This is a genomic window from Agromyces sp. GXQ0307, assembly GCF_044769845.1.
In the GTDB taxonomy this organism is placed as follows: domain Bacteria; phylum Actinomycetota; class Actinomycetes; order Actinomycetales; family Microbacteriaceae; genus Agromyces.
In genome coordinates this window covers 168,812-622,949 of sequence record NZ_JBIZVY010000002.1, presented here as the reverse complement: position 1 = coordinate 622,949, position 454,138 = coordinate 168,812, and the positions used below count along the sequence as shown (strand labels likewise).

The window sequence follows — 454,138 nt, the reverse complement described above, 5'->3', positions numbered from 1 at the left end:
CCCACGATCGCGACGCGCGCGACGCGGCCTCGGCGGCGACGACCGCCGCCGCGGAGTCGGCGGCGCTGGTCGCCCGGCTCACGGCAGAGCGCGACCAGCTGCGGGCGGGCGCCATCGACACCGCGAGCGAGGTCGGCACGGCGCTCCAGGACCAGCTGCGCGATGACCGCGTTCGGCGCGCCGAGCGCGCGACCCAGCTCACCGCGAAGCGGGTCGACACGGCGATGGTCGCGCTCTGGCGACTGCAGGCGTTCCATCACCCCGACCCGAGGAAGCCGGGGTCGTGCGTGTGCGGTCGCACGCTCCCGTCATGCGGCGAGAGCCGGATCTTCGAGGGCATGCGGCAGGAGATGCTCGACTGGGAGCGGCGCAACCTCGAACTGCTGCGCGCAGGGAAGCGCCACGGGCTGCCGCCCGAGCATCCCGACGTCGCGGGGGCCGAGGGCCGTCGCTGAGGCGCGGTTCACCGTCGGTCGTCGTCACGATGGGCGGGTGCCGTGCCGCCGCGACCCGCCGATCCTGACGACGACCGGGTCGCGGCGCGGACGGATCAGGCGCGCGCGGCGTCGGCGGGCACGCGCAGCCCGTCGAGCGCGACCGCGACCACGTCGTCGGCCAGCCGCGCGGCATCCTCTCGCCCTCCGGGCCGGTACCACTCGACGATCGAGTTGATCATTCCGAACAGGAGCCGCTCGACGATGCGCACGTCGATGTCGGAGCGCAGCGAGCCCTCGGCCTGCGCCTCGGCGACGAGCGCCGTGACGCGCTTGTCGAACGCGCGCCGTCGCGCGAGCGCGCGCCGCTCGACCTCGGTGTTGCCGCGCACGCGCAGCAGCAGCGTGACGTACGGCAGCTCGGCCACGAGCACGCGGACCGCGCCGCGCAGCACCCCGTCGAGGCGGTCGGCCGCACTGCCGCCCGCCGCCTCGGTCTCGTCGAGCACGCCCTCGAGCGAGCCCAGCGCCTGGTCGAGCGCGCGGTCGAGGATCTCGTCCTTCGAGCTGAAGTGGTGGTAGATCGCGGACTTCGACAGGCCGAGCCGGTCGGCGAGCACGCCCATCGACGTCGCGTCGTAGCCGTACTCGTTGAAGGCCGTGACGGCGACCTCGAGGATGCCCTGCTGGTCGTAGCCGGGGCGTCCTCGCCGGAGCGTCGTGTTCTGAGACATCCGCTTCAGTCTCGCATCCCCGCCCGCCCACGCCGCGAAAGGACGCGATTCGGCGTCGGGAGCGGCGCCCGAGCGCCCATTCGCGTCCGATCGGCGGCGAGCGCGCCGGAGTCGCGCATCAGCGCGGCTCGCGCAGGTCGTACACGCGCTTGTACTTGCCCTCGCTGCGGGGCAGCGTGCCGGGTTCCTCCAGCCGGACGGTCACCGACGAGCCGATGAACTCCTTGATGCGCCCGGCGAGCACGACGGTCGCCGCCCGGCATGCCTCGACCTCGAGGTCGGGGTGGCGCTCGATGCGCACGGTGAGGTCGTCCATGTGGCCGGTGCGGGTGAGCTCGAGGATGAAGTGCGGCGTGAGGTGCTCGATGCCGAGCACGAGCTCCTCGATCTGCGTCGGGAAGAGGTTCACGCCGCGCAGGATGATCATGTCGTCGTTGCGGCCCGTGATCTTCTCGATGCGACGCATGCCGGGGCGCGCGGTGCCGGGCAGCAGGCGCGTGAGGTCGCGCGTGCGGTACCGGATGACCGGGAAGGCCTCCTTCGTGAGCGACGTGAAGACGAGTTCGCCGCGCTCGCCGTCGGCGAGCGGCTCGCCCGTCTCGCCGTCGATGACCTCGGGCAGGAAGTGGTCCTCCCAGACGTGCGGGCCGTCCTTCGTCTCGACCGCCTCGTTGGCGACGCCCGGGCCCATGACCTCGGAGAGCCCGAAGATGTCGACCGCGTCGAGGCCGATGCGCTCCTCGATGCGACGGCGCATCTCGTTCGTCCACGGCTCGGCGCCGAGGATCGCGACCTTCAGCGACGTCGAACGCGGATCGATGCCCGCCTCCTCCATCGCGTCGGCGATCGTCAGCAGGTAGCTCGGCGTGCACATGATGGCGTCGGGCTCGAAGTCGCGGATGAGCTGCACCTGGCGCGCGGTCTGACCACCCGACATCGGGATGACGGTCGCGCCGAGCTTCTCGATGCCGGCGTGCGCGCCGAGGCCGCCCGTGAAGAGGCCGTAGCCGTACGCGTTGTGCACCTTCATCCCGGGGCGCACGCCGGACGCGCGCAGGCAGCGCGCGACGAGCGTCGCCCATCGGTCGAGGTCGTCGTGCGTGTACCCGACGACCGTCGGCCGGCCGGTGGTGCCGGATGACGCGTGGATGCGCGCCACCTGCTCCATCGGCACGGCGAACATGCCGAACGGGTACGTCTCGCGCAGGTCGGCCTTCGTCGTGAAGGGGAGCTTCGCGACATCCGCCAGGCTCTGGATGTCGTCGGGGTGCACGCCGTGCTCGTCGAACTTGCGCGTGTAGAGCGGCACGTTCTCGTAGGCGTGCCGCACGGTCCACTGCAGCCGCTCGAGCTGGAGCGCCTCGATCTCGGCGCGGCTCATGCGCTCCTCGGGGTCGAGCTCGTCGGGTGCGGCGGGCACGAGGCCCGAGACGGTGGGGCGGATCTCGGCGGAGTTCTGCGGAAGGGTCGTCGTCGACACGGTGGCTCCCGGGGTCAGATGGTGCGGTTGGTGGAGATGGAGCGGCCGCGGAACTCGGCGACCGCGTCGCCCAGCTCGTCGACGACCGTCACGTCGTAGAGGCCCGTGCGGCCGCTGCGGGCGCGGCGCACGGCGGTCGCGGTGAGCGTCTGCCCCGCGACGGTGGACTTCAGGAAGGTGATGTCGGCGCCCGCGGCGACGGTGACCCGGTGGTCCTCGTTGCAGGCGATCGCGAAGGCCGTGTCGGCCAGCGTGAAGACGAGCCCGCCGTGGGTGATGGCGAACCCGTTGGTCATGTCCTCGCGGACGCGCATCGAGACGACGGCGTGCCCGGGATCGTCGCGCTCGACGACCATGCCGAGCATGGCCGAGGCGAGGTCGCGCTGCATCATCTCGCGATTGAGACGAGCGGATGCCGCGGCATCCGCCTGCTCGTCGGCAGGCCGATCGGCGCCCTGGCGTTCCGTCGCGACATCCGTCATGCGCTGCTCCTCATCGAGTGCGGGGGAGTCGCCGGCGGCCCTGATTGCCCCGGCGCAGAACCTCAGCATATACTAACTGAACGATCGGTTGGTAAAGTGGTCGCAGCACCGCGCACCATCCGGTCCCGAGAGCATTGGAGTCGACGATGACCGCACCCGCCGACCTGACCGTGGTCGAGAACGACGAGGCCCAGGCGCGCTTCGACGACCTCATCGCGCAGGACTCGCGCATCGAGCCCCGCGACTGGATGCCCGATGCGTACCGCAAGACCCTCATCCGGCAGATCAGCCAGCACGCGCACTCCGAGATCATCGGCATGCAGCCCGAGTCCAACTGGATCTCGCGGGCGCCGAGCCTCAAGCGCAAGGCCATCCTCATGGCCAAGGTGCAGGATGAGGCGGGCCACGGCCTCTACCTCTACTCCGCCGCGCAGACGCTCGGCATCGGGCGGGAAGAGATGATGCAGCAGCTCATCGAGGGCCGCGCCCGCTACTCCTCGATCTTCAACTACACGACCCCGACCTGGGCCGACATGGGGGCCATCGGATGGCTCGTGGACGGCGCCGCGATCTGCAACCAGGTGCCGCTGTGCCGCGCCTCGTACGGGCCGTACGGCCGCGCGATGGTGCGGATCTGCAAGGAGGAGTCGTTCCACCAGCGCCAGGGCTTCGAGATCCTGCTCGAGCTCATGCAGGGCACCGAGGCCCAGCGCGAGATGGCGCAGGACGCGGTCAACCGGTGGTACTGGCCGAGCCTCATGATGTTCGGGCCGCCCGACGACGAGTCGCCGAACTCGGCGCAGTCGATGGCGTGGAACATCAAGCGCTTCTCGAACGACGACCTGCGCCAGCGCTTCGTCGGCATGCTCGTGCCCCAGGCCGAGGTGCTCGGCGTGACGCTCCCCGACCCGAACCTGACGTGGAACGAGGAGCGCCAGGCGTACGACATGAGCGAGATCGACTGGCACGAGTTCAACGAGGTGCTCGCCGGACGCGGACCCGCCAACGCCGAGCGCCTCCGTCGCCGCCGCGAGGCCCACGAGGAGGGCGCCTGGGTGCGCGAGGCCGCGGCCGAGTACGCCCGCAAGCAAGCCGCCAAGGCGGCGGCCGCCGCTTGAGCGCCGCGCACGGCCCGACCCGGTCGGCGTTCGCGCCGACACACAGACCCACCGATCCGCGACGGAGCGGACCGAGACGAGGAGACGAGATGAGCACCCCCGGCGAGACCGGCACCGAGGCCTGGCCCCTGTGGGAGGTCTTCGTGCGCGCCAACCGCGGACTGAGCCACGTGCACGTCGGGTCGCTGCACGCGCCCGACGCCGACATGGCCGTGCGCAACGCCCGCGACCTGTACACGCGCCGCAACGAGGGCGTGTCGATCTGGGTCGTGCCCGCCGACGCGGTCACGACCAGCGACCCCGACGCGAAGGGCGCCTTCTTCGAGAGCCCGGCCGGCAAGAACTACCGGCACGCGGTGTACTACACGAAGTCCGAAGGGGTGAAGCACCTGTGAGCGCCGACCTGGACCCCCACGGCGACGTCACCGTCGACCGCGTCGCGCTCGCCGAGGAGTACGCGGGCGAGGCGGCCGGCGCCGGCCACGAGGCATCCGCGGATGTCGCGGCCTACGCGCTCGGCCTCGGCGACGACGCGCTCGTGCTCGCGCAGCGCCTCGGCGACTGGATCACGCGCGCCCCCGAGCTCGAGGAGGACGTCGCGCTCGGCAACATCGCCCTCGACCTGCTGGGGCACGCGCGCTCGCTGCTGCACTACGCGGGCACGCACGACGGGCGCAGCGAGGACGACCTCGCGTACTTCCGCGACGAGCCTGAGTTCCGCAACGCGTGGCTCTTCGAGCAGCCGAACGGCGACTTCGCGCACACCATCGCCCGGCAGCTCTTCGTCTCGACGTACCTCGTCGAGCTCTATCGCGGTCTCGAGGGGTCGACGGACGCCACGCTCGCCGCGATCGCGGCGAAGGCGTCGAAGGAGGTCGACTACCACCGCGACCACGCGATCCAGTGGACCCTCCGCCTCGCGGGCGGCACCGACGAGTCGCGCCGTCGCATGATCCGCGCGGTCGAGCAGACGTGGCCGTACGTCGAGGAGCTGTTCCGCGACGACGACGTCGCCGCGCGGCTCGCCGCCGACGGCGTCGCGCCGCTGCCGTCGTCGCTGCGCGAGTCGTTCGACGCGGTCATCGACCAGGTGTTCGCCGAGGCCGACCTCGCCCGGCCCGAGGGCCGGCTCGCGTTCGTCGTCGACGGCCGCGGCCGCGAGGGGAAGCACACCGAGCACCTCGGCCCGCTGCTCGCCGAGATGCAGGTGCTCGCCCGCGCGCACCCGGGGGCGTCGTGGTGACCGCGGCCGACGTGCGGCCCGGCGCGGGCGTCGAGGCGGATGCCGCGGCATCCGTCGCCCGTCCCGTGCCGACCGACCCCGCGGCCCGTGCCGCCTGGGACGTCGCCGCGACCGTGACCGACCCCGAGGTGCCCGTGCTCACCATCGAGGACCTCGGGGTGCTGCGCTCGGTCGCGATCGACGAGGGCGGCGCCGTGCGCGTCGAGCTCACGCCGACCTACAGCGGATGCCCCGCGATGGACGCCATGCGCGACGACGTCGTGCTCGCGCTCACGCACGCCGGCTACGACGACGTCGACGTGCGCATGGTGCTCTCGCCCGCGTGGACGACCGACTGGATGAGCGAGTCCGGCAAGGACAAGCTGCGGCAGTACGGCATCCAGGCGCCGTCGGGGAACGCGCCCGTGCGCGACGCGGGGCCGATCCGGCTGCAGATGGCCGTCAAGTGCCCGCGCTGCGACTCCCTGAACACCCGCGAACTCGCCCGCTTCGGCTCGACGTCGTGCAAGGCGCTCTACGAGTGCCGCGACTGCCTCGAGCCCTTCGACTACTTCAAGGTGCTCTGATGGCCGCGATCAACATCGGTTCGACCACGTCCGGTGGTCGAGTAGGGGCGCAGCCCCGTATCGAGACCCCTGCTGCCTCGGGCACGCTCGAGACGGATGCCGCGATCGCGGACGCGTTCCTCGCGAGCGCGGTCGGCGGCGACACCGCTCCGAAGCGTCGCCGCGCCCGGTTCCACTCGCTCGAGGTCGCCGAGGTGCGGCCGCTGACCGACGACGCGGTCGAGGTCACCTTCGCGGTGCCCGACGAGCTCGCCGACGACTACGCGTACCTGCCCGGCCAGTACGTCGCACTGCGGCGCGACTTCGACGGGCACGAGCTCCGCCGGTCGTACTCGATCTGCCGCCCGCCCGTGCGCGGGAGCGTCTCGGTCGCCATCAAGCGCGACCTCGGCGGGCGCTTCTCGACCTGGGCGAACACCGAGCTCGCCGCGGGCGACCGCATCGACGTGATGAGCCCGCAGGGCACGTTCACCTCCGGGCTCGACTCGCTCGACGGCAAGCACGTCGTCGGCATCGCCGCCGGCTCGGGCATCACGCCGCTCATGGCGCTCGCGCACACCGTGCTCGCCCGGTCCGACGACGCGCGATTCACGCTCGTCTACACGAACCGGTCGACCCGCGACGTGATGTTCCTCGAGGAGCTCGCCGAGCTGAAGGACCGCTACCCGTCGCGCCTCGCGCTGCACCACGTGCTCTCGCGCGAGCAGCGCACCGCGCCGCTGCTCTCCGGGCGCATCGACACCGAGAAGCTCGAGCGCATGCTCGACGCGCTCATCCCGCCGGCGACGGTCGACGAGTGGTTCCTGTGCGGGCCGTTCGAGCTCGTGCAGCTCGCGCGCGACACGCTCGAGGCGCGGAGCGTGCCATCCGGTCGGGTTCGCTACGAGCTCTTCACGACCGACGCCGACCGCGCGACGGAGCCCCGGCACGGCCGCCCGGTCACGGTCGAGCGCGGCGAGCCGACGGTCGCGATCGAGTTCACGCTCGACGGGCTGTCGTCGACGGTCGACAGCCCCGTCAGCGCGAACGAGTCGATCCTCAACGCGGCGCTCCGCGTGCGCTCCGACGTGCCGTTCGCGTGCGCCGGCGGCGTCTGCGGCACCTGCCGCGCACGGGTGGTCGACGGCAGCGTGAACATGACCGAGAACTACGCGCTCGAGCCCGAGGAACTGGAGCGCGGATACGTGCTCACCTGCCAGTCGCACGCGACATCCGACCGCGTCGTGGTCGACTACGACGTGTAGCCCCACCCGCCCGCCCACCCGCTCCCGCCCACCCGCTCCCCCGCTCAGGGGGTCACTTCGCGTCATCCGCTCGAGCAGCCGGCCGCGCGGATGTCGCAGAACGACCCCCGAGCGGCCGACACGACGAAGAGGACCGCAATGATCGAGCTCGAGATCCACGACGGCGTGGCCGAGATCACGCTGAACGCCCCCGAGAAGCTGAACGCGTTGAACGAGGAGGCGCTCGCCGAACTCGGCGAGGCCTACGACCAGGCCGAGTACACGAACGTGCGCGCGCTCGTGCTCCGCGGCGAGGGACGCGCGTTCTGCGCCGGGCGCGACATAGCGGGCGTCGACCCGCGTGACGACGACGTGCAGGGCTACCTCGGCGCGCGGGTCGAACCGCTGCTGAAGCGGATGGCGCGCTTCCCCGCGCCGACGTTCGCCGTCGCGCACGGCGCGTGCCTCGGCGTCGGCCTCGGCCTCCTCATCGCGAGCGACATCGTGTACGTCGCCGACAGCGCGAAGATCGGCTCGCCGTTCAAGAACCTCGGCGCGACGCTCGACTCCGGCGGCCACGCGCTGTTCTACGAGCGCCTCGGCGCGCACCGCGCGATGGATCTCATCGTCACGGGGCGGCTCATGTCGGGTGCCGAGGCCGTCGCGGCCGGGCTCTTCTCGCGGGTCTTCCCCGCCGACGAGGTGCTCGAGGCCACGCGTGCCGCGGCGCGGGACGCGGCATCCGGCCCCACCCAGGCCTTCGTGGCGTCGAAGCGGCTCATCGCCGACCTGCGCGACCACCGGCACGGCCTCTGGGCGTCGATGTCGGACGAGAATCGCGCCCAGGCGGCGCTCTGCGACACCGACGACTACCGGGAGGGCTTCGCGGCATTCCAGGAGAAGCGCGCGCCGCACTTCACCGGGCGCGGCTGAGCGCCGGGCTGCCCGGTCAGGGCACCCGACGGTCGTCGTCGCGCTCCTGCTCGTGCTCGGCGATGTCGCGACCCAGGTCGTCCTCGATGAGGAGGTCGCGGCGCAGGGCGTCGGTGCGGTAGGCGGCGCGGCCGAGCATGTGCGCGGTCATCGGCTGGGTGAGCAGCTGGAACGTCATGATGAGCACGACGGTCGAGACCACGCCCCACGCGGGCACGCGCAGCACGATCGCGAGGAGTACGACCGCGAGGCCCAGCACCTGCGGCTTGGTCGCCGCGTGCAGCCGGGTCAGCACGTCGGGGAAGCGCAGTGCGCCGACGCCGGCCGCCATCGAGAGGAAGCCGCTCAGCAGGATGAGCGCGCCGATCCCGATCTCGGTGAGGGTCACGAGCGGTCCTCCTTCCCGATGAACCGGGCGATCGCGATCGAGCCGACGATCGCGAACAGCGCGAGCACGAGGAGCACCACGAGCGTGTCGGTGTGCCGGTTGATCGACATCTCGGCGGCGAGCCCGCACATGGCGATCGCGAGGAGCACGTCGGTCGCGAGGGCGCGATCGAGGATCGTCGGACCCCGGATGATGCGGACGAGCGCCGCGATCGCGCCGATGCCGAACATCACGCCCGCGATGATGCCCATGACGGCCAGCGCGCTCATGCGTCGTCCTCCCGTTCGGCGAGCTCCTCCGGCTCGGGGCGCGCGGCCTCGAGCTTCCGTCCCGTGGCGCGACGGTGCCGGCGCGCCGCGCGGACGGCCTCCGCCTGCTCGTGCGTGCCGATGGCGAGCACGATGCGTTCCTCGGTGGCGAGCACGTGCCGTCGGACCCCGACCAGGTCGGCCTCGGTGCGCGTTCCGAGGGCGTGCAGGTAGAGCAGCCCGCGCTCGCGGTCGATGTCGACCACGACCGTGCCCGGCACGACCGTGATCGCCTCGGCCGTGAGCGTCGTCACGAGGTCGGAGCGCGTGAGGAGCTGGACTGCGATGATCGCGTTCATCGGCGTCCAGCCCGGCCACACCGCCCGAGCGGCGACCTGCACCGATGCGACGGCGACGTCGAGCATCATCCACAGTCCGAGCAGCAGCCCGCGCCACGGGTTGAATCGGCCGCTGAGGAGGACGGGCGGCAGGTAGAGCGCGCGCGTGACGGCGATCGCGAGGATCACGCCCGTGGTGACGGTGAGCACGTCGACGTGGTCCCAGAGGAAGATCCACAGCGCGACGAGGGCGGCGAGGAGCGGCAGCTGCCGCCACACCGCCTGCCATCGGGTGAGGTCCTCGGGCCGGGTCCGCGGTGGCGGCGACGGCGGCGACGGCGGCCCCGGCGCGGCCGGCGACGCGCCGGAACCCGCGGCCGTCGTGGCCGGGTCGCGCGCGGCATCCGTCATCGCACACCCCCCGGGAAGACGATCGAGACGTACACGCTCGCGTCGCGCAGGTTCTCGGCTGCGCGGCTCGACAGCTCGAACAGCGGGCCGGCGAAGACCGTGAGGGCGAGGGTCAGCGCCACGAGCGCGGCGGTCGCGGCGAGCATGAGCACCGGCGTCGTGCGCGTCGCGACGACGGTCGTCGCGCCGGGCGCCTCCTGCACCGAGTCGATGAGCCGTGAGCGGTACCCCTCGAGCTCGGCCTTCGGTCGCCAGAACGCGAGGTTCCAGAACCGTGCCAGCGCGTAGAGCGTCACGATCGAGGTCGCCGCGCCGATCGCGACGACCGTCCAGATCAGCCAGTCCGGTCCCGGCGTCGAGGTGCCGAGGGTCTCGGTCGACGGCGTCGCGCCGCCCGCGGCATCCGCCCCCGAGACGAACAGTCCCACCTTGCCGAGGAAGCCGGAGAACGGCGGGATGCCGCCGAGGTTCATCGCCGGCACGAAGAACAGCACGGCGAGCATCGGCGACGCGCGACGCAGTCCGCCGAGGCGCGTGATCGACGTCGACCCGCCGAATCGCTCGATGAGCCCGGTCGTGAGGAACAGCGTCGTCTGCACGCTGATGTGGTGGATGACGTAGTAGATCGTCGCCGCGAGGCCCGCGACGCTCGCGAGCCCGATGCCGAAGATCATGTACCCGATGTGGCTGACCAGCGTGAACGAGAGCAGGCGCTTGATGTCGGCCTGCGTGAGCGCACCGAGGATGCCGACCGCGAGCGTCAGCCCGCCGATCACGAGGAACAGCGTCGACAGGTCGGACTCGGGGAAGAGCACCGTCTCGGTGCGGATGATCGCGTAGACGCCGACCTTCGTGAGCAGGCCCGCGAACACGGCCGTGACCGGGGCGGGCGCCGTCGGGTACGAGTCGGGCAGCCAGAACGACAGCGGGAAGACCGCGGCCTTGATGCCGAACGCGATGAGCAGCAGCAGGTGCAGGATCAGCTGGACGTCCTGCGGGAGTTCAGCGAGGCGCACCGAGAGCTGCGCGATGTTCGCGGTGCCGGTCGCACCGTAGACGAGTGCGATCGCGCTGAGGAAGAACAGCGACGACACGAGGCTCACGATGATGTACGTCACGCCCGCCCGGATGCGCTCGCCCGTGCCGCCGAGCGTGAGCAGCACGTAGCTCGCCGACAGCAGGATCTCGAAGCCGACGTAGAGGTTGAACAGGTCGCCGGCGATGAACGCGTTGAAGACGCCCGCCGACAGGATCAGGTAGGTCGGGTGGAAGATCGAGACCGGCGTCTCGCGGTGCTGGTCGGCGATGCCCTGGCCGACGGCGTAGACGAGCACGCCGAGCAGCATGAGCGCCGAGATGATGATCATGATCGCCGACAGCCGGTCGACGACGAGCACGATGCCGAACGGCGGCGGCCACGCGCCGACCGCGACCGCGATGCCCGAGCCCGACGCGTCGACCCGCGCGAGCAGCACCGCGGCGATCGCCGCGACCGCGGCGAGCACGACCGTGCTCACCGCCATCTGCGCGCGCTGGCGGCGGCCCAGCATGAGCGCGACCGCCGCGCCGATGAGCGGCAGCAGCACCATCAGGGGCACGAGCGCGTCGGTCATTCGCGATCCCCGTCCTCGTCGCTCGCGTCGAGCACGGCCTGCACGGCGCGATCGTCCTCCTCGGAGCTGCGGTAGAGGTCCGCGGTCTCCTCGGCGTCCTCGGCCATCTCGTCCTCGTCGCCGATGAGGTCGCCGCGCTCGCCGAGCTGGGCGAGCCACCAGCTGCGGTAGATGAGCGCCAGCATGAACGCGGTGATGCCGAGGTTGATGACGATCGCGGTGAGCACGAACGCCTGCGGCAGCGGGTCGGACATCGCGTCGGGGTCGACGCCCTCGCCGAGGATCGGCGCGAGCCCCGGCATCCCGCCCATGACGAACATGAACAGGTTCACGCCGTTGCCGACGAGGAGGAACCCGATGAGCACACGCGTGAGGCTGCGTTCGAGCATGACCGTGAGGCCGGTGCCGAAGAGCACGGCGGCGACGATGACGAGCGTCAGCGAGGCGGTCATGCGGGCACCTCCGCGGGGTCGGCGGGAACGGCGTCGGGGCCGGCCTCGTCGATCTGGCGGTCGATCTCGGCGCCGAGCGTGCGCAGGATGTCGAGGACGAGACCGACCACCACGAGGTACACGCCGATGTCGAACAGGGTCGACGTGCCGATCGAGAGCGTTCCGAGCACGGGCACCTCGGTCTCGAACCAGGACGACTCGAACACCGTGAGGCCGAAGACCAGCGAGGATGCCGCGGTGCCGGCGGCCACGAACAGGCCCGTGCCGAGCAGGAGGCCCGCATCGACGGGAGCCGCCTCACCGAGCTCGTACCGACCTCCGGCGAGGTAGCGTGCGACGAGCGCGAGCCCGGCGAGGAGCCCGCCGGCGAAGCCGCCCCCGGGTGCGTTGTGGCCGACGAAGAGCAGGAACACCGAGACCACGATCGCCGGGTGGAAGAGCAGGCGCACGAGCACCTCGATGAGGATCGAGCGGTTGCGCGGCGAGAGGGTGCGACCGGCGAGGAGCCAGGTCTGGCGGGTCGCCGCGGCCTCGGCGGCGGCGTCGGTCTCGTGCTCGACGTCGGCGAGCGGACGACGTGCCGCGCGCATGGAGGCGGCCTGTTCCGGCACCGGCCGAAGGCGACTGCGCCGGTCGACGTCCTCCAGGCGCGGCGCACCCCCCTGGCGCCCCGAGACGAAGATGAGGCTCGCGACGCCCGTCGCGACCGCGACGAGCACCGAGATCTCGCCGAGCGTGTCCCAGGCGCGGATGTCGACGAGCAGCGCGTTCACGAGGTTCTTCGCGTGCGCCTCCTCGGCGAGCGCCGGCAGCCCTCCGGCGATGGTCGGCTGCATGCGCGACCCGAGTGCGACCACGCCGACGACGGCCATGACGATGCCGGCGAGCGCGCCGAGCGCGATGCGGAGCGGCGCCCTGACGACCGCGCGCCGACCGGTCACCTGTCGCGGAAGTCGACGGAGCACGAGCACGACGACCACGATCGTCAGGGTCTCGACGAGCGCCTGCGTGAGCGCGAGATCGGGCGCGCCGCCCATGCCGAAGATGAGCACCATGCCGTAGCCGGTCGCGCCGACGAGCAGCACGGCGGTCAGCCGCTGCCGCACGACGACGGCCGCCGAGGCGGCGATGATCATGGCCAGGGCGATCACGGGCTGCGCCCAGCCGTCCGCGAGCCGGATGTCGGTGGGCCACGTGCCGTTCGCCGCCGCCGCGCCGCCGAGGCCGAGGATGAACACCGCGACGATCACGGCGAGGTAGCCCGGAAGGCCCCCGGACTGGATGAGCGTGGTGACCCGCGCCGCGCCGCGGTCGATCGCGCCCACGAGTCGGATGTACCCGCGCCCGGCGTCGATCGTGTCGGGCACCGCGGCCTGGGCGTGGCCGACCGCGTCGCGCTGCCACACGAGCAGTGCGCCGACGCCGAACACTAGTGCCGAGATCGCGAGCGCCGGCTCGAGGCCGTGCCAGAGCGCGAGGTGGTAGTCGGTCGGGCCGGGCAGGGTCTTCGCGTAGGCGTCGAGCAGCGGCTCGCTGAGCGGGAGGGCGAACGCGGTCGCGAGCGAGGCGGCGGCGAGGACGCCGGGCGCGAACGACATCATCGCGGGCTCGCGGTGCACCGGGGTCGGATCGGCGCCCGGGCGCGAACCGAACGCGCCATCGACGAAGCGCCAGCTGTACGCGAAGGTGAGCATCGACCCGACCACCGCGGTCGCGAGTGCCGCCCAGGCCCAGGCTGCGCCCGGTTCGCCGGATGCCGCGGCCTCGAGCTGCGCCGTGAACACCGCCTCCTTCGCCACGAAGCCGAGCAGTGGCGGGAGCCCCGCCATCGACGCGGCCGCCACCGTCGCGAATGCGGCGAGCCAGGGCATCCGCCGCCCGAGGCCCGACAGCTTCCGCTTGTCGCGCGTCCCCGCGGCGTGGTCGACGATGCCGACCGTGAGGAACAGGGCCGCCTTGAACAGCGCGTGCGCGAGCAGGAGGGCGGTGCCGGCGAGTGCTGCGTCGCGCGTGCCCTGGCCGACGACGAGGATCAGGAAGCCGAGCTGGCTCACCGTGCCGTAGGCGAGGACGAGCTTGAGGTCGGTCTGCCGGAGCGCGCGCCATCCGCCGACCAGCATCGTGAACCCGCCGACGCCGATCACGATCGGATGCCACACCGCGAGCGCCGCGTAGCCCGGCGCGAGGACGGCGACGAGGTACACGCCCGCCTTCACCATCGCGGCGGCGTGCAGGTAGGCCGACACGGGCGTCGGCGCCGCCATGGCGGCCGGGAGCCAGAAGTGGAACGGCACGAGCGCGCTCTTCGATATCGCGCCGACGAGTACGAGCGCGACGCCGACCTCGGCCGCTGCACCCGTCACCGGGTCGGCGACGAGCTCGGCGAGCGAGGTGGTGCCGCCCGCGACCGTGAGGATCACGAGTCCGACGAGCATCGCCAGCCCGCCGAAGGTGGTGACGGTGAGCGCCTGCAGGGCGGCGCCGCGCGCCTCGCGCTTCGCCGCGTCGTGGCCGATCAGGAGGTAGGAGAGCACGCTCGTGGCCTCCCAGAACGTGAACAGCACGAACACGTCGTCGGAGGTCACGAGGCCGAGCATGACCCCCGCGAACCCGAGCAGGAGCGCGGCGAAGCGATTGAGCGACGGCTCGTCGTCGCGGAAGTACCAGGTGCAGTAGAGCAGTACGAGCGCGCCGACGCCGGTGACGATCAGCGCGAGCAGCAGGGAGAGCGCGTCGAGCCGGAACGAGAGTGCGATGTCGAGTGCGCGGATCCACTCGATCCGCTCGGTCACGACCTCGCCGCCCGCGACCGCCGGCACGAACGTCAGCAACCAGGCGAACACGACGGTCGGCACGAGTGCGATGACCGGGAAGATGCGGCGACCCAGCACCCCTGCGGCGAACGGCGTGACCAGGGCCACTGCGGCGAACGCCAGCAGGGAGACGATCATCCGTGCTCCCCCCGCGTGCGTTCCGACCGTCCCGACAGTCTATCGAGGAGGACGCGCGGAACTGCGGGCTGGGAGGATGGCCGCATGCCGATCCTCATCGACCCGCTCGAGCTCGCCGCCCGCCTCGGCGGCGAGCAAGCCGCACTTCCGGATTCGCCGCGCACCCGGGTGCTCGACGTCCGATGGACCCTCGCCGAGCCCGACGGGAGCGGTGCATACCGCGCGGGGCATATTCCGGGGGCGGTGTACGTCGACCTCGACACGGAGCTCGCCGACCACTCCGCGATCGGCGAGGGGCGGCATCCGCTCCCCTCCGAGGCGGAGTTCCGGCGCGCGATGCGGCGCTGGGGGCTCCGCGACGGCGACGCGGCAGTGGTCATGGACGACTGCTCCGGCATGTCGGCTGCGCGCGCGTGGTGGCTGCTGCGGCACGCGGGGTTCGGCGACGTGCGCATCCTCGACGGCGGGCTCGGCGCTTGGCGTGCGGCGGGGCTTCCGCTCGAGCAGGGCGACGTCGTGCCGGAACCTGGCGACGCGAGCGCGCACTTCGGCACCATGCCCGTGATCGACCTCGACGAGGCGGATGCGCTCGGGGCGGCCGACCGCGGCGTGCTGCTCGACGGGCGCGCCGGAGAGCGCTACCGCGGCGAGGTCGAACCGATCGACCCCAGGGCCGGGCACATCCCCGGCGCCGTCTCCGCGCCGACGGCGGACAACGTCGGCCCCGACGGCCGGTTCCTTCCGGTCGACGCACTGCGCGCGCGGTTCGCCGCGCTCGGAGTCGACGCCGCGCACCCGGTCGCGGCGTACTGCGGTTCGGGGGTCACCGCGGCGCACGCCGTCGCCGCGCTCGAGCTCGCGGGCATCGGGGCCGCGCTGTACCCGGGTTCGTTCAGCCAGTGGTCGAACCACGCCGAGCGCCCGGTCGCGCTCGGAGCGTCGCCCGACGGGGAGTGACCGAGCCTAGTCCGCGGCGGATTCCGGTTCCGGCCCGGGTTCCGGCGCCTCCGACGTCTCCGGCCGACGGCCGATGCCGATGAGCGTCGTGATGTCGACGGATGCGACGTCGCGCTCCGCGACGGCCGCGAGGTAGCGTTCGCGCACGCCCTCGACCGTCTCGTCGTCGAGGTCGCCGAGCATCGCCCGCATGCCGGTGCCGACCACGAGCGCCCACGCGATCTCCGGTGCCAGGTCGAGGTGCCGGGGGACCGCCTCGGCGCGCACGTCGACGAGCCCCCGCTCGGCGAGCCAGTGCGCGAGTCCGCCCGCCGTCCCGGCGCCCGGCATCACCGGGCTGTCGTCCTCGTCGAGCGGCGGAACGCGCGGGTCGTCGGCCGGCAGCGCCGACGCGAGCAGCTCGGGCAGCGGTTCGAACGCGCCATCCGCCCACACCGTGAGTGCGACCCGCCCGCCGGGCCGGGCGCACTGCACGAGGTGCTCGACGCCGGCCGAGACATCCTCGAAGAAGAACACGCCCAGCACGCACTGCACGAGGTCGTAGCCCGTGTACGGCCACGTCGTCGCGTCGGCCTCGTGGACCCGCAGCCACGGCACGTGCGCGCCCGCGCGCTCGCGGAGCGTCGCGAGCATCGCCTCGGAGCGGTCCACCGCGTCGACGAGCCCGCCGGGCCCGACCAGCTCCGCGGTCGGCAGGGCCGACGCACCCGCACCGGCGCATGCGTCGAGCACGCGCTCATCGAACCGCGGCGCGGCCCGCAGCACCGTCGCCCGCGAGATCGGATCCCACATCGACTCGTCGAGTGCGGTGAACGTCGGCGCCGCGTCCGTGAAGACGGCCGCGACATCGGGCTCGAGTGCTGCTTCCCCCATGCGCACATTGTCACCCGGGCGCACGCATTCGTGAAGACTCAGGGAATCGAGACATCCGGAGTGCAGACTTGTGGTTCACGTCTGCTTTTCGACCCTGAATCGAGTACCCCTCCATGAATCGTGCCCTGCGTCGTGGCGCGCCCATCGCACTCGCCTCCGTGACCGCCCTGCTCCTCGTCGGATGCGCCACCGGCGGCGACGCGCCCGAGCCCACGTCGACGGATGCCGCGGCCGCGTGCCTCGAGGTCGAGGCCGGCGAGCAGAGCGACGCGATCGAGGTCTCGGGCGACTTCGGCGGCACGCCGACCGCGACCTTCGACGCACCGCTCGAGGCCGACGAGCTCCAGCGCACGATCGTGACCGAGGGCGACGGCGACCCGACCGCGCCCGGCGACCAGGTCAGCGCGCAGGTGACCGCGTTCTCCGGCAGCACCGGCGAGCAGCTCTTCTCGCAGCCGGCGACGCTCGAACTCGAGGAGGGGACGCTCTACGACGGCTTCCGTGCGGGCGCCGACTGCGTGCCGCTCGGCTCGCGCGTCGTCACGGTCGCGCCCGCGTCGTCGATCTACGGCGACGAGGGCAACGAGGGCATCGGCGTCGCGCCGGGCGAGACGCTCGTCATCGTGACCGACGTGCAGGAGCTCGTCGAGCTGCCCGTGCCCGGCGAGTGGACGGACGACGTGCCGACCGTCGAGTTCGCGGAGGACGGCACCCCGACCGTGACGATCCCCGACGCGGAACCGTCCGACGAACTGCTCGTGAAGGTCCTCGAGGAGGGCGACGGCGACGTCGTCACCGAGGACGACACGGTCACCGTCGACTACCAGGGCGTCGTGTGGGAGACCGGAGAGGTCTTCGACCAGAGCTTCGGCAACACGCCCGTCCCGTTCTCGATCTCGGGCGTCATCCCCGGCTTCGGCGCGGCGCTCGTCGGCCAGCCGGTCGGCACGAAGCTGCTCGTCACCATCCCGCCGGCGCTCGGCTACGGCGAGGAGGAGTCCTCGAACGGCCTCGGCGGCCAGACCCTCGTGTTCTACGTCGAGATCACGGAGACCCGCACCGACGGCTGATCCCCGGCACTCGCGACGCGCCCGCGGCATCCCCCTTCGAGGGCGGATGTCGCGGGCGCGCTGTTTCGGTTCGCGCGGTCTTGCCTCGGCCGCGGTGCAGTCCGCCCGAGTGCGACCTCTGCGGACGAGTGCGAGCCCGAGGCGTACTCGTCCGCAGAAGTCGCACTCGGACGACGGAGCGCGCGACGGGACGGAGTCGCATACGGCGAAGGGTCAGCCGGAGCCATGGAGATCCACAGGGTCGGCACGGAGGCTGGGGAATGCCCCGGTCAGCCCGGACGTTGTACCTGTATCCGGCACCCCTATGGCCGGACGGAATGGAGGACGGAGTGGGCATCAGCTACGTCGAGTTCGAAGACGATGCCGGCATCCTGCGCCGCTACCGCAAGCACGTGAACGGTCGCGGGCTCGTCGCGACGACCGCGAAGGTGGATGCGTCGGCGTTCGTCGACCCGACCGCATACGTCGATCCCGGCGCGGAAGTGCAGCGGGGCGCGACCCTCGCGCACGGCGCGTGGGTGGAACAGGACGCGATCGTCGCCGAGAACGCGACGATCGGCGTGAACGCACGCGTCGGCCGTGGCGCCGTCGTCGGACGCTTCGCCGTCGTCGGGCCGTACGCGGCCGTCGGCGCGGGCGCCCGAGTGCAGAACGGCGCGCGCGTGCCGCGCGAGGCGACCGTCCCCGAGGGTGCGGAGCATCGCGCGTCGGGCGACGACCTGCGCCGCCTGGGCCTCGCGGCCTGAGCCGCGCCGCGGCCGATCGCCGCTTCGAAGCAACGGATGCCCCGGGCACCTGCCCGGGGCATCGTCGTGTCCGCTCACGTCGGACTTCGCCCGCACTCCGTCCCGAACGCGCGACGAGATGCCGGTTCCGGCGGGGACGCCGCCGCGACACCAGCCCGAAGTGGCGACTCGACGGCGAGACTCGCACGAACGACGGATGACGAGACGGGCGCATGCTGCGAGGATCGGGTCATGGCGAACGAACGCGAGCCGAAGCATCCGTCGACCGCCCCGGACTGGTGGAAGTCCGCCGTCGTGTACCAGGTGTACCCGCGCAGCTTCCAGGACTCCGACGGCGACGGCATCGGCGATCTCCGCGGCATCCTGCACCGGCTCGACCACCTCGAGCGACTCGGCGTCGACGTGGTCTGGCTCTCGCCGATCTACCGGTCGCCGCAGGCCGACAACGGGTACGACATCAGCGACTACCGCGACATCGACCCGACCTTCGGCACGCTGGCCGACCTCGACGAGCTCGTGACGGCGGCGCACGCGCGCGGCATCCGCGTGGTCATGGACCTCGTCGTGAACCACACCTCCGACGAGCACCCGTGGTTCGTCGAGTCGCGCTCGAGCCGCGACAACCCGAAGCGCGACTGGTACTGGTGGCGGCCGCCGCGCGAGGGCACGCACGGCGGCGACCCCGGCGCCGAGCCGACGAACTGGGAGTCGTTCTTCTCGGGGTCGACCTGGGAGTGGGACGAGGCGACCGGCGAGTACTACCTGCACCTGTTCGACGTGAAGCAGCCCGACCTCAACTGGGAGAACCCCGAGGTGCGGCACGCGGTCTACGACATGATGCGCTGGTGGCTCGACCGCGGCGTCGACGGCTTCCGGATGGACGTGATCAACCTCATCTCGAAGCACCCGAACCTGCCCGACGGCCCGGTGCGGTCGGGTCGACGGTACGGCGACGGCGGCGCGGCGTACACGAACGGGCCGCGCCTGCACGAGTTCATGCAGGAGATGTACCGCGAGGTGTTCGACGGGCGCGAGGGGCTCATCACCGTGGGCGAGACGCCCGGCGTGACGATCGACGAGGCGATCCTCTTCACCGACCCCGAGCGGCGCGAGGTCGACATGGTGTTCCAGTTCGAGCACGTCGGCCTCGACCACGGCGCGACGAAGTTCCACCCGCGCCCGCTCGCGCCCGGCGAGCTCGCGGCATCCCTCTCGAAGTGGCAGGAGGGCCTCGCCGAGCGCGGCTGGAACAGCCTCTACCTCGAGAACCACGACCAGCCGCGGTCGGTGAGCCGGTTCGGCGACGCCGACGAGCACTGGTACTCGTCGGCGACCGCGCTCGCGACCATGCTGCACCTCCAGCGCGGCACGCCCTACGTCTACCAGGGGCAGGAACTCGGCATGACGAACGCGCCGTTCGGCACGCTCGACGAGTATCGCGACGTCGAGTCGCTGAACGCGTACGCCGACGCCGTCGCCAGCGGCACGGCCGTCGCCGACGCGCTCGACGGACTCAGCCTCATGAGCCGCGACCACGCGCGCACGCCCGTGCAGTGGGATGCGACGCCGAACGCGGGCTTCACGACCGGCATCCCCTGGCTCGCGGTGAACCCGAACCACGCGACGATCAATGCGGCCGCGCAGGTCGGCGACCCGGGATCCGTCTTCGAGTACCACCGGCAGCTCATCGCGCTGCGCCACGAACGACCCGTGGTGGCCCACGGGTCGTTCGAGCGGGTGGATGCCGGGCACCCGGCGATCTTCGCGTTCGAGCGGGTGCTCGGGGAGGACCGGCTGCTGGTCGTGGTGAACCTCTCCTCGGCCGAGCACGATCCGGTCTTCCCGGAGGCGTTCGCGGCCCGGTGGCGGGAGTCGCTGCCGGTGCTCACGAACACGCTGCCCGACGCGCCGGGCGCGTTCGACGCGCCGCTCGCGCCGTGGGAGGCGCGGGTCACCTCGATCACGGGCTGAGCGCGCGACGCGACGGAGTGCGGTTTCTGCGGTGGAGTGCGCCCGGGGACGGCACTCGTGCGCAGGAACCGCACTCGAATGGGCGGGTCAGCCGCGCGGCGCAGGAGCCGCGCCGCCGCCGGGGCCGCGCATGCCCGCCACCTGCTCGCCCGCGACGGCCGAGCCGACCGCCGTGGCGTTCGCGGTGCCGTTCGCGGTGACGGTGTAGGTCTCGCCGTTCACGAGGTCGGGGTTCGACACCGCGAGCGAACCCACGGTCTTCGTCGCGGTGTAGGTGGCGACGACGGTGCCGTCCGCGGCCGTCACCTCCAGCTCGGTGCCCGCAGCGACCTGCTGCGAGAACGTGACGAGCACCGACGCCTGCGCGGCATCCGCATCGGGGGCGACCGCCATGCCCGGCGAGCCGCCCGCGATCACCGTGCCGCCCGTGATGTCGAAGCCGCCGTCGACGTCGAGCGCGCCGTTGCCCTGGCCGGTCGGGCCGTTCACGACGACGTCGCCGCCCGACATCGCGATCGTGCCGTTCGAGTCGAGCCCGTCGCCCTCGGCGTCGACCACGAGCGAGCCGCCCGAGATCTCGAGCGAGCTTCCGGCGTTCACGCCGTCGTCCGAGGCGGTCACCGAGGTCTCGCCGCCGGCGATCGCGATCGCGGCCGCCTCGAGCGCCTCGTACGACGTGGTCACGTCGAGCCTGCCACCTGAGACCGTGAGCGCGACCTCGGCGTGCACGCCGTCGTCGCCCGTCGCGAGCGTCGTCGTGCCGTTCGCGAGATGTGCGGTGTTGTCGGTGTGCAGCGCGTCGTCGGCGGCGTCGACGGTGACCTCTCCGCCGTCGACGATCACCGATATGGCGCCCTTGACGCCCTTGGTCGAGACGTCCTCCGAGATCGTCGCGCCCGCGCCGCCGCCCGCGCCGCCGCCCGCGCCGCCGCCCGCGGTGACGTCGAGCGTGCCGCCCCAGATGGCGACGTCGGTCGCCGCGTCGAGGCCGTCGCCGGCCGCGTCGACGGTCACGGTGCCGCCCGCGATCGCGATGTAGCCGCGGTCGGCCTCCTCGGCGTTGTCGGCCGTGATGCCGTCGCCGCCCGCGGTCACGCGGATCGTCCCGCTCTCGATCACGACCTCGTCCTTGCCTCGGATGCCGTCGTCGACGGCGTCGACCGTGATCTCGCCGCCCGTGATGAGCAGGCCGTCCTTCGACGCGATGCCGTCGTTGCCGTCACCCTGCACCGTGAGCGCGCCGCTGCCCGCGATCTCCAGGTCGGCCGTGCTGAAGAGCGCCGCGTTGACGTCGGCGCCATCCGCGTAGGCCGAGGTGTCGGCGAGGGCGTTCTCGCTGCCGTCGGCGAGCACGACCTGAACGCGCTCGGCGCTCGTCACGGCGAGGGCCGCGGTCGAGTCGCTCGAGATGTCGACGCCGTCGAGGACGATTCGCACGAGCTCCTCGTCGGTCGTGTCGACCACGACCTCCCCGTCGAGCTCGCCGCTCAGGCGGTAGGTGCCGGCGGCCGTGATCGTCACGGTGTCACCGTCGACGCTCACGCGCTCGGCACCGTCCGCACCGTCCGCACCGTCCGCCGACTCGACCGTCGCGGTGTCGCCGTCGAGCGAGATCGCGACCTCGTCGGCCCTGTCCCACGTGTCGTCGCCGTCCTCGCCGGGCGCGGCCTCGTTCTCGGCCATGGCCTCTGCGGCGGTCACTCCCGGGTCGACGGTCGCCGACGCTGCGAGCGACACGGTCGAGTCGCCGCTCGTCGCGCCGTCGTCGGTGCGCTCGGTGGTCGTGGTCGTGGTCGTGGTCGTGCAGCCGGCGAACATGAGTGTGCCGGCCAGGACGACGGGCGCGACGCGCGCCGCGGCGAGCCAGGGGCGGCGGGCGCTCCGTGCGGCGGAGGTACCGGTGCCGGCGGTGCCGGCGGTGCCGGCGGAGTCGGGGCCGTCGGTGCGGTCGTGGGCGGAGGTCTGGCGGCGGAAGCCGAAGGGGGTCATCGTGCGGTCCTTTCGTGGGACGTGCGTGAGGTCGGGTGGATGGTCGTGGTGGAACCGGCGTGGAAGTGCCGGTCGAGGACGCGCGTCCAGCGGTTGGCCGGCAGGCCCGGTCGGATGGCGGCGAGGCCCGTGGCGTACTTGGAGACGCGCGTCGGCCGGTGGCCGGCAGTCCAGAGCAGCCGGTCCACGGCGCCGGCCTGCGAGCCGGACTTCGTCTCGACGATCGCCGAGGCGGGCGTCCGGAGCACCCGTCCGAACCGGCCGTCGACGCCGCGGTCGATCCAGGTGAGGTCGACATCGATGGTGGCCCGGCCGGCCGGACGGCCCGGCTCCGCCGGGAGGAGGAGGGTCGCCCGCCGATACGAGGTCGTGAGCACCGGGTCGAGGCTCGCGCGGCCGAGTTCGCCGATGCCGGCCTCGGCGAGCACGTGGTCGGCGTAGGCGCGGGCCTCGCCGGAGAGGGCGTCGGCGGACGCGGGGTCGACCGCGATGCGGTCCTTGACCGTGAGTGCACGCCCGCCTCGCGTCTTCACCTCGAGGAAGCTGGCCTCGGACTCGACGTACGAGCGCGTCCGGATCTTGAACCGACGGCGCCGCGCATGCGCAGCGAGACGGTAGCTCGTGAGGTCGGGGGTGTCGAAGTACACCGACTCGTACGCGGCCGCCCGGATGCCGTCGAGGTCGAGCACCCGCACGCCGTCGGGCAGCCGCCCGAGGATCGCCGGCAGCGCCGCGAGCGGAAGCATGTACTTGCGGTCGATGCGGGTCTGCAGCTCGGCCTCCGCGTTCAGGCCCTCGAGGTCGATCCCCTCGACCTCGTCGAGCAGCGCCAGGGCCTCCGGCGTGACGGATGCCGCGTGCCGCGCGGTCATCGTCTCGCGCCCTCGAACCGCGCCGCGCGCGGGACGGCTCCGACCGCGGCGGCCCCGTCGCCGGATGCGTCGAGCCCGAGCGCCTGCGAAGCCCGCCGGGCCGTGGCATCCGCACGATTCGCTCGCGGCGCGTCGAAGCGCACGGTCACCGTCGTCGAGTCGTTGACGAGGTCGAGCTCGTCGACGCGAACCGAGCGGATGCGTGCGCCGAGCAGCGCGCCCACGTGGTCGTGCAGCTCGCGCTCGTCATGGAACGCCCGGTCGAGCACGAGGACCTGCTGGCGCGATCGGCGGAACAGCGCCGGGTGGTCGCCGATCGCCAGCACCGCGAGCACGAGGACCATGAGCCCGATCGTCAGCCAGCCGAGGCGTGCGCCGAGCCCGCCGAGGAGCCCGATCGCGAGCGCCGCGAAGTAGTACGCGACCTCGTGCTGCTCGATCTCGCTGGACCGCAGCCGGATGATCGACAGCACGCCGAACAGGCCGAGTCCGAGGCCGGCGCCGATCGTGCTCGAGCCGAGCACGACCGACACCGCGAGCACGCCGACGTTGACCGTCAGGTATGCGACGACGAGGTCGCGCCGCCGATGGCGCGGGAAGTAGAGGGCGAAGACGAGGAGTGCGACGGCGACGAGGTCGGCGGCGATGAGCAAGGTCTGATCCACGATGGGGCTCCGTACTGTGTTCTGGGAGTACCCATCAGGCCGGGTCCGCCGAGGCGTGACCTATGCCGATCCCATGCGGTTCCCATGAGGCGCGTGCGGGTCGGCCGGGAACGAAGGACGGGGCGCCCCGGGCCGAGCCCGGAGCCGTTCGACGGAGTGCGGATTCTGCGGTGGAGTGCGTGCTGATGCGGCACTCGAGCGCAGAAGTCGCACTCCGTCGAGACGCGGGCGGCTGGGGGCTACGCGGCGAGGCGGTCGGCGAGCAGCTCGAGCGTGCGCACGCGGCCGGGCGAGGCATCCGCCGGCTCGTCGGCACGGCTGCCCGCGACGGGCGCGAGCATGACCTCGTCGATGCCGTGACGCTCGGCGAGGGTGCCCACGGCGGATGCCGCGGCATCCGCCTCGCCGATCACCCACCGGGTCCGCATGCGCGCGATGACGTCCTCGGCGTCGGAGTCGCGCGGGGCGGACTGCGCCTCCTCGACGGTCTCGAGCGGGCGCATCGGGCGGTTGAGGCGCAGGCGGGCCATCGCCCGCAGCTGCGGGAGGGCGCGCGCCTCGGCCTCGTCGACGGTGTCGGCGACGATGGCGTTCAGCGTGAGGATCGTCTGCGGCGACGGATGCCGCTCGCTCGCCCGGTACTCGGACCGGTAGAGCTCGAGCGCCCGCTCGAGGCCCTCGCCGGAGAAGTGGTTCGCGAACACGTACGGCAGGCCGAGCTCGGCCGCGAGCTTCGCGGAGTAGTCGGAGCTGCCGAGCAGCCACAGCGTCGGTACATCCGTCGCGGCGGGCGTCGCCTGGATCGGGTACTCGCGGCCGCTCGTCAGGCGCAGTGTCGCGCCATCCGGCGACAGCAGGCTCAGGATGTCGGCGACGTGGTCGGGGAACCGATCGACGTCGGCCGTCGGACCGCTGATGCGCAGCAGCTGCGTGATCACCGGGTCGCTGCCCGGCGCGCGTCCGATGCCGAGGTCGATGCGGCCGGGCGCGAGCGCCTCGAGCGCCGCGAACTGCTCGGCCACGACGAGCGGCGCGTGGTTCGGGAGCATCACGCCGCCCGAACCGACGCGGATGCGCTCGGTGCGCGCGGCCGTCGCGGCGATCAGCACGGGCGGCGTGGTCGACGCGACCGACGGCATGTTGTGGTGCTCGGCGAACCAGTAGCGCGTGAAGCCGAGCCGGTCGGCCACCTGCGCGAGGGCGACGGATGCCGCGACGGCATCGGCCGACGACTGGCCGTTCCGCACGGGGATGAGGTCGAGGACCGAAAGACGAGGGGAGAGTGACATCCCATGCTGCAACCGGGGCCGGGGGAGCGCTATTCCGGGGAGGGATCGGGCGCCCGTCCGGCGGGGCGGCGCCGCCGAATGCTCGGGATAACCCTGAGCCGATCGGCGGGATCGTCCTGATCTCCGACGCCGGCCCGGGCCGTTGTATTGGAGTCGCGTCGTGAGCGCCCCCGGTGATCCGGGCGGCCGTCGGACCAGGCCGCACCTCGGCCGCCGCCCGGCCCACGACCCTCACCCGTTGAAAGGACCACCAGTGAACCCGCTTGCCTCCGAGACCGTCGCGGCCGAGACCGCGGCGGCCACCGAGACCACCACCATCGCTGCGCCGACCGCAGCCGTCGACGCCGAGGCATCCGCCCCTGCCCTGTCGCTCCGCGAGTCGTTCGCGATCCTCGCCGAGCGGCTGGACGGCCGGCTCGCGCTCCCGGGCGAGCCCGGCTACGACACCGACCGGCTCGCGTGGAACCTCGCGGTCGACCAGCGCCCGGCAGCGGTGGTCGTCGCGGCATCCGTCGCCGACGTCGCCCGCACCGTGCGCGCGGCCCGCGAGCTCGGCCTCGCGGTCGCCCCGCAGGCCACCGGCCACAACGCCGCACCCCTTGCCGAGGGCCACGGCCTCGCCGACGCGATCCTGCTCCGCACGCACGAGCTTCGTGCCGTCGAGATCCGCCCGACGCAGCGCCTCGCCCGCGTCGAGCCCGGCGTGCTCTGGGGCGATGTCGTCGCCGCGGCCGCGCCGCACGGCCTCGCGGCGCTCGCCGGTTCCTCGCACGACGTCGGCGTCGTCGGCTACACGCTCGGCGGCGGAGTGTCATTCCTCGGGCGTGCGCACGGACTCGCGGCCAATCACGTCACCGCGGTCGAGCTCGTCACCGCCGACGGCGAGTTCCGCCGCGTCGACGCACAGCACGACCCCGAGCTGTTCTGGGCCGTGCGGGGCGGCGGGGGCGACTTCGGCGTCGTCACGGCGCTCGAGTTCGGGTTGTTCGAGATCGAGCAGGTCGTCGCCGGCGCGCTGTTCTTCCCCATCGAGCGGACCGAGGAGGTGCTGCAGGCGTGGGCGGACTGGACGCGCTCCGTGCCCGACACGGTGACCTCGGTCGGGCGCGTGCTGCGCTTCCCGCCGATGCCCGAGCTTCCGCCGTTCCTCTCGGGGCAGTCGTTCGTGCTCGTCGAGGCCGTCATCCAGGAGGCGCCCGAGCGCGCCGACGCGCTGCTCGCGCCGCTCCGCGGGCTCGCGCCCGCGATGGACACCGTGCACCCCCAGGCGCCCGCCGACCTGCTGCAGCTGCACATGGACCCGCCCGGCCCGACCCCGGGCCACGGCGACGGCATGATGCTCGCCGACCTGCCCGCCGAGGCGGTCCGTGCGTTCGTCGCCGCGGTCGGCCCGGACGCCGACACCGCGCTGCTGTCCGCCGAGATCCGGCACCTCGGGGGCGCGTTCGCCCCGTCGTCCGCACTCGAGGTCGCCGCCGACCGCGGCCTGCCGATCCCCGGCGCCGTCGGAGGTCTCGAGGCCGAGTACCTCGTGTACGCCGTCGGGATCGCGGCGCCGGAGACCATCGAGGGCGTCGTCGCGTCGCTCGGACGCCTGCTGGCACGCATCGAGCCCTGGCGGGCCTCCGTCGAGTACCTGAACTTCGTCGAACGCCAGACGACGGGGTCGCGGTTCTTCGGCGACGACGGCCGACTCGCACGACTGCGCGCGATCAAGCACGCCGTCGACCCCACGGGCACCATCCGCTCGAACCACCCCGTCGGCCGCTGAGCGACCGATCTCCCGAACGGGCCCGGCCACCGTGCCGGGCCCGTTCGGTGCGCGTGACGACGGGGCGCGGCATCCGTCTCTCGACTCGAACCCCGCCGATGGACGAATGGGTCTGTCGATTCCGTGCCGAGGTTCCTAGGCTGGGGGACACGCGACGACGTCGTCGCCGGACCTGGGGGAGGGACGTATGACGGTTCACCACGAGCTGCCCACCACGACCGATTTCGCGACGCTGGCGGGTGAGCACCACCCCGCGATCACGATCTACGCGGCCACGTCACCGGTCGTCAGCGAGCGAGAACGCGCCGAGGTCGCCGTGAAGAGCCTCTTCGACGAGGCCATCGACCGCATCCGCGCCGGCGGCGCCGAGACCTCGGAGGTCGACGCGCTCAAGACCGAGCGCGACGCCGTGCTCGCCGACCGTTCGCTGTGGGCCGGGCTCTCCCGATCCCTGGCGATCTTCGTCGCGCCGGGCTTCAGCGATGTCTACGTGCTGCCGAACCGCCTCGACGACGCGGTGCACGTCGGGTCGCACTTCGTGCTCGGGCAGCTGCTCCGGGCGCCCAGCCAGGACCAGGAGGCGTTCGCCGTCACGCTGTCCTCGAACGAGTGGGCGCTCTGGCACGCGCTGCCGACCGCCCGCGCCGAGCAGATGCCGCTCGACCCCGACCTGCCGCGCAACCTCGACGATGCCGCGAACCGCGTACCGGGGGACGTCGGACAGCGCCGCCAGGGCGGCCACGGCGACCGCGGCACCAACGAGGGCGACCGTCGTCCCGAGATCCACGGCATCTACGCCAAGCGCGTCGCCGATGCGGTGTGGCACGAACTGCACGAGCACGATCCCGACGGACGGGTGCCCCTGTTCGTCTTCGCCGCCGAGCCGTTGCTCAGCGCGTTCCTCGACCGCGCCCACAACGGGCGCAGGGTCGTCGGCGTGCAGGGCGGGTCCGACCGGCTCGGCGCGGCCGAGATCGACGGCGCGTTGCGGCAGCAGTTGGCCCAGCTCAACGTGAACGAGGCGAAGAGCGCGCTCGCCGATCTCGCTGACGGCAGCGCCGGGCGCGTCGAGCGCGACCTCGCCGCGATCGGGCGCCTCGCGGCCGACGGCGCCGTCGAGTGCCTGTGGTTCGACTTCACGACGTCGGTCAACGGCACGCTCGACCAGGAGTCGGGCGCGATCGAGTTCGCGACCGAGCACGGCAACGGCGATGCGCTCTCCGACGGCCGGCACGCCGGCGACCTCCTGCCCGAGCTCGCGATGCTCGTCATCGCCCGCGGCGGCAAGGTCGTCACGGTGCGGGGCGACGACCTCGACGACGCCGTGTGGGACGGCCCGGCGATGGCCGAGCTGAGGTTCGCGCTGACCTGATCGGCAGTCGGCGCCGGCCCGACGGGCCGGCGCCGGCGCGGCCCGAGTTCCTGCTCGCAGCGACCGCTGCGTCAGACCGCGGCCGCGAACCGGGGCGTGAGGCCGGCGACGACGTCGCGGAGGGCGGCGATCGCCCGCCCCGCGGCATCCGCCATCGCGTGCGCGCCGACCGGCAGCGCACGCCCGGCGACCCCGGCCCGTCGACGCGTCGTCGCCCGTGCGCCCGCACCGAACGAGTCGTCGGCCTCGAGGACCGGGAGCACCACGGCCGGCTGGCACTCGAGGTGCACCTCGACCTCGTGCGTGCGCTCGTCCTCGATGATCGCCTCGAACGGCACACGGACCGTGCGGAATCGACCGCGACGTCGCGGCGGACTCGACTTCAGGCCGATGGTGAGCCGTCCGGCCGGGGTGCCGCCGTAGGGCGTGCGTGCGACCGCGACGACGTCGACGCGCCACAGCTCGCTCGGGCAGGACGCGACACCGGAGAGATGGATGACGCGGATGCCGCCGGACGTGACCGCGACGGCCGCGAGGTCGTCGACGAGGACGTGCGCGTGATCGATCGTGTGGGCCATGTTCGCTGAAGATACGGATGTCAAGGCCGGTCGACATCAGTGCTGACGCTGAGATGGCGACCGTAGGCTGGTCCGATGCGATTCGGATTCTTCGTTCCCCAGGGCTGGCGTCACGACCTCGTCGGCATCGAGCCGGCCGACCACTGGTCGACGATGCACGGCCTCGCCGCGTTCGCGGATCGCGACGGCTCGCCGTGGGAGTCGATCTGGGTCTACGACCACTTCCACACCGTGCCCGTGCCGAGCGAGACCGAGGCGACCCATGAGGCGTGGTCGCTGATGGCGGCGTACGCCGCGTCGACGTCTCGCGTGCGACTCGGCCAGATGTGCACGTGTGTCGCGTACCGCAACCCGGCGTACCTCGCGAAGGTCGCCGCGACCGTCGACGTGATCTCGGGCGGCCGGGTCGAGATGGGCATCGGCGCCGGATGGTACGAGCACGAGTGGCGCGCGTACGGGTACGGGTTCCCGCACGCGCCGGAGCGGCTCCGGATGCTGCGCGAGGGCGTCGAGGTCATGCACCAGGCGTGGACGACCGGGCGGGCGAGCCTCGACGGCGAGTTCATCCAGGTCGACGGCGCGACCGTGCAGCCGCAGCCGCTGCAGGCCGGCGGGATCCCGATGTGGGTCGCCGGCGGTGGTGAGAAGGTGACGCTGAAGATCGCGGCGAAGTACGCCTCGTACACGAACTTCTACGGCAGCCCCGACGAGTTCAGCCACAAGAGCGAGGTGCTGCGCGGGCACACCGATCGGCTCGGCCGCGACTTCTCGTCGATCGTGCGGAGCGCGAACTTCAACACCGTCATCGGCGAGACCGAGGGCGACGTCGAGCGCCGGCTCGCGGCCGTCGAGGCGCGGGTGGCCGGTTCGGCCGGCTCGAAGGCCGCGGCGAAGTTCATCCACGACTTCCGGTCGGACGCGGCGATCGCGGTCGGCACGCCCGACCAGGTCGTCGAGAAGATGCTCGACATGCGTTCGCGCGGCCTGGGCTACGCCATCCACTACTTCCCGGAGGCGGCGTACGACCGATCGGGCCTCGAACTCTTCGAGCGCGAGGTCATCCCCGCCCTCACCTGACGCGTCGTGCGTTTCTCAGGAGTTTTCGGCCGGATGCTGCGTTTCTCAGGAGAACACGCCGCTGCGTGAAGCGACACGCCGAAAAACTCCTGAGAAAGGCATCACCCGCGTGCGGTCAGGCGGGGGCGTCGAGCTTGGCGGCGAGCTCGGCGTCCGTGGGCTCGGTGAAGTGCGTGCCGTCGGGGAAGACGACCACGGGGATGTTCGTGCGACCCGAGATCGCCTTCGCCCGGTCGGCGCCGTCGGCGACGACCATGAGGTCGACGTACTCGTAGTCCACACCGCGACGGTCGAGCAGCGCCTTCGAGCGGCGGCAGTCGCCGCACCACTCGGCGCCGTACATCGTGATGCGGGCAGGGTTCAGGTCGGTCGTGGGGGAGGTCATGTACATAACCTACGCGGGTATCCTGTGCGGCATTCCCAGTGAACGGCGGATGCCGCGGCACGGGGTTCCGCGCGGGTTCGACAGGTGCGAGGCTCGGGGCATGCAGTTCGAGACCACCATGTCGCAGACCGGGAACAACACCGGGATCGAGGTGCCGGCCGAGGTCGTCGAGGCGCTCGGCGGCGGCCGGCGCGCGCCCGTGGTGGTGCGGGTCAACGGGTTCGAGTACCGCAGCACGCTCGCGGTCATGGGCGGGCGCCACCTGATCCCGTTCAGTTCCGACAAGCGCGCGGCGACCGGGATCTCCGGCGGGGATCCGATCTCCGTCGAGTTGGAACTCGACACCGCGCCGCGCACGGTCGAGCCGCCCGAGGACTTCGCCGCAGCACTCGACGCGACGCCCGGCGCACGGGAGGCGTTCGATCGGCTCGCCCCGAGCCATCAGAAGGCGCATGTCACGACGATCACCGAGGCGAAGGCGCCCGAGACGCGGGCCCGCCGCATCGCCAAGGCCGTCGACAAGCTGGTCGGCGGCTGACGCGCCCTACCCGACGGGCTCGCGCTCCCACGAGGGCAGCTCGATCCCGACGAGCCGCGCGAACGCGCTGAGCTGCGCGACGCCCTGGGGCGTGCGCGGCAGCGCGTCGAGCAGGCCCGGCGAGTACACGAGGTAGGCGGCGACCTGGGCGCGCGAGATCGCGACGTTCAGCCGGTTCTTCAGCAGCAGGAACTCGACGCCGCGCGGCGCGGCGGCGGCCGATGACGCGGCGAGCGACACGATCGCGACCGCGGCCTCCTGACCTTGGAACTTGTCGACCGTGCCGACCGGGACCGCGGTGTACCCGGCGAGGTCGAGCGCCTCGCGCACGACGGCGAGCTGCGCGTTGTACGGCGTGACGACGATGAGGTCGGTCTGTTGGAGCGGTCGCGGCCGGGCGCGCACCGGGTCGCCCTCGCCGTGGGCGATGTCGGTGAAGGCGCGACCGAGCAGCGACCCGACGATCCGGACGACCTCGGCGGCCTCCTCGACCGACTCGGTCGTGTTGCCCTCGTGCTCGATCGGGATCGGCGTCAGCCCGGGCTCGACCCCGTCGATCGAGCGCAGCGCGGCGCAGGCGTGCGAGGCGAGCTCGTCCTCGTACGACAGCGTCGAGACGGATGCCGCGAGCGCGGGGTGCATCCGCCGACTCTCGGCGAGGAAGTAGCCGAACTCCGCCGGCAGCACGTCGTGCCCGTCGGCGATCCAGCCGAGCGCCGACATGTCGACGGGTTCGGGGTGCGTACCCTGGCTCACCTGCGGCAGCTGCTGCGGGTCGCCGAGGAGCAGCAGGCGACGGGCGGCCACCGACGCCGCGATGGTCGAGGCGAGCGAGAACTGGCCCGCCTCGTCGACGACGAGGACGTCGAGCGCCCGCCGCCCGACCCGGTCGGCGTTGGCGAAGTCCCATGCGGTGCCGCCGACGACGAAGCCGGCATCGCGGTTCGCGGCGATGAAGGCCGCCATGCCGTCCTTGTCGATGGCGGTCCAGCCGCGGGCGACGCCGTCGTCGCGGTTCTTCGGCGCCTTGGCGATGCGGCGCGGGTCGAGCCCCGCTCCGACGACCGCGTCGAGCAGGTGCTCGACGACCGCGTGCGACTGCGCGACGACCCCGACCTTCCAGCCGTGGTGGCCGACGAGCCGCGCGATGACGTGGGCCGCGACGTAGGTCTTGCCGGTGCCGGGCGGCCCCTGCACCGCGAGGTAGGAGTCGTCGAGGTCGCCGAGCGAGCGCACGACGGCGCCCACGTACTCGTGGTCGGGGAGGGGGGCGAGCGAGCCCGACCGCGTGCGCGGCGGGATGCGGCGGAGCAGGTCGACCGCGGCATCCTTCGGCCAGGCCGGCTGTCGCTCGACGATCGGACGAGCCCACTCGGCGATCGCGGCCTTCTGCCGCCCGGCCGGCGGCGGGTTCCCCGGCACGAGTGCGAACGGCAGCTCGCGCCAGGTCTCGTCGACGGTCGATCGCTCCTCGATGCGCACTCCGTCGGGCGTCGCCTCGATCACGGTCGCCTTCGCCCACGCGCGTGAGCCGGGACGCCGGGAGAACGACGGGAACGGCGCAGGCCAGTCGTAGAGCAGGTACAGGTCGGCGCCCGCGCTGAACCGGGAACCCGGCGCGATGCGGCCGCGGAGCAGCAGCTCGCGTCGATCGAACTGCTGTCGGCCCTCGCGGTACCAGTCGTGCAGCACGACGGTTCGCGCCGGGTCGACGATGAGCACGTCGCGGTGGTCCTCCCACGCCTCGAGCGGCTGCTCGACGCGGAAGAAGTGGCCCCACCAGAACGTCTTGAGCTCGCGTTCGTGGTAGTCGATGGCGGCGGCCGCGAGGGCGAGTGCCGTGCGGTCGGGGTCGTCGCGTCGCTCATCGGCGCCGCCCGCGAGTGCCGCCAACTCGGTCGCGAGCGGGCTCGCCGCGTACTGCTTCGCGGTCGGCTCGACGAGGAGGAGCGCGGGCACCGGCTCGACGCCGTGCGACCGGGCGAGGCCGAGCAGCCAGTCGCGCAGGCGCAGCGTCGACACGCAGTCGTATTCGTTGTACTCGGCGAGGTCGTCGAGCACGAGCTGCGCGCCGGTCGCGTCGCCCGTCGCGGCGAGTTCGCGGGCGCGCACGTACTCGAGGATCGAGTCGCCGCCCGACTTCACGTCGGCCTCGCGCAGCTTCTCGCCCATGTAGAGCGGCTCGAGCTTCTTGATCGAGTACGACCGGCTGCCGACGCGTACGGCGCGCTTGACGATCGGGTAGAGGTCGACGAGCACGCCGTCGGCCAGCAGCTGGTCGACCTCGGCCTCGCCGACGCCGTGCCGCGCCGCGATCGACGTGAGGTGGGTGCGCTCGTAGCTCGCGTAGTGGTAGATGTGCAGGTTCGGATGGCGCGCCCGCCGGTCCTTCACGAACGCGAGGAACCGCACCAGCGCCTCGCGCTCCTCGGCGAAGCTGTGCGCCCAGATCGGGGTGAAGCGCTCGTCGACGTCGATCATGCCGAACAGGTAGTCGAGGCCCCAGTCGGTCGCGGCGCCCTCGGTGTAGAGCGGGTCGCCCTCGAAGTCGAAGAACAGGTCGCCCGCGTCGGGCTCGGGGATCGCCGCGAGCGCGCCGGGCTCGCGCACCTCGACCGGCGGCGGCAGCGGCGGGTCGTCGGGCGAGCGGCGACCGGATGCCTCCGCCGCGCGCAGCTCGGCCTCGGCCGCGAGCTGCAGCCGCGCCTGAACGCGCAACCCCTCGAGCGTCGCCTCCATCACGCCGTCGACCGGCCCGGTGGACGCCGCGAGCTCGTCGATCGTCGTGATGCCCGCCGCGTGGAAATGGGCGCGCTGGGTGATCCGCAGCCCGGCGACGAGCAGCAGGTCACGGTTCGCCTGCACTTCCAGGTCGCACGTGGGGCAGCGCCCGTCGAGGGCGTAGCGCGGGTCGCCCCACTCGACCGGCCCGTCGGCGTCGACGCGCTCGTCGACGATCTGCCGCAGGCGTTCGCGGCGGAGCAGGAACACGGGCTCGATGTCCTCGAGCCGATGGGTGCTCGTCGTGCCGTCTCCGAGCAGCAGCTCGACGGTGTCGGCCCGCGGTACGCCGATGCGGTCGAGCTGCGCCGCGTACGCCGCGAGCTGGAGCAGGGCCGTCACCCGCGCGCGTCGCGCGAGCTTCGAGTCTTGCACGAGGTAGCGCCCGTCGGGCTGCCGCACGATGAAGTCGGCGAAGCCGACGAATCCGTCGTCGACGAAGGTCGCCTGGAACACCACGGGCGCACCGGCCTCGAACGCCGCACGGGTGGCCGCGACCGCGGCCTCGAGCTGCGACGGATCGCGCAGGTCGGGCCGATCGATCTCGACGACGCCGTCGCCGAACTCGGCCCGGTAGCGATCGAGGACTCGGAGCTCGTGGGCGTCGCCCATGCGCCCCGCGCGTTCGAGCATCGCGTCGGCCACCGGTTCGAACAGGGTGTCACGACCGAGCTTCACGTCGAGCTCGCGCAGGAACGCGAACTCGCAGTCGGACGCCTTCTTGAGGTCGCTCGCGCTCGTGACCACCGTGCCGCCGGCCAGGTACATCGGGCTCCCTCCGCCGCTTCGTCGAGACCACGCTAGCCGCGGCATCCGACATCGCGGGCAGCACCCCATCGAGGCGGGCGGGGGCCACGACTCGCGCCGCGCCTCACGCCGAACGCTCGCGCCCGCCCGCCATCCGTGCCAGGTCCACGCGGTTCGCCGCGCCGGTCTTGCGCAGCAGGTTCGAGATGTGCGAGCTCACCGTCTTCTCGCTGATCGTGAGGAGCGCGGCGATCTCGGCGTACGTCCGGCCATCGACGATGTACGGCAGCAGTTCGCGTTCGCGACGGGTGAGCGGCACGTCGCCGATCCGGTCGACGACGTCGTCGGGATCGCTGCGCGCATCGTCGTACAACCGCACCCGCGACCACTGCGCGAGCGACTCGACCTCCTCCCCCAGGGCGTCCGCCTCGAGGCGGCGCGCGAGCGACGCGGCGCGGCGGAGCGACTCGATCGCCCGGTCCCGCCGGCCGTCGTCGCTCGTGAGGTCGTGCTCGGCTCCCCGACGGTACGCGTAGGCCTCCATCCATGCCAGCTGTGCCGTGCGGGACGCCTCGGCGGCGGCGGCCCAGAGGTCGCCGGCCTCGGGAGCGTCGCGCGCGCGAGCGCGCTCGGCCGCGTAGATCGCATCGAGTGCGATCAGGTCGGCGGGGAACGAGAGCCCGAGCGTCCGATGGAGCACGTGCGGGTGGGCCGCCTCGAGCTCGTCGAGTCGCCGGAGCACGTCGTCATCGGGCTCGTGGCGGTCCCGCGCGGCCTGGGCGAGGTCGGCGAGCGCGCGGGCGGCGAGCGGCACGAGCCATTCGCACGAGTTGTCGCCCGGTGCGGCGGCGATGACCGGATCGAGCGCGTCGAGCGCGCCTGCGGAGTCACCGGCGGCGAATCGGGCGAGCGCTCGCGAGTGCGCCTGGGTCGAGACGGCGTAGGCGGGCACCTCGGGGAACTGCTCGGCGGCGCGCTGGAGGTACGCCTCGGCGTCGTCGGTGCGGCCCTGGTGGGCGGCCAGGATGGCCGAGACGTTCGCGAGGCCCATCGCGATGTACCTCGGCGGGTCCTCCGAGCGGACGTATCGCAGCGAGGCGTGTGCACCGGCCACGTCGCCGATTGTGGTCGAGGTGCGGGCCTCGGTCAGCGCGATCGTCGCCGTCACGAGATACGGTGCGCCGGCGTCGGCGAGCCGTTCCATGGCACCCCGGAGGGACCGCAGCGCGGAGCGGTAGTCGGGCATCGAGTACGCCTCCCAGAAGGCGGCGAGCATGGCCGGCCAGAAGTGCCCGTTCGGCAGCGCCACCTCGAGCGCACGAGCGGCGAGGGCCCGGGCACGGTCGAGGTCGCGCGTGAGCGCCGCGAGCTGGCCTCCGACGGCCAGCGCGTACGACAGCGTCTCGGTGTCCCCGAGTGCCGTGGCGCGGTCGATCGCCTCGGCGGCGTGCGCGGCGCAGGCGGGGTCGGCGAGGAGGATCTCGGCGTACGCGAGCTCGGTGAGGGCCATCGCGTACTCCGGGCTCTCCGGCGCGGAGGCCGAGAGGCGGAGCGCCTCGCGCGCCGGTTCGGGATCCGCGAGACCTCCGCCGATGCGGAACACCAGCCGCTGCCGCCGCACGATGAGCCGCGCCGCACGCAACGGCTCGGCCTCCCGGTCGACATCGTCGAGCAGTGCGCCGACCGCCTCGAACTCCGCATCGGGATCGCCGACGGATGCCGCGGTCTCGGCCCACGCCTCGAGGAGCCCGCGTCGGGCGTGCAGGTCGCCCGGACCAGGTTCGGGCCGATCGCCGCCGGCCGAGATCCGAGCCGACCTCCGGAGCATGCGCAGCCGCGTCATCCGGTCGCCCGATCCCTCGAGCGCGTCGACCGCGCGACGGCTCGCATCGAGGCATCCGTCAACGTCGCCCGCCGCGGCGAGGTGATCCGCCAGGTCGACCAGGAGTTCGGGCGCGGCCTCACCATGCTCGACGACGGTCGCGGTGCTCCGCGCGAGCTCGGCATGCCGCTCGCGCCGTTCGCGCTCCGGAACGGTGGCGACGAGCATCTCGGCCGTGAGCGGATGGTGGAACCATGCGCGACCCTCGTCGTCGACCTCGAGCACCTGCGTGGCCAGCGCCGGGCGCAGGTCGCGTTCGGCGTCGGCCCATCTCGGGTCGATCGCCGCGAGGGTCTCGACCCGCACCGGCTTGCCGTGCAGCGCGAGCATCGTGCAGAGCTCCTGGGTTGCGGGCGGCAGCTGCGACCACGCGCGGAGGAGCGCGGCTCCGAGGTCGGCATCGACCAGTGCGGGCGCGGCCGTGGCGGACGGCTCGACGCCGTCGAGGAGGAGTCGCGCGTGGTAGGGATTGCCTCGGGTGCGGGCGAGGACGTCGCTGACGAGCGACTCGTGCGGCGGCGCGCCGATGGCGTCCTTCACGAGGTCGCGCATGCCGGGACGATCCAGCGGCGGCACCTCGACGGCGCGGGCCGAGGGGAGGCGCAGCAGGTCGGCTCGCCAGAGGTCGATCGGACGGCCCGAGCCGGCGCGCATCGTCGCGATGACGCCGAGCCGTCGGCGCTCGGGCCCGCCGGCGAGGAACATCAGCGCGTCGAGGGTGCTCGCGTCGGCCCAGTGCAGGTCGTCGATGAGGATGAGCACGGGGCCCTGCCCCAGGAGCCGGTCGACCGCGTCGTCGAGGGCGAGCGTCGGCGGTCGGTGGGCGGCGTCGGTGCGCTCGAGATCGCCGGACTGCTTGAGGAGGGTTCGGACCGCGAGGTTCGGCACGCGCGTGGTGAGCGGGAGGTTGCGCGCGCTGAGGACGGTGAACGGGCCGGTCGCGCGCCGTGCCGCGGCATCCATCAATGCGGTCTTGCCGATGCCGGCCTCGCCCCGCAGGACGATCGTCCTCGCCTCACCGCCGACGACCGACGAGAGCTCGTGCGACAGCGCGGCGAACTCGCGCTCGCGACCTGCAAGGTGCGGCGTGTCGGCCCCCATGGGGCACAGTCTGCCACGGATCCGAGGTTCGCTCACGAGAAGTCGAGGATGTGCTCCGGATGTCGCGCAGGTGCCGAGTGCCGTCGTCGGCACGCCGCGATCGCCCGCGTTCAGCGTCTCGCATTCAGCGCCCCGCGCTCAGCGTCCCGCGCTCAGCGTCCCGCGCTCAGCGCCCCGCGTTCGAGCCCGAGCATGCCCTCGACGGCTCCGTGGATCATGGACCCGCGGGCGCTCGCGTCGCCCCAGCGCACGAGCGCCTGGGCGTTCAGTCCGTCGATCATGCCGAGGAGCTGCCAGGCGGCGGCCGCGGCATCCGTCGTCTGGAAGCCCGCGGTCGCCGCGCCGTCCTCGATGACACCCTGCACGACGGCCTGCCAGGCATCCATCTGCTCGCGAACGGATGCCGCGAGCGCGTCGTTGCGCCGGCCGAGGGCCCACGCCTCGACCCAGACGATCGTGACGTCGTCGCGGGTGCCGTCGAGGAGGGTGTCGAGCAGTGCGCCGAGCCGCTCCCGCGGGCCGGGAAGTGCGGCGAGCAGGCCGGCGACCTCGTCGACCTCGGCGGCGACGACGGTCGCGAAGGCGTCGGCGACCAAGGTCTCCATGCTCGGGTGGTAGTGCGCCACGAGCGCCGGTGCGACGCCCGCGTGGGCGGCGATCGAGCGGAGCGTGACGGCGGCGAGGCCCTGCTCGAGCGCGATGCGGCGCGCGGCCTCGGCGATCTCGGCGGATCGCTCGGCGGGGCTCTTCCGTGAAGCCCGGGTGCGCACGGGTGTTGACATCGTCAGGCCAGTCTAGGTAGTCTCCCACGTTATTGATCGCATGATCAATATATCGATCGGGTCGATCGAACATCCCGCCGTCGAACGATGAGGTTCCACATGAGCATCCAGACCCCGGAGGAGATCCGCGCGGCCGTCGCCGCGACGCCCTCCGCGCACGCCGCGCCCGCGGCATCCGCCCTCGCCACCGCCCCTGCCGCCGACCGCGTCGGCCACGTCGAGCAGCACGGCACCGAGCACGTCCCCGCGTCCGAGCGGCACGGCCGCCCGTCGAGCCTCTTCTGGGTGTGGATGTCGGCCAACGTCGGCTACCTCTACTTCGTCGTCGGCGGCGTGCTCATGCTCCTCGGCCTGCCGTTCTGGGAGGCGCTCGCGATCACCGTCGTCGGCAACCTGTGGTGGGCGCTCGTCGGCTGGCTCGCCGTCAGCGGCCCGGTCTCGGGCTCGCCGAGCGTGTCGATCATGCGCGCGATGTTCGGCATCCGCGGCAACAAGGTCTTCGGCGCCGGGCTCGGCGTGCTCATCGGCCTCTTCTACGAGATCATCAACGTCGCGTTCGCGACGCTCGGCGCCATCGCGCTCCTCGCCCACTTCGGCATCGGCCTGCCGGCCGGCGGCGAGTGGGTCGTGCTCCTCGTCATCGGCGTGCTGAGCTTCGTGATCGGCGTGTACGGGCACGCGACGATCCTCGCGCTCGCGCCGTGGTTCTCCGCCGCGCTCGCCGTGGTGTTCGTGGTCCTCGCCGTGTTCGTGTTCGGCGCCGCCGACTGGACGTACGAGGTCGCCCCCATGCCCGTCGCCGACCACTGGGCGCTCGTCATGCTCGGCTTCGCGATCGTCGCCTCGAGCCCGCTGTCGTGGGGCATCGGCGCCGACTACGCGCGCTACCTGCCGGCGGATGTCTCGAAGAAGGCCGTCGCCTGGTACACCGCGCTCGGCGGCTTCGTGCCCGCCGTGCTCATCGGGGCGCTCGGCGTCATCGCCGGCACGGCCATCGACATGACCGACCCGGAGCTCACGATCGGCGAGATCGTGCCCGCGTGGTTCACGCCGATCTTCCTCGGCATGATCGTGCTCTCGAGCATCACGAACAACGTGCTCGTCGCCTACTCGACGGGCTTCTACGCGCAGGCGCTCGCCGAGCGCATCTCACGTGCAGCGACCACGATCGTCACCGGCGTCGTCGCGACGGCCGCCGCCGGGTGGGTGCTGTTCCTCTCGCCGAGCTTCCTCGACGCGCTGAGCGCCTCGCTCGAGCTGGCGGTCACCGTCTTCGGCCCGCTCGTGTCGATCTACGCGATCGACATCGTGCTCCGCCGCAACCGCTACGACGGTGCCGCACTGGACGACACGCGCCCCGGCAGCCCGTTCTGGTACCGCGGCGGGCTGTTCCTGCCCGGCATGGTCGCGATGGTCGCCGCCATCACGATCGCGGTGCTCTCGGCGAACACGACCCTCTACGTCGGCCCGATCTCGAACGCGCTCGGCGGTGCCGACCTGTCGGCCCTCGTGGGCCCCGTGCTCGGCGCCGGCATCTACGCACTGCTCTGGCTGACAACCGACCCGTACCGCGACCCCGCGAGGCGGCCGGGCGCGGCATCCGCTGCCATCATCGAGACGGATGCCGCGGCATCCGCCCGCACGAACGGAGACCACGCATGAGCTGGCGCATGCCCGCCGAGACGGCCGGCCACGAGCGCACCTGGATGGCGTTCCCGAGCGAGGGGCCCACCCTCGGCGAGACCGCCGCCGAGCGCGACGAGGCGTACGCCGCCTGGACCGCGGTGGCCCACGCGGTCGCCGAGTTCGAGCCGGTCACGATGCTCGTCGACCCCACGGAGCGCGGCCGCGCCGCGCGGATGCTCGGCGACGGCGTCGCCCAGGTCGAGGCGCCCGTCGACGAGTACTGGATGCGCGACCACGGGCCGACGTTCGTCGTCGACGACGAACGCCCCGGCGTGCTCGGCGCGGTCGACTGGACCTTCAACGGATGGGGCGACCACGCGTGGTCGGAGTGGCGGAAGTCCGCCGAGCACGCGCGCCTCATCGCGGAGCTCGTCGGCGCCGAGCTCGTGAGCTCGACGCTCGTGAACGAGGGCGGCGGCATCCATGTCGACGGCGAGGGCACCGTGCTCCTCACCGAGACCGTGCAGCTCGACCCGCGGCGGAACCCGTACGCCGACCGCGCCCGCGTCGAGGCCGAGATGGCCCGTACGATCGGCGCGACGAAGGCCGTCTGGCTGCCCCGCGGACTCACGCGCGACTACGACGAGTTCGGCACGAACGGGCACGTCGACATCGTCGCGACGATCCCGTCGCCAGGCCGCGTCCTGCTGCACCGCCAGGACTCGCCCGAGCACCCCGACTTCGCGGTCACGCGCGAGCTGCGCGCGCAGCTCTCCGAGCAGACGGATGCCGCGGGCCGGCGCTTCGAGATCCTCGACCTGCCCGCGCCCGCCACCGTCCGCGACGGCGAGGGCGTCGTCGACTGGAGCTACGTGAACCACCTGGTCGTGAACGGCGGCGTCATCGCGTGCGGCTTCGGCGACGAGCGGGCGGATGCCGCGGCGCGCGAGATCCTCGAGGCCGCCTACCCGGGGCTCACGGCCGTGACGGTCGACGCCCGGCCGCTGTTCGCGCGCGGCGGGGGCATCCACTGCATCACCCAGCAGCAGCCGGCGGTCACCGCCCCTCCGGTTCACAGGACTTCCGCCGATTCACAGGACCGATCCGCCGGTTCCGTCCGGCAGATCGCCGAATCTCCTGTAGACGACGCGTCGGGGGGTGCGCAATGAGCGCGGAAGACCGGTTCGACGTGGTCGAGGCCTCGATCGCCGACCTGCGCGCCGCGCTCGAGGACGGCCGCACGACCGCGGTCGAGCTCGTCGAGGCGTACCTCGCCCGCATCGACGCGTACGACGGCCCCGAAACCGAGACCGCGCTGAACGCGGTCGTCGTCCGGAACCCCGAGGCGCTCGCCGAGGCGCGCGCCTCCGACGAACGCCGCGCGCGCGGCGAGGTGCTCGGCCCGCTCGACGGCATCCCGTACACCGCGAAGGACTCGTACCTCGTGCGCGGGCTCACCGCGGCATCCGGAAGCCCCGCCTTCGCCGACCTCGTCGCGCAGCGCGACGCCTTCACGATCGAGCGCCTGCGGGGCGCCGGCGCGATCTGCCTGGGCCTCACGAACATGCCGCCCATGGCGAACGGCGGCATGCAGCGCGGCGTCTACGGCCGCGCCGAGAGCCCGTACAACGCCGAGTACCTCACCGCCGCATTCGGCTCGGGCTCGTCGAACGGCTCGGGCACCGCGACCGCGGCGAGCTTCGCGGCGTTCGGCCTCGGCGAGGAGACGTGGTCGTCGGGCCGCGCGCCGGCGTCGAACAACGCGCTCTGCGCGTACACGCCCTCGCGCGGCGTCATCTCGACGCGCGGCAACTGGCCGCTCGTGCCGACCATGGACGTCGTCGTGCCGCAGACCCGCACGATGGCCGACCTGCTCGAGGTGCTCGACGTGATCGTCGCCGACGACCCCGAGACGCGCGGCGACTTCTGGCGTGCGCAGCCGTGGGTCGCGCTGCCCGCGGCATCCGCGGTTCGCCCGCCGACGTACCCGGCGCTGCAGGTGACGGATGCCGCCGGCGCCCGTGCCGCGCTCGCGGGCACGCGCATCGGCGTGCCGCGCATGTACGTCAACGCCGACCCCGAGGCGGGCACGGCCGAGCCCGGCGACACGGTCGGCATCGGCGGCGCGACCGGGCAGCGCATCGAGACACGCGAGTCGGTCATCGAGCTGTGGGAGGCCGCGCGCCGCGACCTCGAGGCGGCGGGCGCCGAGGTCGTGCTCGTCGACTTCCCGGTCGTGTCGAACTACGAGGGCGATCGCCCCGGTTCGCCCACGATCGCGACTCGCGGGCTCGTCTCGCCGGAGTACCTGAAGCGCGAGATCGTCGATCTCTCGGCCTGGGGCTGGGAGGACTTCCTGCAGGCCAACGACGATCCGGCGCTGCACTCGCTCGCCGACGTCGACGGTTCGCGCATCTTCCCGCACCCCGAGGGCGCCCTGCCCGACCGGTACACGGGCTTCGACGACGACATCGCCGAGTACCCCGAGTGGGTGCGCCGGCACCCGGATGCCACGTGGCAGGACATGCCGGAGCTGGAGGCAGGACTCCGCGGCCTCGAGGAGACGCGCCGCATCGACCTCGAGGAGTGGATGGACGGGCTCGGCCTCGACGCGGTCGTCTTCCCGGCCGTCGCCGACGTCGGCCCCGCCGACATGGACGTGAACCCCGCCTCGGCCGACCTCGGCTGGCGCAACGGCGTCTGGGTTGCGAACGGCAACCTGGTGCCGCGGCACCTCGGCATCCCGACCGTGACGGTGCCGATGGGGCTGATGGGCGACATCCGGATGCCGGTCGGCCTCACGTTCGCCGGCCGCGCCTACGACGACACGGCCCTGCTGCGGCTCGCCGCGGCGTTCGAGGCGCTCGCGCCCCGCCGCACCGAACCGCCTCGCACCCCGCACCTGGGCTGACGCACGCCGCGGCTCCGCCACGTCCACGGCTGCGTCAGACGGGGCGCGATCGGGCGAGCGCCCGCTCGAGACCGGGCCTGTCGAAGAGCTGCAGCATGGTGGTCGAGATCACCTCCACGCGCGTGCCGAGGAGCCGTGAGGCCACGCCCGAGAGCCCCCAGGCGGCTTGGCCGCCGTCAGCGACCTCGGTCTCCGCGAGGAGCACGAGTTGCGCCTCGCCCGCCGCGGCGGGCGCCGAGCACCCGCTCGTCGTCGGCTGGCGCTTCGCGGGACCGGTGGCGAAGCTCGGCCCAAGGCGCGCCGTGGAGGACGAGCACGAGTACGCCCCGTCGCGCGGATCGATCGGCCGATCCGAGCAGTTCAGGACACGTCGAAGGTGCGCTCGTGCAGCCCGGTCGCGCCGTCGGGGGCGACCGGCGCTCGCTCGGCGGTCTGCACCTCGCCGTCGGCCGAGATCGCGCGGGCCCGGATCGTGTGACGGCCGGGCGCGGCATCCCACTCGTACCGCCACTGCACCCACGTGTCGGCCGAGATCGCCGTCGCGAGCGTCGCGGGCCGCCACGCGCCGTCGTCGACCTGCACCTCCACCGCCGCAACGCCCGTGTGCTGATGCCAGGCCACGCCGGCGACGACCACCGTTCCGGCCGAGATCGCCTGCCCCGTGCGCGGCACGTCGATGCGCGACGAGAGCTTGATCGGGCCGCGTTCGCTCCAACCGCGGTCGGACCAGTACGCGCGATCCAGGTCGAACCGGGTGACCTCGAGCTCGGTCACCCACTTCGTCGCCGACACGTAGCCGTAGAGGCCCGGCACGACCATCCGCACCGGGAACCCGTGCTCGACGGGCAGCGGCTCGCCGTTCATGCCCACGGCCAGCACGGCGTCGCGACCGGGATCGGTCAGCGCCTCGAGCGGCGTCGACGCCGTGAATCCGTCGATGCTGCGCGAGAGCACCATGTCGGCGTCGGCGCTCGGTGCGGCACGGGCGAGCAACTCGCGGATGGGGTGGCCGAGCCACACCGCCGTGCCGATGAGGCTGCCGCCGACCTCGTTCGACACGCACGCGAGCGTGGTCACGCTCTCCCCGAGCGGCAGTGCGAGCAGCTCGTCCCACGTGAGCTCGACCTCGCGCTCGACCATGCCGTGGATCCGCAGCCGCCAGTCCGCCGGGTCGACCTGCGGCACGTTCAGCGCGGTGTCGATGCGGTAGAACTCGCCGTTGGGCGTGATGACCGGGGCGAGTCCGTCGATGCCGAGCTCGGCGGATGCCGGAACCGATGCCCTCGTCGCGGGCGCGGGCAGCCGAAGCGCCTCGCGGACCGTGCTCACCGCGCGGGACCCCGCCGAGAGCGCCGTCGACGCGATCGCGGCGAGGACGCCGACCGCGGCCGTCCCGCCGGCCCACACGAGGAAGCGCCGTCGGTCGACGTCGGCGACGGTCGTGGCGGCCGCAGCCGGACCCGATGCGTCCTCCGGACGGGAGGGCGACGTGTCCGGGGCCGCCGCGACCCGCTCCGGAACGGCGACCCGCTCTGCGGGCAGCCGGACGAGCAGCATCGACAGTGCCCCCATCGCGGCGACCGCCCCGATCGCCGCAGGCAGGATCGCGAGGACCGGGGCGTTCGCCCGGGTCGCCGCCGCGAGCGCCCCGAATACCCCGAGGAAGGCGAAGAGCCCGCGACCCCAGCGAGGATGCCGCGCCTCGAGGATGCCCGCGAACGCGCCGACGAGGACGAGCACCACGCCCACCCCGACGAGCAGTGCGAGCTTGTCGGCCGTGCCGAACAGGGCGATCGCGGCATCCTTCGCCCACGGCGGCGCGAGATCGATGAGCAGGCCGCCGATCGACGTGAACGGCGACGCGGTCGCTGCGATGATCGCCGCCGCGAGTTCGCCGGCTCCGGCACCGAACAGGGCGGCCGCGATGCCCGCCAGCGCGGGCCGCAGCCGTCCGACGGGCGCGCGATCGGTCGGCATGACCTCAGGCTACGTCCGCCGGCGCGGCCGAGCGCGCGCGACGACCCCACCGTAAGCGGTTCGTAAGGAGGGGTCGGATCGCTACACCCAGGGCAGCGTCGGGAGCACCTGGTCGGTCAGGAACGAGAACGACTGGGTCACCGCGCTCATGACCCAACCGAACAGGGTGACGGCCGCCGTCACGATCCAGGCGATCGTCTGCTCCTGGCGGGTGCCGAGCACGCGCCGACCGTCGATGTCCCTGGCGCTGTTGGTGAGCGTCAGCACCAGGTCGACGAGCCACCAGATGCCGAAGCCGCCGACGGTGAGCAGCTTCAGGATGCCGGTTCCGACCTTGCCGAGGTAGAAGCGGTCGACGCCGAGCACGCCGAGCAGCCAGGCGAACAGCCACGTCGCGACGAACGAGCGGCTGGAGGTCGCGTCCTGTGCGGCGCGGGCGACCTGAGGGTTCTGGCCGGGAGCCTGGCCCGGCGGGTAGGCGGTCATGACGATTCCCCCTTCGTCACCGTCCACGATGCCGTCGGACGGGCCGGCGCTGCGAGGCCCTAGGTCCTGCGGCCGGGTCGTGCGTGCTGCGCGATGAACTCCGCGACGCGCGGTGCGAGCCCGGCTCCGATCTCCGCAGCGGGGCGCTTCGCGCCCTTCACCTCGAACGAGTGGTTCGCGTCGGCGACCCAGTCGATCACGGCTGCGGGTGCGAGGCCGGCGACCAGCGCGTCGAGCTGGTCGTTCGGGATCGCGAACGGGTCGTTGCGCCCCTGCAGGAAGAGCATCGGCACGCCGGCGAGCTTCGCGAAGTGCTCGTCGCGCGACTTCTCCGGCCGCCCGGGCGGGTGCAGCGGGTAGCCGAGGAACACCAGGCCCGCGGCATCCATGCCCTCGGCGACGGCCATCGACGCCATCCGACCGCCGAAGGACTTGCCCGACGCCCACACGGGCTCGCCATCGGGCGCCTCGGCGCGCGCGGCCGCCGCGACCGCGCGCCACGTGGCGATCGCCGCCGGAGGCCGGTCGGGGAAGCGTCGCCCCGCCGCGCGGTACGGGAAGTCGAAGCGCACCGTCGCTACGCCGAACTCGCCGATCGCACGGCAGAACCCGGTGAGGAACGGATGGTCCTTGCCCGCGCCGGCGCCGTGCGCGACGGCGAGCGTCGCGTTCGCGCCATCCGGTCGCCGCAGCACCGCCGGCACCTCGCCGATGCCATCGCCCACGTCGATCGAGAGGGGCCGCTCGTCGTCCATGCATCCCATGGTGCCCGAGCGCGCAAGCACCCGCATGCGACGCCGGCCGCCGCGCGGGCTGCCCCGGAACGTGAACGGGGCCGGGGCGACCCGAAAACACCCCGACCCCGTGTGCTGCGCGCCCCCGCGCAGCACTCGTCACCCCTGCCCGACGGCCCCCGCCTGCCGGGTGTCGCGCGTGGAGCGCATGGCTCCGATCCGAGCGACCAGGGTGACCACGATGACGACGGCCGCAGCGATCGCGGCCGCGATGCCGGTCGGCGCCGACGCCGGCTCGTCGGTGAGGCGTCCGACCGCGACCCACGAGAGGCCCCACGCGAGCGACAGCGCCGGCGCGATCCGGCCGCGACCCCACCAGGCGAGCGCGATGCCGACCGCGGCGGCCGCCGCGATCACGCCGATCGCCCACGCCTCGGCCGGAAGCCCCCACCCGTCGAACCCGGCCGCCTGGAGCACCGCGGTCGTGTTCGCGGCCGTCGCGACGACGACCCAGCCGAGGTACAGCCCGATGGAGCCGTCGGTCACGATCGCGTCGACGACGCCGCTCGGCGGCATCCGTCGCAGCTGCACGAACAGCCATGCGAGCACGACGAGCAGGAGGACGATGACCGGAAGGCTCGCCCACAGCAGGTCGAGCTGCACGACGCCGATCCACACGGCGTTCAGTACGAGCGACGCGGCGACGGCGTAGCCGATCCGCCGGTGCCGTGCGCTCGTGCGCTGGGCGGGAAGCACCTGGAAGATCGCGTAGGCGAGCATGCCGGTGTAGATCACGCTCCAGATCCCGAAGGCCGACCGCGCCGGCGCGATGAGCGTCGAGTCGGCGTCGAGCCATCCGCCCGCGGCATCCTGGATCGGCGTGCCGCCGGCGGCGCCGGAGCCGATGAAGGCCGCGACGATCGCGAGCAGCGAGGTGACCAGCACGACCACCTGGCGCACCGTGTCACGTGCGCCCGCGGGTGCGGTCCGATCGGTCTCGTCGCGGGTGGCGGTCGATGTCATCGGATGTCTCCCTTCGGCCTCGCCCGTCGCGGTCGTGCAGCTCGTGGCCATGGGTCCCGGTTCGGTCGGTCCCGCAGCGCTCGGGCGCGTCGTGTGGCCAGCGTACGAACCGGGTCGCGCCGCGGCGTCAACCGTTCGATTGAATCCGGCGGGCGGCGCCCGGGTGCGATCCGCCCGCTCGGCCGCCGACGGCTCCCGGGGTCGTGCTCGGGCGGGCCGTGATCGTCGCTGCGAACAGGCGCCGGAGTCCGGCGATGCCGGCGCGGTTCCAGGCTTCGAGTTGGCGCTGTGCGCCGGTTCCGTCTCGAAGCAGGCGTGCGATGAGCTGGTGCACGAGCTCCCGGTCGCCTGCCCGCTCCAGCGCCTCGGCGAGGTGGCGCTCGAGTCGGCGGACGAGTTCGGGCGCCGGTGCGATCCGCCCGGTCGCGGGGTCGAACGCGCCGCCGGAGAGCCCGGCATGCGCGGCGTGCAGCGTCGCCGCGCTCAGCAGCTCCGGCGGGACGTCCGGATCGGGGTCGTCGACCACGCGCAGTGGGCGGACTGCGGAGGGATCGGCGCCGAACCGGTCGTGCTCGTCGATCGCCCGCACGACGAGGGCCCGGCAGAGGGCCGCGACGAGCAGCGTGTCGTCTGCCGTGAGCTGCGCGTCCGCCATCCGGAACTCGATCGTCGGCAGGTGCTCGGAGAGTCGCACGTTCCACGCGATGAGCGCGAGGTCGGTGAGGCCGCCCAGGCCGAGCATGTCGCGGGTGCGCCGGTCGTAGTCGGCGGCATCCGCGAACCGGGGCGGGCAGCCCGCCGTCGTCCACCTCCGCAGCTGCACGGTGCGCCAGCCCTCGTACCCGGTCACGTTGCCGCGCCAGAGCGGAGAGTTGCCGGTCATCGCCGTGAGCAGCGGCAGCCACGGCCGCACCGCGTTCAGCGCGGCGACGCCGTGGTCGCGGCTCGGGATGCCGACGTGCACGTGCAGTCCGCTCATCTGGTGATCGGCGATGACGCCGGCCATGTCGCGGACGATCCGGTGGTAGCGGTCGGTGTCGGTGATCGACGGGAAGCGGTGCGCGTCTGGTGGGGTGCCGACGCTCGCGACGCAGACCGCGTGCCGGCCGGCGTCGGCGTCCACCTCGCGCCGGAAGGCGAGCAACCGGTCGGCGGCCTGCGCGAGGTCGTCGAACACGGGCGTCGCGAACTCGACCTGGGATGCGAGGAACTCGGGGTGCACGACGTCGCCCCAGCGCGGGTCGGCGGCGAGCCGACGGTGGACGTCGGCCGCGATGTCCGCCGGCAGCATCGTCGCGGGGTCGAGGAAGAAGAACTCCTCCTCGATGCCGAACGTCGTCATCGTCGCTCCCGCCCGGGCATGCCGGTCCGAACCGATTCCGGATGCCTCATGGCGGCAGCGTGCGCCCGCCGCTCGACGAAGTCAAGGGCTATCCGAGGGGCCTCGCATGTGCCTCGCGGGCGCCGTTCGGCCACCGTCGGGATGTCTCCGACAGGCCGTCGTCAGTCCGTCGCCGTGGCCTCGAACACCTCGACCGGCTCGGCCAGTCCCTTCAGCTCCACCCGCCCGATCGCGCGGAACGACAGGCCCGGGTCGTCGTTGAGCTGCACCACCGCGCGGGCGACGAGGGTCTGCCCGGCGCTCGCCGCTCCGGAGATCCGCGAGGCGAGGTTGACCGCGCGACCGAAGTAGTCGCCGTCCTGCATCACGACGGGCCCCGCCGCGATGCCCGCGTGCGCGGGAAGGCCGATCGTCGGCGCCTGCTCGACCATCTCGAGCGTCGCGCGCACGGCGCGCCCGGGGTGCCTGAAGTGCACCATGACGCCGTCGCCGAGCCACTTCACCGGCGTGCCGGCGTGATCGGCGACGATGCGTTCGACCATCGCGCTCAACTCCCGCGCGAGTCGTGCACCGGTCGCATCGCCCTCCTGGTCGGTGACGCCCGTGTACCCCGCGAGGTCGATGAAGACGAAGGCCGGCGGGTGCGCGGGCCCGACGTGTGCGCCGGACGCCTCGATCGCCCGCTCGATCCCCTCCACGATCCCCGCGGTCCAGCCCCGCTCCTGCTGGCGGCGGTACAGCGTGAGCACCATCTGCTCCATGAGGGGCGTCAGCTCCGAGCCGAGGATCGCCGCCTGTGCGAGCGCCTCCCCGAAGTCCAGCCCGGTTCGCATGAGCCCGCCGATGATGTACGTCTGGAACATCTCGTTCTCGGCCTCGGTGACGCGTCGCAGGCCGTCGACGTAGACGCGCCCGATGCGGATCATCGCGTCGAGGTCCGCGAGGGCCGCGACCATGCCGACGAGTCGGAAGATCGACTCGTCGTCTTCGCGTGCGACGTCGTCGGGTCCCAGCCGCCGGTTCACGAGCGCCGCGCTCGTCTCGCGGATCACCTCGAACGGAAGCCCGAGCCGTTCGGCGAGGCGGCCGTACGTCTCGGTGCCGAGCTCCGCCCACGACCGGTACTGCGGCGCGTCCATGAACGACAGCGGCAGCCGCCCGGCCGAGACCGCCGCGCCGATCGTCTCGGCGTCGAGGCCGGCGCGATCGCACGCCTCGAGGAGCCGGACGCGCTGCACGTCGCTCCGGTCGAACGTGCCGTCGTCGGCGGGCGAGAGCACGCCGAATCGCAGCAGCTGCTCGATGAACCCGAGGCCGACGCCGGAGCGTTCGACGAGCTCATCGCGGGTGTACCGAACGACGGGGCCGTCCACGAGGGCGAGCCTATGCCTCCGGCCGGGTCCGTGGACGGTGCCTCGCCCGCGTCACCATCCCTCGGTGAGCACCCGGTCGAGCATGTCGACGAAGAAGTCCGCGCTCTCGCGCGTGACCACGAGCGGCGGCTTCACCTTCAGCACGTTCTGGTGGTCGCCCGTCGGCTGCATGATGACGCCGAGCTCCAGCAGGCGGTCGCAGATCGCCGCCGTCTCCTCCGGCGCGGGTTCGAGGCGCGCGCGGTCGCGCACGAACTCGACGCCGAGGTACAGCCCGAGTCCGTGCACGATGCCGATGAGCGGATGCCGCTCCGCCAACGCCTCGAGCCGGCCCTTCAGGTACGCGCCCGTCTCGGCCGCGTTCCGCTGGAGCCCCTCGTCGCGGAAGGCGTCGAGCACCGTCAGCCCCGCGACGCTCGAGGCCGGGCTGCCGCCCGTCGACGAGAAGAAGTAGCCGCCGGCGCGGTAGCGTGCCGCGATCTCCCGGGTCGTGATGACGGCGCCGAGCGGGTAGCCGTTGCCCGCGGCCTTCGCGACCGCGATGACGTCGGGTACGACGCCCTGCTGCTCGAAGCCCCAGAACCAGTCGCCGAGTCGGCCGTACCCGGCCTGCACCTCATCGGAGATCGCGAGTCCGCCGACCTCGCGGACGGCGGCGTAGACCTCGGCCAGGTATCCGTCGGGCAGCGGGATGCCTCCGGCGTTGCCGGCGAAGCTCTCCGAGATGAACGCCGCGGGCGGGCGACCGGATGCCGCGAGCTCGCGGATGCGTGCAGCGGCCTCGGGCCCGTAGCGGCGAGCCTCGTCACCGCGGTGCACGCCGCGGAACGAGTTCGGCGCGTCGACGGGGTGCACCCAGTCGGGCCGGGTCGCGAGCGCGTTCGGGTTGTCGGCGATCGACGTGCTCACGGCGTCGGACGCGTAGGTCCACCCGTGGTACGCCTCGAGCAGCGAGACGACGTCGCGCCGCCCCGTCGCGGCCATGGCGACGCGGATCGCGAGGTCGGTCGCCTCCGAGCCGGAGTTCACGAGGAACACGGTGTCGAGCGGGTCGGGTGCGAGCGCCGCGAGGCGCTCGGAGAAGTCGACGACGGCGCCGTAGTTGAAGCGCGAGTTGGTGTTGAGCGTGCGGAGCTGCGTGGCGACCGCGGCGGCGAGCCCGGGGTGTCCGTGCCCGAGCGGGGTCACGTTGTTGACCATGTCGAGGTAGACCCGCCCGTCGGTGCCGACGAGGTGCTCCCGCCAACCGCGCTCGATGCGGGGCGGGGCGTCGTAGTAGTGCTCCTGCACGTCGGCGAACGAGCGGTCACGACGCGCGAGGAGCGCGGCGGCGTCGCCGGTGGTCGAGTCGCCGCGCAGCGGCGTATCGAGACCTCCCCCGGGCAACCCCAGCGCCCCCGCCGGATCCTCGGTGACCGCGAGCCACCCCCGGGCGACCTCGGGCCTGACCAGATGCGGCACGTGCGGCGGCGCCTCCGGCGCCTCCAGCCGGATCCTCGCGCGCGTGCGCGCCGGGACGGTGCCGTCGAGGATCGTCATGCCGTCGGCGGCTTCGACCACGAGGCGCGGCGATCCCTCGCCGTCGCCGCTCGCCGCCACCCGGGTCGCCGACGCGAACCACACGTCGATGCCCGTCGGAACCGTCGCCGCCGAGCCGGCCGAGAGCGTGCGGCTCTGCGTGAGCCGGGGCGTCGCGCGCGGGAGCCATGCGAGCGGCGCGCCCGCGTCGAGCGCGTCGAGCGCGAGGCGCTCCTCGAGGTCCGGGTCGAGCCAGGCGCCGGCGTCGACCTGGTCCGACGTGATCGACACGTCGAGGCGCACTGCGCGCGCGAGGTCGAGCGCGGGGGTGGTCTCGATACGCGCCGGCTTCGCCGGTGCTACTCGACCATCGGGGGCCGGCTTCGCCGGTGCCCCTCGACCATCGGGGGCTCCGCCGAGGTCGACGTCGAGCGCGTCCGCGATCAGGTGCGTCATGACGCTCGACGGCACCGAGGCCGCCTGCTCGAAGATGCGCCACTCGCGCTCGACGCCCTCGGCGGCGTACGCGTTCGCGCCGCCGTCGATCTGCACCTGCTGCTCGCCGCTCACGACGAGCACGGCACCGCGAAGCACGACGAGCGGCCACAGCGCCCGCACCTCGGCGGCCGCGAGCGGACGCAGCGCGTGGAACGCCCGCACCGCGGGCAGGACCGAGACGGGCTCGGCGCCCGCGTGGTGGAGCACCGACGAGATCGTGATCGCGAGCTCGGCGACGGCCCAGCTGCGTGTCACGTCGCCGAAGTCGATCATGCCGTCCGGCATTCGCGTGCCGCGCTCGGAGGTGCACACGACGTTGTCGTCGGTCAGGTCGAGGTGCACCGCCTGCATCGGGAGGTCGGCGGCGACGGCGCGCACGTCCGCCCACGCGCTCGCCGCGGCATCCGTCACCTGCACTCGCTTCGCCGGGTCGGGGTGGAGGTGCGCCAGCAGGTCGACCACGCGGTCGGCGTGACGGAGGTCCCACTGCAGCACGCGGTCCAGCCCGGGGTGGTCGAACTCCGCGAGGGCGAGGCTCGCGTGTGCGGCGATCTCGCCCATGCGGGCGACGACCGCGGGGGAGAGGTAGGCGGGCCCGTTGAGCGTGCCGCCTGGGAGGTGGTCGAGCAGTCGGATGGCGAGCGGTCCCTCGCTCGTCGCCGCGACGACCGATCGGGGCGTGCCGTCGTCGGCGCGGCTCGTGGTCGCGACGCGCAGCTGCGGCGCGGCGTCGGCGATGCGGGATGCCGCGTGGTCCTGTGCGTCGAGCTCGTCGGCCGTGAACGCGGGATTCGTGATCTTCACGACGCCGACGGGAGCGCCGCGTTCGCCGGAAGCCGCGGTTCCGCGCGTGCGGGCGAGGAAGTTCTGGTCCTGCTGGCTGCCGAGCGGCTCGAGTTCGACGTCGAGCCCCCAGTGCTCGCGCACGATCGCGGCGACCTCGCGGTCGGGTAGCGCGGGCGCCGGCAGTTCGCCGGCCGAGAAGAAGTCGAAGCCGCGGGCGTTCGCGGGCTGGCTCATGTTCGCCCCTTTCCGCCTCGAACATAGTCAGGGCGGATGCCTCGGGCCGAGCGCCGTCGTGTCGATCCCCGGGCCGTTCGTCCGCCGGGCGGGCGACGCGCGGGGCGCCTGCGACGGATGTCGGCGGTCGCTCGTACCGTGATGGCCATGACGAACCAGCCGCTTCCGACGCTCGAGCCCGACGTGCTCGACGAGCCCTGCCTGCGCTGCGGCTCCGCCGCGGTGCGGGTCATCGTGTACGGCCCGCTCGATCTCGAGGTCGAGGTCGATGCCACGGCCGCCCACCTCTCGGCCGAGGCCCCGATCTTCGACTGCCGCGACTGCGGCTTCGAGTGGGGCGAGGCGGTCCGCGACCTGCTCTCCTGAGGGTCTACGCCGGCGTGCGATCGGCTCGGGCGTCGCGAAGCGACGCGAACGCGGCTCGCATGACGAACGCCGCCCACGCGAGCAGGCCGAGCAGCTTCGAGCTGTCCTCCGCGATCACGGACAGTCGGGTCGCCGGTTCGACGAGTACGTCCACGCCGGCCGAGGCGCCGAGGCTCGCGAACGCGACGATGAGCAGCGCCGGGTCGAGGCGCTCGATGATCGTGGCGCGGAACCGGACGGCGAAGGCGAGGAACCCGGCGGCGTAGGCGGCCGCGAGCGCGGTGCCCGAACCCGGGCCGAATGCCGCGGTCTCGTGGAGCAGGAGGAGGTCGTCCATCGCGAACACGAGGCTGAGCGCGAGGCTCCACCCGAGCAGTCGGCGTGACACGGCCGGGGGGCTGCCGTGTGCGAGCGCGGCGACGAGCGTTCCCGCCGCCATCACGAGGACGACGATGCCGAGGTTCGAGACCACTCCGTATGCCGGGCTGGCATCGCCGTGCGACGCCGCGACGGCCTGGCTGTCGCGGACGAGGTCGGTGGGCGCGAGCCAGGGCTGGGTGAGCACGGCCACGACCGTCGCTGCGACGGCGGCCGCGATGGTCAGGTGGATGCGGATCGGCGTCCGCCGGAGCGCGTCGCCGACGTGCCGCCCGGGCATCGGAACGTGGCCCGGACGGCCGGTCCCGCCCGTCACGCGGCTCGCGTTCGCAGCCTGCTCGACGTTCCCGCCGTCGGCGGTGATGCTCGTGGTTCTCGGGTTCGTGATGGTCATTCCTCCCAGCCGTGCTCCCCGCTGTCGGTGCGGCGCACCCGCCGAGCGTAGGCGGGGCCGGCGGACGAACCCCAGTCCTTGACAGGCGGCCGGGGCTCCGCCATCGCGCGGGCGCGGGCGAGGCCTTCAGTCGGGCGGGAGCGCGGAGACCCAGGACCGGCGGGCGTTCGTCGCGACGATGTCGACGAGCGCGTCGAGGTGCTCGAGCGCGGCGATGAGGAGCGCGCCGAGCGGAAACCGGTCCGGGTCGTCGAGCTCGATCGTGAGGACGGTCGACGTCGGATCGCGGCCGAGCTCGCGAGGATCGACGAGCCTCGGGTTCCGCGCGCCGAGCTCGCCGAACGCGCCTTCCAGATCGGCCCGGCGCAGTTCGAGGCGTTCGGACACCGTGAGCCGCCGGAAGGTCGACTCCGACATACGGCTCACGCCGTTCCGCGACCGATCGACCAGTTCCGCAGCCGAGCTCTCGAGTTCGCCGGTCGCCACTCGCGCGTGGTGGCGAGCGGTCGCGAGGGCGAGCCGCTGCTCCCGGTCCACTGCGCCCTCGTCGAGCAGCGCTTCGCGCCACACCGCGAACGCGTTCACGGCGTCTCGCACCACCATCCCGCGCGAGCGCCCGAGCACGTGCGCGAGATCCCCGATCAGGCGGTGGGTCTCGGCGTCGACCTTGACGCTCGTGTAGCGGCTCATGCTCGTCGCCGAACGGCAAGTGTGATGGTTTCGGTTGCGGTCATGGTGGAAAGGTATTCGCGGTTCACCTTTCCACCACGACCTGCAGGCAAGACCGTCCGTCGGTGTGCGGCCGGGCGCCGTAGTGGTGGACGGGTGCACGGGCGTGCGGGCTCGTTCCGGTTGCGGTGGGACTCTGTGCGAGCCGAGTGGGTGCAGGGGCGTGCGGACTCAGGACGGCGGGCCGGTGTCGACCTCGTCCTCGAGGAGTTCCTCGCGGATGCGTCGCAGGTCCTCCAGGAGCGAGCCCATCAGGATCCAGTGCTCCGACTTCGGCGCGGCGACCTGGAGCGGCGCCGTGAGAGCCGGAATGGCCGAGGTCATGGGCTCGGGATCGACCTCCGCCAGGTGCACCGCGAGTCGGATGTCGTGTGCCACGCGATGCAGCTGCTCCGCGATCGCGCGGACGGTCGGTTCGGCCGCGAGGCCGTCGTCGTAGTGGTCGACGAAGGCCCGCGTCATCCCGCCGACCTGCGTCACGATCGGGCTGAGCCGCATGAGCAGGCGACGCTGCTCGGCGAGGTCGTCGCGATGCGCCGACCGGCGCGGATTGAGGGTCAGCGACTCCTCGGCATCGGTGATCGCCTCGCCCGCGGCATCCCGCATCGGTCGCATCAGCCTGACCTCGAGCATGAGCTCGGTCAGGTCGGCCGGTCGCTGCGGCGCGAGCAGGGCGCTCGCCAGACGGTCGACGGATGCCGCGAGCTCGCTGCCGAGCCCGGCGAGCTGTTCGCGCGCCGGACCGGTGAGGACCGGCGGCACGATGAGGGCGTTCACGACGATGCCGATCGCGGCGCCGATGAGCGTCTCGAGCACGCGGTCGAGTGCGTACTCGGGCGACGTGCCGCCGAGCGCGAGCACCAGCATCGCGCTGATGGCCACCTGGTTCGCGGTCGGAGCCGTCATCCGCGCCGCCCACGCGGCGACGAGTGCGACCAGGATCGCGACGAGGATCACCCAGCTGTTCGGTCCGAAGATCAGTCCGAGGGCCGACGCGATCACGACGCCCGCGATGACGCCGATGCTCCGCTCGATCGCCTTCCCGAGCGACTGGTTCACGCTCGGCTGCACCACGAGCAGCGCGGCGATCGCGGCGAAGACCGGCAACGGCCCGGGGATCAGCCATCCGGCGATGAGCCACGCCGCGACCGTCGCCACCGCCGACTTCAGCACCTGCAGGATCGGCGCCCGCTTCGTGGCGCGGAACCGCTCGGAGAACCGCATGCGCCCCACGCTATCCCGCCGGCCCGCGCGAACGGCCCGCGACCGTGCGGTCGCGGACCTGCGGCATCCGTGCCTCAGCTCGCGGCGGCCGACTCGGCCCCGGCGTTGCGCTTCGGCAGCTTCCAGTCCGGGCGGACGTAGTGGCAGGTGTACCCCCACGGGATGCGCTGCAGGTAGTCCTGGTGCTCGGGCTCGGCCTCCCAGAACGCGCCGGCGGGCGCGACCTCGGTGACGACCGGGCCGGGCCAGATGCCCGACGCATCCACATCGGCGATGGTGTCGATCGCGGTGTCGTACTGAGCCGCGCTCGTCGGGAAGATCGCCGAGCGGTAGCTCGTGCCGACGTCGTTGCCCTGACGATTCTTCGTCGTCGGGTCGTGCACCTGGAAGAAGAACTCGAGCAGGTCGCGGTAGGTCAGCTTCGAGGGGTCGAAGACGACCTCCAGCGCCTCGGCGTGCGAGCCGTGGTTGCGGTAGGTCGCGTTCTCGACGTCGCCGCCGCTGTAGCCGACGCGGGTGTCGATCACGCCCGGGAGCTTCCGGACGAGGTCCTCCATGCCCCAGAAACAGCCGCCCGCGAGGACGGCGGTCTCGGCTCCGGGGACGGTGGTGATGGCGCCTGGGGTGGTCATGCGGTCTCCTCGGTGGTGGTGGCGAACAGGTGGCGGTACTCGCCGTAGCCCTCGGCCTCGAGCTCGTCGAGGTGCACGAAGCGCAGTGCGGCGGAGTTGATGCAGTAGCGCAGGCCGCCGGCATCCGCGGGGCCGTCGTCGAAGACGTGACCCAGGTGGCTGTCGGCGCCCGCCGAGCGGACCTCGACCCGCTTCATGAAGAACGACCGGTCGACCTTCTCGGTGACGACCGAGTCGTCGATCGGGCGGGTGAAGCTCGGCCATCCGGAACGGCTGTCGTACTTGTGCACGCTCGCGAAGAGCGGCTGTCCCGACACGACGTCGACGTAGAGGCCCGGCTCGTGGTTGTTCCAGTACTCGTTGCGGAACGCCGGCTCGGTGGCGTCGTCCTGCGTGACCTTGCGCTGCAATGGGGTGAGGCGGTCGAGGGCCTCGGGAGTCCTGCGGTAGTCGTGTGACACGGTTGCTCCTTCTCCGGCGGCTCCGGCTGGGCCGCCCCGGACGGCGACACCGGCTGGGCCGGTTACGCCTACGTCCATGAGGAAGAACCGCTGAGGGGCGGCCGGTGTTCCGCAGGATGCGCCCGCACGCTGTGGGTTCGCTGTGAGTGGGCGGTGCGATTCGAGGCCCCGCCCGTCACCCGGTGGTGGGAGGATCGGCGCATGGCCGATCGACTCATGCTGCTGGACACCGCTTCGCTCTAGTCGACCAAAGCCCCGTTTATCACTTCCGGTTGATGGAGCGTGGCGCGCTTCACGCGTGGGAGCATTTCTTCGCGCGGCTCAATGGAGGCTGATCGAATGACACTCATCGTCGACTTCGAACAAGTGGATGACCCGGAGATGGATATCTCGACCAGCCGGATCGAAGACGGTCGATTTCTCATGGATGGCTGGATCGACTCGGGTGGCGTCGGCGTCCGCTTTCCTCAACGCGGCAAGCACCGCGTGAAGCTCACTGCGACGCGGGTCGAGTCGTTCTCATTCACTGACGAAGCCGGCACCGGAACCCTGATTCCGGAGACAGTGGAGGTCGAGGAACACCGAGTTCGCATCACAGGCGTTATCCCAGCCACGCTGACGCTCGCAACCGAAGGGCGAAGCGACGTTCGGTTCGAGATCGAGGAGTCGCCGTTCGCCGTTCGCAGGCGCTTCAAGTGGATTGCAGTGTGACCCCGATCTCAGGAATCGAGAGTGGAAGGATGTCTCCGTGACTGATCGCCTCATGCTGTTGGATACTGCGTCGCTCTACTTTCGGGCGTTCTACGGCGTGCCCGACTCGTTGAAGCGCGCCGACGGCACGTCCGTGAACGCGGTCCGCGGCCTGCTCGACATGATCGCGCGGCTGGTGAACGAGTTCGAGCCGACGCACCTCGTCGCGTGCTGGGACGACGACTGGCGGCCGCACTGGCGTGTCGAGCTCATCCCGAGCTACAAGGCGCATCGCGTCGAGCAGGTCGTGCCCGCCGGGCCCGACATCGAGGAGGTGCCCGACCCGCTCGAGGCGCAGCTCCCGATGATCCGCGAGACGCTGGGCCTCCTCGGCATCCCGATCGTCGGCGTCGCCGCGCATGAGGCCGACGACGTCATCGGCACGCTCGCGACGCAGGCGACCATGCCGGTCGACGTCGTCTCGGGCGACCGCGACCTCTTCCAGCTCGTCGACGACGACCGCGGCGTGCGCGTGATCTACACGGCGCGCGGCATGAACCGGCTCGAGCTCGTGACGAACGAGTGGGTCGTCGCGAAGTACGGCATCGAGGCGTCGCAGTACGCGGATTTCGCGACGCTCCGCGGCGACACGTCCGATGGGCTTCCCGGCGTCGCCGGGGTGGGCGAGAAGACCGCGGCGGGCCTCCTCGGCGACTTCGGCTCGCTCGACGCGATGCTCGCGGTGGCGTCGGGCGATCCGGATGCCGCGGCGGCCGCACCGGCGACGATGTCGGCGTCGATGCGGGCGAAGCTCACGGGCGCGCACGACTACCTTGCCGTCGCCCCGACGGTCGTGAACGTGGTGCGCGACCTCGACCTGCCGTCGGTCGACGAGCTCGGTGCTCGGCTCGTGCCCGTCACGGGCGCGCGCCGCGAGACCCTCGAAGACCTCGCGGAGGAGTGGAACCTGGGCGGTTCGGTTCCGCGCGTGCTCGCGGCGTTGGATCGCACGCCGGCGGCGTAGCGCATTGGAGGCGTAGCGCGTCTGCGGTCTCGTGATCGAGGGGGTCCGTGAGTCCCGCGCCGAGGCGCGGTACCGAAGTACCGGATGTCCCGAGCGTGAACGGTTCCCCCGTCAGCAGCCGGGGCCATCGGGGACGGCCGTGCAATCGTCGGTGACGAGGACCGTGTCGAATTCGCCGACGAGCACGCTCAGTCGGGGTGCGGCGAGGCCCAAAGTGCCGTCGATCCATCGCCAGGGCGACCCGTCGAAGCGATATTCGGCGACGTAGACGACGGTCGGGTCGACCGTGTACCTGCCGGACGCAGCGTAGCTGTGGCTCGTCGGGGTCTCGGTGAATTCGGCGAGGCCGAGCTCGCTCCAGGTGGCGCCGGGATCGGCGGCGTGGACGAGTGCTCCGTCGGAGTGCGCCCATTGGTAGGCGACCGGGTGGAAGCGCACTTCGGCGGGGCGGCCGAGCAGCGTGCCGGAGCGCGTCTCGACGGATGCCTCGCCGATGAAGTTCGCCGGGAGTCCGACGACGGCCCAGCCCGCGGGCTGCATCGCGCCCGACGGAACGGTCGGCTGGAACGACGCGATGTCGCGAAGCGTCACGATCGGCTCACCCGGCGCGGGTGGCTCGGGCTCCGCGCCCTCGAACGCGCACACCGTCGGATTCTCGGGGTTGCACACGTCGCGCGGGGGTTCGGCGGGGCGGGCGGGTTCGGCGGTCCCGATGGTGTCGACGTCGGGCGTGGAGCCGTCTGCGGCGGAGTTCTCGGTGGACTTCCCAGCTTCTGCCACCGACGAGTAGTCTCCGCGAAGTTCGACAGCGTCTGATGTGGAGGATCCGCTTACTTGGCAGAGCTGGGCCAGCTGCATCGAAACAGTGCACCCTGAGGCACCTGCAGCCATGGGTAGGGCCGAAATCGAGAGTGTGATGCTTAACAGAAGTTGTCGCCAGACCACACTTCATTCCCGTCAATAAGGAGTGCATCGCCGTGCACTGCGACCGCATCGATTACGAGCGGAATGCGTGCTTCTCGATCGGAGGGGGTTACGTCCTCGTTGGTGCTGTTGAGGAGCTTCACCGCGGAAACGTCTTGGCATGCGTAGAAGGTGACGCGGCGTGGGGAGAACTCTGCAAGCCTCGCCGAGTCGACCGCCGAACTTCCCTCGGTTCGTAGTCCGGCATCGCGGAACGCCGCGAAGTCGTGCTCGCTGAAGTCTGCGAATTCCGGGGTTGTGACCTCGCGAATTCGAGCCAAATCTGCGTCGATGTCTGCGGTGATGCTGTCGCTGACGGCAAGGTACGCCTCGTACGCCTCGACCGCCGCCGCGAGCGCCTCCTCGTCGGTCGCGAAGAGCGGGGCGTCCGCGGCATCCGATGTCGGGGTGGGCGTCGCGGCGGGCGACGGTGCCGCGCACGCTGCGAGGCCCAGCACTGCGCCGGTGAGGGCGAGCGCAGCGAGGCGGGGGAGGGCTCGAGGCATGCGGTCCAACGTAGGGGATCCTCAGCGAGGGCAGGCCCGTCATCCACAGGACGGTGCGCAGAATGGATGGCGGCGGCATCCGCCCCGAAGGGAAGGGCATGGCATGAGTGACTCGGACGGCATCAGCGACGGCGATCTGGCACGGCTGCGGCGGTGCGTCGAGCTCGCCCGGGAGGCGCGCGAGCGCGGCGACCATCCGTTCGGGTCGATCATCGTCACGGCCGACGGACGCCTCGTCGAGGGGATGAATACCGTGGTGACGCGGCGCGATCCGACCGGGCATGCCGAGACGAACGTCGTGCGCGCGGCGGCCGAGGTCCTCGACGCGGACGACCTCGCGAACGCCACGCTCTTCACGAGCACCGAGCCGTGCGCGATGTGCGCGGGCGCGATCTACTGGAGCGGCATCTCGCGCGTCGTGTTCGCACTGTCCGAGGCCGGGCTGCGCGAGATCGTCGCCGCCCAGGATGGCGTGCCGACGCTCAGCCTGCCCTCACGCGAGGTGTTCGCGCGTGGCGGGCGACCGGTGGTCGTCGTCGGCCCCGCCGACCTGCCGGAGGCAGCCGCCGTCCACGACGGATTCTGGGTTTGATCGGCCGGGCGACGCAGCGGAGCGTCGAGCGGGTCGTACGGCGCGCTCACTCGAGCCGGCCGACGACCACCCAGGCCCGCGCGCGCAGCATGATCGAGCCGTCGGGTCGGCACCCCCACGCCGTGGCCTCGCGCATCCCGTCGCGGATCGCCGTGCGCGCGGCATCCGTCGTCGACTGCAGGTAGGTCGGCGCGGGACCCTGCCCGCCGAGGAACGGCTCCCACAGGTCGTCGAAGTCGGCGAAGACCATGCCCATCTCGATCGACTTCACGCGGACGGACTCGACGTCGATGCCGGGCGCGTCCGACCAGAGCAGTCGCAGCGGCTCGGGTCGGCAGAGCGGGAAGCGTCGCGCCTCGTCGAGTTCCGCCGCGGCCGGATCGACGTCGGTGGCGACGTCCCAGAACGTCCGGAGCAACTGCATGCCCTCGGCGTAGTCCCAGACGTAGGCGGCGATCAGTGCGCCCGGCGCGGCGACGCGGGTGAACTCCGCGACGGCGGCCGCGGCATCCGGCACGAAGTTCAGCACGAGCCCGGAGACCACGGCGTCGACCGACCCGTCGGGCAGGGGAAGGTGCTCCGCGTCGCCGACGACGAAGTCCGCCTCGGCGTGCGCCGCGAGGTCCGGTCGCGCGCGCGCGATCGACAGGAACCCCTCCGAGGGGTCGACGCCGATGATCGAGGCGGGCGCCCACCGTTCGATGACCGCGCTCGTCAGGGCACCGGTACCGCATCCGACATCGAGCCAGCGGATGTCGCGTTCCGCATCGATCACGTCGACGAACTTCGCGGCGACGAGCCGACTCCATCGCCCGACGTACCGTTCGTACGGCTCACCGTCCTGCCAGACATCGGCACCTGCCATGCACCTGTTTCTACGCCCGTCGGGCGTGCACGGCAACGTCCGATCGTCCCGCGGCGGGCGCCGCGCACGTCAGGGCGAGCCCTGTGTCGCCGGGCGCCGGCCCGGGGCTACGCTCGCCGAATGGACTCGAACCACCGCGGACGCGGACGTCTCGGAACCATCTGGCCGATCTTGGCGGGTGCCGCGGCGACCGCGGTCGTCGTCGCCGCTCTCGCGGGCTGCGCGCCCGGCGGTCCGGTCGCGCCCGCGACGACGGAGCCGCCCGCGGCCACCACCGCGTCCCCGACCCCGACGGCCAGCGACATGCCGCCGGCATCCGACGAGCCGATCGCCGCCGACGCCGACCGGCTGCTCGAGCCCATCGACGCCTACGCCCTCTGCCGCGCGCAGACCTACGCCTACTACCCGGGCGACTTCGCGCTGCTCGAGTACGCGCCGTTCGCGGACGCGACCGTGCTGCTCCGTGACGACGGGCTCTGGTTCGTCTACATCGAGGTCGACGACGGCAATCGCCCCGCCGACCTCGTCGACTCGGGCGCGAGCAACTGCATCGTCGGCGGCACGATCGGCGAGCCGCAATGGGAGCTCTTCGGCGTCGTCGCCCGCGGGCCCGACGTCATCGACGACTACAACGCGCCGCTCACGACGCCCTGATCCGGGGCGGAGCGGATGCCGCAGCTCACGTGGGCACGCCCGGCGCCGCGGGTTGCGATGTGACGAGCCAGTGGTCGGGCGCGGGAAGCTCGACGCCGGCGCTCGCCGCGGCGATCACGACGAACGCGTAGGCCGCGACGGCGATCGCGAGCCCGCCGAGCCCCATGGCGAGCGGCACCGCCCACGTGACGCGGACGCCGGCCCGCCGGTAGCGGGACGGCGCCATCCCGGCGACCCAGATCGCGGCCGCGCCGAACCCCGTGATCCAGACCGTGCGCAGCGCATCGCCCTCGAGCGGCGCGAAGAGCGCGATGCCGAGCGCCCCGGCGCCGAGCAGGACCGCGGACCACGCGAACAGCTGGCCCATGCCGCGCCCGCCGACGTCGTACTGGTCGCCGAACCACGGGGCCGGCGGCTCGCCGCTCGGCATCCCGGCGCGGTCGTCGGGATCCTCGGGTTCGAAGGGCTCGCGCGCGGGTCCGGTCATGGGTCGATCGTACGGGCGCTGCGGTCAGGGAGCGGGCGGGGCGATCGACTCGCGCTCGATGAGCGTCTGCGGAAGGACCACATGCTCGCGCGGCGCGCCGTCGCCCGCGATGCGGCGTATGAGCAGCCGAGCCGCCTCGGCGCCGATCTCGTGGATCGGCTGCGCCATGACGGTGATCGTCGGGGCCGAGAGGCTGGTCCAGTCCGCGTCGTCGAACGCCACGAGCGAGACCTGCGACGGGATGTCGATTCGGAGTTCCCGCAGCGTGCGCAGGGCGGCTTGGGCGATGAGGCTGTCCGAGGCGACGATCGCAGTGACGCCGTCGCCGACGAGGCGTCGCACGATCACGTCGACGCCGTCCCTGCGGGCGTTCAGGTGCACGAACCGCTCGGGGTCGGCCACCCCGTGCGCCGCGAGCGCCGCCACGAACCCTGCGACGCGATCGTCGACCGAGCTCGAGCCGAGGCGCTCGGCCCGTCGGTACTCGCCGTCGTGGGCGATCGTCGAGATGAACGCCACCCGACGGTGTCCCGTGGCGAGCACGAGTTCGCTGAGGCGCCGTGCACCGGCGAGGTTGTCGGCGACGACGGTGTCGACATCGAGCCCGTCGACCACGCGGTCGAAGAGCACCAGCGGTCGGCCGCTGTCCACGGCGGTGCGCAGCCCCGCGGCATCCCTCGACGACGCGGGCGCGACCAGGATGCCGTCGACCCGCTTCGCGAGGAGCACTGAGACCGCGTTCTCCTCGGCGTCGGCGTCCTCGTCGGAGTTCAGCAGGATCAGGTCGTAGCCGGCGGCCTTCGCGACATCCGCAGCGCCTCTCGTCGCCTGCGCGAAGAACGGGTTCTCGATGTCGCCGACGATGATGCCGATGGAATTCGAACGACCCGTGTTCATCGTCTTGGCCAGCGCGTTGGGCCGGTAGCCGAGCTCTTCGGCGGCCGCCTGCACCCGGTCGCGCACGGCCTCGCTCGCCGCGCCGTATCCGCCGAGCACGCGCGCGGCCGTCGCCTTGGACACCTTGGCCGCCGCGGCGACATCGCTCACGGTCACCTCGCGGCGCCCGTTCGCATGATCTGCCGGCATGCGAGCCCTCCTCAGAAAAAGTTGTTGACGGATGTCTCGGGCGCCGGTTAGTGTTCCGGAAACGCATTGAGACCGGTCTCAATCTACGCGACTGAGACCGGTCTCAACAAGAGCCGGAGCGAACCGCACCAAATCGGCGTCCAGCCGGGAATCCTGCCCGGTGACCTCGCAGCACCGCACCACCAGGAGCATCGGCTCCACCGGTCCGCATCACCCGGACCCGCACCACCCCGTAACGAACCGCACATTCCCCGACACGAACAGGAAGCAGCACCGTGACCAAGCGCACCACCTTCCGACGCACGGCTGTCGCCGTCGCCGCCGCGGCCACCGCACTCGTCCTCTCCGCCTGCGCCAGCGGCGCATCCGGGACCGGCTCCGACGACGCGGCCGACAACCCCTACGGCCTGATCACCCCAGGTCAGATCCGCGTGGCGAGCCTCGGCGACGCCAAGCCGTACACCTTCACCGACGAGAACGGCGAGTTCACCGGGTTCGACGTCGAATTCTTCACGGATGTCGCGAGCCGCATCGGCATCGACGACGTCGTGTTCACCGGCCAGGACTTCTCGGCCATCCTCCCCGCCGTCGCGAACGGCCAGTTCGACGTCGGCGTCGCGGCGATCGGCATCACCGACGAGCGCAAGGAGACCGTCGACTTCTCCGACGGGTACCTCGCCGGCTACCTGACCGTGATGGCGAGCCCCGACGCCGGCATCGAGGACGAGGACGACCTCGCCGGCAAGCGCCTCGGCGTGGTGCAGGGCACCCTGCAGGAGGCCTACGCGGTGAAGAACTTCACCGAGACCGAGCTGGTCCGCTTCCCGGACAACAACGCCGCCATCTCGGCGGTCAACAGCGGGTCGGTCGACGCGCACTTCCTCGACTACGAGGCCGCCAAGGAGTACTCCGAGCAGTACGGCCTCGTGAACGCGATCGACATCCCGTCGTTCGACGCCCCCGCCGGCTTCGCGATCGCCAAGGGCAACACCGAGTTCCAGGACGCGCTCAACGAGGCGCTGCACGCCGCCATGGAGGACGGCACGTGGAAGGAGCTCTACGAGGAGTGGTTCCCGGGCTCGCCGATGCCCGACCAGTACCTGCCGTCCGACGAGCAGGGCGAGTAACCCCCTCCCATCCCGGTGCGGGCCGCACCACAGCATCCGCGGCCCGCACCGGACCACCCCACCCACCCCAGGAGGACCTCATGGACTGGCTCGACACAATCGTCGCGACCTTCCTCGACTTCGAGGCGATGTGGCAGGTGTTCCCCCAGATGCTCGGCACGGGCCTCGTGAACACCCTCGTCATCTCGATCGCCGCGACCGTGATCGGCGTCGTGCTCGGCATGGTCGTCGCGATCATGGGCATCTCGCGGTCGCGCTGGCTGCGCATCCCGGCGCGCGTCTACACCGACATCTTCCGCGGCCTGCCCGCGATCCTGACCATCCTGCTGATCGGCCAGGGCTTCGCCCGCCTCAGCCAGCAGGTCTTCGGCCCGTCGCCGTATCCGCTCGGCATCCTCGCCCTCAGCCTGATCGCGAGCGCGTACATCGGCGAGATCTTCCGCGCCGGCATCCAGAGCGTCGACCGTGGCCAGCTCGAGGCGTGCCGCGCGCTCGGCATGAGCTACGGCAGCGCCATGCGCCTCGTGGTCGTGCCGCAGGGCGTGCGCCGCGTGCTGCCCGCCCTCGTGAACCAGTTCATCGCGATCGTGAAGGACTCGAGCCTGGTCTACTTCCTCGGCCTGCTCGTCTCCGAGCGCGAGCTGTTCCGCGTCGGGCAGGATGCCGCGGTCCTCACCGGCAACCTGTCCCCGCTCGTGCTCGCCGGCGTGTTCTACCTCGTCATCACGGTCCCGCTCACGCACCTCGTGAACTACTTCGACGACCGGTTCCGCACCGGCCGCCGCAAGGCGACCCCGCCGAAGAGTGGCCTCGACGAGGTCGAGGAGCAGACCCCCAGCCCGGCCCTGACCTACGGAGAGAACTCATGACGTACACGTCTCCGCTGCCGATCACCGACGGCCACCTCTACTCCGGCTCGAGCCTCGAACTTCGCGGGGTGAGCATGGCCTACGGCGAGATCGAGGTGCTCCGCGATGTCAGCATCGAGGTCGCGCCCGGCACGACGACCTGCATCATCGGCCCGTCCGGCTCCGGCAAGTCGACGCTCCTGCGGGGCGTGAACCGACTGCACGAGCCCAGCCGCGGCGACGTGCTGCTCGCGGGACGCAGCATCCTCGACCAGAAGCCGGACGCCGTGCGCCGCCGGATCGGGCTGGTCTTCCAGCACTTCAACCTCTTCCCCGACCACACGGCGCTCGAGAACGTCGCGCTCGCGCTGCGCAACGTCAAGGGCATGTCGAAGGCCGAGGCGAACCGGATCGCCCACGAGCGCCTCGCCGAGGTGGGCCTGGCCGAGCGCGCCGACCACCGGCCGCGCGACCTCTCCGGAGGTCAGCAGCAGCGCGTCGCGATCGCCCGGGCGCTCGCGATGGAGCCCGAGGTCATGCTCTTCGACGAGGCCACGAGCGCCCTCGACCCCGAACTCGTCAAGGGCGTGCTGAACCTCATGGCGCAACTCGCCCAGCGCGGCATGACCATGCTCGTCGTGACCCACGAGATGGGCTTCGCACGCAAGGTCGCCGACCAGGTCGTGTTCATGGACGAGGGACGCGTCGTCGAGCACGGCACCCCCGAGCAGCTCTTCGACGACCCCGAGAGCCCGCGCCTGCGCCGATTCCTCAGCGAGGTGCTGTGATGACGGATGCCGCGTCCGCGCCGATCCGCACCGCGGTGATCGGCTTCGGGGTGTCGGGCCGGGTGTTCCACGCGCCGTTCCTCGACGCCGACCCCGCCTACTCGCTCGACGTCATCGTCACGCGCGACCCGTCCCGTCGTGCGGCGGCGGAGGCGCGGCATCCGTCGGCCTCCACAGTGGCAACGGTCGATGAGCTCTGGGCGATCGCCGACCGGCTCGACCTCGCCGTCATCGGCTCGCCGAGCGGCACGCACGCCGCGCTCGCCGAGGCCGCCCTCGACGCCGGGCTGGACGTCGTGGTCGACAAGCCGTTCGCGGTGACGGCCGACGAGGGTCGCGGGCTCATCGCGACCGCCGCACGCCTCGGGCGCACGCTCACGGTGTTCCAGAACCGGCGATGGGACGGCGACTTCCGCACCGTGCGCCGGCTGGTCGCCGACGGCGAGCTGGGCGAGGTGCGCCGCTTCGAGTCGCGGTTCGAGTGGTGGAAGCCCGAGCCGCCGGCGTCGTGGAAGACGGAGGCGACGGTCGCCGACGGCGGCGGCATCCTCTACGACCTCGGCACCCACCTCATCGACCAGGCCGTGCAGCTCTTCGGACCGGTGGCGGACCTGTCCGCCGAGATCGACCGTCGACGCCCGGGCGGCGCGGCCGACGACGACGTGTTCGTCGCGCTCCGGCACGAGTCGGGCGTGCGCTCGCACCTCTGGATGAACGGCGTCGCGCCGCGTTCCGGTCCGCGGTTCCACGTGCTCGGCTCGACGGCCGGGTACACGAGCTGGGGCCTCGACGGGCAGGAGCCCGCGCTCATCGCCGGCGCCCGGCCGGGCGACGCCGGTTTCGGCGAGACGCCCGAATCCCGGTGGGGCGTGCTCGGCACCGATGGCGACAGCCGCCCCGTGCCGACCGATCGCGGCGACTACGGCGCGTTCTACCGGCAGCTCGCGGTCGCCCTGCGCGACGACGCAGCCGTCCCCGTCGACCCGGCCGATGCGGTCGCGGTGCTCGAGCTCATCGAGCGCGCGCACGCCGCGGCATCCGTCACCGCCTGACCCGCACCACGCAACACAGAACCAGAAGGAAGACCTGAACCATGTCCGAAATCGCATCGCAGCACGTCGTCGTCATCGGCGGCGGCATCCTCGGCGCGTCGACTGCGGCGCACCTCGCACGCGGTGGCGCGGAGGTGACGCTCGTCACGTCCGGCGCGTTCGCCGACGGCGCGTCCGGCCGGTCGATCGCGTGGCTGAACTCGTCGGGCGACCGCTCGCGCGACTACCACTACCTGCGCCTGATCGCGCTGGACCGCTACCGCACGTGGGCCGAACGGCACCCCGAGAGCCGTGCCTACCTGCGCTTCGACGGGGCCCTCAAGTGGGCGGGCGGGGGCGAGAGCTTCCGGCAGACGTTCGCCTACGAGCGCGCTGCAGGATACGACGCCGTGTGGGTCTCGCGCGACGAGGTCGCGGCGATCGCACCGGATGTCGACGCTTCGGCGGTCGCGGACGAGGGCGCGATCTACAACGCCGGCGAGGGCTGGGTGAACCTCCCCGACCTCATCGGCGCGCTCGTCGCCGAAGCCGTCGCGGACGGCGCCCGGGTGCTCGAGCAGGCCGGCGACGTGCGGGTCGACGTCGAGGACGGCGTTGCGACCGGCGTGATCCTCGGCGACGGCAGCCGCGTGGCCGCCGACCACGTGGTGCTCGCGACCGGCGGCGACGTCCCCGCGCACCTCGCCTCGCTCGGCGTCGTGGTCCCGGATGCCACGCCCGCCGCGTTCGTGCTCTTCACCGACCCGGTCGACGTCGAGGTGCGGACCGTCCTCAACACCCCGCGCGTCGCCGTGCGGCCGACGCCGGATGGACGGCTCGTGCTCGACGCCGACTGGGCCGAGAAGTCGATCGTCGTCGGTGACGACGGCTCGATCACGGTGCCCGACGAGACCGTGCAGGGCCTGCTCGACGAGGCCTCGCGAGTGCTGGCGGGCAACCCGAAGCTGACCGCGCAGCGCGTCGGCGCCGGACTCAAGCCGATCCCCGGCGACGGCGAGCCGGTCGTGGGACCGGTGCCCTCGATCGCGGGCCTCTCGACGCTCTTCACCCACTCCGGTGCGACGCTCGGGCTCGCCCTCGGCGAGCTGCTCGCCGAGGAGATCCTCACGGGTGCGCCGTCGCCCGTGCTCGCGTCGTTCCGGCTCGACCGCTTGGCCGATGCGGTCGCGTCCGGCGCGGCGGCGATCCCGACCGGCGCCTGGGCGCCGGTCGCGCCGGCGTAGCCCCCTGCCCGTCACGGGCCCGCTCCTCCGGGGCGGGCCCGCTTCGTGCGTTCGCGCGCCGCGCGCCGGGCCGTGCCATTGCCCTTGCCTTTCTCAGGAGGATTTCGGCGTGTCGGCGGGACTCGCGGCGTGTCTTCCTGAGAAAGGGTCGGAATCGGGCCGCGGGTCCTGAGAACGGTGTCATGGGGTCGTCGCCGCTGGATGCACGTGCCCAGCGGGACGTCATCCGGAGGACGGATCGGTCAGTCGGCTCGAGCCGGCGGCACCGGGCCATCCGCCTCGATGACGACAGGCCGCAGCGGCCCAGCGGGACCCTCGCTCGAGCGCGAGCGCGCAATCGAGCCCATCGAGTCGCGCGTCGAGGAATCCCGCGACGAACGCGTCGCCGGCGCCGGTCGTGTCGACGACGTCGGTCGCGAGCGCGGGCTGCGCGACCCAGTCCCGACCATCGGTGGCCACGGAACCGGCCGCGCCGCGTGTGACGATCACGGTCTGCGCGCCTCCGTCAAGGGCGTGCCGAGCCCATCCCCGCGCATCGCCGTCCTCGCCGACCGAGCCGACTGCGACATCCAGGTCGCGGAACCCCGATGCGACTGCACAATCCTGGCTCACGACGGGACCGTCCCCGCGGGAGGTGCGACGCCATCTCAGCTCCGCACGGAGTTCGTCGGCGCGCGGCAGCATGCCGATATGCACCCAACTCGCCTCGGCCAGCCGGTCGAGCTGCGACCTGGTCGGGAAGTACTCGGCTGTGACGCCGAACTCCTCGCGTTCGAAGGCCCGCTCGCCGGCGTGGACTCGGATCGTCGTCACGGCGGTCCTCCCGGCGAGCGTGACCAGTCCGACCGGATCCACTCCCGCACGGTGCAGACCGCGCGTGATGGTTCGAGCGTTCGCGTCGTCGCCGACCGCACCGAAGTACGCGGCAGGCCGCCCGCGATGAGCGAGGTGCGCGGCGACGTTGAATGCATTTCCTCCGGCGAACCTGACGGCCTCGTCGCCGACGTATCGATCGATCGTGTTGTCGCCGACGGCAGCCACGACCGGGCGACCCGGTACGCGACGTGCGGGGTTCATCCCGCCACGCTCAGTACTGGAGTTGCCGGTAGTAGCGCCGGGTCGTCAGGGGATGACCGCGCAGCACCTCCAAGTGGGCGCTCACCCGTTCGAGAGCCGTCGCGAGCAGCGCGGGTGCGAGCAGTGCCCGCATCTCGGACGTGAAGCCGAGCAGCTCGAAGTCCGCGGTGTCGATGACCTCGAGCGTGTCGGTGATGCGCGGGACGAACGCCTCGACGCGCTCGACGAGCGCGCGTCCGGCGTCCTCGCCCTTGAGTGCGATGACGCTCACACCCGGCTCGAGCAGTTCGAGCGTGCCGTGGAAGAAGTCCGACGCGTGGACCGGCCGGGTGCGGATCCACTGCATCTCCTCGAGGATGCACATGCCGTAGTAGAACGCCTCGGGCCAGCTCGCGCCCGCGCCGGTGATGATGTGGTAATCGGATGCCGCGATGATCCGCGCGAGCTCGGTCGCGCGCTCCTCGAAGCCACGCTTCACGCCCAGCAGGGCGTCGGGCAGCGTCTCGAGCTGGGTGAGCACCTCGTCGTAGGCGTCGAACTCCCCGCGTGCCCGGAGGATCGACAGCGCGATGAGCAGCGACTGGACCGAGAACGTCTCGCTCGACGTGTCGTCGGCGGCGAAGGTCGTGAGGTTCACGTCGGCGCGTTCGGCGAGCGGGGTGCCGGCGTGGCCGGTCAGGGTGAGCACCGTCGCGCCGCGCTCCTTCGCATACTCGAGCACGCGGATGCTCTCGAGCGTGGTGCCCGACAGCGACGGGATGACGACGATGGACCCCTGGCCGAGGTGCACTGATCCGGCCTCGACGAGCTCGGCCGGCATCTCGAGGAACGTCGGGAAGGTCGAGCGCGTCTGGAGCAGGCGCGCGGCCGGTTGCATGAGGATGCCCGCCCCGCCGGATCCGACGAGGAACAGGTTCGTCGCACCGGCGCTGAGGCGTTCGCGGATGAATTCGTCGATGCGGTCGGCGAGGGCGACGGCGCCGGCCTGGATGTCGAGGAAGCGCTGCTCGTCGAAGTTGAGCATGGTGGGGGTCCTTTCGATGGGGTGGTCGGAGGGGAGGGGATTGTCAGGTGGCCGTCGCGGCGTCGAGCTCGCGTTCGACGGCAGCGAAGCACCGCTCGAGCGCCGGACGGGGATCGAACGCGTACGCTCCATCGCCGAACAGCTCGAAGGTGAGACATCCGTCGTAGCCGCGCCGGCCGAGCGCCTCGAGGTAGGCGCCGAGCGGCAGGTCACCGTCGCCCCAGGCGAGGTGCCCGGCGGGCGTGCCGTCGATCAGATGGACGTGGCGGATGCGTGCGCCGAGAGCATCGAAGTACCCGTCCACGGTGTCGCCTGCGACGGCCATCGCGACGGTGTCGAGCGCCGCCCCGAGATTCGGCGCGCCGATCTCGTCGATCATGCCGGCGAGCGTCGCCGCGTCGTTGACGAGGTTCGACTCGACTCGCTGCAGCGGCTCGAGCACGCAGTCGAGCCCGAGCGTGCCGGCGTAGGCAGCGATCTCGCCGATCGCATCGACTGCGCGACGCCACGCGGCATCCGGCGGCTCGTCTTCGAAGCCCCGGCCGGGCGTCAGGAAGAGCATCGGCGACCCGAGTTCGACGCACAGCTCCGCCGCACGACGGAACATCGCGATGCTCGACTCCCGCAGCCACGGCACTGGCGAGGCGACGTTGACGGGGTAGATCACCTGCTCGGGCGTGAGGCACTGCACCGCGAGGCCGCGCTCGGTGAGCCGGCGACGGATGCCACGGGCCTCCTCGGCGCTCACGTGCGGAACGTGGAGGTGCGGCGCGATGCCCCACAGCTCGACGCGTTCGCGGCCGAGCTCGACCATGTCGTCGAGGAATCGCTCGAACGGCAGGTGCTGGTACGAGAAGTTCGACCCCGTGACCTGGTCGAGCCGGATGGCGCTCACTTCCCGATCCCGTCGGCGAGGCCCTTCACGAAGTACCGCTGGCAGGTGAAGAAGAGCACCACGACGGGCAGCGCGGCGATGACCATGCCCGCGAACACCACGGGGTAGTCGGTGCCGTGCTTGCTCATCAGGCTGGTGAGCCCGATGGGCAGCGTCTGCATGTCGGTCCCGCTCGTGAACACCATCGCGAAGAGGTACTCGTTCCAGGCGAAGAGGATGTGCAGGATCACCACCGAGATGATGATCGGCCGGCACATCGGCAGGATGATCCGCCAGAACGACGTCCATCGGCTGGCGCCGTCGACCTCGGCCGCCTCGTCGACCTCGCGTGGAAGGTCGATCATGTAGGCGCGGATGAGGAACGTGGTGAACGGGATCCGGAACGCCGTGTACAGGATGAGCAATGCCCAGAACGTGTTGTAGAGGCCCATCGTCTGGAACATCTTGACGAGCGGCACGAGCGCCACGGTCGGCGCGAGCATGAGTCCGCCGAGGATGACGGTGGACCACGTCCGCGACCACGGGATCTCGACGCGCGTGAGGCCGTAGGCGGCCCACGCGCTGATGAAGACGGTGGCGATCGTCGACGTGACCGTGACGAGGATGCTCGTCGTGAGGTAGTTGCTCACGCCGCGGTTCCAGGCCGCCGCGTAGTTGTCCCAGCTCCATTGCAGCGGGAGGGCGAACGGGTTGCCGAACAGCTCGGCGTTGGTCTTGAAGCCGTTCAGCACCATCCACGTGAGCGGGTAGACGACCACCACGACCAGGCAGAGCAGGAACGTCCACATGAACACGCGGCCGATGACGCCGGAGAACGCGAGTCGAGTCACCATTCCACCCTTCTGCGACGGTTGATCCAGAGCTGCGCGAGTGCGATCGCGAGCGTGATGACGAAGATGACCGTCGCGATCGCGGCGGCGTAGCCGAAGTCGTTGCGCACGAAGCCGTTGCGGTAGAGCCAGGTTCCGAGCACCTGGGTCGAGTTGTTGGGTCCGCCCGAGGTCATGACCATGACCTCGTTGAACACCTGGAACGCGCCCGAGATCGTGACGATGATCATGAGGCCGGTCATCTCGCGCACGAGCGGGAGCGTGACGGTGAAGAACCTGCGGATCGGGCCGATACCGTCGATCGCCGCGGCCTCGTAGAGCTCGGACGGGATGCGCTGGATCGCCACGGCGAACAGCAGCGTCGAATAGCCGAAGCCCTGCCACTGGCTCATCACGATGATCGCCATCATCGCGGTCGACTCCTGCCCGAGCCACGGCTGTGCCCAGGCCCCGAGTCCCACGGCGTCGAGCGCGTGGTTCAGCAGGCCGAGGTTCGGCTCGTAGATGAAGTAGAACAGGAGGCCGGCGACCGTCAGCGAGATCGCGGACGGCACGAAGTAGATCGCGCGCAGGCCGCGGCGCCAGCGGTCGTGGCGGATGCTCTCGATCACCGATGCGAGCACGATGGCCGCGAAGACCTGGAAGACGAGCGAGACGACGGCGTAGAGCACGTTGTTCACGAGTGACGACCAGAAGATCGGGTCGGCGACCAGCCGCTGGTAGTTCTCGGCACCGATGTACTCCTGGCTGCCGCTGTAGATGTCCCACTCGAGGGTCGAGAACCCGAGGTTCTGCACGAGCGGGAGGTAGACGAAGACGGCAAGCACGACGACGGCGGGAAGGATCCACCCCAGTCCTAGCAGGCGCCGGATGCCGCGGCGCCTCGGTGTGCGAGGGGGCGGGGCGACGGTGGTCAGCGCCACCGTCGCCCGCGTCTCGGTCCTATCGGGCTGCGTCAGAAGCATTCCGCACGCTCTCGAGGATCTCTTCGGGCGTCGAGCCGCCGCTGATCAGGGCCTCGCCGCCGGCGAGCCAGGCGTCGGCGACCTCGGGCACCGTGACCGTGTCGAGCCAGATGACGAGCTCGGACGCCTCGTTCACCTTCGTGATGCCCTCGAACACCGCGACGCTCGAGGTCTCGGGCGTCACCGCGCCCACCACCGTGCTCGGCTGGCCGTACGGCGGCGAGGAGAGGGTGGTCGCGCTCTCGAGGGTCGTCGCGAACTTCATGAAGTCGACGGCGAGGGCCGCGCGCGGCGACCTGGCGTTGATGAGGTAGCCCTCGGGCGAACCTTCGATCGCTCCGGGCTCGCCCTCCGCGCCCTCGGGGACGGGAAGCGGGAAGATGCCGAACTGTTCCGGCGTCAGCGCGTTGCCCTCGGCGGTCACCGTGTCGAACTCGAGGATCTCCTGGTAGTACATGGCCGCGCGTCCGCCGGCGAGCGCCTCCTGGGCCGTGGTGTACAGCACGCCGTTGGTGCCCGTGCCCGTGTCGGTGCACTCGTCGACGAGCGTCTTGAACTGCTCGAGCGAGTCGAGGTAGCCCGCGTGATCGAGTTCGGCCGTCTCCGGTGAGAAGTCGGCCCGCAGGATGTCGCTCGGCACGTTGTACGCGAAGAGCTGTTGCAGGTAGTGGAGTGCGGGCCAGCCGTCCTTGTTGCCGAAGGCGATCGGCTCGTAGCCGGCGGTGCGGATGGGTGCGCAGCTGTCGATGAGCTCCTCGAACGTGGTGGGAACCTCGATGCCGACCTCGTCGAAGATCGCGGTGTTGTAGCCCATGAACTTGCCGTTGTTGTAGAGCGGGATGCCGTAGTACTTCCCGTCGACCTCGAACGCGCTGAGCGAGGCCTCGCCGAACGTGTCGCCCCATTCGGTGCCGGGCGCGATGACCTGGCTCAGGTCGGCAGCGAGGCCGCCGTCGATGAAGTTCTGCGCCCAGTTGCCGGTCCAGGTGAAGTAGATGTCGGGAAGGGCCCCGGAGGCGGTCAGCGTCTTGGTCTTGTCCTTGACGCTCTGGTCGGTCTCCTGGATGAGCTCGACCGTGACCTCAGGGTGCAGCTCCTCGTACTGGCCGGCGAGTTCCTCGAAGTACGGGCCGAGCGGCTCGCCGCCGAACTTGGTGAGGATGCTCAGCGTGCCGGAGTACTCGGGCTCGGCGGTGATGTCGGCGGTCGGGGCGGCGCTGCCGCCGGCGCACCCGGCCAGTGTGAGGGCGGATGCCGCGGCGAGCGCGGCGAGTGCGGTGATTCTCGGTGCGTGCATGGTCTTCTTTCGACTCGGGATGAATGCCGGACCGGACCGGAGGTGCAGCTCCGGCGATCCGCCGTTGGATCGATGTGACACGTACTGCTTGGTGGGGGATGACTCTACACAGAAACTGATACCGGTACCAGATCTATTCTGGAATCTGTCCGATCCTGCCCGTGCCACGATGCGCGGCTGATGGTGTCAGTGCGGCGGAACGATCTCGTAAATAACCTGATCAAAGACATTAAATACAGAGATTTGCGCAACTGATGCCGTCCGGCGTTGTTGACGGCCCCGCGCTGCTGTGTCAGCATGATGCCGACCTGATACCGGTACCAGATGCCGGCAAACCACGAGCACTGTCGGAAAGGACCACCATGCTCGAGACCACGATCCTCGGCTTCGACGAGGCGACGTTCCGCAACCAGACGACCAGCGCCGTGGCGCTGCGCCCGCAGATCGAGGAGGTCGTCGACCGTCTCCGGGCGCAGGGATTCGCGAACCTGTTCCTCGTCGGGGCCGGTGGAACCTACGCAGCCATGTGGCCGTATGAGCACCTCGCTCGACGCAATTCGACCCTGCCGGTTCGCGCGGTGATCGCCGCCGAGTTGCTCGAGTCGGGCGACGCGACCCTCGGCTCCGACTCGGTCGCGATCTTCACCTCGGTGTCGGGCACCACCGACGACAGCCTCCGCGCCATCGAGTACTGCAAGGCGCGCGGCGTGACGACCATCGGTTTCACGGGCTATCCGGAGTCACCCATCGCACAGGCAGTCGACATCCCCCTCGTGTCGGAGCCGAAGACCTGGCCGTTCGACATGCAGATGCTCCTGTTCATGACGAAGCTCCTCTCGTCCCGCGGTGAGTTCGAGGGGTACGAGCGATTCGCCGACGAACTCGCGGGGCTGCCCGACATCCTCGTGCGCGTCGCCGAACAGGCCGAGCCTGTGGCGTCCGCCTTCGCCGAGGCGCACGCCGAGACCGACTACCACTTCCTCGTCGGCGGCGGGAACCTGTGGGGCTTCACCTACCTCTACTCGATGTGCATCCTCGAGGAGATGCAGTGGCTCCGCACGACGCGCGTTCACAGCGCCGAGTTCTTCCACGGCTCGCTCGAGCTGCTCGGGGACGACACGAGCGTCATCGTCTTCCAGGGCGAGGACGAGACGCGCGCCCTGACCGACCGGGTCGAGAACTTCGTGAAGCGCATCACCGGGGACGTCACCGTGTTCGACACGAAGGACTACGAACTCGCAGGCATCAGCCCCGAGTTCCGCGGACTGCTCGCTCCCCTCGTGCTCGACACCGTGATGGGTCGCGTGTCGAAGCACCTCGAGCGCGTGCGGAACCACTCGCTCGACCTGCGCCGCTACTACCGCGTCGTCGACTACTGACCAGTGGCGACGGATGCCCCGTGGCCGGCCTGCCGCGGGGCATCCGTCCACCATCGGTCCGCCCGATCCCACGCACGATCCCTACGACCAGCCCCTGGAGGCGTCCAATGCGCATACTCGGCTTCGGCGACAACATCGTCGACCGCTTCCTCGACCGAGGGCTCGACTACCCGGGCGGCAACTGCGTCAACGTCGCGGTCTTCGCCCACCGGCTCGGCGCCGAAGCCGGGTACCTCGGCGTCTTCGGCGACGACCGGGCCGGCGAGCGCGTGCGCGAGGCGGTCGCCGCCGAGGGCGTGGATCTGTCGCGAAGCCTGGTGCGGGCAGGGGAGAGTGGAGTGTCGACTCTGCGCGTCGAGCAGGGCGAACGCACGTTCCTGGGGTGGAACGGCGGTGGCGTGACCGTCCGCTCGCCGCTCGAACTCGATCAGTCGTTGCTCGCGTATGCCGGCGGCTTCGACCTCGTGCATTCGAGCGTCTACTCCCGCAGCGAGCCCGAACTGCCGAAGCTCTCCGCGACGGACGCCCTCGTCTCGTTCGACCTCTCGAGCGAGGACGAGTTCCGGACCCCCGAGTACCTCGATCGGGTGTGCCCGCATGCCGATCTCGTACTGCTGTCGTGCTCGCACCTCGACGAAGCGCAGACATGTGCCCTGCTGGCTCAGGCCGTGGCCCGCGGCGCCGCGATCGCGCTCGCGACACGCGGCACCGACGGCGCGATGGTCACCGATGGGGAGGCCGTCGTGTCGGCGCCCGCACGCGTGGTCGGGGACGCGTCGGCGATCGTCGACACCATGGGGTGCGGCGACGCGTTCCTCGCCGGGTTCGTCGTCGCGCTGCTCGGCGCCGGGTGGCGGCGCGGGAGCCCCCGCCCGTCGCGCGCGGCGCTGGCCGCCGCGCTGCAGGCCGGTGCGGCATCCGCCTACGACCAGTGCTTCGTCGAGGGGGCCTTCGGTCGCTCGCACCCGTCGGGCGATCCTGTCGCCAGTAGCATGTGGTGAGTCGGGGGCAACGGGTGAAGGGTCGACACGGCGGCATGACGACGGAGCGGGAACGGAGCGCGAACCCACCCACGATCTCCGAGGTCGCGGCCGCCGCCGGCGTCGGTCGCGCGACCGCCGCCCGCACGCTCGGTGGATACGGGTACGTCAGCCCCGAGCTGCGCGAGCGCGTGCTCGCCGCGGCCGACCGGATCGGGTATCGGGCGAACGCACTGGCCCGCAGCATGTCGACCGGTATCACGCACACGCTCGGCGTCATCGTCGCCGACATCGGCAACCCGTTCTTCGCCGGTGTCGTGCGCGGCATCTCGGATGCCTCCCGTGAACGCGGATTCGACACCATCGTGTTGAGTACCCACGAATCGCTTTCCGAGGAGATCGCGGCGATGAACGTGCTCATCGACAAGCGGGTGGACGGCGTCGTCGTCGCCTCGGCGGCGGTCGACCGGGCCGACGTCGCGCATCTGTCGGCCGCGATCGAGCACGGCATCCCCGTGGTGCTCATCGACCGAGAGGTGTCGCACCTCGACCTCGATGCCGTCGTCATCGACAACCGTGAAGCGGCTCGGGAGGCGGTCGAGTCCCTGATCCAGGTGGGCCACACCCGCATCGGATTCGTATGGGGGCCCACGACCGAGGAACGTCCGCGTACTCGGCGCGAGCTGCTCGCGGCGGCGTCGAAGAACCTGTGGACCGACGCCGAGCGCCTGCGTGGCTACCTCGACGCGCTCGACGATGCCGGCATTCCATTCGATCCCGAACTCGTGATGGTGGGCGCAAAGACGGAGGATCATGCGTCTCGGGACGTCGCCCGAATGCTGACGCTTCCCGAGCGGGCGACCGCGATCTTCTGCACGGAGACCGACGCGATGACCGGTACGCTGCGAGCGCTGCGCGCAGCCCGGATGTCGTACCCCGATGATGTCTCCCTGATCGGCTTCGACGACAGCTCGTGGGCGGCGGTCATGGATCCACCACTCACGATGATCGCCCAGCCGATGTCCGAGCTCGGCGAGACTGCAGCATCGACGCTCCTCGCACTCATCGATGGGAAGCTCACGTCGCGTTCGCGTCACACGCTCGAGACCCGGCTGATCGCTCGGGCCTCCGTGAGCGCACCGCAGAGCCGATAGGACGGGTCGCTCTCCTTTCGACGTGGGGCAGGCCCTCCGGCGCGCCGCCGACCGCCGACCGATCGCGCCATCCACAGCCGATCGCGCCATCCACAACTGATCGAACGCGCCCAGCAGCTCGGCGCGGACGCGCGAGCCGGTTGACGCGACGCCGGTGGCGCCCGACAGGATGGAACGATCGTCGACACGAGGGGGAACGACCATGCCGAAGCGGATCTGCGTCACCGGTGCGTCAGGGCTCGCGGGGAGGGCCGTCGTGGCCGACCTGCTCGAGCACGGGTACGAGGTGCTCGCGACCGACGTCACGCCGCCGTCGCCGAGGCTCCCGCCGCGGTGGTCGAGACCCGACCTGGTGTACACGCAGGCGGACCTCACCGATTTCGGCGACGCGGTCGAGGTGCTGCAGGACGTCGATGCGGTCGCGCACCTCGCGGCGATCCCCGCGCCGACGATCTTCACGCCGGCGCGCACGTTGAACGTCAACAACGCGATCAATTCCAACGTCTTCATGGCGGCTGCGAAGGTCGGGCTCGAAAAGGTCGTGTGGGCGTCGAGCGAGACGACCCTCGGCCTCGACTTCGGGCCGGACGGGTTGCCCGACTACCTGCCGCTCGACGAGGACCACTACCCGAAGCCGAACTCGGCGTACTCGCTGTCGAAGGTGCTCGGCGAGACGATGGCCGAGCACATCGCGGACTGGACGGGCATTCCGTTCGTCGCGCTGCGCTTCTCGAACGTCATCGATCCGGAACGCTACGGCGAGTTCCCGGCGTTCGAGGACGACCCGCGCTCGCGGCTGTTCAACGCGTTCGGCTACATCGACGTGCGGGATGCCGCGCAGTCGGTGCGCCGCGCCCTCGAGGCGGATGTCGACGGCGCCCGCGCGTACGTGATCGCGAACGCCGACACCGTGATGAGCCGACCGACGCGCGAGCTCGTCGAGGAGTTCTTCCCGGGCGTCGCGCTGAAGCGCGACTTCGCGGGCACCGAGTCGCTGTTCTCGATCGAGCGTGCGCGCGACGAGCTCGGCTTCGAGCCCGAGCACGGCTGGCGCGAGGGCCGTTCGTGACGGCGCGCTCGGTCGGCTGCGAGATCCGGCTGCGGGTCGACGCGCCCGCCCGGCTGGCATTCCAGGTCGCCGTCGCGACCGGCGTCGACGCGGCCGATCGCCTGGAGTTCCGTACCGACGGCCGCCGGATCGAGGCGACCGAGCTGACGGATGCCGCGGGCAACCGCCTGCACGTCGTCGACGCGCCGGCCGGGGCGCTCGAGTGTTCGTACACGGCCGAGGTTCCGGATCGGGCGGCCGCGGCATCCGTCGACCCCGTCGACCTGCTCGCCTACCTGCGGCCGAGCCGGTACGCCGAGTCGGATCGGCTCGCGGCGACGGCGACCGCCGAGTTCGCGGGCATCGAGGGCACGGACCGGCTGGCGGCCGTGTCGTCGTGGGTCGGAACGCGCCTGTCGTACGTGCCCGGCTCGAGCAGCCCGACGGATGGCGCGGTGCAGACGCTGCTGGCCCGTCAGGGCGTGTGCCGCGACTACGCCCACCTCGTCGTCGCGCTGCTCCGCGCGCTCGACGTGCCGGCGCGGCTCGTCGCCGTGTACGCGCCCGGGCTGGATCCGATGGACTTCCACGCGGTCGCCGAGGCGTGGGTCGACGGCGCGTGGCACGTCGTCGACGCGACGACGCTCGCGCCGCGCGACACGATGGTGCGCATCGCGACCGGGCGCGACGCGGCCGACACGGCGTTCCTGTCGGCGTACGGGGGCGCGGTCCGCCTGGAGTCGGTGGAGGTCACGGCGGTCGCCGACGAACTGCCCGGCGATGACGTGCGCCGGCTCGTCCGACTCGGATGACGCGCGCGAGCGCCGGACTCAGGCGGCGACGCCGGTCGCCGTCGGCATGAGCAGCGCCGGCAGCACCGAGATCCCGACGATCGCGAGCGCGCCGATGCCGAGCCAGATCGCGGCGATCGCCGCGGTGGACGGCCGCTCGCCGGCGCGGCGGGCTCGGCTGCGGGCGAGGAGGCCGAGCGTCGAGGCGAAGACCGCGAGCGCCGCGAGCACGGCGGAACCGAGCGATTCGCGGTAGGGCGTCGCGAACGCGATGATCACGGTGGCGAGGCCGACGACGAGCGCGACGGAGCCGAGCCCGCGGCCGGAGGACGCGGCGGCGTCACGGACGCGCAGGCGCTCCTCGCGCGGCTCGTGGGTCTCGGCTGCCGACATGTTCTCTTCCCCCGGGTGTGCTCGCGTGTCGATGCCGCGTGCCGGGAGATCCGGCACGTCGTCGTCCCAGCTCGCGGTGATGCTGCACACATCCTCCCGCGGGGCTCGAGCGTGTGACGCCGATTCCGGGTCCGTCGGTGTCTCGATCCGGTCACGTCGGTCTCGATCCGATCACGACGGTCTCGGCGACGTCACGATCCGAGCCGCGTCTCCGGTTCAGGGGACGTTCAGGCACCACGTAATCGACATGTGTAGATTAGTGGCGTACCCGGAGCCATCCGACCCCGGGCCCGAACGGCAACGAACGCCGCAGGGCCGACGCCCGCGGCGAGACAAGGAGCGTCAGCAATGGCACGCGTCAACGGCAAGGTCGCACTCATCAGCGGTGGAGCACGGGGCATGGGCGCCTCGCACGCCCGCCTCCTCGTCGAGGAGGGCGCCAAGGTCGTGATCGGCGACATCCTGGACGACGAGGGCACCGAGCTCGCCGCAGAGCTCGGCGAGGGCAACGCCCGGTACGTCCACCTCGACGTCACCGACTACGCGCAGTGGCAGGCCGCCGTCGCGACCGCCACCGAGGCGTTCGGTCGCCTCGACATCGTCGTGAACAACGCCGGCATCGCGAACTTCGGCCCGATCGAGGACTACACGATCGAGGCGTGGCAGCAGATCCTCGACATCAACCTCACCGGGGTCTTCTACGGCATCAAGGCCGCGATCCCCGCGCTGAAGGAGTCCGGCGCCGGTTCCATCATCAACATCTCCTCGACCGCCGGCCTCCAGGGCTACGAGGCGCTGCCCGGCTACAACGCCGCGAAGTTCGGCGTGCGGGGCCTCACCAAGAACGCGGCGCTCGACCTCGGGCGCTACAACATCCGCGTGAACTCGGTGCACCCGGGCGTCATCCGCACGCCCATGACCGAGGAGCTCGACACCCCGCAGAACCACGTCGCGCTCCACCGCGTCGGCGAGCCGATCGAGCTGTCGAACCTCATCCTGTTCCTCGCGAGCGACGAGTCGAGCTTCTCGACCGGCGCCGAGTTCGTCGCCGACGGCGGCGAGACCGCGGGCCTCGCGCACTACGAGAGCTGAGCGGGCGCCCCCGATGCCGAACCGTGGGCGGATGCCGCGGCCGCGCGCCGCGGCATCCGCTCGCCCGTCTCGCAGCCCCCGCGCGCGCCCCGGGGCGCCGTCAGTCGCGGACGAGCCCGAGGTCGACGAGGCTCCGCGCCGACGCGAGCACCGACTCGTCGCGGTCGCGCGGAGTCCAGCCGAGCAGGCGCGTGGCCTTCTCGTGCGACGCGTCCGCGCGTCGCCCGAGCTCCTGCGACATCAGCCGGAGGTCGCGGCTGAACGGCGCGCCCGCGCGCACGACCCAGTCCGGGATCACCCGCCTCGGCACGCGCCGGGCGCGCTCGCCGAGGCCGGCGCGGAGCAGCCGTGCGAGTTCGATGTAGGTGATCGCGTCGCCCGACACGGCGAGGAATCGCTCGCCCGCGGCATCCGGATGGCGCATCGCGCGCACGTGCAGGTCGGCGACGTCGCGCACGTCGACCGCACCGACCGACCCGTTCGGCACGACCGGGAAGTCGCCGTTCAGCAACTGCCGGAGCAGCTCGAGCGACGACGACAGGTCGGTGCCGACCGCGGGCCCGAAGATGCCGACCGGATTGACCGTCGTCAGTTCCAGGCGCCCGCCCTCGCACGCGACGAAGTCCCAGGCCGCGCGTTCGGCGAGGGTCTTCGACCTGGCGTACGGCGTGACGCCTGGACCGTCGGGGTCCGTCCAGTCCTCCTCGGTGTACCGTCGGCCCGGGTTCGGACGGCCGTAGCCGATCGCCGCGAACGACGACGTCTGCACGACACGGCGCACGCCCGCGTCACGTGCGGCGCGGAGCACCCGCAGCACGCCGTCGCGCGCGGGCACGATGAGCTCGTCCTCGTCCTTCGGTTGCCGGGTCGGGAAGGGCGACGCCACGTGGAGCACGTACGCGGCGCCCGCGACCGCGTCGCTCCATCCGGCGTCGCGCGTCAGGTCGGCGGCGACGAACTCGACGCCGCTCGGGTCGGCTCCCGCGCGACGGACGAGTTCGCGCACTTCGTCGGCGCGCGCGAGGTCGCGCACCGTGGTGCGCACGCGCGCGCCATCGGCGAGCAGCCGGATGATGCAGGTGATCCCGACGAAGCCCGTGCCGCCGGTGACCAGGACCAGTTCGTCGTCCACGATCGCCTCCCGACTCGGACCCTACCCCGGCACGCCGCTGCGTGCGGGCCGGACGCGGGTCGGGTGACCTCGGGTCGGGTGATGGAGCGCGTCGCGATCGCTAGGGTGACCGCATGAGCGAAGCGGATGGCACGACCTCGCCGATCGCGTCGCCGATCGCGGGGGCGTCCGCGGCGGGGGCACCCGCGGACCCGGCGGCGCCCGCGTCGCCCGCGGACGACCCCCGTCATCGCCGCACGCGCGCCGCGCTCACGGCCGCACTGCTCCGGCTGCTCGAGCGCGAGCCGCTCGACGCGATCTCGGTCGCCGCGCTCTGCCGCGAGGCGGCCGTGCATCGCACGACCTTCTACGCGCACGCGTCGAGCGTGCACGGCTTCGCGCTCGACGTGTTCACGCAGGACCTCGACCGGCTCACGGCCGTCGCGGTCGAACCCGACGAGGAGACCCCCGAGCACGTCGCGGAGCGCTACCTCGCCTCGCTCATCGCGGTGCTCGAGCACGTCGCCGACGACCGCGCCGGGTATCGCGCACTGTTCGGCTCGACGAGCCGAGGCGTGTTCCGCTCCGTGCTCGACGCGCGGATGCGGCACCGGGCGCGCCTCGCCCTGGACGTGTGGCGTAGCCAGGGCGTGCCGGGTGCCCCGCGCGACGAGGTCGCGATGGCCGAGGCGGCGGCGTTCATCGCGGGCGGGCTCGTCGGCGCGATCGAGACGTGGGCGACCTCCGATGAGACGGATGCCGCGGCATCCGCTGCCCGTATCGGCACGCTCATGCCGGCGTGGTGGCCCCGTCCCGAGGTGTCGCCGCCCAGCGGTCGATGAGGATCGGGATCGCGGTGCGCACCCAGAACGACGGCAGCACGCGCCCGTCGCTGATGCCGCTGCCCGTGACGTACGCGGCGACGCGCACCGGTTCGTTCGTGTCGGTCAGCGGCTGACCCGTGATGCGCGCGTACTCGCGCTGGACCGTGCTGCGCACGTCCCAGAAGGCGGTCGGCATCGGGACGCCGACGAGCGCGTCGCGCATGGCCTCCCAGAGGTGCGGGTCGCCGCGCATCCCCCACTGCACGAGGCCGCGATCGAAGAGCGAGGCGAAGTCGGCGACGGATGCCTCGGGGTCGTCCTGCGTGGACATGCGCCCACGCTACGCGCGGGCCGGCGGGGCCGCGACCGCGCCGGGGCTGCGGGATCCTTGCGGTCGGTGGCATCCTTGCCATGAGAGGCCGACCCGTGAGGGTCGACGAGACCGAGGGGGCGAACGGATGGCGCGCAGGAACCACCGAGTCGCCGTGCTCGTGCTCGAGGGGGCGAAGCCGCTCGACGTCGGGATTCCGGCGCAGACGTTCACGACCCGCGCGAGCATGCCGTACGAGGTGCGCGTGTGCGGCGCGCAACCGGGACCGGTGACGGGCGGCGACGGGCTGTCGTACCACGTGGCCGACGGGCTCGAGGCGTTCGAGTGGGCCGAGACGATCTTCATCCCGGGCTACCGGCACCCCGACAGGGAGGACCCGCCGGCTGCGGTCGTCGACGCGCTCCGCGACGCACACGAGCGGGGTGCGCGGCTCGCCGCGATCTCGACGGGCGCGTTCGCGCTCGCCGCGACCGGACTGCTCGACGGGCGCCGGGCGACGACCCACTGGCACTACACGCGTGCACTGCAGGCGCGGCATCCGCTCGTCAGGGTCGACGAGAACGTCCTGTTCGTCGACGAGGGGCAGGTGCTGACGTCGGCGGGCGCGGCATCCGGCATCGACCTGTGCCTGCACCTCGTGCGCCGCGACCACGGCGTCGCGGTCTCGAACCACGCCGCACGGCGGCTCGTCGCGGCGCCCTACCGCAGCGGCGGACAGGCGCAGTACGTGCCGCGCGCGCTGCCCGAGCCGCTGGGCGAGGTCTTCGCGGCGACCCGTCAGTGGGCGATGGAGCACGTGCAGGATCCGCTCACGCTCGCCGACCTGGCGCGGAACGCGAACGTGTCGCCGCGCACCTTCTCGCGACGGTTCGTCGAGGACACGGGCTACACGCCCATGCAGTGGATCCTGCGTGCGCGCATCGACCTGGCGCGCGAGTTGCTCGAGCGCACCGACCTCGGCGTCGAGCAGGTCGCCGATCGCGTGGGCCTCGGCACCGGCGCGAACCTGCGGCTGCACTTCCACCGCATCCTCGGCACCTCGCCGAGCGAGTACCGCCACACCTTCGCCGCCTGACGCCCGATGCCGTTTTCAGGAGAGTTTCGACGTGTCGCCGTTCTCGGCGGCGTGTCTTCCTGAGAAACGCGCGATTCCGAGAATTCCTCCTGAGAACGGGATGCCTCGTGGGGCGGGCGCGGCCAGCGGGCCGGCGGGCCGAGGGGTCAACGGATGCCGCGGGCGGCGGCCGAGGTCGAGCGACCGGTCGGCTGCTCGCCGCCGGACACGGGCCGGGCGGCGGAGCGGACGGGGATGCTTCCCGTCGAGGTGAACGTCGGCTGCGCCCCCGTCGGGGTGCGGCCGATGGAGCGCACGATCGCCGCGCGGCGGCGCGCCCGGAGCGCGGCCGGGATGCCCGCGATCGCGTCGGAGATGCGCGCGATCACGATGCCGATCACGGCGCCGAGCGAGTTGGCGACGAGGTCGCGGGGGTCGGAGATCCGGTCGGCCATCGGGATCTGCGCGATCTCGATGAGCAACGCGAACCCCGAGCTCATCAGCACGGGCACGACCGCGGGCGCGCCCCGGACGGCGAAGGCGAGCAGGGCGCCGAACGGCACGAAGAGCAGCACGTTGAGCCCGAACTCGGTCTGCGAGCCGATCGTCCACGTGTCGGAGTCGAGCCACGTGCTCGGGTCGAGGACGCCGCCGGGCGCCTGATTCCCGGAGACGGCACCGGGCGCCGGCCCCAACGTCACCCACAGCATGACGACGGCGTACGCGAAGAGCAGCACGGCGGCGGTTCGGGAGGGACGCATCTGTCGATCGTCGCGAGCCGACCTTTGTCCTTCCTGTGTGCCGGGTGGGAGCTCGGGCGGAGTCGGAATCCGCCGAGGCGGGCGGGGCGCGGGCACGAGTTGGCGAGATCCTTTCGCATGCTGTCGCTCCGGCCACTGCCGAGGCATCCGTCACCCCATCATGCTGGACGCGCAACAGAGGAAAGGACCCCTGACGTCATGACCACCCGCATCGCCGTCAACGGATTCGGCCGCATCGGCCGCAACGTCGTCCGCGCGCTCATCGAGCGCGACGCCGACTTCGAACTGGTCGCCGTGAACGACCTCACCGAGCCCGCCGCGCTCGCGCGCCTGCTGAAGTACGACACCGTGGGCGGCCGCTTCGGCCGCACCGTCGAGGTCGACGGCGACGTCCTCGTGATCGACGGCCACCGCGTGAAGGTGCTCGCCGAGCGCGACCCCGCGAAGCTGCCCTGGGGCGAGCTCGGCGTCGACATCGTGCTCGAGTCGACCGGCCGCTTCACCGACGCCGAGGCCGCGAAGGCGCACCTCGAGGCCGGCGCGAAGAAGGTGCTCGTCTCGGCCCCGTCGAAGGGTGCGGACGTCACGCTCGCCTACGGCGTGAACACCGACGCCTACGACCCCGCCGCGCACACCATCGTCTCGAACGCATCGTGCACGACCAACGCGCTCGCGCCGCTCGCGAAGGTCCTCGACGACCTCGCCGGGATCGAGCACGGCTTCATGACCACCATCCACGCGTACACGCAGGACCAGAACCTGCAGGACGCCCCGCACTCCGACGCACGTCGCGCCCGCGCCGCCGCCGAGAACATCGTGCCGAGCTCGACCGGTGCCGCGAAGGCCATCGGCCTCGTGCTCCCGGCGCTCGACGGCAAGCTCAACGGCGACTCGATGCGCGTGCCCGTGCCGGTCGGCTCGATCGTCGAGCTCAACGCGACCGTCTCGAAGGACGTCACGCTCGACGAGGTGCTCGCGGCCTACCGCGCCGCCGCCGAGGGCCCCCTGAAGGGCGTGCTCGAGTACTCCGAGGAGCCGCTCGTCTCGAGCGACATCGTCGGCAACCCGCACTCGTCGATCTTCGACGCCGCCCTCACCCGCGTCGACGGCAAGCACATCAAGGTCGTCGCCTGGTACGACAACGAGTGGGGCTTCTCGAACCGCGTGATCGACTCGCTCGGGCTGCTCGCCGCGGCCTGATCGCAACCGACTCCGGTCGGCCCGGGACCACGCTCCCCGGGCAGACCGGCCCCGACATCGCGTCGGCGGGGGAGTGGAGCCCCCGCCGGCGCGATTTCGCGTCTCGGGGCACGGTGAGCCTCGGCGCCCGCTCGCGCGTGTCGGCGGCACGCGTCAGACTTGGCAGGTGACTCGTCGTGGGTTCTTCCTCTTCGCCGCGCTCGGGGTCGCCTGGGGCATCCCGTACCTGTTCATCAAGGTGGCGGTGAGCGAGCTCGAGCCGGCGATGGTGGTGCTCGGGCGATCGGCGCTCGCCGCGCTGCTGCTCATGCCGCTCGCGTTCTACCGGCGCGAGGTCTGGCAGGTCGTCCGCCGCTGGAAGCCGATGCTCGCCTACACGGTCGTCGAGATCATCCTGCCGTGGTACTTCCTGAGTTCGGCCGAGCAGCGGCTCCCGAGCTCGACCGCCGGCCTCCTGTTGGCCACCGTGCCGCTCGCCGGCGTGGCGATCGCGTTCATCATGGGCCGGCCCGAGCGGCTCACGCGTGTGAACTGGCTCGGCATCGCGCTCGGCATGCTGGGCGTTGCGGCGCTCGTCGGGCTCGACATCGCGGGCTCCGACCTCATCGCGGTCGCCGAGATGGCGGTCGTGGTGGTCGGCTACGCGCTGGGGCCGGCGATCCTCGCCCGCTGGATGCCCGACCTGCCCGGCGTCGGGGTCGTCGCCGTGTCGCTCGCCGCCACCGCCGTCGTGTACGTGCCGTTCGTGCTATTCACTGGCGCGTGGCCCGTCGCCTGGCCGTCGACGAACGTCATCGTGTCGATCGTCGTGCTGGCCGTCATCTGCAGCGCGCTCGCCTTCCTCCTCATGGTCGCGCTCATCGGCGAGATCGGGCCGGTGAAGGCGACCGCGATCACCTACGTGAACCCGGCCGTCGCCATCCTCGCGGGCGCCCTCGTGCTCGGCGAGCGGGTGACGGTCTGGACGATCGTCGGCTTCGTGCTCGTCCTCGCGGGTTCGTACCTCGTGACACGCAAGCGGCAGGAGCAGATCGCCGCCGAAGGCGTCGAAGAGGCCTGCGCCGAGCAGGCGGTGACGAATCCGGACCCGATGTCGATCCCGCCCCCACCCGTTCGACGTACAGAATGAGACGGATCCCCGCCTCGCCCGAACCGAGCAAAGGACGCCCCATGCGCACCCTCATCGTGACCGAGTTCATCACCCTCGACGGCATCATCGACTCGCCCGGCGGCGGCGACCACCCGCGCGCGGGCTGGACCTTCACGGAGGTCCCGTTCGTCGAGGAGGCCTACGAGATCAAAGGTCGCGAGCAGCAGGAGGCGGGCGCCATGCTCCTCGGCCGCGTGAGCTACGACGAGTTCGCGCCGGTCTGGCCGAGCATGGAGGACGAGTTCGCCGAGTACAACGCGATGCCGAAGTACGTCGTCTCGTCGACCCTGACCGACCCCGAGTGGAACAACACGACGGTGCTGCGTTCGCTCGACGAGGTCGCCGAGCTCAAGCAGGGCGACGGCGCCCCGATCATCGTGCACGCCAGTGCGACCCTCGCGCAGGGCCTCGCCGAGGCCGGTCTCGTCGACCGTTACCACCTGCTCGTCTTCCCCGTCGTGCTGGGCGAGGGCAAGCGCCTCTTCAACGGCCGCGAGCAGGGCGCGCTGAAGCTCGTCGAGCACGAGGCGTACTCGAACGGCGTCGTCAAGAACGTGTTCGACGTGGTGCGCTGAGCGACGGCGAGCGGATGGCGCGGGGCGGGCCCGACGACGAGGCGATCGAGGATGCCGCGGTGGCGGCCGCGCGCGGCGAGCCCGCGCCATCCGCCCCGCCCACCGCAGACGGCGCCGACGTCGACCCGGTGACCGACGGCGCGGGGCCGCCGTGGTGGCGACGGCGTCCGCCGGCCGACCACGACCGGTTGGCCCGCGGCATCTGGTGGACCGGACACGTGCAGCTCTTCATCGCGCTCGCCCTGCTCGTCGGATGCGGTGCGCTCGTGATCGTCGGCATCGTGCGAGGCGACCAGGGACTGTCGATGTCGGTGCTCGGCCTCGCCATGGCCGGGCCGTTCGCCCTGTCCGGCCGAATGCTGCGCGCGAGCAGCGGATGGCGCACCTACTGGGGCCCGACCGACCGGAGGAACTGGGCGCCGCGGGCGGCCATGCTCGTCGCGACGGTCGTCGGCATCGCGATCGTGTCGATCGCCGCGACGACCGTGATCGCGTACCTGCTGCTGATCTTCGGCTGGTCGTGGTCCTGGTCGGCGTCGACCTGACCTGCGCTGGCCCCTGAACGTTCGTGCAGAGGTCCGCCGACCGGGAACAGCGAGCCCGCGGCATCCGTTGCCCATCACCATGACCACTCTCGGAATCATCGGAGCAGGACACATCGGCAGCCAGGTCGCCCGGGCGGCGGTGGCGAACGGGTACGAGGTCGTGATCGCGAACTCGCGCGGCCCGGAGACGCTCGCCGACCTCGTCGAGGAACTCGGGCCGAGGGCGCGCGCCGCGACCGCGGCCGAGGCCGGCGCGGCCGGCGACATCGTCGTGGTGACCGTGCCGTTCAAGGCCTACGCGTCGATCCCGGTCGAGCCGCTCGCGGGCAAGGTCGTCATCGACACGAACAACTACTACTGGGAGCGCGACGGCCGCGTGCCCGCGCTCGACGAGGGCCGCGCGACGGTCTCGGGCATGCTGCAGGAGCACCTGCCCGAGAGCCGGGTCGCGAAGGGCTTCAACCACATCCGGTCGGCCGAGATCACGACCGACGGACGCCCGGCGGGCGATCCCGATCGTCGCGCGCTCGCGACGTCGAGCGACTTCGAGGATGCCGCGGCCGTCGTCACGCGCCTGTACGACGAGTTCGGCTTCGACACGGTGAACGTGGGACCGCTCGCCGAGAGCTGGCGCGTCGAGCGCGACCAGCCGGCGTACGTCGTGCCGCAGACGCGCGACGAGCTCGTCGCGAACCTCGCGCGCGCGGAGCGACCGCGGTCCGCCGCCTGAGGTGCCGTCCGATCGAGGTCGTCGTCACGTTCGGTGGGTCGTCCAGGCTCGACACCCGCCGATCGTGACGACAACCGGGCGGCGGCGGCGACGACACGTCCACATTCCGCTTTGCGGCGACGCCGGGACGCGGTATCTTCCTCTGCACCGGTTGACGACGACGTCATGATCGCTCCGACGACCGAGAAGAGGAGACCATGATCTACGAAGACCGGGACCGCCTGAAGCGAGCCCTGCAGGCCAGCGCAGAGGGAACCAGCCGACAGCTCGAGCTCGACGAGGCGGCACGCGAGTGCGCCGAGGCGTTGATGACGGGCGCGATCGACCTGGCGCAGGTCCACGCACAGCGCTACTCCGAGTTGAAGGGCGTGCCCGCCGCGGCGCCGGCCGGAGCCTGACGCCGGCGCGCATCGGCGGAGCGCGCTCCCGCGCACACCGGCCCGTCCCGTGCGAAGCGCGCGCACCGGCGGAATGCGCGCCCGCGTACGTCCGCCCGTCCCGCACGAAGCGCGCGCGCCGGCGGCGGCCCCGCGCGCCTTGCGCGAAAACCGCCCGAAACGCGCCGGGTGCATACTGATCCCGAGCGCCGGGCCCGACCTCCCCCGACCGGGACCCCGGCTGGGAGGAGACCCGGCATGAACCGATCCGTGCGGTTCGACGACATCCGCGCCCTGCTCGTGTGCCACGTCGACAACGCGGGCATCTCGCGCGTGAAGGTGCTGCCGCACCGGCGGCTGCTGTCGGCGAGCACGCACGGCGTCACGATCTCGAACAGTGCGGGCGTGCTGTTCTCCGTCGACGACCACCTGAACTCGACGCCCGACGTCGATCCCGTCGTGGGCGATCTGCGCGGCATCGCCGACACGTCGTCGATGGCGATGCTCGACCGGGAGGCGCGGCTCGCCTGGGCGCCGGCCGACCTGTTCTCACTCGACGGCACCCCGCACCCGACGTGCCAGCGCACCGCGCTGCGGCGCGTCGTCGACGACGCCGAGGACGCCCGCCTGACGTTCATGGTCGGGTTCGAGCTCGAGTGCACGGTGTTCCGCCCGTCAGCGGTCGAGGGCGAGTCGCCGGTGCCCGCGACGACCGGACCCGCGTACTCGACACGCGCCCTGCTCGAGGTCGAGTCGTTCGCGATCGCCGCGCTCGAGGCGCTCGACGTCGCAGGCGTGCCGGTCGACCAGATGCACCCCGAGTTCGGCACCGGGCAGATCGAGTTCGCCTTCGCGCCGCGCGATCCGCTGGCGGCGGTCGACGACCTCGTCCTGGCGCGCGTCGTGCTGACCCGCGTCGCGCGGCGGCACGGCCTCATGGTCTCGTTCGCGCCCGTGCCGATCGTGGGCGGTTCGACGAACGGATGCCACGTGCACCTCTCGGCGCGACGGGACGGGCGCAACGTCTTCGCCGATCCGAAGGCCAAGCTCGGCGTCACGCCTCTCGGGGCGAACATGATCGCCGGCATCCTCGACCGCCTCGAGGAGGGCGTCGCGCTGCTCGGCGGCAGCGTGCTCTCGTTCGCCCGCCTGCGCCCGCACGCGTGGGCGGGCGCCGACATCTGCTGGGGGCCGGGCAATCGCGAGGCGGCGATCCGCTTCGTGCCGGGCCAGGCCGGCATGGGCGCCGAGCAGTCGAACATCGAGATCAAGCCGACGGATGGCGCGGCCAACCCCTATCTCGCCGTCGCCGCGATCATCGCCGCCGCCCTCGACGGCGTCGCGCGCGATGCGTCGCCGCCGAAGCCGGTGCACGTCGACCCCTCGACCCTGACCGCCGCGCAACGCCGGAGCGCCGGCATCCGCCCCCTGCCCGCCGACCTCGGTTCGGCGCTGCACCGGTTGGAGTCGAGCGAGTTCTACCGGGGCGTCTTCGGCGACGTGCTCATCGATGCGTACGTCGCGACGCGCCAGCACGAATGGGCGGCGTACGGCGAGCACGTGCCGGAGGACGTCGCCGAGATCGTTCGCTGGCGGTACTGAGGGCCGTCGCCCGGCGTCTGCCGTCGCGCTCTTGCATCAGCGCGCGCGGCCCGATCGCTCCCCGCCGAACAGGCGCGCGATCGCCGCGAGGAGCCCACCCGCTTCGGGCGGCAGTGGGGCGTCCTCGAACCCGTCGTGCAGCTGCACCGGCCCGGTGAAGGCCATCGCCCCGCTCCATCCGGGGTCGGACCACGGTGCGGACCCTCCGTGCTGGGTCGTGTCGGTGGTGCTCGTCGCAGCGCTCATGATGTCCTCCTCGACTGGTCGTCATCGACGGTCGGATCGCGCCGACGCTGCCCGGCCATTCTCCTCCTGTCGGCCCGCGACCGCTTCGGGGATCGCCCGGATCGCGGCATCCGCCCGCCGTCGCCGGGGGTCTTGCCGGGTGTCGTCGGGTGCGGCGAGCATGGGGCGCATGGATGCCGCAGCCGCGCCGGAGGGCGCTCAGTCCGAGCCGTCCGAGCCATCCGCGCCCCCGCGCGCGATCTCGCCGCAGCAGTTCCACGACGCCGCGGGCGTCGACGACTGGCGGGTGCTCTACTGGGGCGCCCACGCGTTCTTCCGCGCGCGGTCGTTCGCCGAGGCGGCCCGTTTCGTCGCCGCGATCACCGCGATCGACGAGGTCGTGCGTCACGAACCCGACGTCGATCTGCGGCACGAGGGTGTCGCGGTGAAGCTCATCAGCCGCGATGTGCGCGACCTCAGCACGCGCGACCTGGAGGTGGCCCGCATCATCTCCGGCGTCGCGCGCGAGCAGGGCCTCGCGGCGGATGCCTCGGTGCTGCAGGTCGTACAGACGGCGATCGCGTCGCCGCCGTCGGCGGAGGTCACGCCGTTCTGGACCGCGGTGCTCGGGTACGTGCGCCCGAACGACACGCACCTCGTCGATCCGCTGCGCCGAGGGTCGTCGGTGTTCCTGCAGCCCGAGGAGCGGGTCGGACCGCGGCGCGGGCGCATGCACGTCGACGTGTGCGTGCCGCACGACCAGGTGCACGCGCGCATCGACGCGGCACTCGCCGCGGGCGGACGCATCGCCGACGATTCGTTCGCGCCCGAGTGGTGGACGCTCGCCGACTCCGAGAACCACGGCGTCGACATCACGACGTGGTGGGGGCGCGAGTCGACGCGGCTGCCGGAGGCGCGGCCGGAATGACGGGTTCCGGGAGTGCGGGTTCCGGGAGTGACGGGCCGGGCGCCGCCGCCGCGTGACGTCGCCGATTCGCGGCCGCCCGCGGGACCAGCGACCGTAGCCGCCGTCGGCCGTCGGCGTTACCCTCCTCACGTGGACCTCGACGAGGCGAACGACCCAGGGCTCGGAGCAGGCGGCGCGCGACCGACCGCCGCTGCGTCCGCCGACGGTGACCGATCGCGCATCGACGCGATCCGGAACGCCCCGCTCGTGCGACGCATCCGCGAGTCGGTCATCGGCGACGACCAGGTCGTCCCCGGGCCGTACGGCCCGCGCCGGGTGACCTACGCCGACTACACGGCATCCGGTCGCGCGCTGACGTTCATCGAGGACTTCATCCGCGATGAGGTGCTGCCCCGGTACGCGAACACGCACACCGAGTCGAGCGGCACGGGCCTGCAGACGACGAGGCTCCGCGAGGACGCGCGTGCGACGATCCGCGACGCGGTCGGCGGCGACGACGATACGGTCGTGATCTTCACGGGGGCCGGGTCGACGGGCGCGATCGACAAGCTCATCGGGATGCTCGGGCTGCGCGTGCCATCCGCCCTCGACGACCGGTACCACTTCGCGGCGTCGATCCCGCCCGAGGAGCGGCCGGTCGTGTTCATCGGCCCGTTCGAGCACCACTCGAACGAGTTGCCGTGGCGCGAGTCGATCGCCGATGTCGTGACGATCCCGCAGGACCCCGACGGTCACATCGACCGCCGCGCGCTCGAGGCCGAGCTCGTGCGGCATGCCGACCGGCCGCTCAAGATCGGCTCGTTCTCGGCCGCGAGCAATGTGACGGGAATCGTGAGCGACACGGCGGGCATCTCGGCGCTGCTGCACGACTACGGGGCGCTGTCGTTCTGGGACTTCGCGGCGGCCGCGCCGTACGTCGACATCGAGATGACGCACGGCGACCCCGGCATGGCGCGGGCGACCGGGCAGTACAAGGACGCGATCTTCCTCAGCCCGCACAAGTTCATCGGCGGTCCGTCGACGCCGGGCGTGCTCGTCATGCGTCGCGAGCTCGCGACGAACCGGGTGCCGGATGTCCCGGGCGGCGGCACCGTCGCGTTCGTGAACCCGACCGAGCACGAGTACCTCGCCGACGTCGCCCACCGCGAGGAGGGCGGCACCCCCGCGATCGTCGAGTCGATCCGCGCCGGGCTCGTGTTCGGCCTGAAGGACGCGGTCGGCGTGCCGACGATCCGCGCCCTCGAGGACGACTTCCTGCATCGAGCGATCGCCGCCTGGCACGACGAGCCCGCGATCGAGGTGCTGGGCAACCTCGAGGCCGAGCGCCTGTCGATCGTGTCGTTCATCGTCCGTGCTCCGAGCGGCAGGTACCTGCACCACAACTTCGCCGTGGCACTGCTCAACGACCTGTTCGGCATCCAGTCGAGGGGCGGTTGCTCCTGCGCGGGACCGTACGGACACGACCTGCTCGGCATCGACATCGAGCGCTCCCACGAGTTCGAGCGCGAGATCTCGCGCGGCTGCGAGGGCATCAAGCCCGGCTGGGTGCGCATCAACTTCAACTACTTCATCTCGGAGGGCGTGTTCGACTACCTCGTCGAGGCCGTGAAGCTCGTGGCGCGCGACGGCTGGCGGATGCTGCCCGACTACACGTTCGACCCCGCGAGCGGCATCTGGCACCACCGCCGCGGTCCGCTGGAGCCGCCGCTGCGGCTCTCGCAGGTGTCGTACGACGCCGACGGCCGTCTCGTGTACCCGCACCACGACGACCGCGCGCCGGAGTCGGCGCTCGCCGGGTACCTCGCGGAGGCCGAGGCGGTGTTCGCGGCGGGGCCCGGCGAGACGACGACGGATGCCGCGCCCGCGCGCCTCTCGGACGACTTCGAGCATCTCCGTTGGTTCGACCTGCCGGCGGTGTGCCTCACGCCGTGACGTCCGCGGCGTCGCCGGCTCACCCCGAGCGGCGGGCGCCGCAGTTCCAGCACGTGCCGCCTTCGACGAGCGCGCCGCACTCGTCGCAGGTCGCGGCGAGCCAGCACACGTCGCCGACTCGATCGTCCTGCGCGTGCTCGTCGGGTCGGTCGGGTGCGGATGGCGCGGACTCGCCGTGCGCGTGCCCGGGCTCACGTCGATCGGTCATCGCGGGCCGTCCCGGTCCGTCCAGACCGCGATGTCGACCTTGTTGCCGGCGGGGTCGGCGAGCGTCCACCATCCGTCCTCCTCGGAGCCTGCGGCGATCCGGCCTCCGGCGCGGAGCGCCGCCTCGACGCGAGCTCGGCCGACGGCGCGCGGCACCGAGACGTCGACGTGGAACGCGTGAGTCAGCGGTTTCCCGGGCGGGAGCTGTTGGAACCACAGGCTCGGACCGCGCCCGTCGAGGTCGACGAGGTCCTCGTCGCCGTGCTCGGCGTAGGCGAACAGCTCGCGCCAGAACGGTCGAACCGCGACCTCGGGTTTCGATGCGATCGCGACCTGCACGGTCTGCACCTTCCGCGGGTCCGGGCGCAGGCCGACCGCGTGCGCCGTCGCCGACACGCGTCGCGCGAGGTCGAGGTCGGCGTCGACGAGCTCGGTGACGTCGCGCGCGAGGCGAACGGCGAGGCCGTCGGCGCGCAGGTCGAGGTGCAGTCGGTCGGCGCCGTCGAGTTCGGCGAGCGCGGCCGCGAGCGCCGCGCTCCGCGCGAGGGACTCCGCGTCGAACCATGCGGTCGGCCCCGAGAACACGACCGGCCAGTCGTCGAGGTCGGATGCCGCGCGGAACGCCCCGAACATCGCTGCGCCGCGCTCGAGCTCGGCGGGCCCGGTGGCGACCCGCGGCGTGCGCGGAGTGCGCGGAGTGTTCGCGGCATCCGTCGCCGACGTGGGCGCGCCGCCGCCGCCGTCGGACGGAGCCGCGGCCAGGTCGGACTCGCCGGTCGCGTGGTCGGCACCGGCGGCACTCGCGCCGGCCCGCCCGAGGCGGAGGACCTCGAGGGACGCGGGCGCATCCTCCGGGACGGGGAGATCGGGCCAGGTGACGAGGTCGACCTTGTTGCCGGCGGCGTCGGCGCAGGTCCAGTACTGCGGCGCCTCACGGTCGAACGCGAGGCGGCCGCCGGCGTCGAGCGCGACGGCGAGCCGGGTCGCGGCGAGCTCTCGCGGCACGGCGAGGTCGATGTGCATCGCGTGCCGCAGCGGCCGCTCGGGGTCGAGCGGCTGGAACCACACCGACGGTCCGCGCCCGCGCGGATCGACGAGGTCGTCGCCGACGTGGTCGTCGTACCCGAGCACGGCCCGCCAGAACGGCAGCACCTCGTCGACGGGTCGGCTCGTCGCGATCGCGACCTGCACGTCCTGGGTGCGGTGCGGTTCCGCGGCGAGCCCGTGCGTGCGAGCGAGCGCCGAGACCGCGCGTGCACGGTCGGCAGCGCCGTCATCGAGGTCGATGAGGTCGCGAACGACGCGCACGATCACGCAGTCGGGCCGTACATCGATGAGCGGCGGATGCTCCGCCGGCGCCTCGATCGCCGCGACATCGGTCGCGAATGCCGTGCCCGCGCGCACCGACCCGGTCGCGAAGCGCGCGATCGGTCCGCAGTACGCGACCCGCCAGTCGTCGAGCCCGTCGGCGGCGAGGAACGCGAGCCGCTGCTCCTGGCCCATTCGGCCTCCATCCCGGGCTGTCGTGCCAGACGCGCCCGAAGATAGCGGAGCCTCGTCGGATCCGGAACCCCGCGTCCGCCCGAGGCCGCGCCCGCATCCGCGCCGGCGTCGGCGATCGGCCGCGGAGACCGGCAGCCGACCGACGGCGACCGGCAGCCGGCCCGACGACGACCGGCAGCCGACCGACGGCGCCCGGCGCGACGTCGACTCCCCGATACGAGGGAGAAAGGTGACCCGCGACCACGTTTCTCCCTGCAACCGGGTGCCTACTCCGTCGCCCCGGCCCGCTTCTCGACCTCTCGCGCGTAGTCGGGCACCGAGTTCGTCCACTGGCGTGGCGGGCGCTCGTAGCCGGCCGACGGCGGCCGCTCGGGGATCTCGATCGGCGCCTGCGGAACGGGCTCCCACGGCACCTTCGAGAGGATGTGCGCCATCACGTTGATGCGCGAGCGGCGCTTGTCGTCGCTCTCGATCTCGTACCAGGGCGCCTCGGCGATGTCGGTGTGGAGGAACATCGTGTCCTTCGCGCGCGAGTAGTCCTCCCACTTCGTGATCGAGCTGAGGTCGGTGGGGCTGAGCTTCCATCGCCGCATGGGGTCGTTCAGGCGCGAGCGGAACCGCTCCTCCTGCACGACGTCGGACACGCTGAACCAGTACTTCAGCAGGATGATGCCGTCCTCGACGAGCATCCGCTCGAAGATCGGCGCCTGGTGCAGGAAGCGCTGGTACTCCTCGTTCGTGCAGTAGCCCATGACCCGCTCGACGCCGGCCCGGTTGTACCAGGAGCGGTCCATGAGCACGATCTCGCCGCCGGCCGGCAGGTGCGGCACGTACCGCTGGAAGTACCACCGGGTCTTGTCGCGCTCGCTCGGCGCCGGCAGCGCGACGATGCGCGTCTGGCGCGGGTTCATGTACTCCGACACGCGCTTGATCGCGGAGCCCTTGCCCGCGGCATCCCGCCCCTCGAAGATCACCACGACGCGGGCGCCCGACTGCTGCACCCACTTCTGCATCTCGACGAGCCTCGCCTGCAGGATCTTCAGTTCCTGCTCGTACAGCGGCTTCGGCATCCTCTTGCCCATCGCGGCACCCCTGCACCGAAGCCTAGAGCGGATGCCGCGCTCCGCGGCCGAGTTGCGCGTTCAGTCGCTCCGCCTGCCGGGTGAGGTGGTCGCGTTCGGGGATCGTGGGCGCGGCGTCCGCGGCCTCGGCGTAGAGGCGCGCGGCCGTGGCCGGGTCGCCGTCGCGCTCGTGGACCCAGGCGGCGACCGCGTCGTAGCGAGGCAGGGCCGGATCGAGCTCGGCGAGGGCCGCGAGGCCGGCGCGCGCGCCATCCGCCTGCCCCACCGCCACAGTCCGGTTCAGGCGCGCGACCGGGCTGTCGGTGAGACGCACCAGTTCGTCGTACCACTCGACGATCTGCACCCAGTCGGTCTCGTCGGCCGTGCGGGCGTCGGCGTGCAACGCCGCGATCGCCGCCTGCGCCTGGTACTCGCCGAGCCGGTCGCGCGCGAGGGCGGCCTGCAGCACGCCGACCCCCTCGGCGATCAGCCGCGTGTTCCAGAGTGACCGATCCTGCGCCTCGAGGGGGACGAGTCGGCCCTCGGCGTCGGTGCGGGCCGGCCGGCGCGCGTGGTGCAGGAGCATGAGGGCGAGCAGGCCCGCCGCCTCCTCGTGCCGGGTCATGGCGGCGAGCTGCCTGGTCAGTCGGATCGCCTCGTCGGCGAGGTCGACCTCGCCCGAGTACCCCTCGTTGAACACGAGGTACAGCACGCGCAGCACCGTCGCGACATCCCCCGGCTCGGTCAGCCGCACGCCGGCGATCGTGCGCTTCGCTCGACTGATGCGCTGGGCCATCGTCGCCTCGGGCACGAGGTAGGCGCGCGCGATCTGCCGGGTGGTGAGACCGCCGACGGCGCGGAGCGTGAGCGCGACCGCGGAGCCCGCGCTCAGCGACGGATGCGCGCAGAGGAAGTAGAGCTGCAGCGTGTCATCCGTCGACGGGACCGGCCCGGGTGGCGGCTCACGGTCGACGAGCTCCTCGCGCGTGCGCCGGGACGACGCGGAGCGGACGGCGTCGAGGAACTTCCGCCACGCGACCGTGACGAGCCAGCCCTTCGGGTCGCGCGGCGGATCGTCGGGCCACACGCGGAGTGCCTCGACGAGCGCCTCCTGCACGGCATCCTCCGCCGCCGGGAAATCGGCACCGCGGCGGCAGACGACCGTGATGACCTCGGGGATGAGGCCTCGCAGGACGGCGTCGTCCATCGGCGTCACTCGGTGACCGCGGGGGCCTCGTCGGCGAGGAAGGGGCGCAGCTCGAGCCATTCGTGGATGGGGCGCCCGTCCTTGCCGGGCGCGGCCGACAGCTCGCCGGCGAGTTCGACGGCGCGCTCGTGGGAGTCGACGTCGATGATCATCCAGCCCGCGATGAGGTCCTTCGTCTCGGCGAACGGGCCATCGGTGACGGGCGGACGCCCGGGACCGTCGTAGCGCACCCATTCGCCCGTCGGGGCGAGGGCATCGGCACCGACGAACTCGCCCGATCCCTCGAGCCGCGTCATGAAGTCGCGCATGTACTGCATGTGCGCGTCGAACTCCTCGGGCGTCCACTGGTCGGTGGGCACGTCGTTCACGCCGCTCGGGGCGCCTCGGTAGTGCTTGAGCAGCAGGTACTTCGTCATGGTGTTCCTCCTTCGGGCCCCTCCGGCCATTGTGGCCGGATCGGGGCGTTCAGACCCGGGACGGAGCGGGGCTTGCATTCTCGACATCCGCCTTCGCCGTCTCGCCAGGGGGTCGAGATGCCACGTGCGGCCGGAATGCTCTGCCGGATGGCGCTGCATGTGGCATCTCGGCGTGCGGCTCTCGGCGTGTGGGGTCCGGGTGCGGGTGAGACATCCGTTTCGGCCTGCGCGGTGCTGGTCGCGCGCGACCGCACCGGAGTACGCTCGCGCCCAGAGCACCCGGCGTGCGGATGGCGCGGCCGGAGCGACGAGGAGGCGGAGATGACGGTCCCGGAGATCAACTACTGGGCGGTACTGCTGGCGACGCTGTCGAGCATGGTCGTCGGGTCGATCTGGTACGCCAGGGGCGTGTTCGGCACGCGGTGGTCGAAGCTCGCGAACGTCGACATGGATCGTCCGGGCGCGAGCGCCGTCGGGCCGATCATCGTGACGTTGATCGTCAGTTTCGTGACGGCGTGGGTGCTCGCGGGCGCCTCGACGATCGCATGGCACTTCTATGGCGGCAGCTACCTGCTCGCGGCGCTGTTCACGGCGATCATCCTGTGGGCGGGACTCACCGCGGCCCGGTTCATCACGCACGACGCGTTCGAGGGGCGTCCGTCGTCGCTCACGATCCTGAACATCGCGCACGAGCTCGTGACGCTCGTCGTGATGGGGCTCATCATCGGGGTGTGGCCGCCGGCAGGAACGGTCTGACGTTCGGCCGCGCGCGGCCATGACCGGGGTCGCCCGCGCCCTCCCCGCGCCGGCGCGTGCGCTCGCCCCAGTCGGCACCCGCCACTCTCGGCGAAGGCTCGGCGTGCCGACCCTAGGATCGAGGGCATGGCCGGGTTCTGGGGGAAGCGCAAGCGCGAGGAGCAGCAGGAGCTCGAGGCACAGGACGCCGACCTCGCGGTGCGGGCGCGCACGGCCCTCGTGGCCGCCGACGAGCGCATCCGCGTCACGACCGACGAGCTCGACTTCGCCGATGCGGAGCTCGGAGCCGAGGCGACCGAACCCGTTCGCGAGGCCTTGGCCGCCGTGCGGACGCACCTCGCCGAGGCGTTCCGCCTGCACCAGCTGAACCACGACCACATCCCCGACACCCCCGAGGAGTTGCGGACGCGCAACGGGCGCATCGTGCAGCTCTGCGAGTGGGCGGAGGAACTGCTCGACGACCGGACCGCGGCGCTCGCCGAGCGCATCGCACGGGCGCGACGCGCCCCCGAGATCATCGCCGGCATCCGAACCGACATCGACCGGTTGCGCACCCGGATCCCGCACGCCCGCGAGACCGTCGACCGGCTCGCCGCGCGGTACGCGGCCGAGGCGCTCGCCCAGGTCGACGCGAACCCCGCCGAGGCCGACCAGCTGCTCGGCTTCGCCGAGCACTCCGTGGGGGTGGCCGAACGTCGGCGCGAAGCGGGGCAGCGCGAACAGGCGAACCTCGCGCTCGAGGCATCCGCCGAATCGGTTCGTCGCGCGGCGACCCTGCTCGACGCGGTCGAGACCTTCGAGGTCGAGGCGCTGCGCGCCGAGTCGACGCTGGCCGCGATCGTCGAGGACTCCCGCGGCGACCTCGTCGTCGCGCTGAAGGAACCGCACTCGCCCGGCGTCGCGCAGGCGATGGCCGACCTGCAGGCGGCGCTCGCGAGCCTGCCGCCCGCCGGGGTCAACACCGACCCGTTCACGCACCTCGATCGGCTTCGCGAGGCGAACTCGGGGCTGGATGCCGCGATCGCCGCGGCGCGCGAACGCGCGGCCCGTCCGATCCCACCGCTCGAGCATGTGCGCCACGCCATCGACGACGCCGACCGGCACCTCGCCGTCGCGCGCGACGTGATCGCCGGGCATCGCGGATGGATCGGGGCCGACGCCCGCACCCGGCTCGCGGAGGCCGAGCGCACCCGCCAGGACCTCGACCGGTACCTGGGCGAACCGGCGGCGACGGCGATCGTCATCGGCGACGATCACCGCGAGCACGCGATGGCGATCGCGCGACGCGCCGCCGCACTCGCGGGTGAGGCGTTGCAGCTGGCGCGGCGCGACATCGACTCGTCGCGGCCGCAGGATCCGGGGCAGTGGGGCGGGCCCGGCGGCCCGGGCGGTGGCTGGGGCGGCGGTGGGCGCCGCGGCGGCGGGTCGGACGTGATGGGTGGCATCCTCGGCGGACTCGTGATCGGCAGCATCCTGGACGGGATCTTCGACTAGCTCCGTGACGGAGCGCCGGGCGCCGATCATGCGGTCCGGCCGGCCCTCGGCGCGAGCGCGAGCATCTCGCGCGTGCGTCGGGTGACGTCGTCGAACGGGTCGACGCGGCGAGCGGTGGGATTCGCCGGGCGGCGGGATTCGCCGAGTGGCGGGATTCGCCGGGCGGCGGGATTCGCCGGGGCGGGTTCGCCGCCCGGCTCGTAGAATTCATGCATGGCCGGGTTCTGGGCCGGGCGCCGACGCGGTGCCCGAGAACTCGAGGCCCGCGGCGCCGCCGACGCGAAGCGGGTCGGATCGGCCCTGTTCGCGGCCGACGAGCAGATCCGGGTGGCCGCCGAGGAGCTCGCCTTCGCCGAAGCCGTGCTGGGAGCGGATGACGCGGCCGCACGCACCGCCGCGCTCGTCATCGCTGCGCGCGACCGACTCAACGACGCGTTCCGGCTCGACCGGCTGAACCGGGATGCGATGCCCGGTGCGGCCGACGAGATCCGGGCTCGAACCCAGCGCATCCTGCAGGTGTGCGAGTGGATCGAGCGCACGCTCGACGAGCAGGTCGCCGCGCTCGGCGAGCGGATGTCGCGTGCGCGCCGGGCGCCCGAGGCGATCGCGGGGCTGCGCGCCGACGTGGAACGGCTCCGCGAACGCGTGCCGCACGCTCGAGCGACCGTGGCTCGGCTTTCGGCGCGCTACGCGCGGGAGGCGCTCGCCGACGTGGCATCCGGGCCCTCCGACGCCGCGCAGCAGCTCGGCTTCGCCGAGCACACGCTCGCCGCGGCCGAACGTCGGTGCGAGATCGGTGACCGCGACGAGATGCTGGTGGCGCTCGAGGCATCCGCTCGGTCGGTGCAGCGCGCCGAGGCACTGCTGGATGCGGTCGACGGGTTCGAGGTCGAGGCGCTGCGCGCCGAGGCGGAACTCGGCGACGTCGTCAGGCGAGCCCCGCGCGAGCTCGCCGCGGCGCTCGCCGTCGCGCCGCAGTCGCGCGCTGTCGCCGACGCGACCGCGGGAGTGGAGGCGGCGCTCGCCGCGCTGCCCGCCGCCGGGGTGGACACCGATCCGATCGGGCACCTGGCACGCCTGCGCGATGCGCTCGCCGTGCTCGCCGACGCGGTCGCGGGAGCTCGCGAACGGGCGTCGCGCCCGGCGCCGCCGGCACGACACGTGCACGACGCCGTCGCGGATGCCGACCGGCAGCTCGATCTCGCCCGCGATGCCGTCGCCGGTCACCCGGGTCGGATCGGTGCGGCGGCCGTCGCACGACTCGCGGAGTCGGAGCGGCTGCGTCTCGACCTCGGGCACTGCCTCGGCAGCCCGGCGGCCGAGATGGTGGCGGTCGATGTCGAGCTCCGCGTTCGCGTGATCGAACTGGCCCGGCGCGCGGCCGCGCTCGCCGCCGAGGCGGTGCAGCTGGCGCGAAGCGATCTCGCATCGTCGCGTGCGCTGGCGCGCACCGGGACCTGATCCGTTTACGGGCGCTGGCGCGCGCGTGGGTTGCGCGCGGCGCCATCGCACGTGGGAGTGCGCGCGGGCGGCCCGACGCGTGGCGGTGCGCCTCTCTGGAGGGGCTCGACGGGCTCGGTCTCGGTTCCGGTCCCCGGTCCCGGATCCGGCCGCGCGCGTTGGAGTCCGCTTCTGCGGTGGAGGCGGTCTTGCGACGGCACTCCTCCGCAGAAACGGACCTCGAACGCGCCCGGCTCTCCGACGGCGGTCCGGCGGAGAGCGATTTCGAGCGACGCGGGCACCGCCCGGCCCGGTCGCAGGAGGATCGTCGCGCGGCCCGGCTGGCGCAGGTGCCGCTCGAAGTAGCGGGCCGCACCCTCGCCGGCGAATGCGGAGACCCCGGTGTGTCCGCCGATGTCGGCCGCCGAGGTCTTCTCGGTGGAGCCGGAGGCGTCGACCAGGTCGAGCGACTGCGGGGGGTCGTTGTCGATGTCGTCCGACTGCAGCAGCTCACGCCGCCGCGTGCGGCAGAGATCATGCCAAGTGCGCGCGGCGCAGCGCGAGCTGACGCATCTCACGCCGTCTCGCGTGGCGGCGGAGTGCAGGGCGCGCGCGACCCAGCACGATGTGACGCCTCTCACGCCGCCGTGTGCGGCAGGGGTCATGCGAAGTGCGCGCGGCGCAGCACGATGTGACGCCTCTCAAGCCGCCGCGCGCGGCAGGGGTCATGCGAAGTGCGCGCGGCGCAGCACGATGTGACGCCTCTCAAGCCGCCGCGCGCGGCAGAGGCAGCGCGAAGCGCGCTCGGCCGCCGAGGCGGGGTGTTCGGGCAGGGTCGACGTCTGGGGGAGGGATGAACCACACCTCGGATCGGTTGGCGCGAATGGCCCAGCCTTCTCGATGGATGCGATGGTGACAGAAGGAGCACAACATGACCCCGTTCGAGAGGTCGGTCGGTCCGGCGTCGCGCTCCCACCACCTGATGTGGTGCGCGTCGACATAAGTGATGTTCTGGCCGCAGCACGCGCACCCGCCGTCGCGTTCGGCCAGGGCGAGACGTTGGGCCCTGGTGAAGAGTCGTGCGGATCGGCCGAGGTCGAGCGGCACGCTCTCGCTGCCGAGCACCGCGGGGATGATCTCGGCATCGGCGGCCATGCGGCGCGCGGTGGAGGCGGAGATCGGCTGGTCGAGGCCGTCGACCCGAGCGTGGCCGAGCCCTTCGACGAGGGCGTCGTGGTCGACCCGGACCACGACCGTCACCTTCGCGAGCGGTGCGAGGGTGTCTTCGCAGCCGAGCACGTGACGGGCGATGGCGGCGAGCGCGTCGGCCTGGATCTGCGGGATCGATCGGTCGTCTTCGACAACCGACCCGGGCCGCGTGGCTCCGACCGGGCTCGTCTCACGCCGCCGAAGCACGTCGCTCACGAGCGCCTCGACGGCGACCTTGATGGGCGCGGCGGTCTCGGGGTCGAGGCGCGCGCGGAGGTGCACCATGCCCGCGGCGTCCTCTCGGATGGTCAAGGAACGCTCGGCTCGCAGTTGCTCGTCGCGCGCTTCCACGCCGTCGCGGTCGAGACGGGCCTCGGCCTCGCGGACCGCGCGCATGAGCAGGTCGAGGGGCACCTGCGCCGCGAGGTCGACCAGTGCCGCCTCGGCCTCGGCGGCGAGCGCCGGGTCGGCGCGGACGCGCACCCGGTCGAGCATGGACGTGATCGCGGATGCCGCGTCGACGCCGATGCGCCCGGATGAGAGGGCCGCCCCGACATGCGGATGACGCGACGGGGCGCGCTCGCCGCCGAAGGTCTGCCGTTCGGCGGTGGCGGTGCCGACGGCGATGAGCTTCGCGGCATCCTTCTGGGTGGTGCCTGTGGCCGCCGCGATGAGGCGGACAGGACTGTGGAAGCCCTGCGACCTGGCGAGGCTCGCCTGCCCCAGCTCGGTGTTCGACCGCTTCGAGACCTCGGCGGCGACGCGTGCGAGCAGTGCGTCGGCGTCGCGCCGCACGCGCGCGAGGGCGTCGGTCACGCGGACGAGCCCGGCGTTGCTCATCTGCTCGAGCTCGACCTGGCTCGCGCCGGGGATCGCCCCGACCGCCGGCATCGCGCCAGCCCAGGCCGCGCGCAACGCCTCGACATCGTGGTCGAGGGTGAGCAGCGGCTGGTCCATGTCTCAATGATGCACCGACCCACTGACATTCGGATGGCGCAGAAACCGGGCCTGATCGGCGAAATTTCCTGTGGATAACATTGTCGTTCCGTTGCCTGCGGAGGACAAGTCAGCGCGGGTGGAGCGTCGGAATGGGGAAGGGGTGGAGTGGCGACCCGACACTACGACACATCTGTACGCAGCCAGTTACCCTTGTGTCATGCCCTACAGCGTCCGCGAGTATGCAGAGCGGCTCGGCATCTCGCGGGCCGCGGCCTTCAAGCGGGTGCGGAGCGGCGGGATCGGCGCGTACCGGCTCGGCTCGCAGTGGGTCGTGCCCGACGAGGCCGTATCCGCTGCGACGCCCGTGTCGCGCCCGATGTCGCCGGAGAATGCGCGGCGGCTGCTGGCATCCGTGTCGGGGGTGCCGGTCGAGGTCGACGACGCGGTCGTCCGGCGCCGCATCGCGGAGAAGACCGACCGCGTCCTGCGCGGCGACGTCGATCCGACGCTGCTGTGGAGTTGGGTGCGCGAGCGCGCCCCGCGGCTCGCCCTCCGTGCCCGCGACGTCGACCTCGCCGACCTGCTCGCGGACCGGCGGCTCGCGGCATCCGGCCTGTCGGATCCGCGCGCCGGAGCGGCCCCAGCACCGGCGCAGAAGATCGCCCCCGCGCCATCCGTCGTCGAAGGCTACGTCTCGCCCGCGGCGCTCGACGCGCTCGTGACGGAGTTCCTGCTCGTGGAGGGCGACCGGCCGAATGTCTGGCTGCACGTCGCCGACATCCCGACGGATGCCTCGGGCCGCGCGCCGATCGGATTCACCATCGCCGACCTGCTCGACCACGGCGGCCCGCGCGAACGCGCCCGCGCGACGGTGCTGCTGCACACGCGATCCGGCGACGGCGCCGGCGGCGGCACCGCGACGCCGCGCGCCGCGCCGACGCCGCGCGTCACGCCCACGCCGCGCGCCGCGCCGACGCCGCGCGCCCCGGCGACGCCCCGCGCCCCGCGCCCCGCCTGACCCGCGCGCCCGCCCACTCCGCGACGCCGCGCGCCCTACCCTCGTCAAATGATCGACTTCCAGAACAGCGCCTTCGTCAAGCTCTCCAAGGCCGACATCGCCGCGATCGAACCGAGCGTGCGCGAGCTCTACGTCGACGGCGAGACGTCGATGGTCGCGGCGAAGGGCATGCGCGACTTCATCATGTTCACGAACAAGCGGATCATCGCGGTGAACATCCAGGGCATGACCGGCAAGAAGCGCGACACCACGTCGCTGCCGTACTCGAAGATCCAGGCGTTCTCGGTCGAGACCGCGGGCACCCTCGACCGCGACGCCGAGCTCGAGGTCTGGCTCAGCGGGCTCGGCCGGGTGCGATTCGAGTTCGCCGGCGGCTTCGACGTCGGGTACCTCGCGAAGCTCATCGGTTGGGCGGTGCTGTAGCGAGCGGATGTCGCGGGGCGCGCTCGCCCGCCGGTGCTCGCGCTCGCCGGGTCCCGGCTCGCGAGCATCAGCAGAGCGGATGTCGCCGCCTCCCGCTACGCTCGCATCAGGTTCACGAGTGGCAGCTGTCGGTACCTGGCCGGCTGCCCGGCAACCCCCTCCGTCGAGCGGGGTGCCCCAGGGGAAGAACCGGCCCGCGGCATCCGTCTCGGGCAAGTCGACGGAGGTGACGCGCCTCCGAGCGAGAGGAGTTCACCATGCCCGCTGACGCCTATTTCGAGGGTGCCCGCCCCGAGCAGCCGCGCCGCGAGACCGCCCGGGAGGCGCTCGAGCGCTCGCCCGGCTACACGCCCGAGCGCGACCGAAACCCGTGGGGCGACGTGCCCGAGGAGCTGCGACTCGACTGGTGCCGTGCGCTGCTCGACTTCCCGACGTTCTTCCCGGGCCCGTTCGCGATGTCGATCGCGGCGCGGGTCATCCGCGACGACCGGGCGTCCGATGTCGTGGCCCAGTGGTCGTGGCAGGCGGACGACCTCCACCGCGTCGGCTTCACCGCCGCCGACTGGTACCTGCTCCGCCTCTGCGTCGATCGGCGGCTCGAGAAGCTGCTCGCCCGCGACGACGGACGCTTCGTCATCGACACGACCCGGCTCGAGTACCGCAGCATCGCGCTCATCGCCGAGCACTGGACCGACTGGCTCCCGCTCCGGCGCGCCGGCCTCACGCCGCTGCGCGCGCTAGACCTCGTCGTCGACGGCAACCGCGCGTCGTGGCCCGGCGGGTTCCTCATGGATCGCAACGGCGATCGCTTCATGACGTCCTGAGCGGATGCCGCGGGGCGGGCGTCGCGCGGCTCATCGAGCCGCACGGCGGCCCGCCCCGCCGGCCTCAGAGCCCGAGCGCCTCGGTGAGCTGTCGCTGAAGCGACCGGATGTACGCGTGCGCGTCGGGCAGCAGCGTCTCGACGACGATGTCGACGAGCAGAATGGCTCGTCCTCGTTGCCGGGGCACTCCGCGTCGGCGCACCGGCACGGGGAGTTCATGTTCAGGAAGTCGGCCACTCGGGCCACGGCGATCTGCTGGTCGGTCATCTCTCGCTCCTCGTCGTCTCGGCGTACGCCGATCGGCCGCGGGGTGCGGCTCGGTGTCAAGAAGCGGATGACTCGGGGTCATCCTTGCACGGGCGGACGACGTCGCCTGGCAGATGGGTTCACACGGGTCTCGCCTCGCGCAGCACCTGGTCGGCGACATCCGCATTCAGGCTCGACGACGGCACGATGTCGACCGGTGCATCGAGGATCCGCTCGGCGGTGCTGCGCATCAGGCCGAGCCCGAACATGCCCACGTCCTCGGCGAGGTCGACGAGCAGGTCGACGTCGCTCGTCGACGACTCGTCGCCGCGGGCGACGCTGCCGAACACGCGCTGAGCTCGGCCTGGTGCGCCTCGACGCATTCGCGAACGGCGACCGAGACGATGTCCTTCTTCGTGCGCCCGAGCACGTGCGCGGCGTCGGACACCAGCCGGTCGGTCTCCGGGTCGATCTTGATCGAGGTGAATGTCGGCATGCTGGCTCCTCGGTACCGAAGTAGCATCCGGTACCGATCCGTAGCGGGAACGTCACGGGTTCGCTGCGGCCAGGTGAGACCCGAACGCAGCCCACCACACGCCGAACACGGCCAGCGGAATCGTCATCACGACCGCGAGCCGCCACAGCACGCGTCGCCGCCCCGCCCGCCCGACATTCGCCCGCAGCCGCTCGAACGCGTCATGACCCACGACCTCGCCCGGCGCCATCCGCCCCCACGCCCCCGGCTCCGCCGCGACCGCCGCGACCCGCCCGACCTGCTCCGCCGACAGCACAATCGCCCGTCGCCGCAGCCACCGCACCAGCTCCGCCTCGCGCAGCACCACGACCTCCGACGGACGCTCGCGCACCGTCATCCGCTTCGCCCCGACGATCGCGACGATCGGCGTCACCTCGACGGGCATGTGCGCGGCGGACGTGAGCAGCTTCGACGTACGCCTCGCCTCGTGGGCGGCGTTGCGGAGGTGGTTGGTGCGCTGGCCGCTCACGAGGATGCGCTTCGCGCCGACCCACACGTGCTGCCCGCGGTGGTGCTTCGTGTTGATCGTGAACACGCCCGCCGGCCCGATCACGACGTGGTCGAGGTCGCTCGACCCGGATCCGACGGGCACCGAGTGCAGCACGACCCATTCCGGCCCGAGCGCGCTGAGCCGCCGCGCGACCTCGAGCTCCCCGAGCGCTCCGACGTACCAGGGCTCGGCCTCGCGCCCGAGCGGCGAGACGCCGAAGAACCGCTGCACGGCGGTGTTCGGCGGCACGCTCGCCTGCACGCGCAGGCATTCGGCGATGACGGATGCCGCGGGGCGGCGGTGGGCGAGGGAAACGGAATCGATCGGTTCGGTCGGGAAGGGCTGACTCGACGGCGTCATGTGAAGCTTTCCGGTCGTGCTGGGGTCCGCCCGATCGTGACAGTCGGACCTGTGGTACTGGAATCCCCCGAAAAGGGGTGGCGTCTGCGGTCCTGCGAGCCTCATCCGTGTGCGTCGCGGCGTTAGCGTCGCAGCGTGACCCTGGAGCGGTGGAGCAGACTCGACGCGGCGGCGCCGAACGGTGGCCAAGCAGTTCCGTCGCAGTCGCCTGATGCGGCGCGTCGGCTTCGACGATGGCAGCGGTTGAAGCCCGAACTCGCCTTGTCGGACGAGCATCTGGAGCACCTGCGAGATCAACTCGGCTTCATCGACGCAAGTTGTACTCGATTCGACCGTGGTGTTCGCGCCGAGGCGAAGCGGCTCGCGATCGATGTGCGCGTCCTGGCGTACGACACGACGGCTAGCACCGGCCTCCTCACCCGGATGGGGCTGACGCAGATCCTGCCGTGGGCGGATGGAACAATCCCGAGCGGTCCACGCGTGGTGCGACTCGCTCGAGACCGCGGTGTCGCGCCGGTCGGCTCGCTTCTCACCGTCATCCCGAGCCCGACCGCCACGACATGGATGCCCGCGTTCCGGCAGGTCTCGCTCGGCGGTCATCGGGTCGGGTTCAACTACTGGTGGCAGATACCGAGGATCTTCGACAACCAGGGGACGGAGGCGTCTCGACGCGACGTCGTGCTCTGGCTCGCCCATCACGATGGCGGAGCACATGTCGACGACCTTCCCGAGGCGTATCGAGCGATCGCACGCGGAAGCAGTGTCGGCGACTTCTTCAGCAGGCTCGGTCGATCAGTCAAAGAGGACTCGCCCTTACCTGCCGCGATGCGGCAGATAGCCGAGGAGGTCCGGTTCACCGTGCGGACGTCACTCGGTGCGCTTCTGCCGGACGAAGAGGAGATTTTCCGGCGCTGAGTCGGGCGGGACCGAGCAAGCCCGCTGTCCGAAGCGATCGAGGTCTCGCTCGACGAGGCGGATGCCGTGTGGCTGTTCCTGCACTCCGGAAGCCGGGGCGTGGGCAACAAGATCGCGCAGCACCACATCCGGGTCGCGCAGGAGCTCTGCCGGAAGTGGTGGATCGACCTGCCCGACCGGGACCTCGCGTACCTCGTGGAGGGCGCGCCGGAGTTCACGCGGTACATCGCGGAGCTGCGGTGGGCGCAGCACTTCGCGCTGCTGAACCGGGAGGAGATGATGGACCGGGTGATCCGGCAGGTCTCGGAGTGGGTCGGCGTGCCGGTGGAGGAGCGGGAGCGGATCAACTGCCACCACAACTTCACCGAGAGCGAGGAGCACTTCGGCAAGCGGGTGTGGGTGTCGCGGAAGGGTGCGATCCGGGCCGATGCGGGCCGGCCGGGCCTGATCCCGGGTTCGATGGGCACTGCGTCGTACGTGGTCGAGGGCCTGGGTGATCGGATGTCGCTGAACTCCTCGCCGCACGGTGCGGGTCGGATGTACTCGCGCTCCGCCGCCCGGCGGGCCTTCACACAGGATCAGCTGCGGGACGCGATGGCCGGCATCGAGTTCCGCGACACCGACGCGTTCATCGACGAGATCCCGGCAGCATACAAGCCGATCGACCGGGTGATGGCGGATGCCGCGTCGCTCGTGCGGGTGCGGCACACGCTGCGGCAGGTGGTGAACGTGAAGGGGGACTGAGGGGACGGTCGCAGGCGTGAAGGGGTGACGGATGCCGCGGCTCGCGCCCGCCCGGAGACGGGCGGGTGCGGGTCGCGGTGCTCCCCGGGCATGTCAGTCGGATCGCGAGCTCTCGAGCGGGGCAAGATGACGACATGGACCTCCCGATCCCGCACCCGCCGGTGCCACCCTTGATCACGGTCGATGAGTTCAATCGGCGGCTTCGAGCATGGTTGGAAGCCGGCGCCACGGGCCGATTGGATGGCGACCTGACGTCACCGTGGGTCAAGGTAGGCACCGCCCTGTGCCGGCTCTCGAGCGAGACGACTCCTGCCGGAGCGTCGGCGTATCTTGCGCGGCTCGAAGATGGGGCGGGCGTCTATTCGGTCGTTCCGAGCTCGACGGACGTGGCGCGCCGTGTCGTTCCGGGGCGGTCGCCTTTCAGAATCCCGGGCTTCTACTTCTACGCACAGGACCCATTCGATCAACCGCAGATCATCGAGCCGGTGCGAGCTCCGATGGACGGGTGGATGGTGGCCATGCTGATCTTGGACGCGGTTGCGGTACTACACCAGCGCGGACATCAACTGCTGCGCATCTACCCGAACGAATCTGGATCCGGGCTTCACTGGCGAACCCGCGTCATTGCCGCGGACACTGTTCGATTCGAATCGTGGAGTTGGCCCGAACCGGACGCCAATCCGTTTGCCTACACGACCGCCGATGGATACGAGGTTGCGGGATCACTGGTTGACGCGGCAACGGCGCCGGAGCAGGTCGCTGATGCGATCTTGGCGGCGATTGGGGACCCTCACGCGTCTGGCCGTGGGAGGGATTGGCTCTATGCAGGGTGGTACGCAGAGATGCTCGGAGCTTGTCGGTGGAATCGGGGCCTACCGGTCGGTGATGAACCTGTCGTGGTCCGAGGTGGCCGTCACTGGAGGATCGGCGCTACCGCGACTATCGAGGAGCCTCCTCCGCTTGCTTCACCCAGCTAGGCGAAGCGAGTGGGATCCCACTCCGCGCGCCCTCGGAGCACGTCGTTGCCGAGGGTAGCCAGTCGGCGTATCAGCCGGCGGCATCGCGACTCGAGCGAGGTGTCCCATTAGGGGGCGCACGCGGGAGACGCGGCGGCGCATCAGGGCATACTGAATCAGCCGATCAAGAGCGACCACGGGGCGCTCTGGGCCCATCGCACGCGCAGGAGCCATCTTGGAGAACCAGCCCGCTGTCCCGGTGTGGACGCTCGCCACCGAGCCCGCCGATCTACCCCGCATCATCGGGGATCAGGGTCTGACGCAAGCAAGGCTCGGCGAGCTCAGGACGGCGCTTGCAGCATTCGCAGACGCCCCGATCGCCACGCTGGAGGCGCATCCCCTGTCTGCCCAGCGTGACCGCGCGGGAGGCATCGTGCTCCATGCCACCAGCCCCCTCGCCCAGCAACTCTCGCAACTTGTCACGCAGACGGCCAAGTCAGCGCCGTCGAATGTGAACGTCGGAGAGACCGGCGAGGTGCTTTACCGCATGATCGTGCCCGCGAAGGTCGCAGCTCAGTTCGGCGAGGGCCTTGTGAAGCCGATGTCATCGAGCGCCGTTGCTGGAGGAATCCATAGCGCGTTGCATGGTTCGGCGGGTATCGCGGCTCAGGCGACATTCGTGCCCGTTGCCGGGAAAGCGGCCGTCGCCGGAGCGGCGACGGGATCAGCTGCGACCGCCGGTGTCGCTGTCGCCTCCGCGGGCGCGCTCACCGTTGCTGCGCCTTTGGTGCTCATGGCCGTTGCGGTCGGCGTGAGCGCCTACGCCGACCGGCAGCGGCAGATGGCGATCGAGCACATCACCGACCTCCTTGAGCAGTTGCATGACGACAACCTCTCGCGCGAGCGCAACGAGCTCGATGCATGCCGGGACGCCATCGACAAGGCCACTTCGATCCTGCTCGACAAGGGCAAGATCGGTCACTCGCTCGGGCTCGACTCGGCCTCATTCGCGATCAGCAAGGCGGTCTCGAACGCTAAGACCAGGCTCGCGAAATGGGAGGAATCGCTGGCAGCCTTGCCGGACGGGCCGGTCGAACTCGCAACACTCACGAAGGCATTCCCTGGCATCAACGATCGCGGCGGCGTATTCCGCACCCACCTTGAACTCGCACGACTCGCAATCGCCTTGAAGCGCAGGGTGCTCGTCTTGGAGGCGGTCGAGCACGCGCAGCTCGAGGACACCGGCAACCCGTTCACGAGGTTCGTCGAGGCGCTTCGCAGCGAGGAGCGAGACGTCGATGAGCTCGAGACTCGTGTCGATTCGGTGCTCGTCCGCTTGTCGAGCCTCGAATTGAAGCGTCACGGTGGGATCCGTATTCCCACCTTCACGCCAAGCGAGGTCGACAAGCTGCTCAAGTCTGCCTACCGTCTCCGGGCGCTTGGAGATGGGCTCCACGGGCGACGGGCGAACGCGGATATCGCGATCGAGATCGAGCGACGCGGTGATGGAGTGGTAACCGTGTTTCCTGCTGTCGCCGCGTGAAGTCGTACTGCACGATAGGCACTTCACCGAGCACGCGATCGGAGCCGCGGTCGATTGAACACCGGGCGTTCTGGACGCGCGTGCTCTGGCATGCTCATGAGATGGCGACGAAGCATGATCTGGCGGACTGGACGCAAGAGGCACTGACGGAACTCGGCGGTGCTGCACACCACGTCCGTGTCGCCGAGCAGGTTTGGCGGAATCACGAGGACGATCTCAGGAGCTCGGGGGATCTCTTCTACACGTGGCAGTACGACCTCCGATGGGCCGCCAACCGATTACGACAAGAAGGCGTGATGTCCCCCGTCGACACCAATGATGGGGTCTGGCACCTAGCCCAGCAAGGAAGCTGAGTTCACCTACTGGGCGCAGCAACTGCTGTCCCTCGCCGCGGCCCTACCCGTCAGCGCCGACGCTGACCATGTTGATCAGCGTCGAGACCGTTGCGGGGACCCGCATCCGTCCCTGCGGTGCGCTCTTGAGCCCGTTGGCCATCAGCGCTTGGAGAGAAAGTCGTCCGCGCTCGCCCGCATCGAACGTATGCAGGAGTCGGAGACGCAACCAGGATCTCGTGCGACGCTCTTGCAGCGCATCTTGATCCACCCAGAACCGATCGTCGTCCACGCGTCGGTCGAAGGGAATGCCTGAATCGACCACGAGACAGCGGTGCGTGAGCGCCTGGGTCGGACGCGTCACGTATAAGTACACGACGTCGCCATTCGCGATCTTCGCCGAAGTGCTTTCACTCCAGTTGATTTCAGTGAGAGAGTCGAACGCATCCACCGCGTCGTACGTTGTGGGGTTCGAGGGGACGATCCACTCGGTGCCTGAGTATGCGTGAATAGTCACGAAACGACGATATCCGGAGCGCTCCATCGGGCGCAGTGCTGAACCGTTCCGAGCGACCCAGGGAGAGGAATTCGGCGCCGATGCTCAAGAACACGCTGACGGAAGTCCTCGAACTTCAGACGCGTTACACCGATCGCGACACCGCTCCCATGCAGCGCCGCGGCGAACTCGTGAGGAACTCGATCCCGTCGCTTCTACGCGATTGGGGTGTGCGGCCCGTCGCCGACGGCGGCTGGGTTCCGTTCGACGCTGCCGTTCACGGAAAGGACGGCATCGGGCGCAAGAGTCAGGTCCCCTGGGTACGGATCCATTCCGTCGAACTGAGTCCGAGTTCGACGACGGGGTGGTATCTCGTGTACCTCTTTGCCGGCGACGGGGGTGCGGTCTATCTGACGCTGATGCATGCCTCGACCAACGCCGATCATGATTCGCTGATCCCTCGCTCGCATGGCGAGCTCGCCGAGCACGTGAAGTGGGGCGAGCAAGTCATCGGCGGCTGGATCGAGGACACTCCGCGGCTGGTTCGATCGATCGTCCTGCACGCTCCGAGGTCGAAGGTTGCGGAGGCCTACGAGGCCAGCACGCTGTGCGCGTTCAGGTACCCGGTCCACGACATTCCACCCGAGCACGAACTCCTGGCTGATCTCCGCGCCATGCTTGTCGCGCTCGCACGGATCTACGAGCACGTTCCTCGTTAGAGACGCTTGACGAGCACCTCGGCGATCGCCTTGCCAAGCGGGATCGGCACGGCATTGCCGATCTGTCGGGCGATCGCAGTCTTCGACCCCACGAACTTGTGGTCCTCGGGGAAGCCCTGGAGGATCGCGGCCTCGTAGTGGGTGATCGCGCGATTCGCCTCGGGGTGCAGGTATCGACCCTTCTCCGGCTTGAAGAACTCCGTGCGGATCGTCACCGAGGGCTTATCCCAGTAGAGGCGGCCCATGACGTCGCCCGAACCGGACTTGTGGTTGCGCCAGCACGGAGCCAAGAGCTTGTCCGGCAGGTCGAATCGGTTGCCGCCGGGCGGGATCGCGGCGAAGCGGTCGATCGAGATCGGCTCGTATCGGCGGTCGAGGTGCAGCTCTGCGGCTCGATAGGCCCCCGAGAACGACTTTTCCGCGAACTCGTACTTCCGGTCAGGGAGGTCAGTGCCAGCCGGAACCCACGGAATGCCGTCGAACGCCTCCTCGACCGTCCGATGGGCCTTCAGGTGAGTGGGTGCCGGAAATCCCGGGAACGACAGATCGCGTCGGAATCCGATGACCACCGCACGCTTGCGCGCCTGGAACGCCCCGTAGTCAGCGGCGTTCAGCACCGCGTGCCGGAAGTCGTACTCCTCGAGCAGGCCGCCGGGCGCGATCGCCTGTTGGAAGTCGGTGAATTGGGACGACTTTGCGAACGCCGCGACGTTCTCGACGACGAAGTACTTCGGCTTGGCACGGCGGATCGTCGCCGCGTACTGGCGCCACAGGAGGTTCCGCTCATCGTTGACGTCTCGCTTGCCGAGGTTCGAGAACCCCTGGCAAGGAGGTCCTCCGACGACGACATCCACTCTGGGCACGGTCTCATTGACGAGCCAGCCCTGGATGCTCCCTGCATAGACGATGTCGTCGCCGAAGGTGGCCGCGTAGCTCGCCGCGGCGGCGAGGTCCATTTCCACCGCCCGAACGCTCTGGAATCGTGGCGACGCCGCGTGGAACCCGGCCGTCAGTCCACCGGCACCGGCGAACAGGTCGAGCACGCGGATGGCGCTGGGACCCGTCTCGTCGGTGCGAGGATTGGCAGAGGCGGTGGGGAGCATCGCCCAGAGTCTAGCCGGCCGGTGCGACGCTGGACGCCCGCCCCGCCGGCGGGCGGTCGGACGAGGTCCGGGAGGTGGCGATGGGTGGGCAGAGGACATCCTGGGCGACCTCCGAGGGCACCCGCAAATCGATGGTCGCGAACCGGGGGCGCGACACCGGGCCCGAGCTGGCGGTGCGCAGATTGCTGTATGCGCAAGGACTCCGGTACCGCGTGAACTCTCCGCCGGTGAAGGGGCTTCGCCGGTCGGCAGACATCGTGTTCACGCGGGCGAAGCTGGCGGTCTTCATCGACGGATGCTTCTGGCACGGGTGCCCCGACCACTATCAGCGGCCGGGTCGCAACCAGACCTACTGGGATGCGAAGGTGCAGGCGAACCGAGCGCGTGACCGGAACACCGACGACACCCTCGGGCAGCGCGGATGGACCGTGCTGCGCGTCTGGGAGCACGACGTGCGCGCCGACCCCGAAGGGGTCGGCGCGCGCATCCGTGACGCCTACGAGCAGCTCAGCCCATCGCGCTGACGGACACGTCGAGGGCGGAGTCGATGACGTCCTGGAAGTACCCATCGAACCCGTCTCCGCCGACCAGCATCGCCCGATCGAGCAGGAGGTTGAAGCTCTCGCAGGACGTCTCCGGCGCAAGGAGACACGCGTGGCACGCCGCGAGGTTCAGGCCGTCGATGCTCTGCGGATCGGACTCCGAGCACACCGGGTCGTTCGCGCACCAGGCGACCTGCTCGAGCGAGCGCAGCACGACGCCGGTGAGGTAGTCGGCTTCGCCCTGGCGCGCGAGACCGCCGAGCGTCCCTTCCACATCGGTCGACGTGGTGTAGATGAAGACGCCGTAGTCGCCGGTGCTCTCGCAGTAGATGCGCTCGCGAAGAGACGGTGCCGAATACCCGCTCACGAAGGCGAGCTCGCGCATGATCGCGTGCGCGAAGGCGTGCAGCAGCAGGAACGGCGGGCTGGTCTCGTGCAGGCGGCTGCCGAGCATCGAGCCTTCCTGGTTCGACTCGATCCGATCGGCGCGTCGCTGCACCCCGTCCTGCGCGGCCCACACGTCGACCGCGGCGGAATCGAACGTGATGAAGATCCCCTCGCCGTATCCCTCGACGGCGGGGTACCAGCTCCGCTCCATCGGGCGCTTGGGCACCGAAGGCACGAGCTGGGCCTCGGGCGTGTACCGCCGGAACCCGATCGTGGCGCGCACTTCGCGTAGCCGGTCGACCAGCACCACGTCTCCAAGCCCGGCCGGTGTGCGTTCCGAACGTCGCTCGACGCGGGTGACGAAGTCCTCCGCGGGCGCCGAACCCGAGATCGCCGCGACGAAGGCTTCGAACTCTTCGCTCAGGAGCGACCGCTTCGTGTCTTGGAGCGTCGGTTCGTCGCTTGTGAGAGCTCGGACGCGGTGGCGGACAGTCTCTTCGGGGTGCCCGTGGGCGTTGGCGAGTTCGGTCACCATCGGATCCACCAGATCGGCGTACCCGTTCTGCACGGCAGGCCAGAAGGGGTGCTTCAGGATGATCTCGTCGAGCTCCGCCTCGCGACCCTCGACCTCAGGAATGTCGATCGCGGAGACGACCTCACCGAAGTAGAGGCTCGTGGCACCACGCTGCAGCACTTCGAGCGGCTTTCCACAGTTCCCCCACTCGCGTTCCCACGGCTGCTTGCCACGACAGGTGAAGCCGTCGCGCACCAAGACATCGCCGCGAAGATCGCCGAGCGACCGAGTCGTCTTGCACGCGTCGCAGGAGACTTGGAGAGCGCTCAGGCCCTCACGGGCACCCTTGGACGGGTGGAAACGCAGGCGGTCCTTCCGATCGCAGGTACCCGACCCGGCGCGGTGGACCCAATCGGGCCAGGGCACGTCGTCTGCGTGGCTCTTGGTGGCGCATACCGTGACGAATCGCATCGGCACGAGCCGGCCCTCGCAGTCGGGGCATTTCGGAGTAGAGCCGGACTCCATCATCCGGGTCCAGCGCGTCATCCGTCGGCACTCTTGACAGAACAACCAGGCGGGGAACCGGGCGAATTCGAGCCCTGGGGTCTTGGGTGCGTCGGGTTCACCGCTGCTCGGCGCGGCCCACAGCTCGTCGACTCGGAGTTTGGCGGCGAGCCGATCGCACGACACCGAGTTGCGCACGCTGGCCGGCGGCCACTCGTCCCCCGTCATCGCCATGAACGATTCGCCGAGGATATCGACGAGGGCGCCCGGGCCGAACGGGGAGACGGTCTCGCTGAGCCGGATCGTCCGGATCACCTTGTCGTTCTTCGCCATCAGCGTTCACCATCCGCTCGCACTCGGACGACGCGATCCACCGACCGCATCGAGTTCATCGTCGACCACCCGGCGCCGGTGTCCGTGAACTGCTTGAGCAGTCGCTCGCCCGCGGTGAATGACCGATACATCAACGGGGTGCCGCTGAGTCCAGCATCCTCGGCGCGATGCTCCCAGTCGTCGAGCGCCTTCTGCAGTTCGTCGGCCACCTTTTCCGCTTCGCGGCCATCGGCCACCTGCACATGCCGAGTGAGCATCTCGACAGCCTTCTTGACGGGCGAGGCATCCACATCAAACTGGCTCGCCTTGTCGTTCAGATTCAGCCCCGCGCCGTGCCGCACGAGGATCACCAAAGCCGCGCGAAGCGCCCTTCGCCGCGCCTGGAGTGACCACGGCGTCACCGTCCCCGGTTCCACGAACCGGTAGTACGCCCGGTGATACGCCGTGAACGACTCGAACACGGACCGATCGCGCGGCTTGCCCGAGCGGTACATCGTGACGACCAGTCCCGGCACATCGCCACGTCCGACTCGGCTCGTGGCCTGGATGTACTCGGACGTCGACTTCGGCTGGCCGTTCACGAGCATCAGCCCGAGCCGACTGACATCGATGCCGACGGACATGATGTTCGTCGTCGCGAGTGCGTCGAGCGGCTTGCCGCCGCTCTCCGGCCCCTCGCCGAGCTGTTCGAGGATGCGGAGGAGTTCGTCGGACGAGACGTTGCCGTTGAGTTCCTCGATGCCGTCCTTCGCGAGCGTCCTCGACGGTCCGTCGTCATCGCGATCGGCCCTTCGATCGAGTGCGGCTCGGACGTCGTCGCGCAGGATGGTCACGGTCCGCCCCAGCTCCCGGAGGCTGTTGTGGTAGACGACGAGCGTCCAGTAGGCATCCAGCTCCGCGCCCGTCATCCCGAGCCGAACCGGAGCGTTCAGCATCTCGGTCGAGATCTGGCCCAGCGCCCACGACGGGGTGTGGGCCTGCGGCATGATCCCGACGTACATGCGGCCGGCGCGATCCGGGTCGGGCTCGGCGAAGTAGCTGTCGTCGGCGTCGAGCCCACTCGGCGGGAACACCGAGACCTTCGACGCCATGAGTTCGCGGATCTGGTCGGCCGAGGCGCGGGTCGTGGCGGTCGAAGCGACGACCTTCGGCGCCGTGCCCTTCCATGACATGAGGCCCCGGATCGCCGCCTCGTAGATGCCCACGATCGTTCCGAGCGGACCCGCGATGAGGTGCAGCTCGTCCTGAATCACAAGCGACGGCGGGTCGTACGCCACGCCGCCGAGCCCGAACATCGACGCGCCCTGGTCGATCCATGCGAGACGCGCGAACTTGTCCACCGTCGCGACCAGCATCGTCGGCGGGTCTTCGAAGATGCCCTCGTCCACCACCTGGACCGGGAGCTTGACATGGAACGGGCATTCGGCGTGCGGGCAGAAGAACTGGAACGAGAACTTGGTCGCCCGAACCCCGTAGAGCTCCTCGTAGCGCGACTGGCGCTCTGGCATGATCGACGTCCCGCACCAGCTGCACTGGCGGAACTGGAACGGATTCTGCGGACTCTTCTCGCGCAGGACCCGCTTCATCTGGTCGGCGGCCTGCTCGTACGTACCCGGCGTCGTCGTGTTGCCGAGCCAAAGCCCGATCGAGAATGACGGAGTCCCCGCCAGCCGGTCGTCCTCCGAGCGCAGCAGCTCGAGGGCGCAGATCAGGGTCGCGGCACGCTGGAACTGCTGTGCCGTGAGTAGCCGCATCGTGTAGCGGGTGAGCACCGCCGTTCCGCCGCCGTGGACGCCGCGGTCGAGGCGACGTCGGATCATCTCGATGGCCGCCAGCCCGAGGTACGCCTCGGTCTTGCCGCCACCGGTCGGGAACCAGATGAGGTCGACCAACTCCCGATCCTCGTGCTCGTCATCCGTGGTCGAGGCGAGCGAGAGCAGGATGAACCCGAGCTGGAACGGATGCCACCTCGGCTCGCGATCCGGTCCGGGTTCGGGCGCCGGCTCGAGAGGAACTCCGATCTGGCCGGCGTGGCCGCGCGCCCATCGCTGCTGCAGCATCTGGGTACGCATCGCGCGGTTCGCGAGTCGGAACGCCGTCAGAACCGAACCACCCGACTCGAGCAGTCGGATGCCGTCTTCGATGCGGTCTCGCGCGGTCGACATCCGTTCGAGGATGGCGGCGGCGGGCTTCTCGAACCGCGACGGAAGGGATGCCGCTTCCTGCTCGCGATCCGACACCCATGAGCGATATCCGCTGAGGAACGCACGGAGCCCGGTGCCGAGGTCCGCGGCGCTGACGCTCTCGTCGGCGAGCCACGCCAGTTGAAGAGCCTGGAGCGTGCTCACCCGGGCCCGGACCGCGGGCACCTCCTGCCGGGGAATGGTCTCGGTCATCGCGTAGCCCGGGGCGTCGCCGTCGTCCCAGACGACGGCGGTACCGTGGCCGATCGCGTACGTCGGCTTGGATCGGTAGCGCAGCTCGAGCTCGCGATCCTCGTCGGAAGAGGTCACGGGGTTGCTCGTCGGGTATGGGTGCAGACGTCCGGATTCGATGTCGGCGCGGATGCGGACCTGGAACAAGCACTTGGTCGGATCCGACTTCGCCTTGCCGGCGGCGGCAGTTTCAGCGTTGGAGACGGCGATCGTCGTGAGGCGCTTCTCACCGATGATCCGAGTGCGCCATGCCAGGTCTGCACGGCCATTCAGAGTCGTCTGTCTCCCGTGGGCGGTCGTCGGGATGCGGATCCCAGCCTGCGACACGTCTTCCCGCCGCCAGGCTTCGCGCGGGCCATCCGCGGGCTCGTCACCCGAGGTCTCGGCAGACTCGTCCTCGCGATACGCGCCCGCGTCGACCGACACGATGATCGCGTCGCCGTCGTGGATGAACGACATCCCCATCGACTGCGGAGCCCATCCGAACGCACCGACGAGGCTCAGCCCGGGATCGTCGTCCTCGTCGGGCCGTTCTCCACCGACGTCGAGCTCGTCGTCGACCACTTCGGCGGTCTCGCCATGCAGCACCCCGGCCTCGATGTCCTCATCCAGCACGGTCGGTACCGCGGCGACCGCGCCTTCTTCGACGGGGTACATCGTGCCGACGAGGTAGGCGTAGACAGGGTTGCGCGAGAGGACCTCGTTCGGTCCATCCAGGGGGCCGAGCCACATGCGCCGCAACTCGTCGACGTATTCGTTCCGGACATCCGTGGCGCTCATGCGTTCTGCGTCTCCCACAGGTAGTTGAACTCGGTGAAAGCGAGCTGCTCCCCGAACTCTTCGAAGGTATCGGCCACGTTGACGATCAGGCAGCGCTCCTTGCCGCCGTTCCTCGGTCCGCGGAGGCCGCGGCCGATCATCTGGTGGTACCGGTTGGGACTGAACGTCGGGCGCGCGATGTACAGCGCGCGCACCTTCGGTGCGTCGAAGCCTTGCGTGAGGAGGTCGCAGTTGACGAGTACCTGCGTCTTCCCCGCGCGGAAGTCTTCGATGACCCGTCGCCGCTCCTGTGGTCGCATCGTTCCGTCGACGGCGGCGGCACTCGCTCCCTCGAGGGTGAGGAGCGCTGCGATCGTGTGTGCCGACGCGACGGACGCCGAGAACACGAGCACCGGCCAGGAGGGGTCGTGGGTGAGGATGTCGTCGACCAGCGTCTTCGTCCGGTCGATGTCCTGACCGATGCGATCGAGCATCGACTTGGTGACGTCCTTCATCTGCCTGAAGCCTGCGACGTCGGCGTCGGTCGCATCGACCGACATCCCGTCGAGGACGTAGTGATCGACCTCTGCGAGCACCTCTGCCCGACGGAGCTGACCGATCGGATCCTCCGGGTCCAACGACTCGAGCTTCTTGTTGCCGAACCGCTCGGCGAAGAGCCGGTTCAGTTCGGGGTTGCGACCGCGGAACGGGGTCGCGGTCAGGCCGAGCAGGGGTCGAGCCGTCTTCGCGCTGGCCTGACCTCGTCCGGCGACGATTCCGAGCCACCGCAGGATCGACGTGTACGAGAGCGTACCGGCTCGGTGGGCCTCGTCGATGATCACCAGGGCGGCCTGGGCAAGCCACGGATACGCCCGCTCGTCGTTGGTGATCCGTGTGTGCAACTTGGCGTCCGTGGCGACGACGACCTGGAGCTCTTCGCGTGATTCGTCGAGTTCGTAGTCGCCCCAGAACCTGTTGAGGTCGAGGACCCGTTCGTCGCCGATCGCTCGCCACACGTCGGTCCAGGTCTGGATGGCCTGCTCACAGAGCTCCTGGGACTGCGCGATCCACAGCACGGGTCCCCGGATCTCGTCTGCCACGAGCATCCTGACGACGGCCTCAACCGTCACGCGCGTCTTTCCCGCGCCGGTCGGCAAGTAGAGCAGACCGCGCTGGTGCTCGCCGTCGCTCGAGCGCTCGAGTACGTGTGAACGGATGTCGCCCGCGAGCTGCTCCTGAAAATCATGGAGCGGTTTGAGGTCGATCCGACCGAGCACCTGCTGAAGCGCGGGGCGCTTGACCTCCTTCGTCCCGGCATACCCCGTCGGGAAGCCGAGCCGCGAGACGAAGGCTTGCGCCTGATCCGACCCGGCCCAGTCGCGAGGCACGGGCAGCTTGAGCGCGCCGAGCTCGTCGCGCAGGTACCACAGGCTGTCATGTCCTCGGACGCGCCAGTAGAGCTCCGCGACGTCGATGTCACGGCGCTTGCCGCTCTTCCCCTCGACCGCAGCCAGAAGCCCCTGGGGGAGCGCCTGCTTGAGCACGGCGGGCCCGAACAACAGCAGCAGCTTCTCGGGCGGTGTCGGTGCGCTTCGGACTCGGGCGATCAGATCGTTCCGCCGCATCTGGTCGTCCGCGTCGAGGACGGCCGCGATGTCGGAGCGTGAAAGCCCCAGGCCGAGCTGCTTCGACACCTCTTCGAGCACTCCCTGGTCGTCGAGCGAGTCGTCCACGATGACGAGGTCGTCGTACCTGTGCCCCATGAGGCGCTGCTCGATGGTGCCGCCCGGGGTCGTGACGCGCCGGATGATCGCCGGGCTTCGGCGCAGGCGAACCTTGCCAAGCGGGAGCGCGCTGTGCCCGGGAAGGCTCGGGAACCGGTCGGTGAGCGGGGCGGCGTCGCCCCCGTCGCGGATCTCGTACGACCTGGCGAGGGCTTCGTCGCTCGACCGCAGTCCCCATTCGGCGATCGCGTCCGCACCCTCGACCGAACCGTCGAGATAGGCCACTCCGTGCTCGTCGAGGATCGCCCGATCTTCGGCCGACGAAGCGAGCACGACATCCGCCGGTCGTCGGAGGACGATCGTCCCGCGCGACACGGCGGGGATCTCATCGGGTGCCGACAGCGACGCCCGCCCCGCGGCCTCGACGACGAGTTCCGTCACCATGCGGTCCGATTCGACCGTCTGGCCGGAGCGTGCGAGTGCCCCGAGGAGGATCCGGTCCGGAACCTCCTCGAGCGTTCGAGGTAGCGGCAGCCGCATCGAGACCTCGGATTCGGCCGCCGGGAGGAACGCCCCGTAGGCGCGGAGGGCGCTTCCGACGGCGTCGTCGACCGAAGTGAATCCGGTGGTGGTGACGATGCGGCCGTAGGTCTGGATCGCCCACCAGTCAGGTGCGTCGATCGGGATCTCCGCAATGTGCTTCGAGCTCGACAGGGTGATCGAAACGGTGGCGGTGCGCGAGGGGAGAGCCTTGAGCAGGGCCTTCGTCCAACCTGCACACGCGCTCGGATCGTCCTGGAGCTCGACGAGGATCTGCAGGGGGCCGCTGGACGGGATGTCGGGCACCCCGAGCTGCCTCGACGTGTGCCCGTTGCGGCGGAGTTCGTTCCGGACGTACTTCAGCTGCACGTCGCGGTATTCGGAGTAGACCGCCTCGCGCCAGGGCTCCCAATCCGGATCGGCCTCGCTCAGCGCCCCGGCCGCCTCGAGCAGGTCTCGACGGCCCTGGTGCAGATCGCTCGCGTGACGAGTGGCGAGCGTGGGTGCCCACGCGTCGGACGCGAAGACCTCGCGGGCTGGGCGCCACGGCCCCGAAGCCGTCTCCACCATCACGTCGATGCCGCGCTCCCGGATGTCGGTGATCGCCCTGGCGGCCGACGACGGCGCCGCCTGGAGGAGCGCGCTCCACAGCCTGCGCCAGTCGCCCTCACCCCAAGAGGGCCTGGCACGTGCGGCGAGCGCGGCAGCGGTCTGATCGGTCGAGACCGTCGAGAATCCGAGCGCTTCGAGCAGTTCGCGAACGTCGCCGGTCGCGAAACGGGCGTCGATGAGCGGGACGCCGTCCGGTGCCGGGGCGTCGTCGAGCGGGATCAGCACCGCCTTGTTCGCGGAGACCCGCTCCCATCCACCGCCCTCGACTGGGACGATCCTCGCCGAGCCGATCTGCTCGGAGAATCCCGCATTGCGGAGGGCGCGGAAGATGCGGAGCGCTCCGGCGATCGACTCGGTCGTTCGCAGATGGCCGAGCTCTTCCAACCACGCGACGACCGTCGTCTCGTTCGGGGCCGCCTTGCCGTCCTCATCCCTCAGCAGCGTCCGGAGGCGCGAGACGCGATCCTTCGCCGTGGTGTAGGCCGACCAGTGGGGGATGGAGTCGCGGTCGACGAGGCCCTGCCAGGCCCTCATCAACTCGAACGGAGGGTAGGGAGCTTCGGGTGACGGCACGTCGCGGAAGTGGTCGCGGGCGCGAAGCACGCCGTTGCGGTCGGGGATGATTGCACGGCCGCGCGCAAGTTCCGGGATGCGGAACGTCAGGATCCGGTCTGCCGCACTACGGATTTCACGTCCACGGGCAGGGAACAGATCGAGGTGCGCTGCGGGGTCGTCGCCCCGTGCCGAACGGATCACCACGTCGAGGAACAGTTCCGCACAGACCTCCAGCATCTCGCCGTTGAGTGCACTGGTCGCGAGCAGCGTGGTGCGGTCGTCGTTGACCTGCCACGGCGCGTTGAAGATTCCGCGCGCGGTGGTCTTGTCGCGCAGCGGGAACCAGGCCCACAGTTCGCCGAGCTCCGTCTGCCCGCGCTTGGGCACGGCGTACGACACCGTCATCGATTGCCGGGCCATATTGGCGGTGAGCGTCTTCAGCACGTCCTCGCTGGGGCGGTACTCGCGTTCCGCGTAGAGCCAGGCGGTCGGTTCGGTGTTCGGCCCGGTGAGCGTGACTTCACCCGACGTCAAGTCCCCGTCGCGTCGGTGGGCCGCCGGAACGGGCGCACCATCTCGGTCGGTGAGCACGATGTTGAGCCGGGACACGGACTTCATGAAGAGCAGCGACTGGGTCTTGAACTCCTGCAGCTCAGTTCGGAGTCGAGCGCCGTCGCGCATGAGGGGGAGCTTGACGACGGTGCTGGCCCAGGTGAGCATCTCGGCCAGGTGCGGGTCGTCGGCCGTGGCGGCATCGACGTCGATGAGACTCGGCACGCGCATGAGGGGCACGCGTCCGTCGGGGGCGGCCATCCCACCGAAGAGCTCCGCCGTCTCGGGCGCGTTGAACTCGAAGCTGACGCTGCGGCTGAAGATCTGCGGGCGGTCCGAGACGCCGAGCACCGACTTGAACCCGAGGCCGAACCGCCCGATGCTCTCCTCGTCGCGCTTCGGGCTGAGGAAGGCGTGGCAAACCGCGCGGATGCCGCCTTCGGAGAACGGCACGCCCTCGTTGGCGCAGTACAGGTTGCCGCCCGCCATGCGGAACTCGATGGTCCCGGCCGAACCGGACGCGGTGAGTGCGTCCACCGCGTTCTGCAGCAGCTCGCTGATCTGTCGTTCGCCGTATCCTCCGGCGCGGAAGCTGTCTTCCTGGTTGACGTGTTCTTCGAGCAGGTCCGGGTTCACTTCATACGTGCGCAACGCGATTCGTTGGCGCTCCTGCACGTACTCGCGCAGCCGGCCGTCCGCGCTGTTCCACTCCATGGTCTTGCCTTCCGATGTAGGGCTCGCGAGCGTCCATGCGCGCGTCGGGAGTGCGCGGAGGGCCGACCGTGCGAGCTCCGACCGGTCAGCCGAGTGACGTTACAGACCCGCACCGACATCCGCCCTCGGATGCCCGTCCTCGAATCCTTTCAGTACTCGCAGGAGGCCTGGCAACCTCAGGCCGGGATCGAACGCACCCCCAAGACGGGGGACAAGCCGGGGTGCTCCTGCGGCGGGCCCGTGCCCGTCGCTAGCATGAGGGTCGCGGAGCCGACCCGCACGGCACCGCGGATCGAGAGGACTCCCACGTTGCCGACTCCCTACACTTCGGCGCCCGTGACGGAACGCTCGGCGCTCAACGTCGCGCCCGGCTCCGTCGTGGTCGTGCGCGACGCCGAGTGGATGGTGACGGCAGCCACCCAGACCCAAGACGGCCTCCTCGTCCGCGTCCAAGGCCTCTCCGAGCTCGTCCGCGACACGACGGCATCCTTCTACGAACACCTCGACCACATCCGCGTCCTCGACCCCGCGGAGGCCCGCCTCAAGGCCGACGATTCACCCGGCTACCGGCAGGCGAAGCTCTGGCTCGAGGCGACCCTCCGCAAGACCCCTATCCCGCTCAACGAGCCCGGCCTGACGGTCAGCACCCGAATGCTGTCCGACCCGCTCGGCTACCAGCAGGCGGCGGTGCGCCGGACGCTCGACCCGCACAACCTGCGCCCGCGCATGTTGATCGCCGACGCGGTCGGCCTCGGCAAGACGATCGAGATCGGCATGGTCCTCTCCGAGCTGGTGCGGCGCGGGCGGGGCGAGCGCATCCTCATCGTGACGCCGAAGCACGTGCTCGAGCAGATGCAGCACGAGATGTGGACCCGGTTCGCACTCCCGTTCGTGCGGCTCGACTCCGTCGGCATCCAGCGGGTGCGGCAGAAGCTGCCCGCGACCCGCAACCCGTTCAGCCTCTACAAGCGCGCGATCATCTCGATCGACACGCTGAAGCAGGACAAGTACCGGGCGCACCTCCGCAAGCACAAGTGGGATGCCGTCGTGATCGACGAGTCGCACAACATCACCGGCCAGACGCAGAACAACGCGCTCGCGCGACTGCTCGCCCGCAACACCGAGGCGTTGATCCTCGCGAGCGCGACCCCGCACAACGGCAATAAGGAGTCGTTCGCGGAGCTGATCCGGCTGCTGGAGCCGACCGCGGTGTCGCCGGAGGGCGACATCGATCGCGGCGAGCTCGGCAGGCTCGTGATCCGTCGCCACCGCCACAGCCCCGAGGTGGCTGAAGAGGTCGGCGGCGACTGGGCTGAGCGCAAGGAGCTCCAGCACTTCGCCGTGCCCGCGAACGACGTCGAAGACGCGATCGCCGACGAGCTGGCGGATGTCTGGCTGTACCCGGCGTCGGGGGCGAGCCCGTACTCGGGCGACAACAAGGGCCTCTTCCCGTGGACGCTCGCGAAGGCGTTCCTGTCGTCGCCCGCGGCGCTCCGCGAGACGGCGACCGAGCGCATCCGACGCATGGGCGCCGAGCCGACCGCAGCGCAGGCGGTCGAGCGCGCGGCCCTCGAACGCCTCGCCGAGCTCGCCGCGGAATCCGAGGCGACGGGCTCGGCGAAGTACGACCGCCTCGTCGCCTATCTCCGCGAGATCGGCATCACCGCGAACGGCACCGAGCGCGCCGTGGTGTTCTCCGAGCGCGTGCCGACACTGAAGTGGCTGCGGGCGAAGCTGCAGAAGGATTTGAAGCTCCGCGCCGACCAGATCGAGGTGCTGCACGGCGGCCTGAACGATCAGGAGCAGCAGCGCATCGTCGAGTCGTTCAAGCAGTCGTCGTCGCCGATCCGCGTGCTGGTGACGGGCGACGTCGCCTCCGAGGGCGTGAACCTGCACTCGCAGTGCCACGAGCTGATCCACTTCGACATCCCGTGGAGCCTCATCCGCATCGAGCAGCGCAACGGCCGCGTCGACCGCTACGGGCAGCGCCACCGCCCGCAGATCACCACGATCCTGCTGACGCCGCGCAACGAGCGGTTCGCGGGCGACGTCAAGGTGCTCACCCGCCTGATGGAGCGCGAGCAGGAGGCGCACCAGGCGCTCGGCGACGTCGCGTCGCTCATGGGCAAGTACGACGTGACGGCCGAGGAGGACGCGATCGCGCGGGCCCTCGCGAAGGGCGTCGACGTCGACGAGATCGTGCCGGGCATCGAAGGTCTGACGGCAGACGAGGATGACCCGTGGCTGGCGCTCCTGCTCGGCGCGGCCGCCGAGGAGGTCGATCCGACGGCGGATGCCTCGGCCGAGGCGTCTGCCGCGGGCAGCACGTCGGCCGGGGCATCCGGTCTGTTCGCCGATGACGAGGCCTACCTGGGTGCCGCACTCGAAGAGGTCTTCACGACCCCGGCCGCGGCGCCGGGCGCGCAGGGCGGCGGCGTCGGCTGGCGGCGACACCCCGGGCACGGGCTCGTGGAGTTCACGCCGCCCCGCGACCTCGCCCAGCGGCTCGCGGTACTGCCGCAGAGCTACCTCCGCGATCAGGGGGTCACGGAGCACCTGAAGCTCGCCGTCACCGAGACGCTCGCGAAGAGCGTGCTGCAGCAGGCGATCGACGACCGGTCGAGTCGGTCGCTGTGGCCCGAAGCGCACTACCTCGGCCCGCTGCATCCGGTGCTCGAGTGGGTGAGCGACCGCGCGCTCGTGAAGCTCGGCCGCAACGAAGTGTTCACGGTGCGCGGCGACGTCTCGTACCCGACGGTGCTGCTCATCGGCACGCTGACGAACCGGCGCGGCCACGTGGTCGCCTCGTCCTTCCTGACTGCGGCGGTGCCCGACGCCGACGATCCGTCGTTCGTGCTCGTCGCGCCGCACGCGAGCGCCCGAGAGGCCCTCGACGAGCTGGGTCTGCTCGGCACGCTGTCGAATCCCGGCGCGGTCGAGGGCATCGACGACCTGCAGCGGCTCATCCGCCCTGCGGTGCGGCACGCCGACGCGCTGATGTCCGAACTCGCGCAGGCCGCCGCGACCGACGTCGAGACGAACATCGACCGCTGGTCACAGCGCGTGCGGCGTTGGGAAGACGAGGCCCAGGCTCTGATCCAGCGCAGCGACCTGCAGCAGCGCCGGCTCACCGTCGAAGAAGAACAGACCGTCGCCGAATCCATGAAGCCGAGTCGGCGGCTCGTGCGCCCGCTCCTGCTGGTCGTGCCGAACGAAGGAGTGAACTGATGGCGTCGGACGCCTTCATCGTCGGCGAGGGCTGGATCAGCGAGCACTACTTCAACACGGATGCCACGAAGCAGTCGTTCCAGGCACGCGTCGCGCAGCGCCGCAAGGAGTGGGACGCGCTCGCCGAGTCGGGCCAGGAATCGTCGCGCGCCGCGTTCCTCGCAGTCCGGCCGGAGCTGGTCCGCGCCTACGCCGACCTCGAGGACGAGGGCGATTCGTCCGCGCAGGATGCCGCGGCCCGCATCGGCCGGACCCTCGTCGACGGGCTCGGATTCGGCAGCGGGCTCTACGAGTTCGACCGCCGTGGCCCGGTGGCGTCGGTGCGGCAGCGCGGGCTCGACGAGCCCGCCAAGCTCGTCGTCCTCGACGCACGACACGTCGCCGAGGTCGAGGACCTACTGCAGAAGGATGCCGCGACCCTCGCCGAGCCGTTCATCCCCGCCGACGACGAGTCGGTCGAGATCGCATCGGCGTCGCGCGCCCTCTCGCGCCTGTTCGCGGCCGACGACGGCCCGGCGTTCGCGCTCGTCGTCGCCGGACGGTGGTTGCTCCTCACCGACCGTGAGCGGTGGCCCGAGGGCCGATGGCTCGCGATCAACCTCCAGCTCGTCGTCGAGCGCGACGACCAGAAGAAGGGCGGCGAGCTCGACCGCACGATCGCGTGCATCACGGCGGAATCGCTGCTGCCCGACGCCGAGGGCACGGTGTGGTGGGACTCGGTCTTCGACGACTCGGTGAAGCACACGGTCGGCGTCTCGAAAGACCTCCGCGAGGGCGTGCGCTCGTCGATCGAGATCATCGCCAACGAGGTCGTGCGCCGCCGTGCCGCGAAGGGCCTCGACCCGCTGCCGGCCGACGAGGCGCAACCCCTCGCGAAGCAGGCGCTCCGCTACCTCTACCGCATCCTGTTCCTCCTCTACGCCGAGGCGTCGCCGGAGCTCGAGGTGCTGCCGATCGGGGCGAGCGAGTACGAGGAGGGCTACAGCCTCGACCGCCTGCGCGAACTCGTGCTCGTGGAACTGACCGTCGACGCGGCCGACCGTACCCACTTCCACGACTCGCTCGGCGTGCTGTTCCGCTTGGTCGACCAGGGCCACCGGCCCCAGACCGCGGCCGAGGCCGCCGACGTGCCCGAGGGGCTGACCTTCAACAGCCTCAAGGCCGACCTGTTCCTGCCTGCTGCGACCGCGCACATCGATGAGGTCGGCCTCGGCGACGAGGCGATGCAGCGGGTGCTCGCGCACCTGTTGCTCAGCAAGGAGCAGCGCGGCCGAGACCGCGGCTTCATCAGCTACTCCGACCTCGGCATCAACCAGCTCGGCGCCGTGTACGAGGGCCTCATGTCGTACACGGGCTTCTTCGCGACGACCGACCTCTTCGAGGTCGCGAAAGACGGGGATGCCTCGAAAGGCTCCTGGGTCGTACCGGTCGACCGCTCGTCGGGCATCTCGCCGAAGGACTTCGTGCAGGCCGAAGACCCGATCACCGGCGAGAAGAAGGCCGTGCTGCACGAGCGCGGAAGTTTCGTCTACCGCCTCGCGGGCCGGGAGCGTCAGCAGTCGGCGTCGTACTACACGCCCGAGGTGCTCACGAAGTTCGTCGTGAGCCAGGCCCTCGAAGAATTGCTCGATCAGGACGGCCGCACGACGACCGCCGACGAGATCCTCGAGCTCACTGTCTGCGAGCCCGCGCTCGGTTCGGGCGCGTTCGCCATCGAAGCCGTGCGCCAGCTCGCCGAGGAGTACCTGACCCGGAAGGAGAAGGAGCTCGGCGAGAAGGTCGACCCCGAAGATCGCCCGCGCGAGCTGCAGCGGGTGAAGGCCTCGATCGCGCTGCACCAGGTCTACGGCGTGGACCTCAACGCGACGGCGGTCGAACTCGCGGAGATCTCGCTCTGGCTCGACACCATGGTCGAGGGCCTCGCCGCCCCGTGGTTCGGACTGCACCTCAAGCGCGGCAACTCGCTCATGGGCGCGCGCCGCGCGGTGTATTCGACCGACCAAGTCGCGAAGAAGAGCTGGCTCAAAGACGTGCCGCGCGACGTGCCGATCACCGAGCTCGCCGAGAACCTGCGCGAGGGCCGTCTGGCTCAGGGGACTGCGGGCGCGATCCACCACTTCCTGCTGCCAGCCGACGGCTGGGGTGCCGCGGTCGATGCGAAAGAAGCCAAGGAGCTCGCCCCCGAGGCGCTCGCGAAGCTGAAAGCATGGCGCAAGCAGATCCTGCTCAAGCCGAGCGCCGCGCAGACGAAGAAGCTCGTCAACCTCGCCTATCGTGTGGAGACGCTCTGGCAGTTCGCTCTTCGCCGCCTCACCATCGCCGAACGCGAAGCTCGTCGCGAAATCGCCCTTTGGGGCCAACACGCTACCCTCGCCGCCGGTCGAGTAGCGCGCGCCAGCGAGCGTATCGAGACCCCCGACGCCACCCCCGTCACCCGAGCTGAAATCGAACGCAAACTCAACGATCCCGAAGGCGCATTCCAGCGACTCCGTCGCGTCATGGACGCCTGGAATGCGCTCTGGTTCTGGCCGCTGACCGACACCAACACGGATGGCGCCCAGCCGCCGACGCTCGACGAGTGGATCGACGGCCTCACGGCGATCCTCGGCACCCACTTCGAGGGCAAGAAGACCGGCAAGACCGCCGGCGGTGAGACTCTGGGGCTGCCGACGAGCTGGGATGCTCTCGGTGACGCTGAGGAACTCGACCTGTCGTTCGCAGGTGCCCAGACGGTGGGCGACCTGGTCGACGCGACGCCCTGGCTCGCCGCCGCCGAGCGGATCGCCGTGCAGCAAGGTTTCTTCCACTGGGAGCTCGGCTTCGCGACGGTGTTCGAGCGCGGCGGGTTCGATCTGCAGCTCGGGAACCCGCCGTGGGTGCGACCGCGAGCAGATGTCGATGCGCTGCTCGCCGAAGGCGACCCGTGGTGGCAGCTCGCGGTGAAGCCGACCCAGGCTCAGGTCAGCACCAAGCGCGCAGCTACGCTCGATCTGAATGGCATCCGGGCGCTCGTGATCGATGGCACGGCCGAAGTCGCCGCGACTGCGGCGTTCGTCGGTGCGCCGCAGAACTATCCGCACCTCGCCGGGCTCCAGCCGGACCTGTACCGATGCTTCATGGAGCGGACGTGGTCGAACGTCGGCCACCGCGGCTCGATCGGATTGATCCATCCGGAGACGCACTTCACGGACGAGAAGGCAGGACTGCTCCGAGAGGCGGCGTACTCGCGACTTCGGCGGCATTGGCAGTTCGTCAATGAGCTGACGCTCTTTGAGGTCGATCACCACGTCTCGTACGGTGTTCACGTCTACGGCGCTTCGCAGCAGGTCCGCTTCGCGATGGCTACATCGCTCTATCACCCCGAGACCGTGGTCGGTTCGCTTCGCCACGACGGCACTGGGGAAGAACCCGGCCTGAAGGACCGCGAGGGCAAATGGGACCTCAGGCCGCATCGAGGCCGCATCACCCGAGTCACCGAGGAGACGCTTGCGGTCTGGCACGCCGTACTCGAAGAGCCTGACGTGCCATTGCGTCGCACGCGAATGGTCTACGCGGTCAATGGAGCGACAGCAGAAGTGCTCCGGAAGCTGTCATCGGCCACGCGAGTAGCAAGCCTGGGACTGGGCTTCAGCACAGGGCTCACCGAGACCAAGGCGAAGGTCGATGGCCTTATTCAGCACGGCTGGGGGAAGCCTCCGAGCCTGGAGGAGGTGGTTCTTCAAGGACCCCACATCTTCGTGTCGACTCCCATCTACAAGGTGCCGAACGCAACGATGCTCCATAACCTGGACTGGCATGCGGTCGATCTCGAGGCACTGGATTCCGAGGTTATCCCGGAGACCTCGTTCAAGCTGGCGACCTCGCTTGCCAAGTATGTGGATTCGTACCCGAAGTGGCGTGGTGTGTCTTCAGTCACGCTACCGAGAATTGGGTGGCGCGGCATGGCCGCCAATAGCGGCGAGCGCACTCTGACCGCCTGCTTGCTACCGCGAGGCGTCGGCCACGTGAACGTGGTCTATGCTGCCGGCCATCCGGACGTCGCGGTTCGCGACATCGTTCGGGCTGGGGGATCCATGTCCAGTCTGCTTGCAGACATGCTCATTCGGGTCGCCCCAAAGAGCGGCATCTACATGTCGTCGGCAGCGCGTGTCCCGCTCATGTCGTCCAAAGAACTTGAGAATCCGCTACTGCTTAGGACCATACGTCTAAACGCGCTAACGCGTTCCCACGGCGAGTTTCTGGAGGCTTCGTTCTCCAGGGAGTTCAGTCACGATACATGGGCGGGCGGCTTGGAGTATCCGGGACGAAGCCCTCTTGCCATCACGGCTCCTGAATGGTCCCTATCGACCCCCCTGACCAGAGCTACGGATCGCCGGCAGGCGCAGCTGGAAATTGACGCGATCGTAGCTCTTTCCCTTGGCCTCACTGCCGATGAGCTCTGTACGATCTATCGAACTCAGTTTGCTGTTCTGTACGGCTACGACCGCTACTCGTACTTCTACGACGCCAACGGGCGTCTTGTCCCGAGCTCGGTGCTCGCAGTCTGGCGTCAGAAGCGCGAAGCGATCTCCGAGCAGGAGCGCACTGCGACGCACCCGGGATCGGGCATCGACTACACGTACGAACTTCCGTTTGTGACGCTCGACCGGGAGGCGGACATGCGGCAGGCGTACGCACACTTCGAGCGGATCCTGCAGGAGCGGCCGTGAGCGAGCTGCTGCCCAGCGTCGAGGCGGAGCAGATCCGGCGGAGCCTGCTCGGCTACCTGACGACGACGTTCGCCCTCGCGGACGTCGAGGCGCGCGGTGCGCTGAGCTCGTTCCTCGATCACCCCGACGACGGGATCTTCCGGGGGCCGTATGTGCGGGTGCGGCTGCCATTCCGGCCCGCCGAGGCCGACCGACCGTCGGCGCTGGAATGGGACAGCGGCCAGACGCCCTACGGCCACCAGGCCGCCGCGTTCGAGCGGCTGAGCAGCGCGAACCTGAGCGAGACGAAGCCCCAGCCGCTGCCGACGCTCGTCACGACCGGCACGGGCTCGGGCAAGACCGAGGCATTCCTGTACCCGATCCTCGACCACGTGCTCCGGGCGAAACGGAACGGCCAGGGGGGCGTCAAGGCGCTCATCCTGTATCCGATGAACGCGCTCGCGAATGACCAGGCACGGCGACTGACCGAGCTCATCACGACGCGCGAGGAGCTCCGCGGCATCCGGGCGGCGATCTACACCGGGCAGACCGGCGACGAACGCTCCCACGTCACCCCCGACGGACTCATCACGAGCCGCGCGGCGATCCGGGGCGAAGCGCCCGACATCCTGCTCACGAACTACAAGATGCTCGACCAGCTGCTGCTGCGCGGCGAAGACCAGTCGATCTGGGAGCAGAGCGCGAGCAGCCTGCAGTACCTCGTGCTCGATGAGTTCCACACCTACGACGGCGCCCAGGGCACCGACGTGGCGATGCTGTTGCGCCGGCTGCGGCTCACGCTCGAGAGGTACGCTGCCGGCCCGGTGCAGGTCACGCCCGTCGCGACCTCGGCGACGCTCGGCGACCAGGGTGACCCGACCGCCATGATCGGCTTCGCCCGCACCGTGTTCGGCGTCGACTTCGACGAGACCTCCGTCGTCACCGAGACGCGGATGTCGTACGACGAGTGGTCCCGCGAGCCGAGGGCTCGGGTATCGGCGGGTGGCTTCACGGCCCGGTCCGTCGACAACGCGCTCGTCGATGCGGTCATCGAGGCGGTCGCCGACCCGCGCGAACTCGAGGTCGACGACCTCACGCGTCGCGTCATCGCCGCCCTCTACGAGGGGGCCGCGCCCGAGTCGCTCGATGATGAGTCGGCCGCGGCCCTTGCTGCGGGGCATCCGCTCGTGCGCGCCCTGGCCGAGTCCGCGACCGACGCGGTGCGCCTCGCCGATCTCGCCGACCGCATCCTTCCCGCCGGTCTCGCTGCCGACGAAACGTACGAGACTCGGGCCGAGCGACGCCGGTCGTTCCTGGTCACGGTGCTCGCCGCGCTCAGCCACATCCGCACGCGGCAGGGCCGCAGCGCGCTCTCGATCGACCTGCACCTGTGGCTGCGCGCGCTCACCCGCATCGACCGTGCCGCCGACCCCGTGGCCCGGTTCCGCTGGAGCGACGACGGGCAGATGCTCGGCGCTGAGGTATCCGACCTCGACAGCGCTCCCGCCTACCCGGCGATTTACTGCCGCCACTGCGGCCGCAGCGGCTGGGGCGTGCAGCTCGCTCCGGTCGGCACCTACCTCGACCACGACGACGTCGACATCCGTGCCAACCACCTCCACCGCGAGCGCGGCTTCCGCGCCCTCGTCCACGCACCGAACGAGGCCCGTCGTGCGCTGGACGAGCCCGTCGACGGGCTCCGCTGGTTCCACGTGCGCGACCGCATCATCCTCGACGCCGCACCCGACGAGGATGCCGTCGTGCTGCCGGTGCTCGTGCTCACCGGCCCCGACGTCGAAGACCGCTCGAAGGACGACCAGTGCCCGTCGTGCGGCCGCGCCGACGGCATCCGCTTCATCGGCAGCGCCGTCGCCACCATGCTCTCGGTCGCCGTGACGACCCTCTTCGGCGAGCAGTCGCTCGACGTCGCCGAGAAGAAGGCCCTCGTCTTCACCGACAGCGTGCAGGATGCCGCCCATCGCGCCGGATTCGTGCAGAGCCGCTCGCACGTCTTCAGCCTGCGCAACGCCGTGCGCCGCGCCGTCGGCACCCGTCCGGCGAACATCTCGAAGCTCGTCGAGCTGCTGCTGCAGGATGCCGGAGACGACCGCGACTCCCGGTACCGCCTGCTGGCGCCCGAGATCGTCGACCACGACAACTTCCGCGACTTCTGGGAGGCGGAGTCCGCGCGCGACGTCGACCCCGCCGTCGAGGAGCGCGTGCGTCAGCGGCTGCTGTTCGACCTCGTCATGGAGTTCGGCCTGCAGTCCCGCGTCGGCCGCACCCTCGAGCTCACCGGAAGCCTCGCCGCCGAGGTGAGCGCCGGCGCACCCGCCAAGCTCGAGGCGATCGGCCGGTCGGTGCTCACCGGCTTCTCGACCGCGACGACGCTGGACGACGACACTCCGGCCGAGGTGCCCGCCGACGTCGTCGTGCGATGGGTGAGGGGCGTGCTTGAACGTCTGCGCGACCGCGGCGCGATCGACCACGAGTGGTTCCGCAAGTACCTCGAGAACGACGGCCGTCGCTGGTACCTCTGGGGCGGACGGCCCCGCGGCGCCGGTATGCCCGCCTTCCCCGACGGGCGAGACGCCCCCGGATTCGCGCGCATCGGCGCGGCCGCCGCGGCTGGCGGCCCTGGCCAGAAGAGCCAGCTCGACCAGGCCGGATCGAGCCAGGGCTGGTACGCGACCTGGGCGCGCGACGTGCTCGGCGTCACCCCTGCCGCCGGGGCGCACCTCACCCGGTCGCTGTTCGCCCAGCTCGACTCCGACGGCGTCGTGTCGTCACTGGGCATCGGAGCCGGGGCGGCGACGGTCTATCGCCTGGGCCCGTCGTCGGTCACCGTGTATCCGGTCGACCTCGCCGACCTCGAGGGCGGTCGGCATCTGCTCGCCTGCGACGTCTGCCAGAACCCCGTGCCCGGCACGATCGCCGTCGTCGACCAGCTCGCCGACGGCCCGTGCACCTCGTCCCGGTGCCCGGGCACCCTGCGTCGGAGCCGCGGCGGCCAGAACTACTACCGCGCCCTCTACGACGACGGTGACATGCGACGCGTCGTCGCACGAGAGCACACGAGCCTGCTCGACGACGAGACCCGCCTCGCCTATGAAGACGGCTTCAAGGCATCGGACACCGAGCCCGACAGCCCGAACGTGCTCGTCGCGACCCCGACGCTCGAGATGGGCATCGACATCGGCGACTTGTCGACCGTCATGCTCGCCGGACTCCCGCGCACCGTCGCGTCGTACCTGCAGCGCGTCGGCCGTGCGGGACGCCTCACCGGCAACGCCTTCTCGCTCGCGTTCGTGACCGGACGCGGCGAACAGCTGCCGAAGCTCGGCGAACCGCTCTCCGTCATCAACGGGGCGGTGCGCGCCCCCGCCACGTACCTCGACGCCGAGGAGATCCTGCGGCGCCAGTACGTCGCCTCCCTCGTCGACCGGCGCGCGGCCGACCTGACGGACGCGCCGCGGAACGCCCGCGACGTCCTCGCATCGACGGAACCCGGTACGTTCCTCGGCGACCTCGTGGCGGACGCCGAGGCTCACGCGGGCGAGCGGCTCGATGCGTTCCTCGGTGCGTTCGACGCCGACAGCGTGAGCGAGGCGGCGCACGAGGCCCTCCGCCGGTGGGCGAGCCCTGGTGAGGAGCCCGGATCGAGCGCCTTCGCGGCGGCCGCGCGGGAGGCGGTGCGGCGCTGGAGCGCCCAGGTCGACGAGGTGCGCTTCCGCAAGAACGCCGTCGCCGACGCGCTCGACGACCTCCGCAAGGCCGCCGAGCACCCGACCGCCGGCGACGACGAACGGCGCGAGTACCGCACCGCGCGAGCCTCCTATGCGATGGCGACCAAGCAGCTCGCCGAACTGCGCTCGGAGCACTGGGTCGCCGCGCTCGAACGGTTCGGGCTGCTGCCGAACTACTCGCTCATCGACGACTCGGTCCGCCTCGACGTCGCGCTCAGCTGGATCGACCCCGACAGCCTCGAATACCGAGACAAGGCGATTACCTACCAGCGCGGCGCGGGCATCGCCATCAGCGAGCTCGCGCCCGGTGCGGTCTTCTACGCGCAGGGTATCGAGATCGCCGTCGACTCCGTCGACCTCGGCAGCGGCGGCGAAGCCGTGCGCACGTGGTCGTTCTGCCCGGCCTGCGGGTTCGGCTACGACGTCGCCACGGTCGAGCAATCGCACGCCGCCTGCCCCCGCTGCGGTGCGAACGGCATCGCCGACACCGCCCAGCAGCTCCGCGTCGTCGAGCTCGAGCAGGTCTCGGCCGAGGTTCGGCGCGACGAGGCATCCATCGGCGACAGCCGTGACGAGCGCCAGCGCGAGCGGTTCGTCATGCAGGTCGCCCCCGACGTCGACCCGGCCGGCATCACCGACGCCTGGTACGTCGAGGGCGACGGGTTCGGCGTCACCTACGCGCGAGACCTCACGGTTCGCTGGCTCAACCTCGGCAAGGTCGGTCCGGCCGGCGAAAACCGGCTCATCGCCGGTGAGGAGCGCACCGCGCCGCTGTTCCGCGTCTGCGCGGTCTGCGGCAAGCTCGACGCCGAGGCGAACGCCAATTCGCGACGCGAGCACAAGCCGTGGTGCCCCAACCGCGACGCCAGGGACGAGCAGGCGATCCCGATCGCCCTCAGCCGCACGCTGACGACCCAGGGCATCCTGCTCCGACTGCCGCCGCGCATCACGCTCGGCGACACCCTCGCCGTGCCGAGCCTCGCCGCGGCGATCCTCCGCGGCCTCCGCGAGGTCATCGGTGGCGACCCCGACCACCTCCGCATCGTCGAGACGGTGCAGCCCACGCTCTCCGACGGAACCGAGAACGTGCCCGCGCTGCTCGTGCACGACGCGGTGCCCGGCGGCACCGGCTACCTCGCCGAGCTCGCGAACGTCGGCCGCATCCGCGAGCTCCTCGAGATCGCCTGGACGACCGTGCGCGACTGCCCGTGCCGCGGCGAAGGCCGGGCATCCTGCCACCGATGCCTGCTGCCCTACGCGCCGGGCGGAAGCATCGACCGCGTCTCGCGGGCGAGCGCCGAACACAGCCTCGCGGTGCTGCTCGGCGTCGCCGACGGCGAGCCGACCGCCTGGGACGTCACGCGCGAAGACCCCGGCGTGCCCGTCGGCGAACCGGTGATCGAATCGCTGTTCCGCGAGGTCTTCATGGCCCGGGCGAAGAAGCTCGGCGCGGGCGTGAAGGAGATCCCCGGCGACCACGGCAACAAGGTGCAGGTCACCTTCCCGGGCAGCCGCCGCATCTGGATGCTGCAGCCGCAGCTCATGCTCGGCCACACCCAGCCCGACTTCGTGCTCGAGCAGTTCGGCGGCGGGACCAAGCCCATCGCGATCTACACCGACGGTCGCGCATTCCATGCGTCGGTCGCTCACAACAAGATTGCAGAGGACGCCCAGAAACGCCAGTTGCTGCGCGACCAGGGCTATCTCGTGCTCGCGCTCACCTGGGACGACCTCGTGCGTGCCCGCGACGAGAAGGTCGAACCCGCGACGCCGTGGTTCGACGCGGGCAAGGCGACGGCGTTCTCGGGACAGTACGGTCTCTCGCTCGCGTCGCTCGACCACGTCACGGCGAATCCTATGACGTGGCTGATGGGCTGGATGCAGGACCCGGAGAAGGCCGCCAAGCGCTGGGAGGCCGTCGCCGAGGCGCTGCCCATGCTCGTGCGCCTGCCGACGAGCGTGCTCGTGGATGCCGCCGGTCGCACGGTCGAGGAACTCGCCGCCGCCGCCCTCGTCGACGGTCTGCCGCCGGGCACCGACCCGACGACCTGGCAGCTGCGCCACGATCGGGCCGTGCTCACCGCCCGGCACATTGGGCAGGGCAAGACCGAGGCATCCGTCGTGCTCGACGACCGGATGCCCGCCCTCGCGGGCACCCTGTTCGCCGACGACTGGAAGTTCTGGCTCCGACTGTCGAACCTGCTCGGCGCGCGCCTCGACGGTTCGTCGGTCGCGATCGCCGCACTCAGCGACATCCTGCCGACCGCGGGCGCCGCCGCGCCTGGACCGGTCGACGTGACCCTCCCCGCCGACCTCACCGTCGAATGGCAGGGCCTCGTCGACCTCGCGACCCCCGAGGAACAAGTGCTCCTGCACGCGTTGCACGCGATCGAGGGCATGCCGGTGCCCGAGATGGGGGTCGAACTCGGCGACGGCATCCCGGCGTCGTTCGCCTGGATCGAACCGAAGATCGTCGTGCTGCTGCACCCCGCTGGGGGCGACCGTGCCGAACTCGAAGACGACGGCTGGACGGTCGTCGACGCCGACGCGACATCCGTGGCCGCCGCCCTCGGCGTGAACTGACGCCGCCGACCCGAATCCACCCGAGAGGACGCCGATGCCCAACCTGATCATGACCAAGATGAAGGGTCAGAAGCACGAGAAGGCCGTCGATCTGAAGATCATGTCGTTCCTCCGCAAGCTCACGGAGGACGACGGCATCCCCGGCCTGAACATCGAGCGGATGAACCACCCGGTCGACGAGCGGGCGCGAACCGGGCGGGTCGACATCCACCTGCGCGCGGTGCTCTACCAGCTGGACCCGATCGGGCAGGAGCGCACCTACGTCTACGCGGGCACCTGGGAGCACGACGAGGCGATCGAACGGGCACGCACCCGGAAGCTGCAGATCAACCCGGTCAACGGGATCCCGGAGTTCATCGAGGCGACGACGCCGGCCCACGAGGCGGCGGCCGGGCAGTCGTCGTCTGCTGCGCCCGAAGCGGATGTCGCGCCGGCGCGCTCCTTCCTCACCGAGCGCTCGTACTTCCGCAGCGACCTCGTCGACGAGTTCGGCTTCGCCCCCGACCTCGCCGAGCGGGCGTTCGCCGCGCCCGACGAAGACGCTTTGCTCACCTTCGCCGCATCGCTCGAGAACGAGTGGCAGGCATCGGTGCTGCTCGAAATGGCCGTCGGGTCGGCGATCTCCCAGATCAAGGAGTCGCTCGGCATCGGCGAGGCGGTCGAGCCCGTCGCGCCCGCCGAGATCGACGATCGGCACGAGGACGCACGCCTCGTCGACGCGCTCAAGCACCCCGCCGCGCAGATGCAGTTCACCTTCGTCGACTCCGACGAGGAGCTGCAGCGGGTCATCGAGGGCGGCGACTTCGGCGCTTGGCGCGTCTTCCTCCACCCCGACCAGCGGCGGTACGCCACCGCGAAGTACCACGGGCCGTTCCGGCTCACCGGAGGAGCGGGCACCGGCAAGACCGTCGTGCTCATCCACCGCGCGCGCAACCTCGCGTGGACGGACGCCGGATCGCGGGTCGTGCTCACGACCTACACGCGGGCGCTCGCCGACAACCTTCGCCGGGACCTCGAACGGCTGGACGCCACCACCGCGATCGCGGACCGACCCGGCGAGCCGGGCATCCTCATCCGAGGGGTGGACGCGCTCGTGGCATCCGTTCGGGAGCTCGCCGGCACCGGATTCGGCGACGCGGCCGTGAACGTGATCGGCTCCCCGATCGACTCGGCCGCGCGACCCGTCGCCAACGACAGCGGCTGGGATGCGGCGGTCGACGACTCGGGCGCGGACCTGTCCGGACCGCTCCGCTCGAAGTCGTTCCTCTCCGGCGAATACCTCGAAGTGATCTTGCCGAACCGCATCACGACGAAGGACGAGTACTTCACCGCCCGCCGACCCGGACGCGGGGTCGCGCTCGATCGCGCGAAGCGGGCCGAGGTGTGGAAGGTCGTCGAGCACTTCCGCCGCAACGCCCGCATCAACTCGACCGTCACCTACGCCGAGCTCGCCGCCGTCGCGGCCGGATGGCTCGCCGGACTCGACGGCGGCGGCCCGCGCACGTTCGCCGACCACATCCTCATCGACGAAGCGCAGGACCTCACCGCGGCACACTGGCAGTTCCTGCGCGCCTTCACCGCCGAGGGCGACGACGACATGTTCATCGCCGACGACATCCACCAGCGCATCTACGGGCGCCGCGTCGTGCTCTCGCGGCTGGGGATCGCGATCGTCGGCCGGTCGCGTCGGCTCACCCTCAACTACCGCACGACCGAGCAGAACCTGCGATACGCGCTCGGGCTGCTCGAAGGCGCGGAGTACATTGACGCCGAAGGCGCCGAAGAGGGCGTCGCGGGGTATCGCTCCAGTCGACTCGGTCCGGATCCGCGACGCATCGCGTCCACCTCGGCGGGGGAGCAGTACACGGCGCTCGCCGACACCGTGCGGGGCTGGCTCGATGCCGGCGTGCGCGGCGAGACCATCGCCGTGCTGACCTCCTCCAACAACGCCTCGAAGGACGTGCACGACGCCCTCGAACACCACGGCATCGCCAGCACCATCCTGACCTCGGCGAAGCAGACCGGAACCGACCCGGTCGTGCTCACCATGCATACCTCGAAGGGCATGGAGTTCTCACGGGTGGTGCTCTTCGACATGTCCGACGGATCGTTCCCGTCGACGTGGGCATTCAAGGGCGTCGCGCCGGAGGACCGCGCGGACGTGGAGCTGCGGGAACGGTCGCTGCTGTACGTGGCGTCGAGCCGGGCGCGCGACGAGCTCGTGGTGCTCTGGAAGGGACGCCCCTCGCCGATGCTGACCGAATCCTGATCGACCCCGAACGAACGGAAACCCCGTGCCTCTCGTCCTCCGCCAACTCAAGCTGACCAGCAGCACCGACGAAACGAACTTCGAGGCGATCCTCGGAGGGGGGTCCGTGCTCTCGATCCCGTTCTTCCAGCGACCGTACAAGTGGCAGACCGCGCGGTGCTACCAGCTCGAGCTCGACATCCTTCGCCTCGTCGAAGGCGAAGACGACGTGCACTTCGTCGGGGCCATCATCATGCACCAGCTGCCGAGCGGCCCGGCCGAACTCGCCGTCGACGAGATCATCGACGGCCAGCAGCGGCTCACGACGGTGTACCTCTACCTCTGCGCGGCGATCCACGCGCTGGCGCTCGCCGGTGAAGCGGAGGAGGCCGCGCAGCTCTTCCGCCGGTACATCGTGACCAATGTGCCGACAGGACGGCGCTCCAATCTGCGATTGCAGCCGAGCGGTGAAGACCAGGGCGACCTGAACGTCGTGATCCGCGAGCTCACGACGATGCGCCAGCTCGAGCCCGCGCTCGTCGGCACGCACATCAACCTGCTGCCGTCCGATGAGCGGAAGCACGGCCGCGTCGAGACCAACTACAAGCGCGCCAAGCGGTTCTACCGTCTGCAGTCCGCCGAGGGCGGTTCCGACCGCATCCGTGAGATCTACACGGCACTCCTGCAGCAGCTGAGCGTCGTCGTGATCGACGTCAACGACCCGACCAACGGTCCCAAGATCTTCGACAGTCTGAACTCCCGGCAGGAGCCGATGACGATCGGCGACCTCGTGCGGAACGACGTATTCCTGCGCGTCGCGCTCGAAGACCCCGAACAGGCGATCGAGATCGACCGCGAGGCCTGGCAGCCCTTCTACTCGGCCTTCAAGACCGACTCGAAGGACTACTTCGACGCCTACTTCTTCCCGTTCGGGCTGATCCACGAGCCCAACCTCCGGAAGTCCGAGGTGTATCCGACGCTCAAGCGCGAATGGGGGCGGATGAGCCCGGTCGAGGTCATCGAATCCCTGGCCGTCTTCCAGCCCGACTTCCTCGATCTCGTGATCGGTGGCAACCGATCGGAGCACGCACCATCGACGGTGCTCCGTCTGGACCGGTTGCGCCGCGCCAACCTGCCGGCCTCCGCGCTCCCGTTCCTGATGCAGCTCTCGCACGCGATGCGCACGGGTTCGGTCGGCGTCGGTCACGGTGACGGGATCCTCGATGTGATCGATGCGTTCCTCACCCGTCGAGCCATTTGCGGGTTCGAGCCCACCGGCCTGCACGCGGTGTTCAAGCGGCTGTGGCTCGATTGCGACAACTGGTACACGCCCCAGCGCGTTGCCGCCGAGATCAAGAAGCATAAGACGGTCAGTTGGCCGACCGACGCAGAGGTCTCGGCCGCCGTGCTGCACCGCAACCTCGCAGGGGCGACGATCGTGCCCTACCTCTTCCAGGAACTCGACGCAGTCGAGGGTGGGGCGCCGGGTACGGTCGCGTTCGTCGAACGCGTGCTTCCGGAGAAGCCCGACGACGCCTGGGCAGATTTCCCCGAGGACCAGGTCGCGACATCGAGGGACGTGCTCGCCAATCTCGTGCCGCTCAGCACGGCTCCGCCGCAGCGCGCGCTCCTGGAACCGTTCGGCGAGAAGCGGCGTCGGTTCGCGGACGAGCCGGTGTTCGGGTCGACTCTCTCCCTCGCAGCCGAAGTTGAACGGTGGGATGCCGCGGCCATCTCGGAGCGTGGTCGCGTCCTCGAAGCGCGGGTCCTGGACCGCTGGCCCGACGCGATCGGCTGACCGTGGCGGGAGCGAGCCGAGGGATCGAAGTAGGCTTCCGGCGCGACCGATCAGCATTGAGCGAGCTCATCGAGTTCGCGCGCCGTCGCTCCGGCGACCGTTTCGCCGAGCATCTCATCGGGATGAATGCCGAGTTCCTGGTCGAGGAAGGTCTGCCGTTCCGGTTGATTTCTCGGATCGTCACTCCATCGGTCTCCATGGAGCGAGTCGTCGCGCATCTCCTCCGAACCGCGGGACGTGACGAGGCAGACGTCCGGCTCAGGGCTCCTTGGTTCTACGGGGCGCGAAGAGAGTGACTCCGGCCGATCAGCATCGACGGTCCCGTCAACCGACGAGGCGGGCCGTGAGGCGGACGCCGACAATCCCCATTCGCGGCGACGTCCGCCGGATGCCCGACGTATTCGATGTGCGGGAGCACAGGAGCGGCGAGCTGTCGGGGAGAGTCCACCGCTTGCTCACGACGGAGCTGAGTCGTGCCTAGCGGTGTAGCGCGCGGTCTCGCCCTTGGGGAATTCCTGGCCGCGCCGCCCCCGTTAGGGGGCGTTGCCCCGTCCCGGTGGCGCCGATACCTTCACTTACGCCAGTTGGTTGCAGATGTTGCACATGCTGCAGATGCTGCAGATGCACGCCACGTACTTCCCTTGGACCCGATGATGCCCGAAATTCTCCCGGATGACATCCAGGCGCTGCGCGACGCCTTGGAGAACTCGCCCGACGATGTGACGGTCACACTGTCGCTCTCTCGAAAGAGCGCGGAGAAAGTACTTGAGCTGCTTGAGGCGGAGCATTCGACCGGGGCGGTCGTCGTGCCCCTGAAGGACCTCTTCACGACCACGGAGGCGGCGATCATGCTTGGCATGTCTCGGCCCTCCCTCATGAAACTCATCGAATCGGGGACCGTCGAGCATGTGCGCGTTGGCAGCCACCATCGCATCCCGATGCGCGCGATCGTCAGGTACCAACGACAACGTCGTCTGGATCACGAGGAGACCGCGGCAGCGGTCGAGGAGTTCCGCAGCAACATTGTTTTTGGAGGCAATGAGTGAGTTCAGATGTCCAGTTGCTCGATCCCGTCGAGTTCCTCAAGCCCGAGCGGCGGCTCTTCATCGACACGAACATCTTCATGGACACGCACCCGCATCGGGTGGGGGGCCTGAAGCGATTGTTCGAACGGGGCAAGCGCGCGATCCTCACACATGGCAACCCAATCGTCGTGCCGACGAAGGTGGTGGCTGAACTCACCAAGCAGAGTCAAATCGACCCGTCGGGCGAGAGCCCGGATCGAGCCGAGGCGATCAAGAAGGCCGGCACTGCGCTCACGTTCCTCGAGAGCGCGAGCACGGTAGGTCTCGTGCGGAAGGATCTCGGCGACGATACCAACCCATACGCAGACGACCTCTTCCTGCTGCTGTTCCAGCGCTTCGCAGGCACCTACGACATGTGCCTCCTCACCCATGACATCACGGTCAAGCTCAGGATCCGCCTACTCGGGAAGCAGTACAAGAAACGCCTCGTCGTCGGTGTGCTCACCAAAGATGGCGACCTCGAGATCGAATCAGACCAGGCGCTCTTCGAGAGAGGAGTGCGGAAGTATACCCGCCACGCGACGCACATCGCAGACGGTCACGGTAACTTCAAGGATGAGTCGGAAGTGGCGACGTTGAAGCCACTCTTGGATGACTTCCGCAGGGAGTTCGGACTGAAAGAAGCGGCCGTTCGCCTTGGCGGGCGCACGGCAGGGCCGACTGCTTCGCCCCGCATCGGAGCGCCAGTGAAGCAAGCGGCCGCCTTCGCTGCGGGTGTCGCACTCAAGCCGAGCGATACTCCACTCGCGGTCTCCTCGCTTCCGGCCCAGGGCGACCGGGTGAACTTGATGTCGGCTGATGACGTCGGTTCCATCGTGCTGGGGGCGCTTCTCGGTGAGGGCGGGGAAGGCGCGGTCTATGAGGCGGATCGCAAGACGGTCGTCAAGATCTTCGACAAGGGCCACCTCACTCGGCACCGCAAGGAGAAGATCGAGCTGCTGGTGAGCCGGCAACTCCGTGGTACGGGAATGTGTATCCCAACCGCGCTGGTGACGAACAGCCGGGGCGAATTCGTCGGCTACGCCATGCCCAAGGCGTCCGGGCGCGAGTTCCAGAGAACGATCTTCAACAAGCGCAAGTTCGCGAAGGAGTTCCCCGGCTGGAAGAAGGCAGACCTCGTCGATGTCTGCATTGCGTTCCTGGAGCAGGTTCAGTACCTGCATTCGATGAACATCGTCCTCGGAGACATCAACCCCAAGAACCTGATGGTGGATGACCGGAAGAACGTGTTCATCATCGACGCGGATTCCTGGCAGCTCGAGGGGTACCCGTGTCCCGTGGGAACTCCGATGTTCACCTCTCCGCGGATGCTGGGCAAGACCTACTCCGGAGACCTCCGCACGATGGAGGACGAGCTCTTCGCGGTAGCGACGATGCTCTTCATGATCGTCATGACTGGCCAGTTCCCGTACATCCGGACCGGCACCGATGGCGACATGGTGCAGCTGATCAAGGAAGGCAACTTCGCTTTCCAGTACGAGAATCGCAACAACAAGGACCAGCCCGACGGCGACTGGAAGTACATGTGGAGTCACATCCACAAGCCGGTCAAGGACCTGTTCTGGCACACCTTCCATCGAGAGGGGAAGCGGTATAGTCGGCGCCCGACTGCAACCGAATGGCTCGATGCCTTCCGGGCCTACAAGACCTACCTGAGCGACAAGAAATCGAACTTCGACCCGATGTCGAACGACGTCTATCCGATTCGGAACAAGGCGTTCAGACCCAACACTCCGATCCAGGACTGCCCGAACTGCCAGGGGAAGAACGCGATCGCTGGCATCTGGATCGACGAGAACGAGGCGTATTCGATTCCGCGGCTGTGCAACAAGTGCCGTGAGCAGCTGCAGGGCGACCCTCCCGTTCGTTCCCCACACAGTCGGCCCGCGGCTACGGTGATGTTCGCCTGCAAGGACTGCAAGAAGAACTTCCCCAAGACGCAACTCTCCTATGGACGTTGCCCGTCGTGCGCTACGAAGGCGATGACGCTCGATCCGAACCGACTGTGCGCGGATTGTCGGAAGCCGTTCATCAGCTACGACCACATCGCGTGGTTCTCGAGCCGCTCTCTCGACGTACCCAAGTCCCACATGGCGATCAAGCAGACCTGCAAGCTTGCGGGAACCTCTTCACAGCGTTCGGCGACAAAGCCTGCGGCGCCGCGTTCATCGACCGGAGTCACGTCCCAAACCCAGAGCGGATTCTGGGCACGCGTCAAGAAGTGGTTCGCAGGCCTCTAAACCCCCCAACCCGAAAGGAAGCCAGCATGGTTCGTCTCAGCATCGGCGCAGATGATCTCGTCGACAACCCCACGCCCCGCGTGCCCGTCTCGCTTTGCCTCGACACGAGCTCATCCATGAACGGCACCCCGATTCAGGAGCTCGTCCGCGGTGTCAACCTCTTCTACGACGCGATCGACGAGGACGAGGACGCTCACGACTCCGCCGAGATCAACATCGTGGAGTTCAACTCCAACGCAGGCTTGGTCCACGACTTCGCCAGCATCGAGCGGCTGCAGCGTGTCACGTCGCTCACCGCCAATGGAGCCACGTCGATGGGAGCCGGCGTGAATCTCGCTCTGGACACGTTGGAGGGGCGGAAGGCGACCTACTCGGCGAGCGGCGTCCTCTACTACCAGCCCTGGCTGGTGCTCATGACCGACGGCGCACCGACGGACGACATCAACGGCGCCGCGAAGCGTGTCGCCGATCTTGTCGACGCGAAGAAGCTCACGGTGTTCCCGATCGGAATCGGTCCGAACGCGGACATGCGGACTCTCGCGAAGTTCAGTCCGAACCGCCCCCCGCTTCGTCTCGACGGCCTCAAGTTCCAGGAGTTCTTCGAGTGGCTTTCGAAGTCGGTGGCGCGGGTGTCGAGGTCGACTCCCGGTGACACCGTCAAGCTCGACCTCGAAGGCCTGGCGGGCTGGGCGGAGCTCTAGGTGTTCAAGGAGTTCCATTACCAGGCTCGGGGCCATGGTCACCTGCGTGACGGAACTCCGGTCCAAGATCGGACCAAGTATCTGTCTCGGGGTGGCGTTCAGGTCCTCTGTCTCGCGGACGGCGCCGGCTCTGCGGCACGCGCAGAGCTGGGCGCCCAGGCCGTCGTCGACGAAGGGTGCGCTGCACTGGTCGAACTGTTCGACGAGTTCGCCTCCAGCGACGATGGGGTCGGCGTCAAGCTGGGACTCCTCGAACGGCTTAGGGCCAAGATCTCCGACGTCGCCAGCCGGTATGGGCTCGAGGTTCGGGATCTCGCCTCGACGTTTCTCTGTGTGGCGACTTCTGGAGACAAGTTCCTCGGCGCTCATGTCGGAGATGGAGTCGTAGGATATGTGAAGGACGGACAGCTAAAGGTCATCTCCGCGCCAGACAACAGTGAATTCGCCAATCAGACGACATTCGTGACCTCCAGCAATGCAGCGGAATCCATGCGACTCTTCCGCGGGTCTTTGACCGGGGTAAGCGGGTTCATCCTCATGAGCGACGGCACCAGCGAAAGCCTGTTCGACGCTCGCACACGACAACTCGCTGGCGCATGCACGAAACTCATCACCGCGGTCGGCACCGCGCCAGCCCGGCAGAGCAAGAACTCGGACTATCGCAAGCGACTCCGTCGAATCGTCGACGTCACAATCCGCAACGCCACCAAGGATGACTGCTCCATCGGGATCCTCGGGAGAAGTCCAGCCTCGTGAATCCCTACGCATCCCCGAAGCCGCCTCGCATGATTGCGATAGTCATGAGGAGCGCCAATGAGAAGGCCGCAGCATGAGCAGTCCTGTACAGGTTGCATCCGATCCGACGACCAGCGCGCCGGTTCTCGAGATCCTCGGAGCAGATCCTGATGACGAAGTTCGAGAGGCGGTTTCCTGGAATCCGAGCACCCCTGCCGCCGCTCTTCGCGTGCTTGCGACAGATTCTGTGCGCACGATACGTCTGCAGGTTGCCAAGAACCCGAGCACACCATCGGACAGCCTCGGCGCACTCGGGAACGACTCCGACGAAGCAATCCGCGTCGCCGCAATGGCCAACGCGAACTATCCCGTCGATGCGCTCTGGGGACACATCGAGGCGATCGATGCGGCGTCGCGCTGGGATGGATCCGATCGAGAGGCAGGTGAGCTTCTCGCCCTTGGATACGAGGGCGCTGAAGATCCGCTCGTGCTCGACGACTGGGAGTCTGACGAGGACTGGGGGTCTGACGACGACTGGGAATCGGACGACGACTGGGAGTCTGACTACGACGAGCGCTACGACGACTGGTGGGATGACGATGACGACGACTGGCTCGACTATGACGAACTCCGCGAAGCGTCGCGCTCGTCGACGACGCCCGCAGTACTGAAGCTGCTCTCCATGAGGCGGCACGCTTCCATTCGTGCCGCCGTGGCCGGCAATCGAAACACGCCTCCGGAGACGCTCGCGCTCCTCGCGACTGACTCGGCCGTCGAAGTCCGTGTCCGGGTATCGACGAATCCCAGGGTTCCGTTCGAGTCCAAGCGAAGGCTCTCCGTCGACTCGGCAGAACGGGTCCGGCGTGCGCTCGCGGTCGACCCGAGAACGCCGGTCACGTGGCTCCAGCGGATGACGGGGGACACTTCTTCCTCCGTGAGGGAAGCGGTAGCGTCGAATCCGAACACGCCTCCGTTTGCGATCGACCAACTTGCGGCGTCGCGCGAGCCAAGCGTGCGATGGGCTGCAGCCGCCGAGAAGAGCAGGCGACTGCGTCCGTTGCGTAGCTCGGCCGCAGTGCATGAGGGGCGTCGAGGGATGCTCCGACTCGGCAAGGACGAGTTGGTCTTCGAGGTCGACGGGACTCACATCCGTCTCTGGCTCGGAGGGGTTCAGGACGTGTCCACGAGGCGGACCGGGGTATTCCGATCGTCCGTGGTGGTCTCGACGGCACATCGAAGCGAGGAGTTCGTGCTCCAGAGAAGCCGCCAATGGGTGAGCGCGATCGGCCGCGCGCGCGGCGGCTTAGAGGTCGTGGACACCACAACCGATCAATCCAGGGCGGGCCGACCACGCCGCCGGTGAACCCGGGGGACGATTCGCCGCAACGGGAATCAGGGGGTGCCTGGATGCCGCGCCCGAAGGCATCCACGCTCGGCGGGCGCGGGGTGTGACGGATGGCACGGGCATCGGGTTCTTTGGCCTCGAGCCGAGGTGGACGCTGAACCACGAGGACCTCACGGCGGACGGCATCACAATCACCTCCGGCGTGAACCAGGCGGACGCGTGGCACGGCACGGCGGTGCTTGGCAAGGTCGTCGCCGTCGACAACACGATGTGCGGCTGCTCAGTAGCTCGCCGATTCGTCAGACCGCGGCGGCCGCAGGTCGATCGTCGGAACGGCCCCGCCATCGACCCCGCGCTTCGCGAGCATTTCGATCATGTCCTCCTGCCGGGGCTGGCCGAGCGTGAGGCGGTAGAGCGTGAGGGCGCCGCGGAGCCGCTCGTACTTGTCGATGTCGCGGCTGAGCGGGTACTGCGCGAGCACTCGATGGATCCGCGCTGAGCCGGGGTAGAGCCACCACGGCGAGAACTCGCCGATGTCGTTCGGGGAGGCCATCGCCGCGTCGAATGCGGCGCGCCACGCGCGCGGGTCGTCGGAGCCGAGCACGTCGGGCCAGTGCGACTCGGCCACGTTCTTGCGCACCGCGTGGCCGGCGAAGCGATTGACCCGGCCCTCGCGCTGCTCGAAGTCCACGGGATTCGAAGGCAGATTCCAGTGGATGACCGAGTGGCTCCACCAGTGGAAGTCGATGCCCTCCTGGCCCACGCTCGTCGAGGCGAGCACGAAGGGTGCGAAGGGGCTGTTGAAGGCGGCGCGCACCTCGCTCTGGCGGGCCCCGGACGAGTCATCGGCATCCGCTGCCAGCTTGCCGCCGTACCGGAGCGCGAAACGGGCCATCATCGGGACCTCGTCGCGAGTCGGGGTGTTGTCACGGGCGACGTATCGGGCGGGACGAAGCTCGATGGCCTCGACTGCACGCCGGGCGAGCGACCGGAGCCCGTCGTCATCCAGCTCGCCGCCGCCGGTCTCGCTGAGGAGCTGGTAGAGGTACTCGTCCATGACGGCCTGCAGATTGCCGTCCGCGCAGTAGTCGAGCACACTCTGCCAGTACGGGCGGTCGTCGCCGTACAGCGTGACCAGCAGCGCGATCGTCTCGGTGCGGTTGAAGAGCGAGCGGATGCCTCGGACCAGTTCGAACGCGGCGGCCCAGGTCCCCTCATCCGTGGCCTGCGGACCGGCGACACTCCGCAGCGACCGCCACACGATGCTCCCGGGGGCGTGCGCGGCGAGGCGGGCGAGGTCAGGGTGCGAGGTGACCGCGCCATCCGCTGACTCGAGCGCGACGCGCACGTGCTCCAGCAATCCGCCGATCCGACCCTCCTCGCTTCGGAGCGCGACGAGCGCCTCGGGCGAGTAGTCGCGCAGCGCCGCGGGAAGCGAACCGGGGTACGCGAAGAATGCGTCGGCGACTTGCTCGGCGGATGGTCCGTCGAGGAGACGGGCGTCGGTCTCGGCGACCAATGCGTCGGCGCTCACGCGCCCACCGTGTTCGCGTGCGGCCGCCAACGGATCGCCCAGCGCGGCGAGCGCCGGGTGGGGCCAGAACAGGGCGAGGGTCGACATCGCCGCAGCCCGACCCTCCGCGAGCCGGTACTGCAGTCGTGCACCGACCGCCTTGCGCCCGTCGGGCGTGTTCTCACGCAGCAGGGAACGATCGCCCGCCGCCAACCGATCTGCCTCGTAGCTGAGCAGCGCGGCGATCGCCGTCGGCACGCCGGTCCACGCGGAGAACAGCACCTGCTTCGTGACGTTCCCCTCGGAGAGCGGCGCGAAGATCGGGCCGGGCTCGAGGTAGGGCATGGTCGGCGGCACCCACAGCAGCTTCCACCACCCCTGGGCGACGGTCTCGTCAGCGAGCGCCCGGAGGTGCCCGTTGCCGAGGTCGAGCTCGTCGAACGCCTCGACCTGCGTTCGCTCGAGGGCCCGAGTCGACGCGAGCAGCCGACTGATGCCACCTGGGTCGCTGCCCTCGAGCGCCGTCTTGATGCGCTCCGCCGGCTTGTAGCCGTCCATGAAGCTGGCGAAGTAGGGGATCGACTTCCAGTACTCGAGGTCGATCGGCGCGTCGACCGTGCGACCCAGCGCGCGGAGCGACGCCCACTCGCGCAGGTCGGCCGTCGTGGGCGACTTCGTCGGAAGCTGTCGGACGGCAACGAGGTCGTCGCGCTCGGCGATCGGCGGGCGCTCGGAGCGCGTCATGAACGGCAGGAGGGCCTCGCGAACCCTCTTGGCAGCGGAATCCGCATCGCCACCGACGACCAGCGCCTGTCGGTACGCGGCGAGTGTTTCGGCGATGCGACCGGTGATCTCGGCGGATCCGCCGGCAAGGAAGCGGACGGTCGCGAGGAAGTCCGCGTAGTGCTCGTCGTCCGCGTCGTCGCTGTTGGTGAAGGGCTTGTAGGGCGTCGCCGACAGCAGGAGCACCTTGGCATCCGGATGCTCGAAGAGGGCGTGGGCGAGCTCGGCGGCGTCGCCCGACTCCGGGTTGAGCAGGTGACGGAACCGCTGGAACTCGTCGAGGATGACCAAGTCGGGTTCGAGCGTGTCGACGCCCGCCTTAGCTAGCGACTGCCGGAACGAGGCGATGAGCTCCTGGTTCGCATGCCACAGTTCCCCGGGGACCGAATGCTTGCGGCGAATCTCGTCGCGCAACTCGGTGAAGCGATCCAGCGTGCCGTCGCGTTGCACCATCGCGGCGAACGCCTTCACGATGCGCGGATCGGGCTCGCCGTCGAGCTCGCGCGCGAGGGGTTCGACGTACCACTTCTGGAACCGCAGCGGGTCCTTCACTGTCCCGCGGAGCAGCATCCGGGTCACCCGTCGATCCGAGGCGCTTCGGTTGACCAGGCCGTCGAGGATGATCGTGAGCAGCGCCCGCTCGGGAGCGGAGCCCTGCCGCCATCCGCCTTCGCTGAACGATGTGCCCGGGGTGAACGAGACGAGGTTGACCTTCTTGCCCGGCCCCGACGTCTTCTCCGCGAGTCGGCGGCTCTCCTTCGCGAGCATCGTGAGGCGCGTCGCCATGCCGAGATGTCGGTCGCCGGTGACGTTGAGTCGACGCAGGTTCTGGGTGGCGAGGTCGACGTTGCTGCAGACGTAGACGATGTCGATGCGATCGACATGATCGACGTCTTGGAGGTGTTCGATGGCGCGGGCGATCACGCCGCGAGCCACGATGCTCTTGCCGAGGCCGGTCTCATCCGCGACGAGGAACCGGCCGGATGCCTCGGCGGATCCGGGTCCGTACAGCCGCTCGATCACGTGGTCGACCGCGTTCCGCTGGAACCCCTTGAGGCCCGCCATCACGGCTGGCACGTCGACGGTGCTCATGCCGGTGCCTCCATCAGCTCGACGTGCGCGGCCCAGACCTGTTCCCAGAGTTCCTCGAACCCCTCGGGGAGCACAGCACGGTCGTCGGTCGAGCGCAGGTAGTCGATGATGCGGCGGGCGTCGGCCAGGCCGTGGTGCCCGTCGCCGAGCGCGCGAACCAGCGCTTCGAACACGCCGCCGGATGTCTCCCCGGCGACGGGCGTGCCGAAGAACCCGTGGCCCTCGGTGCCGGCCACCGCGCCACCCGACAGCTCGAGGAGCAGCATGAGCAAGCGGACGAAGGTCGCGCGGTCGGTCAGTTGTCGAGCGATGATCGCCTCGCGTCGCGTGGGCACATCATCGAGGAGGCGGGCGAGGAGGATGGTGCGACGCTCGCGGCCGCGCTCGTCTCGTGCGACCAGTGCGATGAACGGGGTGATGTCGGCGAGCGGGATGTCGCGGATCTGCGAGGCGGCGTTCTCGCCGCGGCCCGGGAGGTCCGGTCCGCCGAGGTCTGGCCGGGTGAGCAGATGCCAGCGCACCGAGACGTCCGCCGTGCCGTTGAGTCGACGGGCGCGGCCCGTCTCCTCTTCGTCATCGACCCAGACGCGCAGTCCGTGGGGCTCACCCGAGGTCACGCGAGCCGTGAATCGCACGCTGGCGAGCGATCGGAGCGTCGTCTCGAGGCGTCGGTCCGCCTCCTCGTCGGCGTCGGGCTCGGCGCCTCCCTCGGTGTGATACTCCTCCTTCAGGTCGCCGAGCGCGTCGAGCGTCGCCTCGACGCCGACCCGTCCCACGGGTCCGACGAGCTCGACCATGACCTCGACGTTGTGTTCCCACGCGGCAGTCGTCGCGTTGGCAGAGCCGAGGAACACGTGCGCGCCATCCTGCCGGTCGACGATGACGGCCTTGGCATGGAGGCCGACGAGGCGGTCCCCCGGGGGGACGTACGCCGCGGTCTGCTCCGTGTCCTCATCGTGCGTCTCGGGAGTCGCGGCGTCGTCGAGCACGTAGGTGGCGAGCTTGGCCTCGAATGACGTCGGCGCGAGGCGATCGAGGCTCTCAGCGCGCGAGATGACGTGACTGGTCGTGCGCACACCAGCTCGAAGCATCCGGAGTCCGTCGTCTGAGAGGAACGGGGAGATGATGAGTGCGCGCTTGCCGTGCACGTCGGGCATGGTCGATCCGCGGACCCCGAAGGCGTGGAACGCGACCTCCTTGATCGACTCCGGACGCTCCCAGGCGACGGATCGCCAGCGATCAGCCAGGTCCTCGATCCGCCCCTGTCGCTCCGAATCGAGCGGGTGCACCGCCAGCGCCGGGAGGTGGCGCAGGAGCTCCGCCATCGGCTTGTTCGTCGCCGTGGCGGCGCGCCTCGCGCCATCCGCCGCGCCGCGACCATCGAGGCGGACGACGACATCCCAGCTGCGATCTGCGGTGAGGTTCCGGCTGGCGCAGAGGAATCGGTACGAGAGCTCGTCACCCGAGCGGTACTCGAGGAACCAGACCTTCGGATGGAACAAGCCGCGCTTCGTGGTCACCGGATGCACCATCGGCTCGAGGAAGGCGACGAGGTCGGAGCGCGTGCCCATCGAGATCTCGCCCGCTTGGGCGAAGACGTCGATGCGATCGGAGGCGCGGCGGATGGCGTCGAGCACGCCGAGCGTGTCGTCCTCGGTCGCAAGCCGATGTGAGGCGAATGACAGAGGGACCGCCAGCGCCGTGGCGAGGTCGAGCGTGAACGTCGTGCCGACCGCATGCGAGAGTTCGAAGCCGGTCGGCGGCTTCAACTGCTCAGTGAGGGTTGCGCGCGTTTGCGGTTCAAGCATCGAGTGACTCCGGGGTCCGGTCGAGTCCGTCGTGGATGTCGAGCAGGATGCCGCGAACCTGCGGCCACCGGAAGACCAGCGCCCCCGACCCGGAGCTCCCACCCCACGTCGCCAGGCGCGCCCGGTTGCCGATGCGGGCCTGCGCTCCCTTGTGCTGACGCTCGCGCCGGATCATGAACGCGCGAGCCGCGTCGTCGTCGGCGATGTTCGCCGACGCTTCGCGCAGGAGGTCGAGCCATCCGCGCACGAATCGCTTGGAGTTGGGGTTGACGGGAGTCCCGCGCGCGAGATCGACGCGGGCGAGCAGCGAGTCGAGGTCCCACGCATGGATGTTGAGGAGCCCGGCGAGGTTGTCTGACCAGCGGTCGAGGCGCTCGCGGAACGCCGCGGCCGGCTCGGTGATGCGGTCGTACCCGGCGCTCTCGTACTCCTCCGCGAGGATGAGGTTGTACAGCAGCTGCGCGCCGTGCATCAGCGTCGAGAACGCTTGCGCATCGTCGCGTACCGTGCGAGCCGGGCCCTCGACCTCGAGCGCGGCAGCATCCGCCCATGGTGATGGGCTCTCCGCCGCCGGGCGGGCGACCACGAGGTGGGCGAGGAGCGACTCCGGGGCTTCCTCGAGGATCCGGTCCCGCAGCCAGGCGGCTTCGTCGTGGCGCATCGCGAAGCCGTCGGGGATCTCCTTCGGGAACCCGTTCGGTACAGGCGGAAGGGTTGTCGACCACGCGTGGAAGCGCGTGCTCCCGCCCGCATCACCCGCATCTTCCGGCCCGAGCCGGGTGCCGTCGAGTCGAACTGCATCCTCTCGCGAGAGCGACGGTTCGGCGAGGATCCGGTAGTGCCGGAGCATCGACCAGTACACCACCGACGGGAGGTTCTTCAGCGCTTCGCCCGCTTGCATCCCGAGGAGCCCGGCGTAGTCGCCCGACGCCCTGACCGCGTGGATGACGTCTCGCTCGTAGCGGTCGGCGTCGGCCACCGGATTCGGCCGTCCTGACGCCTTGCGGTAGGCCCACGGCACGAAGAGGAGATAGCGCGCGCGGGTGAGAAGCGTCGATGTTCCCGGGAAGAGCGCGTCCGCCAGGGCATCGCGGATCTGCCCCAGGCCGAGCTCGTCGCGGCTCTCGCGGTCGGCGAACAGGCGGATGATGTCCCGCATCCGGCGCTGCTCCTCGCTCGACGCGTCGAGCCACGCGATCTGGGACGGCATCAGGCTTGAACTCCTTCCAAGATCAGCGTCATCAGGGTTTCACTGCGTCGTGCACATCGACGCGCGACAGTTCGATCTTGCCGCCGGGCATCACCCAGTAGTGCAGGCGACGCGCTGACGGCGTATTGCGTTCGATCGCGCAGCGCATGGCGTGGGCGCCGTCCTCGCGCACGAGGTACGGCGAGCCACCGGCCTCCGAGGCGCGTAGGCGGTGCACCTCGCGACCGTCCATGTGCTCCGCTCGGCCGGTGAGCACATCGACGACCGCCTTCAGCGCCTTCGCGAACTTGTCGGCGTCGAGGGGCTCGAGCATGGAAGCGAACTCTGGCCCGATGGCGAAATCGGCGAGCGGGTGAGCGATCTTGTCGCAGGCGGGTATCCGGTCGACCCACGCGCAGGAGATCTCATGACGCACCCACGCCTCTGCGTCTGGGAAGTCCGCACGACGGGCCGCCGCTGTCCGACTGACCGACTGGGGCTGCGCCGATCCACGGCGAACGTAATCCCGAAGCCGGCGTGCGCCATCCGCCCGGTCCCGCCTCAGGGCGTCGGCCTCGGCACGCAGGTCCGCATTCTCGACGAGGAGTTCTCGTACGCGCCGCCGATCGAGCTCTGCAGCCGTGCGGAGACGCGACAGGGCCGAATCAGACACCCCCGCCTCGACGAGCCGCTCCTCCGCTGCGAGGCGGCGAACTCGTTCCGACTCGAGCTCGAGCTGCGTCGTTTGCAGCGCCGACCGACTGGATGGCGTCGCTTCCGGTGCAGGAACAGCCGGCTCGGGCGCCGGCGCGCCAGGGATCGGGGCGGCGCTCCGCCCCCCGTTGGAGGTCGCCGCAGCTCGGCGCAGCCCCGGTCCGGGCATGGGCCGCGGTGTCGAGGGCGGCGCGTCGGCCGGTGCAGCGACCGGTGATGCGGGGGAGCGCGGCGGCGTCGCGGCAGTCGAGGTCGGCGACTCTGACGCGAAGGTCGACGACTCGGTCGACAGAGATTCCTCCGCGTGCAGCGCCTCGAGTTGCGCCTCCACCGCCTCCGGGCCGCCGACCGTACCCGTCGGCAGCGGGCGGTCCTGGCGCAGCCACGGCGTGCCCCCGGCAACCAGCGTGAGCGGGGGCATGATCGGATCGTCATCATCGACGTCGGACAGGCGCAGGTGCAGCGCCCCTGTCGACAGGTGGATGACGCGCGCCGCGACCACCTCGCCGGCGCTGAGCAGCAGGTCGACGCGGTCGAGCGGATTCGGCGAGACATCCGTGCGGTAGACCCGCACCCGATGTGATGGATGCAGCGCCAGCTCGGCACCGTCACCGTCGACCGCGCTCACCAGTGCGAGCGTGACCGACCCGTGAGGGAATGCGCCGGCGAGCTCGGCGTCGGAGGGCCTTCCGATGTCGACGACGAGCCGATTCGTGTCCTCGTCGAGGAGGCCCGACACCCGGCATCCCTCGGTGATGAGCCAGTCGAGAGGCGTCGGGGGCGCGGTGAGTTCGGCCCAGATCGTCGACATTCCGCCGCCGTCATGCACGACGAGTGCCCGTGACCCGCCTGCGATGAACCCGCGCACCTCGCCGGCGACCCGTCGGCTCCTCGACGGCGACTCCGCGAACAGTCCCGCAGCATGTGCGTGCGCCACCGCGTCCGAGATCAGCTGTTCGAGTGCACGTTCGGGCGATCGCCCAGGGAAGCGCAGAGGGGACCGGCGCCAGTCAGGGTCGGCGTCGAGCCCGACCGGGTACGACCGGCCCGCGCCGCCGTACACCTGCAGCATCGCCGGGAGCAGGTCGTCGAGGCGCATGCTCAGCTCGCCGGTCGGCAACACGATCACATCCGCGACGTCACCGACCTCATCGAGGAGCTGCTGAGGGTCGAGGGGGATGGATGCCGCCACGTCGGTGTCGCCCGAGCCGTGCAGGGTCGTGACGACCACGAGTGGGCGCACGCGTTTCGAGTCGAGGATGCGCGCCGCGAGGCGTTCCATCTCGTCGAGCGTCGCGATGCGTTCAGCGGTGCGCTCGACGCGCTGTTTCGTCAATGAAATCGGGCTCGTCATCGGTTCATCCCTCCGGCCTGGGATCGTGCATTCACGGTACTGGCGGCCGCCGACGTCGGTCCGCGTTCGGCGGCCGCCAGATCGCTACAGCGTCGCGAACGCCTCGAACGTGACATCCCCCGGCAGGTCCTCGACGCTCCACAGCGACGACTCGAACTGCGCGGTGCCGCCGGCGGGGAGGCGCTCGATGAACGTGAAGTCGCTGCCGACGATCTTGCCCGAGCCATCGCGGGCGATCACCGCGACCTTCACGAGATCCTGGTCTTCGCCGAAGCTGGACGTGACCTTTCCGGTCACGTCCATCCAGCCGTACTCCGCAGAAGTCGCGATGTCTGACACCGTGAAGGAGCCGGTCTCCGCGGCGGGCGAGGAGCTCGCCGCGGCGCTCGTCGGTCCGCGGACCTCGAGGTCGGCGATGGTGCCGGAGCCGACCGAGAAGAAGGTGCCCACCACGACCGTGCGACCCTGGAGGATCGTCGTGTACTCGCTGCCGGAGTCGAGGATGACCCCACCCGCGTCGACGGCCTCCACAGTGATCCCCGCGGACGGGAAGACGTAGTCGTCGTTCGGGTTCTCGAGCACGACGGCGTACCACCACATGTCGGAGTCGATGTCCTTGCCGAAGGCGGTCTCGACGATGCCGAGCTCCTCGACGGCCGGCGCGGCGGGCTCTTCCGGCTCGGGCGCGGATGCGGCATCCGCTTCGGTGTCGTCGTCGGTACTCGACGCGGCACCCGCGGCCGGTTCGGGGGAGGCGACGTCGTCGACGCGGTTGGCCCCGTTCACGCCGTTCACGATGAGCGAGATGACGAGCACGACGCCGGTGACGATCCACGCCATCGTGCGGTGCTTGGCGTAGCCGTCAAGCGGGCGGCCGAGCTTGTCGCGCTGGGCGCCGGCGAGCACCAGGATCAGGTCGACGAGCACCCAGATGCCGAGGCCTCCGAGGGTGAACACCTTCGCGAGGGCGGTGCCGACCTTGCCGAGGTAGAACCGGTCGACGGCGAAGAAGCCGAGGAAGAGGGCGAAGAGCCAGGTCGCGATGAACGACTTCGGCGGGGTGGGGCCGGTCGGTGCCTGGGCTCCGGACGCAGTGGCCGCGGGATCGGTGGTCGTCGTGGCCGTCGAGGTCGGGCTCGAGGTCGCTGTCGCGCTCGCGCTCGCGTCGAGCGGGGCGGTGTGCTCCGTCCAGACGGTGCCGTCGAAGTAGCGCTGCGCGCCGCTGCCGTCGGGGTACCAGCCGGCGGGCGTGCCCGTCTGGTCGGGCGCTGCCGCCGGGGAAGTCGCGTCGCCCGCGGTGCCGGGGGCTGGTTCGGATGCGTCGGGCTGGGCTCCGTTGGGCGGGGTGGTCGTCGAGTCGGTCATCATCGTTCGCTTTCGCTGCGGTGTCGGATGCGTCGAATGCAGGTCCGCATCGCCGTCGGGTCGACAGCTGACCGACATTACTGACGTGGTCCGACGCGGCGGGGGCCTCGACGGCCGAGGCGGTGCGATCCGGTCGCCTGGAAACCGCGCCTGACCTGTGCTTGCTGCGGAATCACCCCCACAAGTGGTCACGAGAGTTCCGCGGCGGCCTCGGCAACGGATGTCGGTGGCCCTCCCTACAGTCGGAATCTTCGGCTACGGCTGGAGTCAACGAGGAGCACCGACATGGGCTCGGACTCACCCCTCAGCGCACGCATGCACGCCGCCCTCCAGGCCGGCGGCAGCCACGCGGACCACATCGATCGCACGCAGTTCCTCGCCGACGTGCAGGCGCTCGAGCTCCGGCTCGCGATCATCGACGACCGGTTCGATCGCCTGGCGGCGCGGCCGGATGACGCGTACCGGGAGTTCCGCCGGGACACTCTGACGCGCATGCGGTCGGTCGCCGATCGCGCCGGCGCGTTGGAGGCCGCGGGGCGGCTCGACGCGCATCGTCGTCGGCATGTCGCGGCGGTGCTGACCGTCGTCCAGCGGCGGATGGCGCAGATGGACGCGCGGCATGCGGTGCATCGGGATCGGAGGGCGCGGCGGCGGGATGGTCCGCGGCCGGTCCTGTTGCGCCCGAGGCAGGCCACTTCGCTGGGTGACGCGTTCATCGCTCCGGGCGCGCCCGTCGGTCGTTCACGCTAGGCATGATGACGTGAGTGCGCCCGGCATCGAGATCGTCCAGTTCGATCGGTCATACGATCGAAGCGCATTCTCATGCGGCAAGGAGGAGCTGGACGACTGGCTCCGTCGGTACGCGGGACAGTCCGAACGCAACAACACGACCAGGACGTTCCTCGCTGTCGAAGGGGAGCGCATAGTCGGCTACTACGCGACTCGCACGCTCCAGTTGGACCTTGACCAGGCCGCGTCGGCGTTCGGAATGGGAAAACGGCGATACCCGGTCCCGGCCATCCTGCTTGCCCGCCTCGCCGCTGCGATCACGGAGCAGGGGAAGGGCGTCGGCAAGATGCTGCTCGTCGACGCGCTCCGACGCATGGTGGAGGTTTCGAACTCGGTCGGATACGAAGTCATCGTGGTGGACGCGATCGACCACGAGGCCTCGACGTTCTACCGCCGATACGGATTCCAGCCCTTCGAAGACGATGCGCTGCACCTGTTCATGACGACCAGGAGTCTGCGTGCAACCTTCGCTGCGGTGGATTGAGATGTACGCACCACGTATGTACACTTTCGGAAGGTGGTGAGAGGGATGACGATCGAAGAACCAGGCCGTAGCGCGCGCCTCAACATGCGGATCTCCCCGGAGGCGCTCGAACTCATTCGGTCTGCGGCTGCACGCCAGCAGCAAGACGTGACGTCGTTCGTCCTCGGAGCCGCGATGGAACGAGCACGCGCCATCCTTCTTGAAGATCAGGTGCTGCGACTGAGCCCACACGCGGTCCTGCAGCTCGAGCGTGCGCTCGAGGCAGACGCCGCCGTGGTGCCGCAACTTGCCGACGTGATTCGCGCGACGCGCAACGGCGCCGAACAGCCCGCTGAGCCGCTGAACGCCTGACGTAGGCGCCCGCGTCCATAAGTTCTGACGGCGATTTCCGTTTTGGCTTATCGCGGTCACACCCTCGCCGCGTCCATCCTCGCGATGAGCGACGGCCGCCTCGCGTACTTCGCCCGCAGCTCGGCGAGCAGTGCGTCGGCGAGCTCGGGCATGCCGGCCTTCACCGCGGCGGCCCGCAGCTTCTTCATTCGGCGCACCGCGCCCGGGTACACCCGTGAGACCGCCTGCACGAGTCGGTCGTCGATGAGCTGCGCCATCACGGGCAACGCGGCCGCGGGATCGATCGTCAGATAGCGGTTGACGAGCTCGTCCCACTGATCGGGGAGGATTCGACCCGTGCCGGCCTCGGTGGCGAGGAGCGCCTCGCTCCACGCTCGGCGCAGATCGCCCGTGTCGAGCAGGTACGCGACCAGTTCCCACGGGCGTGCCCGTAGCGCCTCGATCGCGCCCTCGCGACGGTCGGGCCAGGATGCCGCGTCGGCGCGTTCCCACGCGGTCGCGTTCGCCGCGGTGGGCCAGCGTTCGAACACCTGCGCCGCGGCATCCGCTGCCTGAGCCGGGTCGTCGGCGACGAGCGACCGCCAGAGTTCGCCGCACTCCTGCTGCTGGTGCGGTCCGCCCGGCAGGGTCATTCCCTCGTGGGCGACGACCGCGGCGCGAGCGGAGAAACCGGCCTCGGCGAGCGCCTTCGCCGCGTCGGAGCGGAAGTACGCCTTCGGCAGGTCGCCGCCGTACGTGCGAACGATGGCCTCCTCGTCGCGGTGCAGCACGGCGAGGCGCTGCAGGTTTCCGAGCACGGCATGCCGCGCATGCCATTCGCCGTCGTTCGTCCATTCGGCATCGGGGCGACCGTCGAACGGGAGCGTGAGTGCCGCCCGACGTTCGAACAGCTTCGACTCGAACCGAGCGATGCCGCGCTCGCCGAGCGCGTCGGCGTAGTCGACGACGTCGATGCGGAAGTACTCGCCGAGCTCGCCGAACTGCTGCTGCTGGATCCAGGTCACGAGCTTCGCGGGCGACGGCGGCGCCTCGGCGCAGAGCCTCGCGTGCAGCGCGAGCAGGTCGTCGATCACGAGCTGGATCACCCCATTGGAGTCGTCGGCACGCATCAGCACCCGGAAGGTGCTCGCGAGCGCCCGCTGGACGACCGGGATCACGCCGGCGGCGCCGTAGTCGTCGGCCATGTCCTGCAGCAGCAGGACGCCCTGCTCGGCCTCGAACGCGTACTCGTTCACCTTGCCCATGCGATACAGGTCGCGCGACGTCGTGCGGAAGGAGGCGAGCACGTTCGGGATGTCGCGTTCGAGGGCCATGGGATCAAGGATGACAGGCACCCGCGAGCGGGGGTGTGATCGATCGCGCACTTCCATTTCTGTGCGCGATCGATCACAATGGACGATGTGCGCGAACGCGCACGTCGTCAAAGGAGTGCGCATGCGGGTTCGAAGCGTTCTCGAGGTGGGAGCCGCGGCGCGAGACCGCCGGGAGGCGCTCGGCTGGTCCCAGCAGGTGCTCGCCGAGCGGGCGGGAGTCACGCGCGAGTGGGTCGTGCGCTTCGAAGGGGGAAAGGCGTCCGTTCGACTCGATCGCGTCTTCGACGTCATCACCGCCCTCGACCTCGTCGTCGACCTCGAGGTGCGCACCCGTCCTGAGTCGGACGGCAGCTGATGGCGCGATTCCCGAAGCTCGACGTCTTCCTCGACGGCACGTTCATCGGCGAGCTGCGCCAGACCGACGCGGGCGCCACGACGTTCACGTACGACGACGACTACCGCCGCCATCCGGATGCCACCCCGTTGTCGCTCTCGATGCCGGTGTCGCGTGCGACGCATCCGCCGCGCGCCGTGCTGCCCTTCCTCCAAGGCCTGCTGCCCGACAGCGGCGGAAAGCTCGACGAACTCTCGAAGGCGTTCCACACCTCTGCCCTGAACCCGTACGGGCTGCTCGCGTTCATCGGCCGCGACGTCGCCGGCGCGGTCCAGATCCTGCCGCCGGGTGAATCCGCCCGCGATGCCGGGCCGCGCGAGGAACGCGTCGACGAACTGTCGGCCGAAGCCCTCGCCGACTTGGTCCACGACCTCGTCGTGAACGCCGACACGTGGGGCACGCGTGATGTGGCCGGGCGGTGGAGCCTGCCGGGGGCGCAGCCGAAAGTCGCGCTCTTCCGGAGCAGCGCGGGGGCGTGGGGGATCCCGCTCGATGCGACGCCGACCACGCACATCCTGAAGCCCGCCGTTCCGCCATTCGTCGAACACGACGTGAACGAGTACGTCACGATGCACGCGGCGGCCCGCCTCGGGCTCGAGGTCGCCGACGCCGAGCTCATGACGACGACCCGCGGCGACCGCGTGTTCGTCTCGAAGCGGTACGACCGCGACCTCGTCGACGGGGTGTGGCATCGACGGCACCAGGAGGACTTCTGCCAGGCGCTCTCCGTGATGCCGGCTCGCAAGTACCAGTCCGATGGCGGGCCCGGATTCGCACGGATGGCCCAGCTCGTGGACTCCTTCCCGAACCTGGAACAGCGCCGGAGGAGCCAGCGGGCGATGTTCGACGCGATGGTGTTCAACGTGTCGGCGGCGAACACCGACGCCCACGCGAAGAACTACTCGATCCTGCTGAACGCCGAGCGCGCCGAGTTGGCGCCGCTGTACGACCTCGGCACGCACCTCGCCTACCCGGCGACTCGGCCGCTCGCGTCGGCGATGAAGGTGGGCGACGCGTACCAGCTCGACCGCATCGGCGTGCGCGACCTCGTCGCCGTCGGTCGCAAGCTCCGCATCCCCGCCGATGACGCCGAAGCGCGCGTGGACGAGATCCGCACCGGGCTCGCCGAGGCGTTCGACGCCGCCGCGCAGACCATCGAGTCGGCCGCCGAGCGGGCGATCGCGGATCGAATCGCGTCGGCGGTCGCGGCATACGCCTCGGGTCGCGGATGGATCGACTGAGGAACCCGCGTCCGTCGCCTCGGTGCCCACCCCGATGCATCCGCCCCCGACCCCGGCGCATGATCGCCACGTAACCATCGAAAGTGGTCGGCCGCCCGCGCGCGGCGCCCAGCGCACGCGCGCGCACGACCGCCATCCCGAACGGAGGGGAGCGGATCATGGGCATGATCGACGGCAAGGAACTCGACCCGGTCGAGGCGCCGGACGTGCAGCGGCGGGTGGTCGTGAAGGTCACCGATGCGGCGCGGCGCGAGCGGGCGCTGAAGGAGCGTCCGGGTGAGCGGCGGGCGGGGGAGCGGGAGGACGACGTCGGCCGCGACATGGTCGATGCGTTCGCGTACCTCGGGGACGTGATCGCGGAGTACCAGCGGCGGGTGGCCGCGGAGGCGTACCTCGAGCCGATGGTCGGGCGCGACGAGCAGGAGCGGCACGGGCGGGGGCGGCGGGCCCGGTTCGACGGGTATGCGGCGATCACGGTGCGGGACGAGGCATCCGCTGCCGAGCTCGCCAAGGAACTCGACGCGCGCGACGACGTCGAGACCGCTTACGTCGAGGGCGGGCCGACGCCGCCGCCGGGGCCGCCGCCGGTGAACGCGGGCGACGACCCGCGCAGCGGGAACCAGGGGTACCTGGATGCCGCGCCCGACGGCATCGACGCGCGCTGGGCATGGGGTGCGGCGGATGGCGCGGGCATCGGGTTCGTCGACCTCGAGCAGGGGTGGACGCTGAACCACGAGGACCTCGCGGCGGCCGGCATCACGATCATCTCGGGCGTGAGCCAGGCGTACCACGGGCACGGCACGGCGGTGCTCGGCGAGGTCGTCTCGGTCGACAACGCGAAGGGCGGCGTGGGCGTCGCGCCCGGGGCATCCGCTCGGGTCGTGTCGCAGTACCGCACGTCGACGACGTACAGCACCGCGGCGGCCATCATCTCGGCGGCCGACGCGATGTCGCCCGGCGACGTGCTGCTGCTCGAGGCGCAGACCACCGCGGCCGGGTCGTCGACGACGTACCTGCCCGTCGAGGTCGAGCAGGCGGTGTTCGACGCCATCCGCGATGCGGTCGACGCGGGCATCGTGGTCGTCGAGGCGGCCGGCAACGGGGGCAACGACCTCGACGACTGGACCGACGGGGCCGGCCGCCACCTGCTGAAGGTCGGCGACGCCGACTACCGCGACTCCGGGGCGATCATGGTCGGCGCCGCGTCATCCGCCGCACCGCACTCGCGCCTGTCGTTCTCGAACCACGGCAGCCGTATCGACTGCTACGCGTGGGGCCAGAACGTCGACACCACGGGCGACGGATGGACCGGCACGTCCACCACGGCCTACACCGGGTCGTTCGGCGGCACGTCCGGTGCGTCGCCGATCGTCACGGGCGCGGCCGTGCTGCTGCAGAGCTGGCAGCGCGCGCGCTCGGGGCATCCGTTCTCGCCCGCCACCGTGCGCACCTGGCTCTCGTCGTCGCTCAACACGCCGAGCGCCGACCCGGCGACCGACCGCATCGGGGTCATGCCCGACCTCAAGGCGATCTTCGAGCGCATCGAGTGGAACGACCGCTTCACGGGGATCGACGATCGGTTCGTGTACTGGGTGTACATCCTCTTCGGCATCATCAACGATGCGCCCGGGCTGATCTGGGTGCCGGGGAAGGGGCCGGTGCCGGTCGACCCCGACTGGCGCGACGTCGCCGTGCGCGAACGACGGGAGCTCGTCGCGGCGATCGCTCGCGAGGCGCGGGCGGTCGACGGGCGGCTGACGCCGAAGCAGCTCGACCGCATCGCGGAGAAGGCGTTCAAGCAGCTCGGGCGTTAGGCCTCACAGGTCGACTGCCTCAGCCAGCACGTCGTGATCGCGACTCGGGTCGAGCGAGCGACGCGACACCACGTGGACCGGACAGTCGAGGAGCGACTCGACGTCGAGCTCGAACTGGGCGAGGTCGAAGAGTGATGCGTCGGGCTCGGGGTCGACGAGGAGGTCGATGTCGCTGTCGGGGTTCTCGTCGCCCCTCGCCACCGAGCCGAACACCTGCACCGCGCGGATGTGGTTCGCGCGGGCGAGGCGTTCAATGAGCTGCTTGCGTTGATGGAGGAGGTCGAGCAATGGCTCCGGCGCTCGGTCGGATGCGGCCGAGAGTGACGCGGGCGAGATTGACGCCGCCGTGTGCGGAGCGAGCGCGGCTTCCGACAGCAGCCGGAACTCGTGCCGGCGCAGCAGCCTGAGCACCCACTCGGCCGGTGGGCCGAACGCCCGGAGGCCGGCATCCGTCGCCATGGGCTGGGGAGCCACGACCGCGATCTCGCGACGCTTCCAGAGGATGACACCGCCGCCCGCGGCGATGAGGTTGCGGTACCAGTTCACCTCGTCGCCGTAGGTCAGCTCGGCGACGAAGCCGCCGGGCACGCGCGCTAGGATGAGCGGCGTCTCGAACGTGCGGCCGCTCTTGCGGCCCACGGTGCGCACGAGCGAGAACGGGGGGATGCCCCGGCGCGCCATGCCCAGCGTGACGTGGTTCAGCGTGTGCTTGATGAACGTCAGCCATCCGCGCTTGAACCGTCCCATCGCCATGCCTCGAACGTACGGGCGCCGGGCGCAGTCGTCGAGGGTGGGCGCGGCCGGCCGACGAAGGCGTGGCCGACGACTCCCGTCGCCGGAGCCGGTTCGCCCTTCGGTGCGCGGCGCGGCTCCGCCGCGCGCGCGACCGTTGCCGATTTCGTCATGTGCACGGTCGCGCACATGAGGGAATCGCGCGACCGCACCCGACGCGCTGCGCGGCCCTCAGTGCCGCACGACCCGGCACGCGAGGTGCAGCGCCAGCCGCGCCTCGGGGTCGTCCATGTCGATTCCGAGGAGCTCCTGCACCCGCTGGATCCGGCTCGAGACGGTGTTGCGGTGCAAGCCGAGCGCGGCGGCGGTCGGGACGATGCCCGACTCGTGGTCGAGGTAGGCGGCGAGGGTCGTCAGCAGCTCGCCGCCGCCCTCCTGAAGGGGCGCGAGCAGCGACTGCGCCGCCGGCACGAACGTGTCGTTGTCGGTCCACGCCAGCAGCAGCTGTTCGAGACCAAGGCCGTCGACCCGCACGAACCAGCCCGTCGCCGACCGGCCCATCGCGACGCGCGCGGCATCCGTCGCCTCGTTCAGGGTGGTGAAGAGACCCGTCGATCCGCTCTCGAGCGACCCGACGCCGGTGGCCACGTTGAATGACCGACGGCACGCGACGTGGAGCTCGCGCAGTGCGGAGATGAGCGTCTCGACCTGGGTCGGCGTCGGCGGCTCGACGAAGGTCAGCCAGCCGCTGACGCCGCGGCCGCTCGTCGTCGCGTGCGAGTCGGCCGGGATGTCGCCGAGACGCCCGGTCACGAACCGCAGGAGCTGGAGCGCGTCGAGACGGGAGCGCCCGATGATGCGGAACCCGAGGTGGTACCCGGCCGTGCGCCAGCCGCGCTCGAGCATCCGGCGCTCGACATCCGCCTCGGGCGCTCCGCGCAGGTCGACGAAGTCGCGAAGCACGCCCGACGACACCGAGGCGTCGTTCACGTCGGCCACCTCGTCGATGAGGATGCGGGCCGCGACCGCCGGCATCGCCACCTCCGCGGCCACCGCGAGCGCGCTGACCTGCGCGTCGCCGAGACCCGTGCCGAAGAATCCGAGGCGCAGCCCCTCCCGGCTCGGGCTGTCGACGCGGACCGACGCGAACGTGCCGCCGTCGCCGGTGCGGGCGATGTCGACCCACGGCGCGAAGTCGACCGCCGCGTGCACCGCGGGATCGAGGTGACCGCCGGCCTCGGTGAGCACGCCCTCGGAGTCGACGAGCGCGATGCCGTGGCCGACGTTCGCCGAAAGGTTGCGCAGCAGGTCGCGCAGGCCCTCGGCGTGGTACTCGATCGACTGGGCGACCTTCCGCACGACCTCGAGGCTGAGGGCGTCGCGCGCCTCGAGCAGGTGCCAGCAGGCCTTCGCGAGCACCATGGGCCGGTCGACGTGCAGGATCGCGAGCCCGAGCCGATCGGCGAGCGTCCGCGTGCCGGCGCCGAACCCGTCGGCGTGCGGCAGTGCGAGGGCGGCGTAGCCGCGGTCGCGCGTGCGCCGGACGAGGGCGTCCTGCTGCCACGGGGAATCGGGTGGTGGGGCGGTGAGGATCGCGAGGCGGTCGGCGCCCTCGTCCGGCAGGTCGGCCTCGGTCGACTCGATGGCGACCTCGCTCCAGCCGGCGTCGGGCGGTCCTGCGATCAGGCGCAGGCCGCCGTTCGCCGGATGCGAGAGCAGGGCGTCCAGCCCGAGTCGCTCGGTCATGCCGCACCGTCGAGTCCGGCGAGCCCGTACACCGAGGGCATGACGTGTCGCAGGCGCCGGGGATCGGCCGACCACCACTCGGGTGCGGGCAGCTCGATCACGACGACGTTGCGCGACATGGTCAGGTCGGTGACCTCGAGGATGTCGCGGGAGACGGCGTCGAGCGTCACGATGATCGAGGGGGCGGATGCCTCGAGCTGGCCGTCCGTCATGAACGCGAGCGTCTCGGATCGGGTGATGATCCGGTGCACCTCGCCGTGCATCCCCTCGACGTCGACCGCGTTCACGTGCGGATCGCGGGCGTCGGCCTCGATCGCGGTGATGCGGCCCTGGCCGAGCACGCGACCGTGGAGCGCGGCGGCGAGCTCCGGCAGGGGCGCGGAACGTGCAGCGAGGTATCCCTCGCCGAGGCGCAGGGCGCGCTCGGTGCTGCCGTGCACGGCGTGCTCGACGAGGTCGCCGACCGTGAACCCGGCGAACACCGTGCCGCCGACTCCTCCGGCCTGCACGATGGCCGACCGGATGAGGGTCTCGAGGTCGACCGGTCGCCGGGCGTCCACGAGCATGACCCCGCCGGCCCCGGTGTCGCAGGTCGCGATCACGCCGGGCACCTGGTCGACGAGCAGCGACATCTGGTCGAGGCCCGGGACCGCCCGGCCGGTGAGGTCGGCGTCGAGGATCATGCGCTCGCCGGCCACGACCAGCGGGGTGAGGCCGTTCATGCCGCCGCCCTCGAGCGAGCACACGGCGGCAGCGGGCCGGCCGACCCAGCGTTCGGCCGCGGCCATGAGCTCACCGAACGGGTCGTCGCCCACCAGCCGCTCACCGAGGAGCATCGTGGAGCCGACGAACGCGCCGCCGAGGCACGGCAGCGACGGGTCGAGCTCGCGCACATCGTGGATGGTGATCGGCCAGAGCGAGGGATCCGCGAGCAGCAGCTCGAGCATCGTGGTGCTGCCACCGCCGCCCGAGCCGAGCAGCGAGAACCCGCGGCCGAGCGCGGGCAACTGCGCCAGCTCGAGGGTCCTCGCCATGCCTGAAGCCTAGACTCGGGCGGCCTCCGCGGAGCGTTCGACCGGAACGTGCTCGACCGGAACGAAGGACTCGGAGAGCCCGAAGGCGGTGGGGCCGAACGCGGCGAGCGCCGCCGGGGTGCGCATCATCTCGGGCGTCGAGATGCCGAGCACCCGCACCCGCTGCCCGTAGCGCAGCCCCTCCGTCGTGATGGGCTCGGCCGATTCGTGGTCGACGACGCAGATGAGGTCGGGCACGATCGCGACGACTGCGCCGTCGCGACGCGCGATGAGGTTCTCGTTCTGGAACGAGATCTCGAACGTGCCGCCGTCGGCGGGGTCGAGCGGCGAGATCACCGCGCGCCCCTTCGCGAACCCGTCGGTCGTGCGTCGCTCGACGTCGGTCACCTTGCCGACGCACAGATCGCGGACGTGCGAGTAGAGCGTCGGCGACAGCGTCTCGGCGATCGCCTCGAAGGGCGAGCGATGCTGCTCGCGGGCGAGGCGGATGCTCCGGCCGAGCGCCAGGGCCATCGAGATCGTGCGCGGCACCGCGGTGCGTCGCACGTCGGCGCCGGTCATCGCGTACTCGGCGATATGCCCCACGCCGCCGAGCCGGATCGTGATGGCCCGGGCCAGCCACTCCATCTGCCGGTCGTCGTCGCCGGTGTCGATGATGACGCGCTCGCCGCGCTCGCCGGCGAGGGCGAGCGGCGAGCCGTGCACGCCGTAGACCGCGAAGGTCTCCATCGAGAGCTCCGGGAACGCCCGGCCCATCCCGTCGGCGTCGACGACCGGCAGGCCGGTCTCCGCGGCGACGACGAGCGGGATCATCGAGTTGATCCCGCCGCACTCGATGGGCATCGTGGCATCCGCTCGCCGGCCGAGGTGGTCCTCGAGGATGCGCAGCGACAGTGTCGGCTCGGTTCCGGCCGGGATCTTCTCGACCATGACCGTCGGCGCCCCCATCTGCGCGGTGGGGATGACGAAGAGGTCGTCCGCCAGCTCGTCGGGGTCGAGTATCGTGATCGACCCGTCGCCCAGCACGCGCTCGACGAGCATCTTGCCGATGTACGGGTCGCCGCCGCCGCCCGTGCCGAGCAGCGTCGCGCCGCGCGCGAGATCCGGCAGGTCGGCCGCCGTCAGTTGCCAGCTCATGCCGCCGCCTCCTCCAGGTCCGCGTCGACGGTGCCGTCGAAGCGATGCGCCGGCCGGTCGTAGCCGAAGTACGCCGGGCCGACCAGGGCGAGGGCTTCGGGCGAATGCCAGCGCTCGTCGCTCGGCGCGCTGATCACCCGCACCCGCTGCCCGTACCGGAGGGCCTCGGTCGTGATCGGCAGGCCCGAGTCGTGCTCGAGCACGATGATGAGGTCGGGCGTGGTCACGAGCGTGCGGCCGTCGACCTCGGCGATGAGGTGCTCGTTCTGGAACGACAGGGTCATCGTGGACGGCGCCTGCGCGGCATCCGCCCCATCGATACGGGCCCGACCGCGCGCGAAGCCGGCCGTGGTGCCGCGCTCGACGTCGACGACCTTGCCGGCGAACAGTTCGCGCCCGCCGAGCAGGTCGACCGTGCGCTCGACGGGGTCGGCCTTCTCGGCGCGTGCGGCGGTGATGCCGCGCCCGATCTCGATGCAGTGCGCGAGCGAGCCGGGCACCAGTGCGGCGCGCGCCTGGTCTCCTGACATCGGGAAGCCGGAGATCATCACCGAGCAGCCCATCTCGACGCAGGCGACCCGGGCGATGCGCTCCGTCCAGCTGTTGTCGACGGTCTGCAGCACGCCCACGTTGCCCTTCTCGTCGCCGAACGCGAGGGGCGAGGCCGTGATGCCGTACAGGGTGGGCAGCACCATCTGGAGCTCGGGGAACGCCCGGCCCATGCCGTCGGCGTCGATGAGCGGCAGGCCGAGCGCGGCGGCCGCGGCGATCGGGATCGTCGAGTTCACACCGCCGACCTCGGCGCACGCGATGTGCGTCACAGGCCGGCCGAGGTGGGTGCCGAGTGCGTGCACCGGCGCAACCACCTCGTCGAGGCTCGGCAGCTTCTCGACCATGACGGTCGGGGCGCCCATCATCGCGACCGTGAGCACGACCGCGTCGGCCGGCACCTCGTCGAGCGTGGCCACGGTCACGTCGCCGTGCTCGGCGAGCGCCTGGGCGGCGAGCAGGGCACCGATGTAGGGGTCGCCGCCTCCGCCGGTCCCGAGGACGGCCGCACCGCGGGCGAGGTCGTGGATGTCGTCGGGGGTGATCGTCCAGCTCATCGTCACACCGCCATGTCGAGGTCGCCGACGGCCTTGACCCGGATCCGGGTGGCGTTGCCCGGCAGGTACGGGATCGGCACCTCGTCGAAGTCGACGATCGCGACCGATCGGGGTGCGGCGCCCGCGGCGATGGCCTTGTCGACGGCCTCCGCGCGCACCTCGGAGATCGCCTCCTCGCGTCGGCCCGGCTCGATGGCGTAGACCTTGTCGATCTCGCCGCCGACCTGCGCGATCGACGCGCCGATCGCGTTCGCCACGGCGTAGTTCTCGGGCCGATGCACCTTGCCGAACATCGGGAGCAGTTCGGGCAGGAGGATCGAGCCGCCCCCGACCGCGACCACGGGGATCGGCTCGGGCGAGGTGCGCATGCGGTCGACCGCCTCCGCGACGCGCTCGGCGATGCGCGCGAGCACCTTCGAGACGAGCGCGGGGTCGAGGTGCGCCACCTTCGACGGGTCGCCGACCTCGGCGCGTCCGGCAGCGACCGCGATGTCGGTCGCCGTCAGGGTGGAGCCGCCGAAGACCAGGGCCTCGGTGGTGAGCCGGTAGCCGACCGACTCGGGCCCGACCTCGCCGGTCTCGGGGTCGACGATGCTGCCGCCGCCGATGCCGATCGAGAGCACGTCGGGCATCCGGAAGTTCGTGCGGATGCCCGCCACCTTCACCTCGTTGGCGGTCTCGCGGGGGAACCCGTTGATGAGCAGCCCGATGTCGGCGGTGGTGCCGCCGACATCGACCACGGCGCAGGTCTCGAGTCCGCTCGTGATCGCGGCGCCTCGCATCGAGTTCGTCGGTCCCGATGCGAACGTCGCCACCGGGTAGAGGCGAACGTAGTCCTCGTCCATCAGCGTGCCGTCGTTCTGGCTGAGGAAGATCTGCGCGTCGATGCCCTGCTTGCGGACCGCAGCCGTGAGGCCGTCGACGATCTCCGACGCGAGCTCGCGGAGCGCCGCGTTGATGATCGTCGCGTTCTCGCGCTCGAGCAGGCCGATCCGGCCGATCTCGTGCGACAGCGAGATCGCGACGTTCGGCCCGAGCTCCTCGGCGATGATGCGCCCCGCCTCGACCTCGAGGTCGTGGTTGACGGGGCTGAAGACCGACGAGATCGCGACCGAGCGGATGCCGTTGGCCCTCATGTCGGCGGCGTGCGCGCGGAGCTCGTCGGGGTCGAGGGGCGAGATCGGGCGGCCGTCGAATTCGTAGCCCCCGTGCGCGAGGTAGCTCCTCGCGCTGATCGCCTCGGCGAGCGCCTCGGGCCAGTCGACGAGCGGCGGGAGCGCCTTCGTCGCGGGCAGTCCGAGCCGCAGCGCCGCGGTGGGCGCCAGCCGCTTCGCCTCCACGAGCGCGTTGATGAAGTGCGTCGTGCCGATCATCACCGCGTCGATCTGCCCGCCCTCGAACGGGTGCATCGAGCGCAGGTCCTCGATCGCCTGGACGATGCCGGTCGTGACATCAGGTGTGGTGGAGTGCTTCACGCCGGCGAGGGTGGTGGTGCCGTCCATGAGGACGGCATCGGTGTTGGTGCCGCCGACGTCGATGCCGATGTGCATGATGGTGTCGCTTCCGTTTCGTCTGGTTGGGTGACCGGGTTCAGCGTGCCGCCGGGGTCAGCGCGTGGTGGCGGTGGACGAGGCGGTCGCGGTGGCGTCGGTGGCGTCAGCTGCGTCGGTGTCGCCCTCCGCCGTGCCGGACTGGTCGGCCTGGATGGTGCGCGCCGATCCGACGCCACGGACCCAGCCGAGCTTGCCGGCGATGACGTACAGCACCATCGAGGTGATGAGCGAGAGCACCGGCGGGATGCCCCAGGTGACGAAGTAGCCGACCAGGGCCGAGATCGCCCAGATGATGATCGTCGCCGGCACGATCCGCGGCGCGGACGCCGGGAGGGTGCCCGCCTCGCGGGTCGCGTCGAGGTCGCCGCGCCAGCGCTTCACGATGAAGTACTCGGCCACCATGATCCCCGCGATCGGCGGGAACGCGACGCCCAGGATGATGAGGAACCCGGTGAACTGGCCGAGGATGCCGACGGCGGCCAGGATCGATCCGACCACGCCGAGGACGATCGTGGTGGTCACGCGGTGCAGGTTGCGGTTGAACGCCGTCGAGATGAAGTTCACGAGACCGAGCGTGGAGGAGTAGAGGTTCCAGTCGTTGATCTTCAGCGTGCCGGTGATCACGATGATCAGGCCGACGAAGCCGATCGACGAGGTGACGATCGCGACGATGTTGCCGGATGCCGCGGCGTGGGCGAGCAGGACGCCGGCCAGGCCGATCACGAACTCGCCGAGGCTCACGCCGACGACCGTCTGCTTGACGACATCCGCCCGCGACCGGTTGAAGCGCGTCATGTCGGCGGTGATGATCGCGCCGACGATGAGGCCGCCCGCGACGATGGCGGTGCCCTGCCAGACGCTCATGGTCGGGCCGGGGGCTGGGCCGGTCATCAGCTCGACGAGGTCGTGGTTCGCGAGCTCGCTGATGATCGACCAGCCGACGAGGATCAGGAAGAGCGGAACGGTGATGTTCGCGAGCCACTGCATGCCCTTGAAGCCGAACGCCACGATGGCGGTCACGGCGAGGCCGAAGAGGAGGCTCCAGGCCCAGAGGGGCATGAGACCTGGGAGGAGCACGTCGAGCGACTCCGCCGAGATCGCCGACTGGATGCCGAACCATCCGATGAGGCTGATGCCGATCGCGAGCCCGACGAGTGAGGCACCGACCTCACCGAACCCGGTCCAGCGTGCCAGGAGTGCCGTGTTCAGGCCCTCCTTCTGCCCGATGATGCCGACGATGCACATGATCACCTCGAGGATGATCGACCCGAGCAGGAGGGCGAGGGCGGCTTCGCCGAAGGTCATGCTGTAGCCGAGGGTGGCACCGAGCAGGAACTGCGAGAGTGCGGAGACCTGCCCGAAGCGCTGCACCGCGATGCCGAACCAATGCTTCTGCGCGCTGGGAGTGACGCGCGACAGCGCGAAGTCGTCAGCGTGAACCATGCGAGACATGAGCGTCCTTCGAGTTTTGGGGGACTGGTTGGACTCAAAGTAGTCACCGCCCCGCCCGGGAGACCATGTGCGTTCTGCACTGATCGGGGCGAGGATTCAGCGGAACGCACATGCGATTGTCCGCGCCGGGCTGCGCGTAGGCGAGCGCTCCGTTCCAGCGGTGCTGCGAAGGTGAACCGGCCTTGGTCGGGATCGACGGCGCGGAGGTGGACGCCCATTGTTCCGGCTTATGTGCATGGTCGTGCACATGACCGAAACGCGTGACCGCACCCGTCGCGGTGCGGTGGTCGGCTTACGCCTCCGGCTCCTCCTGCAGCGCCCGCACCTCGATCGGCGTCTGCACGGCGCGCGAGGCGCGCGTCGCCCACTCCACGGCCGTCGCCTCGTCGGCCGCCTCGATCACCCAGAAGCCACCCACGTACAGCGGCGCCTCGACGAACGGCTCGTCGAGCACGCGCGGCTCGGCGCCCGAGGCATCCACGGTCTTCGCGGTCGAGGGCGGGTGCAGGCCGCCGGCGAAGCGGAACGCGCCCGACTCGACGAGCGCGGTGTTGAACTCGTCGACCGCGGCCATCACGGCCGCGAGCTCGGCCGGGTCCATGGCCTGCATCGACTCCATCGTCGGCTCGTCCGCCGAGTCGTGGGGCATGGTCAGGAAGTACTGGGTCATCGCTCTGTCCTCTCGTGAGCGGGCGGAGGTCGCCCTCACTTCAGACGTCGAACGACGAGCGGGTCGATCGACATGGTCGCCGATGTTCGATGACGGATGCCGCGACCAGCGCGCCTCTCAGCCGCGGATTCGCTCGACGAGCTCTGCCAGCTCGGGGAAGCTGCGCGACACGGTGACCCAGAGCGCGTCGGCGTCGACGCGGTCGTCGTGGTGGACCACGAAGTCGCGGTTGCGTGCGGCCTGCGACCAGAGAGGGTCACTGAAGCGTGACGGGTCCGCGGCGACCAAGCGCTTCGCGAGGTCGCCGACGCGATTCGACAGAGCCTCGAACGCAAGGGGGATCGCGGGGTCGCGGACGAAGTCTTTGTGCCCGCGGGCGACCAGCGTCGAGGCGGTCTCGAGCGTCGCGCTGAGGTCGTCCAGCCAGCGGTCGATGCGAACGTCCGGCCTCACAGGTCGACGGCCTCGGCCAGCACGGCCCGATCGCGTTTCGGGTCGAGCGCGCGACGCGACACGACAACCACCGGGCGGTCGAGCAGCGACTCCAGGTCGAGCTCGAATTGGGCGAGGTCGAAGAGCGACGCATCGGGGTCGGGATCGACGAGGAGGTCGACGTCGCTTTCGGGGGTCTCGTCGCCGCGCGCCACCGAGCCGAACACCTGCACGGAGCGGATGCGATTCGCGCGGGCGAGTCGCTCGATGAGCGGCTTGCGGCGGTGGAGGAGGTCGAGCACGGGCTCTGATGTCCGCTCGAGGGTGTTCGAAAGCGTGCCGAGAACTGCGTACGGCACCAGCACCGCTTCGGGCTTTCGATGCGATCCGATCACGACCGGGAGTGCTTCCGCGCCGCGAGCGCGGAACTCTCGGAGCAGGCCCGAGAGGCCGGCGCGCGCCTCGGCGACTGGCATGACCGGGCTGCCGGAGAGGTCATCGAGCGGATCGGATGGCATTGGCCAATTCTATCGCGTAGCTGTACAGAAATATGTACATGTATGGCATGTGAGGGTCTCGCCTCGGGAGGTGGGAGAAAGGTATTCCCGGGGATACCTTTCTCCCACCATTTGCGGAGAGGGGGTCGTCCGGGTAACGGTTGGCGGCCTGACGGCGGCCGAGCCCTGGGCGCCGCCGGCGCCTGCCGTGCCGGTGCCCGGCGTGCCGGCGCCCGGCGTGCAGGCGCCCGCCGAGCAGCCGCCCGCCGTGCCGGCGTCTGCCCTGCCGGGCGACCCGTGGCATCCGCTCACGAGGCGGCGCGGACGAGCAGGGCCGCGCGGGCGATCGTGCGCCCGCGCGACCCCGTGGCATCCGCTGCGCCCTGAGACCGGCGCAGCCGAGCCGTCAGACGAGCGCCGCCTCCCGCTTCGCGGCCTCCATCCGGCCGAGCCGCTGCCAGGTCTCGACAACCGTGTCGGGGTTGAGCGAGATCGACGAGATGCCCTGCGACATGAGCCATTCGGCGAAGTCGGGGTGGTCGCTCGGGCCCTGGCCGCAGATGCCGACGTACTTGCCGCGCGAGACGCACGCCTCGATCGCCATGCTCAGCATCTTCAGCACCGCGGGGTCGCGCTCGTCGAAGACGCGGGCCATCTCGGCCGAGTCGCGGTCGACGCCGAGCGTGAGCTGGGTGAGGTCGTTCGAGCCGATCGAGAAGCCGTCGAAGTGGTTGAGGAACTCGTGCGCGAGCACGGCGTTGCTCGGCACCTCGCACATCATCACGACCTGCAGGCCGTTCTGCCCGCGGACCAGCCCGTTCTCGGCGAGCGCCGCGATGACGGCCTCGGCCTCCGCGATCGTGCGGACGAACGGGATCATGATCTTCACGTTGGTCAGGCCCATCTCGTCGCGCACGAACTTCAGCGCCTGGCACTCGAGGTCGAAGCACTCCCGGAAGCCCGGCGAGACGTACCGCGACGCCCCGCGGAACCCGAGCATCGGGTTCTCCTCGTCGAGCTCGTAGCGGTCGCCGCCGACCAGGTTGGCGTACTCGTTCGACTTGAAGTCCGACATCCGCACGATCACCGGCCCGGGCGCGAACGCGGCCGCCAGCGTCGAGACGCCCTCGGCGACGCGCTTGACGAAGAAGTCGCGCGCGCCGGCGTACGGCGCGATGCGCGCGCGGATCTCCTTCGCCACCTCGGGAGCCTGGTCGTCGACGTCGAGCAGTGCCTTCGGGTGGATGCCGATCTGCCGGTTGATGATGAACTCCAGGCGGGCCAGGCCGATGCCGTCGTTCGGTGTCTGCGCGAAGTTGAACGCCTGCTCGGGCGTGCCGACGTTCATCATCACCGACGTCGGGATCTCGGGCAGGTCGCCGAGGTCGGTGTACTCGATCGAGTAGTCGAGCGTGCCCTCGTAGACGTACCCGGTCTCGCCCTCACCGCACGAGACGGTGACCTGCTGGCCGTCGACGAGGGCGGATGTCGCGTCGCCCGTACCGACGACGGCGGGCACGCCGAGCTCGCGCGCGATGATCGCGGCGTGACAGGTGCGGCCGCCGCGGTTGGTGATGATGGCCGACGCCATCTTCATCACCGGCTCCCAGTCGGGGTCGGTCATGTCGGCCACGAGCACGTCGCCCGGGTTGAACTCGTGCATGTCCTCGATCGACGAGAGCACGCGCGCCGGGCCGGAGCCGATCTTGTGCCCGATCGCGCGCCCCTCGGTGACGACCGTGCCGCGCTCGCCGAGGACGAACCGCTCTGTGCGGCCGGTCCGGCGGGCGACCACCGTCTCGGGCCGGGCCTGCACGATGTACAGGCGGCCGTCGATGCCGTCCTTCGCCCACTCGATGTCCATCGGGCGGCCGTAGTGCTGCTCGATGCTGACGGCGTAGCGGGCGAGTTCCTCGATCTCGGCGTCGGTCAGGCTGAAGCGTCGCGCCTCTACCGGGGTGACCGGCACGAACTCGACCGTGCGGCCGACATGCTTCGACTTCGTGTAGATCATCTTCGTCGCCTTCTCGCCCGCCGTGCGCTTCAGGATCGCGGGCCGGCCGGTGTTCAGCGCCGGCTTGTAGACGACGAACTCGTCGGGGTTCACCGCGCCCTGCACGACGCCCTCGCCGAGCCCGTACGCCGACGTGATGAGCACCGCGTTCGAGAAGCCCGACTCGGTGTCGATGGTGAACATCACGCCCGACGAGGCGAGGTCGCTCCGCACCATCCGCTGGATGCCCACCGACAGCGCGACGTCGAGGTGGGCGAAGCCGTGGTGGACGCGGTACGAGATCGCGCGGTCGTTGTAGAGCGACGCGAACACCTCGTGCACCGCCTGGAGGATCTGGTCGATGCCGCGGATGTTGAGGAACGTCTCCTGCTGGCCGGCGAAGGATGCGTCGGGGAGGTCCTCCGCGGTCGCGCTCGAGCGCACGGCCCACGAGACCGGGTCGGACGGGTCCTCGCCCTCGGTGAGGGTCGCGTACGCGGCGCGGATCTCGGACTCGAGGTCGTCGGGCAGCGGGGTCGCGATGATGTCCTCGCGGATGATGCGCCCGGCGCGAGCCAGCGCGAGCGTGTCAGAGCTGTCGAGCCCGAGGAGCGTCGCGGCGATCCGGTCCTCGAGGCCGGTCTGGGCGAGGAACGTGCGGAACGCGTCGGCCGTGGTCGCGAACCCCTCGGGCACGTTCACGCCGGCGGCGTCGAGGTTGTGGATGAGTTCACCGAGCGAGGCGTTCTTGCCGCCCACCTTCCCGATGTCGTCGAGGCCGAGGTCGGAGAGCCAGAGGATGTTGGTGGTCACGGTGGACTCCCTTTCGATGTCGTGAGGCGTCGGGGCCGGCGGGTGGATGCCGGTGAATCGAGGTTGCCTCACGGCTCGGGCGCGGCCGTGCCAAATCAGGGCGAAAGAATCGCGAGAATCAACCGTATCGAGCGGAAATGCGCACCTTGATCGGCGTATCTCGTCGAGAACCGATGAATGTTTCGTGCGTATGACGACGGGCTGCGTTCGAGCGGGGGCAACGGCGCGCGTACGCCCGAGGCGACCCGGGTTCGCGGATGCCGGCCGCGCCGCGGCATCCGTCATCGCCACCGAGTCGGCGCAGGCGTCGACCGCTCGCACCTACCGGTGCAGGTGCGCCGGCTGGCCGGTCGCGCCGCGGATGTCCTTCTCCGCGGTGTGGAGCATGCGCTCGGCGAGGTTGCGGAGCGCGCGCGAGACCGCGAGCTCGTCGCCGATCTCGGGCACGCTCGGATCGAGCGGATTGCGCTGCGCGTGGCCGTCGCCGGTCACGTCCATCCCTGCCGGAGTGCGCAGGCTGACGTGCGCCCAGGTGCTGTCTTCTTGCTCGTCGATGTCGACGGTGACGCTCCACTGCTTCGTCGCAGTCATGGAACTCACCACCCCTCCCGGTCGGTTCCACGGCCAGCGTAGGCCGGTGCGGTGCGGGCGGCGTCGAGTCCGTGCAAGGTGTCCACCTCGGGGTGTTCGTTCGGTCGAATTCGCAGGATCAGCCGGGCGATGGGGGCGCGGGGGGGGATGGATCGGGCGTGTCATCCTGCGAACTCGCGCCGCGCCGCGCCGCGCCGCGCGTTACCGGACGAGCCCGATCGCGAGCCCGTCCCACCCCTTCGCGCCGACGGTCTGGAGCGCCGTGGCATCCACCCGCGGGTCGCTGCCGAGCAGTTCGAGGCCGCGCTGCGTGCCGACCACCATCGGGTCGACGCTCTCCGGATCGGCGACCTCGCCCGCGCGTCCGATGTTGTCGACGACGATGACCGTGCCGGGGCGCCCCAGCCGGATCGCCCAGTCGAGGTAGAGCGCGTTCGACTCCTTGTCGGCGTCGATGAAGACGAGGTCGAAGGGGTCGGCGGCGGCGTCGGCGCGTCCGTGCTCGGCGAGCCGCTCGGCGAGGTGCGGCAGCGTGTCGGCGGCGCGCCCCACGATGATCTCGACGCGGCCCGCGACATCCGCTCGCTCGAGGTTCGCGCGGGCCACGTCGGCGTGCCGCTGCTCGAGCTCGAGCGTCACCACGAGGCCGTCGGGGCGGATGCCTCGGGCCAGGTGGATCGTCGAATAGCCACCCAGGGTGCCGATCTCGAGCACTCGTCGGGCTCCCGTCATGCGGGCGAGGAGCTCGAGGAGCCTCCCGGCGAGCGGCGTGACCTCGATCGCGGGCAGGCCCGCGGCGGCCGAGTCGCGGCGGGCGGCGGTCAGGGCGGGGTCGTCGTCGAGCAGCGTCGCTGCCAGGTAGTCGTCGACGCGGCGCCAGTTCGCGAGGGTGGGGTCGGCCATGGGGTCAGCCTCGTCGCGGTTCGACGGGGCGTCAACGGGTGGCGGCTGCGTGGTCGGCGTGGTGGTGGACGGCCTCGGACGCAGACGCCTCGACTCGCGATGTCGGAGGCGCCGCCTACGTTGGGGCGTACTTACTCGTGAACTCGTGCCGGGCTCGGAGTGGAAGATGAAGGTGCTGGTCGCGACCGGCGAAGCCCAGGGTACGAGATCGACCGACGTCATGCGGTGCGTCGAGGGTGAGCTCGTCCACATGATCGAGGCGTGCCCGTACAGCGCGCGACATCCGTACGGCTCGTGCGACTGCGGCCGCACGTTCCGCGGCATGACGAGCGACGGCGTCACCACGACCGCGGTCGTGCGAACGATGCCCGACCTCGACTTCGCGGCCTACGTCGACTGCCTCGACGCCACGCACCGCTTCAAACGCAGTCTCGGCTGCACCTGCGAGTTCGACGCGGTCGCTCAGGCATGGAACCTCGTGGCGATCGCCGGTGTGCTGCCCGAGGGCACGATCGTCGAGCGGCTCGTCGATCGCGTGGTGGTGCGGCGGGCGGTGGGGGCGTGATGACGAGGTCGGTGCCGCTCGCATGCTTGCGCCTCGACAGTGCCGGTGTACTATCGGTGATGTCTGACATGCTCGAACTGCGGTGCTGAGGGTTGCGAGATCAGCTCGGAGACATCGGGTCGGAGTACGGCACATGCTCGAGGCGCTTCGGAACGAGACGGCCCGTGCCGAGGACGGTGATGCAGTCCGGATCATCGGAACGGATGACCGGGGCGTGGAGCTCGAATTGGTCTTGGTGCCCGACGATCGCGGCGAGGGTTGGACGATCATCCATGCAATGCCGACGAGGTACAGGAGGAGCAGATGAGCCCGACGAGTCGTCGGCACTTCGAGCTACCCCGGGACCCCGAGGTGCACCTCGTAGAGACCGAGGAGGTCTCCTATCGCGGCGAACCACTTACCGACGAGCGTGTCGAGAGGATCGTCGAGGATGTACGACGCGCGAACCTCCTTCCGGGCGGCAAGTCGCTCAACCGCGATGGAACGCATGCCCGCCGACTCTCGGTTCGCGTGCACGACGACCTTTACGAGGCGCTCGAGGAAGCAGCCGAAGAGTCACGCGTCAGTGTGTCGAAACTGACCAGGGCAGTCTTGGATGAGTGGGCGGCCGGTCGGCACCCCGCACGGCACTGACAGACAACGGTTCTGTGCTCGTGAGCCTTGCGGGGTTCGCCCGTTCGGCTCAGACCCGCCACGCCCCCAGCTTCTCCGGATTCATCACGATCCACAGGTCGGCGACGCGGCCGGCGACGACGTTCAGGTTCACGACGCCGATCACCACGCTGTCGCGGAGAACCGCGAAGCCCGTGCCATCCGTCGTCGCCGCCGGCTCGACCCGGTCGGTCGGGTTCTTGGCGAGCAGGCCCAGCAGGAACCGCGCCACGTTCTCGGCGCCGAACACGGGCTTGCGGGCTGCCGAGACGAGGCCGCCGCCGTCGGAGCGGAGCGTCACGTCGGGGTCGAGCACGCGGGTGAGGGCGGCGAGGTCGCCCGCCTGCGTGGCGGCGGCGAACGCGGCGACCACGGCATCGTGCTCTGCGCGCGAGACCTGGCGGGAACGTTCGGCGGCCACGCGGCGCCGGGCCGAGGTCGCGAGTTGGCGCACCGCGGCGGGGGAGCGGCCGACGATCTCGGCGATCTCGGGGAACGGCACCGCGAACACGTCGTGCAGCACGAACGACACCCGCTCGGGTGGCGTCATCGCCTCGAGCACCACGAGCAGCGCGCTGCTCACCGCCTCGTCGAGGGTCACGCGGTCGAGCGGGTCGGTCGCGGCGTCCGTCTGTGCGGTGACCGACCCGCCGGCGACGCCGGCCGACACGGTGGCGGCGGATGTCGCGGCCGCGCCGGTGCCCGCGGCGAAGTACCCGGCCGGCAGCGGCTCGGGCAGCCACGGGCCGACGTACCGCTCGCGCCGCGCTCGCGCGGTGCCGAGCAGGTCGAGGCACACGCGCCCCGCGACGCGGGTCAGCCAGCCCGCGGGGTTCGCGATCGCATCGCGCTCGGCATCCGACATCCGGTACCAGCGCACGTAGGTCTCCTGTACCGCATCCTCGGCCTCGCCGGTCGTGCCGAGCATCCGGTACGCGAGCGCGAGCAGCCGGCGTCGCTCGTCGATCACGTCGGCGAGCTCGGCGCGGGCGTCGCGCCGCGGGTCGCCATCGCCGTCGTCCTCTCGCGCGTCGGTGCCGTGGGCGTCGCGCTCCGGGTCATCCGTCATCGTCATTCCCATTCCCTCCCACCCAGCATGACGACACAGCGGCCCGAATCGTGAGTGCCGTCACACTTCGGGGCGCCGTTTCGTCAGAGTGTGCATGAGCAGAATCCACACGGCCGCGCTCGCAGCATCGGCGGCCATCGCACTCGTCGTCGGCGGCTGGGCGTTCTTCGCGCCCCGATCCTTCTACGACTCCTTCCCCGGCGTGCTCGGCACCTGGATCTCGACCGACGGAGCATTCAACGAGCACCTCATCCGCGACGTCGGCGCCTTCTACCTCGGGCTGGGCGTCGCGAGCGTCGCGGGGCTGGTCTGGCGGAGCCGGGCGGTGTTCCGCACACTGGGCCTCGCGTGGACGGTCTTCGGCGCGCTGCACCTCGGATACCACGTCACGCACCTCGGCCACCAGGGCGCGGCCGACGACATCGCCGCGATCGCGTCTCTCACGCTCGCGCTCGCGCTCGGCGTCCTCCTGCTGATCCCGGGGCGCGATCAGGGCCGAGCGGATGCCGCGACCGGAGCGGATGCCGCGGGCCGTGCGCCGCACGCCCGAGACTCGGGCCCCGCGGCATCCGCCCCGCCCTCGGGCCGAACCGCCGGCACCACAACGGAGGTGGCCCGATGAGGATCGCCATCGCCGGAGCGACCGGCGTCGTCGGACGCCATACCGTCGCCGCCGCGGAAGCCCGCGGGCACGACATCCTGTCGCTTACCCGCGGCGTCGGCTTCGACCTCGAGCGCGGCACCGGACCCGTGGGTGCGACGCTGGCGTCCGCGCTCGACGGCATCGACGCCGTGATCGACGTGACGAGCGTGCAGACCACCGCGGCGAAGCGGTCGCGCGCCTTCTTCACCGCGGTCACCGAGCACCTGCTCGCCGCCGAGCGCGACGCCGGCGTGCGCCATCACGTCGCACTGTCGATCGTCGGCATCGACGGCGTCGACGCGTCGTACTTCGCCGGCAAGCACGCGCAGGAGCGCCTCGTCGAGGCCGGCCCGGTGCCGTACACGATCCTGCGCGCGACGCAGTTCCACGAGTTCGCCGAGCAGGTGACGGCGCGGCTCTCGCTCGGTCGCCTGATCACCCCGATTCCGGTCGGGCGGTACCGGCCGGTCGCGGCGCGCGAGGTCGGGGCACGGCTCGTCGAGCTCGCCGAGGGTGGCGCAGTCGGTCGCGCGCGCGATCTGACCGGCCCGCGCGAGGAGCGGCTCGTCGAGATGGTGCGACGCATGTTCGCCCGCGACGGCGTGCGCCGTACGGTCGTCGAGTTCCCGCTGCCCGGGGCGTACGGGCGCGCGTCGGCGTCGGGAGTGCTCCGCGGCGGCGCGGACGCCGACCGCGCCACGATCGCGTTCGACGAGTGGCTGGCGTCGCCCGACCACACGCCGGTCGGGGCGCGAGCGGATGCCCCGGCATCCGCTCGGGGTCCGGCGCCGACGCAGCGCGACGGCGGGCGCGCGGCCGGGCGGTAGCGAGTATGCAGGATGAGCCGCGTCACCCCGGGTCCGGGCGAGGCCGTGGAACGGCTCACCCTGCGAACTCAACGATCTACCGCTGTCGGGGTTCCGGAATACGCAGGATGTGCTGCGTCAGAGGTCACCAGCGAGACCCATGGCACCGCTCGTCCTACGAACCGATCGGCCCGGCGGGCCCAAGCGGTGCGCCCGGCGGGGCGTGATGGTGCGAGTTCGCAGGATGAGCCCCGTCATCCCGCTTCACGGGAGGTCATCGCACGTCTCATCCTGCGAACTGCGCGGTCCGGCGGACGGGCGGCGGCGAACGCACCGCCCCGGGCGCCGCGGCAGACGGCCCGGCGCGCAGCGGGTCAGCTCGCGCCGTACTCGAACACCAGCCGCGCCGGCACGTCGCCGTGCAGCACCTCGTCGACGGCGGAGTTCACGTCGCCCAGGTCGCGCGGCACCGCGACCACCCGGGTGCGCCCGAGCGCGTGCAGCGCGAACACCTCGGCGAGGTCCTGCCGGGTGCCCACGATCGAGCCGATGATCGAGATGCCCTTCAGCACCGTGTCGAAGATCGGCACCGTCAACGTGCCTTCGGCCGGCAGCGAGACGAGCACCATCCGCCCGCCGCGGTTCAGCGACGCGAACGCCTGGTCGAACACCTGGGGCGCGACGGCGAGCACGATCGCGACATCCGCCCCACCGACCTCGGCGATCGCCGCGACCGGGTCGACCTTCGATGCGTCGACGGTGTGGTCGGCGCCGAGCTCGCGGGCGAGGTCGAGCTTCTCCGTGGTGATGTCGACCGCGATCACCTCGGCTCCGACGAGCCGTGCGTACTGCACCGCGAGGTGGCCGAGCCCGCCGACGCCGAACACCGCCACGCGCTCACCCGGCACCAGCCGGGCGTTCTTCACGGCCGCGTACGTCGTGACGCCCGCGCAGGTCAGCGGCGCGGCATCCAGTGCCGACACGCCCTCGGGCACCGGAGCCGCGAAGCGCGCATCGGCGACGGCGTACTCGGCGTACCCGCCGTCGATCGAGTACCCGGTGTTCTGCTGGGCCTCGCAGAGGTTCTCGCGCCCCGACACGCAGAAGCGGCATTCGCCGCACGCGTGCCCGAGCCACGGCATCGCGACGCGCTCGCCGACCGAACGCGACGTGACGCCCTCGCCGACCTTCTCGACGATGCCGACGCCCTCGTGCCCCGGCACGAACGGCAGACCGGGCTTGACCGGCCAGTCGCCCCGCATCGCGTGGATGTCGGTGTGGCAGAGCCCGCACGTCTCGAGTCGGACGAGCACCTGACCGGCGCCCGGTTCCGGGATCGGCCGGTCCTCGAGGTCGACGGGCCGGTCGAACGCCGTCACGACGGCTGCACGCATGATGTTCCTCCTGTGGATCGGTGGGATCGGGAGCCCGGCTTCGCCGCGGCGGCCCCGCCTCCGAGTCTGCGCGGCCGGGGCGGGTGCTCGCGGGGACTTGGTCCCTCGCTGTCGACGAGTCGGGGGCGGATGGCGCGGCTCGCGGTGGGTGCGGCACCCCCATCGCGTCCCGGTCTCGCGATGGTCACGCTCTCGAACCGGGTGGAAAGGTATTCCGCGTTCACCTTTCCACCGCATTCCGATGCGTGACGGTCGCAGGGGCTCGCGCGGGGAGCCGCGCGAGCCGCGGGGAGCCGCGCGAGCCGCGGCACGCCGCGCGAGCCGTGGGGAGCCGCGGGGCGAGTCTGCAGGATGTGCTGCGCGTCGCCCGCCGCTGGAGCCGCATCACTCGTCTCGTCCTGCGTACCTCACTTCCTCGAAGCGGCGAGCGTGAGCTGTCCGGCGGCCGGTGATACGGCGGTCATGGCGAGCGGATGCCGCGGCTTCCGTGGCGCACGTCGCGAGATCACGCGACCACCGCCGCCGACGCCAGCAGCAGCCCGGCCGCACTGGCCCAGGCCCGAAGCTGCACTCCGCGGCGCCAGAGCTTCTCGCCGGTGAGCAGCGCGGCGACGACGACCGTGGCGACGAGCGGATGTCCCGCCAGTGCCAGGACCGCCATGGCCGGGCCGCATGCGATCACGCACACGACGGCATGGCGAAGCCCGAGTGCGGCGGACGAGCCGTACGCCGCCGCACCTCGCAGCCGGATCGGCGCCGTTCGGCAGCAGCGCGCGAGCGCGTGGCGCTTGGCCGGCGTGAGTTCCCACAGCGCGGCCGCGACGATCATGACGACGAGCGCGGCCCTCGGCACGGGCCCGAACGCGGTGGTGGCCGTGAACTCGGCCGCGACGACGGCCGCGCCCACGGCGCACCACGCCGCCAGGTACGCGCCGACGAACGTCGCGACCATCGACGCACGCCGGGCGGGTCGGCTCACGTCGGCGACGTACCGCACGAGCGGCAGCACGGTCGGGAGCATCATCGCCGCGACCATCAGGGCCCACATCGCGAGGGTCGGAGCGATCATCGAGAGGCCCGCCGGGTCTGCGGCCGCGAGCGCCGGCGACCCGGCCTCCGCGCCGGCGATGATCGAGGTCTCGCCGCCGGGCGGCCGGGTTCCGGCCTGTGAGCCGAGTCCGAGCAGCAGATGCCGGTGAGCCGACGTCCCGCCCGAACCGGATGCCGCACCCGCCGCGACCGCGATGGCGAACCACCCGATCCACGCCGCCGCGGCGACGCCGAGCACGGCGAGCTCGTCCCGCCGCAGTCCGCGCAGGCCCGCGCCGACCCGGGTCGAGGCGGCGATCGTCACCACGTCAGGACGCGACATCCGTCACCCCGCGAAGACGTCGATGCTGCCGATGGAGAGCTCCGGGTCGGGCGACCGGTCGGAGGCCTCGCCGCCGAGGCGGAGCGTGACGCGCGCGACCGAGGGGTTCCAGGTGCCCGCCGCGATGAGGTCCTCGACGATCTCCGTGATCTCGAACGTGAACGAGAGGCCGTGCTGGGAATCGGGCTCGTCGGCCCGCTCGGCGCCGAACGTCGGCAGCGTCGCGACGAACCTCGCGGCCTCGGGGTCGTCGCCGTCGGGGTCGAGGTAGAGCGAGTAGATCCGGTCGGAGTTCCGCGTGACCGACACGTGCTCGACGCGGATGAAGTACCGCGTCGGCGGCTCCGCGGCGCCGGCCGCCGCATCGTCTGCGTCGAGGCCGAACGGGCCGCGGTCCGCGGGCGCGCGCTCCACCGGCGGCGGGGGAGCGTCGAGCGGAAGCTCCAGTGTCGGCGACTCGCCGCCGCTCAGGCGCAGGGTGCGATCGAGCGCGCCGATGCGCTCGAGGCGGCGCGGCGCCGGCTCGGGCGCCGGCGCGGCGGGCGTGCCGGTCGGCGGCTCCGCGGGCCCACCCGCCGCGGGTCCACCCGCCCCGGGCGCACGACGTCCCGCCCCGGGCCCACCCGCCCCGGGCCCACCCGCCCCGGGCCCACCCGCATCGGGCGCGCGACGCCGCGCCGCGGCATCCGCCCCGCCCTCGACCTCGGGTGCGACGCCGAAGCCGCCGCCACCGGGCCCGACCGGCCCCGGCGGCACCGGCGCCCCTCCGGGCCCGACCGGCACCGGCACCGGCGCGAACACGCCGGCCAGCGCATCCACCCACTCGGGCTGCAGCACGCCCAGCACGAACACGGGCGCGGGCTTCGACAGGTCGTCGTACTCGTACCCGAGCGGCGCGGTGTCCGCCACGTCGGCCGGATGCCACGGCTCGACCGCGCCGTCCAGCTCGAGGAACGGGAACGGCTCGTCGAGGTACGCGGCCCGCGGCTCATCGCGGCCGACGCCCTGCGTGACGCGCCACACCTCCCAGAGGCGGTCGATGTTGGCGTGGTGCAGCCAGAAGACCGGGTCGCGACCCGCGACCGCGGGGTTCAGCATGTTGCCGCCGACGGCGTTGTGCACCGCGTTGTGGGGCGAGCGCTCGAGCTGGCCGGTACCACCGGCCGCCCGGTGGGTCGCCGGCGTGCGCTCGCCGCCGAACGTCGTGTTCGTGGCCTGGCTGAACGGGCCGCTGAAGGGCAGGGTGCGGTCGAGCCATCCGGACGTGTCGAGCATCGCCGGGTCGATCAGCGTGTCGACGAGCGTGCGCGCCGGGTCGAACAGCGCATTCGGCGCGCCGTCCGGGCGGAGCGGCGTCCGGAACGGATGCGGCAGGAACGCCGTCGCCGGCCGGTGGTAGTTCCAGTACGGCAGCGCCCACGTCGCCTTCGTGTCGTCGTCTACCTCGGGCATGCCCGCGATCACATCGATCAGGATCCGCTCGAAGTGCGCCAGGTAGATGCGATGCCACGGCAGGAAGTACCACGTGCCGTGCTGGCAGTTCGCGAGCAGCGGGTCGCCGGTCGCGAACGGCGTGCCGTGCAGCGCCGCCTGGTAGTCCCAGCGCGCGGGCGCCGCCTGCGCCGGGTCGCGCAGGGCGGCGACCGCACGCTCGTACGCATCGACGAACGGATGCCACGCGGCATCCGCCGTCGGCTGCAGCGCCCAGATGTCGTGCCGCACCCGCACCGGCGCGGGCGACGGCTGCTCGGCCGCCGCGGCGATCTCGTCGAGGCGCTGCACCGTGAGCGGGCCGACGTCTGGGAACGGATTCGCCACCCCGAGCTCCTCGATCTTGAAGCGCACCACCGCCGCTTCGGTCTCGCCGCCGTACTCGCCGTCGGCGCCATTCAGCGGCAGCACGTCGGGCTCCCACAGGAGCAGGGCCTGTTGCACCGTGCCGACTGCCGGATGGAACCGGTTCTGCGTCTGCGAGATCCGGTCGGGCGCGCCGCTCGCGATGCGCTCGAGCAGGTCGTCGCCCGCGAAGAGTCGTGAAGTCAGCATGATGGGCCCCCGTTCCCTCATGCGGAGGCGGCCGCGGCGCCCGGCGCGCCGCGGCGCGCTCCGATCGGGTGCAGGTTACTCCGGCGTGGGGGCGGCGGGGTCCGGGGTGACCCGGAGGTCGGCGTCGCTGGCGGGTGGGCGGGGGCAGGGCGGGCGCAGGGCGCTGCGAGTTCGCAGGACCATCCGACCGATGAGCCGGGCGATGGCGGCGGTGCGGGGCGCATCGGTCGGATGATCCTGCGAATTCGGTGCGCGGTTCGGTGGTGGTCGGGCTGGGTGCGGGCTCGAGCGGCTGTGCGCAGGGCCGGCGCGCACCACGGTCAGGTCCGATTCCCGCTGACGGATGCCGCGCGGCGGATGCTCCGAAGCGCGAGAATCGACGCATGCCCCGACGTCACGCCACGCTCCGCACGTCGCTCGGCGACCTGCTCGTGGTCAGCGACGCCGACGGCCTGATGGGGCTGTACTTCCCGGGCCACTGGCATCCGCCCGCCGCCGACTCGCTCGGCACCGAGGTGGACGCGCGCGGGGACGAGCTGTTCGCCCGGCTCGGCGCGGAGCTCGACGAGTACCTCGCGGGACGCCGCATCCGCTTCGACCTGCCCCTCACGCCGACCGGTGACGACTTCCAACACGCGGTGTGGGGGATGCTGCGCGAGATCCCGTACGGATCGACCGCGACCTACGGCGAGCTCGCGCTGCGCCTCGGCGACCGCAACCTGGCGCGGCGCGTCGGCGGGGCGGTGGGGCGGAACCCGATCAGCATTCTCGTGCCGTGCCACCGCGTGGTCGGTGCCGACGGATCGCTCACCGGGTACGCGGGCGGCCTCGACCGCAAGCGGTGGCTGCTCGAGCTCGAGGGGGCCGACGTCGTCGCGCAGCGGCGCCTGTTCTGATGCGCGGCGGCTCGGCTCGGCGGGCGTGCGGCCGCGGTCGGCGTCGGTGTGCCAAAGCAGGATGAGCCGGTTCATGCCCGCTGCAGGGGACCCGTGGCCCGTGTGGTCCTGCGAATTCGCTCGTCGCGGCGGGAAGCAGTCGATGTCGCCAGGCCGGTCACGGCCGCCGGGCGACCTCGCCCACCGGCACCATCCGCGCGCCCGTCTCCGAGTCGATGCTGTCGGCGAGGTACCAGCGCGACAGGCGCACCTGCAGTCGCCGGGCGAGGGTGAGGCGTCCACGCTCGTCCGGGTGCAGCACGAGCAGGAACCGCGGCTCGGGTCGCTCGATGCGCGCCAGCGCCTCGGCGGGGAGCGGCGCGTGCACCTCGACGTATTCGCCGCCGGGCAGGCGCACGAGGCGTCCGGTCTCGTATCCGTGCAGCGCTGCATCGCGGTCGCGACGCTGCAGCCCGAGGCAGACGCGTCGCGCGATCGCGAACGCGACGATCGGGCCGAGCACCAGCGTCGCCTGCAGCACCGCGATCACGCCCTCGAAGGTGACCGAGAACTGCGTCGCGACGAGGTCGGCGCTGCCGGCCGCCCAGAGCGTGCCGTAGAACACGATCGCGGCGACGCCGATGCCCGTGCGCGTGGGGGTGGTGCGCGGGCGCTCGAGCAGGTGGTGCTCGCGGATGTCGCCTGTGGCCCACGCCTCCGCGAACGGGTACACGGCGATCGCGAGGAGGAAGAGCGTGACCACCGCGAGCGGCGCGAGCACGGCGAGCGTCCAGGTGCGGTCGAAGAGCACGAACTCCCATCCGGATGGCACGAGCCGCAGCGCCCCGTCGAGGAACCCGGTGTACCAGTCGGGTTGGCTCCCCGCGCCCGCGTCGCCCGGCGACGCCGGGCCGTAGAGCTGGATGGGATTGACGGTGACCGTCGCCGAGATGACGAGCAGCACGCCCGTGACGAGCGCGAACAGCCCGCCGGCGCGTGCGGCCGCGTTCGGCCAGAGCGGCACGCCGACCACGTTTCGGCCGGTCCGCCCGGCGCCCGGGGACTGCACGGGGCCGACCCGCCACGCGGCGAGCGCGCGCAGCGCGACGAGCGCGATCAGCACCGCCGGCACGATCGCGACGTGCAGCGGGTACAGGTGCGCGATGATCTCGCCCGGGAACGAGCCGCCGAAGAGCAGCGATGCGAGCCACGTGCCCACGACCGGGATGCCGAGCGCGATGCCCTCGGTGATGCGCAGCCCGGTGCCCGAGAGCAGGTCGTCGGGCAGCGCGTAGCCGCTCCATCCGCCCGCCAGCGCCGCCACGAAGATGAGGAACAGCAGCACCCACATGCCGCGCCGCGGCCTGCGGAACGCCCCGGTGAAGAACGTCGTCAGGAGCTGCATGATGATCGCCGCCGGCAGCAGCAGGCCGGCCCAGTGGTGCGCCTGCCGAACGAGCAGTCCGCCCGGGATCTCGAACGTGATCCGCATGGTCGACGCGAACGCGTGCGAGACCTCGGCGCCGCGCAGCGGCGCGTACGCGCCGTCGTACGTGGTCGTCGCGCTCGACGGCGTGTACCAGAACATGAGCAGGATGCCGGTGGCGGTCAGCACCACGATGCAGGCGAGGCTCACCACGCCGAACAGGTTCGTCCAGTGTTGCGGCACGGGTCGTCGGGCGAGGTCGGCGCGGATGTCGCCGAGCCGCCGCCCGAACACGGTGGCCCGTGACATCCGCTCGCCGAGCCGGTCGGTGAGGGAGGGGCGGTTTCGGTCGCGGGTGGAGAGGTCGGCGCTCGGTGCCGGGGTGGTGCGCATGGATGCCTCCTCGTGAGTGGCTTCACACATACGACCCCGCAGCTCTGCCGGGTGTGACATCCGCTCGGCCGCCGGAGGGGCCGAGTTCGCAGGATGAGCTGCGTCATCGGTCTGCTGGGGCACCTGTCGAGTGGCTCATCCTGCGAACTCGCACCGGGCGCGCGCGACGGCGCGCCCGCGCACAACGCGAAAACAGGATGAGCGGTGTCATGCACCCCGTGCGGGACCCATGGATCGGCTCATCCTGCGAACTCGCGCGAGCGCGGAGCGCCACCGGCTCGGTGATCGCCCTCGGCGAACGACAGGTCCAAGGTCTTAGCACTCTCGTCATGCGAGTGCTAATCTCTGATCAAGTTGAGTCGAGGTGACTCAACTCCTGATCTCACGAGAGGAGACGCTCATGGCAATGACCTGGGACCCGTTCCGCGACCTCGACCGCCTGGCGGCGAACGTGCTCGACTCGAGCCGAGGCCCCCGGATGATGCCCATCGACCTGCACCGCGACGGCGACCACTACGTCCTGTCCGCCGACCTGCCCGGGGTCGACCCGGGCTCGATCGACATCGACGTCGACGGCCAGCTGATGACCATCCGCGCCGAGCGCACGCTGCGCGACGACGAGAACGTCCGGTGGCTGGTCCACGAGCGGCCGAGCGGCTCGTTCCTCCGCCAGCTCACGCTCGGCGAGGGCATCGACACCGCCGGCATCAGCGCGCACTACGACAACGGCGTGCTGAGCGTGATCATCCCGGTGTCCGAGCGCGCGAAGCCGCGCAAGGTCGAGGTGCGCTCCGCGGCCGACGACGTCGTGACGCCCGAGGTCACCTCCAGCGGGAGCTGACGGGCGCCGGCGGGCGCCGGCGATCTCGACGCGGGGCGGATGCTGCGGCATCCGCCCCGCGTCGCGTGTCATCGAGATCGCCGAATCGCGGGCGAGGGGCAGCGCAGAGTCGGGCGAGGCCGTACGATCGGCGTACGCGCGAGCCCGCGCCACCCCGCACCGGATACGCCGATCCCCAGGTCCACCCCGCGGCATCGACGCCGTCCGCCGACACGACGCCCCCGATCCCCTCGGAGCACCACGTTGAGAGCCCCCGCCGATGACGAGCCCGTGCCCGGCTTCGGCGTGCCCGACGAGGACGGCGACGATGCGGGCGACGGGCGCCCCGGCGGCCGCCGACGGAGTGAGGCGTTCGTCGACGACGGCGCGATCGAGCGCGACCGCTGGGCCATGCGCGCGAGCGCGCACCCCGGTCGACGTCCGCGTCGCCGGGCCGCAACCCTCGCGTTCGATCCCGCCGACCACCAGGACCCCGACCGGCGCCGGTACTTCCTGAGCTCGTTGCAGCCGAGCGGCGACTACGAGGCCGTCATCGTCGCGATCACCGACGGCGCGAGCCGCCGGTACTTCAGCTCGCGCGACGGCTCGCACTTCATCGAGGTCGACGAGCTCTCGTTCGAGCAGCGACGCAAGAGCGGCTCGCGCTCGATGCTCGAGATCGGCGAGCACGAACTGCGCGAACTCGAGGACGCGCTCATCTTCGTCAGGCCCCTCGACGGTCGCGACCCGATCGCCGAGGTCGCCGCCGCGAGGAAGGCGTCGCTCGAGGCGACGCGCCCGATGGCGATCGTGCCGGTCGCCGCGCCCGAGGCGGCCTCGGCCGACGCGAAGACGGATGTCGCGGTCGACACGACGACGGATGTCGCGGCCGACGCGAAGACGGATGTCGCGGCCGACGCGACCCGGAGGCCGGACGCGGACGAGGCGTCCGCGGACGATTCGACCCTCGTCTGGGCGGATGATGCGTCGGCCGCCGACGAGGACGATCCGGAAGCCGAGGCGCCTGGTCCGCGCCGAGCGACGTTCGAGCCGATTCCGCCGGGCGGTCCGGCCGAGCCGACCCCGAACGCCGAGGCCGATGCGTCGGCCGAGCCCCGGCTCGACCCGGACGGTGAGCCGGAGCCGGAGGCGGCGATGCCGCCGGTGCTCGAGCCGGAGCCGGAGCTGGAGCCGGACGGGGCGTCGGCGACGGCGCCGCCCGCGCCCCCTGCGCCGCACGCGCCCGCCGCATCGCCCGCGCCCCCTGCGCCGCCCGCGTCCGCCGCGTCGCCCGCGCCCGCCGCGCTCTCCCCGCTCGACGCCGTCGCGCAGGTCGCACTCGCGAAGGGCATCGCGTTCGCCGCGCATCGCGGTCAGCTCGACAAGAGCGGCACGCCCTACATCGACCATCCGGGCCGCATCGCCGAGCGGTTCGATCCGGTGACCGATCCCATCGCCGCGGCGGCGGCGTGGCTGCACGACGTACTCGAGGACACCCCGCTCACCTCGCGCGAGCTGTTCGAGGCCGGCGTCCTGATCGAGATCGTCGGTGTCGTCGAACTCCTGACCCGCCGACCCGAGGTCACGCCCGACGAGTACTACGCGCGCATCCGGCGCCACCCGGTGGCGTTGCGCGTCAAGCTCGCCGACATCGACGACAACACCGCGCCGTGGCGGCTTCGTCGTCTGGAGTTCGCCAAGCAGCAGCGCCTCGCCGAGAAGTACCGCCACGCGCGTCGCGCGCTCGGCGTGGAGTGAGCCGGACCCGGCCGATTCGGCGCCGGGACCTTCGACCCGGGCGGCGCGAGCCGATCCGCGAGTAGCGTGTCGCCCGCGTCCGGCCGAGCCGTGAGACAAGAGCGGGAGCACCGGGTTTCAGGCGGCCTTCCCTTCGGGGCATGCGCCAAGCAGAGTACGGCTGGTCCCACCCGCCGCCGAACGCGTCGACGCCGCGCTGCACGACGGCCGTGTGCCGACCGGTGTCGGCCGGTCTCAGGCGACGCGGCGTCGGCGCTGCGTGCCCGTGCTCACTCCTCGACGCCGGGGTCGCCGCCCTCGAGCCCCCCGTCGGTGGAGTCGGTCATCGGTTCGTCGCTCTCCGGTGCGCCCGGGGTCTCCTCGTCGGGCCTCGGTTCGTCGCGGACCGAGGGGTCGTCCTCGTCACGAGGCGTGCCGCCGGGGTTGGTCGAACCGCTCATGGTGCTGCTCGCTTCCTGGATGTGCGGAGTCGGTCAGGGGGTCGAGATCTCCTCGACCGTGCGCCCGGTCGCCACCTCGGGCAGCGTTCGGGCGATGTCGGCCTGCGCGATGATGCCGACGAGGTCGTGCCCGTCGATGACGGGCAGGCGTCGGATCTGATGGTGCTGCATCATCTGCAGGGCCTCGCGGATGTCGTCGTCGGCGCCGATGGTGACGGGCTTGCCCTCGGCGAGGCTTCCGGCCGTCACCGCGCCCGGGTCCGCGCCCTCGGCGAGGCACTTCACGACGATGTCGCGGTCGGTGAGCATGCCCATCAGCTTCGCGTCGTTGCCGCAGATCGGCATGGACCCCACGTCGAGGTCGCGCATGATCCGCGCTGCTTCGACGAGGTTCTGGTCCTCGTTCACGCAGGTCGGGTCCGGGCTCATGATGTCGCGTGCCACAGTCATGTGAACGTCCCTTCCACGATCGCGGTCGCGATCGTCCCGGCAGGTTACGCGCCGGCCACCCGGCGCCGCACGGGGGTTGACGATCCCGCGGCACACGCGCACCATGGCGTCGGCGATCGGCCCGATGGCTCGTGACGGCCCGTCAGGCGGATGCCGCGGCATCCGCTCGATCGAAGACGAGCACGCGCAGCAGGAGTTCGAGCGAGTGCTGCACCCGTTCGTCGGGCCAGCCCTCCGGGTCTTCGACGGACTTCACCTCGTACCCGCGGCAGTAGAGGTAGAGGATGTCGGCGATGCGCGCGGCCTCGTCGCGGTCGGCGGCACGGGCGCCGTCGAGGAAGGACTCGTACGTGGCATCCGTCACCGTTCGAAGCAGTTCGTAGGCGCGGTCGTGGCCGGCGCGCACGTCGGCGATGACCTCGATCCAGAGGCTGCGGAACACGGCCTCCTCGGGGGAGGACGTACACATCCAGCGGGTGAGCGCCGCGAGCCGCTCGACGCCGAGGAGGGCGCCGAGCTCGGCGCGGCGTTCGTCGTCCCAGCGCGAGCGGGCGAGTTCGAGCGCGTTCGCCATGAGCTCGGCGCGGCTCGGCACGAAGTGCGTGATGAACGCGGTCGAGCGCCCGAGCCGCTCGGCGACGGCACGCAGGGTGACGGCGTGCGTGCCGCGCTCCTGCGCGACGGCGACGGTGGCGCGCGCGATCTCGGCGAGGCGTTCGGCGGTGTCGACTTCGGCCGGCAACGGCGGCTCCCTTCGGGCCGGGGCGGATGCCGCGACATCCGCTCGTTGACATCGCGACGGGCCCCACACTAACGTCGCTGCAGGCGTTGTCAAACACTGTTTGAAAAAGATGGAGGGCGCGTGGCCGCGAACAGCGAGGTCGTGCACGGCGGGGTCGCGAACGGCGGCGTCTCGTTCTGGATGCAGCAGGTCGGCGTGCCCGCCGAGCGCCCGCCGCTCCGGGGCGACCTCGACGTCGACGTGGCGATCGTCGGCGGCGGGTACACCGGCCTCTGGACCGCCTACTACCTCAAGCGCGACCAGCCCGACCTCCGCATCGCGGTGCTCGAGCAGCGGTTCGCCGGCTTCGGCGCCTCGGGGCGCAACGGCGGATGGCTCACCAACTCCGTCACGGGCGGCCGCGAGCAGTACGTGACGGCGCACGGGCGCGACGCGGCGATCGCGCAGCAGCGCGCACTCAACGACACGGTCTACGAGGTGATCCGGGTCGCGGCCGCCGAGGGCATCGACGCCGGCATCCACAAGGGCGGCGAGCTCGAGATCGCGACCGCGCCGGCGCAGCTCGCGCGCCTGCGCGCCGCCGCCGCGGCCGAGCGGGAGTGGCCCGCGACCGACGTCGAGGAGCTCGACGCCCGAGAGACCGCCGCCCGCGTGAACGTGGCCGGCGTGCTCGGCGGGCTGTGGCATCCGCACTGCGCCCGCGTGCACCCAGCCAAGCTCGCGCTCGGGCTCGCCGCCGCGGTCGAGCGGCTCGGCGTGACGATCTACGAGGGAACGCGCGTCACCGAGATCGCGCCGGGCGAGGCACGCACCGAGCACGGCACCGTGCGCGCGGCGCACGTGCTGCGCGCGACCGAGGGCTTCACGCCGAACCTGCGCGGCGAGCACCGCACCTGGCTTCCCATGAATTCGTCGATGATCGTGACCGAGCCGCTCGCGGCATCCGCCTGGGACGAGATCGGCTGGAACGGCCGCGAGACGCTCGGCGACTTCGCCCACGTCTACATGTACGCCCAGCGCACCGCCGACGACCGCATCGCGTTCGGCGGTCGCGGCGTGCCCTACCGATACGGCTCGCGCGTCGACGTCGACGGCGCGACCCAGCCGCGCACGATCGAGAGCCTCACCGAACTGCTGCGCCGGTACTTCCCCGCCGCAGCGGATGCCGCGATCGAGCACGCGTGGGCCGGAGTGCTCGGCGTACCGCGCGACTGGGCCGCGACCGTCGGCCTCGACCGCGCGACCGGGCTCGGCTGGGCCGGCGGCTACGTCGGCACGGGCGTCACCGCGACGAACCTCGCCGGGCGCACGCTCCGCGACCTCGTGCTGGGCCGCGACACCGAGCTCACCCGCCTGCCATGGGTGAACCACCGCGCGAAGCGCTGGGAGGTCGAGCCGCTCCGGTGGCTCGCCGTGCAGGCGATCTACTCGGCATACCACGCGGCCGACCGCGCCGAGCTGCGCGGGCGGGCGACCACCTCGCCCATCGCGAAGGTCGCCGGCTTCGTCGCCGGCCGCTGACCGCACCCGCCGTCGAGACCTTCGACCCTGGCCGCCTCGCGCCGCCGCGTGGAGAATCGTTCCCCCGCGTGCGCGGGCGAACCGACAGGAGTGGTGGCAGTGGACGAACCGGTGGCGGTGCCCGAATCGCGCGGCGTGCACGTCGAACTGCTCGGCACGCTCGACCTGGGGCCCGAGATCGAGGGCATGGCCGGGCGCGTGCTGCGGATGCGGAAGGTGACGATCGATCCCGGCGGCGTCTTCGGTCCCCTCCACGACCACGTCGGTCGGCCCGGAACCGTGTTCATCCTGGAGGGCACGATCACCGACCATCGCGACGGCGCAGCCGTGGAGTACGGACCCGGCCCGGGGTGGCCCGAGGACCATTCGACTGTCCACTGGCTGGAGAACACGGGCACGGAGCCCGCGGTCGAGATCTCGGTCGACATCGTCGGTGAGGCGTAGCGGGGCCCGGGCGTTCGATCCGGCTCGCCCTGCCCCGACCGGTCCCGCGCGGTCAGGCCGGTCGCAACTCCGGGAACCTCCACGTGCCGTCGACGACCGCCGGGTGCGGTCGATACAGCCGCACGATGTAGTTCCAGCCGTCCATGATGCCGATGCGGTTCGGGCGGCCGTCATCAGGGCCGCCGAAGGTCACCGTCGTCGACCCGTCGTCGTCGCGCGCCGCGGTGACGCTGTTGACGCTGACCAGTCCGTCGGTCTGCTCCATGTACCCGTCGGCGTTGTAGACGGTGATCGACCAGAACGCGTCGACGGGCACGTCGCGCACGGTGAGGGTGTACGCGCCGACCGGCAGCTTCGGCTCGACGTTGACGTAGAACGCCTCCGACGACGGCAGGCCGCCCCAGCCGGCCGCCGTGCCGAGCAGGTGGTGCACCGGATCGACCTCGTCGGGCCGGCCGAACGACCGCGCGAAGCCCGACACGCCGCGCGCGAGCGCGAGCAGGGCGTTGCGGGTCGCGGTGAACGAGGCGTCGTCGTACTCGGGCATGGGGAACGGTCCGCCCTCCGGCGCGTCGAGCACGAACGCGTCCTGGAGGGCGTTGACCGCCGCGACATCCGCCTCGTCGTCGGGGTCGACGAGCAGGCGGGGCACGACCACGACCCACTGCGTGCCGAGGTCGTCGGAGTGGAGTCGATGCTCGCCCGGCTCGCGTAGCACGATCGGGATGTAATGGTCCTGGTTCACGACCATCACCGACTGGTAGCGGTCGCCGGCGTCCGGGATCGTGACGCTCGCACCGTTCGAGACGTCGAGCACCGCCATGCTGTAGAGCGTGTCGCGGTTCTGCCGGATGACCGGCTGGTTCTCCAGTGGCGTCGGAACCCGGTTGTGCACCCACCTCCCGGTTCCGCCCGCCTGCGCGGCGAGCGCCGCGAACATCCGGTTCGTCTCGGCGCGTGCGAAATTGTCGACGTTCACGTGTTCGGCCATCGTTCGGTTCCCCCTGGTCCGTGGACGATCGGGCTCAGCCTAGGGGGTGGGGCGGATGCCGCGGAGGGACCTCCGGCCCTCCCCCGGGTGGCCCCGAATCGGCGGCAGGGAGTACGGTGCGAACCAGCGGCGCATGGCCGCACCGGAGTCGGGAGGTTCGGATGGAGTTCGCTGCGGCGGCAGGCGGTGGCCTGGGGCTCGCGGTGCTCCCGATCGTCGCGCTGCTCGCGTCGCTCGTCGCCGCGGTCGCGGTCGGAGCGATCATCGTCGACTGGCTCCAACCGCCGCGCGACGCGGCGGACCCGGCGCTCGTCGATCCGGAGATCGTCGGACTGTTGCCGGTCGCCTTCGTGTCCGGCCCCGCCGCCACGCGATGGCTGCCGGCTGCCATCGTGGAGCTCGCCCTCGACGGCGCGATCATCATCGAGGATCGCCGCCCGGCGAACGCGAACGCCGACGCTCCGGAGTCGGCCCGCGGCATCCGCCTCGTCTACTCGTCGGACCTGCCCTCGACACGGGCGCGGGCTCCGCGCGACGTCTCGGCCGACCTCATCCTCGCCGTCTTCGGGCCCGGGGCCACGGGCACCGCCTCGGTGATCGCGCACGGAGCCACCGTTCCGGTCGACCGCGTCGTGGCGCAGAACGGCGACCTGAACTGGGCCACCCGCCGACGGTTCCTCGACGCGGCCGCACGCTACCGCGAGCCGCGGCCGGTCGGTCGGCTCCGCACGGCGGCCGTCGCCGGGCTCACCGCTGTCGTGCTCGGCTTCGTCGGGCAGTTCGTCGGACGTGGGACGGATGACGCGATCGCCTGGACTGCGCTCGCGATCGGTGCGGTCTCGATCGGCGTTCGCGCGGTGCTGCCGCGCTGGATCCCCCTCAACGCGAGCGGACTCGAACTGCGGGAACGCGCGAACCTCCTCCGCGAACGGATCGCGAGCGCCGACCTCCGTGACCCGTCCGTCGCCCGGTCGACGCTTCCGTGGGCCGTGCTCCTCGGCCGGGATGACGTCGTCGCGCGGGCGGCCGCGACGCTCACGCAGCGCGGCGCCGTGTCCGACTGGTACGCGACGCCCGAGCCGGTCACGCCGGAGGGGCTCGCCTCGGGCATCCGTGTCGCCTCGGTTGCACTGGCCCAGCCGATCGCCGTCGGCGGGCGCGACGACGGACGATTCGGCGTTCCGCTGCTCGAGCAGCGCGGCCTCGGGACGGACGGCGCGTACTTCAGCGAGACCCGAGGATGGGGGCGGGGCGCGATCTACGGCGGCGCAGCCGGCGACGGGTACGACGGCGGCGGCCTCGGCGGGTTCGACGTCGGCGGGTTCGACGGCGGCGGTTTCGACGGGGGCGGCGGGGGCGGCCCGTAGGCGTCGCGGACGCGATCAGTCGGTGACGAACGCTCGCCCGTAGAGCCCCTCGGCGTTCCGCCACGCGATGCCCTCGGCGACGCGGATCGCCTCCTCGACCGGCCAGCCGTGCTCGGCGACGTACCCGCCGAGCACGCGCGCCGCGGCATCCCGCCAGAGCCGTGCACCGAGCAGCACGCGTTCGGGCACGCCCCACGCATCGGTCGAGAAGAGCACCCGCGAGAACGGCGCGAGATCGAGCGACTCGCGCACGGCCGCATCGGCGTTCGCGCCCAGGAAGCCGACCGCGAGACCGACGTCGAGGAACACGTGGGGGAACACGTGCGCGAGCCAGCCCGCCTCCCGCACGTACGGGTAGCAGTGCAGGAACGCGATGCGCCCGCCCGTGCCGGCCGTCGCCGCGAGGAGCGCCTGCATGCGGGCGGGGTTCGCCCGCTCGAGCACGAGGTCGGCGTCGCCGAACCCGGCGTGCACCTGCAGCACCGCGCCGTGTTCGAGCGCCCACCAGATGAGGTGGCGCACGATGGTCGGGTCGACGAGGCGGGGGCGATCGGATGCCGCGTGCGCGCGCCAGACGGCGAACCACGCGTCGGCGGCGGAGCGGAGGTCCACGTCCGTCGGCCGCGCCGGATCGAGCTCGAGCCCGCACCGGTGCGCGGCGACCGTCTTGACCGCGACCGCCTCGACGGCGGCCGCGTCGAGCGCCGGGCCCAACCGCTCGACGAACTCGCCGCCCGACGTGCTCTGCGCCAGGACGGCCTCGGCGATGGTCTCGAGCCGGGCGACGCGATGGATCGGCGCGGCGGCGAGCCGCGCCATCCGCTCATCGGACATGAGCAGGTCGGGTCGGTGGCCGTCGTCGATGAGGTACGCGGCGATGCCGGAGGCCCGGAGGAGTCGCCGGGCGACCTCGTCGGCGCCGAGCTGACGGCGGGTCGCGAGGTACTCGTCCGCTCCGGCGAAGGGCGGCAGCCCGAGCAGCGGCGCGCAGTGCCGGCGCAGCGCGAACCCCTGTCCGCTGTCGAACACGGCGGGGGCCGACGCCGCGTGCTCGGCCTGGGTGAGGGCGTCGATCAGGTCCGGGTCGGTCGGGTCGGGCAGCAGACTGTGCGCGTGGTGGTCGACGAGCGGCATCCGCTCGATCGCCTCGGCCAGCTGCCGCACGATGTCCCCGCCCATGCCGCGATCCTCTCGCGATCGGGGCGCTGCGGCTACGCCAGCCGCTTCTCGAACCAGAAGTCGGCGTAGGGCTCGCCGTTGAAGTCGGAGATCTCGTCGTAGCCGTGCGACCGGTACATCGCGATCGCCTCCGTGAGCGAGCGGTTGGTGTCGAGTCGCACGACCCGGACGCCGAGCCGCACCGCGGCCGCCTCGACCTCGCGGAGCAGTCGCCCACCGAGGCCCATCCCGCGCGTGCCCGCCGCGACCCAGAGTCGCTTGATCTCGGCGGGCTCGTCGCCGTGCAGCTTGAGGCCGACGCAGCCGACCGGTTCGCCGTGCAGGAACGCGACGAGGAACGTGCCCTGCGGCTCGCGGAACTCGTCGTCGGGGGTGGGTCGCGTGTGCCCGGGGTCGAACCCGACATCGAACCGCGCCGCGAGCTCGGCGAAGTAGGCGGCGACGCTCGCGCGCGCGGCCGGGTCGGACGGATCGACGGCGCGCACCTCGACGGCCGACGCGGTCATGAGCCGCTCGACCTCGCCCATCGCGGCGAGCAGGCGTTCTTGTTGCCGTTCCGTGAGCGGGTCGAGGATGTCGCCGACGAGCGCGTCGGACGACCGGTCGAGCTCGGCGCGCTCGGCGACGCCCTCGGCGGTGAGCTGCGCGACGCGCACGCGCGAATCGGCGGCGGAGGGTTCGACGCGGATGAGCCCGTCGCCCTCGAGCGCGCGCAACTGCCGGCTGAGGTACCCGGAGTCGAGGTCGAGTCGTTCGCGCAGCGCGCGGAGTTCGGCGCCGTCGCCACCCGTCGCGCCGATCTCCCACAGCAGGCGGGACTGGCCGAGCGGGCGACCGCGGGCGAGGTAGCCCTCGTCGAGCGCGCCGATCCGCTCGGTGACGGTGCGGTTGAAGCTGCGGACCCGGGCGATCGCGTCATGGGGGCGGGGGTCTGCGACATCCATATCTCTGACTTTAGTCAGATACCTGCACCGGCGCATCCGAGCATGCTCGCGAATCGGCGGCGGGACGGATCCGGACGAAATCAGACGACCTTTCCGTCGGTGTCTTGACGGAAAAATCGCGGGTCCGTTGGATGAACGCGAAGCACACACGGGAAGCCCGGTGCCGCGTCGAGACGATCGACGGACAGGCGGCCGGGCGACGCCCCATGGTCGCGCGCACCCTCGGTGCGCGGACACTGCTGCGCGCCCGCGCGGCGACTTCGATGGAGAAGGAGCACACACCTGATGCGATGGAGATCAGTCAGCCTCGGCGCCGCGGCCGTACTCGCCGCGGCCGCCCTCGTCGGCGGAGGCCTGCCGGCGCTCGCCGCACCGCCGGTCGCCGCGGTCGCGGCCACCGCGACGGCCGCCGCCGACCCCGGCACCTACACGAACCCGGTCACGGCCGGCGTCGTCGACACGTTCCCCGACCCCGCGATGATCCGCGGAAAGGACGGCGCCTGGTACGCCTACGGCACCACGAACCCGATCTTCAACAGTTCGGGCGAGGCGGGCGAGCACATCCTGCCGGTGCTCCGCTCGGCCGACCTGGTCGACTGGGAGTACGTCGGCGACGTCTACCCGGCGGACGAGCCGAAGCCCGGGTACTGGGCGTCCGGCACCCGGCCGTGGGCTCCCGACATCCGCTACATCGACGGGCTCTACCACCTGACGTACTCGCTCTCCAACGGCGGCGTGGCCCTCCTCACCTCCGAGACGCCGACCGGCCCATGGACCGATCACGGCCGCTACTTCGGGGGCGCGCAGGTCGCCGGCTGCCCGACGGGCAACATCGACCAGGCGATCTTCACCGACTCCGACGGAACGCACTTCCTCTACTGGGGCAGCTACGACGTCATCTGCGTCTCCGAGCTGACCGCCGACGCGACCGAGCTCACGGGCGAGGTCACCCAGATCGCGCAGGGCCGCCGGATGGAGGGCGGCTTCGTCGTGCAGCGCGACGGCTGGTACTACCTCATGTACTCCGACGCCGGATGCTGCGACGGCGCGTTCAGCGGGTACACCGTCAAGGTGGGGCGCGCCGACAACCCTCGCGGGCCGTTCGTCGACGACCACGGCGTGGACCTCATGGCCCTCAGCAGCAAGGGCGGCTACGTGCTCGCCTCGAACGGCAACGGCTTCGCCGGGCCCGGACACAACGCCATCCAGACCGACCTCTCCGGCCAGGACTGGATGGTCTACCACGCCATCCCGACCGACGATCCCGACTTCCCGACCGTGCAGACGCGGGCGGGCAACCTCAACCTCTCGAAGCGGCCGCTCATGATCGACCGGCTCGACTGGATCGACGGATGGCCCGTGGTGCGGGCCGGCGCCGGACCGTCGAGCGACGCTCAGGTCGCTCCGGTCACCGCGCCGGTGCTCGGCACCGACTTCGACGGCGGCGTCTCGGGCGACTGGCCCGTGCGCGGCGGCGGTTCGGTCGCGTCGGGCAGTGAGGCCGACGCGGGCGAGTTCGCTCGCGTCACGCCGGCGGACTCCGGAACGACCGAGGTCGTGACCGCCGACGAGGTGACCGGAGACCTGCGCGTGCAGGCCGACCTGCGGTTCAGCGAAGCGGAGGCCGCCGGCACGGCGGGCACCGCCGCACTCCGCGTCGGCGCGCGGGGCCAGAACGGCGCAACGGCCGCGATCGATCGCGAGGCGGGCGAGCTGCGCCTCGAGGTCCGGCAGGGCAGTCGTACCACCGTCGACACCGCGCCGCTCCCGGCGGACTTCGCCTACGACGCCTGGCACGTCGTCGCCGTCGAGTGGCGCGGCGACTCGGTCACGGCCGAGGTGTCGGGCGATGGCCTTCGCGAACCGCTCGCCGAGACCGAGGTGACCGTGCCGAAGAACGCGATCTCGGAGGGCCCGATCGGCATCGCGGCATCCGGGGGGTCCGTCGACGCCGACAACCTGAGCGCCGCCGACCTCTACACGCCGGTGACCGAGCGGGTCGCCGACCCGCAGCTCGGCGAACTGCTTCCCGAGTACTCCGACGAGTTCGAGACGGCGGGGGCGCCCACTGAGGGCGACGATGCGTGGAGCTGGGTCCGGCAGCCGGCGTCCGGCCCGACGGTGACCAGCGGCTCGCTCGTGTGGCCGACCCAGGCGGCCGAGCTGCACACGGGCAACAACTCGGCATCGGTGCTGCTGCGCGACGCGCCCGAAGGCGACTTCGTCGTGGAGACGAAGCTCACGTTCGACGGCACGCGCGGCAACCAGCAGGCCGGCCTCGTGCTCTACGAGCACGACGACCGGTACGTGAAGCTCGCGCACTCGATCCTTCCGCTGAACCGGAAGCCGGGGCAGTTCCTGCACCAGGTCGAGTTCGGCAAGGAGGCGGAGCGGCCCACCACGCCGACGCCGACCGCCGTCGCGAACGGCCCGATGTTCGGAGCGGCTCCCGCCGAGACGACCTGGCTGCGCCTGTACGCGCAGGTCGACGAGGATGCCGGCGAGTGGGAGTTCCGCATGGCGTCGAGCACCGACGGCGAGGACTGGCAGTGGGGCGGCGTCTGGACCTTCCCGGTCCAAGGCGACATCCGGATCGGCCTCATCTCGATGAACGCCACGGGTGCGACCGCGGAGTTCGACTACGTGCGGACCTACGCGATGCGCGGCGACGACCGGGCATTCCCGGTCGGCTGGCCCGTCCCGATGCGCTACGGCAGCGCTGACGCGCGTGACGAGCTCATGCCCGACGACGAGAACTCGATGGTGCTCGACCTCGAGCTGCGCCCGCAGGACGAGGAGCTCGGCCGCGTCTGGATGCGCGACACGTACGTGAACCGCTTCGAGGTCGACGGCGAGACGATGTACGTCGCGACCGGCACGACGCGCGCCGAGGGGCTCGACAAGGCGGCTCCGTGGAACGACGGCATCTACGTCTGGACGGCGCCCGCGCTCGACGGGCCGTGGACGCTGGCGGACACCACCGGCATCCGTCCCGACCAGCCGAAGGGCAAGGTCTGGTCGCCCGAGTTCGTCGACGAGAACACGGCCGACCGGGTGGTCGTCGCGGACTGGCAGGCGTACAGGAATCCCGACGACCCGGCCACCAAGGCGGGCAATGCCTGGGCGCCCGAGCTGCACCACATCGACGGGAAGTGGTACCTCGTCGCCTGCATGGGCGACCAGTCGACGCTGACCGGATCGTTCATGCTCGTCAGCGACGGCGGCCCGGAGGGGCCGTACCGGAACATCGAGGGCAGCATCGACCACCCGCTCGGCGAGCCGGTGCGGGCGGCCAACCCGCGGTACTACCACATCGACGGCGGGCTCTTCGATGACGGCGATGCGACGTACCTGGTGCTGCACAACGACCTGTACGCGAAGATGACGGCCGACATGGAGAACCTCGAGACGCCGACGGACCTGCCGACGTTCACGCAGCGGAAGTACTCGCCCGAGCCGTACCTCGAGGGCGCGACCGTGACGAAGGTGGGGGAGAAGTACTACCTGATGCATGCCGCGTGGGCGCTGAAGGGAGGCACCGCGGAGGACCCGACGTGGTCGTACCTGCCGAACACGGGCGTGAAGGACCAGTACGACGCGATCGTGGCCGTGGCCGACTCGTTCGAGGGGCCGTACTCGGTGCGCCGCACGCTCGGCGTCGGCGCGGGCCACAACAACATGTTCGTGGACGAGGAGGGCACCGTCTGGGCGACGTTCTTCCGGAACCCGAACTTCGGGTACTGGGCGGATCCGTCGCGGATCGACGACGCGGCAGTGCCGGGCGTCGTCCGGCTCGAGCAGTCCGGACCTACGGGGGAGGTGCTGACGGTCGCACGATCGGGCGACTGACGCGAGGCCGGCGTGCCGGACGTGACACGGGCGGGGCGCTCACCTTCGGGTGGGCGCCCCGTACGCCTGCGCACGGCTGAGTGCCCGTTCTGCAAGGGACTCAACCGATATCGGAAGTTTTTCTGTCGGGTTGTTGACGGAAAAATTCGCGGTTGAGAGTCTTGCACGCATGTCGACGGCGACCGGAGTCCACGCCCTCGTGAGGCGGACCCACGAGGAGCGGGTGCTCGCCGCCCTGCGAGCCCACGGCGCACTCAGCCGCGGCGAGCTCGCCAAGCGGGTCGGACTCAGCCGCACGACGCTCTCCGAGATCACCGCGAACCTCCTTCAGCGGGGTGCGATCATCGTCGCCGACACGGATGCCGCGACTCGCGCCGGCAGCGGTCGCCCCGCCGAACGGCTCGCCCTCGACCCCGACTCGGGCCAGTTCCTCGGCGTCGACTTCGGCCACCGCCGCGTGCACGTCGCCGTCGCCGACGCATCGCACGAGATCATCGCCCAGGGCGTCGAGCGGTACGACGACGACCCGCCCTGGGCCGAGCGCCTCGAGATCGCGTTCGACCTCATCGACCGCATCAGCCGCGACACCGGCGTCCACTTCGGCGCACTCCAGTCGATCGGCATCGGCGTTCCCGGGCCGTACACGGGTGCTCGCGCCGGTATGCCCGCGGTGAGCTGGAAGAACCAGCTCGCGCCCGACGGCGTCGATGCGGCGTTCGCCGAGCGCTTCGGCGCGCCGGTCGTGGTCGACAACAACACCAGGCTCGCCGCGCTCGCCGAGGCGATCAGCCGGCCCGACGCGGTCGACAACCTCATCTACCTCCGCCTCTCCGACGGCGTGGGCGGCGGGCTCGTCGTCTCGGGCCGGCTCGTGACGGGGTCGCGCGGATTCGCCGGCGAGCTCGGCCACGTGACCGCGAACCCGTCGGGTGCGGCCTGCCGCTGCGGCAAGCGCGGATGCCTCGAGACCATCGCCTCGGTTCCCGCGATCCTGCGGGCCTGCGGCGAGGCCGGCGCCGACGTCGAGACGCTCGCCGACCTCGCCGCCGCCGTCGCCAAGGGCGACCCGGCCGTCGACGCGGTGCTCCGCGAGGTCGGCTCGTCGGTCGGTCGGGTGCTCGGCGCCGCGGCGATGACGCTCAACCCGCGCGAGGTCGTGATCGGCGGCGAGATCGTCCGTATCGCGCCCGTCCTCGTCGAGCAGGCCGCGGCGACCCTCCGCTACGAGCTCTACTCGATCCCCTCCGACCAGCCGCACATCGTGCGGGCCGCGCAGCTTCGCGACAGCGACGGCGCCCTCGGCGCGATCGCCGCGATCTTCCACCAGTCCCCCCTCCTCGCCGGATACCCCGACCCCGCGGCATCCGCCGAACCCGTTCAGCAGCAAAGGAGCGCACTGTGAACGCCACCGACATCCCCACACGGTGGGAGGTCGCGCCATGACGGAGGTCCGCATGTCCGAGGCACCGTCGCGCGCCGACATCCAGCCGTACACGATGAGCTCCTCGGCCGACCGGGAGCGGCTGCCCGCCGACGGACCCCACCCGCAGAAGCCGGCCCGGTCGACGCGTCGTCGGATGAACACGCGCACGAAGCTGCTGATCCTCAACGCGATCTCGATCGTCGGCGGCATCGCGATCTGGTGGGCGCTCGCCCTCAACGGCTTCCAGCTGCCGACACCGCCCGAGGTCGTCGAGAAGGCGATCCAGCTCTGGAACGCCGGCATCCTCCAGGAGGACATCCTCGCGAGCCTCGGCCGCGTGCTCGCCGGCTTCCTGCTCGGCTCGGCGGCGGCCATCCCGGTCGGCTTCCTCATGGGCTGGTACACCGTGGCCCGGGGTCTCTTCGAGCCGTGGATCCAGTTCTTCCGCACCATCCCGCCGCTCGCCCTGCTGCCGCTCGTGCTGGTGCTCCTCGGCATCGGCGAGGTGCCGAAGATCGTCGTCATCTTCCTCGCCGCGTTCCTGGCCTGCGTCATCTCCACGTACCAGGGCGTCGTGAGCGTCGACAAGACGCTCATCAACGCCGCTCGCGTGCTCGGCGCGAAGGACGGCACGATCTTCGCCCGCGTCGTGGTGCCGGCCTCGACGCCGTTCATCCTCGTGGGCATGCGCGTCGGACTCGGCTCCGCATGGGCCACCCTCGTCGCCGCGGAGCTCCTGGCCGCGCAGGCCGGCCTCGGCCGACGGATGCAGGAGGCGCAGATCTACTACGACCTGGCGACCATCTTCGTGGGCATCGTCCTGATCGGCATCCTGGGCCTCGTCATGGACCGTCTGCTCCTCTTCGCCGAAACCAAGCTGACCGGATGGCAGGAACGCCGATGACCACCACGAACCCGGCGACGGCCACCGCCGCCAAGATCTCCGTCCGCGAGGTCACGAAGACCTTCCCGCTGAAGGGCGAGGAGTTCACCGCCCTCGACCGCGTCTCGATCGACATCGCCGACAACGAGTTCGTCACCGTCGTCGGGCCCTCGGGCTGCGGCAAGTCGACGCTCATGAACGTGCTCGCCGGGCTCGAGACGCCCACCTCGGGCGAGGCGCTCGTCGACGGCCGGTCGGTGTCCGGCCCGGGTCCCGAGCGCGGCGTGATCTTCCAGCAGTACGCGCTCTTCCCCTGGCTGTCGGTCCGCAAGAACGTGGAGTTCGGCCTCAAGGTCAACGGCGTCCCGAGGTCCGAACGCCGCGAGCGCGCCGAGCACTTCATCGAGATGGTCGGGCTCCAGCAGTTCGCCGACGCACTCCCGAAGATGCTCTCCGGCGGCATGAAGCAGCGCTGCGCGATCGCCCGCGCCTATGCCGTGAACCCCTCGATCCTGCTCATGGACGAGCCGTTCGGCGCCCTCGACGCCCTCACGCGCGTGAAGCTGCAGGAACAGCTGCTCGACACGTGGAGCCGCGAGAAGCGCACCGTGATGTTCATCACGCACGACGTCGACGAGGCCGTCTTCCTCGCCAATCGCGTCGTCGTGATGGCCGCCCGGCCCGGCCGGATCTACGACGTGATCGACGTCGACCTCCCGTACCCCCGCACGGAGGACGTGCGTCTGAGCCCCGAGTTCGGGGAGCTGCGCAACCGCGTCTGGCACGCGGTGTACCACCAGGAGCCCGGCGTCGCCGCCGGAACCGCGTCGCACTGACGCGGAGCCTGTCCCCACCCATCAATCCAGCACCGAAATCACCCCCAACCCACGAAGGGAAGCACAGCCATGCGATTTTCCAGGAAGCTCCTCGGCACGGCCGCCGTCGGCGCCGCCGTCGCCCTCCTCGCGACCGGATGCGCCTCGGGCGACGGCTCGAACGACTCGGCCGCGGCCGAGAGCGAGTACGACGACGTCCTCGAGGTGAACTTCGGGTACATCCCCGACTTCAACGGCACGAGCCTGCTCGCGATCGCCGAGGACCAGGGCTACTGGGAGAAGTACGGCCTCGACGTCGAGACGCCGTCCTTCACCAACGGCCCCCTCCAGATCCAGGCGCTCGGCACGGGCGACCTCGACTTCGGCTACATCGGGCCGGGCGCCTTCTGGCTGCCCGCGAGCGGTGAGGCCAAGATCGTCGCCATGAACACCCTCGGCCAGTCCGACCGCGTCGTCGGCCAGCCCGGCAACGAGTCGATGGAGGACCTCCGGGGCAAGACGGTCGCGGTGCCCGAGGGCACGTCGGGCGACATGATCCTGACCCTCGCACTCGAGGACGCGGGCATGACGAAGGACGACGTCGAGCTCGTGCCCATGGAGCCGTCCGCGATCGTCTCGGCGCTGGCATCCGGCCAGGTCGAGGGCGCCGGCTTCTGGTACCCGGCCCTCGCCACCGTGAAGGAGCAGGTGCCCGATCTCGTCGAGATCGCGCAGAACTCCGACTTCGAGGACACCGTGGCGTTCCCGACCGCGTTCGTGGCCGGCAACGACGTCGTCGAGAACGAGCCCGAGAAGGTCGACCGGGTGCTGAAGGCCCTGCGCGACGCGATCACGTTCCGTTACGAGAACCCCGACGAGGCCGTCGAGCTGACGGCGGCGTACAACGCGCTCGACCCCGAAGCCGTGGCCGCGGATGCCGCGAACAACAAGGTGCTCTCGCTCGAGGAGCTCGACACCCTCACCGAGGACGGCACCGTCGACTCGTGGCTGAACGGCATGCAGGACTACTTCGTCGCGGCCGGCAAGCTGACCGAGGTCGCCGAGCCGTCGTCGTTCTACACCGGCGACCTGTTCCTCCAGGCGGGCGAGTAATCACGCCATGAAGCCGAGCAACATCCTCTTCCTCATGACCGACCAGCACCGGGCCGACACGCTCGGGGCGTACGGCAACGCGATGGCGGCGACGCCGGTGCTCGACGAGCTGGCCCGCACGGGCACGCGCTTCGACCGCTGGTACACGCCGACCGCGATCTGCACGCCGGCTCGCGCGAGCCTGCTGACCGGCCAGGCCCCCTTCCGCCACCGTGTGCTCGCGAACCACGAGCGCAACGTCGGCTACCTGGAGGACCTCGCCGAGGGCAGCTTCACGTTCGTCGAGGCGCTTCGCGAGGCGGGCTACAACACGGGACTCGTCGGCAAGTGGCACGCCGGCACCGAGAAGAACGCCGCGGACTTCGGGTTCGACGGCCCCGACCTTCCCGGATGGCACAACCCCGTGGAGAACGAGGACTACCTCGGCTACCTGGCGGAGCACGACCTGCCGCCGTATGCGATCAGCGACCGCATCCGCGGCACCCTGCCGAACGGTGGGCCGGGCAACCTGCTGGCTGCCCGGCTCCACCAGCCGGTGGAGGCGACGTTCGAGTACTACCTCGCGACGCGCACGATCGAGCTGCTCGAGCGGTACGCCGCCGACGGCGAGCGCGACGGCACGCCGTTCTTCCTCGAGCTGAACTTCTTCGGCCCGCACCTGCCGTACATCGTGCCGAACGAGTACTTCGACCTGTTCGACCCGGCCGACATCGAGCTGCCGAAGTCGATCGCCGAGACGTTCGAGGGCAAGCCGCCGGTGCAGCGCAACTACAGCGCGCACTGGACCTTCGACACCATGCCGATCGAGGTGACGCGCAAGCTCATCGCGGTCTACTGGGGCTACGTCGCGCTCATCGACGAGCAGATCGGACGCGTCATGGCCGCGCTCGAGCGGCTCGGCCTGGTCGACGACACGGCCGTGTTCTTCACGTGCGATCACGGCGAGTTCACGGGCGCGCACCGGCTGCACGACAAGGGCCCGGCGATGTACGAGGACATCTACCGCACGCCCGGACTGCTCCGCATCCCGGGCGGCCCGGCCGGCCAGGTCCGGACCGAGTTCGTGAGCCTGCTCGACTGCACCGCGACGATCCTCGAGCTCGCGGGGATCGACCCGTCGCCGGCGGTCGATTCGCGCAGCCTCGTGCCGCTCGTCGCGGGCGAGCAGCCCGAGTGGGCCGACGACATCGTGTGCGAGTTCCACGGCCACCACTTCCCGTACCCGCAGCGGATGCTCCGCAACGACCGCTACAAGCTGGTCGTGAACCCGGATTCGGTCAACGAGCTCTACGACCTCGAGCGCGACCCCGACGAGCTGCAGAACGTCTACGGGCATCCCGAGATGAGGGGCGTCCGGGACACCATGATGCAGCGTCTCTACGGGCTCCTCCGTGACCGCGGCGACAACTTCTACCACTGGATGACCACCATGTACGAGGTCGGCGAGGTCGACTACGACCCGACGCAGAGCGGGCTCGACGAGACGACCTACCAGGCCGGCGAACGAGCGGATGCCGCGGCATCCGTCACGCCCGTCGCACCGGCCCGTAGCGAGCGGCGGTCCGCATGACGGAGCAGCGTCGACCGAACATCGTCATGATCCTCACCGACGACCATGGGTCGCAGGCGATCGGCGCGTACGGGTCGGTGCTGAATGCGACGCCGCGCATCGACGAGATCGCATCGAGCGGATGGCGCTTCGACCATTGCTTCGCGACGAACGCGCTGTGCTCGCCGAGCCGCGCGTCGATCCTCACGGGCACGTACAGCCACGTGAACGGCGTGTCGACCCTCGTGACCCCGATCGACGCGAGCCAGCCGACGTTCGTGTCGCAACTGAAGGCCGCGGGCTACCGCACCGCGATGGTCGGCAAGTGGCACATGGGCGAACACGAGGGCTCCACGCCCGAGGGCTTCGACTACTGGGACATCCTGATCGGCCACGACGGCCAGGGCGAGTACTGGGATCCGCTGTTCCTGTCGGCCGAGGGGGAGCGCATCGTCGCGGGCTACGCGACCGATCGCATCACCGACCTCGCGTTCGACTGGCTCGACTCGCTCGAGGGCGACGACCCGTGGTGCGTCCTGATCTACCACAAGGCGCCGCACCGGCCGTGGGAGCCCAAGCCCGAGGACCTCGAGCGGTTCCGGGGTCGGGTGCCCGTGCCGTCCACCTTCTGGGACGACTACGACACGCGGTCGTCGTCGACCCGGCGGGCGCTCATGCGCCTGGCCGAGAACCTGAACGAGGAGGACCTCAAGGTCGCGCCCCCCGAGGGTCTGTCGTACGAGGACCTCGCGCTCTGGAAGTACCAGCGGTTCATGGAGGACTACCTCGCCTGCGTGGCATCCGTCGACGACAACGTGGGCCGCGTGATCGACCGGCTGCGCGAGCGCGGCGAGTTCGACGACACGCTGCTCATGTACGCATCCGATCAGGGCTTCTTCCTCGGCGAGCACGGATGGTTCGACAAGCGTTTCATGTACGAGGAGTCGCTGCGCATGCCGCTCGTGCTGAGCTGCCCGCGGGCCCTGGAGGGCGGCCGGGTGTTCGAGGGCATCGTGACGAATGTCGACTTCGCGCAGACGGTGCTGGATGCCGCGGGCGTCGCGCCGCACGAGCGCATGCAGGGCCGCTCGTTCTGGGGCGACCTGCTCGGCTCGCCGGTCTCGCCGCCCGCTGAGGGCATGTACTACCGGTACTGGGAGCACGACGACGTGTTCCACCACGCGCCCGCGCACTACGGCTACCGAACGCACCGGTACAAGCTCATCTACTACTACAACGACGGGCTCGGCCTGCCCGGCACGGGGCCCTTCACCTACCCGCCCGAGTGGGAGCTCTACGACCTCGAAGCCGACCCCGAGGAGCTGCGGAACGTCGCGCACGACCCCGCATACGCGGAGATCCGGGCCGACCTCGAACGCGCGATGTGGATCGAGCAGGCGCGCCTCGGCGACGCCCCGCACCCGAGCCAGCCGCGCCCTGTCGGGCTGCCGGAGGCGCAGCAGCGCGGCGACCGAGCGAACGTCTGAGGTACCTCAGGCGAGTCCGAGCCGGTGCCGCGGCCGAAGATACGACACCCTTCCGATACGCCGGTCCCACCTCAGCGAGGAGGCTCTGTGCAGGTGGTCGTCCACCGCAGACCACGAAGGGATCGGGATCATGGACCTCGCACACGGCTTCCTCGCACAGCAGATGACCGCGCACGACCAGCGCACCGCCGAGCTCCACGCCGAACGCCGCAGCATCGTCGCCACCCGGCGCGAGGCCGCCCGCGCCGAGCGGGCGGCCCGCGTGCGTGGCGGCGCGGGGTTGCGTGCGCGCCTCCACCTCGGTCAGGTGCGCGGCGCGCACTGACGGCCCTCAGTCGCCGGCGTTCACCCGCACCGACGGGATCCACTCGACCTCGACGCTCGTCGGATCGATGCCCGCCGCGGTGAGGCGATCGGTGAGGTCCGAGACATCCGGTGCCTCGTCGCCGCCCGTGATGCGCACCAGGTACGACAGGGCGGAGACGTAGTCGACCGAGATGACGTCGAGGTCGTTCGTCAGGGCCCACGCCTCGGCCGCCTGCGTGATGTTCGATTCCTGCGTGTTGAGCGCGGTGGTCACGAACGTCGAGAGCCCGAGCGGGATCGCGACGAGGACCAGCATGCCGGCGATCGCGATGTTCGATCGCCGGCGGTTGACGGCCTTCACGCCGGGGGGTGGTGTCACCGTGCCGATCCGACCCCAGCGCTGCACGCGGTAGATCGCCATTATCACGACACCGGTGCCGAGGATCGCCGCGACGTTCGCGATGAACAGGATGAGCGAGCCGATCGAGCTGCCCCAGTCGCCCGATTCGGCCGCGATGCCGACGACGACGAGCGGCGGCACGAGCGAGATCGCGATCGCGACGCCCGGCAGGGTGTCGGAGATGTCCTTGCGGACGAGGGCGATCGAGCCGACCGCACCGGTCGCGAGCGCGGCGAGCAGGTCGATGAGGCCCGGGGTCGCGCGGGCCGCGACCTGCGAGTTGGTCTGCTCGGTGATCGGCGACGGGGCCAGGAGGCCGACGCCGTAGCCGATGGCGATCGCTGCGGCCGCGCCGCCGATCATCAGGAGTAGCGACAGCGTGAGGTTGCGTCGGTCGCCGAGCACGGTCGCGAGCATGGTGCCCTGGATCGGCAGCATCATCGGGGCGACGATCATCGCGCCGATGACGGTCGCGGTCGAGTCGCCGACGACGCCGGCGGCCGCGATGACCGACGAGAGCGAGAGCAGGATCCAGAACCGCTGGATCTTCCGCGTGCGCCGCGGCCCGTCGAAGAACACGGACTCGCGCATGTCCTCGATGCGGTTCAGCGCGTCGGACGGCGGCGGCGGGTAGATCGGCTCGGGCTCAGCCGGCGATGGCTGCGACATGGATGGCTCCTCGGCTCGATCCGGGCGGTGCCCGGTGCTGAGCAGAGACTACGACGGGCCCGCCCCCGAAGGGGACGGGCCCGCCGTGTCATCCGTGCCGGATTCGGGATGCCTCAGCTCACGGGTTGACGACGTGGACCGTCATCGTGCCGCCCGTGGTCTGGTCGGTCACCGTGACCTCGACCCCGGCGCCCGCGACGATCACGCCGCCGAGCGGGTTCGACGAGTGGAAGAACGCGTTCACGTCGGCGTCGCTGAACGTCGCCGTCTGCTGCGTCTCACCCGTCGAGCCGACCGCGGCGATGTAGTCCACCGCCTGGCTCTTGCCCTTGCCGACGAGGACCTCCTTGTGCAGGGAGACCGCGTCGATCGTCTGCAGGCCGAAGGTGGCGTCGAACGGCTGGCGGCGGTTGCTCGGCGCCGAGCCGTCCTCCCAGGTGAACTTCGCGGGGTTGGCGTCCACCGGGAGCGCGAGGCCGTGACCCTGGTGCTCGATGGTGTTGTTGTCGCTGTACGCCTCGTCGATCGCCCACACGAGCATGCCGTCCTGGAACGGGAAGTGCTCGACGTGGTCGGGCGCGGTGTACGCCCTGTCGAACTGGTAGGGGCCGTGCTCGAGCGTCGCGTCGTAGTCGACGTAGGTGCGGTTCTCGACGAGGTAGTAGCGGTCGCCCTCGCTCGTCTCGGTGCCGGTGCTCCGCTTGAAGCCGCCGCCCGCTGCCACCCAGCCGTTGTCGCCCGACTCGACGTCGTCGGTGAGCAGCGTGGTGCCGCCGCTCTTGATGACGAGGTCGTCGAGGAACGCGCCGGCGTAGTGCACGCCGCCGTCGGTCTGGTAGCGGAACCGGAACTGCGTGTTCGCGTCGCCGCCGGGAACGCTGTACCGAAGGTTCGACCACCGGCCGTTCGAGGAACCGTCGAGCGGCTTGCCGACCTGCGTCCAGTTCTGGCCGCCGTCGGTCGAGTACTCGGCGTACAGGTAGTCGTAGCCGGCCTCGATGTCGTACCAGGCCTTGGCCGTGACGGTCGCCGAGCGCACGCCGCTGAGGTCGAGCGTGCGGGTCAGCGTCGTGTTCAGGTCGTCGGCGCTGCCGGTCCACCACGCGTACTCGCCCGAGTTCGGCGACGTGTAGGTGCTCTCGATGCCGGCGTCGGCGACGTCGATGACGAGCGCCTGCTCCTGGTCGGCGACCTGGCGAGCGGCCGGGCTGAGCGTGAACTCGCCGGCGTCGCCGGTGCCCTCGCTCACGACCGCGTAGTCGAGCCAGCCGAGCTGGAGCTTCTCCCACGGGCCCATGTAGTTCGGCGTGGTGCCGATGTCCTCGCCGCCGTCGCCGAGCCACGAGCCGCTGGACATGAGGGTCCAGAACGACGTCGAGTTCTCGCCGCCCGCGGTGTCGTAGAAGTCGGGCAGGCCGAGGTCGTGCGCGTACTCGTGCGCGAACACGCCGAGGCCGCCGTTCTCGGGCTCGACCGTGTAGTCGCCGATCCAGATGCCGGAGTCGCCGATCTCGGTGCCGCCGAACTTCACCTGCGTGTCGCCGACCATCGGACCGGTCTGGCCGAAGTCGGTCGAATTGACGTACCAGCGGTGCGACCAGATCGCGTCCTCGCCCTGGGCGCCGCCGCCGGCGTCCTCGCCCTCGCCGGCGTGCACGGCCTGGAAGTGGTCGAGGTAGCCGTCGGGCTCGTCGAAGTTCCCGTCGCTGTCGAAGTCGTAGCGGTCCCAGACGTCGAAGCTCGCGAGCTCGGCGCGGATCTCGTCGGGTGTCGCGCCCTCCGCGACGCGCGACGCGTACCACGCGTCGGCCGAGTCGGCGATGAACTGCCAGGCGCCGCCGTAGTCCTCGACGCTGTTGTCGCCGTAGGTCGAGGCGTTGCCGGGCACCTGCACCCAGTCGCTCACCTCACCCTCGACGGTGTAGTTGCCCGAGGACTGCTTCGCGTAGAAGTCGGCCATCGAGTCCTCGGGACCGAAGAACAGGTCGTCGTAGTAGGCGCTGTCGAAGTCCTCGCGCCAGTGCGTGCTGTTGTTCACCGTGCGGTCGGGCTCGGCGATCTCGTTGTGCAGCGGTCCGGGCGTCGTGCCGAGCTTGCCGCTGCCCTGGTCGCCGAACTCGGCGAGGATCGTGAACAGGCGGCCGCTGCCGCTGACGGCGGCCTCGTAGTACTTGTCGTCCGCGACCTCGACGACGCCGTCCTCGCCGGGCGAGGCCTGGCCCGACAGGATGAGCTCCTGCGCGGCCTTCCGGCGCTCGTCCTGTCGCTGCGTCAGCGGGCCGGGGCGGTTGTCGGGTCGGGCTTCGGCGGCCGCCGTCGAATCGGTGGGGGAATCGTTCGCGGGTGCGGCGATCGCGGCCGGTCCGAAGGCGGCTCCGGCGACCATCGTCGCGCTCGCTGCGGTCACAGCGAGCCATCCGCGCGTGCGTTGCTTCACGTGCGCTCCTTACAGGGAATTCGCCCGGGATTCCCGGGCAAGTGAGAGGGACGCTAACACGCACCCCCGTCCGGGGGGAAGGGTACGGAACGGTGTTGACGAAGCCTCAGGAACGCGGCAGCCAGCGGTCGAAGTACCTTCGGTCGTCGCGTGCGAGGTCGCACGAATCGCGTCTCCGGTTCGAATCGGACGTCGATTCGTGCGACCTCGACCACGATCGCCGAATGCGTTCAGGCGGCCGTGCGCTGCGTCTCGACGAGGTCGCGGAGCGCGTCGACGAGCGGCGTCGTGGGCCGTCCGATGAGCCGGGCGAGGGTTCCGCCTGAGCCGGCCAGGTCGCCACGCGCGATGCCCTCGTCGATGGCGGCGACGAAGCCCGCCGTCCCCTCGTCGAGGCCGGCGGCGACGAGTGCGGCGACCCGCTCCGCCGGCGTCTGGTCGACGAACGTCACATCGCGACCCAGCACCTCGGATGCCGCGGCCGCGAGCTCCGCGAAGGTCCAGGGGGCGTCGCCGCCGAGCTCGTACACCTCGCCGACGTGGCCGTCCTCGAGGAGCACGACGGCTGCGGCCTCGGCGTAGTCGCGGCGGGGTGCGGACGCGACCCGACCCGAGCCCGTCGCGGCGGCGATCACGCCCGTGGATGCCGCGACCGCGACATCCTGCGCGTAGTTCTCGGTGTACCAGTTGTTGCGCAGGATCACGGCCGGGACCCCGACCTCGGCGATGACCTCCTCGGTGCCGCGGTGCTCGGCCATGAGCGAGAGCTCGCTCGTGGCCGCCTTCGGACCGCTCGTGTACGCGAGCTTCGCGACCCCGGCGGCCTTCGCGGCCTCGATCACGTTGCGGTGCTGACCGATGCGCTCGCCGAAGGCGGTGCCGGAGATGAGCAGCAGCGCGTCGACGCCCTCGAGCGCGGGCGCGAGGGTGTCGGGGCGGGTGTAGTCGAGTTCGACGGTGCGGATGCCGCGTGCCGCGAGGTCGGCGAGCATCGCCGTGTCGCGGGCGCCCGCGATCACGTCGGCGGGGGCGGCGCCCCGCTCGAGCAGCGCCTCGACGACGAGGCGGCCGAGGTGGCCGGAGGCGGCGGTGACGAGGATGGTCATGGGGACTCCCTTTCGATCGGTTCACCGAGGCCAACCGGAGCGCATCGCCATGCCTTCCCTTCCGAAGGTACCCACTTTCAAGTAAGGTACACACGTGACGGTGAGTCTTGCGCAGATCCGGGAGCGATCCGGCGACGTCTTCCTCGACGGGTGTCCGACCCGCGTCGTGCTCGACCACATCATGAGCAAGTGGGGCGTGCTGGTGCTCCTCGCGCTCACCGACGGCACGCTCCGCTGGGGCGAGCTCCGCCGCGAGGTCGAGGGCATCAGCGAGAAGATGCTCGCCTCGACGCTGCGCACGCTCGAGGCCGACGGGCTGGTCGCCCGCACCAGCTACCCCGAGGTGCCGCCGCGCGTCGAGTACGCGCTCACCGACCTCGGCCGCGACCTGATGGACCGCATGCTCCCGCTCGTCGAGTGGGTCGCCGCGCACGCCGACCGCATCGTCGTCCGGTGATCGCGCGCGGCTCGGTTCCGCTCGCGGCGCTCGCCGATCGTGCGTCCGGCGTGCTCGCCGAGGCATCCGGCGGTCGTGTGCTCATCGGCATCGCGGGCAGTCCCGGCGCGGGCAAGAGCACCCTGGCCAGCGCCCTGGCCGACGCGCTGCGTGCGCGACTCGGGGTGACGGATGCCTCCGGGCCCGCCCCGGCCGCGATGGCCGTGCACCTGCCGATGGACGGCTTCCACCTCGCCAATGCCACACTCGACCGCCTCGGCCTCCGCGGGCGCAAGGGCGCGATCGAGACCTTCGACGGCTGGGGCTTCCTCGCCCTGCTCGACCGCGTCCGCCGCGAGACCGACCATGTCGTCTACGCTCCCGGCTTCGACCGCGCAATCGACGAGGCGGTCGCCGGGCAGATCGCGGTCGCCGCCGGTGCGCGCGTCGTGGTCGTGGAGGGCAACTACCTTCTCGCAGACGGCGAGCCGTGGCGTCGCGTGCGCGCGCTGCTCGACGAGTGCTGGTTCGTGGCGGCGTCCGATGAGGAGCGGGAGCGGCGACTGGTCGCGCGGCACACGGCCGGCGGGCGGTCGCCCGCGGAGGCCCGCGCCTGGGCGCGCGAGGTCGACGGCGCGAACGCCCGCGCCATCGAGGCGGCGCGATCGAGGGCGGACCTCGTCGTGTCGGGAACGACCTGGACGCCCGTGACCTGACTCGGCCGGGCGACGGAGTCAGTCGGCCCGGACGCGGTCGCCGACCATGATCCGCGGCTCGTTCGTGCTCGCGACCGCGGGTGCGTCGGGGTCGACGTCCTCGAGTTCGGGGATGATCCGGATGCCGAACCAGGTCGCGCCGTCCCACTTCCGGTGGCGCGCGAGCGTGCGGATCGGCTCCTTCCCGCGAGCGAGGGTCACGGGATCGACCTGCGTCATCACGCAGCGGTCGCAGACCTCGCCGAAGCGGAAGCGCACGCCGCCGATGCGCAGGTGCGTCCACGCATCCTCGGCGAACGGCACGTCGCCGTCGATCACGACGTTCGGCCGGAAGCGCACCATGTCGAGCGGCGGCACGTCCTCCGGCGTCCACGCGTCGAGCTGCGCGAGCGAGGCCGCGCTCGTGAGGAGGAGCGGTCCCGCGTCGGCGAGCGTGAGCGCGTCGCCGGGTCGGCCGCCGTGCGTCGGGTTCACGGGCCGCTCGCGCGGTTCGGGCTGCCACACGAGCCGGAGCGGCATCCGCAGTCGTTCGCTGAGCCACGAGTCGGCCTCATCGCCCGCGGGCAGTGCCTCGCGCTGGCGCGAGTGACCGACGGGGATCGGCGCGGCGCCGATCGGCGGGTCGACGCGCAGCGGTTCCCCATCGCCGGGCGCCGCGAGGAGCAGCCCGCCGTCGGCGAGCGGTTCGGCCGTGAGCCCGAGCAACGCGTTGACCTCGCGCGCGGTCACGGGCGTGCCATCCGGATCCACGACGGCCCACCGCCGATCGCCGACGAGCCCCCACGGCCGCACGATCGCGGAGCCGACGTCGAGTCCGGCGAACGACTTCACCGGGTAGATGCGGAGGCGGGTCACGCGCATCCGCTCACGCTAGCCGACGTGTCGTCGGCGCGTGCGAGCATGGACGACATGCCCGCCGACCGACCCCACGACTGGCGTGCGGCGCTCGCCGGGCTCGACGCGGCCGCGGGCGCCGCCGCGACCGATGAGACGGCGGACGCCGCGTCCGCGCGCGGCACGGGCGACCTCCGTCCGCTCGGCCTCCAGTTCGAACTGCGGCGGCGGATCACGAGGCGCAGCGGCGAGTGGCGCGGTCCGCGCGACGAACCCGCACGGCGCGCATCGGCGGTCGACCGGCTCGCGGTGCGCCCGGTGGCGCAGGGCGCCCGCGGCGCCTGGATCAAGAACGGCCTCACCTGGCAGAACATCGCGTACCAGGCGTCCTCGGCGGGCGTGGATCCGGCGCAGTCGCGCTGGTTCGCCCAGTTTGCGCTGCTCAAGGGCACGTCGCCGTCGGTGCACGTCTACGGCTCCGAGTGGATCACGCTCGACGAGTTCGAGAGCCCGCTGCTGTGGGCGCTGCTCACCGAGGCCGAGCGGCTCGGCATCGCGCTCGTCGGGTCCGATGTCACGCCGACGGTGGTGATGCACGTCGCGGCCTCGCTCGAACTCGACGCGAGCCGCGCGGACGGCGACCTCGCGCTGACGCCGACGCTCAGGATCGACGGCGAGCCGCGACCGCTGGCGCCCGGAGCCGCCGGCGGCATCCGTCCCATCGCCGGCCACGGCCTCTACCGCTTCGACCTCGATGCCGGGCTCATCGAGCTCGCGCCCGTGCCCTCGGCTCTGGGCAGCGCCGAACTCGCCCTGCTCGCCGCATCCGATCCGATCCGCGTGCCCGCCGCCGAGGTGCCGGAGTTCCTCGCCGCTCATGTGCAACCGCTCGCCCGCACGCTCGCGATCACGAGCCGCGACGGCACGTTCGAACTGCCGCCCGCGCCGCCGGCGACGCTCGTGCTCGACGCGCGCTACGAGCCCGACGACGTGCTGCGTCTCGCCTGGCGGTGGGAGCACGCCGATGGCCGCGTCACCGAGGTCGACCCCGCGGCGGAACCCGACCCCGAGCTCGACGACGACCTCGTCGCCCGCGTCGCCGACCTGCTCGGCTGGGTGCCGTTCGACGCCGTGCTGCTGCGCGGCATCGACGCCGCCGAGTTCGCGGTCGAACGGATGCCGCGCCTCGAGGAACTCGCGACGACCGGGCCGAGCCCCTTCCGCATCGACGTGCGCGGCGAACGCCCCGACTACCGCGAGGCGACCGAACGGCCCGAGCTCGCGGTCTCCCTCGTCGAGAGCCGCAAGCGCGACTGGTTCGACCTCGGCGTCGTCGTGACGGTCGGCGGCCGGACGGTGCCGTTCATGCCGCTCTTCCGCGCGCTCGCGACCGGCCGGAAGCGGCTGCTGCTCGTCGACAAGTCCTACCTGTCGCTCGACCTGCCCGTCTTCGACGAGCTCCGCGACCTCATCGAGGAGGCCGGCACGCTCGAGGAGTGGGAGACGGGCGTCCGCATCCACCGCAGCCGGTCGAGCCTCTGGGCCGACTTCGAGGACCTCGCGGATGTCGCCGAGCCCGCGCTCGAATGGCGGGCGACGGTCGCGGGACTCGAGCACGGCACCGTGCCCGACTTCCCGCCTCCGGCGGGCCTCGCGCTCCCGCTCCGCCCGTACCAGCTCGACGGGTTCCGCTGGCTCGCGTTCCTCCACGCCAACCGGCTCGGGGGCGTGCTCGCCGACGACATGGGCCTCGGCAAGACCGTGCAGTGCCTCGCGCTCGTGCAGCACGCGCGGGAGGCCGCATTCGGGGGTCGAGTGACAACCGGTGGTCGAGTCGCAGCCGACGAAGTCGGCCGCGTATCGAGACCTCCCCACCCGGACACCCTGGACGCTCCGCCCCACCCCTTCCTCGTCGTCGCCCCGACCTCGGTCGCGTCGAACTGGGCCCGCGAGGCGGCACGGTTCACGCCCGGCCTGCGGGTGGCCTCCGTCACCGCGACGACGGCGAAGCGGCGCCGGAGTCTCGCCGAGGTCGCGGCCGGCGCCGACCTCGTCGTGACGACCTACGCCGTGCTCCGGCTCGAGGCCGAGGAGTTCGGCGACCTCGAGTGGGGTGGGCTGATCCTCGACGAGGCGCAGTTCGTGAAGAACGCGGCCACGCGCGTGCACGAGGCGGCCCGCGGCATCCGCGCGCCGTTCCGCATCGCCGTCACCGGCACGCCGCTCGAGAACCACCTCGGCGAGCTCTGGGCGATCCTGCGGATCGTCGCACCCGGGCTGTTCCCGTCGCGGCGCGCGTTCGACGAGCGCTATCGCCGGCCCATCGAGGAGGACCGCAACGCCGAGCGCCTCGACCGGCTGCGCCGGCGCATCCGCCCGCTCGTGCTGCGCCGCACGAAAGAGGCCGTCGCGCCCGAGCTCCCGCCGAAGCAGGAGCAGGTGCTCGAGGTCGACCTCGCACCCGAGCACCGGCGGCTGTACGACGTGGTGCTCCAGCGCGAGCGGCAGAAGCTGCTCGGTCTCGTCGACGACCTCGACCGGCAGCGGTTCATCGTCTACCGGTCGCTCACGCTCCTCCGGCTGCTCGCGCTCGACGCCACGCTCGTCGACGCCGAGCGGCACGCGGGCATTCCGTCGGCGAAGCTCGACGCGCTCTTCGAACAGCTCGACGACGTGCTCGCCGAGGGCCATCGTGCGCTCGTCTTCAGCCAGTTCACGTCGTTCCTCGACCGGGTGACCGAACGGCTGGATGCCGCGGGCGTGCCGTACGCGCATCTCGACGGGTCGACGCCCGCGCGCCGCCGCGACGAGGAGGTCGCGCGCTTCCGGGCGGGCGAGGCCTCCGTCTTCTGCATCAGCCTCAAGGCCGGCGGATTCGGGCTGAACCTCACCGAGGCCGACTACGTCTTCCTCACGGACCCGTGGTGGAACCCGGCGAGCGAGGACCAGGCCGTCGACCGCGCCCACCGCATCGGGCAGGACAAGCAGGTCATGGTCTACCGCCTCGTCGCTGCGGGCACGATCGAGCAGAAGGTCATGGAGCTCAAGGCCAGGAAGGGCGAGCTCGCGGCATCCGTGCTCGACGGCGGTGACGACGACGCCGACACCTTCGGCGTCTCGAGCCTCGACGTCGACGACCTCCGCGGCCTCCTCGAGGGTTAGGCCGCGGCGGACCGGACCGAATCCTCCTGCTCGGCCAGCCGCTCCCGCTCCGCCGCTCGCAGTCGGCGGATCCACTTGTCGCCCTCGACCGCCACGACGACGAAGAGCAGCAGCACGATGCACTCCAGCCACTGCCATCCCGTGAGCGAGACCGTGCCGAGCAGCCGCTGCAGGAAGCCGAGCTCGGTCGAGAGCACGATGATGAGCACCGGCCACACCAGGAACCTCGAGATGGCGGCGATCGGCGGCACCAGGCCCGACTCGGGGGAGCGCCGCATGAGCAGCGCGCTCAGCACCGTGCCCAAGCCGACCACGACGTACGCCATCGTCATCGAGGCGGTCGGCTCCGTCGCGCTCGGTACGTCGGGGCCGAGGACCAGCGGAACGAGCGTGACGAGGAAGATCACCGCGCCGTAGCCGAGCCACTCGGCCACCGAGTGCGGGTTCACGATGCCGAGCTTCGGGTTCCGCGGCGGTTCCTGCATCGTCGCCGGCGGCGGCGCGTCGGCCGCGATCCCGAGCACCGCGAACAGCGTCACGAAGAAGTTGAGGAACAGCACCTGCGTGGGGAAGAGGGCGACACCGTCGGCGATCTGGAACGCGCTGGCGGCGAGGAACAGCAGGATCAGGCTGATCAGCTGCGTCATCTGGAAGCGCAGGTAGGCGGTGATCTTCGCGTACACGATCCGGCCGAGCTCGACCGCGTGCACGAGCGTCGAGAAGTCGTCGTCGGTGAGCACGAGCTTCGCCGCCTGCTTGGTGACCTCCGAACCCGACCCCATCGCGACGCCGACGTCGGCCTGCTTGATGGCGGCCGCGTCATTGACGGCGTCACCCGTCATCGCCACGATCTCGCCCTGCGCCTGCAACAGCCGCACCAGTCGCAGCTTGTCGTCGGGCGTGACCCGGCCGAACACGTGCAGGTCGGGCAGGCGGCGGGTGAGCTCCTCGTCGCTCATCGCCTTCAGGTCGGCGCCGCTCACCGCGCCCGGGCCGAGTCCGAGCTCGCGCCCGATCGCGCCCGCCGTGACCGCGTGGTCGCCCGTGATCATGCGCACCTCGATGCCGGCGCTCGCCGCGACCTCGACGGCGAGCTTCGCCTCCGGCCGCAGCGGATCGACGATGCCGACGAGCCCGATGAGGGCCAGCTCCTGCACCCACGACATCGGGTCGGCGGCGATCCTGCCCTCGTCGGCGTCGTCGACGAACCGGGCGGCGAACGCGAGGGTGCGCAGGCCCGTCGCGGACATGTCCTCGAGTTCAGCGGTCGCCGCGCCGGCGTCGACGGGCACGAGGTCCCGCTCGGTCGTGAGCATCGTCGTGCAGCGACCGAGGACCACGTCGGGCGCGCCCTTGACGAGCAGCACCAATCGCAGCTCGCCGCGCACCGGCATCCGCTGCAGCGTGGCCATGAACTTGTAGTCGGAATCGAACGGCACCTCCGCCAGGCGCGGATAGTCGCGGCGCGCGGCATCCGCATCGATGCCGAGCTTCGCGCCCAGCACGATGAGCGCCGCCTCGGTCGGGTCGCCGACCACGACGCCGTCCGGCGACACCGTCGCGTCATTCGGCAGGCTGATCGCGAGGCCCAGGGTCGCGGCTTCGACCGGCTCGTCCGTCGCGCCCAGCATGCGGCCGTCGAACGAGTACCCCTCACCGGTGACGCGGAAGTGATCGCCGCCCATCCACGCCGTGCGCACCGTCATCTCGTTCATGGTGAGCGTGCCGGTCTTGTCGGAGCAGATCGCACTCGTCGCCCCGAGGGTCTCCACGTCGTTCAGCGACGCGACGATCGCGCGCTGGTCGGCGAGCTTCGACGCACCCCACGAGAGCAGGCTCTGCACGAACACCGGCAGGCCGGTCGGGATCGCGGAGATCGCGACGGCGGTGCCGAGGAACAGCAGCTCGGTGACGCTCTGCCCCCGCACGGCGCCGATCACGATGATCACGAGCACGGCGCCCCACGCGATGATGCCGAGCACCTTCGTGAGGCCGTCGAGCTCGCGCTGCAGCGGGGACCTGCCGGAGCCGACCTCGGTGAGCATCGACGCGATCCGACCCATCTGGGTGCGCATGCCGGTCTCGACGACGAGCATGCGCGCCGTGCCGCGCGTCACCGAGGTGTTCTGGAACACCATCGACGTGCGATCGGCGAGCGCGGTGCCGGGGTCGTTGGGCGTCGGGCTCTTCGCGATCGGCAGCGACTCGCCCGTGAGCGCGGACTCCTGGGTCTCGAGGTTCGCCGCCCGGAGGATCCGACCATCGGCGGGCACCAGGTCGCCCGCCTCGAGGTCGACGAGGTCGCCCGGCACGAGGTCGGTGGCGTCGACCTGGCGGATGGACCCGTCGCGCAGCACGCGCGCCTGCGGGGTCTGCAGCTTGGCGAGGGCGTCGACGCTGCGTCGCGCCTTCAGCTCCTGCCGCGTGCCGCTGACCACGTTGTAGAGCACGAGGATCCCGACGACGATCGCCGTCGAGACCTGCCCGATCAGGAGCGACACGATCGCGACCGCGATGAGCATGAGGGTCATCAGCTGCGTGGTCTGGGTGAGGGCGATGCGCCAGGCGCTCGGCGGCGGTGCGCTCACGAGCGCGTTCGGCCCGACGTCGGCGAGGCGCGCGGCGGCCTCCGGTGCGGCGAGCCCCCGCGAGCCGTCGCTCCCAGCCTCGGCGAGCGCCTCCTCCGGCGGGAGCGACCACCAGGCGATGCCCTCCTCGTCGGCCGACCGCGCGTGCGATGCCCCTGGCTGCGTGTCGATGCTCACCGGACCTCCTGGGAACTCGTCTGGCCACACCCTAGCGGCGCGGCGCATCCGGCACAGCAGAATGGACGGCGGAGGTCGACGATGATCACGCACGAGGTCCTGAACCAGCCGCCGCCCCGCGAGGGCATCGACGAGTTCGCCGCGAACGTCCCGCTCGTCGAGGCGGTCGCGCGATGGGGGACGCCGGCGTTCGCCGGGGGCGTGAGCACCGAAGCGGATGCCGCGCCGCCGGCGCTGCACGACCTCGGCCGACTGGTCGGCGGTGCCGACTTCCAGCGCGACGCCGAGCTCGCGAACACGAACCCGCCGCGGCTCGTCACGCACGACCGCTGGGGCGTGCGCATCGACGAGGTCGAGTACGACGAGTCGTACCATCGCATCATGGCCGCCGCGATCGGCGCCGGCGCGCACACCGCGGCCTGGGCCGACCCGCGGCCGGGCGCGAACGCCGACCGCGCCGCGGCCTTCCACCTGCTCGCCCAGGTCGAGCCCGGCCACGCGTGCCCCGTGTCCATGACGCACGCCGCGGTCGCGACGCTCGAGCACGCCGCCCCCGGATTGCAGGCCGAGTGGGTGCCCCGGCTGCTGAGCCGTACGTACGAGCCCGGGCTCGGCGGTGACCCCACCGCGCCGAAGCCCTCCGCGCTCGTCGGCATGGCGATGACCGAGAAGCAGGGCGGGTCCGACGTGCGCGCGAACACGACCCTCGCCGTGCGGCGCCCGGCCGGCGGGATCCGACCGGACTGGGGCGACGAGTACGGCCTCACCGGGCACAAGTGGTTCTGCAGCGCGCCCATGAGCGACGCGTTCCTCGTGCTCGCGCAGGCGCCGGGAGGGCTGTCGTGCTTCTTCGTGCCGCGCATGCTGCCCGACGGCACGCGCAACGTGTTCCGCATCCAGCGACTGAAGGACAAGCTCGGCAACCGGTCAAACGCCTCGAGCGAGATCGAACTCGACGACACGACGGCCTGGCTCGTGGGCGAGGAGGGCCGGGGCGTCGCGACCATCGTGCAGATGGTCACCCGGACCCGCCTCGACTGCGTGATCGGCACCGCGGCGGGCATGCGTCAGGCCGTCGCCGAGGCCGCGTGGCACGTGCGCCACCGTCGCGCGTTCGGCTCGCTCCTCGTCGACCAGCCCGCGATGGCGGCGGTCGTCGCCGACCTCGCCCTCGAGTCGGAGGCGGCCACGCTCACGTCGATGCGTCTCGCCCGCGCGTACGACGTCGACGCGGACGAGTCCGAGCTGGCGTTCCGGCGCCTCGCGACCGCGGTGGCCAAGTTCCAGGTCTGCAAGCGCGGGCCCGAGCACGCCGCGGAGGCGCTCGAGTGCCTCGGCGGCAACGGCTACACCGAGGCCTTCCCACTCGCGCGCCGATACCGCGAACAGCCCCTCCTCGCGATCTGGGAGGGCTCGGGCAACGTCATCGCGCTCGACGTGCTGCGCGTGCTCGCACGCGAGCCCGAGTCGTTCATGGCCTTCTTCGACATCGTCGGCGAAGCCGCGGGCGAGCACCCGGCGTTCGACCTCGCGCTCGCCGAGGCACGAGCCGTGGTCGGCGAGGTGAGCGGGGCGGATGCCGCGACCGCCGCGTTCCGCGCCCGGGAGCTCACCGAACGGCTCGCGCTCGTGCTCCAGGCGTCGTTGCTCGTGCAGCACTCGCCGGGCGCCGTCTCCGACGCCTTCGTCCGGTCCCGGCTCGAAGGCGACGGCGGGTCGATGTACGGCGCGCTGCCGCCGGGCGTCGATGTCGCGGCGATCCTCGAACGCGCCTGATCCGCGAGGCGACGCCCGGTGAGACGGCACCGTGGCAGCCGCCCGCCCGACGCGAGAGGATGACGGGGTGAGGGACCGTGCGAACTGGCTCGTCGTCGCGCAGTTCGTGCTGCTCGCGCTCCTGCTGCTGCCGGGCGACCCGCTCTGGGCCGGGCAGCAGACGACCGTGCTCGCCGTGCTGCTCGTGATCACGGGGCTCGTGCTCTCGGGCGCGGGCGTGGTCGCGCTCGGCCGCGACCTCGTGCCCTGGGTGGCGCCGCGCGAGGGCGCGACGCTTCGGACCGCCGGCGTCTTCCGGCTCACCCGCAACCCGATCTACGTCGGGCTCCTCGTCGCGACGGCCGGCTGGGTCATCTGGCGGGCTCGCATCGAGCTCGTCGTCGTGTGGGTCCTCCTCACCGTCGTGCTCGTCGTGAAGGCGCACCTCGAGCAGCATCGACTGCTCGACCGGTTCGGCGAGGAGTACCGGGACTACGCCGACCGCACGCCACTGCTGCTCTGGGCGCGCGGCATCCGCTGAGCCCGCGGCGGCCGGGCGGCGCCGCGCCGGCTACGCGCCCGCATCGCCGGCGGGGGCGGACGCGACATCCGTCGCCTCGGGCGACGCCTCCAGCGGGCCGGTCTCCAGCAGGTGCCGGATCGCGCGCAGCGGGATCGGCGCCCAGTCGGGCCGATTGCGCGTCTCGTAGATCGCCTCGTAGACGGCCTTGTCGAGTTCGAAGGCGGCGAGCAGGTCGCGGTAGACGGTGAGGTCCATGCCGGAGGCCGCCACGTACCCGTCGATGAAGGCCTGCCGGGCGGATGCCGCCCACGCACGCGCCTCGGCGGCCCGCTCCGGGTGCCCGAGTTCCGTCGCTCCGGCGACGTAGTCGAACGATCGGAGCATGCCGGCCACGTCGCGCACGGGCAGGTCGGGCCGCCGCCGTTCGGCCATGGGGCGCATCGGCTCGCCCTCGAAGTCGAGCAGGAACCAGCCGCGGTCGGGCGCGAGGATCACCTGGCCGAGGTGCAGGTCGCCGTGCACGCGCTGGAGGTCGGGCCATGCGCCGGTCTCGGCGCGCGCGTAGGACGACGCGATCGCGCCGCGGAGCGGCTCGATCGCCGGCACCTCGGCCACCGCGATCGCGAGCCGCCGGCGCCACGCCGCCGCGACCGCGGCGATCAGGTCGGGCGAAGCGGGTTCGCGTCCGAAGCTCGCACCGAGCGACGCGTGCACCTCCGAGACGGCGACCCCGAGCGCGCGCGCCTCGGCGGTGAAATCCCGCGCCGATGCCGCGGCCAGCAGCGCGACGCGCCACGCGTCCTCGACCCCGGGGAGGAACTCCTGCGCGAACGCCAGGTGGCCGTAGGCGCGGCCGTCGGGGCGACCCACGTCGTCCCATTCGCCGAGCACGTCGCCGACGACGGGCGGGACGTGCGGCGACCCGGCGGCCCCGAGCGCGGTCTGCAGGGTGACATCGGGGTTGTCGCCGTGGTGGAGCTGCCGGAACACCTTGCAGATCACCGGCGGCGCATCGTCGGGTGAGAACACGATCGACGTGTTGGACTGCTCACCGCCGAGCACGCTCGCGGCGATGCGACCGGCGGGCGACGCGGCATCCGCCTCGCCGCTCGGATCGGCGGCCGTGCGAATCGCGGGATGCCCGATCGCCGCGGCGCCGTGGCCGACGGCACGACCGCCACGGCGGATCAGCGCGAGCAGGCCGTCCGTGAACGCCGGGTCGTGCGGCCCGTCGTACAGGCGGGTCCCGTCGTCGAGCACGCCGATGAGGTGGGCCTCACCGTCGGCCGCGGCCGACGCGCGTTCGACCACGGGAACCTGGTACAGCACGGGCGGGTCGGCCGCGTCGTCCATCACGAGCAGCGAGATCGCGCGGACGCCGGGCTCGGCGACGGGCAGCTCCCAGGCGCCGATCCGTCGTAGCGCCGGGGTCCGGCCCTTGCCGCCGTACCAGCGCTGCTCGGGCATCCATGCGGCGATCGCGGCCAGCGCGCTGTCCATGCCTGAACGATATTGCCGCGGGCGCGCACCGTCGAGGCGCCACGCGTCCGCCGCCCCCGGACGGGGGCACCAGGCATCCGGTGTCGGCGCCGCCGAGCATCCCGTCCGCGCGTCGATCGGACGCGATTCGGCGCCCGCCGGCGCCTCCAGCCGACCGTCTCCGTCCGAACGCCGGGTCAGCGCCCGCGATCGCGGCGTCGGCTCCGCGGCTCGTCGAGGCCGACGTGGATGCGCGTGCGACGTCGCTCGATGACGATGAACAGCGTTCCGAGCGCCCACAGCGGCACCTGCGTCAGGAAGGCGATGCGGAACGCGTCCAGCGTGTACGTCTCGGGCGTGCCGGCGCCCTGCGCGTCCATCGCGATGCCGATGAGGAGGATCGCGAGGAGCGCCGCGAGGAAGCCTCCCACGTTCGTGATGCCGGTCGCGGTGCTCAGCCGGTGGCTCGGGTTGAAGGTGCGCGCGTGGTCGAACCCGATCATCGACCCGGGGCCGCCGGTGCTCATCGCGAACGCGAGGGCGAAGAGCAGCCAGAGCGGCGCCGGCCCCGGCCAGAGGATCACGGCGAGCCACGCCACGACCTGGATGCCGATGACGGGGAGCACGAGCAGGCGCGAGCGGTTCGTGGGATGCCGGATCGAGAGCGCCCCGATCACGGGTCCGACGAGGATGCCGAAGACGACGTAGACCGTGAAGAGGAGGGACGCCATGGCCGGCGTGAGGCCCTCGCCGACGGTGAGGAACGGAAATCCCCACAGCAGCACGAACGCCGTGCCCGAGAACGGGGTCGTGAAGTGCGACCAGAACGCCAGCCGTGTGCCCGGGTGCGCCCACGACTCGCGGAACCCCTGCCGGAGATCGGCCGACGAGCGGACGACGTGGATGGCTCCAGTGACCGTGTCGACCGAGACATCCTCGACCCGCCCCGGCGGGCGGTTCCGGATCACCGCGAACGTGAGCACCGTGAACAGCGCGCCGAGGCCCGCGAGCGAACCGAACGCGATGCTCCAGCTCGTCGCGTGCAGCAGCGCCGCGAGCGGCAGCACAGCGAGGATCTGCCCGGACTGCCCGACGAGACCCGTCACCTGCACCATGAGCGGGGCCTGCCGCTCGGGGAACCAGACCGCGATCACGCGCAGCACGCTCGGGAAGACCGCTGCGTCGCCCGCACCGAGCAGCATGCGGGCGAAGATCGCCCAGCCCACGTCCGGTGCGAAGGCGAGCAGGAGCTGACCGACCGCCATGAGGGCCATGCCGGCGGTGATGATCGGCCTCGCACCGAACCGGTCGAGCAGCAGGCCGACCGGGATCTGCATGCCGCCGTACACCGCGAGCTGGATCACCGCGAACATCGAGAGGGTCGACGCATCCGCATCGAACCGCACCGCAGCGTCGACGCCGACCGCCGACAGCGACGAGCGGTTCGTGACCGAGACGATGTAGGCCGCGACCCCGACTCCCCACACCAGCCACAGGCGCCACGTCGGGGCGATCGGGAGCGGGGTGGGGGTCGTCACAGCCCTTCGAGGCTACCCCGCCGTCGGCATGCGGAAGACGACGGGGCCCGGGTCGGATCGACTCCGGCCCGGGCTCCCGCCGAGTCGATCAGCTGAGTGGGGCGTCGGCGGCCGCGTCCGCGGCGCCGTCGAAGCCGAGCACGGCCTCGCCCGGCGTGCCGACCGCGGCTTCGGCCTCCATCGTCAGTTCGGCGTCGACATCGTAGGCCGCCTGCTCGAACTGCGAGTTGTACAGACGGTAGTACGCGCCCTGCGCCGCGATGAGCTCGTCGTGGGTGCCCTGCTCGACGATGTCGCCGTGCTCCATCACGAGGATGAGGTCGGCGTCGCGGATGGTCGACAGGCGGTGCGCGATGACGAACGACGTGCGGCCTTCGCGGAGCGCGGCCATCGCGTGCTGCAGGAGCAGCTCGGTGCGCGTGTCGACCGAGCTCGTGGCCTCGTCGAGGATCAGCACGCTCGGATGTGCGACGAATGCGCGCGCGATCGTGATGAGCTGCTTCTCACCGGCCGAGACGTTCGAGGCGTCTTCGTCGAGGACCGTGTCGTACCCCTCGGGCAGCGAGTGCACGAACCGGTCGACGTAGGTCGCGCGCGCTGCGGCGACGATCTCGTCGTCGGTGGCGTCCTGGCGACCGTAGCGGATGTTCTCGCGGATCGTGCCGCCGAACAGCCACGGGTCCTGGAGCACCATGCCGGTGCGCGCGCGCACGTCGTGCCGCGCGAGCTCCGCGATGTCCTGGCCGTCGATGAGGATACGGCCGCCGTCGAGTTCGTAGAACCGCATGACGAGGTTCACGAGCGTCGTCTTGCCCGCGCCGGTCGGCCCCACGATCGCGACGGTCTGGCCCGGCTCGACACGGAACGACAGGTCGCGGATCAGCGGGCGGTCGGGCGTGTACGAGAACGAAACGTGGTCGAACTCGATGACGCCCCGGCCGTCGACCGGTGCGGGCGAGTCGGCGGCGTCGGCCTCCTCCTCGTCGGCGTCGAGCAGTTCGAACACCCGCTCGGCCGAGGCCGTGCCGGACTGCACGACGGCGGCCATGCCGCCGAGCTGCGAGAGCGGCTGCGTGAACTGCTGCGAGTACTGGATGAAGGCCTGCACGTCGCCGAGCCGGAGCTGGCCGCCGGCGACCATGAGCCCGCCGAGCACGGCGATGCCGACGTACGTGAGGTTCCCGATGAACATCATGCCCGGCATGATGATGCCCGCCAGGAACTGCGCCTTGAACGCGGCCTCGTAGAGCTCCTCGTTCTCGGCGCGGAACTTCTCGCTCGCGTCGCGCTCGCGCCCGAAGACCTTCACGAGCGCGTGACCTGAGAAGGACTCCTCGACGCGGGCGTTCAGGCGCCCGACCTTCTTCCACTGGATGCCGAACGCGGCCTGCGACTTCGGCCCTATGATGCCGAAGATCACCGCCATGAGCGGCAGGGCGACGAGGGCGACGAGCGAGAGCTGCCACGAGATCGAGAACATCATGACGAGCACGCCGATGACGGTGAGGACGCTCGTCAGAGCGCTCGAGAGCGACTGCTGCATCGTCTGGGTGATGTTGTCGATGTCGTTGGTGACGCGCGAGATGAGCTCACCGCGCTGGGTGCGGTCGAAGTAGCTGAGCGGCAGGCGGTGGATCTTCGCCTCGACCTGCTCGCGCAGCCCGTACATCGCCCGGACCATGATCACGTTGATCACGTAGCCCTGGATCCACGACAGGACCGACGCCACCACGTACAGCAGCAGCACGATGATCACGAGCTGGCTGAGCCGCACGAAGTCGATGCCCTCGCCCGGCGTCAGCGTCGCGGCGGAGACGATGTTCGCCAGGTCGTCCTGGCCGGTCGCGCGCAGCTGCTCGACGACCTGTTCCTGCGTGACCCCCGCGGGGAGCTGGAGCGAGATCCATCCCTCGAAGATGACGTTCGTCGCCTCGCCGAGCACCTTCGGGGCGATCACCGTGAGCACGACGCCGATCGCGCCGAGCAGCGAGACGAACGCGAACGACCACTTCCAGGGGGCGAGGAGGCCGATCATCCGGCGGAAGCTGCGGCCGAAGTCCTGCGCCTTGCCCGGGGCGACCGAGTCCCACGAGCCCGAGTTGATGCGCGCCTCCTCGGCGAGCTGCTGCTCCTCGAGCTGTTCGAGGGTCGGCTGCTCGGCCTCGGCGAGCGCGGCCTCGGCGCGTCCGCGGCCGCCGCGGCGCTTCGGGGTGCTGTTGTCGCGGCTCATGCCTGGGTCTCCACTCCGAGCTGGGATTCGACGATCTCGCGGTACGTCTGGCAGGTCTCGACGAGCTCGTCGTGCCGGCCGAGACCGACGACGCGGCCGTCTTCGAGGACGACGATCCGGTCGGCGTCGGTAATGGTCGAGACGCGCTGGGCGACGACGACCTTGGTCACCTCGGGCAACTCTCGCCAGAGCGCCTGCCTGAGTCTCGCGTCGGTCGTCAGGTCGAGCGCCGAGAACGAGTCGTCGAACACGAGGATCTCGGGTCGGTGCACGATCGCGCGCGCGATCGCGAGGCGCTGGCGCTGCCCGCCCGAGACGTTGGTACCGCCCTGCGAGATGCGGGCGTCGAGCCCGCCCTCCATCGCGGCGACGAAGTCACGGCCCTGGGCGATCTCGAGCGCGTGCCAGAGTTCCTCGTCGGTGGCCTCCTCGCGCCCGAACCGCAGGTTGGATGCCACGGTGCCGGCGAACAGGAACGGCCGCTGCGGCACGAGCCCGATCGTCTTCCAGAGCTCGTCGAGGTCGGCCTCGCGCACGTCGGTGCCGTTCACGAGCACGGCGCCGCCGGTCACGTCGAACAGGCGCGGGAGCAGGGACACGAGCGTGGTCTTGCCCGCGCCGGTCGAGCCGACGATCGCCACGGTCTCGCCGCGGTCGGCGCGGAACGACACGCCCTCGACGACCGCGTGCTCGGCGCCGGGGTACGCGAAGGCGACGTCGCGGAACTCGACGGTGCCCGGCTCGGGGAACTCCGCGACCGGGTGCTCGGGGCGCGGCAGCGTGGTCTCGGTCGCGAGCACCTCGCCGATGCGCTCGGCCGAGACGGCCGCGCGCGGGATCATGATCGTCGTGAAGGCGGCCATCAGCACGCCGCCGAGGATCACGCCGACGTACTGCATGAAGGCGAACAGCGTGCCGACCTGCACGCTGCCGGCGTCGACCTCGGTCGCGCCGAACCAGATCACGCCGATGACGGTGAGGTTCAGCACGAGCATGAAGAGCGGGAACAGCGTGATGAACAGGGTGCCGACGCGGCGGCCGACGTCCATGATGTCGTGGTTCGCGCCCTCGAACCGCTCCTGCTCGATCGGCTCGCGGACGAACGCGCGGACGACCCGGATGCCGGTCAGCTGCTCGCGGAGGATCCGGTTCACGGCGTCGAGACGCTTCTGGTAGCTGCGGAACAGGGGCACCATGCGGCTGATGACGAGCCCGGCGACCACGAGGATCGTCAGCACGGAGACCCAGATGAGCCAGCTCAGCCCGACATCCTGCTGCAGTGCCATGATGATGCCGCCGACGGCCATGAGCGGCGCGCTGACGAGCATGGTCGCACCCGTCATGGCGAGCATCTGCACCTGCTGCACGTCGTTGGTGTTGCGGGTGATGAGCGAGCCCGGTCCGTAGTGTGAGACCTCGCGCTCGCTGAACGCGCTCACCTTGTCGAAGACGTCGTTGCGGATGTCGCGGCCGACGCGCATCGCCGCCTTGGCCGCGAAGTACGTGGCGATGATCGCCGCGACGATCTGCCCGAGCGAGATCGCGAGCATGAACGTTCCGGTCGACCAGATGTAGCCCGTGTCGCCCTTCGAGACGCCCTCGTCGATGATGTCGGCGTTGAGGCTCGGCAGGTAGAGCGTCGCGAGCACCGACAGGAACTGGAACAGGAGCACGCCGGCGATGAGCCACCGGTAGGGCTTCAGGTAGCGGATGAGGAGTCGTCCGAGCATGATTCTCCGCGAGTGCAAACGGGGTGTGCGAACGCGGGATGCCGCGTCGTCCGGGCTCGGGTCGCTGCCCGAGTCGCATCGTCAAGTCTGCATCCAAGCGGATGCCACCGACATCCGTCGGGCGGCCGATATCGCTCAGGGCGGAATCGAATCGGAGGATATGGTCCGGCGTCATGGCCGAGGGCCGCGACATCCGGGACCGGACATGATGATGGGACGCGCACCCCCGCGATGCACGCCCCATCAGTCCTGAGCCGTTACGAGTTGAAGGCGTCCTTCACGTTCTCGCCGGCCTGCTTGAGGTTGGCCTTGGCCTGGTCGGCCCGACCCTCGGCTTCGAGCCGCTCGTCGTCGGTCGCCTTGCCGGTCGCTTCCTTGGCCTTGCCCTTCAGCTCTTCGGCCTTGTTGCCGATCTTGTCGGACTCGCCCATTCGGGGCCCCCTTCCGATCGTGCGTCGCGTTCGGGTGCGACGTCGAGGGCCACGTTACGAGCGTCGCGGAACCGAACCCAGCCCTTGTCAGCGATGGATGCCTCTGCTAACGCATGTCGAGGATGCGAGCCCGGCCTCGACATGCTGATGGGAGCGATCGTCGCCCCCGCACACCAGGCAAGGAGCGAACCGTGAAGTACCTCATCCTCATCCAGTCCAACCCGCAGTGGGGCGCCGCGTGGGAGTCGTTCACGCCCGAGCAGCAGGTCGAGGCGATGGCGGTCTACGTCGACCTCGTGCAGGAGCTGCGGTCGTCCGGCGAGCTCGTCGACGCCGAGCAGCTCGCCGGACGCGAGACGGCGCGAGTCGTGCACTCGACCGACGGCGTCGCCACCGATGCGCCGCTCGCCGAGACGAAGGAGTTCCTCTCGGGCTACTACCTCGTCGACGTGGAGTCGCACGGGCGCGCGGTCGAGATCGCCGCGCGCCTGCCCGAGGCGTCGTGGGGCGGCGTGCACGTCCACCCGATCCTCGCCGAGGACGCGGAGCCCGACGTCTCGGTGGCGTGAGCACCGACCTGCGGGGGGAGCCCGGACGCGGCATCGAATCGATCCTGCGTTCGGCGGCTCCCTCCGCGCTCGCCGTCCTCGTCCGGCGCACGGGCGACTTCGACGCGAGCGAGGACGCCCTGCAGGAGGCGCTGATCGCCGCCGCGACGCAGTGGCCGCGCGACGGCGTGCCGGAGCACCCGCGCGCCTGGCTCGTCGCGGTCGCCCAGCGCCGGCACGTGGACGCCGTGCGCAGCGAGATCGCCCGGCGCACGCGGGAGGAGCGCGACGCGGTGCTCGCGCCGGTCGACGACGGGCGCGAGCCCGCGGCATCCGCTCGCGACGATTCGCTCGCCCTGTTCGTGCTCTGCTGCCACCCGGTGCTCTCCCGACCGTCCCAGCTCGCGTTGACGCTCCGCGCCGTCGGCGGGCTCACGACCGGTGAGATCGCGCGGGGGCTCCTCGTGCCCGAGGCCACCGTCGCACAGCGCATCTCCCGCGCGAAGCAGCGTATCCGTGCCGCGGGCGCCCGCTTCCGGCTGCCGGAGCCGGCCGAGCTCCCGGAACGCGCCGCCGCCGTCCGGCAGGTGCTCCATCTCATGTTCACCGAGGGCCACACCGCGAGTTCCGGCGACGCGCTCGCACGACCAGACCTCTCCGCCGAGGCGATCCGACTGACCCGGATGCTGCGGGGCGCGACGACCCCCGGGGCGTCGTGGGCGGCGGAGACCGACGGCCTCCTGGCGCTCATGCTCCTCACCGAGGCACGCCGTCCGGCACGGCTGCGCATCGCGGCCCCCGGCGGTCCGCCGGAGCTCGTCCCGCTCGACGAGCAGGATCGGACGCTGTGGCGGCGCGACCTCATCGACGAGGGCGTCGGCCTCGTCGAGCGGGCGCTCGCGACCGGCGAGCCCGGCCCGTTCCAGTTGCAGGCCGCCATCGCCGCGGTGCACGCGGAGGCGCCGTCCACCGACCGGACGGACTGGGTCCAGGTGCTCGGACTCTACGACCTGCTGCGTGTCGTCGGGCCCGGGCCGATGGTCGAACTGGGCCGGGTGGTCGCCGTCGCCATGGTCCACGGGTCGGAGCGCGCGCTGCGCGACCTCGAGTCGGTCGCCCTCGAGCCCGCACTCGCCGGACACTTCCGCGTGCACGCCGTGCGGGGCCACCTGCTCGCGCTCGCCGGACGCCCGGACGAGGCTCGCGCCGAGTTCGCCGTCGCGGCGAGCACCGCGCTGAACGCGACCGAGCGCCGGTACCTCCAGGCGAAGGCGCGCGGCGAGCCGGCGCCATGATCGCATCGGGCTCCGCTGCCGGCGACTACAGCGGCCGAGTGAAGCCGACCCGATGCTCGCCCGGGCCGTCGTAGTCGCGCCACGCGGGCACGCCGTCGATGACCGTGTCGCCCGTGAGCTCGAAGCCCATCGCGCGGTGGAAGTCCTGCGAGCGCACGTTCGGCGGTCCCGTGATCGCGTCGACCCTGCGGCACCCGCTCGCTCGCATCGCCTCGAAGAAGCGCTCGTAGAGGGTGCGCGCGAGTCCGGTGCGGCGCTGGTCGGGGCGGACCCCGACGAAGTGGATGTAGGCCACCTCGGGCTGCGACTGGGAACGGAAGCCGATCAGGAAGCCCGCGAGTCCGCCCCGCTCGTCCTCGACGATCGTCGACGTGTCGGCGAAGTGCTGGAAGAAGAGGCGCGGGAGCAGCGCGGCCAGCCGCTCCCAGCCCGGCCGCTCCCACCACGGGCCGATGACCGCGACGACGCGGGCGTGGTCGCGCACCTCCGCTCGGCGGAACGACAGGGACGGATGCCGCGGGTCCGCGTCGAGGCGAGGGGCGGGTGCGTCGCTCATCCCTCGATCATCCGGCACGCGCGACTCAGCCGGCGAGTGCGATGCCGAGCGCCGCGCACGCGACGAGCAGGGAGGCCGCCGCGGTCAGGGCACCGGCCAGCGCGAGGCGGCGTCCGGTGTCCGCACGCCCGGCGTGGACGGCGCCCGGTGCCAGGGGGAGCGTCGTGTGCTCGACGACCGCGTCGGGCAGCCGCGCCGTGAGGTGCAGCGCGGGCTCCGTCAGGGCGGTGCCCGGGGCGTCCGTGCCGGATGCCGTGTGCGGCGTCCACCCGGTGCCGTCCCAGTACCTGAGGATGTGCGGCTCGATCGGATCGGGATGCCACCCGGCCGACGCCGGGTCGGCGGCGGTCACGCTGCTCCGCGGCGGCGGGCCCGGACGGCTCGGACGGACAACTGGACGGCGGCGGCGACGAGCAGCGCGGCGAAGAGCCATCCGCCCAGCGCGGGTGGGATGAGGAATGCGAGCGCGACCCCCGGCAGCGCCGCGAGGGTGGCCGCGGCGCCGACGACGAGCGCGATGCGGAGGTCGACGAGACCACCGCGGACGTTCTTCACCGACCCGCTGACGGCCGTGGGGATCATCGCGACGAGCGAGGTGCCGCGCGCGATCAGGTCGCCGAGGCCGAAGACGGTGATGAATGCCGGCACCATGATGAGGCCGCCGCCGACGCCGAACAGACCGGAGGCGATGCCGACGACGAGGCCGAGCGCGACGAGTCCGAGCGCCGGACCGGGCTCCAGGGGGACCGGGTCGGCGGCGCGATCGGGCGACCCGAACGCGAGACGGATCGCGACCACGACGAGCATCGCGATGAACAGCCATCGCAACCACTCGAGCGGGAGCTTCGCGAGCAGGGTCGCGCCGATCCATCCGCCGGCGATGCCGCCGACCGCGACGAGCGCCGCGGCGACGAGGTCGACCTGGCCGTTCACGAGGTACGCGATCGATCCCACGAGCGCGGTCGGCACGATCGCGGCGAGCGAGGTCGCCGACGCCCGCCGCTGGTCCATGCCGGCGAGCAGGATGAGGAGGGGCACCATGACGATGCCCCCGCCCACGCCGAACATGCCCGAGAGCAGGCCGCCGACCACTCCGACGAGCGCGAGTCGCCACACCGCGGGGGCGGGTGCTGCGGGCTCGGGGGCGGGGGTCGGCACCCGGTCACTCTAGCGGCGGCGCCGATCCGAACCGACGGGGACCGGTCCCCATCGTGAGACGAACGTGTCTCGGCCTCCTGTGAACCGTCAGGTGAATGGGCTACGCTCGAAGTTCCTCCACATACGCGGGCGCCCGCCCGTATCACGATCGATTGCCCGGAGGCGGCACGTTCCGCAGGCATGACCCGAGACCGAGGGCAGCGCGTGCGACGCACGGCCGGCCCCTCGGACCACCGCCCGCCGGCATCCGCCGTCGGGCCTGCGGACGGCCGAACGGCCGAACGTGACGGGCCGAACCGTTCGGCCCGATCGAACGAAGGACACAGCAGCATGGCAACCGGAACCGTCAAGTGGTTCAACGCCGAAAAGGGCTTCGGCTTCATCGCTCCCGCCGATGGGAGCCCCGACGTCTTCGCGCACTTCAGCGCGATCACGGGCAGCGGCTACCGCTCGCTCGAGGAGGGCCAGAACGTCGAGTTCGACGTGGTCCAGGGCCAGAAGGGCCTCCAGGCCGAGAACATCCGCGCGATCTGATCGCGCCGCGGGCGAAGCCGCCCGTACCTCCCGGACGCCGGGTCGGAGCATGCTCCGACCCGGCGTCCGCCGTTTCCCCGTGTCTGCGGGCGGGCGGGGCCCGTCAGTCCTCGGGGGGCGTGGCCTGGCCGATGTTCACCATCCACTGCACGCCGAACCGGTCGTTCAGCATGCCGAACGCGTCGCCCCACGGCGACGCCTCGAGGGGCAGCACGACGTCGCCGGCCTCGGCGAGGCCATCCCAGTACCCGCGGAGCGTCTCCTCGTCCTCCGGGCCGCCGCTCAGCGAGACCGCGAAGTTCGTGCCCGCCTCGTAGGGCATCTCGTTCGGGGTGTCGGCGCCCATGAGCGTCAGGTGGCCGGCCGTGAGCCGGCCGTGCATGATCTTGTCGGCCTCCGCCGCCTCGTCGCCCTGGCCGAAGTCGGCGAAGGTGCTGAGGGTGAGCTCGCCGCCCAGCACGGACTGATAGAACTCCATCGCCTCGCGCGCCTGGTCGCGGAAGCTGAGATACGGGTTGAGCGTGACGGACATGGCGTCTCCTTGCGTCGTGGGCGGGCCGGTGCCGTCCCGCAGGCCGATCATGCACCCGGCGGCCGACGTCCGCGAGAGCCCTTGACGCGCGGCGATGACCGGCGTACGTTAACAACCATCTAGTTGATCAAGCGATTGGTTGAATAATGGATGCCGCAGCCGCCGACGATCGGCTCGACCGCGCCTTCATGGCGCTGGCCGATCCGGTGCGCCGCAGCATCCTCGCCCGGCTCAGCCGTGGGCCGGCGACCGTGACCGAACTCGCCGAACCGTTCGACATCACCACCCAGGCGGTGTCGAAGCACATCCAGGTCCTCGAGTCCGCCGGACTCGTCACCCGGAGCCGCGACGCGCAGCGTCGCCCCGTGCACCTCGACGCGGCCGCGCTCGAGACGCTCACCGAGTGGATCGACCGCTACCGCCTCATCCACGAGCAGCGATTCCGTCGCCTCGACGCACTGCTCACCTCCGCCGACGGCGGCGACGCCGCGGCATCCGCCGAACAAGGACTGACACCATGACCACCGAGATCACCAACCCGGTCACCATCGAGGCCCCCGAGGGCCTGCCCTACGTCGACATCGAGCGCGTGTTCGACGCACCCGTCGCGGCCGTCTACGACGCGCACCGCGACCCCGAGAAGGTCAGGCAGTGGCTCGGCCCGAACGGCTACGACATGCAGATCGAGCGGTGGGACTTCCGGCCGCAGGGCGGGTACCGCTACGTGCACGTCGATCCCGACGGCGGCCGCTGGGCGTTCAACGGCACGTTCCACTCCGTCCGCGAGAACGAGTTCGCCGTGCAGACCTTAGAGTTCGAGGGCGCGCCCGATGTCGTCAGCATCGAGTCGATGACCTTCGAAGACCTGGGCGACGGCCGCACGCGCCTCCGCGGCCACGCCGTCTACCCGAGCCTCGAGGCCCGCGACGCCATGGTCGAGCACGGCATGGCGAAGGGCGTCACCGAGGGGTACGAGCGACTCGACGCACTGCTGGCCGGCTGAGCCGCGGCATCCGTCGACCGCCCGGCAACCGAAGAGAGGAGCGACACCATGGACTGGACCCTCGAGGTCGTCGTCGTCCCCGTCGCCGACATCGATCGCGCGATCGAGTTCTACCGCGACCGGGTCGGCTTCGCGCTCGACCACGACACGCACGCCGGCGAGCACCGCTTCGCGCAGCTCACCCCGACCGGCTCCGGCTGCTCGATCGTCATCGGCACGTTGCCGGCGCAGAACGAGATGGCACCCGGCTCGCTGAAGGGCGTGCAGCTCGTCGTCGCCGACGCCGAGGCGGCGCGCGCCGAACTCGTCGCCCGCGGGGTCGACGCGAGCCCGGTGCAGGTCATCGACCCCCGAGACGGCGGAACCTTCTTCGGGTTCGCCGATCCCGACGGCAACACGTGGGCCGTGCAGCAGATCCGGGCACGCGGCGAGCGGCCGCTCATCCCCGTCGAGGCCCGCGGTCGATTCGGCGACGAGCAGGGCGCCGACGGCCCGACGTGAGCCGACCGCGCCGACGTGAGCCGACCGCGCCGAGCGAGATGACGCGAACCGCCCGACGAACGCCATCGTCGAGCGGTTCGCGTCAGATCGCAGCGGCCGGCGTGCAGGCCACCGGTCGGGAATCGGACCGCGACGGATCGGCGGCCTCCGCGCGAGCATGGAGGCATGACCCCACCCGATGTCCTCCGCTACGCCGCCTTCACGACCGACCCCCGCGGAGGCAACCCCGCCGGGATCGTGCTCGACGCCGCCGGGCTCGACGACGCCGCGATGCTGGCCGTCGCAGGCGAGGTCGGCTACGCCGAGACGGCGTTCGTGACCGGCGGCGACGGCGCGGTGCGCGACATCCGCTACTTCTCGCCGGTCGCCGAGGTGCCCTTCTGCGGGCACGCGACCGTCGCCACCGCCGTCGCGATCGCCGAACGCGAGGGGCCGGGCCGCATCCGCTTCGCCACCCCCGTCGGCGAGGTGGCCATGGAGACCGCCGAGGTCGACGGTCGCATGGTCGCCTCGTTCACGAGCGTCGAGCCCGGCCTCGAGCCCATGCCGTCGGAGGTCCTCGCCGAGTTGCTCGACCTCGTCGGGCTCGACGCCGACGCGCTCGACGAACGTCATCCGCCCCGGATCGCGTTCGCCGGCAACCGCCACCCCGTCCTGGTCGTCGCCGATGCCGCGGCGTTCGACGCGTTCACGTTCGACCCGGCGCGCGCCCGAGCGCTCATGGACGAGCACCGCTGGCCGGCGACGATCACCGTCCTGCACCGGCTGGCCGACGCCGAGGACGGCGGACTCCGCTTCGAGGCCCGCAACATCTTCCCCGTCGGCACGATCGTCGAGGACCCGGCGACCGGCGCCGCTGCGGCCGCGGTCGGCGGGTACCTGCGCGAACTCGGCGCCGTCGCGCCGCCGGCGCGCGTCGTGATCTCGCAGGGCCGGCACGTCGGGCGTCCGAGCGAGCTCGTCGTCGACGTCCCGGCCATGGGCGGCATCGTCGTGAGCGGGCCGGCGGTGCCGATCGGCTGACGTCGGAGCGCTCGGCTGACGGCTCAGTGCAGTGGGTCGCGCCCGTCGTCGTCCGTGGTCCGGTCCGGGACCTCCGCGACGTCGCCGCGGGCGCGCGGGTCGTGGTCGACGATGCCGTCCACGTCGTCGGTCGGCACCCCGGTCGACTCCGCGTTGAGCGTGTCCATGGCCCGCTGCGACGGATGCCTCAGCACGAGTTCGCCGTCGACGTGCGTGAGCACGGGGCGCAGGGGCGGTTCGGCCCCGGGCACCTTCTGGATCGGCACGGTCGGCTGATCCTGCCTCAGGCCGAACCGGCGCTGGAGCTGCCGCATCCACCTCGGGCCGCGGCCGATCGCTCCCGCCTCGAGCGGCGCCTCGACCTCGAGCCCGTAGTACTCGCCGATCTGGTCGACGAATTGCGCTCGCCGCGCGAGCTCGTACGCCCGCCGTTCGCGACTGAACGCGATGATCGTCGACCAGCAGATCATGAGCATCACGACGCTGAACGGCAGGGCGATGATGATCGCCGCCGTCTGCAGTGCGCGCAGCCCGCCGGCGAGCAGCAGGGAGATCGACAGGAGCGCCGTGATCAGCGTGAAGAACGTGCGCACCCACTTGCGTGGATTGATCTGACCGCCGGTCGCGAGCATGCCCATCACCAGCGCGCCGGAATCCGACGAGGTCACGAAGAAGATCGTGATGAGCAGGATGACGCCGAAGGTGAGCACCGTCGAGCCGGGGAAGTAGTCGAGCAGCGCGAAGAGCGTGCCCTCGATGTCGACCTCGCCGTCGGCGCCGACGAGGCTGCCCGGGTCGGTGAGCTCGAGGTAGAGCGCGGAACCGCCGAGCACGCTGAACCAGAGGATGCCGATCAGGGTCGGCACGATGATCACGCCCGCGACGAACTCCCGCACCGTCCGGCCGCGCGAGATGCGCGCGATGAAGATGCCGACGAAGGGCGCCCACGAGATCCACCAGCCCCAGTAGAACGACGTCCACGACGCCTGCCAGGCCTCGCCCGCGGCACCCTGGAACGCGCTGACGTTGAACGACAGGCCGATGAAGTTCTGGATGTAGGTGCCGATCGACTGCACGAACTCGCGCAGGAGGAACTCCGTCTGCCCGAACACGAGCAGGTAGAGCACGAGGATGCCGGCGAGCACGAGGTTCGTCGAGGAGAGCCACTTCATGCCGCGCGTCACGCCCGAGAGCACCGAGGCGAGCACGAGCACCGTGATCACCAGGATGATGACGACCTGCGTCGCCTCGTTCGGCTCGGCGATGCCGGCGGCATCGAGGCCGGCGCTGATCTGCAGTACGCCGAGGCCGAGCGAGGTCGCGACGCCGAACAGCGTGCCCGCGAGGGCCACGACGTCGATCACGTTGCCCCAGGCGCCGCGCACGCGCCTGCCGAGGAGCGGCTCGAGCGTCCACCGGATCGAGATCGGTCGCTTGCGCCGGTGGATGGCGTACGCGAGGCCGAGCCCGACCACCACGTAGATCGACCAGGCGTGGATGCCCCAGTGCAGGTAGGTCTGGCTGAGTGCCGACGATGCGAGCTGCTCGGGAGTGCCCGTGACTCCCGGCCGCGGCGAGACGAAGTGGCTGAGCGGCTCGCTCGCGCCGTAGAACACGAGGCCGATGCCCATGCCGGCCGCGAACAGCAGCGAGAACCAGGCCCCGAGCGAGAACTCGGGCTTGTCGTCGTCCTCGCCGAGCCGGATGTCGCCGTACCGGCTGAAGCCGACGAAGAGGCTGAACGCGACGAAGAACGCGGCGATGAGCACGTAGTACCAGTTGAACGCGTTCACGATCGACGCCTGGATCGCACCGAAGAACGCCTCGGCGAGCCGTGGCGCGAGCAGCGCGAATCCGCTGAAGGCGAAGACCACGGCCGCCGCAGGCCAGAACACCCATCGTTCGATGCTCGTCTTCGGGATCCGGGGCCGTCGCCGGCCCTCACGGTCGTCGGGCTGGGTCGTCGGCGTCCCGTCCATGCCCGCCACGATACGCCCCGGGGCTAGGCTCGGTCGGGGACATCCGTCGAGGAGGAGCACGCATGCAGACCCGAACCCTCGGCCGCACCGGCCGCACCGTCTCGGTCATCGGACTCGGCACCTGGCAGCTGGGCGCCGACTGGGGCGAGGTCGACGAGGCCGACGCGCTCGCGGTGCTCGACGCGTCGCACGAGGTCGGCGTCACCGTTTTCGACACGGCCGACGTCTACGGCGACGGCCGCTCCGAGTCGCTGATCGGCCGATGGCTCGCGGCGAACCCCGACGCCGGTGTCACGGTCGCGACGAAGATGGGGCGACGGATGCCGCAGGAGCACGGCAACTACGTCCTGGACAACTTCCGCGCCTGGACCGACCGGTCCCGCCGCAACCTCGGCGTCGACACGCTGGACCTCGTCCAGCTGCACTGCCCGCCCACCTCCGTCTACTCCGACGACGCCGTATACGACGCGCTCGACACGCTCGTCGACGAGGGCGCCATCGCCGCATACGGCGTCAGCGTCGAGAAGGTCGACGAGGCGCTCGCCGCGATCGCGCGACCGAACGTCGCCACCGTCCAGATCATCCTGAACGCGTTCCGGCTGAAGCCCGTCGAGGAGGTGCTGCCGGTCGCGACGCAGTACGGCGTCGGCATCATCGCGCGCGTGCCGCTCGCGAGCGGCCTGCTCTCCGGCCGGTACACGCTCGACACCGAGTTCGCGGCGAACGACCACCGCTCGTACAACCGGCACGGCGAGTCCTTCGACGTGGGCGAGACGTTCTCGGGCGTCGACTACGCGACCGGCGTGCGCGCGGCATCCGAGTTCTCGGCGCTGGCGACGCAGGCGGCGCCGGATGCCACGCCGGCCCAGGTCGCGCTCGCCTGGGTCGCTCGACAGGACGGCGTCTCGACCGTGATCCCCGGCGCACGGAACCCCGATCAGGCCCGCGCGAACGCGGCCGCGGGGTCGCTCGAGCTGCCCGAGTCGTTCGACGCGGCCGTCCGCGACCTGTACGACCGCGACATCCGCGCCTCGGTCCACCACCGGTGGTGACCGGGCGGAGCCCCGTCGCGGATCGAGGCCGATCCCCGTCGGGCGCTCCCGCCCCGCCGGCCGGCGGTGACGCGTGATCGACATCCTCACCGGGTTCGCGGTCATCGCGCTCGCCGTGTTCGTCGGCTGGATCGCCGGCCGCACCGGCGTGCTCGGCCCGAACGCGAGACCGGTGCTCGCGCGACTGAACTTCAGCGTGCTCTCGCCGTTCCTGCTGTTCTCGGTGCTGTCGACCGCCGACGTGCGCGCGCTCTTCTCGGCGTTGCTGCCGGTCTCGGCGATCGCCGCCGTCTCGGTGATGCTCGTGTTCGGCGCGATCTCGATGCTCGTCCTCCGGCGCGGCGTCGCCCGGACCACGATCGGGGCACTCGCGAGCGGGTACGTGAACGGCAACAACATCGGCATCCCGATCGCGCTGTACCTGCTCGGCAACGCCGCCTACTCGGCGCCCATCGTGCTGCTGCAGCTGCTCCTCTTCGCGCCGATCGCGCTCGCGGTGCTCGGCGCGACTGTCCAGGGCCGCACGTCGGTCGGCAGCATCGTGCGGACGACCTTCACGAACCCGATCATCATCGGCTCGCTCCTCGGCGTCGCCGTCTCGGTGTCGGGCCTCGAGCTGCCGCCGATCATCCAGGACCCGATCCACCTCATCGGGCAGGCGGCGGTGCCGCTCATGCTCATCGCGTACGGGTTGTCGCTGCACGGGACGCGCCTGCTCGAGCCGGGCACGGGCCTCCACGACGTCGTGCTCGCGGCGACCCTCAAGCTCGCCGTGATGCCCGCGATCGCGTGGGCGCTTGGCGCGTTCGCGTTCGGCCTCGAGGGGCGCGAGCTCTACGCGGTCACGGTGCTCGCGGCGTTGCCGACCGCGCAGAACGTGTTCAACTTCGCGCAGCGCTACGAGACGGCCGAGGTGGTGGCCCGCGACACCGTGTTCGTCACCACCGTCGGCTCGGTGCCGGTGCTGCTGCTCGTCTCGGCGCTGCTCGGCTGATCGGCTCGCGACGCGGCATGCGCCGCGCCCTGCATCGACCCGGCCGGTTCCCCCGTGACGGTCGGAGGCGGCAGGATGGTGCAACGCACCGAGGCGAGGAGACCCGAATGCCCTTCCTGCGCGATGGCGGCGCACCGCTCGACGAGCTGCCGCTCGCCCAGCGGCCGGCCGACGGCTACCGGTTCGCGCTGCGCGCGCCCGTCGTCTACGTCGACGAGCCGACCGGCCGCCGCTACCGTGCTCCGGCTGCGGGCGAGGCGCCGCCGCCCGCCGGCATCACCGACCTCGCGTCGGTGCCGACGCCGCTCTGGGGGCTGATCGCGAGCTACGGCCGGCAGTCCGCCCCGGCGATCCTGCACGACGCGCAGTCCCTCGCCGCCGCCGCGCTCGACGATCCCGCCGCCGCGCTCGCCCAGCGCCGCGAGGACGACGACGTCTTCCATCGCGCGCTCCGCGAGCAGGGCGTGCCGGTGCTCCGCGCCCGGCTCATGTGGGCGTGGGTCTCGGCCGACCGCGAGCGCACGTACGCCGGATGGCGCGGCTGGCTCCTGCTCGGCCAGGTCGCGCTCGGCGTCGCCGTCGTCGTCGCCGCAGTCGTGCTCGCCGTCGCGGCGCATCCCGCGTGGCTGCTCCTCGCGGTCGTGCCCGCGCTCGCCGCGCTCCTGTGGGGCACGCTCGCCCGGCTCGTGATCGCGCTGACGTATCCGCTCGCGCTCCTCGGGCCGGTGCTGCTCGTGCAGCTGCTCGCCGTCGGCGTGTTCCGGTTCGTCGAGGCGATCGTCGAGCTCCTCGCCGGCGGAGACGTGCGGTCGGTCGTGCGACCGACGGCGTTGCCGGATCCGGACGGCCGCGGAACGCGCAGCCCCGGCGGCGAGGCCCCGTGAACCACGGACCCGGTCCCATCGTCGTGATGGGCGTCTCCGCATCGGGGAAGTCGACGGTGGGCGAGCGGCTCGCCGAGCGGCTCGGCGTGCCCTTCGTCGACGGCGACGACCTCCACCCGGGTTCGAACGTCGAGAAGATGCGGGCCGGCAGGCCCCTCGACGACGACGATCGCCGGCCCTGGCTCGATCGGGTGGGCGAGGTGCTCGCCGCGTCCGCCGATCCGGGCATCGTCGTCGCCTGCTCCGCGCTCCGGCGCACCTACCGCGACCGGATCCTCCGGTCCGCGCCGGCGACCCGGTTCGTGCACCTCGACCTCTCCGAGGGCGAGCTCGCCGAACGCGTGGGCGCGCGCGCCGGACACTTCATGCCGGCGACGCTCCTGGCATCGCAGCTGGCGACGCTCGAACCTCCCGCCGCCGACGAACCGGCCGTCGTCGTGGACGCCGACCGTGCCATCGCCGACGTGGTCGACGCCGCCGCGCGGTCGTTGGCCGGCGATGCGGACGCCGCCGGAGTCGACACGGCGCCGTGATCCCGCCGTCGGCCCGGGCTTCAGGGCTACCCCTGATGCCCGGGCCCCGCGGCATCCGTAGCGTTGACCTCGGTCGCGCACCGCGGACATGCAGGGGGAACTGTCTCCTCGGCGCCGACCGGAGAGCCGGCCGCGCCGAGCCCGACCCGAACGGGCGGCGCGGGCCGGCTCCCCCCTGATCCGGCCGTGCGGCCGGCGCCGCGGGGGAGGCGCCGCCGCACGGCGTCGGGGATCGCGCGCACGAGCCCGTACGCCCGCGAGCGCCGCGCGACCGCCTCGCATACGGCAGACTCGAACGGGTGACCCCCACCCTGCTCGACGCCGCCCCGCGCCCGTACGATGCCGATGCCATGTACGACGCGTTCGTCGAGTGGGCGGAGGGCCGCGGTTTCGCGCTCTACCCCGCTCAGGACGAGGCGGTCATCGAGCTCGTCTCCGGCGCGAACGTGATCCTGTCGACGCCCACGGGTACGGGCAAGTCGCTCGTCGCGGTCGCCGCGCACGCGGCATCCGTCGCCCGCACCGCCGCCGACCGCGACGCGGGCCGGCCGTGGGGACGCACCTACTACACCGCGCCGATCAAGGCGCTCGTGAGCGAGAAGTTCTTCCAGCTCGTCGAGATCTTCGGCGCCGCGAACGTCGGCATGGTCACCGGCGACAGCTCGGTGAACGCGGACGCCCCGATCATCTGCTGCACGGCCGAGATCCTCGCGAACCTGGCCCTCCGGCAGGGCGCGGATGCCGCGGTCGACCAGGTCGTCATGGACGAGTTCCACTACTACGGCGACCCCGACCGCGGGTGGGCGTGGCAGGTGCCGCTCATCACCCTGCCCCACGCGCAGTTCGTGCTCATGTCGGCGACGCTCGGCGACGTGACGGACATCGCCGACGACCTCTCGCGTCGCACCGGCCGCGACACCGCTCGCGTCACGGGCGTCGAGCGCCCGGTGCCGCTGCACTTCTCGTACGCGAAGACGCCGGTGCAGGAGACCGTCGAGGACCTCCTCGCGACGAATCAGGCGCCCGTGTACATCGTGCACTTCTCGCAGGCCGCCGCGATGGAGCGCGCGCAGGCGCTCTCATCGATCCGCGTCGTGAGCCGCGAGCAGCGCGACGAGATCGCCGAGGCGATCGGCGGGTTCCGGTTCACGACCGGGTTCGGCAAGATCCTCTCGCGTCTCGTGCGCGCGGGCATCGGCGTGCACCACGCGGGCATGCTGCCGCGCTACCGCCGCCTCGTCGAGACGCTCGCGCAACGCGGCCTGCTGCGCGTCATCTGCGGCACCGACACGCTCGGCGTCGGCATCAACGTGCCGATCCGCTCGGTGCTCATCACGGCGCTCTCGAAGTACGACGGGCAGCGGATGCGTCAGCTCTCCGCGCGCGAGTTCCACCAGATCGCGGGGCGCGCGGGCCGGGCGGGCTACGACACCGCCGGAACGGTCGTCGTCCTCGCGCCCGATCACGAGATCGAGAACGAGACCGCGATCCGCAAGGCGGGCGACGACCCGAAGAAGCTGAAGAAGATCGTCCGCAAGAAGCCGCAGGCGGGGTTCGTGACGTGGGGCGAGGGCTCGTTCGAGCGCCTCGTCGCCGCGGAGCCCGAGCCGCTCGAGCCGCAGCTGACGCTCACGGCCGCGATGCTGATCAACGTCATCGGCCGCGGCGGCGACGTGCCCCGCGGCATCCGGTCGCTCGTCTTCGACAACCACGAGTCGCGCGCCCGGCAGTACGAGCTCGCGCGCCGCGCGCTCGGGATCCTCCGCACGCTGCGCGACGCCGACGTCGTCGAGATCCTCCCGGCCGCCGCCACCCCCGCCGCCACCGCTACGGGGTCGAATCGCGACGCCGGCGCCGGCACCGAGCCATCCGGCGGGCGCGAAACGACCCCCTCGCGAGGGTCGGCGGATACGAGCGCGGCGGGCGGCGGCCTCGGCGTCGAGCTGCGGCTCACGGTCGACCTGCAGCCGAACTTCGCGCTGAACCAGCCGCTGTCGCCGTTCGCGCTCGCCGCGATCGAGCTGCTCGACCCGACGACGAGCGAGCAGGGCACCGGCCACTACTCGCTCGACGTGGTCTCGATCATCGAGTCGACGCTCGACGACCCGCGGCCGATCCTGTCGCAGCAGCAGTACAAGGCCCGCGGCGAGGCGGTCGCGGCGATGAAGCGCGACGGCATCGAGTACGACGAGCGGATGGCGCTGCTCGAGGAGGTCACCTGGCCGAAGCCCCTCGACGAGCTGCTCGCGCACGCGTTCGAGACGTTCGCATCGAGCCAGCCGTGGGTGCGCGACTTCGAGCTCAGCCCGAAGGCGGTCGTGCGCGACATGTTCGAGCGGTCGATGTCGTTCGGCGAGTACGTGTCGTTCTACCAGCTCCAACGCAGCGAGGGGCTCGTGCTCCGGTACCTCTCCGACGCGTTCCGGGCGATCCGCCAGACCGTGCCCGACGAGCACAAGGACGAGGAGCTGCTCGACCTCATCGAGTGGCTCGGCGAGCTCGTGCGCCAGGTCGACTCGAGCCTCGTCGACGAGTGGGCCGAGCTGGTCGACCCGAGTTCGCACCTGCCCGAGGACGAGGCGCCCGTCGTGCCGCCCGCGCCGCCGTCGGTCGTCACGAACCGCCGCGCGTTCACGGTGCTCGTGCGCAACGAGCTCTTCCGCCGCGTGCAGCTCGCCGCGCTCGAGCGCGACGAGGAGCTCGCCGAGCTCGACCCCGACGTCGGCTGGCCCGACGTGCTCGACCGGTACTACGACGAGCACGACGACATCCTCACCGGCGGGCCTGCGCGTTCGCCGCGGCTCGTCACCATCGACGAGACGGATGCCGCGGCCGGCACCTGGCGCGTCGAGCAGGTGATCGACGACCCCGCGGGCCACCACGACTGGCGTATCCGCGGCGAGGTCGACCTGGAGGCGTCGGCCGAGGAGGGCACCGCCGTCGTGCGGATCAGCGAGGTCGTCCGGCTCTGACGCGCGCGCGTCAGTGCGCCGAACGGACGGGCCGCACTCGGTCGCACGCGGTCACGCGAGGGCGAGCATCCCCGCCGCGGCGAGTGCGAGCGCCAGCCCGGCCCATTGCACCGGCGCGATGCGCTCACGCAGCACGATCGCCGCGAGCAGGATCGTGCCCGCCGGGTACATCGCACCGAGCACGGCGGCCACGGCGAGGTCGCCCGCGCGGATGCCGAGGAGCAGGAGCACGTTCGCCGTGGCGTCCACGACGCCGCAGGCGAGTGCGAGCGCGACGGCCGCCCGCAGTGCGGTGCCGCGGGTCGCTCCGGTCGTCGATGGCGCCGACGCGTCCGTCGTCGTGACGTGATCGGCCGACGTCATGTCATCCGGTGCCGGGCCCGATCGAGCGGGGCTCGGCGCGAGCACCGCGGAGCGGGTCCGCAGCGCGGCGGAGACGGCGACGACGCCGAATGCGGCGAACAGCAGGGTGGCCGAGACGACGCGGTTCGCGACGAGCGGCACGACGCCCGAGGCATCCGCCGTATGGGAGATCGCGATGTAGTACCCGCCGATCGCGAGGCCCGAACCGATCGCGAGCAGCAGTCCGCGTGGGCTCGGCCTGACCGCGCCGCGCTCGGGCACGAAGCCGACGAGGACGACCGCGACGAGGGCGACGCCGATGCCCCACACGCCGAGCGGACCGAATCGCTCGGCACCGACGAGCGTGCCCCAGAGCATCGGCGTGATCGCCGACATCAGCGCGGTGAGCGGCGAGAGGATGCTCATCGGACCGATCGCGAGGCACGCGTAGAGCAGCGCGATCGCCACGGCGCCGATCACGCCGGAGAGTGCGCCCCAGCCGAGGTCGGCGGAGGTCCAGGTGCCGCCGAGCACGGGCAGCGCGGCGAGCATCGCGACGAGGCCCGCGACCGACGCGACGGCTGTGGCGAGGAGCGCGCCGAGACGCCGTGCGGCGAGCCCGCCGAGAAAGTCCGCCGCGCCGTAGACGATCGCGCCGGAGAGCGAGAGGACCGCGGTGAGCATCGTCGTCAAGCCTAGGGGCGACCGCCGACGCGCTGCTCATCTGAGCACGCACGGCTGCTCATCCGAGCAAAATCGGCCGAATCGTTGAACGCGGCATGACGAGTGGGTCAAGTCCCTTCCCTCCGCGCAGGGCCCGCCATATGGTCGAAGCAGTGCCCGCCCGAACCCGGGGCGGACACGTGCGACGCCGGGGGAGCGCAACGGCCGGTCTCCCGCATCCGTCCCTTGCAGAGGAGATCACGCAATGCAGCAACGTTCCCCCGGTGCGGCTCGGAGCCGCGCCACGTCCGCCACGCGCACTCGTCGGCGCGCGGCCGCCGGCGCGGTCGCCGGCGCCACAGTGCTCGCACTCGCCCTCGGCGGTGCACTGTCCGCACAGGCCGCGCCGTCGCCCAAGGGCCAGGAGGCCCGCTCGGTCGACATCAACCTCTTCACCATCAACGACTTCCACGGTCGCATCGAGCAGGCGGGCACCGCCGCCGGCATCGCGAGGCTCGCGAGCGCCGTCGACCACTTCCGGGCGCAGAACTCGAACACGGTGTTCGCCGCGGCCGGAGACATGATCGGCGCATCGACGTTCACCTCCTTCATCCAGGACGACGTGCCCACGATCGAGGCCCTCAACGCCGCGGGCCTCGACGTCAGCTCGGTGGGCAACCACGAGTTCGACAAGGGCTTCGCCGACCTCACCGACCGCGTGATGCCGCTCGCCGACTTCGAGTACCTCGGCGCGAACATCTACGACAAGGCCACCGGCGAGGTGGCGCTGCCGGAGTACTGGACCGCGAAGTTCCAGGGCGTGACCATCGGCTTCGTCGGGGCCGTCACCGACGAGCTCCCGTCGCTCGTGAGCCCGTCCGGAATCGAGGACATCACCGTCGGCAGCCCCGTCGAGGCCGCGAACCGCGTCGCCGACCAGCTCAGCGACGGCAAGAAGGGCAACGGCGAGGCCGACATCGTCATCATGCTCGTCCACGAGGGTGCGGCCACGACCAGCATCGAGTCGGCGACCGACCCGAACAGCCGGTTCGGCGACATCGTCCTGAACGCGAACGACAACATCGACGCGATCGTCTCGGGCCACACGCACCTGCCGTACAACCACGTGATCGACGGTCGCCCCGTCATCTCGAGCGGCCAGTACGGCGAGCGCTTCAGCAACATGGAGATCAGCTACGACCGCGCGACGAAGTCCATCACCAAGATGGAGAACACCCTCTACACGATGGCGACCGCGTTCGACGCGAACAACAACGTGACGGCGTGGCTCTACGAGCCCGACCCCGAGATCGTGCCGATCGTCACCGAGGCCACCGAGATCGCGAACGAACTCGGCAGCGTGGTGATCGGCGACACGTCGGCCGCGCTGAACCGGGCGCAGCGCCCTGGCGTCGTGAACGGCATGCCCGCGCTGGTCGAGAACCGCGGAGGCGAGTCGACCCTCGGCAACCTCGTGGCGGACGTGCAGCTCTGGGCTCTCGAAGCCGACGGGACGCGCGACGTGGACATCACGTTCATGAACCCGGGCGGCCTCCGCGCCGACATCGACTCCGGCGAGACGACCTACCGCGAGGTCGCGAACGTGCAGTCGTTCGCGAACACGCTCGTCACGCTCGACCTCACCGGCGCCCAGGTCAAGGCGATCCTCGAGGAGCAGTGGCAGCCCGCCGGTGCCTCGCGGCCCTTCCTGAAGCTCGGCGTCAACGAGGGCCTGACGTACACGTACGACCCGACCGCCGCGCAGGGATCCCGCATCACCGAAATCTTCCTCGACGGCGTGGCGCTCGACCCGGCGGCGACGTACTCGGTCGGTGCCAACTCGTTCCTGGCCTCGGGCGGTGACAACTTCGTCACCTTCCGCGACGGCGCGAACAAGGCCGACAGCGGCAAGATCGACCTCGAGGCCATGGTCGACTACTTCGAGACGTTCGGCACCGTGTCGCCCGACTACGCCCAGCGCGCGGTCGGCGTCGACGTCGTGAGCGTCGCGGGCGGTCAGGCCACGGTCGACCTCTCGTCGCTCGACTTCAGCACCACCGAGCCGAAGGCGGGCACCGTGACCGTCTCGTTCGAGGGCGTCGACGTCGCGACTGTTGCGGTCGACCCGTCGTTCCCGACCCCGGCGACGTTCGACGAGATCGGCCGCGCGTCGGTCACGTTCGCGATCCCCGCGGGAGCGACCGCGGATTCGCGCTTCGTGATCACGACGCCGACCGGCACGACGAGCTCGTTCACCCTTCCGCTGTGAGCTGAGTCGCCTCGAGCGGCGAACGGCCCCGGGCATCGCCCGGGGCCGTTCCCGTCTGCGCCGGCCGGTTAGGCTGGTCGGGTGACTTCCCGGGGTGCACGCGCGGCGCGCGGCGCGGCCATCGCCGCGTTCGCGGTGTTCGCCGCATCCCTCGCCCACACGGTGGGTGGCGGCACGCCGCCGGGGCCGGTCGCGCTCGCCCTGGCCTTCGCATTCTCCGTGCCGGTCGCGATGCTCCTCGTCGGGGGCCGGATGCCGCTGCTGCGCGCCTCCGTCGCCGCGCTCGTCGCCCAGGCCGCCTTGCACCTGCTCTACTCGGTGGGCGCGGTCGGAGCCGGCAGCGCCGCGCCATCCGTCGACGCGCATTCGCTGCACGCGGGCGGCACCATCCCGCTCGACGCGTTCGTGGCCGTCGACCACGGCCACGCGGCCATGCCCGTGGCGCACGTCGCCGCCGCCGCGCTCACCGTCGCGTTCCTCGTGGTGCTGGGCCGGTCCGCGGCCGCGGTCGCCGCGGTCGGCGGCGCGCTCCGGCGCGGCATCCGCCTGCTCGTCGCCGCCGTCGACGGGGTTCCGGTGCTCCGGCGCGGCGACGCCCGCCCGCCCGTCTCCCGACGCGACGGTCCGACCCGACTCGGAACCCTCCTCCTCTCCTCCCTGCGGCACCGTGGGCCGCCGACGGTGGTCGCGGCCGCCTGAGCGGTCACGACTCCCGAATCCGTTCGCGCGGACGCGCCGAACCACTGCCGCCGAACCCGGCGGCGCGTCCGCGCACCCCACTTGGAGAAGAAGAACACCGATGCGATCCATCACCCGCACCACCGCCGCCGCCGCGACCGCCCTCGGCGCCGGCACCCTGCTCGCCCTCGCCGCACCCGTCGCGGCGCAGGCGCACGTCGTCGTCACCCCGAGCTCGACCGCAGCGGGCTCGTACGCCGTGCTCGAGTTCGCCTCCGGCCACGGATGCGACGGCTCGCCGACCACGTCGTACGCGGTCGAGATCCCCGAGTCGATCCTGTCCGTGACCCCGACGTTGAAGCCCGGCTGGGACGTCGAGAAGGTCATGGTCGAGCTCGACGAGCCCGTCGAGGGCGCCCACGGCGACGTGGTCGCCGAACGCGTCGGCCAGGTCGTCTACACCGCCGCGACGCCGCAGCCCGACGGGTACCGCGAGACCTTCCAGGTCCAGGTCCTGCTGCCCGAGGATGCGGAGGGCGAGCGACTCGAGTTCCCCGTGCTGCAGTCGTGCGTCGAGGGCGAGAACGACTGGAGCCAGTCGGGCGCCGACGGCGCGGAGCCCGAGCTGCCGGCTCCGGCGATCGAGGTGACCGAGGCCGCCGGCGACGCGCACGGCCACGGCGATGCCGATGCGGAGGCGGCGACGGACGACCACGCCGACGCGCACGAGGCCGAGGAGACCGCGGCGACGCAGGGATCGGTCGACGTCGTCGGCCGGCTGCTCGGCATCGCCGGCCTCGCGGTCGGCGCCGCCGGCCTGACCGTCGCGATCCTCGCTCGTCGCGGGAAGACGGCGTGACGACCGTGTCGCGCCGGAACATGCGGCTGGCCGTGGCCGGGGCGGCGTTCGCCGCCCTGGCCGCGGTGGCCGGGCCGGCCGTGCCCGCATTCGCCCACAACACGGTCGTCGCGATCTCGCCCGACGGCGAGGAGCCGGTCACGGAGCAGCCGGGCGTCGTCTGGCTCGAGACGAACGACGCACTGCTCGACGCGGAGGGCGCCGCGGCCATGGACGTCGTCGGTCCCGACGGCCGCCACTACGCGACGCAGTGCGCCACGGTCGACGGGCCGGTCGCGAGCGTCGCGGCCGAACTCGGCGAGCCGGGGGAGTACACGGTGGTCTGGCGGGTCGTCTCGGCCGACGGGCACCCGATCTCGGGCGACTTCGACTTCGAGTGGTCGCCCGCCGCGGGCGAGCCCACGGGCGGGGGAGCCGACGAGTCGCCGTGCGCCGAGGCCACGGGCACGGCAGAGGGCGGCGACGCGGAGGAGGGGGCCGGCGCCGCCTCGACCGGTGCCGCTCAGGACCTCGTCTGGATCGGCGCCGGGGTCCTGGCCGTCGCCGTCGCCGCCGCGGTCGCGTTCCTGTTCGTCCGCCGCACGTCGGGCGGCGCGGCCGCCGACGGCGCCACGTCGCCGGGCGACCCGGACGATCCCGCCGACGGGCCGGGGTCCACCGGCGGTCCGGAGCCCCGCGACTGACGCCTGCGCTGCCGTCCGGCGCGGGTCGGTGCCGCTCAGGCGCCCGCGAACGCGTCGGGCGGCAGTGACGTCGAGCCGTCATGGATGGCACGCACGAGCCGGTCGGCGACGGCTGCGGGATCGTGTCCGTGCGGGAACCGCGGGGCCGTGCCGAAGAGCGGGCGTTCTGCGAGCCCGGTCTCGGTGTGGCCGGGCCGGGCGTCGACGAGCCGGATGCCGCTGCGCCGGAGTTCCCGCCCGGCGGCCGCGACGTACGCGGCCAGGGCCGCCTTCGATGCCGAGTAGCTCGCCAGTCCGGCCGTGGGGAGTTCCGAGACGATCCCCGAGATCGTGAGGACGACCGGCTCGTGTCCATCGGCCGCCGACCGTTGCAGGCTCGGCAGGGCCACGGAGATGAGGCGCATCGGCGCGAGGGCGTTCACGGTGAACATGGTCTCGAGATCGTGCGCGGCGGTTTCGGCCACGCCGTCGAACCCGACGACGCCGGCGGCGACGACGATGGCGTCGAGGCCTCCGAGCGCGTCGATCGCTCGTTCGACGACGGTCTCCGGGGCGTCGGCATCGGTGAGGTCCTTCGGGATGGGAGTTCCGCCGGCCGGGTGGTCGGCGAGTCGCGCCGCGTCGCGGCCGTGCAGGGCGAGGCGGGCTCCGCGACCCGCGAGACGTTCGGCGATCAGCGTTCCCAGCGCACCGGTGGCCCCGACCACGAGGATGCGCGCCTGCTCGATGCCGGTCATGTCGCGAGCCTAGGTCGACCGGGCTCGCGCATCCGGGGTTCACAGCGGATTCGCACCGCACTCGTCCTCCCCGTCGCCGGTCGGTCGGGGGACGTGCGACGCCCGTGGGGCCTGTCGGAACGGCCGGGTAGGGTCGACGGGTGACCTGGAGCGAGCACCCCGAACCCGCCGGTGCACCCCCGTGGGCCGACGAGGTCCCGTGGGACCCCGACGAGCTCGCGCCCCCCGACGACGAGTGGGCGCCCCCGCCGCCCGCCGACGCGGTCGGTCGTCCGGTCGACGGCGAGCGGATGACGCGGGCGGCCGTCGCGGCGGCCGCGCCGGCCCGTTTCGACTCGGCGCTCGATGCCCTCCGCACCGTCTACGGCTACGACGGGTTCCGCGGGGAGCAGGCGGCGATCATCGAACACGTCGCCGCGGGCGGCGATGCGGTGGTGCTGATGCCCACGGGCGGCGGCAAGAGCCTCTGCTACCAGGTGCCGGCATTGCTGCGCGAGGGCACCGGCATCGTCGTCTCGCCGCTCATCGCGCTCATGCACGACCAGGTCGACGCCCTCGTGCGCAACGGCGTGCGGGCGGGCTACCTGAACTCGTCGCAGTCGCCGGCCGAACGGGCCACGGTCGAGCGCGCCTACCTCTCCGGTGAACTCGATCTGCTCTACGTCGCTCCCGAGCGACTCGGGTCGGAGCAGACGAAGCGCTTCCTCGAGCGGGGCACGATCGCATTGTTCGCGATCGACGAGGCGCACTGCGTCGCCCAGTGGGGGCACGACTTCCGCCCCGACTACCTGGCCCTCGCCGAGCTCGCCGAGCGCTGGCCCGAGGTGCCGCGCCTCGCGCTCACCGCGACGGCGACCGAGGCGACCCATCGCGAGATCACGACGCGACTGTCGCTCGGCGACGCGCGGCACTTCGTCTCGAGCTTCGACCGGCCGAACATCCAGTACCGCATCGCACCGAAGCTCGACGTGCGGCGGCAGTTGCTCGACTTCGTCCGCACCGAGGGGCGCGACGCCGACGGTCACCCGGTGGCCGGCATCGTGTACGCGCTCTCCCGCGCGAGCACCGAGAAGTTCGCCGCGTTCCTCGCCGCGAACGGCGTCGACGCGATGCCCTACCACGCCGGCCTCGACGCGGAGACGCGCCGCCGCACGCAGGAGCGGTTCCTCCGTGACGACGGCGTGGTCGTGGTCGCCACGATCGCCTTCGGCATGGGCATCGACAAGCCCGACGTCCGGTTCGTCGCGCACGTCGACCTGCCGAAGTCGGTCGAGGGCTACTACCAGGAGACCGGTCGTGCCGGCCGCGACGGCCTGCCGTCGACCACGTGGCTGGCGTACGGACTGCAGGACGTCGTCCAGCAGCGCCGGATGATCGACGAGAGCCCCGGCGACCTCGCGCACCGGCGCCGGCTGGCGTCGCATCTCGACGCGATGCTCGCGCTCTGCGAGACGGTGCAGTGCCGTCGACAGAACCTCCTCGCGTACTTCGGCGAGCAGAGCGCGCCCTGCGGCAACTGCGACACCTGCCTCGAGCCTCCGGCCTCGTGGGACGGCACGGTCGCTTCGCAGAAGCTCATGTCGACGATCGTCCGACTCCAGCGGGAACGCGGGCAACGGTACGGCGCCGGCCACCTCGTCGACATCCTGCGGGGCAAGCGCACGGCGCGCGTCGAGCAGTACGGCCACGACTCGCTCTCGACGTGGGGGATCGGCGAGGACCTCTCCGAGGCGCAGTGGCGGGGGGTCGTCCGGCAGCTGCTCGCGCAGGGCCTCCTCCAATCGGTCGGCGAGTACGGCGTGCTGACGCTGACGGATGCCTCGGCCGCCGTGCTCTCGGGCGCGCGGCAGGTCTCCTTCCGCACCGAGCCCGAGCGTCCGGTGCGCTCGTCGAGATCGGGGCGCGCCGCCGCCCCCGCCGCAGCCGACCTGGAGCCGCGCGACGCGGAGCTGTTCGAGGCGCTGCGCGCCTGGCGAGCGTCGGAGGCGCGCGAGCAGGGGGTTCCCGCGTACATCGTGTTCGGCGACGCCACGCTCCGCGCGGTCGCAGTCCGGCGCCCATCGGGCGTCGGCGACCTCGACGGCATCTCGGGCATCGGCGCCAAGAAGCTCGACGCGTACGGCGAGGCCCTCGTCCGGGTCGTCGCCGAGCACGGCGGCTGAGTCGCGTCGCGACATGTGACCGCCGATCCTCGCATTCGCGGTACCGCCGTCGCTAGCATCGGGCCAGGAGCCGTCACGGCGGCGGCGCGGATTCGGGGGAGCGCATGTCCACAGCACAGGGAAGCCGACCGGTCACGATCACGATCATCGGGGTTCTGGCGTTCATCGCCGGGGCGATCGACATGGTCTCCGGGGTGGTTCTCTTCTTCCTCCTCGCCGTGCCCGAGGTCGTCGACGGGTTCGGGGGCACGGGGCCTCTCATCACGGCCGCGATCGCGTCGATCATCGTCGGCTTGATCACCGCGGTCCTCGCGGGGGGCCTGCTCCGGGGCAGTCAGCCCGCACGCCTCATCGTGACGGTGCTCCAGGTCATCTCGATCATCGGCTCGCTGTTCCTCGCGGTCGCCTACCTCGGGATCCCGGTCGGCGAGTGGATCGGCCTGGCCGTCTCCGCCCTCGTCGTGATCCTGCTCTGGACGCCGAAGGCCAGCGCCTTCTTCACACGCTGACGACCGACCACGACGACTGAGGGACGAAACGAGGAGGACTCATGAGCGGACAGCGCATCGAGGGGGTCCGCCGACCCGCGGCCGTGACGGTGGTGGGCGCGCTCGTCTGGGTGAACGCCGCACTCGACCTGGTGGCGGGGTTCTTCCTGCTGACGCTCGCGACCATCGGGGGCGACGACGCCGCGACGCGCACCACCTGGGCGATCATGGGCTCGGTCTCGCTCCTGCTCGGTGCGATCGCCGCCATCGTCGCGTTCGGGCTCATGCGCGGCAACACCGTGGCGCGCATCGCGATCACGGTGATCGAGGTGTTCTCGATCATCGCCTCGGTCAGTGCCGCGATCGCGAACCCGACGAGCGCGGTGAACGAGATCGTGAGCGCCCTCATCGCGGTCGCGATCCTGCTCCTGCTCTGGTCGGGCGAGTCGACCCGATTCTTCCGTGGTCTGGCGCCGGATCAGCCCTCCGAACCGTGAACCCACCGGATCGTTGTCGATGATCCAAGAGCGAACAGCGGTCGGTTTGTAGGGTTCCCCAACTGCGCTCGGATGCCGCGAACCGGCCTTTGTAGGCGTCGAACGCACTTCCGACGTGCTCCCGCGGCCCGCCGTACCGTGAGATGAAGCCCTATCCCGCGTACGAAGGACGAACCGACGATGGTCGACACGGCATCCCGAACCGACGCCACTCCTGCGCCCACGGCCGAGCGCCCCGGCACGCCCGAACGAGCGGCGGCCGCCACGCCGGCGAACACGCCGATCGACGCGAGCGACGCTCCCGTCGTCGACGTCGACGCGCTCGCCCGGCAGCTCCTCGGCACCTGGCCCGAGGCGCGGCTCGCAGCGCGCGAGCGCGCGGCGCAGCCCGCCTTCCAGCGCATCGACGGTCAGAACATGGCCGAGCACCGCGAGCGCGTCCTCGGCCAGCTGAGGCTGCTCGTCGAGTCGGGCGCCGTGCACAAGGCGTTCCCCACGGAGCTCGGCGGCGAGGACGACCACGGCGGCAACATCGCCGCCTTCGAGGAGCTCGTGCTCGCCGACCCGAGCCTGCAGATCAAGTCGGGCGTGCAGTGGGGGCTCTTCGGCGCCGCCGTGCTCCACCTCGGCACGACGAAGCACCACGAGAAGTACCTCCCCGGGATCATGAGCCTCGAGGTGCCCGGCGCATTCGCCATGACCGAGACCGGTCACGGTTCGGATGTCGCCGCCATCGGCACCACCGCGACCTACGACGCCGAGACCGAGGAGTTCGTCCTGAACACCCCGTTCCGCGGCGCCTGGAAGGACTACCTCGGCAACGCGGCCCTGCACGGCATCGCCGCCGTGGTCTTCGCCCAGCTCATCACCAAGGGCGTCAACCACGGCGTGCACGCGTTCTACGTGCCGATCCGCGACGACGACGGCGCCTTCCTGCCCGGAATCGGCGGCGAGGACGACGGCCTGAAGGGCGGCCTCAACGGCATCGACAACGGACGCCTCCACTTCACCGATGTCCGCGTTCCGCGTGAGGACCTGCTCGACCGTTACGGCTCCGTCGCCGCCGACGGCACCTACTCGAGCCCGATCTCGAGCCCGGGCCGTCGGTTCTTCACCATGCTCGGCACGCTCGTGCAGGGGCGCGTCTCGCTCGACGGTGCGGCGACGCTGGCGAGCGCGATGGGGCTCGCGATCGCCATCACGTACGGCACGCAGCGCCGCCAGTTCAACGCCGGGAGCGATACCGACGAGGAGGTGCTGCTCGACTACCAGCGGCACCAGCGCCGGCTGCTGCCGAAGCTCGCGACGACGTACGCGCAGGTCTTCGCCCACGACGAGTTCCTCGTGAAGTTCGACGCCGTGTTCTCGGGGGAGGCCGACACCGACGACGACCGCCAAGACCTCGAGACGATCGCGGCGGCGCTGAAGCCGCTCTCCACCTGGCACGCGCTCGAGACCCTTCAGGAGGCGCGCGAGGCCTGCGGCGGCGCCGGCTTCCTCGCCGAGAACCGGCTGGTCGGGCTCCGCCAGGACCTCGACATCTACGTCACGTTCGAGGGCGACAACAACGTCCTGCTCCAGCTGGTCGCCAAGCGCCTGCTCACCGATTTCTCGAAGCAGTTCGCGAAGGCGGATGCCGGTGCGATGGCGCGGTACGTCGTCGCCCAGGCCGCCGACCGTGCCTACCACGGCACGGGCCTCCGCCGCCTCGCCCAGACCGTCGCCGACTTCGGCTCGACCGCCCGCTCGGTGCACGAGATCCGCGACGAGGAGACGCAGCGGGAGCTCCTCACCGACCGGGTCGAGGCCATGGTCAGCGAGATCGCCGGCCGTCTCCGCGATGCGCGCAAGCTGTCGAAGGTCGAGCAGGCGGCGCTCTTCAACCGCAACCAGAACGAACTCATCGAGGCGGCCCGAGCGCACGGCGAACTGCTCCAGTGGGAGGCGTTCACGCGTGGCATCGCCCGCACCGAGGATCCCGGGACGAAGCAGGTGCTGACCTGGCTCCGCGACCTCTTCGGTCTCGGCCTCCTCGAGAAGCACCTCTCGTGGTACCTCATCCACGGCCGCCTGTCGCCGCAGCGCGCCCAGGCCGTGTCGGCGTACATCGACCGGCTCGTCGAGCGGCTCCGTCCGTACGCCCTCGACCTGGTCGACGCCTTCGGCTTCGCACCCGAGCACCTGCGGGCCTCGATCGCGTCCGGCGCCGAGCAGGCGCGACAGGACGAGGCGCGCGCGTACTACGCGGCGCAGCGTGAGGCGGGCACGATGCCGGTGCCGGAGAAGGCCGAGAAGCACAAGCGATAGGCGACGACACGCGGAGGGGCCGGGCGCGCAGCGCCCGGCCCCTCCGCGTGTGCGGCGGCGTCACCGCCGCGTGGGGCGCTGCGAGCCGTCGTCGTCGCCCGGCGGCTTCATGATGGCGCCGGCGGCGAGTCCGACCGCGAGCCCGGCGGCGAGCCACAGCCAGAACCCGGTCCAGAGGCTCACGACGAGTCCGATGATGAGCCCGACGACGAGGCCGACGATGAGCTGGCGTCGACGTGCGGGCGAGAGCGGTTCGCGTGCGGGCATGCTGCCAGCGTAGGCGGTGGGCCGCGACGGCAGCGATCGTCCGGTCAGGGGCGACAGATGCCGCGCGGCGGCCCGCGGCATCCGTCGCCGTCAGATCAGGCCGAGCGCCCGCACGGCCTCGCGTTCGTCGACGAGCTCCGCGACGGACGCATCGATCCGCGAGCGTGCGAATCCGTCGATCGCGAGGCCCTCGACGACCGACCACTCGCCGCCGTCGGCGGTCACCGGGAACGACGAGATCACGCCCTCCGCGACGCCGTACTCGCCGTTCGACCAGATCGCCGCGCTCGTGCGCCCGCGATCGCCGGTGCCGGCGATCCAGTCGCGCACGTGGTCGATCGTCGCCGACGCCGCGGACGCCACCGACGACGAACCGCGGACCTCGATGATCTCGGCGCCGCGCCTGGCCACCCGGGGGATGAACTGGTCGACGAGCCACTCGTGGGCGGCATCCGTCCCGCCGAGACGGGCGGCGAGGAGGCCGGGCACGGGGTCGCCGTCGGCCGTCGCGTGCGCGACATCCGGGAACTGGGTCACCGAGTGGTTGCCCCAGATCGTGACGCCGCGGATGCCGCCGACCGGCGTGTCGACCGCGGCGGCGAGTTGCCCGAGCGCCCGGTTGTGGTCGAGGCGCGTCAGCGCCGTGAAGCGCTCGTTCGGCACGTCGGGGGCGTGCGACGCGGCGATGAGGGCGTTCGTGTTCGCCGGATTGCCGACGACCACGACCCGGACGTCGTCGGCCGCATGGTCGTTGATGGCCCGGCCCTGCGGGCCGAAGATGCCGCCGTTCGCCTCGAGCAGGTCGCCGCGCTCCATGCCGGCCGTGCGGGGCCGCGCTCCGACGAGCAGGGCCGCGTTCGCGCCCTCGAACGCGACGGCGGGATCGGCCGTCACCTCCACGTGCGCGAGCAGCGGGAACGCGGAGTCCTGCAGTTCGAGCGCCGCGCCCTCGGCCGCGCGGAGGCCCTGCGGGATCTCGAGGAGGTTCAGGCGCACGGGGGTGTCGGGGCCGAGCAGGGCGCCCGAGGCGATGCGGAACAGCAGTGCGTAGCCGATCTGCCCCCCGGCGCCAGTGATCGTGATCGTGACCGGTCTGCGGCTCATGAGCACGAGCCTACGCCGCGGCCCTCACCACCCCATGGTGCCCGGCGCGCCCTTGACGGGCCCCGCGACGATCGAGGTGATCCAGCCGCCGTAGAAGCCACCGGGCTGCGGGAACGCGCTCGCCGTCGACGGTGCACGCATCCATCGGCCCGGCGTACACGGCGACGCGATCGCGCAGCGTCTCGAAGCCGCGCGACGGCGACGGGTAGTTCCATGCGGCGCGGTGCGCCGTCCGGCCGCCGCCGACCACGTCGAAGTACCTCGCCGCGCCCTTGAACTCGCAGAACGAGGCGCCGGAGGTCGGCACCAGTGCGGCGGGCGCGAACGCGTCGATCGGCAGGTAGTAGACGGGCGGATGACTCGTCTCGAGCACGCGCACGACGTCACGGGTGTCGACGAGGCGCTCGCCGCCGAACTCGATCACGACGCGCGCGTCGATCGCTTCGGCACGCGGCGGGCGCGGGTAGTCCCACACGGACTCCTGGCCGGGGCGGACCGGGTCTGAGATCGGACGCATGTGCGCACGCTAGGCGGTGACGCTGGGAAGGCACCGACACCGTGGGAACGCCGGATGCCGCGGCGGCGTGCCGCGAGCGCGGCATCCGCTCGTTCGCTAGCGTGAGCGGACAAGGGGGAACGATGAGGGAACTGTATCCGGAGATCGAGCCGCTCGAGACCGGCATGCTCGACGTCGGCGACGGTCAGCACATCTACTGGGAGGTGTCGGGCAACCGGGAGGGCAAGCCGGTGGTGTTCCTCCACGGCGGCCCCGGCGGTGGCACGAACCCGGCGCATCGCCGCCTGTTCGACCCCGCGAAGTACCGGATCGTGCTGTTCGACCAGCGCGGGTGCGGGCTGTCGATCCCGCACGCCTCGGAGCCCGGTGCGGTGCTGTCGGCGAACACGACCTGGCACCTCATCGCCGACATGGAGCGCCTGCGCGCGCACCTCGGCATCGACCGATGGCAGGTGCTCGGCGGGTCGTGGGGCAGCGCTCTCGCGCTCGCCTACGCCGAGACCCATCCCGAGCGCGTCACGGAGCTGATCCTGCGCGGTATCTTCACGCTGCGACGGCAGGAGCTCGACTGGTTCTACGAGGGCGGGGCGTCGGCGATCTTCCCCGACCTCTGGGAGGACTTCCTCGCGCCCGTGCCGATCGGCGAGCGAGTCCACCTCATCGACGCCTACCATCGCCTGCTGACCGACCCCGACCCGGCCGTGCACCAGCCTGCGGCGATCGCCTGGTCGCGGTGGGAGTCGTCGACCATCACGCTGCTTCCCCAGGCGGACACCATCGCGCGGTTCACCTCGCCCGAGTACGCGACGGCCTTCGCGCGCATCGAGAACCACTACTTCCGGCACGGCGGATGGTGGGAGGAGGGGCAGCTCATCCGCGACGCGCACCGGCTGCGCGACATCCCGGCGGTCATCATCCAGGGCCGCTACGACATGTGCACGCCCGTGATGACGGCGTGGGACCTGCACCGGGCCTGGCCGGAGGCCGAGTTCCGGATCATCGACGACGCCGGGCACGCGTTCGACGAGCCGGGGATCCTCGACGCGCTCATCAGCGCGACGGACCGTTTCGCGGCCGCCGCGCCCACCGAGGGCGTCCTCGACGGGGAGGCGGCCGGTGGCGGCGGCCCGGATGCTGACGTCGATGGCCGTCAGGAGTCCGAGGCCGAGACGTCGGATGACGTCGGGGTCGACGTCGACGACATCGGCGAGGACGACGGCACGTCGGGCGACGAGGACCGCGAGTCGGACGACGAGGGCGACGAGGACGACGACTCGGACGATGACGACGACGAGGAGTCGGACGACGACGACTCGGACGATGACGATGACGATGAAGACGACGATGACGATGAGGACGAGGACGACTGACCCCGGATCCGACCTCACCGTCGGGCCGATGAGCGTAGCCTGCGGCGACGACGAACGAAAGGCGGATGGCTCCGCCGATCGGGCGCGGTAGTTTTCATGCCATGACGTTCAACCCCAAGGCCGACATCGGCAGCGGCCGGACCTCGCGACGCGGACGGAACACGGGCATCGCCGTGGGCGGCGGACTCGGCGTCCTGGCGCTCGTGCTGGTCGGTTCGTTCCTCGGCGTCGACCTGACGGGGCTCCTCGGCGGCACCGGCGGCGGCACGACGAGCGAGGAATCCACGCTCGAGCAGTGCCGGAGCGGGCAGGATGCCAACGAGCAGGTCGACTGCCGCATGAAGGGTGCGGACGCCTCGCTCGACGCATACTGGTCGGAGGTCTCGTCGAGCATCGGCGTCGACTACGTCCGCCCGCAGGGGTTCATCCTCTTCAGCGACGCCGTCGCGACCGGATGCGGCAACGCGTCGTCGGCGACCGGGCCGTTCTACTGCCCGCCCGACCAGACGATCTACATCGACACGTCGTTCTACGACCAACTCGAGCAGCGATTCGGGGCGGAGGGCGGTCCGCTCGCCGAGATGTACGTCGTCGCGCACGAGTACGGCCACCACATCCAGAACATCGCGGGCGTCCTCGACTCGACGCGCGACGGGCAGACCGGGCCGACCTCGAACGCCGTCCGGGTCGAACTGCAGGCCGACTGCTTCGCAGGTGCATGGGCCGGCGCGGCGGCGACGACGGAGGACGCGAACGGCGAGACGTTCCTCCAGCCCATCACGCCGGAGGAGTACCAGCAGGCCATCGACGCGGCCGCAGCGGTCGGCGACGACCGGATCCAGGAGGCGACGCAGGGCCAGGTCACGCCGCACACGTTCTCGCACGGCTCGAGCGAGCAGCGCGTGCGCTGGTTCGCGACCGGCTACGACGAGGGCGTCGGCGCCTGCAACACGTTCCAGGTCGACGGATCCCAGCTCTGATGCGTCGCGCCGGTGCCGTCGGGCTGGGTGTGCTCGGTGCCGTCGCCGTGGCGGTGGTGGCCTTCCTCGTGTGGGCGCACACCGTGTACGCGGGCGAGCGCGAGCCGTCGATCGACGCGTGGCGCTCGCCCGAGGTCGCCATCAGCGCCACCGACGACGGGTTCCTGCTCGAACCGGCCGGTGCGGGCGTCGATCTCGGGCTCGTGTTCATCCCGGGTGCCAGGGTGGAGCCGAGCGCCTACCTCTACAAGCTGAGCGGCATCGTCGAGGAGACCGGGATCACCGTCGTCGTGACGCACCCGACGCTCAACCTCGCGTTCTTCGACACGCGGCCCCTCGAGGTCTTCACCGCGCAGGCACCGGATGTCTCGCGGTGGCTCGTGGGCGGCCACTCGCTCGGCGGGGTGCGATCGTGCCAGCTCGCCGAGGCCCCGCAGGAGGACGCCACCGCCGACGTCGTCGGCCTCGTGCTCTTCGGCAGCTACTGCGCGAGCGACCTCTCCGGCACGGACCTCGCCGTGCTCTCGCTCGTCGGCGAGTTCGACGGGTTGAGCACGCCCGAGAAGGTCGCGAGCGCCGCCCACCTGCTGCCGGCCGATGCCTCGACGGTGCTCATCGAGGGAGCGAACCACGCCTCGTTCGGCGACTACGGCCCGCAGGCCGGAGACGGGGTCGCGACCGCGGATCGCGGGACCGTGCGCGACGAGATCTCGCGCGCCGTCGCGGAGTTCGTGGCGGCATCGGACCTCGAGGCGTCCGCCGCAGGGTAGCGACCGATCGCGTCGCCCGCGCTCAGCGATCCGCCACGTCGACGGGAACGCTCGGAGGCCGGATGGCGGCGGTCCGCGGGGCCGGGCGCCGCGGCATCCGTCGACTGCTCGAGGCGGCGAGGAGCACGATGCCCGACGCCAGTACGGCGAGCCCGAGGACGGCCGTCGCCGGCAGACGTTCCTTAAGCACGAGCACCCCGAGGAGCGTCGCGGTGAGCGGCTCGGCGAGGGTCAGCGTCGACACGGTCGCCGGGGTGAGTCGCGTCAGGCCGGCGCCGAACAGGAGGTACGCCGCCGTCGTCGTCACGAGTCCGAGCCAGAGCGCCATCGCGAGGCCCTCGGTCGTCGCGAGCCACCCGGTGTCGGTCGCGAGCAGCACGGGCAGGCTCGCCGTCGCGGCGACGCCGAACATCGCGCCCATGCTCGCCGCCGACGTCCAGCCGCGGTCGAGCAGCGACTTGCCCGCGAGCGTGTAGACGGCGTACGAGGCACCGGCGGCGACGGATGCCGCGACGCCCAGCGGTGCCACGGCGCTCGGGCCGGTCGCGCTCGCCGATGCGAGCACGGCGACGCCGAGGGTCGCGAGCGCGGTCGCGACCACCCAGCTGCCGCCCGGGAATCGACGGCGCAGGGTCCAGTCGAGCACGCCGGTGATCACCGGTGCGGACCCGAGCGCGACGACCGTGCCGACGGCGACGCCGTTCGCGGCCGTCCCCGCGAAGAATGCGGGCTGGTAGGCGAGCACGCCGGCTGCGCCGACGGCCACCGCGAGCCATGCGGGTCCGCGAGGCGGGCGGTCACCGGACGCCGGGGCGACGGATGTCCCGGTCGCGCCGCTCCGGCGTCCGGCGACGTGCAGGGCGAGCGCCACCGCGGCGAGGGCGCCTCCGCCCATGAGGATGCGCGCCGCGCCGACGGAGAGCGGATCCGCGTCGGGGCCCAGCGCCTGCGCGGTCCCGGTCGTGCCGAAGCAGACCGCGGCCGCGAGGACGAGCAGGACGGAGCGCATGATCAGGATTGTTCCACAATCCTGCACGGTCTGGGAAGTGAGGGACGGCGCTGGGCCGCCCGGGCATCCGTCCCGATAGGATTCCGTGGGTCGCCTCGCCGCGGCATCCGTCACGTCATCGCCGAGGGGGCGCGCGACCCGGCGCACGGTGCCGCGACGCCGAGAGGCGGCCACCATCCCGGAGGAGGAGACCTGTGCGCGCCGTCATGTACCGCGGATTCGGCGACGAACCCGAACTCGTCGACGTCGACCGCCCGGCCTGCCCGCCGCGCGGAGCGGTCGTGCGCGTGCGCGCCACCGGCCTGTGCCGCAGCGACTGGCACGGCTGGATGGGCCACGACGCGGGGATCGCGCTGCCGCACGTACCCGGTCACGAGTTCGCGGGCGAGATCGCCGAACTCGGCTCCGAGCTGACGGCTGACTCGGGCTGGGCCGTCGGTGATCGCGTGACCGCGCCGTTCATCTGCGCGTGCGGCCGATGCACCGAATGCCTCGCGGGGAACGAGCAGGTCTGCGACGCCCAGCGGCAGCCCGGCTTCACGCACTGGGGCTCGTTCGCCGAGTACGTCGTCGTCGACGAGGCGGCGCTGAACCTCATCCGCCTGCCCGACGCGCTCGGCTTCGTCGAGGCCGCATCACTCGGGTGCCGGTTCGCGACCGCCTACCGGGCGATCATCACGCGTGGGCGGCTGCATCCCGGCGAGCAAGTGGCGGTGCACGGATGCGGCGGCGTCGGCCTCTCCGCGATCATGATCGCCGCCGCGGCCGGAGTCCGGGTGTACGGCGTCGACGTTTCCGAGGCCGCGCTCGCCGCCGCCGCCGAGCTCGGCGCGACCCCGATCCGGGGCGGCGAGGGTGCCGCCGAACGGGTGCGCGAGGCGAGCGGCGGTGGGGTCGACCTGTCGGTCGACGCCTTCGGCAGCCCGGCGACGTCGTTCGCGTCGGTGCGGAGCCTCCGGAAGCGGGGCCGGCACGTGCAGATCGGGCTCATGCTCGCCGATGACGCGACCGCCGCGATGCCCATGGACGCGGTGATCGACGGCGAGCTCGAGATCCTGGGCAGCCACGGCATGGCCGCGCACGAGTACCCCGACATGCTCGGCGCGGTCGCGTCGGGGGCGTTCCGCCCGATCGAGCTCGTCGGCCGCACGATCGGGCTCGACGCGGTGCCCGAGGCGCTGGCCGCCATGGGACGCGCAGGGGGAGCGGGGTCCGGCATGACGGTCGTCGAGGTGTAGCGGCTCGATCCCGTCAGGCGACGTCGGGCAGCGGGGCCGGCCGCGGCCGTGCGGGCCTCCTCGGCGTCGACGGGGTGCGCGGGATCGGTCGGGGGTCGGGAACGTCGGCCGTCTCCGGCTCGGGCGCGATCACCAAGCCGTCGCGCGAGGACGCGACATCCGCCAGCAGTTCGAGCCAGGCGCGGTTCATCGCGGGTCGGCGACGGTCGGCGTAGCGGAACTCCAACGCGACCCTCGGGCCGAACCACAGGCTGACCTCGCGGTCGTCGACCGTCGCGGTGAAGCCGAACGACTCGCGCCGCCGGAGCTTGGCGAGGATCACGACCTGCAGGTGTGCGAGCGTGCGATCCTCCATGGGGATCGACGTGCGGCTGTCGTAGACGAGTGAACCCATCTCGGCCGGACTCCTTCCGACGGTACGCGGGGTGAGGCTCGTGGGCGGTGCCGATCACCGCGGTCCCCCGCCGCCCCGACGAGCACCGCCCACGCTCCGAACCGTACGCCCCACGATCCGGGGATCGAGCCCGTTCAGGTGTGCTCTTCCGAATCCGGATAGGCGTTCGAGGGTCGCCGACGTACACTTACCGGACCCGGCGCACCCCCATGCCGGTCACGAGGGAGTTCCATGACCGGACTCGCCCGGTCCGCGTTCGACACGCGCGACCCGGAAGCGGCCCGTCTCGCATTCGAGCCGATGGTGCCCCGACTCGCATTCGGCCGCGCCGACCCTGCGGAGTTCCGGGTCCGTCTCCGCTTCGACGCGGCGGCATCGTTCACCGTGATCGAGTACGCGTTCTCCGCACCTGCGGCCACCCTCGCCGGCACCGACGACATCGTGGTGATCTCGGCGAAGGGCCGTGGCTTCGACCTGCGCCACGGCCGCACCGCCGTCGACACGTCGCTGCCGTACCTCCAGGCACCTGAGGGCCTCGCCGCGAACTGGGACGCGGTCGCCGCGCGGGCGATCATGCTCGACCGCGCCGGCGTGGCGGCGGTGCGCGTGCCATCACGGGCGACCCGGAGATCGAGATCGCATTCGTCGACGTCGCGCCGCGGAGTGCCGACCTGGGCCGGCACTTCGAGCGCATCGCGCATCGCGTGCGCTCGGCCATGCTCGTCGCGCCCGACGCATTCACCGAACCGGTCGTCTCAGCTGCCGCATTCAACCGGCTCGCGGTCGCCTACCTCCACGCGTTCCACGTCGTTCAGCTCGACCTCGACGGGCGACGGAGGCAGCTCGGCCCGCGCTCCGCGATCGTCCGCGCCGCCCTCGACCACATGCACGCGCACGCAGCCGAGCCCATCACGGTGCAGGGCGTCGCGGACGCGGTCCACATCTCGGCGCGCGGCCTGCACGCCGCGTTCGCGTCCGAGCTCGGTCAGTCGCCGTCCGAGCACCTCCGCGGCATCCGCCTCGCCGGCGTGCGCGACGAGCTGCGCTTCGCGCCTCCGGAGCAGGGCATCGCCGCCGTCGCGCGCCGCTGGGGGTTCGTCCACCTCTCGAGATTCGCCGAGTCGTACGCCCGCGCCTTCGGGGAGCTGCCCTCCGAGACGCTCGGAGGGCGACGCCGCGAGGTCGCTACAGGCGCTCGAGGATGAACTCGACGCGCTCCTCGGCCGGCAGCACCGGCACACGGACCACGGGCATCGGCAGCGACAGGTAGACCTCCAACAGGAGATCGTGGATGCGGCGCTGGTCCGCGGCATCCTCGGTCCTCGCGTAGTCGCGGTGGAGCGGCAGCAGATCCATCACGAAGACCTTGCGGTACCGCACGTGCACGAGCGCCTCGAGCAGCGCGGCGTCGGGCTCGAGGCCGAGCAGCCGGTAGTAGGCGAGCGAGTCGGGGATCGCCCGATCGAGGAAGACGATCTCCTGGGGATCGAGCTCGGCCTCCTGCGCGAGCTGCAGGGCGAGCACGTTCCGCTGGAACTCCTCCTGCCGCGACCTGGTCTCCTGGACCGAGTGTCCGCCGAGTCGCTGCAGGTCGATGTAGTGCCGGCTCTCCTCGATGGTGGTGCGGTAGCCGCGCTGCCGGAGCAGGTCGACCGTCGTGGTCTTGCCCGAGCTCGGACCGCCCGTGATCACGTACCAGCGGGTCACGGCGAGCCCGGCGCCGTACCCGGCGGCGGCGGATAGCCGGCCCCACCGGTCGGGACCTGGCCTGCGGGGTAGCCGCCGACGATGGCCTGCGCGCCCGACGGGGTCGTGCCGACGCCCTGTGCGCGCAGGGCCCGCTGCGCCTGCTCGGCGCGGGCCATCCGGTCCATCTCCTCGCGGTGCTGGCGCTCGGACCGCTCGATCCGCCGGCCGATCGCGGCGACGCCCGCGCCGATCCCGCCCGCGATCAGTGCGTAGATGATGATCGCGAAGAGCGCCGAGACGTCGAGGTAGCCGCCGTCGGAGAGGTCGCGCGTCGGGAAGATGTCGCGGAACGGATGCAGGTACGCGTCGGACACGCGGTACACGAACGCCGCGAAGCCGGCGTCGGGATTCGCGGCGAACAGCAGCAGGAACACCCGCAGTGAGAGCGCGATGACGCCGATGAGCACCCAGAGGTAGAGGATCCAGGTCGCGATCTTCAGCAGTCGCAGGTACCAGGGCGGCTTCCACTCGGTCTCGGCGGCGGTGTCGGTGCGGCTCATCGGGGTCCCCCTCCCCCTCGCACGTCGCGAGGCGACCCGCCCAGCCAATCGCGCGGAGGCCACTCGGCGCAAGGGACATGCGTCCCGCACGGCCCGGTCACGAATCCTCGGAATACCCCTAACGGGTATGTGATTGAATACCCCAGAGGGGTATTAACCCCGGAAGGAGGAACGAACATGTCCCAACCACCAGCAGCCACGGCACGACGCCGATGGCTCGGGCTCGCGCTCATCGCCGCAGCCCAATTCGTCGTCATCATGGACACGTCGATCATCGGCGTGGCCCTCCCCGACATGCAGGCCGAGCTCGGCTTCACGCCGGAGTCCCTGTCCTGGGTGTTCAACGCCTACGTGGTCGCGTTCGGCGGCCTCCTCCTGCTCGGCGGTCGACTCTCCGACCTGTTCGGCGCACGACGCGTGTTCCTGGCCGGGTGGGGCATCCTCGCGCTCGGCTCGGTGCTCGCCGGTGCCGCGACGGGCGTCGGCATGGAGATCGCCGGTCGTGCCGTCCAGGGTGCGGGTGCCGCACTGATCGCCCCGGCCGCCCTGAGCCTGCTGATGGCGCTGTTCGGCGGAACGCCGCAGCTGCCCAAGGCGTTCGCGGTGTACGGCGCCGCCGCCCCGCTGGGCGGCACCGCCGGCGTCTTCCTCGGCGGCGTGCTCACCGAGTACACGAGCTGGCCGTGGGTGTTCTACATCACCGTCCCGATCGCCCTCGCCGTGATCCTCCTCGCACCGAGCGCGCTGCCGCGCGTTCCCGGCCAGCGCGGTTCCGTCGACGTGCTCGGCGCCGTGACCGGCACGGCCGGCCTCGCCGCCCTGGTCTACGGCATCGTGCGCGCACCGGAGACCGGATGGACCTCGGCAGAGGTGCTCATCGCACTGGCGGCAGGCGTCATCCTGCTCGGCCTGTTCTTCATCGTGCAGCGCGCCGCCCGGCAGCCGCTGCTGCGCCTCGGGATCTTCCGCACGCCGCAGCTCGGCGCCGCCAACACGGCCCAGCTGCTGCTCGGCGCCGCATGGGTGCCGATGTGGTTCTTCCTCAACCTCTACCTGCAGCAGGTGCTCGGAGCGAGCTCCTTCGCCGCGGGTGCCGCACTCCTGCCGATGACCGTGCTCATCGTGCTCGGCATGACGATGGTCGCTCCGCGCCTGCTGGCGCGCTTCGGCGCGAAGCCGCTCATCATCGCCGGGTTCGGGTTCCTCGCGGCCGGGCTCGTCTGGCTCGGCTTCGTCCGACCCGACGGGAACTACGTCGTGGACGTGCTGCCAGCGTCGCTGGTCGCCGCGTTCGGCATGGCGCTCGCGTTCATCCCGTCGCTCGGCACCGCGATCGGCGTGGCTCGGCCCGAGGAGACCGGCGTCGCCTCGGGGCTCGTGAACACGAGCTACCAGATCGGCTCCGCCGTCGGCCTGGCCGCCGTGACGGCGCTCAGCTCGGCCGTGGTCGGGACCGGCACCGGGCCCGTGGCGCTCACCTCGGGCTACTCGGCGGCCTTCATCGGCGCCGCCACCATCGCGGTCATCGGCGGGCTCATCGCTGCGGCCACGCTGCGCGCGGTGAAGCGCTCCGGCGAGGCCGAGGCGGTCGACGATGAGCAGGTCCCGGTGGACGCCTGACATCCGACCGGGAGCAGGAGGCGCGGGCCGTTCGGCCCGCGCCTCCGTCGCGTTCAGTTGCGGGCGTGCACCGGCTCGTCGGCGACGGATGCCGCGCGGTCGCCGAGGAGCTCGCGGGCGCTCGTCTCGGGGCGGAGGTCGAGACGGCGGAGCAACTGCGCGTTGCCGGCGACGATGATGGTCGAGAGCGACATCAGGATGGCGCCGACCGACATCGGCAGCACGAACCCGATCGGGGCGAGCACGCCGGCGGCGAGCGGCACCGAGATGAGGTTGTACCCGGCCGCCCACCACAGGTTCTGCTTCATCTTGCGGTAGCTCGCCCGGGAGAGCTCGATCACCGAGAGCACCGAACGCGGGTCGTCGCTGGCGAGGATGACGCCGGCCGAGGCGATCGCGACATCCGTACCGGCACCGATCGCGATGCCGACATCCGCCTGCGCCAGCGCGGGCGCGTCGTTCACGCCGTCGCCGACCATGGCGACCCTGCGGCCCTCGCGCTGGAGCTTCTGGACCTTGGCGGACTTGTCCTCGGGACGCACGCCGGCGAAGTATCGGTCGATCCCGAGCTCGGATGCCACGGACCGGGCGACGGCGTCGGCGTCGCCGGTGATCATGACGACCTCCAGGCCCAGCTCGTGCAGTGCATCGACCGCGTCGCGGGACTCGTCCCGGATGGCGTCGGCGAGCTTCAGCGCGCCGATGACCGAGCCGTTCTCGATCACGTGCAGGATGATCGCGCCGTCGGCGCGCCATTCATCGGCGACGGCGAGTTCGTCGACGCCCTCCTCGGCGAGCAGGTGGGGTCCGCCGACTCGAATGGTGTCGGCGCCGACGCGCGCGGTGACGCCGACGGCCGGGGCCGACTCGAAGTCCGTCGCGCGGGCCGGATCGAGGCCGCGCTCGGTCGCGGACCCGACGATCGCACGCGCGAGCGGGTGCTCGGAATCCATCTCGGCCGAGGCCGCCAGCGAGAGCACATGTTCGGCATCGCGGCCGGGGACCGGTTCGATCGCGATGACCGCCGGCTGTCCCTTGGTCAGGGTGCCGGTCTTGTCGAACAGGACGCTCGTCACGGTCCGCATGCTCTCGAGCGCGAGTCGGTCCTTGATCAGCACGCCGCCGCGCGCTGCGCGCTCCGTCGCGATGGAGACGACGAGGGGGATCGCGAGGCCGAGGGCGTGCGGACACGCGATCACGAGGACCGTGATGGTGCGCACCACCGCTTCGTCGGGCAGTCCGAGCAGGCTCCAGACGGTCGCGGTGATCACGGCCGCGCCGAGCGCGAACCAGAAGAGCCACGCTGCGGCCCGGTCGGCGATCCGCTGCGCGCGCGACGACGAGTTCTGCGCGTCCTCGACGAGTCGGCGGATGCCGGCGAGGGCCGTGTCCTCGCCGACGGCGGTGATCTGGATGCGAATGCCGGAGTCGGTGGCGACCGTGCCGGCGACGACGTGGTCCCCGTCGCTCCGGCGGACGGTCCTGGACTCGCCCGTGATCATGGACTCGTCCATGCTGGCCGAACCCGCGACGACCACGCCGTCGGCGGGTACCCGTCCGCCTGGGCGGACGACGACGACGTCGCCGACGCGGAGTTCGGAGGGGTCGACCGTGACGGTCGTGTCGCCCTCGACGCGCTCGGCCTCGTCGGGCAGCAGGGCGGCGAGGGAGTCCAGGGCGGAGGTGGTCTGCGCGAGCGAGCGCATCTCGAGCCAGTGCCCGAGGAGCATGATCACGATCAGGAGCGCGAGCTCCCACCAGAAGTCCAGCTCGTGGTCGAGCAGCCCGATGGTCGCGCCCCAGCTCGCGAGGAACGCCACCGTGATCGCGAGGCCGATCAGCAGCATCATGCCCGGCTTCAGGGCGCGAAGCTCGCTGACCGCGCCGGTCAGGAAGGGGCGGCCGCCCCAGACGTACATGACGGTGCCAAGCACCGGCGAGATCCACCCGACCCAGGCCTGCTCAGGCAGGTCGTACCCGATGATCATGGCGAACATCGGCGAGAAGGCGACGACCGGAACCGCGAGGACGAGGTTGATCCAGAAGAGCCTCCGGAACTGGCCGACGTGGTCGCCGTGGCCGGCGTGGCCGCCGTGACCACCGTGACCGGCGTGGCCGGCATGGTCGTCATGTGCATCGTGACCGGCATGGTCGCCATGTGCGTCGTGGCCGGCATGTGCGTCGTGACCGGCGGGCGATCCGTGCATCGACGAGCTCGCGGCATCCGCTCGTTCATCATGGGCGTGGCCGCCGTGCTCGTCGTGCTGCGTGTCGTTGCGTGCGCTCTCGACCATCGTCTCGCCCTCCCGGAGTGTCGGGCGAGCGGCGGATCGCTCTTCGCCGGCGCCGACACGGGCGATTATACCCCTATGGGGTACAGCGGCAACCGCTCGCGGGACTCGCATCGAACCTGGCAAGGGCGTTGCCGCCGAGGTGCGGTTCCTGTTAGGCCGGAGTCCGGGGTCCTGCGTCGGCCCGGGCCACCCCAGTCGGTGCCCGCCCGTCGACGCGGCGTCGAGCCGTTCGTGGAGGAGGCCGGCGCCCGATGAGCGCCGACGGCCTACGGCTGCGCAGCTCGGTCTACGTGGTGCCGACGGACGGCCCCGAGGCGGACGGGACGCTCGCGTGGGACGCGACGACGGTGGTCGTCGTGGAGGCATCGGCCGACGGCACGACCGGCGTCGGCTGGACGTACTCCGCCGCGGCCGCGGCATCCGTCGTCGACGACCTGCTCGCACCGGCCATCGCCGACGTCGCGATCGACGACCCAGCCGATGCGTCCGAGCGGATGTCGCGCGCCCTCCGCAACGTCGGCCGGACGGGCATCGGCGCGAGCGCCATGTCGGCCGTCGACAACGCGTGCTGGGACCTGCGCGCCAAGCGGCGCGGTCGGACGGTCGCCGAGGTGCTCGGCGCCGAGCATATGGAGGTGCCCGTCTACGGCAGCGGCGGCTTCACGACGTACGATGACGCGCGCACGATCGCGCAACTCGAGGGCTGGCTCGCCGACGGAGCCGCCGCGGTCAAGATCAAGATCGGCGAGGACCGCGGCCGTCGCGTGGATCGCGACCTGGACCGCATCGGGCTGGCCCGGCGGGTCGTCGGCGACGCCGTGGACGTCTTCGTGGACGCGAATGGTGCCTACGACGTCGCGGCGGCCGTGCAGGTCGATCGCGCGATGCGGCAGGACGGGGTCAACTGGTTCGAGGAGCCGGTCACGTCGGACCGACCCGACCTGCTCGCCGCGGTGCGAGACGAGGCCGAGGCGGAGGTCGCGGCGGGCGAGTACGTCTGGCGTCCCGCCGATGCCGTCGCCCTCCTCGACGCGGGCGCGGTGGACTGCCTCCAACTGGACGTCACGCGCTGCGGCGGGATCTCGAGTTGGCTCGTGATCGCGGAGACGGCCGCGTCGGCCGGTCTCGACATCTCCGCGCACTGCGCGCCCCAGCAGTCGCTCCACGTCGGGGCGGCGACCCCTCGCCTCCGCCACCTCGAGTGGTTCCACGACCACGTCCGCGTCGAGGGGCTGCTCTTCGCGGGTACCGCGGCTCCCGAGGGCGGTGTGCTCGGCGTGGACGGGGGCGTCCCGGGTTCGGGGTCGAGCTGCGTGGCGACGCCGCCCGGTTCCGGGTCGCGTGAGCCGGGCGGCGACGCGTCACGAGGCGGGCCGCAGTTCGAGCCGAGCGAAGCTCGATGCGGCGCGCCGCGCATCGGCGTGGGCGCGGGCACGTTCGCCCGCGGCATCCGCGACGGCGAGGTTGGGCCGGAAGGCCGCCGATCCGACGACCTCGATGCCGGCCCACCGCAGCCAGTCCTCGAGGTACGGCTGCTGGAAGTCGTTGCCGAACGCGGCACCGCGGTCGGGACCGTAGACGGCGCTCGTGTAGACCACCGCAGCGCGCCTGCCGTGCAGCAGTCCGGTGTAGCCGGTCTCGCCGTCGAAGGCGAAGACGGTGCCCGGCTGGCTGACCACGTCGATGAACTGCTTGAGGATGTAGGGGATGCCGTGGTTCCACATCGGCACGCTGAAGAGGTAGAGGTCCGCGGCGGCGAAGCGTTCGAACGCGAGTCGGCTGCGATGCCAGGCCGTCTCCTGGGCGCCGACCGGTGTCTCGCCGGCGAAGATCCGCATCTTCGCGCCGGCACCGTCGGGGCCGAACGAGGGGAGCGAGCCGTCCCAGAGGTCCCAGGTCCGGATCTCGACGTCCGGACGCTCCATGCGGAAGGTCTCGAGGAAGGACGTCGCGAGCGCGAGCGATTCGGATGCCTCGCCGCGAGGCGACGCGGAGAGGTGGAGAAGCGTGGTCATGATGATGTCCGATCCGCGGCCGTGAGGTCGCTTTCATATATGTGCGTGTGCACGCTATCAAATATGTGCGCGCGCACGCAAATGAGCTAGGCTGTGGGGATGCCGAGTGACGCAGAACGCGCCTGGGGGGCCCTGCTCCGAGCACACGCGCAACTGGTTCCGGTCTTCGACCGCGAGGTGCAACGCTCGACCGGGTTGCCGCTGCCCTGGTACGACGTCCTTCTCGAGCTGAATTCCGCCGGCGGGCGTATGACCATGAGCCGGCTCGCCGAGCGGGTGGTGCTCAGCCGCACCCGTGTGAGTCGCCTCGTCGATGAACTCGCTCGCGCGGGCCTCGTGGGTCGCGAGGCGAATCCCGATGACGGTCGAAGCGCGTTCGCCGTTCTCACCGACGAAGGTCGGCGGCGGTTCCGCGACGCTGCCCCGGTCTATCTGGCGGCCATCGACCGAGAGCTCGGCGGACCGCTGAACCGGGAGGAGCTCCGGGCGCTCGCCGCGACGTTGGAGAAGCTCGGCGCCGATCGGTAGTGAGGGGTCAGGTTCGCTCGCTCAGCAGTCCTGAACGGCTCGTGACCCGATCGCTTCGCACGCGGGTCGGTGCGGTCGTCGGATCGGGCCGGCAGCAAGACGGCCTCCTCGGGGGCGGTACCGATGTGCCGGCCGAGCGGTTCGGTGCCGACATCTCGCCCGTGGCCCCGGAAACGCGAAAACCCCCGGCGAACCGGGGGTTTTCTGAGGTGGCTCCGACCGGCATCGATCCGGTGACCTTTCGATTTTCAGTTGAGCCTGGGCGGTCTTCGCTCAATTCCTATGGCCGCGATATCGCGCTGATCAGGGATTCTTCGAAACGGTTACAGTTGGTCTCAGTTCGTTGTCGCGCACTTAATGGCACATTAATGGCACAGAATGGGCCGGCGCGCCGCCCTGTGAGATGACAGACGGTAGGGCGGCGGCGACGGCCCGAGTGAGAGCAGGTCGCCCAAGAGGTGTCGCCGCTACGGCTTGGGATTCACCCTCCGCCAGGTCCGCGGACTCTGGCTGCCCGAATCTGCTGTGCCGTGAGGATGAGTTGCTCCGAGTACGAATCCATGGACACGGAGCGAGCGATTTCAGCGAATTGCAGCACGTCCTCACCGAACCCTTGATCAGTCATGGCTAGCAGGTATGCACGCTCTGCCTCCTCGAACGAGAATCGGCTCGTGCTTGATGGAGCGGTCACCCGGATGAAGAGCTCCGCTGCGTTATCACCCTTCGAGGCCGCCTCGCGCCAAAGATCACGAGCCGCTAGATCCTCCCCGGAACTCATGGCAATGTTGCCCAGCCCGGTGCTCGCACGTGCTTCGCCCAGAGAGCGAGATTCCTCCCACGCCTTGATCGCCTGCTCACGAGCTTCATGACCGCCGAGCGCGCGGTCCTTGTACTTCCGCATCAGGCCGGCGCCGACAAAGAACTGCTCCGCTCCCCTGTTGATCTGCTTCCGCTGCGCCTGCGTTGAGTCCGGCCCGTATGGGGTGTAGTAGCCGGTGCCCTTCTTCTTGTCGAAGATGCTTAGGATGCCGACCAGGCCGATGAGGGCGGCGGCCGAAACCACTCCGAATGCGATCATCTCCATCGTGACTCCTCTTCAACGGCGCAGGTGCTCCGAATGGTATTGCACGTGGCGCTCCATGGGCGGTCGCTGTGGGGGGCTTCAATGGCATCGAAGCCCGCCAACATGAACACTCCGGAAGCCATGAGCTTCGCTGAGCGCTTGTAGCCCCCGAAGGGGACAGGCGCTGCGGTGATGAGGCGTCGTACCGGAGCGCCTTCTGGCATTGGTCCCGACGCTGTCGTTGAACGCGTCGATGAGCAGCGACCCGCGATCGCCGGGCGTCCGCCGTCGACGGTCGCCGCTCGATAACCGCACCGATCCGCCGCCGTTCACCAAGCCCTGGCCTCGGAAACGATCCGCATTGCCGTTTCAAGGTGTTGGATCATAGGCCCATGGATCGGTCCGAGGAAATGAGCCGCGCTGAACAGCGCATCTTGTACGCAAGGTTCCAGCTCGCGCACTTCTTCAGCCTCTACTTCGAGTCGACGCCTGCGGTCCTGCGGGGCGGGGATGCGGCGGGTGATTTAGAGGTCTCGGGCAGCGACCACATCCCCAACCGGATAGTCGAGGGATTTGTCGCTTCAGTAGCAGACCACCTTCGGGCGTGGTACCGCGCGTCAGCTCCTACCGATAACGATTCGCGGCCCTTCTTGAGTGTCTACGCGGACTACACGCTCTGGCGGGCGATTCTGGAGGCCGCGGCTTGTGCTGTGTGGATCTTGGGGCCAGATGAGCGGGAAGAGCGCATCCTTCGCGGAACCCGCCTCGCGATTTACGAGTGGAGAAAGTCCGTGCCACTGCGTCACGCCGACGGCGATTTCGACCAGCCCATGGCGCGGTTGCACGCTGAGCAGGAAGCAGTGGTGAGGCGCGTCTGCATTGCGATGGGATTCGACTTTGACTCGCTCGACAGGAAGGGCCTGACGCCATCCGCTGTCGTCAACGGCGCGCGTAACCATCTCGGATCCGCGGGGCAGGATCTAGCTTTCTGGTGGACGGTCTGTTCGAGGTATGCCCATGCTCAGACGCTCACCGTGATGCTTCTGGGCGTCCGCACGAGCGAACGCACACCCGATGGGGAGACCGTCAACGTCACGACGGACGCAGAACTCCTGGCCGACGTTGTCGGCTTCGGCATCACAATGATCGACATGCTCGTCAGCCTGCTCAGGAACGGCGGATTCGAACGACGCAGTCGCACCGAGTAGGACGACATGCCGATGGATCAGAATGCCAGATGATCCAGGTTGTGCGAACTCCGATCGAGGACCCCGTCACGTCCACCTCGTGCCACCTCGTCGTCGGACGCCTCGTGATGGCGATGTCGTAGCAGGATCGTCGTATGACCTTGAAGCGTTGCAGGAAACCCTCGGAGAGAAAACCAACGCCGAGTGCGCCAACCCAATACGAGATGGACGTCGCAGATCTCCTGGCAAGAGCCGACCCGGGAGCGACCGTGGAGTGGAACGCGCACGTGGTCGGGCGTGCCAGCGGCCGCTGTCGTCAGATCGATGCACTCATCGAGGGCTCGTTCGCGACAATCGAAATGGCCATTGCCATCGAGTGCAAGAAGCATGGCAGGAAGGTCACGATCGGAGTAGTCGACGAGTTCATCGGGAAAGTCATCGACAGCGGCGCAGATAGGGGTGTGCTCTACAGCTGGGAAGGTGCCGACGCTGGTGCGATCGCGCGCGCAAAGGGGGCGTACTCGCCCACGATCGAGATTCGCGAGCTGAAGACGGCATTGAAACCATGGCCCGAGGTCGTCGATGAATGGATATCTGACTGCCCGAACCCGAATTGCCCAGATGACATTTCGTGGCGGGAGCGGGAGGGGCCTGGAGGACAGTCCTATGAGATCGGCACCTGCTACAGCTGCGGCACTCCCGCGGTGAAGTGCGGCAATTGCGGGCAAATCTCGGATTTTCCGTCCGGTGAGACGATCTGCCAAGGATGCGGAGCGGTCTTCTCGAAGACGGAATTCCCGAACGGAGGGGTACTTCTGGAAGTTGACTACTCAACGGCTCAATAGTGACACCACGCGGGATGGCGGAGGAGATTCCGACCGTCACCGGACATCCGCGACCGCCTTCGGGCGCATGAATGACTCTCGACCCGTAGACCTCAATCGTCGGCAGTCCCCTATGCAACGGGATATCGAGGAGCCTCAGGTGGGTGCGTGGCAGAACTCGTCATCGGCGCAGATCCGAGTGAGGTCTTTCTCGGGAAGCGTTGTTTCGACTGAACGCGGCCCAGTCCAATTGGGCCATTGTGCGGCGTCGGGATTCCGTGATGGTCGCGAGTGAGCCTGGGCGGTTCTCGCTCAATTCTTATGGATCCGATATCGCGCTGATCAGGGATTCTTCGAAACGATCACAGTTGGTTTCAGATGGTTTTCGCGCACTTAATGGCACATGATGGCACAAGATCGGGCCGCAGGTGGGCTTCAAGCCGCGATTGGGGCCAACAGATCACGACTGAATGTTTCGCCTGCTAGAAGGGCTGGGGCTCCGTAACAGCGGCAATCTCTCTTGCAGAGCGGAGAACCCTCTGCGAGTTGACTCAACTGCGTACGAAAAGTGGCATCGCCAGCGGCCTCTGGTGAACGACGACCTCCCACGTGTGGAGCTCCCAGCCAATTGCGATGATTGCGTCGAGAGACTCCTGCCAGGAGGGCACGCTCGCGGCGGTCGCGGACTTGTACTCCATCTGCAAGATCGGGGTGAAGTGGTTCAGGCCCGCGTCCCATGCATCCTGCGCTTCCCGGGAAAGCGCATCGATCTTCGAGTCCTTGATCCAGCCCATGAGCTCTCCCTGCGTTTCCTAGTTGCGATCGACCTACAGGCATGCCCGCACACTCTAGTTGCGCTTCCCGAGACCCGGGGATCCGCCACTTACGGCTCGAACGCTGTTGCGGGTCTCGTCGGCTGGCGGCTTCGCAGCGCGCTGGGGCGGGGGCGCCACTCGGTTGATCGACGACTTGAGCTGCAGCGTCACTTCGATGCCGATGGCTCCGCGCAACTGTCCCGAGTTTTCGCACGGAGGGACGGAGCGATCGAGCGGGTGGATGTAAACCTTGCCGTTCTTGACGTTCGTCTGAGTGCGTCTGCCACATACTTCGCATATGTACGGCCGCCCTCGCGGGAATCTTGGTATGAGGGCGCTCGTGTTTGAGGAGGGGCACTGATGCCGAGGGGCTTCAGAGCGCGCATGTTCGACGATCGTGTCAGTCTCATCCATCGAGACGGCCGTCTGGCAGATTGGGCAGCGCAGCACCATGATGCCAAGCCACTTTCTGCTGTGCGCGTCCACGGCGCCAGCCTACTGATACGACCGCGCAGACTCTCCATCGAGCGGGCTCTGGCTCGCACCTTTCCTGGATCAGCAGCGATTCGAGCAGCCAGCGGCACAGGTGTCGAAGAGTTTGCACCGCACTGTTGGCCAGGGGGCATCAAACCGACCGGTAGTACTGAGTAGAGATTGGCGAGGATTATTGCGATGGTTAGGCGTGCGCACATGGTGTCGGCTGGATACATTCGAGCATGGGCCGACGAGAAGGATACTGTCGACGTGATCGACCTACAGCATGACCGCGGATTCCCCTCTGCTGTCTCGAATGCCACTGTCGTGAGCTACGCATACGACCCCGAGGTCATGCAACATGATCTCGAGAATGACTATGCACGCATTGAAGATCGCGGAATCCCAGTGATCGAGAAGCTGCGCAATGGCGAGACGACCGTTACCCCCGCCGAGATGGGTGCCATGATCGGCTTCCTCGACATGCACCTCGACCGGGGTCGATATGCAGATCAGACAAAGATTCGTACACCTGCCGCTGTGTTGATGACCGGCGGGCAGGTTGAACACAGGGAGCTGAATCTTGGAGACAGGTTGCTCCTTTCGCGGTCTCTGCCGGACGTCATACGGCTAGCTGACCTGAGGCTCGAGGAATGGGAATGGCGAGTGAACGACGTGCGACCGTTCCGCCTCGCAACTGGGGATGGCGCGGTCATGCTCTGGGCGTCCGCCAGTGGCGCCGATATTTGCACAGTCTCCTTTCCTCTGTCGCCCACGCAACTACTCGTGATCGGCAAGGATCTCCCTCCCGACATCCCCCTCAATGTTCTGCTTGCGGAAAAGTGCCGACGCTGGCTGGTAGGAGAGCGGGGAGTTCTCAACTTGAACTTCAAGGCTCAGCGATCGAGAACCGAACGTCAGCTGTGATTGTCTGCCGCCACTGCGAGTGTCGCCGCTGACGAGCCTGTCGGGGCGCGCACTCGTTCTAACGGAGAGATGCTCTAGTCCTTGATGTCGGCGAGCTTGTGTCTATTCACCAGGTGATAAGCGCGCTTCCTCCCCCGTCATCTTGGGGTGCGAACGGGCCCTTAGTGGTGCGGCATTTCCGGGGGACGCATCGTCTTGGTCGACGGCACTCATCGCTGGGCGGCCGCGCACTTGCCGCAGAAGACGAGCTTTGTAGTTCGATCCTGTAGCGCGGAGTTCGCTGTCGGCACGGTGCCTCTCTAAGTGTGAGGTAGGCTCCAGCCCACTGTCAGCTACCCGAATGACGCCCAAGTCGAGTGAGAGGTTCAACGGCCTTCCAGGTGGACCAGAGGCGATCCACGGTGCCGTGCGCCTCGTCAACCTCGACTGGGGCGTCCATAGCTTTGAATGCCTGCAATAGGTAGTGCCAAGCAGCACTTCCGTGGAGGCACGCCTCGTAGAGCGACACCTCGACCCACAACGAGCGGTTGTCCAGTATCTTGGGCGCTGTCTCGGCGACCGGATGTCCACCGGCCTCGCAATGATCCCGATAGTCAGAGTTCGGGAACCGGCCGTCTGCACGCTGTCGTATTTTCCCCGGCTGCCACCACGCGAGCCGACGCGCATGATCCGCACGCAGCCAGTCGATCGCATCCTCCGGGTCCTCGGAGACGGCCCAAGCGAGGTATTCAATCTCTACGAGCTGCCTTACTAAAGCCGCTGACGCGTATGCGCACCGAGAATCGGCGAGTACAACGATGCCCTGAAGAAGCTCGCAACCGATACCAGCGACGAGCCCAGAAGCCATGATGCGTGAGCGGTGGGATTCACTGACTTCACTGCTCACCGCTAGCTCACGAGCTGCAGATCCGAATTGGGCGAAGGCACCCATCAGCGCGGTAGCAAGCTCACGGCGCGCACGCCTCGGGTCATCGCCACTCTCCTCTGGTACCTGAGCTTCCATGCTCGGACGCTACCAGCACGTCGAACGCGAGTGCGTCAAACAACTGGGCGCCTCGTACACCGGTTGCGTGCTCAGAAAGTAGATGCCTACTAACTACCTGCGTCTCATGAGAGATCCGCGCTGCGGTCTCTCACGCATAGGCGAGGATTGCGTTTAGACGCATGTCCTCATCGGCTTATCCTTGCCTCTGGCGCCCGCCTGGGATCGCTGCCAGCCGTGAGCCCCCACACGGATTCGCGGGCTGTCGCAGTGGACCGCGCGAGCCCACGATCGGCGCGATCCCGACCCATCGCAATCACGAACTGCTCTCGGGCATCGTTCGGATCTCCCGCCATGAGATGTAGTCGATTGAGACTTCGCCCGCGCGTCATCCCCACATACACTCCCGCGGCACCCGCCGCATCGCTGACCACCGTGTGGGACTCCTCGACCGTCATACCCTGCACCCCGTGGGCCGTCGCGGCATACGCGAGTTGCGTGTGCTCGGCGACGTACTCGGCAGGCAGCCGCACAGGTCGCGGCCGACGGACGGAGGCACGATCTACCGCCCACACCGCACCGTCGTCGCCCACGCTCCGAACAACCCAGATTTGCCGGTTCGCCACACGCAGGCGCGAGTCGTTCCGCCGCGTCTGAATCACATCACCGCGCCCGATGCTCAGCCCATCGCTTCCGGTGGCCGTGCGGCTGTCATCAACTTCACGGGCCCGCACCCGCTCCTCGCGAATCCTGGCATTCAACTCGCGCGCCTCGACGTTCGTCGCAACGGTCATCGCGCAACCCTCGCGCCACTCCCGCGCGAGCGCCTCGAGCTGCGCATCCGGGCTCTTGTGAATCGAAACTAGCCCGAGCGCGCACAGTCGGTCGAAGACCGCCTCCGCATGATCCCCACGCCGCATTTGCACGGTGAGCGCGGCGTACTCGGGGTCAACGAATCGGTGCACGGCTGTCATGCGATGCACGTGGGGGCGCAGCTGCGCGGCCATGTTGAGCACGCCGCCGCGTCCGACCGCGGCGAGCTGCACACGGTCACCGGCGAGAGCAACCGTGGCGCCAGCCTCATCGGTGATGGTCAGCAGCGCGAGCGCCGTGTCTTGATCGAGCATGCCCGCCTCGTCGACGACGATTCGCTCCCCGCGTCGCAATCGTGCGGACGCTGCGGGGCCGGCGTAGGCCGCATCCGTATCGGGGTCGTGGTCGCCGATGGCGAGCCGCGTCCACACGCCGTCGCGATTCCACCGCCACCCGTGCTCGTGCACGAGCTTGGCGACGCTGTCGGCCGCAACCCCGAGCTCCTGGTGCGCAACGTCGGCCGCCTTCTTCGTCGGTGTGACCACGCGCGTCTTGCGACCCTGCATCGCCGCCGCCTGGATCGCGGCGGCGAGCATCGTCGTCTTGCCCGCGCCGGCCGCACCCTCGACAATGACGAGCGATTGGGTGGATGCCACGGTCGCAGCCGCGCGCGCCTGTGCCGGATCGAGGCGGAGTCGCTGTGCAATGCGCGACAGGTCCGGCGTGCGCACCTGCGGCCGCTCGGCACGCGCTATGAGCAGATCGCGCAGCCGGGTCTCGACGGCGATGACGCGCACACTCGTCAGGTGTGCGACGTGCTCAGGTCGCGGCCCATCGGGCGGCAGCACTGACAGGCAGTTCTCCTCGGCGAGCTCTGTGGCAATCGTGACGAACTCGCGCAGCGGCGTCGGTTGGGCACGCACGCCGGCCTCGGTGACGAGGTGCGACGCGTGCTCCTGGATATCGTGCACCGTCCACGTCGACGCGGCGGCCGCGCAGCGATCGAGCGCGCGGGACGCGACATCCTGCACGCTCAGCTCATCGAGCGCGACGGAGGGTTGCGCCCGCACGCGCTCGAGATCAGGTCGATAGCCGGATGCCTCGAGCTCGCGTCGCCATGCTTCCTCGTTGCCGAGCTGGGCCGGCTTCTTCTGCGGCCGCTCGTGATCCCACGCCATCGCCGTCAGTCGCGACATTGCGGCTGGTCCTGGTTCCTGGTCCAGATGCTCTGCTCGCCAGTCCTTCTCGAAGCGCGCCAGGTTTCGCGCAACCTGCTCGGCACGCTTGCTCATCGCCGCGTTGAACGGTTGCAGCTCGGTGACCTCGGAGGTCACCGGATCCAGCGTGAGGCCACTCGCATCGAGCGCGGCCGCGAGCCGCGGGTGCGCCGCGATCACGGCAGTGCCAAGCGCCCGGATGGCACCTTGTTGCCGGAACAGCGCTGCCGTGTCGAGACCTCGCCACGTGGCATCCGCCCACACCCGCGTGCCGATCTGGAAGTGGATGTGCCAGTGCGGGTCGCCGGCCCGCGAGGTCTTGTGCGAGACCGCGACCGTCTCGATCTGCTCGACCGGCACCACTCGCTGCGCGCCGCGCGGGCCGACGCGCGTGACCGAGTGTTGGCCGAGCCAGACTCGGATCGCGGCGACCGCGTCGCGCTGCGCCGCATCGAGGGCGTCGGATACCTGGGGGTGCAGCGCCGCGGCGATCGACAGCGATTTCGGCGCGTTCACGACCATCTCGGCGAATCGCGGCGATCCGTGGCGAGCGTCGCCGGCATGGCGCGCCGTACCCATCGACTCGCCGGTGAGTGGGTTGATCCAGTCGACCCACTGGGCGTACCGGTCGGGAGTGAGCGCGCCCTCGCCGATCACGTGGCCGCTGCTGTCGACAACGGAGAACTCGGCCAGAGCCGTGCCGCCCTCGAGGTAGTAGTCGTCGGCGCGGGAGCGATCGGACTCGAGGTAGCGGCGCGCGTTGGCCCCGGAACCCCGGTACAAGATCACTCCACCTCGCATCGCCTTCCTCCGAGCTAGCTCAGGTTCTTGCAACTACCTACGGTAGCATACGTCCATTCATGTTGGGGTGAAGTAACGGAGGTGAGGATGGAGGAGTCGGAGTCAAAGCATTGTTGGGCGGTCGTCGGCCTCATCGGGTTGGCTGGTGCGGTGGTCGGGTGCGCGCTTGGCCGTCGCGGTCGAGCGCGAAGGATGATCCCCATGCGGGCGTTGCACGCAAGTGGTGCCTATGCGAGCTGTGCTGTGAGTTCGCCTCTGGTGCTCCATGATGTCGGGCGATTGCTGGTGTGATCGGCAGCAAGAGCGCTCGTCCGCTCAGCTTTTCGTTGCCACTGCCGTCGGGCGATGTCTTCAGATTCATATCCAGCGCGATGAGCTCCTTCGCCGCGGTAGGTTCACTGCGCGCCGAACGCATACCGACCAGAGCCAGAACTGCTGCCGCGATGGCAGACAAGCCCGCGAATAGCGCAACGGCGATTTCGTTATTCACGACCGGCAGCGTACGAGGCTTCGCGACCGTGCCTCGCCCACCGCCCGGAGAGTTCGTCCGAAGCGTCAAGAGATGAAGCGGCGACACTCACAACGGTTGCGCTTGAGGTGTCGGACGTGGCTGTCATACTCAGGGCCAAATGGGGACAACAACTACATCACCGGGAGCGCATGCGTTTCCTTTGTGGTCAGACGAGCCAGCGGATAGGGATCTCCTGGCTTTCCGCGCAGTCGCCGAAACCGTGGCAGACGCGATCTTCGACGATGACCTCGATCCGATCGCCATCGGGCTTTCCGGAGCGTGGGGGAGCGGCAAGACGAGCGTGCTTGAGCTTGTCGTGGCAGAGATCGGTGCGCGTTCGCAGGGATTCGACGGCAAGGTGCTGGTCGTGCCCACGCAGCCATGGCGATACGACCCCGCCGTCGGCCCGAAGGAGAGCCTCATCGCCGAGGTCCTCGGCGCGCTGAACGGGGAGTTCAACGAGAGCGACCCAGTCGGGCAGGCCGGGCTTCTGATGTTCAAGAAGCTCGTGCGCAAGGTCAACTGGACGAAGGCCGTCAAGATGGCGGCGCGGACCGCCATCACGTTGCAGCTCCCTGAGTTCGACGACGTCCTGGGCTTGGTCAACGACGACCCCGAGAGCCTCGACGGCGAGAAAGGCATGGAGGCGTTCCGCGAAGAGTTCCAGGCACTCCTCGATGACCCCGCGCTGCAGCACATCTCCCGAGTCGTCGTCCTGGTCGACGATCTGGACCGCTGCCTCCCGGACACCGTCGTCGAGACGCTCGAGGCGATCCGCCTGTTCCTCTCCGCCAAAGGCATGTCGTTCGTGATCGCGGCGGACGAGGACCGCGTCGCGGAGGCAATCCAGCAGAAGTTCCATTCGCCCGACGGCGGCACGGATGACGAGTCGCCCGCCAAGCTGTATCTGCACAAGATTGTCCAGACGACGATCCCGGTTCCGGCCCTCAGCCGTTTTGACACCGAGGCGTACCTCTTCCTCCTGCTCGCGAAGTCGGGGCTTGAGGACGACGCGTACGAGGCGCTCGTTTCGCAGTGCGACGGGCTGAGGATCTCGGGCGGTGGCCTCGACGCCATCGAAGTCGAGGAGGGCAGCCGGCTCGCCGACCATCTCGTCACCGCGGCGCGTCTCACGCCCATCCTCTACGAGAAGTTCCACGGCAACCCGCGCCGAATCAAGCGGTTCCTCAATGACCTCAACGTCCGACAGAGCATCGCCCAACGCCGCGGCTTCGACCTGGCGCCGGACGCCGTCGCCAAGTTGATGGTGCTCGAGCGCATCCTCACCGAGGACTTCAAGCAGGTGCTCGACTGGCTGGCGACGAACCAGCTTCGCGACAAGCTCGAGGCTCTCGAACTCGTCGCGAACGGGCCGTCCGTGCGGGTGGACGAAGAAGCCGAAGGCTCGCCGGCAGCCGAACAGCCGAAGCCTCCGGTCAAGGCCAAGGTCGCGAAGGCAGCAGCCGACGAGATCGTCGTTGCCTCGGCGCCCGACGACGGCTTCACGGACACCTTGAAGCGTTGGGCGAAGCTTCCGCCCGCTCTGGACGCCACGGCAATCTCCGGTTACCTGTACCTCGCGGCCTCCTTCGCGAAGATCGAGGTCATCGACACCGGTCTTCCCGAGCGACTCAGGGACCTGGCGGCCGCCCTCACCTCCTCCCTCAAAGTGGATCGCACCGGGATCACCGACGATGCCCTTCGTGCGCTCCCGGAGACCGACGCGCGCACGCTCGTCGGCTACCTCGGGCGGCGAACTCGAGACCAGCCCTCAATCCAGAAGTTTTCGGTGGAGAGCCTGCTTCGCCTGGCCGCGACCCAGCCAGCCGTTACGGGTGACGTCGTGAGCGCTCTGAAGTCCATTCGCGGTGTTGACGTTGAGGTGGCGACCGTCGTGAAGCTGCGACCGTTCGACGGGGTGACGTATGGCCCGGTCCTTGCCGCCTGGAAATCCGGGGCAACGTCTCAACAGGTCGTGAACTCCATCGCGGTCGTCGAGAAGGAATGGGCTGGCAATGGGAACTAGTGGCTCATTCGGCGGCAGCGGCGGCAAAGACGCCAAGGACCTCCGTGACAACATCGCCGGATGGCTTGACGGTGACGACGGCGACGTCACCGGGGCCGCTGATGGCCACGCCGATGGTGACGGCGATGCGGGCGGACAGCAGTCAACTCCAGCGACGGGGGCAGGTTCGCCCGCACGGACCATCGATCTGGGCCCCGCAGTCCGCCTACTCTTCCGTTCCCGAGGCGGGGGCGGTGATGGCCCTGGCGGAGGTGGGGGCGGCGGAGCCGGCGGAGGTGGTAGCCGCTCCTCCGGCGGCGTGACGCGATCTGTCGGACGTATCTCGCGTGCGGCGGGTCGCGGCGGGAGCCTTGCTCTCGCGTACTCAACCGGCGACCGGGCCGCTCTCGACAGGGCCGGACTCAACTACGACGAGTTGCGCGCGCTCGGAGACCCGGTCGCGATCGGCATCCGGATCGTCGAGGCGGCGTTTGATGCCAAGGCCGACAGCACCATCGCGGACGCTGAGGAACGCGGCATCGTGGCCGAGGTGGTCGCGTGGATCCTCGAGCAGCCCAGCGATCGGACGCCGACTCCCGAGGAGGTCGTTCGCAAGACGATCGAGACGACGATCGCCGAGACGGCGCTGACCGAAATCGCGTCGACGTTGTATCAGCAGGGCGCGTCATATGCCGAGCGGCAGAGCGTGGAACAACAGATCCGCGAGGTCGCCGCGGAGTACGCGGCACAGGCCAACCTCACCGCCACCGGCGCCACCGAGCAGGAGATGTCCACCGCGATCGAGACCGGCATCCGCGACATCGGAATCATCTTTGGAGTCGCGCCATGAGTCGCCTGATACTCACCTTGTCCGAAGCCACGGCTGACGCGGCCCTCACCGACGGCACGTTCGACGAGGTGTTCCTCTGGACCGGGGCGGGCCGAACCACGTTCACCGGATCCACCGGGCCGTACCTTCACGAACTCGGCGCCGTCAACCCGATCAACGTAGATCTCGTCCGCATCGCCCTTGCCGTGCTCGCAGCTGATCGCTCGATCCTTCGGGTGGGTCGTGGCTCCGATTGGAACGCCCGCGACCTCGACCTGACCATCGACGTCGCCAACGCCGACATCTGGACTGCCCGCGCCGACGAGCTGTCAGAGCTCATCGGCTTTCTGACGGGCGACCACTGGAGCTTCATCTTCACGCAGGCTCCCGAGGCGGCCTTCCCGCCGCTCGCCGTGGAGGGCGAACGTCACGGCCGCACGGTGCTTCTCAGCGGCGGTGCCGACTCGGCCGTCGGTGCGCTGCTGTCCGCTCTCGACCTTGGAGCGGGCCGCTCGCAGGCGTTGGTGTCGCACTACAGTTTCACCGCACTCTCCCCGGTGCAGCGAGACCTCGTCGCGGCGATCGAGGGACTTGTTCCAGGACAGGCGCAGGTTCACCACCAGTTCCATCTGAACCGTGCGAGTCGGCGTCTCGACGGCACCGACTTCCGGAGCGAGACATCCACCAGGTCGCGCTCATTCCTCTTCCTCGCACTCGGCCTCGCCGTGGCTGAACGCGCCAACTCGCTCCTCTGGATACCGGAGAACGGTTTCGCCTCCCTGAATCCGCCGCTCGGTCCCGACCGTCGCGGGAGCCTGTCGACCCACACCACACATCCGCGGTTCCTTCGTGAACTGAGCGCTCTGGTCACCGCCGCGGGCGGGCACGGCGTGCTCGAGAATCCATTTGAACCGATCACCAAGGGGGAGATGTTCCGCCGCCTTGCGGCGGCCATCGGCGTTGACGAAGCGTCCCGCTACCTCAGCGCGACCAATTCCTGCTCGCACACCGACGGCCGATACAGCGGCGCACCCGCCGGCACCGCGTGCGGTGTCTGCTTCGGCTGCCTCGTGCGACGCTCCGCTTTCGCCGCGTCCGGTGTCCCTGACGCGACGACGTATCTCGTAGACGACACAAGTGGCCGATTCGACGAGTTCGTGCGCGGCAAGAGCATCGTCGAGCCCATGCGTGACTTCGTTGCCCGCGGTGTGCGGCCGCGCGATGTTATGGCGATGTCACTTCCCGAGGGGTACAGGGCACAGGACGCGTTGACACTCTGCGCGCTCGGGGTCGACGAGCTCCGACAGGTGGTCGCGTGAGTCCGGCGCTCCCACCTCTCGATCTTCACGCGCACGTCAAGACCTCGATCCCTGCGCGGGACCTGGAGCGGCTCGGCGCGGTCGTATTCGCCGCGACCCGCTCACTCGACGAGTTCAGCTCGACCCAGCGCCGACGCGATGCCGTGACCGTCTGGGGGATCGGCTGCCATCCGGGCGTGCAAGCCGCACAGCGCGACTTCGATCCAGAGCGGTTCGCTTCGCTCGCCCGTACAACCCCTTATGTCAGCGAGGTGGGGTTGGACCGTCGGTCGCGGGTCCCCATGGCGACGCAGCTGGGGACGTTCCGTGCGATCCTGCAGGTGCTCTCTGTAAGTCCCCGGATCGCGTCGATTCACAGCAGCGGTGCGCACGCGCAGGTGCTCGACGCGCTCTCAGACACCCCGATTAGGGGCGCCATACTCCACTGGTGGCGAGGCACCCGTGAAGAGACGGCCCGCGCCGTATCTCTGGGATGCTGGTTCTCGGTGAATGCGGCCAACCTCAAGTTTCCGGAGAGCGTCGCAATGATTCCGTTCGACCGCATCCTCACGGAGACCGACCACCCATCGGGGGATCGCGACTCGGCAGAACCAAGACAACCCGGGGCAGTCAATGCCATTGAGGCTTCCCTCGCTCGTGTCTACGGGGTATCGGTTCCGCGCATCCGCCGGCAGATCTGGCACAACTTCGCCTGCGTCGTCGACGAAGTCGAGGTCAGCAGATTGATTCCGACTCCCGTTCAAAGGATGCTCACCTTCGTACGAGATGAGGACGGTGGTTAATGAGCGGTCGGCAAGAGACAGCAGCGGTCAAGCTGCCCTTTGAAGGGGGCGAGCACCTCTGCACCTGGGACCTTCCAGATGGCGAAGGCGGCATCCGGCCTGCACCTGGGCTGCTGACTGTCGAGCCCGGGCACTGGCCGAAGGCAACCGTCTACGGCGAGATGCCCATCGAGTGGCGAGGTGGCATGGCTTCGTTCCCGCAGCGCCATGAGTTCGATTGCCTCCGCGGAACCTTATCGTCGGGCGCCCGCGTCTCACTCATGAACGGCGAGTTGAACTATTGGGTCGAGTCCCAGGGACTTGCGCTCGGGGCGTTCGCTGTCATTTCACTCGCTTCACTCCCGGCCGAGGTCTCACAGCCGAGCTTCCGAGCAGTGGAGATCCAGATTGAGGGGATTGAGTCCGTGGTGGACACCGTTCCGATCGGTTCCGTAACGATGCCGAATCCGAACACCACCGCCGAAGAGCAGGAGCGGATCTGGTCCGCCACCCTGAACAGGTCTGGCGCATCGCTGTCGTGGGAACGAGATGGCATCAAGATGGAGACCTTCTACACGATCTCCATTCGAGCCTTCGATGGTTACGAGTTCGGTATGAGGTCGAGCCCTACTATTCGCCTGAGTTCCGACAACCCGATGACCGTGACGGACTGGTGGCTCGGCTGGGTGCTACCGCTTCGCAAGATGGTGTCAGCTCTCACGGGAGCCCCGCGCGCGATCCACTACTTCTTGGGGCTCGATGCCGCTGACGCGCGGGCGCGGCGAGACCAGGTGTTCGGATGGGATCTCACGCAAACACCTACCGACTCCAGCCGGGCCGAGACGCAGAAGGTCAAGTCCGCTCTCAAGGTCGTAGCCGACAACGCGAGCCTGCTCGATCTCCTTTTCACCTGGCGAACGCTGGCCGAGCGCCAGCACCCACTGATCGAGATCATGGGCGATATCTCGACGATGCGAGATCAAAGTCCGCGCTCGCGCTACCTCATGCTCGTTCAGGCGCTGGAGGGCCTGAGAGGCGATGAAACGCGAGACCAGAGGGCCAGGAAGCAAGCCGAATACACGGCGACGCGTGACGCCTTTCTCGAGCGCGTTCTGCCCACGCTTAGCGAGGAGGACGCCAAATTCCTCTCGACCCGGCTGATGAAATTCCCACCCGGCGGCCTGAGTGGTGACCTCGGGGCTGTTCTGAAGTCGCTGCCGGTCGACGTTCGACCGGAACTGGAGTCCTTGCCGCTCGTGGCGACGGTACGCGCGATGGACGGGGTCGACGACAAGCTTCCACTGGTGGATGTCCTCGTTACGATTCGCAACAAGCTTGCTCACGGGGAAGTCCAGTTCCCGCCCGATCAGGTGCAGACCATGGTCGACGTGCTGGAGCGAGTTGTCAGGTCGGAGACGGTGAGAGTACTCGACGGTCCCCTCGCGAGTCGCACACGGGCCGCTGAGAAGCCGCAGCGTTGACGCGGCGAATCCACGGCGGGCCGCCCGGGATGATCTAGTGGTCCTCGCGCCACCCATGTTTCGGGCCGAGCCTCACGCGCGCTGGTGCGCGAAATCGTGAAGGCGTAAGCCCCGCCGGTGAAGACGCCCGCACGGGCACGCCAACCGCTACAGGGATGTCTACCGAATTGATGTGGTCGCAGCTTCCAAATCGTCGTGATGTTATCCCGCTCGCCCTCGCCGTCCTGGCGGCAGGAGCCCGCGGTCGCGAGCCTTCGTGATCCAGCCCTGAGCGGTGGAGAGCGCCACGCCATTGATCTCCGCCATCGTCGCGCTTGGGTTCTTGTCGCCCTTCCGGGAGAGGTGGCCGTGCTGCAGGGCGACCAGCTCGTAGAAGTCGGGCGTCTTCTTCGGGTCGCCGAGCGGGTTGAGCAGGTCGCGCTCGCTGACCTTTCGGCCGGACGGCAGCACGATCTTGCCGCCGGTGATCGTCTCGGTGCGCTTCATCGCGAAGAGGCGCTTGTTGATCGCGGCCTCGATGCGTGCGGTCGGCAGCTCGCGAAGGAGCTGGCTCGTGATCGGGTCACCCGGGCGCCAGGGGAGGTAGATCACGCCGGTGATGCGGACTTCCTCCGGCACGGCGAACGGCTGCCGCTGCAGGCGGATCATCACGCGCGTGCGGGTGGCTTCGTGCTCGAGGTAGCGCCAGCGTCCGTCGATCGCCTCGTTCTGGTCGGAGGCCTTCTGCCCTTGGCTCTGATCCTCGGTATTGACCCAGTCGTTGTAGCCGAGGAGTTCGTCGAGCTGCGCGCTCGCGTCGTCGCTCCGCTCGCCGGGGAAGCGGTTCGGGAGGTGCCATCCGTCGGGCAGGTCGGTCGCGTCGAGCAGTCCGTCTTGCGACTGGTTCGCCCACGGGGACGGTTTGGGAAGGCCCATGGCTCGAGTCTAGCCACACAACTCAGGTACTTGCCGAAACCCGCGACAAGTGATAATCTCAGGTACTTGCAAATAGCCGCGTGTGGGTCGGCATGCATGAGATGCCAGCCGGCGGCCGATGAGTCGAGGGGGAGCGTCATGGCCGACACCGCGTGGAGGGTCGAGTACCTGAGCCGAGTCGAGGCGGCCGAGCGGTGTCGCATCCCGGTCTCGAGCTTCGACAAGCTGCGGCACGACGGGCTCATCCCCGAACCCGACGCCCGAATGGGCAAGCACCTGCTCTGGAGCGCCGACACGATCGACGAACTGCTCGCGCGGGGTGGAACGGAACACTGATGGCCGGGCGGCCGACGAAAGACACGCCGTCGCGGGTCGATCCGCGCACGGGTCGGCCACTGCCCGAGGGTATCCGTTGGCGCGCCGACCGCCAGCGCTACCAGATCCGCGTCGTCGGCCCGAGTGTCGACGGTGGCGCGGCCGAGCGCTCGCGCACGTTCCTCACGCTTGCCGAGGCGAAGCGCGAGCTTGCGAAGATGATCGCCGGCCGAAACCCGAACGGGTCGATGACGCTCGACCAGTGGTACAACAAGTACTGGCCGGCAATCGAGTCCTCCATCCGCCCGGCGACGGCCCGCAGTTACGGCGTCGCCTGGCGGCTCCGCGTGAGGCCCAGCCTCGGCCGGCACCGGCTCGACGAGATCACCTCGCCCATGATCGAGTCGGCGATGGTCGCGTGGTCGGGCGGGGCATCCGCCAAGAACGACGCCCTCGCGGTGCTCTCACGCCTCCTCGACGGCGCCCGCCGTTCGCGATTCATCGACTACAACCCGGCCCGCGAGGTGAAGCGGCCGAGCATGCGCGAGTCGATTTCGCCGGTCTCACGTGCGCTGACCTTCGACCAGATCCGCATCATGCTCGAGTTGGTGCCCGATGGCGTCTACCGCCGCTACCTCGCGGCGCTCGTGTACACCGGCATGCGAGCTGGGGAGGCCACCGCTCTTCGGGTCGGCGACGTCGACTTCCGCCGCGGTGTCATCCGTGTCAGTCGGTCGCTGAGCCCGGGCATGCGTGGTGAGCTCATCGAGCAATCGCCGAAGAGTCACAAATCGCGGGACGTCCCGCTGATCGACGCGCTGCGTCCGTATGCCGAGGCTGCAGCACGGGGTAAGCGTGCGAGTGACTTGCTCTTCGACGGCGCCGACGGCGGACGCCTCACGAGCCACAACGTGCGCCGAGCCGTCGACTGGGACGAGCTGCGCGTCGCGATCGGCAAACCCGACTTGCGCATCCATGACCTGCGCCATACGTTCGCGACGATCCTCTTCGACGCCGGCGCGAGTGCACCCGACGTGCAAGCGACGCTCGGCCACTCGAGCCTCCAAGTCACCGAGCGCTACTCACGTGCCCGAGAGGGGGTCGCGCTGCGCGCCGGCGCCGCACTCAACGAGGCCATCAGAGCCGACGGTCTCAAGCCCAGCGGCGACCGGGGCATGGCACATGAGGATGCCTCGGCCCGGCGTTAATGGCACAACAATGGCACACGCTCAGGCCAGGCTCGGCCCGGCCGCCTCTTGAAACCACGAAACCCCCGGTCTCCCGGGGGTTTCACTTGTGGCTCCGACCGGCATCGATCCGGTGACCTTTCGATTTTCAGTCGAACGCTCTACCAACTGAGCTACAGAGCCTCGGGGTGCGGAACACCTCGATGATAAGGAGAAAGCCCCTTCTCTCGAAAGGGAAAGGGCTTGTCGCCTGAGCGACCCTGACGGGACTTGAACCCGCGACCTCCGCCGTGACAGGGCGGCACGCTAACCAACTGCGCCACAGGGCCTCGTAAAGAAGCTGTTCAATTGTAAACCCATCGTCTGGGTGACCCCAACGGGATTCGAACCCGTGCTGCCGCCGTGAAAGGGCGGTGTCCTAGGCCGCTAAACGATGGGGCCGGAAGGTCTCGCCCGGGGGCTCGACCGCCGAGAAGAAAGCATACGCATACCTCGCCCAGATTCCAAAACGGGGCGGGCAAGACGCGCCACGCGCGACGGAAATGCCCGATCCGCGCTCGATCCGAACCTAGTGTGGCAAGGCCACTGCCCGCCCGGCGGGTACGCGAGCGCGGTCCGGACGGCCCGCGCGGATGGGGAGTCATGTCGCGAATCGCAGGACGCCGAGCCCCGTGGGGGTCGCGCATGCGCGCGCTCGCGGGCGCCCTCGTCATCGTGTTCGCGGCCACCGCGGGCGTGGTGGCGAACCCGATCGCCGCGACCGCCGCCGACTACCCCACGTGGGAGGAACTGCAGAAGGCGAAGGCGAACACGAAGGCCGCGGCGCAGGCCGTCGACGAGATCATCGGCCTGATCGCCGATCTCGAGGCGAACGTCGAGGCGGCCCGCGCCGAGGCGCAGCGGCGGACCGACGAGCTGATCGTGGCCCAACAGGAGTACGACGACGCCGTCCGGCGTGCCGACGAGATCCAGGCGCAGGCCGACGAGGCGAAGGCCGAGGCCGAGGAGGCGGAGAAGAACGCCGGGCAGCTCGCCGCGCAGCTCTACCGGACCGGCGGGTCCGACCTGGGCGTCAACCTGATGTTCGATGCGGGCGACGCCGCGCGCACCGACGAACTGCTCGCCAAGCTCGGCTCGATGGAGAAGCTGGTCGAGCGCACCGCGCAGATCTACGAGCAGGCGAAGGAGGCCGGCAACACCGCGCAGTCGCTCGCCGACCAGGCCGAGGTCGCCCGTGCCGAGCGCGAGAAGCTCCGCATCGCGGCCGAGCAGGCGCTCGCCGCCGCGCAGGCCGCGCAGGCCGCCGCCGAGGAAGCGCTCGCCGAGTCCGAGGCGAAGAAGATCGAGCTCGACCAGCAGCTCAAGTTCCTCAAGGACACGGAGGCGAAGACCGCGGCCGCCTACCAGGAGGGCGAGCGCAAGCGGAAGGAAGAGGAGGAGCGCCGGCGCCGTGCGGCGGCAGCCGCGGCGGCGGCAGCAGCTGCGGCGGCCGCAGCAGCAGCGGCCGCGGGGGGCGGCGGTGGTGGCGGCGGCGGCGGCCAGACTGTGTCCTCCGGTTGGTCCAAGCCCGCCTACGGCTGGATCTCGGGTGGGTACGGCCCGCGCCAGGTGATCTGCAGCGGCGGGTACTGCTCGAACTCGTTCCACTACGCGACCGACCTCGCGACCGGGTGCTCGGCGCCGATCTACGCGGCGAACTCGGGCACCGTGGTCTACGCGGGATGGTCGGGCAGCTACGGGAACTTCATCAAGATCGACCACGGCGGCGGCATCTCCACCGGCTACGCCCACATCCGCCCCGGCGGCCTGTTCGTCGGCTACGGCCAATGGGTGAACTCGGGCCAGGTGATCGCCTCGAGCGGCACGACGGGGGCGTCGACCGGCTGTCACCTGCACTTCGAGGTCTACAGCGGCTGGAGTCGGATCAACCCGGTCCCGTTCCTGGCCGCGCGCGGCATCTACCTCGGCTGACGCGGGCCCCGCGCCACGACGCGGGCGGACGCGACGAAGGGGGCGAGCCGCCGGGCTCGCCCCCTTCGTGCAGGCGGATGCCGCGGCATCCGCTCGGCCCGATCGCCGGGTGGTCTCAGTGACCCGGGTACGCCTCGATCGCCTTGGCGATGAGCGACTCGGCCTCGGCCGCGTTCGCCCAGCCCTCGGTCTTGACCCACTTGCCGGGCTCGAGGTCCTTGTAGTGCTCGAAGAAGTGCTCGATCTCCTTGCGCGTGTACTCGGGGATGTCGTCGACGTCCTGGATGTAGTCCCAGCGCGGGTCGCCCGCGGGCACCGCGAGGACCTTCGCGTCGCCGCCGCCGTCGTCGACCATGTTGAAGACGCCCACCGGGCGCACCTTCACGCCGACCCCCGGGAAGAGCGGGTACTGGGTGAGCACGAGCACGTCGAGCGGGTCGCCGTCGTCGCCGAGCGTGTTCTCGAAGAAGCCGTAGTCGGTCGGGTACACGAAGTTCGTGTAGAGCACGCGGTCGAGGAAGACCCGGCCGGTCTCGTGGTCGACCTCGTACTTGTTGCGGCTCCCCTTGGGGATCTCGATGACGGCGGCGTACTCGCCCATGTGCTCTCCTCGTTTCGGATGGTGGAGTCTGGAAGTCCTCGCGGGCCCTGACGGCCCCGGTGTCGACGCGCGCCCGATGGGCGCCGCTCGCGACGGAATAAGGTTACGTGATGCCCTCAGAGCGCCGTCCACGCCTGACGCCGGCGATCGCCGACGTGCGTCGCGCGGTGCGCGGAGCGCTCGCGCCGCGGGGTCTCGATACGCCGCGGGCGGCGACTCGACCACCGTTGCTGCTCGTCGCGCTCTCGGGCGGTCCCGATTCGCTGGCCCTCGCCGCGGGGGCAGCCTTCGAGGCGCCGAGGGCCGGATGGCGCGCCGGCGCGGTCGTCGTCGACCACGGGTTGCAGCCGGGCTCCGCCGAGATCGCGGATGCCGCGGCCGCCGTCGCCCGCGACCTCGGGCTCGATCCGGTGCTCGTCGAGCGGGTCGAGGCGGGTGCCGCACCCGGTGGTGCCGGTCCCGAGGGGGCCGCACGCGCCGCCCGGTACGCCGCACTGGACGCCGCCGCACGCGCGGCCGGGGCCGAGGTCGTGCTCCTCGGCCACACGCTCGACGACCAGGCCGAGACGGTGCTGCTCGGACTCGCGCGCGGGTCGGGGTCGGCGAGCCTCGGCGGCATGGCCGCCCGCTCGGGGCGCTACGCGCGGCCGCTCCTCGGCATCCGTCGCGCGACCACCCGGCAGGCGTGCCTCGACGCGGGCCTCGAACCGTGGGACGACCCGCACAACCGCGACCACGCGTACGCACGCGTCCGCGTGCGCGAGCACGTGCTGCCCGTGCTCGAGGCCGAGCTCGGACCGGGCGTCGCCGAGGCGCTCGCGCGCACCGCCGAGCAGCTCCGCGAGGACGAGCAGGCGTTCGCCGACCAGATCGACGAGTTCATCGAGGAGATCTGCGAGCCCGCCGAGGCCGGAATCGCGGTCTCGACGGCCGCGCTCGCCGCGAACCCGGCCGCGCTCCGGCAGCGCATCATCCGGCACGTCGTCGGCAGCGAGTTCGGGGTGTCGCTCAGTCGTGCCCAGACGCTCGAGGTGGCCCGGCTCGTGACCGACTGGCACGGGCAGGGGCCGATCGACCTGCCCCGCGGCATCCGTGCCACCCGTGCCGGCGCCCATCTCGTGCTCTCCACGACGGGGTCGACCGAACTCCTGCCGCACGATCACTGAGCCGCGGCGTAGGCTCGTGGCATCCGTTCGCCCAGACGCACGCAGGAGGAGCTCGGGATGGATTCGCGCGAGATCGAGGCCGACCTGACCGAAGTGCTCGTGACCGAGCAGCAGATCCGCGACAAGCTCGCCGAGCTCGCGCGCCGGATCGAGGCGGACTACGAGGGGAAGGACCTGCTCCTCGTCGGCGTGCTGAAGGGCGCGGTCATGGTGATGGCCGACCTCGCGCGCGAACTGCGACCGCACGTCACGATGGACTGGATGGCGGTCTCGTCGTACGGGGCCGGCACGCAGTCCTCGGGCGTCGTGAAGATCCTGAAGGACCTCGACTCCGACCTCTCGGGTCGGCACGTGCTCATCGTCGAGGACATCATCGACTCGGGCCTGACCCTCAGCTGGCTCCTCGGCAACCTCACGTCGCGCGGTGCCGCCTCGATCGAGATCTGCGCGCTGCTGCGCAAGCCGGATGCCGCGAAGGTCGAGATCGACGTGAAGTACCTCGGCTTCGACATCCCCAACCAGTTCGTCGTCGGCTACGGGCTCGACTTCGCCGAGCGCTACCGCAATCTGCGGGATGTCGCGATCCTCGCGCCCCACGTCTACAGCTGAGGCGCTGACCGGCCCGCCGACCGGAGTCGCCGATGGCTGAACGCGGACGCCGGACGAGGGTGCGGGATGCGGGCGCCGCGTTCGCGAGCAACTGGCGGAACCGCGACCTTCGTCGCGCGCAACTCAGCTTCCTCGGCGCGTGGACGGCGGAGTGGGCGTTCACGGTCGCCCTCGGGATCGTCGCGTATCGCGACGGCGGCGCCGCGGCCGTCGGGCTCGTCGGACTCCTGCGCATGCTGCCGTCCGCGCTCCTCGCACCGCTGCTCTCTCCGATCGCCGATCGCGGGCGCAGGGAGCGCGTGCTCATCCTCGTATCGGTCGTGCGCGGCGCCGCCACCGCGGCAGCGGGCGTCGTCGTCGCCGTCGCGGGGCCGGCGGCCGTCATCTACGCGCTCGCCGTCGTCTCGACGATCGCGGCGACGCTGTACCGTCCGGCCCACTCCGCGCTGCTGCCGTCGCTCTGCCGCACGGGCTACGAACTCGCGAGCGCCAACATGGTGCGTGGGCTGCTCGATTCGCTGGCGACGGTCGCGGGGCCGCTGCTGGCGGCGGTCCTCCTCCAGTTCACCGGGGTCGATGTCGTCTTCGCCGTCGCGGCCGCCGCATCGTTCGCGGCCGCCGCGCTGCTCGTCGGGTTGCGCTACGACGCCCCGCCGCGGCCGTCGGCGCCCGACCGACCGAACATCGGGCGGGAGGCCGTCGAGGGCCTCGGCGCGGTCGGTCGCGATCGGGACCTCGTCCTCATCCTCGGCCTCGCGGCCGCCCAATCCCTCACCCGAGGAGCCCTCACCGTGCTCTCCGTCGTGGTCGCGATCGAACTCATCGGCACCGGCGAACCCGGTGTCGGCGCGCTCATGACCGCCGTCGGAGTCGGGGCGGTGCTCGGCTCGCTGGGCGCCTCGCTGCTCATCGGCACGGGGCGACTCGGCGCCTGGTTCGCCGTCGGGGTGGCCCTCTGGGGCCTTCCGATCGCGCTCGTCGGCGTCTTCCCCCAACAGGCGGTCGCCCTCGTGCTGCTCTCGTTCGTCGGCATCGGCAACGCCCTCATCGACATCACGGGCTTCACGCTCATCGGCCGGATCGCGCCCGACGAGGTGCTCGCGCGCGTGTTCGGCGTGCTCGAGAGCACGGTCGCGATCTTCGTCGGCATCGGCGGCGTCGTCGCGTCGGCGCTGATCGGATGGTTCGGGATCCAACCGGCGCTCATCGCGATCGGACTCCTCTGCCCGGTGCTCGCGGCGGCCTCGTGGTGGCGTCTTCGGCGGCTCGACCGGATCGTGGCCGCCCTCGATCGCGAGATCGGGCTGCTGCGCCGCGTCGACATGCTGTGCATCCTGCCCCTGCCGTCCGTCGAGCAGCTCGCGCGGGGGCTCGAGGCCGTGTCCGTGCCATCCGGGGCCGTCGTGTTCGCGCAGGGCGACGTCGGCGACCGGTACTACGTCATCGAGGACGGCGAGGTCGACGTGGTCCACGACGGGCGCGTCGTCGCCGAGCTCGGCCCGGGCGAGGGCTTCGGCGAGATCGCGCTCATGCGGCCGACCGGGCGCATGGCGACCGTCGTCGCCCGGACCGACCTGAGACTGCAGGCGCTGACCTCGGACCGCTTCCTCCCCGTCGTGCTCGGCTACACGGCGAGCGCGGTCGAGGCCACGGCGACCGTCGACGGGATCATGGCGCAGTACGAGCCCGGGCAGACGCCGGGAAGCGAGCAGGCGTCGGAGGACTCGGACTGAGCATCGGCGCGCGGTGCACGCACGGTGGTGCGCGCGGTGCGCGCGCGGTGCGCGCCGACCGCTGACCGCTTTCAGCGAACAGGCAGCAGGTGTCCAGCGCCGCCGGGGTAGCCTGCTAGCACCATGAACATGAAGAAGCTCCTGCGCGGGCCGATCCTCTACATCGTGCTGGCCATCATCGCGGTGTGGATCGGATCCACCCTGATCACCCAGTCGGGGTTCCGCGAGGTCTCGACGCAGCAGGGGCTCGAGCTCCTGAACGACGGCAAGGTGTCGGCGGTGAAGATCGTCGACGTCGAGAACCGCGTCGACCTCACGCTCGCCGAGGCCGAGGAGGACCTCGGCACGCAGGTGCAGTTCTACTACGTCACGCCGCGCGGCGACGACGTCATCGCGGCGGTCGACGAGGCGAACCCGGCCGACGGCTTCGACGACGAGGTGCCGCAGCCGAACTGGTTCCTCTCCATGCTGGGCATCCTGCTGCCGCTCGTGCTCATCGGCCTCTTCTTCTGGATCATCCTCTCCGGCATGCAGGGCGGCGGCAATCGCGTCATGCAGTTCGGCAAGTCGAAGGCGAAGCTCGTCTCCAAGGAGAGCCCGAAGGTCACCTTCGACGATGTCGCCGGCGCCGAGGAGGCCATCGAGGAGCTCCACGAGATCAAGGAGTTCCTCAAGGAACCGGCCAAGTTCCAGGCCGTCGGCGCCCGCATCCCGAAGGGCGTGCTCCTGTACGGCCCTCCCGGCACCGGCAAGACGCTGCTCGCCCGCGCGGTCGCGGGTGAGGCGGGCGTGCCGTTCTACTCGATCTCCGGCTCCGACTTCGTCGAGATGTTCGTCGGCGTCGGCGCGAGCCGGGTGCGCGACCTCTTCGACCAGGCGAAGCAGAACGCGCCGGCCATCATCTTCGTCGACGAGATCGACGCGGTCGGCCGCCACCGCGGCGCCGGCCTCGGCGGCGGGCACGACGAGCGCGAGCAGACGCTGAACCAGTTGCTCGTCGAGATGGACGGCTTCGACCCCAAGACCAACGTGATCCTCATCGCGGCGACCAACCGTCCCGACATCCTCGACCCCGCGCTGCTGCGTCCGGGCCGCTTCGACCGCCAGATCGGCGTCGACGCGCCCGACCTCAAGGGCCGCCAGAAGATCCTCGAGGTGCACTCGAAGGGCAAGCCGCTCGCGAACGGCGTCGACCTCGAGGTGCTCGCACGCAAGACACCGGGCTTCACCGGTGCCGACCTCGCCAACGTGCTCAACGAGGCGGCGCTGCTCACCGCCCGGTCGAACGCGCAGCTCATCGACAACCGCGCGCTCGACGAGGCCGTCGACCGCGTCATCGCCGGCCCGCAGCGCCGCACGCGCGTGATGAAGGACAAGGAGAAGCTCATCACCGCCTACCACGAGGGCGGGCACGCCCTCGCCGCGGCGGCGATGAACCACACCGACCCCGTCACGAAGATCACGATCCTGCCGCGCGGCCGCGCCCTCGGCTACACGATGGTGCTGCCGCTGGAAGACAAGTACTCCGTCACGCGCAACGAGCTGCTCGACCAGCTCACCTACGCCATGGGCGGCCGCGTCGCGGAGGAGATCGTCTTCCACGACCCGTCGACCGGCGCATCCAACGACATCGAGAAGGCCACCGCCACGGCCCGCAAGATGGTCACCGAGTACGGCATGTCGGCGAACGTCGGCGCCGTGAAGCTCGGCCAGTCGCAGGGCGAGGTCTTCCTCGGCCGCGACATGGGCCACCAGCGCGACTACTCGGAGGAGATCGCGGAGAAGGTCGACGTGGAGGTGCGCACGCTCATCGAGCAGGCGCACGACGAGGCGTGGCAGGTGCTGAACGACAACCGCGACATCCTCGACAGGTTGGCCGCCGAGCTGCTCGAGCACGAGACGCTCGACCACCACCAGATCGCCGAGATCTTCAAGGACGTGCGGAAGCTGCCCGAGCGCCCGCTCTGGCTCTCGAGCGACAAGCGCCCCGTCTCCGATCGGCCGCCGATCCCGTTCCCCAGCCGCAAGGCGCCGATCGACCAGGGCGCCGTCGACGGCGGCGTCGACTCGGGCACGCCCGTCGAGGAGGCGAAGGCGTCCCGCACGCCGACCACGAAGCCGCGCCCCGCCACGGCGTGACCCGCGGCACGGGCGCAGAGGAGGGTGCCATGACGGGGGTGGACGCCGACCGCATCGAGCGCGCCGTGCGCGAGCTGCTCCTCGCCATCGGCGAGGACCCGGATCGCCCGGGCCTCGAGCGCACGCCGCAGCGCGTGGCCGAGGCCTACGCCGACTACTTCAGTGGTGTCGGTGCCGACCCGCTCGCGCACCTCGCCGACACGGTCGCCTCCGGCGACACCGCGGCGGGCGTCCCCGCGACCTCCGACGCGGTGGTGCTGCGCGACCTCGCCTTCCGGTCGGTCTGCGAGCACCACCTCCTGCCGTTCGTCGGGACCGCGCATGTGGCCTACCTCCCGGGCGAGCGACTCGTGGGCCTCGGCCGCATCCCCGCGGTGATCGACACGATCGCGAGCCGCCCCCAGCTCCAGGAGCGCATCGCCGAGGAGGTCGCCGACGCCCTCGTCGCCGGACTCGATCCGCGCGGCGTGCTCGTGGTGATCGACGCCGTGCACGGGTGCGTCACCGCCCGGGGCGCGCGGCAGGAACGCAGTTCGACGGTCACGATCGCCAGCCGCGGCGAACTCGCCGAGCCCGCCGCGCGGGCCGAGATCATCGCGCTGATCGGATCGGGGCGCGGTGCCTGACGCGACGCCGTCCGAGCCGATCGTCATGGGCGTGGTCAACGTCACCCCCGACTCCTTCAGCGACGGCGGACGATGGTTCGACGCGGATGCCGCGATCGAGCACGCCCTCGAACTCGTCGCCGACGGTGCCGACGTGCTCGACGTCGGCGGCGAGTCGACGCGGCCGGGGGCGGCCCGGGTCGACCCGGGCGAGGAACTGCGCCGGGTCGTCCCGGTCATCCGCGAGCTCGCCGGTCGCGGGCTGCGGGTGAGCGTCGACACGATGCGCGCGTCGACGGCCCTGGCGGCGGTCGAGGCCGGCGCCGAGATCATCAACGACGTCTCCGCCGGGCTCGCCGACGAGGCCATGGCCCGCATCGCCGCCGATTCCGGGGCGACCTACGTCGCGATGCACTGGCGGGGGCACTCCGACCGGATGGACGACCTCGCCGAGTACGACGACGTCGCGCGCGACGTGCGCGACGAACTCGCCCGACGGGTGGACGAACTCGTCGCGGCGGGTGTCTCCGCCGACCGGCTGATCCTCGATCCCGGCCTCGGCTTCTCCAAGCGGGGCGAGCAGAACTGGGCGCTCCTGGCCGACCTCGACGTGCTCGCGGGCCTCGGTCTGCCGATCCTCGTCGGCGCGTCGCGCAAGCGGTTCCTCGGCGCGCTGCTGCCCGAGGGGGCTCCGGTCGAGGACCGCGACCTCCCGACCGCGGTGGTGAGCGTGCTCTCGGCGCAGGCCGGGGCGTGGGGCGTCCGCGTCCACGACGTCGCGGGCACCCGTGTCGCGCTCGACGTCGTGCGCGCATGGCAGAGTGGACGACGTGGCCACCACTCGTGATCGGATCGCCGTCACCGGCATCCGCGTGCGCGCGCACCACGGCGTCTTCGACTTCGAACGCGAACAGGGGCAGGAGTTCGTGATCGACGTGTCCGTCGCCGTCGACCTCGCGTCCGCGGCATCCCGCGACGACCTCGCGCGAACCGTGCACTACGGCGAACTGGCCGTCGCGGTCGCGCGGGCGGTCGAACGCGACCCGGTCGACCTCATCGAGACGGTGGCCGAGCGAGTGGCCGACGTGGCGCTCGGGTTCGAGGGCGTCGAGGAGGCGACCGTGACCGTGCACAAGCCGCAGGCGCCCATCGAGGTGCCCTTCGACGACGTCGCCGTCACGATCGTGCGGAGCCGCCCGTGAGCCGGGCCGTGATCGCGTTCGGCGCCAACCTCGGCGACCGCGAGGCCACGATCGCCTCGGCCACGCGGGCGGTCGCCGACGCCGACGGCGTCGTGCTCGTGGCCGTCTCGCCGGTGTACGAGACCGCGGCCGTGCGCCTCGAGGGGGTCGACCCCGACGCCCCGCGGTACCTCAACGGGGTCATCGTCGTCGAGACCGACCTCGAGCCGCACGCGATCCTCGATCTGCTGCAGCGCGTCGAGGCCGAGCACGGCCGCACGCGCGAGACGCGGTGGGGCGACCGCACGCTCGACCTCGACCTCATCGACGTGCGCGGCGTGCGCATGGCCGACGAGCGGCTCGAACTGCCGCACCCGCGCGCGTGGGAGCGGGCCTTCGTGCTGCAGCCGTGGCTCGACGTCGAGCCCGACGCCGAGATCACCGGCCGCGGTCCGATCGCGGCGCTGCGCGCCGAGGCGACCGACGAGGTGGTGCGTCGGTGAAGCGCACGCACGCCTCGACCCTCGTCGCGTTCGCGGTCGTCGGCCTCGCCGTCGGCTACCTCGGCGAGCTCGCACTCGTGGCGGGTGGCGCGACGGCACTCGTGCCTCCGCTCTCGCTGGCCGTCACGCTCGTCGGCATCGGCGCGATCGTCGTGCTCGTGGCCTGGCCGATCCGGCAGGCCGTGCGCGGCGACCGGAGCCGCCGGGTCGATCCGTTCCGCGCCGCCCGCATCGCGGTGCTCGCCAAGGCGAGCAGCGTGACCGGCGCGCTCGTGCTCGGCGTCGGCATCGGCATCACGATCTTCCTGCTCACGCGGAGCGTCCTCCCGCCCGCCGGCACCATCTGGATGGGGCTCGCCACGGCGATCGGCGCCGCGCTGCTGCTCGCCGGCGGCCTCGTCGCCGAGCACTTCTGCACCCTTCCGCCCGACGACCCCGAAGAGGAGGGTTCGGCGCATGCCTGACCCCGATGACACCGCCTTCGACGCCCCGGTGCCGCTGCGAACTCCTGCGGCGCCCGAGGGCCAGTCGACGCCGAGCACACCCGAGGCGCCGAGCGCGCCCGAGGCGTCGGGTGCGCCCGCGGCATCCGATGCCCCCGCGCACGTCGACGACGACTGGCGCCGGGTGTCGCCGAAGCACGTCGTCGTCGAGGTCGTCGGCTCGGTGCTCGGCGCGGGCGTCATGGTCGCCGTGCTCCTCGTCGTCGGGTCGTGGTTCGAGCTGCCGTGGGCCACGTGGGGCGGCATCGCGATCGGCGTGATCGCGCTCGTCTCGATCGCCTTCGAGCCGCGCCGCGTGCGTTCGATCGGCTATCGCCGCCGGGCGGACGACCTCGTCTTCCGCCGCGGCATCATGTTCCAGCGTCAGGTCGCCGTCCCCTACGGGCGCATGCAGCTCGTCGACATCACGCGCGGGCCGGTGTCGCGTGCACTCGGGCTCGCCGACCTCAAGTTCGTGACCGCCGCCGCGTCGACCGCCGTGACCCTGCCCGGACTTCCGCTCGACGATGCCGAGCGGCTCCGCGACGAACTCGTCGCCCTCGCCGAGACCCGCCGGGCGGGCCTGTGACCGAGCCCCCCGTCCGCGCTCCGATCGGCCCGCTCGCCGACGGCGAGTGGCACCGGCTGCATCCGGCGAGTCCGCTGCTGCGCGGCGGCCTGGTGTTCCTCGCCGTGCTCGGCTTCGTGATCGCGAATCTCCGCGAACGCCTGGTCGAGGTGTTCGTGCTGCTGTTCGCGCCGGGCTCGGAACCGCCGGGGTCGACGGAGTTCGGCGGCGACTGGGGCGAGGACCCGATCACCGGCATCGTCACGCACGGCCTCGTCGGCTGGGCGCTGCTCGGCCTCGCGGTCCTCATCGTGCTCGTGGTCCTCGGCTTCTGGTTCGCGTGGCGGATGCACACCTTCCGGGTGACCGACGAGGCGCTCGAGGTGCGCAGCGGCATCCTCTTCCGTTCGCACCGGAGCGCACGGCTCGATCGGATCCAGGGCATCAACATCGCGCGGCCGGTCTTCGCACGCCTCTTCGGCGCCGCGAAGCTCGACGTCTCGGTGGCGGGCCAGTCGGGCAACGTCGACCTGTCCTACCTCGGCTCGGCGCAGGCCGACCGACTGCGGAGCGACCTGCTGCGGCTGGCGTCGGGCGCCCGACGCCACGAGGCCGTGGCGTCCGACGGCGTCGACGGCGTCGGTGCGGCGGATGCCGCCGGCGCGGCGCAGGTCGAACCCGGCGCGCCGTCGGTCGCGGGTCGCGCGAGCGCGCTCGTCGGCCGTCGCGTCGACGAGTTCCTCGCGCCCGAGCTCGATCCCGATCTCGCGCCGCCGGAATCCGTCGTGCGACTCCCGTTGCCTCGCGCGATCGCCTCCGCGATCCTCGGCGGATCGATGATCTGGCTCGTCGCGATCATCGTGATCATCGTGATCGCACTGTCGACCGGCACGCTCTGGATGCTGTTCACGTTCATCCCCGCGGCGATCGGCGTGGTGAGCTACCTGTGGTCGCGGATCACCGGGTCGCTCCGCTACTCGATCGCCGGCACGCGCGACGGCGTCCGCATCGGTTCCGGGCTGCTCTCGACCGCGAACCAGACCATCCCACCGGGGCGGGTGCACGCGATCGAGGCGTCGCAGTGGCTCCTCTGGCGCGCGTTCGGCTGGTGGACCGTGCGCGTCAACGTCGCCGGCCAGTCGGTCACGCAGGCGGGGGATGCCGCCCGTCGCACGCTCGTGCTCCCGGTCGGCACCGCCGACGACGTCCGGCGGGTGATCGGCCTGCTCACGCCCGACGCGTTCGACGAGCTCGTTCCGCTGCTCGACGCCGGCCTCGCCGGCACGGGTCCGGCGACGGGGTTCACCTCGGCCCCGAGACGCGCCGCCTGGATCCGGCCGCTCTCGTGGCGCCGGATCGGCATCGCGGTCGAGGGAGGCGCCGCCGTACTCCGCAGCGGCTGGCTGCTCCGCCGCCTGGTCGTCGTTCCGCTCGCGCGCATGCAGTCCGTCGCCGTGGCCGCCGGGCCGGTGCGACGCGGTCTCCGACTCGAGTCCGTGCGCATCCACACGGTGGCCGGACCGATCGCCCCCGAGGTTCCCGCACTCGATCGCGCGGACGCGACCGCCGCGTTCGCGACCATCGCCGCGGACGCCGTCGACCGGGCGCTCCGCGACCGGAGCGACCGCTGGGGGGTCGAGCATGCGTCCTGACCAGCGGGCCGGGCGCCTCGGCGTCGGCACGATCGGCGCGGGCCGCGTGGGCGCGGTGCTCGCCTCCGCGCTCGGCGGTGCGGGTCACGCGCTCACCGGCATCGCCGCGGTGTCCGACGCGAGTCGGGAACGGGTGGCGGCCATGCTCCCCGACGTACCGGTGCTCGCGCTGCCCGAGATCGTCGAGCGGAGCGAGCTGGTGCTGCTCGCGGTTCCCGGTGAGGAACTCCGCACGCTCGTCGAGGGGCTCGCGACCGCGGGCGCGTGGCGACCCGGGCAGCTCGTCGTGCACACCGCGCCGGCGCACGGGGTCGGGGTGCTCGAGCCCGCCATGCTGGCCGGCGCGATCCCGCTCGCCATCCACCCGGCCATGTCGTTCACCGGCACGAGCCTCGACCTCGGTCGGCTGGCCGGCACCTGGTTCGCCGTCACCGCGCCGGCGCCGGTCCTGCCGATCGCGCAGGCGCTCGTCGTCGAGATGGGCGGCGAACCGTTCGTCGTCGCCGAGGCGGACCGACCGGCCTACGCCGAGGCGATCGACACGGCCGTCTCGTTCTCGTCCGCGATCGTCGACCAGGCCACGGGCATCCTCGAGGGCATCGGGATGCCCCGGGCCGGCGCCGTGCTCGCACCGCTCGTGCGGAGTGCGGTCGAGAACGCCCTCGCCCGCCACGACCCGGGGCCGCTGATCGACGGGACGGCTACGATCGACGAGGCCGATGACGATCGGCCGTCGGGAGGTCGGGTGTGACGGGCGACGAGCAGGCGGCTCGCGGCGGCGGCGTCGCCGAGGCCGACGGACGCGGTGCCGGGGTCGGCCGGCCGGCCACGGCGCCTCGAGTGCACGGCACGATCGTCGGCATCCGCGACGCGGTGGCGGGGCTTCGCGCCACGGAACGCTCGGTCGCACTCGTCCCGACGATGGGCGCGCTCCACGACGGACACCTCGCGCTCGTGCGCCGGGCGCGAGAGATCGCCGACGCGGTCGTCGTGTCGATCTTCGTGAACCCGCTCCAGTTCGGCGCCGGCGAAGACCTCGATCGCTACCCGCGCACCTTCGACGCCGACCTCGCGGCGCTCGGTCGTGAGGGCGTCGACCTCGTCTTCGCGCCGACGGTCGACGAGATGTACCCCACCGGTGCCGTCGAGACCACCGTCGTCGCGGGCCACGTCGGCACGCTCTACGAGGGCGCCTCCCGTCCGGGTCACTTCGACGGCATGCTGACGGTCGTCGCGAAGCTCTTCCACATCGTGCAGCCCGACACGGCCGTGTTCGGCCAGAAGGACGCGCAGCAGGTCTTCCTCGTCCGCCGCATGGTGTCCGACCTGAACGCGCCGCTCGCGATCGAGGTGGTGCCGACGGTCCGCGAACCCGACGGGCTGGCGCTGTCGAGCCGCAACCGCTACTTGGACGCCGACGGTCGTCGCGCGGCCCTCGCCCTCTCGGAGTCGCTCGCGGCGGCCGAGTCCGCCGCGAGCGACGGCCTCGACGAGGTGCTCGCCGAGGCGGCCGCCGCCTTCGGCGACCACGACGGCATCGACCTCGACTACCTGGTCGTCGTCGACCCGGAGACCTTCCTGCCCGTCGACGAGGGTGCGAACGGTGCGGCCACCGTGCTCGTGGCGGCCCGAGTGGGCGGCACGCGACTGATCGACAACGCCGCCATCCGGCTCGGCTGAGCCGCGGCATCCGGCTGCCCTTCAGGTCGGCGACGCGCGGCGGGATACGCTGGTGGGTGGCATCCGCTCGGATGCGCACCCCACGGAACCCACCCCGACACCGGAGACGCCATGGCCGACGAGACCACGCACGAGCCGACCGCCGAGGAGATCTCGGAGCAGAAGGCCGTGCGACTGGCCAAGCGCGAGCGGCTCATCGCCGAGGCCGCCGACCTCGGCGACGGCGCGTACCCGGTCGCGGTGCCCGTGACCACGACGATCCCCGAGGTGCGCGCACGTTTCGTGGGCCTCGGCGTCGACGAGCGCAGCGGCGAGACGGTCGGCGTGTCCGGCCGGGTCGTGCACCTCCGCAACACGGGCAAGCTCTGCTTCGCGGCGCTGCAGTCGGGCGACGGCGGCCGGATCCAGGCCATGGTCTCGCTCGGCGAGGTCGGCGAGGAGGCGCTCGCCGCGTGGAAGGAGCTCGTCGACCTCGGCGACCACGTGTTCGTCGCGGGCGAGGTCATCACGAGCCGTCGCGGCGAGCTGTCGATCATGGCGACCGAGTGGCGGATGGCGGCGAAGGCCATCAACCCGCTGCCGAACCTGCACAACGAGCTCTCGGAGGAGACGCGGGTGCGCAGCCGCTACCTCGACCTCATCGCACGCGAGCAGGCCCGGCGCAACGTGATCGACCGGGCGACGGTGAACGCGAGCCTCCGCTCCACGTTCACGAGCCTCGGCTTCGTCGAGGTCGAGACGCCCATGCTGCAGGTCATGCACGGCGGTGCGTCCGCCCGGCCGTTCGTGACGCACTCGAACGCCTTCGACACCGAGCTCTACCTGCGCATCGCGCCCGAGCTGTACCTCAAGCGCGCCGTCGTCGGCGGCATCGAGCGCGTGTTCGAGATCAACCGCAACTTCCGCAACGAGGGGGCCGATTCGACGCACAGCCCCGAGTTCGCGATGCTCGAGGCGTACCAGGCGTACGGCGACTACAACTCGATCGCCGACCTCACGCAGAAGCTCATCCAGGACGCCGCGTTCGCGGTCGCGGGCTCGCACGTGGTCACGTGGGCCGACGGCACCGAGTACGACCTCGGCGGCGAGTGGGACCGGCTCTCGATGTACGGCTCGCTCTCCGCGGCGGTCGGCGAGGAGATCACCCCCGAGACCCCCGTGTCGCGGCTGAAGGAGCTCGCCGACGCGGTCGAGATCGAGGTCGACCACCCGCTGCCCGGCAAGTACGTCGAGGAGCTGTGGGAGCACCATGTGAAGTCCGGCCTCACCCGGCCCACGTTCGTCATGGACTTCCCGCTCGACACGTCGCCGCTCGTTCGCCAGCACCGCTCCATCCCCGGCGTCGTCGAGAAGTGGGACCTCTACGTCCGCGGCTTCGAGCTCGCCACGGGCTACTCCGAGCTCGTCGATCCCGTCGTGCAGCGCGAGCGGTTCGTCGAGCAGTCGCGCCTCGCCGCGGGCGGCGACCCCGAGGCGATGCGCCTCGACGAGGAGTTCCTCCGCGCGCTCGAGTTCGGCATGCCCCCGACCGGCGGCATGGGCATGGGCATCGACCGCCTGCTCATGGCGGTCACGGGCCTCGGCATCCGCGAGACGATCCTGTTCCCCCTGGTCAAGTGACCGGTGATCGAGTAGCGAAGCGTATCGAGATCAGGAGCCTCCGATGAACGACTACCTTCCGAAGGGCGAACTCGAACCCGAGCGCGACCCGAAGCAGCCCTCCTTCGCCCGGATCGCGATCTGGGTGATCGTCGGTGCCGTCGGCCTCTACCTGCTCGGTTCCGGCGTCTGGGGCATCCTCACCGCCGGCTGAGGATTCCGCGGGTATTCTGGAACGGCTATGGACGACTTCTGGCTGAACGCGATCTGGTCGCTCGCACCGACCGTGCTGATCGGACTCATCTTCTGGTTCGTGATGCGCTCGCTGCTGCGAGCCGACCGGACGGAGCGCGACGCGTACGCCAAGATCGAGGCGGAAGAGCGCGCGAAGCGCGCTGAGCAGCACCACCGAGCCGCGTAGCCCGGCATGACGTCGGCGCAGGTCACGGCGATCATCGCCATCTTGGTGCTCGTCGTCGACATCGTCGTGCGCGTCATCGCGATCATCGTCGTCCCCCGGAACCGCCGGCCCACGGCGGGCATGGCGTGGCTGCTCGCGATCTTCTTCATCCCGTACCTCGGGGTCCTCTTCTTCCTGCTGATCGGCAATCCGAAGCTCCCGAAGGCGCGTCGCGCGAAGCAGGCCGAGGTCGACCGGTTCATCCGGGAGAGCACCCACGGCGTCGAGCAGGCCAGCGACCACAGCGAGTGGCCCGACTGGTTCGAGGGCGTCGTACGGCTCAATCGCAACCTCGGCGCGATGCCGCTCATCGGCCACAACAGCGCACGGCTCATCGGCGACTACGAGGCATCGCTCGACGCGATGGCCGACGCGATCTCCGGCGCGACCCGCTACGTGCACGTCGAGTTCTACATCTTCGCCTACGACGCGACGACGGCCCGGTTCTTCGATGCGCTCGGCGACGCCGTCCGACGGGGCGTCGAGGTGCGCGTCCTTCTCGACCACATCGCCTCGCGGCGCTCGAAGGGGTACCGGCGCACCATCCGCCGACTCACGAGCATGGGCGTGGACTGGCGGCTGATGCTGCCCGTGCAGCCGCTCCGCGGCAAGTACCAGCGTCCCGATCTCAGGAACCACCGGAAGATCCTCGTGGTCGACGGCGAGGTCGCGTACATGGGCTCGCAGAACATCATCGACCGCAGCTACAACAAGCGCGGCAACATCCGCCGCGGCCTGAAGTGGCAGGAACTCGTCGCCGAACTCGAGGGCCCGATCGTCTCGGGCCTCGACGCCATCTTCGCGACCGACTGGTACCTCGAGACCGGTGAGGCGCCGTCGCGCGAGGAGCTCCTCCCGTTCGCGCAGCCGCCGGCCGAGCAGAACCTCGACTGCCAGGTCGTGCCGAGCGGGCCGGGGTACCAGAACGAGAACAACCTGAAGCTCTTCCTCGCGCTGCTCTACGCCGCGCGCGAGAAGATCATCATCACGAGCCCGTACTTCGTGCCCGACGAGGCCATGCTCCGCGCGATCAGCGGGGCCACGCAACGCGGCGTGCACGTCGAGCTCTTCGTGTCGGAGATCGGCGACCAGGCGCTCGTCTACCACGCGCAGCGCTCGTACTACGAGGCGCTGCTCCGCGCGGGCGTCCGGATCTACATGTACCGCGCGCCGTTCATCCTGCACGCCAAGCACTTCACGATCGACGACGACGTGGCGGTCATCGGGTCGAGCAACATGGACATCCGTTCGTTCGAGCTCAACATGGAGGTCTCGCTGCTGGTCCGCGGCGCATCCTTCGTCCGCGAGATGCGGGCCGTGGAGGACGGCTACCGGCGCGACAGCCGTGAGCTCACCCTCGAGGAGTGGATGCGTCAGCCGCTCCGCTCGACCGTGCTCGACAATCTCGCGCGGCTCACCTCCGCCCTGCAGTAGCACGGGAACGCGCAGCATTCTTCACACGAACGCAACGAATCGCTCTGGTTCGTCCATGCGTTCGCATGCAAGGCTGACTGGTACCGCTTTCCAGCGCACGATTCCACCGGGAACCGTGCGCGGTTCGTTCCGCGACGGCGAGACCCGCCGACCCGTGTGCGGCGAGCCGGTCCCGATCCGAGTCCGCAACCCTACGGAGCACCATGTCGATGCAACGCACTCTTGCGGGCGCGGGCGTCACGGCCGTCCTGGCCGCGACGCTCGTCGCCGGTTCCACCCCCGCGATCGCCCTCGAGGGCGATCCGGCCGTCCCGATCGTCACCCCCGTCTCGCCGCTCGTCGCACCGCCGACGAGCTACCCGTCCCAGCCCGAACTCGCGACCGTCGCCGACGACCCGACCGATGCGTCGATCAACCGCGGCGTCATCCCCTACGACGAGATCGCACCGCTCCTCAACAGCCTGACCGCCGTGAGCGACCGGATCTCGGTGCAGGTCGTCGGCCAGTCGGCGCTCGGCCGCGACATCCACCTGGTCACGCTGACGGCCCCCGAGAACCCGGGCGAGACCAAGCGTCAGGCGAACTTCCGCGACATGATCAAGCACAACCCCGCGGCGGCCGCGAAGAACGCGTCGCTGATGAAGAACTACAAGGTGCCGATCTGGTTCAACGCGAACATCCACGGCAACGAGTGGGAGGGCACCGACGCGGTGCTCGACTACATCGAGCACCTCGCCACCGCGCCCTACGCCGAGGTGGCGGACGTGCTCGAGCACAACCGCCTCTACTTCACGGTGACGAACAACCCCGACGGCCGCGCGCTCGGACAGCGCGCGACCGCCGACGGCTTCGACGCCAACCGCGACATGATCACGGGCGCGACGAGCGAGGCCCGCATCATCCGCGACCTCTCGGGGGTAATCCAGCCGACGTTCTACATCGACCTGCACGGGTACACGAGCGTGCTGCAGGTCGAGCCCTGCGGCCCGCCCCACGGTGAGAACTACGAGTACGACCTGTTCCTCCCGCACGCGTACGCCGCCGCGCTCGAGATCGAGGAGGCGGTGACCGCGGCCGACATCCCCGGCAACACCTACCTCGACCGCACCACGAACCGCGTCACGACCGAGAACACGGGCAACATCCGGATCCCGTACCGCGACATCCGGGCCGGATGGGACGACTGGCCCCCCATCTTCACGCCGCAGTACGTGGCCTACCAGGGCGCGATCACCAACACGGTCGAGCTGCCGCTCGGTCGCGTGAATCCGCCCACCGACCCGAGGAACGCGGCGAACTCGGCCGTGAACATCGAGGTCGCTGGCGTCGTGATCGACACCTCGGTCGACTACGTGATCGAGAACGCCGACGCGCTGCTGTCGAACCAGATCGAGATCTTCCGTCGGGGCCTCGCGGGTGAGCCGCTCGTCGAGATCCCCGCCGACGTCGACCCGGCCGAGGTGGTCGAGCCCAGCCAGTGGGCGGAGATCTGGGACGAGACCGACGTCTACACGGCCGAGTTCCCGCGGGCGTACGTGATCCCCGCCGGTGAGGCGCAGCGTTCGGCGACGGATGCCGCGAACCTCGTCGACCAGCTCATCGCGAACGGCGTCGAGGTGCAGCGGGCGTCCGCGGCGTTCAGCGCGGGCGGCACGACCTACGAGGCCGGTTCGTACGTCATCGACATGCACCAGCCGCTGCGCGGCATGGCGAACGTGCTGCTCGCAGACGGCTCGGACATCTCGGAGCGCGTGCCCGATATGTACGACATCTCGGCGTGGAGTCTCGCGCTGCTGTGGGGCGCGGACGTCGACGCGGTCGGCTCGACGGGCGACCCGGCGCTGAAGGCCAAGCTGAAGGACGTCGCCGAGGCGGCACCGACCGGTTCGGTGCCCGCCGACGGCGCCTACCTCGAGCTCGCCACGTCGGGCGTCGCCGAGTACCAGGCGGTCAACGCGCTCCTCGAGTCGGGCGTCCCGGTGTCGGCCTTCGCCGACGGCTCGGTCGTGATCGAGGCGGATGGCGCGGGGCGGGCCGCCGCCGCCGAGGTCGCCGAGCTCTACGGCGTCGCGTTCACGGCGTCCGACGGCTCCCGCCTGACCACCGAGGAGAGCACCGGGCTCGACGACCTCACGGTCGCTTACTCCGGTGGCGGCGAGGAGCTGCAGACGCTGCGCAAGCTCGGGTTCGACGACCCCGTCGCGATCTCGTCGGCGTCGCTGACGAACGGCACGGCCACGCTCGACGGCGTCGATGTGGTCTGGATCGGCGGAACGCTCAACTTCTCGTCGTCGCAGGCCGCGGGTCGCGCCGAGATGGAGGAGTACCTGGCCGCGGGAGGCGGCGTCGTCGGCGAGGGCACGGCGATCGCGAGCTTCGCGAACGCGTTCGGCCTCGTGACCTCGACCGCGGCCTCGGGCACGAGCGGGTCGAACGGCATCGTGTCGGTCGAGCCCGTCGAGGGCGGACTGCTCGGCACGTACCCGCAGGACACCGCGTTCGTCTACCCGGCGGTCTGGTTCTCGAACCTCGGCGCGAACGCCGTGGTCGAGCAGACGTATGCGGCGGACCCGTTCATCTCGGGCCACTGGCGCGACTCCGCCGGCCGTTCGTCGACGGACGCCGCCGGGCAGGCGTCGGCGGTGTCCGCCGAGACGGAGGCGGGCAACCGGGTCCTGATGTTCGGCACGTCGATGAACTTCCGGACCCACCCGGTCGGGCAGTTCGGCCAGATCGCACGCGGGCTCTTCTGGGCCGGCTCGGAGGGGGCGGGGGTGCCCGCTCCGTAGTCGGCGAATGGTACGGCACGGCGCCGGTCGGGACGGGGTCCCGGCCGGCGCCGTCGCGTGTCCGGCCAGCCGAGCTTGTCTGCGTTTCTGTGGGAAATTCTGCGAATTGCTTGCTTTGTGTGAGAAGTGCGAGGTAAGCTCACACAAACGCAGGTGCCAGACGATCCGGCATGGAGGCCGCATGTACGCGATGGAGCGACACGAGCACATCCTCGACGCACTCGCCCGATCCGGGCGCGTCTCGGTCGCCGGCCTCGCCGATGAACTCGACGTCACCGCAGAGACCATCCGCCGCGACCTCGACGCGCTCGAGCAGGCCGGGCACCTCCGCCGGGTCCACGGCGGCGCCGTCGGCGCGGGGCGTGCGAGCCTCGCTGAGACGACCGTCCTCGAGCGCACCGGCCAGCACGCCGACGCCAAGCGGGCGATCGCACACGAGGCCATGGCGCTCGTGCCGCCGAACTTCCGGGGCTCGATCCTGCTCGATGCAGGCACCACGACCGGCGCGCTCGCCGAGGCGCTCGTCGGCTGGCACCCCGCGAACGGCACGCCGCCGCTCACGGTCTACACGAACTCCGTGCCGATCGCGGCCCTCCTCCACGGCAGCCGTGACCTCGTGGTCCGCATCATCGGCGGGACCATCCGCGGTATCACGAGCGCCGCCGTGGGGCCCGCCGCGATGGCCCAGCTCGCCGAGATCCGCCCCGACATCGCCTTCATCGGGACGAACGGCGTGAGCGCCGAGTTCGGGCTCTCCACGCCCGACGAGCTCGAGGCGCAGGTCAAGCAGACCATGGTCGACCGGGCCCGGCTCGCCGTGGTGCTCGTCGATTCGTCCAAGCACGACGACGAGGCCCTCCAGCGATTCTCCGCCCTCGACGAGGTCGACGTGCTCATCACCGACGCGCAACCCGGGCCGGCGCTCGCGGTCGCACTCGACGAGGCCGAGGTGGAGGTGCGCGTCGCATGATCGTCACCCTGACCGTCAACCCGTCGCTCGATCGCACGGTCGAGCTCGACCGGGCGCTCGAGCGCGGCGAGGTCCAGCGCGTCGCACGCAGCGTCGAAGAGCCCGGCGGCAAGGGCGTCAACGTCACGCGCGCCCTCGTCGCCGCCGGCGCCGACTCGATCGCCGTCCTGCCGGGTCGAGCGGACGACCCGCTGGTGGTCGCGCTCGCCGCGGCCCGGCTGCCCGTCGCGACCGTCCCCATCGCCGGTCGACTCCGCTCCAACATCGCGATCACCGAACCCGACGGCGTCACCACGAAGCTGAACGAGCCGGGGCCGGCGCTCGACGACGACGAGCAGCGCGCCCTCATCGGTGCGGTGGTCGAGCGGTCGACGGATGCCTCGTGGCTCGTCCTCGCGGGCTCGCTCCCGCCGTCCCTGCCCGACGACTTCTACGTCCGCGTCGTGCGCGAGGCGCGAGCCGCGGGTGGTGCCGCGCGGATCGCGGTCGACACGTCCGGCGCACCGCTCGCCGCGCTCGTCGACTCCGGCGAGGAGATCGACCTGATCAAGCCGAACGGCGAGGAACTCGCCGAACTCACCGGCGAGATCGACCCCGAGGCGCTCGAGGCCGATCCCGAGCGGGTCGCCGCCCTCGCCGCACGACTCGCGCCCCGCGGCATCCGCTCGGCGCTCGTCACGCTCGGCGCCCGGGGCGCCGTCCACGTCGGGGCGGAGGGCGCCTGGTTCGCCCCCGCGCCGCGCATCGACGCACGCAGCACGGTCGGCGCGGGCGACAGCTCGCTCGCCGGCTTCCTGCTCGCCGTGACCGAGGGGGCCGCGTCCGACCGGGCGCTCGCCCAGGCGGTCGCACACGGGGCGGCCGCCGCGTCGCTCCCCGGTTCGGCGGTCCCCACCAGGGCCGACGCCGACGCCACCGCCATCACCGCAATCCGAATCCGGGGCGCCGTCGCCCCGATCGTCCACTAGGAGGAATCGATGTCCACCGTCATCGACCAGCGGCTCGTCAGCCTCGACGAGCCCATCGGCGCCGACAAGGCCGCCGTCATCCGCTCCCTCGCCGACGCCGTCGTCGCCGCGGGCCGTGCCACCGCCGCCGACGCGCTCTTCGCCGACGCGTGGGCCCGTGAAGAGAAGGACTCCACGGGCGTCCCGGGCGGCATCGCCATTCCGCACGCCAAGTCCGACGCCGTGACCGAGCCGACGCTCGCCGCTGCCCGGCTGCCCGAGGGGGTCGACTTCGGCTCGTTCGACGGGCCGGCCGACCTGGTGTTCCTCATCGCGGTCCCGACCGCCTCGACCCAGGACCATCTCGCGGTCCTCTCGACGCTCGCGCGGTCGCTGATCCGCGAGGACTTCGTCGCGTCGCTCCGGTCCGCGCCCGACGCCGCGACGTTCGTCGCGCTCGTCGAGGAGGCGCTCGCCCCCGAGCCCGAGACGGTCCCGGCCGCCGCGGCAGCAGGCGCGACGGCTGCGGGCGCGGGCGCGACCGCGACTGACGAGCCTGCGGCATCCGCGCACCGTCACGCGGGCGCCCCGGTGCTCATCGCGGTCACGGCCTGCCCGACCGGCATCGCGCACACCTACATGGCGGCCGACGCGCTCGCCGCGGCCGCGAAGAAGGCCGGCGTCGAACTGCATGTCGAGACGCAGGGATCCTCCGGCTCCACGCCGCTGGCGCCCGACGTCATCGCGCGAGCCGACGCGGTGGTCTTCGCCGTCGACGTCGACGTCCGCGACAAGAGCCGGTTCGCCGGCAAGCCCGTCGTGCAGGGGCCCGTCAAGCGCGGCATCGACCACCCCGGAGACATGATCGACGAGGCCGTGGCCGCGATCGACGACCCGTCCGCCCCGCGCGTGCAGGGCGAGGCCGGGGCCGAGACCGCCGCGACGGCGGCCGCGAACGAGCACTTCGGCCAGAAGGTCAAGCGCGTGCTCCTCACCGGCGTCAGCTACATGATCCCCTTCGTGGCCGGCGGCGGCCTGCTCATCGCCCTCGGGTTCCTCTTCGGCGGGTACGACATCACCGCGAACGCCACCGAGATCATCACGACGAACAACCTGTTCGACCTCCCCGAGGGCGGACTGCTCGTCTACCTCGGTGCGGTCTTCTTCTCGATCGGCGCCATCTCGATGGGCTTCCTGGTACCGGCGCTCGCGGGCTACATCGCCTTCGCGATCGCCGACCGCCCCGGCATCGCGCCCGGCTTCGTCGCCGGCTCGGTCGCCGGCCTCATGGGCGCGGGCTTCATCGGCGGTCTCGTCGGCGGCATCCTCGCCGGCTGGATCGCGTTGGTGTTCGCCCGCCTCGACGTGCCGCGCTGGCTCAGGGGCCTGATGCCCGTGGTGATCATCCCGCTCGTGGCCTCGATCGTGGCATCCGGTCTCATGATCGTCGTCCTCGGCGGCCCCATCGCGGCCCTCTCGACCGCGCTCAACGACTGGCTCGCCGGCCTCTCCGGCGCCGCGGCGGTCGTGCTCGGCCTGATCCTCGGCGCGATGATGGGCTTCGACCTCGGCGGGCCCGTCAACAAGGTCGCGTACTCGTTCGCCGTCGCCGGTCTCGGCGCCGCCACGGTCGAGAACCAGGCCCCGCTCATGGTCATGGCCGCGGTCATGGCCGCGGGCATGGTGCCGCCGCTGGCCATGGCGCTCGCCACGGTGCTCGACCGCAGGCTGTTCACGCCCGTCGAGCGCGAGAACGGCAAGGCGGCCTGGCTGCTCGGCGCCGCGTTCATCTCGGAGGGCGCCATCCCGTTCGCCGCGGCCGACCTGTTCCGCGTCATCCCAGCCATGATCCTCGGCGGTGCCGTCGCCGGTGCGATCTGCATGGGCATGGGCGTCACGTCGCAGGCACCGCACGGCGGCATCTTCGTGTTCTTCGCCATCGGCAACCTGCTCTGGTTCGTCCTGGCGATCATCGCCGGCTCGGTCGTCGGCGCGCTCGTGGTCATCGCGCTGAAGCGCTGGGCGCACCGCCGCACGATCCGCGAGGAGGTCGCGGAGGGCGAGCCCTCGATCGTCGCAGCCTGATCGGCGCGACACCGAAGGCCGGCACCACCTCTTGGTGCCGGCCTTCGGCCGTGCGCAGGGCGATGGCCGCGGGCTCGGGGTGAGCGATGGCGAGCGGATGCCGCGGCTCAGCGCCTCGGCTTGAGCCGGACGGTCGGGAGCTCGGGCGCGGGCAGCGGGTCGCCGTCGTAGCCGGCGACGGTGCCGAACGGGCCGTCGGCGTCGTTGCGGGCGATGACGTCGGACTGCCAGCGGCGGCGGAACTCGACGATCTCGTCGTGCGAGCGGCCGATGAAGTTCCACCACATGACCAGCTCCTCGCCGAAGGGCACGCCGCCGAGGAGCACCACCCTGACCGGGTCGGCGTCGGCGCGGAGGCGGACGCGCTCGTGCCCGCGCTCGAGGTGCGCGAGGTGCGCCCACGGCACCTCGACCGGCGCCTCGGCGCCCGGCACCTCGAGGAACGCCGGCCCGGCGTCGACCAGGATGCCGTGCTCGAAGGACGGATCGAGCTCCAGCTCGACCGTGCCTCCGGCCGGGAGGTCGACCTGCGCGCCGAGGAGCGGTGAGAAGACCGTGACCGATGCGGCGGCGGCATCCGTCGGCTCACCGTCGCCCGTGAGCTCGCCGACGAACACGCGCACGGTCGCATCGCCGAGCCGGAACGGCGTCGTGTCGGCATGTTCGAAGAACGGCGCGACCGACCTCGACTCGTCGGGCAACGCGACCCAGAGCTGCACGCCGTGCAGGCGCGTCGTGCCCGGGGTCGAGACCTCGGAATGCGAGATACCGCGGCCGGCCGTCATCAGGTTGACACCGCCGGGCCGCACCAGCTCGTGACTGCCCGTGGAATCCCGGTGCTCGATCTCGCCCTCGAAGAGCCAGCTCACGGTCTGGAGCCCGGTGTGCGGATGCGGCGGCACGATCATGCCGCCGGTCTCGGCGACCTCGTCGGGACCGTAGTGATCGGCGAAGCACCAGGCGCCGATCGTCGTGCGCCCGCGCTGGGGGAGGGTGCGGCGGACGGGCATCGCCCGCGGGCCGCCGAGCGGGACCTCGCGGTACTCGTGGACGTCGACGCCGGGGCCCGTCATCTCGTCGGGCGGGCAGAGCAGTTCGACGGGATCGCGCTCGAGGTTGCTCATTCCCGCATCCTACGCGCGGGCGACGAGCGCTTGGCCGGGCCGACCCGCAGCACGTCTTCCGCGGCGTCGGTAGGGCCGGAGGTCCCGGCTGCGGTGGCCGACGTCGTGGCACCATGTCGCCATGACCTCGCTCACCGGACCCCGTCGTCTCCTGCTGGCCGGCCTCGCGATCGCCTCGACGCTGCTGCTCACCGGCTGCAATCCGGGTTCGGGGGCCGTCGAGGACTTCCCCGGACTGCCCGTCGCCGAGGAGGAGGCGACCGAGGAGGCAGGGGGCGAGGAGACGGACCTCGGCGGCGGGACCGAGGAGGAGACCGATGAGGAGGATGTGGTCGAGGAGCCCGAGCCCACCGGCGACGAACCGTACGTGCAGTACCTCGACGACGGCGGCAAGCTGGCGATCACGATCTGGGGCTCGTCGACCTGCCCGGTCGTGCCGACCGAGATCACGGTGCTCGCCGAGGCCGGCGAGGGCAACGCCGTCGAGGCCGTGCTGCCCGAGCCCGAGACGGGGCCGTGCACGGCGGACTTCGTCCCGCACACGACGGTGTTCTGGACGCCGGTGTTCACGACGACGACCGAGCCGCTCGAGGTCACGATCGGCGACCAGGTCGTGACGGTGCCGGTCAAGTAGCCGTCGTCCGTCGCGCCGGCGACGTCAGGTGCCCCGGGCGCCGACGCGTCAGCCGTGCCCGAGCGTGAGGTCGACGAACAGCTCGCTCGCGACGCGCTCGAGGTCGTCGCGCACGTCGGCGGGGTCGCCGCCCGGAGGCACCCGCACGACGAGGTGCGCCTCGAAGAGCCGCCCGCCGGCCATCGGCGCATCGCGCTGGCCGGTCGTGATCGTCTCGATGCTGAGTCCGTGCCGGGCGAGCACCGCGGAGATGTCGCGCACGATGCCCGGGTGGTCGTTGCCGATGAGGTCGATGCGGAACGGCGTCCACGACGCGGACGCCTCGGTTGCCGCGCGCGCGTCGGCGCCGGGGTGCGCCGAGACCTCCATGAGCCCGTCGAGGCCCTCGAGCGCCGCGCGCAAGGCGGCCCCCTGCTCAGCGGGGACGTCGACCACGACGATGCCGGCGAACTGGCCCGCCAGCTCGGCCATCTGACTCTGCTCCCAGTTGCCGCCGTGCTCGCCGATGGCGTCGGCGAGCGCCTCGACGAGTCCGGCGCGGTCGTCTCCGATGACGGTCAGCACGAGTCTGGGCATGCGTGCATCAAACCACGCGCCGCGACGCGCGTCGAGGGCGTCAGCGGCCGCCCGCCCGCGTCGGCCCGGATGCGTCGGGGGCGGGCGCCGCGGCATCCGCTCGCCGCAGCACGAGCAGGTCGCCGATCTCGCAATCGAGTGCCCGGCAGATCGCCTGCAGCGTCGAGAAGCGGATGGCGCGTGCCCGGTCGTTCTTCAGCACGCTGAGGTTCACGACGCTCACGCCGACGAGGTCGGCGAGCCGGGTGAGCGTCAGCCCGCGTTCGGCGAGCAGCTCGTCGAGCCGGCAGTGGACGTCGTGGGCCTCGTCGACCTCGGCGGGCGCCATCAGACGAGCCCCTCGGTGTCGCGCTGCAGGCGCTCGCCGACGGCGAAGGCCGTCGCGATGATCGCGACGATGAACGCGCCGAGGACGTACGGCATCAGGTCGACGCTCATGATCACGTTGTCGAACTCGCGCTCGGAGATGCGCGCGAAGGCGCCGTTGGCGGCCATGTTCCGGAAGAACGGCACCGCGGCCGCTCCGAGCAGCCCGACGGTGCCGGCGGTGCCCACGAGCCGGGTGTTGCGCCGGCTGAACACCCGCCCCCGGAGGGTCGATCCGCTGAGCAGGACCAGGCAGGCGACGACCGCCGTCACGGTGAGGGCGAACGTCACCTCGGCGAGCACGAGGGCGACGAGCGATGCGCCGGGCAGCTCGTCGGTGAAGAGGAACGCGCGGTCGAGCTCGACGGTGACGGGGATGCCGCCCGGCCCGATCGGCGCCTCTGCGGGCGTGCCCGCGAACTCGCCGAGCACCCGGACGTCGCGGGAGCTGAGCGCGTCGATGATGCGGAGGACCGCCCCGACGACCGCCCAGGCGACGATGCCGACGCCGGCGACCATGAAGGCCCAGATGCCGATCGTGTCGGCGCGGGAGGGGATGCTGGGGGCGGTGCGGAGGTTCGGGTCCACGGGGAGGCCTTTCATATCGAGAATCGATAACAACGATATTCGATACGGTACGGATGCGATGCGGCGCTGTCAACACTCGCCGACCAGCCACGCGGCATCCGATCGGCTCCTCGCGACGAACCACGTCACGGAGCGTGCGCCCGTGGCGAACAGCGGCCCACCATGCAGCCGCGGTCGTTACCGTTGAACGTAACGACGCCCCTACCCGGCGTCGGCGAGGAGTTGAGATGTTCGAGAGATTCACGGACCGAGCCCGTCGTGTCGTCGTCCTGGCCCAGGAAGAGGCCAAGATGCTGAATCACAACTACATCGGCACCGAGCACATCCTGCTCGGCCTCATCCACGAGGGTGAGGGCGTGGCCGCGAAGGCGCTCGAGTCGCTGGGGATCTCCCTCGATGCCGTCCGCGAGCAGGTGCAGGACATCATCGGGCAGGGCCAGCAGCAGCCGACGGGGCACATCCCGTTCACCCCGCGCGCCAAGAAGGTGCTCGAGCTGAGCCTCCGCGAGGCGCTGCAGCTCGGCCACAACTACATCGGCACCGAGCACATCCTTCTCGGCCTCATCCGCGAGGGCGAGGGCGTCGCCGCCCAGGTGCTCGTGAAGCTCGGCGCCGACCTCAACCGCGTGCGCCAGCAGGTCATCCAGCTCCTCTCCGGCTACCAGGGCAAGGAGCAGGTGCAGGTCGGCGCGAACGAGCAGCAGCAGCCGCAGGGCGGCTCGCAGATCCTCGACCAGTTCGGCCGCAACCTCACGCAGGCCGCGCGCGAGTCGAAGCTCGACCCGGTCATCGGCCGCGAGAAGGAGATCGAGCGGGTCATGCAGATCCTCTCGCGCCGCTCCAAGAACAACCCGGTGCTGATCGGCGAGCCCGGCGTCGGCAAGACCGCCGTCGTCGAGGGCCTCGCGCAGGCGATCGTCAAGGGCGAGGTGCCCGAGACCCTCAAGGACAAGCAGCTCTACTCGCTCGACCTCGGCTCGCTCATCGCCGGCTCGCGCTACCGCGGCGACTTCGAGGAGCGCCTCAAGAAGGTCACCAAGGAGATCCGCACGCGCGGCGACATCATCGTCTTCATCGACGAGATCCATACCCTCGTGGGTGCGGGCGCCGCCGAGGGCGCGATCGACGCCGCGTCGATCCTGAAGCCGCTGCTCGCCCGCGGCGAGCTGCAGACCATCGGTGCGACCACGCTCGACGAGTACCGCAAGCACTTCGAGAAGGACGCCGCGCTCGAGCGCCGCTTCCAGCCGATCCAGGTCGCCGAGCCGTCGCTGCCCCACGCGATCAACATCCTGAAGGGCCTCCGCGACCGTTACGAGGCGCACCACAAGGTCTCCATCACGGATGGCGCGATCGTCGCCGCCGCGAACCTCGCCGACCGCTACATCAGCGACCGGTTCCTGCCCGACAAGGCCATCGACCTGATCGACGAGGCCGGCGCCCGCCTGCGACTGTCGATCCTCTCGTCGCCGCCCGAGCTGCGCGAGTTCGACGAGAAGATCGCCGTCGTGCGCTCCGCGAAGGAGACCGCGATCGAGGAGCAGGACTTCGAGAAGGCCGCATCGCTGCGCGACGAGGAGAAGAACCTGCTCGGCGAGCGGCTCCGCCTCGAGAAGCAGTGGAAGTCGGGCGAGGTCAAGACGACCGCGGTCGTCGACGAGGGCCTGATCGCCGAGGTGCTCGCGCAGGCCACCGGCATCCCGGTGTTCAAGCTCACCGAGGAGGAGAGCTCGCGACTGGTCTTCATGGAGAAGGCGCTGCACGAGCGCGTCATCGGCCAGGAGGAGGCGATCTCCGCCCTGTCGAAGACGATCCGCCGCACGCGTGCGGGCCTGAAGGACCCGAAGCGCCCCTCGGGGTCGTTCATCTTCGCCGGTCCCACGGGCGTCGGCAAGACCGAGCTCGCCAAGGCCCTCGCCGAGTTCCTCTTCGACGACGAGTCGGCGATGATCTCGCTCGACATGTCGGAGTACGGCGAGAAGCACACGGTCTCGCGACTCTTCGGCGCCCCTCCCGGCTTCGTCGGCTTCGAGGAGGGCGGCCAGCTCACCGAGAAGGTGCGCCGCAAGCCGTTCTCGGTCGTGCTGTTCGACGAGATCGAGAAGGCCCACCCCGACATCTTCAACTCGCTCCTCCAGATCCTGGAGGAGGGTCGCCTGACCGACGGCCAGGGTCGGGTCGTGGACTTCAAGAACACCGTCATCATCATGACGACGAACCTCGGCACGAAGGACATCTCGGGAGGCCCCGTCGGCTTCCAGGTCGAGGGCGACACCCGCACGGGCTACGACCTCATGCGCGCCAAGGTGAACGAGGAGCTGAAGAAGCACTTCAAGCCCGAGTTCCTGAACCGCGTGGACGAGATCATCGTCTTCCCGCAGCTGTCGAAGGAGGAGCTCCTCCAGATCGTCGACCTGTTCATCAAGCGCCTCGGCGAGCGGATGCTCGACCGCGACATGACAGTGGAGCTCACCACCGCGGCCAAGGAACGGCTCATCGAGGTCGGGTTCGACCCGGCCCTCGGCGCCCGCCCGCTCCGTCGCGCGGTGCAGCACGAGGTCGAGGACCGCCTGTCCGAGAAGATCCTGCACGGCGAGCTCAACTCGGGCGACCACGTGCACGTCGACTTCCGCGACGGCGAGTTCGTGTTCACCACGACCCAGCGGGCGCTGCCCGTCGGCGTCGGCGTGAACACGGGCGCGGCGATCGGCACCGGGCCGGCGACGCCCGACCTGGCCGCCGGCCAGTAACCCGGTTCTCCACGACGGGGCGGATGCTGCGGCATCCGCCCCGTCGTCGTTCCCGTGCTCGACGGGGATATCGTCGAAGGGGAGTTCCCCGGACGTGGACTGCGAGGCGAACCGCGATGAGTCATCCGCTGCTGGACTGGGCCGACGCGAGCCTGCCCGCGATGCTGCACGACATCGAGCACCTGGTGCGCGTCGAGTCGCCGTCGGCCGACCATGCGGCCGTCGCCCGGTCGGCGGATGCGGTCGGCGAGGTCGGCGAACGCCGGCTCGGGTTCGCCCCCGAGCGGATCGTCGTCGACGGCTGCACCCACCTGCGCTGGCACCTCGGGTCGCCAGAGCCCGATGTCCCGCGCGTGCTCCTGCTCGCGCACCACGACACGGTGTGGCCGATCGGCTCGCTCGAGACGCATCCGTTCTCGATCCAGGACGGCGTGATCCGGGGGCCGGGATGCTTCGACATGCTGACCGGCCTGGTCATGGCCGTGCACGTCATGGCGCAGGTCGGGCACCTGCCCGACGCCGCGGTCACCCTGCTCGTGACGGGAGACGAGGAACTCGGGTCGCCCAGCTCCCGCGAGCTGATCGAGCAGGAGGCCGAGGGATGCGTCGCCGCGCTCGTGCTCGAGGCGAGCGGCGACGGCGGCGCGATCAAGATCGGGCGCAAGGGCACGTCGAACTACACGGTCGCGATCACCGGCCGCGCGGCGCACGCCGGGCTCGAGCCGGAGAAGGGCCTGAACGCGACGGTCGAGCTGGCCCACCAGGTCGCCGCCGTGGTCGGGTTCGCGGATGCCTCCCTCGGCACGACGGTCACGCCGACCGTCGCGCAGAGCGGCACGACCGTGAACACCGTGCCCGCCCATTCGTCGTTCGAGGTCGACGTCCGTGCGCTCACGTCGGCCGAGCAGGAGCGCGTCGATGCGGCGTTCCGTACGCTCGCCTCGGCCACGGGTGCGCGCATAGCGGTGCACGGCGGCATCAACCGTCCGCCGCTCGAGGTCGCCGCGACCGAGGGGGTGTGGCGGCGCGCTCGCGCCGTGGCGAGCGAGCTCGGGCTCGACCTGCCCGACGCGATTGTCGTCGGCGGCGCATCCGACGGGAACTTCACCGCCGGCATCGGCGTGCCGACGCTCGACGGGCTCGGCGCGGTGGGCGGTGGCGCGCACGCCGACCACGAGCACGCGATGGTCGACGACATCCCGAACCGCACCGCACTGCTCGCCGGGTTGATCCGCGACCTGCTCGGCGTCGATCGAGCCCGGTGAACGCGGTCGGACCGGTCCGTCGGCCGGTGCCCGGCGGGCGCAATACGATGAGCGGGTGACCCAGCCTCCCATCACCGTGCGCCGGGCGCGCACGACCGACGTGCCGAAGATCGTGGACCTGGTCGAGCCGCTCGTGGCACGACGCATCCTGCTCGGCAAGGAGCGCGTCGACCTCTACGGGGCGGTGCAGGAGTTCCGCGTCGCGGAGACCGCCGACGGCACGGTCGTCGGTTGCGGCGCGCTGCACGTCATGTGGGAGGACCTCGGCGAGGTCCGAACGCTCGCCGTGGGCGACGAGTGGCTCGGCCATGGCGTCGGGCACGCGCTCCTCACCGCGCTGGAGGCCGACGCGCGCGAACTCGGGCTCAGCCGGCTGTTCTGCCTGACCTTCGAAGTCGCGTTCTTCGGGCGCCACGGCTTCGAGGACATGGGCGTCGAGACCGTGGATCCCGAGCTCTACGCCGAGCTCGTGCGCTCGCACGACGAGGGGGTCGCCGAGTTCCTCGACCTCGCGCGCGTCAAGCAGAACACGCTCGGCAACACCCGGATGCTGAAAGTCCTCTGAGCGTTCCTCATCCGAGTCGGGGCGCGCCGGGGCGCCGACCGCCCCGGTTCCCCGCATCGCCGTAGCCTGAGCGCATGTCCACCGATCGTCCCGCGCCAGGGCGCCTACCCGCTTCGGTGTACCGGCGTCGTCGGCTCGTGGTGCTGCTCGGGCTCGTCGCGGTGATCGTCGCGGTCGTGCTCGTCTTCGTCCGACCGGGCGCCAGCCAGGGTGACGACGTCGGCGTGCCGACGCCCGCGAGCCCGACGCCATCGGCGCCGGCCACCGTGGGGACGAACGCGACGGATGCCGCGTCGCCGCCCGCGAGCGAGCCGGCCGCGGAACCCGCGGCCGACGGGGACCCGTGCACGCCCGAGCAGATCACCGTCGAGGCCGTCACCGACGCGGCGGTGTACGCCGCGGGCGAGCAGCCGAAGCTGTCGGTCACGATCACCAACACCGGATCGAACTCGTGCGTCATGAACGTCGGCACGACGGCGCAGGTGTTCACGATCACGAGCGGGGCCGACACGTACTGGACCTCGACCCACTGCCAGGTCGACCCCGTCGACGCGGAGGCCTCCATCGAGCCGGGTGCGCCGGTCTCATCGAGTGAACCGATCACGTGGGACCGCACCCGCTCGAGCGCCGACACGTGCGGCGGCGAACGCGCGGGCGTTCCCGCGGGTGGCGCCTCGTATCACCTGAGCGTCAGCGTGGACGGCTTCGAGTCGTCGACCTCGAAGCAGTTCCTGCTCTACTGACCGAGTGAGCACGCGTCGTGCCGGCGCATGTGTCCGCGTATGACGGCGCGTCGTTGATCCCGCGAGGAACGCTCAGCAGGATCGGAGTCGGACCAACCATCCTGCGGTCCACGGGGTCCGCGGTGTTACCTCGCGCCGCGGGCCCTCGCCGTGGATCCGGCCCCGAACCCATCGGCACCGGTCGGCGTCGATAGGCTGGAGCGATGGCCGGTCCGAAGCGTTCGAAGCCCACGCAGCCCGTCGAGTTCCGCTCGCAGGCACTCGCCGAGGCCCTCGAGCGACAGGACATGGCGGCGGTCGCGTTGGCCCTCCGCAACGGCAACACGGTCGTCCCGCTCATCAAGCCCGGGCCGCGCGACAAGCCGCTCGACGGCGGCGAGGTGTGGACCTACCGCGATCCGAAGACGGGCGAGGTCGCGCTGCTGCTGTTCAGCGACGCGAAGCACAAGCCGGCGAACCTGCCGCCGGCGGTGGGGCTGCAGAGCCCGGCCTGGCTCAAGACCTTCCTCACGCGCTACGAGACGACGATCACCACGGTCTTCCTCGACATCGCCGGCCCTCATCCGATGCAGGCCTCGCCGACCGAGCTGTTGCGGGCGCTCGAGATCTAGAACGCCGCGTCGAGTTCGCGTTCGCGAGCGCCACCGGCGGCCATCATCGCGCGCTCGACGGCCGCGCGCACGCTGCCGAGTTCGTCGTCGAGCAGGGCGCGGTAGCCCAGTCGCGTCGCTTCGGCGGCGCGCTGGCGCGCCGAGGCGACCGGCCGCACCTCGCCGGCGAGGCTGATCTCGCCGACGGCGGCGAGGTCGTGCGGGACCGCCCGATCGCGCATCGCACTGGCGATCGCGACGGCGATCGCGAGGTCGGCCGCGGGTTCGACGAGTCGCACACCGCCGACCGTCGAGACGTAGACATCGTGTTCGCCGAGCTGGCGGAGGCCGGCGCGACGCTCGAGCACGGCGATGATCATGGCGACCCGGGATGGGTCGACGCCGTTCACCACACGGCGCGGCTGCGGGGCCTTCGTGCCCACCACGAGCGCCTGCACCTCGACCGGCAGCGCCCGGCGCCCCTCGAGGGCGACGGTCACGCACGTGCCGCTCACGGCGTTCCGCGAGCGGCTGAGGAAGAGCCCGGAGGGATCTGGCACCTCGGCGATGCCGTCGCCCGTCATCTCGAAGCAGCCGACCTCGTCGGTCGGCCCGAACCGGTTCTTCAGCGCGCGCACGAATCGGAGTGCGGTCTGTCGGTCGCCCTCGAACTGGCAGACGACGTCGACGAGGTGCTCGAGCAGCCGGGGGCCGGCGATCGTGCCGTCCTTCGTGACGTGACCGACGAGGAGCACCGGCAGCTGTCGTTCCTTCGCGACGCGGATGAGCGTCGACGCGACCTCGCGGACCTGGCTCGGCTGGCCCGGCAACCCGTCGGACAGCGCGCTCGACACGGTCTGCACCGAGTCGACGATGAGCAGCTCGGGGGAGACCTGGTCGACCTGGCCGAGGATCGTGGCGAGGTCGGTCTCGGACGCGAGGTAGAGCTCGTCGTGGAGCGCACCGGTGCGACCGGCGCGCAGACGGACCTGCGCGGTCGACTCCTCGGCGCTCACGTAGAGCACCCGTCGCCCCGCGGCGGCGACCCGGGCGGCGACCTCGAGCAGCAGCGTCGACTTGCCGACCCCCGGCTCACCCGAGAGCAGGATCGCGGCACCCGCGACGATGCCGCCGCCGAGGACCCGGTCGAACTCGCCGACCCCGCTCGGGCGATGCGCCGCATCGTCGCTCTCGACGATCGCCGAGATCGGCCGCGCGGCACGCCCGGCGTTCGGCGCGACCGGCTGGAGGCCGCGGACGATACCGGTCTCGACCCCGGCCTCGACCACGGTGCCCCACTGCTGGCACTCGGCGCAACGGCCGACCCACTTGACGGTGCTCCACCCGCATTCGGTGCACCGGAACGCGGTCGTGGATCTCGCCATGCCCCGAGACTAGGCGAGGCCCCCGACATCGGCGGGGAAGCGCGCCTCGAGCGACGCCAGGACGGAGGGCCGGAACGCGTCGGCCCACACCTGGTAGCCGTGGTCGTTCGGGTGGAACCAGTCGTTCGCGAAGTGCGTGAAGATGCGCCGCCATCCGCGCACGCGGGTCTCGCGGTGCAGCCGCACGACCTCGAGCCCGAATTCGGCGGCCACCCGGCGGAGGATGAGGTTCGCCACGGCGACCCTCCGCTCGTTGTGGGGGAAGTAGAAGAACGGAAGGTCTGCGACGATGGCGTGCGACGGCACGGCGGCGAAGATCGTCCGGAGGTTCCGCTCGAACGCCTCGGGATCCCACTTCGCAATGTCGTTCGCGCCGATCGAGACCGTCATGACGTCGGGTCGGTACTTCGCGAGCTTCGGCAGCTGGTCCTGTACCGCGAGCGTCGTCGTCGCACCCGAGACGCTGAGGTTCACCACGCGGACGGTCCGCCCGGTCGTGTCGCGCATGAGTCGCGCGAGCAGGCCCACGTAGCTGTGGTCGGGCCGGCTCGCGCCGATACCCTGGGCGGCGCTGTCGCCGAGGGCCACGTACAGGATCTCGCCGCGCACCTTCGCGTGGTCGCGCCACCACTTCGAGTGCACGGGCAGGGTCTCGTTGAGGATCAGGCTGTTCTCGGTGATCCGTGCGCGGAAGCGCCGCCAGGCCGCGCGGAGCGCGAGCACGAGGCCCGCGAGCAGTGCGATCGGCACCAGCGCGGCGATGACGGATGCCGCGGGCGGACGTTCCTCGACCATGGCGCGACGCTATGGCCGGTGTCTGAACGGGCGCTGAACGGCGACGTCGCCGATGCGCGCCGCCGCGGCATCCGCTCGTTTTGGCACCTCGCGCGCGGGCCGCTATCATCGTTCTCGGTACCGTGTCCGAGCGGCCGAAGGTGCAACTCTCGAAAAGTTGTGTGCGTGAAAGCGCACCGTGGGTTCAAATCCCACCGGTACCGCCAACCGAACGCCCCGCATCCGAGTGATGCGGGGCGTTCGTCGTGTCGGAGGCGCTCCGGCGCCTGCGGGCGGCGTCACCACCCGCCGCGCGTGGGCGTGTGCCCCTCGCGTGCCGCCCCCGGCATCGGCATCTCGGCGCGGAGGCCGAGCAGGCGGATGGCGCGGCCGGTGTCGCGCTTCGCGGCGAGATCGAGCACGTGCGCGAGCACCTCGTCGGGATCGGTCGTCGGCGGACGCACGCGGCGGCTGAACGTCTTGGTCGTGAACGGCACGTAGCGCACCTTGAGCGTGAGGCCGATGACGGGCCGCCCCTCGGCGTCGACGTCCGCGAGCACGTGCGCGACGAGTTCGCGCAGCGCCGTATCGACCTCGGCGGGTTCGGTGAGGTCCTGCTGGAACGTCGTCTCGCGGCTGTGGCCCCGAGCCACCCACGGGGTGTCGTCGACGACGCTCGTGCCTTCGCCGCGCCCGACCGTCCGGTACCACGGGCCCATGCGCGGGCCGAACTCGCCGACCAGCACGTCGGGGTCGGCGTCGGCGAGCTGCGCCACGGTCGCGATGCCGTGCGTGCCGAGCCGGCGCCCGACGCGCGACCCGACACCCCACAGGGCGGTCACGGGCCGGTCGCCCATGACGGCCGTCCAGTTCGCGGCGGTGAGCCGGAACACCCCCTGCGGCTTGCCGAAGCCGGTCGCGACCTTCGCGCGCAGCAGCGTGTCGCCGATGCCGACGCTGCAGTGCAGGCCCGTGCGCTCGAGCACCTCGCGCTGCAGGTCGCGCGCGGTCGCCTCGGGGAACGCGGCGGTCACGCCCACGAACGCCTCGTCCCAGCCGAGCACCTGCACCACGGCACCCGGATGCGCCCTCAGCGTCTCCATGACCCGAGCGGATGCCGCGGTGTAGGCGTCCGCGTCGACCGGGAGGATCACGGCGTCGGGCGCCTTCCGTGCGGCGATGCGCAGCGGCATCCCCGACCCGACGCCGAACTCGCGCGCCTCGTACGAGGCGGTGGAGACGACCGCGCGCTCGGCGGGGTCGCCCCGTCCGCCGACGATCAGCGGGCGTCCGGCGAGTTCCGGATGCCGCAGCACCTCGACCGCGGCGATGAACTGGTCGAGGTCGACGTGCAGCACCCAGGAGTGCTCGCGAACCCCCATGCAGGCCAGACTCCCGCCGCGTGCGCGTCGCACGCAAGTACCGGAAGCGAACACGCCTGCACAACCTCTTGCACTCAGGAAGCATTCAGGAGGACAGTAGGCACCAAACGGAAGGAGAATCGATGAGTTTCCTCGCATTCCTGCTCCTCGGCCTGATCGCCGGGGCCATCGCCAAGCTGATCCTGCCCGGGAAGCAGGGTGGCGGCTGGTTCATCACCCTCCTGCTCGGCGTCATCGGCGCCCTGCTCGGCGGGTGGCTCGGCAGCGTGCTCTTCGGCGTGCAGCTCGGTGAGTTCTGGAACCTCACCACGTGGTTGCTCGCCATCGGCGGCTCCATCATCGTCCTGCTCATCTACGGACTCATCGTCGGTCGCAAGAAGACCGCCTGATCTCCTCGACGCTGCACCCGGTGGCCCGGTCGACCTCGTGTCGGCCGGGCCGTCGGCCGTTCCGGTGCGCGTGGGTCAGGCCGCAGCCCGAGCGTGCGCGACCTCGACGAAGCGGCGCAGCATCCGCTGCGGTTCGGTGACCGACACCGAGTTCACGCGATCCCGGAGCGCCTCGAGTTCGTGCGCGGGGAAGTACCCGTGGTGCCGGTAGACCCCGGCCCTCGCGATGAAGTCCGCCGCCGAGACCTCGGGATGGAACTGCGTGGCGTACACGTGGGTCCCGGCACGGTAGACCTGCACCGGGCACCCCGCCGATCGGGCGAGGTGCACGACGCCGTCGGGGAGCCGGCTCGTCGCCTCCTTGTGGCCGACGAGCGCATCGAACCGCGCGGGCAGCCCGGCGAGAAGCGGATCGACGCGGCCCGCATCGGTGAGCGTGATCTCGACCGGGGCGGCCTCCTCGCCGTAGAGGGTGCCGACCTCACCGCCGAGGACGCGGGTCAGGATGCCGATGCCGTAGCAGGTGAACAGCAGCGGATGGTCGGCGGCGAGTGCGCGCTCGGCGAGGCGGGCGAGGTCGGCTTCGACGCGGAGCTGTGTCGCGTGCTTGCCCGACTCGGGCGTCGTCACGTTGTACGGGCTGCCGCCCACGATGATTCCGGCGTAGCGGCGAGGGTCGAGGTCGCCGATCGGCTCGACGTCGAGGCGCAGGTGGTCGAGGCGTCCGGCATCGAGTCCCGTCGCGCGTCGGACCGACTCGTACTCGGGTCCGACCGCCTCGATCTCGGGCCGCGCGGAGAGGAACAGGAACTCGTTCGTCATCGTCATCGGCGCTTGCCGCCCTTCCGTCGGCCCTGCGCGCCCGCACGGCGCGAGCCTCGTCGCGCGCCGCCGGCGCCGCGACCCGCGGCGCGCCCGGACTTCGCCGAGGCGGTGCGCTCGCCACGGCTGCCGTCCGACGCGGCGCGAGGCCGTTCGGTCCGGGCGTCGCCGCCCGAGTCATCCGCCGTGCCGCCGCCCCGGGAGCTGCGCGACGTCCGACCGCGCACGACGCCGACGAACTCCTGGATGTCGTCGTCGTCGCGTTCGACCCGCCACACGAGCGCGATGCGCGTCCGCGCTGCATCCGCCACCGGGATCGCGACGACGTCGCGGCGATGGTGCAGGCGCGCCACGCCGTGCGGGAGCATCGCCCAGCCCGTGCCCGCGGCGACGAGCTCGACGGTCATCGCGGGGTCGTCCTGCTCGGGCGCCCGCGTCTCGTGGACGAGGTCCGCGAGCGCGAGCTCCTCGGCGTCGGCGAACGCGTGGTCCTTCGGGAGCACCGCGACCGCGACCTCCTCCCACAGCGGGATCACGTGGAGTCCCTCGTCGTCGATCGGCAGGCGCACGAACGCGAGGTCGGCGTCGCCCGCCCGGAGCTCGCCGAGCTGCTCGGGCTGGTCGACCCTCGTCGCCTCGAGCGGCAGGTCGGGGCGACGGCCGGCCCATTCGCGAAGCCACTTCGCGGGGCTCACCCCGGCGACGTACCTCAGCCGCAGCGACACGTCCGACCTCGTTTCCGCCGCGCGCGCGGCCCTCTCAGGCTAGCGCCGGGAGGCACGACCGTGAGGCCCGATGCGCGCGCCGAGGCGCCGACGCGACTACCGTGGAGGGGTGAACGCCGACAAGCCCCGCCAGTCCCAGTCGATGAAGCCGGAGACGGCGGCCAAGAAGCTCGGCATCCTGCTCGACGCGACGCCCGACGAGTTCCGTGCTTCGCCTGTCACGCGCGACGAGCTCGCCGCGCTGCAGGCCGAGCCGCCCGAGTGGCTCGCGACGCTGCGCCGCGACGGCCCGCACCCGCGCAGCGTCGTCGCCGCCAAGCTCGGCGTCTCGAACTCGGGCCTCGCCCGTGCCGGCATCACCGATCCCCTGACGAGCGCCGAGATCAAGGCGCTGCTCGAGGCGCCGCCCGCGTGGCTGGTCGAGGAGCGCGCCCGACAGGCGGGAGTCCGCGCCGAGAAGCGACGCATCGCCGAGCGCGACGCCGAGCGTGCCGCTCGCAGCGACGACGGTCGCGGAGGCGGCGGAGGCGGTGCCGGCGTCTGAGCCGGCGGTGACACGCCCTCAGGCCGCGTAGCGCGCCGCCAGGAAGGCGCGCACGTCGCCGATCTCCCGATCGGACACCGAGTGGCCGAGCCCCTCGTAGACGCGCTGGTCGAGCGACGCGTGGGCCGGCAGCCATTCCTGCGTCCGCACCACGGAACTCGCCGGGATCACCTCGTCGGCCGTGCCACGCCCCCAGAAGACGGGCGGCGCGAGTTCCGCCATCCGCTCGTCGCCCTCGCGGGAACCCGGCAGCGCGAACCCTGCGAGGCTCACCGCGAACGCGAACCGGTCGGGTGCCCGGCGCAGCAGCTCGAGCGCCATCGCGCCGCCCTGCGAGAAGCCGAGCAGGCCGATGGCCGTCTCGCCGGGCGCCACGCGGTCGAGCCACTCGATCACGGCCGTCGTCGCCTCCTCGGCGCCGGTCATCGCGAACTCCTCGCCCTGCGCGATGAGCGGGAACCACGCGTGCCCGTACCCGGTCGAGATCGGCGCGCGGAGCGAGGCGATCGCCGGCTCGAGCGGGAGGTACGGGCTCAGCCCGAAGAGGTCGCCCTCGTGCGAGTTGTAGCCGTGCAGCAGCAGCAGGAGGGGGCGCCCGGCCCGGTCGGCGGGCGAGGCCGACCACATCACCGCCTCGTCGTCGATCCGCATCCGGGCATCGTACCCCGGGGCGACGGGCCGCCCGCGGTCGTGCCGGGCCGGGGGTTCTCGGCGCTCCGACGACGCGTGGGGCAGAATCGACCCATGGCCGTACGCACCCCGGACCCGGACTGGAACCCCGACGACGAACCCGTCGTGCAGCCGCCCGCCAACCCGGGCTGGCTCTCCGACCTCGAGCTCGCCGAGATCCGCGGCCGGCTGCCGCTGCTCTACGTCGAGGCCGTGCCGGTGCGCGTCGACGGCGTCGGCCAGGTCACCGAGGTCGGCGTGCTGCTGCGCGCGAACGCGGTGGGCGAGATGACCCGCACGCTCGTCTCCGGACGCGTCATGTACGGCGAGACGATCCGTGACGCGCTCTTCCGTCACCTCGAGAAGGACCTGGGCCCGATGGCTTTCCCGCTGCTGCCGGCGAGCCCGGTGCCCGCGACGGTCGCCGAGTACTTCCCGCTGCCCGGCATCTCGCCGTTCACCGACGAACGCCAGCACGCGGTCTCGCTCGCCTACGTCGTCCCCGTCACCGGCACGTGCGAGCCCCGTCAGGACGCGCTCGAGGTCACGTGGGTGTCACCCGCCGAGGCCGCCAGCGACGCGTTCGGCTCGGAGATGGAGGGCGGGCGCGGCGTGCTGCTGCGACGCGCGCTCGCCGCGGTCGGCGCCCTCGACTGAGCCGCGACCCGAGCGCGGATTTCGCGCGACGCGCGTCAGCGCACCATCCGCACCTCGTGGATGCTCTCGCCGAGGAACGGCTCGTCGTGCGAGACGCCGTCGGCCGCGAAGCCGTTGCGCTCGTAGAAGTGCACCGCGTGCTCGTTCGCCGACGGCACCCAGAGGTAGACCGAGTCGTCGCCGACGGCCGCGTCGAACAGCTTCTGCCCGATGCCCATGCCGTGGTGCGAGTCGAGCAGGTGGATGAAGAAGAGTTCCCGGTCGCGGGGGGCGTCCTCGTCGCGCGCCGGCCCGGCGCCGGCGAACCCGACGATCTCGCCGTCGACCAGCGCGGCGACGTGCGTGAAGGCCTCGCCCTGGCTCATCCAGTGCGTCCAGAGCTCGGCCATGCGGCGCGGCGAGAGGTTCTCGAGCGTCGCGGCGCTCACGAGCTGGTCGTAGTCCTCGTGCCAGCACTGCGCGTGGACCCGGCCGAGTGCCTCGGCGTCGGAATCGCGGATGGGACGGATGACGACATCGGCAGCGACCTCGGTGCTCATGCGGCACAGGCTAACCCGGGCCACCGTCGCGGGCGAAATCGGCGACGGCCCCGCCACCCTCCTCGGGTGCGGGGCCGTCGGCGGCGCGATCGGGGCTCAGCCCTGCGCGCGCCGGTTGGTCCGGCTGGTGCGGTTCGGCGAGACGAGGCTGCCGACGCGGAGCGGCTGCTTCTGCGACGGGCGAGCGGATGACTGGCGCTGCGCGCCCGTCGTCTGCGCACCGCGCGACTGGCCTCCGCCCTGCTTCGGCGCGTGCGCCTTCGCCTCGGCGGGGCGACCCGAACGGTCGCGGCGCGGCGCGGCGGGCGCGACGTCCGCCTGGCCGCCGCGGCCGCGGCCGCGGCTGCGCCGGCCCTGGCCGGCCGGCTGGGCGATGCCCGCGGGGCGCTCCTCGCGGGCCGCGCGCTTGCGCTGCGCGTTCGCGCCCTGCGAGCGGCCGCCGCCCTGCTGGGGCTTCGCCTCGCGCGGGGCGGGCTTCACGTACGGCGCGACCTCGCCCACGAGCGAGACCACCTTGGGGGTGGTCGGCGAGACCTTCTCCGCGGTGACCCGGATCTCGGCCTTGCGGAGGAGCTTTCCGAGGTCGTCCATCTGGCCGGGCAGCGCGATCGTCACGACGTCGCCCTCGCTGCCGGCACGCGCCGTACGACCCGACCGGTGCAGGTACGCCTTGTGCTCCATGGGCGGGTCGACGTGGATGACGAGCTCGATGTCGTCGACGTGCACGCCGCGGGCGGCGACATCCGTGGCCACCATGACCTTGACCGACCCGTCGCCGAACGCGGCGAGGTTGCGGTCGCGCTGCGGCTGCGAGAGGTTGCCGTGCAGGTCGACCGCGGGGATGCCCTGCTCGGTGAGCTTCTTCGCGAGCTTCTTGGCGTGGTGCTTGGTGCGCATGAAGAGGATGCGGCGGCCGGTGCCCGAGGCGAGGGTCTTCACGAGCTCGTGCTTGGCGTCGGTGTCGGCGACCTGGAACACGTGGTGGGTCATCGCGGCGACGGGGGAGTGCGCCTCGTCGACCGAGTGCAGCACCTCGTTCTGCAGGTAGCGCTTGACGAGGCGGTCCACGCCGTTGTCGAGCGTCGCCGAGAACAGCAGGCGCTGCCCGCCCGTGGGGGTCTTGTCGAGGATGCGCGTGACGACGGGGAGGAAGCCGAGGTCGGCCATGTGGTCGGCCTCGTCGAGCACGGTGATCTCGACGGCGTCGAGGTGGGCGAAGCCCTGCTTCATGAGGTCCTCGAGGCGACCGGGCGTGGCCACGACGATGTCGACGCCCGCGCGCAGCGCGTCGACCTGGCGCTTCTGGTTGATGCCGCCGAAGATCGTCGTGACCTTCAGGTCGTACGCCGCGGCGAGGGGCTCGAAGGTCTGCGTGATCTGCGTCGCGAGTTCGCGCGTCGGGGCGAGCACGAGGCCGAGCGGGCGGCCGGCGCGACGACGACCGCCGGCGAGCGACGTGCCGAGGCGGGCGACCATCGGCAGCGCGAACGCGATGGTCTTGCCCGAGCCGGTCTTGCCGCGGCCCAGCACATCGCGGCCGGCGAGCGTGTCGGGCAGCGTGTCGGCCTGGATCGGGAAGGGGGTGGTCTTGCCGTCGGCGGCGAGGGCCGCGACGAGGGGTGCGGGCACGCCGAGCGCGCCGAAGGTGATCTCGGTCAAGGGGGTCCGTTCCGGATGGCACGGCCGGGCGCGCCGGTGCACGTGCGGCAGCGGCGGATGGGCCCGGCGGTGGGTGATGGCGAAGACGCCGGTCGGCGAATCCGTTCGCCGTATGAAGTCATCGGGCCCGAAGCCCGGAAGCGTGTCTACGACGCAGGCGGCGCGTTCCTCGCGCACGCCGTCGACCACCATAGCGGATGTCGGCTGGGAGCCCGATCCGCGGCGCGTCAGCGCGGCATCCGCTCGCCCACCGGGATCGGCTCGCGCAGCGTGTTCCCGGGAGGAGCGAGCGGGCACGACCAGGACGGGTCGTACGCGCACGACGGGTTGTAGGCGAAGTTCAGGTCGATGACCAGGCTGTCGTCGTTCCCGCCCGAACCGAGGTCGGCGCCCTTGATGGTGTCGAGCAGGTAGCGGCCGCCGCCGTAGGTGCCGCCGGGCGCCCCGGCGAGGCCGTCCTTGACCGGAAGGAACAGCCCCCCGCCGTACGCCGTGAGCCGCCACACGTCGAGCGTGCCGAGGTAGGGGAGCCGCACGGTGCCGACGAGCGAGAACGGGATCGTCCCGTCGGACGAGCTGTCGACGACCATCCGCTGCGGTTCCTCGGGTCGGCGCACCTCGAGCTCGAACCGCCAGTCCGGGTCGTACGGCGCGATCTCGAGGCCCGTGAACCGCGCGCGGTCGTCGGGCAGCAGCGGCGACTGCGGATGCCCGGCGAACAGCTCGTCGCGTCCCGAGCGCCACAGCTCGTGACCCTGCGCGGGGTCGTGCACGCTGAGGTGCCGCACGCCGGCGTAGAGGGCGAACACGTGCCGGCGCCAGTCGGCGAGCTGGAGCGCCCCGAGCGAGGCCGTCACGATCGCTCGCTCCCACGGCCCGCGCCGTTCGGCGCGACGGACACGGCCGCACGTCCGGCCTCCGCCCGCGCCGCGTCCGCGGTGCCGGGCGGGTCGTACGCCCACGTCGGCGCGAGCTGTCGCAGCCGTGCCCCCCGGTACTGCCAGAACGCCCACGTCGGGTACCAGTACAGGGCGTCGAGCGCCCCGGCGCTGGCGCGCAGCTGGTCGCGGTACAGCGTCCGCCCGTCGGGCAGCGGCGAGATCGCCATGCGGTGGTCCCAGTGCCGGAACGCCGACAGCGGACCGGTGACCGCGCCGCCCGCGTCGCGGAGCATCCGCACGCCGGACGGCAGCCCGCCCGGGTACGACACGTCCACGTACTCCTCGCCGCTCGGCGCGATCCCGAACGCGAGCGCGCGCATCCGATGCGGTCCCTCGGGCCACGTCGCCGGGAAGCCCTCGGCCTCGAGCGACTCGAAATCGAGCCACGGCGCGACAACCTCGCGCAGCACGGCCGGGCTCCGGATCGCGCGCCACGCGGCATCCGCATCGCAGTCGAGGGTCAGCTTGAGCAGCACCCGCATGGCACGACCCTAGGGGCGACGGATGGCGCGATCCAAGCGGCCGCGCCGGATTCACGGGCGTCGCACGGCGACCGCCCGGTCGGGTCGCGGATCGCCGCGCTAGGCTCCCGAGCATGGCCGACGCCGCCGACTGGCTGCCCTCCCTCATCGTGTTCGGGCCCGCTGCGCTGGCGCTCGCGGCGGGCGTGATCGGGTTCCGACGCCTGGGCACGCGGCGCGAGGCGCGCGACGCCGTCGCGGTGCGCGAACTCGAGACCGCCGCGAAGGCGCGGTTGGTCGGCGCCGACGAGGCCGTGCGCGACGCCATCCAGGAGATCCGGTTCGCCGAGGCGCAGTTCGGCCCGGAGACGGCGCGCGAGCTCGGCGAGACGGTCGAGCGTGCCCGCGGATGGCTCCGCGAGGCCTTCCTCCTCCAGCAGCGCCTCGACGACGCCGAACCGGACACCGCGGCGCAGCGTCGGGCCTGGAGCTCGCGCATCTCGTCGCTGTGCGACTCCGTCGAGCGGGCGCTCGCCGACGCCGAGGAGGTGCTCGCCGCGCGACGCGCGGCCGAGCGCGGGGCGGCCGACGACACGCCGGCGCTCCGCGAACGCGCACGACGACTGGGCGCACGACGAGCGGATGCCGCATCCGCCCTCGAACGACTCGGTACCCGGTTCTCGGCGGCGGCGCTCGCCGGGGCGCAGGGGGCGCTCGCGCGTGTCGACCACGACCTCGCGACCGCGACGTCGGCACTCGACGACGCCGCGCACCGGCTGGCCGAGGCGCCGGGAGCACCCATCGCAGGCCTCAACGGCCGCGCCGCGCACGCCCTCCGGCGTGCGGAGGGCGAACTCGATCGCATCGAGCACGTCGAACTCGACCTGGCTCGCGCTGCGGAGGACGCCGGTCTCGAGGCGGCCGACCTCGACGCGGAACTCATCGCGGCGCGAGGCGAGCGCGACCGCGCATCCGACCCGGAGGCGGGTGCAGCGCTCGCGTCCGCCATCGGCGACCTGTCGCCGCTCCTCGTCGGCCGTGAGCACCGAGCGGACGACCCGTTCGCCGAGCGGGATCGGCTGCGGGCGGCCCGCGACCGGCTCGAGGCGGCCCGGGCGGGTGCACGACGCGAGCAGGAGCGACTCGACGGCGCGCGCGGCGCGCTGTCCGGCGCGATCGCCATCGCCGAGAGCCAGATCCGCGTCGCGGGCCAGGCGCTCGAGCGGGCCCGCGCCTTCGTGGGCGCCGACGCACGGACCCGGCTCGCCGAGGCCGAACGGCAGCTCGGCATCGCTCGGCGCGAATCCGATCCGGTCGCGGCGCTCGACGCGGCGCGGCGCGCGGCCGCACGCGCGAGCGACGCGGAGGCGTTGGCGCACTACGCCGCGCTGCACCGCTGACGCTCGCGGCGCAGCCCGTGGCCCGGTCCGCGACCCGAGGCGAGGCCGCGGCTACTTGCCGCCCGCGATGAGGATGTCGGCGCCCGACGTGTACGACGCGTCGTCGGAGAGGAGGTACGCGACCGCGCCGGCGATCTCGTGCGGCTCGCCCGGACGCCCCATCGGGATGTTCCCCGCGCGCTCGTCGGGGGCGTTCGGCCGCCCCGCCGCCGCGTGGATCTCGGTGCGGGTCGTGCCGGGCGACACCGTGTTCACGCGCACGCCGACCGGGGCGAACTCCTTCGCGAGTCCGATCGTCATGGCGTTCAGCGCGGCCTTGCTCGCCGCATAGGGGATGTACGTGTTCGGTGCACCGTGCGTCGCCGCCCCCGAGGAGATGTTCACGATCGACCCGCCTGCGCCGCCGCGATCGGTCGCCATGTGCGCGATCGCCGACCGGCACAGCACCATGGGCGCGAGCACGTTGATGCGGAACACGAGTTCCGACTCCTCGATCGAGCCGTCGAGGAACGGCCCGATGAGGCCGGTGATGCCCGCGTTGTTCACGAGCCCGGTGACCCGCCCGAACAGGCCGACCGCCTCGGGGACGATCTCGGCCGAGCGGTCGAGGTCGGCGAGGTCGAGCTGCAGGAGCTCGACGCGCGCGCCCGCCGCGCGGCATCCGTCTGCCACCGCCTCGGCCTCGTCGCGCCGCTCGCGATAGGTCAGCACGAGGTCGTGGCCCTCGGCCGCGAGCCGCTCGGCGATCGCGCGCCCGATGCCCCGGCCGCCGCCGGTGATGATGGTGACGGGCCTGGCGTCGACATTCGAGGTCATGCTCCCACCCTACGAGTGGGTCGCTCCGCGCCGATCGCGTAGCCTGACGCGGTGAGCACGACGACCAGCACGACCGCCGCCGAGGCGACGCCCGCCGCGCAGTCGAAGTACCAGGTGCGGTTCGACCAGGGCGCCGACGGCGTGCGGCGGATCGCGCGGGGCGCCGACGTGCTCGTGTGGGTCGACCAGGTACCGGATGCCGCGGGCGGCGGTTCCGGTGGCGGCACCGCCGCGGCGGCCCGCGTGCCCGCCGAGGTGCTCGCCGACGCACCCGGCGCGGTGCTCGTCGCGGGACTCGCCGACGCCGCGGCGGCCGGTGCGTGGATCCTCGCCGAACAGGAGGCCCTCGGCCGGCGCGCGTACCTCGCGATCGTCGCGGCCGGGCGCTCCGACGGCGGCTTCGCCGCCGACGACGTGCTCGCAGCCGGTGCCGTGATCGACGCGCTCGCCGAGCTCGGCATCGACGACACCTCGCCCGAGGCCGCCGTCGCCTGCGCCTCGTACACGGGCCTCCGGCGCGCGGTCGCGCACCTCGCGACCGCCTCGGTCGGCGGGCGCGAGGCGATCGCGGAGGGCGCCGACCCCGCGGCCCTGCGCCGCGCCGCGACGCGCGACGGCGACGCGACGGCGCGCGTCGTCAGGGCTCGCTGAGCGCGTTCCCCGCCACCGGCGCGGCGATCACGCGGCGCTGAGGGCGACCTTGCCCGACTTCCTGGCGCGGTGCGCCCGGACCTTCGCACGGTTGCCGCACCGCTGCATCGAACACCAGCGCCGGCTCGCGGCACGCGAGGTGTCGAGGTAGACGATGCCGCAGTCGCCGGCGCAGCTGCGCACGCGGCCGTGGTTGGCCTCGCCGAAGCAGTCGACCGCGTCGCGCGCGATCGTGGAGAGCGCCTGGCCCACGGTCTGCACCGAGCGCCCCGCCTGCCGTGAACCGCCGTCGAGCGTCGGCGGAATGTCGGGCGTGGCGGCGTACAGGTTGACCACGTCGATGTCGGCGGTGGCGAGTGCGTCGCCGCGGCCGGCCGCGAGGGCGAGGCGTGCGATCGCGTCGCGCAGCGAGGTCGCGTCGAACAGGTCGCGCGACCGTGCGGGCGCGACGGGCATCGGGAAGCGCTCGCGCATCCACGCGGTGAGGTCGTCAGGCGAGTTCAGTCGTGCGGGGGCGACGGCGACGGCGACGTGGATGCCACCGGTGTAGGCGAAGTCGAGCGCGAACGAACCGGAGTCGAACCACCACCGCCCGCTGTCGTCCGTGAACCATTGGCCGACGGGGATCGAGACGGTCGAGACGGGCACCGCACCAAACTACCGGCTCGCGCGCACCGTGGCCGCCACGATCCGGTCACGGCGCCGGGCCCGATCGGCGAGTGGCACGGCGGGCGCGGTCCACCCCGCGGCATCCGCCCCCCGCGTCAGTCGGCGGCCGCGCTCGCCGCGGCTCGCCGCATCGCCGCGGTGATCTCGCGGCGGCTCCACACGATGAGGTTCCGCCGGTCGAAGCCGCGACGGCAGAGCCCGCAGCTGAGCGGACGGCTCGGTTCGCGATACCGGTAGTGCTCATGCCCGACCGGGCATCGGCCGACCCACGGCGCGAGCTCGTCGGCGACCGCGCCGTCGTGCGTGCGCCGACCGACATAGCCGATGTCGGCCGCGGTCGTGGCCCACCGGGGCCCGTGGCCCGCGCGAGGCCCGGCCATGGCGTGCGCGACTTCGTGCAGCAGGATCTGGTGGATCTCGTCGTCGTCGTAGCGGGCCGCGAGGTAGCGCGAGACCGAGATCCGCCGCTCGGTGTAGTTGCACAGCCCGGCGCGCTTCTTGGCGTTGTCGAAGCCGAAGCTCCACACGGCGGGGTCCAGGTGCAGGGCGATGAGCGCCTCCGCCCAGATCCGAACCCTCGCGAGATCCGCCATGCGATCGAGGATATCCCCGGGAGTACCGGGTGCAACCGCTTCCGGGGTCCCCCGAACGGGGGACCGGCCTAGTCCGCGTCCGCGAGCCGGATCCGCACGAGGCGGTCGTCGCCGTCCCGCGGAGTCCCCCGTCCGTCGGTGTTGTTGGTGAGCGCCCAGAGCTCGCCGTCGGGCCCGGGCACCACGTCGCGCAGGCGTCCGAGTTCCCCGGCGAGCGCCGCCTCGACCTCGGTCGGCGAGGTCAGCGCCGGCGACGCGAACCACAGCCGCTCGCCGCGGAGCGCGGCGAGCACGATCGTGTCGCCCACGATCGCGATGCCGCTCGGGCTGGCCTGCGAGGTGGGCCACTGCACGGCCGGGTCGCGGAAGCGGTCGTCGTCGGCCCGACCCTCCACGATCGGCCACCCGTAGTTGGCGCCCGGTTCGATGCGGTTGAGTTCGTCCCAGGTGTTCTGGCCGAACTCGGCCGCCCACATGCCGCCCGCGGCATCCCATGCGAGGCCCTGCGGATTGCGGTGGCCGAGGCTCCACACGAGCGTGCCGTCGGGGTTGCCGGGGGCCGGTTCGCCGTCCCGCGTCATGCGCAGGATCTTCCCGCCGAGGGCGTCCGGGTCCTGCGAGAGGTCGCCGTCGCCCGCGTCGCCGGTCGTCGCGTAGAGGAACCCGTCGGGTCCGACCGCGAGCCGGCCGCCGTTGTGACGACTGCCGCGCGGGATGCCGTCGAGCACCACCTCGGGCTCGCCGAGTCCGAGCTCGCCGGGTTCACCCGTGAGCGGCATCCGCACGATGCGGTTGTCCTCGTCGGTCGAGAAGTACGCGAGGACGGATGCCTCGTCGGCGCCGTCGCCCGGAAGGTGGGCGAGCCCGAGCAGCCCACCCTCCCCGCCGGCGACGACGTCGGGCAGGACGGCGGCCTCACGCACGTCGCCGTCGGGGAGCACCTCGACGACCCGCCCGCGATCGCGTTCGCTCACGAGCACGCCGCCGTCGGGCAGCCGGAGGATCGACCACGGCGACTCGAGACCGGTGGCGAGCGTCTCGGCCTCGCCGACGGGTCGCACCGCCGGCGGCGCGGACGCCGCGGGCGACGTGGATGCGGGTGCCGACGACGTGATCACGACCGGACCCGAGTCCGCGTCGGGCGCACAGCCCGCGAGCACGGCCGTCGTCGCGACGAGCGCGGCCGCTGCGGAGACCGCTCCGGTCCTGCTTCGCGTCCGCGGTGTTCGTCCGGGCATCCGAGACCTCCTCCGGACCGGGAGTGCGTCGTTCCGGCCCGCCCGCCCAGTCTGCGCGAGCAGGCGGGAGAATGGGAGCATGCAGCGCGCGATCGACCTGAACGCCGACCTCGGCGAGTCGTACGGCGCGTGGAGCATGGGCGACGACGAGGCGATGTTCGAGGTCGTCTCGAGCGCGAACGTCGCCTGCGGGTTCCACGCCGGCGACCCGCTCACCATGCGTCGCAGCGCACGCCTCGCCGTCCGCCACGGCGTCGTGCTCGGTGCGCATCCCGGCTACCGCGACCGCGCCGGGTTCGGCCGGCGGGCGCTCGACGTATCAGTCGACGAGCTCGCGGCCGAGCTCCTCTACCAGCTCGGAGCGCTCGACGGCATCGCGCGCGGGGTCGGGGCGAGCGTGGCCTACGTGAAGGCGCACGGTGCGCTCTACCACCGCCTCGGGGCCGACGGGTCCGCCGCCGCCGCCGTGGCCGACGCGCTCGCCGAGGCTGCGCCGGGCGTCGCCGTGCTCGGGCCGCCCGGGAGCGCGCTCGAACGCGCCGCGTCGGCCGCCGGCATCCGTTACGCCCGCGAGGCCTTCATCGATCGCGCATACCTCGCCGACGGCCGCCTCGTGCCGCGGGGCCACCCCGACGCGCTCGTGCACGACCCCGAGCGGGCGGCCGATCGGGCCCTCGAACTCGTCGAGACCGGCGGCATCGGCGCGGCCGACGGAGCGCGCGTCGAGCTCGCCCCCGACTCGCTCTGCCTGCACGGCGACACCCCCGGGTCGGTCGGCATCGCGCGGGCCGTGCGGGCGGCGCTCGCGAGCGCCGGTCACGACGTGCGGCCGTTCGCATGAGCCGCGCCGAGCCTCGGCTGCTGCCCGCCGGCCGCTCGGCGATCCTCGTGGAGTGCGACGGGCTCGACGCGGTGATCGAACTGCACGACGCACTCGCGCTCGACCGGCCCGAGGGCGTGGTCGAGCTGGTCCCGGCGGCACGGACCCTGCTCGTGGCCGTCGACCCGGCCAGTCTTCCACTGGAGTCGGCGGCGAACTGGGTGCGCCGCGCGGCGCGCGGTGCCCGTCCGACCGCGCCGTCCGAGACGGCTGACGGTCCTCGCGTTCGCGCGGGAGCGCCGGCGTCGGACGACCTCGTGATCGACGTCGACTACCGCGGCGTCGACCTGGCCGACGTCGCGGCGCACCTCGGCGTGACCGCCGAGCACCTCGTCGCCAGGCATCTCGCCACCCGGTGGCGGGTCGCGTTCATCGGCTTCGCGCCGGGGTTCGGCTACCTCGTCGCCGACGACTGGCCCTTCGACGTGCCGCGGCTCGACGTCGCGCGGACGCGCGTGCCGCCCGGCGCCGTGGGGCTCGCCGGCGCGTTCTCCGGCGCCTACCCGCGCGAGAGCCCGGGCGGGTGGCGCCTCATCGGGCGGACCGACGCCGCACTCTGGGACCCGGAGGTCGATCCGCCGGCGCTCCTCGTCCCCGGCCGCGGCGTGCGCTTCCGGGAGGCGCGCGCGTGACCCGGCTGCGCATCGACGGCACGGGCGGGCGCGTGCTCGTCCAGGACCTCGGCCGTCCGGGCTTCGCGCACCTCGGCGTCGCGCCGTCGGGCGCACTGGATCGCGGCGCGCTCGCGCTCGCGAACCGGCTCGTCGGCAACCCCGACGGGTTCGCCGGCCTCGAGGTCGTGCTCGGCGGTCTCCGCTTCGCGTCGGATCGCGATCTCTGGTTCGCGGTGACCGGTGCGTGGGGGTCGGTCCGCGTGGCCGGACGCGAGGTCGGCCCCTACCGTGCCGCGCGCGTGCGCGCCGGCGAGCCCGTGGAGATCGGCACCGCGCAGCGCGGTCTCAGGTACCTCGTCGCGGTCCGCGGCGGGATCGACGAGCCCACGACCCTCGGATCCCGCAGCCGCGACACGCTCGCCGGGATCGGACCCGAACCCGTCGACGCCGGGCGCGTGCTCGCCGTGGGGCCCGAGCCCGCGACATCCGTGCCCCTGCTCGACGACGACGCCGCCTACCCGCCCCCGGTCGGCGCGGTCGTGCTCGGCCTGCTGCCTGGGCCGAGGGCCGACTGGGTGACGGATGCCGCGCTCGCCGCGCTGCACGAGTCGGGCTGGCGCGTCTCCGCCTCGTCCGATCGCGTGGGCGCGAGGCTCGAGGGGCCCGCGCTCGAGCGTCGCGTGGCGGGCGAACTCGTGAGCGAACCGACGGTCGCGGGCGCCATCCAGGTCACCGGCGCCGGGGTGCCGACCGTGCTCCTCGCCGACCGGCCCGTGACGGGCGGGTACCCGGTCGTCGCGATCGTCGACCCGGCCTCGCTCGACCGGCTCGCGCAGGTCCGGCCGGGCCAGGAGGTCCGGTTCCGGCACGCCTGACGGCGGCGACGGGCGGCGCTACGGCTTCGCCAGGAAGACCGACCGCGCGGGCGGCGGGGACGGCACCGCCGTTGCATCCGTCACGATCGGCGCACCCGCGACGAAGCGGACCAGCTCATCGCCCTCGACGAGCTTCGCCGGAGCGGGGTCGCTCGCGAGGCGCCTCGGCATCCCGTCGAACGGCAGCGGGTCGTGCGAGGCGTACATGACGACGTTGCCGAAGCGCCGCCCCTTCAGCATGCCCGTGTCGGCGGCGATCGCCACGTGCGCGTAGACGTGCCCGAGCGTCGCCGCCTGCGAACGGGCGAACGCGAGCCCGGCGCCGTCGGCCACGTTCACGGCGACGATGCCCCCGGGCGCGAGCCTCGGCGAGATCAGCTCGTGGAACTCGGCGCTCGTGACATGGGCGGGGGTTCGGGCGCCCGAGAAGATGTCGACGATCGCGAGGTCGACCGCACCGTCGAGCCCCGCGGGGAGCCTGGCCAGCACCTCGCGGGCGTCGCCGTGCCGCACCCGCACCTGCGCGCCGCGCGGGAAGGGCAGGTTCGTGCGCACGAGGTCGACGAGGTCGGACTCGAGCTCGATCACCTGCTGGCGTGATCCCGGCCGGGTCGCGATGACGTACCGGGGGAGTGTGAACGCGCCGCCGCCGAGGTGCAGCACCGTGATCGGCCGGCCCTCCTCGCGGACGAGGTCGACGGCGTGCCCGATGCGCCGCACGTACTCGAAGCCCAGCCACTCCGGCTGCTCGAGGTCGACGTGCGACTGGGGCGTGGCGTCGACGGTCAGCGTCCACGATCCGGGTCGCGTGCGCGACTCCTCGAGGCGGGCGAGGTGCCCGCTCAGGGCGAGGCGTCGTTCGAGTTCCGGCACGGATGCCACGCTACCCGCGCCGGATCAGCATGCGCCCCACAGCACCGCGTCCAGCCGCGCACCCTGCAGCACGTCGACGGGGAACGGACCGGCCTCGCGGAGCCGCTCCACGACGAGCGACGGGATCTCGCGACCGGCGACGATCACGGCGTTGCCCTCCTCGGCGCCCGCGAGCACGCCCGGCGGTGCGGCGACCAGGAGGTCGACGGCGGGGTCGGCGCGCGCGAGCGCGCGGGCCTGCGCGGCGAGTCGCGGTCCGCCCGCGGCGTCGGCGACGTTGACGACGACGAGCCCGGCCGGCGCGAGACGCGAGAGGCACGCGCCGAGGAACGCCGGGTCGTCGACGAACGCCGGCGCCTCGAGCCGCGCATAGAGGTCGACGATCACGAGGTCGAATCGGAGGTCGGCGTCGAGTCGTGCGAGCGCGTCGCGTGCATCGGCGACCATGACCGAGATGCGCTCGCCCGCGGGCAGTGGCAGACGCTCGGTGACGAGCGCCACGAGCCGCGCGTCCGCGTCGACCACGACCTGGCTCGAGTCTGGTCGCGTCGCCGCCACGTACCGCGCGAGGCTCATGGCGCCGCCGCCGAGGTGGAGGGCCGTGACGGGCGCGCCCGGATCGGCGAGGGCGTCGACCACGTTGCCGATGCGGCGCACGTACTCGAAGAACAGCCGCGTCGGCTCATCGGCGTCGACGTGCGACTGCGCGGCGCCGTCCACGAGCAGCGTCCAGCCCCTCGACGAGAACACGTCGCGCTCGAACTCGATGCGTGGCGCCATGGGGGCATCGTCGCACGCCGACGCGCCCGAGGAGGAGGTCCACGACGCCCGACGGGGCCGCACGCGCGGGTTATACCCGAGATGCCGGGACAAATCAAGAATCCGACTGGACATGGCGCGTCATCCGGTCTATGCTTGACCTTTGCGCTCCCAGACCCACTATGCCTTCATATTGCGGTCGGCTTCTGCGTGTCGGGTCTCCCGGCATCCGCACCACGTCTGAGGGGTCAACTCCACCACCACCGACAGTGAACCGGCCCCCGACGGGGCCATGGAGGTCATTTCCTTGGCTGCTGCGCGCAACGCATCCACGCCCACCCCCAAGAACGGACGCGGTGCAAGCCGCCTCTCGTTCGCGAAGGTCACCGACACCCTCACCGTACCCGATCTGCTCGCCCTCCAGACCGAGAGCTTCGACTGGCTCGTCGGCAACGAGGCCTGGCGCGCCCGCGTCGAGGAGGCCATCGAGTCCGGCCGTCAGGACCTTCCCGAGGCCACCGGCCTCGAGGAGATCTTCGAGGAGATCTCGCCCATCGAGGACCTCGGCGAGACCATGCAGCTCTCGTTCTCCAACCCCGAGCTCGAGCCGCCGAAGTACACCATCGACGAGTGCAAGGAGAAGGGCAAGACCTACTCCGCTCCGCTGTACGTCAACGCGGAGTTCATGAACCACCTCACCGGTGAGATCAAGACCCAGACGGTCTTCATGGGCGACTTCCCGCTCATGACCCCCAAGGGCACCTTCGTCATCAACGGCACCGAGCGCGTCGTCGTCTCGCAGCTCGTCCGTTCGCCCGGCGTCTACTTCGAGCGCACGCCCGACAAGACCTCCGACAAGGACATCTACTCGGCGCGCGTCATCCCGAGCCGCGGCGCGTGGCTCGAGTTCGAGGTCGACAAGCGCGACCAGGTCGGCGTCCGCATCGACCGCAAGCGCAAGCAGTCGGTCACCGTCTTCCTGAAGGCCCTGGGCCTGACCTCCGAGGAGATCCTCGAGGAGTTCGCCGGCTACGAGTCCATCGCGCTCACCCTCGAGAAGGACAACATCCTCACGAAGGAGGAGGCGCTCAAGGACATCTACCGCAAGCTCCGTCCGGGCGAGCAGGTCGCCGCCGAGGCTGCGCGTGCGCTCCTCGACAACTTCTACTTCAACCCGAAGCGCTACGACCTCGCCAAGGTCGGCCGGTACAAGATCAACAACAAGCTCGGCCTCGAGGCGCCGCTCACCGACTCGGTGCTGACGGTCCAGGACATCGTCGCCACGATCAAGTACCTCGTCGCCCTGCACGAGGACCGCGCGACCCTGCCCGGCCGCCGCGGCGGCAAGGCGGTCGACATTCGCCTCGACGTCGACGACATCGACAACTTCGGCAACCGCCGCATCCGCGCCGTGGGCGAGCTGATCCAGAACCAGGTCCGCACCGGCCTCTCGCGCATGGAGCGCGTGGTCCGCGAGCGCATGACCACGCAGGACATCGAGGCGATCACGCCGCAGACCCTGATCAACGTGCGACCCGTGGTCGCCGCGATCAAGGAGTTCTTCGGCACGTCGCAGCTGTCGCAGTTCATGGACCAGAACAACCCGCTCGCCGGCCTCACGCACAAGCGCCGCCTCTCGGCGCTCGGCCCCGGCGGCCTCTCGCGCGACCGCGCGGGCGTCGAGGTCCGCGACGTGCACCCCTCCCACTACGGCCGCATGTGCCCGATCGAGACGCCGGAGGGCCCGAACATCGGCCTCATCGGCTCGCTCGCGTCGTTCGCGCGCATCAACTCGTTCGGCTTCATCGAGACGCCGTACCGTCGTGTCGAGAACGGCAAGGTCACCGACCACATCGACTACCTCACCGCGATGGAGGAGGACGACTTCATCGTCGCCCAGGCCAACGCGCCGCTCGACGGCAAGGGCCACTTCGTCGAGGAGCGCGTGCTCGCGCGTCGCAAGGGCGGCGAGGTCGACCTGTTCCCGGCCGACGAGATCGGCTACATGGACGTCTCCCCGCGCCAGATGGTGTCGGTCGGCACGTCGCTCATCCCGTTCCTCGAGCACGACGACGCGAACCGCGCCCTCATGGGTGCGAACATGCAGCGCCAGGCGGTGCCGCTGCTGCGCAGCGACTCGCCGTTCGTCGGCACGGGCATGGAGGGCTACGCCGCGATCGACGCCGGTGACGTGATCACCGCCGACCGTGCGGGTGTCGTCGCCGAGGTCTCGGCCGACGCGGTCACGCTGCAGCTCGACGAGGGCGGCACGCAGACCTACTACCTGCGCAAGTTCGACCGCTCGAACCAGGGCACGTCGTACAACAACCGCGTCGTCGTCTCCGCGGGCGACCGCGTCGAGGTCGGCGAGGTCATCGCCGACGGTCCCGCGACCGACAACGGCGAGCTCGCGCTCGGCAAGAACCTCCTCGTGGCGTTCATGCCGTGGGAGGGCCACAACTTCGAGGACGCGATCATCCTCAGCCAGAACCTGGTGAAGGACGACGTCCTCTCCTCGATCCACATCGAGGAGTACGAGGTCGACGCGCGCGACACCAAGCTCGGCAAGGAGGAGATCACCCGCGACCTCCCGAATGTGAGCCCCGACCTGCTGGCCGACCTCGACGAGCGCGGCATCATCCGCATCGGCGCCGAGGTCCGCCCCGGCGACATCCTCGTCGGGAAGGTCACGCCGAAGGGCGAGACCGAGCTCTCGGCCGAGGAGCGACTGCTCCGCGCGATCTTCAACGAGAAGAGCCGCGAGGTCCGCGACACGTCGCTGAAGGTCCCCCACGGCGAGCAGGGCACCATCATCGGCGTCAAGGTGTTCGACGCACAGGACGGCGACGACGAGCTCGGCTCGGGCGTCAACCAGCGCGTGGTCGTCTACATCGCCCAGAAGCGCAAGATCACCGAGGGCGACAAGCTCGCCGGCCGCCACGGCAACAAGGGCGTCATCTCGAAGATCCTGCCGGTCGAGGACATGCCGTTCCTCGCCGACGGCACGCCGGTCGACGTCATCCTGAACCCCCTCGGCATCCCGGGTCGAATGAACTTCGGCCAGGTGCTCGAGACCCACCTCGGCTGGGTCGCCAAGCAGGGCTGGAAGGTCGACGGCAACCCCGAGTGGGCCAAGCGCCTGCCCGAGGTCGCCCGCGAGGCCGAGCCCGGCACCAAGGTGGCCACGCCCGTGTTCGACGGCGCCCTCGAGGAGGAGATCGCGGGTCTGCTCGACTCCACCCTCCCGAACCGCGACGGCGAGCGGCTCATCGACTCCAGCGGCAAGACGCAGCTGTTCGACGGCCGTTCGGGCGAGCCGTTCCCGTACCCCGTGTCGGTGGGCTACATGTACATCCTGAAGCTGCACCACCTGGTCGACGACAAGATCCACGCGCGTTCGACCGGCCCGTACTCGATGATCACCCAGCAGCCGCTCGGTGGGAAGGCGCAGTTCGGCGGCCAGCGCTTCGGCGAGATGGAGGTGTGGGCGCTCGAGGCCTACGGCGCCGCGTACGCGCTGCAGGAGCTCCTCACGATCAAGTCCGACGACATCCTCGGCCGCGTCAAGGTGTACGAGGCCATCGTCAAGGGCGAGAACATCCAGGAGCCCGGCATCCCCGAGTCCTTCAAGGTGCTCATGAAGGAGATGCAGTCGCTGTGCCTGAACGTCGAGGTCCTCTCGGCCGACGGCACCGCGGTGAGCCTCCGCGACACCGATGACGAGGCCTTCCGCGCAGCGGAGGAGCTCGGCATCAACATCTCCGCGCGCTTCGAGTCGTCGAACATCGACGAGATCTGATCCGCCAGGCATACGAGAACGACTTCAGGAATCTAGGAGAGAAATTGCTCGACGCAACGACGTTCGATGAGCTCCGTATCGGCCTGGCGACCGCCGAGGACATCCGCAAGTGGTCCTACGGCGAGGTCAAGAAGCCCGAGACCATCAACTACCGCACGCTGAAGCCCGAGAAGGACGGGCTCTTCGGCGAGCAGATCTTCGGACCCAGCCGCGACTGGGAGTGCGCCTGCGGCAAGTACAAGCGCGTCCGCTTCAAGGGCATCGTCTGCGAGCGATGCGGTGTCGAGGTCACCAAGTCCTCGGTCCGCCGCGAGCGGATGGGCCACATCGAGCTGGCCGCGCCCGTGACGCACATCTGGTACTTCAAGGGCGTGCCCTCGCGCCTCGGGTACCTGCTCGACATGGCGCCGAAGGACCTCGAGAAGGTCATCTACTTCGCCGCCTACATGGTGATCGACGTCGACGACGAGGGTCGTCACGCCGACATGCCCGGCCTCGAGAACGAGCTCCGGCTCGAGATCAAGGCCATCGGCGACGCTCGCGACGCTCGCATCGCCGAGCTCATGCAGCGCAAGGAGGAGGAGCTCGCGGCACTCGAGGCCGAGGGCGCCAAGTCCGACCAGAAGAAGCGCGCCGAGGCCGCAGCCGACAAGGAGATGGCCGGCGTCCGCAAGTCGGGCGACGAGCAGATCGCGCACCTCGAGCGCGTGTGGGAGGACTTCCGCACGCTGAAGGTCGGCGACCTGAAGCCCGAGGACTCGGTCTTCCAGGAGCTCCAGGACCGCTTCGGCATGTACTTCGAGGCCTACATGGGCGCCGAGGCGATCAAGAAGCGCCTCGAGTCGTTCGACCTGGCCGCCGAGGCGCAGGACCTGCACCTGCAGATCGCCGAGGGCAAGGGCCAGAAGAAGATCCGCGCCATCAAGCGGCTCAAGGTCGTCAACTCGTTCCTGCAGACCGGCAACTCGCCGGCTGCGATGGTCCTGGACGTCGTCCCGGTGATCCCGCCGGAGCTGCGCCCGATGGTCCAGCTCGACGGCGGCCGCTTCGCGACGTCCGACCTGAACGACCTGTACCGTCGCGTGATCAACCGCAACAACCGCCTCCGTCGCCTGCTCGACCTCGGCGCGCCCGAGATCATCGTGAACAACGAGAAGCGCATGCTGCAGGAGGCCGTCGACGCGCTGTTCGACAACGGCCGCCGCGGTCGCCCCGTCACGGGTACCGGCAACCGCGCCCTCAAGTCCCTGAGCGACATGCTCAAGGGCAAGCAGGGTCGCTTCCGCCAGAACCTGCTCGGCAAGCGTGTGGACTACTCGGGCCGTTCGGTCATCGTCGTCGGCCCGCAGCTGAAGCTCCACCAGTGCGGCCTGCCGAAGCAGATGGCGCTGGAGCTCTTCAAGCCGTTCGTCATCAAGCGCCTGATCGACCTCAGCCACGCGCAGAACATCAAGGCCGCCAAGCGCATGGTCGAGCGGTCGCGCCCGCAGGTGTGGGACGTGCTCGAGGAGATCATCCGCGAGCGCCCGGTGCTGCTGAACCGTGCGCCCACGCTGCACCGCCTCGGCATCCAGGCGTTCGAGCCGCAGCTCGTCGAGGGCAAGGCCATCCAGCTGCACCCGCTCGTCTGCGCCGCGTTCAACGCGGACTTCGACGGCGACCAGATGGCCGTGCACCTGCCGCTCTCGGTCGAGGCGCAGGCCGAGGCCCGCATCCTGATGCTGGCGTCGAACAACATCCTCAAGCCGTCGGACGGCCGTCCGGTGACCCTGCCCTCGCAGGACATGATCATCGGCCTGCACCACCTGACGACGGTCATCGAGGGCGGTGCCGGTGAGGGCCGTGCGTTCTCGTCGATCGCCGAGGCGATCCTCGCGTTCGACCAGAACCGTCCGGGCGAGCCCGTGCTCGACCTCGGCGCCACGGTGAAGATCCGCCTCGAGGGGCTGCACTTCGCCGAGGGCCAGGAGCCCGAGGGCTTCGTCGCGGGCCAGCCGTTCCTCATGGAGACGACCCTCGGCCGCGCGCTCTTCAACGAGGCGCTGCCGGCGGACTACCCGTACTTCAACGCGCAGGCCGGCAAGTCGCAGATCTCGCAGATCGTCAACGACCTCGCCGAGCGCTACCCGAAGACCGAGGTGGCCGCGACGCTCGACCGGATCAAGGACGCCGGCTTCCGCTGGGCGACCCGTTCGGGCGTGACCGTCGCGCTCTCCGACATCGTCGAGCTGCCGCAGAAGCGGGAGATCGTCTCGAAGTACGAGAAGCAGGCCGCGAAGGTCCAGTCGCAGTTCGAGAAGGGTCTGACGACCGACCTCGAGCGTCGTCAGGAGCTCATCCAGATCTGGACCAAGGCGACCGACGAGGTCGCGAAGGCCATGCAGGAGGAGTTCGCGGCGAACCAGGGCAACACCATCAACCGCATGGTGACCTCCGGCGCTCGTGGTAACTGGCTGCAGGTGCGCAACATCGCCGGCATGCGAGGCCTCGTGAACAACCCGAAGGGCGAGATCATCCCGCGCCCGATCATCTCCTCGTACCGTGAGGGGCTGTCGGTGGCGGAGTACTTCATCGCCACGCACGGTGCCCGCAAGGGCCTCGCCGACACGGCGCTCCGCACGGCCGACTCGGGCTACCTGACGCGTCGTCTGGTCGACGTCTCGCAGGACGTCATCATCCGCGAGGACGACTGCGGCACGTCGAAGGGCCTCGAGCTGCCGATCGCCGCGGTCGACTCCACGGGTGCGCTCGTGCGCGACCCGAACGTCGAGAACTCGGTGTTCGCCCGGTCGCTCGCGACCGACGCGGTCAACGCGAAGGGCGAGGTCGTCGCCGAGGCCGGCGACGACGTGGGCGACGTGCTCATCGACAAGCTGGTCGCGGCGGGCGTCGAGTCGATCAAGGTCCGCTCGGTGCTCACCTGCGAGTCGGCGGTCGGCGTCTGCGCGAAGTGCTACGGCCGTTCGCTCGCGACCGGCAAGCTCGTCGACATCGGCGAGGCCGTCGGCATCATCGCGGCCCAGTCGATCGGCGAGCCGGGCACCCAGCTCACGATGCGCACCTTCCACACCGGTGGCTCGGCCTCGGCCGACGACATCACGCAGGGTCTTCCCCGCGTGCAGGAGCTCTTCGAGGCCCGCACCCCCAAGGGTGCGTCGCCCATCGTCGAGGCCCCCGGTCGCATCACGATCGACGAGACCGAGAAGCAGCGAAAGGTCATCCTCACGCCCGACAACGGCGACGAGCCGATCGCGTACAACGTGCTCAAGCGTTCGACGCTGCTCGTCGAGGACGGCCAGCACGTCGAGCTCGGCCAGCAGCTGATCGTCGGCACGGTCGACCCGAAGGAGGTCCTCCGGGTCAAGGGCGTGCGCGAGGTGCAGAAGCACCTGGTGAACGGCGTGCAGGACGTGTACCGCTCGCAGGGCGTGCCGATCCACGACAAGCACATCGAGGTCATCGTCCGGCAGATGCTCCGCAAGGTCACCGTCGTCGACCACGGCGACACCGACCTGCTGCCGGGTGAGCTCGTCGACCGCTCGCGGTACAACGAGATCAACCGGGCCGCGCTCACCGAGGGCAAGAAGACCGCGTCGGCGCGTCAGGAGGTCATGGGTATCACCAAGGCCTCGCTCGCGACCGAGTCGTGGCTGTCGGCCGCGTCCTTCCAGGAGACGACCCGCGTCCTCACGCAGGCCGCCATGGAGGGCAAGTCCGACCCGCTCGTCGGCCTCAAGGAGAACGTGATCATCGGCAAGCTGATCCCGGCCGGTACGGGCCTCGCCAAGTACCGGAACGTGACCGTCGAGGCGACCGAGGAGGCGAAGGCGGAGCGCTACCCGAACCGCATCTTCACCGACGACGCGTCGTTCACCGAGGGCGACCTCAGCTTCGTCGACTTCGACTCGTTCTCGAGCGACGACTTCACCCCCGGCAACTACAGCTGATCCGCGCGGGCGGCGCCTCGCCGCCGCCCGCACCACGAACGGCCCCGGAGCGATCCGGGGCCGTTCGCCGTCCGACCCCGCCCGCCTGATGACGGCACTCAGGTGCGGCGGCTAGTATCTCGGGCGGTCGCCCATCCGTTTCCGACCCGGAGCCCACATGCCAGACGCCGCCCCCGCCTCCCGCCGATCGAGGACGCTGCTCATCGTCGCGTCCTCCGTGCTGGTGATCGCGGTCGTCGCGCTCGTCGCGGCGCTGGCACTGCCCGCACCGAGCGGCGAGTCCGCCGAGCCGACGTCGCAGGGGCGCCCCGCGCCGTCCGCCGAGGCCGCGCCCGCGCCCGTCGTGGTCCCCACGCCGGAGCCGGTGCGGGACGAGCGCATCCCGACCGACTGCGCGGCGATCTACACCTTCGACTGGTCGAGCACCTTCGCTCCGGACTACGTCCTGAACCCGGAGTGGTCGACCGCGGATGGCGCTCCCGCGCTCTCCGGCACGGACGACGCCGTGGCGCTGCCCGTGCTGCAGGACACCTCGCAGCTCACGTGCGCCTGGCTTCCGCCGGACGGCGGCGACGGCCGCGTCGGCCTCGTGACGAACGTTGCGAGCGTCGACGAGTCCCAGGCTGCGGCCGCCATCGCCGCGTTCCAGGCCGCAGGCCAGGAGTGCTACGAGGAGGAGGGCGGCACGCGCTGCGTCGTGGAGTTCGAGGGCGTCGCCGGTTCGGCCGGCGAGTCGCACTTCCTCCGCGAGGGGCTCTGGATCGCCACGCGCTGGGACGGCCCCGCCGTGAGCGGGTACACGCTCGACATCGCGACGCAGCTCTTCGGCTGACGCGCACGCCGAGGATCTGCGACGGCGACGCGCGTCGACCTTCCGCGCGTGCTTCCCGGCGGGGCGCGGACGCGTTGCTAGAGTGAGCCGCACCACGGGCAGCCGGTGCTGCCCGGAAGGAGCGGACGATGAGCAGCACGACCCCCGGATCCGACCCCGACCGCCGCGACCTCGACGGCGACGGCGTCTCCGATCGCCCCGTCGGCGACGAGGCGACGACCGATGACTCGACGACGGATGCCACGGCCGACGACGTGTCCGCCGCGCAGGCCGAGGTCGACCCGACGGCACCCGATGCCGAGCACGTCGATCGCGTCGAACCGCCGGCTGCCGCTCCCGATCCGACCGCCGCTTCCGACGATGCCGATCACGCGTTCACCGGGACCGACGCCGATCCGGAACCGGTGTCGCCCGAGCCCGCTCCCGCCGTGCCCTACGACGCAGCCCCGAACGGGGAGGACGACCGATCCGAACTCGACGCCGCGGTCGAGCGGGCCCGGACGGAGCATCCGCCCGTCGTGAGCTCCGACCCGGCCGATCGCACCGACACCACGGCGATGCAGCGCGACGACCTCGTCGCCGCGAGTCCCGAGCCGGTTCGCGCCGAGGAGGTGCGACGCGAGACCGGCGTCCCGGAGACCGTCGGCGCCGCCGCCGCGGGCGCCGGCGTCGGTGCGGCCACCGCGGCACCGGAGGCCCCTGCGCCGCCGCTGCCGCAGACGATCTACGTCCAGGCGCCGACGCCGCCGAAGGAGAAGGGCAACCGCGGCTTCGGCGTGCTCGTCGGCCTGATCGCGACCGTCGCCTTCGCGGTGCTCTACGCGGGGATCTCGTACCTCGTCATCACCTGGTACGGGGCCGGGCGCGGCGACGGCATCCGCGTGTACACCGAGTTCCTCGCTCAGCCGGTGTTCTGGGTCCCGGTGGTCTTCTTCTTCCTCGCGTTCGCGCTGCTCGCGGCGATCCTCAATCGCGCCGCGTGGTGGACCTGGGCCGTCTTCGGCCTCGCCGTCGGGATCATCGTCTACTTCTCGTACATCGGCGGGGCGCTGCTCACGGTCGGCGCCTGGCAGTTCACGCCCCAGCAGGCCGCCGACTTCGTCGCCGAGCGCTGGGTCGACCCGTTCGCGATCATCGCGTTCATCGTCGCCCGCGAACTGCCGATCTGGTTCGGCGGCTGGGTCGCGGCGCGCGGACGCACGGTCGGAGAGCGCAACGTGCGGGCGCGCGAGGAGTACGACCGCCAGCTCGCGGCGGGGCCGCAGCCGGTGACGTCCTCGCGCTAGCGGAGGCATCCGTCCGGGTACCCTCGTCTGGGGTGCGCTCATGGTGAGCGCTCCCCATCGACGTGGCGCACCCGGCCTGCTTGGGTGGCTCCCTGACCCTGCACACCCGAGGAGCGCTGTTGAGCATCACGATGCAGACCGCCGAGCCGATTCCCGGCATCGGGCCCGACGGCCGGCCCGATCCGGCCTACGCCGCGTCCCTCGGGCTGGTTCCCGCGCCGAACGGTCGCCGCGCCGCCGCGTTCTCGATCGACGCGGCCGTGTGGGTCCTCGTCGCCGTGCCCGCCGTCATCGGGTGGGCGCAGCTCCTCGTCGCGGTCTCCGCGACCGGCAACGGCGCGGTACCGACGACGTCAGCGGATGTCGCGGGGCTCGTCGGCCCGCTCGTGCTCGCCGGCGCCGGCCAGGTCCTTCTCGCCGTGCTCGGCATCGTGCAGCTCGCGCTCCACGGCCGGAGGGGCGTCACGATCGGGAAGGCCTCGCTCGGCCTCCGATCGGTGGGTGTCGCCACGTTCGAGCGGCCCGGCTTCTGGCGGGTCGTCCTCCGGGCACTGGTGCTCTGGCTCGCGCAGGGCGTGCTGCCGTTCGTCGGGCCGGCGATCTGCTTCGGCTCCGGGCTGTGGGATCCGGAGGGCCGCGGGCGCAGCTGGCTGGACCGGATCGGCCGCTGCTGGGTCGTCGACGCCCGCCACGGACTCGACCCGTTCGACGCGAAGGCGCTGCGGCACGCACGGCGGCGGGTCGAGTCCGAGCCGCTCGCGACGCGCGCGACCCTGCCCTCGCTCGCCTCCGAGCGCGGCATCGACGAGCGCACCTTCATCCCGGCGGCACGGTCGAGCTCGGGGGTCGTCGCCGCGCCGCCCGCGCTCGACGACGCGGCCGGCGCCGCGCCAGGCGGGTGGACGCCGCCGCCGCTCGGAGCGCCGCCGTCGACTCCTCACACGTCGTCGCCCATGTCCTGGCCGTCGGCGCCCGCCTCGCAGCCGGCGCCCGCCACCACGGTCACGCTCGTGTTCGCCGACGGCGGGCGGATCGCGGCATCCGGCACGACCCTGCTCGGCCGCGGGCCGGCACGCGGCGAGGCCGACCCGGTCGACGCCACCCTCGTCCCGCTCGTCGACCCGAGCATGGGCCTGTCGAAGACGCACGCCGCCGTCGAGGTCGATGCACGAGGCATCCGCGTCACCGACCGGTGGTCGAGCAACGGCACGTCGCTCGTCGACGCGGCCGGGGTCGAACGCGACCTCGAGCCGGGCGTGCCGCAGGCCGTGCCGCCGGGCTCGGCGGTTCGCCTCGGCGGGCTCGAATTCCGAGTCGAGGTGGTCGGCGCATGAGGCTCAAGCTCGGGCTCCGGCGGCAGTCGGGCGCCGGCGTCGACATCGTCGTCACGGCGGACGCGACCGCGACGGTCGGCGACGTGGCCCGGGCCGTGGCCGACACCGACCCGGCCGCGGCGCACCTGCCGGCGCATCCGGGGCCGCTCACGCTCGCCGTGGCGCCGCCGACGTCGTCCGACCCGGTCGTGCTCGACCCGGGCACCCTCGCGGCCGACGCCCCCATCGGGTCGGGGTTCAACGCCGCGGTGGTCTCGCCCGCGGCGCGCTCGGCCGCCGCGGATGCGCCCGTCGCGGTCATGCACGTGCACTCCGGGCCCGACGCCGGGCGCGAGTTCCCACTCCGCCGCGGGCACGGCGTCATCGGCCGCGCCGCCGACGCCGACGTCGTGCTCGCCGACCCGCTCGTCTCGAAGCGGCACGCGCGCGTCGAGGTCGACCAGGTGGTCGAACTCGTCGACCTCAACTCGGCGAACGGCCTCCTCGTCGACGGCGGCCAGGTCGCGCGCGTGCGCGCGCTGCCCGGCGTCCGCGTCACGATCGGCGACACGGTCGTGTCGTTCAGCGCGGTCGCGGGAACGGATGCCGCGGCCGACCCGGTGCTGGAGCGCGGCGGCGCCCTCATGTTCAACCGGTCGCCGCGCGTCGAGCCGCGGTACCCGGGCACCGCGCACCCGGAGCCGCGCGTGCCGAGCGAGGAGACCCCGCGCCTCTTCCCGTGGCCGATGATCGCGTCGCCCGTGCTCATGGGCCTCGGCATCTTCGCGATCACCCAGCGGCCGGCGTCGCTCCTGATCGTGGTGCTCACGCCGGTCATGCTGCTCGCCAACTACCTGGGCCAGCGCATGGGCAGCGGCAGGAAGCTGCAGCGCGAGGTCGAGACGTTCGAGGTGCGACTGGAGGACCTCGAGGAGACGCTCGAGCGCGAACGGCACGTCGAGCGGGAGCGCCGGCACGACGAGACGCCGCCGGTCGCGACCGTGTACGAGCAGGCCATGCGACTCGGTCCGATGCTCTGGACGAGGCGCCCCGAGCACTGGAACTTCCTCGCGCTGCGTCTCGGCGTCGGTCGCGCCCGCAGCCGGAACTCGATCCGCGAGTCCGAGGGCGCGAACGACGGCATCCCGACGTACGCGAAGCAGGTCGACACGCTGCGCGAGCGCTACCGCGAGATCGACGACGTGCCCGTCATGGAGCTGCTGCCGAGCTCGGGCGCGCTCGGCATCGCCGGCCCCGCCAACCTCGCGGCGGACGCGCTGCGCGGCATCGCCGTGCAGTTGTTCGGCCTGCACGCGCCGAACGACGTCGTCACCGCCGCGATCGTCGACCCCGCATGGAGCCGGGAGCTCGACTGGCTGAAGTGGCTGCCGCACACGTCGGGGGAGCGGAACCCCGTCGCGGGGGCGCCCCTTGCCGACAGCGCCTCGGCGGGCGCGGCCCTCCTCAACTCGCTCGAGGAGCTCATCCTGCAGCGGCTCTCCGCCGCCCCGGTTCGCCGCGGGCCCCTCGCGGACGAGGACGGCTCGATGGCACGCGGTTCCCGCATCGGAACGCCGGGCGGCGTCCGCGAGGAGTCCCGACCCGACTCGGCGCTCATCCTGATCGTCTCGGCCGAGGCGCCCGTCGACCGCCCGCGGCTCGTCCAGCTCATCGAGCGCGGCGCGGAGGTCGGCATCCACGCCGTCTTCGTCGCGCCGACGGTCGAGTCCCTCCCGGCCGCGTGCCGCACGTTCGTCGACGTGACCGCCGGGCTCGACCGCGCGCGCGTCGGCGTCGTCCGCTCCGGCCTCGAGTACGCCGACGTCGCGGTCGAGGGCGTCTCGCTCCGCTACGCCGAGGTGTTCGCGCGCCGGCTCGCGCCGGTCGTCGACGCCAGCACGGTCGTCGAGGATGCCAGCGACCTGCCGCGGAGCGTCTCGATGCTCTCCCTCATCGGGAGCGAGATGGCGCACGACGCGGAGAGCGTCGTCGAACGCTGGCGGCAGAACGCGTCGGTCATCGACCGCTCCGGAGTGAAGCTGCCGCGCCTGAAGCGCGCAGGCACCCTGAAGGCGTTCGTCGGCCAGGGCAGCCCGGATGCCATGACCCTCGACCTGCGGACGCAGGGCCCGCACGCACTCGTGGGCGGCACGACCGGAGCCGGCAAGTCCGAGTTCCTGCAGGCCTGGGTGCTCGGGATGGCGGCCGAGTACAGTCCCGACCGCGTCACGTTCCTCTTCGTCGACTACAAGGGCGGGTCGGCGTTCGCCGACTGCGTCGAGCTGCCCCACTGCGTCGGGCTCGTGACCGACCTCAGCCCGCACCTCGTGCGGCGCGCGCTGACGAGCCTCCGGGCCGAGCTGCACCACCGCGAGCACCTGTTCAACCGCAAGAAGGCGAAGGACCTCCTCGAACTCGAGAAGCGGCAGGACCCGGAGACCCCGCCCGCGCTCGTCATCGTGATCGACGAGTTCGCGGCACTCGCGGGCGACGTGCCCGAGTTCGTGGACGGCGTCGTCGACATCGCGCAACGCGGACGCTCCCTCGGCATCCACCTCATCATGGCCACGCAGCGGCCGGCCGGCGTCATCAAGGACAACCTGCGCGCGAACACGAACCTGCGCGTCGCGCTGCGGATGGCCGACGAGTCGGACTCGCGGGACGTCGTCGGCGACCCGGTCGCGGCCGGGTTCGACCCCGGCATCCCCGGGCGCGGGATCGCCAAGACCGGACCGGGACGTCTCGTGCCGTTCCAGTCGGCGTACGCCGGCGGATGGACGAGCGACGAGCCCGAGGCCGCCGACGTGAGGCTCGCGGAGCTCCGCTTCGGCTCGACGGTCGTCTGGGAGCGCGAAGGCGTCGCCGACGACGACGTGCACGCGGGCGACCCGGGCCCGAACGACCAGAAGCGCATGGTCGACGCGTTCATCCGTGCGGCGGCGGCCGCCGGCATCCCGGCACCTCGACGGCCGTGGCTCGACGACCTGGCGCCGACCGTTGCCGTCGAGGAACTCCCGGCGCGAGGCGACGGGGAGGTCGTGTTCGGCCTCGCCGACGTGCCCGAGCGCCAGCTGCAGTCGCCGATGGCGTTCGTGCCCGACCGCGACGGCGCGATGCTCGTCTACGGCACGAGCGGTTCGGGCAAGTCGACGGTGCTGCGGACGCTCGCGGTCTCGATCGGCATGCGCCCCGAGCTCGGCGCCGCGGAGGTGTACGGCCTCGACTTCGGCTCGGGCGCGCTCCGCTCGCTCGAGGCGCTGCCGCACGTCGGCTCGGTCATCGCCGGCGACGACCCCGAGCGCATCCAGCGCCTGCTGCGGACGCTCGACGACCTGCTCGACCGACGCGGGCGCGCCTTCAGCGCCGCGAACGCGGCGAGCCTCACCGAGTACCGCGAGCTCACCGGCATCCGCGAACCGCGCGTGCTGCTCGTCATCGACGGCTTCGCGCAGTTCAAGGCCGACTGGGACTCCACGACCGTGCGCATGCCGTTCTACAACGTCGTCATGCGGCTGCTCGCCGAGGGACGCCCGCTCGGCGTGCACGTCGTCGCGACCGCCGACCGCTCGGGCGCGGTGCCGACCGCGGTGAGCGCCAACGTCACCAAGCGCATCGTGCTGCGCCTGTCGGACGAGAGCGGCTACCAGGTGCTCGGCGTCCCGAAGGACGTGCTCGACGAGCGCTCGGCGCCCGGGCGCGCGATCGTCGACGGCCTGGAGACCCAGCTCGCCGTGCTCGGCGGCACCGCGAACGTGGCCGAGCAGACCAGGGCGCTCGAGGCGCTCGCCGAGCGGCTGCGCGCGGACGGCGCCGCCGAGGTCGCGCCCATCCGCTCGCTGCCCGCGTCGTTCGGTGCCGCCGACCTCCCGAGCGAGGTCGCGGGCGAGCCCGCCCTCGGTCTCTCGGATGACACGCTCGCACCGATCGGCTTCGAACCCGTCGGCACGTTCGCGATCACCGGCCCGCCGCAGAGCGGCAAGACGACCGCGATGCGCGCCGTCATCGACGCCGTGCGCCGACACGACCCCGAGGTGCGGCTCTTCCACATGGCCGGGCGGCGGGCCGCGCTGACCGGGCACGCGGACTGGATGCGGAGCGCGACGAGCGTCGAGGACGTCAAGGCCCTCGCCCGCGAACTGCTCGACGTCGTCGGCGACCCCACCGTGCCCGGTCGCTACCTGATCGCGGTCGAGAACGTCACGCAGTTCGCCGACTCCGACGCCGAGCGGCCCCTCAAGGAGCTCTTCCAGGCGATCAACCGGAGCGACCACTTCCTCGTCGGCGACGCCGACGTGGCGAACCTGTCGAGCGGCTTCGGGTTCGTGGGCGACTTCAAGGCCGGTCGGCGCGGCGTCGCGCTGAAGCCCGACGCGTACGACGGCGACTCGGTGTTCAAGACGCCGTTCCCGAAGGTCAAGCGCTCGGACTTCCCGGAGGGTCGGGGCATCTTCGTGCAGAACGGGCGCATCACGACCGTGCAGATGCCGCTCGTCGGGTGACCGTGCTCCCGGCACGCGGGTGGGGAGTGCTCCCCATGGGCCGAGCCCCGAGGCATCCGTAGTCTGTTGACACACCGGCTCGCAGTCGCGGGCAGATCCCGAACGAAGGAAGGTTCCACCATGGCTGCAGACTTCGGCGCCTCGTACGGCGAGATGGAGGCGATGGCGAGCAAGCTGTCGGACGCGCGCGACGACATCCAGTCGCAGCTCGACCAGCTGAAGAGCTCGGTCGACAACCTGCTCGGCAACGACTTCAAGACCCAGCACGCCTCCGGCAAGTTCGGACAGGGCTACGAGGAACTGACCACGGGCCTGAAGAACGCGGTCGACGGCATCGGCGAGATGGGCGAGGCCCTCCGCGGCATGATGCAGGCGATCCAGGACCTCGACCAGCAGCTCGCCGGTCGCTGACCCTCCGCCGCGCGGCGTCCGGTGCTCGTGCCGGCCGCCGCGCGGCGTCCCATCCGACGCCCGTGATCGTCAGTGAGGAGTTCCCGTGGGAGACGGAGTCGAGATTCCGCTGTCCTCGATGCAGGAGCTGGACCAGGCCCTGAAGGACATCGTCGTCGAGTTCGACGAGGCCGACGGTCGGACCGGTCGGCTCGTCGAGGCGATCCGTCGGCCGATGGGCCGCTCCGGCCTGCGGGATGCCGCCGACGAGTTCGAGGGCGCATGGGACGACAAGCGCGAGACCCTCAAGGGGCACCTCGTCGAACTCCAGCAGCGGGTCGAGGCCGTGAAGGACGGCTGGGCGTCGCTCGACCGCGACCTCGCCGCCCAGTTCGAGACGAAGTGACGGACTGACGATGGGTGACAGCGCCTACTTCCACCGATTCATGCCGGACTCGCCGAAGGGTCGCGAGATCGAGCGACTCGAGGGCGAGGCCTCGGTCATCATCGAGCGCGGGACCGCGATCGAGGACCTGGGGTTGCGGATGCAGAAGGCGGCGAACACGCTGCGGCTGCTCGCCGACGGCCAGGTCGGCCGGGGCGAGTCGCTCGACGCCGTCCGCGATCAGGCCGAGGAGGTGCACGCCGACCTCCGGACGGCGGGCCTGCGGTACTCGCCGAGCGGCACCGCGCTGCGCACGTACGGCGAGGCCGTCGACGAGGTGCAGGTCTCGCTGAACGCGGCGGTCCGTCGCTGCGAGGAGCTGTGGGAGACCGTGCGGTCACGCGCCACCGCGGTCGACGACGCCGCCGACACCCCCGAGGACCCGGACGGGTCGACCTCCGCCCGGGACGACGCGCGTGCCGCCGCCGGCAGCGCGCTCGAGACCGCCGAGGACGAGTGGCGGGAGGCCGCCGCGCGCTTCGACGGCTTCTACGACACGTGGGACGCCGCGTACGACGCCGCCCTCACCGGTCTCGAAACCGCCAACGAGGACGGCGTCTCGGACGGCTTCTGGGACGACGCCCTGCCCGCCCTCGACTTCATCGTCGAGGTGCTCGAGGTCGTCGGACTCGTGCTCTTCGTGGCCGCGCTGATCGTCGGAGGCCCGCTGGTCGCGATCCTGGCGACGGCCGCAGCGCTCATCACGCTCGCCGCGACCATCGTGCTCTACGCGAAGGGGCGGAAGAGCGGCATGGACCTCGGCCTCGCGATCGTCGGGGTCATCCCCTTCGGCAAGCTGGGCCGGATCTTCGCGGCGGCCGGTGAGGGCAGCGCGCTCGCCCGGGTCGGCCGGCCGATCGGGCTCTTCCTCGGGTTCGACGACGTCGGCGCCCTGCGCACGCACCTCGGCACCATCAGCCGCAACGCGGCGGATGCGTGGAACGCGGGCGACAACCTCGTGCCCTGGGTGCAGACCTCCGTCGTCAGCCAGGTGCTCCGCGAGACCGGAGAGGGCTGGCGATACGCCCTGGATGCCGCGCAGCTGCCGTCCGGCTCCGACATGTTCCTCGGCCGCCTGTGGGGCGTCGGAGACTCGCTCGCCGAGTCCTTCGACTCGGGCGCCGCCGGTATCGTCGACATCGTCGCCGGTTCCAAGCAGCCCTGGGCGCAGGGCGTGCAGATCACCGACTTCATCACGGGCGAGGTCGCGGAAGCGGCCGAGGATCGCCTCGTAGACTCGTGGCGATGAGCCTCCGCGACGAACTGACCGGCGCAACCCGCACGCCGGTCCCGCCGTTCGTGCTCCTCCTGCCCCCCGGGTGGGTGTCGGTCGAACCGACTCGCGAGACGTTCGACGAACTGCTCGGTTCGGTGTCCGAGCGCATGCGCGCGGAGCACCGCCCCGACCTCGACGCGCGGTTCCGGGCACTCGTCCGGCGCGCGTCCGACGAGTTCCTGCGTCGCGACCCGGTGCGGCTCGTCTACCAGCGGTCGGTGCCCGCCGGGCGGATGCTGCCGCTCGCGATCACGGCGGCGCGAGTCGTCGCTCCCGCGGGCGCCACGCTCGACGCGCAGGTCGCCGAACTCGTGCGCACGCGCGGCGCCGCGCCACTCGACGACGCCCGCGTCGTCATGCGCTGGTCGTCGGATTCGTCGCACCGGATCGACGGCGGCACGCTCCGTACGCGATCGTTCGACTACCTCGTCGCGATCCCCGGCACGGGCCGGCGCGAGGCGCTCGTGTTCACGGCGGTCGTGCCGCTCTCGGCGGGCGGCGAACGCCTCGACGACGAGACTGCCGAGGAGTTCGGCCTGCTCGCCGACGCGATCCTGTCCACCTTCCGCTGGAGCGGCGCCTGATGCGATTCGAGATCTCGTACGACGAGCGGGTGTGGGCGATCATGCCCGAACCGGATGCCGCGGCCGACGACCTCTGGATCGCCGAGCAGCGGATGCGCTTCGCCGACGGCCCGTTCGGCGCGCACGTCGACGCGCTCGAAGGAGCGGCCCGCGAGGCGCTGGGTCGACGGCGCACCGGAGGCATCACCTCGCTCTTCTTCCGGCCGGACGCGGTTCCCGCGACCGGTGTGCTGCACGTCGGGCTCGTCGATCGGCGGGTCGACGAGCGCGAGGGCGCGCTCGCCTGGCTCCCGCCGGGCACCACGCCCCGGATCGACCCGGCCGTCGCGACGTTCTCGACCGCCGTCGTGCCGCGCGGCCGGCGGGTGGCCTACGTGAGCGATCGCGACGACGCCGACGGCGCGCCGCTCGCGGGTCTCGTGTACGGCCTTCCGCTCGACGGGCTCACCGGCTACGTGTTCGCCGAGGAGGCGCACAGCGACGTGATCGGGCTGATGCAGACGCACGCCGACGCGATCGTGGGGTCCCTGAGGCTCGTCGCGTGAGCGAGCCCACCGCCGCGCAGTGGGCGGAGCGCGCCGACTCGACGGCACTGGCGGTCCGCCGGGACGAACTCGATCGCCGCGCACTCGCCGGACTGCCCGAGACACGGGACGCCGTTGCCGCGCTCGGCGTGCGCTCGGCCCGCGAACTCGAGCGGTGGCGCGAGGACCGACTGGCCCGACTCGGCGACGAGGAGCCCCGAGTCGCCGCCACACTTCGACCGCACCACGCGGTGACGGCCGGGTACCTCGCCGCGTCCATCGCCGTTGCGGTCGCCTACGCGCTCTTCTTCGGTCGGGGGAACCTCGGGCTCTCGTTCGAGGTCGTGGCGTCGTCCGTCGCGCTCGCCGTCGGCGCAGCCGTGATGGCGCTCGTCGTCCCGTGGTCGCGTCGGCGACCGGTCACCGCCGTCGACGCGACGATGTCCTGGATCGTCGCCGTCCTCGGCGCTGCGGCGGCGATCGCGACGGCCGTGCAGGCCGGACGCGCGGGTGGCGGCCTCCCGGCTCCGGTCTCGATCGCCGCACTGAGCGGGTTCGCGCTCGTGGCGATGGCGGTCGTCGTCACCGTGCGCCGCGTGCGCGTCCCGCGATCCGCGCGGGAGCGCGAGACCGCACGTGCCGCCGAGGTGCGCGAGGAGTTCGGCGACGAGGTCGCCCGCGTCCGACGCTCGTGCGGGGAACAGCTCACCGCAGCGCTCGCACACGCCGACTCCGTCGCCGTCGACCGCGCGCGAGGCGAGATCGCCGCAGCCTACGCGGTGCTCGCCCGGCGCGGGCTGCTCGACCCGTCCGCAGCGCCGCACGAACCGGGGATGCTCCTCATCGACGACCCCATCGCGCGGGCTGCGCGCGCGACCCGGATGCCCGATCGCGGCCCGCTCGTCCCCGCGCTCGCGCGCACGCGCTGAACCGGTCGTCCCCCGCGGGGAGGTGCGCCCGGAGGGATGGGGCCGCCGTCGCCGGCGAAGCGTAGGCTCGGAGGATGCCGTCGAACCCGACCTCCGCGTGGGCCGTCGCCGGCTTCGCGGCCGCACTCGACGTCGCACTCATCGTCGCGGCGTTCGGCTTCGTCAGCCTGCTCGCCGACCTGGAGCCCATCGCCGATCCCGCCGCGGGCCGGCTCGTCGGTCCGATCACGATCGGCGCGGCGGTCGGCGCCCTCCTCCTGCTCCTGGGCGCGGCGCTGACACGCGGGATGCGGGCGTGGTCGCTCGCGGGGCTCGCGTTCATCGCGACGTGGGCGACCGGCGTCGTCGCCGCGACGATCGCGTACGCGGCATCCACGGGGACGATCCTCGCCGCGTTCCTGTTCGCCCTGTCCTTCATGTCGGTCGGCTTCGGGCTCATCGTCCCGCTCGCGAGCGCTCTCGTGGCGCTCCTCGCCGCCGTGACGGTCCGTGCCGAGGAGGGCGGGGTGGAACGGCCGAAGTGGCCCTGGGAGCGCGACGACGACGAGTGACGCGGCGCCCACGGCGGGACATCCGTACACCGCTTCGGCGGCGCCCGACGCCGTCGGCAGTAGGGTGAACCGCGTGGAGGGATCGGTCGAGGCCCGCGTGAGCCACGAGGTCGACCGCTGGCTGGCGTGGCTGCCGCGCTGGCGGCCGGGCACGCACCGTGGTCGCGTGCGCCTCTGCACGCGATGCTTCGGCTCGCCGATCCTCACCGCGGCCGGGCTCGACGTCGACGTCCCGCATCCGGTGCAGCATGCGTTCTCGATGCGCATGAAGGGCATCATCGACGTCGCCGTCGACGATTACACCGCCCGCAACCTGCCGATGCTGCACCGCGAGATCCGTCTCGCCGAGGAGCGGAAGGCGCGACGGCTTTACCGTGCGGGGGAGGGGCTCGATCCGGAGTTCCTCGGACTCGACCTCGACCCCGACCCGACGCCCGGCGAGCCGTTCCTGTTCACGCTGCAGGGGCTCGAGGCGGATGCCGCTGCTGAGGCCGCCGAACCTGCACCGCGACCCTTCACCCCCGAGGAGAAGGAGGCGCTCCGCGAGGAGGTTCGCCTCGCGGACGAGTTCGCCAAGCAGCTGGGCCGACGCATCTGCGCCGAGCTCGCGCGGCACCGCCAGCGGATCGCGAACGCGGTCGAGCGGCTCGTCGAACCGCAGGTGGCCGAGCTCCTCGCCGATCTGGATCGCGAACTCGACGCACCGGGCTGGTCGAACTGACCCGGCCGGCGCGCGCGGGTGTTCGCCGTGGGCGTGCGGCACTCATTTGACCGCATCGTGACGCCGCATTACCATTGATCGGGTGTGCGCGTTGCCGCGCGCTCGTGCCGTGCCCGCGGATCCTCCGGATCCCGCGGCCGGAACGGGTTCTCACAGGGCGCACACCAGGGCACCGGCCGCACGGCCGGTACGCCCCCACGGCATACCCACCACTGAAGGCAGCGCCGCTCGGCGGTGCCGGTGGGTCGTGATGTGAAATCCATCAACGCTGTCACCGTGCAGCACAACAAGGAGAAGCAGTGCCAACCATTCAGCAGTTGGTCCGCAAGGGTCGCTCGCCGAAGGTCACCAAGACCAAGGCTCCCGCCCTGAAGGCCAACCCCCAGCAGCGCGGCGTGTGCACGCGTGTGTACACCACCACCCCGAAGAAGCCGAACTCGGCGCTCCGCAAGGTCGCCCGTGTGAAGCTCTCGAACGGCACCGAGGTCACCGCCTACATCCCCGGTGAGGGCCACAACCTGCAGGAGCACTCGATGGTGCTCGTCCGCGGCGGTCGTGTGAAGGACCTCCCCGGCGTGCGCTACAAGATCATCCGCGGAGCACTCGACACGCAGGCCGTGAAGAACCGCAAGCAGGCTCGCAGCCGCTACGGCGCGAAGATGGAGAAGAAGTAATGCCTCGCAAGGGACCCGCTCCGAAGCGCCCCGTCGTCGCAGACCCCGTCTACGGCTCGCCGGTCGTCAGCCAGCTCGTCAACAAGATCCTCGTCGACGGCAAGAAGGACCTCGCGCAGCGCATCGTCTACGAGGCGCTCGAGAACGTCGCGAACAAGTCCGGCCAGGACGCGGTCGCGGTCCTGAAGAAGGCCCTCGACAACGTGCGCCCGACCCTCGAAGTCCGGTCGCGCCGCGTCGGCGGCTCGACCTACCAGGTCCCCGTCGAGGTCAAGCCGCACCGTGCGAACACCCTGGCGCTCCGCTGGCTCACCAGCTACGCCAAGGCCCGCCGCGAGAAGACCATGACCGAGCGTCTCACCAACGAGATCCTCGACGCCTCGAACGGCCTGGGTGCCGCGGTCAAGCGCCGCGAGGACACCCACAAGATGGCCGAGTCGAACCGCGCCTTCGCCCACTACCGCTGGTAGTAGCGGATGCCCCGCCCACTGCGGCGGGCATTCGTTCGGGCCCACTACCGCTGGTAGTCGGCTGAGCGGATGCCGCGGGCCCCGCGCTCGCGGCGGCCACGCGGCATCCGCTCACCCCCCACCCTTCCCTTCCTGAACATCCGGAGGAACCCCGTGGCACTTGACGTGCTCACCGACCTGAACAAGGTCCGCAACATCGGCATCATGGCGCACATCGATGCCGGCAAGACCACCACGACCGAGCGCATCCTGTTCTACACGGGCGTCAACCACAAGATCGGCGAGACGCACGACGGCGCGTCCACCACCGACTGGATGGAGCAGGAGAAGGAGCGCGGCATCACCATCACGTCCGCCGCGGTCACCTGTTTCTGGAACAAGAACCAGATCAACATCATCGACACGCCCGGTCACGTCGACTTCACCGTCGAGGTCGAGCGCTCGCTCCGCGTGCTCGACGGCGCGGTCGCGGTCTTCGACGGCAAGGAGGGCGTGGAGCCCCAGTCCGAGACCGTGTGGCGCCAGGCCGACAAGTACAACGTCCCCCGCATCTGCTTCGTCAACAAGATGGACAAGCTCGGCGCGGACTTCTACTTCACGGTCGACACCATCATCAAGCGCCTCGGCGCGAAGCCGCTCGTGCTCCAGCTCCCGATCGGCGCCGAGAACGACTTCGTCGGCGTGATCGACCTGGTCGAGATGCGCGCACTCGTGTGGCCCGGCGACGCCAAGGGCGACGTGACCATGGGCGCCAAGTACGAGGTCCAGGAGATCCCGGCCGACCTGAAGGACCGGGCCGAGGAGTACCGCCAGCAGCTGCTCGAGACCGTCGCCGAGACCAGCGACGAGCTGCTCGAGAAGTTCTTCGGCGGCGAGGAGCTCACGGTCGACGAGATCAAGGGCGCGATCCGCAAGCTCACCGTCAACTCCGAGATCTACCCCGTGCTGTGCGGCTCGGCGTTCAAGAACCGCGGCGTGCAGCCCATGCTCGACGCCGTCATCGACTACCTGCCGTCGCCGCTCGACGTGCCCGCCGTCCAGGGCCACGACGTGCGCGACGAGGAGAAGATCATCGAGCGCCACGCCGACGCGACCGAGCCGTTCTCGGCGCTCGCGTTCAAGGTCGCGGTGCACCCGTTCTTCGGTCGCCTCACCTACGTGCGCGTGTACTCGGGCCGTCTCGACTCCGGCGCCCAGGTCATCAACTCGACCAAGGGCAAGAAGGAGCGCATCGGGAAGATCTTCCAGATGCACGCCAACAAGGAGAACCCGGTCGACTCGGTCACCGCGGGCAACATCTACGCCGTCATCGGCCTGAAGGACACCACCACCGGCGACACCCTGTGCGACCCGGACAACCAGGTCGTCCTCGAGTCGATGACCTTCCCGGAGCCCGTCATCGAGGTCGCCATCGAGCCGAAGACCAAGGCCGACCAGGAGAAGCTCGGCACGGCGATCCAGAAGCTGGCCGAGGAGGACCCGACCTTCCGCACCGAGCTCAACCAGGAGACCGGCCAGACGGTCATCAAGGGCATGGGCGAGCTGCACCTCGACATCCTCGTCGACCGCATGAAGCGCGAGTTCAAGGTCGAGGCGAACGTCGGCAAGCCGCAGGTCGCGTACCGCGAGACCCTGCGCCGCACGGTCGAGAAGCACGACTACACCCACAAGAAGCAGACGGGTGGATCGGGCCAGTTCGCGAAGATCCAGTTCAAGCTCGAGCCGCTCGAGGTCGAGGGCGACAAGACCTACGAGTTCGAGAACGCCGTCACGGGTGGTCGCGTCCCGCGCGAGTACATCCCGTCGGTCGACGCGGGCTTCCAGGACGCGATGCAGGTCGGCATCCTGGCCGGCTACCCGATGGTGGGCGTCAAGGCGACCCTCCTCGACGGTGCCGCCCACGACGTCGACTCCTCGGAGATGGCGTTCAAGATCGCCGGTTCGATGGGCTTCAAGGAGGCCGCTCGGAAGGCGAACCCCGTCCTGCTCGAGCCGCTGATGGCCGTCGAGGTCCGTACTCCGGAGGAGTACATGGGCGACGTCATCGGCGACCTGAACTCGCGCCGCGGCCAGATCCAGTCCATGGAGGACGCCGCCGGCGTGAAGGTCGTGCGTGCGCACGTCCCGCTCTCGGAGATGTTCGGCTACATCGGCGACCTGCGGTCCAAGACCTCGGGCCGTGCGGTGTACTCGATGGAGTTCGAGAGCTACGCGGAGGTCCCGAAGGCCGTGGCCGAGGAGATCGTCCAGAAGAACAAGGGCGAGTAACGCGCCCGAACGCACGGACCGACAGGTTCGCGTAACATAACAACACAACCCCAGTAGCACACCGGTCGCAATCCGGCGCCCGGTGCTGCTACACGGATCCTGAGGAGGACCCACAGTGGCTAAGGCCAAGTTCGAGCGGACCAAGCCGCACGTCAACATCGGAACGATCGGTCACGTCGACCACGGCAAGACCACGCTCACCGCAGCGATCTCCAAGGTGCTCGCCGACAAGTACCCGTCGGCCACCAACGTGCAGCGCGACTTCGCGTCGATCGACTCCGCTCCCGAGGAGCGCCAGCGCGGCATCACGATCAACATCTCGCACGTCGAGTACGAGACGCCGAAGCGCCACTACGCGCACGTCGACGCCCCGGGTCACGCCGACTACATCAAGAACATGATCACCGGTGCCGCTCAGATGGACGGCGCGATCCTCGTGGTCGCGGCGACCGACGGCCCGATGGCCCAGACGCGTGAGCACGTGCTGCTCGCCAAGCAGGTCGGCGTGCCCTACCTGCTCGTCGCGCTGAACAAGGCCGACATGGTCGACGACGAGGAGATCCTGGAGCTCGTCGAGCTCGAGGTCCGCGAGCTGCTCTCGTCGCAGGGCTTCCCCGGCGACGACGCTCCGGTCGTCCGCGTCTCGGGCCTCAAGGCGCTCGAGGGCGACGAGAAGTGGGTCAACTCGGTCCTCGAGCTCATGGAGGCCGTCGACGACTCGATCCCCGACCCCGTGCGTGACAAGGACAAGCCGTTCCTCATGCCGATCGAGGACGTCTTCACCATCACCGGTCGTGGCACGGTCGTCACGGGTCGCGCCGAGCGCGGCACCCTGAAGATCAACTCCGAGGTCGAGATCGTCGGCATCCGCCCGACGCAGAAGACCACGGTCACGGGCATCGAGATGTTCCACAAGCAGCTCGACGAGGCCTGGGCCGGCGAGAACTGCGGTCTCCTGCTCCGCGGCACCAAGCGCGAGGACGTCGAGCGCGGCCAGGTCGTCGTGGCCCCGGGCTCGGTCACCCCGCACACGAACTTCGAGGGCACCGCCTACATCCTCTCGAAGGACGAGGGCGGCCGTCACAACCCGTTCTACGCGAACTACCGTCCGCAGTTCTACTTCCGCACCACCGACGTCACCGGCGTCATCACGCTGCCCGAGGGCACCGAGATGGTCATGCCCGGCGACACCACCGACATGACGGTCGAGCTCATCCAGCCGATCGCCATGGAGGAGGGCCTCGGCTTCGCCATCCGCGAGGGTGGCCGCACGGTCGGCGCCGGTACCGTCACGAAGATCCTCAAGTAATCTCCGCGACAGCGACCTGCAAGGGGTCGGGCCTTCGGGCCCGGCCCCTTCGTCGTTCCGGCACCACCAGCGCGGGGCCGAGCTCGCGAGTTCGCAGGACCACACGCGTCGGAGGCTCGGTGGGGCGCGCCAGGAGCGCCTGATCCTGCGAACTGCGTACCGCCGAGCGGCGCCGTCCGGCGAGTGCATGCGGGGGCGAGCGGGTCGCGGCATCCGTTACCACAGCGATGCACAGGCGTCCAGATCCGAGTCGGGCGTCGTTCGCCGAGGAGACCTCGGGTTAGCCTTGTCCGGATGGTTCCCCCGTCGATCCGAACGCGTGCCGCCGTGCGGCCCGAGATCCAGGCGCTCCGCGCGATCGCGGTGTGCGCCGTCGTGCTGCACCACGGCTGGCCCGCGGTCGCACCCGCGGGCTACATGGGCGTCGACGTCTTCTTCGTCGTGTCCGGGTTCCTCATCACGGCGCTCCTGCTGCGCGAGTCCGCCCGAACCGGGCGCATCTCGCTGAGGAACTTCTACCTGCGCCGCGCGCGACGCATCCTTCCGGCGGCCATGGCGGTGCTCATCGCCGTCACGGTGCTGACCTACCTCGTCGTGCCCAGGATCGAGTGGCGCTCGTACTTCCGCGAGGTCGTCGCGAGCGCCCTCTACTTCGAGAACTGGCTGCTGGCGGCCGACTCGCAGGATCCGGCGCGAGACGACCTGGCGTCCACGCCCGTGCAGCACTTCTGGTCGCTCTCGGTCGAGGAGCAGTTCTACCTCGTGTGGCCGCTGCTGATCATCGCGGCCATCGCGATCGCCGCGCGCGCATCACGGGATCCTCGCCGCGCCCTGCTGGTCGTCCTGGGCCTCGCCACGGTCGCCTCGTTCGCCTGGAACCTGGTGCTCACCGCGCAGGACCACAACCTCGCCTACTTCTCGACGTTCACGCGGGTGTGGGAGTTCGGCGTCGGCGGCATCCTCGCCGTCCTGGTCCCGGAGGTGGCGCCCGGCCGGGAGCGCCGACGGGCCGCAGTGGGATGGCTCGGGCTCGCCCTCATCGCCGTGCCGATCGTCGTCTTCCGCACGCCCGAGGTGTTCCCCGGACTGGTCGTCCTCGTGCCGGTCGCCGGGGCGCTCGCGGTGATCTGGGCGGGGATGCCGGCCGTGCGATGGTCCCCGGCGCGTGCGACCGGCCTCGCGCCGGTGCAATGGACCGGCGACATCTCCTACTCGCTCTACCTCTGGCACTGGCCGATCTTCATGTTCGTGCCGTTCATCACGGGCGTGCCCAGTCCGCCGTGGTTGATGGCACTGCTGGTGGTCGCGGCGTTCGCCGTCGCGGCGGCGTCGAAGCGGTGGATCGAGGACCCCGCACGGTTCGGCCTCGCCCGGGCCGGTCGGCCACGGTCGGCCCTGCTGCTCGGATCGGTGGCCACGTTCGCGGCCCTGGTCGTCGCGGCGGGGATCGTCGGGCCGAACGCCGCCGGCGCCGAGGCCTGCGAGCGCCCCGCGCACACGGGGGAGTGATCGGTCACGGGCGGTGCGCCCGTGCGTCTCAGATCGCGATGCCGTCGATGGTCGTCCGGAGGTCGATCGCGCCATCGACGCTCCGCGCCACCGTGCACGCCTTCGCGATCGCGCGAGCCATGATCGCCGCGAGCTGCTCGCGCTCTTCGGGCTCGAGCGCGGAGAGGTCGACGATGATCTCCTCGTCGATCTCGCGATAGCGGTTGTCGTCCTTCGACGTCCCGTGGGCCCAGACCGTGATCGCGACGTCGTCACCGAGCCGGCGCGCGGCGACCGAGTCGGCGCTCATGCCCGCACAGCCCGCGAGCGCGAGCTTGAGGAGCTCGCCGGGGGTGAAGTGCCCGGGCGCCTCGGCGGGCCCGATGAGCACGGTCGACCCGCGCTCGTTCAGTCCCTCGTAGGTCCGCGGACCGGTCCGCGTCACCGAGACGCTTCCCCGTCCGATCCGCTCGCCGACCGCGTGCGCGTGCTCCGTCATCGAGTCCTCCTCAACCGTGCCGTGCACCGATTCCACCACGGCCACGGATGCCGCGGCATCCGCTTGACTGGGAGGATCCGGTGAGCCTCCTCGCCGCGACACGCCCGGGTTGCACGGATGCGCCTCCGTATGGCAAACTCGTTGAGTTCAACATTTCGAACGGCGCGCCTTGCTGCGCTCCGATCGGATCACTGCCAGGCAGTGCATAGCCACCGACGAGCTCCACGGAGCCCCACGGGTCAGGCTAGGCCGCGGGCAGCAGGACACACAACCGACCACCACCCTTCGAGCATGGGCGATGCCCCATGCCCGTTTTCGCGAGTGCGACACGCCCGAGCGCGGGGGCCGGTTGGGGCTCGAAGGTCGAGCGTGTCGAGACCACCGCGACGCGGGGTGGTTTCGACAGGCTCGATCACCGGCCTTTGACAGAAGAACAGTGGTGCTTCACACGAAGTGGCTACGCGGCGTCCGATGCCCTCGGAAGGGGTAAGACGCCTTGACAGAGAGAGAGTCAGCAATGGCGGGACAGAAGATCCGCATTCGACTGAAGTCGTACGACCACGAGGTCATCGACACCTCGGCGCGCAAGATCGTCGACACGGTGACCCGCGCGGGCGCCACGGTCGTCGGCCCCGTGCCGCTTCCGACCGAGAAGAACGTGGTGTGCGTCATCCGTTCGCCCCACAAGTACAAGGACAGCCGCGAGCACTTCGAGATGCGCACCCACAAGCGCCTGATCGACATCGTGGACCCGACGCCCAAGGCCGTCGACTCGCTCATGCGACTCGACCTCCCGGCCGACGTCAACATCGAGATCAAGCTCTGAGGTACGACATGTCCACCACTGCAAAGAACGTGAAGGGTCTGCTCGGCACCAAGCTCGGCATGACCCAGGTGTGGGACGAGAACAACAAGCTCATCCCCGTCACCGTCATCGAGATCGCCCCCAACGTGGTCACCCAGCTCCGCACGCAGGAGCGCGACGGCTACGCGGCCGTCCAGATCGCCGCGGGCGCCATCGACCCCCGCAAGGTCACCAAGCCCCTCACCGGTCACTTCGAGGCCGCCGGCGTCACGCCGCGCCGCCACGTGACCGAGGTGCGCACCGCCGACGCCGCGGACTACGCGCTCGGCCAGGAGCTCACCGTCGACGGCACCTTCGAGGCCGGCCAGCTGGTCGACGTCGTCGGCACGTCGAAGGGCAAGGGCTTCGCCGGTGTCATGAAGCGCCACAACTTCGCGGGCGTCTCCGCGTCGCACGGTGCCCACCGCAACCACCGCAAGCCCGGTTCGATCGGCGCGTCGTCGACCCCGAGCCGTGTCTTCAAGGGCATGCGCATGGCCGGCCGCATGGGTGGCGAGCGCGTCACCGTCCTGAACCTCCGCGTGCACGCCGTCGACGCCGAGAAGGGCCTGCTGCTCGTCAAGGGCGCGGTTCCCGGTGCTCGCGGTCGTCTCGTGTTCGTCCGCAACGCTGTGAAGGGGGCGTAGTCCATGGCTACCGCCAACACCATCGACGTCCTCGACGTCACCGGCAAGAAGTCCGGCTCGATCGAGCTGCCCGCCGAGCTCTTCGACGTGCAGACCAACGTGCCGCTGATCCACCAGGTCGTCGTCGCCCAGCTCGCCGCCGCGCGTCAGGGCACGCACAAGACCAAGACCCGTGGCGAGGTCTCCGGCGCCGGCCGCAAGCCCTTCAAGCAGAAGGGCACGGGCCGCGCCCGCCAGGGCTCGATCCGCGCGCCGCACATGACCGGCGGTGGCGTCGTCCACGGCCCGCAGCCGCGCGACTACTCGCAGCGCACCCCCAAGAAGATGATCGCCGCCGCCCTGCTCGGCGCGCTCTCCGACCGCGCTCGCGGCGGCCGCATCCACGCGGTCGAGTCGCTCGCCAACGGCGACGCGCCGAAGACGAAGGACGCCGTCGCGCTCCTCGCCTCGGTCGCCCCGTCGAAGCACCAGCTCGTCGTGCTCACCCGCGACGAGGAGCTGTCGGAGCGTGCGGTCCGCAACATCCCGACCGTGCACGTCCTGCCGGTCGACCAGCTGAACGCCTACGACGTGCTCGTCTCCGACGACATCGTCTTCAGCAAGGCCGCGCTCGAGGCGTTCGTCGCCGCGAAGCAGGCCAAGAAGGAAGAGGTCTCCGCATGAGCGCCGCGCACAACAAGGACCCCCGCGACATCATCATCTCGCCGGTGGTCTCGGAGAAGAGCTACAACCTGATCGACGAGGGCAAGTACACGTTCATCGTGGACCCCCGCGCGAACAAGACCGAGATCAAGCTCGCCATCGAGAAGATCTTCAACGTCCAGGTCGCATCGATCAACACCCTCAACCGTCAGGGCAAGACGCGTCGCACCCGCTTCGGCATGGGCAAGCGCAAGGACACCAAGCGCGCGATCGTCACCCTCAAGTCCGGCTCGATCGACATCTTCACGAACGTCGGCTAAGGAGCAGAGGAACCTCACTATGGCTATTCGCAAGTACAAGCCCACGACCCCGGGTCGTCGCGGTTCGTCGGTCGCCGACTTCGCCGAGATCACGCGCTCGACGCCCGAGAAGTCGCTGCTCAAGCCGCTCTCGAAGACCGGTGGCCGCAACAACCAGGGCCGCATCACGACCCGTCACATCGGTGGTGGCCACAAGCGCCAGTACCGCGTCATCGACTTCCGTCGCAACGACAAGGACGGCGTGCCCGCCAAGGTCGCGCACATCGAGTACGACCCCAACCGCACCGCGCGCATCGCGCTGCTCCACTTCGCGGACGGCACCAAGCGCTACATCCTGGCCCCGGCCAAGCTGTCGCAGGGTGACCTCGTGGAGTCGGGCCCGGCCGCCGACATCAAGCCCGGCAACAACCTGCCGCTGCGCAACATCCCGACCGGTACCGTCATCCACGCCATCGAGCTCCGCCCCGGCGGCGGCGCGAAGATGGCCCGCTCGGCCGGCGCCTCGGTGCGTCTGGTCGCGAAGGACGGCCCCTACGCGCAGCTCCGCCTGCCGTCGGGTGAGATCCGCAACGTCGACGCGCGCTGCCGCGCGACCGTCGGCGAGGTCGGCAACGCCGAGCAGTCGAACATCAACTGGGGCAAGGCTGGCCGCAAGCGCTGGAAGGGCGTCCGCCCGACCGTCCGCGGTGTCGCGATGAACCCGATCGACCACCCGCACGGTGGTGGTGAGGGCAAGACCTCCGGTGGTCGTCACCCGGTGAGCCCCTGGGGTCAGCCCGAGGGTCGCACCCGTCGCCCCAACAAGGAGAGCGACAAGCTCATCGTCCGTCGTCGCACCGTCGGCAAGAAGCGCAAGTAGGAGTAAGAGAAGATGCCTCGCAGCCTCAAGAAGGGCCCCTTCGTCGACGAGCACCTGCTTCGCAAGGTCGCCACGCAGAACGAAGCGGGTTCGAAGAACGTCATCAAGACGTGGTCGCGTCGCTCGATGATCGTCCCGGCCATGCTCGGCCACACGATCGCCGTGCACGACGGCCGCAAGCACATCCCGGTGTTCGTCACCGAGACCATGGTGGGTCACAAGCTCGGCGAGTTCGCACCCACCCGCACCTTCCGTGGACACGTGAAGGACGACAAGAAGGGCCGCCGCCGCTGACGCGGTGGCGTGAAGGAGGAGAGAAATGGTGGAGTCGATCGCCCGCGTGCGTCACATCCGCGTGACCCCCATGAAGGCCCGCCGCGTCGTCAACCTGATCCGCGGCAAGCAGGCACAGGAGGCCCTGGCCATCCTGAAGTTCGCCCCGCAGGGTGCGAGCGAGCCGGTGTACAAGCTCGTCGCCTCGGCCATCGCGAACGCTCGCGTCAAGGCCGATGCCACGAACACCTACCTGGACGAGCAGGACCTCTACGTGAAGACGGCATTCGTCGACGAGGGCACCACCCTCAAGCGATTCCAGCCGCGCGCGCAGGGTCGTGCCTTCCGCATCAACAAGCGCACGAGCCACATCACCATCGTGCTCGGCACGCCCGAGGAGGGTACGAAGTAATGGGTCAGAAGGTCAACCCGTACGGCTTCCGTCTCGGCATCACCACCGACCACGTGTCGCGGTGGTTCTCAGACTCGACGAAGCCCGGACAGCGCTACGCCGACTACCTCGCCGAGGACGTCAAGATCCGTCGCCTGCTCCAGACGTCGCTCGACCGTGCCGGCGTGAGCCGCATCGAGATCGAGCGCACCCGCGACCGCGTCCGCGTGGACATCCACACGGCTCGCCCGGGTATCGTGATCGGCCGCCGCGGCGCCGAGGCCGAGCGCATCCGCGCCGACCTCGAGAAGCTCACCGGCAAGCAGATCCAGCTCAACATCCTCGAGGTCAAGAACCCCGAGGCCGACGCCCAGCTCGTCGCGCAGGGCATCGCCGAGCAGCTCTCCGCCCGCGTGGCCTTCCGCCGCGCGATGCGCAAGGGCCTGCAGGGCGCGCAGCGCGCCGGCGCCAAGGGCGTCCGCATCCAGGTCTCGGGCCGCCTCGGCGGCGCCGAGATGAGCCGCTCGGAGTTCTACCGCGAGGGTCGGGTGCCGCTGCACACGCTCCGCGCGAACATCGACTACGGCTTCTACGAGGCCAAGACCACGTTCGGCCGCATCGGCGTGAAGGTCTGGATCTACAAGGGCGACATCACCAACAAGGAGCTCGCCCGCGAGCAGGCCGCCCAGAAGCCGTCGCGTGACCGTAACGACCGTCGCCGTGCGCCCCGCGCCCAGGAGACGGCCGCAGCAGGAGTTGAGGCATAACCATGTTGATTCCCCGTCGAGTCAAGTACCGCAAGCAGCACCACCCCGGCCGTTCGGGCCAGGCCACCGGCGGCACGAAGGTCTCCTTCGGCGAGTACGGCATCCAGGCCCTGAGCCCCGCCTACGTGACGAACCGTCAGATCGAGTCCGCTCGTATCGCCATGACGCGTCACATCAAGCGCGGCGGCAAGGTGTGGATCAACATCTACCCCGACCGTCCGCTCACGAAGAAGCCCGCCGAGACCCGCATGGGTTCCGGTAAGGGTTCGCCCGAGTGGTGGGTCGCCAACGTCAAGCCGGGTCGGGTCCTCTTCGAGGTCTCGGGCGTCTCCGAGCAGCTCGCTCGCGAGGCCATGACCCGCGCAATCCACAAGCTGCCCCTCAAGGCACGCATCATCAAGCGCGAGGAGGGCGACGCATAATGGCCGTCGGTTCCAAGGAGCTCGCTGTGACCGAGCTCGACACCTTCGAGGACGAGCGTCTCGTCGACGAGCTGAAGAAGGCCAAGGAGGAGCTGTTCAACCTCCGCTTCCAGTCGGCCACCGGCCAGCTCGAGAGCCACGGCCGCCTGAAGGCCGTCAAGCGCGACATCGCCCGCATCTACACGGTCATCCGTGAGCGCGAGCTCGGCATCCGTGCCACGCCCGCCCCGGTCGAGGCTCCGGCCAAGGCCGAGAAGAAGACGAAGAAGGCCAAGGCCGCCCCTGAGGCGACCGAGGCCGAGACGAAGGAGGCCTGATCATGGCTGAGACCAAGAAGGCTGCGGCCGAGGTCGCCGAGACGGCCGAGCTCGTCCGCGGGTACCGCAAGGTCCGTCGCGGCTACGTCGTCAGCGACAAGATGGACAAGACCATCGTCGTCGAGGTCGAGGACCGCGTGAAGCACCCGCTGTACGGCAAGGTCATGCGCCGTACGTCGAAGGTCAAGGCGCACGACGAGCAGAACACCGCCGGCATCGGCGACCTCGTCGTGATCTCCGAGACCCGCCCGCTCAGCGCCACCAAGCGCTGGCGCCTGGTCGAGATCGTCGAGAAGGCCAAGTAAGCCCGCGGGCTTGCTTCCCAGAAGGAGTACGAAGTGATTCAGCAGGAATCCCGGCTCAAGGTCGCCGACAACACGGGCGCCAAGGAGCTGCTCACCATCCGCGTGCTCGGCGGCTCCAGCCGCCGCTACGCGGGCCTCGGCGACGTCATCGTCGCCACCGTCAAGGACGCGATCCCGGGCGGCAACGTGAAGAAGGGCGATGTGGTCAAGGCCGTCATCGTCCGCACCGTGAAGGAGACCCGTCGTCCCGACGGCTCCTACATCAAGTTCGACGAGAACGCCGCGGTGATCCTCAAGAACGACGGTGACCCCCGTGGCACCCGCATCTTCGGGCCGGTCGGCCGGGAGCTTCGCGACAAGAAGTTCATGAAGATCATCTCGCTGGCGCCGGAGGTGCTGTAACCATGGCCAAGATCAAGAAGGGCGACCTCGTCGAGGTCATCTCGGGCCGCAGCCAGGCCCGCGGCGGCGACCGCGGCAAGCAGGGTCGCGTCATCGAGGTCCTGGTCGACCAGAACCGCGTCGTGGTGGAGGGCGTCAACTACGTCACCAAGCACGTGCGCGTCGGCCAGACCCAGCGCGGCACCAAGACCGGCGGCATCGAGACCCACGAGGCCCCGATCCACGTGTCGAACGTCGCGGTCGTCGACCCCGAGACCAAGAAGCCGACCCGTGTCGGCTTCCGCACCGAGACGGTGACCAAGGACGGCGTCGAGAAGACGGTCCGCGTCCGCTACGCCAAGAAGTCAGGTAAGGACCTCTAATGACTGACACCGCGACTGCCGCGCCGGCTGGCAAGATCCAGCCGCGCCTCAAGCAGAAGTACCAGGGCGACATCACCAAGGCCCTGACCGAGGCGAACGGGTACACCAACCCGCACCAGGTCCCCGGCCTGGTGAAGATCGTCGTCAACATGGGTGTCGGCGAGGCCGCGCGCGATGGCAAGGTCATCGACGGCGCCATCGCCGACCTCACGAAGATCACCGGTCAGAAGCCGCAGGTCACGAAGGCCCGCAAGTCCATCGCGCAGTTCAAGCTGCGCGAGGGCCAGCCGATCGGCGCGCACGTCACGCTGCGCGGCGACCGGATGTGGGAGTTCCTCGACCGCCTGCTCTCGCTCGCGCTGCCCCGTATCCGCGACTTCCGCGGACTCTCGGACCAGCAGTTCGACGGCACCGGCAACTACACCTTCGGTCTCACCGAGCAGTCCGTGTTCCACGAGATCGACCAGGACAAGATCGACCGCGTCCGCGGCATGGACATCACCGTGGTGACCACCGCCAAGACCGACGACGAGGGTCGCGCGCTGCTCAAGGCGCTCGGCTTCCCGTTCAAGTCGAACGAGTCCGCCCAGTAGTTCGTAGTAGACTCTACGAGTTTGTGCCAGCGCCGGCGGGTCTCGGAACCTTCCGAGGCCCCGCCGGCACCGGCATCCGGCGGTTCGCAACCGCGTGCCGCCACCACCACAGGTCAGTCCCCGTGTAACGGGTCCTGAAACCTGGTGAACGTAAGGAACCATTGTCATGACGATGACCGACCCGGTCGCTGACATGCTGACGCGCCTGCGCAACGCCAACTCCGCGCACCACGACACCGTGTCGATGCCGCACTCGAAGCTCAAGGGGCACATCGCCGAGATCCTCAAGTCCGAGGGCTACATCTCCGGCTTCGAGATCGCCGACGCGCGCGTGGGCAAGACGCTCACTCTGCAGCTGAAGTTCGGCCCCAACCGCGAGCGTTCGATCGCGGGCATCAAGCGGGTGTCCAAGCCCGGCCTTCGCGTGTACGCGAAGTCGACCGAGATCCCCAAGGTGCTCGGCGGCCTCGGCGTCGCGATCCTGTCCACTTCCAGCGGTCTGCTGACCGACCGCCAGGCCGAGAAGAAGGGCGTGGGTGGGGAAGTCCTCGCCTACGTGTGGTAGTTCAATGTCACGAATCGGACGACTTCCCATCGACATCCCCGCCGGTGTCGACGTCAAGGTCGACGGCCGCGCCGTCACCGTGAAGGGCCCGAAGGGCGAGCTCGCACTCACCGTGGCGCAGCCCATCGAGGTCAAGGTCGAGGAGGGCCAGGTCCTCGTCACCCGCCCCGACGACGAGCGCGAGTCGCGCGCACTGCACGGCCTCACCCGAACCCTCATCGCCAACGACATCCTCGGCGTGACCCAGGGCTACTCCAAGGGCCTCGAGATCGTCGGCACCGGGTACCGCGTCGCCCAGAAGGGCAGCGCCGTCGAGTTCGCGCTCGGCTTCTCGCACCCGGTCACCGTCGAGCCGCCCGCCGGCATCACGCTGACGGTCGAGGGCAACAACAAGATCACCGTCTCGGGCATCTCGAAGCAGGCCGTCGGTGAGACCGCCGCCAACATCCGCAAGATCAAGAAGCCCGAGCCCTACAAGGGCAAGGGCATCCGCTACGCCGGCGAGGTCGTGCGTCGCAAGGCCGGAAAGGCTGGTAAGTAATCATGGCCGTCAAGAGCAAGTCGGCTGCGCGTTCGCGCCGCCACACCCGGCTTCGCAAGAAGATCGTCGGCACCGAGCTGCGTCCCCGTCTCGTGGTGACGCGTTCGGCCCGCCACGTCTTCGTGCAGGTCGTCGACGACAGCAAGGGCCACACCGTGGCATCCGCCTCGACCATGGAGGCCGACCTCCGCGCGTTCGAGGGTGACAAGACCGCCAAGGCGAAGAAGGTCGGCGAGCTCGTCGCCGAGCGTGCGAAGCAGGCCGGCATCGACTCGGTCGTGTTCGACCGCGGCGGCAACAAGTACGCCGGTCGCGTCGCCGCGATCGCCGACGGAGCGCGAGAGGCAGGACTGAGCCTGTGAGCGAGAACACTGTGAAGGAGACCGAGGTGGCCGCAGAGGCACCCGTCGAGACGGCAGCTTCCTCGGAGCCGCCGCGCAACGAGCGCGAGGGCCGCCGTGGCGGCCGCGACCGCGGCCAGGGCCGCGACCGTCGTGAGCGCGACGCCGAGAAGAGCCAGTTCCTCGAGCGCGTCGTCACCATCAACCGCGTGTCCAAGGTCGTCAAGGGCGGCCGTCGCTTCAGCTTCACGGCGCTCGTCGTCGTGGGTGACGGCAACGGTCTCGTCGGCGTCGGCTACGGCAAGGCGCGCGAGGTTCCGACCGCGATCTCGAAGGGCGTCGAGGAGGCGAAGAAGAACTTCTTCCGCGTCCCGCGCGTCGGCTCGTCGATCCCGCACCCCGTCCAGGGCGAGGCGGCCGCCGGTGTCGTGCTCCTGCGCCCGGCAGGCCCCGGTACCGGTGTCATCGCCGGTGGTCCGGTGCGCGCCGTGCTCGAGTGCGCGGGCATCCACGACGTCCTGAGCAAGTCGCTCGGTTCGTCGAACACCATCAACATCGTGCACGCCACGGTCGAGGCGCTGAAGCAGCTCGAGGAGCCCCGCGCCGTCGCCGCCCGTCGTGGTCTCGACTACGACGAGGTCGCGCCGGCCCGTCTGCTGCGTGCCGAGGCCCAGGCGGCCGAGGCCGCCGCAGCAGCGAAGGCAGGTGCCTGATGGCCAAGCAGCTCAAGGTGACCCAGGTCAAGTCCAAGGTGAGCGAGAAGCAGAACCAGCGCGACACGCTGCGCAGCCTCGGTCTGAAGAAGATCGGCCAGAGCGTCGTTCGCGAGGACACCCCCCAGGTGCGCGGCTACGTGAAGACGGTCGCCCACCTCGTGACGGTTGAGGAGATCGACTAATGGCTGACGAGACGAAGGACGTCGCCGCCGAGGAGACCCCGAAGAAGGCTCCCGCGAAGAAGGCCGCCGCGAAGCCGGCCGCCGAGAAGAAGGCTCCGGCCAAGGCCGCCGCCGCCAAGTCCGACGACGCGAAGGCCGAGAAGGCCCCCGCGAAGAAGGCTCCGGCGAAGAAGGCCCCGGCCAAGAAGGAGTCCGAGGACGTCGTGCGCGAGCCGGTCCTCAAGGTGCACCACCTGCGCCCGGCCCCCGGTGCCAAGAAGGACAAGACCCGCGTCGGACGCGGTGAGGGTTCGAAGGGCAAGACCGCCGGTCGCGGCACCAAGGGTTCGAAGGCCCGCAACAACATCCGCCCCGGCTTCGAGGGTGGCCAGCTTCCGTACCACATGCGTGCGCCGAAGCTCCGCGGCTTCAAGAACCCGTTCCGAGTCGAGTACCAGGTGGTCAACCTGGACAAGCTCGCCGAGCTCTACCCGAAGGGCGGCGACGTCACTGTCGCCGACCTGGTGGCCAAGGGTGCCGTCCGCAAGAACGAGCGCGTCAAGGTGCTCGGCAACGGCGACATCCAGGTGAAGCTCAACGTCGAGGTCGACAAGGTCTCCGGCTCCGCGGAGCAGAAGATCGTCGCCGCCGGCGGCTCGGTCAAGTAAGGCCACTGCACCACACACGGAATTCGAGCCTGTCGGGACCTCGCGTATGATTCACGGGGGTCTCGACAGGCTCGAGCCGCATTCATGCTGACTGCGGCGTCAGTAACAGGAGGACGAGTGTTCAACGCCATCGGGCGGATCTTCCGCACCCCCGACCTTCGCCGGAAGATCGGGTTCACGCTGGGCATCATCGCCCTGTTCCGCCTCGGCTCGTTCATCCCGGCGCCGTTCGTGGACTTCGGCAACGTCCAGCAGTGTCTGGCGGCGAACCAGGGTGCGTCGGGCCTCTACGAGCTCGTCAACCTGTTCTCGGGCGGCGCGCTCCTCCAGCTCTCGATCTTCGCGCTGGGCATCATGCCGTACATCACGGCGTCGATCATCGTGCAGCTCCTGCGCGTGGTCATCCCTCACTTCGAGACCCTCTACAAGGAGGGCCAGTCGGGCCAGGCCCGCCTCACGCAGTACACGCGCTACCTGACGATCGCGCTCGGCGTGCTCCAGTCGACGACGCTCATCACGGTCGCCCGCTCGGGCGCCCTGTTCCCCGCGAACTCCGACCCCGCCTGCTCGCAGCTCATCACCAACGACGCCTGGTACGCGATCCTGCTCATGGTCGTCACGATGACCGCGGGCACCGGCCTCATCATGTGGCTCGGCGAGCTCGTGACCGAGCGCGGTGTCGGCAACGGCATGTCGCTGCTTATCTTCACCTCCATCGCCGCGACCTTCCCGACCTCGCTCTGGTCGATCGGCGTCGCACGCGGGTGGGACGTCTTCGCCCTGGTGCTCGGCATCGGCCTGCTGGTCGTGGTGGCCGTCGTATTCGTCGAGCAGTCGCAGCGCCGCGTGCCGGTCCAGTACGCCAAGCGCATGGTCGGACGCCGAACCTACGGCGGCAACAACACGTACATCCCGATCAAGGTCAACATGGCCGGTGTCGTGCCCGTCATCTTCGCCTCGTCGCTGCTCTACCTGCCGGCGCTCATCGCGCAGTTCAACCAGCCCGCCGCCGGCGAGGAGCCGCAGCCGTGGGTCGTGTGGATCACGAACTACCTCACGCAGGGCGACCACCCGCTCTACATGCTCCTGTACTTCCTCCTCATCGTCGGGTTCACGTACTTCTACGTCGCGATCACGTTCAACCCCGACGAGGTCGCGGAGAACATGAAGAAGTACGGCGGCTTCATCCCCGGCATCCGCGCGGGCCGACCGACCGCCGAGTACCTCGACTACGTACTGACGCGCATCACGCTGCCGGGCTCGATCTACCTCGGCCTCATCGCGCTGCTGCCGCTCGTCGCGTTCTCGTGGTTCGGGGCGAACCAGAACTTCCCGTTCGGCGGCGCGTCGATCCTCATCATCGTGGGCGTCGGCCTCGAGACGGTGAAGCAGATCGATGCCCAGCTCCAGCAGCGCCACTACGAAGGACTCCTCCGATGACGCACACCGCCTCCGCCCGCTTCCTGATCGTCGGCCCGCAGGGCTCGGGCAAGGGCACGCAGGGCGTGCTCGTCGCCGAGGCATTCGGCGTTCCGCAGGTCGCGACCGGCGACATCTTCCGGGAGAACGTCAAGGGCGGCACCGAGCTCGGCAAGCGCGTCCAGGCCATCATCGAGGCGGGCGACCTGGTCCCCGACGAGCTGACCAGCGAGTTGGTCCGCGATCGTCTCGCGCAGGCGGATGCCGCGGCCGGCTTCCTCCTCGACGGGTACCCGCGCAACCGAGGCCAGGTCGACGACCTCGAGGCATTCCTGTCGGGTCGGGGCGAGTCGCTCGACGCGGTCATCGAGCTGGTGGTCCCGCGCGAGGAGTCGATCACGCGACTTCGCCAGCGCGCGATCGATCAGGGTCGCACGGATGACACCGAGGAGATCATCGCGAACCGACTCGCGATCTACGAGCGCGAGACCGCGCCGATCCTCGACGTGTACCGCGAACACGACCTCGTCGTCCGCATCGACGGCGTCGGCACGCTCGACGAGGTCACGGAGCGCATCTTCGCGGCGCTCGCCGAGCGCGGCCTCCGGCCGAACGGCAGCGGCGCAAACGACCGCAGCGCGGGCGCGGCGTAACCGGCGCGACGGGTGTTCGGCCGACTGAGGCTCAAGACTCCGGCCGAGCTGCGCGCCATGGTGCCCGCAGGCCGGGCGACCGGCGACCTGCTCGCGGCCGCCCGTGAGCGGCTCGTCGTCGGCGCGACCCCGCTCGACCTCGATGCCGCCGCCGACGAGGTCATCCGTGCGCACGGCGGCCGATCGAACTTCCGCCTCGTCCCCGGCTACCGGCATGCGCTCTGCGTGTCGGTCGACGACGACGTGGTGCACGGCATCCCCGGCGACCGGCCGTTCCGAGCCGGCGACATCGTGTCGGTCGACGGCGGGGCCGAGATCGGCGGATGGAACGGCGACGCCGCGTTCACGGTCGTGCTTCCCGATCCCGAACGCCCGGACGTGGTGCTCGCGCGCGAGCAGCTCGCCGCCGCCGCCGACCGGTCGCTTTGGGCCGGGATCGCCGCGCTCGCGTCGGCCCGCCACCTGAACGAGGTCGGGGAGGCGATCGAGGCCTCCGTCGAGGCGTCCGGCGACTACGGCATCCTCGAGGGCTACGGCGGTCACGGCATCGGCCGATCGATGCACGAGGACCCGTCTGTGTACAACCACGCGGTCCGCGGGCGCGGCCCGCGCGTCAGGCCCGGCCTCGTGGTCGCGATCGAGCCGATGATCACCGCCGGCGATCCGGCCACGTTCGTGCGCGACGACGGCTGGACGGTGGCGACGGCCGATGGCGGCGACGGCGCCCACGTCGAGCACAGCGTGGCCGTGCACGCCGACGGGATCTGGGTGCTCACGGCGCCCGACGGTGGTGCGGAGGGACTCGCACCCTTCGGCGTGCGGCCGGTGCCGATCGGGTGATCGGCCGCGTCGCGGCATCCGTCAGGTCGACATGAGGCCGGACAGCTCGGCCAGGAGGCCGGGGTAGTCCGTCGCGCCGCGGACGAGGCGCCGCACGTTCTCGGGTTCGGAGAAGGCCTCCACGAACTGGTCGAAGACCGACTGGAACTCCGCCCGGCCGTCCTCGGCGAACGCGATGAGCGCGACGACGTGCACGTTCGCGTCACCCCACTCGATGGCCCGCTCGTCGATCGCGATCGCGATGGCGCTGCGCGTGGCGGTCATGGTCATGGCGTGCGGTACGGCGAGGAGGTCGGTGAATGCCGTGGAGGACATGCGCTCCCGTTCGAGCGCGCCCTCGACGTACGCGTCGTCGATGACGCCGGCGTCGATGAGCCGCGCTCCGAGGAGGCGGATCACGGCTTCCCGGTCGCGGCCGCCGACGCCGCGCACGAACAGCTCGGGGCCGATGGAGCGCGACAGCGTGGAGGCGAGCCGTGCGCGGCGGCGGCCGCGACGCAGCCGGGCGACCTCCGCGCGGACACGGTCGACGTCGTCGGAGGTCGGGAACGGTGCGACGATCACCACCGCCGGAAGCGGCGAGTCGGGTGGGAGCACCGCGACCACGAGGTCGGCCTCCTCGACGTCGCCCTCGACGAGTTCGGCCTCGTCTCCGAGGGCGCCCTGGAGCCGTTCGACGAGCAGCGCACGGGCGTCGTGGTACTCGGGGACGTCGATCGCGACGCGCACGACGTCGCCTCGTGAGCGCGTGCGCTCGAGCTGCGCACCGAGGTGCATCGCGAGGTACGCGATCTCGTCGTCGTTCACCGTGATGCCCTCGATCCGGGCGAGTTCACTCGCCAGGTACACGGCGAGGTCGTAGATCAGCGGATACGCCGACTTGATGGAGGAGGTCAGCGGGTTGCGCGAGTAGCTCTGCTCGGCGGCGCGTGCGGCAAGGTTCTCGACGTGCAACGCGAGCCGCTCGATGAACCGCTCGTCGCCGAGCTCGACGAGCCACTCCTGCGAGATGCGCGCGACGATGTCGCGGACCACGGCCTCGCGCGCCGGGCCCTGCTGGAGCGTCGCCACGCGCGAGCCGATGAGTCGCGCGAGGTGCTCGAGCTCGGCGGGTGGCAACCGCACGTCGTACTCGTCGCGGACGAGACGGTCGAGGAGTGCGGACAGGGCGTCGAGTGCGGAGTCCGTGGCGCCCGGCCGGTCGGACGCTTCCACTCTGGCCGCACCAGGGGTGGCCGGAACCGGCCCGGAGGCCGCGGGGTCGTCCCGGTCGGCGAGCACCCGATCGCGACCGACGCGGTCGAGCGCGATCGCGACGTGCAGCAGCACGTCGTCGAGCGCATACTCGTTCGGCGCGTACCCCGCGTCGCGGATGCCCGCGACCAGTGCGACGCGGAATCGGTCCATCGACGGGAAGCCGGCGCGCAGCGATGAGAGGTCGCGGATGCCGCGTCGCCCCTCCTCCCGCACGAGCGAGCCGAGGAGTCGGCGCATCGCCGTCTCGGGGCCGACGAGACCGACCCGGCTCCCCTCGCGGTCGAGGCGGAGCCCGGTGCCCTGGAGTCGTGCCCGGACGCGACCGAGGTCGGCCTCGATCGTCGATTCGCTCACGTGCGCCGCCGCCGCCACCTCGTGCAGGTCGAGCCCCGCGCGCGCGTCGACGAGGTCGCGGATCAGGCGGGCCCGCCGGCCCTCGGGCGTGGCGTCTGCGGCCACGGAGCGGGCGTGCAGGACTCTCGCCCACGCCGCCCGATCGAGCCGGTACCCGTCGGGCCCGGACTCGACGACGACCTCGCCGCTGCGGTTGGCCTGGGCTGCATACGACCGGATCGTCCGGTCGGACACCCCGAGGCGGTCGGCGAGCCGGGCAGCCGTGACGGCGGCGTCGTCGTCGGCGAGGGCCTCGACGAGGCGCTCCCAGTTCTCCGACACGTGGCCCGCTCCGTTCATCGCCGCCACGACGCGCACGATCGCCGGGCGGGTGCAGCCCCAGTCAACCACCTGCCGGGGCGCCGGGGGAGCGGATGCGAGGCATCTTCCGGGGGTGCGGAAGCGGTTCTGTTGGCGGCCCCGGCCGGAACGGGAGCAGACTCGTGCTGTTCGCGGCATCCGCCGTGACCGATCGAAGAGGACCGGGCCAGGCTCGGCGAGGAGGCCGATGATGCGGATCGTCGTGGTGTGCGGAGCCGGTGCGTCGAGCACCTTCGCCGCGCTGCGCATCCGCCGGGCCGCCGAGTCCCGGGGCATGGCGGTCGACGTCCATGCGGCGGGCGAGCAGACGCTCGCCGAGGCGCTCGCGGGCGCCGACGCGCTGCTCGTCGGCGTGCACCTCGTGCCGCGGCTCGGATCGCTCGAGCAGCTCGCGCGCGCGGCATCCGTGCCCGTCGCCGTGCTGCCCGACGAGACCCGCACGCTCGACGGCGATGCGGCGCTCGACCTCGCGATCGCGATCATCGGAGCCCGAGCATGAACACGCCCACGCCGCGCAACCCCGTTCCCTGCGCAGAGTCACGGGTCTATGGTGAACACGGGAACGGACACCAGCGACGGAGGCCGGAGACATGGTGGAGCGCACTGTTCGAGTCGGATCGAGCCACGGACTGCACGCCAGGCCGGCCAAGCTCTTCACGCAGGCCGCCGCAGGGTCGGGGTCGAGTGTCACCATCGCGAAGGCGGGCGGCGCTCCCGTCAACGCGGCGAGCATCCTCGCCGTCATCGCGCAGGGCATCGACCACGGCGATGAGGTCACCGTGGTCGTCGACGGGGGCGACGAGCAGCGCGTGCTCGACGACCTCGTCGAGCTGCTCAGCACCGACCACGACGAATAGCCCGGGGCGTCCGTCGCCCATCGAACCGAACGGGGAGGGCGAGTGATGGAGTTCAGAGGCACCGGCATCGGCCAGGGCGTGGCCGTCGGACCGGTCGTACGGATGGCGGAGCGGCTGCCGGAACCGGTGGACCGACCGAGCCACCTCGACCCGGCCCGCGAGGAGGAACGCGCCCGCGCGTCGGTCTCGGTCGTCGCGGACGACCTGCAGCGCAAGGGCGCGCAGGCCGGCGGCGCCGCCCAGGACGTGCTCGAGGCGCAGGCCATGATGGCCGAGGACCCGACATTGATGGACGACGTCGTGAAGCGGCTGGCCGACGGCAAGACCGCCGAGCGCGCCGTCTTCGAGGCGTTCGCCGCGTTCCGCGACCTGCTGTCGTCGATGGGCGGCTACATGGGCGAGCGCGCCGCCGACCTCGACGACGTGTCGCAGCGCGTGGTCGCGCACCTGCTCAAGGTCCCGGCGCCGGGCGTGCCGAACCCCGGCCATCCGTTCGTGCTCGTCGCGCGCGACCTCGCACCCGCCGACACGGCGCTCCTCGACCTGACCCAGGTCCTCGGCCTCATCACGATCGACGGCGGCCCGACCTCCCACACGGCGATCCTCGCCCGCGAGAAGTCGATCGTCGCGGTCGTCGGGGCAGCGGATGCCGCGGGGCTGGCCGACGGCGACACCGTCATCGTCGACGCCGAGAACGACCTCGTCGTGCAGTCGCCCGGGCCCGACGCCGTCGCCGCGGCGAAGGAACGGATCGCGGAGCGCGCCGCGCGCGCCGCCGCCCCGATCACGCCGGGCGCGCTCGCCGACGGCACCTCGGTGCCGCTGCTCGCGAACCTCGGCTCGGCCGACGGCGCGGCGGGAGCGATCGAGCTCGGCGCCGAGGGCGTCGGCCTCTTCCGCACCGAGTTCCTCTTCCTCGACGCCGACCGCGCCCCGAGCGTGAGCGAGCAGCAGGAGCAGTACACGCGCCTGCTCACGGCGTTCGCCGGGAAGAAGGTCGTGGTGCGCGTGCTCGACGCCGGCGCCGACAAGCCCCTGGCCTTCCTCAACGACGCCGAGGAGGAGAACCCGGCGCTCGGGCTCCGCGGCATCCGGGCCCTGCGGCACGCCGAGGTCATCCTGCGCGAGCAGCTCACCGCGCTCGCCGCGGCCGATGCCGCGACGAGCGCCGACCTCTGGGTCATGGCGCCCATGATCGCGACCGTCGACGAGACGCGGTACTTCGTCGGACTCTGCCGTGAGCTCGGCCTGAAGACATCGGGCGTCATGGTCGAGACCCCGTCGGCGGCGCTCATAGCCGACCGAGTCCTCGAGGTCGCCGACTTCGCCTCGATCGGCACGAACGATCTCACCCAGTACACGATGGCCGCCGACCGGCTCCTCGGCACGGTCGCCAACCTGCAGGACCCGTGGGCGCCGGCGGTCCTGCGCCTGGTCGCCGAGGTCGGCGCGGCCGGCGGCCGTCTCGGCAAGCCGGTCGGCATCTGCGGCGAGGCCGCCGCCGACCCGCTCCTCGCCGTGGTGCTCGTCGGCCTCGGCGCCACCACGCTGTCGATGTCCCCATCGGCACTCGCAGACGTCCGCGCCTCCCTCGCGCGGTACACCCGGGAGGATGCCGTGCGCATCGCCCGGGCAGCCCTGGCCGCGGAGGGAGCGGTCGAGGCGAAGCAGGCGGCACGAGACGCCGCCGCCGCATCCGCACCCACCCCGAGCGGCACGACCGTGCCATGACCCAGCACAGGAGGCACCATCATGACAACGACGTCAGCTGAGCAGAAGCGACCAGGCGGCGCGCGCGTCGCCGTCCAGCGTTTCGGAACATTCCTCAGCGGCATGATCATGCCGAACATCGCGGCATTCATCGCCTGGGGATTCATCACCGCCCTGTTCATCGAGGTCGGACCGTTCCCGATTCCCGAGATCGGCGGGTTCCCGAGTCCCGACGGTACGGAGAACATCGGACTCGTCGGCCCGATGATCACGTACCTGCTGCCGCTGCTCATCGCGAACATGGGCGGCCGCATGGTCTACGACACCCGTGGCGGCGTCGTCGGCACCATCGCGACCGTCGGTGTGATCGTGGGCGCCGGCATCCCGATGTTCATCGGCGCCATGATCATGGGACCGCTCGCGGCCTGGATCATGAAGCAGGTGGACCGCCTCTGGGAGGGCAAGATCAAGGCCGGCTTCGAGATGCTGGTCAACAACTTCTCCGCCGGAATCGTCGGCATGCTGCTCGCCCTCGTCGGCTTCTACGCGTTCGCGCCGGCCGTCGAGTTCGTGAGCAACGGCCTCGAGGCCGCGGTGAACTGGCTGGTCCTCGCTGGCCTCCTGCCCCTCGTGTCGATCCTCGTCGAGCCCGGCAAGGTCCTGTTCCTGAACAACGCCATCAACCACGGCGTGTTCACGCCGCTCGGCGTGCAGCAGTCGGAGGAGACCGGCAAGTCGATCCTGTTCCTCATCGAGGCGAACCCCGGTCCCGGCCTGGGAATCCTCCTCGCGTTCGCCATCTTCGGCGTCGGCTTGGCCAGGGCGAGTGCGCCGGGCGCCATCATCATCCAGTTCCTGGGTGGCATCCACGAGATCTACTTCCCGTACGTGCTGATGAAGCCGCTGCTCATCATCGCGGCCATCGCGGGCGGCATGACCGGCGTGGCGACGAACGTGCTGTTCTCGAGCGGCCTCCGCGCGCCGGCGGCGCCGGGCAGCATCTTCGCGGTGCTCATCCAGACCGCATCCGACAGCTACGTCGGCGTCATCCTCTCGGTGGTCCTCGCTGCGACGGTCTCGTTCGTGATCTCCGCGATCATCCTCAGGGCGAGCCGCAAGCGCGACCTCGAGAAGGAGAACGCGGGCGACCTGTCGGCGGCGATCGCGCAGACCCAGGCCAACAAGGGCAAGGAGTCGAGCGTACTCTCGGGCCTGCAGGCCGAGGGCGTCGCCGCGGGCGGCGGGCTCATCACGGAGGGCGAGCAGGCCGCGTTCGAGCACAAGCCGATCCACTCGATCATCTTCGCCTGCGACGCGGGCATGGGTTCGAGCGCGATGGGTGCGACGGTCCTGCGGAACAAGATCAAGAAGGCGGGCATCGACAGCGTGACGGTCACCAACAAGGCGATCGCCAACCTGACCGACGACGTCGACCTGGTCATCACGCACCAGGACCTGACCGAACGGGCGAAGCTGCAGTCGCCGAGCGCGCTCCACGTGTCCGTCGAGAACTTCATGAACTCGCCGAAGTACGACGAGATCGTGAACCTGCTCGAGTCGGAGGGTGTCCGCTGACGATCCCTCCCGACGGATGACGCGACGCCCGAGGCGCGGCCCCACCCCGTGTGGGTGCCGCGGCTCGGGCGGTCGCGTCATCCGGGCCGCACCGACCACGACCACGAAGCCATGAGGAAGAAGGAGCACCCATGACCGACCAGATCCTCTCGCCCGGCGACGTCCGCCTGGCCCCCGCTGCGGCGTCGCGCGAGGACGCCATCCGCGCCGCAGGTGCGATCCTCGTCGAGGCGGGCGCCGTGCGCCCGGAGTACATCGACTCGATGCTCGAGCGCGAGGGCAGCGTCTCGACCTACATGGGCAATTGGCTCGCCATCCCGCACGGCACCAACGAGGCGAAGGACCAGATCCTGCGCTCCGCGCTCTCCTTCATCCGCTACGACGAACCCGTCGACTGGGGCGGCGAGCAGGCACGATTCGTCGTCGGCATCGCGGGGATCGGCGACGAGCACCTCGAGATCCTGTCGAAGATCGCGATCATCTTCTCGGACGAGGACGAGGTCGGAAAGCTCCTCGCCGCCGGCTCGTCGGATGAGCTCGTCGCTTTGCTCTCCGAGGTGAACGAGTCGTGAAGGCCGTCCACTTCGGCGCTGGCAACATCGGGCGCGGCTTCATCGGCCTGCTGCTCCACGATGCGGGCTACGAGGTCGTGTTCGCCGACGTGAACGCCGAGCTGATCGACGCGCTCGCGGCATCCGATCGCTACACCGTTCACGAGGTGGGCGTCGGTGCACGCGACCTGGTCGTCGATCGCTACCGCGCGATCAACTCCCAGACGGATGCCGCGGCCCTTGCCGCCGAACTCGTCGACGCCGACGTGCTCACCACGGCCGTCGGTCCGAACATCCTGCGCTTCATCGCGCCGCACGTGCTGCAGGCGCTGCGCGATCGCGCACCCGACGCACCGCCGCTCGCGGTCATGGCGTGCGAGAACGCGATCGATGCGACGAGCCTGCTCCGCGAGGAGACCCGGCGTCTGGCCGGCCCCGACGAATGGCTCGAGCTCGAACGCCGCGCGGTGTTCGCGAACACCGCCGTCGATCGGATCGTTCCCGGACAGCCCGAGGGCGCCGGGCTCGACGTGACCGTCGAGACCTTCTCGGAGTGGGCGATCGAGGAACCGCCGTTCGGCGACGCGCCGCCGGTCATCCCCGGCGCCCACTTCGTCGATCGGCTCGGGCCCTACATCGAGCGCAAGCTCTTCACCGTGAACACGGGTCACGCCGCGACGGCGTACTTCGGGTTCCTCGCGGGGCACACGCGGATCGCCGAGGCGCTCGCCGACCCGTCGGTCGCCGAGCGCGTCGAGCGGGTGCTGCACGAGACCTCCGCCCTCATCGTCGCCAAGCACGGGTTCGGCGTCGGCGAGATGGCCGAGTACCGGGAGGTCATCCTGGGGCGCTTCCGCAACGAGGCACTGCCCGACACCGTCGAGCGCGTCGGTCGCCAGCCGCTGCGCAAGCTCTCGCGCCGGGAGCGTTTCATCGCGCCCGCCGCCGAGCTCGCCGAGCGCGATCTCCCGGTCGACGGGCTCCTCGCCGCAGTGGGGGCGGCGCTCGGGTTCGACGTGCCCGCCGACCCCGAGAGCGTCGAACTGCAGGAACGGCTGCTGGCGGATGCCGCGCCGACCTTCGTGCGCGAGGTGTGCGGCATCGAGCCTGGGCATCCGCTGCACGATCGCCTCGTCGAGGTGGTCGCAGGCCGCACCGCAAGCTGACACGCGGCTCGAGTGGCGAATCGGGACCGATTCGCCTATAGTTGACCCTTGGTGTTTTGCACGCCCGCTTCGGCATGCCCGATGGGCCCGTCGGGGGTGTGCATCATCATCGCACGACCGACAACCCCAACTCCAAGCGATAGTGAGGCTATGGCCAAGAAAGACGGCGTCATCGAGATCGAAGGCTCGGTCATCGAGGCACTCCCGAACGCGATGTTCCGGGTGGAGCTGACCAACGGGCACAAGGTGCTCGCCCACATCTCCGGAAAGATGCGCCAGCACTACATCCGAATCCTCCCCGAGGACCGCGTGATCGTGGAGCTGAGCCCGTACGACCTGACCCGCGGCCGCATCGTCTACCGCTACAAGTAAGGCCTGTCGGAAAGTAACGACCCGCGGCACCCCGCGGGTACGAGGACAGCGAAAAAAGGAACAACGACTGTGAAGGTCAACCCCAGCGTCAAGCGCATCTGCGACAAGTGCAAGGTCATCCGCCGCCACGGCCGCGTGATGGTGATCTGCGAGAACCCGCGCCACAAGCAGCGCCAGGGTTGAACCGAAGGCTGAGGCCGCGAAGCGGGCTCAGCCGGAGGCTCAAGGTCGAGTAGGCGCGCAGCGCCGTACCGAGACCTCTCGAGGATCTCGATACGCGGCTCCGCCGACACTCGATCAGCGGAAACGCACGACGCAGAACTGAATACGGCACTTCCAAGAACCTTCCGAGATCTCGGTACGCGACTCCGTCGCTACTCGAACACCGGGAGGGGACACCCTCGGACGGAGGCCGAGGCACCGGAAGTGCTCCACACCTCCGACACATCCAACAGGAGAAGCCACCATGGCACGTCTGGCAGGAGTCGACATCCCGCGCGAGAAGCGCGTGGAGATCGCACTGACCTACATCTACGGCGTCGGCCGTACCCGCGCGCTGGAGACGCTCACCGCGACCGGCATCGACGGGAACATCCGAGTCAAGGACCTCAGCGACGAGCAGCTCGTCGCGCTCCGCGACCACATCGAGGGGACCTACAAGGTCGAGGGCGACCTCCGCCGCGAGGTCGCCGCCGACATCCGCCGCAAGGTCGAGATCGGTTCCTACGAGGGCATCCGGCACCGCCGCGGCCTCCCGGTCCGCGGTCAGCGCACCAAGACCAACGCTCGTACCCGCAAGGGCCCGAAGCGCACCGTCGCCGGCAAGAAGAAGCCCGGCCGCAAGTAACCGCTCGCGCCAAGATCTAGGAGATTTCGACAATGGCAGCACCCAAGGCGGCGACTCGCAAGCCGCGCAAGAAGGAAAAGAAGAACATCGCCGTGGGCCAGGCCCACATCAAGTCGACGTTCAACAACACCATCGTGTCGATCACCGACACGACCGGTGCCGTGATCAGCTGGGCCTCCTCCGGTGGCGTCGGCTTCAAGGGCTCGCGCAAGTCGACCCCGTTCGCCGCGCAGCTCGCCGCCGAGTCGGCCGCGCGCCAGGCGCAGGAGCACGGCATGAAGAAGGTCGACGTCTTCGTCAAGGGCCCGGGCTCGGGTCGCGAGACCGCGATCCGCTCGCTCCAGGCCGCGGGCCTCGAGGTCGGCAGCATCAACGACGTGACGCCCCAGGCGCACAACGGCTGCCGTCCGCCGAAGCGCCGCCGCGTCTAGCACTCCGTTCCCGGTGATCGAGTAGGCCGCAGGCCGTATCGAGATCGCACGGTCTCGGTACGCGCCCGGCTGCGCCGGGTGCGACTCGACCACCGGGTCATCCGTTCTCTCAACAACTCAAGATCCTCGAACTCGCAGGTGTCATATAGCGGACACCCTGCCGAAAGGAATCACACCGTGCTGATCGCACAGCGTCCGACGCTCACCGAAGAGAACATCTCGGAGTTCCGTTCGCGTTTCGTGATCGAGCCCCTCGAGCCGGGCTTCGGTTACACCCTGGGGAACTCGCTCCGTCGCACCCTCCTCTCCTCGATCCCCGGCGCCGCCGTGACGAGCATCCGCATCGACGGCGTGCTCCACGAGTTCTCGACCGTTCCGGGCGTGAAGGAGGATGTCACCGAGATCATCCTCAACATCAAGAACCTGGTCGTCTCCAGCGAGCACGACGAGCCCATCACCGCGTACCTGCGCAAGCAGGGCTCGGGTGAGGTCACCGCCGCCGACATCTCCGCTCCGGCGGGCGTCGAGGTGCACAACCCCGACCTGGTCATCGCGACGCTCAATGACTCGGCGAAGTTCGAGCTCGAGCTCACGATCGAGCGCGGCCGCGGCTACGTCTCGGCCAGCCAGAACCGCAACGAGTACTCCGAGGCCGGCCAGATCCCGGTCGACTCGATCTACTCGCCGGTCCTCAAGGTCACGTACCGTGTCGAGGCCACCCGTGCCGGTGAGCGCACCGACTTCGACCGCCTCGTGGTCGACGTCGAGACCAAGCCGGCGATCTCGCCGCGCGACGCGATCGCGTCGGCCGGTCGCACGCTCGTCGAGCTGTTCGGTCTCGCGCGCGAGCTCAACAGCGCCGCCGAGGGCATCGAGATCGGCCCCGCGCCGGTCGACGCCGTGCTCTCGAGCGAGCTGTCGATCCCGATCGAGGACCTCGACCTGTCGGTCCGGTCCTACAACTGCCTCAAGCGCGAGGGCATCAACACGGTGTCCGAGCTCGTGGCGCTGTCGGAGTCGCAGCTGATGAACATCCGCAACTTCGGCCAGAAGTCGGTCGACGAGGTCAAGGACAAGCTCACCGAGATGGGCCTCTCGCTCAAGGACTCGGTCCCCGGTTTCGACGGCGCCCACTTCTACACGGGCTTCGACGACGAGAACTAGCAGGCCACGGGCCGCACCAACCCCACACCACTGGAGATAACGAACCATGCCGAAGCCCACGAAGGGCCCCCGCCTCGGAGGCGGACCCGCGCACGAGCGCCTGCTGCTCGCGAACCTCGCCGCTGCGCTGTTCACGCACAAGCGGATCACCACGACCGAGACCAAGGCCAAGCGCCTGCGTCCGTTCGCCGAGCGCCTGGTGACCTTCGCCAAGCGCGGCGATCTGCACGCGCGTCGTCGCGTGCTCGCCGTGATCGGCGACAAGTCGGTCGTGCACGAGCTGTTCGCGGTCATCGCCCCCCAGGTCTCCGACCGTGACGGCGGCTACACCCGCATCACGAAGATCGGCAACCGCAAGGGCGACAACGCTCCCATGGCCGTGATCGAGCTCGTGCTCGAGCCCGTCCAGCCGAAGCAGCGCGCCGCGAAGCCCGCCGCCGCCCCGGCCGCCGACGAGGCGCCCGCCGAGGAGGCCCCGGCCGAGACCCCCGAGGCCGAGGTGACCGAGGCCGAGGCCGCGGTCGACGAGGCCGCCGGCGCCGAGGCGTCGGAGGAGTCGTCCGAGGCCCCCGCCGAGGAGACCGAGGCCGCCGAGGCGAAGTAGCCCCGCGCATCCCGCAACCGGAACCCCCGCAGCGCTCGCTGCGGGGGTTCCGTGCGTCCACGGGTCGCGGGGACGGCACCGTAGGCTTTCGTGCGTGGGAGCACACGCATGACGCTGCGGGTCAGACTCGATCTCGCGTACCAGGGCACCGGGTTCGCGGGCTGGAGCCGGCAGCCGACGCTTCGGACCGTCCAGGGCGTGCTCGAGGCGGCGCTCGGAACGCTGTTCCGCCGGGAGGGCGCAACGCCGCGACTCGTGGTGGCGGGGCGGACCGACGCGGGCGTGCACGCCACCGGGCAGGTCGCGCACATCGACCTCGAGCCGGAGGCGTTCGCCGCGGTGACGCGACCGAAGCGCGCGGACGCGGCGGGCGGGCCCGCCGCCGACCCGTACGCCGTCCTGGTGCGCCGGCTCACCGGCATCCTCGGCTCGACCGACGATGATGTGGTCGTGCGCTCCGCGCGCCGCGCGCCCGAGGGGTTCGACGCACGGTTCTCGGCGATCTGGCGCCGCTACTCGTACCGGATCGCCGACCTCGGTGCCGAGCGCGATCCCCTCCAACGGCACCGAACGGTCTGGTATCCCCGTGTCCTCGACGCCGAGGCGATGGACGTCGCGGCGCAGACGCTCCTCGGGCTGGGTGACTTCGCGGCGTTCTGCAAGCCGCGCGAGGAGGCCACGACCATCCGCACCCTGCAGTCGTACCGCTGGCGACGCGACGCCGACGGCGTGCTCGTCGCCTCGCTCCAGGCCGACGCGTTCTGTCACTCGATGGTCCGCGCGCTCGTCGGTGCCTGCGTGGCGGTGGGCGAGGGCCGGCTGGATGTCGCGGGACCGGCCGCGCTCATGCGGGCGGGCGAACGGACGAGCGCGTTCAAGGTCCTGCCGGCCAGGGGGCTCACGCTGACCGAGGTCGGCTATCCCGCCGACGAGGAGCTCGCGGCGCGCGCCGCGCAGACGCGGGCGCGTCGCGAATTGCACGTCGATGGGGTCGTCGGCTAAGATTTCCCTTTGGTGCCGTCGACTGCGTCGGTACCCGATGTTGAGCCCTCCACCGGAGCGTTCGACCCGCATCGCGGGAGAACCCCCACCGGAGCGGGATTCACGAACCCCTCACTCGATCAGAAAGCAGCACTACTGTGACGCGCACCTACACCCCGAAGGCGAACGAGATCCAGCGCGACTGGGTCGTCATCGACGCCACCGACATCGTGCTCGGCCGCCTCGCGAGCCACGCCGCCTCGATCCTCCGCGGCAAGCACAAGGCCATCTTCGCCAACCACGTCGACACCGGTGACTTCGTCATCATCGTCAACGCGGGCAAGGTGGCCCTCACCGGCCAGAAGCTCGAGCAGAAGAAGGCCTACCGCCACTCCGGCTACCCGGGCGGCCTCAAGGCCGTCGGCTACGCCGAGCTTCTCGAGAAGAACCCGGTCCGCGCCGTCGAGAAGGCGATCCGCGGCATGCTGCCGAAGAACTCGCTCGGCCGCGCCCAGATCAAGAAGCTGAAGGTCTACGCCGGCCCGGAGCACCCGCACGCGGCCCAGCAGCCGAAGCCGTACACCCTCACCCAGGTCGCCCAGTAAGCCCGGCGCCGAGCGAAAAAGGACTCAGACACCACCATGGCGAAGATCGCAGACCAGATCGACCAGGCTCCTGAGAGCTACACCACCGAGTCGGCTCCGGCCGCCGCTCCTGCGGCGCGTCCCGTGCTGAACGTCTCGGGCGCGGCCGTCGGCCGCCGCAAGCAGGCCATCGCGCGCGTGCGCGTCGTGCCGGGTGCGGGCACCATCACGGTCAACGGCCGTGAGTTCGCGGACTACTTCCCGAACAAGCTCCACCAGCAGCTCATCACCGACCCGTTCACCGTGCTCGAGCTCTCGGGCTCGTACGACGTGGTCGCGCGCATCACCGGCGGCGGCCCCTCGGGCCAGGCCGGCGCGCTCCGCCTCGCGATCGCACGTGCACTGAACGAGATCGACCGCGAGAACAACCGCCCGACCCTCAAGAAGGCCGGCTTCCTGACCCGCGACGCGCGCGTCATCGAGCGCAAGAAGGCCGGTCTCAAGAAGGCCCGCAAGGCGCCGCAGTTCTCGAAGCGCTGAGCGCGAGGACGAGTCTCCGTATGCCTCGGCTCTTCGGAACCGACGGGGTCCGGGGCCTGGCCAACCGTGAACTCACGGCTGACCTGGCCCTGGGCCTCGCCCAGGCGGCTGCCGCCGTCCTCACGCAGGGTCGTCACGCCGACGAACTGCGTGCCGCCGGCCGTCGGCCGGTGGCGATCGTCGCGCGCGACCCGCGCGTGTCCGGCGAATTCCTGACCGCCGCCGTCTCGGCCGGTCTCGCCAGCTCCGGCGTCGACGTGCTCGACGCGGGCGTGATCCCGACGCCCGCGACGGCGTTCCTCATCGACAGCATCGCGGCCGACTTCGGCGTGATGATCTCGGCGTCGCACAACCCCGCTCCCGACAACGGGATCAAGTTCTTCTCGTTCGGCGGTACCAAGCTGCCCGACGAGGTCGAGGACCGCATCGAGTCGTACCTCGGCAAGCAGAAGCTCGCCCCGACCGGCGACGGCGTCGGTCGCATCCGCCGCTTCGCCGACGCGGAGGACCGCTACGTCGTCCACCTGCTCGGCACGCTCCCCAATCGCCTCGAGGGACTCAAGGTCGTCCTCGACTGCGCCCACGGAGCCGCGGCCGGCGTCTCTCCGGAGACCTTCCGCGACGCGGGCGCCGAGGTGATCGTGATCGGCGCCGACCCCGACGGCATGAACATCAACGACGGCGTCGGCTCGACGCACCTCGAGCTCCTGCAGCAGGCGGTGCTCGAGCACGGCGCCGACGTCGGCATCGCGCACGACGGCGACGCAGACCGCTGCCTCGCGGTCGACGCCGACGGCAACGTCATCGACGGCGACCGCATCATGGCGATCCTCGCGGTCTCGATGCACGAGCGCGGCATGCTCACCGATGACACGCTCGTCGTCACGGTGATGTCCAATCTGGGGCTCAAGCGTGCGATGGCCGAGCGCGGCATCCGCGTCGTCGAGACGAAGGTCGGCGACCGCTACGTGCTCGAGGCGCTCGCCGAGGGCGGATTCGCGCTCGGCGGCGAGCAGTCCGGCCACGTGATCATGACCGAGTTCGCCACCACCGGCGACGGCGTGCTCACCGGACTCCACCTCGCGGCCGAGATGGCTCGCACGGGCCGGACTCTGGCCGAGCTCGCGTCGGTCATGACCGTGTACCCGCAGGTGCTCGTGAACGTCCGCGACGTCGACCACCACGGCCTCTCCGACGACTCCGTCATCGCCGACGCGGTGCGCGAGGTCGAGGCCGAGCTCGGCGACACCGGCCGGGTGCTGCTGCGTCCGTCGGGGACGGAACCGATGGTCCGCGTCATGGTCGAGGCCGCCGACCAGGCCGCCGCCGACGCGCACGCCGCCCGTCTCGCCGATGTGGTGCGGGAGCGCCTCGCGCGCTGACCCGCTGCCGCGGCATCCGTCTCGGCACCGACCGCGCGCCCGCCGCGCGGTCGCCTCCTCGGCGTCAGAGCTTGCGCAGGAGCACGCTCGAGACCGTGTGGTCGGCGTCCTTGCGCAGCACGAGCGACGCGCGGGATCGCGTCGGCCGGATGTTCTGCAAGAGGTTCGGCTCGTTGATCGACTGCCAGATGGAACGCGCCCGCGCCCGCGCCTCGTCTTCGGTGAGGCTCGCGTACCGGTGGAAGTAGGAGCGCGGGTTCGAGAACGCCCCGCGCTGCAGCTTCAGGAAGCGCTCCTCGTACCATCGGGCGATGTCGCGCGTGCGCGCGTCGACGTAGATCGTGAAGTCGAACAGGTCGCTGACCGCGAGCCGGTGTCCCGGTCCGGGCGGCTGGAGGACGTTGAGGCCCTCGATGATGAGGACGTCCGGGCGCCGGACCGTGATCTGGGCGTCGGGGACGATGTCGTAGGCGAGGTGCGAGTAGAACGGCGAACGAACCTCGGGCGCGCCCGCCTTGACGTCGCTCACGAAGCGCAGCAGCGCGCGACGGTCGTAGGACTCGGGGAACCCCTTCCGCGCCATGAGCCCGCGACGCTCGAGTTCGGCGTTGGGGAACAGGAAGCCGTCGGTCGTGACGAGCTCGACGCGTGGAGTGTGCTCCCAGCGGGCGAGGAGCTCGCGGAGCAGTCGCGCGATCGTCGACTTGCCGACGGCGACGGAGCCGGCGACGCCGATCACGAACGGCGTCGACTCGAAGCGCTCGCGGAGAAAGGTGCTCGTGACCTCGTGCAACGCCTTGGTGCCGCCGACGTAGAGGTTCAGCAGCCGGCTGAGCGGCAGGTAGACCTCGGAGACCTCGCGAGGGTCGAGCGGTTCGCCGAGGCCGCGGAGCTGCACGATCTCCGTCTCGCGGAGGGGGGACGGCATCGACGGTGCGAGGGCCGCCCACGAGTCGCGGTCGAGCTCCACGAACGGAGAGATCTGCGGCGTGTGCGTCGACGGGCTCTGCGGATCGGGCACCGGCACAGTCTACTGGGCGGCTGCCGCTCCGAGGCGCTGCCCGTCGCCGTGCACGGCCGGCGAGGACGCCGGGCGATGCGGTCGGCACTCAGCCGGGCGCGGATACAATCGAGCCCATGTGTGGAATCGTCGGATACGTCGGAGAGCGCAACAGCCTCGACGTCCTCATGGGCGGCCTTCGCCGCCTCGAATACCGTGGCTACGACTCGGCGGGCGTCGCCGTCGTCGACGGCGCGGGTGACATCGAGACGGCCAAGCGGGCCGGCAAGCTCCAGGTGCTCGCCGACGAGCTCGACCGGCACCCGCTCCGTTCGGGCGGCACCGGCATCGGCCACACTCGCTGGGCGACCCACGGCGGCCCCACCGACCGGAACGCGCATCCGCACCTCGGCGACGAGGGCAAGCTGGCGCTCATCCACAACGGCATCATCGAGAACTTCGCCGAACTGAAGGACGACCTGCTCGCCGAGGGCTTCTCGTTCGAGTCCGAGACCGACACCGAGGTCGCCGCCGTCCTCCTCGGCAAGCTGTACGGCGAGACCGGCGACCTGCGCGAGGCGTTCCGCCGGACCGTGTCGCAGCTCGAGGGCGCCTTCACGCTCCTCGCCGTCCACAAGGACCAGCCCGGCCTCGTCGTGGGCGCTCGCCGGAACTCGCCGCTCGTGATCGGCCTCGGCGACGGCGAGAACTTCCTGGGTTCCGATGTCGCGGCCTTCGTCGAGTTCACGAAGCGCGCCGTCGCGATCGGGCAGGACCAGATCGTGGCGATCACCGCCGACGGCGTGACCGTGACCGATTTCGACGGTGCGGCCGTCGAGGTCGAGCCGTTCGACGTCGCGTGGGACGCCTCGGCCGCCGAGAAGGGCGGCTGGTCCTCGTTCATGCGCAAGGAGGTCTCCGAGCAGCCCGACGCCGTGGCGAACACGATCCGCGGCCGGATCGCGGACGGGGTCGTCTCGATCCCCGAGCTCGACGGCTTCGGCGACGACGCGCTGCGGGACATCCGTCGCATCACGGTCATCGCCTGCGGCACCGCCGCGTACGCGGGGATGGTGGCGAAGTACGCCATCGAGCAGTGGGCGCGCATCCCGGTCGAGGTCGAGCTCAGCCACGAGTTCCGCTACCGGGACCCCGTGATCGACGAGCACACCCTGGTCGTGTCGATCAGCCAGTCCGGCGAGACCATGGACACCCTGATGGCGGTCAAGTACGCGCGCGAGCAGGGCGCGAAGGCGATCTCGGTCTGCAACACCCAGGGCGCGACGATCCCGCGGGAGTCCGATGCCGTCGTGTACACGCACGCCGGTCCCGAGGTCGCGGTGGCGTCGACGAAGGCGTTCGTCGCGCAGATCACGGCGCTGTACCTGTTCGGCCTGCACCTCGCGCGCGTGCGCGGCACCCTGTCCGAGGAGCAGCTCGCGGAGCAGGTCGAGGAACTCCAGGCGACCCCCGAGAAGATCGGCACGGTGCTCGAGCAGGCCGACCGTGTCGGCGAACTCGCGCACTGGATGAGCGACACGCGCTCGGTGCTCTTCCTCGGCCGGCACGTCGGCTACCCGATCGCGCTCGAGGGTGCGCTGAAGCTCAAGGAGCTCGCGTACATCCACGCCGAGGGCTTCGCGGCGGGCGAGTTGAAGCACGGCCCGATCGCGCTCATCGAGCCCGGCCAGCCGGTGTTCGTGGTCGTGCCGAGCCCGCGCGGCTCGGCGAACCTCCACCCGAAGGTCGTCTCGAACATCCAGGAGATCCGAGCGCGCGGCGCGCGCGTGATCGCGATCGCCGAGGCGGGGGATGCCGCGGTGCTGCCGTTCGCCGACGAGGTCATCCGCATCCCGCTCGCGGCCCCGCTGTTCGAGCCGCTGCTCGCGGTCGTGCCGCTGCAGATCTTCGCGATGGAGCTCTCGCAGGCCAAGGGGCTCGACGTCGACCAGCCTCGGAACCTCGCGAAGTCCGTCACCGTCGAGTGAGCGTGGGGCGGAGGTCGGCACGTCCGGCCTCCGCCGCGCCGTCGTGCGGCAGACTCGAGCCGTGAGGTCGGAGGGAGACGAGTGATCGCGGGCATCGGCATCGACGTGGTCGACATCGCGCGCTTCGCGCGATCGCTCGAGCGGACGCCCTCGTTGCGCGATCGCCTGTTCGCCGAGAGCGAACGCGATCGGCCGGCGCGATCGCTCGCCGCTCGGTTCGCCGCGAAGGAGGCCCTCATCAAGGCCCTCGGCGGCCACGCGGTCATCCGCTGGCACGACATGCGCATCGTGCAGGACGCCGACGGCAACCCCGACTTCGCCCTCTCCGGGGCGCTGTCCGCCCACGTCGCGGGCCTCGGCATCGACCGGGTGCACCTGTCGATGAGCCATGACGCGGGCATCGCGAGCGCGTTCGTCGTGCTCGAGCGAGGTGTCGGGCGCGCCGCCACCTCGCGCGAGGCGCTCGCCGGCTCCGATCCGGCCGAGGACGCCGAGTGAACCCCCGGCATGTCCGCTCGCCCTTCCGCGAGGCGGTCATCGACCTCGACGCCGTGCGCGAGAACGTCGCGACCCTCGTCCGAGCGGTCGCCCCCGCCGCGGTCATGGCCGTCGTGAAGGCCGACGGGTACGGCCACGGTGCGGTCGCGGTCGCCCGCGCCGCACTCGCCGGGGGCGCCGAGCGGCTCGGGGTCGCCGACCTCGATGAGGCGCTGGCACTGCGCGACTCCGGCATCGAGGCGCCGGTGCTCGCCTGGCTCCACGATCCCGCCGCGAGGTTCGACGCGGCGATCGCCCACGACATCGATCTCGGCGCCTCCTCGCTCGCCCAGCTCGAGGCCATGGCGGATGCCGCGGCATCCGCCGGTCGCAGCGCGCACGTGCACCTCAAGCTCGACACCGGACTCAGCCGGAACGGCGTGCTGCCGGCCGACTGGGCGGACGTGGTGGCGCGGGCCGCAGTGCTCGAGGCCGACGGCCGGGTGCGCGTGGACGGCCTCTTCAGCCACCTCGCGAACACCTCGCCCGAGGAGGACGCCGCACAGCTCGCGGCGTTCCTCGACGGCGTCGCCACCGCCGAACGGGCCGGACTGACGCCCGGGGTCCGCCACCTCGCCTCGACCGCGGCGGCGCTGCGCATGCCCGAGGCGAGACTCGACATGGTGCGCGTCGGCATCGGCGTCTACGGCGTGCCGCCGTTCGGCGACGGCACGACCGCCGCCGAGCTCGGCCTGACGCCCGTGATGACCCTCCGCGGGCGCGTCGCCGCCGTGCGACGGGTCGAGCCCGGCACCGGTGCGTCCTACGGTCACACCTGGCGAGCGTCGAATCCGACCACGCTCGCCCTCGTCCCGCTGGGCTACGCCGACGGGGTGCCGCGCCAGGCGTCCGGGCGGGGCGAGGTCGCGATCGACGGCACGCGCCACCGCATCGCGGGCCGGATCGCGATGGACCAGTTCCTCGTCGACGTCGGCGACGCCGACGTCGCCGTCGGCGACGAGGTCGTGCTGTTCGGCGACCCGGCGGCCGGTGCGCCGTCGGCCGACGACTGGGGCGACGCGGCCGACACGATCGGCTACGAGATCGTGACCCGCATCGGGCCGCGCGTTCCGCGCACCCACGTCGGGGGCGCATGATGCGTCGAACGATCCCCGACACCGAGGCCATGGAGGCCCTCGGCCACGAGCTCGGCCGCGCGTTCCGCGCCGGCGACCTCGTCGTGCTCACCGGTCCGCTCGGCGCCGGCAAGACGACGCTCACGCGCGGCATCGGCGACGGGCTCGGCGTCCGCGGCCCCGTGCAGAGCCCGACGTTCGTGCTGGCACGGACCCACCCGAGCCTCGTCGGCGGCGCACCGCTCGTGCACGTCGACGCGTACCGACTCGGCAGCGCCGCCGAGCTCGAGGACCTCGACCTCGACTTCGCGCACTCCGTGGTCGTGGTGGAGTGGGGCGCCGGACTCCTCGACGACGTCAGCGAGTCGTGGCTCGAGGTGGTCATCGCCCGACGTCGCGGAGACGAGGCCGGCGCCGACGCGGGCGGGAACGAGGCCGACGCCGAGCTCGACGAGGACGAGCCGCGCACCGTCGAACTGCTCGGCCACGGTCCCCGCTGGGCGGGCACGCCCTTCGCCGTCCAGCCGCGGCTCGAGGGCTGAACGCGCGCCGCAGCGTTCCCGGCCGTCGCCCGGCGGCGCGCATCTAGGCTTGATCCATGCTCCTCGCGATCGACACGTCCACCGGGACGAGCGTCGCCGTGGTCGACCTCGACGGCGGAATCCTCGCCGAGACCGGCACGAACGACACCATGCGCCACGCCGAGCTCATCGGCGACGGCATCCGCGACGTGCTCGCGCGCGCCGACGTCCGCCCGGCCGACCTGTCCGGGGTCGCCGCGGGGATGGGCCCCGGCCCGTTCACGGGCCTGCGGGTCGGCATCGCGGCGGCGCGGGCCTTCGCACTCGGCATCGGGCGCACGGTCGTGCCGGTCGTCAGCCACGACGCGATCGCCCACGCCTGGTACGCGGCCGGCGGCACCGGCCCGCTGCAGGTCGTCACCGACGCCCGACGGCGCGAGTCGGCCGTGACCGACTACGACGGCCTCGACGCAGACGGGCTGCCCGTCCGGCTCGCCGCGCCCCGGCTCGAGCCGCGCGACGCGGTGCCCGCCGCCCGCGGCATCCGCCTCGACGCCGACGCCGTCTCGGCCGGCTCGCTCGGCATGGTCGCCGAACTCGCATCCTCGGCGGGCCGGCTGCCGCTCGCCGGCGACGAGGCGCTCTACCTCCGCGCACCCGACGTGACGCCGTCGGCGGGCAAGCGGGTGCTGCGATGAGCCTGATGCTCCGCCGGGCCGCGCTCGGCGATCTCGACGCGATCATGCGCCTCGAGCGTGCCACGTTCGCGACCGACGCGTGGCCGGAGTCCGCCATGCGCGGCGAACTCGACTCGGCGCACGCGTACTACCTGGTCGCCGTCGACGACGCGCGTCCCGACGAGCCCGTCGCCTACGCGGGACTCCTCGCCCCGCGCGGGTCGGGGCAGGGCGACATCCAGACCATCGCGGTCGATGCCGCCCATCGCGGTGCCGGCCTGGGGCGTGCGCTCATGCACGCGCTCATCGACGAGGCGCGGCGGCGCGGCGCGGCCGAGGTGTTCCTCGAAGTGCGTGCCGACAACCCCGTCGCCCGAGGCCTCTACGAGTCGCTCGGCTTCGCCCCGATCGGCGTGCGGCGCGGGTACTACCAGCCCGACGGCGTCGACGCCGTCGCCATGCGGCTCGACGTCCCGCCGGCCGTCGCGCGTCCGGCCGCGGGGGTCGGCGCAGCCTCGATCCACGACCACGCGACCGCCCCCGACGCGACCGGCGCCGCCACCACCCCTCCGGGAGGACCGCAGTGAACCGCGACGCGCCGCTCGTGCTCGGAATCGAGACCTCGTGCGACGAGACCGGCATCGGCATCGTCCGCGGCACGGAGCTCCTCGCGAACGCCATCGCCTCCTCGATGGACGAGCACGCCCGCTACGGCGGGGTCGTCCCGGAGGTCGCGGCGAGGGCGCACCTCGAGGCGCTCGGCCCGACGATCCGTGCGGCGCTCGACGAGGCATCCGTCGACCTCGCCGACCTCGACGCGGTCGCCGTCACCAACGGGCCCGGCCTCGCGGGGGCGCTCATGGTCGGCGTCGGCGCCGCGAAGGCGCTCGCACTCTCGCTCGAGAAGCCCGTCTACGCCGTCAACCACCTGGTCGGGCACGTGGGCGCCGACCTCATCGGCGACCGGCCGCTCCAGACCCCGAGCGTCGCACTGCTCGTCTCGGGCGGGCACACGTCGCTCCTGCTCGTGCGCGACCTCGACTCCGACGTCGAGCTGCTCGGCGAGACGATCGACGACGCGGCGGGGGAGGCCTTCGACAAGGTCGCGCGGCTGCTCGGACTGCCCTACCCGGGCGGGCCGGAGATCGACCGCGCGGCCGCCGGCGGCGACCCCGACGCCATCCGCTTCCCGCGCGGTCTCACGCGGCCGAAGGACCTCGAACGCCACCGCTACGACTTCTCGTTCTCAGGCCTCAAGACCGCGGTCGCGCGCTGGGTCGAGCAGCGGGAGGCGGCCGGCGAGCCCGTGCCGCTCGCCGACGTCGCGGCGAGCTTCCGCGAGGCCGTCGTCGACGTGCTCGTGACGAAGGCGATCGCCGCGTGCACCGACCTCGGCGTGCCCCGACTGCTCCTCGGCGGCGGCGTCGTGGCCAACCGTCGGCTGCGAGAGGTGGCCGAGACCAGGGCGGATGCCGCGGGCATCGCGCTGCGCATCCCGCCGCTGTCGCTCTGCACCGACAACGGCGCCATGATCGCCGCGCTCGGCGCCCGCCTCATCATGGCCGGGCACGAGCCGTCCACGCTGGAGTTCGGCGCCGACTCGACCCTTCCGGTCACCGACATTCAGAGCTGATTCCGGCCGGGTTCGCCATGGGCACTTCTGCCCACGCGCGGGAGTGGCGGTGCGCGCTATGGTGAGCGAAGAACCCCGCGATCGCGGGTGAGACGACCCGCGCCGCGAGCGTTGACAGCACCCCGCGGCGCTGCCAGCATGGCCGGGTCCGCGCTTGCACGAGAGGAAACCGCATCATGACCGACTCCAACACGCCCGATCCGAACGCGTCGAACGTCCCCCCGCCGCCGGCTCCGCCGGCCCAGCCCGCGCCCTCCTACGGTGCGACGCCGTCGTACTCCGCGCCGCCGGCGCAGAAGACCAACGTCCTCGCCATCGTCTCGCTGGTGTCGTCGTTCTTCATCTCGCTCGTCGGCATCATCACCGGCCACATCGCGCTGAGCCAGATCAAGAAGACGGGTGAGCAGGGTCGCGGCCTCGCGATCGCCGGCCTCATCATCGGCTACGTCGGACTCGTCCTCGGCATCATCTTCGCGATCGTCTGGTTCGCGATCATCGGCGCCGCGATCAGCAGCGGATCCGTCACCACCTACTGATCGATCCACCCGCAGCACGGAAGGGGCTCGGCATGAGCGATCCCACCAACCCGGAGAAGCCCTCGGAGCCGGCACCCCCGTCACCGACGGAACCGACGGTCCCGGTGGAGCCTGCCGAGCCCACCGTGCCTGCGGAGCCGATCGAACCTGCGGTGCCTGCGGAGCCGGTCGAGCCGGCGGTGCCCGCCGAGCCGTCGCCGGTCCCGCCGGCCGAGCCCGAGCCCCCCGTCACCCCCGGGACCCCGGGCACGCCCGAGGTCCCGGGTGCACCCGTCCCTCCGGCGCCGCCTGCCCCTCCGGGGCCGCCCGTCCCTCCGGAGCCGCCGGTCGCACCGCCTTCGGCGCCCGCCCCGCCGGCCACGCCGTACGGCCCCCCGTCCGCGACGGCTCAGACCGTCGGAGGGCCGTTCGGGACCCCGACGAGCGGTGTCGGCGGCGGTGCCGCGGTTCCGCCGAGCGGGGCGTACGGGGGGTACGCCGGGGCGGGTTCCGCGCCGGCGCCCGCGCGGCCGACTCCCGTGCTCAGCCTGATCTCGCTCATCGCCGGCGTCATCGGCGTCATCGGCTCGCCGGTGGTCTTCATCCCGTTCGTCGGTGGGGTGCTGCAGCTGTTCGTCCCGGCCGCCGCGATCGTGCTCGGCTTCCTCGGGCGCAGCAAGGAGCCCTCGGCGAAGGGCATGTGGCTGACCGGGCTCATCCTCGGCTTCGTCGGCATCGGCATCGCCCTCCTCTCGTTCCTCCTCTGGGGCATGCTGTTCTCGATCGGGTCCGGATACGGCTACGGATACTGAGGCGACAGGCGTGAGCGACGAGCGGATGCCGGGACCGGACGATCCCGCCGGCGCGTCGCCGGAGCCGCGCGCGCCGGCGTCGCGTCCCGTGGAGCCGCCGGCTCCGCCGATGTCCGTTCCACCCCGCGAGTTCGACGTCCCGTACGACACCGGCGCGCTGCACGGGCTCCCCACCGGCCAGCTGCTGGCCGTCGGCCGGCCCCAGCCCGAGCAGCTCGAGGCTGACTACGAAGAGGAGGACGAGCAGCGCCGCGTGTACAGCCGGGTCGGTGCGGTCATCGGCACGATCGGCGCCGTCGCGTCGCTGTTCGTCGGATGGATGTTCCCGCTGTCGGTCGCGGCGATCGTGTTCGGCGTGCTCGGGCTGCGGCGCGAGGAGCACGGACGCATCCTCGCCTTCATCGGCATCGGGACCGGCGTCGCCGGCCTGGTGTTCTCCGGGGTGTGGCTCGGGTACTACGCCATCGTGTTCGGCGCGCTCCCGACCGCCTGAGCGCCGCCCGTCCCGGCGGCTCGGCCGGCCGGCTCGACTCGCCGCTGCGCTCGCTCAGAGCCGCTCGACGAGGATCGCGACATGGCGGCCCTCCTCGCGGGTCAGCACGACGGTCGCCGACAGGTCGCCCGTGAGCTTCAGGCGGGTGCGGAGCGCGGCCGGATCGACGTCCACTCCCCGCTTCTTGATCTCGAGCGTGCCGACACCTCGTTCCCGGAGGGCGCGTCGCAGGCTGCGCTCGTCTGCAGGGAGGCGTTCGATCACGCGGAAGCCGGTCGCGAACGGCGTGTGCACCCCGCGGTCCCCGGTCAGGTACGCGATCCCCTCACTCAGCATCCACGCCCCCATCGATCGCGCGAGGTCTCCGATCAGGCGCGCGCGGATGACTGCCCCGTCGGGCTCGTAGAGGTAGTCGCCCAGCGGGCCGACCGGGGCGTCCTCGCTGTCGGCCGGTGCGACGAGTTCCTGCGCGCTGTCGCCGCGGATCACGAGCGCCGCACGACCGATGCCGGCTCGCGCCAGGGCCCCCGTCCAGACCGCGAGTTCCACGACGTCGCCGTCGACCGACACCCACTGCGCCTCGGCGTCGTCCGGGACGACGTCTCGATCCGTGCCGGGGCCGAGCTTCACCCCGACCGGCATCCGCTCCGCGAGGCCGAACACGAAGTCCAGCGCGGGGGAGTAGTCGGCGGTATCCGCGAGCCTCGTCGTCGTGCCGGCAGAGGTCGTCCGTCGCGCCGGATCGAGCCACGCGGCGTCGATGCCGCCGAGCGCGACGTCTTCTGCGCGGGCATGCAGCACGCGCACCTTCGGGAACGGCGTGAGGTTGAAGGCGGCGACGGCCGCCGTCACCTCGTCGGCCTCGGCTGCGGTCACGTCGAGGTCGACCGCGGCCATGGCGAGGGCGTCGCCGCCGATGCCGCAGCCGAGGTCGGCGACGTGCCGGAACCCTGCGCGCGCGAAACGACCGGCGTGCAGGGCGGCGACGCGGAGCCGCGTCGCCTGCTCGAGTCCGGGCTCGGTGAAGAGCATCCGGTCCGCGAACTCTCCGAATTTCACGCGCGCCTTCGACCTCAGGCGGGACTGGCTGAGGACGGCCGCGACGAGGCCGGGATCGTGGCCCTGCTTGCGGAGATCGGCGACCGTCTTCACGACGTCGGCTCTCGACGAGTACGGCGGCAGCGAGTCGAGCAGCGCGAGGCCCTCGGCAGAGAGCAGCCGCACCAGCTCGTCGCGTTCCACGCCGACACGCTAGCACCGCGCCATCCGCTGGCACTCACGTTGCACGAGTGCCAGAACCGCCATAGACTCGGTTTAGCACTCTCACTCAGAGGCTGCTAACCCCAGTCTTCGTCAAGAAAGAGGTCAACCGTGTCGGTTTCCATCAAGCCGCTCGAGGATCGCATCGTCATCAAGCAGGTCGAGGCCGAGCAGACCACCGCCTCCGGCCTGGTCATCCCCGACACCGCCAAGGAGAAGCCCCAGGAGGGCGAGGTCGTGGCGGTCGGTCCGGGTCGGATCGACGACAACGGCAACCGCGTCCCGCTCGACGTGGCCGTCGGCGACAAGGTGATCTACTCCAAGTACGGCGGTACCGAGGTGAAGTTCGGCGGCGAGGACTTCCTCGTCCTGTCGGCCCGCGACGTGCTCGCGGTCGTCGTCCGCTAGTCGACACCGACTTCTCCGCGGCCCGGATGCCATCGGCATCCGGGCCGCGTCGTCGTCCCGGGTCGGCCGGCAGCCCTCGTCGCCGACGGCGGTATCTCGACGGAGGACGGCAGGCGGCGCGCGCTTCCGTCTCGGAGGTCGCGCGTAGGCTGTCACGGTGTCATCCGCTCCGTCCACCGACGCTCCGGTGCGCGTCCCTCCCGACGGTGTGAGCCGCGCGGGCCTCGTCTACGCGGTCTCCGCCTACGGCCTCTGGGGATTCCTCCCGGTCTACTTCATCGCGCTCGCGCCGAGCGGTCCGATCGAGATCGTGGCGATGCGCATCCTCCTCTCGCTCGTCTTCTGCGCGGTCCTGATCGCCGCCACGCGAACCTGGCGCGCATTCCGAGCGATCCTGCGTGACCGGCGCGTGGTGCTCACGATGGGCCTGGCCGGTGTGCTCATCTTCGCGAACTGGCTCACCTACGTTTTCGCCACGCTCACCGGACAGGTGGTCGAGGCGGCACTCGGCTACTTCATCAACCCGATCGTGACCGTCTTCCTCGGAGTGATCGTGCTGCGCGAGCGGCTGAACGCGGTGCAGTGGACGGCGGTCGGGATCTCGATCGTCGCCGTGGTGGTGCTCGCCGTCGGCTACGGCCGGATGCCATGGATCGCACTCGTCCTCGCGTTCAGCTTCGGTTTCTACGGACTCATCAAGAAGCGCGTCGGTCACCGCGTCGACGCGGTCTCGGGCCTCACGCTCGAGACAGCGTGGCTCGCGCCGGTCGCGGCGATCCTCCTCGTCGTCGTCGCGTCGACGTCCGGGCTCACCATCGGCACGGCGGGCGCATGGCACACTGTGCTGCTGCTGTCCGCCGGCGCGGTCACCGCGATCCCGCTGCTCCTGTTCGCGGCCGCGTCCCGGCGGCTCCCGCTCATCTACATGGGGTTCATCCAGTACTTCGCCCCGTTCATCCAGTTCCTGGTCGGCGTCGTGGTGCTCGGCGAGCCCATGCCGCCCGAGCGATGGGCCGGTTTCGGCCTCGTCTGGCTCGCGCTCGTCGTGCTCACGTTCGACCTCGTGCGGGGAGCCCGCGCCGCTCGTCGTGCCGCCAACCTCGAGCCGGTCTGAGCGACCCCGGGCCCCCCGTAATGGGGCTGGATCGGCCGCGGCGGAACCCCGGTCACGTGCGTGAATTCGTGGCGGAATCGCCGGAATCCTGCGGAGAATCGCGTCACGGTGACGTCGAGATAACGATTCCGTGTGCGTTACCGGGTTGTGATCGAGGCAATCTTGTTTCCCATCTGGGCGGGCAATACGGTCGATACATCGGCGTCGACAGACGCTGTTTGTGTACCGATCCTTCAGTCCCAAGGAGCATCATGAGCGTATTCGCGAGGGCCACCGGCTCGCGCTCGGCTCGCGCGGCTTGGACGGGCATCGCCATTGCTGGCGTCTCTGCCCTCCTCCTCACCGCGTGCAGCACGGGCGGCACCACCCCGGAAGAGTCCGAGGAGCCGGCCGACACCGGCGACGCCCTGCCCATCGAGGCGGGTGAGCGTGACCTCACCCTGAAGGTCGGCACGATCCTGCCGCAGTCCGGCACGCTCGCCTTCCTCGGACCGCCCGAGGAGGCAGGTGTCGCGCTCGCCGCCGAGGAGATCAACGAGGCCGACGCCGGCATCCAGGTCGAGGTCGTTTACCGCGACTCCGGCGACACCACGACCGACATCGCGACCGTCTCGGTGACCGACCTCCTCTCGCAGGACGTGTCGGCGATCATCGGTGCGGCCTCGTCGGGTGTGTCGTTCACCGTCATCGACCAGATCACGTCGGCCGGTGTCGTCCACTTCTCGCCGGCGAACACCTCGCCCGACTTCACCGACTACGAAGACAACGGGCTGTACTTCCGCACCGCGCCGTCCGACCTGCTCCAGGGCGAGGTCCTCGGCAACCTGATCGCGGAGGACGGCGCCTCGACGCTCGGCCTGCTGGTCCTCAACGACCCGTACGGCACCGGTCTCGCGGCCGCGACGTCGGAGGCCTTCGAGGCCGCCGGCGGCGAAGTCGTGGCCGAGGAGCTCTTCAACACGGGTGACTCGAACTTCGACGCGCAGCTCTCGGCGATCAACGCCGCGAACCCCGACGCCGTCGCGGTCATCACGTTCGACGAGGCCAAGGTCGTCGTGCCGGCGCTCGTCGGCGCGGGGTACCCGGGCGACCAGCTCTACTTCGTCGACGGCAACCTGGCCGACTACAGCGCGGACTTCGCTCCCGGCCTCGTCGCCGGTGCGAAGGGCACGCTCCCCGGCCCGGAGCTCGAGGCGGACTTCCAGGACCGCCTGCTCGGCATCGACCCCGCCCTCGACAGCTTCAGCTACGGTCCGGAGTCGTACGACGCCCTCATGCTGATCGCGCTCGCGGCCTACGCCGCGAACAGCACGGCCGGCGAGGACATCGGCGCCTACCTGCAGCAGGTGTCCGGCGGTTCGGGTGACGGCGAGACCGTGACCACGTTCGCCGACGCGGCCGCACTGCTCGCCGAGGGCACGCAGATCGACTTCGACGGTGCGTCGGGTCCGATCACGCTCGACGAGAACGGTGACCCGACCGAGGCCACCATCGGCATCTACGAGTACGCCGACGACAACACCTACACGCGCATCGGCTGATCGGCTGACACGCAGCGAAGGGCCCCGGCTTCGGCCGGGGCCCTTTCGCATGCCCGCGGTCGCCTCGTCGTACGTGAAACGCAGTGAAACGCCGTTCACCGGCCGCTGGCCCGTCGGCGGGTGCGGCACGCCGCCCGACCCTCCGTCGAGCCCGCACTGAGCCCGGCGCCCCGCGCCGCTCGTGACCGACGTTCCGTGGTCGGTCGCCCTTTCCGTACCCGTGCGCGTCTGGCTGGACGCTGCGTCCCTCGCTCGGCGCTGCGTCCCTCGCTCGGCGCTGCGCCCCTCGCTCGGCGCTGCGCGCCCTCTGCGTAGAGCGTGGGGCCGCCGGACAAGGTTCGACGTCGCCGGTCGACGCGATCTCGCGGGCGGGGAGACGGCCACGCGCACGACGAAAGGGGCGGATGCCGTGGCATCCGCCCCCTTCGGGCGTGTGGAGCGGTGAAGCTACTCCTGGCCGAGCGTGCCCAGGTAGAGGCCGATCACCTTCGGGTCGTTCAGCAGCTCGCGGCCCGGACCCTCGTAGGCGTCGCGGCCCTGGTCTAGGACGTATCCCCGGTCGCAGATCTGGAGGCAGCGTCGGGCGTTCTGCTCGACCATGATGGTCGTCACTCCCGCTCGGTTGATCTCCTTGACCCGCAGGAACGCCTCGTCCTGGCGCACCGGCGACAGGCCCGCGCTCGGCTCGTCGAGGAGCAGCACGTGCGGTCCCATCATCAGCGCGCGCGACATCGCCACCATCTGGCGCTCACCGCCGGAGAGCGAGCCGGCTCGCTGGGTGAGCCGCTTCCCGAGCTCCGGGAAGATGTCGACGACGAACTCCAGGCGGTGCTTGAGATCCTTGGGCTTCTGGAAGATGCCCATCTCGAGGTTCTCCTGGATCGTGAGCGACGGGAACACGTTGTTCGTCTGCGGGACGAACCCGACGCCCTTCGACACCAGCTTGTTCGCCTTGAGGTTGGTGATCTCCTCGCCCTGGAGGAAGATGCCGCCCTCGCGGACTTTGACCAGACCGAAGATCGACTTCAGCAGCGTCGACTTGCCGGCGCCGTTCGGGCCGATGATGCCGATGAGCTCGCCGTCGCGGGCGGTCAGCGAGCACCCGTTCAGGATGTTCACTCCCGGGAGGTACCCGGCGGTGACGTCGCGGACCTCGACGACCATGTCGCGCGTGTCCACCGTCGCCGCACCGGCCGTCGACTCGGCGCCGGCCGCGGATTCACTGTTCGTCATCGATGAGCTCCTTCATGGCGGTGACGTGCTCGTCGTCGCTGTCACCGAGGTCGGTGTCGTGGTGCGCGCCGAGGTAGGCGTCGATCACGGCCGGATCCTGCATGACCTCGTGCGGGTCGCCCTCGGCCACGATCTTGCCCTCGGCCATGACGATCACCCAGTCGGCGATGTGGCGGACCATGTGCATGTCGTGCTCGACGAACAGCACCGTCATGCCCTGTGCCTTGAGGTCGAGGATGTGGTCGAGCAGCGACTGCGTCAGCGCGGGGTTCACGCCGGCCATCGGCTCGTCGAGCATCACCAGGGTTGGGTCGCTCATGAGCGCGCGTGCCATCTCGAGGAGCTTCCGCTGCCCGCCCGAGAGGCTGGCCGCGTAGTCCTCCTGCTTCGCGTCGAGCTTGAAGCGGGTGAGGATCTCCTTGGCCTTCGCCTCGATCTCCTCCTCCTGCTTGCGCCAGAGGAAGGGAAGGATCGAACGGAAGAGGTTCTCACCGGTCTGCTGCTTCGCGCCGAGCTTCATGTTGTCGAGCACGGTGAGCAGGCCCAGCGCCTTCGTGAGCTGGAAGGTCCGGATGAGACCCATCCGGGCGACCCGGTAGGCCGGGACGTGCGCCAGCGAGCGGCCGTCGAACTCCCACTTGCCCTCGTCCGGCTTGTCGAAGCCGGTGAGCAGGTTGAAGAACGTCGTCTTGCCGGCGCCGTTCGGGCCGATGAGCGCCGTGATCGCGCCGCGCGGGATCTCGACGTGCTCGACGTCGACGGCGGTGAGGCCGCCGAACGTGCGCTTCACGCCGTCGGCGATGATGATCGGGTCGACCTTCTTGACGCCGGGCGCCGGGTCGCCGACATGGAGGCCGGTCGTCTTGACCGGCGTCGTGGGAGTGCCGTTATCGGACAAAGGACAGCTCCTTCTTGTTGCCGAAGATGCCCTGTGGTCTGAACACCACGAGGAGCATGATCGCGATGCCGACCAGGATGAATCGCAACTGGCCCGCCTGGACCTGCGTCATGAACGGGAACCAGCCCGCCTCGACCGCCCGGGCCATGAAGCCCGAGAAGAACGAGAGCAGCACCCAGAAGATCATCGAGCCCACGATCGGGCCGAGGATCGTCGCGGCACCGCCGAGCAGGAGGATCGCGTAGATGAAGAAGGTGAGCGACGTCTGGTAGTTCGCCGGCACGACCGCGCGCGGCATGATGAAGATCATGCCGGCCAGGGTGCCGAAGACGCCACCCAGAATCAGGCTCTGCATCTTGTACGAATAGACGTTCTTGCCGAGGGCGCGAACGGCGTCCTCATCCTCGCGGATTCCCTTGATCACGCGGCCCCAGGGGCTGCGCATCAGGAGCCAGGTGAAGACCGCGGCCAGGATGACGATGGTCCATCCGAGGATGCGGATCCACCAGTCGTAGGCGTTGTAGGTGAACGGCCCGAAACCGTACGTGCCGTCCGGGATGGGGTTCAGTGCGGCGAGGCCGCCCTTGTAGCCCTGCAGTCCGCTCGCCGAACCGGTGATGTCGTCGAACGTGTTCGTCGTGAAGATGAGCCGCAGGATCTCCGCGGCCGCGATCGTCACGATGGCCAAGTAGTCGGCCCGCAGTCGCAGGGTCGGGATACCCAGGATCAGGGCGAACACGATCGAGGCGCCGATCCCGACGAGCACCGAGGCCCACACGGGGAACCCGAAGGAGAGCGTCGAGATCGCGTATCCGTAGGCACCGAGGGCCATGAAGCCCGCCTGGCCGAAGTTCAGCAGGCCGGTGTAGCCGAAGTGGATCGCCAGGCCGAGCGCAGCGAGGGCGTACGCGGCGGTCGTGGGGCTGATGAGCTCCTGCGCCGCGTTCGAGAAGATCTGAATCCAGTCGATCATGGTCGGCCCCTTATCCGATTCTCTCTCGGCGACCCAGGATGCCCTGCGGTCGGAACAGCAGCACGAGGATCAGCACGAGCAGCGCGCCGACGTACTTCATGTCGCTCGGCAGCCAGAGCGTGGAGACCTCGATGAAGAGCCCCACGATGAGCGAGCCGACGAGGGCCCCGAACGCGGTCCCGAGTCCGCCGAGCGTGACCGCGGCGAAGACGAGCAGCAGGATCTGGAAGCCCATGTCCCAGCTGACACCCGGGCGGAAGTACGCCCAGAGGATGCCGGAGAGGCCGGCCAGGCCGCCGCCGAGCACCCAGACGATGCGGATGACGCGGTCGACGTCGATCCCGCTCGCCGCAGCGAGGGGGGCGTTGTCGGAGACCGCGCGGGTCGCCTTGCCGATCCTCGTCCGGAGGAGGAAGTACGCCACCGCGAGGAGCACGATGACCGAGGTCGCCATGCTCGCCACGTCGATCCACGAGAGCAGGATCGGTCCGAGCTGGATCTCGCGCGGAAGCGTCGCGCCGGGCAGCTGGCGGGTGCCGCCGCCGTAGAAGAACTGATACGTGTAGCGAAGCGCCAGGGAGAGGCCGATGCTCACGATCATCAACGGAATGAGTGCGACGCCACGCCTCCGCAGCGGCTTCCAGAGTGCCGCGTCGAGCGTCCAGCCGAGACCGGCGGAGAGCGCGATCGCGATGAGGATCGCCAGCCACACGGGGAACCCGAGCGTCGTGCTGAAGGTCAGCATCATCAACGCGCCGAACGTGATCATCTCCGCGTGGGCGAAGTTCGAGAGCCCGGTCGTTCCGAAGATCAACGACAGGCCGATCGCGGCGAGCGCGAGCAGCAGGCCGAAGTTGAGACCGTTCACGACGCGGATGAGCACCTGGGCGCCGTAGTCCGTGGTGACCCGCTGGCCCTCGCCGAGGAAGAAGTTCACGGCCTTCCGGTTCGTGAGTCCGAACTCGGCCTCGACGGTCGACTGGCCGTCCTCGACGACCACGCCCTCGGGGAGCGTGTCCTCGTCGAGCGTGAGCTCGTACGTGCCCTCCTTCTCGGGGACGCCGATCGTCCACTGGCCGTTCTCATCGGTCTCGGTCTCGGCCTCGAACCCGCCGCCCGAGACCGCGATGGACACCCCCTCGAGCGGCTCGTCGTTGTACTTCACGTTTCCGCTGAAGAAGTACTCGAACTCCTCGGCCTGGCTGTCCGTACCCCCTTCGTCCGCCATCGCAGGGGACGCTGCGATGCCGGACAGAGTGAGTGCGGACAGTAGGAGTCCGAGGAGGATGAGCCACCTCCCACGAGAATGTGGGCGGACTGCTTGCGTGGATTCCACTGCACCTCCAAAGGTCCCGGTATGGGGGTCGACCGGGTTCGCCTTTCCTGCGACGACGTCGTCACAGTACGTGCCGATTATGTCCCAGGTGTTTCGCAGCCGGGCACAAACGGCCCTCGATTGTTATCCGGGGAATGGCCGCGGCGCAAACTCGCTTAAACTCTTCTGTACCGCGACGATGCGCCCGTGCCCGCGACCCGCGGTGCGCGGGCGGTCGAGCACGACTCGAGACGAAGGGGCGACATGGATCAGGCCGATCCGTTCGGATTCACTGGTTTGACGTACGACGACGTCCTGCTGCTGCCGGGACACACCGACGTGATCCCGAGCGAGGCCGACACGACCTCGCGCCTGACGCGGCGCATCACGGTCGCGACCCCGCTCCTCTCCGCCGCGATGGACACCGTCACCGAAGCCCGGATGGCGATCGCGATGGCCCGTCAGGGCGGCATCGGCATCCTGCACCGCAACCTCTCGATCGCCGAGCAGGCCGAGATGGTTGACCGCGTCAAGCGCAGCGAGTCCGGGATGGTCTCCAACCCGGTGACGACGACGCCGGAGGCCACGGTGGCCGAGGTCGACCAGCTCTGCGCGACGTACCGCGTCTCGGGCCTGCCCGTCGTCGACGCCGACGGTGTGCTCGTCGGCATCATCACGAACCGCGACATGCGCTTCGTCTCCGACTTCGAGAAGGCCACGACCACGGTGTCCGAGGTCATGACGAAGGCGCCGCTCATCACCGGGCACGTGGGCATGGACCCCGACGAGGCCGTCGCGATCTTCGCCCAGCACAAGGTCGAGAAGCTCCCGCTCGTGGACGACCGTGGGCGGCTCACCGGCCTCATCACCGTGAAGGACTTCGACAAGTCCGAGCAGTACCCGAACGCGACGAAGGACGCCGAGGGGCGCCTGCGCGTGGGCGCGGCGATGGGATTCTTCGGCGACGCGTGGGAGCGCGCGGAGGCCCTGCGCGACGCTGGCGTCGACGTGCTCGTGGTCGACACCGCCAACGGCGAGTCCGCGGGCGTCCTCGACATCATCCGACGGCTGAAGGCCGACCCGACCTTCGCCCACATCGACGTGATCGGCGGCAACGTCGCCACGTACGAGGGTGCGAAGGCCTTGGTCGACGCGGGAGCCGATGCCGTCAAGGTCGGCGTCGGTCCCGGTTCGATCTGCACCACGCGGGTGGTCGCGGGCGTCGGCGTGCCGCAGGTCACCGCCGTCTACGAGGCGTCGAAGGCGACCGTTCCCGCCGGCGTGCCGCTCATCGCCGACGGCGGACTGCAGTACTCGGGCGACATCGCGAAGGCGCTCGTCGCGGGCGCGGACACCGTCATGCTCGGTTCCCTGCTCGCCGGCACCGCGGAGAGCCCGGGCGACCTGGTCTTCCAGAACGGCAAGCAGTACAAGGCCTACCGGGGCATGGGGTCGCTCGGCGCGTTGCAGACGCGCGGCAAGAAGACCTCCTACTCGAAGGACCGCTACTTCCAGGCCGACGTGCCGAGCGACGAGAAGCTCATCCCAGAGGGCATCGAGGGCCAGGTGCCGTTCCGGGGCCCGGTCTCGGCGGTCGCCTACCAGCTGGTCGGTGGACTGCGCCAGTCGATGTTCTACGTCGGCGCCCGCACGGTCGCCGAGCTGAAGACCAAGGGGCGGTTCGTGCGGATCACGCCGGCGGGGCTCAAGGAGTCGCACCCGCACGACGTGCAGTTCGTCGTCGAGGCGCCGAACTACACGCGCTGACGGTCAGCGCGCGTCGGCGATGCGGCTGATCGCCTCCGAGAGCACCTCGGGCGAGCAGGCGAGGTTCAGGCGTGCGTGCCCGCGTCCGGCCTGCGCGCCGAACATGGGCCCGTTCGCGAGGGCGACCCGGGCGCGCTCGAGCGCGACGGCGGCCGGGTCGTCGCCCCAACCGAGCGCGGAGAGATCGAGCCACGCGAGGTAGGTGGCCTGGGGCATCCGGTACCGCACGTCGGGGAGCTCGTCGGCGAGCAGGTCGGCGAGCAGCCGCCGGTTGTCGTCGATCGACGCGAGCACCCCGTCGAGCCAACGGCCGCCGTGCCGGAAGGCCGCGACGGAGGCGATCGAGCCGAACTGGCCCATCCGCCACTCGACCTCGTACGGGAACGACGCCCGCACCGCGTCGCCGCGCTCGCTCGCGGTGACGATGAGCGCGGCCTTGAGCCCGGCGAGGTTGAACGCCTTCGTCGCCGCGGTCACGGCGATGCCGTGTGCGCGCGGCATCCGACACCGTCAGGAACGGGACGTACCGCGATTCGGGCTGGGAGAGCGGTCCGTGCACCTCGTCGGAGACGATCGTCGCGTCGAACCGCGCGGCGAGCTCGGCGAGCGCCGCAAGGTCGTCCCGGGAATGCACGACGCCGACCGGGTTGTGCGGGTTGCAGAGCACCATCGCGCGGGCGCCGGCCGCGAAGGCGGCCTCGATGCCGGCGAGGTCGAGCGACCAGCCCTCGTCGATGCCGCCCGCGAGCGGCACTTCGACGACCGACGCACCGGCCTCGGTGACGAGGTCGAAGAAGGGCGGGTAGATCGGCGGGTTCACGATCACGCCCTCGCCCGGCCCGACGACGCGGCGCAGCACCTCGACGATGCCCATGCTCACGTCGGCGGTGCAGGTGATTCGGGCAGGGTCGGGCTCCCACCCGAGCCGGGCGGCGGCGAACTCCGCGAAGGCCTCGCCCACCGGGAGGCTCCCGGAGTTGTACCCCGTGTCGGAGCGCCGGATCGCGGCGTGCAGGGCCTCGGCGATCGGTTCGGCGAGCGGGTAGTCCATCTCGGCGACGGGCAGCGGCAGCACGTCGGGTTCGTAGCTGCGCCACTTCGCGCTGGTGCGGGTGCGGAGGAGGTCGAGCGGGTCGGCGGCGACGCGGTGCATGCCTCCAGCCTGCCCCACGAACCCGCGCGGCGGGGCGATGCCACGGGGCCGTGCCGCGGCATCCGTCTTGGGTTAGTCTGGTCGGCTGCCCATCGGGCGGCGCGGCGCAGGCCGCCGTCTTCCGGAACGGAACCGCTCCCATGGGCTTCATCGACGTCAACGGCGTCTCCTTCTCGCTGCCGGACGGACGGCCGCTCCTCGCCGACCTCGCCTTCCGGGTGACCGAGGGGCGCACGACCGCGCTCATCGGCCAGAACGGCGCGGGCAAGACCACCCTGCTCCGGATCATTCGCGGCGACCTGCGCCCCGACGAGGGGAGCGTGCAGGTCGTCGGCGGCCTCGGCGTCATGGACCAGTTCGTCGGTCGCGGCGAGGTCGTCGAGGGCGTCGAACGCACCGTGCACGGCCTGCTCGTCTCGGTCGCCCCCGCGCGGGTGCGCGCCGCCGCGATCGAGCTCGAGCGCGCCGAGAACGCCCTCATCGAGACGGATGACACGGCCGCCCAGATGCGGTACGCGTCGGCACTCGCGGAGTACGCCGAGGCCGGCGGCTACGACCAGGAGGTCGTGTGGGACCACTGCACGATCGCCGCGCTCGGCATCCCGTTCGAGCGTGCGAAGTGGCGCGAACTGTCGACGCTCTCGGGTGGCGAGCAGAAGCGGCTCGCCCTCGAGGCGCTGCTCCGCGGACCGGAGGAGGTGCTCCTCCTCGACGAGCCCGACAACTCGCTCGACGTGCCGGGCAAGCGCTGGCTCGAGCAGCAGCTGCGGGCCACCCCGAAGACCGTGCTCCTCGTCTCGCACGACCGCGAGCTGCTCGCCCGCGCCGCCGACCGGATCGTCACGCTCGAGGCGGGTGCGGCCGGCAGCACGGCGTGGGTGCACGGCGGCTCGTTCCGCGGCTACCACGCCGCACGCGAGGAGCGCTTCGCCCGCCTCGACGAGCTGCGGCGCCGGTGGGACGAGCAGCACGCCCAGCTGAGGCAGCTCGTGCAGACGCTCAAGGTGAAGGCGACGTACAACGACGGCATGGCCTCGCGCTACCAGGCCGCCGTCACGCGGCTGCGGAAGTTCGAGGAGGCGGGGCCGCCCGAGGAGCGGCCGCCGGCCCAGGCGGTGTCGATGCGACTGCGCGGCTCGCGCACGGGCAAGCGGGCCGTGGTGTGCGAGGGACTCGAGCTCAGCGGACTCATGCGACCGTTCGACCTCGAGGTCTGGTACGGCGACCGGGTCGCGGTGCTCGGCTCGAACGGGTCGGGCAAGTCGCACTTCCTGCGCCTGCTCGCGGCGGGCGGCAGCGACCCCGACCGCGCGAAGGGGCACGTGACGGATGTCGGTTCGACTCTCGCCGCAGTCCCGCACACGGGTTCGGCGACGCTCGGCGCACGCGTCGTGCCCGGCTGGTTCGCCCAGGGCCACGAGCTCCCGGGGCTCCGCGGTCGCACGCTGCTCGACATCCTGCATCGCGGCGACGCGAACCGGGAGGGCATGGCGCGCGAGGCCGCGAGCTCGGCGCTGGATCGTTACGGGCTCGCCGGATCGGCGCTCCAGCAGTTCGACTCGCTCTCGGGCGGCCAGCAGGCGCGACTGCAGATCCTGCTCCTGGAGCTCTCCGGCGCGACCCTGCTGCTGCTGGACGAGCCGACCGACAACCTCGACCTGGTGTCGGCCGAGGCGCTCGAGGACGCGCTCTCGCGCTTCGACGGCACGGTGCTCGCGGTCACGCACGACCGCTGGTTCGCGCGGTCGTTCGACCGGTTCGTCGTCTTCCGCTCCGACGGCGAGGTCGTCGAGGCCGACGCGCCGGTGTGGGACGAGCAGCGGGTGGCGAGGGTGCGCTGAGCGCACGCCCGTGCCATCCGTGTCGCGCGCCGGGGCCCTTGGGTAGGGTTGAACGGTGACCCAGGAGATCGAGATCGGCCGCTCCAAGCGGGGCCGTCGCGTCTACGCGTTCGACGACATCGCCATCGTGCCGAGCCGGCGCACCCGTGACCCGGAAGACGTCTCGGTCGGTTGGTCGATCGACGCGTACCAGTTCGACATCCCGTTCCTCGCGGCGCCGATGGACTCCGTGGTCTCGCCGCAGACGGCGATCATGATGGGCCAGCTCGGCGGCCTCGGCGTGCTCGACCTCGAGGGACTCTGGACCAGGTACGAGAACCCCGAGCCCGCGCTCGCCGAGATCCGCAACCTGACCGACGAGCAGGCGACGGCGCGCATGCAGGAGCTGTACGCCGAGCCGATCAAGCCCGACCTCGTCACCGAGCGTCTCGCCGAGATCCGCGCGGCCGGGGTGACCGTGGCGGGCGCGCTCTCGCCGCAGCGCACGCAGGAGCTCTACGAGACGGTCGTCGCGGCGGGGGTCGACCTGTTCGTGATCCGCGGCACGACCGTGTCGGCCGAGCACGTCTCCAAGAACCAGGAGCCGCTGAACCTCAAGAAGTTCATATACGAGCTCGACGTGCCCGTCATCGTGGGCGGTGCGGCGACGTACACCGCCGCCCTGCACCTCATGCGCACGGGCGCCGCGGGCGTGCTGGTCGGCTTCGGCGGCGGAGCGGCCTCGACCACGCGCACCACGCTGGGCATCCACGCGCCCATGGCGACGGCGGTGGCGGATGTCGCGGGCGCGCGCCGGGACTACCTCGACGAGTCCGGCGGCCGGTACGTCCACGTCATCGCCGACGGCGGCGTCGGCGCGGCCGGCGACATCGTGAAGGCCGTCGCGTGCGGCGCCGACGCGGTCATGCTGGGCGCCGCGCTCGCGCGCGCGACCGACGCACCCGGCGGGGGATGGCACTGGGGCCCCGAGGCGCACCACTCGAAGCTGCCGCGCGGCCAGCGCGTGCAGGTCGGCCAGGTCGCACCGCTCGAGGAGATCCTCTACGGCCCGGCGCCCGCCGCCGACGGTACCGCGAACCTCGTCGGCGCCCTCCGCAAGTCGATGGCGACGACCGGGTACTCCGACCTCAAGGAGTTCCAGCGCGTCGAGGTCGTCGTCGCGCCGTACCGGTCCGCGTAACACGGGCCGTCGCCGGCGCGTCGGAGGCTCGACAGGCCGCCCCACCGCGGTCGCGAACGAGCCCGGTCGGCCGTGCCTGTCAACCCGCTCCCAACCCCGGCCGATTCCATGGCCCGGCGCGCGGCGCTCGGGTAGCGTTGGGACCGACGGGCGTGGCCGCCGCGGTCCGCCCGGGGATGGGGAGCGACGATGGCGAGACTGAAGTCGGTGACGCGTTCGAACAAGCTCGGGCCGGAGGAACGCGAGGCGGCGATCGCCCGCCTCAAGGAGAAGGAACTCGACGTCCTCGTGGTCGGCGGCGGGATCGTCGGCACGGGGGCAGCGCTCGACTCCGTGACCAGGGGCCTGTCGACCGGCCTCCTCGAGGCGCGGGACTGGGCGTCGGGCACCTCGAGCCGGTCCTCGAAGCTCGTGCACGGCGGCATCCGCTACCTCGAACAACTCGACTTCCGCCTCGTGCGCGAGGCGCTCATCGAACGCGGCCTGCTGCTGCAGCGCATCGCGCCGCACCTCGTCAAGCCGGTCCGGTTCCTCTACCCGCTGCAGAAGCGCGTCTTCGAGCGGGTCTACATCGGGGCCGGCATGCTGCTGTACGACATCTTCAGCTACTCCGGCGGCCGTCCGCCGGGAGTCCCCCACCACCGGCACCTCTCCAAGCGCCAGGTGATGCGCGCCATCCCGTCCCTCTCGAGCGACGCACTCGTCGGCGGTCTCACCTACTACGACGCGCAGGTCGACGACGCACGGTACGTGGCATCCCTCGCCCGCACCGCGTCGTTCTACGGCGCGCACGTCGCGAGCCGCGTCAAGGTCGAGGGGTTCGTCAAGGTCGGTGAGCGCGTGGTCGGCGTGCAGGCGCACGACCTGCAGACCGACGAGCACTTCGAGATCCGCGCGAAGCAGGTCGTGAACGCGACGGGCGTGTGGACCGACGACACGCAGCGGATGGTCGGGGAGCGCGGCACCTTCAAGGTGCGCGCGTCCAAGGGGATCCACCTCGTCGTGCCGAGAGACCGAATCCAGTCGGCGATGGGCATGATCTTCCGCACCGAGAAGAGCGTGCTCTTCGTGATCCCGTGGGGCCGGCACTGGCTCATCGGCACGACCGACACCGACTGGAACCTCGACAAGGCGCACCCGGCGGCCACCGCGGCCGACATCGACTACCTGCTCGAGCACGTCAACTCGGTCATGGCGATCCCGCTGAGCCGCGAGGACGTCGAGGGCGTGTTCGCCGGGCTCCGGCCGCTGCTCGCGGGGGAGAGCGACCAGACCTCCAAGCTCTCGCGCGAGCACGTCGTGGCGCACACCGTGCCGGGGCTCGTCGTCGTCGCGGGCGGCAAGTGGACCACCTACCGGGTGATGGCGAAGGACGCGATCGACGCGGCCGCCGACGCGCTCGACGGGCGGGTGCCCGCGTCGACCACGCAGGACATCCCCCTGCTCGGCGCCGAGGGCTACCAGGCCGCGTGGAACAAGCGCGGCAAGATCGCGCGTGCGTTCGGCGTGCACAAGGTGCGCATCGAGCACCTGCTGAACCGGTACGGCACCATGACCGACGAACTGCTCGACCTGATCCGCGAGACGCCCGAGCTCGGGGAGCCGCTGCCCGGCGCCGACGACTACCTCGGCGCCGAGGTCGTCTACGCGGCCTCGCACGAGGGAGCGCTGCACCTCGACGACGTCCTCGCGCGGCGCACGCGCATCTCGATCGAGGCATGGGATCGCGGGGTCTCGGCCGCGCCGGTCGCCGCGAGGCTCATGGCCGGCGTCCTCGGATGGGATGCCGACCGCGAAGCGCTCGAGGTCGAGCGCTACCTCCAGCGCGTCGCCGCCGAGCGCGCGTCGCAGGAGCAGCCCGACGACGAGTCCGCCGACCGGGTGCGGCTCGAGGCGCCCGACATCGTGAAGGTCGACTGAGCGGCGGCGGCCGCTCGCAGGGGCAGCGCATCCCGCCGGGCTAGAATCTCGGGCGACATGCTCCGGATGATGCTGCGCCCCCGCTGGGTGCTCGCCCTGATCGCTGCGCTCGGCATCGCAGCCGGCTTCGCGCTCCTCGCGCAGTGGCAGGTCGACCGAGCGGTCGAGCAGGCGACCGTCGTCGAGCGTCCCACAGAAGAGGTCCGCCCGTTCGGCGAGGTCGTGCAGCCCGACGGGCCGACCGAGCAGGCCGCGACCGGCCAGCGCGTCGCCGTGACGGGCGAGATCGTGCCCGGCGACACGGTGCTCGTCCAGGGGCGCCTGAACGATGGCGTCGCCGGCTGGTGGGTCGTCGCCCACCTCGAGGTGACGGATGCCGCGCCCGGCGGGCTGCCCGTCGCGCTCGGCTGGGCGGCCGACGAGGAGACCGCGCGCGAGGTGCTCGCCGAGGTCGACCGCACCGCGGCATCCGCCGGCGAGGTCGAGGTCGTCGGACGGTTCCTGCCGAGCGAGGCGCCCGTGGCGCCCGAGGAGGGCGACGATCCGCAGGCGATGACGACCGTCGCCGTCGCGCACCTCATCAACATCTGGGCCGACTACGACGACCGGCCCGTGTACTTCGGCTACGTGACCGCGGCCGACCCGGTCGCGGGCCTCGATGCGATCGACTCGCCGCCGCCGCTGCAGGAGTCCGAGCTCAACTGGCTCAACGTGTTCTACGCCGTCGAGTGGGTCGTGTTCGCGGGCTTCGCCGTGTTCCTCTGGTACCGGCTCGTGAAGGACGCCGTGCAGCGCGAGCGCGAGGAGGCCGAGCTGGCCGCCGAGGAGGCCGTGACGGCGACACGGGGCGCGGCGCCGGCCGATCCCGCGCGGGACTGAGCCGACCGTTCCGCCGTCGGCGAACTCCGGACGCGGCATCCGGTGAGGGGGTGAGGATGCCGGTGTGGGCGATGACGATCTGGAACCGATCGGGTCCGACCCGGAGCATGCCGAAAGCCCCCTCGACGCCTATTCGCGGGTGGTGACGCGGGTCGCGGGCGACCTGCTGTCGAGCATGGCGAGCCTCGCCGTGCGCTCCCGACGCGGACAGGGCACGGGGAGCGCGAGCGTCGTGTCCGCCGACGGGATCCTGCTCACCTCGGCGCACGTCGTCGCGGGCGCCGATCGCGCCGAGGCGGCGTTCGGCGACGGCACCGAGGCCGACGTCGAGGTGATCGGGCGCGACCCGCTCTCGGACCTCGCCGTCCTCCGGGCGCACGGAGCCGTGCCGCCGCCGGTGCCGCTCGGCGACGCGCGCACGCTCCGCGTCGGCCAGCTCGTCGTCGCCGTCGGCACGCCGCTCGGCCTCGCCGGCAGCGTGACCGCGGGCATCGTCTCGAACCTCGGCCGCTCGCTGCCGACGGCCGCGGGTCGCGTCGTCGACGAGGTCATCCAGACGGATGCCGCATTGAATCCCGGCAACAGCGGCGGCGCGCTCGCCGACGGGGCCGGGCGGATGGTGGGCGTCAACACCGCGGTCGCGGGCGTCGGCCTCGGGCTCGCGGTGCCGATCAACCCCGCGACCCGGGAGATCATCGACGCGCTCGTCGCGCACGGGCGGTTCCGCCGCGCATGGCTCGGCATCGCGGGCGCGCAGGTGCGCCTCGCACCCGAGCTCGCCGAACGGGTCGGCTCCTCCACCGGGCTCCAGGTCACGGGCGTGGTCGACGGCAGCCCCGCCGAGATCGCCGGCATCCGGCCGGGCGACATCGCCGTGAGCCTCGACGGCACGGGCATCGTGACCGCGACCTCGATCCAGCGGCTCATGGTCGAGGGCGCGATCGATCGCGAGGTCGAGATGACCCTGTGGCGCGGCGGTGCCCTCGTCGACGTGTTCGTGGTGCCGCGCGAGCTCGTCGGATCGTAGCCCGGCGGCCGGTCGCGTGCGGCGCCCGGCGCGGCATCCGTCACGGCCATCGCCCAGCCGGCCGCATCGTAGACTGGACGCCATGCCCCTCGAGCCAAAACCGGCTGAATTCCCGCGCATCCGCGGGGCCCTCACGTTCTACATGGTGGCCTCGGTCATCACGGGCGTCATGCTGCTCCTGCTCTGCGCGGAGATGCTGCTGAAGTACGTCTGGCACCTCGAGCTGTACGCGTTCGGCCCGAACGGCCTGCTCTCGTTCGAGCCCGTCGTCGAGACGCCCGAGGGCCTCGAGTCGAGCGGCACGGGCGTGAACCTCTCGACGGGCATCCTCATCGCGCACGGCTGGTTCTACGTCGTGTACCTGTTCAGCAACTTCCGGCTGTGGAGCCTCATGCGCTGGCCGTTCTGGCGCCTGCTCGTGCTCGCGTCCGGCGGCATCGTGCCGTTCCTGTCCTTCATCCTCGAGGCCCGCATCGGGCGCGAGGTCCGCGGGTACCTCGCGGCACGTGAAGCGGATGCCGCCGACGCCGCGTCGGCGTCGGCCACCGCTGCCCCGGGGGCGACCGACTCCGACACCGATTCCGAGCCCGTGGAGGCGGCCCAGTGAGCGAGACCCAGCAGCGACCCGTCCTCGTCGTGGACTTCGGCGCGCAGTACGCGCAGCTGATCGCGCGGCGGGTGCGCGAGGCATCCGTCTACTCCGAGATCGTGCCGCACACGATCACGGCCGACGAGGTGCGCGCGAAGGACCCGGTCGGCATCGTGCTCTCGGGCGGACCGTCGTCCGTCTACGAGCCGGGCGCGCCCTCCCTCGATCCCGGCATCCTCGAGCTCGGCGTGCCCACGCTCGGCATCTGCTACGGCTTCCAGGTGATGGCGCAGCAGCTCGGCGGCGAGGTCGCGCACACCGGCCACCGCGAGTACGGATCGACGGCGGCCACCGTGCGAGTCGACGACCACAACTCGCTGCTCGGCGGCCAGCCCGAGCACCAGACCGTCTGGATGAGCCACGGCGACTCGGTCGCCGTCGCCCCCGAGGGCTTCGACGTGCTCGCGTCGACCGGCACCACGCCGGTCGCGGCGTTCGCGAACGACGAGCAGGGCTTCTACGGCGTCCAGTGGCACCCCGAGGTCAAGCACTCGCCGTACGGACAGGACGTCATCGAGAACTTCCTCCACCGGGCCGCCGGCATCCCGGCCGACTGGAACCCCGACAACGTCATCGCCGAGCAGGTCGAGCGCATCCGCGCGCAGGTCGGGTCGGCCCGTGTGATCTCCGCGCTCTCGGGCGGCGTCGACTCCGCCGTCTCGACCGCGCTCGTGCACGAGGCCGTCGGCGACCAGCTCACCGCCGTGTTCGTCGACCACGGGCTCCTCCGCAAGGGCGAGCGCGAGCAGGTGCAGCAGGACTACGTCGCCGCAACCGGCGTGCGCCTCGTCACGGTCGATGCCGCCGACGTGTTCCTCGCCGCACTCGCCGGAGTCACCGACCCGGAGGAGAAGCGGAAGATCATCGGCCGCGAGTTCATCCGGGCGTTCGAGCAGGCTGAGCGCGACCTCATCGCCGAGGCCGAGGCGTCGGGTGAACCGGTCAGGTTCCTGGTGCAGGGAACGCTGTACCCCGACGTGGTCGAGTCTGGCGGCGGCACCGGCACCGCGAACATCAAGAGCCACCACAACGTGGGCGGACTTCCGGAGGACCTGCAGTTCGAGCTCGTCGAGCCGCTGCGGACCCTGTTCAAAGACGAGGTCCGAGCGATCGGTCGTGAACTCGGACTGCCCGAGGTCATCGTCGCCCGCCAGCCGTTCCCCGGCCCCGGCCTCGGCATCCGCATCGTCGGCGAGGTCACGCGCGACCGCCTCGAGGTGCTCCGCGAGGCCGACGCGATCGCACGTGCAGAGCTGACCGCGGCCGGACTCGACGCCGAGATCTGGCAGTGCCCGGTGGTGCTCCTCGCCGACGTCCGCTCGGTCGGCGTGCAGGGCGACGGCCGCACCTACGGCCACCCGATCGTGCTGCGCCCGGTGTCGTCGGAGGACGCCATGACCGCCGACTGGACGCGCGTGCCGTTCGAGGTGCTCGCCAAGATCTCGAATCGCATCACCAACGAGGTGCGCGAGGTCAACCGCGTCGTGCTCGACGTCACGTCGAAGCCGCCGGGGACCATCGAGTGGGAGTGACGCGCTAGCCTGAGCCGCATGGCGGTCATCGAGAACTCGAAGCTCAGCGTCATCGGGGCGGGCAGCGTGGGCGCGAGCCTGGTGTACGCATCGTTGATCCGCGAGTCGGCCAACCAGGTCGCGCTGTACGACATCGCGGCGGAGAAGGTCGAGGCCGAGGTGCTCGACCTCGCGCACGGTACGCAGTTCACGCGGTCGAGCGTCATCGGCGGGGCCGATCTCGACGTCGTCGCGGATTCCCACGTCGTGGTGATCACGGCCGGCGCGAAGCAGCAGCCCGGTCAGAGCCGGATGGAACTCGCGGGCACCAACGTCGGGATCCTCGAGCGACTCATGCCCGACCTGCTCGAGCGCGCGCCCGACGCGATCTACGTGCTCGTCACGAACCCCGTCGACGTGCTCACGGTCGCCGCACGGCAGATCAGCGGCTTGCCGGCCGAGCGGGTGATCGGGTCGGGGACGGTGCTCGACACGTCGCGCCTGCGCTGGCTGCTCGCGAAGCGAGCCGGCGTGATGACCTCGAGCGTGCACGCCGACATCGTGGGCGAGCACGGCGACACCGAGTTCCCGCTCTGGTCGAACGCGCGGATCGGACCCGTGCCGATCCTCGACTGGACGGGCGGCGAGCGGTTCTCGATCGACGAGCTCGACGGGATCGCCTCGGAGGTGCGCAACGCCGCCTACACCGTGATCCGAGGCAAGGGTGCGACCAACTACGCCATCGGGCTCTCCGGCGCGCGCATCGTCGAGGCGCTGCTCGACGACGAGCGTGCCGTGCTGCCCGTCTCGACGGTGCACTCCGGGGCCTTCGGGGTCGACGGCGTCGCGCTGTCGATGCCGTCGATCGTCGGCGGCACCGGCGCGTTCCCGATCGCCGAGACGCCGATGTCGAAGACCGAGGCGGGGCTGCTCGCGGCATCCGGCGACGCGATCAGGGCGACCATGCAGACCCTCGGGCTCTGAGCTCGCTTCAGGCCGCGGCCCCATCTCGCTGCTCGAGCCTGCGGATATACGATCGGGCGCGCCGCGTTCTCCGACAGATTCACGGTGCGCCCGATCGTATATCCGCAGAAGTGTGCGAGACGTGTCGATCGGGCGCCTTCCCGTTCGACGTCATCAGTGAGAGGGTCGAACAGCGACCCGGACACGCGAGGAGCGAACGACCATGACGAAGTACATGATGATCATGCGCGGCAGCGACGAGGCCGCCGAGGCCTTCCAGGACATGCCGTTCGACGAGGTCATCGCGGCGATGGGCCGCTACAACGAGGAGATGATGAAGGCCGGCATCATGCTCGCCGGCGAGGGACTCTCCGACGCGAGCGAGGGCTTCGTCGTCGACTTCTCGGCCGAACCGCCGCTCGTCACCGACGGCCCGTACGGCGAGACGAAGGAGCTGTTCAACGGCTTCTGGATCATCGACGTCGCCTCCAAGGAGGAGGCCGCGGAGTGGGCGCGCCGCTGCCCGCTCGGCCCCGGCACGAAGCTCGAGGTGCGCCGCGTGAACGACATCGAGGACTTCCCGCAGGACAACGAGTGGATCCGGAAGGAGCAGGGCTGGCGCGCCGAGCAGGCCGAGCGGCTCGCCGAGGAGGCGCGGCGCGGGGCGACGGCGTGAGCCGCGCCATCCGCACGTGACCGACGACGAGACGACGGATGCCGCGGCGGCGCGCCCGACGGACCCCGAGTCCGCCCGGCGCGCCGTCGCCGCCGTGTGGCGCATCGAGTCCGCGCGGATCGTCGCGACGCTCACGCGCACGGTCGGCGACTTCGCGCTCGCCGAGGACCTCGCGCAGGACGCGCTCGCCGAGGCGCTCGCGCAGTGGCCGGCGTCGGGCATCCCGTCGAACCCCGGCGCCTGGCTGACCGCGGTCGGCAAGCGCCGCGCGATCGACGGCTGGCGTCGCCGCGAACGCTACGACGAGCGGATCGCGGCGATCGCGCACGACCTCGAGCGCGAGCAGGCCGAGGCGACGGATGCCACGGGCGACCTGCCGTACGACCCCGACGCGATCGACGACGACGTGCTCCGGCTCGTGTTCGTGTCGTGCCACCCGGTGCTCTCGCGCGAAGCGCGGGTCGCGCTCACGCTCCGCGTCGTCGGCGGGCTCACGACGGAGGAGATCGCCCGCGCGTTCCTCACGCCCGTGTCGACCGTGCAGCAGCGCATCGTGCGCGCGAAGAAGACGCTCGGCGCCGCCGAGGTGCCGTTCGAGGTGCCCGGGCGCGAGGAGTTCCCGGCGCGGCTCGGCACGGTGCTCGGCGTGCTCTACCTCATCTTCAACGAGGGGCACTCCGCGTCGGCCGGCACCGACCTCATGCGGCCCGAGCTCAGCCGAGAGGCGCTGCGACTCGCGCGCGTGCTCGCCGGGCTCGTACCGCGCGAGCCCGAGGCGCACGGGCTCGTCGCGCTCATGGAGCTCACCGTGGCGCGGTTCCCGGCGCGACTCGACGCGCACGGCGACCCGGTGCTGCTCGCCGACCAGGACCGGCGGCGATGGGACCGGTCGGCGATCACCCGTGGGCGTGCCGCGCTGGCTCGCGCGGACGCGATCGGGCACGGCCGGGGACCGTACGCCCTGCAGGCGGCCATCGCCGAGCAGCACGACGTCGCGGCATCCGTCGACGACACCGACTGGGCCGCGATCGTCGCGCTCTACGATGCGCTCGGGCAGGTGGCACCCTCGCCCGTGGTCGAGCTCAACCGTGCCGTGGCGGTGGCGATGGCCGACGGGCCGGAGGCGGGACTGGCGCTCGTGGACGGGCTTGCCGCCGACGGCCGGTTGGCGCGATACCACCCGCTGCACGCCGTGCGCGGCGAGCTGCTCGAGCGACTCGGGCGGTCGGATGACGCGCAGGCGGCGTTCGCCGAATCGGCGCGCCTGACCGCGAACGAGCGCGAGCGCGCGGTGCTGCTCGCCCGAGCCTCCCGCCCCGGCGCGCGCTGACGCGCTCGGCGGCCCGCGCCCCGCGCCTGCGCGCCGGCGCCCGCGCACGCTCCGCCCCGACCCGGCCAACCGAGTGCGGTTTCTGCGGTGGAGTGCGGGATGACTCCGCACTCCACCGCAGAAATGGCACTCGGATGCGAGGCAGGCCGCGTACGGAGGCCGGTCAGCGCGTCGCGAGACGCGGAACGGGCCGCCCCCGAGGGGAGCGGCCCGTTCGTGGCGCGAGGCGAGAGCGCTAGTCGCGCGCGATCGCGAGGATACGCAGGATCTCGAGATACAGCCAGATGACGGTGACCATGATGCCGAAGGCGCCGGTCCAGCCGTACTTCTTCGGGGCGCGGTTGCGCACGCCCTGCTGGATGAAGTCGAAGTCGAGCACGAGCGAGTACGCGGCCATGATGACGACGAGGACGCCGATGATCACGCCGAGCGGGATGCCCATGATGTCGGTGCCGCGCAGCCCCCACGGGTCATCGGTCACGTTGAAGAGCATCAGGCCCATGTTCACGAGCGAGAACACCAGGTAACCGACCATCGCGACGAGGAAGATCTTCGTCGCGCGCTTGGACGCCCGGATCTTGCCCGAGGCGAAGAGCGCGAGCGTCACGCCGACCACGACGAGCGTCGCGATGACGGCCTGCGCGACGATGCCGCCGCCGTAGGCCATCTCGTACCACGCCGAGATGCCGCCGACGAAGATGCCCTGCACGCCCGCGTACGCGAGGATCAGCGCGGGCGACGGCTCCTTCTTGAAGATGTTGACGAGGGCGAGCACGAAGCCGACGAGGCCGGCGCCGATCCAGAGGAACGGCACGGACTCGACCGTGAGCCAGCCGATCGCCGCGCCGACGAGCAGCACGCCGAAGGCGGCGGCCGACTTCGCGATCGAGTCCTCGATCGTCATGACGTCGCGGTCGGGGAGCGTCGCGGGCTGGTTGTACATGTCCTGCAGCTGCTGGGCGGACATGTCCTGTGCGACAGCCACCGCCCCCTGGCCGGAGGTGAACGCCTCATTGCGTGAGAAGGCGGGGTTGTTGAGAGCCATTGCTGTGGTTCCTCTGCTTTCGGCTTTCCGTCGTGTGGAGGGGAATCGCGCGACCTGGCGGCCGCGTCCGTCAAATCTACCCGTTCCAGCGGTGACAACGCCGTGAAATCCCCCGGCATTCCGGGGCGGATGCCGCGTCGGCGCTCGCTACGCTTGCCGCATGCTGCGCGATCTCGCCGAGCGTCCGTTCGTCATCGGGCATCGCGGCGCGTCCGGATACCGCCCGGAGCATACCGAGGCCGCCTACCGGATGGCGTTCGCGCTCGGCGCCGACGCCGTCGAGCCCGACCTCGTCGCCACGCGCGACGGCGTGCTCGTGCTGCGGCACGAGAACGAGATCTCGGGCACGACGGATGTCGCGTCGCGCGCCGAGTTCGCCGCTCGCCGCACCACGCGCGAGGTCGACGGCCGAGCGCTCACGGGCTGGTTCACCGAGGACTTCACGTGGGCCGAGCTCGCGACGCTCCGCGCGACCGAGCGGCTGGGCGCCATCCGCCCGCACAGCGCAAGCTTCGACGGCCGGTACCCGATCCTGCGGTTCCGCGACCTCCTGGGTCTGCTGGATGCCGCGACCGACGAGTCGCGGCGGATCATCCGCCTCGTCGCCGAGTTCAAGCACGCGACGCACTTCGCCGGCCTCGGCCTGCCGCTCGAGGAGCTGTTCGCCGCCGAACTCTCGGCCGCGGGCTGGGGCCGCGGCGACGACCGCCTCGTCTCGGAGTCGTTCGAGCCCGGACTCCTCGACCGGCTCGTCGCGGCGGGCGTGCGGGGCACCCGCGTGCTGCTCATCGAGGATCGCGGCGCCCCGTTCGATCTCGTCGCGTCCGAGGGCTCGGCCGCGAGGCGGTACGACGCCTTCGTCAGCGAGCGGGGGCTGCTCGCGCTCGGCGGGGTCGTGCACGGGGTGAGCGTCGGCAAGGGCCGGCTCGTGGGCGACGGCCCGCGGTCGGTGGCCGTCCCGGCGGATGCCGCGCCGGCGCGCCGCGCGCGAGCGGACGCCGCGCTCCGCGGGTCCGACCTGGTCGACGCCGCGCACGCGGCGGGACTCGCCGTGTACACGTGGACGCTCCGCCCCGAGAACCGCTTCCTCGCGCCCGGGTTCCGACGCGGTACCTCGCGCGGGGCGTGGGGCGACTGGCTCGGCGAGTTCACGCGGATCATGGACACGGGCGTGGACGGCGTGTTCGTCGACCACCCCGACCTCGGCCTCGAGGCGCGACAGGCGTACTTCGGCGACGAGGACCGGCTCTGAGCGCTGGGCTCGGTCTGTCGTCCCGCAGCGACGGAGCGTCGGATGCCGCGCCTAGACTTGTCGGGACATGACGCTGATCCTCGACCCCGACGACCCCACCGGCTGGCGCGAGGCGCCCGGCGCGGCCGACCGCGACCGAGCCGACGAGGCCCGCGCCGCCGGCCACGCGGCATCCGATCGCCTGACCGCCGGGCTGAACCCGCAGCAGCGCGAGGCGGTCGAGTACCGTGGGCCCGCGCTGCTCATCGTCGCGGGCGCGGGGTCGGGCAAGACGCGCGTGCTGACGCATCGCATCGCGAGCCTCATCGACGGGCGCGAGGCGTGGCCGAGCCAGATCCTCGCGATCACGTTCACGAACAAGGCCGCGGCCGAGATGCGCGAGCGCGTCGAGGCGCTGCTCGGCGAGGCCGCGGGCGGCATGTGGATCTCGACGTTCCACTCGGCGTGCGTGCGGATCCTCCGGCGCGAGGCCGAGGCGATCGGGCTGTCGAGCACGTTCACGATCTACGACTCGGCCGACCAGCGCACCATCCTGAAGCGCATCATCAAGGAACTGGACGCCGACACGCTCGGCTTCACGCCCGCGAGCGCACAGGCGAAGATCTCCAAGCTGAAGAACGAGCTGAGCGACGTCGAGACGTACGCGCGGAACGTCAACACGAACGATCCGAACGACGTCATGTTCCTCGAGATCTTCCGCCAGTACACGCGGCGGCTGCGTGACGCGAGTGCGCTCGACTTCGACGACCTCATCAGCGAGACCGTCTACCTGTTCCGCGCGTTCCCGAAGGTGGCGGCGCTGTACCAGCGGCGCTTCCGGCACATCCTGGTCGACGAGTACCAGGACACGAACCACGCGCAGTACGCGCTGATCCGCGAGCTCACCCGGCCGGTGGAGCCCGACGTCGTCGCCGAGCTCGACGCGCACGGCGTGCTCGTGCGGGGCATGACGGATGCCACGGGGTCCATACCCGGCGCGTCCCTCACCGTCGTCGGCGACTCCGACCAGTCGATCTACGCGTTCCGCGGGGCCGACATCCGCAACATCGTGGAATTCGAGCGCGACTTCCCGGGCGCGAAGGTCGTGCTGCTCGAACAGAACTACCGCTCGACCCAGAACATCCTGTCGGCGGCCAACGCCGTCATCTCGAACAACTTCGACCGGAAGGACAAGAAGCTCTGGACGGCCGACGGCGACGGCGACAAGATCACCGGGTACACGGGCTATTCCGCGCACGATGAGGCGCAGTTCGTCGCGGACGAGATCGAGGCGCTGCACCGCGCCGGCGTCGCGTACCGCGACATCGCCGTGTTCTACCGCACCAACGCGCAGACGCGTGCACTTGAGGAGATCTTCGTGCGCTCGGCCCTGCCGTACCGCGTGGTCGGCGGCACGAAGTTCTACGAGCGCGCCGAGATCAAGGATGCGATGGCGTACCTCATCGCCGTCGCGAACCCGCTCGACGAGCTCGCGCTCCGCCGCATCCTGAACACCCCGAAGCGCGGCATCGGCCCGGCGACCGAGACGAGCCTCGCGAGCTTCGCCGAGCAGAACGACCTGACGTTCCGGCAGGCCATGCGCGCGGCCGACGGCCTCGGGCTGGGGCCGAAGGTGACCAAGGCGATCGTCGACCTCGCGAAGCTGCTCGACGCGGCGGCCGCGATGCTCGTGCCGAGCCAGAAGGGCATCGACGAGGGCACGAACGAGGGCGCCTCGAAGGTGTCCGAGGTGCTCGCCTTCCTCGTCGAGGGATCGAAGCTCGTCGAGACGCTCCGCACGAGCCGCGACCCGCAGGACGAGACACGAGCCGAGAACGTCGAGGAGCTCCTCGCGCAGACCAAGGACTTCGACCGCGAGAACCCGGGCGCGGGGCTCGTCGACTTCCTCACGCAGGTCTCGCTCGTCGCCGCGGCCGACGAGCTCGACGACGCGTCGGGCACGGTCTCCCTCATGACGCTGCACACCGCGAAGGGCCTCGAGTACCACGCGGTGTTCCTCACCGGCCTCGAGGAGGGACTCCTGCCGCACCAGATGTCGGCGTCGGAGCCCGGCGGGCCCGCCGAGGAACGGCGCCTTTTCTACGTCGGCATCACGCGCGCCCGCAAGCGGCTCTACCTCTCGCTGGCGATGAGCCGCGCGCAGTTCGGCGAGGTGTCGGTGGCGATGCCGAGCCGCTACCTGCAGGAGATCCCGGATGAGCTCGTCGACTGGAAGCAGTCGCCCGGCATGGCGAACAGCCGCGGCGGCAATCAGCCGCGCGCCCTGAACGCGCGGCGCGGCGGCTACGGTTCGGGCGGCGGCGGGGCCTGGGGCACGCGCGATCGCGACCTCGAACGGTTCAGCGTCACGAAGTCGGCGGCGCCGAAGACCGAGTGGGCGAACCGGGTCACGGGCACGGTGCGCGACAACGGCGACCTCACGCTCGAGGCGGGCGACCGCATCCGGCACACCGACTTCGGCGAGGGCACCGTGCGGCAGGTCACGGGCGAGGGCACGAAGCGCATCGCGCATGTGGCGTTCGACGCGGCGGGGCAGAAGAAGCTGCTCATCAAGATCGCGCCGATCGAGAAGCTGTGACCTGGCCGATCCGCGCGCAGCGCGTCGTCTACGAGAACCCGTGGATCCGGGTCGTGGAAGACGACGTGGTGCGCCCGGACGGCACCGAGGGCATCTACGGCGTCGTCGAGATGCAGCACCCTGCGGTGTTCGTGGTCGCGCTGACCGACGCCGACGAGGTGCTGCTCGTCACGGTCGACCGGCACACGGTGGGCCGCTCGGTCGAGGTGCCCGCCGGCGGCTCCGACGGCGAGGAGCCCCTCGTGGCCGCCCGTCGCGAGCTGCTCGAGGAGACCGGGTTCGAGGCCGACGGCTGGCGGCCGATCGGCGCGATGACGGCGCTCAACGGCATCGCCCGCGCACCGGAATCGGTCTGGCTGGCGACCGGCGCGCGCCCGGCCGCGGGGCACGCGCACGGCCAGGCGGAGGAGGGCATCCACGAGGTCCGCGCGGTTTCCTGGTCGGAGGTGATGCGGATGGTGCAGGGCGGGGAGATCACCGACGGCGAGACCGTTGCCGCCCTCATGTACGCGACCCTCGCGCTCGGTCGCATCGGCTGACGGGTTCGCAGACGCCTCATAGGAAGCGCATCGGCAGACGATAGGCCGCGAGCGCACCATCGGGGCATGGCCTTCCTCGTCCACGACGCTCGACACCTCGAGCGACCCGTGCGCCCCGTCGCCGACGGAGCGCGCTCGCGCGCCGGTCGCCGGCTCTGGCGCGTCGACGTGCTGCAGGCGTCGGCCGCGGCCTCCGTCGCCGTGGCCGTCGCACTGTTCCTCGCCGAGGGCGGTGCGACCCGCTTCGGCGACCCGGGTTCGGCGATCACGTCGCTCGGCATCGTCGCGGGCCTCGCGGCGACCGACCTGGTGCTCGTCATGCTCCTGCTCGCCGCCCGCGTGCCGTTCATCGAGCGGGCGGTCGGGCACGACGCGGCCATGTCGCTGCACGGCAGGCTCGGCAAGCCGGTGCTGTACCTGCTTGTCGCGCACGGCGTGCTGCTGCTCGCCGGGTACGCGATCGCCGACGGCGTCGACCTCGCGGCCGAGGCGGTGGCGATCTGGAACCTGCCCGACCTGCCGCTCGCGCTCCTCGGATTCGCGCTGTTCCTCGCGGTCGTGGTGAGCTCCCTCGTCGCCGTGCGTCGGAAGCTCCGCTACGAGGTATGGCACGTCGTCCACCTCCTCGTCTACGGGGCCGTGCTCGCAGCGCTGCCGCACCAGTTCAGCGTCGGCGGCCTGTTCGTCGTCGGGACCTGGCAGTGGGCCTACTGGCTGGTCATCGCGTTCGGCACGCTGGTCGCGATCGTCGCGTACCGGGTGGTCGCGCCGCTCGTCACGACCCTGCGGCACGGGCTCGAGGTCGAGCGCATCGATCCGGTCGGCGACCCGGCCGACGGCGTCGTCTCGGTGACGATGCGCGGTCGCCGCCTCGCCGCGCTCCGCGCCACGGGCGGGCAGTTCTTCATCTGGCGCTTCCTGACGGCGGGCCAGTGGTGGCAGGCGCATCCGTACTCGCTGTCGGCCGCGCCTCGCGGCGACCGGCTCCGAATCACGGTCCGCGCCCTCGGCGACGGGTCGGCGAGCCTGACCGGCATCCGCCCCGGCACGAAGGTGGCGCTCGAAGGGCCGTACGGCATCTTCAGCGAGGCGTCCCGCAGCCGGCGGCGGCTGACCCTCGTCGCCGCCGGCATCGGCGTCACCCCGACCCGGTCGCTGCTCGAGTCGGCGACGTTCCGGCCCGGCGAGGCGACCGTGGTGCTCCGCACCCAGGGCCCGGCCGAGGGGTGGCTGCTCGACGAGGTTCGCGACCTCTGCCATCGACGCGGTGCCACGCTCATCACGATCCCGGGATCCCGCGGTCGCGGCTGGTTGACGGCATCGGCCGAGCGGCAGGGGCTCGACCTCGTCGCGCTCGTGCCGGCGGTCGCCGACAGCGACCTCTACGTCTGCGGCCCGCGGGGCTGGGCCGACGGCGTCATCTCCGAGGCCCGCTCTGCGGGGCTCTCCGACGAGCAGATCCATCACGAGAGGTTCGACTGGTGAGACGACGTGCGATGCTCCTGGCCTCCGCGGCCTCGGCCGCGGCCATCCTCGGCGGACTCCAGATCGGGAACGTCGCGACGACCTCGCTGACGGCGACCACGGATGCCTCGGGGCCGGACACGGCGACCGGGTCGACCGGGTCGTCCGGTTCCTCGTCCGCGTCGGCCGGGTCCGCGGCATCCGATACCGCAGCCGGTGCCACGGACGGGACCTGGACCGGTACCGCGGTCGGGACCCGGTTCGGCGACGTGCAGGTCCGGGTGACCATCTCGAACGGGACCATCTCCGACGTCACCGCACTCCAGCTCACCGACAGCGACGGTCGGTCGATCCAGATCAGCAACCGCGCGGCGCCCCTGCTCCGAGACGAGGTGCTGCGGGCGCAGACGGCGAACGTCTCGATGATCGGCGGCGCCACGTACACGAGCCAGGCGTACCTGCGGTCGCTCCAGTCGGCGCTCGACCAGGCGGGGTTCTGACGTGGGCGCGCTCGTCCTGCCGCCGAACGCGTTCGCCGCGATGGGCACGGTCGTGAGCGTGAGGGCGGATGCGGTACCGGATGCCGGAACCGCGACCGGCCACGATGCGCTCTCGATCGTGGCCGGGGTGTTCGCCCGCTGGGAGTCGCGATGCAGCCTGTTCGACCCGGCGTCGGAACTCAGCCGGATCGGACGCGGCGAACTCGCCCTGCTCGACGCCGGCGCGGAGGTGCGCGATGCGTACGCCCTCGCCCTGCACTGGCGGGACGCGACCGACGGGCGGTTCACCCCGCACCGCGGTGACGGGCTCATCGACCTCAACGGCGTCGTCAAGGCACTCGCCGTCGAGGAGGCGGGGGAGGCGCTCGACCTGACCCGACGCTCCGGATGGGCGATCGATGCCGGCGGCGACATCCTGACCGCGGCCGACAGCCCGTTGAACGTCGCGATCGTCGAGCCCTCCGACCGATGGGCGCTCCTCGCCGGCATCGACCTCGACGGCGTGCGCCGCCGCGCGGTCGCGACCTCCGGGAGCGCCGAGCGCGGAGACCACATCTGGACCGTGCCCGGCGCCGGACCGTCGCCGTTCGTGCAGGTGAGCGTCGCCGCCGCCGACCTCGTGACGGCCGACGTGCTCGCCACCGCGATCGTCGCCGGCGGGCGCGCGGCGCTCGACGATCTCGCGGAACGGTTCGACATCGACGTGCTCGGGGTGCTGCGCGACGGCACGCTGCTCGCGACCCCGGGGTGGCCGCGGAGGGCGCCGGTCGCCTGAGCCCGGCGCCGACGGGGCGCGCTCAGGCGGATGCCGCGGGCCCGAGCGCCCGTGGTCGAGGCAGCCGGTCGATGAGCGCCATCGCGTCGAACGGCGCCCGCACCTTGATGTCGTTGTCGAAGTAGAGGTAGGCGTCGCGTCCGGCGTCGAGGTGCGCCCGCGCCCACGTCGCCCAGCGGTCGAGCGCGGCGTCGTCGTACCCGGAGGCGTACAGCTCCTCCTCCCCGTGCAGGCGCGCGTACGCGAACTCCGCCGTCGTCAGGTCGAGGCGCGGGTACGTCCCGGCGGTGTCCGCGGTGACGGATGCGGCGCCGTGCCGTGCGAGCAGGGAGCCCCACGCCTCGGCCTGCGCCTCGAACGACGGATGGCGCACCTCGACCGCGTGACGGAGCGGCGCGTCGGCGCCGGCCGAGAACGAGGAGCGGCCCTCCATGCGCTCGTCATGTCCGGCGGCGAGGGCCGCGGCATCCGCCCTCGATCTCGGAAGCCGCCCGAGGAACGTGTCGAGCAGTCCGGGGTCGAATGCGAGGGTCGGCGGCAGCTGCCAGAGCAGGGGGCCGAGCTTCGCACCGAGGTCGAGGACGCCGGAGGCGAAGAAGTTGGCGAGGGGGGCGTCGACGTCGCGAAGGCGCTTGACGTGGGTCACGAACCGGGGGCCCTTGACCGCGAACACGAAGCCGTCGGGCGTCCCGTCGCGCCAGCGCGCCCAGCTCGCGGGCCGCTGCAGGGAGTAGAACGAGCCGTTGAGCTCGATCGAGGTCATGCGCGCCGCGGCATACGCGAGTTCGTCGGCCTGCCGCAGGCCGGTCGGGTAGAAGGCGCCGCGCCAGCCCGGGTAGCGCCATCCGGAGATCCCGATGCGCGCCTCGGCGTCTCGCTTCGCCGTCACGTGACTGCGCTAGACCGCCCCGCCGAGCAGGGAACCGATGGCCCAGGTGACCGCGAGCGCGAGCGCGCCGCCGACCACGACACGGGTCACCGCCCGCAGGCGGGGGGCGCCGCCGATCCACGCCGACAGCCATCCGGTGATCGCGAGGGCGACGATGACCGCGACGAACGTGGTCGCGACGCGCCACTCGGGCGGAGGTAGGAGGATCGCGAGCATCGGCAGCACCGCCCCGACGAGGAAGGACGCCGCGGACGCCCACGCCGCGTGCCACGGGTTCACGACGTCGACCTCGGAGATGTGGAGCTCGGCCTCGAGGTGCGCGGCGAGTGCGTCGTGCTCGGTCAGTTCGCGTGCGACGAGTTCGGCCGTCTCGGGGGTCAGGCCCTTGCCCCGGTAGATCTCGGCGAGCTCCGCGAGCTCCTGTTCGGGCATGGTCTCGAGCTCGGCCCTCTCCTTCGCGATGAGCGCGTGCTCGGTGTCGCGCTGGCTCGAGACCGACACGTACTCGCCGAGGCCCATCGAGATCGCGCCCGCGATCACCGAGGCGACGCCCGCGATCAGGATGGCGGCGACATCCGTCGTCGCTGCGGCCACGCCGACCACGAGCGCGGCGACGGAGACGATGCCGTCGTTCGCGCCGAGCACGGCGGCGCGCAGCCAGTTGAGCTTCTCGTGCACCTTCCCGTCGTGGGGGTCGGTGCGGTGCACCGGTTCGGCCGTGGCATCCGTCATGTCGGCAGTCTCGCAAAGCGGCGGACCGCCCGCCAGCATGGTGAGGCTCACCTGAGCGGTCGACCGTGCGTTCGGCGGCCCGTCGGCGACGGAGTACCATGGTCGCGGCTCGACTATCTCGACATCGAGGTATCTTGACGTCGAGACTCTCCACAGCCGGGCCTCTCACCCACCCATCCCTGCGCGCAACCCGCGCGGAACGATAGGAAGCAGAGCGTGGATCTTTACGAGTACCAGGCCAGAGACCTCTTCGAGAAGTACGGAGTGCCGGTGCTCCCGGGCATCGTCGCCGACACCCCCGAAGACGTGCGAGCCGCAGCCGAGAAGCTCGGCGGCGTCGTCGTCGTCAAGGCGCAGGTGAAGACCGGCGGCCGCGGCAAGGCGGGCGGCGTCAAGGTCGCCAAGAACGCCGACGAGGCGGAGGAGGCCGCGAAGGCGATCCTCGGCCTCGACATCAAGGGCCACGTCGTCAAGCGCGTCATGGTCGCCGCGGGTGCGAAGATCGCGCAGGAGTTCTACTTCTCCGTGCTCCTCGACCGCGCCAACCGCTCCTACCTCTCGCTCACGAGCGTCGAGGGCGGCATGGAGATCGAGCAGCTCGCCGTCGAGAAGCCCGAAGCGCTCGCCCGCATCGAGGTCGACCCGGGTACGGGCATCAGCCCCGAGAAGGCGCGTGAGATCGCCGAGGCTGCGAACTTCCCGGCCGAGCTGGTCGACAAGGTCGCCGACGTCTTCGTCAAGCTGTACGACGTCTACACGGGTGAGGACGCGACGCTTGTCGAGGTGAACCCGCTCATCCTCGACGAGGACGGGAACGTCATCGCCCTGGACGGCAAGGTCACGCTCGACGAGAACGCCGAGTTCCGTCACGCCGGGCACGCCCTCCTCGAAGACAAGGCCGCGGCCGACCCGCTCGAGGCCAAGGCCAAGCAGCTCGACCTCAACTACGTCAAGCTCGACGGCGAGGTCGGCATCATCGGCAACGGCGCAGGCCTCGTCATGTCGACGCTCGACGTCGTCGCCTACGCAGGCGAGAACCACGGCGGCGTGAAGCCCGCGAACTTCCTCGACATCGGCGGCGGTGCGTCGGCCGAGGTCATGGCCAACGGCCTCTCGATCATCCTCGGCGACCCGCAGGTGAAGTCGGTCTTCGTGAACGTCTTCGGCGGCATCACCGCGTGCGACCAGGTCGCCAAGGGCATCGTGGGCGCGCTCGCCGAGCTCGGCCACGAGGCGAACAAGCCGCTCGTCGTGCGCCTCGACGGCAACAACGTGGCCGAGGGCCGCCGCATCCTCGAGGAGGCGGCGCACCCGCTCGTCACCCTCGCCGACAACATGGACCAGGGCGCCGACAAGGCCGCCGAGCTGGCGAACGCCGCGTAAGCGCAGAAGGACAGGATCACTGCAATGACGATCTTCCTGAACAAGGACAACAAGGTCATCGTCCAGGGCATCACCGGCGGCGAGGGCTCGAAGCACACGGCACGCATGCTCGCGGCCGGCACGCAGGTCGTGGGCGGCGTGAACGCCCGCAAGGCCGGCACCACGGTGCTCCACACGGACAAGGACGGCAACGACGTCGAGCTGCCCGTCTTCGCGTCGGTCAGCGAGGCCATCGAGGCCACGGGTGCGGACGTCTCGATCGCCTTCGTGCCGCCGGCCTTCACCAAGGACGCCGTCATCGAGGCCATCGACGCCGAGATCCCGCTGCTCGTCATCATCACCGAGGGCGTGCCCGTGCAGGACTCCGCCGAGTTCTGGGCCTACGCCAAGGAGCAGGGCGGCAAGACCCGCATCATCGGCCCGAACTGCCCCGGCATCATCAGCCCCGGTGAGTCGCTCGTCGGCATCACCCCGGCGAACATCACCGGCAAGGGCCCGATCGGTCTCGTCTCGAAGTCGGGCACGCTCACGTACCAGATGATGTACGAGCTGCGCGACCTCGGCTTCTCGACCGCGATCGGCATCGGCGGCGACCCGATCATCGGCACCACGCACATCGACGCGCTCGCCGCGTTCGAGGCCGACCCCGAGACGAAGGCGATCGTGATGATCGGCGAGATCGGCGGTGACGCCGAGGAGCGCGCGGCCGACTTCATCAAGGCGAACGTGACGAAGCCCGTCGTCGGCTACGTCGCGGGCTTCACCGCGCCCGAGGGCAAGACCATGGGCCACGCGGGTGCCATCGTGTCGGGCTCGGCCGGCACCGCGCAGGCGAAGAAGGAGGCCCTCGAGGCCGCCGGCGTGAAGGTCGGCAAGACGCCGTCCGAGACCGCCCGCCTGCTGCGCGAGGTGTACGAGGCGCTCGGCGCGTAAGACAGCGGATGCCGCGGCCGGCGCG

The 454,138-nt window shown here is 71.0% G+C and carries 414 protein-coding genes, 4 tRNA genes, 6 pseudogenes and 1 riboswitch (1 of these 425 only partly in view); of the genes and pseudogenes, 262 read left to right on the top strand and 162 right to left on the bottom strand.

Annotated elements, in window-relative coordinates:
- A protein-coding gene (locus ACIQH8_RS08200; RefSeq protein ID WP_400996973.1) for a hypothetical protein crosses the window boundary here: on the top strand, window positions 1–455 show its 3' portion. It extends 190 nt beyond the left edge of the window; the window shows 455 of its 645 coding nt (coding positions 191–645); the start codon falls outside the window, past its left edge; it ends in the stop codon at window positions 453–455.
- 95 nt (window positions 456–550) lie between these two features.
- Here the strand turns inward: ACIQH8_RS08200 and ACIQH8_RS08195 are convergent, their stop codons facing one another.
- The 3 genes from ACIQH8_RS08195 to paaI form a co-directional block, all read right to left on the bottom strand.
- Window positions 551–1,168, bottom strand: a complete 618-nt coding sequence (locus tag ACIQH8_RS08195; RefSeq protein WP_400996971.1) for a TetR/AcrR family transcriptional regulator — start codon at window positions 1,166–1,168, stop codon at window positions 551–553.
- A 118-nt stretch (window positions 1,169–1,286) separates the two neighbouring features.
- Window positions 1,287–2,549 carry a phenylacetate--CoA ligase PaaK gene (gene paaK, locus ACIQH8_RS08190; protein ID WP_400997890.1) on the bottom strand — a complete coding sequence of 421 codons (1,263 nt, stop codon included), beginning with the start codon at window positions 2,547–2,549 and terminating at the stop codon, window positions 1,287–1,289.
- Window positions 2,550–2,662: 113 nt separating this feature from the next.
- Entirely contained in the window at window positions 2,663–3,199 is a 537-nt protein-coding gene (gene paaI / locus ACIQH8_RS08185; protein WP_400996968.1) for a hydroxyphenylacetyl-CoA thioesterase PaaI, read from the bottom strand.
- A gap of 77 nt (window positions 3,200–3,276) precedes the next feature.
- Between paaI and paaA the strand changes: the two genes are divergently transcribed.
- From paaA to ACIQH8_RS08155, 6 genes are all read left to right on the top strand, one after another.
- Complete coding sequence (gene paaA, locus ACIQH8_RS08180; RefSeq protein ID WP_400996966.1) at window positions 3,277–4,248, top strand: 1,2-phenylacetyl-CoA epoxidase subunit PaaA; 972 nt, start codon at window positions 3,277–3,279, stop codon at window positions 4,246–4,248.
- 89 nt (window positions 4,249–4,337) lie between these two features.
- Window positions 4,338–4,643, top strand: coding sequence for a 1,2-phenylacetyl-CoA epoxidase subunit PaaB (gene paaB / locus ACIQH8_RS08175; protein WP_067948099.1), 306 nt, complete (start codon window positions 4,338–4,340; stop codon window positions 4,641–4,643).
- A complete protein-coding gene (gene paaC, locus ACIQH8_RS08170; protein ID WP_400996962.1) occupies window positions 4,640–5,491 on the top strand; it encodes a 1,2-phenylacetyl-CoA epoxidase subunit PaaC in 852 nt (283 codons plus the stop codon). The genes paaB and paaC overlap by 4 nt, the downstream gene beginning before the upstream one ends.
- A gap of 65 nt (window positions 5,492–5,556) precedes the next feature.
- On the top strand, window positions 5,557–6,057 hold the full coding sequence (gene paaD, locus ACIQH8_RS08165) for a 1,2-phenylacetyl-CoA epoxidase subunit PaaD (RefSeq protein ID WP_400997888.1): 501 nt from the start codon (window positions 5,557–5,559) through the stop codon (window positions 6,055–6,057).
- Complete coding sequence (gene paaE / locus ACIQH8_RS08160) at window positions 6,057–7,301, top strand: 1,2-phenylacetyl-CoA epoxidase subunit PaaE (protein WP_400996960.1); 1,245 nt, start codon at window positions 6,057–6,059, stop codon at window positions 7,299–7,301. The genes paaD and paaE overlap by 1 nt, the downstream gene beginning before the upstream one ends.
- Window positions 7,302–7,439: 138 nt before the next feature.
- Window positions 7,440–8,213 (top strand): enoyl-CoA hydratase/isomerase family protein, encoded by a 774-nt coding sequence (locus ACIQH8_RS08155; RefSeq protein WP_400996958.1) that lies wholly within the window; start codon window positions 7,440–7,442, stop codon window positions 8,211–8,213.
- Window positions 8,214–8,229: 16 nt separating this feature from the next.
- On the opposite strand, the gene mnhG is transcribed toward ACIQH8_RS08155, so the two are convergent.
- From mnhG to ACIQH8_RS08125, 6 genes are read right to left on the bottom strand one after another with little or no spacing between them, the layout of a single operon-like run.
- Window positions 8,230–8,601, bottom strand: a complete 372-nt coding sequence (gene mnhG / locus ACIQH8_RS08150) for a monovalent cation/H(+) antiporter subunit G (protein WP_400996956.1) — start codon at window positions 8,599–8,601, stop codon at window positions 8,230–8,232.
- On the bottom strand, window positions 8,598–8,870 hold the full coding sequence (locus tag ACIQH8_RS08145; protein ID WP_400996954.1) for a monovalent cation/H+ antiporter complex subunit F: 273 nt from the start codon (window positions 8,868–8,870) through the stop codon (window positions 8,598–8,600). Before ACIQH8_RS08145 ends, mnhG begins: the two co-directional genes overlap by 4 nt.
- Entirely contained in the window at window positions 8,867–9,598 is a 732-nt protein-coding gene (locus tag ACIQH8_RS08140) for a Na+/H+ antiporter subunit E (RefSeq protein ID WP_400996952.1), read from the bottom strand. The genes ACIQH8_RS08145 and ACIQH8_RS08140 overlap by 4 nt, the downstream gene beginning before the upstream one ends.
- Entirely contained in the window at window positions 9,595–11,211 is a 1,617-nt protein-coding gene (locus ACIQH8_RS08135) for a Na+/H+ antiporter subunit D (protein ID WP_400996950.1), read from the bottom strand. Before ACIQH8_RS08135 ends, ACIQH8_RS08140 begins: the two co-directional genes overlap by 4 nt.
- A complete protein-coding gene (locus ACIQH8_RS08130; RefSeq protein WP_400996948.1) occupies window positions 11,208–11,663 on the bottom strand; it encodes a sodium:proton antiporter in 456 nt (151 codons plus the stop codon). Before ACIQH8_RS08130 ends, ACIQH8_RS08135 begins: the two co-directional genes overlap by 4 nt.
- Window positions 11,660–14,614 (bottom strand): Na+/H+ antiporter subunit A, encoded by a 2,955-nt coding sequence (locus tag ACIQH8_RS08125; RefSeq protein ID WP_400996946.1) that lies wholly within the window; start codon window positions 14,612–14,614, stop codon window positions 11,660–11,662. The genes ACIQH8_RS08130 and ACIQH8_RS08125 overlap by 4 nt, the downstream gene beginning before the upstream one ends.
- 84 nt (window positions 14,615–14,698) lie before the next feature.
- Here ACIQH8_RS08125 and ACIQH8_RS08120 point away from each other — a divergent pair, with 84 nt between their 5' ends.
- Window positions 14,699–15,571: a sulfurtransferase gene (locus ACIQH8_RS08120; protein ID WP_400996944.1), complete on the top strand. Its 873-nt coding sequence runs from the start codon at window positions 14,699–14,701 to the stop codon at window positions 15,569–15,571.
- Between the two features lie 6 nt (window positions 15,572–15,577).
- Here the strand turns inward: ACIQH8_RS08120 and ACIQH8_RS08115 are convergent, their stop codons facing one another.
- A complete protein-coding gene (locus ACIQH8_RS08115) occupies window positions 15,578–16,444 on the bottom strand; it encodes a class I SAM-dependent methyltransferase (protein ID WP_400996941.1) in 867 nt (288 codons plus the stop codon).
- A gap of 113 nt (window positions 16,445–16,557) precedes the next feature.
- On the opposite strand from ACIQH8_RS08115, the gene ACIQH8_RS08110 reads away from it, so the two are divergent.
- The 3 genes from ACIQH8_RS08110 to ACIQH8_RS08100 all read left to right on the top strand — a co-directional run bounded on the left by ACIQH8_RS08110 (window position 16,558) and on the right by ACIQH8_RS08100 (window position 20,231).
- Window positions 16,558–17,514 carry an FKBP-type peptidyl-prolyl cis-trans isomerase gene (locus ACIQH8_RS08110; protein WP_400996939.1) on the top strand — a complete coding sequence of 319 codons (957 nt, stop codon included), beginning with the start codon at window positions 16,558–16,560 and terminating at the stop codon, window positions 17,512–17,514.
- Window positions 17,515–17,831: 317 nt separating this feature from the next.
- Window positions 17,832–18,260 carry a transferase gene (locus ACIQH8_RS08105; protein ID WP_400996936.1) on the top strand — a complete coding sequence of 143 codons (429 nt, stop codon included), beginning with the start codon at window positions 17,832–17,834 and terminating at the stop codon, window positions 18,258–18,260.
- Window positions 18,261–18,491: 231 nt separating this feature from the next.
- The gene (locus ACIQH8_RS08100; protein WP_400996933.1) at window positions 18,492–20,231 is read left to right on the top strand and encodes an alpha-glucosidase; all 1,740 of its coding nucleotides are present in this window, start codon (window positions 18,492–18,494) and stop codon (window positions 20,229–20,231) included.
- 87 nt (window positions 20,232–20,318) lie between these two features.
- Here the strand turns inward: ACIQH8_RS08100 and ACIQH8_RS08095 are convergent, their stop codons facing one another.
- The 4 genes from ACIQH8_RS08095 to ACIQH8_RS08080 form a co-directional block, all read right to left on the bottom strand.
- Window positions 20,319–22,220, bottom strand: coding sequence for a carbohydrate-binding domain-containing protein (locus ACIQH8_RS08095; RefSeq protein WP_400996931.1), 1,902 nt, complete (start codon window positions 22,218–22,220; stop codon window positions 20,319–20,321).
- Window positions 22,217–23,092: a polyphosphate polymerase domain-containing protein gene (locus ACIQH8_RS08090; protein WP_400996928.1), complete on the bottom strand. Its 876-nt coding sequence runs from the start codon at window positions 23,090–23,092 to the stop codon at window positions 22,217–22,219. The genes ACIQH8_RS08095 and ACIQH8_RS08090 overlap by 4 nt, the downstream gene beginning before the upstream one ends.
- Window positions 23,089–23,757 (bottom strand): DUF4956 domain-containing protein, encoded by a 669-nt coding sequence (locus ACIQH8_RS08085; protein ID WP_400996926.1) that lies wholly within the window; start codon window positions 23,755–23,757, stop codon window positions 23,089–23,091. The genes ACIQH8_RS08090 and ACIQH8_RS08085 overlap by 4 nt, the downstream gene beginning before the upstream one ends.
- Before the next feature lie 239 nt (window positions 23,758–23,996).
- Window positions 23,997–25,046: an LLM class flavin-dependent oxidoreductase gene (locus ACIQH8_RS08080; RefSeq protein ID WP_400996923.1), complete on the bottom strand. Its 1,050-nt coding sequence runs from the start codon at window positions 25,044–25,046 to the stop codon at window positions 23,997–23,999.
- Window positions 25,047–25,299: 253 nt separating this feature from the next.
- Here ACIQH8_RS08080 and ACIQH8_RS08075 point away from each other — a divergent pair, with 253 nt between their 5' ends.
- Both ACIQH8_RS08075 and ACIQH8_RS08070 read left to right on the top strand, forming a co-directional pair.
- Window positions 25,300–26,817 (top strand): FAD-binding oxidoreductase, encoded by a 1,518-nt coding sequence (locus ACIQH8_RS08075; protein WP_400996921.1) that lies wholly within the window; start codon window positions 25,300–25,302, stop codon window positions 26,815–26,817.
- A 187-nt stretch (window positions 26,818–27,004) separates the two neighbouring features.
- Window positions 27,005–28,189 carry a hypothetical protein gene (locus tag ACIQH8_RS08070; RefSeq protein ID WP_400996919.1) on the top strand — a complete coding sequence of 395 codons (1,185 nt, stop codon included), beginning with the start codon at window positions 27,005–27,007 and terminating at the stop codon, window positions 28,187–28,189.
- A gap of 71 nt (window positions 28,190–28,260) precedes the next feature.
- Here ACIQH8_RS08070 and ACIQH8_RS08065 read toward each other — a convergent pair whose 3' ends face one another.
- Window positions 28,261–28,767, bottom strand: coding sequence for a hypothetical protein (locus ACIQH8_RS08065; RefSeq protein ID WP_400996917.1), 507 nt, complete (start codon window positions 28,765–28,767; stop codon window positions 28,261–28,263).
- 75 nt (window positions 28,768–28,842) lie between these two features.
- On the opposite strand from ACIQH8_RS08065, the gene ACIQH8_RS08060 reads away from it, so the two are divergent.
- Window positions 28,843–29,844: an LLM class F420-dependent oxidoreductase gene (locus ACIQH8_RS08060; protein WP_400996915.1), complete on the top strand. Its 1,002-nt coding sequence runs from the start codon at window positions 28,843–28,845 to the stop codon at window positions 29,842–29,844.
- A gap of 115 nt (window positions 29,845–29,959) precedes the next feature.
- Here ACIQH8_RS08060 and ACIQH8_RS08055 read toward each other — a convergent pair whose 3' ends face one another.
- A complete protein-coding gene (locus ACIQH8_RS08055; RefSeq protein ID WP_400996913.1) occupies window positions 29,960–30,229 on the bottom strand; it encodes a glutaredoxin family protein in 270 nt (89 codons plus the stop codon).
- 100 nt (window positions 30,230–30,329) lie between these two features.
- Here ACIQH8_RS08055 and ACIQH8_RS08050 point away from each other — a divergent pair, with 100 nt between their 5' ends.
- Window positions 30,330–30,767, top strand: coding sequence for a YdeI/OmpD-associated family protein (locus tag ACIQH8_RS08050; protein ID WP_400996910.1), 438 nt, complete (start codon window positions 30,330–30,332; stop codon window positions 30,765–30,767).
- Window positions 30,768–30,773: 6 nt separating this feature from the next.
- Here ACIQH8_RS08050 and ACIQH8_RS08045 read toward each other — a convergent pair whose 3' ends face one another.
- The 3 genes from ACIQH8_RS08045 to ACIQH8_RS08035 all read right to left on the bottom strand — a co-directional run bounded on the left by ACIQH8_RS08045 (window position 30,774) and on the right by ACIQH8_RS08035 (window position 38,060).
- The gene (locus ACIQH8_RS08045) at window positions 30,774–34,316 is read right to left on the bottom strand and encodes a TM0106 family RecB-like putative nuclease (RefSeq protein WP_400996907.1); all 3,543 of its coding nucleotides are present in this window, start codon (window positions 34,314–34,316) and stop codon (window positions 30,774–30,776) included.
- Between the two features lie 103 nt (window positions 34,317–34,419).
- Window positions 34,420–37,278 (bottom strand): AAA family ATPase, encoded by a 2,859-nt coding sequence (locus ACIQH8_RS08040; protein WP_400996904.1) that lies wholly within the window; start codon window positions 37,276–37,278, stop codon window positions 34,420–34,422.
- A 152-nt stretch (window positions 37,279–37,430) separates the two neighbouring features.
- Window positions 37,431–38,060 (bottom strand): TetR/AcrR family transcriptional regulator, encoded by a 630-nt coding sequence (locus ACIQH8_RS08035; RefSeq protein WP_400996902.1) that lies wholly within the window; start codon window positions 38,058–38,060, stop codon window positions 37,431–37,433.
- 99 nt (window positions 38,061–38,159) lie between these two features.
- On the opposite strand from ACIQH8_RS08035, the gene ACIQH8_RS08030 reads away from it, so the two are divergent.
- The 3 genes from ACIQH8_RS08030 to ACIQH8_RS08020 are packed head-to-tail and all read left to right on the top strand — an operon-like array spanning window position 38,160 to window position 42,597.
- Entirely contained in the window at window positions 38,160–39,722 is a 1,563-nt protein-coding gene (locus ACIQH8_RS08030; RefSeq protein WP_400996900.1) for a purine-cytosine permease family protein, read from the top strand.
- Window positions 39,719–40,855, top strand: a complete 1,137-nt coding sequence (locus ACIQH8_RS08025) for an agmatine/peptidylarginine deiminase (RefSeq protein WP_400996897.1) — start codon at window positions 39,719–39,721, stop codon at window positions 40,853–40,855. The genes ACIQH8_RS08030 and ACIQH8_RS08025 overlap by 4 nt, the downstream gene beginning before the upstream one ends.
- Entirely contained in the window at window positions 40,852–42,597 is a 1,746-nt protein-coding gene (locus ACIQH8_RS08020; RefSeq protein ID WP_400996894.1) for an amidase, read from the top strand. The genes ACIQH8_RS08025 and ACIQH8_RS08020 overlap by 4 nt, the downstream gene beginning before the upstream one ends.
- A 34-nt stretch (window positions 42,598–42,631) precedes the next feature.
- On the opposite strand, the gene ACIQH8_RS08015 is transcribed toward ACIQH8_RS08020, so the two are convergent.
- From ACIQH8_RS08015 to ACIQH8_RS07980, 8 genes are all read right to left on the bottom strand, one after another.
- Complete coding sequence (locus tag ACIQH8_RS08015; protein WP_400996892.1) at window positions 42,632–42,802, bottom strand: hypothetical protein; 171 nt, start codon at window positions 42,800–42,802, stop codon at window positions 42,632–42,634.
- A gap of 155 nt (window positions 42,803–42,957) precedes the next feature.
- Window positions 42,958–44,574, bottom strand: a complete 1,617-nt coding sequence (locus tag ACIQH8_RS08010; protein ID WP_400996889.1) for a molybdopterin-dependent oxidoreductase — start codon at window positions 44,572–44,574, stop codon at window positions 42,958–42,960.
- An 81-nt stretch (window positions 44,575–44,655) separates the two neighbouring features.
- Window positions 44,656–45,060 carry a TM2 domain-containing protein gene (locus ACIQH8_RS08005; protein WP_400996887.1) on the bottom strand — a complete coding sequence of 135 codons (405 nt, stop codon included), beginning with the start codon at window positions 45,058–45,060 and terminating at the stop codon, window positions 44,656–44,658.
- Between the two features lie 59 nt (window positions 45,061–45,119).
- A complete protein-coding gene (locus ACIQH8_RS08000; RefSeq protein ID WP_400996884.1) occupies window positions 45,120–45,815 on the bottom strand; it encodes an alpha/beta family hydrolase in 696 nt (231 codons plus the stop codon).
- Between the two features lie 138 nt (window positions 45,816–45,953).
- A complete protein-coding gene (locus ACIQH8_RS07995) occupies window positions 45,954–46,817 on the bottom strand; it encodes a tryptophan-rich sensory protein (RefSeq protein ID WP_400996881.1) in 864 nt (287 codons plus the stop codon).
- Window positions 46,818–46,944: 127 nt separating this feature from the next.
- A complete protein-coding gene (locus ACIQH8_RS07990; protein WP_400996878.1) occupies window positions 46,945–48,159 on the bottom strand; it encodes a YbdK family carboxylate-amine ligase in 1,215 nt (404 codons plus the stop codon).
- A gap of 161 nt (window positions 48,160–48,320) precedes the next feature.
- The gene (locus tag ACIQH8_RS07985) at window positions 48,321–49,532 is read right to left on the bottom strand and encodes an adenylate/guanylate cyclase domain-containing protein (protein WP_400996875.1); all 1,212 of its coding nucleotides are present in this window, start codon (window positions 49,530–49,532) and stop codon (window positions 48,321–48,323) included.
- A 51-nt stretch (window positions 49,533–49,583) separates the two neighbouring features.
- Window positions 49,584–52,568, bottom strand: coding sequence for an aminotransferase (locus ACIQH8_RS07980; RefSeq protein WP_400996872.1), 2,985 nt, complete (start codon window positions 52,566–52,568; stop codon window positions 49,584–49,586).
- 147 nt (window positions 52,569–52,715) lie between these two features.
- Between ACIQH8_RS07980 and ACIQH8_RS07975 the strand changes: the two genes are divergently transcribed.
- Window positions 52,716–52,934: a hypothetical protein gene (locus tag ACIQH8_RS07975; RefSeq protein WP_400996870.1), complete on the top strand. Its 219-nt coding sequence runs from the start codon at window positions 52,716–52,718 to the stop codon at window positions 52,932–52,934.
- A 4-nt stretch (window positions 52,935–52,938) separates the two neighbouring features.
- Here the strand turns inward: ACIQH8_RS07975 and ACIQH8_RS07970 are convergent, their stop codons facing one another.
- From ACIQH8_RS07970 to msrB, 5 genes are all read right to left on the bottom strand, one after another.
- Window positions 52,939–53,706, bottom strand: coding sequence for a hypothetical protein (locus ACIQH8_RS07970; protein ID WP_400996868.1), 768 nt, complete (start codon window positions 53,704–53,706; stop codon window positions 52,939–52,941).
- 126 nt (window positions 53,707–53,832) lie between these two features.
- Entirely contained in the window at window positions 53,833–54,396 is a 564-nt protein-coding gene (locus ACIQH8_RS07965; RefSeq protein ID WP_400996865.1) for a hypothetical protein, read from the bottom strand.
- A gap of 210 nt (window positions 54,397–54,606) precedes the next feature.
- The gene (locus tag ACIQH8_RS07960; protein ID WP_400996863.1) at window positions 54,607–55,659 is read right to left on the bottom strand and encodes an aromatic acid exporter family protein; all 1,053 of its coding nucleotides are present in this window, start codon (window positions 55,657–55,659) and stop codon (window positions 54,607–54,609) included.
- A 74-nt stretch (window positions 55,660–55,733) separates the two neighbouring features.
- Complete coding sequence (gene msrA, locus ACIQH8_RS07955) at window positions 55,734–56,291, bottom strand: peptide-methionine (S)-S-oxide reductase MsrA (protein ID WP_400996861.1); 558 nt, start codon at window positions 56,289–56,291, stop codon at window positions 55,734–55,736.
- On the bottom strand, window positions 56,288–56,752 hold the full coding sequence (gene msrB / locus ACIQH8_RS07950) for a peptide-methionine (R)-S-oxide reductase MsrB (protein ID WP_400996859.1): 465 nt from the start codon (window positions 56,750–56,752) through the stop codon (window positions 56,288–56,290). The genes msrA and msrB overlap by 4 nt, the downstream gene beginning before the upstream one ends.
- 339 nt (window positions 56,753–57,091) lie before the next feature.
- Between msrB and ACIQH8_RS07945 the strand changes: the two genes are divergently transcribed.
- Window positions 57,092–57,463: a hypothetical protein gene (locus tag ACIQH8_RS07945; RefSeq protein ID WP_400996857.1), complete on the top strand. Its 372-nt coding sequence runs from the start codon at window positions 57,092–57,094 to the stop codon at window positions 57,461–57,463.
- 37 nt (window positions 57,464–57,500) lie between these two features.
- Window positions 57,501–58,466, top strand: a complete 966-nt coding sequence (locus ACIQH8_RS07940; RefSeq protein ID WP_400996855.1) for a 5'-3' exonuclease H3TH domain-containing protein — start codon at window positions 57,501–57,503, stop codon at window positions 58,464–58,466.
- Window positions 58,467–58,577: 111 nt separating this feature from the next.
- Here the strand turns inward: ACIQH8_RS07940 and ACIQH8_RS07935 are convergent, their stop codons facing one another.
- Complete coding sequence (locus ACIQH8_RS07935; RefSeq protein ID WP_400996853.1) at window positions 58,578–59,246, bottom strand: hypothetical protein; 669 nt, start codon at window positions 59,244–59,246, stop codon at window positions 58,578–58,580.
- 140 nt (window positions 59,247–59,386) lie between these two features.
- Window positions 59,387–59,935, bottom strand: coding sequence for a hypothetical protein (locus ACIQH8_RS07930; RefSeq protein WP_400996850.1), 549 nt, complete (start codon window positions 59,933–59,935; stop codon window positions 59,387–59,389).
- A gap of 103 nt (window positions 59,936–60,038) precedes the next feature.
- Here ACIQH8_RS07930 and ACIQH8_RS07925 point away from each other — a divergent pair, with 103 nt between their 5' ends.
- Complete coding sequence (locus ACIQH8_RS07925; protein WP_400996848.1) at window positions 60,039–60,527, top strand: nucleoside deaminase; 489 nt, start codon at window positions 60,039–60,041, stop codon at window positions 60,525–60,527.
- A 46-nt stretch (window positions 60,528–60,573) separates the two neighbouring features.
- Here the strand turns inward: ACIQH8_RS07925 and ACIQH8_RS07920 are convergent, their stop codons facing one another.
- Window positions 60,574–61,392 (bottom strand): class I SAM-dependent methyltransferase, encoded by an 819-nt coding sequence (locus ACIQH8_RS07920; RefSeq protein ID WP_400996846.1) that lies wholly within the window; start codon window positions 61,390–61,392, stop codon window positions 60,574–60,576.
- Between the two features lie 120 nt (window positions 61,393–61,512).
- Between ACIQH8_RS07920 and ACIQH8_RS07915 the strand changes: the two genes are divergently transcribed.
- Entirely contained in the window at window positions 61,513–62,046 is a 534-nt protein-coding gene (locus tag ACIQH8_RS07915; protein ID WP_400996844.1) for a hypothetical protein, read from the top strand.
- A 25-nt stretch (window positions 62,047–62,071) separates the two neighbouring features.
- Here the strand turns inward: ACIQH8_RS07915 and ACIQH8_RS07910 are convergent, their stop codons facing one another.
- Window positions 62,072–62,533: a hypothetical protein gene (locus ACIQH8_RS07910; protein ID WP_400996841.1), complete on the bottom strand. Its 462-nt coding sequence runs from the start codon at window positions 62,531–62,533 to the stop codon at window positions 62,072–62,074.
- Between the two features lie 24 nt (window positions 62,534–62,557).
- On the bottom strand, window positions 62,558–63,619 hold the full coding sequence (locus ACIQH8_RS07905) for a LacI family DNA-binding transcriptional regulator (RefSeq protein ID WP_400996839.1): 1,062 nt from the start codon (window positions 63,617–63,619) through the stop codon (window positions 62,558–62,560).
- Window positions 63,620–63,894: 275 nt separating this feature from the next.
- On the opposite strand from ACIQH8_RS07905, the gene ACIQH8_RS07900 reads away from it, so the two are divergent.
- The 5 genes from ACIQH8_RS07900 to ACIQH8_RS07880 all read left to right on the top strand — a co-directional run bounded on the left by ACIQH8_RS07900 (window position 63,895) and on the right by ACIQH8_RS07880 (window position 68,657).
- Window positions 63,895–64,746 carry an ABC transporter substrate-binding protein gene (locus ACIQH8_RS07900; protein WP_400996837.1) on the top strand — a complete coding sequence of 284 codons (852 nt, stop codon included), beginning with the start codon at window positions 63,895–63,897 and terminating at the stop codon, window positions 64,744–64,746.
- Between the two features lie 80 nt (window positions 64,747–64,826).
- The gene (locus ACIQH8_RS07895) at window positions 64,827–65,615 is read left to right on the top strand and encodes an amino acid ABC transporter permease (RefSeq protein WP_400996834.1); all 789 of its coding nucleotides are present in this window, start codon (window positions 64,827–64,829) and stop codon (window positions 65,613–65,615) included.
- Entirely contained in the window at window positions 65,612–66,382 is a 771-nt protein-coding gene (locus tag ACIQH8_RS07890; protein WP_400996832.1) for an amino acid ABC transporter ATP-binding protein, read from the top strand. The genes ACIQH8_RS07895 and ACIQH8_RS07890 overlap by 4 nt, the downstream gene beginning before the upstream one ends.
- Entirely contained in the window at window positions 66,382–67,434 is a 1,053-nt protein-coding gene (locus tag ACIQH8_RS07885) for a Gfo/Idh/MocA family oxidoreductase (protein WP_400996830.1), read from the top strand. Before ACIQH8_RS07890 ends, ACIQH8_RS07885 begins: the two co-directional genes overlap by 1 nt.
- 41 nt (window positions 67,435–67,475) lie before the next feature.
- Window positions 67,476–68,657, top strand: a complete 1,182-nt coding sequence (locus ACIQH8_RS07880; protein ID WP_400996828.1) for an NAD(P)/FAD-dependent oxidoreductase — start codon at window positions 67,476–67,478, stop codon at window positions 68,655–68,657.
- A 222-nt stretch (window positions 68,658–68,879) separates the two neighbouring features.
- Here the strand turns inward: ACIQH8_RS07880 and ACIQH8_RS07875 are convergent, their stop codons facing one another.
- The 6 genes from ACIQH8_RS07875 to ACIQH8_RS07850 all read right to left on the bottom strand — a co-directional run bounded on the left by ACIQH8_RS07875 (window position 68,880) and on the right by ACIQH8_RS07850 (window position 74,745).
- Window positions 68,880–69,734 (bottom strand): PfkB family carbohydrate kinase, encoded by an 855-nt coding sequence (locus ACIQH8_RS07875; protein ID WP_400996826.1) that lies wholly within the window; start codon window positions 69,732–69,734, stop codon window positions 68,880–68,882.
- 10 nt (window positions 69,735–69,744) lie between these two features.
- On the bottom strand, window positions 69,745–70,758 hold the full coding sequence (locus ACIQH8_RS07870) for an SIS domain-containing protein (protein ID WP_400996823.1): 1,014 nt from the start codon (window positions 70,756–70,758) through the stop codon (window positions 69,745–69,747).
- 43 nt (window positions 70,759–70,801) lie between these two features.
- Complete coding sequence (locus ACIQH8_RS07865; RefSeq protein WP_400996820.1) at window positions 70,802–71,653, bottom strand: sugar phosphate isomerase/epimerase family protein; 852 nt, start codon at window positions 71,651–71,653, stop codon at window positions 70,802–70,804.
- Window positions 71,650–72,486, bottom strand: a complete 837-nt coding sequence (locus ACIQH8_RS07860) for a carbohydrate ABC transporter permease (protein ID WP_400996818.1) — start codon at window positions 72,484–72,486, stop codon at window positions 71,650–71,652. Before ACIQH8_RS07860 ends, ACIQH8_RS07865 begins: the two co-directional genes overlap by 4 nt.
- Window positions 72,480–73,310: a carbohydrate ABC transporter permease gene (locus tag ACIQH8_RS07855; RefSeq protein ID WP_400996816.1), complete on the bottom strand. Its 831-nt coding sequence runs from the start codon at window positions 73,308–73,310 to the stop codon at window positions 72,480–72,482. The genes ACIQH8_RS07860 and ACIQH8_RS07855 overlap by 7 nt, the downstream gene beginning before the upstream one ends.
- 115 nt (window positions 73,311–73,425) lie before the next feature.
- The gene (locus ACIQH8_RS07850) at window positions 73,426–74,745 is read right to left on the bottom strand and encodes an ABC transporter substrate-binding protein (RefSeq protein WP_400996814.1); all 1,320 of its coding nucleotides are present in this window, start codon (window positions 74,743–74,745) and stop codon (window positions 73,426–73,428) included.
- Window positions 74,746–75,107: 362 nt separating this feature from the next.
- Between ACIQH8_RS07850 and ACIQH8_RS07845 the strand changes: the two genes are divergently transcribed.
- From ACIQH8_RS07845 to ACIQH8_RS07825, 5 genes are all read left to right on the top strand, one after another.
- The gene (locus ACIQH8_RS07845; protein WP_400996812.1) at window positions 75,108–76,124 is read left to right on the top strand and encodes an SIS domain-containing protein; all 1,017 of its coding nucleotides are present in this window, start codon (window positions 75,108–75,110) and stop codon (window positions 76,122–76,124) included.
- 107 nt (window positions 76,125–76,231) lie between these two features.
- Complete coding sequence (locus tag ACIQH8_RS07840) at window positions 76,232–77,125, top strand: PfkB family carbohydrate kinase (RefSeq protein ID WP_400996810.1); 894 nt, start codon at window positions 76,232–76,234, stop codon at window positions 77,123–77,125.
- A 35-nt stretch (window positions 77,126–77,160) separates the two neighbouring features.
- Complete coding sequence (locus ACIQH8_RS07835; protein WP_400996808.1) at window positions 77,161–78,258, top strand: LacI family DNA-binding transcriptional regulator; 1,098 nt, start codon at window positions 77,161–77,163, stop codon at window positions 78,256–78,258.
- Between the two features lie 202 nt (window positions 78,259–78,460).
- Entirely contained in the window at window positions 78,461–79,327 is an 867-nt protein-coding gene (locus ACIQH8_RS07830; RefSeq protein WP_400996806.1) for an NAD-dependent epimerase/dehydratase family protein, read from the top strand.
- The gene (locus ACIQH8_RS07825) at window positions 79,324–80,118 is read left to right on the top strand and encodes a transglutaminase family protein (protein WP_400996803.1); all 795 of its coding nucleotides are present in this window, start codon (window positions 79,324–79,326) and stop codon (window positions 80,116–80,118) included. The genes ACIQH8_RS07830 and ACIQH8_RS07825 overlap by 4 nt, the downstream gene beginning before the upstream one ends.
- Window positions 80,119–80,136: 18 nt before the next feature.
- On the opposite strand, the gene ACIQH8_RS07820 is transcribed toward ACIQH8_RS07825, so the two are convergent.
- Window positions 80,137–80,490: a hypothetical protein gene (locus tag ACIQH8_RS07820; RefSeq protein ID WP_400996801.1), complete on the bottom strand. Its 354-nt coding sequence runs from the start codon at window positions 80,488–80,490 to the stop codon at window positions 80,137–80,139.
- Between the two features lie 348 nt (window positions 80,491–80,838).
- Here ACIQH8_RS07820 and ACIQH8_RS07815 point away from each other — a divergent pair, with 348 nt between their 5' ends.
- Window positions 80,839–81,582 carry a glucose 1-dehydrogenase gene (locus ACIQH8_RS07815; RefSeq protein ID WP_400996798.1) on the top strand — a complete coding sequence of 248 codons (744 nt, stop codon included), beginning with the start codon at window positions 80,839–80,841 and terminating at the stop codon, window positions 81,580–81,582.
- Window positions 81,583–81,682: 100 nt separating this feature from the next.
- Here the strand turns inward: ACIQH8_RS07815 and ACIQH8_RS07810 are convergent, their stop codons facing one another.
- The gene (locus ACIQH8_RS07810) at window positions 81,683–82,714 is read right to left on the bottom strand and encodes an SDR family oxidoreductase (RefSeq protein ID WP_400996795.1); all 1,032 of its coding nucleotides are present in this window, start codon (window positions 82,712–82,714) and stop codon (window positions 81,683–81,685) included.
- A gap of 113 nt (window positions 82,715–82,827) precedes the next feature.
- On the opposite strand from ACIQH8_RS07810, the gene ACIQH8_RS07805 reads away from it, so the two are divergent.
- Window positions 82,828–83,535 carry a TetR/AcrR family transcriptional regulator gene (locus ACIQH8_RS07805; protein WP_400996793.1) on the top strand — a complete coding sequence of 236 codons (708 nt, stop codon included), beginning with the start codon at window positions 82,828–82,830 and terminating at the stop codon, window positions 83,533–83,535.
- Here ACIQH8_RS07805 and ACIQH8_RS07800 read toward each other — a convergent pair.
- Entirely contained in the window at window positions 83,483–83,848 is a 366-nt protein-coding gene (locus ACIQH8_RS07800; protein WP_400996790.1) for a hypothetical protein, read from the bottom strand. The genes ACIQH8_RS07805 and ACIQH8_RS07800 overlap by 53 nt on opposite strands.
- A gap of 127 nt (window positions 83,849–83,975) precedes the next feature.
- Here ACIQH8_RS07800 and ACIQH8_RS07795 point away from each other — a divergent pair, with 127 nt between their 5' ends.
- Window positions 83,976–84,923 carry a GlxA family transcriptional regulator gene (locus ACIQH8_RS07795; RefSeq protein ID WP_400996788.1) on the top strand — a complete coding sequence of 316 codons (948 nt, stop codon included), beginning with the start codon at window positions 83,976–83,978 and terminating at the stop codon, window positions 84,921–84,923.
- A gap of 146 nt (window positions 84,924–85,069) precedes the next feature.
- On the opposite strand, the gene ACIQH8_RS07790 is transcribed toward ACIQH8_RS07795, so the two are convergent.
- Window positions 85,070–85,663 (bottom strand): VanZ family protein, encoded by a 594-nt coding sequence (locus ACIQH8_RS07790; protein WP_400996785.1) that lies wholly within the window; start codon window positions 85,661–85,663, stop codon window positions 85,070–85,072.
- Between the two features lie 198 nt (window positions 85,664–85,861).
- Between ACIQH8_RS07790 and gap the strand changes: the two genes are divergently transcribed.
- From gap to ACIQH8_RS07755, 7 genes are all read left to right on the top strand, one after another.
- Window positions 85,862–86,863 carry a type I glyceraldehyde-3-phosphate dehydrogenase gene (gap, locus tag ACIQH8_RS07785; RefSeq protein ID WP_400996783.1) on the top strand — a complete coding sequence of 334 codons (1,002 nt, stop codon included), beginning with the start codon at window positions 85,862–85,864 and terminating at the stop codon, window positions 86,861–86,863.
- A 166-nt stretch (window positions 86,864–87,029) separates the two neighbouring features.
- Window positions 87,030–87,992: a DMT family transporter gene (locus ACIQH8_RS07780; protein WP_400996781.1), complete on the top strand. Its 963-nt coding sequence runs from the start codon at window positions 87,030–87,032 to the stop codon at window positions 87,990–87,992.
- A gap of 41 nt (window positions 87,993–88,033) precedes the next feature.
- Window positions 88,034–88,588, top strand: a complete 555-nt coding sequence (locus tag ACIQH8_RS07775) for a dihydrofolate reductase family protein (protein WP_400996779.1) — start codon at window positions 88,034–88,036, stop codon at window positions 88,586–88,588.
- Between the two features lie 14 nt (window positions 88,589–88,602).
- Complete coding sequence (locus ACIQH8_RS07770) at window positions 88,603–89,133, top strand: hypothetical protein (RefSeq protein ID WP_400996776.1); 531 nt, start codon at window positions 88,603–88,605, stop codon at window positions 89,131–89,133.
- A 79-nt stretch (window positions 89,134–89,212) separates the two neighbouring features.
- Window positions 89,213–89,863 (top strand): NADPH-dependent F420 reductase, encoded by a 651-nt coding sequence (locus ACIQH8_RS07765; protein ID WP_400996774.1) that lies wholly within the window; start codon window positions 89,213–89,215, stop codon window positions 89,861–89,863.
- Window positions 89,864–90,060: 197 nt separating this feature from the next.
- Window positions 90,061–90,261, top strand: a complete 201-nt coding sequence (locus ACIQH8_RS07760; protein WP_353826550.1) for a hypothetical protein — start codon at window positions 90,061–90,063, stop codon at window positions 90,259–90,261.
- A gap of 237 nt (window positions 90,262–90,498) precedes the next feature.
- Window positions 90,499–91,842: a hypothetical protein gene (locus tag ACIQH8_RS07755; RefSeq protein ID WP_400996771.1), complete on the top strand. Its 1,344-nt coding sequence runs from the start codon at window positions 90,499–90,501 to the stop codon at window positions 91,840–91,842.
- Between the two features lie 36 nt (window positions 91,843–91,878).
- Here the strand turns inward: ACIQH8_RS07755 and ACIQH8_RS07750 are convergent, their stop codons facing one another.
- Window positions 91,879–92,088, bottom strand: coding sequence for a hypothetical protein (locus tag ACIQH8_RS07750; RefSeq protein ID WP_400996769.1), 210 nt, complete (start codon window positions 92,086–92,088; stop codon window positions 91,879–91,881).
- A gap of 169 nt (window positions 92,089–92,257) precedes the next feature.
- Between ACIQH8_RS07750 and ACIQH8_RS07745 the strand changes: the two genes are divergently transcribed.
- Window positions 92,258–92,995 (top strand): VOC family protein, encoded by a 738-nt coding sequence (locus tag ACIQH8_RS07745; RefSeq protein WP_400996767.1) that lies wholly within the window; start codon window positions 92,258–92,260, stop codon window positions 92,993–92,995.
- Window positions 92,996–93,124: 129 nt separating this feature from the next.
- Complete coding sequence (locus tag ACIQH8_RS07740) at window positions 93,125–94,927, top strand: aminotransferase class V-fold PLP-dependent enzyme (protein WP_400996765.1); 1,803 nt, start codon at window positions 93,125–93,127, stop codon at window positions 94,925–94,927.
- A gap of 19 nt (window positions 94,928–94,946) precedes the next feature.
- Here the strand turns inward: ACIQH8_RS07740 and ACIQH8_RS07735 are convergent, their stop codons facing one another.
- From ACIQH8_RS07735 to ACIQH8_RS07715, 5 genes are all read right to left on the bottom strand, one after another.
- Complete coding sequence (locus ACIQH8_RS07735) at window positions 94,947–95,135, bottom strand: hypothetical protein (RefSeq protein ID WP_400996763.1); 189 nt, start codon at window positions 95,133–95,135, stop codon at window positions 94,947–94,949.
- On the bottom strand, window positions 95,132–96,637 hold the full coding sequence (locus tag ACIQH8_RS07730) for a VOC family protein (protein ID WP_400996761.1): 1,506 nt from the start codon (window positions 96,635–96,637) through the stop codon (window positions 95,132–95,134). Before ACIQH8_RS07730 ends, ACIQH8_RS07735 begins: the two co-directional genes overlap by 4 nt.
- A gap of 266 nt (window positions 96,638–96,903) precedes the next feature.
- On the bottom strand, window positions 96,904–97,719 hold the full coding sequence (gene ppk2 / locus ACIQH8_RS07725) for a polyphosphate kinase 2 (protein ID WP_400996758.1): 816 nt from the start codon (window positions 97,717–97,719) through the stop codon (window positions 96,904–96,906).
- Window positions 97,720–97,741: 22 nt separating this feature from the next.
- Entirely contained in the window at window positions 97,742–98,905 is a 1,164-nt protein-coding gene (locus tag ACIQH8_RS07720; RefSeq protein ID WP_400996755.1) for an RNA polymerase sigma factor, read from the bottom strand.
- A gap of 5 nt (window positions 98,906–98,910) precedes the next feature.
- The gene (locus ACIQH8_RS07715) at window positions 98,911–99,321 is read right to left on the bottom strand and encodes a YciI family protein (protein ID WP_400996753.1); all 411 of its coding nucleotides are present in this window, start codon (window positions 99,319–99,321) and stop codon (window positions 98,911–98,913) included.
- Between the two features lie 321 nt (window positions 99,322–99,642).
- Between ACIQH8_RS07715 and ACIQH8_RS07710 the strand changes: the two genes are divergently transcribed.
- The 3 genes from ACIQH8_RS07710 (at window position 99,643) to ACIQH8_RS07700 (ending at window position 103,032) form a co-directional block, all read left to right on the top strand.
- The gene (locus ACIQH8_RS07710; protein ID WP_400996751.1) at window positions 99,643–100,077 is read left to right on the top strand and encodes a DUF1761 domain-containing protein; all 435 of its coding nucleotides are present in this window, start codon (window positions 99,643–99,645) and stop codon (window positions 100,075–100,077) included.
- Window positions 100,078–100,203: 126 nt separating this feature from the next.
- Window positions 100,204–101,571 (top strand): hypothetical protein, encoded by a 1,368-nt coding sequence (locus ACIQH8_RS07705; protein ID WP_400996748.1) that lies wholly within the window; start codon window positions 100,204–100,206, stop codon window positions 101,569–101,571.
- Between the two features lie 213 nt (window positions 101,572–101,784).
- Window positions 101,785–103,032 carry a hypothetical protein gene (locus ACIQH8_RS07700; protein WP_400996745.1) on the top strand — a complete coding sequence of 416 codons (1,248 nt, stop codon included), beginning with the start codon at window positions 101,785–101,787 and terminating at the stop codon, window positions 103,030–103,032.
- Between the two features lie 744 nt (window positions 103,033–103,776).
- On the opposite strand, the gene ACIQH8_RS07695 is transcribed toward ACIQH8_RS07700, so the two are convergent.
- Window positions 103,777–105,177 (bottom strand): DUF222 domain-containing protein, encoded by a 1,401-nt coding sequence (locus tag ACIQH8_RS07695; protein ID WP_400996742.1) that lies wholly within the window; start codon window positions 105,175–105,177, stop codon window positions 103,777–103,779.
- A gap of 199 nt (window positions 105,178–105,376) precedes the next feature.
- Here ACIQH8_RS07695 and ACIQH8_RS07690 point away from each other — a divergent pair, with 199 nt between their 5' ends.
- The 3 genes from ACIQH8_RS07690 to ACIQH8_RS07680 all read left to right on the top strand — a co-directional run bounded on the left by ACIQH8_RS07690 (window position 105,377) and on the right by ACIQH8_RS07680 (window position 107,424).
- Window positions 105,377–106,177 (top strand): hypothetical protein, encoded by an 801-nt coding sequence (locus ACIQH8_RS07690; protein WP_400996739.1) that lies wholly within the window; start codon window positions 105,377–105,379, stop codon window positions 106,175–106,177.
- A gap of 48 nt (window positions 106,178–106,225) precedes the next feature.
- Entirely contained in the window at window positions 106,226–106,600 is a 375-nt protein-coding gene (locus ACIQH8_RS07685; protein WP_400996737.1) for a PH domain-containing protein, read from the top strand.
- 110 nt (window positions 106,601–106,710) lie between these two features.
- A riboswitch (SAM riboswitch) is annotated at window positions 106,711–106,825 on the top strand.
- Window positions 106,826–106,857: 32 nt separating this feature from the next.
- Entirely contained in the window at window positions 106,858–107,424 is a 567-nt protein-coding gene (locus tag ACIQH8_RS07680; protein WP_400996734.1) for a hypothetical protein, read from the top strand.
- A gap of 64 nt (window positions 107,425–107,488) precedes the next feature.
- On the opposite strand, the gene ACIQH8_RS07675 is transcribed toward ACIQH8_RS07680, so the two are convergent.
- The 3 genes from ACIQH8_RS07675 to ACIQH8_RS07665 all read right to left on the bottom strand — a co-directional run bounded on the left by ACIQH8_RS07675 (window position 107,489) and on the right by ACIQH8_RS07665 (window position 109,055).
- A complete protein-coding gene (locus ACIQH8_RS07675; RefSeq protein WP_400996732.1) occupies window positions 107,489–107,611 on the bottom strand; it encodes a hypothetical protein in 123 nt (40 codons plus the stop codon).
- A gap of 199 nt (window positions 107,612–107,810) precedes the next feature.
- Window positions 107,811–108,020, bottom strand: a complete 210-nt coding sequence (locus ACIQH8_RS07670; protein WP_400996729.1) for a nucleotidyltransferase family protein — start codon at window positions 108,018–108,020, stop codon at window positions 107,811–107,813.
- 198 nt (window positions 108,021–108,218) lie between these two features.
- Window positions 108,219–109,055 (bottom strand): nuclease-related domain-containing protein, encoded by an 837-nt coding sequence (locus ACIQH8_RS07665; RefSeq protein ID WP_400996726.1) that lies wholly within the window; start codon window positions 109,053–109,055, stop codon window positions 108,219–108,221.
- Window positions 109,056–109,190: 135 nt separating this feature from the next.
- Here ACIQH8_RS07665 and ACIQH8_RS07660 point away from each other — a divergent pair, with 135 nt between their 5' ends.
- The 4 genes and pseudogenes from ACIQH8_RS07660 to ACIQH8_RS07645 all read left to right on the top strand — a co-directional run bounded on the left by ACIQH8_RS07660 (window position 109,191) and on the right by ACIQH8_RS07645 (window position 113,566).
- Window positions 109,191–109,970, top strand: a complete 780-nt coding sequence (locus ACIQH8_RS07660; RefSeq protein WP_400996724.1) for a hypothetical protein — start codon at window positions 109,191–109,193, stop codon at window positions 109,968–109,970.
- A 36-nt stretch (window positions 109,971–110,006) separates the two neighbouring features.
- Window positions 110,007–110,714 (top strand): annotated as a pseudogene (locus tag ACIQH8_RS07655) (RtcB family protein); the annotation flags it as partial.
- Window positions 110,715–111,905: 1,191 nt separating this feature from the next.
- Window positions 111,906–113,213 (top strand): hypothetical protein, encoded by a 1,308-nt coding sequence (locus ACIQH8_RS07650; protein WP_400996721.1) that lies wholly within the window; start codon window positions 111,906–111,908, stop codon window positions 113,211–113,213.
- Between the two features lie 101 nt (window positions 113,214–113,314).
- Window positions 113,315–113,566 carry a hypothetical protein gene (locus tag ACIQH8_RS07645; RefSeq protein WP_400996718.1) on the top strand — a complete coding sequence of 84 codons (252 nt, stop codon included), beginning with the start codon at window positions 113,315–113,317 and terminating at the stop codon, window positions 113,564–113,566.
- A 43-nt stretch (window positions 113,567–113,609) separates the two neighbouring features.
- Here the strand turns inward: ACIQH8_RS07645 and ACIQH8_RS07640 are convergent, their stop codons facing one another.
- The gene (locus ACIQH8_RS07640) at window positions 113,610–114,062 is read right to left on the bottom strand and encodes a hypothetical protein (protein WP_400996715.1); all 453 of its coding nucleotides are present in this window, start codon (window positions 114,060–114,062) and stop codon (window positions 113,610–113,612) included.
- Between the two features lie 80 nt (window positions 114,063–114,142).
- On the opposite strand from ACIQH8_RS07640, the gene ACIQH8_RS07635 reads away from it, so the two are divergent.
- Window positions 114,143–114,760: an MrcB family domain-containing protein gene (locus ACIQH8_RS07635; protein WP_400996713.1), complete on the top strand. Its 618-nt coding sequence runs from the start codon at window positions 114,143–114,145 to the stop codon at window positions 114,758–114,760.
- Here the strand turns inward: ACIQH8_RS07635 and ACIQH8_RS07630 are convergent.
- Window positions 114,757–115,863, bottom strand: coding sequence for a DNA cytosine methyltransferase (locus ACIQH8_RS07630; protein WP_400996711.1), 1,107 nt, complete (start codon window positions 115,861–115,863; stop codon window positions 114,757–114,759). The genes ACIQH8_RS07635 and ACIQH8_RS07630 overlap by 4 nt on opposite strands.
- 80 nt (window positions 115,864–115,943) lie before the next feature.
- Here ACIQH8_RS07630 and ACIQH8_RS07625 point away from each other — a divergent pair, with 80 nt between their 5' ends.
- Window positions 115,944–116,387, top strand: a complete 444-nt coding sequence (locus ACIQH8_RS07625) for a very short patch repair endonuclease (RefSeq protein WP_400996708.1) — start codon at window positions 115,944–115,946, stop codon at window positions 116,385–116,387.
- On the opposite strand, the gene drmB is transcribed toward ACIQH8_RS07625, so the two are convergent.
- Genes drmB through ACIQH8_RS07610 form a run of 3 tightly spaced genes read right to left on the bottom strand, consistent with a single transcriptional unit; the run spans window position 116,371 to window position 126,034 of the window.
- Entirely contained in the window at window positions 116,371–118,143 is a 1,773-nt protein-coding gene (gene drmB, locus ACIQH8_RS07620; protein ID WP_400996706.1) for a DrmB family protein, read from the bottom strand. The genes ACIQH8_RS07625 and drmB overlap by 17 nt on opposite strands.
- Window positions 118,143–121,358, bottom strand: coding sequence for a helicase-related protein (locus ACIQH8_RS07615; protein WP_400996703.1), 3,216 nt, complete (start codon window positions 121,356–121,358; stop codon window positions 118,143–118,145). The genes drmB and ACIQH8_RS07615 overlap by 1 nt, the downstream gene beginning before the upstream one ends.
- A complete protein-coding gene (locus tag ACIQH8_RS07610) occupies window positions 121,355–126,034 on the bottom strand; it encodes a sacsin N-terminal ATP-binding-like domain-containing protein (RefSeq protein ID WP_400996701.1) in 4,680 nt (1,559 codons plus the stop codon). Before ACIQH8_RS07610 ends, ACIQH8_RS07615 begins: the two co-directional genes overlap by 4 nt.
- A gap of 336 nt (window positions 126,035–126,370) precedes the next feature.
- Between ACIQH8_RS07610 and ACIQH8_RS07605 the strand changes: the two genes are divergently transcribed.
- The 11 genes from ACIQH8_RS07605 (at window position 126,371) to ACIQH8_RS07555 (ending at window position 150,449) form a co-directional block, all read left to right on the top strand.
- Window positions 126,371–129,262, top strand: a complete 2,892-nt coding sequence (locus tag ACIQH8_RS07605; RefSeq protein ID WP_400996699.1) for a helicase-related protein — start codon at window positions 126,371–126,373, stop codon at window positions 129,260–129,262.
- A 311-nt stretch (window positions 129,263–129,573) separates the two neighbouring features.
- Window positions 129,574–133,971 carry a DNA methyltransferase gene (locus ACIQH8_RS07600; protein ID WP_400996695.1) on the top strand — a complete coding sequence of 1,466 codons (4,398 nt, stop codon included), beginning with the start codon at window positions 129,574–129,576 and terminating at the stop codon, window positions 133,969–133,971.
- On the top strand, window positions 133,968–140,279 hold the full coding sequence (locus ACIQH8_RS07595; RefSeq protein ID WP_400996692.1) for a DEAD/DEAH box helicase: 6,312 nt from the start codon (window positions 133,968–133,970) through the stop codon (window positions 140,277–140,279). Before ACIQH8_RS07600 ends, ACIQH8_RS07595 begins: the two co-directional genes overlap by 4 nt.
- A 34-nt stretch (window positions 140,280–140,313) precedes the next feature.
- Window positions 140,314–142,548, top strand: coding sequence for a 3'-5' exonuclease (locus ACIQH8_RS07590; protein ID WP_400996689.1), 2,235 nt, complete (start codon window positions 140,314–140,316; stop codon window positions 142,546–142,548).
- A gap of 25 nt (window positions 142,549–142,573) precedes the next feature.
- A complete protein-coding gene (locus ACIQH8_RS07585) occupies window positions 142,574–144,325 on the top strand; it encodes a DUF262 domain-containing protein (RefSeq protein ID WP_400996687.1) in 1,752 nt (583 codons plus the stop codon).
- 56 nt (window positions 144,326–144,381) lie between these two features.
- Window positions 144,382–144,621, top strand: coding sequence for a DarT ssDNA thymidine ADP-ribosyltransferase family protein (locus ACIQH8_RS07580; protein ID WP_400996685.1), 240 nt, complete (start codon window positions 144,382–144,384; stop codon window positions 144,619–144,621).
- Between the two features lie 357 nt (window positions 144,622–144,978).
- Entirely contained in the window at window positions 144,979–145,371 is a 393-nt protein-coding gene (locus tag ACIQH8_RS07575; RefSeq protein WP_400996683.1) for a helix-turn-helix domain-containing protein, read from the top strand.
- A complete protein-coding gene (locus tag ACIQH8_RS07570) occupies window positions 145,368–147,650 on the top strand; it encodes a hypothetical protein (RefSeq protein WP_400996681.1) in 2,283 nt (760 codons plus the stop codon). The genes ACIQH8_RS07575 and ACIQH8_RS07570 overlap by 4 nt, the downstream gene beginning before the upstream one ends.
- A 26-nt stretch (window positions 147,651–147,676) precedes the next feature.
- Window positions 147,677–148,351, top strand: a complete 675-nt coding sequence (locus ACIQH8_RS07565) for a VWA domain-containing protein (RefSeq protein WP_400996679.1) — start codon at window positions 147,677–147,679, stop codon at window positions 148,349–148,351.
- Window positions 148,352–149,107: a PP2C family serine/threonine-protein phosphatase gene (locus ACIQH8_RS07560; RefSeq protein WP_400996676.1), complete on the top strand. Its 756-nt coding sequence runs from the start codon at window positions 148,352–148,354 to the stop codon at window positions 149,105–149,107.
- Window positions 149,108–149,180: 73 nt separating this feature from the next.
- Window positions 149,181–150,449 (top strand): hypothetical protein, encoded by a 1,269-nt coding sequence (locus ACIQH8_RS07555; protein ID WP_400996673.1) that lies wholly within the window; start codon window positions 149,181–149,183, stop codon window positions 150,447–150,449.
- A 262-nt stretch (window positions 150,450–150,711) separates the two neighbouring features.
- Here the strand turns inward: ACIQH8_RS07555 and ACIQH8_RS07550 are convergent, their stop codons facing one another.
- The 4 genes from ACIQH8_RS07550 to ACIQH8_RS07535 are packed head-to-tail and all read right to left on the bottom strand — an operon-like array spanning window position 150,712 to window position 158,269.
- A complete protein-coding gene (locus tag ACIQH8_RS07550; RefSeq protein ID WP_400996671.1) occupies window positions 150,712–153,819 on the bottom strand; it encodes a helicase-related protein in 3,108 nt (1,035 codons plus the stop codon).
- Entirely contained in the window at window positions 153,816–155,627 is a 1,812-nt protein-coding gene (locus ACIQH8_RS07545) for a phospholipase D family protein (RefSeq protein WP_400996668.1), read from the bottom strand. Before ACIQH8_RS07545 ends, ACIQH8_RS07550 begins: the two co-directional genes overlap by 4 nt.
- Window positions 155,620–156,837 carry a DUF6361 family protein gene (locus ACIQH8_RS07540; RefSeq protein ID WP_400996666.1) on the bottom strand — a complete coding sequence of 406 codons (1,218 nt, stop codon included), beginning with the start codon at window positions 156,835–156,837 and terminating at the stop codon, window positions 155,620–155,622. Before ACIQH8_RS07540 ends, ACIQH8_RS07545 begins: the two co-directional genes overlap by 8 nt.
- A gap of 31 nt (window positions 156,838–156,868) precedes the next feature.
- Complete coding sequence (locus ACIQH8_RS07535) at window positions 156,869–158,269, bottom strand: hypothetical protein (protein WP_400996664.1); 1,401 nt, start codon at window positions 158,267–158,269, stop codon at window positions 156,869–156,871.
- A gap of 183 nt (window positions 158,270–158,452) precedes the next feature.
- Between ACIQH8_RS07535 and ACIQH8_RS07530 the strand changes: the two genes are divergently transcribed.
- The gene (locus tag ACIQH8_RS07530; protein ID WP_400996662.1) at window positions 158,453–158,869 is read left to right on the top strand and encodes a hypothetical protein; all 417 of its coding nucleotides are present in this window, start codon (window positions 158,453–158,455) and stop codon (window positions 158,867–158,869) included.
- A 99-nt stretch (window positions 158,870–158,968) separates the two neighbouring features.
- On the opposite strand, the gene ACIQH8_RS07525 is transcribed toward ACIQH8_RS07530, so the two are convergent.
- Together ACIQH8_RS07525 and ACIQH8_RS07520 are read right to left on the bottom strand one after the other, a co-directional pair.
- Window positions 158,969–160,249, bottom strand: coding sequence for an NINE protein (locus ACIQH8_RS07525; RefSeq protein ID WP_400996659.1), 1,281 nt, complete (start codon window positions 160,247–160,249; stop codon window positions 158,969–158,971).
- Between the two features lie 297 nt (window positions 160,250–160,546).
- Window positions 160,547–160,879, bottom strand: a complete 333-nt coding sequence (locus ACIQH8_RS07520) for a hypothetical protein (protein WP_400996656.1) — start codon at window positions 160,877–160,879, stop codon at window positions 160,547–160,549.
- A gap of 130 nt (window positions 160,880–161,009) precedes the next feature.
- On the opposite strand from ACIQH8_RS07520, the gene ACIQH8_RS07515 reads away from it, so the two are divergent.
- Together ACIQH8_RS07515 and ACIQH8_RS07510 are read left to right on the top strand one after the other, a co-directional pair.
- Window positions 161,010–161,522, top strand: coding sequence for a GNAT family N-acetyltransferase (locus ACIQH8_RS07515; protein ID WP_400996653.1), 513 nt, complete (start codon window positions 161,010–161,012; stop codon window positions 161,520–161,522).
- A 45-nt stretch (window positions 161,523–161,567) separates the two neighbouring features.
- Window positions 161,568–161,873 carry a DUF1778 domain-containing protein gene (locus ACIQH8_RS07510; protein WP_400996651.1) on the top strand — a complete coding sequence of 102 codons (306 nt, stop codon included), beginning with the start codon at window positions 161,568–161,570 and terminating at the stop codon, window positions 161,871–161,873.
- A gap of 56 nt (window positions 161,874–161,929) precedes the next feature.
- On the opposite strand, the gene ACIQH8_RS07505 is transcribed toward ACIQH8_RS07510, so the two are convergent.
- On the bottom strand, window positions 161,930–163,186 hold the full coding sequence (locus tag ACIQH8_RS07505) for a hypothetical protein (protein ID WP_400996649.1): 1,257 nt from the start codon (window positions 163,184–163,186) through the stop codon (window positions 161,930–161,932).
- A 121-nt stretch (window positions 163,187–163,307) separates the two neighbouring features.
- Between ACIQH8_RS07505 and ACIQH8_RS07500 the strand changes: the two genes are divergently transcribed.
- From ACIQH8_RS07500 to ACIQH8_RS07490, 3 genes are all read left to right on the top strand, one after another.
- Complete coding sequence (locus tag ACIQH8_RS07500) at window positions 163,308–163,541, top strand: helix-turn-helix domain-containing protein (protein ID WP_400996647.1); 234 nt, start codon at window positions 163,308–163,310, stop codon at window positions 163,539–163,541.
- Window positions 163,541–164,821 (top strand): HipA domain-containing protein, encoded by a 1,281-nt coding sequence (locus tag ACIQH8_RS07495; protein ID WP_400996645.1) that lies wholly within the window; start codon window positions 163,541–163,543, stop codon window positions 164,819–164,821. The genes ACIQH8_RS07500 and ACIQH8_RS07495 overlap by 1 nt, the downstream gene beginning before the upstream one ends.
- 158 nt (window positions 164,822–164,979) lie before the next feature.
- On the top strand, window positions 164,980–166,635 hold the full coding sequence (locus ACIQH8_RS07490) for a S8 family peptidase (RefSeq protein ID WP_400996643.1): 1,656 nt from the start codon (window positions 164,980–164,982) through the stop codon (window positions 166,633–166,635).
- A gap of 3 nt (window positions 166,636–166,638) precedes the next feature.
- Here ACIQH8_RS07490 and ACIQH8_RS07485 read toward each other — a convergent pair whose 3' ends face one another.
- From ACIQH8_RS07485 to ACIQH8_RS07425, 13 genes are all read right to left on the bottom strand, one after another.
- Entirely contained in the window at window positions 166,639–167,388 is a 750-nt protein-coding gene (locus ACIQH8_RS07485; protein WP_400996641.1) for a nucleotidyltransferase domain-containing protein, read from the bottom strand.
- A gap of 210 nt (window positions 167,389–167,598) precedes the next feature.
- Window positions 167,599–169,113, bottom strand: coding sequence for a PucR family transcriptional regulator (locus tag ACIQH8_RS07480; protein ID WP_400996638.1), 1,515 nt, complete (start codon window positions 169,111–169,113; stop codon window positions 167,599–167,601).
- Window positions 169,110–170,147: a DUF917 family protein gene (locus tag ACIQH8_RS07475; protein ID WP_400996636.1), complete on the bottom strand. Its 1,038-nt coding sequence runs from the start codon at window positions 170,145–170,147 to the stop codon at window positions 169,110–169,112. Before ACIQH8_RS07475 ends, ACIQH8_RS07480 begins: the two co-directional genes overlap by 4 nt.
- A 9-nt stretch (window positions 170,148–170,156) precedes the next feature.
- On the bottom strand, window positions 170,157–171,284 hold the full coding sequence (locus ACIQH8_RS07470) for a DUF917 domain-containing protein (protein WP_400996634.1): 1,128 nt from the start codon (window positions 171,282–171,284) through the stop codon (window positions 170,157–170,159).
- Window positions 171,281–172,390: a DUF917 domain-containing protein gene (locus ACIQH8_RS07465; protein ID WP_400996632.1), complete on the bottom strand. Its 1,110-nt coding sequence runs from the start codon at window positions 172,388–172,390 to the stop codon at window positions 171,281–171,283. Before ACIQH8_RS07465 ends, ACIQH8_RS07470 begins: the two co-directional genes overlap by 4 nt.
- A gap of 2 nt (window positions 172,391–172,392) precedes the next feature.
- The gene (locus ACIQH8_RS07460) at window positions 172,393–173,940 is read right to left on the bottom strand and encodes a hydantoinase/oxoprolinase N-terminal domain-containing protein (RefSeq protein ID WP_400996629.1); all 1,548 of its coding nucleotides are present in this window, start codon (window positions 173,938–173,940) and stop codon (window positions 172,393–172,395) included.
- A 57-nt stretch (window positions 173,941–173,997) separates the two neighbouring features.
- A complete protein-coding gene (locus ACIQH8_RS07455) occupies window positions 173,998–175,395 on the bottom strand; it encodes a purine-cytosine permease family protein (RefSeq protein ID WP_400996627.1) in 1,398 nt (465 codons plus the stop codon).
- Window positions 175,396–175,687: 292 nt separating this feature from the next.
- Window positions 175,688–176,065, bottom strand: coding sequence for a YciI family protein (locus tag ACIQH8_RS07450; RefSeq protein ID WP_400996624.1), 378 nt, complete (start codon window positions 176,063–176,065; stop codon window positions 175,688–175,690).
- 117 nt (window positions 176,066–176,182) lie between these two features.
- The gene (locus ACIQH8_RS07445) at window positions 176,183–176,518 is read right to left on the bottom strand and encodes a DUF86 domain-containing protein (RefSeq protein ID WP_400996621.1); all 336 of its coding nucleotides are present in this window, start codon (window positions 176,516–176,518) and stop codon (window positions 176,183–176,185) included.
- Window positions 176,515–177,015 carry a nucleotidyltransferase domain-containing protein gene (locus tag ACIQH8_RS07440; RefSeq protein ID WP_400996618.1) on the bottom strand — a complete coding sequence of 167 codons (501 nt, stop codon included), beginning with the start codon at window positions 177,013–177,015 and terminating at the stop codon, window positions 176,515–176,517. Before ACIQH8_RS07440 ends, ACIQH8_RS07445 begins: the two co-directional genes overlap by 4 nt.
- Before the next feature lie 385 nt (window positions 177,016–177,400).
- The gene (gene ppsA, locus ACIQH8_RS07435) at window positions 177,401–179,800 is read right to left on the bottom strand and encodes a phosphoenolpyruvate synthase (protein WP_400996615.1); all 2,400 of its coding nucleotides are present in this window, start codon (window positions 179,798–179,800) and stop codon (window positions 177,401–177,403) included.
- Between the two features lie 321 nt (window positions 179,801–180,121).
- The gene (locus ACIQH8_RS07430) at window positions 180,122–180,391 is read right to left on the bottom strand and encodes a DUF1876 domain-containing protein (protein WP_155053136.1); all 270 of its coding nucleotides are present in this window, start codon (window positions 180,389–180,391) and stop codon (window positions 180,122–180,124) included.
- Window positions 180,392–180,592: 201 nt separating this feature from the next.
- A complete protein-coding gene (locus ACIQH8_RS07425) occupies window positions 180,593–181,294 on the bottom strand; it encodes an O-methyltransferase (RefSeq protein ID WP_400996613.1) in 702 nt (233 codons plus the stop codon).
- Between the two features lie 166 nt (window positions 181,295–181,460).
- On the opposite strand from ACIQH8_RS07425, the gene ACIQH8_RS07420 reads away from it, so the two are divergent.
- Together ACIQH8_RS07420 and ACIQH8_RS07415 are read left to right on the top strand one after the other, a co-directional pair.
- Entirely contained in the window at window positions 181,461–181,859 is a 399-nt protein-coding gene (locus ACIQH8_RS07420; protein ID WP_400996611.1) for a hypothetical protein, read from the top strand.
- Window positions 181,860–182,162: 303 nt separating this feature from the next.
- Window positions 182,163–182,492 (top strand): ribbon-helix-helix protein, CopG family, encoded by a 330-nt coding sequence (locus ACIQH8_RS07415; RefSeq protein ID WP_400996609.1) that lies wholly within the window; start codon window positions 182,163–182,165, stop codon window positions 182,490–182,492.
- Window positions 182,493–182,541: 49 nt separating this feature from the next.
- On the opposite strand, the gene sigJ is transcribed toward ACIQH8_RS07415, so the two are convergent.
- Complete coding sequence (sigJ, locus tag ACIQH8_RS07410) at window positions 182,542–183,585, bottom strand: RNA polymerase sigma factor SigJ (RefSeq protein WP_400996607.1); 1,044 nt, start codon at window positions 183,583–183,585, stop codon at window positions 182,542–182,544.
- A gap of 88 nt (window positions 183,586–183,673) precedes the next feature.
- Between sigJ and ACIQH8_RS07405 the strand changes: the two genes are divergently transcribed.
- Both ACIQH8_RS07405 and ACIQH8_RS07400 read left to right on the top strand, forming a co-directional pair.
- Window positions 183,674–184,201: a hypothetical protein gene (locus ACIQH8_RS07405; protein WP_400996605.1), complete on the top strand. Its 528-nt coding sequence runs from the start codon at window positions 183,674–183,676 to the stop codon at window positions 184,199–184,201.
- Entirely contained in the window at window positions 184,198–185,049 is an 852-nt protein-coding gene (locus ACIQH8_RS07400; RefSeq protein ID WP_400996602.1) for an SDR family oxidoreductase, read from the top strand. Before ACIQH8_RS07405 ends, ACIQH8_RS07400 begins: the two co-directional genes overlap by 4 nt.
- Before the next feature lie 353 nt (window positions 185,050–185,402).
- Here the strand turns inward: ACIQH8_RS07400 and ACIQH8_RS07395 are convergent, their stop codons facing one another.
- The 3 genes from ACIQH8_RS07395 to ACIQH8_RS07385 all read right to left on the bottom strand — a co-directional run bounded on the left by ACIQH8_RS07395 (window position 185,403) and on the right by ACIQH8_RS07385 (window position 189,840).
- Window positions 185,403–186,422: a zinc-dependent alcohol dehydrogenase gene (locus ACIQH8_RS07395; RefSeq protein WP_400996599.1), complete on the bottom strand. Its 1,020-nt coding sequence runs from the start codon at window positions 186,420–186,422 to the stop codon at window positions 185,403–185,405.
- Between the two features lie 505 nt (window positions 186,423–186,927).
- Window positions 186,928–187,794, bottom strand: a complete 867-nt coding sequence (locus ACIQH8_RS07390) for a DUF2182 domain-containing protein (protein WP_400996597.1) — start codon at window positions 187,792–187,794, stop codon at window positions 186,928–186,930.
- Window positions 187,795–187,797: 3 nt separating this feature from the next.
- On the bottom strand, window positions 187,798–189,840 hold the full coding sequence (locus tag ACIQH8_RS07385; RefSeq protein ID WP_400996594.1) for a tyrosinase family protein: 2,043 nt from the start codon (window positions 189,838–189,840) through the stop codon (window positions 187,798–187,800).
- A 383-nt stretch (window positions 189,841–190,223) separates the two neighbouring features.
- Here ACIQH8_RS07385 and ACIQH8_RS07380 point away from each other — a divergent pair, with 383 nt between their 5' ends.
- A complete protein-coding gene (locus ACIQH8_RS07380) occupies window positions 190,224–190,736 on the top strand; it encodes a methylated-DNA--[protein]-cysteine S-methyltransferase (RefSeq protein ID WP_400996592.1) in 513 nt (170 codons plus the stop codon).
- Window positions 190,737–190,893: 157 nt separating this feature from the next.
- Here the strand turns inward: ACIQH8_RS07380 and ACIQH8_RS07375 are convergent, their stop codons facing one another.
- On the bottom strand, window positions 190,894–192,534 hold the full coding sequence (locus tag ACIQH8_RS07375; protein ID WP_400996589.1) for a cytochrome bc complex cytochrome b subunit: 1,641 nt from the start codon (window positions 192,532–192,534) through the stop codon (window positions 190,894–190,896).
- Window positions 192,535–192,934: 400 nt separating this feature from the next.
- Here ACIQH8_RS07375 and ACIQH8_RS07370 point away from each other — a divergent pair, with 400 nt between their 5' ends.
- Window positions 192,935–193,375 carry an Hsp20/alpha crystallin family protein gene (locus ACIQH8_RS07370; protein ID WP_400996586.1) on the top strand — a complete coding sequence of 147 codons (441 nt, stop codon included), beginning with the start codon at window positions 192,935–192,937 and terminating at the stop codon, window positions 193,373–193,375.
- A gap of 243 nt (window positions 193,376–193,618) precedes the next feature.
- Window positions 193,619–195,112 (top strand): hypothetical protein, encoded by a 1,494-nt coding sequence (locus ACIQH8_RS07365; RefSeq protein WP_400996583.1) that lies wholly within the window; start codon window positions 193,619–193,621, stop codon window positions 195,110–195,112.
- 269 nt (window positions 195,113–195,381) lie between these two features.
- Here ACIQH8_RS07365 and ACIQH8_RS07360 read toward each other — a convergent pair whose 3' ends face one another.
- The 3 genes from ACIQH8_RS07360 to ACIQH8_RS07350 all read right to left on the bottom strand — a co-directional run bounded on the left by ACIQH8_RS07360 (window position 195,382) and on the right by ACIQH8_RS07350 (window position 196,744).
- Window positions 195,382–195,552, bottom strand: a complete 171-nt coding sequence (locus ACIQH8_RS07360; RefSeq protein WP_400996581.1) for a hypothetical protein — start codon at window positions 195,550–195,552, stop codon at window positions 195,382–195,384.
- A 33-nt stretch (window positions 195,553–195,585) separates the two neighbouring features.
- A complete protein-coding gene (locus tag ACIQH8_RS07355; RefSeq protein WP_400996579.1) occupies window positions 195,586–196,002 on the bottom strand; it encodes a CBS domain-containing protein in 417 nt (138 codons plus the stop codon).
- Window positions 196,003–196,144: 142 nt separating this feature from the next.
- Window positions 196,145–196,744: a TetR family transcriptional regulator gene (locus ACIQH8_RS07350; RefSeq protein ID WP_400996577.1), complete on the bottom strand. Its 600-nt coding sequence runs from the start codon at window positions 196,742–196,744 to the stop codon at window positions 196,145–196,147.
- Between the two features lie 180 nt (window positions 196,745–196,924).
- Between ACIQH8_RS07350 and ACIQH8_RS07345 the strand changes: the two genes are divergently transcribed.
- Window positions 196,925–198,265, top strand: a complete 1,341-nt coding sequence (locus ACIQH8_RS07345; RefSeq protein ID WP_400997886.1) for an NAD(P)/FAD-dependent oxidoreductase — start codon at window positions 196,925–196,927, stop codon at window positions 198,263–198,265.
- 99 nt (window positions 198,266–198,364) lie between these two features.
- Window positions 198,365–198,709, top strand: a complete 345-nt coding sequence (locus tag ACIQH8_RS07340) for a cupin domain-containing protein (RefSeq protein ID WP_400996575.1) — start codon at window positions 198,365–198,367, stop codon at window positions 198,707–198,709.
- 52 nt (window positions 198,710–198,761) lie between these two features.
- Here ACIQH8_RS07340 and ACIQH8_RS07335 read toward each other — a convergent pair whose 3' ends face one another.
- Entirely contained in the window at window positions 198,762–199,700 is a 939-nt protein-coding gene (locus ACIQH8_RS07335; RefSeq protein ID WP_400996573.1) for a DUF1214 domain-containing protein, read from the bottom strand.
- 161 nt (window positions 199,701–199,861) lie between these two features.
- Between ACIQH8_RS07335 and ACIQH8_RS07330 the strand changes: the two genes are divergently transcribed.
- The gene (locus ACIQH8_RS07330) at window positions 199,862–201,067 is read left to right on the top strand and encodes a hypothetical protein (RefSeq protein ID WP_400996570.1); all 1,206 of its coding nucleotides are present in this window, start codon (window positions 199,862–199,864) and stop codon (window positions 201,065–201,067) included.
- 15 nt (window positions 201,068–201,082) lie between these two features.
- On the opposite strand, the gene ACIQH8_RS07325 is transcribed toward ACIQH8_RS07330, so the two are convergent.
- Both ACIQH8_RS07325 and ACIQH8_RS07320 read right to left on the bottom strand, forming a co-directional pair.
- Entirely contained in the window at window positions 201,083–202,246 is a 1,164-nt protein-coding gene (locus ACIQH8_RS07325; RefSeq protein WP_400996568.1) for an amidohydrolase family protein, read from the bottom strand.
- A gap of 32 nt (window positions 202,247–202,278) precedes the next feature.
- Window positions 202,279–203,190, bottom strand: coding sequence for a GNAT family N-acetyltransferase (locus ACIQH8_RS07320; protein WP_400996565.1), 912 nt, complete (start codon window positions 203,188–203,190; stop codon window positions 202,279–202,281).
- Window positions 203,191–203,475: 285 nt separating this feature from the next.
- On the opposite strand from ACIQH8_RS07320, the gene ACIQH8_RS07315 reads away from it, so the two are divergent.
- From ACIQH8_RS07315 to ACIQH8_RS07280, 8 genes are all read left to right on the top strand, one after another.
- Complete coding sequence (locus ACIQH8_RS07315) at window positions 203,476–207,039, top strand: family 43 glycosylhydrolase (RefSeq protein WP_400996563.1); 3,564 nt, start codon at window positions 203,476–203,478, stop codon at window positions 207,037–207,039.
- Window positions 207,040–207,208: 169 nt separating this feature from the next.
- Window positions 207,209–208,441 carry an ROK family transcriptional regulator gene (locus ACIQH8_RS07310; protein WP_400996561.1) on the top strand — a complete coding sequence of 411 codons (1,233 nt, stop codon included), beginning with the start codon at window positions 207,209–207,211 and terminating at the stop codon, window positions 208,439–208,441.
- Between the two features lie 52 nt (window positions 208,442–208,493).
- Complete coding sequence (locus tag ACIQH8_RS07305) at window positions 208,494–209,366, top strand: ABC transporter permease (protein WP_400996559.1); 873 nt, start codon at window positions 208,494–208,496, stop codon at window positions 209,364–209,366.
- Complete coding sequence (locus ACIQH8_RS07300) at window positions 209,363–210,181, top strand: ABC transporter ATP-binding protein (RefSeq protein WP_400996556.1); 819 nt, start codon at window positions 209,363–209,365, stop codon at window positions 210,179–210,181. The genes ACIQH8_RS07305 and ACIQH8_RS07300 overlap by 4 nt, the downstream gene beginning before the upstream one ends.
- A 69-nt stretch (window positions 210,182–210,250) precedes the next feature.
- Window positions 210,251–211,273 (top strand): aliphatic sulfonate ABC transporter substrate-binding protein, encoded by a 1,023-nt coding sequence (locus ACIQH8_RS07295; RefSeq protein ID WP_400996554.1) that lies wholly within the window; start codon window positions 210,251–210,253, stop codon window positions 211,271–211,273.
- Between the two features lie 7 nt (window positions 211,274–211,280).
- Window positions 211,281–212,843, top strand: a complete 1,563-nt coding sequence (locus ACIQH8_RS07290; RefSeq protein ID WP_400996552.1) for a sulfatase-like hydrolase/transferase — start codon at window positions 211,281–211,283, stop codon at window positions 212,841–212,843.
- Entirely contained in the window at window positions 212,840–214,309 is a 1,470-nt protein-coding gene (locus ACIQH8_RS07285) for a sulfatase (RefSeq protein WP_400996550.1), read from the top strand. The genes ACIQH8_RS07290 and ACIQH8_RS07285 overlap by 4 nt, the downstream gene beginning before the upstream one ends.
- 130 nt (window positions 214,310–214,439) lie before the next feature.
- Window positions 214,440–214,634 carry a hypothetical protein gene (locus ACIQH8_RS07280; RefSeq protein WP_400996548.1) on the top strand — a complete coding sequence of 65 codons (195 nt, stop codon included), beginning with the start codon at window positions 214,440–214,442 and terminating at the stop codon, window positions 214,632–214,634.
- Window positions 214,635–214,640: 6 nt separating this feature from the next.
- Here ACIQH8_RS07280 and ACIQH8_RS07275 read toward each other — a convergent pair whose 3' ends face one another.
- From ACIQH8_RS07275 to ACIQH8_RS07265, 3 genes are all read right to left on the bottom strand, one after another.
- Entirely contained in the window at window positions 214,641–215,684 is a 1,044-nt protein-coding gene (locus ACIQH8_RS07275; RefSeq protein WP_400996546.1) for a DUF389 domain-containing protein, read from the bottom strand.
- Window positions 215,685–215,802: 118 nt separating this feature from the next.
- Window positions 215,803–218,121, bottom strand: a complete 2,319-nt coding sequence (locus ACIQH8_RS07270) for an immune inhibitor A domain-containing protein (protein WP_400996544.1) — start codon at window positions 218,119–218,121, stop codon at window positions 215,803–215,805.
- Between the two features lie 230 nt (window positions 218,122–218,351).
- On the bottom strand, window positions 218,352–219,227 hold the full coding sequence (locus ACIQH8_RS07265; RefSeq protein WP_400996542.1) for an SDR family oxidoreductase: 876 nt from the start codon (window positions 219,225–219,227) through the stop codon (window positions 218,352–218,354).
- Window positions 219,228–219,321: 94 nt separating this feature from the next.
- Between ACIQH8_RS07265 and ACIQH8_RS07260 the strand changes: the two genes are divergently transcribed.
- The gene (locus ACIQH8_RS07260) at window positions 219,322–219,684 is read left to right on the top strand and encodes a winged helix-turn-helix transcriptional regulator (RefSeq protein WP_400996540.1); all 363 of its coding nucleotides are present in this window, start codon (window positions 219,322–219,324) and stop codon (window positions 219,682–219,684) included.
- A complete protein-coding gene (locus ACIQH8_RS07255; RefSeq protein ID WP_400996537.1) occupies window positions 219,681–220,379 on the top strand; it encodes a nucleoside/nucleotide kinase family protein in 699 nt (232 codons plus the stop codon). Before ACIQH8_RS07260 ends, ACIQH8_RS07255 begins: the two co-directional genes overlap by 4 nt.
- A gap of 18 nt (window positions 220,380–220,397) precedes the next feature.
- Here the strand turns inward: ACIQH8_RS07255 and ACIQH8_RS07250 are convergent, their stop codons facing one another.
- Window positions 220,398–221,240 carry an MOSC domain-containing protein gene (locus tag ACIQH8_RS07250; RefSeq protein ID WP_400996534.1) on the bottom strand — a complete coding sequence of 281 codons (843 nt, stop codon included), beginning with the start codon at window positions 221,238–221,240 and terminating at the stop codon, window positions 220,398–220,400.
- Window positions 221,241–221,288: 48 nt separating this feature from the next.
- On the opposite strand from ACIQH8_RS07250, the gene ACIQH8_RS07245 reads away from it, so the two are divergent.
- Complete coding sequence (locus ACIQH8_RS07245) at window positions 221,289–224,375, top strand: DEAD/DEAH box helicase (protein WP_400996532.1); 3,087 nt, start codon at window positions 221,289–221,291, stop codon at window positions 224,373–224,375.
- Here the strand turns inward: ACIQH8_RS07245 and ACIQH8_RS07240 are convergent.
- Complete coding sequence (locus tag ACIQH8_RS07240) at window positions 224,372–227,140, bottom strand: cation-translocating P-type ATPase (protein WP_400996530.1); 2,769 nt, start codon at window positions 227,138–227,140, stop codon at window positions 224,372–224,374. The genes ACIQH8_RS07245 and ACIQH8_RS07240 overlap by 4 nt on opposite strands.
- An 81-nt stretch (window positions 227,141–227,221) precedes the next feature.
- Here ACIQH8_RS07240 and ACIQH8_RS07235 point away from each other — a divergent pair, with 81 nt between their 5' ends.
- Window positions 227,222–228,916: an acyl-CoA dehydrogenase family protein gene (locus tag ACIQH8_RS07235; RefSeq protein ID WP_400996528.1), complete on the top strand. Its 1,695-nt coding sequence runs from the start codon at window positions 227,222–227,224 to the stop codon at window positions 228,914–228,916.
- Window positions 228,917–228,983: 67 nt separating this feature from the next.
- On the top strand, window positions 228,984–229,436 hold the full coding sequence (locus ACIQH8_RS07230) for a methyltransferase family protein (protein ID WP_400996526.1): 453 nt from the start codon (window positions 228,984–228,986) through the stop codon (window positions 229,434–229,436).
- A 30-nt stretch (window positions 229,437–229,466) separates the two neighbouring features.
- On the opposite strand, the gene ACIQH8_RS07225 is transcribed toward ACIQH8_RS07230, so the two are convergent.
- The 5 genes from ACIQH8_RS07225 to ACIQH8_RS07205 all read right to left on the bottom strand — a co-directional run bounded on the left by ACIQH8_RS07225 (window position 229,467) and on the right by ACIQH8_RS07205 (window position 236,826).
- On the bottom strand, window positions 229,467–230,918 hold the full coding sequence (locus ACIQH8_RS07225; protein ID WP_400996524.1) for a phosphotransferase: 1,452 nt from the start codon (window positions 230,916–230,918) through the stop codon (window positions 229,467–229,469).
- Window positions 230,919–231,094: 176 nt separating this feature from the next.
- Window positions 231,095–232,435, bottom strand: coding sequence for a nitrate/nitrite transporter (locus tag ACIQH8_RS07220; protein ID WP_400996521.1), 1,341 nt, complete (start codon window positions 232,433–232,435; stop codon window positions 231,095–231,097).
- Window positions 232,436–232,523: 88 nt separating this feature from the next.
- Window positions 232,524–234,665 (bottom strand): ABC transporter ATP-binding protein, encoded by a 2,142-nt coding sequence (locus ACIQH8_RS07215; RefSeq protein WP_400996519.1) that lies wholly within the window; start codon window positions 234,663–234,665, stop codon window positions 232,524–232,526.
- Entirely contained in the window at window positions 234,662–236,395 is a 1,734-nt protein-coding gene (locus ACIQH8_RS07210; protein ID WP_400996516.1) for an ABC transporter ATP-binding protein, read from the bottom strand. Before ACIQH8_RS07210 ends, ACIQH8_RS07215 begins: the two co-directional genes overlap by 4 nt.
- 257 nt (window positions 236,396–236,652) lie before the next feature.
- Window positions 236,653–236,826: a CsbD family protein gene (locus ACIQH8_RS07205; protein WP_400996514.1), complete on the bottom strand. Its 174-nt coding sequence runs from the start codon at window positions 236,824–236,826 to the stop codon at window positions 236,653–236,655.
- Window positions 236,827–237,017: 191 nt separating this feature from the next.
- Here ACIQH8_RS07205 and ACIQH8_RS07200 point away from each other — a divergent pair, with 191 nt between their 5' ends.
- On the top strand, window positions 237,018–237,395 hold the full coding sequence (locus tag ACIQH8_RS07200; protein WP_400996512.1) for a YciI family protein: 378 nt from the start codon (window positions 237,018–237,020) through the stop codon (window positions 237,393–237,395).
- On the top strand, window positions 237,392–238,669 hold the full coding sequence (locus tag ACIQH8_RS07195) for an RNA polymerase sigma factor (protein ID WP_400996509.1): 1,278 nt from the start codon (window positions 237,392–237,394) through the stop codon (window positions 238,667–238,669). The genes ACIQH8_RS07200 and ACIQH8_RS07195 overlap by 4 nt, the downstream gene beginning before the upstream one ends.
- 25 nt (window positions 238,670–238,694) lie before the next feature.
- On the opposite strand, the gene ACIQH8_RS07190 is transcribed toward ACIQH8_RS07195, so the two are convergent.
- The 3 genes from ACIQH8_RS07190 to ACIQH8_RS07180 are packed head-to-tail and all read right to left on the bottom strand — an operon-like array spanning window position 238,695 to window position 240,383.
- Window positions 238,695–239,225 carry a GNAT family N-acetyltransferase gene (locus ACIQH8_RS07190; protein WP_400996506.1) on the bottom strand — a complete coding sequence of 177 codons (531 nt, stop codon included), beginning with the start codon at window positions 239,223–239,225 and terminating at the stop codon, window positions 238,695–238,697.
- Window positions 239,226–239,250: 25 nt separating this feature from the next.
- Window positions 239,251–239,577, bottom strand: a complete 327-nt coding sequence (locus ACIQH8_RS07185; RefSeq protein WP_400996504.1) for a DUF2510 domain-containing protein — start codon at window positions 239,575–239,577, stop codon at window positions 239,251–239,253.
- Window positions 239,574–240,383, bottom strand: coding sequence for a sulfite exporter TauE/SafE family protein (locus tag ACIQH8_RS07180; protein WP_400996502.1), 810 nt, complete (start codon window positions 240,381–240,383; stop codon window positions 239,574–239,576). Before ACIQH8_RS07180 ends, ACIQH8_RS07185 begins: the two co-directional genes overlap by 4 nt.
- Before the next feature lie 330 nt (window positions 240,384–240,713).
- Here ACIQH8_RS07180 and ACIQH8_RS07175 point away from each other — a divergent pair, with 330 nt between their 5' ends.
- On the top strand, window positions 240,714–240,917 hold the full coding sequence (locus tag ACIQH8_RS07175) for a cold-shock protein (RefSeq protein ID WP_400996499.1): 204 nt from the start codon (window positions 240,714–240,716) through the stop codon (window positions 240,915–240,917).
- A gap of 103 nt (window positions 240,918–241,020) precedes the next feature.
- Here ACIQH8_RS07175 and ACIQH8_RS07170 read toward each other — a convergent pair whose 3' ends face one another.
- Entirely contained in the window at window positions 241,021–241,449 is a 429-nt protein-coding gene (locus ACIQH8_RS07170; protein WP_400996496.1) for a VOC family protein, read from the bottom strand.
- 146 nt (window positions 241,450–241,595) lie between these two features.
- On the opposite strand from ACIQH8_RS07170, the gene ACIQH8_RS07165 reads away from it, so the two are divergent.
- The 4 genes from ACIQH8_RS07165 to ACIQH8_RS07150 all read left to right on the top strand — a co-directional run bounded on the left by ACIQH8_RS07165 (window position 241,596) and on the right by ACIQH8_RS07150 (window position 243,976).
- Window positions 241,596–241,970, top strand: a complete 375-nt coding sequence (locus tag ACIQH8_RS07165; protein WP_400996494.1) for an ArsR/SmtB family transcription factor — start codon at window positions 241,596–241,598, stop codon at window positions 241,968–241,970.
- Complete coding sequence (locus ACIQH8_RS07160) at window positions 241,967–242,452, top strand: SRPBCC family protein (RefSeq protein ID WP_400996492.1); 486 nt, start codon at window positions 241,967–241,969, stop codon at window positions 242,450–242,452. Before ACIQH8_RS07165 ends, ACIQH8_RS07160 begins: the two co-directional genes overlap by 4 nt.
- Window positions 242,453–242,500: 48 nt before the next feature.
- Window positions 242,501–242,953: a VOC family protein gene (locus ACIQH8_RS07155; protein WP_400996489.1), complete on the top strand. Its 453-nt coding sequence runs from the start codon at window positions 242,501–242,503 to the stop codon at window positions 242,951–242,953.
- Between the two features lie 165 nt (window positions 242,954–243,118).
- On the top strand, window positions 243,119–243,976 hold the full coding sequence (locus tag ACIQH8_RS07150) for a PhzF family phenazine biosynthesis protein (protein ID WP_400996487.1): 858 nt from the start codon (window positions 243,119–243,121) through the stop codon (window positions 243,974–243,976).
- A gap of 23 nt (window positions 243,977–243,999) precedes the next feature.
- Here ACIQH8_RS07150 and ACIQH8_RS07145 read toward each other — a convergent pair whose 3' ends face one another.
- Window positions 244,000–245,955 carry a BCCT family transporter gene (locus ACIQH8_RS07145; protein ID WP_400996485.1) on the bottom strand — a complete coding sequence of 652 codons (1,956 nt, stop codon included), beginning with the start codon at window positions 245,953–245,955 and terminating at the stop codon, window positions 244,000–244,002.
- Between the two features lie 62 nt (window positions 245,956–246,017).
- Here ACIQH8_RS07145 and ACIQH8_RS07140 point away from each other — a divergent pair, with 62 nt between their 5' ends.
- The 5 genes from ACIQH8_RS07140 (at window position 246,018) to ACIQH8_RS07120 (ending at window position 252,390) form a co-directional block, all read left to right on the top strand.
- Complete coding sequence (locus tag ACIQH8_RS07140; RefSeq protein WP_400996483.1) at window positions 246,018–247,007, top strand: aldo/keto reductase; 990 nt, start codon at window positions 246,018–246,020, stop codon at window positions 247,005–247,007.
- 73 nt (window positions 247,008–247,080) lie between these two features.
- Complete coding sequence (locus ACIQH8_RS07135; RefSeq protein WP_400996481.1) at window positions 247,081–248,001, top strand: AEC family transporter; 921 nt, start codon at window positions 247,081–247,083, stop codon at window positions 247,999–248,001.
- 107 nt (window positions 248,002–248,108) lie between these two features.
- Entirely contained in the window at window positions 248,109–248,885 is a 777-nt protein-coding gene (locus tag ACIQH8_RS07130) for a DUF1353 domain-containing protein (RefSeq protein WP_400996478.1), read from the top strand.
- A gap of 26 nt (window positions 248,886–248,911) precedes the next feature.
- Window positions 248,912–249,418, top strand: coding sequence for a gluconokinase (locus ACIQH8_RS07125; protein WP_400996475.1), 507 nt, complete (start codon window positions 248,912–248,914; stop codon window positions 249,416–249,418).
- 350 nt (window positions 249,419–249,768) lie between these two features.
- Window positions 249,769–252,390: a DEAD/DEAH box helicase gene (locus ACIQH8_RS07120; RefSeq protein WP_400997883.1), complete on the top strand. Its 2,622-nt coding sequence runs from the start codon at window positions 249,769–249,771 to the stop codon at window positions 252,388–252,390.
- A gap of 51 nt (window positions 252,391–252,441) precedes the next feature.
- On the opposite strand, the gene ACIQH8_RS07115 is transcribed toward ACIQH8_RS07120, so the two are convergent.
- The gene (locus ACIQH8_RS07115) at window positions 252,442–253,416 is read right to left on the bottom strand and encodes an EamA family transporter (RefSeq protein ID WP_400996472.1); all 975 of its coding nucleotides are present in this window, start codon (window positions 253,414–253,416) and stop codon (window positions 252,442–252,444) included.
- A 244-nt stretch (window positions 253,417–253,660) separates the two neighbouring features.
- Between ACIQH8_RS07115 and ACIQH8_RS07110 the strand changes: the two genes are divergently transcribed.
- The 4 genes from ACIQH8_RS07110 to ACIQH8_RS07095 all read left to right on the top strand — a co-directional run bounded on the left by ACIQH8_RS07110 (window position 253,661) and on the right by ACIQH8_RS07095 (window position 257,884).
- The gene (locus ACIQH8_RS07110; RefSeq protein ID WP_400996469.1) at window positions 253,661–255,664 is read left to right on the top strand and encodes a bifunctional metallophosphatase/5'-nucleotidase; all 2,004 of its coding nucleotides are present in this window, start codon (window positions 253,661–253,663) and stop codon (window positions 255,662–255,664) included.
- Between the two features lie 81 nt (window positions 255,665–255,745).
- On the top strand, window positions 255,746–256,363 hold the full coding sequence (locus tag ACIQH8_RS07105; protein ID WP_400996467.1) for a hypothetical protein: 618 nt from the start codon (window positions 255,746–255,748) through the stop codon (window positions 256,361–256,363).
- A gap of 100 nt (window positions 256,364–256,463) precedes the next feature.
- Window positions 256,464–257,201, top strand: coding sequence for a YcnI family protein (locus tag ACIQH8_RS07100; RefSeq protein ID WP_400996465.1), 738 nt, complete (start codon window positions 256,464–256,466; stop codon window positions 257,199–257,201).
- A complete protein-coding gene (locus ACIQH8_RS07095; protein WP_400996462.1) occupies window positions 257,198–257,884 on the top strand; it encodes a copper resistance protein CopC in 687 nt (228 codons plus the stop codon). The genes ACIQH8_RS07100 and ACIQH8_RS07095 overlap by 4 nt, the downstream gene beginning before the upstream one ends.
- Window positions 257,885–257,919: 35 nt before the next feature.
- Here ACIQH8_RS07095 and ACIQH8_RS07090 read toward each other — a convergent pair whose 3' ends face one another.
- Window positions 257,920–258,621, bottom strand: a complete 702-nt coding sequence (locus ACIQH8_RS07090; protein WP_400996460.1) for an SDR family NAD(P)-dependent oxidoreductase — start codon at window positions 258,619–258,621, stop codon at window positions 257,920–257,922.
- A 140-nt stretch (window positions 258,622–258,761) separates the two neighbouring features.
- Between ACIQH8_RS07090 and recQ the strand changes: the two genes are divergently transcribed.
- The 4 genes from recQ to ACIQH8_RS07070 all read left to right on the top strand — a co-directional run bounded on the left by recQ (window position 258,762) and on the right by ACIQH8_RS07070 (window position 264,075).
- The gene (recQ, locus tag ACIQH8_RS07085; protein WP_400996458.1) at window positions 258,762–260,783 is read left to right on the top strand and encodes a DNA helicase RecQ; all 2,022 of its coding nucleotides are present in this window, start codon (window positions 258,762–258,764) and stop codon (window positions 260,781–260,783) included.
- Between the two features lie 104 nt (window positions 260,784–260,887).
- The gene (locus ACIQH8_RS07080) at window positions 260,888–261,292 is read left to right on the top strand and encodes a hypothetical protein (protein WP_400996456.1); all 405 of its coding nucleotides are present in this window, start codon (window positions 260,888–260,890) and stop codon (window positions 261,290–261,292) included.
- Between the two features lie 41 nt (window positions 261,293–261,333).
- Window positions 261,334–261,768, top strand: coding sequence for a hypothetical protein (locus ACIQH8_RS07075; RefSeq protein ID WP_400996454.1), 435 nt, complete (start codon window positions 261,334–261,336; stop codon window positions 261,766–261,768).
- Between the two features lie 180 nt (window positions 261,769–261,948).
- Window positions 261,949–264,075 carry an acyl-CoA dehydrogenase gene (locus ACIQH8_RS07070; protein ID WP_400996452.1) on the top strand — a complete coding sequence of 709 codons (2,127 nt, stop codon included), beginning with the start codon at window positions 261,949–261,951 and terminating at the stop codon, window positions 264,073–264,075.
- A gap of 60 nt (window positions 264,076–264,135) precedes the next feature.
- Here ACIQH8_RS07070 and ACIQH8_RS07065 read toward each other — a convergent pair whose 3' ends face one another.
- From ACIQH8_RS07065 to ACIQH8_RS07055, 3 genes and pseudogenes are all read right to left on the bottom strand, one after another.
- Window positions 264,136–264,342 (bottom strand): HPP family protein, encoded by a 207-nt coding sequence (locus ACIQH8_RS07065; protein ID WP_400996449.1) that lies wholly within the window; start codon window positions 264,340–264,342, stop codon window positions 264,136–264,138.
- Window positions 264,343–264,432: 90 nt separating this feature from the next.
- Window positions 264,433–265,446 (bottom strand): malate dehydrogenase, encoded by a 1,014-nt coding sequence (locus tag ACIQH8_RS07060; RefSeq protein WP_400996447.1) that lies wholly within the window; start codon window positions 265,444–265,446, stop codon window positions 264,433–264,435.
- 24 nt (window positions 265,447–265,470) lie between these two features.
- Window positions 265,471–265,963, bottom strand: a pseudogene (locus ACIQH8_RS07055) (DUF427 domain-containing protein).
- A 122-nt stretch (window positions 265,964–266,085) separates the two neighbouring features.
- On the opposite strand from ACIQH8_RS07055, the pseudogene pip reads away from it, so the two are divergent.
- The 3 genes and pseudogenes from pip to ACIQH8_RS07040 all read left to right on the top strand — a co-directional run.
- Window positions 266,086–267,042: pseudogene (gene pip, locus ACIQH8_RS07050) on the top strand (prolyl aminopeptidase); the annotation flags it as partial.
- Between the two features lie 392 nt (window positions 267,043–267,434).
- A complete protein-coding gene (locus ACIQH8_RS07045) occupies window positions 267,435–268,313 on the top strand; it encodes a neutral zinc metallopeptidase (protein ID WP_400996445.1) in 879 nt (292 codons plus the stop codon).
- Window positions 268,313–269,083 (top strand): alpha/beta hydrolase, encoded by a 771-nt coding sequence (locus ACIQH8_RS07040; RefSeq protein WP_400996443.1) that lies wholly within the window; start codon window positions 268,313–268,315, stop codon window positions 269,081–269,083. Before ACIQH8_RS07045 ends, ACIQH8_RS07040 begins: the two co-directional genes overlap by 1 nt.
- A 22-nt stretch (window positions 269,084–269,105) precedes the next feature.
- Here ACIQH8_RS07040 and ACIQH8_RS07035 read toward each other — a convergent pair whose 3' ends face one another.
- The gene (locus ACIQH8_RS07035) at window positions 269,106–270,092 is read right to left on the bottom strand and encodes an EamA family transporter (RefSeq protein ID WP_400996441.1); all 987 of its coding nucleotides are present in this window, start codon (window positions 270,090–270,092) and stop codon (window positions 269,106–269,108) included.
- A gap of 194 nt (window positions 270,093–270,286) precedes the next feature.
- Here ACIQH8_RS07035 and ACIQH8_RS07030 point away from each other — a divergent pair, with 194 nt between their 5' ends.
- A complete protein-coding gene (locus tag ACIQH8_RS07030; protein WP_400996439.1) occupies window positions 270,287–271,330 on the top strand; it encodes an alcohol dehydrogenase catalytic domain-containing protein in 1,044 nt (347 codons plus the stop codon).
- 13 nt (window positions 271,331–271,343) lie between these two features.
- Here ACIQH8_RS07030 and ACIQH8_RS07025 read toward each other — a convergent pair whose 3' ends face one another.
- Window positions 271,344–271,724, bottom strand: coding sequence for an ATP-dependent DNA ligase (locus ACIQH8_RS07025; RefSeq protein WP_400996437.1), 381 nt, complete (start codon window positions 271,722–271,724; stop codon window positions 271,344–271,346).
- Between the two features lie 716 nt (window positions 271,725–272,440).
- On the opposite strand from ACIQH8_RS07025, the gene ACIQH8_RS07020 reads away from it, so the two are divergent.
- Window positions 272,441–272,929, top strand: a complete 489-nt coding sequence (locus ACIQH8_RS07020; RefSeq protein WP_400996436.1) for a helix-turn-helix transcriptional regulator — start codon at window positions 272,441–272,443, stop codon at window positions 272,927–272,929.
- Here the strand turns inward: ACIQH8_RS07020 and ACIQH8_RS07015 are convergent.
- Window positions 272,910–273,431: an AAA family ATPase gene (locus tag ACIQH8_RS07015; protein ID WP_400996435.1), complete on the bottom strand. Its 522-nt coding sequence runs from the start codon at window positions 273,429–273,431 to the stop codon at window positions 272,910–272,912. The genes ACIQH8_RS07020 and ACIQH8_RS07015 overlap by 20 nt on opposite strands.
- Entirely contained in the window at window positions 273,428–273,973 is a 546-nt protein-coding gene (locus ACIQH8_RS07010) for a YggT family protein (RefSeq protein ID WP_400996434.1), read from the bottom strand. The genes ACIQH8_RS07015 and ACIQH8_RS07010 overlap by 4 nt, the downstream gene beginning before the upstream one ends.
- A 177-nt stretch (window positions 273,974–274,150) precedes the next feature.
- Here ACIQH8_RS07010 and ACIQH8_RS07005 point away from each other — a divergent pair, with 177 nt between their 5' ends.
- Entirely contained in the window at window positions 274,151–275,593 is a 1,443-nt protein-coding gene (locus ACIQH8_RS07005; RefSeq protein WP_400996432.1) for an MFS transporter, read from the top strand.
- 53 nt (window positions 275,594–275,646) lie between these two features.
- Here ACIQH8_RS07005 and ACIQH8_RS07000 read toward each other — a convergent pair whose 3' ends face one another.
- Window positions 275,647–277,887: a heavy metal translocating P-type ATPase gene (locus ACIQH8_RS07000; RefSeq protein ID WP_400996429.1), complete on the bottom strand. Its 2,241-nt coding sequence runs from the start codon at window positions 277,885–277,887 to the stop codon at window positions 275,647–275,649.
- A gap of 251 nt (window positions 277,888–278,138) precedes the next feature.
- On the opposite strand from ACIQH8_RS07000, the pseudogene ACIQH8_RS06995 reads away from it, so the two are divergent.
- Window positions 278,139–279,179: pseudogene (locus ACIQH8_RS06995) on the top strand (enolase C-terminal domain-like protein); the annotation flags it as partial.
- Window positions 279,180–279,248: 69 nt separating this feature from the next.
- Here ACIQH8_RS06995 and ACIQH8_RS06990 read toward each other — a convergent pair.
- On the bottom strand, window positions 279,249–279,902 hold the full coding sequence (locus ACIQH8_RS06990; RefSeq protein ID WP_400996426.1) for an FMN-dependent NADH-azoreductase: 654 nt from the start codon (window positions 279,900–279,902) through the stop codon (window positions 279,249–279,251).
- A gap of 99 nt (window positions 279,903–280,001) precedes the next feature.
- Here ACIQH8_RS06990 and ACIQH8_RS06985 point away from each other — a divergent pair, with 99 nt between their 5' ends.
- On the top strand, window positions 280,002–280,430 hold the full coding sequence (locus ACIQH8_RS06985) for a MarR family winged helix-turn-helix transcriptional regulator (RefSeq protein WP_400996423.1): 429 nt from the start codon (window positions 280,002–280,004) through the stop codon (window positions 280,428–280,430).
- A gap of 481 nt (window positions 280,431–280,911) precedes the next feature.
- Here ACIQH8_RS06985 and ACIQH8_RS06980 read toward each other — a convergent pair whose 3' ends face one another.
- Window positions 280,912–281,514: a hypothetical protein gene (locus tag ACIQH8_RS06980; protein WP_400996420.1), complete on the bottom strand. Its 603-nt coding sequence runs from the start codon at window positions 281,512–281,514 to the stop codon at window positions 280,912–280,914.
- Between the two features lie 371 nt (window positions 281,515–281,885).
- On the opposite strand from ACIQH8_RS06980, the gene ACIQH8_RS06975 reads away from it, so the two are divergent.
- Both ACIQH8_RS06975 and ACIQH8_RS06970 read left to right on the top strand, forming a co-directional pair.
- On the top strand, window positions 281,886–282,701 hold the full coding sequence (locus tag ACIQH8_RS06975) for a hypothetical protein (protein ID WP_400996418.1): 816 nt from the start codon (window positions 281,886–281,888) through the stop codon (window positions 282,699–282,701).
- A 134-nt stretch (window positions 282,702–282,835) separates the two neighbouring features.
- Window positions 282,836–283,525, top strand: coding sequence for a restriction endonuclease (locus ACIQH8_RS06970; RefSeq protein WP_400996415.1), 690 nt, complete (start codon window positions 282,836–282,838; stop codon window positions 283,523–283,525).
- Between the two features lie 530 nt (window positions 283,526–284,055).
- On the opposite strand, the gene ACIQH8_RS06965 is transcribed toward ACIQH8_RS06970, so the two are convergent.
- A complete protein-coding gene (locus ACIQH8_RS06965; RefSeq protein WP_400996413.1) occupies window positions 284,056–284,298 on the bottom strand; it encodes a hypothetical protein in 243 nt (80 codons plus the stop codon).
- Between the two features lie 693 nt (window positions 284,299–284,991).
- On the opposite strand from ACIQH8_RS06965, the gene ACIQH8_RS06960 reads away from it, so the two are divergent.
- Window positions 284,992–285,720 (top strand): DUF4238 domain-containing protein, encoded by a 729-nt coding sequence (locus tag ACIQH8_RS06960; RefSeq protein WP_400996411.1) that lies wholly within the window; start codon window positions 284,992–284,994, stop codon window positions 285,718–285,720.
- Between the two features lie 328 nt (window positions 285,721–286,048).
- Here the strand turns inward: ACIQH8_RS06960 and ACIQH8_RS06955 are convergent, their stop codons facing one another.
- From ACIQH8_RS06955 to ACIQH8_RS06945, 3 genes are all read right to left on the bottom strand, one after another.
- The gene (locus ACIQH8_RS06955) at window positions 286,049–286,723 is read right to left on the bottom strand and encodes a hypothetical protein (RefSeq protein WP_400996409.1); all 675 of its coding nucleotides are present in this window, start codon (window positions 286,721–286,723) and stop codon (window positions 286,049–286,051) included.
- A gap of 167 nt (window positions 286,724–286,890) precedes the next feature.
- Complete coding sequence (gene mobF, locus ACIQH8_RS06950; RefSeq protein ID WP_400996406.1) at window positions 286,891–289,521, bottom strand: MobF family relaxase; 2,631 nt, start codon at window positions 289,519–289,521, stop codon at window positions 286,891–286,893.
- 142 nt (window positions 289,522–289,663) lie between these two features.
- Complete coding sequence (locus ACIQH8_RS06945) at window positions 289,664–290,023, bottom strand: hypothetical protein (RefSeq protein ID WP_400996403.1); 360 nt, start codon at window positions 290,021–290,023, stop codon at window positions 289,664–289,666.
- A gap of 139 nt (window positions 290,024–290,162) precedes the next feature.
- Here ACIQH8_RS06945 and ACIQH8_RS06940 point away from each other — a divergent pair, with 139 nt between their 5' ends.
- From ACIQH8_RS06940 to ACIQH8_RS06920, 5 genes are read left to right on the top strand one after another with little or no spacing between them, the layout of a single operon-like run.
- Window positions 290,163–292,070 carry a P-loop NTPase fold protein gene (locus ACIQH8_RS06940; protein ID WP_400996400.1) on the top strand — a complete coding sequence of 636 codons (1,908 nt, stop codon included), beginning with the start codon at window positions 290,163–290,165 and terminating at the stop codon, window positions 292,068–292,070.
- Window positions 292,060–292,899 carry a hypothetical protein gene (locus ACIQH8_RS06935; RefSeq protein ID WP_400996398.1) on the top strand — a complete coding sequence of 280 codons (840 nt, stop codon included), beginning with the start codon at window positions 292,060–292,062 and terminating at the stop codon, window positions 292,897–292,899. Before ACIQH8_RS06940 ends, ACIQH8_RS06935 begins: the two co-directional genes overlap by 11 nt.
- Window positions 292,896–294,197 (top strand): hypothetical protein, encoded by a 1,302-nt coding sequence (locus ACIQH8_RS06930; RefSeq protein ID WP_400996395.1) that lies wholly within the window; start codon window positions 292,896–292,898, stop codon window positions 294,195–294,197. Before ACIQH8_RS06935 ends, ACIQH8_RS06930 begins: the two co-directional genes overlap by 4 nt.
- A complete protein-coding gene (locus ACIQH8_RS06925) occupies window positions 294,194–294,979 on the top strand; it encodes a TatD family hydrolase (RefSeq protein ID WP_400996393.1) in 786 nt (261 codons plus the stop codon). The genes ACIQH8_RS06930 and ACIQH8_RS06925 overlap by 4 nt, the downstream gene beginning before the upstream one ends.
- A complete protein-coding gene (locus ACIQH8_RS06920; protein ID WP_400996390.1) occupies window positions 294,979–296,439 on the top strand; it encodes a hypothetical protein in 1,461 nt (486 codons plus the stop codon). The genes ACIQH8_RS06925 and ACIQH8_RS06920 overlap by 1 nt, the downstream gene beginning before the upstream one ends.
- 201 nt (window positions 296,440–296,640) lie before the next feature.
- On the opposite strand, the gene ACIQH8_RS06915 is transcribed toward ACIQH8_RS06920, so the two are convergent.
- Complete coding sequence (locus tag ACIQH8_RS06915; protein WP_400996387.1) at window positions 296,641–297,354, bottom strand: hypothetical protein; 714 nt, start codon at window positions 297,352–297,354, stop codon at window positions 296,641–296,643.
- Between the two features lie 138 nt (window positions 297,355–297,492).
- Here ACIQH8_RS06915 and ACIQH8_RS06910 point away from each other — a divergent pair, with 138 nt between their 5' ends.
- Window positions 297,493–297,690: an XRE family transcriptional regulator gene (locus ACIQH8_RS06910; protein ID WP_127794348.1), complete on the top strand. Its 198-nt coding sequence runs from the start codon at window positions 297,493–297,495 to the stop codon at window positions 297,688–297,690.
- Entirely contained in the window at window positions 297,690–298,877 is a 1,188-nt protein-coding gene (locus tag ACIQH8_RS06905) for a tyrosine-type recombinase/integrase (protein WP_400996383.1), read from the top strand. Before ACIQH8_RS06910 ends, ACIQH8_RS06905 begins: the two co-directional genes overlap by 1 nt.
- Before the next feature lie 89 nt (window positions 298,878–298,966).
- On the opposite strand, the gene ACIQH8_RS06900 is transcribed toward ACIQH8_RS06905, so the two are convergent.
- The 3 genes from ACIQH8_RS06900 to ACIQH8_RS06890 form a co-directional block, all read right to left on the bottom strand.
- Window positions 298,967–299,039, bottom strand: a tRNA-Phe gene (locus tag ACIQH8_RS06900).
- A gap of 72 nt (window positions 299,040–299,111) precedes the next feature.
- A tRNA-Asp gene (locus ACIQH8_RS06895) sits at window positions 299,112–299,185 on the bottom strand.
- A 39-nt stretch (window positions 299,186–299,224) separates the two neighbouring features.
- A tRNA-Glu gene (locus tag ACIQH8_RS06890) sits at window positions 299,225–299,297 on the bottom strand.
- Between the two features lie 201 nt (window positions 299,298–299,498).
- Between ACIQH8_RS06890 and ACIQH8_RS06885 the strand changes: the two genes are divergently transcribed.
- The gene (locus ACIQH8_RS06885; protein WP_400996380.1) at window positions 299,499–300,827 is read left to right on the top strand and encodes a M23 family metallopeptidase; all 1,329 of its coding nucleotides are present in this window, start codon (window positions 299,499–299,501) and stop codon (window positions 300,825–300,827) included.
- 115 nt (window positions 300,828–300,942) lie between these two features.
- On the opposite strand, the gene ppa is transcribed toward ACIQH8_RS06885, so the two are convergent.
- Complete coding sequence (gene ppa, locus ACIQH8_RS06880) at window positions 300,943–301,428, bottom strand: inorganic diphosphatase (RefSeq protein WP_400996377.1); 486 nt, start codon at window positions 301,426–301,428, stop codon at window positions 300,943–300,945.
- Between the two features lie 110 nt (window positions 301,429–301,538).
- Between ppa and tilS the strand changes: the two genes are divergently transcribed.
- The 21 genes from tilS to ACIQH8_RS06775 all read left to right on the top strand — a co-directional run bounded on the left by tilS (window position 301,539) and on the right by ACIQH8_RS06775 (window position 324,030).
- A complete protein-coding gene (gene tilS / locus ACIQH8_RS06875) occupies window positions 301,539–302,594 on the top strand; it encodes a tRNA lysidine(34) synthetase TilS (protein ID WP_400996374.1) in 1,056 nt (351 codons plus the stop codon).
- Between the two features lie 57 nt (window positions 302,595–302,651).
- The gene (gene hpt, locus ACIQH8_RS06870) at window positions 302,652–303,203 is read left to right on the top strand and encodes a hypoxanthine phosphoribosyltransferase (protein ID WP_400996371.1); all 552 of its coding nucleotides are present in this window, start codon (window positions 302,652–302,654) and stop codon (window positions 303,201–303,203) included.
- Window positions 303,204–303,235: 32 nt separating this feature from the next.
- Entirely contained in the window at window positions 303,236–304,936 is a 1,701-nt protein-coding gene (locus ACIQH8_RS06865) for an MFS transporter (protein ID WP_400996369.1), read from the top strand.
- A 123-nt stretch (window positions 304,937–305,059) separates the two neighbouring features.
- Window positions 305,060–307,075, top strand: a complete 2,016-nt coding sequence (gene ftsH, locus ACIQH8_RS06860; protein ID WP_400996367.1) for an ATP-dependent zinc metalloprotease FtsH — start codon at window positions 305,060–305,062, stop codon at window positions 307,073–307,075.
- A 29-nt stretch (window positions 307,076–307,104) separates the two neighbouring features.
- The gene (gene folE, locus ACIQH8_RS06855) at window positions 307,105–307,701 is read left to right on the top strand and encodes a GTP cyclohydrolase I (protein ID WP_400996364.1); all 597 of its coding nucleotides are present in this window, start codon (window positions 307,105–307,107) and stop codon (window positions 307,699–307,701) included.
- A 25-nt stretch (window positions 307,702–307,726) separates the two neighbouring features.
- Complete coding sequence (folP, locus tag ACIQH8_RS06850; RefSeq protein WP_400997880.1) at window positions 307,727–308,527, top strand: dihydropteroate synthase; 801 nt, start codon at window positions 307,727–307,729, stop codon at window positions 308,525–308,527.
- A complete protein-coding gene (gene folB, locus ACIQH8_RS06845) occupies window positions 308,511–308,882 on the top strand; it encodes a dihydroneopterin aldolase (RefSeq protein ID WP_400996362.1) in 372 nt (123 codons plus the stop codon). The genes folP and folB overlap by 17 nt, the downstream gene beginning before the upstream one ends.
- A complete protein-coding gene (folK, locus tag ACIQH8_RS06840) occupies window positions 308,879–309,364 on the top strand; it encodes a 2-amino-4-hydroxy-6-hydroxymethyldihydropteridine diphosphokinase (RefSeq protein WP_400996360.1) in 486 nt (161 codons plus the stop codon). The genes folB and folK overlap by 4 nt, the downstream gene beginning before the upstream one ends.
- Window positions 309,361–309,828: a DUF3180 domain-containing protein gene (locus ACIQH8_RS06835; RefSeq protein WP_400996358.1), complete on the top strand. Its 468-nt coding sequence runs from the start codon at window positions 309,361–309,363 to the stop codon at window positions 309,826–309,828. The genes folK and ACIQH8_RS06835 overlap by 4 nt, the downstream gene beginning before the upstream one ends.
- Entirely contained in the window at window positions 309,821–310,435 is a 615-nt protein-coding gene (locus tag ACIQH8_RS06830; RefSeq protein ID WP_400996355.1) for a PH domain-containing protein, read from the top strand. Before ACIQH8_RS06835 ends, ACIQH8_RS06830 begins: the two co-directional genes overlap by 8 nt.
- Window positions 310,432–312,066, top strand: a complete 1,635-nt coding sequence (locus tag ACIQH8_RS06825; protein ID WP_400996352.1) for a PH domain-containing protein — start codon at window positions 310,432–310,434, stop codon at window positions 312,064–312,066. The genes ACIQH8_RS06830 and ACIQH8_RS06825 overlap by 4 nt, the downstream gene beginning before the upstream one ends.
- Window positions 312,056–312,817: a Rossmann-like and DUF2520 domain-containing protein gene (locus tag ACIQH8_RS06820; RefSeq protein WP_400996350.1), complete on the top strand. Its 762-nt coding sequence runs from the start codon at window positions 312,056–312,058 to the stop codon at window positions 312,815–312,817. Before ACIQH8_RS06825 ends, ACIQH8_RS06820 begins: the two co-directional genes overlap by 11 nt.
- A 101-nt stretch (window positions 312,818–312,918) precedes the next feature.
- The gene (panC, locus tag ACIQH8_RS06815) at window positions 312,919–313,746 is read left to right on the top strand and encodes a pantoate--beta-alanine ligase (RefSeq protein WP_400997877.1); all 828 of its coding nucleotides are present in this window, start codon (window positions 312,919–312,921) and stop codon (window positions 313,744–313,746) included.
- A gap of 111 nt (window positions 313,747–313,857) precedes the next feature.
- A complete protein-coding gene (lysS, locus tag ACIQH8_RS06810) occupies window positions 313,858–315,366 on the top strand; it encodes a lysine--tRNA ligase (RefSeq protein WP_400996348.1) in 1,509 nt (502 codons plus the stop codon).
- Window positions 315,367–315,409: 43 nt separating this feature from the next.
- Complete coding sequence (locus ACIQH8_RS06805; RefSeq protein WP_400996346.1) at window positions 315,410–315,559, top strand: hypothetical protein; 150 nt, start codon at window positions 315,410–315,412, stop codon at window positions 315,557–315,559.
- A 27-nt stretch (window positions 315,560–315,586) separates the two neighbouring features.
- Window positions 315,587–315,766, top strand: coding sequence for a hypothetical protein (locus ACIQH8_RS06800; protein ID WP_400996344.1), 180 nt, complete (start codon window positions 315,587–315,589; stop codon window positions 315,764–315,766).
- Between the two features lie 6 nt (window positions 315,767–315,772).
- A complete protein-coding gene (gene cls, locus ACIQH8_RS06795) occupies window positions 315,773–317,239 on the top strand; it encodes a cardiolipin synthase (RefSeq protein ID WP_400996342.1) in 1,467 nt (488 codons plus the stop codon).
- 209 nt (window positions 317,240–317,448) lie between these two features.
- Window positions 317,449–320,028, top strand: a complete 2,580-nt coding sequence (locus ACIQH8_RS06790) for a M14 family zinc carboxypeptidase (RefSeq protein WP_400996339.1) — start codon at window positions 317,449–317,451, stop codon at window positions 320,026–320,028.
- A gap of 181 nt (window positions 320,029–320,209) precedes the next feature.
- Window positions 320,210–320,998, top strand: coding sequence for a DeoR/GlpR family DNA-binding transcription regulator (locus ACIQH8_RS06785; protein ID WP_400996336.1), 789 nt, complete (start codon window positions 320,210–320,212; stop codon window positions 320,996–320,998).
- The gene (locus ACIQH8_RS06780; RefSeq protein ID WP_400996334.1) at window positions 320,995–321,966 is read left to right on the top strand and encodes a 1-phosphofructokinase family hexose kinase; all 972 of its coding nucleotides are present in this window, start codon (window positions 320,995–320,997) and stop codon (window positions 321,964–321,966) included. The genes ACIQH8_RS06785 and ACIQH8_RS06780 overlap by 4 nt, the downstream gene beginning before the upstream one ends.
- Before the next feature lie 9 nt (window positions 321,967–321,975).
- A complete protein-coding gene (locus tag ACIQH8_RS06775; protein ID WP_400996332.1) occupies window positions 321,976–324,030 on the top strand; it encodes a fructose-specific PTS transporter subunit EIIC in 2,055 nt (684 codons plus the stop codon).
- Between the two features lie 107 nt (window positions 324,031–324,137).
- Here the strand turns inward: ACIQH8_RS06775 and ACIQH8_RS06770 are convergent, their stop codons facing one another.
- Window positions 324,138–325,154 carry a pirin family protein gene (locus tag ACIQH8_RS06770; RefSeq protein WP_400996330.1) on the bottom strand — a complete coding sequence of 339 codons (1,017 nt, stop codon included), beginning with the start codon at window positions 325,152–325,154 and terminating at the stop codon, window positions 324,138–324,140.
- Between the two features lie 121 nt (window positions 325,155–325,275).
- On the opposite strand from ACIQH8_RS06770, the gene ACIQH8_RS06765 reads away from it, so the two are divergent.
- Window positions 325,276–325,788, top strand: coding sequence for a hypothetical protein (locus tag ACIQH8_RS06765; protein ID WP_400996327.1), 513 nt, complete (start codon window positions 325,276–325,278; stop codon window positions 325,786–325,788).
- 48 nt (window positions 325,789–325,836) lie between these two features.
- On the opposite strand, the gene ACIQH8_RS06760 is transcribed toward ACIQH8_RS06765, so the two are convergent.
- The 3 genes from ACIQH8_RS06760 to ACIQH8_RS06750 are packed head-to-tail and all read right to left on the bottom strand — an operon-like array spanning window position 325,837 to window position 327,318.
- The gene (locus tag ACIQH8_RS06760) at window positions 325,837–326,364 is read right to left on the bottom strand and encodes a glycine cleavage system protein R (protein ID WP_400996325.1); all 528 of its coding nucleotides are present in this window, start codon (window positions 326,362–326,364) and stop codon (window positions 325,837–325,839) included.
- A 40-nt stretch (window positions 326,365–326,404) separates the two neighbouring features.
- Window positions 326,405–326,692, bottom strand: coding sequence for a helix-turn-helix domain-containing protein (locus tag ACIQH8_RS06755; RefSeq protein WP_400996323.1), 288 nt, complete (start codon window positions 326,690–326,692; stop codon window positions 326,405–326,407).
- Complete coding sequence (locus tag ACIQH8_RS06750) at window positions 326,692–327,318, bottom strand: hypothetical protein (protein WP_400996321.1); 627 nt, start codon at window positions 327,316–327,318, stop codon at window positions 326,692–326,694. Before ACIQH8_RS06750 ends, ACIQH8_RS06755 begins: the two co-directional genes overlap by 1 nt.
- 227 nt (window positions 327,319–327,545) lie before the next feature.
- Here ACIQH8_RS06750 and ACIQH8_RS06745 point away from each other — a divergent pair, with 227 nt between their 5' ends.
- The 5 genes from ACIQH8_RS06745 (at window position 327,546) to ACIQH8_RS06725 (ending at window position 333,252) form a co-directional block, all read left to right on the top strand.
- Window positions 327,546–330,068 (top strand): ATP-dependent Clp protease ATP-binding subunit, encoded by a 2,523-nt coding sequence (locus ACIQH8_RS06745; protein WP_400996319.1) that lies wholly within the window; start codon window positions 327,546–327,548, stop codon window positions 330,066–330,068.
- Window positions 330,069–330,184: 116 nt separating this feature from the next.
- On the top strand, window positions 330,185–331,333 hold the full coding sequence (locus tag ACIQH8_RS06740) for a M20 family metallopeptidase (protein WP_400996317.1): 1,149 nt from the start codon (window positions 330,185–330,187) through the stop codon (window positions 331,331–331,333).
- Between the two features lie 55 nt (window positions 331,334–331,388).
- Entirely contained in the window at window positions 331,389–331,898 is a 510-nt protein-coding gene (locus tag ACIQH8_RS06735; protein WP_400996314.1) for an amino-acid N-acetyltransferase, read from the top strand.
- Between the two features lie 74 nt (window positions 331,899–331,972).
- Window positions 331,973–332,641: a hypothetical protein gene (locus tag ACIQH8_RS06730; RefSeq protein WP_400996312.1), complete on the top strand. Its 669-nt coding sequence runs from the start codon at window positions 331,973–331,975 to the stop codon at window positions 332,639–332,641.
- Between the two features lie 203 nt (window positions 332,642–332,844).
- A complete protein-coding gene (locus ACIQH8_RS06725) occupies window positions 332,845–333,252 on the top strand; it encodes a dehydrogenase (RefSeq protein WP_400996309.1) in 408 nt (135 codons plus the stop codon).
- Here ACIQH8_RS06725 and radA read toward each other — a convergent pair.
- A complete protein-coding gene (gene radA, locus ACIQH8_RS06720) occupies window positions 333,249–334,616 on the bottom strand; it encodes a DNA repair protein RadA (RefSeq protein ID WP_400996305.1) in 1,368 nt (455 codons plus the stop codon). The genes ACIQH8_RS06725 and radA overlap by 4 nt on opposite strands.
- Before the next feature lie 9 nt (window positions 334,617–334,625).
- On the bottom strand, window positions 334,626–335,411 hold the full coding sequence (locus ACIQH8_RS06715; protein WP_400996303.1) for an SGNH/GDSL hydrolase family protein: 786 nt from the start codon (window positions 335,409–335,411) through the stop codon (window positions 334,626–334,628).
- Window positions 335,412–335,527: 116 nt separating this feature from the next.
- Between ACIQH8_RS06715 and ACIQH8_RS06710 the strand changes: the two genes are divergently transcribed.
- Window positions 335,528–335,617, top strand: a tRNA-Ser gene (locus ACIQH8_RS06710).
- A 72-nt stretch (window positions 335,618–335,689) separates the two neighbouring features.
- On the opposite strand, the gene ACIQH8_RS06705 is transcribed toward ACIQH8_RS06710, so the two are convergent.
- Entirely contained in the window at window positions 335,690–336,772 is a 1,083-nt protein-coding gene (locus ACIQH8_RS06705) for a DNA polymerase IV (RefSeq protein ID WP_400996301.1), read from the bottom strand.
- A 122-nt stretch (window positions 336,773–336,894) separates the two neighbouring features.
- On the opposite strand from ACIQH8_RS06705, the gene ACIQH8_RS06700 reads away from it, so the two are divergent.
- The gene (locus ACIQH8_RS06700; RefSeq protein WP_155051465.1) at window positions 336,895–337,161 is read left to right on the top strand and encodes a GlsB/YeaQ/YmgE family stress response membrane protein; all 267 of its coding nucleotides are present in this window, start codon (window positions 336,895–336,897) and stop codon (window positions 337,159–337,161) included.
- A gap of 75 nt (window positions 337,162–337,236) precedes the next feature.
- On the opposite strand, the gene ACIQH8_RS06695 is transcribed toward ACIQH8_RS06700, so the two are convergent.
- Complete coding sequence (locus ACIQH8_RS06695; protein ID WP_400996299.1) at window positions 337,237–337,989, bottom strand: glutamine amidotransferase; 753 nt, start codon at window positions 337,987–337,989, stop codon at window positions 337,237–337,239.
- Window positions 337,986–338,708, bottom strand: a complete 723-nt coding sequence (locus ACIQH8_RS06690; RefSeq protein ID WP_400996297.1) for a LysR family transcriptional regulator substrate-binding protein — start codon at window positions 338,706–338,708, stop codon at window positions 337,986–337,988. The genes ACIQH8_RS06695 and ACIQH8_RS06690 overlap by 4 nt, the downstream gene beginning before the upstream one ends.
- Window positions 338,709–338,850: 142 nt before the next feature.
- Here ACIQH8_RS06690 and ACIQH8_RS06685 point away from each other — a divergent pair, with 142 nt between their 5' ends.
- Entirely contained in the window at window positions 338,851–339,252 is a 402-nt protein-coding gene (locus ACIQH8_RS06685; RefSeq protein WP_400997874.1) for a DUF5997 family protein, read from the top strand.
- A gap of 18 nt (window positions 339,253–339,270) precedes the next feature.
- Here ACIQH8_RS06685 and ACIQH8_RS06680 read toward each other — a convergent pair whose 3' ends face one another.
- A complete protein-coding gene (locus ACIQH8_RS06680; protein ID WP_400996295.1) occupies window positions 339,271–339,903 on the bottom strand; it encodes an alpha/beta hydrolase in 633 nt (210 codons plus the stop codon).
- A 93-nt stretch (window positions 339,904–339,996) separates the two neighbouring features.
- Here ACIQH8_RS06680 and ACIQH8_RS06675 point away from each other — a divergent pair, with 93 nt between their 5' ends.
- Window positions 339,997–340,578: an NUDIX hydrolase family protein gene (locus ACIQH8_RS06675; RefSeq protein WP_400996293.1), complete on the top strand. Its 582-nt coding sequence runs from the start codon at window positions 339,997–339,999 to the stop codon at window positions 340,576–340,578.
- A gap of 35 nt (window positions 340,579–340,613) precedes the next feature.
- Here the strand turns inward: ACIQH8_RS06675 and ACIQH8_RS06670 are convergent, their stop codons facing one another.
- From ACIQH8_RS06670 to ACIQH8_RS06655, 4 genes are all read right to left on the bottom strand, one after another.
- Complete coding sequence (locus tag ACIQH8_RS06670; protein ID WP_400996290.1) at window positions 340,614–341,117, bottom strand: GNAT family N-acetyltransferase; 504 nt, start codon at window positions 341,115–341,117, stop codon at window positions 340,614–340,616.
- Window positions 341,118–341,213: 96 nt separating this feature from the next.
- A complete protein-coding gene (locus ACIQH8_RS06665; RefSeq protein WP_400996288.1) occupies window positions 341,214–342,776 on the bottom strand; it encodes a DEAD/DEAH box helicase in 1,563 nt (520 codons plus the stop codon).
- A gap of 227 nt (window positions 342,777–343,003) precedes the next feature.
- Entirely contained in the window at window positions 343,004–343,636 is a 633-nt protein-coding gene (locus tag ACIQH8_RS06660; RefSeq protein WP_400997871.1) for a DUF1684 domain-containing protein, read from the bottom strand.
- The gene (locus tag ACIQH8_RS06655) at window positions 343,630–344,199 is read right to left on the bottom strand and encodes a hypothetical protein (RefSeq protein WP_400996285.1); all 570 of its coding nucleotides are present in this window, start codon (window positions 344,197–344,199) and stop codon (window positions 343,630–343,632) included. The genes ACIQH8_RS06660 and ACIQH8_RS06655 overlap by 7 nt, the downstream gene beginning before the upstream one ends.
- A gap of 113 nt (window positions 344,200–344,312) precedes the next feature.
- Here ACIQH8_RS06655 and ACIQH8_RS06650 point away from each other — a divergent pair, with 113 nt between their 5' ends.
- Window positions 344,313–345,578 (top strand): hypothetical protein, encoded by a 1,266-nt coding sequence (locus ACIQH8_RS06650; RefSeq protein WP_400996282.1) that lies wholly within the window; start codon window positions 344,313–344,315, stop codon window positions 345,576–345,578.
- 51 nt (window positions 345,579–345,629) lie between these two features.
- Here the strand turns inward: ACIQH8_RS06650 and ACIQH8_RS06645 are convergent, their stop codons facing one another.
- The gene (locus ACIQH8_RS06645) at window positions 345,630–346,394 is read right to left on the bottom strand and encodes an SDR family NAD(P)-dependent oxidoreductase (RefSeq protein ID WP_400996280.1); all 765 of its coding nucleotides are present in this window, start codon (window positions 346,392–346,394) and stop codon (window positions 345,630–345,632) included.
- A 51-nt stretch (window positions 346,395–346,445) separates the two neighbouring features.
- Here ACIQH8_RS06645 and ACIQH8_RS06640 point away from each other — a divergent pair, with 51 nt between their 5' ends.
- Window positions 346,446–347,045, top strand: a complete 600-nt coding sequence (locus ACIQH8_RS06640) for a hypothetical protein (RefSeq protein WP_400996278.1) — start codon at window positions 346,446–346,448, stop codon at window positions 347,043–347,045.
- 27 nt (window positions 347,046–347,072) lie between these two features.
- Here ACIQH8_RS06640 and ACIQH8_RS06635 read toward each other — a convergent pair whose 3' ends face one another.
- The 3 genes from ACIQH8_RS06635 to ACIQH8_RS06625 all read right to left on the bottom strand — a co-directional run bounded on the left by ACIQH8_RS06635 (window position 347,073) and on the right by ACIQH8_RS06625 (window position 349,545).
- Window positions 347,073–347,693: a CGNR zinc finger domain-containing protein gene (locus tag ACIQH8_RS06635; protein WP_400996275.1), complete on the bottom strand. Its 621-nt coding sequence runs from the start codon at window positions 347,691–347,693 to the stop codon at window positions 347,073–347,075.
- Between the two features lie 116 nt (window positions 347,694–347,809).
- Window positions 347,810–348,307 (bottom strand): SprT-like domain-containing protein, encoded by a 498-nt coding sequence (locus ACIQH8_RS06630; RefSeq protein WP_400996273.1) that lies wholly within the window; start codon window positions 348,305–348,307, stop codon window positions 347,810–347,812.
- Window positions 348,308–348,375: 68 nt separating this feature from the next.
- A complete protein-coding gene (locus ACIQH8_RS06625) occupies window positions 348,376–349,545 on the bottom strand; it encodes a PQQ-dependent sugar dehydrogenase (RefSeq protein ID WP_400996271.1) in 1,170 nt (389 codons plus the stop codon).
- A 79-nt stretch (window positions 349,546–349,624) separates the two neighbouring features.
- Here ACIQH8_RS06625 and ACIQH8_RS06620 point away from each other — a divergent pair, with 79 nt between their 5' ends.
- From ACIQH8_RS06620 to ACIQH8_RS06610, 3 genes are read left to right on the top strand one after another with little or no spacing between them, the layout of a single operon-like run.
- Window positions 349,625–350,386, top strand: coding sequence for a LamB/YcsF family protein (locus tag ACIQH8_RS06620; protein WP_400996269.1), 762 nt, complete (start codon window positions 349,625–349,627; stop codon window positions 350,384–350,386).
- Window positions 350,383–351,057, top strand: coding sequence for an allophanate hydrolase subunit 1 (locus tag ACIQH8_RS06615; protein ID WP_400996267.1), 675 nt, complete (start codon window positions 350,383–350,385; stop codon window positions 351,055–351,057). Before ACIQH8_RS06620 ends, ACIQH8_RS06615 begins: the two co-directional genes overlap by 4 nt.
- On the top strand, window positions 351,054–351,914 hold the full coding sequence (locus tag ACIQH8_RS06610) for a biotin-dependent carboxyltransferase family protein (protein WP_400996265.1): 861 nt from the start codon (window positions 351,054–351,056) through the stop codon (window positions 351,912–351,914). The genes ACIQH8_RS06615 and ACIQH8_RS06610 overlap by 4 nt, the downstream gene beginning before the upstream one ends.
- 18 nt (window positions 351,915–351,932) lie before the next feature.
- On the opposite strand, the gene ACIQH8_RS06605 is transcribed toward ACIQH8_RS06610, so the two are convergent.
- Window positions 351,933–352,787, bottom strand: coding sequence for a spermidine synthase (locus tag ACIQH8_RS06605; protein WP_400996262.1), 855 nt, complete (start codon window positions 352,785–352,787; stop codon window positions 351,933–351,935).
- A 24-nt stretch (window positions 352,788–352,811) separates the two neighbouring features.
- Window positions 352,812–353,567 (bottom strand): spermidine synthase, encoded by a 756-nt coding sequence (locus ACIQH8_RS06600; protein WP_400996261.1) that lies wholly within the window; start codon window positions 353,565–353,567, stop codon window positions 352,812–352,814.
- Between the two features lie 286 nt (window positions 353,568–353,853).
- Between ACIQH8_RS06600 and rpoB the strand changes: the two genes are divergently transcribed.
- The 19 genes from rpoB (at window position 353,854) to ACIQH8_RS06505 (ending at window position 380,872) form a co-directional block, all read left to right on the top strand.
- Window positions 353,854–357,345, top strand: a complete 3,492-nt coding sequence (gene rpoB, locus ACIQH8_RS06595; RefSeq protein ID WP_400996259.1) for a DNA-directed RNA polymerase subunit beta — start codon at window positions 353,854–353,856, stop codon at window positions 357,343–357,345.
- A gap of 44 nt (window positions 357,346–357,389) precedes the next feature.
- The gene (gene rpoC / locus ACIQH8_RS06590) at window positions 357,390–361,292 is read left to right on the top strand and encodes a DNA-directed RNA polymerase subunit beta' (RefSeq protein WP_400996257.1); all 3,903 of its coding nucleotides are present in this window, start codon (window positions 357,390–357,392) and stop codon (window positions 361,290–361,292) included.
- A 157-nt stretch (window positions 361,293–361,449) separates the two neighbouring features.
- The gene (locus ACIQH8_RS06585) at window positions 361,450–362,124 is read left to right on the top strand and encodes a hypothetical protein (protein WP_400996255.1); all 675 of its coding nucleotides are present in this window, start codon (window positions 361,450–361,452) and stop codon (window positions 362,122–362,124) included.
- A gap of 128 nt (window positions 362,125–362,252) precedes the next feature.
- Window positions 362,253–363,410 carry a hypothetical protein gene (locus ACIQH8_RS06580; RefSeq protein ID WP_400996253.1) on the top strand — a complete coding sequence of 386 codons (1,158 nt, stop codon included), beginning with the start codon at window positions 362,253–362,255 and terminating at the stop codon, window positions 363,408–363,410.
- A 119-nt stretch (window positions 363,411–363,529) separates the two neighbouring features.
- The gene (locus tag ACIQH8_RS06575) at window positions 363,530–364,744 is read left to right on the top strand and encodes an RDD family protein (RefSeq protein ID WP_400996251.1); all 1,215 of its coding nucleotides are present in this window, start codon (window positions 363,530–363,532) and stop codon (window positions 364,742–364,744) included.
- The gene (locus ACIQH8_RS06570) at window positions 364,741–369,222 is read left to right on the top strand and encodes an FtsK/SpoIIIE domain-containing protein (protein ID WP_400996248.1); all 4,482 of its coding nucleotides are present in this window, start codon (window positions 364,741–364,743) and stop codon (window positions 369,220–369,222) included. Before ACIQH8_RS06575 ends, ACIQH8_RS06570 begins: the two co-directional genes overlap by 4 nt.
- A gap of 120 nt (window positions 369,223–369,342) precedes the next feature.
- Entirely contained in the window at window positions 369,343–369,633 is a 291-nt protein-coding gene (locus ACIQH8_RS06565) for a WXG100 family type VII secretion target (RefSeq protein WP_400996246.1), read from the top strand.
- 85 nt (window positions 369,634–369,718) lie between these two features.
- The gene (locus ACIQH8_RS06560; RefSeq protein ID WP_400996244.1) at window positions 369,719–370,018 is read left to right on the top strand and encodes a hypothetical protein; all 300 of its coding nucleotides are present in this window, start codon (window positions 369,719–369,721) and stop codon (window positions 370,016–370,018) included.
- A 10-nt stretch (window positions 370,019–370,028) separates the two neighbouring features.
- On the top strand, window positions 370,029–371,306 hold the full coding sequence (locus tag ACIQH8_RS06555) for a hypothetical protein (protein ID WP_400996242.1): 1,278 nt from the start codon (window positions 370,029–370,031) through the stop codon (window positions 371,304–371,306).
- The gene (locus tag ACIQH8_RS06550; protein WP_400996240.1) at window positions 371,303–371,917 is read left to right on the top strand and encodes a hypothetical protein; all 615 of its coding nucleotides are present in this window, start codon (window positions 371,303–371,305) and stop codon (window positions 371,915–371,917) included. The genes ACIQH8_RS06555 and ACIQH8_RS06550 overlap by 4 nt, the downstream gene beginning before the upstream one ends.
- Window positions 371,917–372,462 carry a hypothetical protein gene (locus ACIQH8_RS06545; RefSeq protein ID WP_400996237.1) on the top strand — a complete coding sequence of 182 codons (546 nt, stop codon included), beginning with the start codon at window positions 371,917–371,919 and terminating at the stop codon, window positions 372,460–372,462. The genes ACIQH8_RS06550 and ACIQH8_RS06545 overlap by 1 nt, the downstream gene beginning before the upstream one ends.
- Complete coding sequence (locus ACIQH8_RS06540) at window positions 372,459–373,370, top strand: hypothetical protein (RefSeq protein WP_400996234.1); 912 nt, start codon at window positions 372,459–372,461, stop codon at window positions 373,368–373,370. The genes ACIQH8_RS06545 and ACIQH8_RS06540 overlap by 4 nt, the downstream gene beginning before the upstream one ends.
- A 74-nt stretch (window positions 373,371–373,444) precedes the next feature.
- Window positions 373,445–373,921, top strand: coding sequence for a hypothetical protein (locus tag ACIQH8_RS06535; protein ID WP_400996231.1), 477 nt, complete (start codon window positions 373,445–373,447; stop codon window positions 373,919–373,921).
- A gap of 73 nt (window positions 373,922–373,994) precedes the next feature.
- Entirely contained in the window at window positions 373,995–374,642 is a 648-nt protein-coding gene (locus ACIQH8_RS06530) for a spermidine/putrescine ABC transporter substrate-binding protein (RefSeq protein WP_400996229.1), read from the top strand.
- A gap of 299 nt (window positions 374,643–374,941) precedes the next feature.
- Window positions 374,942–375,316, top strand: coding sequence for a 30S ribosomal protein S12 (rpsL, locus tag ACIQH8_RS06525; protein ID WP_022889720.1), 375 nt, complete (start codon window positions 374,942–374,944; stop codon window positions 375,314–375,316).
- The gene (gene rpsG, locus ACIQH8_RS06520) at window positions 375,316–375,786 is read left to right on the top strand and encodes a 30S ribosomal protein S7 (protein ID WP_067948599.1); all 471 of its coding nucleotides are present in this window, start codon (window positions 375,316–375,318) and stop codon (window positions 375,784–375,786) included. Before rpsL ends, rpsG begins: the two co-directional genes overlap by 1 nt.
- Before the next feature lie 153 nt (window positions 375,787–375,939).
- A complete protein-coding gene (fusA, locus tag ACIQH8_RS06515) occupies window positions 375,940–378,054 on the top strand; it encodes an elongation factor G (protein ID WP_400996225.1) in 2,115 nt (704 codons plus the stop codon).
- A gap of 115 nt (window positions 378,055–378,169) precedes the next feature.
- Complete coding sequence (gene tuf, locus ACIQH8_RS06510; protein WP_353816087.1) at window positions 378,170–379,363, top strand: elongation factor Tu; 1,194 nt, start codon at window positions 378,170–378,172, stop codon at window positions 379,361–379,363.
- Between the two features lie 294 nt (window positions 379,364–379,657).
- Window positions 379,658–380,872, top strand: a complete 1,215-nt coding sequence (locus ACIQH8_RS06505; RefSeq protein WP_400996221.1) for an acyltransferase family protein — start codon at window positions 379,658–379,660, stop codon at window positions 380,870–380,872.
- Window positions 380,873–380,900: 28 nt separating this feature from the next.
- Here ACIQH8_RS06505 and ACIQH8_RS06500 read toward each other — a convergent pair whose 3' ends face one another.
- Complete coding sequence (locus ACIQH8_RS06500) at window positions 380,901–381,350, bottom strand: OsmC family protein (protein ID WP_400996219.1); 450 nt, start codon at window positions 381,348–381,350, stop codon at window positions 380,901–380,903.
- A gap of 517 nt (window positions 381,351–381,867) precedes the next feature.
- Between ACIQH8_RS06500 and rpsJ the strand changes: the two genes are divergently transcribed.
- The 23 genes from rpsJ (at window position 381,868) to map (ending at window position 394,398) form a co-directional block, all read left to right on the top strand.
- Window positions 381,868–382,176, top strand: coding sequence for a 30S ribosomal protein S10 (gene rpsJ / locus ACIQH8_RS06495; protein ID WP_017201594.1), 309 nt, complete (start codon window positions 381,868–381,870; stop codon window positions 382,174–382,176).
- Between the two features lie 8 nt (window positions 382,177–382,184).
- Complete coding sequence (gene rplC / locus ACIQH8_RS06490; RefSeq protein WP_400996216.1) at window positions 382,185–382,841, top strand: 50S ribosomal protein L3; 657 nt, start codon at window positions 382,185–382,187, stop codon at window positions 382,839–382,841.
- 3 nt (window positions 382,842–382,844) lie between these two features.
- On the top strand, window positions 382,845–383,504 hold the full coding sequence (gene rplD, locus ACIQH8_RS06485; protein WP_400996214.1) for a 50S ribosomal protein L4: 660 nt from the start codon (window positions 382,845–382,847) through the stop codon (window positions 383,502–383,504).
- Complete coding sequence (rplW, locus tag ACIQH8_RS06480) at window positions 383,501–383,803, top strand: 50S ribosomal protein L23 (RefSeq protein WP_129233331.1); 303 nt, start codon at window positions 383,501–383,503, stop codon at window positions 383,801–383,803. The genes rplD and rplW overlap by 4 nt, the downstream gene beginning before the upstream one ends.
- 19 nt (window positions 383,804–383,822) lie before the next feature.
- A complete protein-coding gene (rplB, locus tag ACIQH8_RS06475) occupies window positions 383,823–384,662 on the top strand; it encodes a 50S ribosomal protein L2 (protein ID WP_155052792.1) in 840 nt (279 codons plus the stop codon).
- Window positions 384,663–384,674: 12 nt separating this feature from the next.
- Window positions 384,675–384,956, top strand: coding sequence for a 30S ribosomal protein S19 (gene rpsS, locus ACIQH8_RS06470; RefSeq protein WP_376950094.1), 282 nt, complete (start codon window positions 384,675–384,677; stop codon window positions 384,954–384,956).
- Window positions 384,957–384,981: 25 nt separating this feature from the next.
- Window positions 384,982–385,347 (top strand): 50S ribosomal protein L22, encoded by a 366-nt coding sequence (rplV, locus tag ACIQH8_RS06465; RefSeq protein WP_092668524.1) that lies wholly within the window; start codon window positions 384,982–384,984, stop codon window positions 385,345–385,347.
- Complete coding sequence (gene rpsC, locus ACIQH8_RS06460; protein WP_353816082.1) at window positions 385,347–386,093, top strand: 30S ribosomal protein S3; 747 nt, start codon at window positions 385,347–385,349, stop codon at window positions 386,091–386,093. Before rplV ends, rpsC begins: the two co-directional genes overlap by 1 nt.
- 2 nt (window positions 386,094–386,095) lie before the next feature.
- A complete protein-coding gene (rplP, locus tag ACIQH8_RS06455; protein WP_155052795.1) occupies window positions 386,096–386,515 on the top strand; it encodes a 50S ribosomal protein L16 in 420 nt (139 codons plus the stop codon).
- The gene (gene rpmC, locus ACIQH8_RS06450; protein WP_400996209.1) at window positions 386,515–386,832 is read left to right on the top strand and encodes a 50S ribosomal protein L29; all 318 of its coding nucleotides are present in this window, start codon (window positions 386,515–386,517) and stop codon (window positions 386,830–386,832) included. The genes rplP and rpmC overlap by 1 nt, the downstream gene beginning before the upstream one ends.
- Window positions 386,833–386,834: 2 nt before the next feature.
- Window positions 386,835–387,137 (top strand): 30S ribosomal protein S17, encoded by a 303-nt coding sequence (rpsQ, locus tag ACIQH8_RS06445; RefSeq protein ID WP_129233338.1) that lies wholly within the window; start codon window positions 386,835–386,837, stop codon window positions 387,135–387,137.
- 33 nt (window positions 387,138–387,170) lie between these two features.
- Window positions 387,171–387,539 carry a 50S ribosomal protein L14 gene (gene rplN / locus ACIQH8_RS06440; protein ID WP_129233339.1) on the top strand — a complete coding sequence of 123 codons (369 nt, stop codon included), beginning with the start codon at window positions 387,171–387,173 and terminating at the stop codon, window positions 387,537–387,539.
- 2 nt (window positions 387,540–387,541) lie between these two features.
- Window positions 387,542–387,901 carry a 50S ribosomal protein L24 gene (rplX, locus tag ACIQH8_RS06435; protein WP_400996206.1) on the top strand — a complete coding sequence of 120 codons (360 nt, stop codon included), beginning with the start codon at window positions 387,542–387,544 and terminating at the stop codon, window positions 387,899–387,901.
- A complete protein-coding gene (gene rplE / locus ACIQH8_RS06430) occupies window positions 387,901–388,494 on the top strand; it encodes a 50S ribosomal protein L5 (RefSeq protein WP_400996203.1) in 594 nt (197 codons plus the stop codon). The genes rplX and rplE overlap by 1 nt, the downstream gene beginning before the upstream one ends.
- 166 nt (window positions 388,495–388,660) lie before the next feature.
- Window positions 388,661–389,059: a 30S ribosomal protein S8 gene (gene rpsH, locus ACIQH8_RS06425; protein ID WP_400996200.1), complete on the top strand. Its 399-nt coding sequence runs from the start codon at window positions 388,661–388,663 to the stop codon at window positions 389,057–389,059.
- Window positions 389,060–389,063: 4 nt separating this feature from the next.
- Entirely contained in the window at window positions 389,064–389,600 is a 537-nt protein-coding gene (rplF, locus tag ACIQH8_RS06420; RefSeq protein WP_400996197.1) for a 50S ribosomal protein L6, read from the top strand.
- A gap of 2 nt (window positions 389,601–389,602) precedes the next feature.
- The gene (gene rplR, locus ACIQH8_RS06415; protein WP_155052801.1) at window positions 389,603–389,962 is read left to right on the top strand and encodes a 50S ribosomal protein L18; all 360 of its coding nucleotides are present in this window, start codon (window positions 389,603–389,605) and stop codon (window positions 389,960–389,962) included.
- Window positions 389,959–390,654 (top strand): 30S ribosomal protein S5, encoded by a 696-nt coding sequence (rpsE, locus tag ACIQH8_RS06410; protein WP_400996194.1) that lies wholly within the window; start codon window positions 389,959–389,961, stop codon window positions 390,652–390,654. The genes rplR and rpsE overlap by 4 nt, the downstream gene beginning before the upstream one ends.
- Window positions 390,654–390,839 (top strand): 50S ribosomal protein L30, encoded by a 186-nt coding sequence (rpmD, locus tag ACIQH8_RS06405; RefSeq protein ID WP_155052802.1) that lies wholly within the window; start codon window positions 390,654–390,656, stop codon window positions 390,837–390,839. The genes rpsE and rpmD overlap by 1 nt, the downstream gene beginning before the upstream one ends.
- Window positions 390,839–391,486, top strand: coding sequence for a 50S ribosomal protein L15 (rplO, locus tag ACIQH8_RS06400; protein WP_400996191.1), 648 nt, complete (start codon window positions 390,839–390,841; stop codon window positions 391,484–391,486). Before rpmD ends, rplO begins: the two co-directional genes overlap by 1 nt.
- A gap of 117 nt (window positions 391,487–391,603) precedes the next feature.
- Window positions 391,604–392,926, top strand: coding sequence for a preprotein translocase subunit SecY (secY, locus tag ACIQH8_RS06395; protein WP_400996188.1), 1,323 nt, complete (start codon window positions 391,604–391,606; stop codon window positions 392,924–392,926).
- The gene (locus tag ACIQH8_RS06390; RefSeq protein ID WP_400996186.1) at window positions 392,923–393,558 is read left to right on the top strand and encodes an adenylate kinase; all 636 of its coding nucleotides are present in this window, start codon (window positions 392,923–392,925) and stop codon (window positions 393,556–393,558) included. Before secY ends, ACIQH8_RS06390 begins: the two co-directional genes overlap by 4 nt.
- A 12-nt stretch (window positions 393,559–393,570) precedes the next feature.
- Window positions 393,571–394,398, top strand: a complete 828-nt coding sequence (gene map / locus ACIQH8_RS06385) for a type I methionyl aminopeptidase (RefSeq protein WP_400996183.1) — start codon at window positions 393,571–393,573, stop codon at window positions 394,396–394,398.
- A 21-nt stretch (window positions 394,399–394,419) separates the two neighbouring features.
- Here map and ACIQH8_RS06380 read toward each other — a convergent pair whose 3' ends face one another.
- Window positions 394,420–396,348, bottom strand: a complete 1,929-nt coding sequence (locus tag ACIQH8_RS06380; RefSeq protein ID WP_400997868.1) for a BglG family transcription antiterminator — start codon at window positions 396,346–396,348, stop codon at window positions 394,420–394,422.
- 208 nt (window positions 396,349–396,556) lie between these two features.
- On the opposite strand from ACIQH8_RS06380, the gene ACIQH8_RS06375 reads away from it, so the two are divergent.
- The 16 genes from ACIQH8_RS06375 to glmM all read left to right on the top strand — a co-directional run bounded on the left by ACIQH8_RS06375 (window position 396,557) and on the right by glmM (window position 409,133).
- The gene (locus ACIQH8_RS06375) at window positions 396,557–396,868 is read left to right on the top strand and encodes a PTS sugar transporter subunit IIB (protein ID WP_400996181.1); all 312 of its coding nucleotides are present in this window, start codon (window positions 396,557–396,559) and stop codon (window positions 396,866–396,868) included.
- Between the two features lie 91 nt (window positions 396,869–396,959).
- Window positions 396,960–397,226 (top strand): HPr family phosphocarrier protein, encoded by a 267-nt coding sequence (locus ACIQH8_RS06370; RefSeq protein WP_400996179.1) that lies wholly within the window; start codon window positions 396,960–396,962, stop codon window positions 397,224–397,226.
- 45 nt (window positions 397,227–397,271) lie between these two features.
- Window positions 397,272–398,957 (top strand): phosphoenolpyruvate--protein phosphotransferase, encoded by a 1,686-nt coding sequence (gene ptsP, locus ACIQH8_RS06365; protein ID WP_400997865.1) that lies wholly within the window; start codon window positions 397,272–397,274, stop codon window positions 398,955–398,957.
- A 21-nt stretch (window positions 398,958–398,978) separates the two neighbouring features.
- Window positions 398,979–400,511, top strand: coding sequence for a PTS mannitol transporter subunit IICB (locus ACIQH8_RS06360; protein WP_400996176.1), 1,533 nt, complete (start codon window positions 398,979–398,981; stop codon window positions 400,509–400,511).
- A 131-nt stretch (window positions 400,512–400,642) separates the two neighbouring features.
- Entirely contained in the window at window positions 400,643–401,083 is a 441-nt protein-coding gene (locus tag ACIQH8_RS06355) for a PTS sugar transporter subunit IIA (protein ID WP_400996173.1), read from the top strand.
- A complete protein-coding gene (locus ACIQH8_RS06350; RefSeq protein WP_400996170.1) occupies window positions 401,080–402,228 on the top strand; it encodes a mannitol-1-phosphate 5-dehydrogenase in 1,149 nt (382 codons plus the stop codon). Before ACIQH8_RS06355 ends, ACIQH8_RS06350 begins: the two co-directional genes overlap by 4 nt.
- A gap of 150 nt (window positions 402,229–402,378) precedes the next feature.
- Window positions 402,379–402,600: a translation initiation factor IF-1 gene (gene infA / locus ACIQH8_RS06345; RefSeq protein WP_011186713.1), complete on the top strand. Its 222-nt coding sequence runs from the start codon at window positions 402,379–402,381 to the stop codon at window positions 402,598–402,600.
- 69 nt (window positions 402,601–402,669) lie between these two features.
- Complete coding sequence (gene rpmJ / locus ACIQH8_RS06340) at window positions 402,670–402,783, top strand: 50S ribosomal protein L36 (protein ID WP_056734976.1); 114 nt, start codon at window positions 402,670–402,672, stop codon at window positions 402,781–402,783.
- A 283-nt stretch (window positions 402,784–403,066) separates the two neighbouring features.
- The gene (rpsM, locus tag ACIQH8_RS06335) at window positions 403,067–403,447 is read left to right on the top strand and encodes a 30S ribosomal protein S13 (protein WP_400996166.1); all 381 of its coding nucleotides are present in this window, start codon (window positions 403,067–403,069) and stop codon (window positions 403,445–403,447) included.
- Between the two features lie 32 nt (window positions 403,448–403,479).
- On the top strand, window positions 403,480–403,878 hold the full coding sequence (rpsK, locus tag ACIQH8_RS06330; protein ID WP_092668574.1) for a 30S ribosomal protein S11: 399 nt from the start codon (window positions 403,480–403,482) through the stop codon (window positions 403,876–403,878).
- Window positions 403,879–404,055: 177 nt separating this feature from the next.
- Window positions 404,056–405,042, top strand: a complete 987-nt coding sequence (locus ACIQH8_RS06325) for a DNA-directed RNA polymerase subunit alpha (protein ID WP_400996164.1) — start codon at window positions 404,056–404,058, stop codon at window positions 405,040–405,042.
- 46 nt (window positions 405,043–405,088) lie between these two features.
- The gene (rplQ, locus tag ACIQH8_RS06320; RefSeq protein WP_400996162.1) at window positions 405,089–405,646 is read left to right on the top strand and encodes a 50S ribosomal protein L17; all 558 of its coding nucleotides are present in this window, start codon (window positions 405,089–405,091) and stop codon (window positions 405,644–405,646) included.
- A 108-nt stretch (window positions 405,647–405,754) separates the two neighbouring features.
- Window positions 405,755–406,648 (top strand): tRNA pseudouridine synthase A, encoded by an 894-nt coding sequence (locus ACIQH8_RS06315; protein WP_400996160.1) that lies wholly within the window; start codon window positions 405,755–405,757, stop codon window positions 406,646–406,648.
- Window positions 406,649–406,785: 137 nt separating this feature from the next.
- Window positions 406,786–407,232 (top strand): 50S ribosomal protein L13, encoded by a 447-nt coding sequence (rplM, locus tag ACIQH8_RS06310; RefSeq protein WP_129234477.1) that lies wholly within the window; start codon window positions 406,786–406,788, stop codon window positions 407,230–407,232.
- Between the two features lie 36 nt (window positions 407,233–407,268).
- A complete protein-coding gene (gene rpsI / locus ACIQH8_RS06305) occupies window positions 407,269–407,751 on the top strand; it encodes a 30S ribosomal protein S9 (protein ID WP_400996156.1) in 483 nt (160 codons plus the stop codon).
- Between the two features lie 20 nt (window positions 407,752–407,771).
- Window positions 407,772–409,133: a phosphoglucosamine mutase gene (glmM, locus tag ACIQH8_RS06300; RefSeq protein WP_400996153.1), complete on the top strand. Its 1,362-nt coding sequence runs from the start codon at window positions 407,772–407,774 to the stop codon at window positions 409,131–409,133.
- Window positions 409,134–409,197: 64 nt separating this feature from the next.
- Here the strand turns inward: glmM and coaA are convergent, their stop codons facing one another.
- Window positions 409,198–410,154, bottom strand: coding sequence for a type I pantothenate kinase (gene coaA, locus ACIQH8_RS06295; RefSeq protein ID WP_400996150.1), 957 nt, complete (start codon window positions 410,152–410,154; stop codon window positions 409,198–409,200).
- Window positions 410,155–410,270: 116 nt separating this feature from the next.
- On the opposite strand from coaA, the gene glmS reads away from it, so the two are divergent.
- The 10 genes and pseudogenes from glmS (at window position 410,271) to ACIQH8_RS06245 (ending at window position 418,385) form a co-directional block, all read left to right on the top strand.
- Entirely contained in the window at window positions 410,271–412,121 is a 1,851-nt protein-coding gene (gene glmS, locus ACIQH8_RS06290; protein WP_400996148.1) for a glutamine--fructose-6-phosphate transaminase (isomerizing), read from the top strand.
- An 81-nt stretch (window positions 412,122–412,202) separates the two neighbouring features.
- Window positions 412,203–412,547 (top strand): annotated as a pseudogene (locus ACIQH8_RS06285) (holo-ACP synthase); the annotation flags it as partial.
- 68 nt (window positions 412,548–412,615) lie between these two features.
- A complete protein-coding gene (gene alr / locus ACIQH8_RS06280) occupies window positions 412,616–413,755 on the top strand; it encodes an alanine racemase (RefSeq protein WP_400996146.1) in 1,140 nt (379 codons plus the stop codon).
- Window positions 413,755–414,276 carry a tRNA (adenosine(37)-N6)-threonylcarbamoyltransferase complex ATPase subunit type 1 TsaE gene (gene tsaE / locus ACIQH8_RS06275; protein WP_400996144.1) on the top strand — a complete coding sequence of 174 codons (522 nt, stop codon included), beginning with the start codon at window positions 413,755–413,757 and terminating at the stop codon, window positions 414,274–414,276. The genes alr and tsaE overlap by 1 nt, the downstream gene beginning before the upstream one ends.
- A gap of 56 nt (window positions 414,277–414,332) precedes the next feature.
- The gene (gene tsaB, locus ACIQH8_RS06270; protein ID WP_400996141.1) at window positions 414,333–414,953 is read left to right on the top strand and encodes a tRNA (adenosine(37)-N6)-threonylcarbamoyltransferase complex dimerization subunit type 1 TsaB; all 621 of its coding nucleotides are present in this window, start codon (window positions 414,333–414,335) and stop codon (window positions 414,951–414,953) included.
- The gene (gene rimI / locus ACIQH8_RS06265; protein WP_400996139.1) at window positions 414,950–415,519 is read left to right on the top strand and encodes a ribosomal protein S18-alanine N-acetyltransferase; all 570 of its coding nucleotides are present in this window, start codon (window positions 414,950–414,952) and stop codon (window positions 415,517–415,519) included. Before tsaB ends, rimI begins: the two co-directional genes overlap by 4 nt.
- Entirely contained in the window at window positions 415,516–416,565 is a 1,050-nt protein-coding gene (tsaD, locus tag ACIQH8_RS06260) for a tRNA (adenosine(37)-N6)-threonylcarbamoyltransferase complex transferase subunit TsaD (RefSeq protein WP_400996137.1), read from the top strand. Before rimI ends, tsaD begins: the two co-directional genes overlap by 4 nt.
- A 176-nt stretch (window positions 416,566–416,741) precedes the next feature.
- Entirely contained in the window at window positions 416,742–417,101 is a 360-nt protein-coding gene (locus tag ACIQH8_RS06255; protein WP_400996134.1) for a DUF4190 domain-containing protein, read from the top strand.
- 518 nt (window positions 417,102–417,619) lie between these two features.
- Window positions 417,620–417,892 carry a hypothetical protein gene (locus tag ACIQH8_RS06250; RefSeq protein ID WP_400996131.1) on the top strand — a complete coding sequence of 91 codons (273 nt, stop codon included), beginning with the start codon at window positions 417,620–417,622 and terminating at the stop codon, window positions 417,890–417,892.
- A 109-nt stretch (window positions 417,893–418,001) separates the two neighbouring features.
- Window positions 418,002–418,385, top strand: coding sequence for a hypothetical protein (locus ACIQH8_RS06245; RefSeq protein ID WP_400996129.1), 384 nt, complete (start codon window positions 418,002–418,004; stop codon window positions 418,383–418,385).
- A 54-nt stretch (window positions 418,386–418,439) separates the two neighbouring features.
- On the opposite strand, the gene ACIQH8_RS06240 is transcribed toward ACIQH8_RS06245, so the two are convergent.
- The gene (locus ACIQH8_RS06240) at window positions 418,440–419,627 is read right to left on the bottom strand and encodes an SAM-dependent methyltransferase (protein ID WP_400996128.1); all 1,188 of its coding nucleotides are present in this window, start codon (window positions 419,625–419,627) and stop codon (window positions 418,440–418,442) included.
- A 129-nt stretch (window positions 419,628–419,756) separates the two neighbouring features.
- On the opposite strand from ACIQH8_RS06240, the gene groES reads away from it, so the two are divergent.
- From groES to ACIQH8_RS06225, 3 genes are all read left to right on the top strand, one after another.
- Entirely contained in the window at window positions 419,757–420,053 is a 297-nt protein-coding gene (gene groES, locus ACIQH8_RS06235) for a co-chaperone GroES (protein WP_022889766.1), read from the top strand.
- Window positions 420,054–420,210: 157 nt separating this feature from the next.
- A complete protein-coding gene (rarD, locus tag ACIQH8_RS06230; protein ID WP_400996124.1) occupies window positions 420,211–421,167 on the top strand; it encodes an EamA family transporter RarD in 957 nt (318 codons plus the stop codon).
- 251 nt (window positions 421,168–421,418) lie between these two features.
- Window positions 421,419–422,708, top strand: coding sequence for an ABC transporter substrate-binding protein (locus ACIQH8_RS06225; protein ID WP_400996122.1), 1,290 nt, complete (start codon window positions 421,419–421,421; stop codon window positions 422,706–422,708).
- A 447-nt stretch (window positions 422,709–423,155) separates the two neighbouring features.
- On the opposite strand, the gene ACIQH8_RS06220 is transcribed toward ACIQH8_RS06225, so the two are convergent.
- Genes ACIQH8_RS06220 through ACIQH8_RS06205 form a run of 4 tightly spaced genes read right to left on the bottom strand, consistent with a single transcriptional unit; the run spans window position 423,156 to window position 427,040 of the window.
- Complete coding sequence (locus tag ACIQH8_RS06220) at window positions 423,156–423,872, bottom strand: ABC transporter ATP-binding protein (RefSeq protein WP_400997862.1); 717 nt, start codon at window positions 423,870–423,872, stop codon at window positions 423,156–423,158.
- Between the two features lie 55 nt (window positions 423,873–423,927).
- Complete coding sequence (locus ACIQH8_RS06215; RefSeq protein WP_400996120.1) at window positions 423,928–424,839, bottom strand: ABC transporter ATP-binding protein; 912 nt, start codon at window positions 424,837–424,839, stop codon at window positions 423,928–423,930.
- A complete protein-coding gene (locus ACIQH8_RS06210) occupies window positions 424,829–425,809 on the bottom strand; it encodes a branched-chain amino acid ABC transporter permease (protein WP_400997859.1) in 981 nt (326 codons plus the stop codon). Before ACIQH8_RS06210 ends, ACIQH8_RS06215 begins: the two co-directional genes overlap by 11 nt.
- Window positions 425,810–425,822: 13 nt before the next feature.
- Window positions 425,823–427,040, bottom strand: a complete 1,218-nt coding sequence (locus ACIQH8_RS06205) for a branched-chain amino acid ABC transporter permease (protein WP_400996118.1) — start codon at window positions 427,038–427,040, stop codon at window positions 425,823–425,825.
- A 351-nt stretch (window positions 427,041–427,391) separates the two neighbouring features.
- Between ACIQH8_RS06205 and guaB the strand changes: the two genes are divergently transcribed.
- The gene (guaB, locus tag ACIQH8_RS06200; RefSeq protein ID WP_400996116.1) at window positions 427,392–428,894 is read left to right on the top strand and encodes an IMP dehydrogenase; all 1,503 of its coding nucleotides are present in this window, start codon (window positions 427,392–427,394) and stop codon (window positions 428,892–428,894) included.
- 3 nt (window positions 428,895–428,897) lie between these two features.
- Here the strand turns inward: guaB and ACIQH8_RS06195 are convergent, their stop codons facing one another.
- Window positions 428,898–429,395: an aminotransferase class I/II-fold pyridoxal phosphate-dependent enzyme gene (locus ACIQH8_RS06195; RefSeq protein WP_400996113.1), complete on the bottom strand. Its 498-nt coding sequence runs from the start codon at window positions 429,393–429,395 to the stop codon at window positions 428,898–428,900.
- A gap of 82 nt (window positions 429,396–429,477) precedes the next feature.
- Window positions 429,478–429,945 (bottom strand): annotated as a pseudogene (locus ACIQH8_RS06190) (aminotransferase class I/II-fold pyridoxal phosphate-dependent enzyme); the annotation flags it as partial.
- Window positions 429,946–430,187: 242 nt separating this feature from the next.
- Between ACIQH8_RS06190 and ACIQH8_RS06185 the strand changes: the two are divergent.
- The 10 genes from ACIQH8_RS06185 to ACIQH8_RS06140 all read left to right on the top strand — a co-directional run bounded on the left by ACIQH8_RS06185 (window position 430,188) and on the right by ACIQH8_RS06140 (window position 442,023).
- On the top strand, window positions 430,188–431,888 hold the full coding sequence (locus ACIQH8_RS06185) for an ABC-F family ATP-binding cassette domain-containing protein (protein ID WP_400996112.1): 1,701 nt from the start codon (window positions 430,188–430,190) through the stop codon (window positions 431,886–431,888).
- A 55-nt stretch (window positions 431,889–431,943) separates the two neighbouring features.
- The gene (locus ACIQH8_RS06180; RefSeq protein ID WP_400996109.1) at window positions 431,944–433,068 is read left to right on the top strand and encodes a GuaB3 family IMP dehydrogenase-related protein; all 1,125 of its coding nucleotides are present in this window, start codon (window positions 431,944–431,946) and stop codon (window positions 433,066–433,068) included.
- Window positions 433,069–433,257: 189 nt separating this feature from the next.
- Window positions 433,258–434,988 carry a glycerol-3-phosphate dehydrogenase/oxidase gene (locus ACIQH8_RS06175; protein ID WP_400996107.1) on the top strand — a complete coding sequence of 577 codons (1,731 nt, stop codon included), beginning with the start codon at window positions 433,258–433,260 and terminating at the stop codon, window positions 434,986–434,988.
- Window positions 434,989–435,045: 57 nt separating this feature from the next.
- On the top strand, window positions 435,046–435,867 hold the full coding sequence (locus tag ACIQH8_RS06170; protein ID WP_400996105.1) for an SURF1 family protein: 822 nt from the start codon (window positions 435,046–435,048) through the stop codon (window positions 435,865–435,867).
- 64 nt (window positions 435,868–435,931) lie between these two features.
- Entirely contained in the window at window positions 435,932–436,894 is a 963-nt protein-coding gene (locus ACIQH8_RS06165; protein WP_400996103.1) for a S1C family serine protease, read from the top strand.
- Window positions 436,895–436,976: 82 nt separating this feature from the next.
- Window positions 436,977–437,501, top strand: a complete 525-nt coding sequence (locus tag ACIQH8_RS06160; RefSeq protein ID WP_400996101.1) for a DUF3817 domain-containing protein — start codon at window positions 436,977–436,979, stop codon at window positions 437,499–437,501.
- Window positions 437,498–439,075 (top strand): glutamine-hydrolyzing GMP synthase, encoded by a 1,578-nt coding sequence (gene guaA, locus ACIQH8_RS06155; protein ID WP_400996099.1) that lies wholly within the window; start codon window positions 437,498–437,500, stop codon window positions 439,073–439,075. Before ACIQH8_RS06160 ends, guaA begins: the two co-directional genes overlap by 4 nt.
- Before the next feature lie 18 nt (window positions 439,076–439,093).
- Window positions 439,094–440,038 carry an L-lactate dehydrogenase gene (locus tag ACIQH8_RS06150; RefSeq protein ID WP_400996096.1) on the top strand — a complete coding sequence of 315 codons (945 nt, stop codon included), beginning with the start codon at window positions 439,094–439,096 and terminating at the stop codon, window positions 440,036–440,038.
- Between the two features lie 202 nt (window positions 440,039–440,240).
- A complete protein-coding gene (locus ACIQH8_RS06145) occupies window positions 440,241–440,693 on the top strand; it encodes a YciI family protein (RefSeq protein WP_400996094.1) in 453 nt (150 codons plus the stop codon).
- A gap of 16 nt (window positions 440,694–440,709) precedes the next feature.
- On the top strand, window positions 440,710–442,023 hold the full coding sequence (locus ACIQH8_RS06140) for an RNA polymerase sigma factor (protein ID WP_400996092.1): 1,314 nt from the start codon (window positions 440,710–440,712) through the stop codon (window positions 442,021–442,023).
- Window positions 442,024–442,258: 235 nt separating this feature from the next.
- On the opposite strand, the gene ACIQH8_RS06135 is transcribed toward ACIQH8_RS06140, so the two are convergent.
- On the bottom strand, window positions 442,259–443,068 hold the full coding sequence (locus ACIQH8_RS06135) for a Bax inhibitor-1/YccA family protein (protein ID WP_400996090.1): 810 nt from the start codon (window positions 443,066–443,068) through the stop codon (window positions 442,259–442,261).
- 160 nt (window positions 443,069–443,228) lie between these two features.
- Between ACIQH8_RS06135 and ACIQH8_RS06130 the strand changes: the two genes are divergently transcribed.
- From ACIQH8_RS06130 to ACIQH8_RS06105, 6 genes are all read left to right on the top strand, one after another.
- Window positions 443,229–444,320, top strand: a complete 1,092-nt coding sequence (locus ACIQH8_RS06130; protein ID WP_400996087.1) for a glycerophosphodiester phosphodiesterase family protein — start codon at window positions 443,229–443,231, stop codon at window positions 444,318–444,320.
- Between the two features lie 67 nt (window positions 444,321–444,387).
- Window positions 444,388–446,898: an ATP-dependent helicase gene (locus tag ACIQH8_RS06125; RefSeq protein ID WP_400996085.1), complete on the top strand. Its 2,511-nt coding sequence runs from the start codon at window positions 444,388–444,390 to the stop codon at window positions 446,896–446,898.
- Window positions 446,895–447,437 (top strand): NUDIX domain-containing protein, encoded by a 543-nt coding sequence (locus ACIQH8_RS06120; RefSeq protein ID WP_400996083.1) that lies wholly within the window; start codon window positions 446,895–446,897, stop codon window positions 447,435–447,437. Before ACIQH8_RS06125 ends, ACIQH8_RS06120 begins: the two co-directional genes overlap by 4 nt.
- 66 nt (window positions 447,438–447,503) lie before the next feature.
- Window positions 447,504–448,922, top strand: a complete 1,419-nt coding sequence (locus ACIQH8_RS06115; RefSeq protein WP_400996081.1) for a ferric reductase-like transmembrane domain-containing protein — start codon at window positions 447,504–447,506, stop codon at window positions 448,920–448,922.
- Window positions 448,919–449,401, top strand: coding sequence for an FMN-binding protein (locus ACIQH8_RS06110; RefSeq protein WP_400996079.1), 483 nt, complete (start codon window positions 448,919–448,921; stop codon window positions 449,399–449,401). The genes ACIQH8_RS06115 and ACIQH8_RS06110 overlap by 4 nt, the downstream gene beginning before the upstream one ends.
- A 1-nt stretch (window position 449,402) precedes the next feature.
- On the top strand, window positions 449,403–450,176 hold the full coding sequence (locus tag ACIQH8_RS06105; protein ID WP_400996076.1) for an FAD:protein FMN transferase: 774 nt from the start codon (window positions 449,403–449,405) through the stop codon (window positions 450,174–450,176).
- Between the two features lie 22 nt (window positions 450,177–450,198).
- Here the strand turns inward: ACIQH8_RS06105 and ACIQH8_RS06100 are convergent, their stop codons facing one another.
- The gene (locus tag ACIQH8_RS06100) at window positions 450,199–451,065 is read right to left on the bottom strand and encodes a DUF72 domain-containing protein (protein WP_400996074.1); all 867 of its coding nucleotides are present in this window, start codon (window positions 451,063–451,065) and stop codon (window positions 450,199–450,201) included.
- Window positions 451,066–451,074: 9 nt separating this feature from the next.
- Window positions 451,075–451,797: a VIT family protein gene (locus ACIQH8_RS06095; protein ID WP_400996072.1), complete on the bottom strand. Its 723-nt coding sequence runs from the start codon at window positions 451,795–451,797 to the stop codon at window positions 451,075–451,077.
- Window positions 451,798–452,013: 216 nt separating this feature from the next.
- Between ACIQH8_RS06095 and sucC the strand changes: the two genes are divergently transcribed.
- Window positions 452,014–453,180 (top strand): ADP-forming succinate--CoA ligase subunit beta, encoded by a 1,167-nt coding sequence (sucC, locus tag ACIQH8_RS06090; RefSeq protein WP_400996069.1) that lies wholly within the window; start codon window positions 452,014–452,016, stop codon window positions 453,178–453,180.
- Between the two features lie 24 nt (window positions 453,181–453,204).
- A complete protein-coding gene (gene sucD, locus ACIQH8_RS06085; protein ID WP_400996067.1) occupies window positions 453,205–454,113 on the top strand; it encodes a succinate--CoA ligase subunit alpha in 909 nt (302 codons plus the stop codon).
- The last annotated feature ends 25 nt before the right edge of the window (window positions 454,114–454,138 follow it).

Excerpts from the sequence above, each read along its gene's own strand:
- ACIQH8_RS07700 (WP_400996745.1), top strand. The coding sequence starts at position 101,785 with ATGGCCGGGTTCTGGGCCGGGCGCCGACGCGGTGCCCGAGAACTCGAG.
- ACIQH8_RS07275 (WP_400996546.1), bottom strand. The coding sequence starts at position 215,684 with ATGTCGCAGCCATCGCCGGCTGAGCCCGAGCCGATCTACCCGCCGCCG.
- ACIQH8_RS08195 (WP_400996971.1), bottom strand. The coding sequence starts at position 1,168 with ATGTCTCAGAACACGACGCTCCGGCGAGGACGCCCCGGCTACGACCAG.
- ACIQH8_RS06830 (WP_400996355.1), top strand. The coding sequence starts at position 309,821 with ATGCCTGACCCCGATGACACCGCCTTCGACGCCCCGGTGCCGCTGCGA.
- ACIQH8_RS08105 (WP_400996936.1), top strand. The coding sequence starts at position 17,832 with ATGGAGGACGGAGTGGGCATCAGCTACGTCGAGTTCGAAGACGATGCC.
- ACIQH8_RS07375 (WP_400996589.1), bottom strand. The coding sequence starts at position 192,534 with ATGCGCACCACCCCGGCACCGAGCGCCGACCTCTCCACCCGCGACCGA.
- ACIQH8_RS07320 (WP_400996565.1), bottom strand. The coding sequence starts at position 203,190 with ATGGATGTCGCAGACCCCCGCCCCCATGACGCGATCGCCCGGGTCCGC.
- tilS (WP_400996374.1), top strand. The coding sequence starts at position 301,539 with ATGCCCTCAGAGCGCCGTCCACGCCTGACGCCGGCGATCGCCGACGTG.
- ACIQH8_RS06145 (WP_400996094.1), top strand. The coding sequence starts at position 440,241 with ATGACGAAGTACATGATGATCATGCGCGGCAGCGACGAGGCCGCCGAG.
- ACIQH8_RS06535 (WP_400996231.1), top strand. The coding sequence starts at position 373,445 with ATGCCGTCGAACCCGACCTCCGCGTGGGCCGTCGCCGGCTTCGCGGCC.
- ACIQH8_RS07400 (WP_400996602.1), top strand. The coding sequence starts at position 184,198 with ATGAGGATCGCCATCGCCGGAGCGACCGGCGTCGTCGGACGCCATACC.
- ACIQH8_RS08110 (WP_400996939.1), top strand. The coding sequence starts at position 16,558 with ATGAATCGTGCCCTGCGTCGTGGCGCGCCCATCGCACTCGCCTCCGTG.
- ACIQH8_RS07875 (WP_400996826.1), bottom strand. The coding sequence starts at position 69,734 with ATGAACCCCGCACGTCGCGTACCGGGTCGCCCGGTCGTGGCTGCCGTC.
- ACIQH8_RS06585 (WP_400996255.1), top strand. The coding sequence starts at position 361,450 with ATGCCAGACGCCGCCCCCGCCTCCCGCCGATCGAGGACGCTGCTCATC.
- rplB (WP_155052792.1), top strand. The coding sequence starts at position 383,823 with ATGGCTATTCGCAAGTACAAGCCCACGACCCCGGGTCGTCGCGGTTCG.
- ACIQH8_RS06775 (WP_400996332.1), top strand. The coding sequence starts at position 321,976 with ATGTCCACCGTCATCGACCAGCGGCTCGTCAGCCTCGACGAGCCCATC.
- ACIQH8_RS07430 (WP_155053136.1), bottom strand. The coding sequence starts at position 180,391 with ATGACTGCGACGAAGCAGTGGAGCGTCACCGTCGACATCGACGAGCAA.
- rpsK (WP_092668574.1), top strand. The coding sequence starts at position 403,480 with ATGGCAGCACCCAAGGCGGCGACTCGCAAGCCGCGCAAGAAGGAAAAG.
- ACIQH8_RS07390 (WP_400996597.1), bottom strand. The coding sequence starts at position 187,794 with ATGTCGCGTCCTGACGTGGTGACGATCGCCGCCTCGACCCGGGTCGGC.
- ACIQH8_RS07870 (WP_400996823.1), bottom strand. The coding sequence starts at position 70,758 with ATGCTCAACTTCGACGAGCAGCGCTTCCTCGACATCCAGGCCGGCGCC.
- rplC (WP_400996216.1), top strand. The coding sequence starts at position 382,185 with ATGTCCACCACTGCAAAGAACGTGAAGGGTCTGCTCGGCACCAAGCTC.
- glmM (WP_400996153.1), top strand. The coding sequence starts at position 407,772 with ATGCCTCGGCTCTTCGGAACCGACGGGGTCCGGGGCCTGGCCAACCGT.
- ACIQH8_RS06650 (WP_400996282.1), top strand. The coding sequence starts at position 344,313 with ATGGCCGACGCCGCCGACTGGCTGCCCTCCCTCATCGTGTTCGGGCCC.
- ACIQH8_RS08050 (WP_400996910.1), top strand. The coding sequence starts at position 30,330 with ATGCAGTTCGAGACCACCATGTCGCAGACCGGGAACAACACCGGGATC.
- ACIQH8_RS06780 (WP_400996334.1), top strand. The coding sequence starts at position 320,995 with ATGATCGTCACCCTGACCGTCAACCCGTCGCTCGATCGCACGGTCGAG.
- ACIQH8_RS06355 (WP_400996173.1), top strand. The coding sequence starts at position 400,643 with ATGACCGACCAGATCCTCTCGCCCGGCGACGTCCGCCTGGCCCCCGCT.
- ACIQH8_RS07805 (WP_400996793.1), top strand. The coding sequence starts at position 82,828 with ATGAGCGAAGCGGATGGCACGACCTCGCCGATCGCGTCGCCGATCGCG.
- ACIQH8_RS07395 (WP_400996599.1), bottom strand. The coding sequence starts at position 186,422 with ATGCGTGCAGCCGTCGTGACGGCGTTCGACCGGCCCGTCGACCTCGAG.
- ACIQH8_RS06770 (WP_400996330.1), bottom strand. The coding sequence starts at position 325,154 with ATGAGCAACCTCGAGCGCGATCCCGTCGAACTGCTCTGCCCGCCCGAC.
- ACIQH8_RS07665 (WP_400996726.1), bottom strand. The coding sequence starts at position 109,055 with ATGACGCCGTCGAGTCAGCCCTTCCCGACCGAACCGATCGATTCCGTT.
- ACIQH8_RS08040 (WP_400996904.1), bottom strand. The coding sequence starts at position 37,278 with ATGGGGGCCGACACGCCGCACCTTGCAGGTCGCGAGCGCGAGTTCGCC.
- ACIQH8_RS07140 (WP_400996483.1), top strand. The coding sequence starts at position 246,018 with ATGCAGACCCGAACCCTCGGCCGCACCGGCCGCACCGTCTCGGTCATC.
- ACIQH8_RS07835 (WP_400996808.1), top strand. The coding sequence starts at position 77,161 with ATGACGACGGAGCGGGAACGGAGCGCGAACCCACCCACGATCTCCGAG.
- ACIQH8_RS08155 (WP_400996958.1), top strand. The coding sequence starts at position 7,440 with ATGATCGAGCTCGAGATCCACGACGGCGTGGCCGAGATCACGCTGAAC.
- ACIQH8_RS07575 (WP_400996683.1), top strand. The coding sequence starts at position 144,979 with ATGCCCGAAATTCTCCCGGATGACATCCAGGCGCTGCGCGACGCCTTG.
- glmS (WP_400996148.1), top strand. The coding sequence starts at position 410,271 with ATGTGTGGAATCGTCGGATACGTCGGAGAGCGCAACAGCCTCGACGTC.
- ACIQH8_RS07920 (WP_400996846.1), bottom strand. The coding sequence starts at position 61,392 with ATGGCAGGTGCCGATGTCTGGCAGGACGGTGAGCCGTACGAACGGTAC.
- ACIQH8_RS07000 (WP_400996429.1), bottom strand. The coding sequence starts at position 277,887 with ATGGTCGAGAGCGCACGCAACGACACGCAGCACGACGAGCACGGCGGC.
- ACIQH8_RS07160 (WP_400996492.1), top strand. The coding sequence starts at position 241,967 with ATGACCACCGAGATCACCAACCCGGTCACCATCGAGGCCCCCGAGGGC.
- ACIQH8_RS06975 (WP_400996418.1), top strand. The coding sequence starts at position 281,886 with ATGGATCGGTCCGAGGAAATGAGCCGCGCTGAACAGCGCATCTTGTAC.
- ACIQH8_RS07060 (WP_400996447.1), bottom strand. The coding sequence starts at position 265,446 with ATGAGCCGCAGACCGGTCACGATCACGATCACTGGCGCCGGGGGGCAG.
- ACIQH8_RS06545 (WP_400996237.1), top strand. The coding sequence starts at position 371,917 with ATGCGATTCGAGATCTCGTACGACGAGCGGGTGTGGGCGATCATGCCC.
- ACIQH8_RS07080 (WP_400996456.1), top strand. The coding sequence starts at position 260,888 with ATGTCCACAGCACAGGGAAGCCGACCGGTCACGATCACGATCATCGGG.
- ACIQH8_RS07460 (WP_400996629.1), bottom strand. The coding sequence starts at position 173,940 with ATGCACATCGGCATCGACGTCGGCGGCACCAACACCGATGCCGTCCTC.
- ACIQH8_RS07020 (WP_400996436.1), top strand. The coding sequence starts at position 272,441 with ATGCTCGTCGCGCCCGACGCATTCACCGAACCGGTCGTCTCAGCTGCC.
- ACIQH8_RS07945 (WP_400996857.1), top strand. The coding sequence starts at position 57,092 with ATGACACTCATCGTCGACTTCGAACAAGTGGATGACCCGGAGATGGAT.
- ACIQH8_RS06130 (WP_400996087.1), top strand. The coding sequence starts at position 443,229 with ATGCTGCGCGATCTCGCCGAGCGTCCGTTCGTCATCGGGCATCGCGGC.
- ACIQH8_RS08145 (WP_400996954.1), bottom strand. The coding sequence starts at position 8,870 with ATGAGCGCGCTGGCCGTCATGGGCATCATCGCGGGCGTGATGTTCGGC.
- ACIQH8_RS07385 (WP_400996594.1), bottom strand. The coding sequence starts at position 189,840 with ATGCTGACTTCACGACTCTTCGCGGGCGACGACCTGCTCGAGCGCATC.
- ppk2 (WP_400996758.1), bottom strand. The coding sequence starts at position 97,719 with ATGGGCAAGAGGATGCCGAAGCCGCTGTACGAGCAGGAACTGAAGATC.
- ACIQH8_RS07800 (WP_400996790.1), bottom strand. The coding sequence starts at position 83,848 with ATGTCCACGCAGGACGACCCCGAGGCATCCGTCGCCGACTTCGCCTCG.
- ACIQH8_RS07550 (WP_400996671.1), bottom strand. The coding sequence starts at position 153,819 with ATGAGCACCGTCGACGTGCCAGCCGTGATGGCGGGCCTCAAGGGGTTC.
- ACIQH8_RS06970 (WP_400996415.1), top strand. The coding sequence starts at position 282,836 with ATGACCTTGAAGCGTTGCAGGAAACCCTCGGAGAGAAAACCAACGCCG.
- ACIQH8_RS06185 (WP_400996112.1), top strand. The coding sequence starts at position 430,188 with ATGGGCTTCATCGACGTCAACGGCGTCTCCTTCTCGCTGCCGGACGGA.
- ACIQH8_RS07960 (WP_400996863.1), bottom strand. The coding sequence starts at position 55,659 with ATGCGGTTCTCCGAGCGGTTCCGCGCCACGAAGCGGGCGCCGATCCTG.
- ACIQH8_RS07345 (WP_400997886.1), top strand. The coding sequence starts at position 196,925 with ATGCAGCAGGTCGGCGTGCCCGCCGAGCGCCCGCCGCTCCGGGGCGAC.
- ACIQH8_RS06150 (WP_400996096.1), top strand. The coding sequence starts at position 439,094 with ATGGCGGTCATCGAGAACTCGAAGCTCAGCGTCATCGGGGCGGGCAGC.
- ACIQH8_RS07860 (WP_400996818.1), bottom strand. The coding sequence starts at position 72,486 with ATGGTGACTCGACTCGCGTTCTCCGGCGTCATCGGCCGCGTGTTCATG.
- ACIQH8_RS08140 (WP_400996952.1), bottom strand. The coding sequence starts at position 9,598 with ATGACGGATGCCGCGCGCGACCCGGCCACGACGGCCGCGGGTTCCGGC.
- tsaE (WP_400996144.1), top strand. The coding sequence starts at position 413,755 with ATGCGTCGAACGATCCCCGACACCGAGGCCATGGAGGCCCTCGGCCAC.
- ACIQH8_RS07820 (WP_400996801.1), bottom strand. The coding sequence starts at position 80,490 with ATGTCGGCAGCCGAGACCCACGAGCCGCGCGAGGAGCGCCTGCGCGTC.
- ACIQH8_RS07170 (WP_400996496.1), bottom strand. The coding sequence starts at position 241,449 with ATGTCCGTCACGCTCAACCCGTATCTCAGCTTCCGCGACCAGGCGCGC.
- ACIQH8_RS07355 (WP_400996579.1), bottom strand. The coding sequence starts at position 196,002 with ATGACTGTGGCACGCGACATCATGAGCCCGGACCCGACCTGCGTGAAC.
- ACIQH8_RS08035 (WP_400996902.1), bottom strand. The coding sequence starts at position 38,060 with ATGTCAACACCCGTGCGCACCCGGGCTTCACGGAAGAGCCCCGCCGAG.
- ACIQH8_RS07485 (WP_400996641.1), bottom strand. The coding sequence starts at position 167,388 with ATGGCGATGGGACGGTTCAAGCGCGGATGGCTGACGTTCATCAAGCAC.
- ACIQH8_RS06565 (WP_400996246.1), top strand. The coding sequence starts at position 369,343 with ATGGCTGCAGACTTCGGCGCCTCGTACGGCGAGATGGAGGCGATGGCG.
- ACIQH8_RS06820 (WP_400996350.1), top strand. The coding sequence starts at position 312,056 with ATGCGTCCTGACCAGCGGGCCGGGCGCCTCGGCGTCGGCACGATCGGC.
- ACIQH8_RS07885 (WP_400996830.1), top strand. The coding sequence starts at position 66,382 with ATGACGGATGCCGCGTCCGCGCCGATCCGCACCGCGGTGATCGGCTTC.
- rplR (WP_155052801.1), top strand. The coding sequence starts at position 389,603 with ATGGCCGTCAAGAGCAAGTCGGCTGCGCGTTCGCGCCGCCACACCCGG.
- ACIQH8_RS06255 (WP_400996134.1), top strand. The coding sequence starts at position 416,742 with ATGACCGACTCCAACACGCCCGATCCGAACGCGTCGAACGTCCCCCCG.
- ACIQH8_RS06745 (WP_400996319.1), top strand. The coding sequence starts at position 327,546 with ATGTTCGAGAGATTCACGGACCGAGCCCGTCGTGTCGTCGTCCTGGCC.
- paaK (WP_400997890.1), bottom strand. The coding sequence starts at position 2,549 with ATGAGCCGCGCCGAGATCGAGGCGCTCCAGCTCGAGCGGCTGCAGTGG.
- ACIQH8_RS07965 (WP_400996865.1), bottom strand. The coding sequence starts at position 54,396 with ATGAGCCGCTACACGAGCGTCAAGGTCGACGCCGAGACCCACCGCCTG.
- ACIQH8_RS07415 (WP_400996609.1), top strand. The coding sequence starts at position 182,163 with ATGAGCCCGACGAGTCGTCGGCACTTCGAGCTACCCCGGGACCCCGAG.
- ACIQH8_RS07265 (WP_400996542.1), bottom strand. The coding sequence starts at position 219,227 with ATGACCATCCTCGTCACCGCCGCCTCCGGCCACCTCGGCCGCCTCGTC.
- ftsH (WP_400996367.1), top strand. The coding sequence starts at position 305,060 with ATGAACATGAAGAAGCTCCTGCGCGGGCCGATCCTCTACATCGTGCTG.
- ACIQH8_RS07125 (WP_400996475.1), top strand. The coding sequence starts at position 248,912 with ATGGGCGTCTCCGCATCGGGGAAGTCGACGGTGGGCGAGCGGCTCGCC.
- ACIQH8_RS07235 (WP_400996528.1), top strand. The coding sequence starts at position 227,222 with ATGATCACGCACGAGGTCCTGAACCAGCCGCCGCCCCGCGAGGGCATC.
- ACIQH8_RS06740 (WP_400996317.1), top strand. The coding sequence starts at position 330,185 with ATGAGTCATCCGCTGCTGGACTGGGCCGACGCGAGCCTGCCCGCGATG.
- ACIQH8_RS07615 (WP_400996703.1), bottom strand. The coding sequence starts at position 121,358 with ATGAGCGCCACGGATGTCCGGAACGAATACGTCGACGAGTTGCGGCGC.
- ACIQH8_RS07165 (WP_400996494.1), top strand. The coding sequence starts at position 241,596 with ATGGATGCCGCAGCCGCCGACGATCGGCTCGACCGCGCCTTCATGGCG.
- ACIQH8_RS06765 (WP_400996327.1), top strand. The coding sequence starts at position 325,276 with ATGACCTCGCTCACCGGACCCCGTCGTCTCCTGCTGGCCGGCCTCGCG.
- ACIQH8_RS06620 (WP_400996269.1), top strand. The coding sequence starts at position 349,625 with ATGCAGCGCGCGATCGACCTGAACGCCGACCTCGGCGAGTCGTACGGC.
- ACIQH8_RS07490 (WP_400996643.1), top strand. The coding sequence starts at position 164,980 with ATGGGCATGATCGACGGCAAGGAACTCGACCCGGTCGAGGCGCCGGAC.
- ACIQH8_RS07645 (WP_400996718.1), top strand. The coding sequence starts at position 113,315 with ATGGCGACGAAGCATGATCTGGCGGACTGGACGCAAGAGGCACTGACG.
- ACIQH8_RS07420 (WP_400996611.1), top strand. The coding sequence starts at position 181,461 with ATGAAGGTGCTGGTCGCGACCGGCGAAGCCCAGGGTACGAGATCGACC.
- ACIQH8_RS06965 (WP_400996413.1), bottom strand. The coding sequence starts at position 284,298 with ATGGGCTGGATCAAGGACTCGAAGATCGATGCGCTTTCCCGGGAAGCG.
- ACIQH8_RS07610 (WP_400996701.1), bottom strand. The coding sequence starts at position 126,034 with ATGGAGTGGAACAGCGCGGACGGCCGGCTGCGCGAGTACGTGCAGGAG.
- ACIQH8_RS06655 (WP_400996285.1), bottom strand. The coding sequence starts at position 344,199 with ATGCGGGTGCTGCTCAAGCTGACCCTCGACTGCGATGCGGATGCCGCG.
- ACIQH8_RS07500 (WP_400996647.1), top strand. The coding sequence starts at position 163,308 with ATGCGGGTTCGAAGCGTTCTCGAGGTGGGAGCCGCGGCGCGAGACCGC.
- ACIQH8_RS08060 (WP_400996915.1), top strand. The coding sequence starts at position 28,843 with ATGCGATTCGGATTCTTCGTTCCCCAGGGCTGGCGTCACGACCTCGTC.
- ACIQH8_RS06225 (WP_400996122.1), top strand. The coding sequence starts at position 421,419 with ATGAGCGTATTCGCGAGGGCCACCGGCTCGCGCTCGGCTCGCGCGGCT.
- ACIQH8_RS07120 (WP_400997883.1), top strand. The coding sequence starts at position 249,769 with ATGTACGACGCGTTCGTCGAGTGGGCGGAGGGCCGCGGTTTCGCGCTC.
- ACIQH8_RS06725 (WP_400996309.1), top strand. The coding sequence starts at position 332,845 with ATGGCCGGTCCGAAGCGTTCGAAGCCCACGCAGCCCGTCGAGTTCCGC.
- ACIQH8_RS07440 (WP_400996618.1), bottom strand. The coding sequence starts at position 177,015 with ATGCCATCCGATCCGCTCGATGACCTCTCCGGCAGCCCGGTCATGCCA.
- ACIQH8_RS06555 (WP_400996242.1), top strand. The coding sequence starts at position 370,029 with ATGGGTGACAGCGCCTACTTCCACCGATTCATGCCGGACTCGCCGAAG.
- ACIQH8_RS06220 (WP_400997862.1), bottom strand. The coding sequence starts at position 423,872 with ATGGTCGTCGAGGTCCGCGACGTCACCGCCGGGTACCTCCCGGGAGTG.
- ACIQH8_RS07845 (WP_400996812.1), top strand. The coding sequence starts at position 75,108 with ATGCTCGAGACCACGATCCTCGGCTTCGACGAGGCGACGTTCCGCAAC.
- ACIQH8_RS06645 (WP_400996280.1), bottom strand. The coding sequence starts at position 346,394 with ATGACCTCGAATGTCGACGCCAGGCCCGTCACCATCATCACCGGCGGC.
- ACIQH8_RS07130 (WP_400996478.1), top strand. The coding sequence starts at position 248,109 with ATGCCCTTCCTGCGCGATGGCGGCGCACCGCTCGACGAGCTGCCGCTC.
- ACIQH8_RS08135 (WP_400996950.1), bottom strand. The coding sequence starts at position 11,211 with ATGACCGACGCGCTCGTGCCCCTGATGGTGCTGCTGCCGCTCATCGGC.
- rpsM (WP_400996166.1), top strand. The coding sequence starts at position 403,067 with ATGGCACGTCTGGCAGGAGTCGACATCCCGCGCGAGAAGCGCGTGGAG.
- rpsI (WP_400996156.1), top strand. The coding sequence starts at position 407,269 with ATGGCGAAGATCGCAGACCAGATCGACCAGGCTCCTGAGAGCTACACC.
- ACIQH8_RS08025 (WP_400996897.1), top strand. The coding sequence starts at position 39,719 with ATGAGCTGGCGCATGCCCGCCGAGACGGCCGGCCACGAGCGCACCTGG.
- ACIQH8_RS06195 (WP_400996113.1), bottom strand. The coding sequence starts at position 429,395 with ATGCCGCGCGCACACGGCATCGCCGTGACCGCGGCGACGAAGGCGTTC.
- ACIQH8_RS07695 (WP_400996742.1), bottom strand. The coding sequence starts at position 105,177 with ATGGACCAGCCGCTGCTCACCCTCGACCACGATGTCGAGGCGTTGCGC.
- ACIQH8_RS06955 (WP_400996409.1), bottom strand. The coding sequence starts at position 286,723 with ATGGAAGCTCAGGTACCAGAGGAGAGTGGCGATGACCCGAGGCGTGCG.
- ACIQH8_RS07370 (WP_400996586.1), top strand. The coding sequence starts at position 192,935 with ATGGCAATGACCTGGGACCCGTTCCGCGACCTCGACCGCCTGGCGGCG.
- ACIQH8_RS07045 (WP_400996445.1), top strand. The coding sequence starts at position 267,435 with ATGACGTTCAACCCCAAGGCCGACATCGGCAGCGGCCGGACCTCGCGA.
- paaA (WP_400996966.1), top strand. The coding sequence starts at position 3,277 with ATGACCGCACCCGCCGACCTGACCGTGGTCGAGAACGACGAGGCCCAG.
- ACIQH8_RS07690 (WP_400996739.1), top strand. The coding sequence starts at position 105,377 with ATGCCCTACAGCGTCCGCGAGTATGCAGAGCGGCTCGGCATCTCGCGG.
- rplO (WP_400996191.1), top strand. The coding sequence starts at position 390,839 with ATGGCTGACGAGACGAAGGACGTCGCCGCCGAGGAGACCCCGAAGAAG.
- ACIQH8_RS06755 (WP_400996323.1), bottom strand. The coding sequence starts at position 326,692 with ATGGCGCCCGCCGAGGTCGACGAGGCCCACGACGTCCACTGCCGGCTC.
- rpsC (WP_353816082.1), top strand. The coding sequence starts at position 385,347 with ATGGGTCAGAAGGTCAACCCGTACGGCTTCCGTCTCGGCATCACCACC.
- infA (WP_011186713.1), top strand. The coding sequence starts at position 402,379 with ATGGCCAAGAAAGACGGCGTCATCGAGATCGAAGGCTCGGTCATCGAG.
- ACIQH8_RS06205 (WP_400996118.1), bottom strand. The coding sequence starts at position 427,040 with ATGGCGGACGAAGGGGGTACGGACAGCCAGGCCGAGGAGTTCGAGTAC.
- sucD (WP_400996067.1), top strand. The coding sequence starts at position 453,205 with ATGACGATCTTCCTGAACAAGGACAACAAGGTCATCGTCCAGGGCATC.
- ACIQH8_RS07175 (WP_400996499.1), top strand. The coding sequence starts at position 240,714 with ATGGCAACCGGAACCGTCAAGTGGTTCAACGCCGAAAAGGGCTTCGGC.
- ACIQH8_RS06170 (WP_400996105.1), top strand. The coding sequence starts at position 435,046 with ATGCTCCGGATGATGCTGCGCCCCCGCTGGGTGCTCGCCCTGATCGCT.
- ACIQH8_RS07625 (WP_400996708.1), top strand. The coding sequence starts at position 115,944 with ATGGGTGGGCAGAGGACATCCTGGGCGACCTCCGAGGGCACCCGCAAA.
- ACIQH8_RS07530 (WP_400996662.1), top strand. The coding sequence starts at position 158,453 with ATGTGCGTGCGCCACCGCGTCCGAGATCAGCTGTTCGAGTGCACGTTC.
- ACIQH8_RS06630 (WP_400996273.1), bottom strand. The coding sequence starts at position 348,307 with ATGGCGGATCTCGCGAGGGTTCGGATCTGGGCGGAGGCGCTCATCGCC.
- paaE (WP_400996960.1), top strand. The coding sequence starts at position 6,057 with ATGGCCGCGATCAACATCGGTTCGACCACGTCCGGTGGTCGAGTAGGG.
- ACIQH8_RS07495 (WP_400996645.1), top strand. The coding sequence starts at position 163,541 with ATGGCGCGATTCCCGAAGCTCGACGTCTTCCTCGACGGCACGTTCATC.
- ACIQH8_RS07540 (WP_400996666.1), bottom strand. The coding sequence starts at position 156,837 with ATGCCGTCCCAGATCGCGTGGCTCGACGCGTCGAGCGAGGAGCAGCGC.
- ACIQH8_RS07070 (WP_400996452.1), top strand. The coding sequence starts at position 261,949 with ATGGTCGACACGGCATCCCGAACCGACGCCACTCCTGCGCCCACGGCC.
- ACIQH8_RS07510 (WP_400996651.1), top strand. The coding sequence starts at position 161,568 with ATGACGATCGAAGAACCAGGCCGTAGCGCGCGCCTCAACATGCGGATC.
- ACIQH8_RS07565 (WP_400996679.1), top strand. The coding sequence starts at position 147,677 with ATGGTTCGTCTCAGCATCGGCGCAGATGATCTCGTCGACAACCCCACG.
- ACIQH8_RS06505 (WP_400996221.1), top strand. The coding sequence starts at position 379,658 with ATGGTTCCCCCGTCGATCCGAACGCGTGCCGCCGTGCGGCCCGAGATC.
- ACIQH8_RS07285 (WP_400996550.1), top strand. The coding sequence starts at position 212,840 with ATGACGGAGCAGCGTCGACCGAACATCGTCATGATCCTCACCGACGAC.
- rplD (WP_400996214.1), top strand. The coding sequence starts at position 382,845 with ATGGCTACCGCCAACACCATCGACGTCCTCGACGTCACCGGCAAGAAG.
- ACIQH8_RS06135 (WP_400996090.1), bottom strand. The coding sequence starts at position 443,068 with ATGGCTCTCAACAACCCCGCCTTCTCACGCAATGAGGCGTTCACCTCC.
- ACIQH8_RS06570 (WP_400996248.1), top strand. The coding sequence starts at position 364,741 with ATGAGGCTCAAGCTCGGGCTCCGGCGGCAGTCGGGCGCCGGCGTCGAC.
- ACIQH8_RS07310 (WP_400996561.1), top strand. The coding sequence starts at position 207,209 with ATGTCGACGGCGACCGGAGTCCACGCCCTCGTGAGGCGGACCCACGAG.
- rplW (WP_129233331.1), top strand. The coding sequence starts at position 383,501 with ATGAGCGCCGCGCACAACAAGGACCCCCGCGACATCATCATCTCGCCG.
- ACIQH8_RS07590 (WP_400996689.1), top strand. The coding sequence starts at position 140,314 with ATGCCCAACCTGATCATGACCAAGATGAAGGGTCAGAAGCACGAGAAG.
- ACIQH8_RS06500 (WP_400996219.1), bottom strand. The coding sequence starts at position 381,350 with ATGACGGAGCACGCGCACGCGGTCGGCGAGCGGATCGGACGGGGAAGC.
- rimI (WP_400996139.1), top strand. The coding sequence starts at position 414,950 with ATGAGCCTGATGCTCCGCCGGGCCGCGCTCGGCGATCTCGACGCGATC.
- rplV (WP_092668524.1), top strand. The coding sequence starts at position 384,982 with ATGGTGGAGTCGATCGCCCGCGTGCGTCACATCCGCGTGACCCCCATG.
- ACIQH8_RS06245 (WP_400996129.1), top strand. The coding sequence starts at position 418,002 with ATGTCCGTTCCACCCCGCGAGTTCGACGTCCCGTACGACACCGGCGCG.
- ACIQH8_RS06175 (WP_400996107.1), top strand. The coding sequence starts at position 433,258 with ATGGCGAGACTGAAGTCGGTGACGCGTTCGAACAAGCTCGGGCCGGAG.
- ACIQH8_RS07925 (WP_400996848.1), top strand. The coding sequence starts at position 60,039 with ATGAGTGACTCGGACGGCATCAGCGACGGCGATCTGGCACGGCTGCGG.
- ACIQH8_RS07975 (WP_400996870.1), top strand. The coding sequence starts at position 52,716 with ATGACGAACCAGCCGCTTCCGACGCTCGAGCCCGACGTGCTCGACGAG.
- ACIQH8_RS06760 (WP_400996325.1), bottom strand. The coding sequence starts at position 326,364 with ATGCCCAGACTCGTGCTGACCGTCATCGGAGACGACCGCGCCGGACTC.
- ACIQH8_RS06380 (WP_400997868.1), bottom strand. The coding sequence starts at position 396,348 with ATGAACGGAGCGGGCCACGTGTCGGAGAACTGGGAGCGCCTCGTCGAG.
- ACIQH8_RS07850 (WP_400996814.1), bottom strand. The coding sequence starts at position 74,745 with ATGCACGCACCGAGAATCACCGCACTCGCCGCGCTCGCCGCGGCATCC.
- ACIQH8_RS06730 (WP_400996312.1), top strand. The coding sequence starts at position 331,973 with ATGTCCACCGATCGTCCCGCGCCAGGGCGCCTACCCGCTTCGGTGTAC.
- ACIQH8_RS06800 (WP_400996344.1), top strand. The coding sequence starts at position 315,587 with ATGGACGACTTCTGGCTGAACGCGATCTGGTCGCTCGCACCGACCGTG.
- ACIQH8_RS07795 (WP_400996788.1), top strand. The coding sequence starts at position 83,976 with ATGGCGCGCAGGAACCACCGAGTCGCCGTGCTCGTGCTCGAGGGGGCG.
- ACIQH8_RS08120 (WP_400996944.1), top strand. The coding sequence starts at position 14,699 with ATGCCGATCCTCATCGACCCGCTCGAGCTCGCCGCCCGCCTCGGCGGC.
- ACIQH8_RS07475 (WP_400996636.1), bottom strand. The coding sequence starts at position 170,147 with ATGGCGAGGACCCTCGAGCTGGCGCAGTTGCCCGCGCTCGGCCGCGGG.
- ACIQH8_RS07995 (WP_400996881.1), bottom strand. The coding sequence starts at position 46,817 with ATGACATCGACCGCCACCCGCGACGAGACCGATCGGACCGCACCCGCG.
- ACIQH8_RS07035 (WP_400996441.1), bottom strand. The coding sequence starts at position 270,092 with ATGCGCTCCGTCCTGCTCGTCCTCGCGGCCGCGGTCTGCTTCGGCACG.
- ACIQH8_RS06700 (WP_155051465.1), top strand. The coding sequence starts at position 336,895 with ATGAGTTTCCTCGCATTCCTGCTCCTCGGCCTGATCGCCGGGGCCATC.
- ACIQH8_RS07680 (WP_400996734.1), top strand. The coding sequence starts at position 106,858 with ATGCCCGCTGACGCCTATTTCGAGGGTGCCCGCCCCGAGCAGCCGCGC.
- ACIQH8_RS06115 (WP_400996081.1), top strand. The coding sequence starts at position 447,504 with ATGGCCTTCCTCGTCCACGACGCTCGACACCTCGAGCGACCCGTGCGC.
- ACIQH8_RS08070 (WP_400996919.1), top strand. The coding sequence starts at position 27,005 with ATGACGGTTCACCACGAGCTGCCCACCACGACCGATTTCGCGACGCTG.
- ptsP (WP_400997865.1), top strand. The coding sequence starts at position 397,272 with ATGGAGTTCAGAGGCACCGGCATCGGCCAGGGCGTGGCCGTCGGACCG.
- gap (WP_400996783.1), top strand. The coding sequence starts at position 85,862 with ATGACCACCCGCATCGCCGTCAACGGATTCGGCCGCATCGGCCGCAAC.
- ACIQH8_RS07405 (WP_400996605.1), top strand. The coding sequence starts at position 183,674 with ATGAGCAGAATCCACACGGCCGCGCTCGCAGCATCGGCGGCCATCGCA.
- guaB (WP_400996116.1), top strand. The coding sequence starts at position 427,392 with ATGGATCAGGCCGATCCGTTCGGATTCACTGGTTTGACGTACGACGAC.
- ACIQH8_RS07505 (WP_400996649.1), bottom strand. The coding sequence starts at position 163,186 with ATGGCCCTCGAACGCGACATCCCGAACGTGCTCGCCTCCTTCCGCACG.
- ACIQH8_RS06940 (WP_400996400.1), top strand. The coding sequence starts at position 290,163 with ATGGGGACAACAACTACATCACCGGGAGCGCATGCGTTTCCTTTGTGG.
- rpsG (WP_067948599.1), top strand. The coding sequence starts at position 375,316 with ATGCCTCGCAAGGGACCCGCTCCGAAGCGCCCCGTCGTCGCAGACCCC.
- ppa (WP_400996377.1), bottom strand. The coding sequence starts at position 301,428 with ATGGGCGAGTACGCCGCCGTCATCGAGATCCCCAAGGGGAGCCGCAAC.
- ACIQH8_RS07110 (WP_400996469.1), top strand. The coding sequence starts at position 253,661 with ATGCAGCAACGTTCCCCCGGTGCGGCTCGGAGCCGCGCCACGTCCGCC.
- ACIQH8_RS08055 (WP_400996913.1), bottom strand. The coding sequence starts at position 30,229 with ATGACCTCCCCCACGACCGACCTGAACCCTGCCCGCATCACGATGTAC.
- ACIQH8_RS07455 (WP_400996627.1), bottom strand. The coding sequence starts at position 175,395 with ATGTCTCGCATGGTTCACGCTGACGACTTCGCGCTGTCGCGCGTCACT.
- rpsJ (WP_017201594.1), top strand. The coding sequence starts at position 381,868 with ATGGCGGGACAGAAGATCCGCATTCGACTGAAGTCGTACGACCACGAG.
- ACIQH8_RS07290 (WP_400996552.1), top strand. The coding sequence starts at position 211,281 with ATGAAGCCGAGCAACATCCTCTTCCTCATGACCGACCAGCACCGGGCC.
- ACIQH8_RS07730 (WP_400996761.1), bottom strand. The coding sequence starts at position 96,637 with ATGGGCCAGGAGCAGCGGCTCGCGTTCCTCGCCGCCGACGGGCTCGAC.
- ACIQH8_RS07205 (WP_400996514.1), bottom strand. The coding sequence starts at position 236,826 with ATGGGCGAGTCCGACAAGATCGGCAACAAGGCCGAAGAGCTGAAGGGC.
- paaB (WP_067948099.1), top strand. The coding sequence starts at position 4,338 with ATGAGCACCCCCGGCGAGACCGGCACCGAGGCCTGGCCCCTGTGGGAG.
- ACIQH8_RS08000 (WP_400996884.1), bottom strand. The coding sequence starts at position 45,815 with ATGGACGACGAGCGGCCCCTCTCGATCGACGTGGGCGATGGCATCGGC.
- rpsS (WP_376950094.1), top strand. The coding sequence starts at position 384,675 with ATGCCTCGCAGCCTCAAGAAGGGCCCCTTCGTCGACGAGCACCTGCTT.
- ACIQH8_RS08020 (WP_400996894.1), top strand. The coding sequence starts at position 40,852 with ATGAGCGCGGAAGACCGGTTCGACGTGGTCGAGGCCTCGATCGCCGAC.
- ACIQH8_RS07760 (WP_353826550.1), top strand. The coding sequence starts at position 90,061 with ATGATCTACGAAGACCGGGACCGCCTGAAGCGAGCCCTGCAGGCCAGC.
- ACIQH8_RS08090 (WP_400996928.1), bottom strand. The coding sequence starts at position 23,092 with ATGACCGCGCGGCACGCGGCATCCGTCACGCCGGAGGCCCTGGCGCTG.
- ACIQH8_RS08080 (WP_400996923.1), bottom strand. The coding sequence starts at position 25,046 with ATGTCACTCTCCCCTCGTCTTTCGGTCCTCGACCTCATCCCCGTGCGG.
- radA (WP_400996305.1), bottom strand. The coding sequence starts at position 334,616 with ATGGCGAGATCCACGACCGCGTTCCGGTGCACCGAATGCGGGTGGAGC.
- drmB (WP_400996706.1), bottom strand. The coding sequence starts at position 118,143 with ATGGCGAAGAACGACAAGGTGATCCGGACGATCCGGCTCAGCGAGACC.
- ACIQH8_RS06960 (WP_400996411.1), top strand. The coding sequence starts at position 284,992 with ATGGTTAGGCGTGCGCACATGGTGTCGGCTGGATACATTCGAGCATGG.
- ACIQH8_RS07215 (WP_400996519.1), bottom strand. The coding sequence starts at position 234,665 with ATGAGCCGCGACAACAGCACCCCGAAGCGCCGCGGCGGCCGCGGACGC.
- ACIQH8_RS06625 (WP_400996271.1), bottom strand. The coding sequence starts at position 349,545 with ATGCCCGGACGAACACCGCGGACGCGAAGCAGGACCGGAGCGGTCTCC.
- ACIQH8_RS08045 (WP_400996907.1), bottom strand. The coding sequence starts at position 34,316 with ATGTACCTGGCCGGCGGCACGGTGGTCACGAGCGCGAGCGACCTCAAG.
- ACIQH8_RS06705 (WP_400996301.1), bottom strand. The coding sequence starts at position 336,772 with ATGGGGGTTCGCGAGCACTCCTGGGTGCTGCACGTCGACCTCGACCAG.
- ACIQH8_RS07910 (WP_400996841.1), bottom strand. The coding sequence starts at position 62,533 with ATGACCGGACCCGCGCGCGAGCCCTTCGAACCCGAGGATCCCGACGAC.
- ACIQH8_RS06375 (WP_400996181.1), top strand. The coding sequence starts at position 396,557 with ATGATGCGGATCGTCGTGGTGTGCGGAGCCGGTGCGTCGAGCACCTTC.
- ACIQH8_RS07090 (WP_400996460.1), bottom strand. The coding sequence starts at position 258,621 with ATGACCGGCATCGAGCAGGCGCGCATCCTCGTGGTCGGGGCCACCGGT.
- ACIQH8_RS07815 (WP_400996798.1), top strand. The coding sequence starts at position 80,839 with ATGGCACGCGTCAACGGCAAGGTCGCACTCATCAGCGGTGGAGCACGG.
- tsaB (WP_400996141.1), top strand. The coding sequence starts at position 414,333 with ATGCTCCTCGCGATCGACACGTCCACCGGGACGAGCGTCGCCGTGGTC.
- ACIQH8_RS08065 (WP_400996917.1), bottom strand. The coding sequence starts at position 28,767 with ATGGCCCACACGATCGATCACGCGCACGTCCTCGTCGACGACCTCGCG.
- ACIQH8_RS07100 (WP_400996465.1), top strand. The coding sequence starts at position 256,464 with ATGCGATCCATCACCCGCACCACCGCCGCCGCCGCGACCGCCCTCGGC.
- ACIQH8_RS07970 (WP_400996868.1), bottom strand. The coding sequence starts at position 53,706 with ATGACCATCACGAACCCGAGAACCACGAGCATCACCGCCGACGGCGGG.
- ACIQH8_RS06360 (WP_400996176.1), top strand. The coding sequence starts at position 398,979 with ATGACAACGACGTCAGCTGAGCAGAAGCGACCAGGCGGCGCGCGCGTC.
- ACIQH8_RS07425 (WP_400996613.1), bottom strand. The coding sequence starts at position 181,294 with ATGGCCGACCCCACCCTCGCGAACTGGCGCCGCGTCGACGACTACCTG.
- rplX (WP_400996206.1), top strand. The coding sequence starts at position 387,542 with ATGGCCAAGATCAAGAAGGGCGACCTCGTCGAGGTCATCTCGGGCCGC.
- ACIQH8_RS07150 (WP_400996487.1), top strand. The coding sequence starts at position 243,119 with ATGACCCCACCCGATGTCCTCCGCTACGCCGCCTTCACGACCGACCCC.
- ACIQH8_RS07465 (WP_400996632.1), bottom strand. The coding sequence starts at position 172,390 with ATGAGCTGGACGATCACCCCCGACGACATCCACGACCTCGCCCGCGGT.
- rplE (WP_400996203.1), top strand. The coding sequence starts at position 387,901 with ATGACTGACACCGCGACTGCCGCGCCGGCTGGCAAGATCCAGCCGCGC.
- ACIQH8_RS06785 (WP_400996336.1), top strand. The coding sequence starts at position 320,210 with ATGTACGCGATGGAGCGACACGAGCACATCCTCGACGCACTCGCCCGA.
- ACIQH8_RS07040 (WP_400996443.1), top strand. The coding sequence starts at position 268,313 with ATGCGTCGCGCCGGTGCCGTCGGGCTGGGTGTGCTCGGTGCCGTCGCC.
- ACIQH8_RS07735 (WP_400996763.1), bottom strand. The coding sequence starts at position 95,135 with ATGACCGATCGACGTGAGCCCGGGCACGCGCACGGCGAGTCCGCGCCA.
- ACIQH8_RS07790 (WP_400996785.1), bottom strand. The coding sequence starts at position 85,663 with ATGCGTCCCTCCCGAACCGCCGCCGTGCTGCTCTTCGCGTACGCCGTC.
- ACIQH8_RS06910 (WP_127794348.1), top strand. The coding sequence starts at position 297,493 with ATGGCCGACACCGCGTGGAGGGTCGAGTACCTGAGCCGAGTCGAGGCG.
- ACIQH8_RS07915 (WP_400996844.1), top strand. The coding sequence starts at position 61,513 with ATGGACTCGAACCACCGCGGACGCGGACGTCTCGGAACCATCTGGCCG.
- ACIQH8_RS06990 (WP_400996426.1), bottom strand. The coding sequence starts at position 279,902 with ATGACCACGCTTCTCCACCTCTCCGCGTCGCCTCGCGGCGAGGCATCC.
- ACIQH8_RS06125 (WP_400996085.1), top strand. The coding sequence starts at position 444,388 with ATGACGCTGATCCTCGACCCCGACGACCCCACCGGCTGGCGCGAGGCG.
- ACIQH8_RS07840 (WP_400996810.1), top strand. The coding sequence starts at position 76,232 with ATGCGCATACTCGGCTTCGGCGACAACATCGTCGACCGCTTCCTCGAC.
- ACIQH8_RS07155 (WP_400996489.1), top strand. The coding sequence starts at position 242,501 with ATGGACTGGACCCTCGAGGTCGTCGTCGTCCCCGTCGCCGACATCGAT.
- ACIQH8_RS06715 (WP_400996303.1), bottom strand. The coding sequence starts at position 335,411 with ATGGTCGAGGAACGTCCGCCCGCGGCATCCGTCATCGCCGCGCTGGTG.
- ACIQH8_RS08095 (WP_400996931.1), bottom strand. The coding sequence starts at position 22,220 with ATGACCCCCTTCGGCTTCCGCCGCCAGACCTCCGCCCACGACCGCACC.
- lysS (WP_400996348.1), top strand. The coding sequence starts at position 313,858 with ATGGCCGACGAGACCACGCACGAGCCGACCGCCGAGGAGATCTCGGAG.
- ACIQH8_RS06600 (WP_400996261.1), bottom strand. The coding sequence starts at position 353,567 with ATGGCGCCACGCATCGAGTTCGAGCGCGACGTGTTCTCGTCGAGGGGC.
- ACIQH8_RS07145 (WP_400996485.1), bottom strand. The coding sequence starts at position 245,955 with ATGGACGGGACGCCGACGACCCAGCCCGACGACCGTGAGGGCCGGCGA.
- ACIQH8_RS07380 (WP_400996592.1), top strand. The coding sequence starts at position 190,224 with ATGCCCCGACGTCACGCCACGCTCCGCACGTCGCTCGGCGACCTGCTC.
- ACIQH8_RS06790 (WP_400996339.1), top strand. The coding sequence starts at position 317,449 with ATGCAACGCACTCTTGCGGGCGCGGGCGTCACGGCCGTCCTGGCCGCG.
- ACIQH8_RS07755 (WP_400996771.1), top strand. The coding sequence starts at position 90,499 with ATGAACCGATCCGTGCGGTTCGACGACATCCGCGCCCTGCTCGTGTGC.
- sigJ (WP_400996607.1), bottom strand. The coding sequence starts at position 183,585 with ATGACGATGACGGATGACCCGGAGCGCGACGCCCACGGCACCGACGCG.
- ACIQH8_RS07635 (WP_400996713.1), top strand. The coding sequence starts at position 114,143 with ATGCTCAAGAACACGCTGACGGAAGTCCTCGAACTTCAGACGCGTTAC.
- ACIQH8_RS06885 (WP_400996380.1), top strand. The coding sequence starts at position 299,499 with ATGTCGCGAATCGCAGGACGCCGAGCCCCGTGGGGGTCGCGCATGCGC.
- ACIQH8_RS06160 (WP_400996101.1), top strand. The coding sequence starts at position 436,977 with ATGCCCCTCGAGCCAAAACCGGCTGAATTCCCGCGCATCCGCGGGGCC.
- ACIQH8_RS08115 (WP_400996941.1), bottom strand. The coding sequence starts at position 16,444 with ATGGGGGAAGCAGCACTCGAGCCCGATGTCGCGGCCGTCTTCACGGAC.
- folP (WP_400997880.1), top strand. The coding sequence starts at position 307,727 with ATGGGCGTGGTCAACGTCACCCCCGACTCCTTCAGCGACGGCGGACGA.
- ACIQH8_RS07545 (WP_400996668.1), bottom strand. The coding sequence starts at position 155,627 with ATGCTTGAACCGCAAACGCGCGCAACCCTCACTGAGCAGTTGAAGCCG.
- ACIQH8_RS07630 (WP_400996711.1), bottom strand. The coding sequence starts at position 115,863 with ATGCTCCCCACCGCCTCTGCCAATCCTCGCACCGACGAGACGGGTCCC.
- ACIQH8_RS07480 (WP_400996638.1), bottom strand. The coding sequence starts at position 169,113 with ATGACCGAGCGACTCGGGCTGGACGCCCTGCTCTCGCATCCGGCGAAC.
- ACIQH8_RS07775 (WP_400996779.1), top strand. The coding sequence starts at position 88,034 with ATGCGCACCCTCATCGTGACCGAGTTCATCACCCTCGACGGCATCATC.
- ACIQH8_RS07330 (WP_400996570.1), top strand. The coding sequence starts at position 199,862 with ATGGAGTTCGCTGCGGCGGCAGGCGGTGGCCTGGGGCTCGCGGTGCTC.
- rpmD (WP_155052802.1), top strand. The coding sequence starts at position 390,654 with ATGGCCAAGCAGCTCAAGGTGACCCAGGTCAAGTCCAAGGTGAGCGAG.
- ACIQH8_RS07245 (WP_400996532.1), top strand. The coding sequence starts at position 221,289 with ATGCCCGCCGACCGACCCCACGACTGGCGTGCGGCGCTCGCCGGGCTC.
- ACIQH8_RS06675 (WP_400996293.1), top strand. The coding sequence starts at position 339,997 with ATGGCCGTACGCACCCCGGACCCGGACTGGAACCCCGACGACGAACCC.
- ACIQH8_RS07190 (WP_400996506.1), bottom strand. The coding sequence starts at position 239,225 with ATGAGCGACGCACCCGCCCCTCGCCTCGACGCGGACCCGCGGCATCCG.
- ACIQH8_RS07880 (WP_400996828.1), top strand. The coding sequence starts at position 67,476 with ATGTCCGAAATCGCATCGCAGCACGTCGTCGTCATCGGCGGCGGCATC.
- ACIQH8_RS06695 (WP_400996299.1), bottom strand. The coding sequence starts at position 337,989 with ATGACGATGACGAACGAGTTCCTGTTCCTCTCCGCGCGGCCCGAGATC.
- ACIQH8_RS06805 (WP_400996346.1), top strand. The coding sequence starts at position 315,410 with ATGAACGACTACCTTCCGAAGGGCGAACTCGAACCCGAGCGCGACCCG.
- ACIQH8_RS07025 (WP_400996437.1), bottom strand. The coding sequence starts at position 271,724 with ATGGGTTCACTCGTCTACGACAGCCGCACGTCGATCCCCATGGAGGAT.
- ACIQH8_RS06670 (WP_400996290.1), bottom strand. The coding sequence starts at position 341,117 with ATGAGCACCGAGGTCGCTGCCGATGTCGTCATCCGTCCCATCCGCGAT.
- ACIQH8_RS08005 (WP_400996887.1), bottom strand. The coding sequence starts at position 45,060 with ATGACCGCCTACCCGCCGGGCCAGGCTCCCGGCCAGAACCCTCAGGTC.
- ACIQH8_RS07765 (WP_400996774.1), top strand. The coding sequence starts at position 89,213 with ATGACCACTCTCGGAATCATCGGAGCAGGACACATCGGCAGCCAGGTC.
- ACIQH8_RS06390 (WP_400996186.1), top strand. The coding sequence starts at position 392,923 with ATGACGCACACCGCCTCCGCCCGCTTCCTGATCGTCGGCCCGCAGGGC.
- ACIQH8_RS07075 (WP_400996454.1), top strand. The coding sequence starts at position 261,334 with ATGAGCGGACAGCGCATCGAGGGGGTCCGCCGACCCGCGGCCGTGACG.
- ACIQH8_RS07325 (WP_400996568.1), bottom strand. The coding sequence starts at position 202,246 with ATGGGCGGGGACATCGTGCGGCAGCTGGCCGAGGCGATCGAGCGGATG.
- hpt (WP_400996371.1), top strand. The coding sequence starts at position 302,652 with ATGGATTCGCGCGAGATCGAGGCCGACCTGACCGAAGTGCTCGTGACC.
- ACIQH8_RS08010 (WP_400996889.1), bottom strand. The coding sequence starts at position 44,574 with ATGCCGACCGATCGCGCGCCCGTCGGACGGCTGCGGCCCGCGCTGGCG.
- ACIQH8_RS07930 (WP_400996850.1), bottom strand. The coding sequence starts at position 59,935 with ATGCCTCGAGCCCTCCCCCGCCTCGCTGCGCTCGCCCTCACCGGCGCA.
- ACIQH8_RS06935 (WP_400996398.1), top strand. The coding sequence starts at position 292,060 with ATGGGAACTAGTGGCTCATTCGGCGGCAGCGGCGGCAAAGACGCCAAG.
- ACIQH8_RS07750 (WP_400996769.1), bottom strand. The coding sequence starts at position 92,088 with ATGAGCGCTGCGACGAGCACCACCGACACGACCCAGCACGGAGGGTCC.
- ACIQH8_RS07770 (WP_400996776.1), top strand. The coding sequence starts at position 88,603 with ATGGCGCGGGGCGGGCCCGACGACGAGGCGATCGAGGATGCCGCGGTG.
- ACIQH8_RS07360 (WP_400996581.1), bottom strand. The coding sequence starts at position 195,552 with ATGAGCGGTTCGACCAACCCCGGCGGCACGCCTCGTGACGAGGACGAC.
- ACIQH8_RS06680 (WP_400996295.1), bottom strand. The coding sequence starts at position 339,903 with ATGCGGATCGACGACGAGGCGGTGATGTGGTCGGCCTCGCCCGCCGAC.
- ACIQH8_RS07295 (WP_400996554.1), top strand. The coding sequence starts at position 210,251 with ATGCGATTTTCCAGGAAGCTCCTCGGCACGGCCGCCGTCGGCGCCGCC.
- ACIQH8_RS07450 (WP_400996624.1), bottom strand. The coding sequence starts at position 176,065 with ATGACCCAGTACTTCCTGACCATGCCCCACGACTCGGCGGACGAGCCG.
- rpsQ (WP_129233338.1), top strand. The coding sequence starts at position 386,835 with ATGGCTGAGACCAAGAAGGCTGCGGCCGAGGTCGCCGAGACGGCCGAG.
- ACIQH8_RS07210 (WP_400996516.1), bottom strand. The coding sequence starts at position 236,395 with ATGCTCGGACGACTCCTCATCCGCTACCTGAAGCCCTACCGGTGGCTC.
- ACIQH8_RS07115 (WP_400996472.1), bottom strand. The coding sequence starts at position 253,416 with ATGCTCACCGCGGTCCTCTCGCTCTCCGGCGCGATCGTCTACGGCGCG.
- folE (WP_400996364.1), top strand. The coding sequence starts at position 307,105 with ATGACGGGGGTGGACGCCGACCGCATCGAGCGCGCCGTGCGCGAGCTG.
- ACIQH8_RS07980 (WP_400996872.1), bottom strand. The coding sequence starts at position 52,568 with ATGAGCCAGCCCGCGAACGCCCGCGGCTTCGACTTCTTCTCGGCCGGC.
- ACIQH8_RS06685 (WP_400997874.1), top strand. The coding sequence starts at position 338,851 with ATGAAGCCGGAGACGGCGGCCAAGAAGCTCGGCATCCTGCTCGACGCG.
- rplF (WP_400996197.1), top strand. The coding sequence starts at position 389,064 with ATGTCACGAATCGGACGACTTCCCATCGACATCCCCGCCGGTGTCGAC.
- ACIQH8_RS07720 (WP_400996755.1), bottom strand. The coding sequence starts at position 98,905 with ATGGACGACGCCGTCCTGCGAGGCCTCATCCCCGAGGTCATCACGGTC.
- rpsH (WP_400996200.1), top strand. The coding sequence starts at position 388,661 with ATGACGATGACCGACCCGGTCGCTGACATGCTGACGCGCCTGCGCAAC.
- ACIQH8_RS06920 (WP_400996390.1), top strand. The coding sequence starts at position 294,979 with ATGAGCGGTCGGCAAGAGACAGCAGCGGTCAAGCTGCCCTTTGAAGGG.
- ACIQH8_RS06615 (WP_400996267.1), top strand. The coding sequence starts at position 350,383 with ATGAGCCGCGCCGAGCCTCGGCTGCTGCCCGCCGGCCGCTCGGCGATC.
- ACIQH8_RS08100 (WP_400996933.1), top strand. The coding sequence starts at position 18,492 with ATGGCGAACGAACGCGAGCCGAAGCATCCGTCGACCGCCCCGGACTGG.
- ACIQH8_RS07305 (WP_400996559.1), top strand. The coding sequence starts at position 208,494 with ATGTCCGAGGCACCGTCGCGCGCCGACATCCAGCCGTACACGATGAGC.
- ACIQH8_RS07250 (WP_400996534.1), bottom strand. The coding sequence starts at position 221,240 with ATGCGCGTGACCCGCCTCCGCATCTACCCGGTGAAGTCGTTCGCCGGA.
- ACIQH8_RS06930 (WP_400996395.1), top strand. The coding sequence starts at position 292,896 with ATGAGTCGCCTGATACTCACCTTGTCCGAAGCCACGGCTGACGCGGCC.
- ACIQH8_RS08030 (WP_400996900.1), top strand. The coding sequence starts at position 38,160 with ATGAGCATCCAGACCCCGGAGGAGATCCGCGCGGCCGTCGCCGCGACG.
- ACIQH8_RS07065 (WP_400996449.1), bottom strand. The coding sequence starts at position 264,342 with ATGCCCGCACGCGAACCGCTCTCGCCCGCACGTCGACGCCAGCTCATC.
- ACIQH8_RS06370 (WP_400996179.1), top strand. The coding sequence starts at position 396,960 with ATGGTGGAGCGCACTGTTCGAGTCGGATCGAGCCACGGACTGCACGCC.
- ACIQH8_RS06550 (WP_400996240.1), top strand. The coding sequence starts at position 371,303 with ATGAGCCTCCGCGACGAACTGACCGGCGCAACCCGCACGCCGGTCCCG.
- ACIQH8_RS07895 (WP_400996834.1), top strand. The coding sequence starts at position 64,827 with ATGGACTGGCTCGACACAATCGTCGCGACCTTCCTCGACTTCGAGGCG.
- ACIQH8_RS07555 (WP_400996673.1), top strand. The coding sequence starts at position 149,181 with ATGAGCAGTCCTGTACAGGTTGCATCCGATCCGACGACCAGCGCGCCG.
- ACIQH8_RS07685 (WP_400996737.1), top strand. The coding sequence starts at position 106,226 with ATGATCGACTTCCAGAACAGCGCCTTCGTCAAGCTCTCCAAGGCCGAC.
- ACIQH8_RS06865 (WP_400996369.1), top strand. The coding sequence starts at position 303,236 with ATGGCTGAACGCGGACGCCGGACGAGGGTGCGGGATGCGGGCGCCGCG.
- msrA (WP_400996861.1), bottom strand. The coding sequence starts at position 56,291 with ATGACCACCCCAGGCGCCATCACCACCGTCCCCGGAGCCGAGACCGCC.
- ACIQH8_RS07520 (WP_400996656.1), bottom strand. The coding sequence starts at position 160,879 with ATGCACCGCATGCCGCGCGTCCATCTGCGCCATCCGCCGCTGGACGAC.
- ACIQH8_RS07225 (WP_400996524.1), bottom strand. The coding sequence starts at position 230,918 with ATGGACAGCGCGCTGGCCGCGATCGCCGCATGGATGCCCGAGCAGCGC.
- paaI (WP_400996968.1), bottom strand. The coding sequence starts at position 3,199 with ATGCTGAGGTTCTGCGCCGGGGCAATCAGGGCCGCCGGCGACTCCCCC.
- ACIQH8_RS07010 (WP_400996434.1), bottom strand. The coding sequence starts at position 273,973 with ATGAGCCGCACCGACACCGCCGCCGAGACCGAGTGGAAGCCGCCCTGG.
- ACIQH8_RS07315 (WP_400996563.1), top strand. The coding sequence starts at position 203,476 with ATGCGATGGAGATCAGTCAGCCTCGGCGCCGCGGCCGTACTCGCCGCG.
- rpmC (WP_400996209.1), top strand. The coding sequence starts at position 386,515 with ATGGCCGTCGGTTCCAAGGAGCTCGCTGTGACCGAGCTCGACACCTTC.
- ACIQH8_RS06095 (WP_400996072.1), bottom strand. The coding sequence starts at position 451,797 with ATGACGGATGCCACGGCCGAACCGGTGCACCGCACCGACCCCCACGAC.
- ACIQH8_RS06905 (WP_400996383.1), top strand. The coding sequence starts at position 297,690 with ATGGCCGGGCGGCCGACGAAAGACACGCCGTCGCGGGTCGATCCGCGC.
- ACIQH8_RS07890 (WP_400996832.1), top strand. The coding sequence starts at position 65,612 with ATGACGTACACGTCTCCGCTGCCGATCACCGACGGCCACCTCTACTCC.
- ACIQH8_RS07300 (WP_400996556.1), top strand. The coding sequence starts at position 209,363 with ATGACCACCACGAACCCGGCGACGGCCACCGCCGCCAAGATCTCCGTC.
- ACIQH8_RS07280 (WP_400996548.1), top strand. The coding sequence starts at position 214,440 with ATGGACCTCGCACACGGCTTCCTCGCACAGCAGATGACCGCGCACGAC.
- ACIQH8_RS07710 (WP_400996751.1), top strand. The coding sequence starts at position 99,643 with ATGACGGTCCCGGAGATCAACTACTGGGCGGTACTGCTGGCGACGCTG.
- ACIQH8_RS07705 (WP_400996748.1), top strand. The coding sequence starts at position 100,204 with ATGGCCGGGTTCTGGGGGAAGCGCAAGCGCGAGGAGCAGCAGGAGCTC.
- ACIQH8_RS06315 (WP_400996160.1), top strand. The coding sequence starts at position 405,755 with ATGACGCTGCGGGTCAGACTCGATCTCGCGTACCAGGGCACCGGGTTC.
- ACIQH8_RS06985 (WP_400996423.1), top strand. The coding sequence starts at position 280,002 with ATGCCGAGTGACGCAGAACGCGCCTGGGGGGCCCTGCTCCGAGCACAC.
- ACIQH8_RS07745 (WP_400996767.1), top strand. The coding sequence starts at position 92,258 with ATGGATGCCGCAGCCGCGCCGGAGGGCGCTCAGTCCGAGCCGTCCGAG.
- ACIQH8_RS06915 (WP_400996387.1), bottom strand. The coding sequence starts at position 297,354 with ATGGGCCTTCCCAAACCGTCCCCGTGGGCGAACCAGTCGCAAGACGGA.
- cls (WP_400996342.1), top strand. The coding sequence starts at position 315,773 with ATGACGTCGGCGCAGGTCACGGCGATCATCGCCATCTTGGTGCTCGTC.
- ACIQH8_RS07470 (WP_400996634.1), bottom strand. The coding sequence starts at position 171,284 with ATGAGCTGGCAACTGACGGCGGCCGACCTGCCGGATCTCGCGCGCGGC.
- ACIQH8_RS07715 (WP_400996753.1), bottom strand. The coding sequence starts at position 99,321 with ATGACGAAGTACCTGCTGCTCAAGCACTACCGAGGCGCCCCGAGCGGC.
- ACIQH8_RS07990 (WP_400996878.1), bottom strand. The coding sequence starts at position 48,159 with ATGACGACGTTCGGCATCGAGGAGGAGTTCTTCTTCCTCGACCCCGCG.
- ACIQH8_RS08125 (WP_400996946.1), bottom strand. The coding sequence starts at position 14,614 with ATGATCGTCTCCCTGCTGGCGTTCGCCGCAGTGGCCCTGGTCACGCCG.
- ACIQH8_RS07005 (WP_400996432.1), top strand. The coding sequence starts at position 274,151 with ATGTCCCAACCACCAGCAGCCACGGCACGACGCCGATGGCTCGGGCTC.
- ACIQH8_RS07830 (WP_400996806.1), top strand. The coding sequence starts at position 78,461 with ATGCCGAAGCGGATCTGCGTCACCGGTGCGTCAGGGCTCGCGGGGAGG.
- ACIQH8_RS08130 (WP_400996948.1), bottom strand. The coding sequence starts at position 11,663 with ATGACCGCCTCGCTGACGCTCGTCATCGTCGCCGCCGTGCTCTTCGGC.
- ACIQH8_RS07335 (WP_400996573.1), bottom strand. The coding sequence starts at position 199,700 with ATGGCCGAACACGTGAACGTCGACAATTTCGCACGCGCCGAGACGAAC.
- rplQ (WP_400996162.1), top strand. The coding sequence starts at position 405,089 with ATGCCGAAGCCCACGAAGGGCCCCCGCCTCGGAGGCGGACCCGCGCAC.
- ACIQH8_RS06980 (WP_400996420.1), bottom strand. The coding sequence starts at position 281,514 with ATGGAGATGATCGCATTCGGAGTGGTTTCGGCCGCCGCCCTCATCGGC.
- ACIQH8_RS07905 (WP_400996839.1), bottom strand. The coding sequence starts at position 63,619 with ATGCCGGCAGATCATGCGAACGGGCGCCGCGAGGTGACCGTGAGCGAT.
- rplP (WP_155052795.1), top strand. The coding sequence starts at position 386,096 with ATGTTGATTCCCCGTCGAGTCAAGTACCGCAAGCAGCACCACCCCGGC.
- ACIQH8_RS06580 (WP_400996253.1), top strand. The coding sequence starts at position 362,253 with ATGAGCAGCACGACCCCCGGATCCGACCCCGACCGCCGCGACCTCGAC.
- ACIQH8_RS07525 (WP_400996659.1), bottom strand. The coding sequence starts at position 160,249 with ATGACCGACTCGACGACCACCCCGCCCAACGGAGCCCAGCCCGACGCA.